Annotated in this window: 403 protein-coding genes, 2 tRNA genes, 1 other RNA gene, 5 pseudogenes and 4 riboswitches (1 of these 415 running past the window's edge); of the genes and pseudogenes, 187 read left to right on the top strand and 224 right to left on the bottom strand. The window is 70.7% G+C overall.

The annotated features are described in order from the left end of the window. Positions 1-143: 143 nt before the first annotated feature. Together ACFY16_RS04790 and polA are read right to left on the bottom strand one after the other, a co-directional pair. The gene (locus ACFY16_RS04790) at positions 144-551 is read right to left on the bottom strand and encodes a hypothetical protein (protein ID WP_390645617.1); all 408 of its coding nucleotides are present in this window, start codon (positions 549-551) and stop codon (positions 144-146) included. A gap of 458 nt (positions 552-1,009) precedes the next feature. Further along, positions 1,010-3,736, bottom strand: a complete 2,727-nt coding sequence (polA, locus tag ACFY16_RS04795; RefSeq protein WP_390645618.1) for a DNA polymerase I — start codon at positions 3,734-3,736, stop codon at positions 1,010-1,012. Positions 3,737-4,028: 292 nt separating this feature from the next. Here polA and ACFY16_RS04800 point away from each other — a divergent pair, with 292 nt between their 5' ends. After that, positions 4,029-6,308, top strand: a complete 2,280-nt coding sequence (locus ACFY16_RS04800; RefSeq protein WP_390645619.1) for an FdhF/YdeP family oxidoreductase — start codon at positions 4,029-4,031, stop codon at positions 6,306-6,308. A gap of 60 nt (positions 6,309-6,368) precedes the next feature. Further along, the gene (locus ACFY16_RS04805; protein ID WP_390645620.1) at positions 6,369-6,839 is read left to right on the top strand and encodes a PaaI family thioesterase; all 471 of its coding nucleotides are present in this window, start codon (positions 6,369-6,371) and stop codon (positions 6,837-6,839) included. Positions 6,840-7,074: 235 nt separating this feature from the next. Here the strand turns inward: ACFY16_RS04805 and ACFY16_RS04810 are convergent, their stop codons facing one another. From ACFY16_RS04810 to ACFY16_RS04830, 5 genes are all read right to left on the bottom strand, one after another. Beyond that, on the bottom strand, positions 7,075-7,842 hold the full coding sequence (locus ACFY16_RS04810; RefSeq protein ID WP_390645621.1) for an ABC transporter ATP-binding protein: 768 nt from the start codon (positions 7,840-7,842) through the stop codon (positions 7,075-7,077). After that, positions 7,839-8,747 (bottom strand): ABC transporter ATP-binding protein, encoded by a 909-nt coding sequence (locus ACFY16_RS04815; RefSeq protein ID WP_390645622.1) that lies wholly within the window; start codon positions 8,745-8,747, stop codon positions 7,839-7,841. Before ACFY16_RS04815 ends, ACFY16_RS04810 begins: the two co-directional genes overlap by 4 nt. After that, positions 8,747-10,117: a branched-chain amino acid ABC transporter permease gene (locus tag ACFY16_RS04820; protein ID WP_390645623.1), complete on the bottom strand. Its 1,371-nt coding sequence runs from the start codon at positions 10,115-10,117 to the stop codon at positions 8,747-8,749. The genes ACFY16_RS04815 and ACFY16_RS04820 overlap by 1 nt, the downstream gene beginning before the upstream one ends. Then, complete coding sequence (locus tag ACFY16_RS04825; protein WP_390645624.1) at positions 10,114-11,037, bottom strand: branched-chain amino acid ABC transporter permease; 924 nt, start codon at positions 11,035-11,037, stop codon at positions 10,114-10,116. The genes ACFY16_RS04820 and ACFY16_RS04825 overlap by 4 nt, the downstream gene beginning before the upstream one ends. A gap of 195 nt (positions 11,038-11,232) precedes the next feature. Continuing rightward, on the bottom strand, positions 11,233-12,393 hold the full coding sequence (locus ACFY16_RS04830) for a branched-chain amino acid ABC transporter substrate-binding protein (protein ID WP_390645625.1): 1,161 nt from the start codon (positions 12,391-12,393) through the stop codon (positions 11,233-11,235). A 316-nt stretch (positions 12,394-12,709) separates the two neighbouring features. Between ACFY16_RS04830 and ACFY16_RS04835 the strand changes: the two genes are divergently transcribed. Next, entirely contained in the window at positions 12,710-13,246 is a 537-nt protein-coding gene (locus ACFY16_RS04835) for a hypothetical protein (RefSeq protein ID WP_390645626.1), read from the top strand. 34 nt (positions 13,247-13,280) lie between these two features. On the opposite strand, the gene ACFY16_RS04840 is transcribed toward ACFY16_RS04835, so the two are convergent. Then, a complete protein-coding gene (locus ACFY16_RS04840) occupies positions 13,281-13,943 on the bottom strand; it encodes an ANTAR domain-containing response regulator (RefSeq protein ID WP_390645627.1) in 663 nt (220 codons plus the stop codon). A 93-nt stretch (positions 13,944-14,036) separates the two neighbouring features. On the opposite strand from ACFY16_RS04840, the gene ACFY16_RS04845 reads away from it, so the two are divergent. Next, positions 14,037-14,123: transfer RNA gene (locus ACFY16_RS04845), tRNA-Leu, on the top strand. Positions 14,124-14,201: 78 nt separating this feature from the next. After that, entirely contained in the window at positions 14,202-14,990 is a 789-nt protein-coding gene (locus ACFY16_RS04850; RefSeq protein ID WP_390645628.1) for a helix-turn-helix domain-containing protein, read from the top strand. 3 nt (positions 14,991-14,993) lie between these two features. Here ACFY16_RS04850 and pyk read toward each other — a convergent pair whose 3' ends face one another. Beyond that, positions 14,994-16,430: a pyruvate kinase gene (pyk, locus tag ACFY16_RS04855; RefSeq protein WP_390645629.1), complete on the bottom strand. Its 1,437-nt coding sequence runs from the start codon at positions 16,428-16,430 to the stop codon at positions 14,994-14,996. Positions 16,431-16,559: 129 nt separating this feature from the next. Continuing rightward, the gene (locus tag ACFY16_RS04860; RefSeq protein ID WP_390645630.1) at positions 16,560-17,282 is read right to left on the bottom strand and encodes an SIMPL domain-containing protein; all 723 of its coding nucleotides are present in this window, start codon (positions 17,280-17,282) and stop codon (positions 16,560-16,562) included. Positions 17,283-17,431: 149 nt separating this feature from the next. On the opposite strand from ACFY16_RS04860, the gene ACFY16_RS04865 reads away from it, so the two are divergent. Next, positions 17,432-19,237, top strand: a complete 1,806-nt coding sequence (locus ACFY16_RS04865) for a bifunctional metallophosphatase/5'-nucleotidase (RefSeq protein ID WP_390645631.1) — start codon at positions 17,432-17,434, stop codon at positions 19,235-19,237. 89 nt (positions 19,238-19,326) lie between these two features. Here the strand turns inward: ACFY16_RS04865 and ACFY16_RS04870 are convergent, their stop codons facing one another. The 13 genes from ACFY16_RS04870 to ACFY16_RS04930 all read right to left on the bottom strand — a co-directional run bounded on the left by ACFY16_RS04870 (position 19,327) and on the right by ACFY16_RS04930 (position 33,088). Continuing rightward, positions 19,327-19,710, bottom strand: a complete 384-nt coding sequence (locus tag ACFY16_RS04870; RefSeq protein WP_390645632.1) for a hypothetical protein — start codon at positions 19,708-19,710, stop codon at positions 19,327-19,329. Between the two features lie 4 nt (positions 19,711-19,714). Continuing rightward, entirely contained in the window at positions 19,715-21,418 is a 1,704-nt protein-coding gene (locus ACFY16_RS04875) for a hypothetical protein (RefSeq protein WP_390645633.1), read from the bottom strand. 57 nt (positions 21,419-21,475) lie between these two features. Next, positions 21,476-21,808, bottom strand: coding sequence for a hypothetical protein (locus ACFY16_RS04880; protein ID WP_390645634.1), 333 nt, complete (start codon positions 21,806-21,808; stop codon positions 21,476-21,478). Positions 21,809-21,813: 5 nt separating this feature from the next. Continuing rightward, a complete protein-coding gene (locus ACFY16_RS04885) occupies positions 21,814-22,542 on the bottom strand; it encodes a VWA domain-containing protein (RefSeq protein WP_390645635.1) in 729 nt (242 codons plus the stop codon). Positions 22,543-22,610: 68 nt separating this feature from the next. Next, positions 22,611-23,705, bottom strand: coding sequence for a hypothetical protein (locus tag ACFY16_RS04890; protein ID WP_390645636.1), 1,095 nt, complete (start codon positions 23,703-23,705; stop codon positions 22,611-22,613). Next, on the bottom strand, positions 23,702-24,952 hold the full coding sequence (locus ACFY16_RS04895; RefSeq protein ID WP_390645637.1) for a protein phosphatase 2C domain-containing protein: 1,251 nt from the start codon (positions 24,950-24,952) through the stop codon (positions 23,702-23,704). Before ACFY16_RS04895 ends, ACFY16_RS04890 begins: the two co-directional genes overlap by 4 nt. 174 nt (positions 24,953-25,126) lie before the next feature. Continuing rightward, positions 25,127-26,536 carry a lysine N(6)-hydroxylase/L-ornithine N(5)-oxygenase family protein gene (locus ACFY16_RS04900; RefSeq protein WP_390645638.1) on the bottom strand — a complete coding sequence of 470 codons (1,410 nt, stop codon included), beginning with the start codon at positions 26,534-26,536 and terminating at the stop codon, positions 25,127-25,129. Then, entirely contained in the window at positions 26,533-27,891 is a 1,359-nt protein-coding gene (locus ACFY16_RS04905) for a pyridoxal phosphate-dependent decarboxylase family protein (RefSeq protein ID WP_390645639.1), read from the bottom strand. Before ACFY16_RS04905 ends, ACFY16_RS04900 begins: the two co-directional genes overlap by 4 nt. 220 nt (positions 27,892-28,111) lie before the next feature. Continuing rightward, a complete protein-coding gene (locus ACFY16_RS04910; protein WP_390645640.1) occupies positions 28,112-28,945 on the bottom strand; it encodes an NAD(P)H-binding protein in 834 nt (277 codons plus the stop codon). An 83-nt stretch (positions 28,946-29,028) separates the two neighbouring features. Continuing rightward, positions 29,029-31,512: an aminopeptidase N gene (pepN, locus tag ACFY16_RS04915; RefSeq protein ID WP_390645641.1), complete on the bottom strand. Its 2,484-nt coding sequence runs from the start codon at positions 31,510-31,512 to the stop codon at positions 29,029-29,031. Positions 31,513-31,580: 68 nt separating this feature from the next. Further along, on the bottom strand, positions 31,581-32,126 hold the full coding sequence (locus ACFY16_RS04920; protein WP_390645642.1) for a two-component system response regulator: 546 nt from the start codon (positions 32,124-32,126) through the stop codon (positions 31,581-31,583). A gap of 141 nt (positions 32,127-32,267) precedes the next feature. Then, positions 32,268-32,618, bottom strand: coding sequence for a chorismate mutase (locus ACFY16_RS04925; RefSeq protein WP_390645643.1), 351 nt, complete (start codon positions 32,616-32,618; stop codon positions 32,268-32,270). 11 nt (positions 32,619-32,629) lie between these two features. Next, positions 32,630-33,088, bottom strand: a complete 459-nt coding sequence (locus tag ACFY16_RS04930; RefSeq protein ID WP_390645644.1) for a GNAT family N-acetyltransferase — start codon at positions 33,086-33,088, stop codon at positions 32,630-32,632. Positions 33,089-33,269: 181 nt separating this feature from the next. Here ACFY16_RS04930 and ACFY16_RS04935 point away from each other — a divergent pair, with 181 nt between their 5' ends. Then, positions 33,270-34,163 (top strand): hypothetical protein, encoded by an 894-nt coding sequence (locus tag ACFY16_RS04935; protein WP_390645645.1) that lies wholly within the window; start codon positions 33,270-33,272, stop codon positions 34,161-34,163. 48 nt (positions 34,164-34,211) lie between these two features. Here the strand turns inward: ACFY16_RS04935 and ACFY16_RS04940 are convergent, their stop codons facing one another. From ACFY16_RS04940 to ACFY16_RS04975, 8 genes are all read right to left on the bottom strand, one after another. Beyond that, positions 34,212-35,369, bottom strand: coding sequence for an acetyl-CoA C-acetyltransferase (locus ACFY16_RS04940; protein ID WP_390645646.1), 1,158 nt, complete (start codon positions 35,367-35,369; stop codon positions 34,212-34,214). 23 nt (positions 35,370-35,392) lie between these two features. After that, entirely contained in the window at positions 35,393-36,004 is a 612-nt protein-coding gene (locus ACFY16_RS04945) for a TetR/AcrR family transcriptional regulator (protein WP_390646095.1), read from the bottom strand. A gap of 242 nt (positions 36,005-36,246) precedes the next feature. Further along, on the bottom strand, positions 36,247-37,905 hold the full coding sequence (locus ACFY16_RS04950; RefSeq protein ID WP_390645647.1) for a cytochrome bc complex cytochrome b subunit: 1,659 nt from the start codon (positions 37,903-37,905) through the stop codon (positions 36,247-36,249). Positions 37,906-38,129: 224 nt separating this feature from the next. Further along, positions 38,130-38,687 (bottom strand): HutD family protein, encoded by a 558-nt coding sequence (locus tag ACFY16_RS04955; RefSeq protein ID WP_390645648.1) that lies wholly within the window; start codon positions 38,685-38,687, stop codon positions 38,130-38,132. Then, positions 38,684-39,403: a vWA domain-containing protein gene (locus ACFY16_RS04960; RefSeq protein ID WP_390645649.1), complete on the bottom strand. Its 720-nt coding sequence runs from the start codon at positions 39,401-39,403 to the stop codon at positions 38,684-38,686. The genes ACFY16_RS04955 and ACFY16_RS04960 overlap by 4 nt, the downstream gene beginning before the upstream one ends. Positions 39,404-39,684: 281 nt before the next feature. Beyond that, the gene (locus ACFY16_RS04965; RefSeq protein ID WP_390645650.1) at positions 39,685-41,148 is read right to left on the bottom strand and encodes a glutamate synthase subunit beta; all 1,464 of its coding nucleotides are present in this window, start codon (positions 41,146-41,148) and stop codon (positions 39,685-39,687) included. Continuing rightward, complete coding sequence (gene gltB / locus ACFY16_RS04970; protein WP_390645651.1) at positions 41,141-45,736, bottom strand: glutamate synthase large subunit; 4,596 nt, start codon at positions 45,734-45,736, stop codon at positions 41,141-41,143. The genes ACFY16_RS04965 and gltB overlap by 8 nt, the downstream gene beginning before the upstream one ends. 394 nt (positions 45,737-46,130) lie before the next feature. After that, the gene (locus tag ACFY16_RS04975) at positions 46,131-46,862 is read right to left on the bottom strand and encodes a VIT1/CCC1 transporter family protein (protein ID WP_390645652.1); all 732 of its coding nucleotides are present in this window, start codon (positions 46,860-46,862) and stop codon (positions 46,131-46,133) included. A gap of 270 nt (positions 46,863-47,132) precedes the next feature. On the opposite strand from ACFY16_RS04975, the pseudogene ACFY16_RS04980 reads away from it, so the two are divergent. The 7 genes and pseudogenes from ACFY16_RS04980 to ACFY16_RS05010 all read left to right on the top strand — a co-directional run. Beyond that, positions 47,133-48,218, top strand: a pseudogene (locus tag ACFY16_RS04980) (ADP-ribosylglycohydrolase family protein); the annotation flags it as partial. A 455-nt stretch (positions 48,219-48,673) separates the two neighbouring features. Then, positions 48,674-49,777 (top strand): ADP-ribosylglycohydrolase family protein, encoded by a 1,104-nt coding sequence (locus tag ACFY16_RS04985; protein ID WP_390646096.1) that lies wholly within the window; start codon positions 48,674-48,676, stop codon positions 49,775-49,777. 7 nt (positions 49,778-49,784) lie between these two features. Further along, positions 49,785-50,960: an ADP-ribosylglycohydrolase family protein gene (locus ACFY16_RS04990; RefSeq protein ID WP_390645653.1), complete on the top strand. Its 1,176-nt coding sequence runs from the start codon at positions 49,785-49,787 to the stop codon at positions 50,958-50,960. Further along, positions 50,948-52,333, top strand: coding sequence for an ADP-ribosylglycohydrolase family protein (locus tag ACFY16_RS04995; protein WP_390645654.1), 1,386 nt, complete (start codon positions 50,948-50,950; stop codon positions 52,331-52,333). Before ACFY16_RS04990 ends, ACFY16_RS04995 begins: the two co-directional genes overlap by 13 nt. Continuing rightward, positions 52,330-53,259, top strand: a complete 930-nt coding sequence (rbsK, locus tag ACFY16_RS05000; RefSeq protein ID WP_390645655.1) for a ribokinase — start codon at positions 52,330-52,332, stop codon at positions 53,257-53,259. The genes ACFY16_RS04995 and rbsK overlap by 4 nt, the downstream gene beginning before the upstream one ends. After that, complete coding sequence (locus ACFY16_RS05005) at positions 53,256-54,446, top strand: CaiB/BaiF CoA transferase family protein (RefSeq protein WP_390645656.1); 1,191 nt, start codon at positions 53,256-53,258, stop codon at positions 54,444-54,446. The genes rbsK and ACFY16_RS05005 overlap by 4 nt, the downstream gene beginning before the upstream one ends. Continuing rightward, positions 54,443-55,273: an HpcH/HpaI aldolase/citrate lyase family protein gene (locus ACFY16_RS05010; RefSeq protein ID WP_390645657.1), complete on the top strand. Its 831-nt coding sequence runs from the start codon at positions 54,443-54,445 to the stop codon at positions 55,271-55,273. Before ACFY16_RS05005 ends, ACFY16_RS05010 begins: the two co-directional genes overlap by 4 nt. Positions 55,274-55,347: 74 nt before the next feature. On the opposite strand, the gene lgt is transcribed toward ACFY16_RS05010, so the two are convergent. The 11 genes from lgt to hisI form a co-directional block, all read right to left on the bottom strand. After that, positions 55,348-56,331 (bottom strand): prolipoprotein diacylglyceryl transferase, encoded by a 984-nt coding sequence (lgt, locus tag ACFY16_RS05015; protein ID WP_390645658.1) that lies wholly within the window; start codon positions 56,329-56,331, stop codon positions 55,348-55,350. Between the two features lie 82 nt (positions 56,332-56,413). After that, positions 56,414-57,190 (bottom strand): DsbA family protein, encoded by a 777-nt coding sequence (locus ACFY16_RS05020; RefSeq protein ID WP_390645659.1) that lies wholly within the window; start codon positions 57,188-57,190, stop codon positions 56,414-56,416. 88 nt (positions 57,191-57,278) lie between these two features. Then, complete coding sequence (gene trpA, locus ACFY16_RS05025; protein WP_390645660.1) at positions 57,279-58,097, bottom strand: tryptophan synthase subunit alpha; 819 nt, start codon at positions 58,095-58,097, stop codon at positions 57,279-57,281. Further along, positions 58,094-59,380, bottom strand: a complete 1,287-nt coding sequence (gene trpB, locus ACFY16_RS05030) for a tryptophan synthase subunit beta (protein ID WP_390645661.1) — start codon at positions 59,378-59,380, stop codon at positions 58,094-58,096. The genes trpA and trpB overlap by 4 nt, the downstream gene beginning before the upstream one ends. A 54-nt stretch (positions 59,381-59,434) precedes the next feature. After that, positions 59,435-59,680, bottom strand: a complete 246-nt coding sequence (gene trpM / locus ACFY16_RS05035; RefSeq protein ID WP_390645662.1) for a tryptophan biosynthesis modulator TrpM — start codon at positions 59,678-59,680, stop codon at positions 59,435-59,437. Between the two features lie 44 nt (positions 59,681-59,724). Continuing rightward, positions 59,725-60,534 carry an indole-3-glycerol phosphate synthase TrpC gene (gene trpC / locus ACFY16_RS05040; RefSeq protein WP_390645663.1) on the bottom strand — a complete coding sequence of 270 codons (810 nt, stop codon included), beginning with the start codon at positions 60,532-60,534 and terminating at the stop codon, positions 59,725-59,727. A gap of 114 nt (positions 60,535-60,648) precedes the next feature. Beyond that, a complete protein-coding gene (locus tag ACFY16_RS05045; RefSeq protein ID WP_390645664.1) occupies positions 60,649-61,095 on the bottom strand; it encodes a DUF2752 domain-containing protein in 447 nt (148 codons plus the stop codon). Between the two features lie 95 nt (positions 61,096-61,190). Continuing rightward, positions 61,191-61,448: an HGxxPAAW family protein gene (locus ACFY16_RS05050; RefSeq protein WP_390645665.1), complete on the bottom strand. Its 258-nt coding sequence runs from the start codon at positions 61,446-61,448 to the stop codon at positions 61,191-61,193. A gap of 202 nt (positions 61,449-61,650) precedes the next feature. Further along, a complete protein-coding gene (locus ACFY16_RS05055; protein WP_390645666.1) occupies positions 61,651-62,301 on the bottom strand; it encodes a TIGR02234 family membrane protein in 651 nt (216 codons plus the stop codon). Positions 62,302-62,353: 52 nt separating this feature from the next. After that, positions 62,354-63,832 (bottom strand): anthranilate synthase component I, encoded by a 1,479-nt coding sequence (locus tag ACFY16_RS05060; protein WP_390645667.1) that lies wholly within the window; start codon positions 63,830-63,832, stop codon positions 62,354-62,356. Between the two features lie 11 nt (positions 63,833-63,843). Beyond that, entirely contained in the window at positions 63,844-64,236 is a 393-nt protein-coding gene (gene hisI, locus ACFY16_RS05065) for a phosphoribosyl-AMP cyclohydrolase (protein WP_390645668.1), read from the bottom strand. Positions 64,237-64,406: 170 nt separating this feature from the next. On the opposite strand from hisI, the gene ACFY16_RS05070 reads away from it, so the two are divergent. Further along, positions 64,407-65,042, top strand: coding sequence for a TIGR03085 family metal-binding protein (locus tag ACFY16_RS05070; RefSeq protein WP_390645669.1), 636 nt, complete (start codon positions 64,407-64,409; stop codon positions 65,040-65,042). Positions 65,043-65,044: 2 nt separating this feature from the next. Here the strand turns inward: ACFY16_RS05070 and ACFY16_RS05075 are convergent, their stop codons facing one another. From ACFY16_RS05075 to ACFY16_RS05140, 14 genes are all read right to left on the bottom strand, one after another. Beyond that, positions 65,045-66,370 carry an MFS transporter gene (locus tag ACFY16_RS05075; protein WP_390646097.1) on the bottom strand — a complete coding sequence of 442 codons (1,326 nt, stop codon included), beginning with the start codon at positions 66,368-66,370 and terminating at the stop codon, positions 65,045-65,047. Between the two features lie 23 nt (positions 66,371-66,393). Continuing rightward, positions 66,394-66,981: an ArsR/SmtB family transcription factor gene (locus ACFY16_RS05080; protein ID WP_390645670.1), complete on the bottom strand. Its 588-nt coding sequence runs from the start codon at positions 66,979-66,981 to the stop codon at positions 66,394-66,396. A gap of 120 nt (positions 66,982-67,101) precedes the next feature. Then, on the bottom strand, positions 67,102-67,857 hold the full coding sequence (hisF, locus tag ACFY16_RS05085) for an imidazole glycerol phosphate synthase subunit HisF (RefSeq protein ID WP_390645671.1): 756 nt from the start codon (positions 67,855-67,857) through the stop codon (positions 67,102-67,104). A gap of 24 nt (positions 67,858-67,881) precedes the next feature. Continuing rightward, positions 67,882-68,271, bottom strand: a complete 390-nt coding sequence (locus ACFY16_RS05090; protein WP_390645672.1) for a RidA family protein — start codon at positions 68,269-68,271, stop codon at positions 67,882-67,884. Further along, positions 68,268-68,993 (bottom strand): bifunctional 1-(5-phosphoribosyl)-5-((5-phosphoribosylamino)methylideneamino)imidazole-4-carboxamide isomerase/phosphoribosylanthranilate isomerase PriA, encoded by a 726-nt coding sequence (priA, locus tag ACFY16_RS05095; protein WP_390645673.1) that lies wholly within the window; start codon positions 68,991-68,993, stop codon positions 68,268-68,270. Before priA ends, ACFY16_RS05090 begins: the two co-directional genes overlap by 4 nt. Next, positions 68,993-69,643, bottom strand: a complete 651-nt coding sequence (gene hisH, locus ACFY16_RS05100; protein WP_390645674.1) for an imidazole glycerol phosphate synthase subunit HisH — start codon at positions 69,641-69,643, stop codon at positions 68,993-68,995. The genes priA and hisH overlap by 1 nt, the downstream gene beginning before the upstream one ends. Continuing rightward, positions 69,634-69,798, bottom strand: coding sequence for a hypothetical protein (locus tag ACFY16_RS05105; RefSeq protein ID WP_390645675.1), 165 nt, complete (start codon positions 69,796-69,798; stop codon positions 69,634-69,636). Before ACFY16_RS05105 ends, hisH begins: the two co-directional genes overlap by 10 nt. 4 nt (positions 69,799-69,802) lie before the next feature. Next, complete coding sequence (hisB, locus tag ACFY16_RS05110) at positions 69,803-70,396, bottom strand: imidazoleglycerol-phosphate dehydratase HisB (RefSeq protein ID WP_390645676.1); 594 nt, start codon at positions 70,394-70,396, stop codon at positions 69,803-69,805. Then, positions 70,393-71,499, bottom strand: a complete 1,107-nt coding sequence (locus tag ACFY16_RS05115) for a histidinol-phosphate transaminase (protein WP_390645677.1) — start codon at positions 71,497-71,499, stop codon at positions 70,393-70,395. Before ACFY16_RS05115 ends, hisB begins: the two co-directional genes overlap by 4 nt. Then, positions 71,496-72,821: a histidinol dehydrogenase gene (gene hisD, locus ACFY16_RS05120; RefSeq protein ID WP_390645678.1), complete on the bottom strand. Its 1,326-nt coding sequence runs from the start codon at positions 72,819-72,821 to the stop codon at positions 71,496-71,498. Before hisD ends, ACFY16_RS05115 begins: the two co-directional genes overlap by 4 nt. A 158-nt stretch (positions 72,822-72,979) precedes the next feature. Beyond that, complete coding sequence (gene ybaK, locus ACFY16_RS05125; protein WP_390645679.1) at positions 72,980-73,483, bottom strand: Cys-tRNA(Pro) deacylase; 504 nt, start codon at positions 73,481-73,483, stop codon at positions 72,980-72,982. A gap of 26 nt (positions 73,484-73,509) precedes the next feature. Then, positions 73,510-74,250, bottom strand: coding sequence for an LON peptidase substrate-binding domain-containing protein (locus ACFY16_RS05130; RefSeq protein ID WP_390645680.1), 741 nt, complete (start codon positions 74,248-74,250; stop codon positions 73,510-73,512). An 11-nt stretch (positions 74,251-74,261) separates the two neighbouring features. After that, on the bottom strand, positions 74,262-75,284 hold the full coding sequence (locus ACFY16_RS05135) for a hypothetical protein (RefSeq protein WP_390645681.1): 1,023 nt from the start codon (positions 75,282-75,284) through the stop codon (positions 74,262-74,264). A 173-nt stretch (positions 75,285-75,457) separates the two neighbouring features. Next, entirely contained in the window at positions 75,458-77,035 is a 1,578-nt protein-coding gene (locus tag ACFY16_RS05140) for an oxidoreductase (RefSeq protein ID WP_390645682.1), read from the bottom strand. A gap of 298 nt (positions 77,036-77,333) precedes the next feature. Between ACFY16_RS05140 and ACFY16_RS05145 the strand changes: the two genes are divergently transcribed. After that, a complete protein-coding gene (locus ACFY16_RS05145; RefSeq protein ID WP_390645683.1) occupies positions 77,334-78,554 on the top strand; it encodes an RNA-guided endonuclease InsQ/TnpB family protein in 1,221 nt (406 codons plus the stop codon). A 252-nt stretch (positions 78,555-78,806) separates the two neighbouring features. Here the strand turns inward: ACFY16_RS05145 and ACFY16_RS05150 are convergent, their stop codons facing one another. From ACFY16_RS05150 to ACFY16_RS05165, 4 genes are all read right to left on the bottom strand, one after another. After that, a complete protein-coding gene (locus tag ACFY16_RS05150) occupies positions 78,807-79,475 on the bottom strand; it encodes an AAA family ATPase (protein WP_390645684.1) in 669 nt (222 codons plus the stop codon). A gap of 34 nt (positions 79,476-79,509) precedes the next feature. Next, on the bottom strand, positions 79,510-80,331 hold the full coding sequence (locus ACFY16_RS05155; protein WP_390645685.1) for an ABC transporter permease: 822 nt from the start codon (positions 80,329-80,331) through the stop codon (positions 79,510-79,512). A 74-nt stretch (positions 80,332-80,405) separates the two neighbouring features. Beyond that, positions 80,406-81,380, bottom strand: coding sequence for an ABC transporter ATP-binding protein (locus tag ACFY16_RS05160; RefSeq protein WP_390645686.1), 975 nt, complete (start codon positions 81,378-81,380; stop codon positions 80,406-80,408). A gap of 108 nt (positions 81,381-81,488) precedes the next feature. Further along, on the bottom strand, positions 81,489-82,703 hold the full coding sequence (locus tag ACFY16_RS05165) for an NYN domain-containing protein (RefSeq protein WP_390645687.1): 1,215 nt from the start codon (positions 82,701-82,703) through the stop codon (positions 81,489-81,491). Positions 82,704-82,940: 237 nt separating this feature from the next. On the opposite strand from ACFY16_RS05165, the gene ACFY16_RS05170 reads away from it, so the two are divergent. After that, positions 82,941-83,105 (top strand): hypothetical protein, encoded by a 165-nt coding sequence (locus tag ACFY16_RS05170; RefSeq protein WP_390645688.1) that lies wholly within the window; start codon positions 82,941-82,943, stop codon positions 83,103-83,105. 117 nt (positions 83,106-83,222) lie between these two features. Here the strand turns inward: ACFY16_RS05170 and dnaE are convergent, their stop codons facing one another. Then, positions 83,223-86,762: a DNA polymerase III subunit alpha gene (dnaE, locus tag ACFY16_RS05175; RefSeq protein ID WP_390645689.1), complete on the bottom strand. Its 3,540-nt coding sequence runs from the start codon at positions 86,760-86,762 to the stop codon at positions 83,223-83,225. Positions 86,763-87,060: 298 nt separating this feature from the next. Here dnaE and ACFY16_RS05180 point away from each other — a divergent pair, with 298 nt between their 5' ends. The 4 genes from ACFY16_RS05180 (at position 87,061) to ACFY16_RS05195 (ending at position 91,820) form a co-directional block, all read left to right on the top strand. Next, positions 87,061-88,386: a DUF2252 domain-containing protein gene (locus ACFY16_RS05180; protein ID WP_390645690.1), complete on the top strand. Its 1,326-nt coding sequence runs from the start codon at positions 87,061-87,063 to the stop codon at positions 88,384-88,386. A 68-nt stretch (positions 88,387-88,454) separates the two neighbouring features. Beyond that, positions 88,455-89,147, top strand: a complete 693-nt coding sequence (locus ACFY16_RS05185) for a hypothetical protein (RefSeq protein ID WP_390645691.1) — start codon at positions 88,455-88,457, stop codon at positions 89,145-89,147. 66 nt (positions 89,148-89,213) lie between these two features. Beyond that, positions 89,214-90,026, top strand: a complete 813-nt coding sequence (locus ACFY16_RS05190) for a DsbA family protein (protein WP_390645692.1) — start codon at positions 89,214-89,216, stop codon at positions 90,024-90,026. Positions 90,027-90,158: 132 nt separating this feature from the next. After that, positions 90,159-91,820, top strand: a complete 1,662-nt coding sequence (locus ACFY16_RS05195; protein ID WP_390645693.1) for an alkaline phosphatase D family protein — start codon at positions 90,159-90,161, stop codon at positions 91,818-91,820. Between the two features lie 7 nt (positions 91,821-91,827). Here ACFY16_RS05195 and ACFY16_RS05200 read toward each other — a convergent pair whose 3' ends face one another. Continuing rightward, on the bottom strand, positions 91,828-92,397 hold the full coding sequence (locus tag ACFY16_RS05200) for a dienelactone hydrolase family protein (protein ID WP_390645694.1): 570 nt from the start codon (positions 92,395-92,397) through the stop codon (positions 91,828-91,830). Positions 92,398-92,501: 104 nt separating this feature from the next. Here ACFY16_RS05200 and ACFY16_RS05205 point away from each other — a divergent pair, with 104 nt between their 5' ends. Then, complete coding sequence (locus ACFY16_RS05205) at positions 92,502-93,617, top strand: mechanosensitive ion channel family protein (RefSeq protein WP_390645695.1); 1,116 nt, start codon at positions 92,502-92,504, stop codon at positions 93,615-93,617. A gap of 3 nt (positions 93,618-93,620) precedes the next feature. On the opposite strand, the gene ACFY16_RS05210 is transcribed toward ACFY16_RS05205, so the two are convergent. From ACFY16_RS05210 to ACFY16_RS05235, 6 genes are all read right to left on the bottom strand, one after another. Continuing rightward, positions 93,621-94,361, bottom strand: coding sequence for an SDR family NAD(P)-dependent oxidoreductase (locus ACFY16_RS05210; protein WP_390645696.1), 741 nt, complete (start codon positions 94,359-94,361; stop codon positions 93,621-93,623). Between the two features lie 100 nt (positions 94,362-94,461). Beyond that, a complete protein-coding gene (locus tag ACFY16_RS05215) occupies positions 94,462-96,048 on the bottom strand; it encodes a Na+/H+ antiporter (RefSeq protein WP_390645697.1) in 1,587 nt (528 codons plus the stop codon). Between the two features lie 85 nt (positions 96,049-96,133). Next, on the bottom strand, positions 96,134-96,610 hold the full coding sequence (locus ACFY16_RS05220; RefSeq protein WP_390645698.1) for a GNAT family N-acetyltransferase: 477 nt from the start codon (positions 96,608-96,610) through the stop codon (positions 96,134-96,136). After that, the gene (locus tag ACFY16_RS05225) at positions 96,607-97,551 is read right to left on the bottom strand and encodes an RluA family pseudouridine synthase (protein WP_390645699.1); all 945 of its coding nucleotides are present in this window, start codon (positions 97,549-97,551) and stop codon (positions 96,607-96,609) included. The genes ACFY16_RS05220 and ACFY16_RS05225 overlap by 4 nt, the downstream gene beginning before the upstream one ends. A 43-nt stretch (positions 97,552-97,594) precedes the next feature. Continuing rightward, the gene (lspA, locus tag ACFY16_RS05230; RefSeq protein WP_390645700.1) at positions 97,595-98,281 is read right to left on the bottom strand and encodes a signal peptidase II; all 687 of its coding nucleotides are present in this window, start codon (positions 98,279-98,281) and stop codon (positions 97,595-97,597) included. Between the two features lie 100 nt (positions 98,282-98,381). Further along, positions 98,382-99,614: a TraR/DksA C4-type zinc finger protein gene (locus tag ACFY16_RS05235; RefSeq protein WP_390645701.1), complete on the bottom strand. Its 1,233-nt coding sequence runs from the start codon at positions 99,612-99,614 to the stop codon at positions 98,382-98,384. A gap of 603 nt (positions 99,615-100,217) precedes the next feature. Here ACFY16_RS05235 and ileS point away from each other — a divergent pair. Beyond that, positions 100,218-103,370, top strand: a complete 3,153-nt coding sequence (gene ileS / locus ACFY16_RS05240; RefSeq protein ID WP_390645702.1) for an isoleucine--tRNA ligase — start codon at positions 100,218-100,220, stop codon at positions 103,368-103,370. A 55-nt stretch (positions 103,371-103,425) separates the two neighbouring features. Here ileS and ACFY16_RS05245 read toward each other — a convergent pair whose 3' ends face one another. From ACFY16_RS05245 to rsmH, 17 genes are all read right to left on the bottom strand, one after another. After that, a complete protein-coding gene (locus ACFY16_RS05245; RefSeq protein ID WP_390645703.1) occupies positions 103,426-103,638 on the bottom strand; it encodes a hypothetical protein in 213 nt (70 codons plus the stop codon). A gap of 152 nt (positions 103,639-103,790) precedes the next feature. After that, complete coding sequence (locus tag ACFY16_RS05250; RefSeq protein WP_390645704.1) at positions 103,791-105,008, bottom strand: DivIVA domain-containing protein; 1,218 nt, start codon at positions 105,006-105,008, stop codon at positions 103,791-103,793. A 52-nt stretch (positions 105,009-105,060) separates the two neighbouring features. Next, positions 105,061-105,351 (bottom strand): YggT family protein, encoded by a 291-nt coding sequence (locus ACFY16_RS05255; protein ID WP_385787238.1) that lies wholly within the window; start codon positions 105,349-105,351, stop codon positions 105,061-105,063. A 50-nt stretch (positions 105,352-105,401) separates the two neighbouring features. After that, complete coding sequence (locus ACFY16_RS05260) at positions 105,402-106,043, bottom strand: cell division protein SepF (protein WP_390645705.1); 642 nt, start codon at positions 106,041-106,043, stop codon at positions 105,402-105,404. Positions 106,044-106,171: 128 nt separating this feature from the next. Then, positions 106,172-106,891 (bottom strand): YggS family pyridoxal phosphate-dependent enzyme, encoded by a 720-nt coding sequence (locus tag ACFY16_RS05265; protein ID WP_390645706.1) that lies wholly within the window; start codon positions 106,889-106,891, stop codon positions 106,172-106,174. 6 nt (positions 106,892-106,897) lie between these two features. Next, complete coding sequence (pgeF, locus tag ACFY16_RS05270) at positions 106,898-107,638, bottom strand: peptidoglycan editing factor PgeF (protein WP_390645707.1); 741 nt, start codon at positions 107,636-107,638, stop codon at positions 106,898-106,900. Next, the gene (gene ftsZ, locus ACFY16_RS05275; RefSeq protein ID WP_390645708.1) at positions 107,635-108,831 is read right to left on the bottom strand and encodes a cell division protein FtsZ; all 1,197 of its coding nucleotides are present in this window, start codon (positions 108,829-108,831) and stop codon (positions 107,635-107,637) included. Before ftsZ ends, pgeF begins: the two co-directional genes overlap by 4 nt. 276 nt (positions 108,832-109,107) lie before the next feature. Next, entirely contained in the window at positions 109,108-109,902 is a 795-nt protein-coding gene (locus ACFY16_RS05280) for a cell division protein FtsQ/DivIB (protein WP_390645709.1), read from the bottom strand. Positions 109,903-110,076: 174 nt separating this feature from the next. Then, positions 110,077-111,171, bottom strand: coding sequence for an undecaprenyldiphospho-muramoylpentapeptide beta-N-acetylglucosaminyltransferase (gene murG / locus ACFY16_RS05285; RefSeq protein ID WP_390645710.1), 1,095 nt, complete (start codon positions 111,169-111,171; stop codon positions 110,077-110,079). Positions 111,172-111,177: 6 nt separating this feature from the next. Further along, complete coding sequence (gene ftsW / locus ACFY16_RS05290; protein WP_390645711.1) at positions 111,178-112,539, bottom strand: putative lipid II flippase FtsW; 1,362 nt, start codon at positions 112,537-112,539, stop codon at positions 111,178-111,180. A gap of 71 nt (positions 112,540-112,610) precedes the next feature. Then, the gene (murD, locus tag ACFY16_RS05295; RefSeq protein ID WP_390645712.1) at positions 112,611-114,029 is read right to left on the bottom strand and encodes a UDP-N-acetylmuramoyl-L-alanine--D-glutamate ligase; all 1,419 of its coding nucleotides are present in this window, start codon (positions 114,027-114,029) and stop codon (positions 112,611-112,613) included. Further along, on the bottom strand, positions 114,011-115,084 hold the full coding sequence (gene mraY / locus ACFY16_RS05300) for a phospho-N-acetylmuramoyl-pentapeptide-transferase (RefSeq protein ID WP_390645713.1): 1,074 nt from the start codon (positions 115,082-115,084) through the stop codon (positions 114,011-114,013). Before mraY ends, murD begins: the two co-directional genes overlap by 19 nt. After that, positions 115,081-116,496 (bottom strand): UDP-N-acetylmuramoyl-tripeptide--D-alanyl-D-alanine ligase, encoded by a 1,416-nt coding sequence (gene murF / locus ACFY16_RS05305; RefSeq protein WP_390645714.1) that lies wholly within the window; start codon positions 116,494-116,496, stop codon positions 115,081-115,083. Before murF ends, mraY begins: the two co-directional genes overlap by 4 nt. A 4-nt stretch (positions 116,497-116,500) precedes the next feature. Then, positions 116,501-118,156 (bottom strand): UDP-N-acetylmuramoyl-L-alanyl-D-glutamate--2,6-diaminopimelate ligase, encoded by a 1,656-nt coding sequence (locus ACFY16_RS05310; RefSeq protein WP_390645715.1) that lies wholly within the window; start codon positions 118,154-118,156, stop codon positions 116,501-116,503. A 50-nt stretch (positions 118,157-118,206) separates the two neighbouring features. Beyond that, entirely contained in the window at positions 118,207-120,177 is a 1,971-nt protein-coding gene (locus ACFY16_RS05315; protein ID WP_390645716.1) for a peptidoglycan D,D-transpeptidase FtsI family protein, read from the bottom strand. Further along, entirely contained in the window at positions 120,174-120,662 is a 489-nt protein-coding gene (locus ACFY16_RS05320; RefSeq protein WP_390645717.1) for a septum formation initiator family protein, read from the bottom strand. The genes ACFY16_RS05315 and ACFY16_RS05320 overlap by 4 nt, the downstream gene beginning before the upstream one ends. 73 nt (positions 120,663-120,735) lie before the next feature. Beyond that, positions 120,736-121,692: a 16S rRNA (cytosine(1402)-N(4))-methyltransferase RsmH gene (rsmH, locus tag ACFY16_RS05325; RefSeq protein ID WP_390645718.1), complete on the bottom strand. Its 957-nt coding sequence runs from the start codon at positions 121,690-121,692 to the stop codon at positions 120,736-120,738. A gap of 420 nt (positions 121,693-122,112) precedes the next feature. Here rsmH and ACFY16_RS05330 point away from each other — a divergent pair, with 420 nt between their 5' ends. From ACFY16_RS05330 to ACFY16_RS05345, 4 genes are all read left to right on the top strand, one after another. Beyond that, the gene (locus ACFY16_RS05330) at positions 122,113-122,658 is read left to right on the top strand and encodes a beta-class carbonic anhydrase (protein ID WP_390645719.1); all 546 of its coding nucleotides are present in this window, start codon (positions 122,113-122,115) and stop codon (positions 122,656-122,658) included. Between the two features lie 195 nt (positions 122,659-122,853). Continuing rightward, positions 122,854-123,891 (top strand): AAA family ATPase, encoded by a 1,038-nt coding sequence (locus ACFY16_RS05335; RefSeq protein WP_390645720.1) that lies wholly within the window; start codon positions 122,854-122,856, stop codon positions 123,889-123,891. After that, positions 123,891-125,264 carry a DUF58 domain-containing protein gene (locus tag ACFY16_RS05340; protein ID WP_390645721.1) on the top strand — a complete coding sequence of 458 codons (1,374 nt, stop codon included), beginning with the start codon at positions 123,891-123,893 and terminating at the stop codon, positions 125,262-125,264. The genes ACFY16_RS05335 and ACFY16_RS05340 overlap by 1 nt, the downstream gene beginning before the upstream one ends. Then, positions 125,261-127,768 (top strand): DUF3488 and DUF4129 domain-containing transglutaminase family protein, encoded by a 2,508-nt coding sequence (locus tag ACFY16_RS05345; RefSeq protein WP_390645722.1) that lies wholly within the window; start codon positions 125,261-125,263, stop codon positions 127,766-127,768. Before ACFY16_RS05340 ends, ACFY16_RS05345 begins: the two co-directional genes overlap by 4 nt. Before the next feature lie 224 nt (positions 127,769-127,992). Here the strand turns inward: ACFY16_RS05345 and ACFY16_RS05350 are convergent, their stop codons facing one another. The 3 genes from ACFY16_RS05350 to ACFY16_RS05360 form a co-directional block, all read right to left on the bottom strand. Then, the gene (locus ACFY16_RS05350; protein ID WP_390645723.1) at positions 127,993-128,385 is read right to left on the bottom strand and encodes a DUF3040 domain-containing protein; all 393 of its coding nucleotides are present in this window, start codon (positions 128,383-128,385) and stop codon (positions 127,993-127,995) included. A 265-nt stretch (positions 128,386-128,650) separates the two neighbouring features. Beyond that, positions 128,651-129,421, bottom strand: a complete 771-nt coding sequence (locus tag ACFY16_RS05355; RefSeq protein ID WP_390645724.1) for a methyltransferase — start codon at positions 129,419-129,421, stop codon at positions 128,651-128,653. A 158-nt stretch (positions 129,422-129,579) separates the two neighbouring features. Beyond that, positions 129,580-130,200, bottom strand: coding sequence for an SAV_6107 family HEPN domain-containing protein (locus ACFY16_RS05360; protein ID WP_390645725.1), 621 nt, complete (start codon positions 130,198-130,200; stop codon positions 129,580-129,582). A gap of 171 nt (positions 130,201-130,371) precedes the next feature. Here ACFY16_RS05360 and ACFY16_RS05365 point away from each other — a divergent pair, with 171 nt between their 5' ends. From ACFY16_RS05365 to ACFY16_RS05385, 5 genes are all read left to right on the top strand, one after another. Continuing rightward, a complete protein-coding gene (locus tag ACFY16_RS05365) occupies positions 130,372-131,211 on the top strand; it encodes an ATP-binding cassette domain-containing protein (RefSeq protein WP_390645726.1) in 840 nt (279 codons plus the stop codon). Beyond that, on the top strand, positions 131,183-133,267 hold the full coding sequence (locus tag ACFY16_RS05370) for a YhgE/Pip family protein (RefSeq protein WP_390645727.1): 2,085 nt from the start codon (positions 131,183-131,185) through the stop codon (positions 133,265-133,267). The genes ACFY16_RS05365 and ACFY16_RS05370 overlap by 29 nt, the downstream gene beginning before the upstream one ends. A gap of 47 nt (positions 133,268-133,314) precedes the next feature. After that, complete coding sequence (locus ACFY16_RS05375; protein WP_390645728.1) at positions 133,315-133,944, top strand: TetR/AcrR family transcriptional regulator; 630 nt, start codon at positions 133,315-133,317, stop codon at positions 133,942-133,944. 384 nt (positions 133,945-134,328) lie between these two features. Then, positions 134,329-134,943: a DUF4126 domain-containing protein gene (locus ACFY16_RS05380; protein ID WP_390645729.1), complete on the top strand. Its 615-nt coding sequence runs from the start codon at positions 134,329-134,331 to the stop codon at positions 134,941-134,943. Positions 134,944-135,024: 81 nt separating this feature from the next. Then, positions 135,025-136,536: a phytoene desaturase family protein gene (locus ACFY16_RS05385; RefSeq protein WP_390645730.1), complete on the top strand. Its 1,512-nt coding sequence runs from the start codon at positions 135,025-135,027 to the stop codon at positions 136,534-136,536. Positions 136,537-136,551: 15 nt separating this feature from the next. Here the strand turns inward: ACFY16_RS05385 and ACFY16_RS05390 are convergent, their stop codons facing one another. The 6 genes from ACFY16_RS05390 to ACFY16_RS05415 all read right to left on the bottom strand — a co-directional run bounded on the left by ACFY16_RS05390 (position 136,552) and on the right by ACFY16_RS05415 (position 141,545). Next, the gene (locus ACFY16_RS05390; RefSeq protein ID WP_390645731.1) at positions 136,552-137,523 is read right to left on the bottom strand and encodes a hypothetical protein; all 972 of its coding nucleotides are present in this window, start codon (positions 137,521-137,523) and stop codon (positions 136,552-136,554) included. A 56-nt stretch (positions 137,524-137,579) separates the two neighbouring features. Next, on the bottom strand, positions 137,580-138,503 hold the full coding sequence (metF, locus tag ACFY16_RS05395; protein ID WP_390645732.1) for a methylenetetrahydrofolate reductase [NAD(P)H]: 924 nt from the start codon (positions 138,501-138,503) through the stop codon (positions 137,580-137,582). Between the two features lie 174 nt (positions 138,504-138,677). Continuing rightward, positions 138,678-139,337, bottom strand: coding sequence for a thiamine phosphate synthase (gene thiE, locus ACFY16_RS05400; RefSeq protein ID WP_390645733.1), 660 nt, complete (start codon positions 139,335-139,337; stop codon positions 138,678-138,680). A 113-nt stretch (positions 139,338-139,450) separates the two neighbouring features. Next, complete coding sequence (locus ACFY16_RS05405) at positions 139,451-139,816, bottom strand: helix-turn-helix domain-containing protein (protein WP_184895167.1); 366 nt, start codon at positions 139,814-139,816, stop codon at positions 139,451-139,453. A 56-nt stretch (positions 139,817-139,872) separates the two neighbouring features. After that, complete coding sequence (locus ACFY16_RS05410; protein WP_390645734.1) at positions 139,873-141,114, bottom strand: NAD(P)/FAD-dependent oxidoreductase; 1,242 nt, start codon at positions 141,112-141,114, stop codon at positions 139,873-139,875. Between the two features lie 32 nt (positions 141,115-141,146). Beyond that, a complete protein-coding gene (locus ACFY16_RS05415) occupies positions 141,147-141,545 on the bottom strand; it encodes a hypothetical protein (protein ID WP_390645735.1) in 399 nt (132 codons plus the stop codon). A 52-nt stretch (positions 141,546-141,597) separates the two neighbouring features. Next, positions 141,598-141,709: riboswitch (TPP riboswitch) on the top strand. Here ACFY16_RS05415 and thiO point away from each other — a divergent pair. From thiO to ACFY16_RS05445, 6 genes are all read left to right on the top strand, one after another. Continuing rightward, positions 141,707-142,873, top strand: a complete 1,167-nt coding sequence (gene thiO / locus ACFY16_RS05420; RefSeq protein ID WP_390645736.1) for a glycine oxidase ThiO — start codon at positions 141,707-141,709, stop codon at positions 142,871-142,873. It overlaps the preceding riboswitch by 3 nt. Continuing rightward, positions 142,870-143,082: a sulfur carrier protein ThiS gene (gene thiS / locus ACFY16_RS05425; RefSeq protein WP_390645737.1), complete on the top strand. Its 213-nt coding sequence runs from the start codon at positions 142,870-142,872 to the stop codon at positions 143,080-143,082. Before thiO ends, thiS begins: the two co-directional genes overlap by 4 nt. A 3-nt stretch (positions 143,083-143,085) precedes the next feature. Continuing rightward, a complete protein-coding gene (locus tag ACFY16_RS05430) occupies positions 143,086-143,880 on the top strand; it encodes a thiazole synthase (protein ID WP_390645738.1) in 795 nt (264 codons plus the stop codon). A gap of 199 nt (positions 143,881-144,079) precedes the next feature. Next, on the top strand, positions 144,080-146,011 hold the full coding sequence (gene pknB, locus ACFY16_RS05435; protein WP_390645739.1) for a Stk1 family PASTA domain-containing Ser/Thr kinase: 1,932 nt from the start codon (positions 144,080-144,082) through the stop codon (positions 146,009-146,011). 58 nt (positions 146,012-146,069) lie between these two features. Further along, complete coding sequence (locus ACFY16_RS05440) at positions 146,070-146,948, top strand: deoxyribonuclease IV (protein ID WP_390645740.1); 879 nt, start codon at positions 146,070-146,072, stop codon at positions 146,946-146,948. A gap of 76 nt (positions 146,949-147,024) precedes the next feature. Continuing rightward, entirely contained in the window at positions 147,025-147,522 is a 498-nt protein-coding gene (locus ACFY16_RS05445) for a DUF4396 domain-containing protein (RefSeq protein WP_390645741.1), read from the top strand. 3 nt (positions 147,523-147,525) lie between these two features. Here the strand turns inward: ACFY16_RS05445 and ACFY16_RS05450 are convergent, their stop codons facing one another. Then, positions 147,526-148,158: a sulfite oxidase-like oxidoreductase gene (locus ACFY16_RS05450; RefSeq protein ID WP_390645742.1), complete on the bottom strand. Its 633-nt coding sequence runs from the start codon at positions 148,156-148,158 to the stop codon at positions 147,526-147,528. A 173-nt stretch (positions 148,159-148,331) separates the two neighbouring features. Here ACFY16_RS05450 and bfr point away from each other — a divergent pair, with 173 nt between their 5' ends. Continuing rightward, entirely contained in the window at positions 148,332-148,811 is a 480-nt protein-coding gene (bfr, locus tag ACFY16_RS05455) for a bacterioferritin (protein ID WP_390645743.1), read from the top strand. A 29-nt stretch (positions 148,812-148,840) separates the two neighbouring features. On the opposite strand, the gene ACFY16_RS05460 is transcribed toward bfr, so the two are convergent. After that, complete coding sequence (locus tag ACFY16_RS05460; RefSeq protein ID WP_390645744.1) at positions 148,841-149,092, bottom strand: bacterioferritin-associated ferredoxin; 252 nt, start codon at positions 149,090-149,092, stop codon at positions 148,841-148,843. Between the two features lie 134 nt (positions 149,093-149,226). Further along, positions 149,227-150,579: a class II 3-deoxy-7-phosphoheptulonate synthase gene (locus ACFY16_RS05465; protein WP_390645745.1), complete on the bottom strand. Its 1,353-nt coding sequence runs from the start codon at positions 150,577-150,579 to the stop codon at positions 149,227-149,229. 105 nt (positions 150,580-150,684) lie between these two features. Here ACFY16_RS05465 and ACFY16_RS05470 point away from each other — a divergent pair, with 105 nt between their 5' ends. Together ACFY16_RS05470 and ACFY16_RS05475 are read left to right on the top strand one after the other, a co-directional pair. Further along, on the top strand, positions 150,685-150,741 hold the full coding sequence (locus ACFY16_RS05470; RefSeq protein WP_071528813.1) for a trp operon leader peptide: 57 nt from the start codon (positions 150,685-150,687) through the stop codon (positions 150,739-150,741). 98 nt (positions 150,742-150,839) lie between these two features. Next, positions 150,840-152,735: an anthranilate synthase family protein gene (locus ACFY16_RS05475; RefSeq protein ID WP_390645746.1), complete on the top strand. Its 1,896-nt coding sequence runs from the start codon at positions 150,840-150,842 to the stop codon at positions 152,733-152,735. On the opposite strand, the gene ACFY16_RS05480 is transcribed toward ACFY16_RS05475, so the two are convergent. The 5 genes from ACFY16_RS05480 to ACFY16_RS05500 all read right to left on the bottom strand — a co-directional run bounded on the left by ACFY16_RS05480 (position 152,687) and on the right by ACFY16_RS05500 (position 157,690). Further along, a complete protein-coding gene (locus ACFY16_RS05480) occupies positions 152,687-153,682 on the bottom strand; it encodes a 2-hydroxyacid dehydrogenase (RefSeq protein ID WP_390645747.1) in 996 nt (331 codons plus the stop codon). The genes ACFY16_RS05475 and ACFY16_RS05480 overlap by 49 nt on opposite strands. A 98-nt stretch (positions 153,683-153,780) precedes the next feature. Further along, the gene (locus ACFY16_RS05485; RefSeq protein WP_390645748.1) at positions 153,781-154,809 is read right to left on the bottom strand and encodes a 6-phosphofructokinase; all 1,029 of its coding nucleotides are present in this window, start codon (positions 154,807-154,809) and stop codon (positions 153,781-153,783) included. Between the two features lie 159 nt (positions 154,810-154,968). Next, a complete protein-coding gene (locus tag ACFY16_RS05490; protein WP_390645749.1) occupies positions 154,969-155,646 on the bottom strand; it encodes a response regulator in 678 nt (225 codons plus the stop codon). 31 nt (positions 155,647-155,677) lie between these two features. Continuing rightward, positions 155,678-156,889: a MacS family sensor histidine kinase gene (gene macS, locus ACFY16_RS05495; protein ID WP_390645750.1), complete on the bottom strand. Its 1,212-nt coding sequence runs from the start codon at positions 156,887-156,889 to the stop codon at positions 155,678-155,680. 51 nt (positions 156,890-156,940) lie between these two features. Next, positions 156,941-157,690 carry a lysophospholipid acyltransferase family protein gene (locus tag ACFY16_RS05500; RefSeq protein ID WP_390645751.1) on the bottom strand — a complete coding sequence of 250 codons (750 nt, stop codon included), beginning with the start codon at positions 157,688-157,690 and terminating at the stop codon, positions 156,941-156,943. A gap of 160 nt (positions 157,691-157,850) precedes the next feature. Between ACFY16_RS05500 and ACFY16_RS05505 the strand changes: the two genes are divergently transcribed. Both ACFY16_RS05505 and ACFY16_RS05510 read left to right on the top strand, forming a co-directional pair. After that, positions 157,851-158,630 (top strand): alpha/beta hydrolase, encoded by a 780-nt coding sequence (locus ACFY16_RS05505; RefSeq protein ID WP_390645752.1) that lies wholly within the window; start codon positions 157,851-157,853, stop codon positions 158,628-158,630. Then, the gene (locus ACFY16_RS05510; protein WP_390645753.1) at positions 158,623-159,222 is read left to right on the top strand and encodes a hypothetical protein; all 600 of its coding nucleotides are present in this window, start codon (positions 158,623-158,625) and stop codon (positions 159,220-159,222) included. The genes ACFY16_RS05505 and ACFY16_RS05510 overlap by 8 nt, the downstream gene beginning before the upstream one ends. Positions 159,223-159,287: 65 nt before the next feature. On the opposite strand, the gene ACFY16_RS05515 is transcribed toward ACFY16_RS05510, so the two are convergent. The 6 genes from ACFY16_RS05515 to ACFY16_RS05540 all read right to left on the bottom strand — a co-directional run bounded on the left by ACFY16_RS05515 (position 159,288) and on the right by ACFY16_RS05540 (position 164,309). After that, positions 159,288-160,043, bottom strand: a complete 756-nt coding sequence (locus tag ACFY16_RS05515; RefSeq protein ID WP_390645754.1) for an endonuclease/exonuclease/phosphatase family protein — start codon at positions 160,041-160,043, stop codon at positions 159,288-159,290. A 115-nt stretch (positions 160,044-160,158) separates the two neighbouring features. Further along, positions 160,159-161,112: an ROK family glucokinase gene (locus ACFY16_RS05520; protein ID WP_351142657.1), complete on the bottom strand. Its 954-nt coding sequence runs from the start codon at positions 161,110-161,112 to the stop codon at positions 160,159-160,161. Positions 161,113-161,201: 89 nt separating this feature from the next. Continuing rightward, positions 161,202-161,678 (bottom strand): DUF5304 domain-containing protein, encoded by a 477-nt coding sequence (locus ACFY16_RS05525; protein WP_390645755.1) that lies wholly within the window; start codon positions 161,676-161,678, stop codon positions 161,202-161,204. Positions 161,679-161,735: 57 nt separating this feature from the next. Then, positions 161,736-162,905, bottom strand: a complete 1,170-nt coding sequence (locus tag ACFY16_RS05530; RefSeq protein ID WP_390645756.1) for an ArsA family ATPase — start codon at positions 162,903-162,905, stop codon at positions 161,736-161,738. 43 nt (positions 162,906-162,948) lie between these two features. Further along, positions 162,949-163,392 (bottom strand): SRPBCC family protein, encoded by a 444-nt coding sequence (locus tag ACFY16_RS05535; protein ID WP_351142663.1) that lies wholly within the window; start codon positions 163,390-163,392, stop codon positions 162,949-162,951. Positions 163,393-163,511: 119 nt separating this feature from the next. Continuing rightward, entirely contained in the window at positions 163,512-164,309 is a 798-nt protein-coding gene (locus tag ACFY16_RS05540) for a metallophosphoesterase (RefSeq protein ID WP_390645757.1), read from the bottom strand. 314 nt (positions 164,310-164,623) lie between these two features. Here ACFY16_RS05540 and ACFY16_RS05545 point away from each other — a divergent pair, with 314 nt between their 5' ends. Continuing rightward, positions 164,624-166,420 carry an AMP-dependent synthetase/ligase gene (locus tag ACFY16_RS05545; protein ID WP_390645758.1) on the top strand — a complete coding sequence of 599 codons (1,797 nt, stop codon included), beginning with the start codon at positions 164,624-164,626 and terminating at the stop codon, positions 166,418-166,420. 31 nt (positions 166,421-166,451) lie between these two features. Here the strand turns inward: ACFY16_RS05545 and ACFY16_RS05550 are convergent, their stop codons facing one another. Further along, entirely contained in the window at positions 166,452-168,038 is a 1,587-nt protein-coding gene (locus tag ACFY16_RS05550) for a GMC oxidoreductase (protein ID WP_390646098.1), read from the bottom strand. Positions 168,039-168,180: 142 nt separating this feature from the next. Continuing rightward, positions 168,181-169,323: a glycosyltransferase family 4 protein gene (locus ACFY16_RS05555; protein ID WP_390645759.1), complete on the bottom strand. Its 1,143-nt coding sequence runs from the start codon at positions 169,321-169,323 to the stop codon at positions 168,181-168,183. 123 nt (positions 169,324-169,446) lie between these two features. Between ACFY16_RS05555 and ACFY16_RS05560 the strand changes: the two genes are divergently transcribed. Continuing rightward, positions 169,447-170,682 (top strand): glycosyltransferase 87 family protein, encoded by a 1,236-nt coding sequence (locus tag ACFY16_RS05560; protein ID WP_390646099.1) that lies wholly within the window; start codon positions 169,447-169,449, stop codon positions 170,680-170,682. Between the two features lie 48 nt (positions 170,683-170,730). On the opposite strand, the gene ACFY16_RS05565 is transcribed toward ACFY16_RS05560, so the two are convergent. The 5 genes from ACFY16_RS05565 to ACFY16_RS05585 form a co-directional block, all read right to left on the bottom strand. Beyond that, positions 170,731-171,921 (bottom strand): hypothetical protein, encoded by a 1,191-nt coding sequence (locus ACFY16_RS05565; RefSeq protein ID WP_390645760.1) that lies wholly within the window; start codon positions 171,919-171,921, stop codon positions 170,731-170,733. Positions 171,922-171,951: 30 nt separating this feature from the next. Then, complete coding sequence (locus ACFY16_RS05570; RefSeq protein WP_390645761.1) at positions 171,952-172,965, bottom strand: NlpC/P60 family protein; 1,014 nt, start codon at positions 172,963-172,965, stop codon at positions 171,952-171,954. 249 nt (positions 172,966-173,214) lie between these two features. Next, positions 173,215-174,252: an NlpC/P60 family protein gene (locus ACFY16_RS05575; protein WP_390646100.1), complete on the bottom strand. Its 1,038-nt coding sequence runs from the start codon at positions 174,250-174,252 to the stop codon at positions 173,215-173,217. Positions 174,253-174,462: 210 nt separating this feature from the next. Beyond that, a complete protein-coding gene (locus ACFY16_RS05580) occupies positions 174,463-175,806 on the bottom strand; it encodes an NYN domain-containing protein (protein ID WP_390645762.1) in 1,344 nt (447 codons plus the stop codon). Positions 175,807-175,843: 37 nt separating this feature from the next. Then, on the bottom strand, positions 175,844-176,083 hold the full coding sequence (locus tag ACFY16_RS05585; protein ID WP_037719539.1) for a hypothetical protein: 240 nt from the start codon (positions 176,081-176,083) through the stop codon (positions 175,844-175,846). A 154-nt stretch (positions 176,084-176,237) separates the two neighbouring features. Here ACFY16_RS05585 and ACFY16_RS05590 point away from each other — a divergent pair, with 154 nt between their 5' ends. Together ACFY16_RS05590 and ACFY16_RS05595 are read left to right on the top strand one after the other, a co-directional pair. After that, positions 176,238-176,972 carry a rhomboid family intramembrane serine protease gene (locus ACFY16_RS05590; protein WP_390645763.1) on the top strand — a complete coding sequence of 245 codons (735 nt, stop codon included), beginning with the start codon at positions 176,238-176,240 and terminating at the stop codon, positions 176,970-176,972. Then, positions 176,969-177,250 (top strand): Lrp/AsnC ligand binding domain-containing protein, encoded by a 282-nt coding sequence (locus ACFY16_RS05595; RefSeq protein WP_037737028.1) that lies wholly within the window; start codon positions 176,969-176,971, stop codon positions 177,248-177,250. Before ACFY16_RS05590 ends, ACFY16_RS05595 begins: the two co-directional genes overlap by 4 nt. A 25-nt stretch (positions 177,251-177,275) precedes the next feature. On the opposite strand, the gene ACFY16_RS05600 is transcribed toward ACFY16_RS05595, so the two are convergent. The 6 genes from ACFY16_RS05600 to ACFY16_RS05625 form a co-directional block, all read right to left on the bottom strand. Continuing rightward, positions 177,276-178,637 (bottom strand): aminotransferase class V-fold PLP-dependent enzyme, encoded by a 1,362-nt coding sequence (locus ACFY16_RS05600; protein ID WP_390645764.1) that lies wholly within the window; start codon positions 178,635-178,637, stop codon positions 177,276-177,278. A gap of 179 nt (positions 178,638-178,816) precedes the next feature. Then, positions 178,817-178,933, bottom strand: a riboswitch (SAM riboswitch). Between the two features lie 73 nt (positions 178,934-179,006). Beyond that, on the bottom strand, positions 179,007-180,071 hold the full coding sequence (gene trpD, locus ACFY16_RS05605; RefSeq protein WP_390645765.1) for an anthranilate phosphoribosyltransferase: 1,065 nt from the start codon (positions 180,069-180,071) through the stop codon (positions 179,007-179,009). 122 nt (positions 180,072-180,193) lie between these two features. Then, positions 180,194-181,831, bottom strand: coding sequence for a cytochrome bc complex cytochrome b subunit (locus ACFY16_RS05610; protein WP_390645766.1), 1,638 nt, complete (start codon positions 181,829-181,831; stop codon positions 180,194-180,196). After that, positions 181,828-182,886 (bottom strand): Rieske 2Fe-2S domain-containing protein, encoded by a 1,059-nt coding sequence (locus ACFY16_RS05615; RefSeq protein WP_390645767.1) that lies wholly within the window; start codon positions 182,884-182,886, stop codon positions 181,828-181,830. The genes ACFY16_RS05610 and ACFY16_RS05615 overlap by 4 nt, the downstream gene beginning before the upstream one ends. Then, positions 182,883-183,695, bottom strand: coding sequence for a c-type cytochrome (locus ACFY16_RS05620; protein ID WP_390645768.1), 813 nt, complete (start codon positions 183,693-183,695; stop codon positions 182,883-182,885). The genes ACFY16_RS05615 and ACFY16_RS05620 overlap by 4 nt, the downstream gene beginning before the upstream one ends. Before the next feature lie 65 nt (positions 183,696-183,760). Then, entirely contained in the window at positions 183,761-184,381 is a 621-nt protein-coding gene (locus ACFY16_RS05625; RefSeq protein WP_390645769.1) for a heme-copper oxidase subunit III, read from the bottom strand. 178 nt (positions 184,382-184,559) lie between these two features. Here ACFY16_RS05625 and ACFY16_RS05630 point away from each other — a divergent pair, with 178 nt between their 5' ends. Beyond that, positions 184,560-184,961, top strand: a complete 402-nt coding sequence (locus ACFY16_RS05630; protein ID WP_390645770.1) for a hypothetical protein — start codon at positions 184,560-184,562, stop codon at positions 184,959-184,961. Between the two features lie 118 nt (positions 184,962-185,079). On the opposite strand, the gene ACFY16_RS05635 is transcribed toward ACFY16_RS05630, so the two are convergent. The 4 genes from ACFY16_RS05635 to coxB all read right to left on the bottom strand — a co-directional run bounded on the left by ACFY16_RS05635 (position 185,080) and on the right by coxB (position 189,563). Further along, positions 185,080-186,342 (bottom strand): Ig-like domain-containing protein, encoded by a 1,263-nt coding sequence (locus ACFY16_RS05635; RefSeq protein ID WP_390645771.1) that lies wholly within the window; start codon positions 186,340-186,342, stop codon positions 185,080-185,082. A 130-nt stretch (positions 186,343-186,472) separates the two neighbouring features. Beyond that, positions 186,473-186,871, bottom strand: coding sequence for a cytochrome c oxidase subunit 4 (locus tag ACFY16_RS05640; RefSeq protein WP_390645772.1), 399 nt, complete (start codon positions 186,869-186,871; stop codon positions 186,473-186,475). After that, a complete protein-coding gene (gene ctaD / locus ACFY16_RS05645; RefSeq protein WP_390645773.1) occupies positions 186,868-188,607 on the bottom strand; it encodes a cytochrome c oxidase subunit I in 1,740 nt (579 codons plus the stop codon). The genes ACFY16_RS05640 and ctaD overlap by 4 nt, the downstream gene beginning before the upstream one ends. Next, entirely contained in the window at positions 188,604-189,563 is a 960-nt protein-coding gene (coxB, locus tag ACFY16_RS05650) for a cytochrome c oxidase subunit II (RefSeq protein WP_390645774.1), read from the bottom strand. The genes ctaD and coxB overlap by 4 nt, the downstream gene beginning before the upstream one ends. A 340-nt stretch (positions 189,564-189,903) precedes the next feature. Between coxB and ACFY16_RS05655 the strand changes: the two genes are divergently transcribed. Further along, positions 189,904-191,280, top strand: coding sequence for a cysteine desulfurase/sulfurtransferase TusA family protein (locus ACFY16_RS05655; protein WP_390645775.1), 1,377 nt, complete (start codon positions 189,904-189,906; stop codon positions 191,278-191,280). 37 nt (positions 191,281-191,317) lie between these two features. Here ACFY16_RS05655 and ACFY16_RS05660 read toward each other — a convergent pair whose 3' ends face one another. Continuing rightward, positions 191,318-192,292, bottom strand: a complete 975-nt coding sequence (locus tag ACFY16_RS05660) for a carbohydrate kinase family protein (protein ID WP_390645776.1) — start codon at positions 192,290-192,292, stop codon at positions 191,318-191,320. Between the two features lie 130 nt (positions 192,293-192,422). Between ACFY16_RS05660 and ACFY16_RS05665 the strand changes: the two genes are divergently transcribed. Both ACFY16_RS05665 and ACFY16_RS05670 read left to right on the top strand, forming a co-directional pair. Further along, positions 192,423-192,632 carry a hypothetical protein gene (locus tag ACFY16_RS05665; RefSeq protein ID WP_390645777.1) on the top strand — a complete coding sequence of 70 codons (210 nt, stop codon included), beginning with the start codon at positions 192,423-192,425 and terminating at the stop codon, positions 192,630-192,632. Between the two features lie 168 nt (positions 192,633-192,800). Next, on the top strand, positions 192,801-194,633 hold the full coding sequence (locus tag ACFY16_RS05670; protein WP_390645778.1) for a hypothetical protein: 1,833 nt from the start codon (positions 192,801-192,803) through the stop codon (positions 194,631-194,633). A gap of 134 nt (positions 194,634-194,767) precedes the next feature. Here the strand turns inward: ACFY16_RS05670 and ACFY16_RS05675 are convergent, their stop codons facing one another. Further along, complete coding sequence (locus tag ACFY16_RS05675; RefSeq protein ID WP_351142715.1) at positions 194,768-195,124, bottom strand: iron-sulfur cluster assembly accessory protein; 357 nt, start codon at positions 195,122-195,124, stop codon at positions 194,768-194,770. A gap of 305 nt (positions 195,125-195,429) precedes the next feature. Between ACFY16_RS05675 and nadA the strand changes: the two genes are divergently transcribed. Further along, positions 195,430-196,614, top strand: coding sequence for a quinolinate synthase NadA (gene nadA, locus ACFY16_RS05680; RefSeq protein ID WP_390645779.1), 1,185 nt, complete (start codon positions 195,430-195,432; stop codon positions 196,612-196,614). 121 nt (positions 196,615-196,735) lie between these two features. Here the strand turns inward: nadA and ACFY16_RS05685 are convergent, their stop codons facing one another. Then, positions 196,736-197,221: a carboxymuconolactone decarboxylase family protein gene (locus tag ACFY16_RS05685; RefSeq protein WP_390645780.1), complete on the bottom strand. Its 486-nt coding sequence runs from the start codon at positions 197,219-197,221 to the stop codon at positions 196,736-196,738. Between the two features lie 260 nt (positions 197,222-197,481). Here ACFY16_RS05685 and ACFY16_RS05690 point away from each other — a divergent pair, with 260 nt between their 5' ends. Then, complete coding sequence (locus tag ACFY16_RS05690) at positions 197,482-198,357, top strand: RNA polymerase sigma-70 factor (RefSeq protein WP_390645781.1); 876 nt, start codon at positions 197,482-197,484, stop codon at positions 198,355-198,357. Positions 198,358-198,480: 123 nt separating this feature from the next. Here the strand turns inward: ACFY16_RS05690 and ACFY16_RS05695 are convergent, their stop codons facing one another. The 5 genes from ACFY16_RS05695 to ACFY16_RS05715 all read right to left on the bottom strand — a co-directional run bounded on the left by ACFY16_RS05695 (position 198,481) and on the right by ACFY16_RS05715 (position 204,877). Beyond that, the gene (locus ACFY16_RS05695; protein ID WP_390645782.1) at positions 198,481-201,579 is read right to left on the bottom strand and encodes an efflux RND transporter permease subunit; all 3,099 of its coding nucleotides are present in this window, start codon (positions 201,577-201,579) and stop codon (positions 198,481-198,483) included. A gap of 167 nt (positions 201,580-201,746) precedes the next feature. Then, a complete protein-coding gene (locus tag ACFY16_RS05700) occupies positions 201,747-202,430 on the bottom strand; it encodes a response regulator (RefSeq protein ID WP_390645783.1) in 684 nt (227 codons plus the stop codon). Continuing rightward, on the bottom strand, positions 202,427-203,662 hold the full coding sequence (locus tag ACFY16_RS05705; protein WP_390645784.1) for a sensor histidine kinase: 1,236 nt from the start codon (positions 203,660-203,662) through the stop codon (positions 202,427-202,429). The genes ACFY16_RS05700 and ACFY16_RS05705 overlap by 4 nt, the downstream gene beginning before the upstream one ends. An 88-nt stretch (positions 203,663-203,750) precedes the next feature. Further along, a complete protein-coding gene (locus tag ACFY16_RS05710) occupies positions 203,751-204,029 on the bottom strand; it encodes a hypothetical protein (RefSeq protein ID WP_390645785.1) in 279 nt (92 codons plus the stop codon). Positions 204,030-204,079: 50 nt separating this feature from the next. Next, positions 204,080-204,877 carry a PspA/IM30 family protein gene (locus tag ACFY16_RS05715; RefSeq protein WP_390645786.1) on the bottom strand — a complete coding sequence of 266 codons (798 nt, stop codon included), beginning with the start codon at positions 204,875-204,877 and terminating at the stop codon, positions 204,080-204,082. 278 nt (positions 204,878-205,155) lie between these two features. On the opposite strand from ACFY16_RS05715, the gene ACFY16_RS05720 reads away from it, so the two are divergent. The 3 genes from ACFY16_RS05720 (at position 205,156) to ACFY16_RS05730 (ending at position 207,869) form a co-directional block, all read left to right on the top strand. Further along, a complete protein-coding gene (locus ACFY16_RS05720; protein WP_390645787.1) occupies positions 205,156-205,782 on the top strand; it encodes a DUF3043 domain-containing protein in 627 nt (208 codons plus the stop codon). Positions 205,783-205,865: 83 nt separating this feature from the next. Further along, a complete protein-coding gene (locus tag ACFY16_RS05725) occupies positions 205,866-206,567 on the top strand; it encodes a class I SAM-dependent methyltransferase (protein WP_390646101.1) in 702 nt (233 codons plus the stop codon). Between the two features lie 228 nt (positions 206,568-206,795). Continuing rightward, positions 206,796-207,869: a S1C family serine protease gene (locus ACFY16_RS05730; protein ID WP_390645788.1), complete on the top strand. Its 1,074-nt coding sequence runs from the start codon at positions 206,796-206,798 to the stop codon at positions 207,867-207,869. A 38-nt stretch (positions 207,870-207,907) separates the two neighbouring features. Here the strand turns inward: ACFY16_RS05730 and ACFY16_RS05735 are convergent, their stop codons facing one another. Then, positions 207,908-208,120 (bottom strand): hypothetical protein, encoded by a 213-nt coding sequence (locus ACFY16_RS05735; RefSeq protein WP_351142741.1) that lies wholly within the window; start codon positions 208,118-208,120, stop codon positions 207,908-207,910. A gap of 239 nt (positions 208,121-208,359) precedes the next feature. Between ACFY16_RS05735 and ACFY16_RS05740 the strand changes: the two genes are divergently transcribed. Then, entirely contained in the window at positions 208,360-209,568 is a 1,209-nt protein-coding gene (locus ACFY16_RS05740) for a bifunctional adenosylcobinamide kinase/adenosylcobinamide-phosphate guanylyltransferase (RefSeq protein ID WP_390645789.1), read from the top strand. A 27-nt stretch (positions 209,569-209,595) separates the two neighbouring features. Here the strand turns inward: ACFY16_RS05740 and ACFY16_RS05745 are convergent, their stop codons facing one another. Then, positions 209,596-210,699, bottom strand: coding sequence for a class I SAM-dependent methyltransferase (locus ACFY16_RS05745; RefSeq protein ID WP_390645790.1), 1,104 nt, complete (start codon positions 210,697-210,699; stop codon positions 209,596-209,598). 169 nt (positions 210,700-210,868) lie between these two features. On the opposite strand from ACFY16_RS05745, the gene cobT reads away from it, so the two are divergent. The 3 genes from cobT to ACFY16_RS05760 all read left to right on the top strand — a co-directional run bounded on the left by cobT (position 210,869) and on the right by ACFY16_RS05760 (position 214,563). Continuing rightward, a complete protein-coding gene (gene cobT / locus ACFY16_RS05750; RefSeq protein ID WP_390645791.1) occupies positions 210,869-211,957 on the top strand; it encodes a nicotinate-nucleotide--dimethylbenzimidazole phosphoribosyltransferase in 1,089 nt (362 codons plus the stop codon). Between the two features lie 62 nt (positions 211,958-212,019). Continuing rightward, on the top strand, positions 212,020-213,786 hold the full coding sequence (locus ACFY16_RS05755; RefSeq protein WP_390645792.1) for a phosphatidylglycerol lysyltransferase domain-containing protein: 1,767 nt from the start codon (positions 212,020-212,022) through the stop codon (positions 213,784-213,786). Positions 213,787-213,810: 24 nt separating this feature from the next. After that, complete coding sequence (locus ACFY16_RS05760) at positions 213,811-214,563, top strand: hypothetical protein (RefSeq protein WP_390645793.1); 753 nt, start codon at positions 213,811-213,813, stop codon at positions 214,561-214,563. Between the two features lie 52 nt (positions 214,564-214,615). Here ACFY16_RS05760 and ACFY16_RS05765 read toward each other — a convergent pair whose 3' ends face one another. Continuing rightward, on the bottom strand, positions 214,616-215,392 hold the full coding sequence (locus ACFY16_RS05765) for a hypothetical protein (protein WP_390645794.1): 777 nt from the start codon (positions 215,390-215,392) through the stop codon (positions 214,616-214,618). 60 nt (positions 215,393-215,452) lie between these two features. On the opposite strand from ACFY16_RS05765, the gene ACFY16_RS05770 reads away from it, so the two are divergent. After that, positions 215,453-216,241, top strand: coding sequence for an adenosylcobinamide-GDP ribazoletransferase (locus tag ACFY16_RS05770; RefSeq protein WP_390645795.1), 789 nt, complete (start codon positions 215,453-215,455; stop codon positions 216,239-216,241). 40 nt (positions 216,242-216,281) lie between these two features. After that, positions 216,282-216,893 (top strand): RDD family protein, encoded by a 612-nt coding sequence (locus tag ACFY16_RS05775; RefSeq protein WP_390645796.1) that lies wholly within the window; start codon positions 216,282-216,284, stop codon positions 216,891-216,893. Here the strand turns inward: ACFY16_RS05775 and ACFY16_RS05780 are convergent. Next, complete coding sequence (locus ACFY16_RS05780; RefSeq protein ID WP_390645797.1) at positions 216,853-217,179, bottom strand: endo alpha-1,4 polygalactosaminidase; 327 nt, start codon at positions 217,177-217,179, stop codon at positions 216,853-216,855. The genes ACFY16_RS05775 and ACFY16_RS05780 overlap by 41 nt on opposite strands. 307 nt (positions 217,180-217,486) lie before the next feature. On the opposite strand from ACFY16_RS05780, the gene ACFY16_RS05785 reads away from it, so the two are divergent. The 7 genes from ACFY16_RS05785 to ACFY16_RS05815 all read left to right on the top strand — a co-directional run bounded on the left by ACFY16_RS05785 (position 217,487) and on the right by ACFY16_RS05815 (position 228,060). Continuing rightward, positions 217,487-219,013 carry a leucyl aminopeptidase gene (locus ACFY16_RS05785; protein ID WP_390645798.1) on the top strand — a complete coding sequence of 509 codons (1,527 nt, stop codon included), beginning with the start codon at positions 217,487-217,489 and terminating at the stop codon, positions 219,011-219,013. A gap of 304 nt (positions 219,014-219,317) precedes the next feature. Beyond that, complete coding sequence (gene lpdA / locus ACFY16_RS05790; protein WP_390645799.1) at positions 219,318-220,706, top strand: dihydrolipoyl dehydrogenase; 1,389 nt, start codon at positions 219,318-219,320, stop codon at positions 220,704-220,706. A gap of 59 nt (positions 220,707-220,765) precedes the next feature. After that, positions 220,766-222,544, top strand: a complete 1,779-nt coding sequence (gene sucB / locus ACFY16_RS05795; protein WP_390645800.1) for a 2-oxoglutarate dehydrogenase, E2 component, dihydrolipoamide succinyltransferase — start codon at positions 220,766-220,768, stop codon at positions 222,542-222,544. A gap of 294 nt (positions 222,545-222,838) precedes the next feature. Continuing rightward, positions 222,839-223,462, top strand: a complete 624-nt coding sequence (locus ACFY16_RS05800; protein ID WP_390645801.1) for a GntR family transcriptional regulator — start codon at positions 222,839-222,841, stop codon at positions 223,460-223,462. 267 nt (positions 223,463-223,729) lie between these two features. Then, positions 223,730-226,432: a pyruvate dehydrogenase (acetyl-transferring), homodimeric type gene (gene aceE, locus ACFY16_RS05805; RefSeq protein ID WP_390645802.1), complete on the top strand. Its 2,703-nt coding sequence runs from the start codon at positions 223,730-223,732 to the stop codon at positions 226,430-226,432. Positions 226,433-226,510: 78 nt separating this feature from the next. Continuing rightward, positions 226,511-227,485, top strand: a complete 975-nt coding sequence (locus ACFY16_RS05810; protein WP_390645803.1) for a helix-turn-helix transcriptional regulator — start codon at positions 226,511-226,513, stop codon at positions 227,483-227,485. Between the two features lie 56 nt (positions 227,486-227,541). Continuing rightward, positions 227,542-228,060 (top strand): DUF4240 domain-containing protein, encoded by a 519-nt coding sequence (locus ACFY16_RS05815; protein ID WP_390646102.1) that lies wholly within the window; start codon positions 227,542-227,544, stop codon positions 228,058-228,060. Positions 228,061-228,063: 3 nt separating this feature from the next. Here ACFY16_RS05815 and ACFY16_RS05820 read toward each other — a convergent pair whose 3' ends face one another. Continuing rightward, complete coding sequence (locus ACFY16_RS05820) at positions 228,064-228,309, bottom strand: hypothetical protein (protein WP_390645804.1); 246 nt, start codon at positions 228,307-228,309, stop codon at positions 228,064-228,066. A 73-nt stretch (positions 228,310-228,382) separates the two neighbouring features. Next, the gene (locus tag ACFY16_RS05825; protein ID WP_390645805.1) at positions 228,383-229,177 is read right to left on the bottom strand and encodes a peptidoglycan recognition protein; all 795 of its coding nucleotides are present in this window, start codon (positions 229,175-229,177) and stop codon (positions 228,383-228,385) included. 265 nt (positions 229,178-229,442) lie between these two features. Between ACFY16_RS05825 and ACFY16_RS05830 the strand changes: the two genes are divergently transcribed. Next, entirely contained in the window at positions 229,443-230,627 is a 1,185-nt protein-coding gene (locus ACFY16_RS05830) for a MarP family serine protease (protein WP_390645806.1), read from the top strand. 37 nt (positions 230,628-230,664) lie between these two features. Here the strand turns inward: ACFY16_RS05830 and ACFY16_RS05835 are convergent, their stop codons facing one another. After that, entirely contained in the window at positions 230,665-231,153 is a 489-nt protein-coding gene (locus tag ACFY16_RS05835) for a GNAT family N-acetyltransferase (protein ID WP_390645807.1), read from the bottom strand. Positions 231,154-231,226: 73 nt separating this feature from the next. On the opposite strand from ACFY16_RS05835, the gene ACFY16_RS05840 reads away from it, so the two are divergent. Together ACFY16_RS05840 and ACFY16_RS05845 are read left to right on the top strand one after the other, a co-directional pair. Continuing rightward, positions 231,227-232,120 (top strand): TIGR01777 family oxidoreductase, encoded by an 894-nt coding sequence (locus ACFY16_RS05840; protein ID WP_390645808.1) that lies wholly within the window; start codon positions 231,227-231,229, stop codon positions 232,118-232,120. 161 nt (positions 232,121-232,281) lie between these two features. After that, positions 232,282-233,679, top strand: coding sequence for an NAD(P)/FAD-dependent oxidoreductase (locus tag ACFY16_RS05845; RefSeq protein WP_390645809.1), 1,398 nt, complete (start codon positions 232,282-232,284; stop codon positions 233,677-233,679). A 70-nt stretch (positions 233,680-233,749) separates the two neighbouring features. Here the strand turns inward: ACFY16_RS05845 and ACFY16_RS05850 are convergent, their stop codons facing one another. Next, on the bottom strand, positions 233,750-235,189 hold the full coding sequence (locus ACFY16_RS05850) for a regulator (protein ID WP_390645810.1): 1,440 nt from the start codon (positions 235,187-235,189) through the stop codon (positions 233,750-233,752). Positions 235,190-235,433: 244 nt separating this feature from the next. Here ACFY16_RS05850 and lipB point away from each other — a divergent pair, with 244 nt between their 5' ends. From lipB to ACFY16_RS05870, 4 genes are all read left to right on the top strand, one after another. Then, on the top strand, positions 235,434-236,231 hold the full coding sequence (gene lipB / locus ACFY16_RS05855) for a lipoyl(octanoyl) transferase LipB (RefSeq protein WP_390645811.1): 798 nt from the start codon (positions 235,434-235,436) through the stop codon (positions 236,229-236,231). A 110-nt stretch (positions 236,232-236,341) separates the two neighbouring features. Further along, entirely contained in the window at positions 236,342-237,307 is a 966-nt protein-coding gene (lipA, locus tag ACFY16_RS05860; protein ID WP_390645812.1) for a lipoyl synthase, read from the top strand. 280 nt (positions 237,308-237,587) lie between these two features. Then, positions 237,588-237,788 (top strand): hypothetical protein, encoded by a 201-nt coding sequence (locus tag ACFY16_RS05865; protein WP_351142787.1) that lies wholly within the window; start codon positions 237,588-237,590, stop codon positions 237,786-237,788. A gap of 68 nt (positions 237,789-237,856) precedes the next feature. After that, positions 237,857-238,558 (top strand): DUF4191 domain-containing protein, encoded by a 702-nt coding sequence (locus ACFY16_RS05870; protein ID WP_390645813.1) that lies wholly within the window; start codon positions 237,857-237,859, stop codon positions 238,556-238,558. A gap of 130 nt (positions 238,559-238,688) precedes the next feature. On the opposite strand, the gene ACFY16_RS05875 is transcribed toward ACFY16_RS05870, so the two are convergent. After that, a complete protein-coding gene (locus ACFY16_RS05875) occupies positions 238,689-239,156 on the bottom strand; it encodes an RDD family protein (RefSeq protein ID WP_390645814.1) in 468 nt (155 codons plus the stop codon). 209 nt (positions 239,157-239,365) lie between these two features. Here ACFY16_RS05875 and glnA (ACFY16_RS05880) point away from each other — a divergent pair, with 209 nt between their 5' ends. Continuing rightward, positions 239,366-240,775 carry a type I glutamate--ammonia ligase gene (glnA, locus tag ACFY16_RS05880; RefSeq protein ID WP_390645815.1) on the top strand — a complete coding sequence of 470 codons (1,410 nt, stop codon included), beginning with the start codon at positions 239,366-239,368 and terminating at the stop codon, positions 240,773-240,775. A gap of 96 nt (positions 240,776-240,871) precedes the next feature. On the opposite strand, the gene ACFY16_RS05885 is transcribed toward glnA (ACFY16_RS05880), so the two are convergent. Then, positions 240,872-241,129 carry a hypothetical protein gene (locus ACFY16_RS05885; protein WP_390645816.1) on the bottom strand — a complete coding sequence of 86 codons (258 nt, stop codon included), beginning with the start codon at positions 241,127-241,129 and terminating at the stop codon, positions 240,872-240,874. Between the two features lie 363 nt (positions 241,130-241,492). Between ACFY16_RS05885 and ACFY16_RS05890 the strand changes: the two genes are divergently transcribed. From ACFY16_RS05890 to ACFY16_RS05900, 3 genes are all read left to right on the top strand, one after another. Further along, positions 241,493-241,750, top strand: a complete 258-nt coding sequence (locus ACFY16_RS05890) for a hypothetical protein (protein WP_390645817.1) — start codon at positions 241,493-241,495, stop codon at positions 241,748-241,750. A gap of 188 nt (positions 241,751-241,938) precedes the next feature. Further along, complete coding sequence (gene htpX / locus ACFY16_RS05895) at positions 241,939-242,862, top strand: zinc metalloprotease HtpX (RefSeq protein ID WP_390645818.1); 924 nt, start codon at positions 241,939-241,941, stop codon at positions 242,860-242,862. 2 nt (positions 242,863-242,864) lie between these two features. Continuing rightward, positions 242,865-243,458 (top strand): hypothetical protein, encoded by a 594-nt coding sequence (locus tag ACFY16_RS05900; RefSeq protein WP_390645819.1) that lies wholly within the window; start codon positions 242,865-242,867, stop codon positions 243,456-243,458. Between the two features lie 37 nt (positions 243,459-243,495). Here the strand turns inward: ACFY16_RS05900 and ACFY16_RS05905 are convergent, their stop codons facing one another. Both ACFY16_RS05905 and ACFY16_RS05910 read right to left on the bottom strand, forming a co-directional pair. Next, positions 243,496-243,771, bottom strand: a complete 276-nt coding sequence (locus ACFY16_RS05905; protein ID WP_390645820.1) for a hypothetical protein — start codon at positions 243,769-243,771, stop codon at positions 243,496-243,498. Positions 243,772-243,927: 156 nt separating this feature from the next. Continuing rightward, positions 243,928-245,268 carry a DUF2252 domain-containing protein gene (locus tag ACFY16_RS05910; RefSeq protein WP_390645821.1) on the bottom strand — a complete coding sequence of 447 codons (1,341 nt, stop codon included), beginning with the start codon at positions 245,266-245,268 and terminating at the stop codon, positions 243,928-243,930. Between the two features lie 266 nt (positions 245,269-245,534). On the opposite strand from ACFY16_RS05910, the gene ACFY16_RS05915 reads away from it, so the two are divergent. Beyond that, on the top strand, positions 245,535-246,719 hold the full coding sequence (locus ACFY16_RS05915; RefSeq protein ID WP_390645822.1) for a winged helix DNA-binding domain-containing protein: 1,185 nt from the start codon (positions 245,535-245,537) through the stop codon (positions 246,717-246,719). A gap of 138 nt (positions 246,720-246,857) precedes the next feature. Here ACFY16_RS05915 and ACFY16_RS05920 read toward each other — a convergent pair whose 3' ends face one another. After that, on the bottom strand, positions 246,858-247,172 hold the full coding sequence (locus ACFY16_RS05920; protein WP_390645823.1) for a hypothetical protein: 315 nt from the start codon (positions 247,170-247,172) through the stop codon (positions 246,858-246,860). Positions 247,173-247,337: 165 nt separating this feature from the next. On the opposite strand from ACFY16_RS05920, the gene ACFY16_RS05925 reads away from it, so the two are divergent. From ACFY16_RS05925 to ACFY16_RS05960, 8 genes are all read left to right on the top strand, one after another. Continuing rightward, the gene (locus ACFY16_RS05925; protein ID WP_390645824.1) at positions 247,338-247,706 is read left to right on the top strand and encodes an arsenate reductase family protein; all 369 of its coding nucleotides are present in this window, start codon (positions 247,338-247,340) and stop codon (positions 247,704-247,706) included. 157 nt (positions 247,707-247,863) lie between these two features. Beyond that, positions 247,864-248,541 (top strand): hypothetical protein, encoded by a 678-nt coding sequence (locus ACFY16_RS05930; protein ID WP_390645825.1) that lies wholly within the window; start codon positions 247,864-247,866, stop codon positions 248,539-248,541. Between the two features lie 465 nt (positions 248,542-249,006). Beyond that, positions 249,007-250,035, top strand: coding sequence for a glutamine synthetase (gene glnII / locus ACFY16_RS05935; protein WP_390645826.1), 1,029 nt, complete (start codon positions 249,007-249,009; stop codon positions 250,033-250,035). Between the two features lie 432 nt (positions 250,036-250,467). After that, positions 250,468-251,058 (top strand): winged helix-turn-helix domain-containing protein, encoded by a 591-nt coding sequence (locus ACFY16_RS05940; protein WP_390645827.1) that lies wholly within the window; start codon positions 250,468-250,470, stop codon positions 251,056-251,058. Between the two features lie 96 nt (positions 251,059-251,154). Then, complete coding sequence (locus tag ACFY16_RS05945; protein WP_390645828.1) at positions 251,155-252,186, top strand: NAD-dependent epimerase/dehydratase family protein; 1,032 nt, start codon at positions 251,155-251,157, stop codon at positions 252,184-252,186. Between the two features lie 52 nt (positions 252,187-252,238). Further along, positions 252,239-253,519 (top strand): sensor histidine kinase, encoded by a 1,281-nt coding sequence (locus tag ACFY16_RS05950; protein WP_390645829.1) that lies wholly within the window; start codon positions 252,239-252,241, stop codon positions 253,517-253,519. Then, on the top strand, positions 253,504-254,154 hold the full coding sequence (locus tag ACFY16_RS05955; RefSeq protein ID WP_390645830.1) for a response regulator: 651 nt from the start codon (positions 253,504-253,506) through the stop codon (positions 254,152-254,154). The genes ACFY16_RS05950 and ACFY16_RS05955 overlap by 16 nt, the downstream gene beginning before the upstream one ends. A 188-nt stretch (positions 254,155-254,342) precedes the next feature. Further along, positions 254,343-255,887, top strand: a complete 1,545-nt coding sequence (locus tag ACFY16_RS05960; protein WP_390645831.1) for a DUF1996 domain-containing protein — start codon at positions 254,343-254,345, stop codon at positions 255,885-255,887. Positions 255,888-256,002: 115 nt separating this feature from the next. Here the strand turns inward: ACFY16_RS05960 and ACFY16_RS05965 are convergent, their stop codons facing one another. Further along, complete coding sequence (locus ACFY16_RS05965) at positions 256,003-256,410, bottom strand: hypothetical protein (RefSeq protein WP_390645832.1); 408 nt, start codon at positions 256,408-256,410, stop codon at positions 256,003-256,005. 167 nt (positions 256,411-256,577) lie between these two features. On the opposite strand from ACFY16_RS05965, the gene ACFY16_RS05970 reads away from it, so the two are divergent. The 5 genes from ACFY16_RS05970 to ACFY16_RS05990 all read left to right on the top strand — a co-directional run bounded on the left by ACFY16_RS05970 (position 256,578) and on the right by ACFY16_RS05990 (position 261,836). After that, entirely contained in the window at positions 256,578-257,087 is a 510-nt protein-coding gene (locus ACFY16_RS05970) for a tetratricopeptide repeat protein (RefSeq protein WP_390645833.1), read from the top strand. 64 nt (positions 257,088-257,151) lie between these two features. Next, positions 257,152-259,065, top strand: coding sequence for a hypothetical protein (locus ACFY16_RS05975; RefSeq protein ID WP_390645834.1), 1,914 nt, complete (start codon positions 257,152-257,154; stop codon positions 259,063-259,065). A gap of 67 nt (positions 259,066-259,132) precedes the next feature. Beyond that, on the top strand, positions 259,133-260,038 hold the full coding sequence (locus ACFY16_RS05980) for a metal-dependent hydrolase (RefSeq protein WP_390645835.1): 906 nt from the start codon (positions 259,133-259,135) through the stop codon (positions 260,036-260,038). Continuing rightward, entirely contained in the window at positions 260,038-261,090 is a 1,053-nt protein-coding gene (locus tag ACFY16_RS05985) for a PDR/VanB family oxidoreductase (RefSeq protein ID WP_390645836.1), read from the top strand. Before ACFY16_RS05980 ends, ACFY16_RS05985 begins: the two co-directional genes overlap by 1 nt. A gap of 56 nt (positions 261,091-261,146) precedes the next feature. Next, positions 261,147-261,836: a TetR/AcrR family transcriptional regulator gene (locus ACFY16_RS05990; protein ID WP_390645837.1), complete on the top strand. Its 690-nt coding sequence runs from the start codon at positions 261,147-261,149 to the stop codon at positions 261,834-261,836. 9 nt (positions 261,837-261,845) lie between these two features. Here the strand turns inward: ACFY16_RS05990 and ACFY16_RS05995 are convergent, their stop codons facing one another. The 3 genes from ACFY16_RS05995 to pulA form a co-directional block, all read right to left on the bottom strand. Then, complete coding sequence (locus ACFY16_RS05995; protein WP_390645838.1) at positions 261,846-262,202, bottom strand: 5-carboxymethyl-2-hydroxymuconate Delta-isomerase; 357 nt, start codon at positions 262,200-262,202, stop codon at positions 261,846-261,848. 27 nt (positions 262,203-262,229) lie between these two features. Then, positions 262,230-263,852 carry a SpoIIE family protein phosphatase gene (locus tag ACFY16_RS06000; protein WP_390645839.1) on the bottom strand — a complete coding sequence of 541 codons (1,623 nt, stop codon included), beginning with the start codon at positions 263,850-263,852 and terminating at the stop codon, positions 262,230-262,232. Positions 263,853-263,929: 77 nt separating this feature from the next. Further along, positions 263,930-269,332, bottom strand: a complete 5,403-nt coding sequence (gene pulA, locus ACFY16_RS06005; protein WP_390645840.1) for a pullulanase-type alpha-1,6-glucosidase — start codon at positions 269,330-269,332, stop codon at positions 263,930-263,932. 233 nt (positions 269,333-269,565) lie between these two features. Here pulA and ACFY16_RS06010 point away from each other — a divergent pair, with 233 nt between their 5' ends. Further along, a complete protein-coding gene (locus tag ACFY16_RS06010) occupies positions 269,566-269,874 on the top strand; it encodes a hypothetical protein (protein WP_390645841.1) in 309 nt (102 codons plus the stop codon). Here the strand turns inward: ACFY16_RS06010 and ACFY16_RS06015 are convergent. Then, positions 269,850-271,232 (bottom strand): alpha-amylase family protein, encoded by a 1,383-nt coding sequence (locus ACFY16_RS06015; RefSeq protein WP_390645842.1) that lies wholly within the window; start codon positions 271,230-271,232, stop codon positions 269,850-269,852. The two genes, ACFY16_RS06010 and ACFY16_RS06015, sit on opposite strands and share 25 nt — an antisense overlap. A gap of 278 nt (positions 271,233-271,510) precedes the next feature. Between ACFY16_RS06015 and ACFY16_RS06020 the strand changes: the two genes are divergently transcribed. Then, on the top strand, positions 271,511-272,287 hold the full coding sequence (locus tag ACFY16_RS06020; RefSeq protein ID WP_390645843.1) for a BTAD domain-containing putative transcriptional regulator: 777 nt from the start codon (positions 271,511-271,513) through the stop codon (positions 272,285-272,287). A 61-nt stretch (positions 272,288-272,348) separates the two neighbouring features. On the opposite strand, the gene ACFY16_RS06025 is transcribed toward ACFY16_RS06020, so the two are convergent. Further along, positions 272,349-272,549: a hypothetical protein gene (locus ACFY16_RS06025; RefSeq protein WP_390645844.1), complete on the bottom strand. Its 201-nt coding sequence runs from the start codon at positions 272,547-272,549 to the stop codon at positions 272,349-272,351. Positions 272,550-272,741: 192 nt separating this feature from the next. On the opposite strand from ACFY16_RS06025, the gene ACFY16_RS06030 reads away from it, so the two are divergent. The 10 genes from ACFY16_RS06030 (at position 272,742) to ACFY16_RS06075 (ending at position 283,750) form a co-directional block, all read left to right on the top strand. Further along, positions 272,742-273,260, top strand: a complete 519-nt coding sequence (locus tag ACFY16_RS06030; RefSeq protein ID WP_390645845.1) for a MauE/DoxX family redox-associated membrane protein — start codon at positions 272,742-272,744, stop codon at positions 273,258-273,260. Positions 273,261-273,326: 66 nt separating this feature from the next. After that, entirely contained in the window at positions 273,327-273,863 is a 537-nt protein-coding gene (locus ACFY16_RS06035; RefSeq protein WP_390645846.1) for a TlpA family protein disulfide reductase, read from the top strand. Further along, entirely contained in the window at positions 273,860-275,812 is a 1,953-nt protein-coding gene (locus tag ACFY16_RS06040) for an ABC transporter ATP-binding protein (protein ID WP_390645847.1), read from the top strand. Before ACFY16_RS06035 ends, ACFY16_RS06040 begins: the two co-directional genes overlap by 4 nt. Beyond that, positions 275,809-276,288 carry a S26 family signal peptidase gene (locus ACFY16_RS06045; RefSeq protein WP_390645848.1) on the top strand — a complete coding sequence of 160 codons (480 nt, stop codon included), beginning with the start codon at positions 275,809-275,811 and terminating at the stop codon, positions 276,286-276,288. Before ACFY16_RS06040 ends, ACFY16_RS06045 begins: the two co-directional genes overlap by 4 nt. Before the next feature lie 168 nt (positions 276,289-276,456). Next, positions 276,457-277,746, top strand: a complete 1,290-nt coding sequence (locus ACFY16_RS06050) for an extracellular solute-binding protein (protein ID WP_390645849.1) — start codon at positions 276,457-276,459, stop codon at positions 277,744-277,746. A 193-nt stretch (positions 277,747-277,939) separates the two neighbouring features. Further along, positions 277,940-278,944: a carbohydrate ABC transporter permease gene (locus ACFY16_RS06055; RefSeq protein ID WP_390645850.1), complete on the top strand. Its 1,005-nt coding sequence runs from the start codon at positions 277,940-277,942 to the stop codon at positions 278,942-278,944. Positions 278,945-278,956: 12 nt separating this feature from the next. Then, positions 278,957-279,865: a sugar ABC transporter permease gene (locus ACFY16_RS06060; RefSeq protein WP_390645851.1), complete on the top strand. Its 909-nt coding sequence runs from the start codon at positions 278,957-278,959 to the stop codon at positions 279,863-279,865. 69 nt (positions 279,866-279,934) lie between these two features. Then, complete coding sequence (locus tag ACFY16_RS06065; RefSeq protein ID WP_390645852.1) at positions 279,935-281,638, top strand: glycoside hydrolase family 13 protein; 1,704 nt, start codon at positions 279,935-279,937, stop codon at positions 281,636-281,638. Positions 281,639-281,663: 25 nt separating this feature from the next. Continuing rightward, positions 281,664-282,698, top strand: coding sequence for a LacI family DNA-binding transcriptional regulator (locus ACFY16_RS06070; RefSeq protein ID WP_390645853.1), 1,035 nt, complete (start codon positions 281,664-281,666; stop codon positions 282,696-282,698). A gap of 131 nt (positions 282,699-282,829) precedes the next feature. Continuing rightward, positions 282,830-283,750: a phosphatase PAP2 family protein gene (locus ACFY16_RS06075; protein ID WP_390645854.1), complete on the top strand. Its 921-nt coding sequence runs from the start codon at positions 282,830-282,832 to the stop codon at positions 283,748-283,750. A 127-nt stretch (positions 283,751-283,877) separates the two neighbouring features. Here the strand turns inward: ACFY16_RS06075 and ACFY16_RS06080 are convergent, their stop codons facing one another. Then, positions 283,878-286,901, bottom strand: coding sequence for a bifunctional [glutamine synthetase] adenylyltransferase/[glutamine synthetase]-adenylyl-L-tyrosine phosphorylase (locus ACFY16_RS06080; RefSeq protein WP_390645855.1), 3,024 nt, complete (start codon positions 286,899-286,901; stop codon positions 283,878-283,880). A 158-nt stretch (positions 286,902-287,059) separates the two neighbouring features. On the opposite strand from ACFY16_RS06080, the gene ACFY16_RS06085 reads away from it, so the two are divergent. The 4 genes from ACFY16_RS06085 to ACFY16_RS06100 all read left to right on the top strand — a co-directional run bounded on the left by ACFY16_RS06085 (position 287,060) and on the right by ACFY16_RS06100 (position 290,943). Next, on the top strand, positions 287,060-287,575 hold the full coding sequence (locus tag ACFY16_RS06085) for a pyridoxamine 5'-phosphate oxidase family protein (protein WP_390645856.1): 516 nt from the start codon (positions 287,060-287,062) through the stop codon (positions 287,573-287,575). A gap of 182 nt (positions 287,576-287,757) precedes the next feature. Next, positions 287,758-288,648 carry an alkaline phosphatase family protein gene (locus ACFY16_RS06090; protein ID WP_390645857.1) on the top strand — a complete coding sequence of 297 codons (891 nt, stop codon included), beginning with the start codon at positions 287,758-287,760 and terminating at the stop codon, positions 288,646-288,648. A 1-nt stretch (position 288,649) separates the two neighbouring features. After that, entirely contained in the window at positions 288,650-289,927 is a 1,278-nt protein-coding gene (locus ACFY16_RS06095) for an MFS transporter (protein ID WP_390645858.1), read from the top strand. Continuing rightward, positions 289,924-290,943, top strand: coding sequence for a TolB family protein (locus tag ACFY16_RS06100; protein WP_390645859.1), 1,020 nt, complete (start codon positions 289,924-289,926; stop codon positions 290,941-290,943). Before ACFY16_RS06095 ends, ACFY16_RS06100 begins: the two co-directional genes overlap by 4 nt. An 11-nt stretch (positions 290,944-290,954) precedes the next feature. On the opposite strand, the gene ACFY16_RS06105 is transcribed toward ACFY16_RS06100, so the two are convergent. Next, on the bottom strand, positions 290,955-291,977 hold the full coding sequence (locus tag ACFY16_RS06105) for an Lrp/AsnC family transcriptional regulator (RefSeq protein WP_390645860.1): 1,023 nt from the start codon (positions 291,975-291,977) through the stop codon (positions 290,955-290,957). A 153-nt stretch (positions 291,978-292,130) separates the two neighbouring features. On the opposite strand from ACFY16_RS06105, the gene ACFY16_RS06110 reads away from it, so the two are divergent. Together ACFY16_RS06110 and ACFY16_RS06115 are read left to right on the top strand one after the other, a co-directional pair. After that, positions 292,131-293,336 (top strand): M20 family metallopeptidase, encoded by a 1,206-nt coding sequence (locus ACFY16_RS06110; protein WP_390645861.1) that lies wholly within the window; start codon positions 292,131-292,133, stop codon positions 293,334-293,336. A gap of 2 nt (positions 293,337-293,338) precedes the next feature. Beyond that, complete coding sequence (locus ACFY16_RS06115; protein ID WP_390646103.1) at positions 293,339-294,763, top strand: MFS transporter; 1,425 nt, start codon at positions 293,339-293,341, stop codon at positions 294,761-294,763. Positions 294,764-294,911: 148 nt separating this feature from the next. Here ACFY16_RS06115 and glnA (ACFY16_RS06120) read toward each other — a convergent pair whose 3' ends face one another. After that, the gene (gene glnA / locus ACFY16_RS06120) at positions 294,912-296,273 is read right to left on the bottom strand and encodes a type I glutamate--ammonia ligase (RefSeq protein ID WP_390645862.1); all 1,362 of its coding nucleotides are present in this window, start codon (positions 296,271-296,273) and stop codon (positions 294,912-294,914) included. 317 nt (positions 296,274-296,590) lie between these two features. Between glnA (ACFY16_RS06120) and ACFY16_RS06125 the strand changes: the two genes are divergently transcribed. Then, positions 296,591-297,778: a globin domain-containing protein gene (locus ACFY16_RS06125; protein WP_390645863.1), complete on the top strand. Its 1,188-nt coding sequence runs from the start codon at positions 296,591-296,593 to the stop codon at positions 297,776-297,778. A 132-nt stretch (positions 297,779-297,910) separates the two neighbouring features. Here ACFY16_RS06125 and ACFY16_RS06130 read toward each other — a convergent pair whose 3' ends face one another. Beyond that, complete coding sequence (locus tag ACFY16_RS06130) at positions 297,911-298,357, bottom strand: RrF2 family transcriptional regulator (RefSeq protein ID WP_390645864.1); 447 nt, start codon at positions 298,355-298,357, stop codon at positions 297,911-297,913. A gap of 165 nt (positions 298,358-298,522) precedes the next feature. Here ACFY16_RS06130 and ACFY16_RS06135 point away from each other — a divergent pair, with 165 nt between their 5' ends. From ACFY16_RS06135 to ACFY16_RS06150, 4 genes are all read left to right on the top strand, one after another. Continuing rightward, entirely contained in the window at positions 298,523-299,185 is a 663-nt protein-coding gene (locus tag ACFY16_RS06135) for a DUF3105 domain-containing protein (protein ID WP_390645865.1), read from the top strand. Further along, positions 299,182-299,805: a DUF305 domain-containing protein gene (locus ACFY16_RS06140; protein WP_390645866.1), complete on the top strand. Its 624-nt coding sequence runs from the start codon at positions 299,182-299,184 to the stop codon at positions 299,803-299,805. Before ACFY16_RS06135 ends, ACFY16_RS06140 begins: the two co-directional genes overlap by 4 nt. Positions 299,806-299,983: 178 nt before the next feature. After that, entirely contained in the window at positions 299,984-301,924 is a 1,941-nt protein-coding gene (locus ACFY16_RS06145) for a protease pro-enzyme activation domain-containing protein (RefSeq protein WP_390645867.1), read from the top strand. A 126-nt stretch (positions 301,925-302,050) separates the two neighbouring features. Further along, positions 302,051-304,087 carry an NAD(+) synthase gene (locus ACFY16_RS06150; RefSeq protein ID WP_390645868.1) on the top strand — a complete coding sequence of 679 codons (2,037 nt, stop codon included), beginning with the start codon at positions 302,051-302,053 and terminating at the stop codon, positions 304,085-304,087. A gap of 105 nt (positions 304,088-304,192) precedes the next feature. Here the strand turns inward: ACFY16_RS06150 and ACFY16_RS06155 are convergent, their stop codons facing one another. The 4 genes from ACFY16_RS06155 to ACFY16_RS06170 form a co-directional block, all read right to left on the bottom strand. Then, entirely contained in the window at positions 304,193-305,416 is a 1,224-nt protein-coding gene (locus ACFY16_RS06155; protein WP_390645869.1) for an MFS transporter, read from the bottom strand. A 146-nt stretch (positions 305,417-305,562) separates the two neighbouring features. Continuing rightward, positions 305,563-306,609: an endonuclease/exonuclease/phosphatase family protein gene (locus ACFY16_RS06160; RefSeq protein WP_390645870.1), complete on the bottom strand. Its 1,047-nt coding sequence runs from the start codon at positions 306,607-306,609 to the stop codon at positions 305,563-305,565. A gap of 194 nt (positions 306,610-306,803) precedes the next feature. Further along, a complete protein-coding gene (locus tag ACFY16_RS06165) occupies positions 306,804-307,433 on the bottom strand; it encodes a TetR/AcrR family transcriptional regulator (RefSeq protein WP_390645871.1) in 630 nt (209 codons plus the stop codon). 118 nt (positions 307,434-307,551) lie between these two features. Then, complete coding sequence (locus ACFY16_RS06170; RefSeq protein WP_390645872.1) at positions 307,552-309,141, bottom strand: MFS transporter; 1,590 nt, start codon at positions 309,139-309,141, stop codon at positions 307,552-307,554. Positions 309,142-309,323: 182 nt separating this feature from the next. Here ACFY16_RS06170 and panB point away from each other — a divergent pair, with 182 nt between their 5' ends. The 3 genes from panB to ACFY16_RS06185 all read left to right on the top strand — a co-directional run bounded on the left by panB (position 309,324) and on the right by ACFY16_RS06185 (position 312,191). After that, positions 309,324-310,190: a 3-methyl-2-oxobutanoate hydroxymethyltransferase gene (panB, locus tag ACFY16_RS06175; protein WP_390645873.1), complete on the top strand. Its 867-nt coding sequence runs from the start codon at positions 309,324-309,326 to the stop codon at positions 310,188-310,190. A gap of 154 nt (positions 310,191-310,344) precedes the next feature. Beyond that, positions 310,345-311,370: an ATP-binding cassette domain-containing protein gene (locus ACFY16_RS06180; protein ID WP_390645874.1), complete on the top strand. Its 1,026-nt coding sequence runs from the start codon at positions 310,345-310,347 to the stop codon at positions 311,368-311,370. Next, positions 311,367-312,191, top strand: coding sequence for an ABC transporter permease (locus ACFY16_RS06185; RefSeq protein WP_390645875.1), 825 nt, complete (start codon positions 311,367-311,369; stop codon positions 312,189-312,191). The genes ACFY16_RS06180 and ACFY16_RS06185 overlap by 4 nt, the downstream gene beginning before the upstream one ends. 140 nt (positions 312,192-312,331) lie before the next feature. On the opposite strand, the gene ACFY16_RS06190 is transcribed toward ACFY16_RS06185, so the two are convergent. Both ACFY16_RS06190 and ACFY16_RS06195 read right to left on the bottom strand, forming a co-directional pair. Further along, a complete protein-coding gene (locus ACFY16_RS06190) occupies positions 312,332-315,721 on the bottom strand; it encodes a BTAD domain-containing putative transcriptional regulator (protein WP_390645876.1) in 3,390 nt (1,129 codons plus the stop codon). 24 nt (positions 315,722-315,745) lie between these two features. Then, positions 315,746-315,943, bottom strand: a complete 198-nt coding sequence (locus ACFY16_RS06195; protein WP_390645877.1) for a DUF6578 domain-containing protein — start codon at positions 315,941-315,943, stop codon at positions 315,746-315,748. Positions 315,944-316,058: 115 nt separating this feature from the next. Between ACFY16_RS06195 and ACFY16_RS06200 the strand changes: the two genes are divergently transcribed. Continuing rightward, positions 316,059-316,859, top strand: coding sequence for a site-2 protease family protein (locus ACFY16_RS06200; protein WP_390645878.1), 801 nt, complete (start codon positions 316,059-316,061; stop codon positions 316,857-316,859). Here ACFY16_RS06200 and ACFY16_RS06205 read toward each other — a convergent pair. Continuing rightward, positions 316,849-317,037, bottom strand: a complete 189-nt coding sequence (locus ACFY16_RS06205) for a hypothetical protein (protein ID WP_390645879.1) — start codon at positions 317,035-317,037, stop codon at positions 316,849-316,851. The genes ACFY16_RS06200 and ACFY16_RS06205 overlap by 11 nt on opposite strands. A 75-nt stretch (positions 317,038-317,112) precedes the next feature. Continuing rightward, on the bottom strand, positions 317,113-317,817 hold the full coding sequence (gene npdG / locus ACFY16_RS06210; RefSeq protein WP_390645880.1) for an NADPH-dependent F420 reductase: 705 nt from the start codon (positions 317,815-317,817) through the stop codon (positions 317,113-317,115). 231 nt (positions 317,818-318,048) lie between these two features. Between npdG and ACFY16_RS06215 the strand changes: the two genes are divergently transcribed. Both ACFY16_RS06215 and ACFY16_RS06220 read left to right on the top strand, forming a co-directional pair. Continuing rightward, entirely contained in the window at positions 318,049-318,651 is a 603-nt protein-coding gene (locus ACFY16_RS06215) for a hypothetical protein (protein WP_390645881.1), read from the top strand. Positions 318,652-318,725: 74 nt separating this feature from the next. Continuing rightward, on the top strand, positions 318,726-320,075 hold the full coding sequence (locus ACFY16_RS06220) for an MFS transporter (protein WP_390645882.1): 1,350 nt from the start codon (positions 318,726-318,728) through the stop codon (positions 320,073-320,075). Here ACFY16_RS06220 and ACFY16_RS06225 read toward each other — a convergent pair whose 3' ends face one another. After that, on the bottom strand, positions 320,076-320,309 hold the full coding sequence (locus tag ACFY16_RS06225) for a hypothetical protein (protein WP_390645883.1): 234 nt from the start codon (positions 320,307-320,309) through the stop codon (positions 320,076-320,078). A gap of 58 nt (positions 320,310-320,367) precedes the next feature. Between ACFY16_RS06225 and map the strand changes: the two genes are divergently transcribed. Together map and ACFY16_RS06235 are read left to right on the top strand one after the other, a co-directional pair. Then, the gene (gene map / locus ACFY16_RS06230) at positions 320,368-321,225 is read left to right on the top strand and encodes a type I methionyl aminopeptidase (protein WP_390645884.1); all 858 of its coding nucleotides are present in this window, start codon (positions 320,368-320,370) and stop codon (positions 321,223-321,225) included. A gap of 146 nt (positions 321,226-321,371) precedes the next feature. Next, positions 321,372-322,022 (top strand): heme oxygenase (biliverdin-producing), encoded by a 651-nt coding sequence (locus ACFY16_RS06235; protein WP_390645885.1) that lies wholly within the window; start codon positions 321,372-321,374, stop codon positions 322,020-322,022. A 141-nt stretch (positions 322,023-322,163) separates the two neighbouring features. On the opposite strand, the gene ACFY16_RS06240 is transcribed toward ACFY16_RS06235, so the two are convergent. Next, complete coding sequence (locus tag ACFY16_RS06240) at positions 322,164-322,820, bottom strand: PhzF family phenazine biosynthesis protein (protein WP_390645886.1); 657 nt, start codon at positions 322,818-322,820, stop codon at positions 322,164-322,166. A gap of 491 nt (positions 322,821-323,311) precedes the next feature. On the opposite strand from ACFY16_RS06240, the gene efeO reads away from it, so the two are divergent. Genes efeO through ACFY16_RS06260 form a run of 4 tightly spaced genes read left to right on the top strand, consistent with a single transcriptional unit; the run spans position 323,312 to position 327,594 of the window. Continuing rightward, positions 323,312-324,448, top strand: coding sequence for an iron uptake system protein EfeO (efeO, locus tag ACFY16_RS06245; protein ID WP_390645887.1), 1,137 nt, complete (start codon positions 323,312-323,314; stop codon positions 324,446-324,448). A 13-nt stretch (positions 324,449-324,461) separates the two neighbouring features. Next, the gene (gene efeB, locus ACFY16_RS06250; protein ID WP_390645888.1) at positions 324,462-325,757 is read left to right on the top strand and encodes an iron uptake transporter deferrochelatase/peroxidase subunit; all 1,296 of its coding nucleotides are present in this window, start codon (positions 324,462-324,464) and stop codon (positions 325,755-325,757) included. Positions 325,758-325,760: 3 nt separating this feature from the next. After that, a complete protein-coding gene (gene efeU, locus ACFY16_RS06255) occupies positions 325,761-326,633 on the top strand; it encodes an iron uptake transporter permease EfeU (RefSeq protein WP_390645889.1) in 873 nt (290 codons plus the stop codon). Further along, positions 326,593-327,594, top strand: coding sequence for a hypothetical protein (locus ACFY16_RS06260; protein ID WP_390645890.1), 1,002 nt, complete (start codon positions 326,593-326,595; stop codon positions 327,592-327,594). The genes efeU and ACFY16_RS06260 overlap by 41 nt, the downstream gene beginning before the upstream one ends. 45 nt (positions 327,595-327,639) lie before the next feature. Here ACFY16_RS06260 and ACFY16_RS06265 read toward each other — a convergent pair whose 3' ends face one another. The 5 genes from ACFY16_RS06265 to ACFY16_RS06285 all read right to left on the bottom strand — a co-directional run bounded on the left by ACFY16_RS06265 (position 327,640) and on the right by ACFY16_RS06285 (position 332,838). After that, positions 327,640-328,377: a bifunctional DNA primase/polymerase gene (locus tag ACFY16_RS06265; protein WP_390645891.1), complete on the bottom strand. Its 738-nt coding sequence runs from the start codon at positions 328,375-328,377 to the stop codon at positions 327,640-327,642. Positions 328,378-328,579: 202 nt separating this feature from the next. Continuing rightward, positions 328,580-329,194, bottom strand: coding sequence for a TetR/AcrR family transcriptional regulator (locus ACFY16_RS06270; RefSeq protein WP_390645892.1), 615 nt, complete (start codon positions 329,192-329,194; stop codon positions 328,580-328,582). A 57-nt stretch (positions 329,195-329,251) separates the two neighbouring features. After that, on the bottom strand, positions 329,252-330,247 hold the full coding sequence (locus ACFY16_RS06275) for a small ribosomal subunit Rsm22 family protein (protein WP_390645893.1): 996 nt from the start codon (positions 330,245-330,247) through the stop codon (positions 329,252-329,254). Between the two features lie 99 nt (positions 330,248-330,346). Further along, positions 330,347-331,477, bottom strand: coding sequence for a serine hydrolase domain-containing protein (locus ACFY16_RS06280; protein WP_390646104.1), 1,131 nt, complete (start codon positions 331,475-331,477; stop codon positions 330,347-330,349). 11 nt (positions 331,478-331,488) lie between these two features. Then, a complete protein-coding gene (locus ACFY16_RS06285; protein WP_390645894.1) occupies positions 331,489-332,838 on the bottom strand; it encodes a multidrug effflux MFS transporter in 1,350 nt (449 codons plus the stop codon). A gap of 108 nt (positions 332,839-332,946) precedes the next feature. Between ACFY16_RS06285 and ACFY16_RS06290 the strand changes: the two genes are divergently transcribed. Further along, on the top strand, positions 332,947-333,990 hold the full coding sequence (locus ACFY16_RS06290) for a Gfo/Idh/MocA family protein (protein WP_390646105.1): 1,044 nt from the start codon (positions 332,947-332,949) through the stop codon (positions 333,988-333,990). Here the strand turns inward: ACFY16_RS06290 and ACFY16_RS06295 are convergent. Next, complete coding sequence (locus ACFY16_RS06295) at positions 333,977-335,647, bottom strand: alkaline phosphatase D family protein (RefSeq protein ID WP_390645895.1); 1,671 nt, start codon at positions 335,645-335,647, stop codon at positions 333,977-333,979. The genes ACFY16_RS06290 and ACFY16_RS06295 overlap by 14 nt on opposite strands. Positions 335,648-335,718: 71 nt before the next feature. Between ACFY16_RS06295 and ACFY16_RS06300 the strand changes: the two are divergent. Together ACFY16_RS06300 and ACFY16_RS06305 are read left to right on the top strand one after the other, a co-directional pair. Next, positions 335,719-336,128: pseudogene (locus tag ACFY16_RS06300) on the top strand (SDR family oxidoreductase); the annotation flags it as partial. 153 nt (positions 336,129-336,281) lie between these two features. Beyond that, a complete protein-coding gene (locus tag ACFY16_RS06305) occupies positions 336,282-336,659 on the top strand; it encodes a hypothetical protein (RefSeq protein ID WP_390645896.1) in 378 nt (125 codons plus the stop codon). Between the two features lie 108 nt (positions 336,660-336,767). Here ACFY16_RS06305 and ACFY16_RS06310 read toward each other — a convergent pair whose 3' ends face one another. The 3 genes from ACFY16_RS06310 to ACFY16_RS06320 form a co-directional block, all read right to left on the bottom strand. After that, a complete protein-coding gene (locus tag ACFY16_RS06310; protein WP_390645897.1) occupies positions 336,768-337,226 on the bottom strand; it encodes a hypothetical protein in 459 nt (152 codons plus the stop codon). Beyond that, positions 337,213-343,611, bottom strand: coding sequence for an RHS repeat-associated core domain-containing protein (locus ACFY16_RS06315; RefSeq protein WP_390645898.1), 6,399 nt, complete (start codon positions 343,609-343,611; stop codon positions 337,213-337,215). Before ACFY16_RS06315 ends, ACFY16_RS06310 begins: the two co-directional genes overlap by 14 nt. A gap of 378 nt (positions 343,612-343,989) precedes the next feature. Next, entirely contained in the window at positions 343,990-347,538 is a 3,549-nt protein-coding gene (locus ACFY16_RS06320; RefSeq protein WP_390646106.1) for a LamG-like jellyroll fold domain-containing protein, read from the bottom strand. Positions 347,539-347,927: 389 nt separating this feature from the next. Between ACFY16_RS06320 and ACFY16_RS06325 the strand changes: the two are divergent. Next, positions 347,928-348,283, top strand: a pseudogene (locus ACFY16_RS06325) (SDR family oxidoreductase); the annotation flags it as partial. Between the two features lie 245 nt (positions 348,284-348,528). Here the strand turns inward: ACFY16_RS06325 and ACFY16_RS06330 are convergent. Beyond that, positions 348,529-349,728, bottom strand: a complete 1,200-nt coding sequence (locus ACFY16_RS06330) for a D-alanyl-D-alanine carboxypeptidase family protein (protein ID WP_390645899.1) — start codon at positions 349,726-349,728, stop codon at positions 348,529-348,531. A 271-nt stretch (positions 349,729-349,999) separates the two neighbouring features. Between ACFY16_RS06330 and ACFY16_RS06335 the strand changes: the two genes are divergently transcribed. Beyond that, on the top strand, positions 350,000-351,448 hold the full coding sequence (locus ACFY16_RS06335; RefSeq protein ID WP_390645900.1) for an ABC transporter permease: 1,449 nt from the start codon (positions 350,000-350,002) through the stop codon (positions 351,446-351,448). Between the two features lie 113 nt (positions 351,449-351,561). Continuing rightward, the gene (locus tag ACFY16_RS06340) at positions 351,562-352,284 is read left to right on the top strand and encodes an ABC transporter ATP-binding protein (protein WP_390645901.1); all 723 of its coding nucleotides are present in this window, start codon (positions 351,562-351,564) and stop codon (positions 352,282-352,284) included. Here the strand turns inward: ACFY16_RS06340 and ACFY16_RS06345 are convergent. Then, positions 352,278-352,496, bottom strand: a pseudogene (locus ACFY16_RS06345) (hypothetical protein); the annotation flags it as partial. The gene ACFY16_RS06340 and the pseudogene ACFY16_RS06345 sit on opposite strands and share 7 nt — an antisense overlap. Before the next feature lie 19 nt (positions 352,497-352,515). Continuing rightward, positions 352,516-352,843 (bottom strand): annotated as a pseudogene (locus ACFY16_RS06350) (nuclear transport factor 2 family protein). Between the two features lie 140 nt (positions 352,844-352,983). Between ACFY16_RS06350 and ACFY16_RS06355 the strand changes: the two are divergent. The 3 genes from ACFY16_RS06355 to ACFY16_RS06365 all read left to right on the top strand — a co-directional run bounded on the left by ACFY16_RS06355 (position 352,984) and on the right by ACFY16_RS06365 (position 355,330). Then, positions 352,984-353,529, top strand: a complete 546-nt coding sequence (locus tag ACFY16_RS06355; RefSeq protein WP_390645902.1) for a DoxX family protein — start codon at positions 352,984-352,986, stop codon at positions 353,527-353,529. A gap of 36 nt (positions 353,530-353,565) precedes the next feature. After that, entirely contained in the window at positions 353,566-353,928 is a 363-nt protein-coding gene (locus tag ACFY16_RS06360) for a MazG-like family protein (RefSeq protein WP_390645903.1), read from the top strand. 112 nt (positions 353,929-354,040) lie between these two features. After that, positions 354,041-355,330, top strand: a complete 1,290-nt coding sequence (locus tag ACFY16_RS06365; RefSeq protein ID WP_390645904.1) for a flavin-containing monooxygenase — start codon at positions 354,041-354,043, stop codon at positions 355,328-355,330. A 70-nt stretch (positions 355,331-355,400) separates the two neighbouring features. Here ACFY16_RS06365 and ACFY16_RS06370 read toward each other — a convergent pair whose 3' ends face one another. The 6 genes from ACFY16_RS06370 to ACFY16_RS06395 all read right to left on the bottom strand — a co-directional run bounded on the left by ACFY16_RS06370 (position 355,401) and on the right by ACFY16_RS06395 (position 360,714). Continuing rightward, positions 355,401-356,591, bottom strand: coding sequence for a tryptophan dimethylallyltransferase family protein (locus ACFY16_RS06370; RefSeq protein ID WP_390645905.1), 1,191 nt, complete (start codon positions 356,589-356,591; stop codon positions 355,401-355,403). 246 nt (positions 356,592-356,837) lie between these two features. Next, the gene (locus tag ACFY16_RS06375) at positions 356,838-358,196 is read right to left on the bottom strand and encodes a cytochrome P450 (RefSeq protein ID WP_390645906.1); all 1,359 of its coding nucleotides are present in this window, start codon (positions 358,194-358,196) and stop codon (positions 356,838-356,840) included. An 8-nt stretch (positions 358,197-358,204) separates the two neighbouring features. Beyond that, a complete protein-coding gene (locus ACFY16_RS06380; protein WP_390645907.1) occupies positions 358,205-358,798 on the bottom strand; it encodes an ATP/GTP-binding protein in 594 nt (197 codons plus the stop codon). Further along, positions 358,773-359,150: a DUF742 domain-containing protein gene (locus tag ACFY16_RS06385; RefSeq protein WP_390645908.1), complete on the bottom strand. Its 378-nt coding sequence runs from the start codon at positions 359,148-359,150 to the stop codon at positions 358,773-358,775. The genes ACFY16_RS06380 and ACFY16_RS06385 overlap by 26 nt, the downstream gene beginning before the upstream one ends. After that, a complete protein-coding gene (locus ACFY16_RS06390; RefSeq protein ID WP_390645909.1) occupies positions 359,147-359,548 on the bottom strand; it encodes a roadblock/LC7 domain-containing protein in 402 nt (133 codons plus the stop codon). The genes ACFY16_RS06385 and ACFY16_RS06390 overlap by 4 nt, the downstream gene beginning before the upstream one ends. Next, complete coding sequence (locus tag ACFY16_RS06395) at positions 359,545-360,714, bottom strand: ATP-binding protein (protein WP_390645910.1); 1,170 nt, start codon at positions 360,712-360,714, stop codon at positions 359,545-359,547. Before ACFY16_RS06395 ends, ACFY16_RS06390 begins: the two co-directional genes overlap by 4 nt. 642 nt (positions 360,715-361,356) lie before the next feature. On the opposite strand from ACFY16_RS06395, the gene ACFY16_RS06400 reads away from it, so the two are divergent. The 7 genes from ACFY16_RS06400 to ACFY16_RS06430 all read left to right on the top strand — a co-directional run bounded on the left by ACFY16_RS06400 (position 361,357) and on the right by ACFY16_RS06430 (position 376,959). Continuing rightward, positions 361,357-363,249, top strand: a complete 1,893-nt coding sequence (locus ACFY16_RS06400) for a DNA/RNA helicase domain-containing protein (RefSeq protein WP_390645911.1) — start codon at positions 361,357-361,359, stop codon at positions 363,247-363,249. A 792-nt stretch (positions 363,250-364,041) separates the two neighbouring features. After that, on the top strand, positions 364,042-367,083 hold the full coding sequence (locus ACFY16_RS06405; RefSeq protein WP_390645912.1) for a helicase-related protein: 3,042 nt from the start codon (positions 364,042-364,044) through the stop codon (positions 367,081-367,083). Next, positions 367,080-369,863: a DUF1156 domain-containing protein gene (locus ACFY16_RS06410; RefSeq protein ID WP_390645913.1), complete on the top strand. Its 2,784-nt coding sequence runs from the start codon at positions 367,080-367,082 to the stop codon at positions 369,861-369,863. Before ACFY16_RS06405 ends, ACFY16_RS06410 begins: the two co-directional genes overlap by 4 nt. Before the next feature lie 2 nt (positions 369,864-369,865). Further along, on the top strand, positions 369,866-372,841 hold the full coding sequence (locus ACFY16_RS06415) for a DUF499 domain-containing protein (protein ID WP_390645914.1): 2,976 nt from the start codon (positions 369,866-369,868) through the stop codon (positions 372,839-372,841). Between the two features lie 581 nt (positions 372,842-373,422). Further along, entirely contained in the window at positions 373,423-374,496 is a 1,074-nt protein-coding gene (locus ACFY16_RS06420) for a DUF262 domain-containing protein (RefSeq protein WP_390645915.1), read from the top strand. After that, the gene (locus tag ACFY16_RS06425; protein WP_390645916.1) at positions 374,493-375,437 is read left to right on the top strand and encodes a hypothetical protein; all 945 of its coding nucleotides are present in this window, start codon (positions 374,493-374,495) and stop codon (positions 375,435-375,437) included. The genes ACFY16_RS06420 and ACFY16_RS06425 overlap by 4 nt, the downstream gene beginning before the upstream one ends. A gap of 928 nt (positions 375,438-376,365) precedes the next feature. Further along, positions 376,366-376,959 carry a hypothetical protein gene (locus ACFY16_RS06430; RefSeq protein WP_390645917.1) on the top strand — a complete coding sequence of 198 codons (594 nt, stop codon included), beginning with the start codon at positions 376,366-376,368 and terminating at the stop codon, positions 376,957-376,959. Positions 376,960-377,205: 246 nt separating this feature from the next. On the opposite strand, the gene ACFY16_RS06435 is transcribed toward ACFY16_RS06430, so the two are convergent. Beyond that, positions 377,206-377,400 (bottom strand): DUF397 domain-containing protein, encoded by a 195-nt coding sequence (locus ACFY16_RS06435; protein ID WP_390645918.1) that lies wholly within the window; start codon positions 377,398-377,400, stop codon positions 377,206-377,208. Continuing rightward, the gene (locus ACFY16_RS06440) at positions 377,397-378,254 is read right to left on the bottom strand and encodes a helix-turn-helix domain-containing protein (protein ID WP_390646107.1); all 858 of its coding nucleotides are present in this window, start codon (positions 378,252-378,254) and stop codon (positions 377,397-377,399) included. The genes ACFY16_RS06435 and ACFY16_RS06440 overlap by 4 nt, the downstream gene beginning before the upstream one ends. Positions 378,255-378,397: 143 nt before the next feature. Between ACFY16_RS06440 and ACFY16_RS06445 the strand changes: the two genes are divergently transcribed. Continuing rightward, on the top strand, positions 378,398-378,898 hold the full coding sequence (locus ACFY16_RS06445; RefSeq protein ID WP_390645919.1) for an ATP-binding protein: 501 nt from the start codon (positions 378,398-378,400) through the stop codon (positions 378,896-378,898). Between the two features lie 82 nt (positions 378,899-378,980). On the opposite strand, the gene rnpB is transcribed toward ACFY16_RS06445, so the two are convergent. The 5 genes from rnpB to ACFY16_RS06470 all read right to left on the bottom strand — a co-directional run bounded on the left by rnpB (position 378,981) and on the right by ACFY16_RS06470 (position 382,201). Then, positions 378,981-379,382, bottom strand: an RNA gene (rnpB, locus tag ACFY16_RS06450) — RNase P RNA component class A. Positions 379,383-379,400: 18 nt separating this feature from the next. Further along, complete coding sequence (locus ACFY16_RS06455) at positions 379,401-380,375, bottom strand: DMT family transporter (RefSeq protein ID WP_390645920.1); 975 nt, start codon at positions 380,373-380,375, stop codon at positions 379,401-379,403. Between the two features lie 19 nt (positions 380,376-380,394). Continuing rightward, positions 380,395-381,222, bottom strand: coding sequence for a helix-turn-helix domain-containing protein (locus tag ACFY16_RS06460; RefSeq protein ID WP_390645921.1), 828 nt, complete (start codon positions 381,220-381,222; stop codon positions 380,395-380,397). A gap of 27 nt (positions 381,223-381,249) precedes the next feature. Further along, a complete protein-coding gene (locus tag ACFY16_RS06465; protein WP_390645922.1) occupies positions 381,250-381,774 on the bottom strand; it encodes a TetR/AcrR family transcriptional regulator in 525 nt (174 codons plus the stop codon). Then, positions 381,767-382,201 (bottom strand): DUF4260 family protein, encoded by a 435-nt coding sequence (locus ACFY16_RS06470; RefSeq protein WP_390645923.1) that lies wholly within the window; start codon positions 382,199-382,201, stop codon positions 381,767-381,769. Before ACFY16_RS06470 ends, ACFY16_RS06465 begins: the two co-directional genes overlap by 8 nt. A gap of 175 nt (positions 382,202-382,376) precedes the next feature. On the opposite strand from ACFY16_RS06470, the gene yaaA reads away from it, so the two are divergent. Both yaaA and eda read left to right on the top strand, forming a co-directional pair. Continuing rightward, positions 382,377-383,177, top strand: a complete 801-nt coding sequence (yaaA, locus tag ACFY16_RS06475) for a peroxide stress protein YaaA (RefSeq protein ID WP_390645924.1) — start codon at positions 382,377-382,379, stop codon at positions 383,175-383,177. A 108-nt stretch (positions 383,178-383,285) separates the two neighbouring features. Beyond that, positions 383,286-383,975: a bifunctional 4-hydroxy-2-oxoglutarate aldolase/2-dehydro-3-deoxy-phosphogluconate aldolase gene (gene eda, locus ACFY16_RS06480; protein WP_390645925.1), complete on the top strand. Its 690-nt coding sequence runs from the start codon at positions 383,286-383,288 to the stop codon at positions 383,973-383,975. On the opposite strand, the gene ACFY16_RS06485 is transcribed toward eda, so the two are convergent. The 3 genes from ACFY16_RS06485 to ACFY16_RS06495 all read right to left on the bottom strand — a co-directional run bounded on the left by ACFY16_RS06485 (position 383,950) and on the right by ACFY16_RS06495 (position 386,952). After that, positions 383,950-385,251: a bifunctional RNase H/acid phosphatase gene (locus ACFY16_RS06485; protein ID WP_390645926.1), complete on the bottom strand. Its 1,302-nt coding sequence runs from the start codon at positions 385,249-385,251 to the stop codon at positions 383,950-383,952. The genes eda and ACFY16_RS06485 overlap by 26 nt on opposite strands. Before the next feature lie 94 nt (positions 385,252-385,345). Beyond that, on the bottom strand, positions 385,346-386,089 hold the full coding sequence (locus tag ACFY16_RS06490; RefSeq protein ID WP_390646108.1) for a zinc ribbon domain-containing protein: 744 nt from the start codon (positions 386,087-386,089) through the stop codon (positions 385,346-385,348). Further along, a complete protein-coding gene (locus ACFY16_RS06495) occupies positions 386,086-386,952 on the bottom strand; it encodes a Nif3-like dinuclear metal center hexameric protein (protein WP_390645927.1) in 867 nt (288 codons plus the stop codon). Before ACFY16_RS06495 ends, ACFY16_RS06490 begins: the two co-directional genes overlap by 4 nt. A 287-nt stretch (positions 386,953-387,239) precedes the next feature. Between ACFY16_RS06495 and ACFY16_RS06500 the strand changes: the two genes are divergently transcribed. Together ACFY16_RS06500 and ACFY16_RS06505 are read left to right on the top strand one after the other, a co-directional pair. After that, entirely contained in the window at positions 387,240-388,418 is a 1,179-nt protein-coding gene (locus ACFY16_RS06500) for a hypothetical protein (protein ID WP_390645928.1), read from the top strand. Between the two features lie 95 nt (positions 388,419-388,513). Continuing rightward, positions 388,514-388,669 carry a hypothetical protein gene (locus ACFY16_RS06505; protein ID WP_390645929.1) on the top strand — a complete coding sequence of 52 codons (156 nt, stop codon included), beginning with the start codon at positions 388,514-388,516 and terminating at the stop codon, positions 388,667-388,669. Between the two features lie 168 nt (positions 388,670-388,837). On the opposite strand, the gene ACFY16_RS06510 is transcribed toward ACFY16_RS06505, so the two are convergent. From ACFY16_RS06510 to ACFY16_RS06520, 3 genes are all read right to left on the bottom strand, one after another. Then, complete coding sequence (locus ACFY16_RS06510; protein WP_390645930.1) at positions 388,838-389,794, bottom strand: 3-oxoacyl-ACP reductase; 957 nt, start codon at positions 389,792-389,794, stop codon at positions 388,838-388,840. 78 nt (positions 389,795-389,872) lie between these two features. Beyond that, complete coding sequence (locus ACFY16_RS06515; RefSeq protein WP_390645931.1) at positions 389,873-390,949, bottom strand: Zn-dependent alcohol dehydrogenase; 1,077 nt, start codon at positions 390,947-390,949, stop codon at positions 389,873-389,875. A gap of 207 nt (positions 390,950-391,156) precedes the next feature. Next, on the bottom strand, positions 391,157-392,071 hold the full coding sequence (locus ACFY16_RS06520) for a MaoC/PaaZ C-terminal domain-containing protein (RefSeq protein WP_390645932.1): 915 nt from the start codon (positions 392,069-392,071) through the stop codon (positions 391,157-391,159). A gap of 358 nt (positions 392,072-392,429) precedes the next feature. Here ACFY16_RS06520 and ACFY16_RS06525 point away from each other — a divergent pair, with 358 nt between their 5' ends. The 4 genes from ACFY16_RS06525 to ACFY16_RS06540 all read left to right on the top strand — a co-directional run bounded on the left by ACFY16_RS06525 (position 392,430) and on the right by ACFY16_RS06540 (position 396,075). Then, positions 392,430-393,332, top strand: coding sequence for an ABC transporter ATP-binding protein (locus ACFY16_RS06525; RefSeq protein WP_390645933.1), 903 nt, complete (start codon positions 392,430-392,432; stop codon positions 393,330-393,332). Beyond that, positions 393,332-394,048, top strand: coding sequence for an ABC transporter permease (locus tag ACFY16_RS06530; RefSeq protein WP_390645934.1), 717 nt, complete (start codon positions 393,332-393,334; stop codon positions 394,046-394,048). The genes ACFY16_RS06525 and ACFY16_RS06530 overlap by 1 nt, the downstream gene beginning before the upstream one ends. A gap of 17 nt (positions 394,049-394,065) precedes the next feature. Continuing rightward, positions 394,066-395,340: a sensor histidine kinase gene (locus ACFY16_RS06535; protein ID WP_390645935.1), complete on the top strand. Its 1,275-nt coding sequence runs from the start codon at positions 394,066-394,068 to the stop codon at positions 395,338-395,340. A 102-nt stretch (positions 395,341-395,442) separates the two neighbouring features. Next, entirely contained in the window at positions 395,443-396,075 is a 633-nt protein-coding gene (locus ACFY16_RS06540) for a response regulator (RefSeq protein WP_390646109.1), read from the top strand. Between the two features lie 53 nt (positions 396,076-396,128). Here the strand turns inward: ACFY16_RS06540 and ACFY16_RS06545 are convergent, their stop codons facing one another. Further along, complete coding sequence (locus tag ACFY16_RS06545; protein WP_390645936.1) at positions 396,129-397,667, bottom strand: MFS transporter; 1,539 nt, start codon at positions 397,665-397,667, stop codon at positions 396,129-396,131. A gap of 305 nt (positions 397,668-397,972) precedes the next feature. Here ACFY16_RS06545 and ACFY16_RS06550 point away from each other — a divergent pair, with 305 nt between their 5' ends. From ACFY16_RS06550 to ACFY16_RS06570, 5 genes are all read left to right on the top strand, one after another. Next, positions 397,973-399,712, top strand: a complete 1,740-nt coding sequence (locus tag ACFY16_RS06550) for an MFS transporter (protein ID WP_390645937.1) — start codon at positions 397,973-397,975, stop codon at positions 399,710-399,712. Between the two features lie 108 nt (positions 399,713-399,820). After that, positions 399,821-400,471, top strand: coding sequence for a class I SAM-dependent methyltransferase (locus tag ACFY16_RS06555; protein ID WP_390645938.1), 651 nt, complete (start codon positions 399,821-399,823; stop codon positions 400,469-400,471). Between the two features lie 472 nt (positions 400,472-400,943). Then, positions 400,944-401,882: an N-acetylmuramoyl-L-alanine amidase gene (locus ACFY16_RS06560; protein ID WP_390645939.1), complete on the top strand. Its 939-nt coding sequence runs from the start codon at positions 400,944-400,946 to the stop codon at positions 401,880-401,882. A gap of 157 nt (positions 401,883-402,039) precedes the next feature. Continuing rightward, positions 402,040-402,879, top strand: coding sequence for a hypothetical protein (locus ACFY16_RS06565; RefSeq protein WP_390645940.1), 840 nt, complete (start codon positions 402,040-402,042; stop codon positions 402,877-402,879). 99 nt (positions 402,880-402,978) lie between these two features. After that, on the top strand, positions 402,979-404,013 hold the full coding sequence (locus tag ACFY16_RS06570) for an LLM class F420-dependent oxidoreductase (RefSeq protein ID WP_390645941.1): 1,035 nt from the start codon (positions 402,979-402,981) through the stop codon (positions 404,011-404,013). A gap of 16 nt (positions 404,014-404,029) precedes the next feature. Here ACFY16_RS06570 and ACFY16_RS06575 read toward each other — a convergent pair whose 3' ends face one another. Further along, positions 404,030-404,602 carry a hypothetical protein gene (locus tag ACFY16_RS06575; RefSeq protein WP_390645942.1) on the bottom strand — a complete coding sequence of 191 codons (573 nt, stop codon included), beginning with the start codon at positions 404,600-404,602 and terminating at the stop codon, positions 404,030-404,032. Positions 404,603-404,746: 144 nt separating this feature from the next. On the opposite strand from ACFY16_RS06575, the gene ACFY16_RS06580 reads away from it, so the two are divergent. After that, positions 404,747-405,040, top strand: a complete 294-nt coding sequence (locus tag ACFY16_RS06580; RefSeq protein WP_390645943.1) for a hypothetical protein — start codon at positions 404,747-404,749, stop codon at positions 405,038-405,040. Positions 405,041-405,071: 31 nt separating this feature from the next. Here ACFY16_RS06580 and ACFY16_RS06585 read toward each other — a convergent pair whose 3' ends face one another. The 3 genes from ACFY16_RS06585 to ACFY16_RS06595 are packed head-to-tail and all read right to left on the bottom strand — an operon-like array spanning position 405,072 to position 408,297. Next, positions 405,072-406,142, bottom strand: a complete 1,071-nt coding sequence (locus ACFY16_RS06585; RefSeq protein WP_390645944.1) for a prenyltransferase/squalene oxidase repeat-containing protein — start codon at positions 406,140-406,142, stop codon at positions 405,072-405,074. Then, the gene (locus tag ACFY16_RS06590) at positions 406,139-406,891 is read right to left on the bottom strand and encodes a class I SAM-dependent methyltransferase (RefSeq protein WP_390645945.1); all 753 of its coding nucleotides are present in this window, start codon (positions 406,889-406,891) and stop codon (positions 406,139-406,141) included. Before ACFY16_RS06590 ends, ACFY16_RS06585 begins: the two co-directional genes overlap by 4 nt. Further along, positions 406,885-408,297: a glycosyltransferase family 4 protein gene (locus ACFY16_RS06595; protein ID WP_390645946.1), complete on the bottom strand. Its 1,413-nt coding sequence runs from the start codon at positions 408,295-408,297 to the stop codon at positions 406,885-406,887. The genes ACFY16_RS06590 and ACFY16_RS06595 overlap by 7 nt, the downstream gene beginning before the upstream one ends. 209 nt (positions 408,298-408,506) lie before the next feature. On the opposite strand from ACFY16_RS06595, the gene ACFY16_RS06600 reads away from it, so the two are divergent. Beyond that, on the top strand, positions 408,507-409,148 hold the full coding sequence (locus ACFY16_RS06600; RefSeq protein WP_390645947.1) for a TetR family transcriptional regulator: 642 nt from the start codon (positions 408,507-408,509) through the stop codon (positions 409,146-409,148). Between the two features lie 15 nt (positions 409,149-409,163). Next, positions 409,164-409,351: riboswitch (TPP riboswitch) on the bottom strand. Between the two features lie 89 nt (positions 409,352-409,440). Here the strand turns inward: ACFY16_RS06600 and ACFY16_RS06605 are convergent. Together ACFY16_RS06605 and ACFY16_RS06610 are read right to left on the bottom strand one after the other, a co-directional pair. Continuing rightward, positions 409,441-409,674, bottom strand: a complete 234-nt coding sequence (locus ACFY16_RS06605; protein ID WP_390646110.1) for a ferredoxin — start codon at positions 409,672-409,674, stop codon at positions 409,441-409,443. A gap of 42 nt (positions 409,675-409,716) precedes the next feature. Then, on the bottom strand, positions 409,717-411,174 hold the full coding sequence (locus ACFY16_RS06610; RefSeq protein WP_390645948.1) for an aldehyde dehydrogenase: 1,458 nt from the start codon (positions 411,172-411,174) through the stop codon (positions 409,717-409,719). 203 nt (positions 411,175-411,377) lie between these two features. Between ACFY16_RS06610 and ACFY16_RS06615 the strand changes: the two genes are divergently transcribed. Both ACFY16_RS06615 and ACFY16_RS06620 read left to right on the top strand, forming a co-directional pair. Continuing rightward, positions 411,378-412,403 carry an MBL fold metallo-hydrolase gene (locus tag ACFY16_RS06615; protein WP_390645949.1) on the top strand — a complete coding sequence of 342 codons (1,026 nt, stop codon included), beginning with the start codon at positions 411,378-411,380 and terminating at the stop codon, positions 412,401-412,403. Positions 412,404-412,470: 67 nt separating this feature from the next. Beyond that, the gene (locus ACFY16_RS06620) at positions 412,471-412,920 is read left to right on the top strand and encodes a nuclear transport factor 2 family protein (protein WP_390646111.1); all 450 of its coding nucleotides are present in this window, start codon (positions 412,471-412,473) and stop codon (positions 412,918-412,920) included. A gap of 13 nt (positions 412,921-412,933) precedes the next feature. On the opposite strand, the gene ACFY16_RS06625 is transcribed toward ACFY16_RS06620, so the two are convergent. Continuing rightward, positions 412,934-413,596, bottom strand: coding sequence for a phosphotransferase (locus ACFY16_RS06625; protein WP_390645950.1), 663 nt, complete (start codon positions 413,594-413,596; stop codon positions 412,934-412,936). Between the two features lie 70 nt (positions 413,597-413,666). Next, positions 413,667-413,794, top strand: a riboswitch (cobalamin riboswitch). 114 nt (positions 413,795-413,908) lie between these two features. Here ACFY16_RS06625 and ACFY16_RS06630 point away from each other — a divergent pair. The 7 genes from ACFY16_RS06630 to ACFY16_RS06660 all read left to right on the top strand — a co-directional run bounded on the left by ACFY16_RS06630 (position 413,909) and on the right by ACFY16_RS06660 (position 420,944). After that, positions 413,909-415,150: a prenyltransferase/squalene oxidase repeat-containing protein gene (locus tag ACFY16_RS06630; RefSeq protein ID WP_390645951.1), complete on the top strand. Its 1,242-nt coding sequence runs from the start codon at positions 413,909-413,911 to the stop codon at positions 415,148-415,150. Then, complete coding sequence (locus ACFY16_RS06635) at positions 415,147-415,803, top strand: SCO2322 family protein (protein ID WP_390645952.1); 657 nt, start codon at positions 415,147-415,149, stop codon at positions 415,801-415,803. The genes ACFY16_RS06630 and ACFY16_RS06635 overlap by 4 nt, the downstream gene beginning before the upstream one ends. After that, positions 415,796-416,899, top strand: a complete 1,104-nt coding sequence (locus ACFY16_RS06640; RefSeq protein ID WP_390645953.1) for an energy-coupling factor transporter transmembrane component T — start codon at positions 415,796-415,798, stop codon at positions 416,897-416,899. The genes ACFY16_RS06635 and ACFY16_RS06640 overlap by 8 nt, the downstream gene beginning before the upstream one ends. Next, the gene (locus ACFY16_RS06645) at positions 416,896-418,596 is read left to right on the top strand and encodes an ABC transporter ATP-binding protein (RefSeq protein WP_390645954.1); all 1,701 of its coding nucleotides are present in this window, start codon (positions 416,896-416,898) and stop codon (positions 418,594-418,596) included. The genes ACFY16_RS06640 and ACFY16_RS06645 overlap by 4 nt, the downstream gene beginning before the upstream one ends. Next, positions 418,593-419,411: an ECF transporter S component gene (locus ACFY16_RS06650; protein WP_390645955.1), complete on the top strand. Its 819-nt coding sequence runs from the start codon at positions 418,593-418,595 to the stop codon at positions 419,409-419,411. Before ACFY16_RS06645 ends, ACFY16_RS06650 begins: the two co-directional genes overlap by 4 nt. 337 nt (positions 419,412-419,748) lie before the next feature. Beyond that, positions 419,749-420,162, top strand: a complete 414-nt coding sequence (locus ACFY16_RS06655) for a transglycosylase SLT domain-containing protein (protein WP_390645956.1) — start codon at positions 419,749-419,751, stop codon at positions 420,160-420,162. Between the two features lie 95 nt (positions 420,163-420,257). Continuing rightward, positions 420,258-420,944, top strand: a complete 687-nt coding sequence (locus tag ACFY16_RS06660; protein WP_390645957.1) for a YoaK family protein — start codon at positions 420,258-420,260, stop codon at positions 420,942-420,944. A gap of 106 nt (positions 420,945-421,050) precedes the next feature. On the opposite strand, the gene ACFY16_RS06665 is transcribed toward ACFY16_RS06660, so the two are convergent. After that, positions 421,051-422,295 carry a cytochrome P450 gene (locus ACFY16_RS06665; RefSeq protein WP_390645958.1) on the bottom strand — a complete coding sequence of 415 codons (1,245 nt, stop codon included), beginning with the start codon at positions 422,293-422,295 and terminating at the stop codon, positions 421,051-421,053. A 226-nt stretch (positions 422,296-422,521) separates the two neighbouring features. On the opposite strand from ACFY16_RS06665, the gene ACFY16_RS06670 reads away from it, so the two are divergent. Further along, positions 422,522-423,691, top strand: coding sequence for a steroid 3-ketoacyl-CoA thiolase (locus ACFY16_RS06670; RefSeq protein ID WP_390645959.1), 1,170 nt, complete (start codon positions 422,522-422,524; stop codon positions 423,689-423,691). An 88-nt stretch (positions 423,692-423,779) separates the two neighbouring features. Here ACFY16_RS06670 and ACFY16_RS06675 read toward each other — a convergent pair whose 3' ends face one another. Together ACFY16_RS06675 and ACFY16_RS06680 are read right to left on the bottom strand one after the other, a co-directional pair. Continuing rightward, positions 423,780-424,433: a response regulator gene (locus tag ACFY16_RS06675; protein WP_390645960.1), complete on the bottom strand. Its 654-nt coding sequence runs from the start codon at positions 424,431-424,433 to the stop codon at positions 423,780-423,782. Beyond that, positions 424,430-425,404: a HAMP domain-containing sensor histidine kinase gene (locus ACFY16_RS06680; protein ID WP_390645961.1), complete on the bottom strand. Its 975-nt coding sequence runs from the start codon at positions 425,402-425,404 to the stop codon at positions 424,430-424,432. Before ACFY16_RS06680 ends, ACFY16_RS06675 begins: the two co-directional genes overlap by 4 nt. 294 nt (positions 425,405-425,698) lie before the next feature. On the opposite strand from ACFY16_RS06680, the gene ACFY16_RS06685 reads away from it, so the two are divergent. From ACFY16_RS06685 to ACFY16_RS06695, 3 genes are all read left to right on the top strand, one after another. Beyond that, complete coding sequence (locus ACFY16_RS06685) at positions 425,699-426,169, top strand: cation:proton antiporter regulatory subunit (protein ID WP_390645962.1); 471 nt, start codon at positions 425,699-425,701, stop codon at positions 426,167-426,169. 3 nt (positions 426,170-426,172) lie between these two features. Continuing rightward, entirely contained in the window at positions 426,173-427,420 is a 1,248-nt protein-coding gene (locus tag ACFY16_RS06690; RefSeq protein WP_390645963.1) for a cation:proton antiporter, read from the top strand. 139 nt (positions 427,421-427,559) lie between these two features. Beyond that, a complete protein-coding gene (locus ACFY16_RS06695) occupies positions 427,560-429,191 on the top strand; it encodes a hypothetical protein (RefSeq protein ID WP_390645964.1) in 1,632 nt (543 codons plus the stop codon). Here the strand turns inward: ACFY16_RS06695 and ACFY16_RS06700 are convergent. Beyond that, positions 429,145-431,232, bottom strand: coding sequence for a bifunctional glycosyltransferase 87/phosphatase PAP2 family protein (locus ACFY16_RS06700; RefSeq protein WP_390645965.1), 2,088 nt, complete (start codon positions 431,230-431,232; stop codon positions 429,145-429,147). The two genes, ACFY16_RS06695 and ACFY16_RS06700, sit on opposite strands and share 47 nt — an antisense overlap. Before the next feature lie 377 nt (positions 431,233-431,609). Between ACFY16_RS06700 and proP the strand changes: the two genes are divergently transcribed. After that, complete coding sequence (proP, locus tag ACFY16_RS06705; RefSeq protein WP_390645966.1) at positions 431,610-432,980, top strand: glycine betaine/L-proline transporter ProP; 1,371 nt, start codon at positions 431,610-431,612, stop codon at positions 432,978-432,980. A gap of 279 nt (positions 432,981-433,259) precedes the next feature. After that, positions 433,260-433,940 (top strand): O-methyltransferase, encoded by a 681-nt coding sequence (locus ACFY16_RS06710; protein ID WP_390645967.1) that lies wholly within the window; start codon positions 433,260-433,262, stop codon positions 433,938-433,940. Between the two features lie 18 nt (positions 433,941-433,958). On the opposite strand, the gene ACFY16_RS06715 is transcribed toward ACFY16_RS06710, so the two are convergent. Continuing rightward, a complete protein-coding gene (locus ACFY16_RS06715; RefSeq protein ID WP_390645968.1) occupies positions 433,959-434,351 on the bottom strand; it encodes a hypothetical protein in 393 nt (130 codons plus the stop codon). A 99-nt stretch (positions 434,352-434,450) separates the two neighbouring features. On the opposite strand from ACFY16_RS06715, the gene ACFY16_RS06720 reads away from it, so the two are divergent. After that, positions 434,451-434,894 (top strand): DUF1992 domain-containing protein, encoded by a 444-nt coding sequence (locus ACFY16_RS06720; protein WP_390645969.1) that lies wholly within the window; start codon positions 434,451-434,453, stop codon positions 434,892-434,894. Here ACFY16_RS06720 and ACFY16_RS06725 read toward each other — a convergent pair. Both ACFY16_RS06725 and ACFY16_RS06730 read right to left on the bottom strand, forming a co-directional pair. Continuing rightward, positions 434,883-435,464, bottom strand: coding sequence for a hypothetical protein (locus tag ACFY16_RS06725; RefSeq protein WP_390645970.1), 582 nt, complete (start codon positions 435,462-435,464; stop codon positions 434,883-434,885). The two genes, ACFY16_RS06720 and ACFY16_RS06725, sit on opposite strands and share 12 nt — an antisense overlap. 5 nt (positions 435,465-435,469) lie before the next feature. Continuing rightward, positions 435,470-436,156 carry a hypothetical protein gene (locus ACFY16_RS06730; RefSeq protein WP_390645971.1) on the bottom strand — a complete coding sequence of 229 codons (687 nt, stop codon included), beginning with the start codon at positions 436,154-436,156 and terminating at the stop codon, positions 435,470-435,472. A gap of 181 nt (positions 436,157-436,337) precedes the next feature. Between ACFY16_RS06730 and ACFY16_RS06735 the strand changes: the two genes are divergently transcribed. Next, the gene (locus ACFY16_RS06735; RefSeq protein WP_390645972.1) at positions 436,338-436,847 is read left to right on the top strand and encodes a GNAT family N-acetyltransferase; all 510 of its coding nucleotides are present in this window, start codon (positions 436,338-436,340) and stop codon (positions 436,845-436,847) included. Here the strand turns inward: ACFY16_RS06735 and ACFY16_RS06740 are convergent. Continuing rightward, entirely contained in the window at positions 436,840-438,876 is a 2,037-nt protein-coding gene (locus ACFY16_RS06740; RefSeq protein ID WP_390645973.1) for a DHA2 family efflux MFS transporter permease subunit, read from the bottom strand. The genes ACFY16_RS06735 and ACFY16_RS06740 overlap by 8 nt on opposite strands. 142 nt (positions 438,877-439,018) lie before the next feature. Here ACFY16_RS06740 and ACFY16_RS06745 point away from each other — a divergent pair, with 142 nt between their 5' ends. Further along, positions 439,019-440,095 carry a peptidoglycan-binding protein gene (locus tag ACFY16_RS06745; protein ID WP_390645974.1) on the top strand — a complete coding sequence of 359 codons (1,077 nt, stop codon included), beginning with the start codon at positions 439,019-439,021 and terminating at the stop codon, positions 440,093-440,095. A 58-nt stretch (positions 440,096-440,153) separates the two neighbouring features. On the opposite strand, the gene ACFY16_RS06750 is transcribed toward ACFY16_RS06745, so the two are convergent. Both ACFY16_RS06750 and ACFY16_RS06755 read right to left on the bottom strand, forming a co-directional pair. Beyond that, positions 440,154-440,813 carry an HAD family hydrolase gene (locus tag ACFY16_RS06750; RefSeq protein WP_390645975.1) on the bottom strand — a complete coding sequence of 220 codons (660 nt, stop codon included), beginning with the start codon at positions 440,811-440,813 and terminating at the stop codon, positions 440,154-440,156. Between the two features lie 160 nt (positions 440,814-440,973). Next, entirely contained in the window at positions 440,974-441,555 is a 582-nt protein-coding gene (locus ACFY16_RS06755) for a TMEM165/GDT1 family protein (protein WP_390645976.1), read from the bottom strand. Positions 441,556-441,965: 410 nt separating this feature from the next. On the opposite strand from ACFY16_RS06755, the gene ACFY16_RS06760 reads away from it, so the two are divergent. From ACFY16_RS06760 to ACFY16_RS06775, 4 genes are all read left to right on the top strand, one after another. Then, the gene (locus tag ACFY16_RS06760) at positions 441,966-442,610 is read left to right on the top strand and encodes an HNH endonuclease family protein (protein WP_390645977.1); all 645 of its coding nucleotides are present in this window, start codon (positions 441,966-441,968) and stop codon (positions 442,608-442,610) included. Between the two features lie 97 nt (positions 442,611-442,707). Beyond that, positions 442,708-444,366, top strand: coding sequence for an alkaline phosphatase D family protein (locus ACFY16_RS06765; protein WP_390645978.1), 1,659 nt, complete (start codon positions 442,708-442,710; stop codon positions 444,364-444,366). A 212-nt stretch (positions 444,367-444,578) separates the two neighbouring features. Then, positions 444,579-446,474, top strand: coding sequence for an FAD/NAD(P)-binding protein (locus ACFY16_RS06770; protein ID WP_390646112.1), 1,896 nt, complete (start codon positions 444,579-444,581; stop codon positions 446,472-446,474). A gap of 164 nt (positions 446,475-446,638) precedes the next feature. Next, the gene (locus ACFY16_RS06775) at positions 446,639-447,250 is read left to right on the top strand and encodes a DedA family protein (RefSeq protein ID WP_390645979.1); all 612 of its coding nucleotides are present in this window, start codon (positions 446,639-446,641) and stop codon (positions 447,248-447,250) included. A gap of 53 nt (positions 447,251-447,303) precedes the next feature. Here the strand turns inward: ACFY16_RS06775 and ACFY16_RS06780 are convergent, their stop codons facing one another. Further along, complete coding sequence (locus ACFY16_RS06780; RefSeq protein WP_390645980.1) at positions 447,304-447,534, bottom strand: DUF2277 domain-containing protein; 231 nt, start codon at positions 447,532-447,534, stop codon at positions 447,304-447,306. A gap of 109 nt (positions 447,535-447,643) precedes the next feature. Between ACFY16_RS06780 and ACFY16_RS06785 the strand changes: the two genes are divergently transcribed. Together ACFY16_RS06785 and ACFY16_RS06790 are read left to right on the top strand one after the other, a co-directional pair. Continuing rightward, on the top strand, positions 447,644-448,546 hold the full coding sequence (locus tag ACFY16_RS06785) for a ketopantoate reductase family protein (protein WP_390645981.1): 903 nt from the start codon (positions 447,644-447,646) through the stop codon (positions 448,544-448,546). A gap of 108 nt (positions 448,547-448,654) precedes the next feature. Then, positions 448,655-449,002 carry a hypothetical protein gene (locus tag ACFY16_RS06790; RefSeq protein ID WP_390645982.1) on the top strand — a complete coding sequence of 116 codons (348 nt, stop codon included), beginning with the start codon at positions 448,655-448,657 and terminating at the stop codon, positions 449,000-449,002. Between the two features lie 24 nt (positions 449,003-449,026). Here the strand turns inward: ACFY16_RS06790 and ACFY16_RS06795 are convergent, their stop codons facing one another. The 3 genes from ACFY16_RS06795 to ACFY16_RS06805 form a co-directional block, all read right to left on the bottom strand. Then, positions 449,027-449,656, bottom strand: coding sequence for a DUF305 domain-containing protein (locus ACFY16_RS06795; RefSeq protein WP_390645983.1), 630 nt, complete (start codon positions 449,654-449,656; stop codon positions 449,027-449,029). Positions 449,657-449,733: 77 nt separating this feature from the next. Then, positions 449,734-450,159: a DUF6153 family protein gene (locus tag ACFY16_RS06800; protein WP_390645984.1), complete on the bottom strand. Its 426-nt coding sequence runs from the start codon at positions 450,157-450,159 to the stop codon at positions 449,734-449,736. Positions 450,160-450,248: 89 nt separating this feature from the next. Next, positions 450,249-450,323, bottom strand: a tRNA-Val gene (locus ACFY16_RS06805). 284 nt (positions 450,324-450,607) lie between these two features. Between ACFY16_RS06805 and ACFY16_RS06810 the strand changes: the two genes are divergently transcribed. Beyond that, the gene (locus ACFY16_RS06810; RefSeq protein WP_390645985.1) at positions 450,608-451,990 is read left to right on the top strand and encodes a hypothetical protein; all 1,383 of its coding nucleotides are present in this window, start codon (positions 450,608-450,610) and stop codon (positions 451,988-451,990) included. Positions 451,991-452,077: 87 nt separating this feature from the next. Here ACFY16_RS06810 and ACFY16_RS06815 read toward each other — a convergent pair whose 3' ends face one another. The 3 genes from ACFY16_RS06815 to ACFY16_RS06825 all read right to left on the bottom strand — a co-directional run bounded on the left by ACFY16_RS06815 (position 452,078) and on the right by ACFY16_RS06825 (position 456,969). After that, positions 452,078-453,238 carry an amidase domain-containing protein gene (locus tag ACFY16_RS06815; RefSeq protein WP_390645986.1) on the bottom strand — a complete coding sequence of 387 codons (1,161 nt, stop codon included), beginning with the start codon at positions 453,236-453,238 and terminating at the stop codon, positions 452,078-452,080. A gap of 154 nt (positions 453,239-453,392) precedes the next feature. Next, positions 453,393-454,673: a hypothetical protein gene (locus ACFY16_RS06820; protein WP_390645987.1), complete on the bottom strand. Its 1,281-nt coding sequence runs from the start codon at positions 454,671-454,673 to the stop codon at positions 453,393-453,395. A 52-nt stretch (positions 454,674-454,725) separates the two neighbouring features. After that, entirely contained in the window at positions 454,726-456,969 is a 2,244-nt protein-coding gene (locus tag ACFY16_RS06825) for a transglycosylase domain-containing protein (protein ID WP_390645988.1), read from the bottom strand. A gap of 418 nt (positions 456,970-457,387) precedes the next feature. Between ACFY16_RS06825 and ACFY16_RS06830 the strand changes: the two genes are divergently transcribed. After that, positions 457,388-457,606: a zinc ribbon domain-containing protein gene (locus tag ACFY16_RS06830; protein ID WP_390645989.1), complete on the top strand. Its 219-nt coding sequence runs from the start codon at positions 457,388-457,390 to the stop codon at positions 457,604-457,606. Between the two features lie 19 nt (positions 457,607-457,625). On the opposite strand, the gene ACFY16_RS06835 is transcribed toward ACFY16_RS06830, so the two are convergent. Next, positions 457,626-458,444 (bottom strand): HAD family hydrolase, encoded by an 819-nt coding sequence (locus ACFY16_RS06835; protein WP_390645990.1) that lies wholly within the window; start codon positions 458,442-458,444, stop codon positions 457,626-457,628. Further along, positions 458,444-460,155 carry the 3' portion of a phosphoribosyltransferase gene (locus tag ACFY16_RS06840; protein ID WP_390645991.1) on the bottom strand. 736 nt of this gene lie beyond the right edge of the window, so the window shows 1,712 of its 2,448 coding nt (coding positions 737-2,448); its start codon lies off the right edge, out of view; its stop codon occupies positions 458,444-458,446. Before ACFY16_RS06840 ends, ACFY16_RS06835 begins: the two co-directional genes overlap by 1 nt.

Here is a 460,155-nt window from a genome sequence, read left to right on the forward strand (position 1 = left end):
GGCACTATGGCCTCCAGCAGGCCGCGTCCGCCGCACAGGACCGGAAAGCGTCACCCTCGGGCACGACCGTCCGGGGGCCGACGGAGCCTGACAGGCACTATGGCCTCCAGCAGGCCGCGTCCGCCGCACAGGACCGGAAAGCGTCACCCTCGGGCACGACCGTCCGGGGGCCGACGGAGCCTGACAGGCGTCGCGACGAACACGGTGACGGTTCTCGCCGTGCGGCGCCGCCTGGGCAGCCGGGCGAGGAGCAGGTCCAGGTGGCCACGGCCGGTCACGGCCCACTGCCGCCAGGCGGGCGTCTCACGGGCGGCTGTGGCGGACCGTTCCCGACGGGCGAGTCCGCGCCGGAGCTCCCGGGCCGCCCTGCTCAAAGCCATGGCCGTGGTGGTGGGAATGCGGGCGACGGCCGCGCCGACGGCGAAGGCCGGAACCGCCGGTAGCCCGGCACCAGTAACCGCCTTGCTCTTGCTGTCTGCCTGCGCCGACGACTGTCCGTGGGGACGGGCCCGATCGGGTCCCGTCCTGCGGTGGAGCATGCGTATACCCATGCCCGCATCCTTACGGGCGCAGACGCCGGTGGGCTTTCCCGCGGGGGCCACGCGGGTGACGGACTGCTGCGGAAGTGCGTTCAGGGGTGCGCAGCGGACCCACCGCTCAGCCGGACGGCCCGTTCGCAGCCGGACGGCCCGCTCAGCCGCCCCCACTCGGACGGACGGCCCCGCCCACACACGGACCACCCAGCTCAGCCGACCTCCCACACAGTCACCCGCTCAGCCGGCCTCCCACCTACTCGGCCGGATGGCCCACGCTCAGACAGGGACGGCCCGTTCGCAGCCGGACGGCCCCGCTCAGCCGTCCCCCACCCACTCGGCCGGACCGCGCCACTCAGGCAGGACGACCCGCGCGGACCGGACGGCCCCGCGCGGCGGGAGCACCGCCTGCGTCCGTCCTGCCCGGGGCGTCTCATCACCAGCCTCAGCTGACATCCCCGCTCGTCCGCCGGAGGCTAGTGCGCTGCCGACTCCCAGTCCGGCCCCACGCCCACCGACACGTCCAGCGGGGCGCGGAGGTGGACCGCACCGGCCATTTCGCGGCGGACGATCTCCTCGGTTGCCGCGCGCTCGCCGGGGGCGATCTCCAGGACGATTTCGTCGTGGACCTGGAGGAGCATGCGGGACTTGAGGTCGGCCTCGCGCAGCGCTCGGTCCACGTTGAGCATGGCGATCTTGACGATGTCCGCCGCCGTGCCCTGGATGGGCGCGTTGAGGGCCATGCGCTCGGCCGTCTCACGGCGCTGGCGGTTGTCGCTGTTGAGGTCGGGCAGGTGGCGGCGCCGGCCGAAGAGGGTCTCGGTGTAGCCCGTCGCCCGTGCCTCGTCCACGACCCGGCGCAGGTAGTCCCGTACGCCGCCGAAGCGCTCGAAGTAGGTGTCCATGAGCGCGCGGGCCTCAGCCGCCTCGATGTTCAGCTGTTGGGAGAGGCCGAAGGCCGACAGGCCGTACGCCAGGCCGTACGACATCGCCTTGATCTTGCGGCGCATCTCCGCGTCGACGGCGGTGCGCTCGACCGCGAAGACCTGCGAGGCGACCGTGGTGTGCAGGTCCTCGCCCGAGGTGAACGCCTCGATCAGGCCCTCGTCCTCGGAGAGGTGGGCCATCACGCGCAGTTCGATCTGGCTGTAGTCCGCGGTCATGAGGGATTCGAAGCCCTCGCCGACCACGAAGCCACGCCGGATCGCCCTGCCCTCGTCCGTGCGGACCGGGATGTTCTGGAGGTTCGGGTCCGTCGAGGAGAGGCGGCCGGTCGCCGCGACCGTCTGGTTGAACGTGGTGTGGATACGGCCGTCGGCCGCTACCGTCTTGATCAGACCCTCGACGGTGACGCGCAGCTTCGCCTGCTCACGGTGGCGGAGCATGATGACCGGCAGTTCGTTGTCGGTGTGGGTGGCCAGCCAGGCGAGGGCGTCGGCGTCGGTGGTGTAGCCGGTCTTCGTCTTCTTCGTCTTCGGCAGGGCCAGCTCGCCGAAGAGGACCTCCTGGAGCTGCTTGGGCGAGCCCAGGTTGAACTCGTGGCCGGCCGCCGCGTGCGCTTCCTTCACGGCCTGCTGCACCGCGCCCGCGAACATCTGCTCCATGGCCTCCAGGTGGGCCCGGTCCGCGGCGATGCCGTGCCGCTCCATGCGCGCGAGGAGCGCGGAGGTGGGCAGCTCCATGTCACGCAGGAGGTCCGCGGCGCCCGCCTCCCGCAGGCGTCCCTCGAAGGCCTCCCCGAGGTCGAGGATCGCGCGGGCCTGCACCATCAGGGCCTCTGCCTCGGCTGCGTCGTCCGCGCCGAAGGCCAGCTGACCGTCGGCCGCGGCGGCCGGGGCCAGCTCCCGGCCCAGGTACTCCAGGGACAGCGCGTCCAGGTCGAAGGAGCGTCGGCCCGGCTTGGCGAGGTAGGCGGCGAGCGCGGTGTCCATGCTCACACCGGCGACGGTCCAGCCGTGCTCGGCGAAGACCCGCATGGCGCCCTTGGCGTTGTGGAAGACCTTCGGCCTGCTCTCGTCGGCCAGCCAGACCGCGAAGGCGTTCTCGTCGTTCTCGTCCAGCTGGGACGGGTCGAACCAGGCGGCCGCTCCCCCGCCCGCGGCGAGGGCGACCTCCGCCACCGAGCCCGTGCCCAGCGCCCAGGTGTCGACGGTGGCGACGCCCAGGGTCTCGGTGCCGTGTCCGGCGAGCCAGCCGGCCAGCTCGCCGGTGCCGAGCACGGTGCCGTCCAGCTCCACGCCCGCCGCGACCACCGGAGTCGTCTCGGCCTCCTCGGCGCCCGGGTCGACGGCGAGGAGCCGCTCGCGCAGCGAGGGGTTACGGATCTCCAGTGTGTCCAGGATCATCGCGAGGGTCTTGCGGTCGTACGGCGCGCGCTCGAGGTCGGCGACCGTCTTCGGCAGCTCGACGTCCCGCACCATCTCGGTGAGCCGGCGGTTGAGCTTGACCGCCTCCAAGTGGTCGCGCAGGTTCTGCCCGGCCTTGCCCTTGACCTCGTCGACGCGCTCGACCAGGTCCGCGAACGACCCGAACTGGTTGATCCACTTCGCGGCCGTCTTCTCGCCGACGCCGGGGATGCCCGGCAGGTTGTCGGACGGGTCGCCACGCAGGGCCGCGAAGTCCGGGTACTGCGCGGGCGTCAATCCGTACTTCTCGACGACCTTCTCCGGCGTGAACCGGGTCAGCTCGGAGACGCCCTTCGTCGGATACAGCACCGTGGTGTGCTCGGAGACCAGCTGGAAGGAGTCACGGTCACCGGTGACGATCAGCACCTCGAAGCCGTCGGCCTCGGCCTGCGTGGCGAGTGTGGCGATGACGTCGTCGGCCTCGAAGCCGTCGACCGCGAACCGCGAGACGTGCATCGCGTCGAGCAGCTCGCCGATCAGCTCGACCTGGCCCTTGAACTCGTCCGGGGTCTTGGAGCGGTTCGCCTTGTACTCCGTGAACTCCTCGGAGCGCCAGGTCTTGCGGGAGACGTCGAAAGCCACCGCGAAGTGCGTGGGCGACTCGTCGCGCAGCGTGTTGGCCAGCATCGACGCGAAGCCGTAGATCGCGTTCGTCGGCTGGCCCGTCGCGGTCGTGAAGTTCTCCGCGGGCAGCGCGAAGAACGCGCGGTAGGCCAGCGAGTGCCCGTCCATGAGCATCAGTCGCGGGCGGCTTTCGCCGGGGGTTCGGTCGGTCTTCTTCGATGCTGTCTCTGCCACGTCCCCGATCCTGCCACGCCGCACTGACAGTCGGGTCCGCCTCGGGTCCACCCATCGCCCGCACGCTGCCGCGCCCGGCCGGCGAACGGGCAGCCGACCGGCCACCGCCGTCCCGCAAGCATTGTTCCCGCTCCCCGCACGCCCGGGCGCGATCGCTGTCACTGCCACGTGCGAGGATCGGACAGGCCGGGGGGTCCGTGGCCACGGCAGGGTCGCAGATGTCACAGCCCCGGAAAACGCAGCGCACACGCAGTCGAAGCACAGCGCACACGCAGCCGAAGGAGAGCGCGCGATGGCAACGAGGCCGCCGAAGGTCGACCCGATCCAGGACGCGCCGCAGGTCGCGGAGCCGAAGCACGCGGCCGCAGGGCTCCCGGCCGTCGGGCACTCCCTGCGCATCGCCCAGCAGCAGATGGGTGTGAAGCGCACCGCGCTGACGCTGCTGCGCGTCAACCAGAAGGACGGCTTCGACTGCCCGGGCTGCGCCTGGCCGGAGCCGGACCACCGGCACGCGGCGGAGTTCTGTGAGAACGGCGCGAAGGCGGTCGCCGAGGAGGCCACCCTGCGCCGGGTCACCCCGGAGTTCTTCGCCGCGCACTCCGTCCAGGACCTCCACGGGCGCAGCGGCTACTGGCTGGGCCAGCAGGGGCGGCTCACGCACCCCATGTATCTCCCGGAAGGGGCAGATCACTACGAGCCGGTCACCTGGGAGCGCGCCTTCGACATCGTCGCCGAGGAGATCACCGCGCTCGGCTCTCCCGACGAGGCCCTCTTCTACACCTCGGGCCGTACCAGCAACGAGGCCGCGTTCCTCTACCAGCTGTTCGCCCGTGAGCTCGGCACCAACAACCTGCCGGACTGCTCGAACATGTGCCACGAGTCGTCGGGCTCGGCGCTGAGCGAGACGATCGGCATCGGCAAGGGCAGCGTCCTGCTGGAGGACCTCTACAAGGCCGACCTGATCATCGTCGCCGGCCAGAACCCCGGCACCAACCACCCGCGGATGCTCTCCGCCCTGGAGAAGGCCAAGGCGAACGGCGCGCGGATCATCAGCGTCAACCCGCTGCCCGAGGCGGGCCTGGAACGCTTCAAGAACCCGCAGACCCCCCAGGGCATGCTCAAGGGCGCCGCGCTCACCGACCTGTTCCTCCAGATCCGCATCGGCGGCGACCAGGCCCTCTTCCGCCTCCTCAACAAGCTGGTCCTCGAGACGGAAGGCGCCGTCGACCAGGCCTTCATCGACGAGCACACCCACGGCTACGAGGAGTTCGCCGCGGCCGCCCGCGCCGCCGACTGGGACGAGACCCTCACAGCGACCGGTCTCACCCGCGAGGAGATCGACGAGGCCCTGCGCATGGTGCTCGCCTCCGAACGCACCATCGTCTGCTGGGCCATGGGTCTCACCCAGCACAAGCACTCCGTCCCCACCATCCGCGAGGTGGTCAACCTCCTGCTGCTGCGCGGCAACATCGGCCGCCCCGGCGCCGGCGTCTGCCCGGTGCGCGGCCACTCCAACGTGCAGGGCGACCGCACGATGGGCATCTTCGAACGGCCCGCCCCCGCCTTCCTGGACGCCCTGGAGAAGGAGTTCGGCTTCGCTCCACCGCGTGAGCACGGCTACGACGTCGTACGCGCCATCCGCGCGCTGCGCGACGGCGAAGCGAAGGTCTTCTTCGCCATGGGCGGCAACTTCGTCTCCGCGTCCCCCGACACGGACGTCACCGAGGCCGCCATGCGGCGCGCCAGGCTGACCGTGCACGTGTCGACGAAGCTCAACCGCTCGCACGTCGTCACCGGCGCGCGTGCGCTGATCCTGCCCACGCTCGGCCGCACGGAGCGGGACCTCCAGGGCGGCGGCGAGCAGTTCGTGACGGTCGAGGACTCCATGGGCATGGTGCACGCCTCCCGCGGCCGTCTGGAGCCCGCGAGCGCGCACCTGCTCTCCGAGCCGGCCATCGTGTGCCGCCTGGCGCGCCACGTGCTGGGCTCCGACAGCAAGGTGCCGTGGGAGGAGTTCGAGAAGGACTACGCGACGATCCGCGACCGCATCGCGCGCGTGATCCCCGGCTTCGAGGACTTCAACGCCCGCGTCGCACACCCCGGCGGCTTCGCCCTGCCCCACGCCCCACGCGACGAGCGCCGCTTCCCGACGGCCACCGGCAAGGCGAACTTCACGGCCGCGCCGGTCGAGTACCCCGAGCTGCCCGAAGGCCGGCTGCTGCTGCAGACCCTGCGCTCGCACGACCAGTACAACACCACGATCTACGGTCTCGACGACCGCTACCGGGGCATCAAGAACGGCCGCCGGGTCGTGCTGGTCAACCCCGAGGACGCCCGGACACTGGGCGTCGCGGACGGCTCGTACGTCGACCTGGTGAGCGAATGGAAGGACGGCGTGGAGCGGCGGGCGCCCGGCTTCCGGGTCGTGCTCTACCCGACGGCGCGGGCCTGCGCGGCCGCCTACTACCCGGAGACCAACATCCTGGTCCCGCTCGACGCCACCGCGGACACCAGCAACACCCCGGCCAGCAAGTCCGTCGTCGTGCGTCTGGAACAATCGGCGACCGACTGAGCGTTTGCTCAGTCACCGCTGGACTTGGATCGACGAACACCGACGAACGGAGCCGGACCCATGGGCGAGCAGCAGCACGTGAAGTTCCCGCAGGAAGTCATCGACGAGTACGCCGCGCTCGGCGTCGACCTGCCCGCCCTGTTCTCCGCCGGCCACCTCGGCACCCGCATGGGCGTCCAGATAGTCGAGGCCTCCGCGGACCGCGTCGTCGGCACCATGCCGGTCGAGGGCAACACCCAGCCGTACGGCCTGCTGCACGGCGGCGCCTCCGCCGTGCTCGCCGAAACCCTCGGCTCCGTCGGCTCCATGCTGCACGGCGGCAGCTCCAAGATCGCCGTCGGCGTCGACCTCAACTGCACCCACCACCGCGGAGTCCGCTCCGGGCTGGTCACCGGCGTGGCCACCCCCGTCCACCGCGGGCGCACCACGGCGACATACGAGATCGTCATCTCCGACGAGGACGGCAAGCGCGTCTGCACCGCCCGCCTGACCTGCCTGCTGCGGGACGCGGCGACGACCACCACAAGCTGACATTGCGCTCCGGTGCCGTACGCCACGCACGGCACCGAAGCGCAAACACCTCACCCAACCGGCGCGCCAAGAGTTCTCTCCGGCCGCCAGGAGTCTCAGCTCCTGACGGAGCCACCGAACGAAGACAGGCCCGACAGTCCCACGAGCAGAGCCACCGCCGAGTACGACCGAGGGGGCTGACATCGCAGCACACCTGCCGCGACGCCAGCCCCCCACTCCACACTCGAACCAGCCGTCAGGCCGCGCCCTCACCGAGATACGCCGCCCGGATCCGCGAGTCGGCCAGCAGCTCCCGGGCATCACCCGACATCGCCACCGAACCGGTCTCCAGCACATAACCACGATGCGCAAGAGCCAACGCCTGCGTGGCGTTCTGCTCCACCAGCAGCACCGTGGTGCCCTGCTGGTTGATCTCCTGCACGATGTCGAAGATCTGCTGCACGATCAGCGGAGCCAAACCCATCGACGGCTCATCCAGCAACAGCAGCTGCGGCTTGCCCATCAGAGCACGACCGATCGCCAGCATCTGCTGCTCACCGCCCGACAGCGTGCCCGCCAACTGCCCACGCCGCTCCGCCAACCGCGGAAAGAGCGTGTACACCCGATCGATGTCAGCAGAGTCCACCGACTTGAAGCGGTACGCACCCATCTCCAGGTTCTCGCGCACCGACATCGTCGCGAACACCCGTCGCCCCTCAGGCACATGCCCGATCCCGAACTGCACCAGCTCGTGCGACTTGATCCCGTCGATACGCTCCCCACGCAGCCGCACCTCACCGTGGCGAGGCCGCAGCATGCCCGAAACAGTACGCAGCGTCGTCGTCTTGCCCGCACCGTTGCCACCGAGCAGGGCCACGATCTCACCCTCACGCACCGTCAGATCGATGCCCTTGATCGCTTCGATCGCGCCATAGAACACCCGCAGGCCCACCAGCTCAAGCAACGTACCGCCCGAACCGCCGACACCACCCGACTCCTTGTGCAGCTCCGTCGTCGCGCTCACTGGCTGCTCTCCTCGTCCGACGCCGCCTGCCGCTCGGCGATGATGTTCTGGACCTCCTCGGCACCCTCCGCCGAAGACCCGAGATACGCCTCGATCACCGCCGGATGCTGCTGCACCTCACTCGGCGTCCCCTCGGCGATCTTCTTCCCGAAGTTGAGGACCATCACCCGGTCCGCCACCGACATCACCAGCCGCATATCGTGCTCGATCAGCAGCACACTCACGCCCAGCTCATCGTTGATCCGGCGGATCAGCCGCTCCAACTCCAGCTTCTCCGTCGGGTTGGTACCCGCAGCCGGCTCATCCAGCAGCAACACCTGCGGATCCGTCGCCAACGCCCGCGCGATCTCCAGGCTGCGCTGATCGCCGTAACTCAGACTGCCCGCAATCTCGTTGAGCTTGCTCTCAAGCCCCACGAACTTCAGCAGACGGTGCGCCCGCTCATCGCTCAGCCGCTCCGCCCGACGCGCCTTCGGCAACCCCAGCATGATCGCAACCGGACCCGCCTTCAGCCGGGTCTCCGCCGCGATCTTCACGTTCTCCAGCGCCGTCAGCGCCGAGAACAACCGGATGTTCTGGAACGTACGCGCCAGACCCAACCGGTTCACAATGTGCGGCTTGCTCCCCAGCAGCGACTTCTCGCCGCCGTCCTTCGGACGGAAGACGATACGCCCCTCCTGCGGCGTATACGCCCCCGTAAGGGAGTTGAACAGCGACGTCTTGCCCGCACCGTTCGGACCGATCACCGCGAGGATCTCTCCCCGGCGCATCGTCAGATTCACATGGTCCAGACAGACCAGACCACCGAATCTCAGGGTCACATCCGACGTCTGCAGCACCAGCTCCGCGTCATCCGACGCAGGCCCCGCAGCCTCGGTCGGGTCGCTCGTCACATCGGTGGTCATCAGAACTTGCCTCCCGCCGGCTCGGACATCGCATCCGCATCGCCGATACCCTCCTCCGCCATCTTCAGCTCACGCTGCCGACGACGGGAAGGCCAGATGCCCTGCGGCCGGTAAATCATCATGATCACAAGCAGCGCGCCCAGGTACATGTACCGGTCGGACGGATCCACATAGTCCTTCAGCGCCTCCGGCAGCCACACCAGCACGGCCGCACCCGCAAGCACACCCGGAATCGACCCCATGCCACCGAAGATGACGTACGCCAGGATCAGAATCGACTGCAGCAGCGGAAACACCTCAGGGTTGATGTACCCGTACTTACTCGTGAAGATCACACCCGCGACACCCGAGGTCGACGCACCGATCGCAAACGCCATCAGCTTGAACCGCACCGTGTCCACACCGTTCGCCGCGGCAGCGATCTCATCCTCACGAATCGCCGTCCACGCCCGGCCCACCCGCGAGTTCTCAAGCCGCGAGAACAACACGATCACCAAAACGATGAAGAAGACCAGCAAATACCAGTACGGCAGCGGCTTGATCGACCACTCGTACTTGATCCCCGCGAAGTCGACCGAGAAGTCAGGAATCAACCGGGCACCCTGCGGACCACCCGTGATCCCGTCCGCGTTCTTCGCGACCAGATAAATGATCTCGTGGAAGCCCAGGGTCACGATCGCCAGATAGTCACCCCGCAGCCGCAACGTCGGAGCACCCAGCAGCAGACCCGTGAGCAGACAGGTCACCACCGCGATGGGAATCACCCAGAAGTTGTTCAGGACCACCGGAGGCTGCACCGGCAGATGCCCTGTCCAGTACGCCGTCGAATACGCGCCCACCGCGAAGAAGGCGAAGAACCCCAGATCCAGCAGACCAGCCCAGCCGATCACCACATTCAGGCCGATCGCAAGCAGCGCAAAGATCGCGATCTGGTCGACCAACAACGTCTGCCACTGCCGCGCCAGACCCGACGGAATCGTCAGCGCCAGCACAAGGACGAGCAGAATCAGACCCCAGCGCAGCCGCTTGTCCGCCCGAAAACGCGCCTGCACAGCACCGACCGGGCCACCCACACCCGACTTCGCCTTGGCCGCAACACCCCGGACCGCGTCCGCCGCGAACTCCCGCAGCGCCCACACACCGACCGTGATCGCCAGGCACACCCACAAATTACCGCCGGTGAACGTGCCCTTGATGGAGAAGAAGATGTCACGCGTATTGCCCTGCTCACCCGTCACCAGAGCCAGCAGCACCCCCAGCGCCACCATCGCCCACAACCGGGTGAAACGCTCCTGCTGATACCAGGCCGTACGACGCAACCTGCTCGCCGCAGAGGGAGTCAGCTTCTCCGACGTGTCCACCGCACTCATGCCGCCCTCCCCACACGCTCACCGAGGATGCCCATCGGACGGAACATCAGCACCAGAATCAGCACCACCATCGCGGACACACTCCGCCACTCGTCACCGAGCAACGGCACCGTCATCGTCTCCACGATGCCGATCAGAATGCCACCCGCCATCGCCCCGCGGATATTGCCGATACCACCCACCACAGCCGCCGCGAACGCCGTGATACCGGGAATGAAACCCATCGTGTACGAGACCTGGTTCAGATTGGCGAACAGGAACCCCGCCACACCACCCAGCACACCACCGATGATGAACGTGCGGGAGATCACCTTGTCGATGTCCACACCCATCAGACCGGCCACCTCGGCGTCCTGCGCGACCGCCCGGATGCCCTTGCCCAACTTGGTCCGGTTCACCACCAGGTCGAGAGCGATCATCATCACCACAGCCGTCGCGAACTGCAGCAACTGAGTGATGTTCACACCCGCACCGAACACACTGAACACGTTGTGGTTGTCGTACATCTCCGGCAGCGTCATCGGATCACGCCCGAACAGCTTGCCGGCCAGGTTGTAGAGGAAGAACGAAGCACCGATGGCGGTGATCAAGAAGATCAGCCGCGGAGCGCCACGTCTACGCAACGGCCGGTACGCAACCTTCTCCAGACTGTACGCCGTCACACCGCCGAACAACGCGGACCCCGCCATCGCCAGAGCGACAAAGCCGACCGAGGCCAGAGCCGACGGATTGGCCCCCGGATCCACGAGCTGAAGAACGATGAGACTGCCGTAGGCGCCCAGCATGAACACCTCGCTGTGCGCGAAGTTGATCAGCTGCAGCACGCCGTACACCAGCGTGTAGCCGATGGCGATGACGGCGTACAGCGAGCCGAGCATCACCCCTAGGACGAGATAGTCCCAGAATTCCTGAAGGGACATGGAGCTGTCTTCCTTGTGGGAGCCGAGCGGACCACCGCGCTCATGGCGACAGAAGCGACCCGCGGCGGAACATGGGGGAACAGATGAACATGGGGAAAAGACACGGCTGTCGAACCCACTTCGCACACAGGGGGCCGGGAGAACCACCGTCTCCCAGCCCCCTGCCGCATGGCATCAGCCGATCAAGCGCCGACGTCAGCCAACCAGGTCGTTGACGTTGCCCTGGTACACGATCTTGCCGCTCTTGACCTGGTACAGGTACACGTCCGTACCCTTGAACTCACCGTTCTCGTCGAACGAGAAGGTCTTCGTCAGACCCTTGTAGGACGCCTTCGCCAGCGCGTCACGCAGCGCCTCACGCTGAACGTCACCCTTCAGACCCTTGATCTGCTCAATGATCATGTTGGTGATGTCGTACGCCTCAGCGGAGTACGTACCCGGAGCCCGGTTGAACTCCTTCTGGTAGTCCGCCGCGAACGCCTTCGTACCCGCCTCGACCGTCGCGTCGGTGCACGGGCAGGTCAAGTACCAGTTCTCCGCCGCACTGCCGGCCAGCTCGACGAACTTCGCGTCGTTCGAACCGTCACCCGAGATACCCGCGCCCGTGTAGCCCGCTTCCTTCAGCTTCTTCGCGAACGGCGCCAGATCCTGGTAGTAGCCGGCGTAGATCAGTGCGTCAGCCTTGGAGTTGACGACATCCTTCGCCGTCGCCGAGTAGTCCGGCGTCTTCTGCGGCACGGACTTCTTGACGACCGTGATACCGGCCTCCTTCAGCCCCTTCTCCGCGACACCCGCCAGACCCACGCCGTAGTCGGTCTTGTCGTCGATCAGGTAGACCTTCTTGGCCTGCAGCTTCTTGGCGTAGTACGTCGCCATCGCCGCACCCTGCATGTTGTCGTTCGGGACACCACGCAGGAAGCTCGTGAACTTGTTCTTCGGGTCCGTCAGCAGCGGGTTGGTCGCCGAAGGCGACACCGTCACCAGACCCGACTCCGCGTACAGCGGAGACGACGTGTTCGTCGGACCCGAGAACGCCGGACCCACCACCGCGACGACACTCTCGTCGTCGATGACCTTCTGCGCCGCCGTCGGCGCCTTGTCCGGCAGACCCTGGTCGTCAGCGGCCACGTACTCCAGCTTCTTGTCCAGGTCACCCTTGGCGTTCGCCTGCTCGATGGCGAGCTTCACGCCGTTCTGCATGTTCTCGCCCAGAGCGACGTTGTCACCCGAGAGCGGACCCTGGAAAGCGATCTTGTAAGTGTCTCCGTCACTGCCGGAGTCACTGCTGCACCCGGTCAACGCCAGGGCACCCGCCGCCAGCGGAATCGCGAGCTTGACGATGGTTTTGTTGAGCATTAGGGACCCCCTGGAGCCGCCCGAACGACCTAGACAATGAGGGAAGTTGGCAGACCCTCACAGGACACCGCATTAGCCGCGCGGTGTGCGGGGAATGTAATCAGGCTCCCGGCCCCTCCGATAGGTGATCGCTGGATGTGTGATCGCCCTGTGACCTCGGTCATGCCTCGGAAACAGAACACTCCTTACCGGTAAACGGACATGTGCACCACGAACCTCAAGATCCAGACAACTCGCACAGGCCCCTCACAGCGGACGCCCCACAACCCGGAACAAAGGGACACAGAGCTCAAATACCACCAAGGCGGCCCGTCAAATGAACAACAGACTGCTCAGCGGCCTCATCGGCCTCACCACCGGAATCGCAGCCACCACCGGCACAGCAGCCGCACTCTGGCCACAACCCACCCCACCAGCCGACCTCCGCCCCCTGGAAATCAACCCCCACACCCCAGCAGCACGCAGCGGCAACCTCACCTTCGACACCATCGGCCTACGCTGCGGCATCACCACCGTCGTCGGCACCCACGCCGAACACTGGGCCAAAGGCCGACTCTGCCGCATCCGCATCACCGTGACCTCCCAGGACTCCGTCTTCGGCGAGATCGACAACAACCTCCACCGACTCACCCTCGACAACGGCCACACCCTCCCCCTCGACCGCGAAGCCACCCAGATCAAACGCCAACCCCTACAAACCGAGGTCGCCGCACACGGCCAGATCACCTACGACCTCTGGTTCGACCTCCCCAAGAACACCCAGCCCACCGGCCTCCGCATCCAGGCAAACGAAGAAGAGCCCCCAGCCACCATCCCGCTCCCCGAGCGAGACTGGACCGGGGGCTCCGCGTAGGCACGCAGCACACACCACACGCCATACGCCGCCGCTATTCGCCGCTCTTCGCAGCCTTCTTCTCCTCGGCGTCCGCGATGACGGCCTCGGCAACCTGCTGCATGGACATACGGCGATCCATCGACGTCTTCTGAATCCACCGGAAAGCGGCAGGCTCAGTCAACCCGTACTGCGTCTGAAGGACCGACTTCGCCCGGTCGACCAGCTTCCGCGTCTCCAGCCGCTGACTGAGATCCGCGACCTCCCGCTCCAGCTCCTTCAGCTCCGTGAAGCGCGACACGGCCATCTCGATCGCCGGCACGACATCACTCTTGCTGAACGGCTTCACCAGGTACGCCATCGCACCGGCGTCCCGAGCACGCTCCACGAGGTCGCGCTGCGAGAACGCGGTCAGCATGAGCACCGGAGCGATCCGCTCCTCGGCGATCTTCTCCGCCGCGGAGATGCCGTCCAGCTTGGGCATCTTCACGTCAAGAATCACCAGGTCCGGCTGGTGCTCACGGGCCAGCTCGACGGCCTGCTCGCCGTCACCGGCCTCACCGACGACGGCGTACCCCTCCTCCTCCAGCATCTCTTTGAGATCGAGCCGGATCAGGGCCTCGTCCTCGGCGATGACGACACGGGTCGTCAGCGGAGGCACGTGCGACTTGTCGTCGTCGGGCGCGTCTACGGGCTGGGGCGACTCGGGGGCGGTCACGGGGGCTCCTTGTTCAGGGAGGGGTGCTGCTGACAAGAGCCTACCTAGCTGATGCAGCCATTGGTCACCGGGTACACTCCCAGCAGCACTCAAGCCGGGTTGGCGCAACTGGTTGACGCGGAGGTCTCAAACACCTCTGTCCGAAAGGACGTGTGGGTTCGAATCCCATACCCGGCACCAGAAAAGCGGATGCTCACGTTCTCGTGAACATCCGCTTTTTGCTGCACTCCGTCACGATGAGTGACACAGAGTGGCCGAATGAACTTCCACGGCACAGAAGTGCGACAGAAGGCCCTCACGCTGCTGCGCAGCGGCACACGGAACGCGGACGTCGCGCGCAGATTCAACATCCCGCTCGGCACAATCAGCTACTGGAAGCACGTGGATCGCGCGAAACGCGGCGAGTGCCCAGGGAAACACAGCCCGACGTGCCCCCGGTGTGACGGACGCGAGCTGGACGAGCCCGCGTACAGCTACCTGCTGGGCCTGTATCTCGGAGATGGCCACATCAGCCATTACTCCGAGCATCGCGTACCCAACCTTATGATCACCTGCACTGAATCGTGGCCCGGCCTGATGGGCGACTGCGAGCGAGCCATGCGCGCCGTCTTCCCGGACAACTCGGTCTGCCGCGTGCGCAGAACCGGCTGCAGCAACGTGAAGGTCTACTCAAAGCACCTGCACTGCCTCTTCCCTCAGCACGGCCCCGGTAAGAAACACGAGCGCAAGATCGCCTTCGAACCCTGGCAGCAGGAAATCGTCGATTCCCATCCTTGGGAGTTCATCCGGGGGCTCATCCACTCCGACGGCTGCCGCATCACCAACTGGACCACTCGCCTCGTCGCTGGTGAACGCAAGCGCTACGAATACCCCCGGTACTTCTTCGCCAACAAGTCCGACGACATCCGGGGGCTCTTCACCGACACTCTCGACAAGGTCGGCGTCGAGTGGACCACACTCGCTCGCGGCAGCGACCCCTTCAACATCTCCGTCGCCCGCAAAGCCTCCGTAGCCCTCCTCGACGCCCACGTAGGCCCCAAGTACTGACCCCTACTTAGGACTGTCGTCCTCCCCGACGTGGTGCACCCGGACCAGGTTCGTGGACCCCGGCATCCCCGGAGGCGACCCCGCCGTGATCACGACCACGTCCCCCTTCTGGCACCGCCCGTACTTCAGCAGCAGCTCGTCCACCTGGTCGACCATCGCGTCCGTCGAGTCCACATGCGGGCCGAGGAACGTCTCCACGCCCCACGTCAGGTTCAGCCGCGACCGCGTGGCCGGCTCGGGGGTGAACGCCAGGAGGGGGATCGGTGAGCGGTAGCGGGACAGACGGCGGGCCGTGTCACCGCTCTGGCTGAAGGCGACCAGGAACTTCGCGCCGAGGAAGTCGCCGATCTCCGCCGCCGCGCGGGCGACCGCGCCACCCTGGGTGCGGGGCTTGTTGCTCTCGGTCAGGGGCGGGAGGCCCTTCGCCAGGACGTCCTCCTCCGCCGCCTCGACGATCTTCGCCATGGTGCGGACCGTTTCGACGGGGTACTTGCCGACGCTCGTCTCGCCGGACAGCATCACCGCGTCGGTGCCGTCGATGACCGCGTTGGCCACGTCCGAGGCCTCGGCTCGGGTCGGGCGCGAGTTCTCGATCATCGAGTCGAGCATCTGGGTGGCGACGATGACCGGCTTGGCGTTGCGCTTCGCCAGCTTGATCGCGCGCTTCTGGACGATCGGGACCTGTTCAAGGGGCATCTCGACGCCCAGGTCGCCGCGGGCGACCATGATGCCGTCGAAGGCGGCGACGATGTCGTCGATGTTGTCGACGGCCTGGGGCTTCTCCACCTTGGCGATGACGGGGATGCGGCGACCCTCTTCGTCCATGATCCGGTGGACGTCCTTGATGTCGTCGCCGCTGCGCACGAAGGACAGGGCGATGACGTCGAAGCCGGTGCGGAGCGCCCAGCGCAGGTCCGCCTCGTCCTTCTTGGAGAGGGCGGGGACCGATACCGCGACCCCTGGCAGGTTGAGGCCCTTGTGGTCGGAGATCACGCCTCCCTCCACCACGCGCGTGTGCACGCGCGGGCCGTCGACCTCCGTGACCTCCAGGCAGACCTTGCCGTCGTCCACGAGGATGCGCTCCCCGGGCGTCACGTCGTCCGCCAGGCCGGCGTAGGTCGTGCCGCAGGTCTGGCGGTCGCCCTCGACGCCTTCCTCGACGGTGATCGTGAATACGTCCCCGCGTTCAAGGAGTACGGGGCCTTCCTTGAAGTGGCCGAGTCGGATCTTCGGGCCCTGAAGGTCGGCGAGGAGGCCGACGCTGTGGCCGGTTTCGTCGGAGGCCTTGCGTACGTGCTGGTAGCGCGCCTCGTGTTCGGCGTATTCGCCGTGGCTGAGGTTGAGGCGGGCGACGTCCATTCCGGCGTCGACCAGGGCTTTGATCTGGTCGTACGAGTCGGTGGCGGGGCCCAGGGTGCAGACGATTTTTGCTCGGCGCATGGTTCGAGCCTAGAGCTTACCGGCGGGTAGAGAATTGGCGCTGCATGACCACTCAACAACCTTTGGGTGAAGGGCTATTGACAACTGTTGAATTGTGCGGCGACGTGCTCCGATGAGCATTTGATCGGGTCACAGCTGGGGTGGTGTCATCGTGAAACGGGCGTTGACCTGTGCGTACAGGCGCTGGCGCTGGGGTTCGAGGTCCAGGGGTGCCGCTGCGTTGTCCTCGGCGGCTCCGGCGTAGGACCTGGACCGCATGCGGCCGGGGGCCTGGGGGTACATCGGTGGGGCGTTTTCCGCGCCGATGTCGGCGAGTTCCACGAGTGCGGCGAGTGATGTGCCGAGGGCTTCGGCGTACTCCCTGGCGCGCTGGACGGCTTCCCGTACCGCCTTCTGGCGTACTTCGCGGTGTGCGGGTGAGTCGGGGCGCAGGGCCCACCAGGGGCCGTCGACGCTGGTGAGGTCGAGGTCGGCGAGGCGTGTGATGAGTTCGCCGAGTGCGGTGAAGTCGGTGAGTTCGGCGGTGACGTAGACGGTGCCGTGGTAGGTGCGGACGCGTTCGCCGCGGCCGTGTTTGGTGAGTTCCGGGGTGATGGAGAAGGCGCCGGTTTCGAGGCGTTCGACCGTGTCTGCGTATGTCTTGACGAGGTCGAGGACGGTTGTGTTGCGGCGGGTGAGGTCGTCGAGGGCGGAGCGCCTGTCCTTGCCGCGGGCGCTGACCGTTATGACGATGCGGGCGAGCTCGGGGTCGACCTCGAGGCGGGCTTCTCCGCGGACGGCGATGCGTGGGGCGTCGGGGGTGCCGTAGGGGACGGCGGGCGGGTGGGGGTCGGGCGCGGAGGGCGTGGTCATACGCCCAACTCTGTCACCGATTGGCGGATTTCGGGGTTTGAAGTGACGGGTTAGGTCACCAGATTGAAACCTTTTGGACCTGTTGTCGTCCGTCATGGACGGGTCAGAATCTACGCGCGTTGTTGACCGTTCCCCGAGGAGAGCCAGACATGCCGTTGAACCGTCGGAAGTTCCTGAAGAAGTCCGCCGCGACCGGGGCGGGGGTGGCGATCGCCGGTGCCGCGGCGGCTCCGGCGGCCGACGCCGCGGAGGCGAAGAAGCCGGCCACGCCGGTGAAGCGGTACTCGCTGACGGTGATGGGCACGACCGACCTGCACGGGCACGTCTTCAACTGGGACTACTTCAAGGACGCGGAGTACACGGACGCCAAGGGCAACGCGCAGGGGCTGGCGCGTATCTCGACGCTGGTCGAGCAGGTCCGCGAGGAGAAGGGGCGGGAGAACACGCTGCTGCTGGACGCGGGCGACACGATCCAGGGCACTCCGCTGACGTACTACTACGCGAAGGTCGACCCGATCACCGCCGAGGGTGGTCCGGTGCACCCGATGGCGCAGGCGATGAACGCGATCGGCTATGACGCGGCGGCGCTGGGCAACCACGAGTTCAACTACGGCATCGAGACGCTGCGCAAGTTCGAGAGCCAGTTGCGCTTTCCGCTGCTCGGCGCGAACGCGGTGGACGCGAAGACGCTGAAGCCGGCCTTCCCGCCGTACGTGATCAAGACGTTCTGTGTGAAGGGTGCACCGCCGGTGAAGGTCGCCGTGCTCGGTCTGACCAACCCGGGCATCGCGATCTGGGACAAGGCGTATGTGCAGGGCAAGCTGGCGTTCCCGGGTCTGGAGGAGCAGGCGGCGAAGTGGGTGCCGAAGCTGAAGTCGCTGGGTGCGGACGTGGTGATCGTGTCGGCGCACTCGGGTTCCTCCGGTACGTCCTCGTACGGTGACCAGGTGCCGTACGTGGAGAACTCGGCGGCGCTGGTGGCGCAGCAGGTGCCGGACATCGACGCGATCCTCGTGGGGCACGCGCACCTGGAGATCCCGGAGCTGAAGGTCACCAACGAGAAGACCGGCAGGACGGTGGTGTTGTCGGAGCCGCTGGCGTTCGCGGAGCGGCTGTCGCTGTTCGACGTCGAGCTGGTCTTCCAGAAGGGCCGGTGGGTGGTCGAGTCGGTGGCGGCGTCGGTTCTGAATTCGAACACGGTCGCCGACGACCCGAAGATCACCAAGCTGCTGAGTGATGAGCACGCGAAGGTCGTCGAATACGTCAACCAGGTCGTCGGCACTGCCACGGACACGCTGACGACGGTCGAGGCGCGCTACAAGGACGCGCCGATCATCGATTTGATCACCAAGGTGCAGGAGGACGTGGTCAAGGCGGCTCTGGCGGGCACGTCGTACGCCTCGGTGCCGGTGATCGCGCAGGCGTCGCCGTTCTCGCGGACGTCGGAGATCCCGGCCGGGAGTGTGACGATCCGGGATCTGTCGAGCCTGTACGTGTACGACAACACGCTGGTGGCGAAGTTGATGACGGGTGCGCAGGTTCGGGCGTACCTGGAGTACTCGGCGGAGTACTTCGTGCAGACGGCCGTGGATGCGGTGGTCGACACGGAGAAGCTGACGAACGCGGGTGGCCGTCCGGACTACAACTACGACTATGTGTCGGGTCTGGCGTACGAGATCGACATCGCGCAGGCGGCGGGTTCGCGGATCAAGAACCTGACGTACAACGGTGTGGCGCTGGACGATGCGCAGCAGTTCGTGCTTGCGGTGAACAACTATCGCGCCAATGGTGGCGGGGCGTTCCCGTATGTGGCGTCCGCGACCGAGTTGTGGTCGGAGTCGACGGAGATTCGGACCCGGATCTCGGAGTGGGTGACCGCGAAGGGGGTCTTGGACCCGAAGGACTTCGCGTCGGTGGACTGGAAGCTGACGCGGAACGGCACGCCGGTGTTCTGACCTGCCTCTTGAGGCCGGCTCTTGAGGCGGGCTTCTCGGGCGGTGTCGGGCGGTGCGGGGCCTTGGGGTCCCGCACCGCCCGTGTGGTGTCACAGCAGGCTGGTCACGGTGTTCTGGATGGCGGCGACGTTTCCGGCGATCCCGGCTGTGGCCTGGACCGCGGGGGCGATGAAGCCGAGCCAGCGCAGCAGGGTGGTGCGGCGGGGTTCCTCGCGGGTGAGTTCCGCTTCGACGTGTTCGGCGGCGTCGACGAGTTCGGCGCCGTCCTCGTACTGGTCCTGGTCGCGGCGGAGTTGGTCGAGCAGCAGGCGTGCTGCGGCGCGGAGTTCGGCGATGGCGGCGTCGCGGTCGGCTTCGGCCGGGGCGTTTGTGGTGGCCGTGGAGTGGTTGATGGCGACTGCGCTGTCTTTGAAGTGGATGTTTCCCTTCGCCTGGATGCCGCTGTTGCCGGTCCCGCCGTTTGTTTCTGACATGGCGTCACCTTCCTCGGTTGGTGTTGGCGGCGGGCGGGGTGGCGGCGGGCGGGCCGGTGCGTCCCGGCGTCACGGGTGCGCCGGCGCTCTGGCCGCGCCTGAAGATGCCGGCGATGCTGCCGCCGGTGCCGACGGCCGAGTCGTTGAGTGTCATGTTTCCGCCGGCGTACAGGCCGTTGTTGTAGATGGTGGTCTGGCGCTGTACCAGGTCGCTGGAGTCGATGTTGTGGTCCTCGATGAACTGCACCAGCGCGTCCAGTACCCGGTGTTCGACCGTCTTGGCGTACAGCTCCCGGTCGAGTTCCTGGAAGTAGCGGTAGTAGAGGTGGTCGCTCGCGGCGTCCCTGATGCTGAAGGACGCTCCGTAGTTGAACGAGCGGTGGCGGATCTCCCGTGCCTGGCGGCTTTGTTTGCGGTGTTCGGCGAACGGTGCGAAGAGGCCTGCGATCACCGAGGAGGGTGAGCTGACGAGCAGTCCCGGCGCGCGGAGCGCGGCGGCGCCCACGAGGTTCCACCACTGGCGGAGTGTGGGTGATCCGAGGAGCTGGTCGGCGATGCGGTACCGCTCGCGGACGGGGGCGAGGAGGGAGCTGCTGCCTTCGATGAAGAGCATTTTGTGGTCGGAGAGCAGTGCGCACCGCAGGAAGAGGGTGGTGGCCAGTTCGCCGCTCCAGCCGGTGACGCGGATCGCCAGGTAGGGGCGGGCGCGGCCCTTGCCGTCTTCGCGCAGCTCGTGCAGGAGGGCCGGTGAGACTCTCTCCTTGGGTGGTCCGTCGGTGTCGGGCAGCAGTTCGGCCCGGGTGCGGTCGTCGACGCTGTAGAGGAGGTCCGCGCCGTTGACCAGGAGGAGGTTCTCGACGTGGACGCCGGGTAGTTTGAGGTCGCCGACCTGGGCGGCGAGGTAGTCGTTGAGCTCGTGGACGGTGAAGGGGATGACCTGCTCGCCCTGCTGGGGTCGCGCGGTGTCGAGGGCGAACGACCAGGTGTTCGTGGCTCGTCCGTAGCCGACGAAGGGCGTGTAGGGCGAGAAGACGACGACGTTGCCCCGGTCTCGTTTCTCGATGGCCGCGATGCGTCGTCGGTTCTCGGGTGTGAGTGGTTGGGGTGCTTGGTCGGGGGTGAAGTTTTCACGCTTGAGCTGGCCGGCGACGACACCGTAGTGGACCGTGAGGGATTCGGCGGCGACGATGATCCAGGCCGCGAGGAAGCCCAGGATCAGAGTCAGGGCCACGCTGTGGGTGTAGACCAGCATGATCACCAGGGCCAGGAGGAGCAGGGCGAGTACGACGTCCCGGCGGACCTGGCGGCTGCGGGCGGCCAGGGCGTGCCGGAGTACGCAGGCGAGGTCGACGCCTGGTGAGGAGGCGACGGCTCGGCGTGGTTCTTCCAGGATCTGTTCCACGGCTTTGCGGGCGAACTGGGTGTCGGTGTGGACGGCGGTGCAGAGGTAGCGGGTGACGTCGCGCGCGAAGCGGGGGGCCGGGGTGGCCGAGGGAGGGGCCGAGGGGGTCGTTGGCGCGGGGACGGTGGGGGGCGCGGCGATGGTGGGCGGTGAGGTGTGGTGGGGCTGGGGCGAGGTGGTGGGCGGGGCCCCGCCGGCGGGGGCGAGCGGGTCGAAGACGCGTACGGTGCCGCACTGGCCGCAGGTGGTGTAGTTACGGTCGTTGGCGGCTCCGCAGTGCGGGCACTGGAGGGTCGATGGTGTCATGGTCGGCTGTCTCTGCTCGGCACGCGGGAGCGTGCGGTGGGGTGGGGTGGGGCTGGGTCATGTTCTGGACGCCGTGGGGTGTGCATGCGGTTTGTCGTCCCGGTTGTTCTCGGATTCGGTGGGCGTCGGGTCGTTCTGGGATTCGGTGTGCGTCGGGTCGTTCGCGGAGTCGGTGGTGGGTGAGGTGCTGCGGGGCGCGCGGGAGGGGTGCCGGGTGGGGTGCGGGGACTTGGTGGGCGTGGTGCTGTGGGTGGGCCCGTGGTGGGGTACGGGTCGCGCGTCGGCGTGGTCGTCCGGCGACACGATGCGCAGCAGGGCCGCTGCCGCCAGCAGGGCCGTGGCGGTGAGCAGGAGTCGGCTGTGCGGCCGGGCTGTGTGGCGGGTGGGCACGGCGATCAGTCCATGTACTCCGCTGACACGGTCAAGTACTCCTGGCTGACGGGCTGTTCGGTGAATCCGGGTGCGGAGCGCGGGATCTGCATCTCGCCTGCCCGGGAGGAGGCGACCAGTGAGTTGAGGAGGCTGCCGAGGGCTTCGAGCAGGGCGTGGTCCTGGTCGACGTCCGAGTCGGCGAGGAAGGCGGCCTTGGTGGCGACCTTGCCGAGCACGTCGGGGTTGGCTGCGCCGAAGCCGTAACTGATGACGTGCGGGTACCGGGGCCAGGAGCGGTCGACGAGGCGTCGGAACGCGTCGTGCCAGCCCTTGTCGGTGGGGGCGCCGTCGGTGAGGAGGAACATCACGGGGCGCAGTACGGCCATGCCCATGGTGCGCAGGTCGTCGACGTCCGTTTCGATGCGGCTGCGTACGAGGTCGAAGGCTGCGGAGTAGTTCGTGGTTCCGTTGCACACGACTTGCGGCATTGCCTGGATTCGATCGAGGTCGGTCATTTCGATGATGAGGTGTGCGTCCGTGGAAAAAGCGATCAAGGACATGTGTGCGAATTCCGAGACTCGGGGGCTCTCGGAAATGGTCGCGTGCAGCTGCGCCAGGGTTCGGTTGAGGGTGTTCTGGTGCGGCTGCATCGAAGTGGACGCGTCGATCACGAGATAGGTCGGCAGGCATTTCTGCCGCAGGCTGTACGGGCTGATGTCCTGGGCGGGCACGGCGTCGTCATGAGAGCTCATGTGCGTTCCCCTTCTGCTCTTCGAATTCAGGTGTGGCGTTCGTTTCGGAGCGCGTCCTGGCGGGGGGTTCAGGAAGCGATCGCTGCGGCGATCACGAGCAGCGCGACGACCAGGATCACGAGGGCCCAGCCGATGGCCGGGTCCAGGGAAGCCGGTGCCTGGGGCTCGGGTGAACCGGTGGGTTCGTCGGATGCGGGGGGCTTGGTGATGGCGGACTGCAGCGGCTGTGCGGTGTCGCTGCGGGGGGCCGCGGGCCGGGCGGGCAGCGGGGAGCGCTCGACGGTGAACTGCACGACGGGTCCGTCGTGCAGTGCGGCCAGTAGCGCCGAGCTGCGGGGTCTGGTTTCGCGGTCTCGGGCCCAGAGCATGTCGAGCAGCAGCTCGGCCACCCCGCCCGGGACGCCGGGCGGCGGGTCGGCGAGCGTGTGCAGGACCTCCGCGAGGTTGCGGGTGCCGGTCAGACAGCGGGCGGTCAGCAGCGCGACGCGGTAGCGGTCGGTGCACAGGTCGGCGGGCATGCCCTGCCGGGCCAGTGGGTCTTCCCAGCCGGGCTGGTGGATGTCGGGGCCGGTGCCCTGGGCGCAGCCGTCCATGTCGATGAGGTGGACGGTGTAGTCGGCCGGGTTCCAGAAGGCGTTGGCGTAGTTCCAGTCGGAGTAGACGAGTTTGCGCTGCTCCAGTGCGGCGGCGATGCCGACGAGGCAGCGGCAGGCGGTGATCCGCTGCTCGGGCGTGGGCGGGGTGCCGTCGCGGGCCAGCCTGCGGTCGGGGCGGGCCAGGGTGTCGATCTCCCGGAATCCGCCGCCGGGTGAGCGGAAGGCGTCGGGTGCCATGGGGATGAGGCAGCCGACGGTGGCGGAGTCGTCGTCGGTGACGCGGGCGACCGGCCAGGAGGTGCGGTCGAGCAGTACTTCGCGGGCCGGGCGTCCGGCGGCGGCGTCCGAGCGGCCGAAGGCGACGAGTTCGTCCAGGCGGAGCGCGTCCGTGTCGTCCAGCGGTTGCTTGTAGCGCTTGAACAGCAGGTCGGGGCCGGTGTGGTGGCCGGTGAGGCGGGTCACCTCGGAGCTCTGGCCGTTGTTCGTGGCGATCTGTTCGCCGAGTGCGCCCAGTGCGGCCAGCGAGGTGACGGGCGGCTGGGCCCACGCCGACGGGTTGGCGGTCACCGCGGCCACCCGTCCTGGCCGCCGAGCCGCTCGCCGGCCGGGGCGGTGGCGTGATCGGGCGGCCGCGACCTGGCGTCGGGGTCGACCCAGACGGTGACCGCCGTACGGTCGTCCAGGAACCGTTCGGCGTCGAAGCCGACGTCGTTCAGGTACGAGGCGACGGGCAGGGGCAGTTGCCAGCGGTCCGCGAGGTAGGCGTTGAGTTCTTCGATGGAGGCGAGGCCGTCGCCCACTCCGTCGGAGACAAGTGACACCACGTCGCCGGGGCGCAGGGTGAGCGTGGTCTCGCGGACGGCGTGCGGGTCGGCGGGGAGGGTGTGGGTGACGGCGTTGGAGTCGTAGCCGGCCGTCGTCCCCTTGCGGTCGCCGGCGGCGTAGCGCCAGCGGTCCTCGTCGAGGCGCCACAGGGACGCGTCACCGAGCCAGGCGGCCCACATGGTGCGTTCGCCCGTCGGGGCCGTGGGGCGGGTGGGGATGACCGCGACGAACAGGACCGCGCACACGTCGGAGACTTCCAGGCCACGTCGCTCCGCCTCGCGCAGCATCGCCGTAGCGGTTTCCTCGAAGAGCTCGGCCGCCGACAGCCGTGCGGCTCCGTCCGGTTCGTCGAGTCGGCGCCTGAGGTGGTTGACGGCGGTGCCCGCCGCCACGGCGGCCCCGAGTTCGGCGTGGGCGCTGCTGGAGACGCCGTCGGCCACGGCCAGCAGCAAGTGGTCGCCGGCGGCGTCCCGTGTCATGCGGTAGGCGTCCTGACGGGCGACGGCGGGCTCCTGGCAGCGGTGTCCTGGGCCGACGATCGAGGCGGCCCGCACGGCGAGGTCGCCCAGGTGTGCCTGGTCGGCGGCGACGCCGGGTGCGGCGGCCGGCCGTAACGGCAGCAGCCAGGGGAAACGCTGGGCCTTGGAGCCCGCGCCGAAGCGCGGCACGGTCGTGATGTGTGCCGTGACCGGCGCGGCGGCCCCGGCTCGGGAGAGGTGCGCGGGGCCGGTGGGGGGAGGCCGGTGCCGCCCGTCCCACGCGAGGGGCACCGATGGTGGAACGTCCGGGGGCGCCGTGAATGGCACCGGAACTCGTGCTGATGCCTGCGTCCAGGTATGCATCTCCAGGAACAGGAATCCCGTGGCCATCAGCACCAATAAGTCGATCACCATGCGAAAGAAATGATCGTCCGCCGGGAAATAGATCACGAGGAAAATTCCCCCGAAGATGCACATCGCCCAGATCAGACGCCCCCGTTGCAGCGACATGCCGGGACGGTAACAGTGCGGCCAGATAGGAGGGAGAGATTCGCAAACATTCTCACGAATCCTTTTCAGGCCGCGGCGGGCTCTGGAGTCCCAGGAGAGACACGTCCACGGCGTCTCCCGCCGCCGCGTTTCTCCCGTCGCCGCGCTCTTCCGCTTCCGCCGTCGCGGTTTTGCTCAGCGTCCTTCGACGAGGGGGGTGAGGGTCCCCGGCGGCCGGGTCTGCGGGATCTGCGGTTGCGGCTCGAGTCCGAAGGTGGTGAAGGCGGTTCGGGTCGGCAGCGGATACGTCTCCTTCCCGGTGAGGGAGTTGAGGATGGTGGCGCTGCGCCAGGCGGCGAGGCCGAGGTCGGGGGCGCCCACGCCGTGGGTGTGCAGTTCGGCGTTCTGGACGTACGCGGAGCCGGTGACGGCCGGGTCGAGGACGAGCCGGAACTGTTCGTCGACGCGGGGCCGGTCACGGCTGTCGCGGCGCAGGTAGGGGTCGAGGCCGGCGAGGATGCGGTCCAGGGGGCGTTCGCGGTGGCCGGTGGCGAGGACGACGGCGTCGGTGGTCAGTCGGGAGCGGGTGTCCTGCTGGACGTGTTCCAGGTGGAGTTCGATCTGGGTGGTGGCGATACGGCCGGCCGTGCGGACGCTGACGCCGGGGGTGAGGACGGCTTCGGGCCAGCCGCCGTGCAGGCTGCGGCGGTAGAGCTCGTCGTGGATGGCGGCGATGGTGTCGGTGTCGATGCCCTTGTGGAGCTGCCACTGGGAGCTGAGGAGCCGGTCGCGGGCGGATTCGGCGAGGGCGTGGAAGTAGCGGGTGTAGTCGGGGGTGAAGTGCTCCAGGCCGAGCTTGGAGTACTCCATGGGCGCGAAGGCCTCGGTGCGGCCGATCCAGTGGATCCGGCCGCGGCCGGGCGGGCGGCGGCGCAGCAGGTCGAGGAAGACCTCGGCGCCGGACTGTCCGGAGCCGACGACGGTGACGTGTTCGGCGGCGAGGAAGGTCTCGCGGTGGGCGAGGTAGTCGGCGGCGTGGACGACAGGCACCCCGGGTGCGTCGACGAGGGGCTGGAGGGGGTCGGGGACGTAGGGCTCGGTGCCGACGCCGAGGACGATGTTGCGGGTGAGGGCGCGGCCGAGGGCCTCGGTCTCGCCGTCGGTGTCGAGCTGGGCGAAGTCCACCTCGAAGACGTCGTGTTCGGGGTTCCAGCGGACGGCCTCGACCTGGTGACGGAAGTGCAGTCCGGGGAGGCTCTCGGCGACCCAGCGGCAGTAGGCGTCGTACTCGGCGCGCTGGATGTGGAAACGCTCGGCGAAGTAGAAGGGGAAGAGCCGGTCGCGGGCCCTGAGGTAGTTCAGGAACGTCCAGGTGCTCGCGGGGTCGGCGAGGGTCACCAGGTCGGCGAGGAAGGGGACCTGGATGGTGGCGCCGTCGATGAGCAGGCCGGGGTGCCAGTCGAAGCCCGGGCGCTGTTCGTAGAAGACGGCGTCGAGTTCGGCGAGGGGGTGGGCGAGTGCGGCGAGGGAGAGGTTGAAGGGGCCGATGCCGATGCCGATCAGGTCGCGGGGTGTTTCGGGCTCGTGGCGTGGGGGGGTGGTCATCTGGAGGTGGTTCCTTCCACGAGTTTCAGGAGCCCGGCCAGGTCGTCCGGCCGGATGTGGGGGTTGAGGAGGGTGGCCTTGAGCCAGAGCCGGCCGTCGAGGCGGGCCCGGCCGAGGACGGCGCGGCCCTGGTGCAGCAGTTGCCGGCGTACGTCGGCCACGGCGTCGTCGGTGGCGTCGGTGGGCCGGAAGAGGACCGTGCTGATCGTGGGGCGGTCGTAGAGTTCGAAGCGGGGGTGGGTGTCGAGGAGTTCGGCGAGTTCGGCGGCGCGGGCGCAGACCTGGTCGACGAGGGCTCCGATTCCGGTCCTGCCGAGGGCCTTGAGGGTGACGGCGATCTTCAGGACGTCGGGGCGGCGGGTGGTGCGCAGGGAGCGGCCGAGCAGGTCGGGCAGGCCGGCTTCGGTGTCGTCGTCGGCGTTGAGGTAGTCGGCACGCTGGTGCAGTACGGCGAGGTCGTGGGTGTCCCGTACGGCGAGGAGGCCGGCGGCGACCGGCTGCCAGCCGAGTTTGTGCAGGTCGAGGGTGACGGTGTGGGCGGCTTCGAGGCCGGTGAGCGCGGCGCGGCGGCGGTCGCTGAAGAGGAGGCCTCCGCCGTAGGCGGCGTCGACGTGCAGCCGGGCGTGGTGGGCGGCGCACAGGGCGGCGATCTCGGGCAGTGGGTCGATGAGGCCGGCGTCGGTGGTGCCGGCGGTGGCGGCGACGAGCAGCGGGCCGCCCACCTCGGTGAGTGCCTCGTCGAGGGCGGCGGGGTCGAGGGTGCCGGCGGGGGCGGGGACGACGACGGGTTCGGGCAGTCCGAGCAGCCAGGCGGCGCGGGGCAGGGAGTGGTGGGCGTTGGCCCCGCACACGAGCCGCACGCTGCCGCCGTGCGCTTCCCGGGCAAGCAGCAGGGCGAGCTGGTTGGCTTCGGTGCCGCCGGTGGTGAGGAGGGAGTCCGCGAGCCCTGCCAGCCGCGCGAGCGCCCGCGAAACCAGGGCCTCCAGTTCGGATGCCGCCGGTGCCTGGTCCCAGGAGTCCAGGGAGGGGTTGAGGACGCTCACGGCGAGGTCGGCGGCGGTGGCGACGGCGAGCGGCGGGCAGTGCAGATGGGCGGCGCACAGGGGGTCCGCGGGGTCGGCGGCGCCCTCGGCGAGGGCGTGCACGAGGGTGCGCAGGGCGTCGGGGTCGCCGTCGTCGGGCAGTACGTCGCCCACTGCGTCCCGCAGGCGGGCGGCGACCGCCTCCGGGCCGCCCGCGGGCAGTGGTCCGCCGCGCGCCCGGCGGCCTTCGCGCAGCGCGTCCAGCACGGTGTCGAGCAGTGGCCGCAGGGTGCTGGGTCCTTCGGGTCCTGAGGCGAGCGGCAGGGTGCTCATGGGGCTCCTCCGGGGCGCGGGGCAGGGGGAGTTCCAGCTTGTACGCGGATGCGAGGGCGCGCCCGAAGAGCCCAACGATCGGAACCCGCCAGGGGGCACTCCCGTGCGGGAAGGACATGCCCGCACAGGGCACCCCCGCCCAGAAGGAGCACCCCCACCCAGAAAGAGCGCGCCCGCACAGAGCACCCCCACCCAGGAAGAGCGCGTTGGGGGTGTGGGTTCAGCCCTTGAAGTCGGCCGTGTGGTCGCGGGCCCACTGGGCGAAGGGGCGGGCCGGGGTGCCGGTGATCTCCTCCACGGTGGTGGTGATCTCCGGAGGCACGCCGACGGTGGCGGCGAAGGTCTTCACGAGGGCCGCGACCATGTGGGGCGGCAGGCCTGGGAAGAGTTCCGGGCCCGCCTGCTCGGGCGGCACCTCGACGAACCGGAGGTCGCGGCCGATCGCCCCGCCGATCGCGTCGACCTGTTCGGCGTTGGTGGTCGCCTCGGGGCCGGTGAGACGGTGGACGACGCCCTCGTGGCCGTCGTCGACGAGGGCGCGTTCGGCCACGGCGGCGATGTCGTCCTCGTGGATGGGTGCGGTCAGGCCGTCGGCGAAGACGCCGCGGACGGTGTTCCCGGCGCGGATCTGCGGGGCCCACTGCAGGGCGTTGGCCGAGAAGGCGTTGGGGCGCAGGAACGTCCACTCCAGGCCGCTGTCGCGGATCTGCCGCTCCACCGTGGCGTGCATGACGTGGATGGGGTGGGTCTCGTCGGCGCCGTCCTGGATGATCCCGGAGGAGAGCAGCACGACGTGCCGTACTCCGGCGGCGCGGGCCGCGTCGAGGAGGCCGCCGGCGGCGTCGCCGACGGCCTGGATGTAGAGGAACAGCCTGGCCGCCCCGGCGAACAGGGCGGCGGGGTCGTCCGGCCGGAAGCGGACCACCTCGGCCTGCGCCGGCAGAGCGGCCCGCTGCGGATCGCGGGTCAGCGCCCGCACGGGCCGCTCTGCGGCGACGAGACGTTCGACGAGGGCACGGCCGACGTTGCCGGTGGCACCGGTCACCACGATCACGGATGGCCTCCTAAAAGCGGGGACTGTCCGGCCGATCATGCCGCATCGTGGGTGAGGAGCAGCCGTGCCCCACGTCCGTGGTCCTATGCCTCCCTGACTCGCAACGCCCGTGCCAGGTCGTCGAGTTGGTCGACGAGCTTGCGGCGCAGCGCCGGGATCGGGTCGGCGTGGCGCAGGCACTCCTCGCCGAGGCCCAGGGTCTCGGCGTCGACGGCGGCGGCCGGGAACGCCCAGCGGCCGGCGGCCTCGGCGATGGCGGGTCCGCGGCGGGCGGCGACCGCGACGGCGTCCTGGTAGTAGCGCGGGACGTACTTGCGTACCAGGTCGGCCTGCTCGGGCTGCCAGAAGCCCTGGGCGGTGGCGGTGAACAGGTAGTTGGACAGGTCGTCGGTGGCGAACATCGCCTCCCACGCGGTGCGCTTGGCCTCCGGGTCGGGCAGGGCGGCCCGGCAGCGGGCGGCGCCCTCCTGGCCGGTGGCGCTGGGGTCCTGGACGAGTTCGGCGTCGATGACGGCGTCGTCGATCGCGCCGAGGACGGCGAGGCGGCCGAGGATGCGCCAGCGCAGTTCGGGGTCGAGCTCGGGGCCGCCGGGGACGGTGCCCTCGGAGAACCAGGCGCTGATGGTGTCCGGCCGGGCGGCGACGTCGATGAAGTGGCGTACGGCGATCAGGCGCAGGCCGGGGTTGTCGCCGTCCTCGGTGCGGCGGATGAGGTCGCGGCACAGGGCGCTGAGGGTGGCGAGGGCGGCGGGGCGGTCCTCTGGCTTCAGGTAGCGGTCGGCGACGTGGGCGGAGGCGAAGGCGAGGACGCCCTGGACGAGGGCGAGGTCGGTCTCGTGCGGGAGGTGGGCGCGGGCGGCGTCCAGGTAGGCGGAGGGCGGGAGCTCGCCGTCGCGCACGGAGTCGCGCAGGGCGTTCCAGACGACCGCGCGGGTGAGTGGGTCGGGCAGGCCGGACAGTCCGGCGCGGACGGCTCCGAAGGACTCGGGGTCGAAGCGGACCTTGGCGTAGGTCAGGTCGCCGTCGTTGAGCAGCAGCAGCGCGGGGCGCTTGCCGATGGACTGCGGGGCGCTCTGCGGGACGTCGAGGTCGAGGCGTTCGCGGAGGGTGAGGTGTCCCTCGTCGGTGAGGTCCTGGTCGTAGAGGCCGACGGCGATGCGGTGCGGGCGGCTGCCGGTGTGCTCGACGGTCAGGGTGCAGGTGCCGTCGGCGCCGGCGGTGACGGCGGGGGTGAGCGTGTCGACGCCGGTGGTACGCAGCCAGGCGTCGGCCCAGGCGTGGACGTCGCGGTCGGTGGCGGCGGCGAGGGAGTCGATGAAGTCGGCGAGGGTGGCGTTGGCGAACCGGTGGCGGGTGAAGTGGGTGTTGATGCCGGCCAGGAAGTCCTTCTCGCCGAGCCAGGCCACCAGCTGGCGGAGTGCGGAGGCGCCCTTGGCGTAGGAGATGCCGTCGAAGTTGAGGAGGGCGGAGGCGGTGTCCTCGACGGCTTCGGGGGCGACGGGGTGGGTGGAGGGGCGCTGGTCGGCGTCGTAGCCCCAGGGCTTGCGGACGACGCCGAAGTCGGTCCAGGTGTCGGTGAAGCGGGTGGCTTCGGTAAGGGTCTGGTAGCCCATGTACTCGGCGAAGGACTCGTTGAGCCAGATGTCGTCCCACCAGCGCAGGGTGACGAGGTCACCGAACCACATGTGGGCCATCTCGTGGGCGATGACCATGGCGCGGGTCTGGCGTTCGGTGTCGGTGACGGCGGAGCGGTAGACGAACTCGTCGCGGAAGGTGACCAGGCCCGGGTTCTCCATGGCGCCCGCGTTGAACTCGGGGACGAAGGCCTGGTCGTAGGAGTCGAAGGGGTAGGGCTCCTCGAACTTCTCGTGGTAGCGGTCGAAGCACTGCCTGGTGATCTCGAGGATTTCCTCGGCGTCCGCGTCGAGGTGGGGCGCGAGGGAGCGGCGGCAGTGGATGCCGAAGGGCAGGCCGCGGTGCTCGGTGCGTACGGAGTGCCAGGGTCCGGCGGCGACGGCGACGAGGTAGGTGGAGATGAGCGGGGTGGGTGCGGCCTGCCAGCGGCCTTCGCCGAGGTGGTCGGTGACGCCGTTGGCGAGGACGGTCCAGCCCTCGGGGGCCCGCACGGTCAGCTCGAAGACGGCCTTGAGGTCGGGCTGGTCGAAGGCGGCGAAGACGCGCTGCACGTCTTCCATGAACAGCTGTGTGTAGAGGTACGTCTCGCCGTCGGTGGGGTCGGTGAAGCGGTGCATGCCCTCGCCCGTGCGGGAGTAGCGCATGCTCGCGTCGATGCGCAGTTCGTGCTCGCCGGCGGTGAGGTTCTTCAGGGGCAGCCGGTTGCCGTCGAGGGTCTCGGGGTCGAGGGGCTGTCCGTCGAGAGTGGCGGAGCGCAGCTCGACCGGCTTGAGCTCGACGAACGTGTCCGCGTCCGAGCGCGCGGTGAACCTGATGAGGGTCACGGATCCGAAGGTCTCGTCGCCGGTGGTCAGATCGAGTTCGATCGTGTAGCGGTGGACGTCGAGGAGCTGGGCACGGGTCTGCGCTTCGTCGCGCGTCAGTACGGACATGAACGACATGCTGCCCGATGTGAACGGCAAGTCACAGAGGCGGTTCGGTACGCACCCTATGTCCCTCCCTATGTCCCTTCTCGCGCCGGAGCCGCCCGCGGCATGTCCAGCCGGCACGGAACGCGGGCGTCCGGGTGGGGCAGGGCAGGTCGCGGCGGATGTTTCCCGGCCTCGCCGTGGTCCTTGACCAGGGCGCGCAGTTCGCGCACCTCCTGCTCCAGGGCGAGCCGGCGCCGGTGGGCGTCGTACAGGTAGCGGACCTTGGTGCGCAGCGCCCAGGGATCGACGGGTTTCATGACCAGGTCGGCGACGCCGAGCGCGAAGGCGGCGGAGGTCAGTTCGTGGTCGGGGCCGAAGCCGGTGAGCAGGATGACGGGGATGTGCTGGGTCTGCTCCACCCGCCGCATGTAGCGCACGACCTCCAGGCCGCTGACGCCCGGCATGCGCACGTCGAGCAGGAGCAGGCCGACGCGGCCGCGCAGCACCTGCTTGAGCGCCTCGTCCCCGCTGGTGGCCCGGCTGACCCGGTAGCCGAGCGGGGCGAGGGCGTTCTCCAGGGCGTACAGCGTGTCCTCGTGGTCGTCGACTATGAGGATCGTGGCATCCGACGGCATGGCCCGACGTCCCTCCCGCGGTGGGACCACCGGCTTACGTCCGGGGTGCTGACACTCGGTGCCCGTCGGTTGACGAACAGTGCACAGCGCAGCATGCCCCGGACGCGTCGCCGTGTCACTCCCCGGCGGCGTGGACCGACGTCAATCGGCCGTCGTCGCCGAGCCGTTCGCTGTTGCCTCCGCGATGCGCTCGTGGTGCCGGATCACCTCGGCGACGATGAAGTTGAGGAACTTCTCCGCGAAGGCCGGGTCCAGCTTGGCGCTCTCGGCGAGGCCGCGCAGCCGGGCGATCTGTCGTGCCTCGCGGTCCTGGTCGGCGGGCGGCAGCTGGTGTGCGGCCTTGAGGTGGCCGACCTGCTGGGTGCACTTGAAGCGCTCGGCGAGCATGTGGACGACGGCCGCGTCGATGTTGTCGATGCTGTCGCGCAGCCGGGTGAGCTCCTCGCGGACGGCGGGGTCGACGTCACCGGTACCGGTGTTGCTGGTGGTCATGAGCGTTCACCCTACGCGGCGCCCGCGGCTGTCGATCCGATGGCCTTGTGCAAGTGGACGTCCTGGTGGCCGCCGGGTATGCCCTCGGTGCGGCCCGTCTCACGGAAGCCGAGGCCCCGGTAGAAGTCGGGGGCCTGGAAGGTGAAGGAGGAGACGATCATCTCGCCGCAGCCGCGCCGTACGGCCTCGTCCTCGGCGGCCGTCATCAGGCGGCTGCCCCAGCCCGCGTGCCGCTGGTCCGCGCGCACCCACAGCATGGACACGGCGCAGCAGCTGCCCCAGATCCACGCGGTCAGCCCGCCGACCAGCTCGCCCGCGGTGTCCGTGACGCTGACGGTCATCGGTTCCGGCGCTCCGGCGCCGGTCGCCTCGGCGTTGAAGGCGGTCAGCTCGTCGTCGAGGCGCTGCTCGAGGGCTTCGTCCTTGCCGCTCACGCGCAGGGTCGCGGTGGAGATCTCTTCACTGTTCACGGCGGGAGTCTGTCATCCGCGGGAGAACGCGGCGAGGGAAAAACCGCGAAGGGAGAACGGCAGAGGCAGAGGGCAGCGGCAGGGGCGGACGGCAGGAGAAACAGACAGGGCGAACCGAGGGGGAAACCCGGGGGCATCCTCGTACAGTGGAATTGGGTTCAGGCCTCTTGGGGGTGCGGGCGTGGCGAACGGCAGACCGGTCGAGCACGGCTATCCACACCTGGAGACGGTGCGGGCGGCCATCACCGCGCTGTACAAGCGGCTGTCGTACGACACGATCCAGACGTTCGCGACCAGTGTGGCCCCCGTCGACGTGGCGTTCTGCGACACCGACGACCTCCATCTGGGCACCCAGCGCGTGGCGGGTGAGCTGGTGCGGCACTACCGGCTGCCGGACGCGCGGATGATCGTCTGCTTCCGGGAGATGGAGCACGCGGCGAACATCGAACTCGCCGCGGGACCCGAGTACTTCGTGGAGCTGAACGACCGGTTCCGCACCCATCGCCGGGACATCGGCGCGGCCCTGGCCCACGAGATCATGCATGTCTATCTGCACCGCCTGGACCTGTCCTTCCGCGGTACGCGCGACAACGAGATCCTCACGGACACGGCGACGACGTACCTCGGGGCCGGCTGGCTGCTCCTGGACGCGTTCCGGGAGGACGCGGCGTCCTCGCAGAAGCTGGGCTATCTCACGCCGGAGGAGTTCGGGTACGTCCTGGCGAAGCGCGCGCTGGTCTTCGGCGAGGACCCCTCGACATGGTTCACCAGTCCGCAGGCGTACGAGGCCTACGGGGAGGGCATGGCCCGGGCCCGCCGCGACGAGCAGCAGCCGCCGCTGACGGCGGCCGGCTGGGCGGGCCGCCGCCGCTACGCCCGTGACCGCCGCCACGCCCAGGACCACGCCCCGGCCGCCGCGCCCGGCATGCCGTACGCCTTCACGCCGGACGGCCGGGGTCCGCTTCGGGTCTCGTTCCCGTGCCCGACCTGCCATCAGCGGATCAGGGTGCCGGTGCGGGGGCGGGTGCGGGCGCGGTGTGCGCTGTGCCGGACGGTGCTGGAGTGTGACACGTGAGTGTCACACCCCTGCCTCTCGCTCCACAGGGCCTCCCACGCGCTCTCGTCAGAGCCGTTCGATGATCGTCACGTTGGCCTGCCCGCCGCCCTCGCACATCGTCTGGAGGCCGAAGCGGCCGTCGGTGCGTTCCAGTTCGTGCAGCAGGGTGGTCATCAGCTTGGCGCCGCTGGCGCCCAGCGGGTGGCCCAGGGCTATCGCGCCGCCGTTGATGTTGACCTTCGCCGGGTCGGCGCCGGTCTCCTTCAGCCAGGCCAGGACGACCGGGGCGAAGGCCTCGTTGATCTCGACGAGGTCGATGTCGTGGATGGACAGGCCGGTCTTCTTCAGGGCGTGGGCGGTGGCCGGGATGGGCGCGGTGAGCATGCGGACGGGGTCCTCGCCGCGTACGGAGAGGTGGTGCACGCGCGCCCGGGGCCGCAGCCCGTGCTCACGCACCGCCCGCTCCGAGGCCAGCAGCAGGGCGGCGGCGCCGTCGGACACCTGGGAGGAGCAGGCGGCGGTGACGGTGCCACCGTCGATCACCGGTTTCAGCGCGGCCATCTTCTCCAGGGAGGTGTCCCGGCGCGGACCCTCGTCGACGGCGACCCGGTCGTACGCGACGATCTCCCGTTCGAAGCGGCCCTCGTCGACGGCCCGCAGTGCCCTCCGGTGGGAGCGCAGCGCGAACTCCTCCTGGTCCTGACGGCTGATCCCCCACTTCGCGGCGATCATCTCGGCGCCGGCGAACTGGTTCACGGGCCGGTCCCCGTACCGCGCCCGCCAGCCCTCGCTGCCGGCGAAGGGGCCCTGGGTGAAGCCGAGCGGTTCGGCGGCCTGCCGGGTGGCGTAGGCGATGGGTATCTGGGACATGTTCTGCACGCCGCCCGCGACCACCAGGTCCTGGGTGCCGGAGAGCACGGCCTGCGCCGCGAAGTGCACGGCCTGCTGTGAGGAGCCGCACTGCCGGTCCACGGTGACGCCCGGCACCTCCTCCGGCAGCCCGGCCGCCAGCCAGGCGGTGCGCGCGATGTCGCCGGCCTGCGGCCCCACCGCGTCCAGGCAGCCGAAGACGACGTCCTCGACGGCGGCCGGGTCGACGCCGGTGCGGGCGATCAGTTCCTTCAGCACGTGCGCGCCCAGATCGGCCGGGTGCACCCCGCTGAGCCCTCCCCCGCGCCGCCCGACGGGCGTACGGACCGCTTCGACGATGTAGGCCTCGGTCATGGCAACTCCCTCACACAGGGCGGTCATTCACGTACGGCGATCCCGTCCAGCACCATCGACAGGTACTGCCGGGCGATCTCCTCCGGGCTGTGCTGTCCGCCCGGCCGGTACCAGGACGCGGCGACCCACACCGTGTCGCGGACGAACCGGTAGGTGAGCCGGACGTCGAGGTCGGCCCGGAAGATCCGGGCGGCGACTCCGCGCTCCAGCGTGGACAGCCACGCCTTCTCGAACTTGCCCTGCGACTCGGCGAGGAACGCGAACCGTTCCTGCCCGACGAGTTGCTTGGACTCCTTCTGGTAGATCGCGACGGCGGCACGGTGCCGGTCGATCTCCCGGAACGACTCGGTGACCAGGGCCTCGAGAGTCTCGCGCGGGCTCAGACCGGCGCCCAGGACGGCGTCGTAGCCGCCCCAGAGCTCGTCGAGGAAGGTGCGCAGGATCTCCTCGAGCATCGACTCCTTGGAGTCGAAGTGGTAATAGAGGCTGCCCGCGAGCATGCCCGCGTGGTCCGCGATCTTCCGCACGGTGGTGGCGTTGTAGCCCTGCTCGGCGAAGACCTCGGCGGCGGTGTTCAGGAGTTCGCCGCGACGGGCCGCTGCCGCGGTCACCTGGGGCTTCTTCTTGATCGGCACGGGTCCGTCGTGGTCGGTGCTCCCAGTGACGCCGGCTGCTGCAGCCTCGATCGCCGCGCACCGGGCCGGCGCCGTCACGCCCGCCTTCGCGCCGCCGGTCCCGGCGCCCGCCGTCGCGGTGATGACGGCGCCGTGCCCGCGAAGCGGCCCGCGTCCGGGCTCGTACGCCGGACCCTCGACGTCTGTCATGGGCCCACGTTACCTACCAAACACTTGTTAGGGAAGCTGTCGGCCCGGGGTCCTCAGTGGTGGTGATCGCCGCTGGTGAGCTCCCGGTACTCCTCGAGGGTCGGCTTCGGGATGTGTGTCTCGGGCCCGAACATCGCCCGGGCCAGCCGCTCCCGCACCCGCTGGGAGACCTTGACCGGTCGCCGCACACCATTGGAGTCGACGCGCGGTCCGATCTCGTACGGCGGGTTCTGCTCGTGCTGGGTGAGGGTGAACAGCGCGCCCTGTGTGAGGGGTTCGTGGACCTCGAGGTACTCGCCGTGCGGCAGCCGTTTGATGGTGCCGGTCTCCCTGCCGTGCAGCACCTTGTCCCGGTCGCGGCGCTGGAGGCCGAGGCAGATCCGCTTGGTCGCCATGAAGGTGACGACGGGCGCGACGAAGACGCCGATCCGCACGAACCAGGTGATCGCGTTGATGGACAGGTGCAGATGCGTGGCCACGATGTCGTTGCCGCCGCCGATCAGCAGCACGAAGTACAGGCTGAGCCAGGCGACGCCGAGGGCGGTGCGCACGGGGGCGTTGCGCGGCCGGTCCAGGATGTGGTGCTCGCGTTTGTCACCGGTGATCCACGCCTCGACGAAGGGATAGACGCCGAGGGCGAGCAGGATCAGCGGGAAGAGCGAGAAGGGGATGAAAACGCCCGGCACCAGGGTGTGACCCCAGATGTTGATCTCCCATCCCGGCATCACCCGGATCAGTCCCTCGGAGAAGCCGAGGTACCAGTCGGGCTGGGCGCCGGTGGTGACCAGGTCCGGCCGGTACGGCCCGAAGGCCCACACGGGGTTGATGCTGGCGATGCCGCCCATGATGGTCAGCACGCCGAAGGTGAGGAAGAAGAAGCCGCCCGCCTTGGCCATGTAGACCGGCAGGAAGGGCATGCCGACGACCGACTTCTGGTCGCGGCCGGGGCCCGGATACTGGGTGTGCTTGTGGTAGAAGACCAGGATCAGATGGGCGACGACCAGTCCGAGCATGATCCCGGGCAGCAGCAGCACGTGGATCGGGAAGAACCTCGAGATGATGTCGTGGCCCGGGAACTCCCCGCCGAAGAGGAAGAAGGACAGGTACGTCCCCACGATCGGGACGGACAGGATCGCGCCGTCGGCGAAGCGGACGCCGGTGCCGGAGAGCAGGTCGTCGGGGAGCGAGTAGCCGGTCAGGCCGGTGAGGATGCCCAGGAACAGCAGGGTCCAGCCGAACAGCCAGTTGACCTCGCGCGGCTTGCGGAACGCTCCGGTGAAGAACACCCGCATCATGTGCACGAGCATGCCGGTGACGAAGACCAGCGCCGACCAGTGGTGGATCTGCCGGATCAGCAGGCCGCCGCGCACGTCGAAGCTGATGTGCAGCGTCGATTCGTACGCCTTGGTCATGACGATGCCGTTCAGCGGGCCGTAGGAGCCGTGGTAGACGACCTCGGCGCCGCTGGGCTCGAAGAAGAGCGTGAGGTAGACGCCGGTGAGGATCAGGATGAGGAAGCTGTAGAGACAGATCTCGCCCAGCATGAAGGACCAGTGGTCCGGGAACACCTTGCGCATGTTGGCCTTGGCCAGCGCGTAGATCCCGAGCCGTCCGTCGGCCCAGTCGGCGAGCTTCTCGCCCTTGCCGGGTTCCCCCCGGCGGGCCGAACTCGCCCTCCCCGCCTCTTCGTTCACCGACTGTGCGCCGTCCATTCGCGCCTCCCCCTCGGATCAACCCCAGGGTGTCACGGCGGCCCGCTCAAGCCAACGGGGCGAGCGGCCGGACCGCGCCGGCCCGGCTGCCGCACCGCGCGCCGAACATGATCCCCGTCCCGGGTACGTCGTCCCCCGCCCACCTGCGGAGAACTTCGACGCCCTCGGACTCTCCCTCGACGATGGGCAGTTCAAGCGGCCGGCCAAGGCTTCGGAGGCCGTCGCTACGGTGTGAGTCCGACGACCGCCGTCGGTCCGTGCGCGTGCAGCAGCGCGTCCTCCCCGGTCAGCAGGAGGGCGTCGTGCCGGCCGAGCCGCACCCCGGCCACGTCCGCGCCCTCTCCCTCGCCCTCGCCCTCGCCGAGTGCGACGATCAGGGCGTGCGCCGCCCGCAGGCTGAGCCGGCCGCGTACGACGGCGACGGTCGGGGCCGCGGCGCCCCTGCGCCACATCACGTTGAAGTTGACGACGGGCCCGCCGAGCAGCCGGCAGTCGGTGGGCACGTCGCCGGGGAAGTCCTGGGGAACGTACCGCGTGTCGACGAGCCGCCGCCGCCCGCCCACGGTCAGGTCCATGCCCGCGCCCTCGACGAGCGTGAGGGTCCGCTCCACCTCGGGGAACGCGGAGAACGGCCCGTCCGCGGCGACCTCGGCGAGGCTGACGCGCCAGGCGAAGGCGTCCATGCCCGCGCCCGGCGGGGAGGCGGCGATCTCCCGGGTCACCCCGCCGCCGTTCTTCCAGGCGACGGCCGCGCGTCCGGCGGCGGGCAGCAGGACGGTCACCGGACGATCCCCCGCGCCCGGGCGGCCACCAGCCACTTCGGGAACTCGCCCACGAGACGGTCGTACAGCTCCTCGTCGGACACCTTCCGGGGATCCGAACCCGCGTGGAAGAAACCGGCGTTGTCGATCACCCGCTTGTGCGGCACGGCCAGCTCGTCGAGCTTGCGCAGGTACTCGAACTGCCGGCTCCCCGGATCGCCGAAGGCGACGAACTGCCAGAACAGGGGCAGTTTCGCCGCCTTGCACAGGTACCGTTCCGCGGCGAGTTTGTTGATCGGGCCGCCGTCGGTCTGGAAGACCACGAGGGCGGGAGCGGTGGACCCGCTGTCGAGGTAGTGGTCGATGACGGCGTCCATCGCCAGGTGATAGCTGGTCTTGCCCATGTGGCCGAGTCCGGCCACGATCCGCTCGATCCGCCCCTGGTGATCGGCGAGCGCGATGTCCGTGACGGCGTCGATGTCGGTCGAGAAGAACACCACCGGGACGCGACCGTCGTCGTCGAGGTGCGCGGACAGCCCCAGCACCCGGTCGGCGAGCGCCTGCACGCTGCCGTCCTTGTAGTACGGCTTCATCGAGCCCGAATGGTCCACGACGAGGTAGACCGCGGCCCGCTCCCCGCCCAGCCCGTGCTTGTCCAGCGACACCCCAGCCCGTTTGTACAGGCTGACCAGCGCGGGAGCGGTCTCCTCCACCTTGCTGAGGCTGATCGCGGCCATGCGGACTCTCCCTTCGATCACCACACTGCGTGCCGAGGTTACGGCACGACAGCCCCGCCCCTTCCGGAAGATCTGGCGTCCGGTGGAGGCGGCCGGCTCGGCCTGATCAGTGTCCTCGCGGTCGCCGCCGCGGTCATCGTCACCCGGGTGAGCCCCGGGAAATAGCGGACACCGAGGAGCGGACATGCGGCGGCGCCTGCCCAATCGTCCGGTCGGGGACTGGAGGGCAGGCGCCGTCTGATGTTCCGTACGCCTTTGTACGGGACGTGCTGGGGGAACCGTCAGACCATCAGCGAACGGTCCGTCGGGCGGATCGGGGCCGGCAGGTCGCTCGCGCCCGTGAGGAAGCGGTCGACGCCCTTGGCCGCAGAGCGGCCCTCGGCGATCGCCCACACGATGAGCGACTGGCCGCGGCCGGCGTCACCGGCGACGAACACGCCCGGCACGTTGGTCTGGAACGCGGCGTCGCGGGCGATGTTGCCGCGCTCGTCGAGGTCCAGGCCGAACTGGTCCACCAGGCCGTTCTCGCGGTCCGTGCCCGTGAAGCCCATCGCCAGCGTCACCAGCTGGGCGGGGATCTTGCGCTCCGTGCCCGGCTTCTGGGTCAGCTTGCCGTCGACGAACTCGACCTCGGTGAGGTGCAGCCACTGGACGTTGCCGTCCTCGTCGCCCTCGAAGTGGGTGGTGGAGACGGAGTAGACGCGCTCGCCGCCCTCCTCGTGCGCGGAGGTGACCTTGTAGAGCATCGGGAAGGTCGGCCACGGCTGGGCGACCGGGTTCCGCTCGTCGTTCGGGCGGGGCATGATCTCCAGCTGCGTGACGGAGGCCGCGCCCTGGCGGTGGGCGGTGCCCACGCAGTCGGCGCCGGTGTCGCCACCGCCGATGACCACGACGTGCTTGCCCTCGGCCGAGATCGGCGGGGCCACGAAGTCGCCCTCCTGGACCTTGTTCGCCAGGGGCAGGTACTCCATCGCCTGGTGGACGCCCTTGAGCTCACGGCCGGGGACCGGGAGATCACGGGCCGTCGTGGCACCGGCGGCGATGACGACCGCGTCGTACCGCTTGCGCAGGTCCGTCGCCTTGAGGTCGCGGCCGATCTCGACGCCCGTACGGAAGCGGGTGCCCTCCGCACGCATCTGCTCGATACGGCGGTTGATGTGCCGCTTCTCCATCTTGAACTCGGGGATGCCGTACCGGAGGAGGCCTCCGATGCGGTCGGCGCGCTCGAAGACGGCGACGGTGTGGCCCGCCCGGGTGAGCTGCTGGGCGGCGGCCAGGCCCGCCGGGCCCGAGCCGATGACCGCGACCGTCTTGCCGGACAGGCGCTCGGGCGCCTGCGGGGCGACGTCACCGGTCTCCCACGCCTTGTCGATGATCGAGACTTCGACGTTCTTGATGGTGACCGCCGGCTGGTTGATGCCGAGCACACACGCCGACTCACACGGGGCCGGGCACAGGCGGCCCGTGAACTCCGGGAAGTTGTTCGTGGCGTGCAGCCGCTCGGAGGCGGCCTGCCAGTCCTCGCGGTAGGCGAAGTCGTTCCACTCGGGGATCAGGTTCCCCAGCGGACAGCCGTTGTGACAGAACGGGATGCCGCAGTCCATGCAACGGCTGGCCTGCTTGCTGATGATCGGCAGCAGGGAGCCGGGGACGTAGACCTCGTTCCAGTCCTTCAGGCGCACATCGACGGGACGGGACTTGGCGACCTCACGGCCGTGGTTGAGAAAGCCCTTCGGGTCAGCCATTGATCGCCGCCTCCATCATCTTCTCGGTGATCTCGGTCTCGGAGAGACCGGCTCGCTCGGCGGCGTCCTTGGCGGCGAGCACTGCCTTGTAGGCACTGGGGATGATCTTGCTGAAGCGCTCCACGGACGCGGGCCACTCGGCAAGCAGCTTCTCGGCGACCGTCGAACCGGTCTCCTCGGCGTGGCGGCGCACCACGTCGTGCAGCCACTGCTTGTCGGTCTCGTCGAGCTCCTCGACTGCGCCCACGTTGCCGACGTTGACGTTGTCGCGGTTCAGGTCGATCACGTACGCGATGCCACCGGACATACCGGCCGCGAAGTTGCGGCCCGTCTCGCCGAGGACCACCGCGCGGCCGCCGGTCATGTACTCGCAGCCGTGGTCGCCCACGCCCTCGGACACGACCGTCGCACCGGAGTTACGGACGCAGAACCGCTCGCCCGTACGACCACGCAGGAACAGCTCGCCGCCGGTCGCGCCGTACGCGATGGTGTTGCCCGCGATCGTCGAGTACTCGGCGAGGTGGTCGGCGCCCCGGTCGGGACGGACGATCACACGGCCACCGGAGAGGCCCTTGCCGACGTAGTCGTTGGCGTCGCCCTCCAGGCGCAGCGTGACACCGCGCGGCAGGAAGGCACCGAAGGACTGGCCCGCCGAGCCCGTGAAGGTGATGTCGATGGTGTCGTCGGGCAGGCCCGCGCCACCGAACTTCTTCGTCACCTCGTGGCCGAGCATGGTGCCGACCGTGCGGTTGATGTTGCGGATCGCGACCTGGGCGCGCACCGGCTGGGCGTCGGTCGCGGAGTTCGCGGCCAGCGCGTCGGCGGCGAGCTTGATCAGCTCGTTGTCGAGCGCCTTCTCCAGGCCGTGGTCCTGCTCGACGACCTGGTGGAGCGCCGCGCCCTCGGGCAGCTCGGGCACGTAGAAGAGCGGGGCCAGGTCCAGGCCCTGGGCCTTCCAGTGGTCGACGGCACGCGTGACGTCGAGCGTCTCGGCGTGGCCGACGGCCTCCTCGATGGAGCGGAAGCCCAGCTCGGCCAGGATCTCGCGGACCTCCTCGGCGATGAACTTGAAGAAGTTCACGACGTACTCGGCCTTGCCGGCGAACCGGTCGCGCAGCTCCGGGTTCTGCGTGGCGATGCCGACCGGGCAGGTGTCCAGGTGGCAGACGCGCATCATGACGCAGCCGGAGACGACGAGCGGAGCGGTCGCGAAACCGAACTCCTCGGCGCCGAGCAGTGCGGCGATGACGACGTCACGGCCGGTCTTCAGCTGGCCGTCGGTCTGTACGACGATGCGGTCGCGCAGGCCGTTGAGCAGCAGCGTCTGCTGGGTCTCGGCGAGGCCGAGCTCCCAGGGTCCGCCGGCGTGCTTGAGCGACGTCAGCGGGGACGCGCCCGTGCCGCCGTCGTGGCCGGAGATGAGGACGACGTCCGCGTGCGCCTTCGACACACCCGCGGCGACCGTGCCGACGCCGACCTCCGAGACCAGCTTCACGTGAATCCGCGCCTGCGGGTTCGCGTTCTTCAGGTCGTGGATCAGCTGGGCCAGGTCCTCGATGGAGTAGATGTCGTGGTGCGGCGGCGGGGAGATCAGGCCGACACCGGGGGTGCTGTGCCGGGTCTTGGCCACCCACGGGTAGACCTTGTGGCCGGGCAGCTGGCCGCCCTCGCCGGGCTTGGCGCCCTGGGCCATCTTGATCTGGATGTCGTCGGCGTTGACCAGGTACTCGGACGTGACGCCGAAGCGGCCGGAGGCGACCTGCTTGATCGACGAACGGCGCGCCGGGTCGTACAGACGGTCCGGGTCCTCGCCGCCCTCACCGGTGTTGGACTTGCCGCCCAGCTGGTTCATGGCGATGGCGAGGGTCTCGTGCGCCTCCTTGGAGATGGAGCCGTACGACATGGCGCCCGTGGAGAAGCGCTTGACGATCTCGCTGACCGGCTCGACCTCGTCGACGGAGATCGGCTGACGGTCGCTCTTGAAGCCGAACAGGCCGCGGAGCGTCATGAGCCGCTCGGACTGCTCGTTCACCCGGTCGGTGTACTTCTTGAAGATGTCGTAGCGGGCGGTGCGCGTCGAGTGCTGGAGGCGGAAGACCGTCTCCGGGTCGAACAGGTGCGGCTCGCCCTCGCGGCGCCACTGGTACTCGCCGCCTATCTCCAGGGCACGGTGCGCGGGCGCGATGCCGCTCGCCGGGTAGGCCTTGGCGTGGCGGGCGGCGACCTCCTTGGCGACGACGTCGATGCCGACGCCGCCGATCTTGGTGGCGGTGCCGTTGAAGTACTTCGTGACGAAGGCCGTGTCGAGGCCGACGGCCTCGAAGACCTGGGCGCCGCGGTAGGAGGCGACGGTCGAGATGCCCATCTTGGACATGACCTTCAGGACGCCCTTGCCGAGGGCGTAGATCAGGTTGCGGATGGCCTGCTCGGGCTCGATGTCCGACAGGAACGTCCCCGCGCGGACCAGGTCCTCGACGGACTCCATCGCCAGGTACGGGTTGACCGCCGCGGCGCCGAAGCCGATGAGCAGGGCGACGTGGTGCACCTCGCGGACGTCACCGGCCTCGACCAGCAGACCCACCTGGGTGCGCTGCTTGGTGCGGATGAGGTGGTGATGGACGGCCGCGGTGAGCAGCAGCGACGGGATCGGCGCGTGCTCGGCGTCGGAGTGGCGGTCGGACAGGACGATCAGCCGGGCGCCGTTGTCGATGGCCGCGTCGGCCTCGGCGCAGATCTCGTCGATGCGCGCGGCGAGGGCGTCACCGCCGCCGTGCACCCGGTACAGGCCGGACAGAGTCGCGGCCTTGAAGCCCGGCATGTCGCCGTCGGCGTTGACGTGGATGAGCTTGGCCAGCTCGTCGTTGTCGATGACCGGGAAGGGCAGCACGACGGTGCGGCAGGATGCGGCGGTCGGGTCCAGCAGGTTGCCCTGCGGGCCCAGCGACGAGCGCAGGGAGGTGACCAGCTCCTCGCGGATCGCGTCCAGCGGCGGGTTGGTGACCTGCGCGAACAGCTGGGTGAAGTAGTCGAAGAGCAGCCGCGGACGCTCGGACAGCGCGGCGATCGGCGAGTCCGTGCCCATCGAGCCGATCGGCTCGGCACCGGCCTTGGCCATCGGCGCGAGGATGACGCGCAGCTCCTCCTCGGTGTAACCGAAGGTCTGCTGGCGGCGGGTGACCGAGGCGTGGGTGTGGACGATGTGCTCGCGCTCGGGCAGGTCGCCCAGCTCGATCTCGCCGGCCTCCAGCCAGTCCGCGTAAGGCTTCTCGGCGGCGAGCTGGGCCTTGATCTCGTCGTCCTCGATGATGCGGTGCTCGGCGGTGTCGACGAGGAACATCTTGCCGGGCTGCAGGCGGCCCTTGCGGACCACCTTGGCGGGGTCGATGTCGAGGACGCCGACCTCGGAGCCGAGGACGACGAGGCCCTCGTCGGTGACCCAGTAGCGGCCGGGGCGCAGTCCGTTGCGGTCGAGGACCGCGCCGACCTGGGTGCCGTCGGTGAAGGTGACACAGGCCGGGCCGTCCCAGGGCTCCATCATCGTGGAGTGGTACTGGTAGAAGGCGCGCCGGGCCGGGTCCATGGAGTCGTGGTTCTCCCACGCCTCCGGGATCATCATCAGCACGGAGTGCGGGAGCGAGCGGCCGCCGAGGTGGAGCAGCTCGAGCACCTCGTCGAAGGACGCCGAGTCGGAGGCGTCCGGCGTACAGACCGGGAAGATCCGCTCCAGCGTGTCCTTGTCGCCGAAGAGGCCGGAGACCAGCTGGGACTCGCGGGCGACCATCCAGTTGCGGTTGCCCTTGACGGTGTTGATCTCACCGTTGTGCGCGACGAACCGGTACGGGTGCGCCAGGGGCCACGACGGGAAGGTGTTCGTCGAGAAGCGCGAGTGGACGAGCGCGATCGCGGAGGCGAAGCGGCGGTCGGACAGATCCGGGAAGAAGGGCTCGAGCTGACCGGTGGTCAGCATGCCCTTGTAGACGATCGTGCGGGCCGAGAGGGACGGGAAGTAGACGCCCGCCTCGCGCTCGGCGCGCTTGCGCAGCACGAAGGCCTTGCGGTCGAGGGCGATGCCCTCGCTCGCGCCGTCGGTGACGAAGATCTGCCGGAAGGCGGGCATCGTCGAGCGGGCGGTGGCACCCAGCAGGTCGGGGGCGACGGGGACCTCGCGCCAGCCGAGGACGGTCAGGTCCTCCTCGGCGGCGATCGTCTCGATCTGCGAGACGGCGTCCTCGGTCCCGTCCTCCGGCAGGAAGGCGATGCCGACGGCGTATCCGCCGGCCGCGGGGAGCTCGAAGCCGGCGACCTCGCGGAGGAAGGCGTCCGGAACCTGGGACAGGATGCCCGCGCCGTCGCCGGAGTCGGGCTCGGAGCCGGTGGCGCCGCGGTGCTCGAGGTTACGCAGAACCGTGAGCGCCTGCTCGACCAGCGCGTGGCTCGCCTCGCCGGTGAGGGTGGCCACGAAGCCGACGCCGCAGGCGTCGCGCTCGTTGCGGGGGTCGTACATACCCTGAGCAGCAGGGCGAGCATCCATGAAAGACCAGTTCTGGCCATTCGTGGAGTGCTGGGACGGCTGGCGCGGCGTACGCATCGGCTCTCCCGTCGTCGTCAAGTGGCATATGCAGGTGCCGAGGGACGACGCTGGCCCTCTGCGTGTGTGTGCAAAATTTCGTGCAGGTTACATGATGGAGCGGTTCTCGGGAACCGGATACTCCGTTCCAACATGCGGACGCCATAGCGTCGCGGCGGGGGTACCGCGGTACCGCGCACAGTGGCGAGAAGTATGTGGGGACCGAAGCGGACAGATCGGTGTCCGTCGACCCGAAGTCGACCCAAGGCGGGTGGGGAGAGCGTCACCGCCCGCTCCACCGGAGCACCGCAGGCTTCATTGCCCGCAGCGCTTACGGCTCATGCCCAGTGGTTAAGCATTCGAAACCAGCGGGTAACGGTTACTTATGCGGCCCAACGCATAAGTCCCATGCCAACTATCCTACGGCCGTTCCGAACAGACTGCCCAGGACGTACGTCACACCGGCGGCCGCGCCGCCCAGCGCGAGCTGCCTCAGGCCGCTGTACCACCAGGTCCGCGCGGTCACCCTGGCCACCACGGCACCGCAGGCGAAGAGCCCGACGAGGGCGAGCAGCACCGCCGGCCACAACACGGTGGCGCCGAGCAGATACGGCAGTACGGGCAGCAGCGCGCCCAGCGCGAAGGAGCCGAAGCTCGACACGGCGGCGACCAGCGGAGACGGCAGATCGCCGGGGTCGATGCCCAGCTCCTCGCGGGCATGTATCTCCAGGGCCTGCTCGGGGTCGCTCGAGAGCTGCCGGGCCACTTCCCGGGCCAGCTCCGGCTCGACACCCCGCGCGGCATAGAGCGCAGCGAGCTCGGCCTCCTCGTCCTGCGGGTGCTTCCTCAGCTCGCGCCGCTCCACGTCCAGTTCGGCCTCGACGAGCTCACGCTGCGAGGCCACCGAGGTGTACTCGCCGGCCGCCATGGAGAAGGCGCCGGCGGCGAGGCCCGCGAGCCCGGTCAGCACGATGGTGTGCTGACTCACGGCTCCACCCGCGACACCGGTCATCAGCGCCAGGTTCGAGACCAGGCCGTCCATCGCGCCGAAGACCGCGGGGCGCAGCCAGCCGCCGTTCACATCCCGGTGTGTGTGGTTGTCGCGGTGCGCCTCGTGCAGCGGCGCCTCGGTGTCGATGATGGCCATAATGTCCCCCAGGAAGCTTAGGCAAAGCTAAGTTTGGATTGGTTCTACTTTTCGACAGCACCGACACTACGCCGGGAAATTCCCGCCCGCCAGGAAGGAAAGGCTCGGCTAACCTGCGGTTTTACCGCCATACGCTCATGCGTGTAGAGCTACGCACAGATGTCGACCGGGTGATGCTGAGGCCCCCGAGGCTCTGCCGAACCCCTGCGGTGGGACACATCCGCAAAGGGTTCCACGCCCTGATCGGAGCCCCCGGAGGAGAGGCCGCGTATGGCATCGATCGCCTGCATTCCCTCGGTCCCTGCGCCCGGCAACGCCGCCGAACTCCGCGAACGGGCCCGCGGCGCACTGCTCGGCCTGGCCGTCGGCGACGCACTCGGCGCACCGGCAGAGAACATGAAACCGTCCGAGATCCGCGCCCGCTGGGGCCGCATCAAGGGCTACGTCGCCGAGAAACCCGCCGGGACCGACGACACCGAGTACGCGATCTTCTCCGGCCTGTTGCTGGCCCGGCACGGCTCCGCGCTCACCCCGGCCCATGTGGAGGCGGCCTGGCACGAGTGGATCGCCGACCGGCACGAGGGCCCCTTCCGGGGCGCGGGCTTCAGCGAGCGCGGCACGCTGGAGAACCTCCGCCGCGGCCTCGCCGCCCCCATCTCCGCCCAGCACCGCCATGCCTGGAGCGACGGCCTGGCCATGCGCGCGGCGCCCTTCGGGGTGTTCGCCGCGGGCCGCCCCGCCGAGGCGGCCCGGCTGGTGGCGATCGACGGCTCGGTCAGCCACGACGGCGAGGGGATCTACGGCGGCCAGGCGGTCGCGGCCGGGGTCGCCGCCGCCATGGCGGGCGCCCCGACGATCGCGGTCGTCGCCGCCGCCCTCGCCGTCGTCCCCGACGACTCCTGGACGGCCCGCTCCCTGCGCCGCGCCGTGGCCGTGGCCCACCGCGGCGAACGCGCGGTCCGCTCCGCCGTCGTCATCGGCGGCTACCCCTGGACCGACCTGGCCCCCGAGGCGGTGGCCCTCGCCTTCGGCGCGTACGCGGCGGCCGACGGCGAGTTCAGGGACGCCGTGCTGACCGCGGTGAACATGGGCCGCGACGCCGACACCACGGCCGCGGTGGCGGGCGCCCTCGCGGGCGCGACCCAAGGCGTGTCCGCCATCCCGGCGGAGTGGGCGGCGGCGATCGGCCCGGCCCGCGGCAGCTGCCTCCCCTCGATGGCCGGCCACCACATCCTGGACGTGGCGGAACTGCTGACGCCCGGGGAGGGCGGGAAATGGGGGTCAGCCGGTCCGAGACCCGGTGCGGATCCCGTACGGCACAAGGCAGGCCCGACACCCAACCCGAACGCCCTCACACCCGTCGAGAACAGGCGGCGGAGCACCCAAGACTCCGAACCGGGCCACGACCCCGTACGACACGAGGTACGACCGACACCGGACCGGAACGCCCTCACACCCGGCGAGAACAGGCGGCGGAGCACCCGAGACTCCGAACCGGGCCACGACCCCGTACGGCACGAGGTACGACCGACGCCGGACCGGAACGCCCTCACACCGGCGGCGACCCCGGACACGCTCACACCGGCGGCGCCCACGAGCACCCTCACGCCCCCGAACACCCTCACACCAACGCCGGACTCCAGCACCCTCACGCCCGCGCCGGGCGACGGCGATGCGGAGGTGCGGTCGTGACCCCGCCCGGCCCATGGGACGGCGGCGCCGATCCGAGAGCCACGCCCGCGCACACCGCCGCCGCGAACGCCGCGCCGGCCGCCGGCACCGGCCCCGCCCCCGACACCCGCCCCCGCCGTATCGAGGGCCTCCTTCTCGGTCTCGCCGCCGGTGACGCCGCCGGCTGGCCCGCCGCCCGGCACCGCGCGGTCCGTATGCCGGAGTGGACCCGTCGGCTCACCCGCGAGCTGGACACCTTCGCGGAGCAGAACGCGACGACCACGCTCCCCGTCCCCATCGCCCTCAACCAGCCCCCGGAGCCGCTGCGCCTCGGCCCCTCCGACGACGCCGAGTGGGCGGTGTTCGCGGCCGAGGCCGTGCTGCGCGCCGGGGACGACAGCGTCCTCGGAGACCTCAGCCGGGAGCGCCGGACACGAGCGGCCATCGACCTGACCTGGAACGCCGTGGCGAGCGAGGTCGCGGCGGCAGCCGACCGCGCCCCGGAGATCGAGTCGGCGGTCATCCCCCTCCGCGCCCGCATCTCCGTCCGGGCCGGTCTCGGCAACCTCGCCACAGGTCTGCGCCCGCCCGCCACCGGCCACGACAACCCGCACTACTTCGACGACGCGGCCTGCGTACGGGCCTGTGTCCTCGCCGTGGCCCACCCGGGCGACGCCCGACTCGCCGCCGAACTGGCCGAGTTCGACGCCCGCTACACCCAGGACGGCGACGGTGTGCACGGTGCCAGGGCGATGGCCGCGGCCCTCGCCCTGGCCCTCGCCGGCGCGGCAGTCGAGCCCTGCGTGACGGCCGCGCTGGCCGAACTCCCCGAGGCGACCGAGATCGGCCGCAACGCCCGTCACGCGCTGAAGCTCGCGCACGACGCCGAGAGCGCCTTCGCCCTGATCCCCCTCCTCGAACACCAGATCCTCGACCACGTCTACAGCTACGGCATCGCCGCCGCCGAGACGGTCCCGGTCGCGCTGGCCCTGGCCGTCGCGGCACACGGCCGGATCTCGGAGGCCGTCCCCGCGGCGGCCTGTCTGTCCCGGGTCGCGGACTCGGCCCCGGCCCTGGCGGGCGCCCTGACCGGCGCGCTGGGCGGCGGCGCGGCGATCCCCGTGTCCTGGCGCGACACCTGCCGCACCCTCTCCGGCTGCGTACTGCCCCGCCTCACCGGCACGGACCTGGTGGAACTCGCCGAACTCCTGGAAGCCGCACAACCGACCCCACCAGGAGGATGATTCGGGCATGACGCCCAAAGGAGAAGAAAGCCACGCGGCGCCCCTGGACGAGCGGATCACCGGAGCCCTCGTCGGTGCCGCCGTCGGCGACGCCCTCGGCGGCCCCGTCGAGGGCTACTCCCCCGACCAGATCCTCGAACGCCACGGCGGCCGCGTCCACGGGGTCGTCGGCCCCTGGAACGGCGACGCCTGGCGCACCGCCCGCCCCATCGCCCCGTACCACAAGGGCGACGGCCATGTCACCGACGACACCTTGATGACCCATGCGCTGATCCGGGTCTATGCCACGGTCCGCGACCACCTGGACGCGTACGCGATCGCCGAGCACCTGGTCCCGGACCTGATGACGAACCCACGGTGGATCCCGGAGCTGGAGGCGGAGGCACTGCCGCTGCAACGGGTGTTCCTGGCGGAGAAATGGCTGGTGGCCCGGCTCCACTACGGCCACGTCGACCCCCGCGAGGCCGGCGTCGGCAACATCGTCAACTGTGGCGCGGCGATGTACATGGCCCCGGTCGGCCTGGTCAACGCGGCCAACCCGGTGGCCGCGTACGCCGAGGCGCTGGACGTCGCCGGCGCGCACCAGTCGTCGTACGGACGTGAGGCGGCGGGCGTCTTCGCGGCGGCCGTGGCGGCCGCGTGCACACCCGGGGCGACACCGGACTCGGTCGTCTCCGCGTGCCTCTCCCTGGCGAAGGACGGCACGCGCGCGGCGATCGAGGCGGTCTGTGAAACGGCTGCCCGCCACACGGACTTCGAGTCGGCGCTCGTCCCGCTGCGGGAGGCGGTGGCCCCGTTCGACACCGTGGGCCCCGACTACCGCGCCCCGTCCCTGGCCGCCCGCCGCCCGTCCCGTCTGCACGCGATCGAGGAGCTCCCCGTGGCCCTGGGCATGGTGCTGCTCTCGGCCGGCGACTTCCGGGGGGCGGTCCTCGGCTCGGTGAACTACGGCCGCGACTGCGACTCGATCGCGACGATGGCGGGCGCGCTGGCAGGCGCCCTGGGCTCGCCGGTACCGGAGGACTGGTCGAAGACGGTCGCGGAGGCCAGCCGCCTGGACCTCTGGGAACCGGCCCGCACCCTCAACGCCGTGACCCGGGAGATCTTCCAACGGGACGTACACCGCCGCCGGGCCCACGAGGCGGCCTTCACCGAGATCGGAGGCCTGAGGTGCTCCGACTGACCTGGGTCCAGCCGGAGGACCTCCTCGGCCACGAACTCCACCAGGCCGCGCAGGACGGACGTGAGCCGTCGGCGATCGCGGCGCGCTGGAGAGCGGCGGGCGGCCAGGAGGCACCCCTGCGCGCGGGGGCGTCACCCGCTCCCGCGTCGCGCTATCTGCGGATGCTGGCGGAAGACCTGCTGGACGAACTGGCGGATCTGCCGGGCAAGTTGAGAGAGGACGAGCCGACGGATCTCGGGAAGATCAAGGCCCGCTGCACAGCCTGGCCCGCGTCCCACCCCCGACCAGCCCCCGCCCCGGACCGCCTGGAGGCCGCCTGGCTGGGCCGAGCCGCCGGCTGCCTCCTGGGCAAGCCGGTGGAGAAGCTCCCCCTCGAAGCCATCCGCCAACTGGCCCGGTCCACCGGCAACTGGCCCCTGACCACGTGGTTCACGGCGCGAGGCGTCCCGGCAGAACTCCTGACCACCCACCCCTGGAACCGCCGCTCGGCACGCACCTCCCTCGCCGAGAACATCGACGGCATGCCCGAGGACGACGACCTGAACTACCCCCTCCTCAACCTCCTCCTGCTGCAACGCCACGGCCGAAGCTTCACCACGACCGACGTGGCCTCCCTCTGGCTGGACGAACTTCCCGCCGGCCGCACCTTCACCGCCGAACGCATCGCGTACCGCAACCTCCTCACCGGCATCGAACCCCCGCACACCGCCCGCCACCGCAACCCCTTCCGCGAATGGATCGGCGCTCTGATCCGCGCCGACGTCCACGGCTGGACCAACCCCGGCGACCCCGGGGCCGCCGCCGAGCAGGCCCACCGCGACGCCACCCTCACCCACACCGCCAACGGCGTCTACGCGGCGATGTTCACGGCGGCTGTCATCGCGACCGCCTTCGGCGAAGCCTCCGGCGCTACCGGCACGAGCAGGCCCGACATCCACCACTGCCTGCGCACCGGCCTGACGGTCGTCCCGCCCCGCTCCCGCCTCGCCCGAGCGGTCACCCACGCCATCCAACTGGCCGAATCCCACGACGACTTCGACACGGTCGTCGACGAACTCCACGCCGTCCACTCCCCCACCCACCACTGGGTCCACGCCATCCCCAACACGGCCCTCATCGCCGCCGCCCTCACCCACGCGAACGGCGACTTCACCGGCTCCATCTGCCGTGCCGTCTCCGGCGGTTGGGACACCGACTCCAACGGCGCGACCGCCGGCAGCATCGCCGGCCTTCTCGCCGGTACGCCCGCCGCCCTCCCCGACCGCTGGACGACCCCCCTCAAGAACCGCCTCTCCGCCTCCGTCGCCGACTTCGACGGCATCGGCTTCGACACCCTGGCCCACCTCACCCACGTGGAGGCTTCTCGCCCATGACCCACATCGTCGTGCTCGGCAGCACGAACATGGACCTCGTCGCCTACGTCGAGAAAGCCCCGCAGCGCGGGGAGACCGTGACGGGACGGGAGTTCCGTACGATCCCCGGCGGCAAGGGCGCCAACCAGGCGATCGCCGCCGCCCGGGCCGGCGCCACCGTGTCGATGATCGGCGCGGTCGGCAACGACTCCTTCGGCACCCGCCTGCGCTCCACCCTGGAGCTCCCCCACTCTCGGCTGCGCTCGAGCGGGGGGACCCCCATCGGCGTCGACACCGCCCTCCTGCGCACCACCGAGGGCCCCTCCGGCACCGCGCACATCGTCGTGGACGACGAGGGCGGCAACGCGATCGTCGTGGTACCCGGCGCGAACGGCACCGTGGACCACCTCACCCCCGGCGACGAGGGCGTCATCGCCGCCGCCGACGCCCTGCTGCTCCAGCTGGAGATCCCGATGCCGGCGGTCGTCGCGGGCGCGCGCGCCGCCCGCGCCCACGGCGTCCGTACGGTCCTCACACCCGCTCCCGCCCAACCGCTCCCGCCCGAACTCCTGGCCGCCACCGACCTGTTGGTTCCCAACGAGCACGAGGCCACCGCCCTCACCGGCCGCACCGACCCGCGCGAGGCGGCCATCGCCCTGCTCGACCAGGTGCCGGAGGTGGTCGTCACCCTGGGCGCGGCGGGCAGCCTGTACGCGGCTCGGGGCGCCGAACCCCTCACCGTCCCCGCGCCCCGGGTGACCGCCGTGGACTCGACCGGAGCGGGCGACACCTTCGTCGGCGCGCTCGCGGTGGCACTCGGCGAGGAACGGCCCGTGCGGGACGCGCTGGCATGGGCGGCCGCGGCGGCCGCGCTGTCCGTGCAGCGGGAAGGGGCGTCGGCGTCCATGCCGTACCGCTCCGAGATCGAGGCGCGGTACGGCTCATGACCGACGCCCCGCTGACCGGCCTGCGCGTCCTCGACCTCGCGACCCTCTTCGCCGGCCCCCTCGCCGCCACCATGCTCGGCGACTTCGGCGCGGAGGTCGTCAAGGTCGAACACCCGACCAAACCCGACCCGTCCCGAGGCCACGGCCCGTCGAAGGACGGCGTGGGACTGTGGTGGAAGCTCCTCGCCCGCAACAAGCGCACGATCACCCTCGACCTGTCGAAGCCGGGCGGCCGCGCGACCCTGCTGCGCCTCGCCGCCACCACCGACGTGATCATCGAGAACTTCCGCCCCGGCACGCTGGAGAAGTGGGACCTGGGCTGGGAGGAACTGTCCGCCGCCAACCCCCGCCTGATCCTCACCCGGGTCACCGCCTTCGGCCAGTTCGGCCCGTACGCGCACCGCCCGGGCTTCGGCACCCTCGCCGAGGCGATGAGCGGCTTCGCCGCGATCACCGGCGAACCGGACGCGCCCCCGACCCTGCCCCCGTTCGGCCTGGCCGACTCGATCGCGGGTCTGGCCACGGCGTACGCCGTGATGACGGCGCTGGCCGCACGGGACCGCACGGGCGAGGGACAGGTCGTCGACATGGCGATCATCGAGCCGATCCTGACGGTCCTCGGCCCGCAGCCCGTCTGGTACGACCAACTCGGTCACGTCCAGCCGCGCACCGGCAACCGCTCGCAGAACAACGCCCCGCGCGGCACCTACCGCACGGCGGACGGCACCTGGGTCGCCGTGTCCACCTCCGCCCAGTCCATCGCCGAGCGGCTGATGCACCTGGTCGGCCGCCCCGAGCTGATCGACGAACCGTGGTTCGCCACGGGCGCCGACCGGGCCCGCCACGCCGACGTCCTCGACGAGGCGGTCGGCTCCTGGATCGCCGAGCGCTCCCGGGACGAGGTCCTTCTGGCCTTCGACAAGGCGGAGGCGGCGGTCGCCCCGATCCAGGACGTACGCGACGTGATGACGGACCCCCAGTACGCGGCCCTGGACACCATCACCACCGTCGACGACCCCGAACTGGGCCCCCTGCGCATGCAGAACGTCCTCTTCCGGCTCTCCTCGACTCCCGGCGCGATCCGCTGGGCGGGCCGCCCACACGGCGCGGACACGGAGGCGGTCCTGACCGAGCTGGGCCTGACCCCGGCGCGCCTCGCGGCCCTGCGCGAGGAGGGCGCCGTATGACGGCGACCCCCCTCACCTGGCTGTACGTTCCCGGCGACCGCCCGCAGGTGGTCGCCAAGGCCCTCGTCAGCGGCGCCGACGTCGTCGTGGTCGACCTGGAGGACGCGGTCGCCCCGGACCGCAAGGAGTACGCCCGCGCGGCCACCGCCGAGCTCCTCCGCGAGCCGCAGCCGGTCCCCGTACATGTCCGCGTCAACGCCCTGGACGGCCCGCCGGCGCAGGCCGACCTGCGAGCGGTGGCGGGCCTGCCGGGCGTGTCCGGGCTGCGCCTGCCGAAGGTGACCTCGCCCGAGCAGATCGTCGGCATCGCGGAACGCACGGCTTACGTCGACGCGGGGGCCCCGCCCCTGCACGCCCTCCTGGAAACAGCCCTGGGCATCGAACACGCCTACGCGATCGCCCGCGCCCACCCCGCCCTGCGCGGCATCTCGCTCGGCGAGGCGGATCTACGGGCCGACCTGGGCGTACGGGGCGACGCGGGCCTCGACTGGTGCCGCGCCCGGGTGATCGTCGCCGCGCGGGCGGCGGGCCTGCCGCCCCCGCCCCAGTCGGTGCACCCGGACATCCGGGACCTGGACGGCCTGGCGGCGACCTGCGCCCACGGCCGCGCCCTCGGCTTCCTCGGCCGCGCGGCCATCCACCCCCGCCAGCTCCCGGTCATCGAACACGCCTACCGGCCCACCCACGAGGAGCTCGAACGGGCGGAGGCGGTGGTGAAGGCGGCGGCGACGGAACAGGGCGCGCAGGCGCTGCCGGACGGGACGTTCATCGACGCGGCGGTGGTGGCGGCAGCCCAGCGGACGCTGTCGCTGGCCAACGGTCGCTGATCCTCAGAACGCGACGAGGGCGCCCGGGCCGCTTGTGTGCGGCCCGGGCGCCCTCGTCGTCGTACGGTCGGCCGTCAGCTCTTCTTGCCGGCCGACTCGGCCTCGTCCTTGACGTCCGCGACATCCGTGTCGGACTCGGTCGCGTCCTCGGCCTCGGGCTCCGTGTCGCCGTCGGTCCGGTCGTCGGAAGCCTCGGCGTCACCGCCGGCGTCATCGGCCTTGTCGTCGGCAGCCTCCGCGTCCGCGCCGGGTTCGACGACCGCTTCCCTGCCGGGCCGCTTCTTCGACGACACCACGATGTACAGCACCGCGAGCAGGAACACGATCATCGCGGTCCAGTCGTTCAGGCGGAGCCCCAGGATGTGGTGGGCGTCGTCGACGCGCATGTACTCGATCCAGCCGCGGCCCACGCAGTACGCGGCGACGTACAGGGCGAACGCCCGGCCGTGGCCCAGCTTGAAGCGGCGGTCGGCCCAGATGACCAGCAACGCGACACCGATGCACCACAGGGACTCGTACAGGAACGTCGGGTGGTAGGTGCCCGGGACCCTGCCGTCGGTCGACGAGGTGATCTTCAGCGCCCACGGCACGTCCGTGGCCCGCCCGTACAGCTCCTGGTTGAACCAGTTGCCCCAGCGGCCGATCGCCTGCGCCAAGGCGATGCCCGGGGCGATGGCGTCGGCGTAGGCGGGCAGCGGGATGCCGCGGCGACGGGCGCCGATCCAGGCACCCACCGCACCGAGCGCGATGGCGCCCCAGATGCCGAGGCCGCCCTCCCAGACCTTGAAGGCGTCCACCCAGTCGCGGCCCTCGCTGAAGTACAGCTCGTAGTCCGTGATCACGTGGTAGAGCCGGCCGCCGACGAGGCCGAAGGGCACGGCCCAGACCGCGATGTCGGCCACCGTGCCGGCCCGCCCGCCTCGGGCGATCCAGCGCTTGTTGCCGAGCCAGACGGCTACGAAGACGCCGATGATGATGCAGAACGCGTAGCCGCGCAGCGGAATGGGACCGAGGTGCAGCACCCCGCGCGACGGGCTGGGAATGTAGGCAAGTTCCATGGCAAGGTCGACGCTACCGTGCCGGACCGGGCCCACGGCAGGCAGCCCGGCTACGGCTCCATAACAGGGAGGTGAGAAAAACTCACCCCTTGGCCGCCTCCTGCACCATCTTCTTCAGCTTCGCCGGCGTCATCGTCCGGTCCTGGTAGATGTTCTTGCCGTTGAGCAACACGGTCGGCGTGCCGCCGAAGTTGCCGGCCTGGAAGGCCTTGTTGGACTTCACGACCCAGCTGTTGTGCGTGCCGTTCTCGACACAGGCACGGAACGAGGGCGTGTCGAGGCCGTCGACCTTGCCCGCGAGCTCGATGAGCTTGCTGTTCTTGGCGAAGGCGTCGTCGGTTTCCTCGGGCTGGTTCTCGTACAGCACGTCGTGGTACGCGGTGAACTTGCCGGCGTCCTGGGCGCAGGCCGCGGCGTTGGCCGCGTTGCGGGAGCCACTGCCGCCCAGGTTGCCGTCGATGAGGGTGGCCAGGTGGTACTCCACCCTCAGCTGGCCGGCGTCCGTCAGCTCGTGGATGGTCGGGCGGTACGCCGCCTCGAAGGCCTTGCAGGCCGGGCAGCGGAAGTCCTCCCAGATGGTGAGCGTCGACTTGGCGCTCTCCTTGCCGACCGGGATGGCGAGGTTGTCCTTGCCCTGTGCCCCCGAGGGCGCCGCGACCGGCCCCTCGTTGTCGCTGCCGTTGTCCTTGCCGGCGTTCGCGGCGACCACGCCGATCACGGCCGCCAGTCCCAGTACGCAGACGACGCCGGCGCCGACGATCAGCGTCCGCCGGCGTTTCTCCGTGGCCTTGTGCTTCTCACGCTCGGCTGCCAGCCGCTCGCGTGCGGTCCGTTTTCCCTCACGGTTCTTCTCGCTCACACCCGCAGAAACGAACCGGGGAGGCACAGCGCGCCTCCCCGGTCCCAGGTCCACCCGTTCGAGTGACTCGTACGGAATGTCCTGTACGTCACGCCTGTCCGCGCACGCCCTTCGCCAGGTCGCCCGCGAGTGCGCGGACGGCCTCGACGCCGGCCGCGTCGTCCGGAGCGTCCAGCATGCGCTTGACGAAGGCCGAGCCGACGATCACGCCGTCGGCGAAGCCGGCCACCTCGGCGGCCTGCCTGGCGTCGGAGACGCCCAGGCCGACGCAGACCGGCAGGTCGGAGCCGGCGGCCCGGGTGCGCCGGACCAGGTCCTGGGCCTGCGTGCCCACCGACTCGCGGGTGCCGGTGACGCCCATCAGCGAGGCGGCGTAGACGAAGCCGCTGCCCGCCGCGGTGATCTCGGCGAGCCGCTCGTCCTTGCTGCTGGGCGCCACGACGAAGACCGTCGCCAGGCCGTGCTTCTCGGCGTGCTCCCTCCAGAGGGCCGCCTCCTGCACCGGCAGGTCGGGCAGGATGCACCCGGCGCCGCCCGCCTCGGCGAGCTCGGCGGTGAAGCGCTCGACGCCGTAGCGGTCGATCGGGTTCCAGTACGTCATCACGAGGACCGGCTTCCCGGTCGCCTCGTACGCCTCGCGCACCGTCCGCATGACGTCGGCGATCCTGACGCCGCCGCGCAGGGCGATGTCGTCGGCGGTCTGGATGACGGGGCCGTCGAGGACGGGGTCGCTGTGCGGCAGGCCCACCTCGACGACGTCGGCGCCGCCGTCGAAGACGGCCTTGATCGCCTCGATGCCGCCGTCCACGGTCGGGAAACCGGCCGGGAGGTAGGCGATGAGAGCGGAGCGGCCCTCGGCCCTGGCGCCGGCGAGGGTGTCGGTCAGCAGCTGAATGTTTCCGCTCACTTGGCGTCCCCCTCGATCTCGGCGGCCTCCGCGTCGGCGTCCGCGGCCACGCTGGCGTCGGTGTCGTACAGGCCGAAGTAGCGCGCGGCCGTGTCCATGTCCTTGTCGCCGCGACCGGACAGGTTGATCACGATCAGCCCGTCCTTGCCCAGCTCCTTGCCGACCTCCAGGGCGCCGGCGAGGGCGTGGGCGCTCTCGATGGCCGGGATGATGCCCTCGGTCCGCGACAGCAGGCGCAGGGCCTGCATGGCCGCGTCGTCGGTGACCGCGCGGTACTCGGCGCGGCCGCTGTCCTTGAGGTAGGAGTGCTCGGGGCCGATGCCCGGGTAGTCCAGACCGGCCGAGATCGAGTACGGCTCGGTGATCTGGCCCTCGTCGTCCTGGAGGACGTAGGACCGCGAGCCGTGCAGGATGCCGGGCTCGCCGGCGGTCAGGGTCGCCGCGTGCTCGCCGGTCTCGACGCCGTGTCCGGCGGGCTCGCACCCGATGAGGCGGACGTCCGCGTCCGGGATGAAGGCGTGGAAGAGCCCGATGGCGTTGGAGCCGCCGCCGACGCAGGCGACGGCCGCGTCGGGCAGCCGGCCCGCGCGCTCCAGGAGCTGGCGCCGGGCCTCGACGCCGATGACCCGGTGGAAGTCGCGGACCATGGCCGGGAAGGGGTGCGGCCCGGCGACGGTCCCGAACAGGTAGTGGGTGTGGTCGACGTTGGCGACCCAGTCCCGGAAGGCCTCGTTGATGGCGTCCTTCAGGGTCCGGCTGCCGGACTTCACGGCGACGACCTCGGCACCGAGCATGCGCATCCGGGCCACGTTGAGGGCCTGGCGCTCGGTGTCGATCTCGCCCATGTAGACGGTGCACTCGAGGCCGAACAGCGCGCAGGCCGTCGCCGTCGCGACGCCGTGCTGGCCGGCGCCGGTCTCGGCGATGACCCGGGTCTTGCCCATCCGCTTGGTGAGCAGGGCCTGGCCGAGCACATTGTTGATCTTGTGGGAGCCGGTGTGGTTCAGGTCCTCGCGCTTGAGGAACACCCGGGCACCACCGGCGTGTTCGGCGAACCGGGGCACCTCAGTGAGGGCGCTGGGCCGTCCGGTGTAGTTGACGAGCAGGTCGTCGAGCTCGCGCGCGAACTCGGGGTCGGCCTTCGCCTTGTCGTACTCGACGGCGACCTCGTCCACGGCGGCGACGAGCGCCTCCGGGATGAACTTGCCGCCGAACGCGCCGAAGTACCCCTCGGCGCTGGGCACCTGACCCTCCGGGTCGGGGATGAAGAACTCGCTGGGCATGCGGAAACCTCACGGTGAGTGTGTGGACACTGATCGCCGTGGGGGCGAGGCTCGTCAGCCGGCCAGGGGCCGGCTGTGGCTTGTCGCGTGCACACGGCGAAGCCGTGTGGTCGGGCAGAGCCCCGCGCCCCCGGAGGGACGCCATCGCATGCCGTTCACCTGACCCGGCTCGTCACCGATGACATACCTGACCCGTCGCCCGTGCACGCGCCGCGCGGGTGCCCGGCAGCCACGTGGCCGGCAGCCGCGGGCGAGGCGGGCATACGGATCCCGGTTCGCCATGGTGATCGTGAGAGTCATCGGGGCCACTCTATCGACGTACGGCCGTTGGTGTGACGATCACGTCACTCCCGCCCGTGCCGCAGCGCCGGGTGCTCGCCCGCCGCCACCAGGTCGGAGACCGCGGCCTTCGGGTCGCGGCCGGTGACGAGGGACTCGCCGACCAGGACCGCGTCGGCGCCCGCGTTGGCGTACGCGATGAGGTCGTGCGGCCCGCGGACGCCGGACTCGGCGATCTTGACGATATGGGCCGGGATCTCGGGGGCGACCCGCTCGAACGTCGAGCGGTCGACCTCCAGGGTCTTCAGGTTGCGCGCGTTGACGCCGATGACCTTCGCGCCCGCGTCCACCGCGCGCTCGACCTCGTCCTCGTCGTGCACCTCGACGAGGGGCGTGAGCCCGATGGACTCGGCGCGCTCGATGAGGGACTCCAGGGCCGGCTGTTCGAGGGCCGCGACGATCAGCAGAGCGAGGTCGGCGCCGTACGCCCGCGCCTCCCACAGCTGGTACGCCGTGACGATGAAGTCCTTGCGCAGCACGGGGATGTCCACGCGCGCGCGGACCGCTTCCAGGTCCGCCAGCGAGCCGCCGAAGCGGCGCTGTTCGGTCAGCACGGAGATGACGGCCGCGCCGCCCGCCTCGTAGTCCGCGGCGAGGGCCGCCGGGTCGGCGATCGCGGCCAGCGCGCCCTTGGACGGGCTGGAGCGCTTGACCTCGCAGATCACCTTCACGCCTTCGCCGCGCAGTGCGGCCACACCGTCCTTCGCGGGCCGAGCCTTGGCCGCGCGCTCCTTGAGCTCGTCGAGGCTGACGCGCGCCTGCCGCTCCGCGAGGTCGGCACGGACTCCGTCGATGATCTCGTCGAGCACACTCACGCGAGCGGCCCCCTTCCGGACGGTTGACACGGTCACTGTGATGGTATCCGGAGGAAGGCGTAGGGCTCACATCCGGTTGACGCCGGTCCCACTACCTGGACATTCACCAACGCGTCACGGATGCAGCCCGCCGCCGAACGGCAGGTTCCGGACCACGGTGAAAACCAGCAGCGCCACACCCAGCGTCCACAGGTGCGCCGTCCCGAGGTCGATCCGCAGCGGTCGTCCGCGCACCGCGCGGACCACCCAGACGGTCCACACCACGGCGAACCCCAGATAGCCGAGCACGGCCGCCGCGTTGTCCTGCAGTGCCGCCAGGAAGTCGCCGTGGACGAAGGCGTGGGCGCTGCGCAGGCCGCCGCAGCCGGGGCAGTAGACGCCGGTGTAGCGCAGGAGCGGGCAGACGGGGTAGTGGCCGGGCTCGTTGGGATCCACCGCACCGACGTAGGCGAAGGCACCCACGACGGCCGCGAGCACTCCGGCGGGCACGGCCAGCCGGCCCGCGACGATCCCCGTACGAGCGCTCCGCATCCCCTGGCTGTCGGCGTTCACGCCTCGCATTCTGCCCGGTGCAGGCCGTGAACGCGCGTGAGGGGGCGGACCCGCGCCCATCGGCGCCGGGTCCGCCCCCTACGTCGTACGCAGTGGTGCGGCGCTCAGCCCTCGACGCCCGCGGGCTCGCGGGTCGCGGCCCTGGCGGGCTGCACCGTGATGGGGGCCGCCTTCGGCTGGCCCAGGCCCATGGCTCGCATGACGGCGCCGACGACACCGCCGAGGGCGATGATCACCATGCCGGCCCAGAAGCCCACCGGCTGTGCCATCACCATGAAGGCGCCCGCGACGCAGAAACCGATGAAGGCGATGATGACACCGGTCCAGGCGGCCGGGGTGTGACCGTGGCTGCTGCCCGCCATGACTTGCTCCTCGTTGCTGTGTACGTGTCGTACGTGTCTGAGCCGGACGCTCAACGTCCATTGTCCCGTACGCGCGCTCTTACCGTGAGCGGGGGTGGCTCCCATCCGCGTCTGATTCACCACATCGGGACCGAGGCCCCGGGCCGGAAGTCCCTGTCTGTCGCCGATCCGGCGGCCTGCTCACGCGGGATCGGCGGCCTGCCTAAGCAGGGTCGGCGCCCGTCGGGTCCTCGCCACGGTCCAGGGCCTTCCAGATGTCCTCGGGCCGATTGGGGTCGACGGCCGGGGCGGCGCGACGCGGCCGGGGTGTCGCGCCCCGCTCGTAGCGGCCGGACATCGCGGGCCACAGCCCGCCGTAGCGCAGGGCCAGCAGGCCGGCGAGGAGGATCAGGGCGCCGCCCGCGGCCGCGACGTACGGCCAGGCGGTGTGGCTGAGGGCGGCCACGGCGGCCGAGGTGTCGCCGGAGGCCTGTGCGGCCTTCTCGTCGAGTGCGGAGCCGTCGGAGGCGCCGAGCAGGGCCGCGGCGACGATGCCGGCGCCGGAGAGCGCGAGCAGCGCGGAGACCAGCAGGCGGCCGGCCTTGCGGACGGCGAAGACGGCGACGAGCGCGGCGAGGCCCACTATCGCCAGGGCCGCGGGGACGCCGGTGACGTCGCTGCCCTTGACGGTCAGGGGGAAGTCGCCGCCGGCGACCGTCGCGGTGCCTTCCGACCAGCGCTGCCGGGTGGCCAGCAGGGCCACGGCGGCGCCGAGGGCCCCGCTCAGCAGGGCGACGGCGAGGCTCCGGCGGCCGGACCGGGCGGAAGCGGCGGCTTCGGAACGGGGATGAGGAACAGCAGTCACGTACTCCACTATCGCCTGAACCCCGGGCGAACCATCACCCGGGGTTCATATGAGACGCGTCCTACTTGCCCAGCCGGTTCGCCGTGTGCACCGCGCGCAGCACCGCCGCCGCCTTGTTGCGGCACTCGGTGTCCTCGGCGACCGGGTCGGAGTCGGCGACGATGCCGGCGCCGGCCTGGACGTAGGCGGTGCCGTCACGCAGCAGGGCCGTGCGGATGGCGATGGCGGTGTCGGAGTCGCCCGCGAAGTCGAGGTAGCCGACGCAGCCGCCGTACAGCCCCCGCCTGGACGGCTCGAGTTCGTCGATGATCTGCATCGCGCGCGGTTTGGGCGCGCCCGACAGGGTGCCCGCCGGGAAGCAGGCGGTCAGGACGTCGAAGGCGGTGCGGCCCGCCGCCACCCGTCCGGTGACCGTGGAGACGATGTGCATCACGTGCGAATACCGCTCGACGGACATGAAGTCGACGACCTCGACCGAGCCCGGCTCGCAGACGCGCCCCAGGTCGTTGCGTCCGAGGTCGACGAGCATCAGGTGCTCGGCGCGCTCCTTGGGGTCGGCGAGCAGTTCGTCGGCGAGGGCCTGGTCCTCCTGCGGGGTCGCCCCGCGGTGCCGGGTACCGGCGATGGGGTGGACCAGGGCCCGCCCGTCCTCGACCTTGACGAGGGCCTCGGGGGACGAGCCGACGACATCGAAGCCGTCGAAGCGGAACAGGTACATGTACGGGGAGGGGTTGGTGGCCCGCAGCACCCGGTAGACGTCCAACGCGCTTGCCGTGCACGGCGTTTCGAAGCGCTGCGACGGTACGACCTGGAAGGCCTCGCCGGCGCGGATGCGCTCCTTGATGTCCTCGACGGCCCGCTGGAAGTCCTCGCCGCCCCACAGGGCGCTGTACTCGGGGAGTTCGGACGGCGGAAGCACGGCGGGCGGCTGGACGACCGCGCGGGAGAGGTCCGCCTCCATGGCGTCCAGGCGGGCCACGGCGTCGGCGTAGGCGTCGTCGACGCCGGTGTCGAGGTCGTTGTGGTTGATCGCGTTGGCGATCAACAGGACGGAGCCCTCCCAGTGGTCCATGACGGCGAGGTCGCTGGTGAGGAGCATGGTCAGCTCGGGGAGCCGCAGGTCGTCCCGTTCGCCGGGGCCGATCTTCTCCAGACGGCGGACGATGTCGTAGCCGAGGTAGCCGACCATGCCGCCGGTGAAGGGCGGCAGGCCCTCCTGGTGGGGGGTGTGGAGGGCCTCGATGGTGGCGCGCAGCGCGGCGAGCGGGTCGCCGTCGACGGGGACGCCCACGGGCGGAGTGCCGAGCCAGTGGGCCCGGCCGTCGCGCTCGGTGAGGGTGGCGGCGCTGCGGACGCCGACGAAGGAGTAGCGGGACCAGGACCGTCCGTTCTCCGCGGACTCCAGCAGGAAGGTGCCGGGACGCTCCGCGGCGAGCTTGCGGTAGAGCGCGACCGGGGTGTCGCCGTCGGCGAGGAGCTTGCGGGTGACCGGAATGACGCGGCGGTCGGTGGCCAGCTTGCGGAACGTCTCGAGGTCCATGGCGGCTGACCTTACTGATCCGAGCCCGGTACGCCGGAATCGGCGTCCTTGAGCAGCACGTCCTCGTCGAAGCAGGTGCGTGCCCCGGTGTGGCAGGCGGCGCCGACCTGGTCGACCTTGACCAGAAGCGTGTCGGCGTCGCAGTCGAGGGCGACGGACCTGACCCACTGGAAGTGGCCGGAGGTGTCGCCCTTGACCCAGTACTCCTGGCGGCTGCGGGACCAGTACGTGCAGCGGCCGGTGGTCAGGGTGCGGTGCAGGGCCTCGTCGTCCATCCAGCCGAGCATCAGCACCTCTCCGGTGTCGTACTGCTGGGCGATGGCGGGCAGGAGTCCGTCGGCGCTGCGCTTGAGGCGGGCGGCGATCCCGGGATCGAGGTTGCTGGACGCGGGCGTGCTGGTCATGGGTGCCATTGTGCCGCGCGGCACTGACAGACAGGGCGTGGCGTCCACTGAATGGATAGCGGCGGCGCGATGGGGGTCCCCCCGGCGTTCGGCACCGGGGGAGCCCCGGTGCGGGGCGGTGGCCGGGTGACGGGTGGGCGGACCTCTTCCCCCGGTCGTACGCTGACGGTATGTCGACCTTTGCCAAGCGTGAACGGCTCCTGCTCGCCGACCTCTTGGAAACCGTCGGTCCGGAGGCTCCCACCCTCTGCGAGGGCTGGGTGACCCGCGACCTGGCCGCGCATGTGGTGGTGCGGGAGCGCCGGCCCGACGCCGCCGGAGGCATCCTCATCAAGCAGCTCGCGTCCCGCCTGGACAGGACGATGGAGGAGTTCGCCGCCAAGCCGTACGAGGAGCTGATCCAGCTGATCCGTACCGGCCCGCCGCGCTTCTCGCCGTTTTCGCTGAAGCAGATCGACGAGGCGTCCAACACGATCGAGTTCTACGTCCACACGGAGGACGTCCGGCGCGCCCAGCCCGACTGGGCACTGCGCGAGCTCGACCCGGTCTTCCAGGACGCCCTCTGGTCCCGCATGGAGCGCACCGCCCGCCTCATGGGCCGCACCGCCCCCACGGGTCTGGTCCTGCGCCGCCCGGACGGCCAGACAGCGGTCGCCCACCGCGGTACACCGGTGGTGACGGCGACCGGCGAGCCGTCGGAGCTGCTGCTGTTCCTCTACGGCCGGCAGAGCGCGGCAAAGGTGGCCCTGGAGGGCGAGGAGGACGCGATCGCCACGCTGTACGGGTCGAAGCAGCTGGGTATCTGAGTTCAGTGCGGCAGTTCCGCCTGGCGGAGGGCGCGGACGCCCAGGGCGACGACGCCGCCGAGGCCGCACACCGCCGCGCTGACGACGAACACCGGGCCGGTGCCCCACGCCTGGATCGCGGCGGCGGCGAAGGGCATGCTCAGGGGGGCGAAGCCGAGGCTGACCAGGCCGGCTACGGCGGTGACGCGGCCGAGGTAGGCGGGATCGGCCTGGGTCTGCAGCAGGGCGCCGCACATCGCGCCGCTGAGCCCGGCGAGCAGGCCGATGAGCAGGGCCACGCCGACGGCCGCGACGACGCCGGGGACGTAGGCGAGGGCGCCGATCGCGACGGAGCCCGCGAGGATGGCGTAGGCCGCGACCAGGCCGGCGTGCGGCAGTCGGCCCCGTACGGTCAGCAGCAGTGAGACGGTCCCCGCGCCGACGCCGAACCCGGCGAGCACCCAGCCCATGCCGGAGGCCCCCCAGCCGCGCTCGTCGGCCAACAGGGTCAGGCCCACGTTGAGCGGGCCGACGAAGCCGAAGTCGCCGAGGGCGATGGCGAGCATCAGCGGGGCGAGGACGCGGTGGTGGCGGATGTAGCGCAGGCCGGCGGACAGGTCGCTCCAGGCGGTGGTGCGGCTGACGCCGGCCTCTTCGCCCGCGGAGAGGTCCCGGACGTCGGCTCCGGCGGTATCGTCCGCGGGCAGGTTCCGGACGTCGGCTCCGGCCTCATCGCCCGCGGGCAGGTCCCGGACCCGTACGGTGAGCAGCAGCGGCACCGACACCGCGATCAGCAGCCCGGCGAGCCCGAACGCGGCCGCCGCGCCGCCCACCGCCACGCACAGGCCGCCGAGCGGGGCACCGACCACGTTGGCGAAGCGGATCGCCAGGCCGCGCATCCCCTGGACGCGGGCCAGCTGGCCCTTGCCGGTGATCCGCGCCGGGAGCGCGCCGACGGCAGGCATGAACACGGCGTCGACGGCGCCGAAGACCAGGGCCAGCAGGGCCAGCGGCCACAGGCCGGGGCTGGTGAGGAACACCAGCGCGGCCACCCCCAGCACCGCCACGCAGCGCACGGCGTCGCTGCCGATCACGACCCGGCGCGGTCCGAGCCGGTCGGCGATCACTCCCCCGCCCAGCATGAGCAGGGCCCGGGGCAGCGCGCTGACCGACATCACCAGCCCCGCCTGCGAGGGCGAACCGGCTTGTACGGCGGCCCAGGACAGGGCGATGTAGTAGACGCTGTCGCCCACCATCGAGGAGGCGTAGGCACCGAGCCAGCGCAGCACGTTCGGGTCGCGATGGGCGGGGCGGTCGGCGGTGACGGCGGTCGCCGGGGGTATGAGCATGGCGGTCACGGGACCTGGTCCTCTCAGAAGCGGAACGGGAATCCGTACACGTGCAGGGCGACGTTCTCGCGCCCCTGGGTGTCGCCGGCGGCTTCGGCCGCCCGGCTCTTCTCGTCGTACTTTCTGACGAGGGCGATCAGCTCCTGGCGGAGCTCGTCCAGTTCCGCCGACGTCAGCCGGAACAGTGACTCGCTGTCGGGGGCGGCGGCATTCCACTCCTGGCCCCACGTCGAGCGTTCGTCGAGGTAGCGGCGGTACATCTCCGCGCGCTGCTCGTGGAAGAGCCGGGTGGCCGCCAGGTGCGCGGCGGCCCGTTCGGGCGCGTCGCGAAAGTCCTGGTCGCGGATGCTCACGCCCTCCGAGGAGGGCTGCCACCACCGCTCCCGGCCGTCCGCGCTCTGCGGTTCGGCCTCCTCGATCAGGCCGTGCTCGGCGAGCTTGCGCAGGTGGTAGCTGACCAGTGAGACGGCCTCGTCGACCTGCTCGGCGAGCTGTGACGCGGTCGCCTTCTCCGCCACGCACAACCCTCGGTAGAGCTTCATCCGCAGCGGGTGCGCCAGTGCTTTGAGCGTGCCCACGTCCGTGATGGGACGGCTCCCCTCGGCTGTCATGCACTCCACCGTAGATACGAAAGGAAAGTTGCGCAATAAATTTTGCGCAACTTCCCTTTCGTATCCGGCCGGAGAGAAGCCCCGGCCACCCAGTGACCGGGGCTCAGACCGAGCGCGGCGTCACCGCACCGGGTGACCCGCCTCCCGCAACGACTGCTTCACCTCTCCGATCCGCAGATCCCCGAAGTGGAAGACGGAGGCCGCGAGCACGGCGTCCGCCCCCGCCGCGACGGCCGGCGGGAAGTCGCCGAGCTTGCCGGCGCCGCCGGAGGCGATCACCGGAACCGTCACGTGCTTGCGGACGGCCGCGATCATCTCCAGGTCGTAGCCGTCCTTCGTGCCGTCCGCGTCCATCGAGTTCAGCAGGATCTCGCCGGCGCCCAGCTCCGCGGCCCGGTGCGCCCACTCGACGGCGTCGATGCCGGTGCCGTTGCGGCCACCGTGCGTCGTCACCTCGAAGCTCCCGGACGGCGTCCGGCGTGCGTCGACCGACAGCACCAGGACCTGCCGGCCGAAGCGCTCCGCGATCTCACGTATCAGCTCGGGCCGGGCGATGGCCGCCGTGTTCACGCCCACCTTGTCGGCACCGGCCCGCAGCAGCTTGTCCACGTCCTCGGCCGTACGGACACCGCCGCCGACCGTCAGCGGGATGAACACCTGCTCGGCCGTACGGCGCACCACGTCGTACGTGGTCTCGCGGTTGCCCGACGACGCGGTGATGTCCAGGAACGTCAGCTCGTCGGCGCCCTCGGCGTCGTACACCTTGGCCATCTCGACGGGGTCGCCCGCGTCGCGCAGGTTCTGGAAGTTGACACCCTTGACGACCCGGCCGTTGTCCACGTCCAGGCAGGGGATGACTCGAACCGCCAGGGTCATGAATCCACGGCTCCTCTGATTTTCCTAGCCTCGGAAGGCTTCCAGTTCCACTTCGACCAGGATGCGGGGGTCGACGAACCCCTCCACGACCAGCAGCGTCGAGACCGGGCGCACCAGGTCGAAGAGCTCCTTGTGGGCCCGGCCCGCGGCGTCCACGTCCCGCGCATGGGTCAGGTACATCCGGGTACGCACCACGGACTCGATACCGAGTCCGAACTCACCGATCGCCTCGACCGCGCTGGTGAAGGCCACCTTGGCCTGCTCGTACGGGTCGCCCTCCCCGTACAGCACGCTGCCCTTGAAGGACGTCGTGCCCGCCACCAGGACGCGGTCGCCCGCCGCGACGGCGCGTGCGAAACCGAAGGACTCCTCCCAGGGACTTCCGCTCTGCACGCGCCGCACGGCATCGCTCACGACACAGCCTCCAAGGCCTCTTCCAGGGTGAACGCCTTCGCGTACAGGGCCTTCCCGACGATGGAGCCCTCGACACCGAGGGGTACCAGCTCGGCGATGGCCCGCAGGTCGTCCAGCGACGACACGCCGCCGGAGGCCACGACCGGGCGGTCCGTCGCCGCACACACGTTGCGCAGCAGTTCCAGGTTCGGGCCCTGGAGCGTGCCGTCCTTGGCGATGTCGGTGACGACGTACCGCGCGCAGCCCTCCTTGTCGAGGCGCTCCAGCGTCTCGTAGAGGTCGCCGCCGTCGCGGGTCCAGCCGCGGCCGCGCAGGGTCGTACCGCGTACGTCGAGGCCCACCGCGATCTTGTCGCCGTGCTCGGCGATGACCTTGGCGACCCACTCCGGGGTCTCCAGGGCCGCGGTGCCGAGGTTCACCCGGGTGCAGCCGGTGGCGAGCGCGGCGGCCAGGGTGTCGTCGTCGCGGATGCCGCCGGACAGCTCCACCTTGATGTCCATCGCCTTCGCGACCTCGCCGATCAGCGCCCGGTTGTCACCCGTCCCGAAGGCGGCGTCCAGGTCGACGAGGTGCAGCCACTCGGCGCCCGCGCGCTGCCAGGCGAGGGCGGCCTCCAGCGGGGAGCCGTAGGAGGTCTCCGTACCGGACTCGCCGTGCACCAGGCGGACGGCCTGGCCGTCGCGGACGTCGACGGCGGGGAGGAGTTCGAGCTTCGAAGCCATCAGAGGGTTCCGATCCAGTTGTTCAGCAGCTGCGCTCCGGCGTCGCCGGACTTCTCGGGGTGGAACTGTGTGGCCCACAGGGCACCGTTCTCCACGGCGGCCACGAAGGGCTTGCCGTGCGTCGACCAGGTCACCTTGGGGGCGCGCATGGCCGGGTTGTGCACTTCGAGAGACCAGTCGTGGACGGCGTAGGAGTGCACGAAGTAGAAGCGCGCGTCCGCGTCCAGCCCGGCGAACAGCTCGGAGCCGGCCGGCGCCTCCACGGTGTTCCAGCCCATGTGGGGCACGATCTCGGCCTGGAGCGGCTCGACCGAGCCGGGCCACTCGTCGAGGCCCTCGGTCTCCACGCCGTGCTCGATGCCCCGCGCGAACAGGATCTGCATGCCGACACAGATGCCCATCACCGGGCGGCCGCCGGAGAGGCGGCGGTCGATGATCCAGTCGCCGCGCGCTTCACGAAGGCCCTGCATGCAGGCGGCGAAGGCGCCGACGCCCGGCACCAGCAGGCCGTCCGCGTTCATGGCCTTGTCGAAGTCACGGGTGATCTCGACGTCCGCGCCGGTGCGGGCGAGGGCCCGCTCGGCGGAGCGGACGTTACCGAAGCCGTAGTCGAAGACGACCACCTGTTTCGAAGCGTTGCTCAATTCCACACCTCCAGCCGCATGACACCCGCGACGAGACACATCGCGGCACCGATGGAGAGCAGCACGACGAGGCTCTTCGGCATCTGCTGCTTGACGAACGAGTAGATGCCGCCGAGGAGGAAGAGCCCGACGACGATCAGGATGCTGGACAGACCGGTCATGGGTTTACAGCGCACCCTTCGTGGAGGGAAGGATGCCGGCCGCGCGCGGGTCGCGCTCGCTCGCGTAGCGCAGCGCCCGCGCCAGCGCCTTGAACTGGCACTCCACGATGTGGTGGGCGTTGCGCCCGTACGGCACGTGCACGTGCAGCGCGATCTGGGCCTGGGCCACGAAGGACTCCAGGATGTGCCGGGTCATCGTGGTGTCGTACTCGCCGATCATCGGCGCCATCTTCTCGGGCTCGGTGTGCACGAGGTACGGGCGGCCGGAGAGGTCGACGGTGACCTGGGCGAGGGACTCGTCCAGCGGGACCGTGCAGTTGCCGAACCGGTAGATCCCCACCTTGTCGCCGAGCGCCTGCTTGAAGGCGGCGCCGAGCGCGAGGGCGGTGTCCTCGATGGTGTGGTGCGAGTCGATGTGCAGGTCGCCCTCGGTCTTCACGGTCAGGTCGAACAGACCGTGCCGGCCGAGCTGGTCCAGCATGTGGTCGTAGAAGCCGACGCCGGTGGAGATGTCCGTCTTCCCGGTTCCGTCGAGGTCGATCTCGACCAGGACGGCGGTCTCCTTGGTCGTACGTTCCACGCGTCCTACGCGGTTCATGCGTTCAGCTCCTTCTTCAACTCACGTACCGCGTCGAGGAACGCGTCGTTCTCTTCCGGGGTTCCGGCGGTGACCCGCAGCCACCCCGGTACGCCGTTGTCCCGGACCAGGACACCCCGGTCGAGGATCTTCTGCCAGGCAGTGTGGGAGTCCTCGAACCGCCCGAACTGCACGAAGTTCGCGTCGGACTCGGTGACCTCGTAGCCGATGGACCCCAGCTCGGCGACCAGCCGGTCCCGCTCCGCCTTCAGCTGCTCCACGTACTTCAGCAGTGTGTCGGTGTGCTCCAGGGCCGCCAGGGCGGTCGCCTGCGCGACGGCGGACAGGTGGTACGGCAGCCGTACGAGCTGGACCGCGTCCACGACCGCCGGGTGCGCGGCGAGATAGCCGAGGCGCAGCCCCGCCGCGCCGAAGGCCTTCGACATCGTGCGCGAGACGACGAGATTCGGCCGTCCCTCGATCAGCGGCAGCAGCGAGTCGCCGTGGCTGAACTCGATGTACGCCTCGTCCACGACCACCATCGACGGCTTGGCCGCCTGCGCGGCCTCGTACAGCGCGAGGACCGTCTCACGCGGGACCGCGTTGCCCGTGGGGTTGTTGGGGGTCGTGATGAAGACGACGTCCGGCCGGTTCTCCGCGATGGCCTGCTCGGCGGCGGCGAGGTCGATCGTGAAGTCCTCGTTGCGCGGGCCCGAGATCCAGCCCGTGCCCGTGCCGCGCGCGATGAGCGCGTGCATCGAGTACGACGGCTCGAAGCCGATCGCCGTACGGCCCGGCCCGCCGAAGGTCTGCAGCAGCTGCTGGATGACCTCGTTGGAGCCGTTGGCGGCCCAGACGTTGGCGAGGCCCACCTCGTAACCGGAGGCGTCCGTGAGGTACTTGGCGAGCTGCGTGCGCAGCTCGACGGCGTCCCGGTCCGGGTAGCGGTTGAGGTCCCGGGCCGCCTCGCGCACCCGCTCGGCGATCCGCTCGACCAGCGGCTCGGGCAGCGGGTACGGGTTCTCGTTGGTGTTCAGCCGTACGGGGACGTCGAGCTGGGGCGCGCCGTAGGGGGACTTGCCGCGCAGCTCGTCGCGTACGGGGAGATCGTCGATGCCGGTCACTTGCTCTCAGGAACCTTCCATCCGAACCGCGCCTTGACCGCCGCGCCGTGCGCCGGCAGGTCCTCCGCCTCCGCCAGCGTCACCACGTGATGCGCGACCTCGGCCAGCGCGTCCTTCGTGTAGTCGACGATGTGGATGCCGCGCAGGAAGGACTGGACGGACAGGCCCGAGGAGTGGCAGGCGCAGCCGCCGGTGGGCAGGACGTGGTTGGAGCCGGCCGCGTAGTCGCCCAGCGAGACCGGCGCCCAGGGGCCGATGAAGATCGCGCCCGCGTTCCTCACCCGGTCGGCCACGGCGGTCGGGTCGGCCGTCTGGATCTCCAGGTGCTCGGCGCCGTAGGCGTCGACCACCCGCAGGCCCTCGTCGACGCCGTCGACGAGCACGATCGCGGACTGCTTGCCCTCGAGGGCCGGGACGATCCGGTCGTCGACGTGCTTGGTGGCCGCGACCTGCGGCTCCAGCTCCTTCTCCACCGCGTCCGCCAGTTCGACGGAGTCGGTGACGAGGACGGCGGCCGCGAGCGGGTCGTGCTCGGCTTGGCTGATCAGGTCGGCGGCGACGTGCACCGGGTCGGCCGTGGAGTCCGCGAGGATCGCGATCTCGGTCGGGCCGGCCTCGGCGTCGATGCCGATCTTGCCGGTGTAGTAGCGCTTGGCGGCGGCGACCCAGATGTTGCCGGGGCCGGTGACCATGTCGGCGGGCGGGCAGGACTCGGTGCCGTGCGCGAACATCGCGACGGCGGTGGCGCCGCCGGCCGCGTACACCTCGTCGACGCCGAGCAGCGCGCACGCGGCGAGGATCGTCGGGTGCGGCAGCCCGCCGAAGTCGGCCTGGGCCGGGGAGGCGAGCGCGATCGACTCGACGCCGGCCTCCTGCGCCGGTACGACGTTCATGACCACGGAGGACGGGTAGACCGACCGGCCGCCGGGAGCGTAGAGCCCCACCCGATCGACCGGCACCCACTTCTCGGTCACCGAGCCGCCGGGCACGACCTGCGTGGTGTGCGTCGTACGGCGCTGCTCGCGGTGGACGAGCCGGGCGCGGCGGATGGACTCCTCCAGGGCCGCGCGCACGGCCGGGTCGAGCTGCTCCAGCGCGTCGCTGATCGCCTGCGCCGGGACCCGTACGGATTCCAGGCGTACGCCGTCGAACTTCTCGGCGAAGTCGATCAACGCCGCGTCGCCCCGATGATGCACGGCTTCGCAGATCGGACGCACCTTCTCCAGGGCGGCCTGAACGTCGAAGTCGGCTCGGGGCAGCAGGTCGCGCAGGGCGGGGCCCTCGGGGAGGGCGTCGCCGCGCAGATCGATTCGGGAGATCACGCCGTCAATTCTCTCAGACCGGGATCGGGCGTCGTTCGCGCGTATCAATGGCTGATACAGAACCCCGGCCACGGCACCCGCTTCGGCCTGTACGGCCTCGCCCTCAAACGCCGGACGGGCTGAAAGACCCAAACGCCGAACGGGCTGAAAAACCTAGGTCACGCCCGCCCGATGGGGGCCAGCACCGCGCCTGTGAGGCCCGCGAGGGCGGTGGGGGACAGTTCGACCTCCAGGCCGCGGCGGCCCGCGGAGACGCAGATCGTGGCGTGGGCGGTGGCCGAGTCATCCAGGACCGTGCGGAGCTTCTTGCGCTGGCCGAGCGGGGAGATGCCGCCGCGGACGTAGCCCGTGGTGCGTTCCGCCAGGGCCGGGTCCGCCATCGCCGCCCGCTTGCCGCCGACCGCCGACGCCAGCGCCTTCAGGTCGAGCTGGCCCGCCACCGGGACCACGGCCACCGTCAGCGCGCCGTCCACGTCCGCCACCAGCGTCTTGAAGACGCGGTCGGGGGAGACACCCATCGCCTCGGCGGCCTCCTCGCCGTAGGACGGGTGGGACGGGTCGTGGTCATAGGCGTGGACCGTGTAGTCCACGCCCGCCGCGGTCAGTGCCACCGTCGCGGGCGTGCCTGCCGACTGCTGCTGCTTCTTCGCCTTCTTCGCCATACCGGCTGGTTCCTCGGGGTCGTACGTCAGTTGAGACTCGTCGGGCCGCGCGTCAGCTCCGACGCGGGCAGCGACGGCAGACTACGGATGATGGCCGTCTCCGAGCGAAGGAGTTTCAGCTCGTCCCGGAGCCGGGACGCCGTGTCGGGGGCCTGGAGCAGGCGCTGCTTGGTCGGCGTGTCCAGCATCATCGCCGCCGCCACCAGGTACGACACCACGGAGGGCTCGTCGGGCAGGTCCGCGCCCGTCGTCAGGGACCGCTCCCGGGCGCCCGCCAGACGCTTCTGGTACTGCCGGAAGGCACGCAGTACGCCCTCGGCCAGTGCCCCCGCCTCGTCGCCGGGCTCCTCCGGCAGCTCCTCCAGCTCGGCCGTCAGGAACGGGCCCGACGCGTCCACCGACAGCAGCCGCACCCGGGTCGTGCCCGTCGCCAGCACCTCGAAGGTGCCGTCCGCCCGCTCCCGGACGGTCGCCGCGTCGGCGATGCAGCCGATGCCGTGGAACGCCTTCAGCGGGTCCGCGCCGAAGCCCGCGGCCGCCCCGCGCTCGGGCACCGCCGTCGGGTCCGGCATGCCCGGCGCGCTGAGCGCCACCTCGTGGCCGTCGCGGATGGTCACGACGGCGAACCGGCGCGGTTCGTCCTCGGGGGTCTTCAGCAACTCGCGCATCATGGCGCGATAGCGCTCCTCGAAGATGTTGAGCGGCAGGACGAGCCCGGGGAACAGCACCGAGTTCAGGGGGAAGAGCGGAAGCCGGACGGTGGTCACGGCGCAGAAGCCTAATGGGCCGGGGAGTGGGCATGGTCGCCGTGCCCACTCCGTGGATGCCGCGGAGGCTCCCCGGCCACTGCCCTGCGGACGCCGTCGCGCACCTCCAGGAACCGTCCCAGCGGATCGTCCGAGACCCGGTCCCAGGGGAAGGACGTGGCGTACGGGCCGGTCAGCCGCAGCTGTTCCTGGGCGTCGGACCAGCGTTCGAGGCGTACCAGGACGTAGGCCGCGAGGTTGCGGAGCTCCGCAGGCCAGGGGTCGCTCGCCGGGTACCGGGCGGACAGCGCGATCGCGCGGTCGGCGGCCGCGTCCAGCCGCTCGCGCGGCACCTCGGGGCCGCATCCGTCGGTCAGATAGGCGAAGGCCGCCTGCAGCGGCAGGGCCTGGACGAGCGAGCCGGGCGGCGCGTCCTGCGCGGCCGGCTCGGCGAAGTCGAAACATTCGCGGTGGGAGCCGTGCCAGGCGCCCGCGAGGTACTTCAGGGCCGCCACATGGCAGCCGTAGTGGTGCGGAGCACGGCGGACCGCCGCCTCCCACAGCTCCTCGAAGTACCGGTGCCCGGCACGCGCGCCGCGCGCGTGGTCCAGCGCCACCCGCCACGGCACCGGGTCGCGGTCGTCGCTGCGCGCGGCGGCGGTGATCGACGGGCTCACGGTCCGCAGCAGCTCGGCCCGCGCCGGGGACTCCCAGGCACGGTCCACGGCCAGCTGGGCCCCGACCAGCAGCACGTCCGGGTCGTACGGCGCGGTGGCGCGCCAGTTCTCCAGCCACTCGCCGCGGGAATGGGCGAAGGACGCCAGGCGCACCGCGTACCGGTCGCGGTCCTCCCATTCGGCGTGCTCGCGGGTGGTGGCGAGCAGCTTTGCGGCCGGCTCGTGCTCGCCCCGCGCGGCGGCGACCAGCGCCGGCCCCAGACGTTCGTCGGGCGCGTCGAGAAGCACCTCGTCGTCGTCGGCCGGAGGCTCGGCGACGGGGTGGGGGTCGGTGATTCTCATCCGCGACCCACGGATGAAGGGGGGCAGCACAGCCATGGTTCGACCATTGAAAAGGCGCAGGTCGAAGGCGCGCCAGTGGCTCCACAGAACCTACGGAAAGTTGTACGCCGCGTGGTCAAGGACGAGTAAAACGTGACGATCGCTCAACTATCGAATGGCTGTGCGCCTACCGAGGGTAAGGCCTGCCGGCGGCCCCGCCTGGTTCAGGGCTAGCTCCGCCGCAGCATCCGCGTGGCCCCCGTCGCCACCGTCGTCGCCAGGACCCAGCCGAGCAGGATCATCGCCGCGGCCAGCCACTGCCGGCCGCTGCTGAGCTGCCACTGGCCGAGCTGCCCCAGGTCGACGACCGGCAGCAGCAGGTCCAGGGCGAACAGCGCCGGGTCCCACTCCGGGTGCCCGCCGCCGTTGACCGGAGGGCGGCCCGCGTGGGCGAAGGCGAGCGTTCCCGCCGCCCACAGCACGGCCATCCACACCGCGGCCCGGCCCGGCCGGTAGCCGTAGGCGACCGTCCAGTCCTGCGCGTACCCCCAGAGCTTGGCGGCCGGCGGCAGGGTCTCCCGGCGGTGGCGCTGCTTGGCGAGGAGCACCTCGCGGGCGTCCTCGTCCTCGCCGCCGGCGCGCAGCACGGTCGCCAGCCGCTCGTACGGCTCCGGGTTGTACTCGGCGGTCGCCGCGGCCACCCACTCCAGCCGCTCGGTCAGCGGGAAGGGGCCGTGCGGCACGAGGTTCTCGTACGAGAAGCCGCCCATGTGCAGGTTGCCCGGGCCCGGCCAGCTGGCCGCCCGGTCGACGAGGTTGACGATCCGCGCGCCCGACAGCACGACCTTGCCGCGCTGCGGTTGCTCCCCGAGGAAGCGCAGCTCCGGAGTCTGCACGCGCAGCAGCGACAGTGCCTGGTCGTCGGTGAGGACGAACCGGGCCCGTTCGAGGTCGATGGCGTCCCCGAACCGCCCGTCGTCCAGCCGCACCCCGCCCCGGCACTCGAACCGCTGCACGCGCGTGCCCTGCGGCGGGGTCGCCCCGCTCAGCACCTGGGCGCCGACGCCCGCGGGGGTCAGGTACAGGGTGCGCCCGACGGTCAGCTGGGGCGCGTTCAGGGCGAGCCGTGTGTACGGGTTGAACAGCCGTGCGCCGCGCAGGCTCAGCGAGACGCCCACCGTCGCGCCGCGCAGGCTCAGCTCGCCGTGCGACTCGAGGAGCTCGGCCTGCAGATCCTGCCCGACCGACATGCCGTCGGCGGCGATCGAGCGGCCACTGCGGTCCCGGTAGACGATCGCCTGGTTGAGCAGCAGATCCGTGCCGATGTGCGCGTCGGTGAGCCGGACCCCGTTGTGGAAGCGGCAGCGCGGCAGGTGCAGGTCACCCTCGGTGTGCACCCGGGCCGCCTCCAGCCGCGGCACCGAGCAGTCCACCAGGCGGACGGTCGTGAACCGGGCCTCCGGCAGCAGCACCTCCCGCTCGAAGCGGCAGTCCTTCAGCTCGACGTACGGCACCACCGTGCCGCCCGCGAGGTCCAGCACGCCGCTGATCTGCACACCGGTCAGCTTCAGCGACGACACGCGCCCCGCCAACGCGGGCGGCCCGTCCAGGAGCAGCCAGGCGAGAATGCGGGCCCGCACGGTCCGCTCGGGCCCCCAGGGATGCCCGCCATGCGGATCGTCGACGACGGCGTCCCCGCTGCTCAGGTCGTACACGGTGCCGGTGCGGAAGGCCTCCCACATGCCCTCCTCGGCGGCGGTCAGGTCCTCCGGCGGGTCCCCGGTGCGGATGCCGGCCCCCTCGGTCACGGTTCTTCACCTCCTTCTTGCGAGGATGCCCCGGAAACGCCGGGGAGAAATCGCATCCCGGTGTTGCGGCGCGGAGCGCAGCCGTCTCTGGTCCGTGGGTGAGGGGCGTCCGCATGGCTGCCGGGGGAGCCAGGGAATGCGAACGCGTGTGCCGGTAGCCGCCGGTTGGAGTGGTGATCGCGCGATCGGGCTACGGGCGTGCGGCTATCGCACGTACGGTCTCGTCACGAGGCGTCGGAGGGCCGTGGGCTTTCGGTCCGAGGGTCGTGGAGGGGGTGGCGGTGTGGCGGGAGTGGGGGTGGTCGCAGAGGAGGAAGCCGGGCACGCCCGGTGGACGTTCCGGCTGCGGGTGTCGTCCACCGCACTGGCCGCGCTGATGGGCGAGTGGTGCCGGTGCCGGTGGGTATGGAACGAGAGTGTGGCCACGTCCCGGCAGGTCCACGCCCGGAACAAGACCCTGCCCGAGGGCGTCGGCAGGACGACGTGCGGTCCGGCACAGCTCGACAAGATGCTGACCGCAGCCCGTGCCCGTACTCCTTGGCTGTGTGAAGGCAGCTCGGTGCCGCAGCAGCAGATCATCCGCGACTTCGGGAAGTCCAGGGCGAAGGCGCAGAAGGACATCCGCGAGCGCCTTCCTGCGCGGCAGCGGGCCGGGATGCCGAGGTGGAAGAAGAAGCGCGAGGCCCTGCCGAGCCTGAACTATACGAAGCGCGGGTTCCGTCTGAAGGACGGCCGTCTGCACCTGGCCGGGGGCATCGTCCTGACGCTTGTGTGGTCGCGGGACCTGCCCGCCGAACCCTCCTCGGTACGCGTGTACCAGGACAGCATCGGTCACTGGTACGCGAGCTTTGTCATCCCCGCCGAGGTCCGGCCGCTGCCGCAGACCGGCCGGGTGATCGGTGTCGACTGGGGCGTGAAGGAGACCGCGACCACCACGTCCGACGCCCACGACCTCCCCCATGCGCAGCACGGGAAGAAGGCCCAGGCTGGGCTGTCGCGGTACGACCGCATGATGGCCCGGCGCAAGCCGAAGAAGGGGCAGGCCGGATCGAAGGGCTACCGGGAGGCGAAGAAGTGGCGGGCGAAGACCTACGCGAAGATCGCCCGGCAGCGTCAGGACACCGGCCGCAAGTGGGCGAAGAAGGTCGTGGCCGATCACGACGCCATCGCCGTCGAGGACTTCAGGCCGAAGTTCCTTGCGAAGTCGACGATGGCCCGCAAGGCCGCTGACGCGGCAATCGGCGCCACCAAACGGGCGCTGACCGAGATGGCCCGCAAGCACGGCCGAATCGTGCACCTGGTGCACCCGGCCCACACCACGATGGACTGCGCGCACTGCGGAGCGAGAGCCAAGCACGCACTGCCGCTGTCGGAACGAACGTATACCTGCACCGCGTGCGGAACCGTCTCCCCCAGAGACAAGAACTCCGCCCGCGTGATGCTTATCCGGGCTGGTCTCAACCCGGCTGGCGCCGAAGGCGTAAGACCCCCGGGAGCGCTGCTCCCAGAGGCCGCCTGAGCCAGGAATCCCCCTCATTCATGAGGGGGAGGATTCAATTCCTCCCCGGCTACTCAGGTTCGTTCCTTCGTACAAGCGGTGATGCCCGCTGAGTGACGCGCCGAACGCAAGACGTGAAGGAGATCTTCCGAGTTCCGGCGCCCTTCCGTTTCAGCCGTGGCCCGGTCTGGGGGCGGCAGCCCCCAGGGACGGAACGGGCAGGGGCGGCGGGGGCGAAAAGCACCTCGCCGCAACCACGGCGCGCGCCGCCCCCTACGCCTGCGGCGCCCCGTACGACTGCTGGTACGGATCCGGGTCCCGGGGCCCGAACAGTGCCGTCAGCCCCATATGGACCACCAGCCCGGCGAGCGGCCACGCCAGCAACGCCCCCTTCGCGCCCAGCTTCAGCGGCGCGGAGAACGTCACGCCCTTGCCCACCGCCTTGGCGTGCGCGATCACGTCCGACGTGGGCCCGAGCCACACCCCGACCCGCCATGCCAGCAGCGACCCGAGCAGCCCCCCGACGCCCAGCGCCACCACCAGCGGCACACCCCCGCGTCGCCGCCACAGGAACACCCCGAGCGCGCTCACGGCCCCGAAGGCCAGCGCCAGCAGCGTGAACGTTCCGTCCACGCCGATCGCCTGCTCCCCCTCGGTGTCCTTGAGGTAGACGACCCAGCTCCCGTCCGACGAGTCGCCGACCAGCGGCACGTGCGGCGCCAGCCACCACCACAGCACCCCGAGCAGCGCCCCGGTGACCGCGAGCACCAGCGTGACGACGGCGGCTTCGATCGCCTCGGTCTTCATCCCGGGCCCGTCCTGTCCGTACAAGCCGACGTGCGGGGCGGGAACCACCCCGCTGTACGCACCGGGTGAAGGCGGCCACGCGTCGTGCGGGGACTGTTCGTGCGGCGGCGGAGGCGGAGTCAGCGGTGCGGTCACCCTGCCATCGTGCCAGGCCCGGCTGTGCGGCGCGTCACCGGACGGCAGCCCGGCGATACGCCCAGGTGGCGACGGCCAGCGAAACGACGCCGACGAGCGCGCACACGGCCAGGTCACCGAGGACGAAGGCCCAGTCGGGGTGTCCCCCGAAGGTCCGCGCATAGGCCTCCACGCCGTACGTCGACGGCAGCAGGTCCCGCGCGAACCGCACGACCTCCGGCATGCGGTCGGCCGGCAGCACGCCGAGCAGCAGTGCCGCCGACATGCCCAGCTGCCCGAGCACGGTGGCCAGTTCGGGCCGCGGCGCGAGCAGCCCGAACGCGGCGCCGAGCCCGGCGAGCGCTGCCCCGGCGAGCGGGATCACCGCGACGAGAATCCAGAGGTTGCCCATGGGCAACCCGAAGAGCACGCATCCGAAGACAGCGGTGACCACGGTCCCCGGCACGGTGAAGGACGCGTACGCGCCCGCCGCGCCCAGCACGACCGCGGCGGGCGGCACCGGAAGGGTCGCGTAGTGGTCCAGACCGCCGCTGGACCGCAGCTGCCCGAAGTACTGGGCGAGCAGGTTCAGCGCGACGAAGGCGACGACGAGGACGGACGAGCCGGCCACCACCGACTCCGCCTCGCTGCCACCGTCCACGACCCCCCGCATCATGATCAGGATGCCGATCGACTGGAAGGTCGCCACGAACAGCAGCGGGATCCGCGCGACCCGGGCCCGGGACAGCTGCGCCCGGTACACGGCCGCCAGCGCCGGCCAGAGCCGCGCGCGCGGCCCGAGCTCGGCCGCTTCCCGGCCCGGCTCCTCCACGGCCCGGGCGCCGCCCGGCAGAACCTCGGCGGGTACGACACTCACGTCGCGCTGCTCCCCTTCACTCTGGTTCACTCCGGCGCTCGCCCCGTTCGGTACGGAAGCGGCGGCCTGCGTGCTCACGCCCTCACCAACCCCTGCCGCGCGGCGCCGCCCAGCGCCAGGTACACATCCTCCAGGCTGGGCGTGGCGAGCGTGAAGTCGTCGAGGGCGGCGAAGGCGGCCCCGCCGGTGACGGTGGCGACGACCGCGCGCGCCTCCTCGGGGGCGAGACGCAGCGTCCAGCGGCGCCCGGACTCGACGACGCGGTCACGCAGCGCGGCCACCTCGGGCACGTCCAGCGGCGGGCGCTCCCGCCACACCAGCTCGACCCGCACCTCGCCCGCGACCTGCTCCTTGAGCCCGGCCGGGCTGTCGCAGGCGATGACCCGCCCCTGGTCGAGGACGGCGACCCGGTCGAGGACGGTCTCGGCCTCGATGACGTTGTGGGTGACGAGCAGGACGGTGGTCCCGTGCTCGGCCCGCCGCCGGTCGACGGCGCCCCACACGGCCCGCCGGGCCACGGGGTCCATGCCGGTGGTCGGCTCGTCGAGCACGAGCAGCGGCCGCTCCCCCACGAGCGCGGCCGCGAAACAGGCGAGCCGCCGCTGCCCGCCGGACAGCTTCTTCAGCGGCCGCCCGGCGATCGGCGTGAGCCCCAGTTCGTCCAGTACGGCGTCCCGTTCGGCCCGCGCCCGGCGCACGTCGAGCCCGCGCAGCCGTCCGGTGGTCTCGGCGGCGAGCGACACGGTGAGTTCGTCGAGGGCGGTGGACTCCTGCCCGAGATACGCGAGGATCCGCGCGGCACGCTCCGGGTGGCGCACGATGTCGTGCCCGAGGATCTCCACGCTGCCGGTGTCGGGCCGCATCAGCCCCGTGAGCTGCCGTACGAGGGAGGTCTTCCCGGCCCCGTTCGGGCCGAGCAGCCCGAAGATCTCACCGCGCCGCACCTCCAGCCGCACGTCGTCGGTGGCCCGCACCTCGGGCGTTCCGGGGGTCCCGCGCCGGCCCCGTACGGCCGGATAGGTCTTGGTCAGCCCGCGCACGGCACACACGACCTGATCACTGTCCCGATGTGCCGGTGCCGCGCGCGTACTCACAAGGGACGAGACTACGGGGTCCGGGTCGTTCACCGGCGCTCGGGGCGGCTGTACCGCCGCCGTTCACTCCCCGGCCGAGGCGTGCTCCGCGGCCGTCCGGACATCGATCTCCCGCCAGAAACCGGCCCGGATGGCATACCGGTCGTGCTCGTCGATCTGGTCGTCCTTGTGGGCCAGCAGACCGAACCGGGCCGCGTACCGCAGCAGCTCGCCGTCGATGCGGTGCGGGATCCTCGGGTACATCCCCGACAGCTTCTGCAGATGGCCCTGGTCCCCCAGCCGCTCCATCCACCGCCGCGCGAAGACCTGCCCCACCTCGTACGGATCCCCGCCGACGGTGGTGATGTCCTCCTCCCGGTCGGCCCAGCGCTGCTCGGCCGTCGTCAGCTGGGCGAGCGTCGGCATCGAGGCGACCTCGGAGGGCTCGGCGGCGCCGCCGGGGCGGTCGACCCAGCCCTTGTCGGAGGACCAGCGCAGGGTGGCGGTGGCGGGGTGCTGGACGGCCGGGGCGCCGGGGGCACGCAGTGCGGCCAGGTCCTTGGGGGTGGGCACGCCTTTTGACGTGGGCACCCGCTCGTCGGCGCCGTTCTGCGCGGCGGCCACCGAGTGCTCCGGCTCCTCGGCGGGCGACTCGGGAGACGCCGTGAGCCCGGAGTCGGGCAGCGGCGCGGAGAGGATCGCGGCGATCTCGGGGCGCGGCACGGGCGGCGGCGCGCAGATCCCGCCCAACTCCTTGGCGCGTACGGCCTTGGTGATCCACGTCCGGTCCAGGACCCGGCGCTCGTCGGCCTCGGCGACCAGGTCCTCGGACTGGTTGTAGTCGCCGTCGGCGGCCTGCACGGCCCACAGGTGTACGGCGACGCCGTGCTCCTTGGCGGCCATCATGCCCGGCAGCAGGTCGCCGTCGCCGGTGACGAGGACGACGTCGGAGCAGGCGCGGTTACGGGCCAGCTCGGTGAGCTCGGCGTGCATCGCGGCGTCCACGCCCTTCTGGGCCCAGCGTCCGTCGCTGCGGGTCAGCGCACCGAGCCGGACGGTGACCCGGGGCATCACGCGCAGCCTGCGGTGTTCCGGCTGGGGGACACGGTCGGGGGCGCCGTCGAACCAGTAGATGCGCAGCAGCGGCCGTTGTGTGTCGGACTCGGCTCGTTCGCGCAGCCCCTGGATGAGGGCGGCGTGGTCGACGGTGATCCGGGATCGCGAGGGCTCACCGGCGAGAAGACTGGCCGCGGCCCCCAGGAGATACCCGGCGTCCACCAGGACGATGCAGCGATCCACGCGACTCACCCTCTTCCTGGGAGGTTTGCTTCGGGCTTCCTTCGAGTCTGCCCGACCACGCGGAGGTTAACGGCCCGAACTCGATCTTCGGCGTGGCGTTTCGGGACATCACTGTCCGGCGCCGCCCTCCGACGACCCATGTCACGCACGGTAATTATCCGAAATGCGTTCATTGTCAGCCTATGTGAATCTGGTCCCGGCCCTGGCCCCTAGATCCCCTTCAGGAGGCAGATCCCCATGGCCAAGAACAAGAACCGTGAGCGAAAACAGCCGCAGACCGAGCGCAGCCAGCAGGCGGCCCAGCACTCCTCGATGGAGTCGCAGGCCGACCAGCGCACCACGCAGGTGACCCCCGGCGACATGGCGCGCAAGGGCCGGCAGAAGCGCTTCGGTCACAACTGACATCTTCATAAAGGGCTGTTGAGCCCGTCGGGCCGTAGAGCCCGTCGGGCTGTCGAGCCCAGGCACACACCGAGGGGCGCACCCGTTCGCGGATGCGCCCCTCGCGTGATCAGTCGCTCAGCCGGCCAGGCACGAAGGGCCGAGCAGCACCTTCAGGTCGCCGAACAGCGCCGGATCCGGCTTCACCCGGTGCCGGTCGAGGCGCAGCACCGTCGTCTTCGTCGGCCCCTGGAGCTTGATACGGACCTCACTGTCGCCCTTGTGGTGGCTGAGGATCTCGCCGAGGCGGCTGACCATCGGCGGGGTGACCCGCGTGGCCGGGATGGTGAGGATCACGGGCGCGTTGGTGCCGGCGTTCGACAGGTCCGGGACCTGGAGCTCCATCGCGACCAGCCGCGGCACGTCCTCGCGCTTGTCGAGACGCCCCTTGACGAACACGACGGCGTCCTCGACGAGTTGGGTCGACACGAGCTGGTACGTCGCCGGGAAGAACATGCACTCGATGGAGCCGGCGAGGTCCTCGACGGTGGCGATGGCCCAGGCGTTGCCCTGCTTGGTCATCTTGCGCTGCAGGCCCGAGATGATCCCGCCGATGGTGACGACCGCGCCGTCCGCGTGCTCACCTCCGGTGAGCTGGGCGATGCCGGCGTCGGCCTTGTCGGACAGCACGTGCTCCAGGCCGAAGAGCGGGTGGTCGGAGACGTACAGGCCGAGCATCTCCCGCTCCTGGGCGAGCAGATAGGCCTTGTCCCACTCGTCGGTGGTGAACTCCACGTCGAGGCCGAAGCCTGGCTCGTCGGAGTCCTCCTCACCCATGCCGCCGAAGAGGTCGAACTGCCCCTCGGCCTCCTTGCGCTTGACCGCGACCACGTTGTCGATCATCGAGTCGAAGTGCGCGGTCAGTCCCTTGCGGGTGTGCCCCAACGTGTCGAAGGCGCCCGCCTTGATCAGCGACTCCGTGGTGCGCTTGTTGCAGGCGACCGCCTCGACCTTGTCGAGGTAGTCGGGGAAGGAGGCGTACTTCCCCTTGGCCTTGCGGCTGCGGATGATCGACTCGACCACGTTGGTACCGACGTTACGGACGGCTTCGAGGCCGAAGAGAATGACGTCGTCGCCCTGGGCGGCGAAGTTGTGCACCGACTCGTTCACGTTCGGCGGGAGCACCTTGATGCCCATGCGCCGGCACTCGTTGAGGTAGACGGCCGACTTGTCCTTGTCGTCCTTGACCGAGGTGAGCAGCCCGGCCATGTACTCGGCGGGGTGGTTCGCCTTGAGGTAGGCGGTCCAGTAGGAGACGAGGCCGTACGCGGCGGAGTGGGCCTTGTTGAACGCGTAGCCGGCGAACGGGACCAGTACGTCCCACAGGGCCTGGATCGCCTCGTCGCTGTAGCCGTTCTTCTTTGCGCCGGCCTGGAAGATGGTGAAGTTCTTCGCCAGTTCGTCGGGCTTCTTCTTGCCCATCACGCGGCGGAGGATGTCGGCCTCACCGAGCGAGTACCCGGCGATGATCTGGGCGGCCTTCTGCACCTGCTCCTGGTAGACGATCAGGCCGTAGGTGACGGCCAGGACCTCTTCGAGGGGCTCTTCGAGCTCCTTGTGGATCGGGGTGATCTCCTGAAGCTTGTTCTTGCGCAGCGCGTAGTTGGTGTGCGAGTCCATGCCCATCGGGCCCGGACGGTAGAGCGCGGAGACGGCGGAGATGTCTTCGAAGTTGTCGGGCTTCATCAGGCGCAGCAGCGAGCGCATGGGGCCGCCGTCGAACTGGAAGACGCCGAGGGTCTCACCGCGCTGGAGCAGTTCGAAGGTCTTCGGATCGTCGAGCGGCAGGGCCAGCAGGTCGAGGTCGATGCCCTTGTTGGACTTCACCATCTTGACGGCGTCGTCCATGATCGTGAGGTTGCGCAGGCCGAGGAAGTCCATCTTCAGCAGACCGAGCGACTCGCACTGCGGGTAGTCCCACTGCGTGATGGTCACGCCGTCCGTGTGCCGCACCCAGATGGGGGCGTGGTCGACGATGGGCTCACTCGACATGATCACGCCGGCGGCGTGCACACCCATCTGCCGGACCAGGCCCTCGACGCCCTTGGCGGTGTCGATGACCTTCTTCACGTCCGGCTCGTTCTCGTACATCGCGCGGATCTCGCCCGCCTCGCTGTAGCGCGGGTGCGAGGGGTCGGTGATGCCGTTGAGGTCGATGCCCTTGCCGAGGACGTCGGCGGGCATCGCCTTGGTGAGGCGGTCACCCATGGCGTACGGGTAGCCCAGCACGCGCGCGGAGTCCTTGATCGCGTTCTTGGCCTTGATCTTGCCGTAGGTGCCGATCATGGCGACCTTGTCGGCGCCGTACTTCTCGGTCACGTACCTGATCACTTCGACGCGCCTGCGCTCGTCGAAGTCGATGTCGACATCGGGCATGGAGACGCGCTCGGGGTTCAGGAACCGCTCGAAGATCAGACCGTGCGGGATCGGGTCGAGGTCGGTGATGCCCATGGCGTACGCGACGATCGAGCCGGCCGCGGAGCCTCGGCCGGGGCCGACCGCGATGCCGTTGTTCTTGGCCCACATGATGAAGTCGGCGACGACGAGGAAGTACCCCGGGAACCCCATCTGGATGATGACGTCCATCTCGTACTCGGCCTGCTTCTGGCGGTCGTCGGGGATGCCGCCGGGGAAGCGGCGCTCCATGCCGCGGCGCACCTCCTCCTTGAACCAGGTGACCTCGGTGAAGCCCTCGGGGATGTCGAACTTCGGCATGAGGTTCTTCGCCTCGAACATGCCGCTCGTGTCGACCATCTCGGCGACGAGCCGGGTGTTGGCGCAGCCCTCCTGCCAGATGTCGGAAGACCCCAGGGCATACATCTCTTCGGTGGACTTCAGGTAGTAGCCGCCCCCGTCCAGCTTGAACCGGTTCGGGTCGGAGAGGTTCTTGCCGGTCTGGATGCACAGCAGGGCGTCGTGGGCGGTCGCCTCGTGCGCGTACGTGTAGTGCGAGTCGTTGGTGACCAGCGGCGGGATGCCGAGCTTCCTGCCGATCTTCAGGAGGTCGTCACGGACCCGGCGCTCGATCTCGAGATCGTGCTCCATCAGCTCCAGGAAGAAGCGGTCCTTGCCGAAGATGTCCTGGTAGTCGGCGGCAGCCTTGAGGGCCTCGTCGAACTGTCCCAGGCGCAGCCGGGTCTGCACCTCGCCGGAGGGGCAGCCGGTGGAGGCGACGATCCCCTCGGACCACTGGGCGATCGTCTCCTTGTCCATCCGGGGCCACTTCGTCAGCCAGCCCTCGGCGTAGGAGTCCGAGGAGAGCCGGAAGAGGTTGTGCAGACCCGTCTTGTTCACCGACCACATCGTCAGGTGGGTGTAGGCGCCGCTCGCGGAGACGTCGTCCCGCTTCTGGTGCGGCTGGCCCCACTGGATCTTGCGCTTGTTGCGCCGCGACTCGGGCGCGACATACGCCTCGATCCCGATGATCGGGGTGACTCCGGCCTTCTTCGCGGTGTGGAAGAAGTCGTACGCACCGTGGAGGTTGCCGTGGTCGGACATGGCGATATGGGTCATGCCCATCTCATTGCAGGCGTCGAACATGTCCTTCAGCCGCGCGGCACCGTCCAGCATCGAGTACTGGGTGTGGACGTGCAGGTGCGTGAACGGCGGCTTTGACACGGCTGCGGCCTCCAAGGGAGCAGGTGCGGCGCGAAGCGCCTCGTTGAGGGGTGGCGGTCGGGTGACGGGTGGACGTGCGTCGACGGGGGTCCGACAGGCTGCGGACAGTCTGGGGGACAGCGTCGAAGTCTATGCCTCGGCGCTGACACTCGGCGGGCTTCCACGCGTACCTTCATGCGAGGAACGCGGGCACTCCCGCGTACCTTCGCACGTTGGGGAGGGCGGAAGATCCGCGCGCCGCGTGCGGAGAGATCTGCCCCACATGTCATGCATCACCTGCACCAGGAGGCACCCAGCGATGTCGGTCCCGCAGCTCAGCGCCGAGCAACGCGGCGAGGAGATCCTCGCCGTCTTCGACACCGCCTTCGGCCAGCTCCTTGCCGCCGACCCGGCCGCGTTCCGCGTGAAGTTCCGGAAGATGGCGGCCTCGGCTTTCGCGTTCTACCGCGGCACGGCAGGCCTCTTCTACCACGACCTCGACGCCGAGAAGCGGGGCGGCCCGTACCTGGACGAGCGGACCTCGCGCGTGTGGATCCACGGCGACCTGCACGCCGAGAACTTCGGCACGTACATGGACGCCAACGGCCGGCTGATCTTCAACGTCAACGACTTCGACGAGGCGTACGTCGGCCCCTTCACCTGGGACCTCAAGCGCTTCGCCGCCTCCGTGGCCCTCATCGGGTACGCGAAGGCGTTCAGCGACGACCAGATCACCGAGCTGGTGGAGGTGTACGCGGGCGCGTACCGCGAGCGGATCCACGCCCTGGCGACCGGCGCCAAGCGCGACGAGGTGCCGCCCTTCACCCTGGACACCGCCCAGGGCCCCCTGCTGGACGCGCTGCGCGACGCCCGCTCGCTGACCCGCTTCGGGCTGCTGGACTCGATGACCGAGATCCGCGACTTCGAGCGCCGTTTCGCGCCCGGCGGCGGCTCCATCGAGCTGGACGCGGCCACCCGCTACAAGGTGCTCGCGGCCTTCGACGGCTACCTGGAGACGCTGCCGGAGACCTCCCTGGCCCGCCCGGACTCGTACCGCGTGAAGGACGTCGTCGGCCGCCGCGGGATCGGCATCGGATCGGCCGGGCTGCCGTCGTACAACATCCTCCTCGAGGGCCACAGCGACGCCCTCGAGAACGACGTGGTGATCTACATCAAGCAGGCCCAGACCCCGGCCGTCTCCCGGCACATCACGGATCCGGCGATCCGCGAGTACTTCCAGCACGAGGGCCACCGCACGGTGATCTCCCAGCGCGCCCTCCAGGCGCACGCCGACCCGTGGCTGGGCTGGACCGAGCTGGACGGCGCGGGCCAGCTGGTCGCCGAGGTCTCGCCGTACGCCGTCGACCTCGACTGGGGCGACATCGACGACCTGGAGGAGATCGCCGCGGTCGTCGCCGACCTGGGCCGCGCGACGGCGACGATGCACGCGGCGGCGGACGACCAGTCCGGCGAGTCCCTGGTGCCCTTCTCCACGGAGCGGGCCATCGACGCGGCGATCGCGGCCGACGAGGACGGCTTCGCCGGGCTGCTGGTCGACTTCGCGCACGACTACGGCACACGCGCGCGTACCGACCACCAGATCTTCGTGGACCTCTTCCGCAACGGACGGATTCCGGGTCTGTAACCGACCGGCCGCTCACAGGGTCCCTTTAGGGGTCTCTTACAGGAGCACGTGACACACTCTCCTCTGCTATGGACATATCCGGGACCCACCTCAGAGCCGTGCGCGCGGCGCTGTTCACGGCAGTCGTCGTGACGCTCAGCACCGCGTCGCACGTGCTGCTGTCCCGGGTCCCACTGCCGGTGAACACGGTGGCCGCGGTCGCGGTCGCCGTGTTCGTCCTCGCGTACGCGCTGGCGGGCCGCGAGCGGAGCTTCGGGCGGATCGCCGCCCTGCTGATCCCGCTGGAGCTGGCCGCCGACACCGTCTTCACCACCGGCCAGCACGTCTGCTACGGCCGCGCGGGCGGCCCGGTCGCCGGCCCGCTGCGTTCGGTCGGCTTCGACGTGCTGTGCGGCGGCGGCTCCGACGTCGGCACCCCGCTGGCCCACGTGACCGGCGCCGGCACCGACCGGGTCGCGGCCCTGCTCGCCCACGCCGACCCGGCCACGGCCTGGCTGCTGCTCGGCACGCACATCGGCGTCGGCCTCCTCGCGACCGCCTGGCTGCGTCGCGGCGAGCGGGCCCTGGCCCAGGTACTGCGGGCCATGGCCACGACAACGTTCCGGCCGCTGCTGCTGGCCGTCGCCGCGGTGACCGTACAGCCCGCCCCGGCGGCCCGCCGCCTGCCGCGCCCGGTCCTCCGTGCGGCCACCGCCCGTGGCCCGCTCCTCGCACACTCCCTGGGACGGCGTGGACCGCCGTGCTCGGCCGCCCTCGCCTGAGCACCCCCAGTCCCCCACACGTATTCCACGCACGACATGTGCGTGTTCCCTATGGAGACCACTGACATGAGCAAGCGGAACAGCGCGGCGGCGAAGACGGCGGCCAGGGAGCGGCTGCGCCTCGAGCGTGAGCGCCAGGCCAAGAAGGCCAAGGTCAAGCGGCAGGTCATCGTCGCCTCCTCGGCGGTCGCCGTCCTGGCGCTGGCAGGCGGCATAGGTTACGCCGTCGTCCAGAACAACAAGCCCGGCTACTGGGAGGCGGCCAAGAAGGACACGCTCGTCAAGCCGGCCAACACCACCGGCAAGAACGGCACGACCGTCGTCATCGGTGAGAGCAGCGCCAAGAAGACCCTCGTGATGTACGAGGACCCGCGTTGTCCGATCTGCGCCCAGTTCGAGCAGACCGTCGGCTCGACGGTGAAGAAGGACCTCGACGCCGGCAAGTTCAAGATCCAGTACGTCGGTGCCACGTTCCTCGACAACAGCCTCACCGGCGAGGGCTCCAAGAACGCGCTCAGCGCCCTGGGCGCCGCGCTCGACGTCAGCCCCGAGGCGTTCCTCGAGTACAAGACCGCGTTGTACTCGGCGAAGTGGCACCCGGAGGAGACCGACGACAAGTTCAAGGACGACGCCTACCTGATCAAGGTGGCGGACACGGTCTCCGCCCTGAAGAACAACACGAAGTTCCAGACGGCCGTGAAGGACGGCACCTACGACAAGTGGGCGCTGGACATGTCCGCCACCTTCGACAGCAGCGGTGTGCAGGGCACCCCGACCCTGAAGATGGACGGCAAGACGCTGACCGGCTCCGACGGCCAGAACGCGCCGATGACGGTGGCGGACTTCACCACGGCGATCGAGGCGGCGCTCAAGGCCTGATCCGGCTTCAAGGCCTGATCCCCCTCAGACGTCTGATCCGCCTCGGGTCTGATCCGACCGGCACACGAAGAGCGGGCGAACTTTTGCGAGTTCGCCCGCTCTCGTTCGTACCGATCAGTAACCTGATCGCTCGTGACCAGTCGATACAGATCATCCGAGGACTTCAACTCCCTCTCGCCCCGCCGCCGTACGGTCGTCAAGGCCGCGGCGGCCACTGCTGTCCTGGCCGGCCCGCTCGCCGCCGCGCTGCCCGCGCGTGCCGCCGACGAGGCCCCCGCCTTCCTGCACGGCGTCGCCTCCGGTGACCCGCTGCCCGACGGCATCCTGCTGTGGACGCGCGTGACGCCCACCGCCGCGGCGATACCCGGCTCAGGGGTGGGTCCGGACACCGAGGTCAGCTGGATCGTCGCCAAGGACAAGGCGTTGACGAACATCGTCGCCAAGGGCTCCCTGACCGCGACGGCCGCCTCCGACCACACCGTCAAGGCCGACATCCGCGGCCTGGAACCGGCCACCGACTACTGGTTCCGGTTCTCGGCCGGCGGTACCGACTCGCCGGTCGCCCGCACCCGCACCACTCCGGCCGCCGACGCCGGGGTCGCCGGCCTCCGCTTCGGCGTGGTCTCCTGCGCCAACTGGGAGGCCGGCTACTTCTCCGCGTACCGCCACCTCGCGGCCCGCAGCGACCTCGACGCCTGGCTGCACCTCGGCGACTACATCTACGAGTACAAGTCGGGCGAGTACGCGGCCCGCGGCACCGTCGTCCGCCCGCACGCGCCCGCGAACGAGATCCTCACCCTCGCCGACTACCGCGTCCGGCACGGCAAGTACAAGACCGACCCGGACCTCCAGACCCTGCACCACAAGGCGCCGGTCATCGCGATCTGGGACGACCACGAGTTCGCCGACAACGCCTGGGCGGGCGGCGCGGTCAACCACACCGAGGGCGCCGAGGGCACCTGGGCGGCCCGTCAGGCGGCCGCCAAGCAGGCCTACTTCGAGTGGATGCCGGTCCGCCCGGCGATCGCCGGCACGACGTACCGTCGGCTGCGCTTCGGCAAGCTCGCCGACCTCTCCCTGCTCGACCTGCGTTCCTTCCGCTCCCAGCAGGCGTCCACGGCCAGTGGTTCGGTGGACGACCCGGACCGTACGCTCACCGGTCGCGCCCAACTCGACTGGCTGAAGGCGGGCCTGAAGGCGTCCGACACCACCTGGCGGCTGGTCGGCAACTCGGTGATGATCTCGCCGTTCTCGGTCGGCTCGCTCTCCGCGGACCTGCTGAAGCCGCTCGCCAAGCTGCTCGGCCTGCCGCAGGAGGGACTGGCCGTCAACACCGACCAGTGGGACGGCTACACCGACGACCGCCGCGAACTGCTGGCCCACCTGCGCTCGAACGCGATCGGCAACACCGTCTTCCTCACCGGCGACATCCACATGGCGTGGGCGAACGACGTGCCGGTGGACGCCGGCACGTACCCGCTGTCCGCGTCCGCCGCCACGGAGTTCGTCGTCACCTCGGTGACCTCCGACAACCTCGACGACATCGTGAAGGTCCCCGAGGGCACCGTCTCCGCGATCGCCGCGCCGATCATCCGCGCCGCCAACCGGCACGTCCACTGGGTCGACACCGACCGCCACGGCTACGGCGTCCTGGACATCACCGCCGAGCGCGCGCAGATGGACTACTACGTCCTGTCCGACCGCACGGACGCGAACGCGACCTCGTCCTGGACCCGTTCGTACCGCACGCGCACCGGCACCCAGAAGGTGGAGCGGACCTACGACCCGGTCTAGAGCCGGTCTAGAGCGTCTCGAGGAAGCCGAGCGCCACCCGCCAGGTGGCCTCGGCGGCCTCCTCGTCGTAGTCCGGCAGGTCGGGGTCGGTGTAGAGGTGACCGGCCCCGTCGTATCTGTACACCTCGACGTCGGCGCCGGCCCGGAGCATCTGGAGGTACCAGGCGCTCAGCCAGTCGTCCGTCTCGAACGGATCCGGTTGGGCCACGTGCAGCTGGACCGGCAGCTCGTCCACCTTGGCGTTGGCCGCGATGTCCGACGTGCCGTGCAGGAGGAGCAGCCCGCGCGCCTTGTCGTCGCCGAGGGCCAGTGTCTGCGCGATGGAGGCGCCGAGCGAGAACCCCGCGTACACGAGCCCGCGCTCGGAGTAGGGCGCGGCGGCCAGGACCGCCCGTTTGAGCAGCTCGTCCTTGCCGAGCTCCTCGCTGAAGGCCACGCTCTCCTCGACCGTCGCGAACGTACGTCCGTCGAAGAGATCCGGCGTCCACACCTCGTGTCCGGCCGCGCGCAGCCGGTCAGCCGCCGCACGCACCGCGGGGCGCAGTCCGTACGTCGAGTGAAAGAGCATGATGTTCATGAGGCCATGGTGCCAGCCGGGTACGACAACTCCCGGGTGCCCGTACCCGGGAAGACACAGAACTCACATGTTCATGACCCGCTGCTCCGGTTAGGTTCGAAGGCATGGAGAACGTACTCCGCCCGCTGATCGTGATCGGCGGCTCGGTCGTCCTCACGCTGGCCCTGGGCTGGGCCACGGACCGGCTGCTGCGCAAGGCCGACGAACGGCATCGCGAGACCCCGCTGTGGGATCTGCTGCGCCGTGGCCGCATCCCCTACCAGCTCGTGCTCTGGGCGGCCATGCTCAGAGGCTCGTACGACGAGGCGAAGGTGCTGGAGGCGCACCGGGTGGGCATCGGCCGGGCGCTGACCCTGGTGCTGATCGGGTCCGCGGCCTGGCTGGTGATCCGGATCGCGGCCGCGATCGTCGAGACGTCGTACAGCCGCTACGCCCGCGCGCACCGCGACCCCGCCCGGGTCCGCCGCGTCCGCACCCAGGTGTCGCTGATCATGCGCGTGGTGTCGGCGATCGTCGGCGTGGTCGCCGCGGCCACGATGCTGCTGACGTTCCCCGCGATGCGCGCGGCCGGCGCCTCGCTGCTGGCCTCGGCCGGCATCCTCGGCATCGTGGCCGGTGTCGCCGCGCAGTCCACGCTCAGCAACATGTTCGCCGGGCTGCAGATCGCCTTCGGCGACATGGTGCGGATCGGCGACACGGTCGTGGTGGACGGCGAGTGGGGCACGGTCGAGGAGATCACGCTGACGTTCCTGACCGTACGGACCTGGGACGAGCGCCGGATCACCATGCCGGTGTCGTACTTCACGTCCAAGCCGTTCGAGAACTGGTCGCGCGGCACCCCGCAGATGACCGGCATCGTCTACTGGCACCTCGACCACGCGGCGCCCGTCGAGGCGATGCGCGAGAAGCTCCGCGACATCCTCCGCGAGTGCCCGGCCTGGGACGGCCGTGACTACGGCGTGGCGGTCACCGACTCGACGCCGAACACGATCCAGGTGCGCGCCCTGGTGACGGCGAAGGACGCGGACGACATCTGGACGGTACGGGTCACGGTCCGCGAGCAGATGATCCGCTGGCTGAGCGCGGAGCACCCGTACGCGCTGCCCCGGGTCAACACGGCGGACTCCGTGCTGCCGCCGAGCCGTCGGTCCCCCGACGGGGAGTTGCGCGACGGTGCCGTGCGCCGCGCCCACGAGCCACCGCGGACGGGCCGCGGCTGACCGTCAGTGCCCCCGCTCGGCGCCGCCGTTGACCTGGATGACCTGCGAGGTGACATGCCCGGCGCCCGGGGAGGCGAGCCAGTGCAGCGTGGCGGCGATGTCCCCGGGCGTACCGGCACGCCCGGTGGAGGTGTCCCGGATGAGCCGCTCCCGGCGGGCCGGCTCGATCGCGTCCCCGAAGAACCCGGTGTCCTCGACATAGCCGGGGGCGACGACGTTCACGGTGATCCCGCGCGGACCTAGATCCCGGGCCAGGTCGTGGGCGTACGGGTGCAGCGCGGCCTTGGCACCGGCGTACGCCCCGCTGCCCGACCCCCGGTAGGCGGCGATGGAACTGATGAACAGCACCCGCCCGCCCGGCTCGGCAAGGCGGTCCCGCAGTGCCTCCGTGAGCAGGGCGGCGGTCAGGGTGTTGATCTGGAAGTTGACGGTCCAGTTGTGCGCGACGACATCGAGCGGATCGTCGCTGTCGCTCGCGGGCTCGAGCTGTCCGGTGCCTCCGGCACCGTGCACGAGGACGTCCACGGTGCCCAGCTCCCGCGCCACGAAGTCGGCGACGCCCCGCACCGCACGCGGATCACTGAGATCGGCCGCGTACGTCAACGCCCCCGGCACCCCGGCCTTCTCCAGCACCTCGGCCCGCCGCCCGAGCAGCAGAACCTGATCCCCGTCCCCGGCGAACACGTGCGCCGCCGCGAGCCCGATCCCCGTACCGCCACCACTGATCACGACATTGCGAGCCATGATCCGATAGTAGGAGCGGATGGCCGCCGACGGCGCTCAGCCCCCGCACAAGACGGGCACTTTTCAGCCAACGGGAAACGGGCGGTGCGCGGGCGGGAGATCATCGAAGACTACGCACGTCCAAGTGACGCAACACCCGATCCACGATCTCCGGATCCGCCCCCGGCTCATTCCGCGCCGCCAGCACCTCGTGCCGCGCGGCGCTCAGCAGCTCCCCCTGGATCCGCCGCACCCGCTTGAGTCTGCGCACCCGCTGCTCATGCGCCTCCCGGCGCTCCTCCTCCCCCATCTCCGGACTGATCCGCACCCCGATGTCGAACGTCCGGCGCAGCATCTGTTCGGACAGCTCCTCCGGCAGATCCTCGACCTCCTCGATCTCCCGCAGCCTCCGCTTCGCCGCCTTCGCCGCCCGGACCGCCAGCTCGCGCTCGAACTCCTTCTCCCGGTCCGTGTCCGCGCGCACCCCGAGCCGCTTCACCAGCCACGGCAGCGTCAGCCCCTGGAGCACCAGCGTCGCCATGATCACTCCGAAGGCGACGAACACGATCTCGTCCCGGTCGGGAAACGGCGACCCGTCCTCGGTGGTCAGCGGAACGGCCAGCGCCAACGCGACCGAGGCCACCCCCCGCATCCCCGCCCACCACATGACGACCGTCTCCCGCCAGCTCATCGGGATGTCCTCGTCGTAGTCCCGTTTGGCGTGCAGCCGCTTGGTCAGCCAGGTGGCCGGCAACAGCCACACCAGCCGCACCAGCACCACCACACCCACCACGGCGGCCGCCCACCCGAGCATCTCGCCCCACCGCCCCGCCGCCGTGCGGATCGCGTTGTGCAGTTCGAGCCCGATCAGGCCGAACGCGACACCCGTGACGAGCGTGTCGACGATGTCCCAGAACGTGTGCCCCGCGAACCGTGCCATCACGTCGTCGGCGTCGGTGGCGTACTCGGCGATGAAGAGCGCGACGGTGAGCACGGCGAGCACCCCGGACCCGTGCAGCTCCTCCGCGAGCACGTACGAGGCGTACGGCACCAGCAGCGTCAGCCCGATCTGCAGGGTCGGGTCGTCCAGCAGGTCCATCAGCTTGTTGGTGCCCCAGCCGAGGAGGAGCCCGACGGCGACCGCGACGACGGCGGACAGCACCAGGTCGAGCCCGGCCCGCCAGGGCGAGAACGTCCCGCTGACGACGGCGGCGATCGCCACGTGGTACAGCACGATGGCCGTGACGTCGTTGAACAGCCCCTCGCCCTCGAGGATCGAGACCAGCCGGCGCGGCAGCCCCAGCTGGCCGGCGACGGCGGTCGCGGCCACCGGGTCGGGCGGGGCGACGAGCGCGCCCAGCGCCACGGCGGCGGCGATCGGCAGCCCGGGCACGATCACGTTCGCGACGGCCGCCACGCACACCGTGGTGACGAACACCAGGGCCACGGCCAGGAGGAAGATCGGCCGTTTGTTGGCCGCGAACTGCCGCCACGACGTCCGCCGCACCGCCGCGTACAGCAGCGGCGGCAGCAGCGCGGGCAGGATCAGATCAGGTGGAATGTCGACATTCGGCACGAAGTCCGGCAACGCGAGGCAGATCCCGAGGAGCGTCATCAGCACCGGCGCCGGCAACCCGAACCGGTCCCCGACCGGGACACTCACCACGGCCCCGAGCAAGAGCACGAACAGCAGGGCCAACTGATCCACGGTCAGCGCTCCGGGAGTCGACGTTCACACAGCAGACCTCCAGCCTGCCATGCGCCCCTCCCACCGGCCCGTCCGCCGCCCGCGGCTACAGAGCGCGCCGCATCGCCCGGTGCGGGATCCCCGCGTCGGGGAACTCCGGGCCGTACGCCTCGTACCCGAGCCGCTCGTAGAAACCCAGCGCGTGCGTCTGCGCGTGCAGGTCCACCGCTGCCAGCCCGCGCGCGCGTGCCGCCTCCTCGATGCCCCGCACCAGCGCGGCCCCGACGCCCAGCCCGCGCGCCGCCTGGGCGACGGCGAGCCGCCCCAGCGACCCCACCGACGGGTCACCGCCGGTCTTCGCCGCGGCCGCCTCGCCGTACAGCAGCCGGCCGGTCCCCAGCGGCACCCCGTCGTCCCGGACCGCCAGCACATGCAGCGCCACGGCGTCGTAGGCGTCGTACTCGATCTCCTCGGGCACGCCCTGCTCGCCGACGAAGACCTCCTTGCGCACCGCGAAGCAGGCCTCGCGGTCGGCGGGCTCCTCCGCGACGCGCACGTCGTACGAGACGACCGACAGGCTCATGCGTAGGTCTCCTCACGCACCTGGTCCAGGGCCTGCTGCAGGTCCTCGGGGTAGTCGCACGCGAACTCGACCCACTGTCCGTCGCCGGGGTGCTCGAAGCCGAGCCGTACGGCGTGCAGCCACTGGCGGGTCAGGCGCAGCCGCTTGGCGAGCGTGGGGTCGGCGCCGTACGTCAGGTCGCCCACGCACGGATGCCGGTGGGCGGCCATGTGGACGCGGATCTGGTGGGTGCGCCCGGTCTCCAGCTTCACGTCGAGGAGGGAGGCCGAGCGGAAGGCCTCGATGAGGTCGTAGTGGGTGACGGACGGCTTGCCTTCGGCCGTGACCGCCCACTTGTAGTCGTGGTGCGGGTGGCGGCCGATGGGTGCGTCGATGGTGCCGCTGGTGGGGTCCGGGTGGCCCTGCACGAGCGTGTGGTAGCGCTTGTCGACCGTGCGCTCCTTGAACTGGCGCTTGAGCGACGTGTACGCGTACTCCGACTTGGCGACCACCATCAGGCCGGACGTGCCGACGTCGAGGCGGTGCACGATGCCCTGGCGCTCGGCGGCGCCGGAGGTCGAGATGCGGTACCCGGCGGCCGCGAGACCGCCGATGACCGTGGGGCCGGTCCAGCCGGGGCTCGGATGCGCGGCGACCCCGACCGGCTTGACGATCACGACCACGTCGTCGTCGTCGTGCACGATCTCCATGCCCTCTACCGGCTCGGCGACGATCTGCACGGGCGCGGGCGCCTGCGGCATCTCGACCTCGAGCCAGGCCCCGCCGTGCACCCGCTCGGACTTTCCGACCACCGAGCCGTCGACCGTGACCTTCCCCGCCGCAGCGAGCTCCGCGGCCTTGGTGCGGGAGAAGCCGAACATGCGGGAGATGGCGGCGTCGACGCGCTCGCCCTCCAGGCCGTCGGGTACGGGCAGGTTTCGGATCTCGGGAATCGTGCTCACCCGTCGAGTATGCCGGACGGCTCCGACAGCCCCGACCGCGCGCTCAGTCCTTGTGGACGGTCCCGTCCGGGTCCAGGCCGCGGAACGACAGCAGCACGATCAGGATGCCGCCGCACACGATCGCCGAGTCGGCGAGATTGAAGACGGCGAAGTGCTTGGGCGCGATGAAGTCGACGACCGCCCCCTCGAAGACGCCCGGCGAGCGGAAGATCCGGTCGGTGAGGTTGCCGAGCGCGCCGCCGAGCAGCAGGCCGAGCGCGATCGCCCAGGGCAGGCTGTAGAGCTTGCGCGCGAGCCGGGCGATCACCACGATCACCGCCGCCGCGATCACCGTGAAGATCACGGTGAAGGCCTCGCCGAACCCGAAGGCGGCGCCCGCGTTGCGGATGGCCTCGAACTTCAGCCAGTCCCCGACGATCTCGATCGGCGCGTGGTGCTCCAGCTTGGCCACCACGATCAACTTGCTGACCAGGTCGAGAAGGTACGCGAACGCGGCGACCGCGAACAGCACGGCGATGCGCCGCCTGCCCCTGGGCCCCTCCGCGGGGGTCTCCGACGCCCCCGGCCCGGCCGCCGCCGTCTCCTCGGTGCCGGACCCGCCGGCCGGGGCCGTGGCCCCCTCGGAGCCGGACCGCTCGCCCGACGCCGCGTTCTCGCCGGGCTGGTCCTGCCCCGCCCGCGCCGCGTCCGGAGTGTCCGGCGTACCGATGATCCGCTCCGCCTCTGCCACGTGAGTCCCTCAACCTAGGTGCCTGACTGAGCACGAGGGTACGGCACGCCTCCTGGGACCCCGGCGCCCAGGAGGCGTACGAACAGTCGCCCGGTGGCGATCAGTACCGGCGCTCCTGCTTCTGCTTGCACTCGACGCACAGGGTGGCCCGCGGAAAGGCCTGCATACGGGCCTTGCCGATGGGGTTGCCGCAGTTCTCGCACAGACCGTATGTGCCCGCGTCCAGCCGCTGCAGGGCGCGCTCGGTCTGGATCAGCATCTCGCGCGCGTTGGCGGCCAGTGCCATCTCGTGCTCGCGTGTGATGTTCTTGGTACCGGTGTCCGCCTGATCGTCGCCGGCGCCGTCCCCGGAGTCCCGCATCAGGCCCGCGAGCGACTCCTCGGACGAGGTGATCTCGTCCCGCAGCCGCTCCGCCTCGGACAGCAGCTCGGCGCGGGCCTCCTCGACCTCGTCCGGGGTCCAGGGGTCCTCACCAGGGCGTACGGCGAGCTCGCCCGGCTCCACCGCGGCGATCCGTGCCTTGGGGACAGCGGTCTTCGCTGCCGCGGCCGGGCCAGGAGTCTTCTTCGCAACCACTGTCGTGGCTCCCGTCTGCTCCGCGGCCTGCGCCGCGCCCACCTTCTTGGCCGTGCTCTTCCCGGCCGCGCTCTTCCTGGCGGCCGTACCCTTCCTGACCACGCTGTTCGCGACGGCCGTGGTCTTCTGGGCCGTGCTTTCGGGGGCGGCCCGGCTTTTCGTGGCGGCCGCGCCTTTCGTGGCGGCCGTACTTTTCGTGGCGTCCTTCAGCGACGCGCTCTTCGCGGCAGCGGTCTTCGTCGCCGCCTTCCTCTCCGGGGTCGCCTTGACGGCCGCCTTCGTGGCCGCCTCCTTCTTCCCCGCGGTCGCCCTGGTGGCCGCCTTCGTGGCCGCCTCCTTCTTCCCCGCGGTCGCCTTGACGGCCGCCTTCGTGGCTGCCGCCTTCTTCCCCGCGGTCGCCTTCTCGGCAGTCGCCTTCTCAGCGGACTTCTTCTGAGCGGCCGTCCTCACCGAAGCCTTCCCGCCCGACGGCCCCCCGGCTTCCTCCCCCACGACCGCCTTCTTCGAAGGAGCCGTTTTCGAAGCCGTCGCCTTCTTGGTCGCGGTTTTCCTGGCGGTCGCCTTCGAAGCAGCCGTTTCCGTCTCCTCGGCGCCGGCCCGCCGCACCGTCCTGACCGGCTTCGTGGCGCGCGCCCCCGTCGCTCCCTGGGCACTCTTCTTCCCGCCCACGTCCTTGGCCGCACCGCCGGAGGCGACCGCATTCGTGGACCTGCCGGACGCCGACAACTGCTGTACGGCGGTCTTCTTCGCCACCATGGTCGCGGCCCCTTCACATATTGTGATCTCGCTCGCGAATCGTGCTGGGACGATAAATCGACTTGAGTCCCGCGGCAACGGGGCACGCCGCCCGATTCGCGCGCCCCGCGAGTACCGCGCGGCCGACATGCAAGCGTTGTGCCCAGCTCCCCGCCGGGTAATCCGCCGAGCCCGCCGTCCGGGAATCCGAACACGCGTACCTCGCCATTCGGGTCATCACGGGCACCGGGTGACCCCCTGACCCGAGCCCCCGAAAACCGGTCGGCCGCTGTCCGCGCGGCGCCGTACACTGGGCAGAGCGAAAAGCGTGGATGGGGACGAGTAGCGGCGTACGCAGCCCAGAGCGACCCGGGGACGGTGGAAGCCCGGGGGTGAGCGCGACGTGAAGATCACCCCGGAGCCGCCGGAAGAAAGCCGCAGCAGGACAGCAGCGGCCGGTAGAACCGGTTCGCGACCCCAATGAGGGGGCTCACCGGCGCACAGGGCGCACCGGGGGGCCAAGGAGGGTGGTACCGCGGGAGCGCGCCGCACACGGCGTAGACAGGCAAGAAGGCTCTCGTCCCTCCGACGGAAGGCAGCAAGTCCGTTGGAGGAAGCTCGCTGATGACAGCGCCGACGTACCGCCAGGTGCCCGCCCAGGTCGACCTGCCCGCGCTCGAGCACGCGGTGCTCGACTTCTGGCGCGAGCAGAAGATCTTCGCCAAGAGCCTGGACCAGTCCGAGGGCCGCCCCGAGTGGGTCTTCTACGAAGGCCCGCCCACCGCCAACGGCATGCCGGGCGCCCACCACATCGAGGCACGCGTCTTCAAGGACGTCTTCCCCCGCTTCCGCACCATGCGCGGCTACCACGTGGCCCGCAAGGCCGGCTGGGACTGCCACGGCCTCCCGGTGGAGCTGGCGGTGGAGAAGGAGCTCGGCTTCAGCGGCAAGCAGGACATCGAGGCGTACGGCATCGCCGAGTTCAACGCCAGGTGCCGCGAGTCCGTGACCCGCCACACCGACGCCTTCACCGAGCTGACGACCCGCATGGGCTACTGGGTCGACCTGGACGACGCGTACTGGACCATGGACCCGGAGTACGTCGAGTCGGTCTGGTGGTCGCTGAAGGAGATCTTCAACAAGGGCCTGCTGGTCCAGGACCACCGCGTCGCCCCCTGGTGCCCGCGCTGCGGCACGGGCCTGTCGGACCACGAGCTGGCCCAGGGCTACGAGACGGTCGTCGACCCGTCCGTGTACGTCCGTTTCCCGCTCACCTCCGGTCCGCTCGCCGGCGAGGCCGCGCTCCTCGTCTGGACGACGACCCCCTGGACCCTGGTCTCCAACACGGCTGTCGCCGCGCACCCCGAGGTGACCTACGTCGTCGCGACGAACGGCGAGGAGAAGCTCGTCGTCGCCGAGCCGCTCGTCGCCAAGGCGCTCGGTGAGGGCTGGGAGACGACCGGCCAGACCTTCACCGGGGCCGAAATGGAGCGTTGGACGTATCAGCGTCCGTTCGAGCTGGTCGAGTTCCCGGCGCCTGCCCACTACATCGTCAACGCCGAGTACGTCACGACCGAGGACGGTACGGGTCTGGTCCACCAGTCCCCCGCCTTCGGTGAGGACGACCTCAAGGTCTGCCGCGCCTACGGCCTGCCGGTCGTGAACCCGGTCCGCCCGGACGGCACCTTCGAGGAGGACGTCCCGCTCGTCGGCGGTGTCTTCTTCAAGAAGGCGGACGAACAGCTCACGGAAGACCTCAAGAACCGCGGTCTGCTCTTCAAGCACCTGCCGTACGAGCACAGCTATCCGCACTGCTGGCGCTGCCACACCGCGCTCCTCTACTACGCGCAGCCGTCCTGGTACATCCGCACGACGGCCGTCAAGGACCGCCTCCTCCAGGAGAACGAGAAGACCAACTGGTTCCCGGACACGGTCAAGCACGGCCGGTACGGCGACTGGCTGAACAACAACATCGACTGGGCACTGTCCCGCAACCGCTACTGGGGCACCCCGCTGCCGATCTGGCGCTGCGAGGACGACCACCTCACCGTCGTCGGCTCCCGAGCGGAGCTCACCGAGCTGACCGGCACCGACCAGTCCGAGCTGGACCCGCACCGCCCGTTCATCGACGACGTCACCTTCGCGTGCCCCCAGTGCGAGCAGACGGCCACACGCGTGCCCGAGGTCATCGACGCCTGGTACGACTCGGGTTCGATGCCGTTCGCGCAGTGGGGCTACCCGTACAAGAACAAGGACCTGTTCGAGTCCCGCTACCCGGCGCAGTTCATCAGCGAGGCCATCGACCAGACCCGCGGCTGGTTCTACACGCTGATGGCGATCGGCACGCTGGTCTTCGACAAGTCGTCGTACGAGAACGTCGTCTGTCTCGGCCACATCCTCGCCGAGGACGGCCGCAAGATGTCCAAGCACCTGGGCAACATCCTGCAGCCGATCCCGCTGATGGACCAGCACGGCGCGGACGCCGTCCGCTGGTTCATGGCGGCCGGCGGCTCTCCCTGGGCGGCCCGCCGCGTGGGCCACGGCACCATCCAGGAGGTCGTCCGCAAGACGCTCCTGACGTACTGGAACACGGTCGCCTTCCAGGCCCTGTACGCCCGTACGTCCGGCTGGGCGCCGAGCGAGGCCGACCCGGCCCCGGCCGACCGCCCGGTCCTCGACCGCTGGCTGCTGTCCGAGCTCCACGCGCTCACCGACCAGGTGACGCAGGCTCTGGAGGCGTACGACACCCAGCGCGCCGGCAAGCTCCTGTCGGCGTTCGTCGACGACCTGTCCAACTGGTACGTCCGCCGCTCCCGTCGCCGCTTCTGGCAGGGCGACAAGGCCGCGCTGCGCACCCTGCACGAGGTCGTCGAGACGGTCACGAAGCTGATGGCCCCGCTGACCCCGTTCATCACCGAGCGGGTCTGGCAGGACCTGGTGGTGCCGGTGGCCCCGGGCGCCCCGGAGTCGGTGCACCTGGCGTCCTGGCCGGAGGCGGACCTGTCCGCGATCGACCCGGAGCTGTCGAGGCAGATGGTCCTGGTCCGCCGGCTGGTGGAGCTGGGCCGCGCCACGCGCGCGGAGTCGGGTGTCAAGACGCGTCAGCCGCTGTCCCGCGCGCTGGTCGCGGCGTCGGGCTTCGACGCCCTCGACCCCGAACTGCACGCGCAGATCACGGAGGAGCTGAACGTGAGTGCGCTCGCGTCCCTCTCCGAGGTCGGCGGCTCGCTGGTCGACACGACCGCGAAGGCCAACTTCCGCGCCCTGGGCAAGCGGTTCGGCAAGCGCGTCCAGGACGTCGCCAAGGCCGTCGCGAACACCGACGCGGCCGCGCTGTCCCTCGCCCTGCGCGAGGGCACGGCATCGGTGGAGGTCGACGGCGAGACGATCGCCCTCGCCCCGGACGAGGTGATCATCACCGAGACCCCGCGTGAAGGCTGGTCGGTGGCCTCCGACTCGGGCGCCACGGTCGCCCTGGACCTGGAGATCACAGAGGAGCTGCGGCAGGCGGGCCTGGCCCGTGACGCGATCCGTCTGATCCAGGAGGCCCGCAAGAACAGCGGCCTCGACGTGGCGGACCGCATCGCGCTGCGCTGGACCTCCACGGACCCGGCGGTCATCGCGGCGCTGACCGAGCACGCCACCCTGATCGCCGACGAGGTTCTCGCCACGGCCTTCCTGAACGAGCACAGCGCCCAGGGCGAGGCGGACGACTCCTACGGCGAGCCGTTCACGGACGAGGGCCTGTCCCTGACGTTCCGCCTGCGCAAGGCGTAAAACGACGACGGCGAAGGACCGGCCCCGGCAGGGGGCCGGTCCTTCGCCGTCCTGGTCACCGGTCAGCCGGGCTCCGGGCCGTGCGGAGCCTGCCCGACGTCCTCCAGACCCAGAGATCGACCACCCACGTCTGCTGAGGCGCTCCCAGGACGTACAGCATGTCGAAGGAGTACGGGTGGGGGTCTTCGGCCACGGTGAGCCCGCACGCCGCGAGGACCGCCCTGATCGCCCGGAGCGTCTCTTCGCGGACGGCGATCGCGTATCGCACACACGCTCGCCCTCCTCGGTGTGGACCGAGCACCGCACGACCGCCTCGCGGTTCCGCACCCCTGTCAACACGCGTAAAAAGGGCGAGGCCCCGGATGAAAATCCGGGGCCTCGCCCTGAACGCTGCCGACGCCTAAGGCGTACTAGAGGCCGTCAGTTGTCGTCCTCGTCGATCAGGAACCCGCGCATCGGCGAGGGCGCCTGGCCCATCGGCGACGGACCCTGCGGCCGCACCGGCGCCATGGGCTGGGTCATGGCCGGCGTCATCTGCTGCTGGCCGCCGTAGGACGGGGCAGCGGGACTCGGCGCGCCACCCATGCCCTGGCTGGTGCCGTACGACGGGGCGCTCGCGCCGGCCGGTGCCATGGAAGGCGCCGGGGACGGCGGAAGCGAGGCCGTCGCCGGGGTGCGCGGCGGGGCGAGGGAGTCGTCGGCCTGGGTCTCCAACTGGCGCAGCTGCGACTCCAGGTAGGACTTCAGGCGCGTGCGGTACTCGCGTTCGAAGCCGCGCAGGTCCTCGACCTTGCGCTCCAGCGTGGCGCGGGCGGACTCCAGGGAGCCCATCGCGACACGGTGCTTCTCCTGCGCGTCCCGCTCCAGGGCGTCGGCCTTGGCACGGGCGTCACGCTCGAGACCCTCGGCGCGGCTGCGGGCCTCGCCGACGATCTTGTTGGCCTCGGAACGGGCCTCGGCGATCGCCTGGTCGGCGGTCTGCTGGGCCAGCGAGAGGACACGGGCGGCACTGTCGCCACCGGGGCCCTGACCGGGGCCGCCCATCGGACCGCCCATGGGGCCGCCCATCGGGCCACCCATCTGCTGCTGCATGGGGGACTGGCCACCCATCGGGCCCTGACCCATGGGGCCCTGACCCATCGGACCCTGACCCATCGGGCCGGGGCCCTGCGGGCCGCCCTGACCGCCGCCGGGGCCGGCGGGCAGCTGCGGCGCACCGCTCGGCAGCTGGGGCGGGCCTCCCATGGGGCCACCCATCTGCTGCTGCGGCGGGCCCGATATTCCGGCGGGTACGGGGGCACCGGGACCGCGCATGCCCTGCTGAGGCATTCCCTGCTGGGGCATCCCCTGCTGAGGCATGCCTTGCTGGGGCATGCCCTGCTGAGGCATTCCCTGCTGGGGCATCCCCTGCTGCTGGTCCTGCGGCTCCGGGGGCTTGCGCATGTTCTGCTGGTTCTGGGCAGCAGCACGCGTGGCCGCAGCCAGCTTGGCGCGCAGGTCCTCGTTCTCGCGGAGCAGGCGGGTCAGTTCGGCTTCGACCTCGTCGAGGAAGGCATCGACCTCGTCCTCGTCATAGCCTTCTCGGAGGCGGACGGTCGTGAACTGCTTGTTCCGCACGTCCTCGGGGGTCAACGGCATCTCTTCACCTCAACGTAGTCATCGGCAGTCGGCAAGACCGTATCGTCCACAGTCACCTCGCGAGACTTCCCACGACGGAGATCAGAATGTAGACGATGATCATCAGTACGAAGAAGGACAGGTCTAGCGCCACGCCCCCGAGACGCAGCGGCGGGATGAACCGCCGCAGAAGCTTCAGCGGTGGATCGGTGACAGTGTAGGTGGCCTCCAGAACGACCACCATCGCCTTGCCGGGTTGCCACGAGCGGGCGAACTGGAAGACGTAGTCCATGACCAGCCGGAAGATGAGAATGATGAGGAAAAGCAGCAGCGCGTAATAAATCACCTGCGCGAACACGCTCATGGCTGGTGCTTCCCTCTCCCCTGTTCCGTACTTCGTTCCGGTCCTGCGTCTCAGCTCTGGTTGAAGAACCCGCCCTCTGCGATGCGGGCCTTGTCCTCCGCCGTGACATCGACGTTAGCAGGCGACAACAGGAACACCTTCTGCGTCACCCGCTCGATGCTGCCGTGAAGACCAAACACCAAACCGGCCGCAAAGTCGACAAGTCGCTTCGCATCTGTGTCATCCATCTCAGTCAGATTCATGATCACCGGCGTGCCTTCACGGAAGTGTTCCCCGATGGTACGGGCCTCGTTGTAGGTCCGGGGGTGAAGTGTGGTGATCCGGTACGGCTCTCGTTCCGACACAACCTTGGGCATGATCACCGGGGCGTTCTTCTCCAGGCTCTGGCGTTCTTGTGTGATGGATGCCACGGGCGCGATGCGCGCCGGACGCCCGGATTCCGCGGCAAGGGAAGCGGAATGAGGCACCGGGTCGCGCGGCGCGGAAGGTTGCACCACTCGTACCGGTTCGTCCCTTTGGGACTGATGTGCGCCGTGCAACTGGTGCGACGGCTCGTGCCGCCGGTGGTCCCGCTCGAGCTCCGGGTCCAGTTCGGGTTCGAAGTCGTCGTCGGGGTCGAAGCCCCGGCCGTCGTACCCATCGTCCTCCACGAGGCCGAGGTAGACCGCCATCTTGCGCATCGCGCCGGCCATGCTCTGAGTCCTCCGCTCTGTGGTGGATCCGCTGACGACTGCCAAGTCCCGCGATCCACGTGGCCCTTACACCCGCCTATCGGCGGTAATGACCATATTTTCTGCTGTGGTCCGACTTCCTGGCGACGTTACCCGAGCCTGGGGCGGACGCCGAGTACCGCAGTGCCGACGCGCACATGTGTCGCCCCAGCCGCCACAGCCTCCTCGAGGTCCGCACTCATCCCTGCCGAGACCATGTTCGCAGCCGGATGGGCTCGGCGCAGGTCGGTCGACAAATCCATCAACCGCTCGAACGCCGCCCGTTGACGCCCCGCGTACTCCCCGGCGAGTGGAGCCACGGTCATCAGTCCGTCAAGCCGCAGCCCCGGAGCCGCGGCGACCAGATCGGCCAACTCTTCGATTCCGGCAGGCGCCACACCACCCCGCTCACCCCTCGCGCCCTCTTCCGCGTCGAGGGCGACCTGGACGAGGCATCCCAGCTCGCGCCCGGCACGTACGGCCTCCTTCGACAGGGCCGTTACGAGCCTGGACCGGTCGACGGACTGCACGACACCCGCGTAACCGACCACGGATCGGACTTTGTTGGTCTGCAACTGGCCGACAAAGTGCCAAGTAAGGGGCAAATCCGAGCACTCGGCGGCCTTGGGTGCCGCGTCCTGGTCCCGATTCTCGGCCACGTGGCGCACACCGAGTTCCGACAGGACCCGCACATCACTCGCGGGGTAGGTCTTGGTGACCACGATCAGGGTCACTTCCTCGCGCTCGCGGCCCGCGGCCGCGCACGCGGCGGCGATGCGCTGCTCCACATTCGCCAGATTTGCGGCGAGTTCGCCCTTACGGTCCGTCATGTCCCATCAGTCCAGCCAGACATAGCTCGCGAGCCGCCCAGTGGTGCGGTCGCGGCGGTACGAGAAGTGGTCGCCGGACTCGAGCGTGCACACCGGCGACTGCTCCCGGTTGTGCACCCCGAGCCGTTCGAGCTGCGCATGCACGCCGGCGGTCACGTCGACCGCGGGAGTGCCCCAGCTCGTCTCGGAGTGCGCCGCCGGTTCGACGGCGGTGACCTCGGTACGCATCGCCTCCGGCACTTCGTAGCACCGGCCGCAGACGGCGGGTCCGGTCCGGGCGACGATCCGGCCCGGCTCGGCGCCGAGTTCCACCATGGCCCGTACGGCGGCGGGGACGACCCCGGCGACCATGCCGGGCCGGCCCGCGTGGGCCGCCGCGGCGATCCCGGCGACCGGGTCGGCGAGCAGAACGGGCGTGCAGTCGGCGGTGAGGACGGCGAGAGCCAGCCCGCGGCGGGCGGTGACGATCGCGTCGACCGACGGGATCTCGGCGGCGGAGCCCCAAGGCCCGTCCACCACCACCACGTCCGGCCCGTGCACCTGGTTCATCCAGACCACCTGGGCCGGGTCGAGCCCCAGCGACTTCGCCGCCAACTCGCGGTTGGTGCGTACGGCGTCGGGGTCGTCGCCGACCGCGCCGCCGAGGTTGAGCTCCTCGTACGGAACGGCGCTCACCCCGCCCCACCGGTCGGTGAAGGCGAAGTGCGCGCCGTTCACAGTGCTCGTTGCGGAGCGCTGTCCTATCACTTCAGGAAGTCCGGCACGTCCAGCTCCTCGGCCGCGCTGTCCGAGTAGCTGCGCGACGGCGGGACCGGCGGGGCGACCGGGAGGTCCTGCACCGGCTCCGGCGCGTGCTCCGGCTCCTCCTTGGGCGTGACGCTGCCGAGCGAGCCGAAGCTCGGGCGGCTCTCGGGCTGCCGTACCGGAGTGGACTCCTCGCGCCTGGCCGAGGCCGAGGACGAACCGAGGACGGTGTCCCGGCGGGCCGGCGGCTGCCCGCCGTCGAAGCCGGCCGCGATCACCGTGACCCGCACCTCGTCGCCCAGGGCGTCGTCGATGACCGCACCGAAGATGATGTTGGCCTCGGGGTGGGCGGCCTCGCTGACCAGCTGGGCGGCCTCGTTGATCTCGAACAGGCCGAGGTCGGAGCCGCCGGAGATGGAGAGCAGCACGCCGCGGGCACCGTCGATGGACGCCTCGAGCAGCGGCGAGGAGATCGCCATCTCGGCCGCGGCCACCGCGCGGTCGTCGCCGCGGGCCGAGCCGATGCCCATCAGGGCCGAACCGGCCTCGGACATGACCGACTTGACGTCGGCGAAGTCGAGGTTGATCAGACCGGGGGTGGTGATCAGGTCCGTGATGCCCTGAACACCGGAGAGCAGGACCTGGTCCGCCGACTTGAACGCGTCGAGCACGGAGACCTGACGGTCCGAGATGGAGAGCAGCCGGTCGTTCGGGATGACGATGAGGGTGTCGACCTCTTCGCGGAGCTCGGCGATGCCGTCCTCGGCCTGGTTCGCGCGGCGCCGTCCCTCGAAGGTGAACGGGCGCGTGACCACGCCGATGGTGAGGGCGCCCAGCGAGCGGGCGATGTTGGCCACGACGGGCGCGCCGCCGGTGCCGGTGCCGCCGCCCTCGCCGGCCGTCACGAAGACCATGTCGGCCCCCTTGAGGACCTCTTCGATCTCCTCCCGGTGATCCTCGGCGGCCTTGCGGCCGACGGCCGGGTTGGCGCCGGCGCCGAGTCCGCGGGTGAGTTCGCGGCCGACGTCGAGCTTGACGTCGGCGTCGCTCATCAACAGCGCCTGCGCGTCGGTGTTGATGGCGATGAACTCGACGCCCTTGAGACCGACCTCGATCATCCGGTTGATGGCATTGACACCACCGCCGCCGACACCGATGACTTTGATGACTGCGAGGTAGTTCTGCGGTGCTGCCACGTCGAAGGCCTCTCGCCTCGAGTTACGTGTCGCCGCCTCGCCGTGTTGCGATCCGACGACTGATGCCGAATGGGACGGTCCGTAGCGCCGACCCGAACCCTAACCCTGAAGTTTAGGGTTACCAGTGTGTCCGTTCCCTGGAGTCTTCTGAACAGGACACTAAGTCGACAAGTGGCGCACGTTCAACGAACACGCCGAACCTCCCGTTTTTCTTTTCACCCTATGTGATCAGGCGTAGCGCTGCCCAACCAGGGTGCTGGCCTGCGCTGATGTGCGTCAACTCCCCACTGACGCGGGGGCGGTGGGAGCGCTGACGTCGAAGTGCCGGGCACCGGGCGCCGCTTTCATCAGGGCGGTCAGGGTACGGGCCTTCGCGCGGCCCTGCTCGCCGCTGCCCCAGGCGACGGTCCGGCCGCCGCTCAACTCCAGCGAGATGTCGTCGTAGGAACGCATCTTGACGATCCGGGTCTCGCGCGCGACGGCGACCGGAATGTCCCCCGCGACGACGCGGACGGCCTCCCGCACAAGCCGGTCCTCACCGAAGCGCCGCAGACTGGCGGCGGCCGAATCCGATCGGGATACCGTCAATTCCAGCGTCGGAACGCCTTTCGGAGCATCAGAAACCGTAGCGAAACGGACGCCTTCATCGTCGACTTCGACGAAGGCGGTGCCCTTTCGGACAACCACAACCGGAGAACGCTCGGTCACTTTCAGTCCGATTCCATGAGGCCAGGACCGGACCACGTCAACCGAGTCAATTCGGGGCAATTTCCGGCGCAGTCGCGCTTCGATCGCATCGGTGTCGACCGAAACCAGCGGTGCCCCGACCGGAACGTCAGCGGCCTCGCGCACCTGTTCCGGCGCCAGAACTCGGGTACCCGAGACCGAGACACGTTCCACGCGCAGCCACTGCGAGCCGTACAACACCCAGACGCAGCCCGCCCCGAGGACGCAGCCGAGTACAAGGATGATGATCACACGAAGCCGGCGTCGCCCGAACCTCCGGACGAGGGGCGGGCCGGACGACTCCCGCTGACGTCCGCCGCGTTCGGCGGTGGTGGGTCCGGCCACGCGCGCTCCTTTCGTGGCTCGCTCGCCTCCGGGGCGCCCGAGTCGGTGTCGAGAGCACGACCGCGCTGAGCCCTTCGGGCCTTCGCGCTCCCCCACTCTCGACGCCGCTCGAGCGGGAGGTGCCGTCATGATCTCTCGACACCGCCGCGCCCCTTCGTCTCACTCGCCGATGCGTTACTGGTGACGGCGCGAGGCGATCGCCTCGTACACCATGCCGACGAGCAGGTCGTCGGCATCCCGGCGGCCGAACTCACCGGCGGCACGGGACATCTCGTACAGCCGGTGCGGGTCGGCGAGCACGGGCAGGACGTTCTCCCGCACCCACTCGGGCGTGAGTTCCGCGTCGTCGACGAGGAGGCCGCCACCGGCCTTGACCACCGGCTGGGCGTTCAACCGCTGTTCGCCGTTGCCGATGGGCAGCGGGACATAGGCGGCCGGCAGTCCGACGGCGGAGAGTTCGGCGACGGTCATCGCACCCGCACGGCAGAGCATCATGTCGGCCGCGGCGTACGCGAGATCCATCCGGTCCACGTACGGTACCGGGATGTACGGGGGCATCCCGGGCATCTGATGCACTTGCGGCAATTCATTCTTCGGGCCGACCGCGTGCAGGATCTGGATGCCTGCCTGCTGGAGCCAGGGAGCGACCTGCTGGACCACCTCGTTGAGCCGGCGGGCGCCCTGCGAGCCGCCGGAGACGAGCAGCGTCGGCAGGTTGGGGTCGAGCCCGAACGCCGCCCGGGCCTGCGGGCGCACGGCGGCCCGGTCGAGGGTGGCGATGGAGCGGCGCAGCGGAATGCCGATGTAGCGGGCGCCCCGGAGCTTGCTGTCCGGGGTGGAGACGGCGACCTGGGCGGCGTAGCGGGAGCCGATCTTGTTGGCCAGGCCGGGGCGGGCGTTGGCCTCGTGGATCACGATCGGCACACCGAGGCGCTTGGCGGCGAGGTAGCCGGGCAGGGCGACGTAGCCGCCGAAGCCGACGACGGCGTCCGCCTTGGTGCGCTCCAGGATCTGCTCGGCCGCCTTGATCGTGCCGCGCAGCCGGCCCGGGACGGTGATCAACTCGGGCGTCGGCTTGCGCGGCAGCGGCACCGCGGGGATCAGCGCGAGCTCATAGCCCCGCTCCGGTACGAGCCGGGTCTCCAGACCCCGCTCCGTGCCCAGGGCCGTGATCCCCACGGTCGGGTCCTGCCTGCGCAGGGCGTCCGCGAGGGCGAGCGCGGGCTCGATGTGGCCGGCGGTCCCCCCACCAGCGAGTACGACATGCACCGAAATTCACCGCTCTCCGGACGAGCGCGCCGCCGAGGCACGCCGTCGCATCGTGTTCCATCTCCGAGGCCCCCGATCGGGCAGAGGGCCTCCAGCCCGCTTTCTACCAAAGCGGGGCTGTCGCATCGCAAGCGCCGCCCGCGCAGCGGGCTCGTCGCGCGCGAAGGCGATCAGCAACCCGATGGCGAACATGGTCGGCAGCAGGGCGGATCCCCCGTAGGAGAACAGCGGGAGGGGAACGCCGGCGATCGGCAGCAGGCCGAGCACCGCACCGATGTTGATCACCGCCTGTGCGACGATCCAGGTGGTCACGCCTCCCGCGGCATACCTGACGAAGGGGTCCTCCGTGCGTCCGGCCACGCGGATACCCGCATAGCCTAGAGCCGCGAACAGGGCGAGCACCGACAGTGTCCCCGCCAGACCCAGTTCCTCACCGGTGACGGCGAAGATGAAGTCGGTGTGCGCTTCGGGGAGTTGACCCCATTTCTCCACGCTCGCACCGAGCCCGGAACCGAAAATTCCGCCGGACGCGAGGGCGTAGATGCCGTGCACGGCCTGCCAGCAGTCGACGGGGCCGCCCTGCGGCTCGGTGGCGCCGATGCAGGAGAGCCGGGCCATGCGGTTCGGGCTCGTCTTGATGAGGATCACACCGATCGTGGCCGCGATCGACAGCACCCCCACGAACAGCCGGGTCGGCGCGCCCGCCAGCCACAGCAGCCCGAACAGGATCGCCGTCAGGATGATCGCGGTGCCCATGTCACCGCCGAGCATGATCAGCCCGAGCAGCAGGAAGGCCACCGGCACGAGCGGCACCAGCATGTGCTTCCACTGGGCCAGCAGCTTTTTGTCCTGTTTGCGCGCGATCAGGTCCGCGCCCCACAGCACCAGCGCGAGCTTGCCGAACTCGCTGGGCTGGATCTGGAAGGAGCCGCCGAGGGAGATCCAGTTCTGGTTGCCGTTGACCGCGACTCCTATCCCCGGCACCTGCACCAGCGCCATCAGGAAGACGGCTCCGGCCAGGATCGGGTAGGCCAGCGCGCGGTGCAGCTTCACCGGCATCCGGGACGCGACCAGCAGCAGTCCGGCGCCGATGGACGCGGCCAGGAACTGTTTGCGGAAGAAGAACGATCCCGGCAGCGCCATCTGCAACGCCGTGATCTGGGAGGCCGAGTAGACCATCACCAGACCGAGCACGGTGATCAGCAGACTGCCGCCGAGGATCAGGTAGTACGCGGTCAGCGGCCGGTCCCACGCTCTGCGCACGCGCAGATGCAGAACGCGTACGGGGTTGTTGCGCGGGGGCCGGGGCCCGGCGGGCCGGCGTGAGGCCCGCTGCACGGGCGGTCGGCCGGTGCGGCTAGCGGGCATCGGTACCTCCGCTGTACATCGGCCTCGACGGTCCCACGCGTCCCTCCCAAAGTCGCCCGGCAGGCGGCCGGTCAGGCGCCGAGTTCGCGAACCGCCTCCGCGAACGCGTCACCGCGCTTGTTGTAGTTGGCGAACATGTCCATGGAGGCGCAGGCCGGGGCCAGCAGTACCGTGTCGCCGGCGGCGGCGAGCCGCTGCGCTTCCCGGACAGCCTCGAGCATCGCCCCAGTGTCTGTCCGGTCGAGGTCGACGACGGGTACTTCCGGGGCGTGTCGCGCCAGGGCTTCGCGGATCAGGGCGCGGTCCGCGCCGATGAGCACGACTCCGCGAAGTCGCTTTGCCGACTTGGCGACAAGCTCGTCGAAGGTCGCGCCCTTCGCCAGTCCGCCCGCGATCCAGACGATCGACTCGTACGCCGCCAAAGAGGCTTCCGCCGCGTGTGTGTTGGTCGCCTTGGAGTCGTCGACGTACGCGACCCCGTCCACGTCGGCGACGTGCGCGATGCGGTGGGCGTCCGGCGTGAAGGCCCGCAGCCCGTCCCGTACGGCCGTGGCGGGCACCCCGAAGGCGCGCGCGAGAGCCGCCGCCGCAAGGGCGTTGGCGATGTTGTGCGGAGCCGGCGGATCGATGTCCGACACCTCCGCCAGTTCCTGGGCGTTCTTCTGCCGGTTCTCGACGAAGGCGCGGTCGACCAGAATGCCCTCCACCACGCCGAGTTGGGACGGCCCGGGTGTGCCGAGGGTGAAGCCGACGGCCCGGCAGCCCTCCTCGACGTCCGCCTCGCGCACCAGGTCCTCGGTGGCCTTGTCGGCGACGTTGTAGACGCAGGCGATGCGATTGCCCTCGTAGACACGGCCCTTGTCGGCGGCGTACGCCTCCATGGAGCCGTGCCAGTCGAGGTGGTCGGGGGCGAGGTTGAGGACGACGGCGGAGTGGGCGCGCAGGGAGGGCGCCCAGTGGAGCTGGTAGCTGGACAGTTCGACGGCGAGGACGTCGTACTGCTCGTCGCCGAGGACCGCGTCCAGCAGCGAGACGCCGATGTTGCCGACGGCGGCCGTGCGCAGGCCCGCCGCCTTCAGGATGGAGGCGAGCATCTGGACGGTCGTGGTCTTGCCGTTGGTGCCGGTGACGGCCAGCCAGGGCGCCGCGTCGGGGCCGCGCAGCCGCCAGGCCAGTTCGACGTCGCCCCAGACGGGCACGCCCGCCTCGGCGGCCGCGGCGAACAGCGGCTTGTCCGGCTTCCAGCCGGGCGCGGTGACGACGAGTTCGGTGCCTTCGGGCAGGGTGTCCCCGTCACCGAGGCGCACGGTGATGCCGAGCGCCTCCAGTTCGGCAGCCTGGGCACGCGCGCGTGCGTCGTCGCCGTCGTTGACGACGGTGACCTTCGCGCCCAGCCCGTGCAGCACCTTGGCCGCCGGGACGCCGGAGACGCCGAGCCCGGCGACGGTGACGTTCTTCCCCTGCCAGTCGGTCACTTGTCCGCTGCCCATCCCGCGTAGAAGAGGCCCAGTCCGACGATCACACAGATGCCCTGGATGATCCAGAAACGGACCACCACAAGTACCTCGGACCAGCCTTTGAGTTCGAAGTGGTGCTGGAGTGGCGCCATTCGGAAGACGCGCTTCCCGGTGAGCCGGAAGGAGCCGACCTGGATGACGACCGACATGGTGATGAGGACGAACAGGCCGCCCATGATGGCCACCAGCAGCTCCGTACGGGAGCAGATGGCCAGGCCCGTGAGGACACCGCCGAGCGCGAGCGAGCCGGTGTCACCCATGAAGATCTTGGCCGGCGACGTGTTCCACCACAGGAAGCCGAGGCAGGCACCCATCAGCGCCGAGGCGATGACCGCCAGGTCGAGGGGATCGCGCACCTCGTAGCAGGCGTTGGGGTTGGTGAGGGTCGTCGCGTTGGCGCAGGACTCCTGGAACTGCCAGACGCCGATGAACGTGTAGGCGCCGAAGACGAGGACGGAGGCGCCGGTGGCCAGACCGTCCAGACCGTCGGTGAGGTTCACGCCGTTCGACATCGCGAGGATCATGAACAGCGCCCACACCACGAACAGCACCGGGCCGATGGTCCAGCCGAAGTCCGTGATGAACGACAGCTTCGTCGAGGCCGGGGAGTTGCCGCGGACGTCCTGGAACTGCAGGGCGAGTACCGCGAAGCTGATGCCGACGATCAGCTGACCGGCCATCTTCGCCTTGGCCCTGAGGCCCAGCGAACGCCGCTTGACGATCTTGATGTAGTCGTCGAGGAAGCCGACCAGACCCATGCCGACCATCAGGCCGAGCACCAGCAGACCCGAGTAGGTGGGCGGGTAGCCGGTGATGACCTTGGACAGGAAGTACGCGGCGACCGTCGCGAGGATGAAGGCGATACCGCCCATCGTCGGCGTACCGCGCTTGCTGGCGTGCTCGCGCGGGCCGTCGTCGCGGATGTACTGGCCGTAGCCCTTGCGGGCGAGGAGCTTGATCAGCAGCGGGGTGCCGACCAGGGTCAGGAAGAGGCCAATGACTCCTGAGAACAGGATCTGCTTCATCATCGGGCGGCAACCTCACCCTCGGCCCCGGACTCGAGCAGCGCCTGCGCCACGCTCTCGAGGCCGACCGAACGGGACGCCTTCACGAGTACGACGTCCCCCGGGCGCAACTCGCTGCGCAACAGGTCGACCGCCGCCTGTGCGTCGGACACGTGCACCGACTCCTCACCCCACGAACCCTCGTTATATGCGCCCAATTGCAGCCAGGCGGCTTCCCTGCCCCCGACCGCGACGAGCTTGCCGACATTGAGCCGGACGGCGAGCCGTCCGACCGCGTCGTGCTCGGCGAGCGCCTCGTCCCCGAGCTCGGCCATCTTGCCGAGCACCGCCCAGGTCCGCCGCCCCTTGCCCATCGCGGCGAGCGCGCGCAAAGCGGCTCGCATGGACTCGGGGTTCGCGTTGTAGGCGTCGTTGACGATCGTCACGCCGTCCGGGCGCTCGGTGACCTCCATCCGCCAGCGGGAGAGGGAGCCCGCCTCGGAGAGCGCGGTGGCGATCTCTTCCGCGGACATGCCCAGCTCATGGGCGACGGCGGCCGCGGCGAGCGCGTTCGACACGTGGTGCTCACCGTACAGGCGCATGGTCACATCACTGCACCCGGAGGGTGTGTGAAGGCTGAAGGCGGGCTGTCCGCTGTCCGTGAGTCGCACGTTCTCGGCGCGTACGTCCGCTTCGTCGGACTCTCCGAAAAGGACCACCTTCGCCTTCGTACGGGAGGCCATGGCCCGTACCAACGGGTCGTCGGCGTTGAGGATCGCGGCGCCACCCTCCTCCGACGGGGGCAGCGACTCCACGAGTTCACCCTTCGCCCGGGCGATCTGCTCGCGGCCGCCGAACTCACCGATGTGGGCGGTGCCGACGTTCAGCACGAGGCCGATCTTCGGGGGCGTGAGGTCCGTCAGGTAGCGGATGTGGCCGATGCCGCGGGCGCCCATCTCCAGCACGAGGAACCTGGTGTCCTCGGTGGCGCTGAGCGCGGTCAGCGGCAGCCCGATCTCGTTGTTGAGGGAGCCGGGGGTCCACACCGTGGGCGCCTTGCGCTGGAGCACCTGCGCGATCAGGTCCTTGGTGCTGGTCTTGCCCGCGGAGCCGGTGAGGGCGACGAGGGTGGTGCCGAGTTTCTGCACGACGTGCCGTGCGAGGGCGCCCAGGGCCGTCTGGACGTCCTCGACCACGATCGCGGGGACGCCGACGGGCCGGGACGCCAGTACGGCGGCCGCACCCGCCCCGACGACCGCCTGCGCGAAGTCGTGGCCGTCCACGCGCTCGCCGACGAAGGCGACGAAGAGACTGCCGGGCACCACCTCTCTGGAGTCCCGGACGACCGGTCCGGTGACCTGGACGGACGGATCCGGTATGTCGTGCGTCTGCCCGCCGACGACTGCTGAGATCTCGGCGAGGGAGAGGGCGATCACAAGTTCATCCCTGGGTCTTCTGGATAGCTTCGCGAAGCACCTGGCGGTCGTCGAAGGGACGGACCACTCCGGCGATGTCCTGGCCCTGCTCGTGGCCCTTGCCCGCGACCAGCACGGTGTCCCCGGGCTGTGCGCGGGCGACGGCGGCGGCGATCGCGGCGGCCCGGTCCTCGAAGAGGAGCACCTCGCCGCGCTCGTGCGCGGGTACCGACGCCGCGCCCTCGAGCATGCTCGCCAGGATCGCCAGGGGATCCTCGGAGCGGGGGTTGTCGGAGGTCAGTACGGCGGTGTCGGCGAGCCGGGCCGCCGCGGCGCCCATCGGCTGCCGTTTGGTCCTGTCCCGGTCGCCGCCGCAGCCGAGCACGATGAGCAGCCGGCCCTTGGTGACCTTGCGCAGGGCGCGCAGCACCGATTCGACGGCGTCGGTCTTGTGGGCGTAGTCGACGACCGCGAGATAAGGCTGTCCGGCGTCCACGCGCTCCAGGCGGCCCGGCACGCCCGGCACCGCCGCGACGCCGTCGGCGGCGGTCTGCGGGTCGAGCCCCGCGACGGCGAGGGCGACGATCGCGGCGAGGGTGTTGGCGACGTTGAAGGGACCCGGCAGCGGGGACCTGGCGGCGACCCGCTGTCCCTCGGGGCCGGTCACGGTGAACGTCGAGTCCATGGGGCCGACCTGGACGTCCTGGGCACGCCAGTCGGCGTCGGGGTGGCCCTCGGCGGAGAAGGTGACGACCGGGACGGTGGCCTCGTGCGCCAGCCTGCGGCCGTACTCGTCGTCGAAGTTGACGACGCCGAGTTTGCTGCGTTTCGGGGTGAACAGCTGCGCCTTGGCCCGGAAGTAGTCCTCCATGTCGGAGTGGAACTCCATGTGTTCCGGGCTGAGGTTGTTGAAGACGGCGATGTCGAAGACGCAGCCGTCGACCCGGCCGAGCACCAGGGCGTGGCTGGAGACCTCCATGGCGACCGCCTCGACACCGCGCTCGCGCATGACGGCGAACAGGGCCTGGAGGTCGGTGGCCTCGGGGGTGGTGCGCTCGGACTTGATGCGCTCGTCACCGATGCGCATCTCGACGGTGCCGATGAGTCCGGTGGCGCGGTCCGACTTCAGTCCGCCCTCGACCAGGTAGGCGGTCGTGGTCTTGCCGGAGGTGCCGGTGATGCCGATCTGGAGCAGGTCCTGGCCGGGGCTGCCGTAGATCGTGGCCGCCAGCTCGCCCATCCGCGCGCGCGGGTCGTCGACGACCAGGACCGGCAGGCCGGTGGCGGCGGCGCGTTCGGCGCCGGCCGGGTCGGTCAGTACGGCGACCGCGCCGAGTCCGGCCGCCTGTACGACGAAGTCGGCGCCGTGGGCGCGGGCGCCGGGCAGGGCGGCGTAGAGGTCGCCGGGGCGGACTGCGCGCGAGTCATGGGTGACACCCGTGACCTCGGCGGCGTTGTCCGGGGTGGTGGCGCCCAGCTGATCGGCGAGCTCCGCGAGGGGTGTGGCGGAGACCTGGACCGGCCGGGGCGGGCCCGGATATGTCACGGGAACGCCCTTCTGGGTGATTTGGGACTGATCAGCGTGTGGCACGGCGGTGAGCGTACCGGGCGCACCCGCGTGCGGGCGAAGCGAGGGGCTTGGCGTGCCTTGGCTGCCGGGCTGGGGAGTGATCATGGTCACGGGCTGGTTTCCTGGCTGGTTCGGTGCTGCGGTGCTGTTTTCCGTGCCGGTCAGGGCGTGAAGGAGACGGGGAGGCTGGCGGCCTTCGCCCCGGTGGGCGGGACCTGGAGGGTCTTCAGGGCGAACTCCATGACCTGCTTGTAGATGGGACCGCAGATCTGGCCGCCGAAGTAGCCGCCCTCGGTGGCGTTCTGGATGGCGCAGTAGACGGTGATGCGCGGGTTGTCCGCGGGCGCGAATCCGGCGAACGACGACGTGTACCCCTTGTACTTGCCGGTGGCCGGATCCACGCGGTTGGCCGTACCGGTCTTGCCCGCGACACGGTAGCCCGGGATACGCGCCTTGGCGCCGGTGCCCTGTTCGTCGTCCACGACCGACTCCAGCATCCGGGCGAGGCTCTTGGCCGTCTTCGCGCTGATGACCCGGGTCTTCTTGGGCTGCGCGGCGGGGGTGAAGCGGCCGTCCGCTCCCTTCGTACCGCGGACGAGGCTGGGTACGACGCGGACGCCGCCGTTGGCGATCGTCGAGTAGACGGAGGCCGCCTGCATGGCGTTGATGGAGACGCCCTGGCCGAAAGGAATCGTGTACTGCTGGGACGTCGACCACGCGTCCGGCGACGCGAGGATGCCTTTCGTCTCGCCGGGGAAGCCGAGTCCGGTGTAGCTGCCGATGCCGAACTTGCGCAGATAGGAGTAGAGGACCTGGTTGGCCTCGGGCTGCGTCTTGCCGAGCTGGCCGGTGGCGAGGATCGTGCCGATGTTGCTGGACTTGGCCAGGACGCCGTTGAGCGTCAGGTACCAGGTCGGGTGGTCGATGTCGTCCTTGAAGAGCCGGTCGCCGCGGTGCAGCCGGTTGGGGACGGTGACGTGCGTCAGCGGCGTGGCGGCGTTCTCCTCCAGTACGGCGGCCATCGACATGACCTTGGCGGTGGAGCCGGGCTCATAGGCGTCCTGCAGGGCCGCATTGCCCAGGGCGTCCGGGTTCGCCTCGGAGAGGTCGTTGGGGTCGAAGCCGGGCGAGTTGGCCATGGCCAGGATCTCGCCGGTGCGGGTGTCCTGCACGATCACGTAACCGCGGTCGGCCTTGGACTTCTTCACCTGCTCGGTGATGGCGTTCTGCGCGGCCCACTGGATGTCGCGGTCGATGGTGAGCTCGACGTCGCTGCCGGGCACGGCGGGCGTCTCGGTGGAGCCCACGGTCGGCACCTGTCGGCCGCCGGACTGGGCGTAGCGGATCTTGCCGTCCTCGCCGGTCAGCAGCTTGTTCAGCTGCTGCTCGACACCGCCGCCGCCCTTGCCGTCGGCGCTGACCCAGCCCAGTATCCCGGCGGCGAGGTCGCCGTTGGGGTACACGCGCTTGCTGGTGGGGTCGGCGAAGACGCCGGCGAGGACATTGACGGTGGTCGCGTCCGTCTGCGCCTTCTTGGCGAGAGCGGTCTTCAGGTCCTTGATCTGCGTCCAGACCTGCGGGGTCCGACGGCCCGCGAGCTTGACGTACTGGAGCTTCCTGTCCTTGGGCCTGAGCTTCTCGGTGAGCGCGGCCTGGTCCAGGCCGAGGATCGGGGAGAGGAGCGCCGCCGCCTGCTCGGGCCCGTCGTCGATCTTGAGCTGCTTGCGCGTGAACATCGTGGGGTCGGCGGTGATGTCGTACGCGTCCACGCTGGCCGCCAGCGCCACGCCGTTGCGGTCGGTGATTCCACCGCGCTCGGCGGCCAGGGTGTGCACGACATACCGGTTCTGCTCGGCCTTGGCGGCATACGCGCTGGCGTCGACGGCCTGCACCTGGAGCAGCCGCACGACGAACGCGATCAGTACCAGGGTCAGCGCGAGGCTGACCATGCGCAGCCGAGGGCGGGGGCTCCCGAGCCGCAGCGCCTGCGGTGCCGCGGGCCGGGCAGGAGCGGGCCGACGAGCCGGCCGGGCGCCGGGGCCGGGCCGCCGCTGTCCGGCCCCCGGCCGTCCGGGCCGAGCCGGTCCGGGGACACGGCGGCGTGGCGGTTCCCTGTCGGACACTTCCGTCACCTGCCGGGGGTCGTGGTCGGGATGGGGGGCACGCTGGGGGCGGAGGGCGCGCTGGGGGCGGGTGAGGACGCGACCGTCTCCGGTGGGCGCAGCGCGATCGGGATCTGCGCCGAGGACTGCTGGGCCGCGGCCGAGGGGACGCCCTTCACCGTGCCGTCCGGATTCAGGAAGGCCGGGTCGCTGCCGGGGACCATGCCGAGTTCGCGCGCGCGACGCTGGAGGGCCTCGGGGGCGGAGTAGGAGTCCACGTCGCGCTGGAGCGCCTGTTCCTCGTCGGTGAGCTTCTTGGTGTCGGTCTGGAGGTCGTCCAGCTTGAACGAGCCTTCGCTGAGCGCCGAGTTCAGCACGAGGAGACCGATCAGGCCGCCGCCGAGGAGGACGACGACGAGGAGGACGAACGGGGTCCGGGCCGCCCGGCGCGGACCTGCCGGGAAGAGCCGCGCGAGACGGGCGGCCCTCCCTTTCAGTTCGGTTTTCCCACTCACTCGTCCTCCACTGAGTTGGAATTCCGAACCCGGGTCCGGGTGTGGTGCCGGCCCGCCCGCCCCTGAGCCCGCCTCACTCGACGTCCTCCCTGATGCGCTCCGCTCCGCGCAGCCGAGCCGGAGCGGCCCGCCGGTTCTCGGCGACCTCTTCCTCGGTGGGAAGTTCGGCACCGCGTGTGAGCAGCTTGAGCCGGGGCTGGTAGCGCTCGGGGACGACCGGCAGGCCGGGCGGCGCGGTGTTGGCGGCACCGGCCGCGAACACCTGCTTGACCAGGCGGTCCTCGAGCGAGTGGTACGACAGGACGGCGATTCGGCCGCCCACGTCGAGCGCCTTCACCGCCGCCGGGATCGCCCGCTCCAGGACGGAGAGTTCACCGTTGACCTCGATGCGCAGGGCCTGGAACGTGCGCTTGGCCGGGTTGCCGCCGGTGCGCTTCGCGGCCTGCGGCAGCGCGTCCCGGATCAGCTCCACCAGCCGTGCGCTGTTGCTGAACGGCTCCTTCGCGCGCTCGCGCACGATCGCGGCCACGATCCGCTTGGCCTGCTTCTCCTCGCCGTAGGCCCGCAGGATCCGGACGAGTTCGCCGGGCGCGTAGGTGTTGAGGACCTCGGCGGCGCTCATGCCGGTCGTCTGGTCCATGCGCATGTCGAGCGGGGCGTCCTGAGCGTAGGCGAAGCCGCGGTCGGCCTCGTCGAGCTGCATGGAGGAGACGCCGAGGTCGAAGAGGACGCCCTGCACGCGCGGGATGCCGAGGCGGTCGAGGACGTCGGGGATCTCGTCGTAGACCGCGTGCACGAGGGTGGCGCGCTCACCGAAGGGGGCGAGCCGCTCGCCGGACAGCCGCAGGGCCTCCTTGTCACGGTCGAGAGCGACGAGCCGGACTCCCGGGAACTGCGTCAGCAGCGCCTCGCTGTGGCCGCCGAGGCCGAGGGTGCAGTCGACGACCACCGCTCCCGGCTGCTCGAGGGCGGGGGCCAACAGGTCCAGGCACCGCTGGAGCATCACCGGGACGTGTCGACTCTGGCTCAAGGGGCCCTCTCAGGTCCGGCGTGGCCGCACGCACCGCCGGGTCCCCGCCCGCTCGTGAAGGGGAGGCCTGCCGGCGCCGGAAGCGTCAGCCGACCGGGAGCGGGAGGAGGCCGAGCCGTACGTACGCGCCGCGCACGTGGGGAGATCTCCGGACAGCACGCCGGGGTCTCCGGGTGATTCAGTGCAGCAGGAAGAGCCTCGCCTCCCGCTTCGCGTCACTTTAGTCCACCGTGCGGCACGGTCAATCAACCGGCCTGCGCGTCGCGCGCCGGGGTGACTGCGATGCGGCAAACCAGGGAAAATCACCCCTGCGGATGGACCGCGACCACTGTGTGGGTTAGCTCACAAGAGGACGTGATGATGCTCTTTTCCCGCTCTCACAGCGCGACTGGATCGGCTGTGACCAGTACGGTCATAGCTATGACGACTTCTGCATCGGTTCCCACCGGCTCCGAGGCCGCCATATCCGGCGGTACCGTCACCGACCGACTGGTCGATGCGAACGGGCGGTACGCCGCCGCGTTCACCGATCCCGGAATGGACGCCCGACCCGTCCTGCGCGTCGCCGTCGTGGCCTGCATGGACGCCCGCCTCGATCTGCACGCCGCGCTCGGCCTGCAGCTGGGCGACTGCCACACCATCCGCAACGCGGGCGGTGTCGTCACCGACGACGTGATCCGCTCCCTCACCATCAGCCAGCGGGCGCTCGGCACCCGCAGCATCGTGCTCATCCACCACACCGGCTGTGGTCTGGAGAGCCTCACCGAGGACTTCCGCCACGAACTGGAAATGGAGGTCGGCCAGCGCCCCGCCTGGGCGGTGGAGGCGTTCCGGGACGTCGAACAGGACGTACGGCAGTCGATGCAGCGCGTGCGCACCTCGCCGTTCCTGCTGCACACCGACGACGTGCGCGGCTTCGTCTTCGACGTGAAGACGGGGCTGCTGCGTGAGATAGACCCGGCCTGACCCACGTATCAACCGTCGTAAGACCCGACATATCGCGGCCAGTTGTCCACAGGCGAGTGACACGAATCGGTAACGGCAGCAAGAATGCGGGGGTGGCGTCACGCGGAGCCTTTCACGCGTGGTGTCCGTGTTTCGGGGTGGGCCGGTCCGCGTCTGAGAGCGTCGGCCCGGATGGAACGGGCCGAGGAGGGCCGGGTGACGACCTATGACGATCGAGCGAGCCTCACTGATCTGACCGCCACTGTGGAGCGTGTCCGCAGTTCGGTGGAAGGAGTGATCGAGGGCAAGCCCGAGGTCGTACGGCTTTCGCTGACCGTGTTGCTCGCCGAGGGACATCTTCTGATCGAGGATGTCCCCGGCGTGGGCAAGACGATGCTGGCGAAGGCTCTTGCGCGGTCCATCGACTGTTCGGTGCGACGCATTCAGTTCACTCCCGACCTGCTGCCGTCGGACATCACCGGCGTGTCCATCTGGGACCAGCAGCAACGGGACTTCGAGTTCAAGCCGGGGGCGATCTTCGCGCAGATCGTGATCGGCGACGAGATCAACCGCGCCTCGCCCAAGACCCAGTCCGCGCTGCTGGAGTCGATGGAGGAACGCCAGGTCACCATCGACGGGCAGACGTACGAGCTGCCCAGCCCCTTCATGGTGGTGGCCACGCAGAACCCGGTCGAGATGGAGGGCACCTACCCGCTGCCGGAGGCCCAGCGCGACCGCTTCATGGCCCGCGTGTCCATCGGCTACCCGAGCGCGGAGGCCGAGCTGCAGATGCTCGACATCCACGGCGGGGTGAACCCGCTGGACGACCTCCAGCCGGTGGCCCACGCGCACGACATCGTGAAGCTGGTGGAGGCCGTCCGGGGCGTCCACGTCGCCGAGGCGGTCCGCAGGTACGCGGTGGAGCTGGTCGCGGCCACGCGCACCCACCCCGACCTCAGACTCGGCGCCTCGCCGCGCGCGACGCTGCACCTGCTGCGCGCGGCGAAGGCGTCCGCGGCTCTCAGCGGCCGGGAGTACGCCCTGCCGGACGACGTGCAGGCACTCGCCGTCGCCGTTCTCGCCCACCGCCTGCTGCCCACCGCGCAGGCCCAGCTCAACCGCCGCACGTCGGAACAGGTCGTCCAGGAGATCCTCCAGCGCACCCCGGTGCCCGCGGCCCCCCAGCAGCAGAGCGGCTACGGCCTGGCACACGGCGCCCCGGCCTACCCCCAGCGGCCGCCGCGGAGGCTCTGATGACCGCCGGGGGGACGGGCACCGCGGAGGCCGACCGGGGCGAGAAGGGCGGCATCCGCACGGCCCTGGCCGGGCTGACCACCCGAGGCCGCTCGTTCCTGGCCGCCGGAGTCGCGGCCGCCGTCTGCGCCTACGTCCTCGGGCAGGCCGACCTGCTCCGGGTCGGCCTGCTGCTGGCGGTGCTGCCGCTGGTGTGCGCGGCCATGCTCTACCGCACGCGCTACCGGGTCGCCGGCAGCCGCCGGCTCTCCCCCGCGCGCGTGCCCGCCGGCAGCGAGGCCCGGGTCCATCTGCGGATGGACAACGTCTCGCGGCTGCCCACCGGCCTGCTGATGCTCCAGGACCAAGTGCCGTACGTGCTCGGCCCACGCCCCCGCTTCGTACTCGACCGGGTGGAGGCGGGCGGCCGCCGCGAGGTGTCCTACCGGGTCCGCTCCGACCTGCGCGGCCGCTATCCGCTGGGCCCGCTGCAACTGCGCCTGACCGACCCGTTCGGGATGTGCGAGCTGACCCGGTCCTTCTCGACGTACGACACCCTGACCGTCATCCCGAGCGTGGAACCGCTGCCGCCGGTCAGGCTGAGCGGCGAGGCGAAGGGGTACGGCGACGGGCGGCAGCGTTCGCTGGCGCTGGCGGGCGAGGACGACGTGATCCCGCGGGGCTACCGCTACGGCGACGACCTGCGCCGCGTGCACTGGCGCTCCACCGCGCGCTACGGCGAGCTGATGGTGCGGCGCGAGGAACAGCCGCAGCGCGCCCGCTGCACGGTGCTCCTCGACACCCGGGGCCTCGCCTTCCGGGGCGCCGGGCCGGACTCGGCCTTCGAGTGGGCCGTCGCGGGCACCGCCTCCGTCCTGGTCCACATGCTCGAGCGGGGCTTCTCCGTGCGGCTGCTCACGGACACCGGCAACTCGGTGCCCGGGGAGGGCGCCGACGGTTTCGCGGGCGCCAGCCAGGAGTCGGCGGACGCGGCCGGGCTGATGATGGACACGCTCGCGGTGATCGACCACTCGGACGGCACGGGCCTGTCCCGGGCGTACGACCTGCTGCGCGGCGGGAACGAAGGGCTGCTGGTGGCCTTCTTCGGCGACCTCGACGAGGAACAGGCCACGGTGGCCGCCAAGATGCGCCAGCGCAGCGGAGGCGCGCTCGCCTTCCTGCTGGACAGCGATACGTGGGTGGTTGAACCGAACGACGTGCCCGCTCCGGTGAACAGGTCGGAGGAACGGCTGCGGATGCTGCGCGAGGCGGGCTGGACGGCCCTGAGCGTGCGGCGGGGCGCCTCGCTGGAGGACCTCTGGCGCCAGGCGGAACGGGACCGCACGGGCGTGGCGGCGGCGAGCGCGGCAAGCGGTGGGGAGAGCAGGTCATGAGCGGGCGGGCACGACTGGCACTGTGCGCCTGGGCGGCCACGCTGATGGCCGCGAGCGCCCTGCTGCCGCTGGTCGAGTCGGTCGGCTGGATGCTGCAGGCGGCCGTCCTGCTGGCTGTTCAGGCGGGAGTGGGCGCGGCGGCCCGGCGGATACCCCTGGCCCGGCCGCTGACCGTGACGGCACAGGCCCTGCTCACGCTGGCGCTGCTGACCCTGGTCTTCGCCCGGCAGCAGGCCCTCGGCGGGCTGATTCCCGGCCCGGACACCTTCCGCTACTTCGGCGACCTGCTGCAGACAGGCACGGACGACGTGGGGCGGTACGCGACCCCGGCACCGCTGTCCGACGGCATCCGGCTGATGCTCGTCGGCGGTGTACTGGTGATCGGGCTGCTGGTGGACGTCCTCGCGGTGACCTTCCGCAGCGCGGCCCCGGCCGGACTGCCACTGCTCGCGCTCTACTCCGTGGCGGCGGGCCTTTCGGACGGCGCCGGCGACTGGTTCTTCTTTCTCCTCGCGGCGGCCGGCTATCTGATGCTGTTGCTGGCCGAGGGGCGCGAGCGGCTCTCGCAGTGGGGCCGGGTCTTCGCCGGGGCGCCGCGCGGTCCGGGAGGCGAACCCGGCCCCTCGGCTCCGATGCGCACCGGCCGCCGCATCGGCGCGGTCTCGCTCGGCATCGCCCTGGTGGTGCCGCTGCTGCCGCTGCCCGAGATACAGGGCGGCCTGCTGGACAGCGCCAGGACCGGGGTGGGCGTGGGCTCCGGGGGCGGTGGCACGATCTCGGCGGTGAACCCGCTGGTGTCGCTGCGCGACAGCCTGAACGTGGACGAGGACCGCACCGTCATGGTCCTGCGCACCAACACCGACGATCTGACGGACATGTATCTGCGGATCGTGTCCCTGGACGACTTCGACGGCATCACCTGGAAGCCGTCCAAGCGGCACATCGTCGCCGTGCCGGACGAGTTCCCCACGCCGACCGGGCTGGGCGCCGACATCAAGCGCGCGGTGATCACGACCCGGGTCTCGGCGGCCGACTGGTACGCCCAGGACTGGCTGCCGATGCCGTACCCGCCGAGCGGTGTGAGCGTCAAGGGCAACTGGCGCTACGAGCCCGAGGGCATGACGCTCGTCGGCGACCACGGCCAGACCACGCGCGGTGCCACCTACGAGGTGAAGAGCCTCGCAGTGCAGCCGACGGCGGAGCAGCTGGCCGCGGCCCCCGAAGCGCCCAAGGCGTTGCGGAGCGAGTACACGAAGGTGCCGGACTCGCTGCCGACGGTGGTGGCCGGGACCGCCCGCGAGGTCACCCAGGGCGCGACGACCGACTACGCGAAGGCGGTCAAGCTCCAGGACTACTTCGCCGTCGACGGCGGCTTCCAGTACGACACCGAGGTGGAGGTCGGCAGCGGTCCCGACGCGATAGCCCGTTTCCTGAGGGACAAGCAGGGTTTCTGCGTCCACTTCTCCTTCGCGATGGCGGCGATGGCCCGCACGCTGGGCATTCCGGCGCGGGTGGCGGTGGGCTTCGCGCCGGGTTCCCCGCAGGCGGACGGTTCGGTGTCGGTGGGCCTGAAGGACGCGCACGCCTGGCCCGAGCTGTACTTCGAGGGCGTGGGCTGGACCCGCTTCGAGCCGACCCCCACCCGGGGCACGACGCCGTCGTACACGCTGCCGGAGTCGTCGGGGAGCAGCGTCCCGGATCTGCCGCAGGAGACCCGGTCCGCCGGCAGCGCCCCCTCGGACGCGCCCTCGGCGAGCACGAGCTGCTCGACGCAGAACAAGAACGCCGGGGACTGCGCGGGCGCGTTGCCGCTGAACCCGCTGCAGAAGAGCGACAGCGGCACGCCCTGGTACGAGATCCTCGGCTGGACGCTGCTGGGGCTCGTGGCACTGACACTGCCGCTGCTGCCCATGCTGTGGCGGCTCAGACGCCGGTCGGTGCGGCTGGCGTCGGCCCAGCACGCCCCGTCCGCGGCGGGGCCGACCGGACCGGGCCGCCGGGACCGCGCCGGTGAGCAGCACACGGACGAGCCCGACCTGGCGGCCCTGCCGGGCGAAACCACGTCGCAGCAGGCCGGCGAGGCGGCCGTCGGGCACGTCCTGGCCGTGTGGCGCGAGCTCACCGACACGGCCTGGGACTACGGCATCCCGCCGGACGACGCCCTCACCCCGCGCAGGGCAGCGGCGCGGATCGTTCGGCTCGGGCACCTGGACGAGCCCACGGCCCAGTCCGTGCGCCGGGTGGCGTCGGCCGTGGAGCAGGTTCTGTTCGCGCCCCAGCCGCGGGCCGAGGCCGGTCTGGCCGGTGACGTGCGCGGGCTGAGTACGGCACTGCGGTCGCGGGCGAGCTGGACCACCCGGCTGCGGGCGGTGGTCGCGCCCCGCTCCGCCGTCCGTGCGGTGTGGGACCTCAGCGACCGCTGGACGGCGCTGCGGACCGACTGGGCCACGCGGTGGGCGGCCCTGGTGCGCCGTGGCCGCCCGTCAGGGCAGCAGAGCGGCTGAGGCCCGGCCGTTGACGGCCGAAGCGCACGCCGAGGGGGTGACCACCATCCGGTGGTCACCCCCTCGGCGATGTCTTGGGGAGCTGTCAGGGAATCACAGACGCTGCGGAATCAGAGACGCCGGGGACTCGATGACCCTGCAGATCACTGACCCTGCAAATCATTGGCCCTGCGGACACTGACCCTGCAGATCAAGTCGCCCTGAAGATCGTCGGCCCCTCGGACTCAATGGCCCTGGTCGTCCCGGCGCCGCTGCCAACGCTGCTCGATGCGGTCCATCATGGACCGCTTGGGTCGTCCCTGGCGGCCTGCCTGCGGCGGAGTCCCGGCCGGCTGTTCGCCGGGCTTGGGGGCCTTGCGCCAGCCGGTCACAGCGAGGACCGCACACCCCAGCATGACGAGGAAGCCGACCACGCTGAGCCAGACCTGCTTGGCGACCATTCCGGCCATGAGGAGCGCAATACCCACGAGGAAGCCCGCGACCGCCTGGTAGACCCGCCGCCGGGTGTACGTACGCAGCCCGCTTCCCTCGAGCGCCGACGCGAACTTGGGATCTTCGGCGTACAGCGCTCGCTCCATCTGCTCGAGCATGCGCTGCTCGTGCTCCGAGAGCGGCACGGAGTCCTCCTCATCGTGCAGTCGCCGGGGCGACCCGGGGGTCCCTTCAGGATAGGCAGGGAATCGCCCCCGTGAAACCCGCCCCTCTGCGCCAACTGGCCAACCGAACTCCGCCATGAACGTCCGGCTCGCTGAAACTTCCATTCCCCAGCGGCCGTCCCGTCATGCCGGGCGGTCTCCCTCGATCATACGGCGGAGAACGCCCGAACGGAGGGCCTGTGGCGTACTCCATCTGCGGCCAAGGCCCTGATCAGCGGCGCATCGCTCAGGCCTCGGTGTCCCCCTGTGCCTCACCGAGCACATGAAGCTGCGTGGCCACGGAGTGGAAGGCGGGGAGTTCGGCCGCGGCCTCCTCCAGCTTCAGCAGGGCCTCCAGGGCGCCGGGCTCGGTGTCGACGAGCACGCCGGGGACGAGGTCGGCGAAGACCCGCACGCCGTGCACGGCGCCGACCCTGAGGCCCGCACCCTCGACCAGCGTGGTGAGCTGCTCTGCGGTGAAGCGGCGCGGTACGGGGTCACCGGCGCCCCAGCGGCCGTTCGGATCGCCCAGGGCCTGCCTGGCCTCCTTGAAGTGGCCGGCGAGGGCACGCGCGAGCACGGCACCGCCGAGCCCGGCAGCGAGCAGGCTGAGAACGCCCTCGGGGCGCAGCGCGGCGACCGCGTTGCGGACACCCTCGGCGGGGTCGTCCACGTACTCCAGGACGCCGTGGCACAGCACGGCGTCGTACCCACCGCGCTCGACCACGTCGAACAGGCCGTGGGCGTCGCCCTGGACGCCCCGCACGCGGTCGGCGACGCCTGCCTCGGCGGCGCGGCGCTCCAACGCGAAGAGCGCGTTGGGGCTGGGGTCGACGACGGTGACCCGGTGGCCGAGCCGGGCAACGGGGACCGCGAAGTTGCCGCTGCCGCCCCCGGTGTCGAGGACGTCCAGCGACTCGCGACCCGTGGCCTTGACCCGGCGGTCGAGGGCGTCCTGGAGGACCTCCCAGACCACGGCGGTACGGAGAGAAGCGCGGGGGCGCATCGGGTCCGACACGGCAGTTGACTCCTCGGCGCGGCACCGCCTCTTGCACGGCGGAGCGAACGGGGCGCCTCCCCGGCCGGGATACGGGCGGAGGGAAGGCTTCAGGCGTCCTCCACCCTATTGCCTCCGGTGCCGTACCTGGTCACCGCGGTGCGTCACGGCTGGGCCGGTCATCCCGCGTCCGGTATGTCGCCGCGGGGGCCGACGGCCCGGGGGTCGTCCGCGCGGCCCCTGTCGCCTGTACCGCCCGTGCTGCCCCCGGCACTGCGCGTACCGCCCGTGTCCTGGCGTGGCTGTGGAAGCACCGGCTGGAGCACCAGCATTCGCTCGACGAGGCGGACGAACATCGCCACGTCGCGTATCAGGTCGTCGGCGTCCCGGCGGCTGGCCGCACCCTGGATGCCCGCCTCGGCCCGGGCGCGCCGCCGGGCCCCGGCGGCGAACAGCGCGCTCCACTCGGCGAGTTCGGGCGCGATTTCGGGGAGCACTTCCCAGGCGCTCCGGATCCTGGCCCGGCGTCGGGGCGTGGGCTCCGGGCGCCCGCGCGCGGCGAGCACGGCGGCGGCGGTGCGCAGGGCCGCGAGGTGGGCCGTCGCATAGCGCTCGTTGGACGTTTCCAGGACGGCGGCCTCCTCGAGTCCGGCGCGGGCCTGTGCGAGCAGGTCGAGGGCGGCGGGCGGAGCCGTGGTCCGGCGCAGCACGGGGTGCACGTCGCTCGCCGGGCCGGTCAGTGAGGGGGCAGGGCCGGAGGCGCGGCGCCGGTGGGCGGCGGCTGCGTGATAGCTGGCCATGACGAACCTCCTGTCGTCTGGGTGACGGCACTGTGGCCGTATGTGCCCATCGTGCGGTATGCCACTGACAATCCGTTCTGACCTGGGCTTTTGCTTCGATCGAAGGTTCGGGCTAGTTTTTGCACTGACCAGTCAGTTCAAAAACCCCAGGGGACGGAACGGGGGATGGGCATGGGGGGAGCCGGAGACGGCACCGCCGTCACGGCCCGGGACTTCGGGCTCGAGGGCCCCCGCGGTTGGGCGTTCCGCGGGGTCTCCGTCGAGGCGGGGCCGGGTTCACTGATCGCGATCGAGGGACCGTCCGGGTCGGGGCGTACGTGCCTGCTGCTGGCGCTCACCGGGCGGATGAAGGCCACGGAGGGCACTGCGGCCGTCGGCGGCGCCCGGTTGCCGAAGCAGTTGGCGGCCGTGCGCCGCGTCAGCGCCCTGGCCAACGTCGCCGGGGTCACCGACCTCGACCCGGCCCTGACCGTCGGGGAGCATCTGCGCGAACGGGCGCTGCTCCAGCGGCGGTTCGGCGACTCGGTACACGGGCTGTTCCGGCCGCGTACCGAACGGGTGGCCGAGGCCGAGCTGCGCATCGAGACCGCGCTGACCGCCGCCGGACTCGACCGGGAGGCCCTGCCCAAGGGTTCCCGCACCGCCGTACGCGACCTGGAGCGGCTGGAGGCGTTGCGCCTGTCCGTCGCGCTCGCGCTCGTCGGCCGACCCCGTCTGCTCGGCGTCGACGACGCCGACCTCAAGCTCTCGGCGGCCGAACGGGCCGACGTATGGGCGCTGTTGAAGTCCCTCGCCGAGGCCGGGACAACGGTCGTCGCGGTGTGCAGCGAGGCCCCCGAGGGCGCGATCGCCGTGTCCGCCCGGTCCGCCCCGGGCACGGAAACCGGCACTGGTACCGGCGCGGAGAGCGACACGGAAACCGGCACCGAGACCAACGCCGAAACCGAAACCGATACCGCCGACGAAGCGAAGGAGGCGGCCGATGCGCTCGCCGAAACTGGCCGCGCTTGAGCTCCGCCGCTTCGGCCGGGGCAGGCTCCCTCGTGCCGCCCTGGTCGCACTCCTGCTGCTGCCCCTGCTGTACGGCGCGCTGTACCTGTGGTCGTTCTGGGACCCGTACGGCCGTCTCGACCGCATCCCCGTGGCGCTGGTGAACGACGACAAGGGGGCGACCGCCGACGGAAGGAGGGTCGCGGCGGGCGACGACATCACCGAGGGGCTGCGTGACAGCAAGACCTTCGAGTGGCACGAGGTGACTGCCGCCGAGGCACGCGCGGGCGTGGAGAACGGCACGTACTACCTGTCGCTGACCATGCCGGCCGACTTCAGCCGGCGCATCGCCTCCAGCGCGGGCGACTCCCCCGAGACGGGCGCCCTCCAGGTGCGCACGAACGACGCGAACAACTACATCGTCGGGCAGATCTCGCGGACGGTGTTCAGCGAGGTGCGCACGGCCGCGTCGACGAAGGCGTCGCGGTCCTTCCTGGACAGGATCTTCGTCTCGTTCTCCGACATCCACGGGCAGACGGTGAAGGCCGCCGACGGCGCCGACAAGCTCAAGAAGGGCGTCGGGAAGGCGGAGCAGGGCTCGAAGGACCTCGCCGACGGACTCAAGGACGCCCGGGACGGCAGCACCGAGCTGTCGAAGGGCCTGCAGAAGCTCAATGCGGGCGCCGGTGACCTGGAGGACGGCTCGCAGCAGGTCGCCGAGGGCACGCGGACCCTCGCCGGCCGGGTCAACGGGATCGCGGACGCGGTGGGCCCGTTCGTGAAGGACCACGAGAAGAGCATCGGTGACACCGCCCAGCTGGTCGCCGACTCGGCCGCCGCGATCCGCCGCAACCTCGACACCCTGGTGAAGACGGCTCCGGTCGCCGCCAAGGGCGCCCACGCGGCCTCGGACACCCTGAACGACGTCCACGAGCGCCGCTGCGAGACCCCGGTGCTGCCCGACACCGCCTGCGCCGACCTGAAGAAGGCCGAGCAGGCCGCCGCCGACGTGTCGGTGATCGCCGACGACCTCAACACCCTGATCGCCGACGAGGACGGCGACCTGAAGAAGCTCGACGCCGACCTGGGCGCCCTCCAGAAGCAGGCCCAGGCACTCGCCGACCGCGCCCCGCACCTCTCCGAGGACCTCGACGACGCCGTCTTCGCGATCAACAGGCTGAACGACGGCGCCACGAAGGTCGCGGCGGGGGCGAAGCAGCTGCACACCGGACTCGGTACCGCCCGGACCGGCGCGAGCGACCTCGACGAGGGCGTCGGCAGGCTCGAGACGGGCGCCGCGGACCTGAACGGCGGCATGTACAAGCTCGTCGACGGCTCCGGCGAGCTGGCGGGAGGCCTGCACGACGGCGCCGAACAGATCCCCGACTACGACGAGCAGGACCGCGACCTGCGCACCGAGGTCATGGCCGACCCGGTCCGACTTGCCTCCAAGGACCTGCACAAGGCGCCCAACTACGGCACCGGCTTCGCCCCGTACTTCATCCCGCTGTCCCTGTGGGTGGGCGCGATGGTGGCGTACATGCTGATCCCGCCGATGAACCGGCGCGCGCTCGCCGCGGGCGCCTCGGCCTGGCGGATCGCGCTGGCCGGCTGGCTGCCGGTGGTCGCGGTCGGCGTGCTCCAGACGACGGCCCTGATGGCCGTGCTGCACTGGGCGATCGGTCTGGAGATGGCGCGGGCGGCCGGAACCGTCGGCTTCCTGTTCCTGGTGACGGCGTGCTTCGCGGCGCTCGTGCAGTGGCTGAACGCGCGCTTCGGAGCGGCCGGCCGGATCCTCGTCCTGGCCCTGCTGATGCTCCAGCTGACGTCCGCGGGCGGCACGTACCCCGTACAGACCAGCCCCGGCTTCTTCAACGCGATCCACCCCTGCCTGCCGATGAGTTACGTCGTCGAGGCCCTCAGGAGGCTCATCACGGGCGGCGGTCTCGGTCCGGTGTGGCAGGCGTGTGCCGTGCTCGCCACGTTCACCGCGGGCGCCCTCGCGCTGACCGCCCTGTCGGCGCGCCGCCGCCAGGTGTGGACGCTCGACCGGCTGCACCCGGAACTGACCCTGTGATCCCCCGGGGGACGGTTTCGGACACGGTTGCTGTGACAATCAGGGCCATGGAAAGCAGCAGCGCCACGTCGGGCGGCAGCACGCGCCGCGAGGCCACCCGGCAGAAGCTCTACGAGGCGGCCGTCACGCTCATCGCCGAGCAGGGCTTCTCCGCCACCACGGTGGACGAGATCGCCGAGCGTGCCGGGGTCGCGAAGGGCACGGTCTACTACAACTTCGCGAGCAAGTCCGTCCTCTTCGAGGAGCTGCTGCGGCACGGCGTGGGACTCCTCACCGACTCCCTGCGGGAGGCGGCCACACGCACCGAACGTGAGGGCGGCACCAAGGTGGACGCCCTGGACGCGATGATCCGCGCCGGGCTCGTCTTCATCGACCGCTATCCGGCCTTCACCCAGCTGTACGTGGCCGAGCTGTGGCGCACCAACCGGGCCTGGCAGTCGACGCTCATGGTGGTCCGGCAGCAGGCGGTGGCCGTCGTCGAGGGCGTGCTGCGCGAGGGCATCGAGGGCGGCGAGTTCAGCGACGAGATCGACGTGCCGCTGACCGCGGCCGCGCTGGTCGGCATGGTGCTGGTGGCCGCTCTGGACTGGCAGGCGTTCCAGCCGGAACGGTCGCTGGACGACGTACACGCGGCGCTGTCCCGACTGCTTCAGGGCAGGGTCAGCGGCGGCCGGTAGACACGCGGAGACGGCCCACGGCACACGGAAGCGCCGGTCCGCTGTGGCCGCGTCCCCCGCGGGCCACCTCGAACCGGCGCTTCCTCGTGCTCCCCGTAGTTCCCCCGTACTCCCCCGTCGGGCCCCCGTTCGGTCGTCCCCCGGGTTCCCCCGTGCCTCGCTCCCGCCGACCGGGCCGACGGAAGGAGCGGTCGAGGGCCGGGCCGTTCCGCCGCCCCGTGTCGGCGGTACCGGCACCGTGCCCCTTTCCGTGTCTCCACTCTCTCGTTCACGCAGGTCGTGGCCCATCCGCGCGCGTACTCATCTCACTCCCTAGGTACGGATACTCAGCCCTGCGCACACGTGCCCAGGACGCACGGTTGCCGAGTGGTTACGATCGCGGACGTGTCCGTACTCCCTCTGGTGTTCACCAGCGGCTGGGCCAGCGGCATCAACGCCTACGCCGTCGTACTGCTCCTCGGCGTCTTCGGCGCGACCGGGGTGAGCGACGACGTCCCCGAGACGTTGCAGCGGCCCGAGGTGCTCGCCGTGGCCGGAGCGCTGTTCCTGTGCGAGGCGGTCGCCGACAAGATCCCGTACGTGGACTCGGCGTGGGACTCGGTGCACACGGTGGTCCGGCCGGTCGCGGGCGCCTGGGTCGGGGCGCTGCTCGCCGGGCACAGCGGTTCGCTCTCGGATGTGGCCGCGGGTCTGATCGGCGGCTCGACGGCCCTGGCCAGCCACACGGTCAAGGCCGGAACGCGGATGGCCGTGAACACCTCACCGGAGCCGTTCAGCAACGTGATCGTGAGCATGGCCGAGGATCTCGGGGTCGGCGGGATCGTCACGTTCGCGATGTTCCACCCGCTGCCGGCGGCGATCATCGCGGGTGCGCTGCTGCTGGCCGGGCTGGTCGCGGTGTTCTTGCTGGTCTCGCGGATCCGGCGGTTCCTGCGCCGCAGGGCCCAGCGGCGGGAGGAGCGACGGCTGGCCGCGCACCCGGGACGACCGCCGGACTGACCCCCCGCCCGCGGCCGGGACAGGAGCCGGACCGACCGCCCGCGGCCGGGACTGTCAGCGGGGGTCGATAAAGTCGCAGGCATGGCACGGATTGCGGTGATCGGCGCCGGGATGGGCGCGATGGCGGCTGCCGCCCGGCTGGCCGTCGCGGGCCACCGGGTGGCGGTGTACGAGCGTACGGAGACGTACGGCGGTGCGGTGCGCCGTTTCGAGCGGGACGGTTTCTCCTTCGACACCGGCCCCGGGCTGCTGTCGGTGCCCGCGGTCTACCGCGACCTGTTCGTCAAGACCGGCAGGGAGCCGCTGGAGGAGTGCGTCGAGCTGGTCCAGGTCGACCCGTCCTCGCGGCACGTCTTCGCGGACGGCACGACGGTGTCCTTGCCGAACGCCTCCCGCGCGGGCGTCGTCTCGGCCCTGGACCAGGCGCTCGGGACGGATGCCGGGCAGCGCTGGGGCGACTTCCTGGTACGGGCCCGCGAGGCCTGGGACCGCACGCGCCGACCGCTCCTCGAGGAGCCCCTGTGGTCCGACTGGTCGGTGCTGGCCGAGCGTGAGCCGTATCCGGCGGTCCCGCACAAGCGGCTGCTGCGCACCCGGCGGGCGAGCACCCTCGCCGAGATCGGCGCGTGGGAGCTGCGCGACCCCCGGCTCACCGCGCTCCTGGAGAGCCACGCGCTCGCATACGGCCTGGACCCGCGGGACACCCCGGCGAGCGCGGCCGTACTGCCGTACATGGAGCACGCCTTCGGTACGTGGTATGTCCGCGGTGGCATGAGGGAGTTGGCGCGCGCGGTGTACGAGCGGTGCGTGGCGCGGAGGGTCGAGTTCGTCTTCGGCGCCGAGGTCGCACGGATCCTGGAGAAGGACGGACGGGCCGCCGGGGTCGAGTTGGCCGACGGGTCGGTGGCGGAGGCGGACCACGTCGTGGCGGGGGTGGGGCCCGATCGGTTGAGCTCCATGACCGAGCATCAGCTGTACGAAGCCGGTGACGTGCGGCCTCAGCGCATGGACGGGTACCAGCCCGGACGATTCACGGTGTTTCTGGCGCTGCGTGGGCAGCACGAGCCCGGTGCGGTCCACAGAACGATCGTGCACGCCCCCGACCGCACGGCTGAGCTGGACTTCCTCCGCGACCGCACGGAAGAGCCGGCGCGGCCCACCGTGACGGTGCTGCGGCCGGACGACCCCGCCCTGCGCCCCGACGAGGAACACGAGTCCGTGGTCCTGTCGGCCGTGTTGCCGCCCGGGATCGAGTGGGATGTCGAGGGCACCGAAGAACGGTTCGCGGACCTGCTCGTCAGGGCCGCCGAGACAGCTGTGCCCGGTCTGCGCGAGCGTCTCCTGTGGCGGGAGACGCACACACCCGACGACACCGACGACGAGACGGGCTCAGGGTTCGGAGGCCTCTCCGCTCCCGCGCTCGCCGCCGGTCACGGCCGCTTCCTCCACCCGGCGAACGTCGCCGCGCTGCCGGGGCTTTACCGCGTGGGCGGCTGGTCGCATCCCGGCGGCGGTCTCCCGCACACCGGTATGTCGGGCGCGCTGGTCGCCGGGCTGATCGTGGAGGGGCCGGACTTCCGGGGCTCGCAGTGACGGCCCCGTAGGCCGTCAGAAGCGGTACTGCTCGTCGAAGCCGTTGCCGTTGCCCTGCTGCTGTCCGTCGCCCTGGTACGGGTACTGCTGCTCCGGCGGGAGTTCGCCGCCGTAGGGGTCGTCGGTGGTGCGCTGCTGCGGGACCCACACCCCGCCGGCCGGGGTCTCGCCGCCGTACGTGCCGGTGCCGTACTGGCCCTGGCCGTAGTCCTGCTGGCCGTACTGGCCGCCGTAGGTGGTGTCGTACGAGGCGCCGCCGTAGGTCTGCGTGCCGATGTACGGGTCGGAGTAGGCGGCGTACTGCTGCTGGCCGGTCGTGTCGTAGCCGTACTGCTGGTAGCCGGAGTAGCCGTCGTACGCGTAACTCTGGTCGGTGCCCTGGGCGGCCGTCGCGTACTGGTCCTGGGGGTGGGCCGTGGCGGCGTAGGACGAATCGGTGCCGGCGGCGAAGGAGTTGTCGCCGTATATGCCGTAGGAGCCGGTGTCGTCGGGCAGGGGCTGCGGCTCGTACACGGAGGTGGTCTCGGCGGCCGTGGGCTCGGCGGGGCGCGCCGGGGTGAACACGTCGTCGCGGTCGTACTCGTCGTCCTGGCCGTGCGCGGGCCTGCCCTGGGCGTACGTGCCGTCGTCGGCGAAGCCACCATCCGCGGCCTCGAGGTCGGACACCTCGAGGGTCGGGTCCTGGCGGTCCGCCTTGCCGCGGCGGCGCTTGGTGCCGCCGTTCTCGGCGTCCGGGCGGCTGACCGCCCAGCCGGCCGCGAAGCCGCGCCGGAACGACAGCGTGACGTAGGTCTGGCCGACCGCGAAGGCGGCGGCGCCCAGTCCGATGACGATCACGGACGGGATGAGCACACCGAGCACGACGACGAGGAAGCCGACGAACGCGAGCAGCCGCCAGCGGAGCCGCGCCTTGTACTGCAGCAGCACCTCGCCGAGCAGCCACAGCGCGACGACGCCGAACGCGATGTAGAGGACCGTCCAGCCCATGTACGCCCCTCTCCCAGTGGCCGCTACGCAGTGTGTCGTATCTGGGTGCGGCCGGTCTAGGCCTGCGGTGGGTGGTGCAGGCCCAGATTTTCGTAGATTTCCAGCGTCGCCGTGGAGTTGTTGAGCGTGATGAAGTGCAGTCCGGGCACTCCCTCGGCTTGCAGCCGAGCACAGAACTCCGTGGCGAATTCGATGCCAATGGAGCGTACAGCGGTCGGATCGTCTTTTGCTGTGAGGATCCGTTCTTTCAGACCGGAGGGGATGGTGGCGTTGCTGAGCTGCGGCAGCCGCTCGAGCATCTTGACGCTGGTCACCGGCATGACCTCGGGAATCACCGGAGTTTCGCAGCCGGCCGCCGCCACCCGGTCGCGCAGGCGCAGGTACGACTCCGGCTCGAAGAACATCTGTGTGATGGCGTAGTCGGCGCCGGCCCGGCACTTGTCGACGAAGTGCGCGACGTCCGTGTCCCAGTCGGCGGAGCGCGGATGCATCTCCGGGAAGGCGGCGACGCCCACACAGAAGTCGCCCGACTCCTTGATGAGGTGGACGAGTTCGGCGGCGTACGTCAGGCCCTGCGGGTGCGGCACCCAGTCGGCCATGGGGTCACCGGGCGGGTCGCCACGCACGGCGAGCATGTTGCGGATCCCGGCGTCGGCGTACTGGCCGATGATGTTGCGCAGTTCGGCGATGGAGTGGTTGACCGCGGTGAGGTGGGCCACCGGGGTGAGGGTGGTGTCGGCGGCGATCTGCTCGGTCGCCCGCACGGTGCCCGCGCGGGTGGAGCCGCCGGCGCCGTACGTCACGGAGACGAAGTCCGGGGCGACGGCCTCTACCCTGCGGAGCGCGTTCCACAGGTTGCGCTCGCCCTTCTCCGTCTTCGGGGCCCAGAACTCGAAGGAGTGGACCGTCTTGCCGGTGGCGAGCATGTCACGCACAGTGCGTGCGCGGTCAGTCCTGGTGGATGCGGTTCCGAGGGCCATACCCGCAGGTTAGCCAGGGTGCGGCGGTCACCCAACCGAATGCAGGAAATTTGCCCGAATTGTCGACTTGTTGTCCACCCCTTGGACAGGACGACGGACGGTGGCGGACCGCGACGGACGGCAACGAGCGGCAACAGAGAGCGACGGACGACGGTGGGGCGGACAGCGGAGGCGTCACGCCTGCCGCAGGCGCTTCGCGAACTCCGCGGCCGCCGCACCGGGGTCGTCCGCGTCGGTGATCGCCCGTACGACGACGACCCGGCGGGCGCCCGCGTCGAGCACCTCGTCGAGGTTGCCGAGGTCGATGCCGCCGATGGCGAACCAGGGGCGGTCGGTGCCGAGCCCGGCGGTGTGGCGGACCAGGTCGAGGCCGGGAGCGTGACGTCCGGGCTTGGTGGGGGTCGGCCAGCAGGGGCCGGTGCAGAAGTAGTCCACGCCCTCCTGGACGGCGGCGGCCTCCGCCTCGGCCTCGGCGTGCGTGGAGCGGCCTATGAGGACGTCCTCGCCGAGGATCGCGCGGGCCGCGGGGACCGGGAGGTCGCCCTGGCCGAGGTGGAGCACGTCGGCTCCGGCGGCGTGGGCGACGTCCGCGCGGTCGTTGACCGCGAGCAGCTTGCCGTGGCGGGCGCAGGCGTCGGCCAGGACCTCGAGGTGGGACAGTTCCTCGGCCGCCTCCATGCCCTTGTCGCGCAGCTGCACGATGTCGACTCCGCCGGCGAGGACCGCGTCCAGGAACTCGGCGAGGTCGCCCTGGCGCCTGCGGGCGTCCGTGCAGAGGTAGAGGCGGGCGTCGGCGAGCGCGGCGCGTGCGGTGGCGGCAGCGGTGTCGGGCATGCGTGTGTCCCCCCGGAGCCCCCGGCGGGGGCGGGTGTTCGGTGGCGTACGGCCGCGGTGCACCACGGTCGTGGGCCGCGGCCGTACGTCGGACGGTCGTTCGGATCAGTGCGTCAGACGGCGAGCGCCTGGGCGCGGCGCTTCACCTCCGTGCCGCGATTCTCGCTCAGGGCCTGAGCGGGGGTGCCGGGCAGGCTCGGGTCGGGGGTGAAGAGCCACTCCAGCATCTCCTCGTCGGAGAAGCCGTCGTCCCGCAGGAGCGTCAGGGTCCCGGTCAGGCCCTTGACGACCTTGTCCCCGTCGATGAAGGCGGCGGGGACGTGCAGCGCCCGGTTCTCGCCACGGCGTACGGCGATGAGCTGGCCCTCCTTGACCAGCTGCCGCACACGCGTCACCTCGACGTCGAGCATCTCGGCGATGTCGGGAAGGGTGAGCCAGGCGGGGACGAGAGCATCAATCTTTGCGTCAATCTCGGTCACGCCTTCAAGACTGCCATCCCGGACTGACAGTGGGTAGCCGGACTGCCCCCTGCGGGCTACGCCGTCGCCGCCTTCAGCGGCCTCGCGGGGTCCCCGAGCAGCCCGGCGTCCATCGCCGTACCGGCCTCGATCAGCTTCCTGCCCTGGGCCAGATCCCGCGGGCGGCCCACGGCGAGCAGTGCGACCAGACGGCCCTCGCGCAGCCAGCACACGGTCCACGCGGGACCGGCGGGGTCGCCCCGCCACACGGTCGTGTCGGCGGCGGCGTGGTGGCCGGCGTACTGGACGAAGCGGCCGAACTGCTCGGACCAGAAGTACGGCACCGGGTCGTAGACCACGGGGATCTCGCCGGTGGCGTCGCCGATGATGTTGGCCGCGACCGTGCGCGGACCCTGGAGGGCGTTGTCCCAGTGATGGACCAGCAGGCGCTCGCCGTACCGTCCCGAAGGGAAGGAGGCGCAGTCGCCGACCGCGTAGACGTCCGGGACGGAGGTGCGCAGGTGGCCGTCGGCCACGACCTCGCCGTGCGCCCCGAGGGCGATGCCGGAGCCGGCCAGCCAGTCCGTCGCGGGGCGGGCGCCGATGCCGACCACGACCGCGCCGGCGGGCAGCCGCGTGCCGTCGTCGAGCACCACCACGCCGGACTCGACGCGCTGCACGCGCGCGTGCGTGCGCAGCTCGGCGCCGCTGTCGGCGTACCAGGCGGCCATCGGGGCGGCCACCTCGGCGGGCAGCGCGCCGGCGAGCGGGCGGTCCGCGGCCTCGACCACCGTGACCGAGCAACCCGCCTCCCGCGCGGCCGTCGCGAACTCGGCGCCGATCCAGCCCGCGCCGACGACCACGACGTCGTGCTGCAGGGCGAGCACGGGCCGCAGCCGCTCGGCGTCGTCGAGGGTGCGCAGCAGATGCACGCCGGGAACGCCCTCCGCGCCCGGCAGCCGAATCGGTTCGGCACCGGTGGCGAGGACGAGGACGTCGTACGGCACAGGCCCCTCGGCGGTGTCCAGTTCGTGGTCGCCGGGGCGGGCGCCCAGCACCTCGAGCCCGAGCCGCAGTTCGATGCCGAGCGCCTCGAAGTCGACGTCGAAGGCGGAGCCCTCGGCCGTGCCGAGCAGGACGGCCTTGGACAGCGGGGGACGGTCGTACGGCTGGTGGGGCTCCGCGCCGAGCACGGTCACCGTGCCGGTGAAGCCCTGCTCCCGCAGGGCGACCGCGGTCTGCACCCCGGCCATGCCCGCGCCGACCACGACCACGCGACGCTCCGCCGACGTGCCTCGTTGCTGCGTCTGCTCACTCACCTGATCACCATAGACAACTGACAATTCGTCAGTCAGGGGGCGTGCTCGGTGACCTGCTCCACAACCGCCTCGGTCACCCGCGCGACGACCGGCTCGGTCACCTGCTCGACCACGCTCGTCCCGCTGCCCGGCTGCGACTCCCACTCCCAGGCCTCCTCCAGGCGCACCCGGCCGTCGGGCAGTTCGACGACCGTCGACACACAGTGCCCGGACGACGTGCTGCCGTCATGCTTGAGCTGCACGTACCGGAAGTCCAGCCGGTCATCCGTCCGGGTACCCACCAACTGCCCGCGCACGACGTCGCCGCCCGCGTACTCGGCCCAGATCTCGCCGTCCTTCTCGTGGTACGTGAACCGGGTGCGCGTACCCACCTGACCTGGGGCCTGGTCGGCCACGGGGGCGAGGACGAGTCCGTCGAGCGAACGAGCCATGGGCAGAGGCTCCCTTACTGAGACTTACGGCATCGGGCTAGGGTGGCCAACGTAAAGCACTCGCGGGAGCCCGGACGCACCGGGCTGAGAGGGAGGCTGGCGGCCTCCGACCGTACGAACCTGATCCGGGTCATGCCGGCGAAGGGAGGGGCTGGACGCCCATGTCGCCTACGCGTACGCCAGACGTCCTCGTCGTGGGGGGCGGAATCATCGGACTCGTGACGGCGTGGCGGGCCGCGCAGCGCGGGTTCGCCACGGCCGTCGTGGATCCCGACCCCGGGGGCGGGGCCGCGCAGGTGGCGGCCGGGATGCTGGCCGCCGTCACGGAACTGCACTTCGGCGAGCAGACCCTGCTGGGCCTGAACCTCGCCTCGGCCCGCCGCTACCCGGACTTCGCGGCGGAGCTCACCGACCTCACCGGCCACGACCTCGGCTACCGCCGCTGCGGCACGCTCGCCGTGGCGCTGGACGCCGACGACCGCGCCCATCTGCGTGAACTTCACACCCTGCAACGGCAGTCGGGTCTGGACTCCGAGTGGCTGTCCGGGCGGGACTGCCGGCGTCTGGAGCCGATGCTCGCGCCGGGTGTGCGCGGCGGGCTCCGGGTCGACGGCGACCATCAGATCGACCCGCGGCGGCTGGCGGCCGCCCTGGTGGCCGCGTGCGAGCGGGCGGGCGTGGTCTTCCACCGGGAGTGGGCCGAGCGGCTGACCGTCGAGCGGGAGCGGGCGGCGGGGATCGTCACCCGCGAGGGCACGGCGCTGGGCGGGGGGCAGGTGGTGCTCGCGGCCGGCAGCCTCAGCGGGCGGCTCGCGGGGGTCCCGGAGGACGTACGGCCTCCCGTCCGGCCCGTGAAGGGGCAGGTGGTGCGGCTGACCGTGCCGAAGCGGTATGCGCCCTTCCTGAGCCGGACCGTGCGGGCCGTGGTGCGCGGCAGCCAGGTCTACCTGGTGCCTCGGGAGAACGGCGAGCTGGTCGTCGGGGCGACGAGCGAGGAGCTGGGCTGGGACACGACCGTGACGGCGGGGGGCGTGTACGAGCTGCTGCGCGACGCGCACGAGCTGGTGCCGGGGATCACGGAGCTGCCGCTCACGGAGACCCGGGCCGGGTTGCGTCCCGGCTCCCCCGACAACGCGCCGCTGCTCGGCCCCACCGGGCTGGACGGCCTGCTGCTGGCCACCGGGCACTACCGCAACGGCGTGCTGCTCACGCCGGTCACCGGTGACGTGCTGGTCCACGCGCTGGCCACCGGTTCGCTGCCGGACGAGGCCCGGCCCTTCACACCCCGGCGGTTCACCGCCGCCGCACTCACGGAGCAGCCCGTATGAACACCTGCGTCACCATCTCCGTCAACGGGGAGCCCCGGGAGATCGCGCCCGGCACGGCTCTCGACACCCTCGTCCGGACGCTCACCGCGGCGCCGTCCGGCGTGGCCGCCGCGCTCAACGAGACGGTCGTCCCGCGCGGGCAGTGGTCGGCCACCGCCCTCTCCGAGGGAGACCGCGTCGAAGTCCTCACCGCCGTCCAAGGAGGCTGACCCATGGCCGACGACCCCTTTGTCATCGGTGGTACGTCCTTCTCGTCCCGGTTGATCATGGGTACGGGCGGTGCGCCCAGCCTCGACGTGCTGGAGCGGGCGCTGGTCGCCTCGGGCACGGAGCTGACGACGGTCGCGATGCGGCGGGTGGACCCGTCCGTGCACGGGTCCGTGCTGTCGGTGCTGGAGAAGCTCGGGATCCGGGTGCTGCCGAACACGGCCGGCTGTTTCACCGCGGGTGAGGCCGTGCTGACGGCACGGCTGGCCCGGGAGGCGCTCGGCACCGACCTGGTCAAGCTGGAGGTCATCGCCGACGAGCGGACGCTGCTGCCGGATCCGATCGAACTGCTGGACGCCGCGGAGACTCTGGTGGACGACGGGTTCACGGTGCTGCCGTACACGAATGACGACCCGGTGCTGGCGCGGAAACTGGAGGACGTGGGGTGCGCCGCGATCATGCCGCTCGGGTCGCCGATCGGGTCCGGGCTCGGGATCCGCAATCCGCACAACTTCCAGCTGATCGTCGAGCACGCGCGCGTGCCGGTGGTTCTTGATGCCGGGGCCGGTACGGCTTCGGATGTGGCGCTGGCGATGGAGCTGGGGTGTGCCGGTGTGATGCTCGCCTCGGCGGTGACGCGGGCGCAGGAGCCGGTGCTGATGGCTGCCGCCATGCGGAACGGGGTGGAGGCGGGGAGGTTGGCGTACCGAGCGGGGCGGATTCCCCGGCGGCACTTCGCGGAGGCGTCGTCTCCGGTGGCGGGGCTGGCCAGGTTGGATCCGGAACGGCCTGCTTTCTAGTCGCCCTGCGCTGTCCCGCCGCCTGTCTCCTGCGCGCGCACCACCGACACCGTGGGTTGCGAAGTGGACCTTTCGCGCGGGGGCCGTTCGCCGTCGGCGGCTGCGGGATCGTGGGAAGCGTCACAGGTCGGCTGCAGTACCGCCCCGATCTCGGGTGAACCAGCGGGGGGTGTCAGTCTCGGCTCGTACACTCGCCTGCGTGGATACGACCCTTCAGGACCCCCTCGTCGGGCAGGTGCTCGACGGCCGGTATCGCGTCGACGCGCGGATCGCCGTCGGCGGGATGGCCACGGTCTACCGGGCCGTGGACACCCGCCTGGACCGCGTCCTCGCGCTCAAGGTGATGCATCCGACGCTCGCGGTGGACGGCTCCTTCGTCGAGCGGTTCATCCGGGAGGCGAAGTCCGTCGCCCGGCTCGCGCACCCCAACGTCGTCCAGGTCTTCGACCAGGGGAACGACGGGTCGTACGTGTACCTCGCCATGGAGTACGTCGCCGGCTGCACCCTGCGCGACGTACTGCGCGATCGGGGGGCGCTGCAGCCGCGCGCCGCCCTGGACATCCTGGAGCCGGTGCTGGCCGCGCTGGGCGCCGCCCACCGTGCCGGGTTCGTGCACCGGGACATGAAGCCCGAGAACGTCCTGATAGGGGACGACGGGCGGGTCAAGGTCGCCGACTTCGGTCTGGTGCGTGCCGTGGACACGGTCACCAACACCACGGGGACGGTGCTGGGCACCGTTTCCTACCTCGCGCCCGAGCAGATAGAGCACGGCACGGCCGATCCCCGCGTCGACGTGTACGCATGCGGTGTCGTCCTGTACGAGATGCTGACCGGCGCCAGGCCCCACGAGGGGGACTCTCCCGCCGTCGTGCTCTACAAGCACCTCCACGAGGACGTGCCGCCGCCCTCGGCCGTCGTGCCGGGGCTGCCGTACGAACTGGACGAGCTGGTCGCGACGGCCACCGCGCGCACTCCGGACGTCCGGCCGTACGACGCCGTGGAGCTGCTGTCGCAGGTCCGTCAGGCGCGTGCCGCGCTGAGCCCCGGCCAACTGGACGCGGTGCCGCCGCAGGCGGTCGCGTCGGCGCACGACAACGCCGAGGACCGTACGAGCGTCATCCCGCGCGCGCTGACCGTGCCCCGGCCGCTGCCCGTCAACGAGGACGAAGAGCCCGAAGCCGAGTTCAACCGCACCAGTCGGCTGGAGAGCCCGCCGCCGCTCCCGCCGCGCCGGCGATCCGGCCGGTCCCGGCAGCGGCTCGCCACGATCATCGCCGCCGTCCTGGTGGTGTTCGGCGTCGGCGCGGGCGTCTGGTACATCAACTCCGGCCAGTTCACCGAGGTCCCGCCGCTGCTGGCGAAGACCGAGGCGCAGGCCAAGGACCGGCTGGAGGCGGCCGGACTCGAGGTCGGCACGGTCAAGCAGGCCTACAGCGACACCGTGAAGCGCGGCACGGTCATCGGCACGGACCCGGCGCCGGGCGAGCGGATCCGGGACCACGACTCCGTGACGCTCACCATCTCCAAGGGCCCGGAGACCGTGAAGGTGCCGGACCTGGCGGGCTACCGGCTGGACAAGGCGAGGGCCGTGCTGAAGGACAGCGGGCTGGAGCCGGGTCTCGTCACCCGGGAGTTCAGCGACGACGTCCCCCGGGGCTTCGTGATCGGCACGGACCCGGAGACGGGCACCACCCGGCACGCGGGTTCGGCGATCGCCCTCACCGTCAGCAAGGGCAGTCCGGTGGACGTGCCGGACGTCACCGGCGAGGACCTGGCGGACGCCAAGGCCGACCTGGCGGACGCGGGCCTGAAGGTGAAGATCGCCGCCGAGCGCGTCAATTCCGAGTACGACGCCGGGCAGGTCGCGGCGCAGACTCCGGACGCCGACAGCCAGGCCGCCGAGGGCGACACGGTGACGCTGACCGTGTCCAAGGGGCCGGAGATGGTCGAGGTCCCGGACGTGGTCGGCGCCGGTGTCGACGACGCCAAGAAGCTGCTGGAGGCCTCCGGCTTCAAGGTCGAGGAGGACCGGGGTCTGCTCGGTCTCTTCGGCGACACCGTCAAGAAGCAGTCGGTGAAGGCCGGCGACATGGCGCCCAAGGGGTCGACGGTCACGATCACGATCCGGTGACCGGAGCCGCCGGACGTCCCGTGCGAGGGCATGCCGGGCCGCATGACACCCTGAACAGGTGAAAAACCAGCAGTCCGGTCCCTCTCGCAACCCGATCGGCGGTCACGTCCCCGTGGCCGGCGGCCTGAGCTCCGTGGGGCTGACGTACGCCCACGACCTGAGGGCGGAGACCGTGCAGGTCTTCGTCGCCAACCCGCGCGGCTGGGCCACGCCGCCCGGCAACCCGCGGCAGGACGAGGAGTTCCGCGCGGTGTGCGCGGCCGAGTCGATCCCGGCGTATGTGCACGCCCCGTACCTGATCAACTTCGGCTCGCACACCGAGGCGACCGTGCAGAAGTCGGTGGAGTCCCTGCGGCACTCGCTGCGCCGCGGGCGGGAGATCGGCGCGCTCGGGGTGGTCGTGCACACCGGGAGCGCGACCGGCGGGCGGGAGCGGTCCGTGGCCCTGAAGCAGGTGCGGGAGCACATGCTGCCGCTGCTCGAGGAGCTCACCCACGACGACGACCCGTACCTCCTGCTGGAGTCCACGGCCGGTCAGGGCGCCTCGCTCTGCTCCCGGACCTGGGACTTCGGGCCGTATTTCGAGGCGCTGGACGCCCATCCGAAGCTGGGCGTGTGCCTGGACACGTGCCACATCTTCGCGGCGGGCCACGACCTGACCGGGCCGAGCGGCATGCACCAGACGCTCGACCTGCTGGTGGACACCGTCGGCGAGGGCCGGCTGAAGCTGATCCACGCCAACGACTCCAAGGACGTGGTCGGCGCGCACAAGGACCGGCACGAGAACATCGGCTCCGGCCACATCGGCGAGGACCCGTTCCGGGCCCTCATGACGCACCCCGCGACGGCGGGCGTCCCGCTGATCATCGAGACGCCGGGCGGCAAGGAAGGCCATGCGGCGGACGTGGAGCGGCTGAAGAAACTCCGCGATTCCTGACCCGTTCCGGAATACCCCTGGGGGGTATACGGTTCTTGCTCGACGCAGGAACCGTAGACCGGCATTGGGGGCACTCATGCAGCACGAGGCACACGCACACCACCACACGGCCGACACCATGGCCGGCGCCATGACCGGCGCCACCTGGTCCATGGCCGTCCAGGCCACCCTGCACTGCCTGACCGGGTGCGCCATCGGCGAGGTGCTGGGCATGGTGATCGGCACCGCGCTGGGCTGGGGCAACGCGGGGACCACGGTCCTGGCGATCGTCCTGGCGTTCTTCTTCGGCTACTCGTTCACCCTGCGCGGCGTACTGAGGGCCGGCGTCGGGTTCCGTACCGCCTTCCGGGTGGCGCTGGCCGCGGACACACTGTCGATCGCCGTGATGGAGCTGATCGACAACGGCGTGATCGTGCTGTGGCCGGAGGCGATGGACGCGACGCTCGGCGACCTGCTGTTCTGGGGCTCGCTGGCGAGCTCACTGGTGATCGCCTTCGTGGTCACCGTGCCCGTCAACAAGTGGATGATCGGCTGCGGCAAGGGCCACGCGGTGGTGCATCAGTACCACCACTGACCGTCAGAGCTCGGGGCCGTCCCCGGGCTTCTCCTGGTACGAGTAGCGCTGCTCCTGCCAGGGGTCGCCGATGTTGTGATAGCCGCGCTCCTCCCAGAAGCCGCGGCGGTCGGCCGTCATGTACTCCACACCGCGGACCCACTTGGGGCCCTTCCAGGCGTAGAGGTGGGGGACGACCAGGCGGAGCGGGAAACCGTGTTCCGCGGTGAGCAGTTCGCCGTCCTTGTGGGTGGCGAAGATGGTGCGCTCGGCGGCGAAGTCCTCCAGACGGAGGTTGGAGCTGAAGCCGTACTCCGCCCACACCATCGCATGGGTGACGGCCGGCGCGGGCGGGGCGATCTCGAGAATCGTGCGGGCCGGGATGCCGCCCCACTCGGCACCGAGCATGCTGAACTTCGTGACGCAGTGCAGATCGGCCACGACGGTGGTGTACGGCAGGGCCGTGAACTCCTCATGGTTCCAGCAGTGCTTCTCACCGTCGGCAGTGGCCCCGAAGACCCTGAACTCCCAGCGCTCGGGCCGGAACTTGGGCACCGGCCCGTAGTGCGTGACCGGCCAGCCGCGCTGCAGTCGCTGCCCCGGCGGAAGCTCGGACCGTGCCGCTTCTCCAGATTCGCGCTCCACCGGATGACCCATGTCTCCATCCTGACAGACCCCGGGCAGTGCACATGACCAGGGAGTACGAAACAGACAAACAGCACTAAGCGTGCACTACTTACTAAGTACGCACTTACTGGACGATCTTCGGCGCCGGTGCAATCATGCGGCCGCAACCTCCCCAGTTCCCCACATGGAAGGAGCCTGGCGCGATGCAGGGCGACCCCGAGATCATCGAGTTCCTGAACGAGCAGCTCACCGGCGAGCTCACCGCGATCAACCAGTACTTCCTGCACTCGAAGATGCAGGAGAACAATGGCTGGCCGAAGCTCGCGAAGTACACGCGGCACGAGTCGTTCGACGAGATGAAGCACGCCGAGGTGCTCACCGACCGGATTCTGTTCCTGGAGGGGTTGCCGAACTACCAGCGGCTGTTCCACGTGCGGGTGGGCCAGACCGTCAAGGAGATGTTCGAGGCGGACCGGCAGGTCGAGGTCGAGGCGATCGACCGCCTCAGGCGGGGCATCAAGGTGATGCGCGAGAAGGGCGACATCACGTCCGCGAACATCTTCGAGTCGATCCTCGAGGACGAGGAGCACCACATCGACTACCTCGACACCCAGCTGGAGCTGGTGGAGAAGCTCGGTGAGGCGCTCTACCTGGCCCAGCTGATCGAGCAGCCGGAGAGCTAGGCCCGAGCCGGTACCGAGCCGGGCCCGAGCTAGGCCGCCTCGTCCAGGCGCGCGGTCTTCGCGACCTCCGCGATCTCCGCCAGCACCGGCTTGCCCTGGTCGGCCAGTTCCCGGCGCGGACACGCGCCCCGGCCGAGGATCGCCTGGATACGACGGACGCAGGAGCCGCAGTCCGTGCCGGCCTTGCAGGCGGAGGCTATCTGGCGGGGTGTACAGGCGCCGTTGTCCGCATGCTGCTGGACCTGCGCTTCGGTCACTCCGAAGCAGCTGCAGACGAACACGCGGATTCACCTCCCGCCGAGATCAATAAGGCTAACCTAACCTTACCCGTCGCCCAGGGGTCACAAAAGTGGGAGGGGGCGCGGATCGTATGTGATCCGCGCCCCACTTCACGCCCCTGTCACAGGCAGGATCGTCACTGGTCCCGGTACATCTCCGCGACCAGGAACGCCAGGTCGAGCGACTGGCTGCGGTTCAGACGCGGGTCGCAGGCCGTCTCGTAGCGCTGGTGCAGGTCGTCGACGAAGATCTCGTCGCCGCCGCCCACGCACTCGGTGACGTCGTCACCGGTGAGCTCCACGTGGATGCCGCCCGGGTGGGTGCCCAGGCCCTTGTGGACCTCGAAGAAGCCCTTGACCTCGTCGAGCACGTCGTCGAAGCGGCGGGTCTTGTGGCCGGAGGCCGCCTCGAAGGTGTTGCCGTGCATCGGGTCGGTCACCCAGGCCACGGTCGCGCCGGAGGCGGTGACCTTCTCGACCAGCTCGGGCAGCTTGTCGCGGACCTTGTCCGCGCCCATCCGCACGATGAAGGTGAGGCGGCCCGGCTCACGGTCCGGGTCGAGGCGCTCGATGTACTGCAGCGCCTCCTGGGCCGTCGTCGTCGGGCCGAGCTTGATGCCGATCGGGTTGCGGATCTTCGACGCGAACTCGATGTGCGCGTGATCCAGCTGGCGCGTGCGCTCGCCGATCCACACCATGTGCGCCGAGACGTCGTACAGCTGCCCGGTGCGCGAGTCGACCCGGGTCAGGGCGGACTCGTAGTCCAGCAGCAGCGCCTCGTGCGAGGAGTAGAACTCGACGGTCTTGAACTCCTCAGGGTCCGTACCGCAGGCCCGCATGAAGTTCAGCGCGTTGTCGATCTCGCGGGCGAGCTGCTCGTAGCGCTGCCCGGACGGGGACGACTTCACGAAGTCCTGGTTCCAGGCGTGCACCTGGCGCAGGTCGGCGTAGCCGCCGGTGGCGAAGGCGCGCACCAGGTTGAGCGTGGAGGCGGAGGCGTTGTACATCCGCTTCAGGCGCTCGGGGTCCGGGACGCGGGCCTCTTCGGTGAAGTCGAAGCCGTTGACGGAGTCGCCCCGGTAGGTGGGCAGCGTCACGCCGTCGCGGGTCTCGGTGCCCTTGGAGCGCGGCTTGGAGTACTGGCCGGCGATGCGGCCCACCTTCACCACGGGCACGGACGCGGCGTACGTGAGCACGGCGCCCATCTGGAGCAGGGTCTTGAGCTTGTTGCGGATGTGGTCGGCGGACACCGCGTCGAAGGCCTCGGCGCAGTCGCCGCCCTGGAGCAGGAACGCCTCTCCCTTGGCGACGGCCGCCATCCGGGCGCGCAGCTGGTCGCACTCGCCCGCGAAGACGAGCGGCGGATACGACTCGAGCTCCGCGATCACTGCGCGCAGAGCCTCGGTGTCGGGGTACTCGGGCTGCTGCGCCGCGGGCAGGTCTCGCCAGGTGTTGCCAGCGCTCGCGCTGGTCTTAGCGTTCACGGTCACGCCCTCAACATTACGGGGTCGTGTCGAGTCGTTTTCGCCCGGCTCGACAGGTGAGACGGTGTCGAGCGCACCCGTGGAGCGAGTGCGTGGGGTAAGGTGCAGCCCATGTTCGCGCATTCGACCCAGAACTGGTGGTGGACCGCTCATCCGGCGGCCCACTGACTGCGCGTACGCAAGACTTCGCGAAGGCCGCCCGAGGGGCGGCCTTCAGTGTTTTCCGAGACCTGGGCCGTTCCTCCTCCCGAGAAGGACACGGACCCATGCAGCTGCTCGACCTGCTCGACGATCCCCGCCCGTTCGCCCTGCTGCGCCGCCGTACCCCCGGCCATGACGACACCGTCGTGGAGGTGCTGCTCGGCCCGGTCGGCACCTACGACCGCCTCGCCGACCTCCCCGGCGAAGGGCTCGCGCTCGTCCCCTTCCGCCAGATCCGGGAGCGCGGCTTCGACGTGCGGGACGACGGCACGCCGCTGGTGTTCCTCACACCCGAGGAGACGTACGCCGTCCCGCTCGCCGACGCCCTGGCCCAGCTGCCGGCGCACGACGTGCGGGTCGAGAACGGCGGCTTCGACGTCGAGGACGAGGAGTACGCGGAGATCGTCCGGCGAGTGCTGCGGGACGAGATCGGGCGGGGCGAAGGCGCGAACTTCGTGATCCGGCGCACGTACACGGGTGAGCTCCCCGGATTCGCACGCGCCGACGCCCTCGCGCTGTTCCGCCGGCTGCTGGAGGGTGAGCGGGGCGCGTACTGGACCTTCGTCGTCCACACCGGGGACCGCACGCTGGTCGGTGCCAGTCCCGAGGTGCACGTGCGGATGTCCGGCGGCACGGTCGTCATGAACCCGATCAGCGGAACGTACCGCTACCCGGACGCGGGCCCGACGCCGGAGCACCTGCTCGGCTTCCTCGCCGACGGCAAGGAGATCGAGGAGCTGTCGATGGTCGTCGACGAGGAGCTCAAGATGATGTGCACCGTCGGCGACATGGGCGGGGTCGTCGTCGGCCCGCGTCTGAAGGAGATGGCGCACCTCGCGCACACCGAGTACGAGCTGCGCGGCCGGTCGTCGCTGGATGTGCGGGAGGTCCTGAAGGAGACCATGTTCGCGGCGACGGTCACCGGCTCTCCGGTGCAGAACGCCTGCCGGGTCATCGAGCGGTACGAGCCCCTCGGGCGGGACGGTGTCGGACGCGGCTACTACGCGGGCGCGCTCGCGCTGATCGGCCGGGACGCCGGCGGGGCCCAGACCCTCGACTCCCCCATCCTCATCCGCACCGCCGACATCGACGCGGCCGGGCACCTGCGAGTGCCGGTCGGTGCCACGCTCGTCCGGGGCTCGGATCCGGCGGGCGAGGTCGCGGAGACGCATGCCAAGGCGGCCGGGGTGCTGGCGGCGCTGGGGGTACGTCCGTCCCGGCCGCGCGAGGAGCACGCGCGGCCCCGGCTCGCGGACGACCCCCGGGTGCGAGCCGCGCTGGACGGGCGGCGGGCGTCGCTGGCGCCGTTCTGGCTGCGGATGCAGGAGCGGTCGGACGAGCTCGGCGGGCACGCCCTGGTCGTCGACGGGGAGGACACCTTCACGGCGATGCTCGCGCACGTGCTGCGCTCGAGCGGGCTGGAGGTGACCGTCCGGCGCTACGACGAGCCGGGGCTGCGGGAGGCGGTGCTCGCGCACGAGGGGCCGGTCGTCCTCGGTCCCGGCCCCGGCGATCCCTCCGACCTCGCCGACCCCAAGATGCGGTTCCTGCGGGAGCTGACCGCCCGGGTGATCCGGGAGCACCGGCACGGCGTCCTCGGTGTCTGCCTCGGGCACGAGCTGATCGCGGCCGAGCTGGGGCTGGAGATCGTACGCAAGGAGGTGCCGTACCAGGGCGCGCAGACGGAGATCGACCTGTTCGGGCGGGCCGAGACCGTCGGCTTCTACAACAGCTTCGTGGCGCGCTGCGACGAGGAGGCGCTCACGGAGCTGGCCGCGCACGGCATCGAGGTCAGCCGCGGCGCGACCGGGGAGGTGCACGCCGTACGCGGGCATGGATTCGCCGGGGTCCAGTTCCACCCGGAGTCGGTGCTGACGCTGAACGGTGCCGCCGTCGTACGGGAGCTGGTCGGTCAGCTGCGCGGCACGAGCACGTTCTCCGAGCGGCGGCCCGCCCTGTAGTCGAGGACGTTCTTCACCGTGGCCTCGATGATCTGGCCCAAGGCGTCCGCGGTGTAGTACGCCTGGTGGGACGTGACCAGGACGTTCGGGAAGGTGACCAGGCGGGCCAGGGTGTCGTCCTCGATGGCCTCCAGGGACTTGTCGAGGAAGAACAGGCCCGCCTCCGCCTCGTACACATCGAGGCCGACGCCCGTGAAGCGGCCCTCGCGCAGTTCGGCGACGAGGGCCGCGGTGTCGACGAGGCCGCCGCGGCTGGAGTTGACCAGGATCGCGTCGTCCTTCATCGCCTTCAGGGCATCGGCGTCGATGAGGTTCCTGGTCTCCGGCATCAGCGGAACGTGCAGGGTGACCAGGTCGGACTCGGCGAGGAGCTGTTCCTTGGAGACGTACGTCATGCCGAGTTCCACGCAGGCCGGGTTCTCGGCGACGTCCCAGCCGAGCAGCCGCATGCCGAAGCCGTGGGCGATCCGGGTGAACGCCTCACCGATCTTGCCGGTGCCGAGAATCCCGGCGGTGCGGCCGTACATGTCGCGACCCATCAGGCCGTCGAGGCGGAAGTCGAAGTCCCGGGTGCGGGTGGAGGCGCGGACGATGCGCCGGTTGACCGCCATGGCGAGGGTCCAGGCGAACTCGGCAACCGAGTACGGCGAGTAGTACGACACCCGGGCGACCGTCATGGCGAGCCGCTCGGCGACCTGGAGGTCGATGTTGTTGAAGCCGGTGGAGCGCTGGGCGACCATCTGCGTCCCGCCGGCCGCGAGGGTCTGCAGGACACGGGGACCGAGGTCGCAGTTGACGCTGGTGCAGACGACCTCATGGCCGGCCGCGATGGGTGCGGTGTCCTCGTCGAGAAAGACGGCCAGGCAGTGGACGTCGTCGTGGCCCTGGAAGGCCCGCTCGATCAGGGGCTTCTCGTCGGCCTGCACACCGAAGGCCAGGATCTCCACGACTTCTCCCGTTCTGCTGGGCTATGGGCCGAATATACGACCCATAACCCGGCAGCGCCGTTCCAGCCGTTTCGGCCTTTTCAGCCCTCTCGGCCTTTTCAGCCGAAGAAGACTCCGACCTCCTCGTACAGCTTCGGGTCGACCGTCTTCAGCTTGGCCGTGGCCTCAGCGATCGGGACGCGGACGATGTCCGTGCCGCGCAGGGCGACCATCTTGCCGAAGTCGCCGTCGTGCACGGCCTCGATGGCGTGCAGTCCGAAGCGGGTGGCGAGCCAGCGGTCGAAGGCGCTCGGGGTACCGCCGCGCTGGATGTGCCCCAGCACGGTCGTCCGGGCCTCCTTGCCCGTGCGCTTCTCGATCTCCTTGGCCAGCCACTCGCCGACACCGGACAGCCGGACGTGTCCGAAGGAGTCCAGCGACTGGTCCTTCAGGACCATGTCGCCGTCCTTCGGCATGGCGCCCTCCGCGACGACCACGATCGGCGCGTACGACGCCTTGAAGCGGGAGGTGACCCAGGCGCACACCTGCTCGACGTCGAAGCGCTGCTCGGGGATGAGGATGACGTTGGCGCCGCCGGCCAGGCCCGAGTGGACGGCGATCCAGCCCGCGTGACGGCCCATCACCTCGCAGACGAGGACGCGCATGTGCGACTCGGCGGTGGTGTGGAGGCGGTCGATCGCCTCGGTCGCGATGCCCACGGCGGTGTCGAAGCCGAAGGTGTAGTCGGTGGCGGACAGGTCGTTGTCGATGGTCTTCGGCACGCCGACGCAGGGCACGCCGTACTCGTCGGACAAGCGCGCGGCGACGCCCAGGGTGTCCTCGCCGCCGATCGCGACGAGCGCCCCGACCTCGTGCTTGGCGAGGTTGTCCTTGATACGGCGGATGCCGTTCTCCACCTTCAGGGGGTTGGTCCGCGAGGAGCCGAGGATGGTGCCGCCGCGGGGCAGGATGCCGCGCACCGCGGGGATGTCGAGGCGGACCGTGTCCCCTTCGAGGGGCCCTCGCCAGCCGTCCCTGAAGCCGACGAAGGCATAGCCGTACTCCTGCACGCCCTTGCGAACGATGCCCCGGATGACGGCGTTGAGCCCGGGGCAGTCGCCGCCTCCGGTCAGTACTCCGACCCGCATGGAAATGTCCCTTCGCCACGGTTGCCTGGTGAGGGTCACGGTAATAGTGATCCAGGTCACTTCGGCATGGGCGGGAAGGGCAATTCCGGTGAAATGTCGGGCCGTTGGTTTACCCGCCGGGTCTGCTCATCGGGTTTACGCGCCGGTTTCGGTCCGTCTCTACTCGTCGTCGAGCCCGCGCTCTATCGCGTACCGCACCAGTTCCACCCGGTTGTGCAGCTGGAGCTTGCCGAGGGTGTTCTGGACGTGGTTCTGGACCGTGCGGTGGGAGATGACCAGGCGTTCGGCGATCTGCTTGTAGCTCAGGCCCTTGGCGACCAGCCGCAGCACCTCGGTCTCGCGATCGGTCAGCCGGGGCGCGTCAGGTCCGCCGTCGTCGGCCGCCGGCGCGGGCTCGGAGGCGAGGCGGCGGTACTCGCCGAGGACCAGACCGGCCAGCCCGGGCGTGAAGACCGGGTCGCCCACGGCCGTACGGCGCACGGCGTCGAGCAACTCCTCCGTCGACGCCGACTTCAGCAGGTAGCCGGTCGCCCCGGACTTCACCGCCTCCAGGACGTCGGCGTGCTCGCCGCTCGCGGACAGCACCAGCACGCGCAGCGCCGGGTTCGCGGCGACGACCTCCTTGCAGACCTGGACGCCCGGCTTCGCCGGCAGGTTCAGGTCGAGGACCAGGACGTCGGGCACGGCCGCCTTGGCGCGGCGCACCGCCTGCTCGCCGTCGCCGGCGGTGGCGACCACCTCGAAGCCGGACTCGGCCAGGTCACGGGCGACCGCGTCGCGCCACATGGGATGGTCGTCGACGACCATGACCTTGATCGGCCCCTGTTGTTCGCTCATCGCTGCTGCTCCGCCTTCCCCCGGATCCGCTTCACGTCTTCGCGTCCTTCTTCGCGTCCTTCGGTACCGTCAGCTCGACCTCCGTGCCCTGCCCCGGAGTCGAGAGCAGTTCGGCGCTGCCGCCCAGGTCGCGCAGCCGCCCCCGGATCGACAGGGCCACCCCGAGCCGCCCCTCGCCCTCGGCCTGCGCGAGCCGCCCGTCGGGGATGCCGGGCCCGTCGTCCCGTACCGTCACGACGACCGAGCCGGGCTCGTCCTCGACGAGGATCCAGGCGCGGGCGTCCTCCCCGGCATGCCTGCGCACGTTGTCCAGGGCCGCCCCGACGGCGGCGGCCAGTTCCTTCGCGGCGGCCGGGGCCAGCAGCACCGGGGCGCCGGGCTCGGCGAAGCTGACCCGGGCGGCGGCGTACGGGGCGAGCAGCGCGCGCAGATCCACGGGACCGTCGACCTCGGGCTCGTCGACGACTCGTACGACCGCCCCGTCGGCGGCGTCCTCCGACACCCGGGACACGGGGGCCAGGCCGCCGGAGACCAGGGTGCGCAGCGCCACCTCCTGCTCGCCCGCCATCCGGCCCAGCTCGGCCGCCTCGCCGCCGATGACCGCGCCGCGCCGCTGGACCATCGCCAGCACCTGGAGCACGCCGTCGTGGATGTCCCGGGCGAGCCGCTCCCGCTCCCTGGTCGCGGCCTCGATCTCCAGGGCGCGGGCGAGGGTGCGCTCGGAGGCGCGGGCGACCTCGACGACGTAGCCGATGGCGATGGAGGCGACCCAGACGAGGATCACGTTGTGGACGGTGTCGCGGGCGGGGGCGCCGCGCTCGACGAGGTTCGCGGCGGCCACGAGGGTGGAGGCCAGGGCCGCCCAGCGCCAGCCGCCCTTGACGGCGAAGGCCAGGACGGATCCCGCGGTCCATATCGACGGCAGGGTCGGGCCCCCGTCGAGGATCCGCTCGTGGGCGTCGGCGACCGGCGTGAGCAGGATGCCGGTGAGCGCGACGGTCAGGTCCAGGGCGAGGAAGCGCCTGGTGCAGCTCGCCGCGTTCGCGACCTTCGGCAGGGTGGCCAGGGTCCACACGAACAGGACGACGTAGTAGGAGACGGCCACCCAGGGACGGGGGAACCTGTCGTAGGCGGTGGCGAACAGGCCGACCGCGTACAGCATGGTCAGCACCCGGTAGCCGGTGAGCGCACGCCACATCGGCTGCTCGACCGACATGGTCATGACTCGGACGCGCCTGGCCAATTCCCCCACCCCCGACCCCCGGCCCGGACCGCTCTGTCCGGGGCTCCACGCCTAGGTCTGCGACTTGTCCTTCTCGGCCTGTTCCTTGGCCGCCTGCGCGAGCGCGCCCTTCGCCGCCTTCTCCGCCTTCGCCGCATCCGCTATCTGCCGCTTGGCCGCGGTCGCGTAGATGTCGACGTACTCCTGGCCGGAGAGCCGCATGATCTCGTACATGACCTCGTCGGTCACCGCGCGGAGGACGAAGCGGTCGTGCTCCATGCCCTGGTAGCGGCTGAAGTCCAGGGGCTTGCCGATCCGGATGCCGGGCCGCAGCACCTTCGGCATGACCTGCCCGGGCGGCTGGATCTTCTCCGTGTCGATCATGGCGACGGGGATCACGGGCGCGCCGGTGGCGAGCGCCACGCGCGCGAGGCCGCCGGGCTTGCCGCGGTAGAGGCGGCCGTCGGGCGAGCGCGTGCCCTCCGGGTAGATACCGAACAGCTCACCGCTCTCCAGCACCGCTATGCCGCTCTTGATGGCGGCCTCGCCGGCGCCGCGCGCCCCGGAACGGTCCACCGGGAGCTGGCCGACGCCCTTGAAGAACGCGGCCGTCAGCCGGCCCTTCACACCGGGCGTGGTGAAGTACTCGGCCTTCGCGATGAAGGTGACCTTGCGGTCGAGGACGGCGGGCAGGAAGAACGAGTCCGAGAAGGACAGGTGATTGCTCGCAAGAATCGCCGGCCCCTCGGCGGGTACGTTCTCCAGGCCTTCCACCCAGGGCCTGAAGATCATCTTCAGTGGCCCCCCGATGGAAACCTTCATCGCGCCGTACAACAACCGACTGCCTCCTGTATGTGTCGCTCAGACCTTAACCCGGAGTGCCGCCAATGAGGCCGACGGCCCTGGTCGGTGTCAGTGCGGTCGCGTACGGTGAACCACACCCGGAAGTGTTCACGCCCCTGACACGAACAGGAGACCGAAGGTGCCGGTCCTTCCTGGAGCCGAGCCGTACCGCCATGAGGGCGGGGAGGTAGGTGTCCTCCTCTGCCATGGTTTCACCGGTTCCCCGCAGTCACTGCGCCCCTGGGCGGAGTCCCTCGCCGAGCGCGCGCTGACCGTGTCGCTGCCGCTGCTGCCGGGGCACGGCACACGCTGGGAGGACATGCAGCTCACCGGCTGGCAGGACTGGTACGCGGAGGTCGACCGCGAGCTGCGCGCCCTGCGCGACCGCTGCGCCCTGGTGTTCGTGGCCGGCCTGTCCATGGGCGGGGCGCTGGCCCTGCGGCTCGCCGCCAAGCACGGGGACGGCGTCGCCGGCGTCATGGTCGTCAACCCGGCGAACAAGGTCCACGGCCTGTCCGCGTACGCCCTCCCCGCCGCCCGGCACCTCGTCCGTACGACCAAGGGGATCGCGAGCGACATCGCGAAGAGCGGCAGCGCGGAACTCGGCTACGACCGGGTACCGCTGCACGCCGCCCACTCCCTGCGAAGCTTCTTCCGGATCGTCGACGGCGAACTGCCGCAGGTCACCCAGCCGCTGCTGCTCCTGCGCAGCCCGCAGGACCATGTCGTGCCGCCGGCCGACTCGGCCCGCGTCCTGAGTCGCGTGTCGTCGACGGACGTAACGGAGATCATGCTGGAACAGAGCTACCACGTGGCGACGTTGGACCACGACGCGGACCGTGTCTTCGAGGAGAGCTACGCCTTCATCGGCCGGCTCGCACCCAGTGTCGGCAAGGAAGGGACGGCCGCAGGTGGCTGAGCACGACTCGGAGCGCGAGGACCGCGGGGAGCGGGAGGACCGCGAAGGCCACGACGGCCGCGGGAAGCGCGAGCCGGAGGACGCGGGCGTCGCCTTCGACGAGGAGGCCGCGTGGGCGGCGATCGTCGCGGGCTACGGCGAGGAGCCGCCGGACCCGCCGGGCGCCAAGCCGTTCAAGACGGTCGAGGACCTGGCCCTGCTGGAGGCCGAGACGAACGACGACAAGCCGGAGGAGAAGCAGCCCGCCAAGCCGCTGGGCAGCTCGGTCTCCTTCGCGCCCGGCCTCGGTCCGCGCGACTACACCGCGCCCGAGGCCTCGGAGGAGGACTTCGAGGAGGACGACGAGGGCCACTTCGTCCCGCCCGAGCCGCCGCCGCTGCCCACCGCCGACACGACCGCCCGGTTCGCGTGGCTGGGGGTGGTCGGCGGCCCGATCCTGCTCCTGCTGGCGGTCCTGCTCGGCTGGGACATGACCTGGTGGCTGACGACGCTCGGCATCGGCGGCTTCCTGGGGGGCTTCGCCACGCTCGTGGTGCGGATGAAGACGGACGACGAGGACGACGGCGATCCGGGCCGTGGCGCGGTGGTCTGAGCCCGGCTGACCGACCGAACCTGACGGCCGACCGAGCCGGCCGGGCCGGCCGACCGGCTACCCGCCTAGGACGCCGGAACCCTGAGGGCGGCCAGCACCGGAAGGTGGTCCGTGGCCGCCCGCAGGTCGGCTTCGGTCACGCCCGGCTGCCCGACCGGCACCCCGCACCCCAGCACCTCCACCCCCTTCGTGGCGAAGAGCGCGTCGATGCGCTGGTGGGGGTCGGTGGGGGTCGAGGTGTACTCGCCGCCCCAGGGCGCGGTCGCCCAGCAGTCCTGGAGTCCCTCGGCCAGCCGCCGGAAGGTGCGGCCGGCGGGGCGCTCGTTGAGGTCACCGCCGGCGATCGCGTGTTCCACGCCCAGCCCGGCGAGCCGGTCGAGGAGCATGCCGCCCTGGTCGTAGCGCTCGTCCTGCTGCAGGCTGAGGTGACAGCTCAGTACGCCGAGCCGGGCGCGCCCGAACCGTACGACGGCCGTCGAGAAGCCCCGTCGGTGCAGCCCGGGGGTGAGCGGCAGCAGCACGTCCTCGGTCCGTTCGACGGTCGCGCGCAGCGAGGAGAGGATCGCGGGCCCCGCGGCCGTGCCACCACCGGAGACGATGACCTGTCCGGACGCCGCGGCGAGCCGGGCCAGCTTCTTGCGCCAGCGGAAGAACCGCGGCGCCTCCTGGACGAGGACCAGATCGGGGGCGCAGGCGCCGATCACGCGGGCGAGCGCCGCGGTGTCGTCGCGCATCGAGCGGATGTTGTAGGAGAGGACGCGGATGACGGCCGAACCGTCGGGCTCGGTACGGGAGTTGGGGAGCAGCGGAGAGGTCGCCATGCTGATCAAGATACGCCGTGCCGTCCCGTGGCTCCGCACCAGGCGGCGGCCGGTACGGCAGCGCCCGCCGTCCCCGGATGCCGGGGACGGCGGGCGCTGCCGTAGGAAACCGGGGTCACATGATCGGGTCGGGCTCCCGGGCCAGGTCGGCCGCGCCCACCAGGCCGGCCTTGTTGCCGAGCTTGGCGGCGATCACGTCGGCGACGGGACGCCAGTTGCCGCCCACCAGCCAGCGCTTGTACGACTTGCGGATCGGGTCGAGGACCAGTTCGCCCTCGTCCGAGAGGCCGCCGCCGACGATGAAGGCGGAGGGGTCGAAGAGCGAGGCCAGGTCGGCCAGGCCCGCGCCGGCCCAGCGGGCCAGCTCGCGGTAGGAGTCGACGGCGACCGGGTCGCCCTGCCGGGCGGCCATGGAGATGTGCTTGCCCTCGATGCCGTCCGGGGTGCCATCGCCCAGGCCGAGCAGGATCTCGGCGTGCTCGGGGGTGGCGTTGGCGCGCTGCTTGGCGTACCGCACCAGGGCGCGACCGGACGCGTACTGCTCCCAGCAGCCCTGCGAACCGCAGCCGCACAGCAGGCCGTCCGGCACCATGCGGATGTGGCCGAACTCGGCGGCCACACCGAAGTGGCCGCGGCGCAGCTTGTTGCCGATGATGATGCCGCCGCCGAGGCCGGTGCCGAGGGTGATGCAGATGACGTTGCGGTGGCCCTTGCCGGCGCCGAACTTGTACTCGCCCCAGGCCGCGGCGTTCGCGTCGTTCTCCACGACGACCGGGAGGTGGACGCGCGCCTCGACCTTCTCCTTCAGCGGCTCGTTGCGCCAGTCGATGTTGGGCGCGAAGTAGACGGTTGAGCGCTGCCGGTTCACGTAACCGGCCGCACCGATGCCCACACCGACGATCTCGTGCCCCGCGCGCGCACCCTCCACCGCCGAGGCGATGGCGTCCACGATGGCCTCGGGTGTGGTGGGGGTCGGCACCTTGAAGGTCGAGAGGATGTTGCCTTCCTCGTCGACCACGCCGGCCGCGATCTTCGTGCCGCCGATGTCGACGCCGATGGTGAGTCCCATGAATCCCTCAGTTTCGGTCGAGCCCCGCTACGGCCAACCGTACCCGAGGCCCTGCCGTCGGATTCCGTCGTCACCCGGTGCGCGAGCCCTCAGTCCAAGTCGATGCGTTCCCCGGGACCGCCGTCGTCACCGCGGTCCCGGCGGTCGCCGAGGTCCTTCAGGTCTGCGTCGAGGTCGTTCGCCCGGGCCGTCCAGCGGTGTTCCTGGGCCTGGACGGCGGAGCGGTAGGCGGCGAGCAGTTCGCCGCCGGCCGCGGCGAGGTGGTCGAAGACGTCCGGATTGCGCTCTATGACGGGCTCGACGGCGGCCTTGGCCTGCTGCACGACCTGGCGCATGACCTGCTGCGCGGCCGGCCCGGCGACCGCCCCGAGCAACGGGGACCGGACCCCGGACAGTTTGTCGGCGACGGCGTCGACGAGCTTGCGCAGTTCCTCGGCGGCCGAGCCCGGGGGCCGGCCGTAGTCGGTGCGGCGGCGGGCCCGCTCGGCCTCGAGGTCCTCGGCACAGGCCTTCGCCCAGGCGTCGTCGTCGGTCGCCCGGACCCCCGAGTTCTCGGCTTCGCTCATGACGGACTCCTGACTACGGTTCGTCTCTACGACGTTACCCGAACGGCGGTACCTCGTTCACCTCGTCCGCGGCCACAGGTCGGGGTCCGGCGCGAACCGGACGCGCAGCTCGCCGTCGCGCAGGGCGGCGCCGGCGACGGTGCAGCGGCGCAGGGCCGAGGGCAGGGCGACGATCCGGCGGAACTGCCCGGCGGTGACGACGAGTTCGTCGCCGCGCCGGACGAGGTCGAGTTCGTCGCGTATGGCGCCGGGCAGCGGGATGTGCCAGACGAGCACGCCGTCCTCGGCGAGCCGGTCGGCGACCGGCCACTCGACCGGGGCGGGCGCCGGGTTGACGCCGGGGGCGGCGAGTACGGCGAGGTCGTCGGCGCCCTGGGGGTCACTGCCCAGGTGGGCGACCGCGTGAAGGACGTAGGACTCCTGCCACTCGGCGAGCGCTTTGCCCTGCTGGGCGGCGAGGCCGGCCAGCCAGGGGTCCGCGGCGGTCTCGGGCAGGACGCGGTTGGCGACGAGGCACTCGACGGGCAGGCCGCGCAGGGCGAGGCCGAGTTCGGCGGTGCGTACGGCGTCGACGCCGGCCGGTCCGGGCTCGGCGACCAGGCGTACGGCGGTGCTCCGGTCGGCGAGGACCGCCTCCACGGCGGCGAGCTCCACGTCCCACCGGGCAGCCGTCTCGTACAGCGCCTCCGTGGGCATCGGGACGCCCGCGAGCCGGCCGAGGACCGGGCGCAGGGCCCGGGCGGCCTGCCGTTCGGGCGGGAGCAGGCGGCGCAGATAGCGGCGCAGCTCCTCGGGCAGCGCGAGGAGGGCGAGGGACTGCGGGGTGGGGGGCAGGTCGACGACCAGCAGGTCGTGCGTCTGCGAGAGCGCCGCGTCGCGCAGCGCACGCAGGAGGGTGAGCTCCTCGGCGCCCGGGAGCGGGGTGAGCTCCTCGGGGTCCAGACGGGAGGCGCCGAGGAGGTCGAGGACGGAGGATGCGCGGTCCTGGAAGGCGGCGAGGTCGTCACGGAAGCGGGCGACCGCGTCGGGGCGCCAGGCGGTGAGGTGGGGGGTGACCCGCACCGGGGTCCCGCCGGTCGCCGTGCCCAGTGCCGCGCCGAGGGTGTCGGTGCGGTCGGCGCTGAGCAGGAGGGTCCTGGTGCCCTCGTGCGCCGCGCGCAGGGCGGTGGCGGCGGCGACGGTGGTACGACCGGAACCGCCCGGGCCCGTGATCAGGATGGTGCGCATGAGGGTGAACGGTACCTCCGGGCGCCGCCCGTGCCGGTCGGTCCTACTTCTCCCCCGACTCGACCCGCTTCTTCAGTCCCGCCAGCGCCCGGTCGATGATGACCTTCTCCGCCTTGCGCTTGATCATGCCGAGCATCGGGATCTTGACGTCGACGGTGAGGAGGTAGGTGACCTCGGTCGCGCCCGCGCCCGCCGGCTTGAGGACGTAGGAGCCGTCGAGGGAGCGCAGCATCTGGGACTTCACCAGGGTCCAGGAGACCTCGTGCTCGCCGGTCCAGGTGTACGCCAGCGTCTGGTCGTCCTTGATCGCCCCGGCGTCCATGACGAGACGGACCTGCTCGGCGCGGCCCTGGTCGTCGGTCTTGAGGACCTCCGCCTCCTTCACCTCGCCGGTCCAGTCCGGATAGCGGGCGAAGTCGGCGATCACCCCCATCACGTCGGCCGGTGCCGCCTCGATCGTGATGCTCGAGCTGGTGTGTTCCGCCATCGCCGTGGCTCCTCCAGATGCGGGCCGGTAAGACGTCGTGGTGCCTGTGCTGCGCAGGTGTGTGCAGCGTGAAGGCTACCGCGCACAGGTCGGGCCGACGTCACCCCACCTGCGCCCCCTCACCATTCGAGGGCCCACGGCTGCCCGGACCCGGCGAAGTGCCCCACATTCACGCATTCCGTCACCCCGATCCGCATCCGCCGCGTCAGCGGCTGGTGGACGTGGCCGAAGAGCGAATAGCGCGGGCGCGTGCGCCGGATCGCGTCCAGCAGGGCGCGGCTGCCGCGTTCGAAGCGGCGCGCGACCGTGTCGTAGACCAGCTCGGGCACCTCGGGCGGGATGTGTGTGCAGAGCACGTCCACCTCGCCCACGGCCTCGATCTTCGCCGCGTACTCCTCGTCGCTGATCTCGTACGGGGTCCGCATCGGCGTCCTCAGGCCGCCGCCCACGAAGCCGAAGACCCAGCCGCCGATCTCCACCCGCTGCGCGTCGAGGACCGTCGTGCCCGGTCCGGCGTACTCCTGCCAGAGGGTCGGCATGTCGACATTGCCGTATGTCGCGTACGTAGGTGTCGGGAACGCGGCGAACATCTCGGCGTACTGCTTGCGCACCGCCACCTCGATCACGGATGCCCGGTCGGAGCCGACCCCCGCCCACAGCCGGGCCCCGAGCTCCCGGGCCTCCGCGAAGCGCCGGGCGGTTCGCAGCTCGACGAGGCGGTCGGCGTTCTCGACGCCGAACAGGTCGGGGAAGATCCCGCGCGAGTGGTCGGCGTAGTCGAGGAAGAGGACCAGGTCGCCCAGACAGATCAAGGCGTCGGCACCCTCGCCGGCTCTGGCCAGGTCACGGACGTTGCCGTGGACGTCGCTGACCACATGGACGCGCGTCCCGCGGTTACCGGATGGTGTGGATGCCATGGCGATCAAGGGTAGGCGGAGGGGTGCACTTGTGAACAGTGGCGACCGGGCCTGCTCTTACTGGCTAGTCAGTTAATGCGTGGACTACTGTGCGCGAAGGAACACCAATCTGTGTGACGCAGCGAACATCTCACCGGTCCCCCTGTCGAAGAAGCCATACCGGCGGGTAACGTCCGGGCAGTCCAGTCGTACTCAGGAATTCAACCAGTGGGCCCCAGCCCTTTGGCAACCCCCGGAGTACCTGCCCGAGCCTTGGACCGCACCGTCGCATCGCACAACGTCGTGGCGCCGGCGCCCTATGAGGAGCAGCAGTCTTGCGCGAGTTCAGCCTTCCGGCTTTGTACGAGGTCCCTGCGGACGGCAATCTCACCGACATCGTCCGTAGAAACGCCGCGCAGCATCCAGACGTCGCCGTCATCGCCCGCAAGGTGGGCGGCGCCTGGCAGGACGTGACGGCCACGGCCTTCCTGGCCGAGGTGCGCGCCGCCGCCAAGGGCCTCATCGCCTCCGGCGTCCAGCCGGGCGACCGGGTCGCCCTGATGTCCCGCACCCGCTACGAGTGGACGCTGCTGGACTTCGCGATCTGGAGCGCCGGCGCGGTCACCGTGCCGGTGTACGAGACCAGCTCGCCGGAGCAGGTGCAGTGGATCCTCTCCGACTCGGGCGCCACCGCCTGCGTCGTGGAGCTGGACGGCCACGCGGCGGCGGTCGAGTCGGTGCGTGACCGGCTCCCCGAGCTGAAGCACGTCTGGCAGATCGAGGCCGGCGGCCTGGAGGAGCTGGGCCGGGTCGGCCAGGACGTCGCCGACGCGACGGTGGAGGAGCGCAGCTCGCGCGCCAAGGCCGACGACCCGGCGACCATCGTCTACACGTCCGGCACGACCGGGCGTCCCAAGGGCTGCGTCCTCACCCACCGCAGCTTCTTCGCCGAGTGCGGGAACATCGTGGAGCGCCTGCGCCCGCTGTTCCGCACGGGCGAGTGTTCGGTGCTGCTCTTCCTGCCGCTCGCGCACGTCTTCGGCCGGCTCGTGCAGATCGCGCCGATGATGGCGCCGATCAAGCTGGGCTGTGTCCCGGACATCAAGAACCTCACCGACGAGCTGGCCGCCTTCCGCCCGACGCTGATCCTCGGCGTCCCGCGTGTCTTCGAGAAGGTCTACAACTCGGCCCGCGCCAAGGCGCAGGCGGATGGCAAGGGCAAGATCTTCGACAAGGCGGCGGACACCGCGATCGCCTACAGCAAGGCGCTGGACACCCCGTCGGGCCCGTCCCTCGGTCTGAAGATCAAGTACAAGACCTTCGACAAGCTCGTCTACAGCAAGCTGCGCGCGGTCCTCGGCGGCCGGGGCGAGTACGCGATCTCCGGCGGCGCCCCGCTGGGCGAGCGCCTGGGGCACTTCTTCCGCGGCATCGGCTTCTCGGTCCTGGAGGGCTACGGCCTGACCGAGTCCTGCGCCGCCACCGCGTTCAACCCCTGGGACCGCCAGAAGATCGGCACGGTCGGCCAGCCGCTGCCGGGCTCGGTGGTGCGGATCGCGGACGACGGTGAGGTGCTGCTGCACGGCGAGCACCTGTTCTCCGGGTACTGGAACAACGAGGCCGCGACCGCCGAGGCGCTGGCCGACGGGTGGTTCCACACCGGTGACATCGGCACCCTCGACGAGGACGGCTACCTCAGGATCACCGGCCGCAAGAAGGAGATCATCGTCACCGCGGGCGGCAAGAACGTCGCCCCGGCCGTGATCGAGGACCGCATCCGCGCGCACGCGCTGGTCGCGGAGTGCATGGTGGTGGGCGACGGGCGGCCGTTCGTGGGCGCGCTGGTCACCATCGACGACGAGTTCCTGGGCCGCTGGGCGACCGACCACGGCAAGCCGGCGGGCTCCACCGCGGCGTCACTGCGCGACGACCCGGATCTGCTCGCGGCGATCCAGACGGCGGTCGACGACGGCAACGCCGCGGTGTCGAAGGCGGAATCGGTGCGGAAGTTCCGCATTCTGTCCTCCCAGTTCACGGAGGAGTCGGGCCACCTCACGCCGTCCCTGAAGCTCAAGCGCAGCGTCGTGGCGAAGGACTACGCGCACGAGATCGAGGCGATCTACCAGAAGTAGCGCCCTCCGTTGCGCTCCGTAATGCAACGCGTCATGGCGCGGTGTCCTCGACGAGGACCCGCGCCATCGTGCGTTCGGCGAGCGCGGTGATCGTCACGAACGGGTTCACGCCGATGGACCCGGGCACGAGCGAGCCGTCGGTGACGTACAGCTTCGAATACCCCTTCACCCGGCCGTAGTTGTCGGTCGCCTTGCCGAGCACGCAGCCGCCCAGCGGGTGGTACGTGAAGTCGTCGGCGAAGACCTTGTCGGCCGCGCCGAACAGGTCGTAGCGGTAGATCGTCGAGTTCGCCGAGTTGATCCGGTCGAACAGCTTCTTCGCCATGCCGACCGAGACCGCGCTCTGGGCGGCGCTCCAGCCGAGCTTCACGCCACCGCTCGCCGAGTCGTACGTGAACGTCGCCCGCTCCGGGTTCTTGGTGATCGCCAGATAGAGGCTGACCCAGTGCTCCAGTCCCGTGGGCAGCGGGGCGATCTCGGCGAAGACGGGGTTGGCGGTGTTGGCCCAGTCGTCGATGCCCATGACCGGCATGGTCGACTGGTTGGCGCCGACCGTGTCCCACAGGTGGTTCGCCCGGCCGAGCATCACGTTGCCGTTGGTGCCCCAGCCCGCGCCGACGCTCGCGTCCAGCGCCGGGAGCGTGCCCGTCTCCCTTGCCCGGACGAGGAGCTCGGTGGTGCCGAGGCTGCCGCCACCGAGGAAGAGGTAGGTGCAGCTGTACTGCTTGGTCTCGACGACCGCGCCGGTGTCGTCGATCCGGTCGGCGGTCAGCAGGTACGTCCCGTCGCTCGCCCGGCTGATGCCCCGCACCTTCTCCATGGTGTGGATGGTGACGTTACCGGTGCCGAGCGCGGAGGCCAGGTAGGTCTTGTCGAGGCTGCGCTTGCCTTGGTTGTTGCCGTAGATGACCTCGCCGGCCAGCGCGGACTTCGTCGCCGCGCCGACCGCCTCGCGCTGCATGTGGCCGAAGTCGTAGACGTTGGGCACGAAGGTGGTCTTCAGGCCGGCGTTGGCGGCGGCCTTCCGGGAGGTCCGGGTGAACTTGTACCACTCGGTCGACTCGAACCACGTGGGGTCGACGGTGTTGACGCCGAGCATGGAACGGGCGCGCGGGAAGTACGTGTTGTACATCTCCGTGGCGTCCACCGCCGGGAACTGCTCGGCGAAGTACGACGGGAGCGGGGTGACCGCCATGCCGCCGTTGACCAGGGAGCCGCCGCCGACGCCGCGCCCCACGAACACGGACATGTCGGCGAAGTGGACGCGGTCCAGGACTCCGGGGTACGGGCTGATGTCCTTGTTGACCACGTCCAGCCACAGAAAGGTGGCGAGCGGCGCCTCGGTGCGGGTGCGGAACCACATGGACCGCTGGTCGGGCTTGCTGGTGGAACAGAAGATCTTGCCGTCGGAGCCGGGGGTGTTCCAGAGCCCGCCCATCTCCAGGACGAGGGTGCGGATGCCGGCCCGGCCGAGGCGGAGGGCGGCGACCGCACCGCCGTAGCCGGAGCCGACGACGATGGCGGGGGCGTTGTCGACGGCGGCCGGTTCGACGGCTCGCGCGGACTGGAGACCGATGCGGGTGAGACCGGCCGTGGCGGCGGTCTGGAGGGCGATCATGCCCACGATTTGACGTCTCGTCAGCTGACGCTGCATCAGTTTTGCTGTCATGGACGCAGCATCGGCGGATTATTTCCCTCCGCCTAGTCCTCCGGCCGCGGCAACGGCTGCGGCTTCCGCTGCAGCACGGCAGCGGCCACTGTCACAGCAACGCCCGCAGCTTCTCCGCCAGCAGGTCCCACCGCCACTTCTCCTCGACCCACTGCCGGCCCCGCTCCCCCATCCGGCGGCGCAGCTCCGCGTCCCCGAGGAGTGTGCCGATCCGGTCGGCGGCCTCCTCGGCCGAGCCGCCGCGCACGACCCAGCCCGTCTCGCCGTCGAGCACCGCGTCGGGTGCGCCGCCCGAGTCGCCGGCGACGACGGGCAGTCCGGTCGCGGACGCCTCCAGGTAGACGATGCCGAGGCCCTCGACGTCGAGCCCGCCCCGCCGGGTCCGGCACGGCATGGCGAAGACGTCCCCGGCGCCGTAGTGCGCGGGCAGCTCCGCCCAGGGCACGGCTCCCGTGAAGCGCACGGAGCCGGCGACACCGGTCTCGTGGGCGAGCCTGCGCAGGTCCTTCTCGTAGGGCCCGCCCCCGACGATCAGCAGCACCGCGTCGGGCTCGGCCGCCAGGATCTTGGGCATGGCGAGGATGAGCGTGTCCTGCCCCTTGCGCGGCACCAGTCGCGAGACGCACACGACCACCGGGCGGTCGGTGAGCCCGAGCCGGGCCCGTACCTCGTCACCGCCCGACCCGGGGTGGAAGGTCTTCTCGTCGACCCCCGGCGGCAGCTGCACCATCCGCCCCGCCGCCTCCGGCGTCAGCGCGGGCGCCATGCGGGAGCGCGTGTACTCGCCGAGGTAGGTGATCGTGTCCGTCGACTCCCCGATCCGGCGCAGCAGCTGCCGCGCGGCGGGCAGCTGGGCCCAGCCGGCCTCGTGGCCGTGGGTGGTGGCCACCAGCCGCTCGGCACCCGCCTTCCGCAGCGCCGGCGCCATCAGCCCGAGCGGTGCCGCGGCCCCGAACCACACCGACGTGCACCCGTGCTCCCGCAGCAGCCCGACCGCCCGCCGGGTCGCGCCCGGCGTGGGCAGCAGCATCGTCGTACGGTCCCGTACGACCGTGAAGGGCTGCTCGGCGTCGAAGGCTGCCGTCGCCTCGACGCCCTCCCGGCTCCGCTTCCAGGTGGAGGCGTAGACGACGAGGTGCTCGGGGTCGAGGCGCAGCGCCATGTTGTGCAGGAACGCCTGGATGCCGCCGGGCCGGGGCGGGAAGTCGTTCGTCACGATGAGGGTCTTGTCCATCGCCGCCGACCTTACCCAACGGCTCCTCACAGCCGCCCGCGGCCGTGCCTCATGGCCCTCGCACAGTCCGGCAGGTCATCATGTGGCTCTCACCACGGCGGGCGGACGGACAGGGGCTTGAAGGTGAAGACTGCGGGCGCGGGGCGGTCCCTGGCGTGGCTGCTGGGGACGTGGGGGGCGACCAGGCTGCTGCTCCTGCTGTTCGTCTTCAAGGTGTTCGTCTTCCCGGGGCCGGACGTCACCAGCGACGTGTCCGTGATCTACCAGGGCTGGTACGAGGTGCTGCGCCACGGCGCCTTCCCGCTCGACGACGTCGCCTGGCAGTACCCGCCGGCCGCGGCGCTGGCGATCCTCTCCCCCGCCCTCCTGCCCTTCCTCGACTACGCGACCGCCTTCTTCGTCCTCGCCTTCCTGGCCGACCTGGCCGTCCTCCTCCTGCTGCTGTACGCCGGTCTGCGCCCCGGCCGGTCGCTGCGCGGCGCCTGGATGTGGGTGGCGGGCGCGGCGCTGCTCGGGCCGACGGTGTACGCCCGCTACGACGTGATGGTGACCGCGGTGGCGGTGGCCGCGCTGCTCGCGGGCACCCGGCATCCGCGGGTGATGGGGGCGCTGGCGGGCCTCGGGGCGCTGCTGAAGGTGTGGCCGGTGCTGCTGCTGGTGGGTGCCGTCAGGCGCCGGGCGTGGGGCGCGGCGGCGGCCACCGTGGCCGCGGTGGCCGCGCTGTTCGCGCTGGCCATGCCCGGTGCGTTCGCGTTCCTGACCTTCCAGCGCGACCGCGGGACCGAGGTGGAGTCGCTGGGCGCGCTGGTCTTCCATGTGGCCCGGCAGTTCGGCTGGAACGGCGAGGTGCTGCTCAACTACGGCTCGGTGGAGTTCCTCGGCCCGTACGTGAACATCGTCAGCACGGCGGCCCTGACCCTGACCGGCGCCGCTTTCGGCTGGCTGCTGCTGTGGCGCCTGATGGCCACCCGGTTCCTGCCGCACACGCTCGCCGACGCGGCCTTCGTGGCGGTGCTGACGTTCACCGTCACCAGCCGGGTGATCAGCCCGCAGTACCTGGTGTGGCTGGTCGGGGTCGCGGCGGTCTGCCTGTGCCACCGCGGCAGCCGGATGCGGACGGCGGCCGGGCTGGTGCTGGCGGCGACGTTCGTGACGGTGCTGGAGTTCCCCGTCTGGTTCTCCCACGTCGTCGCCAGCGACCCGCGCGGCGTCACCCTGCTGTTCGTCCGCAACGGACTCCTGGTGGCCGCCACCCTCACCGCGGCCGTCCAGCTGTGGCGCTCGACGGTGCCGCGAACCCCCGGCGCACCGCTCCCGGCCCAGGCCGCCCGGAGCAAGGAAACCCCGGTCTCTCCCTGAAGGCGGAGCGGACGTGACTCGCCGAGGCCGTCGCACACCTCGAAGGGCTCAGCCGAACTGTGCCCGCAGATAGTCCCGCCACTGCTCCGTGAACTGCTCCGGCGTCGTCCCGAGCACGTCCTTCATCGCGCCCTCGACTGCCCCGGCCCGTTGCTTGTGCGTGCCCACGGCCCGGTAGAACTCGCCCAGCCGGACCTCGCCCCAGCGGTCGGCGATCATCCGGCAGGCCAGCCAGCCGCCCTCGTACGCCTGCGCCAGCGCGGTCGCGTCTCCGGTGAAGCCGAAGTCCTTGTCGGTGGGCAGCGCCGCCGGGAGCTGACCGTCGGCCACGGCGCGCGCCAGCTCCGGCGCGGCCTGGGCCGCGGTGCGCCCGGTGCCGCGGTAGCCGATCCAGTCGGCGTACCCCTCCGACAGCCACAGCGGGGTGGCCGCGTCGGTGTGGGCGCGGGTGGCGACATGGGTGGTCTCGTGGGTGAGCACGACCTGCCGGCCGAGCGAGCCCAGCACGCTGTACGCCTCGGGGTTGATGATGATCCGGTCCGCGGGCGCCGTCGCCGGCCCGCCGGTCTCGCCCGTGGTGACCGCCGCGATCCCGCGGTAGGAGGAGGCGGACGAGGCGAGCAGCCTCGCCATGCCCTCCAGCGACTTCGGTACGAGCACGACGACGTGCCCGGTCCAGTCCGTGCCCCACGCCTGCGACACCGCCGGCACGGCGCGGTCGGCCAGCTCCGCGAAGGAACGCAGCCGCTCACCGGACTGCCCGGCCCCCAGCACCAGGCTGTGCGCGCCCCGGACGACGCTCACCGTGCCCTGGTCCCACAGTTGCTGTCCGGCCTTCTTCGCGGGCCGGTCGGACGTCACACGCCACTGCCCGTCGGCGTCGAGGGCCAGTCCGAGGACGCGGGCGGCGGTGACGGGCGCCTTGTCGTACCCCCGGACGCGGTAGCTCAGTTCGGCGTCCGCGGAGGCCGTGTCCCCGCTGCGGTGCACGGCGGTGACCCGGTAGGACCAGGCGGCGAGCGGGACCGACTGCAGGTTCGCGAACCCTGCCCGGGTGCCGGTGGCGCGGTAGGCCGACTCGTCGTGGTCGAGGACGGCTGTCGCCCGCTCGTCCAGCAGCCGCTGCACCTCGGCCCGCGCGCTGTCGGCCGTGGGCTGCCCGCCGCACCCCACCAGGGAGACGAGCAGCAGACAGAGCCCCCCGACCGAGGATCTCATCGCCCGCCTTCGACCAGCCATCTTTCCGATCGTACGGTGAATCTCCGGGCGTCAGACCCGGGTGACCGACGAGATAGGCATCATGCCCACCGGGTCGTAGCGCACGGGGGCGCCCGGGTAGGGGGCGTGGATCACCTGTCCGTTGCCCACGTACATCCCGACATGGCTGGCGTCGGACCGGTAGACGACCAGGTCCCCGGGCCGGGCCTGGGAGAGCGGGACCTGGTGTCCGGCGAACCGCTGGGCCTGCGAGGTGCGCGGCAGCTGCACCCCGGCCTGCGCGTACGACCACTGCATCAGGCCCGAACAGTCGAAGCCGCTGGGCCCGTTGGCGCCCCAGACGTAGGGGCGGCCGAGCACGGAGCGGGCGGCGGCGACGGCCGACGCCGCGCGGGCGGTAGCCGGGGCGCCGTTGCCGAACCCCGGCAGGTCCGCACGGCCGGAGCGGGAGGCCCGGTCGAAGGCGAGGCGTTCCTCGAACGGCAGGGAGTTGAGCAGCTGCCGTGCCTTGGCGAGCTTCTTCTCCACGGTCCGCTTGTGGCTCGCCACGGCCTTGCGGCTCTGCTCCAGCTCGGCCAGCTTCCGGGTCGCGTCCGCGCGCTCCTGGGTGAGCTCACGCACGGCCGACTGAAGCTCCTTCAGTTCCCCGGCCTGGTGGGTGGTGATGCGGTCCAGGACGGAGGCCCGGTCGAGGTAGTCGGCCGGGTTGTCGGCGAACAGCAGGGCCAGGGAGGGGTCGAGGCCGCCGGAGCGGTACTGCGCGCCGGCCAGCGAACCGAGCGTCTCCCGCATGGAGTTGACACGCTCCTGCTCCCGGGCGATCCGGTCCTGGTCGTTGCGCACCTGGGTGCGCAGGGCGTCGGCCCGCTCGTCGGCCTTGTTATAGGCCTCGGTCGCCTTCTCGGCCTCCTCGTAGAGGCGGTCCACCTCGGCCCGGGTGCCGTCGTGCGGTGCTGCCGACGCCGGTACGGCTCCGAGAGCGGCGGCGACGGACAGGACACTGAGGGCTGCGCAGGCAGCACCCCGGTCGAACCCGGATGGTGCAAGGCGGCGATGGGACCCCACGGGAAACCGCACTCCTTCCGCTGGCGGACACGGACCGCTTCCCCGGCGCCGGGGCGGAGGTGCCACGGCGGTGCGGGGAAACGCGCCAGACAGTAGCCCCGTCACGGGGCGGCGGCCAAAGGCCTCAGCGGGCACACAACGTGACGCCCCGCCTCTGACGCAGGTCATCGGCGGGGCGTGGGGTCACTTGGCGGTGTCGCAATTCGCCCGATCGGGCGGTCCGGGGTTCCGACCCTGGAACAGCGCCGGTCAGGCGATGCGGACTCCGAACTGGAACGGCATGTTGCCCATCGACTCGTAGCGCACGTAGGTGCCGGTGCGCGGGGCGTGCAGCACCTGGCCGTTGCCGGCGTAGATGCCGACGTGGTGGTAGTCGCCGTAGAAGATGACGAGGTCGCCGACCTTGAGGGCGCTCTGCGAGTAGATGCGCGTGCCGGCGTTGGCCTGAGCCTGCGAGGTGCGCGGGATGGAGACACCGGCCTGGGCGTAGGCCCAGGAGGTCAGGCCCGAGCAGTCGAAGGAGGACGGGCCGGAGGCGCCGTAGACGTAGGCAGAGCCGATCTTGCTCTGGGCGGCGGAGAAGGCCGCGGCGGCCCGGCTGGAGGCGGCGGTGTCGTTGCCGAGGTCCACCCGGTCGCTGGCGGAGCGGCTGGCGCGGGATTCGGCGGCGGCGAGGGCCGCCTTCTCCTTGGCCGTCAGCGTGTTGAGGAGCTTCTGCGCCTCGGCGAGCTTGGCCTTGACCTCGTTCTTCTTCTTGCCCAGTTCGGTACGGGTGGAGGCGAGGTCCTTGAGCTTGTCGGAGGCCTCGGTGCGCTCCTGGGCGAGCTCGCGCTGCTTCTCCTGGATCTTCTTCAGCGCCTCGACCTGCTGACCGCTCAACTGGTCGAGCGTGGAGGCCTTGTCGAGGTAGTCGTCCGGGTCGGACGAGAGGAAGAGCTGGAGGGAGGAGTCGATGGAGCCGGTGCGGTACTGGGAGGCGGCCGCCAGACCTATGCTGTCGCGCAGCTCGTTGAGCTCTTCCTGACCACGGGCGACGTTGTCCTGGATGGTGGAGATCTCCTTCTGGAGCTTCTCCTGCTTCTCCTTGGCCCCGTTGTACTTCTCGGTGGCCTGCTCAGCCTCTTCGTAGAGCTTGTCGACCTTGGACTTGACCTCGTCCTTGCTCAGCTTCTCGCTCGGCGCGGCATTGGCGCCCTGGGCGCTCAGCACGACGGCGGCGGCGGCTGCGGTGGTCAGCACGGTCACGCGTGCACGACTCGGCTGCTTCGGTCGACGGTGGGACGCCACGGAGACGAGCTCCTTCTTGTGAGTGATCACCCGTACGGAGTTTCGAAGGCAGACCCTAGTGATGTTTCTGTGATCAGTTCAAATCCTCCGGCGAAATATCCCGGTTACGCACCGCATTCTTTGCACTCAACTCACATGCAGTGATACCTGCTTGACGCTACGTTGCGTGACGGTTCCGTCAATTCGGGCATTAAACCCGGACCTTGACGTTCAGGACAGTCGCTTGAGAAGGACCGCCGACGCCACCGGCCGCGCCCCCGCCCGGGCCACCCCGTCGGCCACCTCACGGTCGGTCGAGGCGACGATGACCGGCCGGCCGGGCGGCTCGGCGCGCACCAGCTGGCGGATGAGCTCGTCGGCCGTGACGCCCGGCTTGGAGAACAGCACACGAACCCCGCGCGGCGGCGCGAGCAGCACCGGTGCGGCCAGTTCGGCGCCGTCGAAGACACAGGTGACCTCGGCGCCGGTCTGCGCGGCAAGCTGCGAGAGCTGTCCGAGCAGCCGCAGCCGCTGCTTCTCCAGCGGCATCTGCGGATAGCCGGTCTTGGTGACGTTGTAACCGTCGACGACGAGGTGCGCCTGCGGAAGCGCGAGCAACTGGTCGAGGATCGCCGGATCGTCCTCGGACAGCGCGCGGTTGGCGATGTCCTTCGGCGTCATCCGCCCGGGCTCGACCGCGTCCACGGTCTCCGCGGGCCGTACGGACACGGGCGGCAACGCCAGCTCCCTGCGCAGCCCCTGGGCCGCGTCGAGCACGGTGTCGAGCAGCAGCCGTACCCGCATGTCCTCGACGCTGCGCCCCTCGCGGGCCGCCTTGCGGGTCGCCTCCAGCGCGGCCTCCGCCTCACCCAGGCGCCCCTTCAGGCGCCGGGTCTCGCTCTCGGCGGCGGACACCTGTGTCTGCGCCTCGGCGCGTACGGCCTCCATCTCGCCCTGCACCTTGCGCAGTGCCGCCTCGCCGCGCTTGACGTCGCTGAGGGCCGCACGCAGCTTGCGGTGAAGCGATTCGGCCTCGCGCTTGGAGGTGTCCAGCTCGGCCCGCAGCCGCTCGGTCTCGCCCCGGGTCTGCTCACGGGCCCGGTCGAGCTCCTCGCGCAGCCGCTCCAGTTCGGCCCGGCTCTCCTCGTCGGCCCGCTCGGCGTCCGCGCGCAGGGCCTCCTCGCCGGCCGCGGTCACCAGCTTCACCCAGCCGGTGGGCCGCAGCACATAGGCCGCGGCCGCCACGTCCAGCGGGTCCGCGGCCGGGGGCGGCGAGCCGGAGTCGAGGGCGCCGGCGAGTTCCGGCTGCGCCTCTCTGAACTTCTCGCCGATGCGCTGCCGGAACAGGGTGTCCGTCTCCAGCGCCGCAGCCATGGCGTTGCCCGCGAACTTGGCCCGGCGGTTCGGGGCGAAACGGGCGTACTGCCGCAGCTGGGCGGGCAGTTCACCGAAGGTCAGCCCGCCGAAGCCGTCCGACACGATCTGTACGACGCGGCGACGCACGCCGTCGGGCAGCGGACGATCGAGCACCTCGGCGGCGCCGTCGCCCGGCCCCCCGCCTGTGGTCTCCACCATCCGTCACACCCCAATACCTGTGCGGGGCCGCTCCCTGTCAGGAGCCGGCGCCCGGCCTGTCCACGAGTTCGACCTGATCCACGGCGTTGCACCAGCGGCAGCGCACCGACTCGATGGTCTCACTGACCACCTCGCGCTCCTCGACCTTCGGCTCACCCGCCAGATCGAGGTGGACGTACTCGACGACCTTCGACGAGCGGGTCACGTCGAAGCGGGTGAGGTTGCCGCACAGGGTGCAGCGCCACCGCGTCGAGGCGGTTGGCAGGGGAACCGTCATCGTGACTGTTCGCTTTCCTTCTAGTGTCCGTGACCACCGGGATCCCCGGTGCGTATGGCTCGTAACCCTACGGCCTGGCGGGGACTCGCCGCCCGTCCGTCCACGGCGGCGAGGCGGTCTGTGCGAGTGCGTCCCGTTACGTCATGCTCTGTTCATGATCAGCGACTGGAACGGAACCGCGGACAGGGCGATCCGGAAGCCGTCGGCGCCGATGACGTACGGACTGATCGCCCTGTGCTGCCTGATCTTCGCGATCGGCCCGGCCTCGGGCCTCAACCCGGCCTACGGCACCGGCGACGAACTCCTGGCCGCCCAGCAGACCTATTTCCGGCACTGGGGCGTCGTCCCCGCCGAGCTGTTCCAGGACCCCCCCGGACAGGCCCTGACGCCCGCCACGGCCCTGTTCGTCCACGGCAGCTGGATCCACCTGCTCGGCAACATGCTCTTCCTCTACGTCTTCGGAGCGATGACCGAGGAACGGATGGGCCGCGTCGAGTTCACCCTGTTCTACGTCGGCTGCGGCTACCTCGCCCTGCTGGGCTACGCGGCCGCCAACGCCGGCTCCGGACAGTCACTGGTCGGCGCGTCCGGGGCGATCTCCGCGGTCCTCGGCGCATTCCTGTACCTGTTCCCCAGGGCCCGGGTGACCAGTCTCCTGCCGTTCCTGTTCTTCCTGCCGCTGCGCTTCCCGGCGTGGGTCGTGCTGCCCTTCTGGGCGGCGCTCCAGTGGGTGGCGGCGGGCCGGGCCACCCAGGGCCCCGGCGTGGCCTATCTGGCCCACCTGGTGGGCTTCGGCCTGGGCCTGCTGTACGCGTGGGCCCGATTCGGCCGTACCACTAGAGTGAAGTCCACCCCAGTTCCGGCCCCCGAGGGAGAGAACCAGCCGTGATCACCGCGATCGTCCTGATCAAGACCAGCGTGGACCGGATTCCCGAGATCGCGGAGTCGATCGCCGCGCTGGACTCCGTGAGCGAGGTCTTCTCCGTCACCGGCACGTACGACCTGATCGCGATGGTGCGGGTGCGGCAGCACGAGGATCTGGCGGAGGTCATCCCGGGCCGGATCAGCAAGATCCCAGGGGTGGAGGGCACGGACACACACGTCGCCTTCCGTACGTATTCGCAGCACGACCTCGAGGCGGCGTTCGCGATCGGTCTCGACTCGTGAACACCGCCTCGTAGGAGCTTTCCGGTCAGACCGCCGGGACGCAGCGGCCGTCCTCCGTGCGGTACTGCCACTTCGCGCCGTCCGTGACCAGCTCCTTCACCGCGTTCACGAAGCGCTCCACGTGCTCGTCGGGGGTGCCCGCGCCGAAGCTGACCCGGATCGCGTTGAGGGACTTCTCGCCCGGTGCGGCCTCGGGGGCGCCGCACTCGCCCTGGGACTGGGGGTCGCTGCCCAGGAGCGTGCGGACCAGCGGGTGGGCGCAGAAGAGGCCGTCGCGGACGCCGATGCCGTACTCGGCGGAGAGGGCGGCGGCGAAGTGGGAGCTGTTCCAGCCCTCCACCACGAAGGAGAGCACGCCCACGCGCGGGGCGTCGTCGCCGAAGAGGGACAGGACCTTGACCTCGGGGACCTCGGCGAGGCCCGCGCGGACGGTGTCGATCAGGTGCTGTTCGCGGGCGACGAGCGTGTCGAAGCCGGCCTCGGTGAGGGCCTTGCAGGCGGAGGCGATGGAGTAGGCGCCGATGACGTTCGGCGAGCCGGCCTCGTGGCGGGCGGCGCTCTCGTGCCACTCCACGTCCACTCCGCCGTCCTCGCGCCGGGTGACCTTGCGGCTGGCGCCGCCGCCCGCCAGGTACGGCTCGGCCGCACGCAGCCAGTCCGCGCGGCCGGCCAGGACACCGGAGCCGAACGGGGCGTACAGCTTGTGGCCGGAGAAGGCGACCCAGTCGACGTCGAGGTCCTGTACCGACACCGGGTGGTGCGGGGCGAGCTGGGCGGCGTCCAGGACGATGCGGGCGCCGTGCGCGTGCGCGGCCGCGGCCAGCTCCCGTACGGGCCACAGCTCGCCGGTGACGTTCGAGGCGCCGGTGACGCAGACCAGGGCCGGGCCGTAGGGGTCGCGGTCGGCGAGGGCGCGCTCCAGGGTCTCGACGGCCTGACCCGGGGTGCGCGGGGCGTCGAGATAGGTGACCTGGGCGTCCTTCCAGGGCAGCAGCGAGGCGTGATGCTCGGTCTCGAAGACGAAGACCTGGCAGTCGGCGGGGAGCGCGGCCGCGAGGAGGTTGAGCGAGTCGGTGGTGGACCGGGTGAAGACGACCTGGTCGTCGGTACGGCAGTCGAGGAACTCCGCGACGGTCCCGCGGGCGTTCTCGAAGAGGTCCGTGGAGAGCTGGGAGAGGTAGCCGGCGCCGCGGTGGACGCTGCCGTAGTACGGGGCGTACGCCGCCACGTCGTCCCAGACGCGCTGGAGGGCGGGGGCGCTGGCCGCGTAGTCGAGCGCGGCATAGGTGACTTCGCCGCCCGTGACGAGCGGGACGGTGACATCCCGGCCCAGAACGGGCAGCGGGGAACAAAGCGACTGGTCGGCGGCAGCGGTGGAGACGGACATGGTGAACTCCTGTGAGAAGCAAGAGGAATCACCGCGCGAGCGGATACGGCTCAAGCACGGAGAAAGGTGAAAGGGGTATGCGGAGGCGGGGCTCTACGCCCTATCGCATTCGCTTGCTCACAGAAGGCTCCCTCGACGACCAGGACCCCTGGGCTGTGCTTGCTCGAAGAAGCGTGAGGGGTCCGCGCTTGCCGTAGACCTCGCTGCCTACGGCCTGGTCTTCACCCGGGGCACCCCGCCACGGACGGAGGGTTGCCGGACAGTCGGCCGGGGCCTCATGACTGTCACTCATGACCTGAACAGGAAAATACGTGAAGTGATCGCGGTCCCGCAACTCATGTCCGGATTACGGGACCGCACTCACATCCGCTACGCGTTGCTGACGGCCACCCAGCGCTCCAGCGTCCGCTTGGCCGCGCCCGAGTCGATCGACTCCGCCGCCTTGTCCATGCCGGCGCGGATCTGCTCGGCCAGCGTCCCCGAGCCCGGCTCCAGCGCGACCAGCGCCGCCGCCGAGTTCAGCAGGACGGCGTCCCGCACCGGGCCGGTCTCGCCGCCCAGCAGCCGACGCGCCACGTCCGCGTTGAACGACGCGTCGGCGCCCCGCAGCGCCTCCACCGGCACCAGCTCGATACCGACGTCCCGCGGGTCGAAGGCCTCCTCGCTCACCTTGCCATCCCGGACGACCCACACCCGGGAGGTGGACGTCGTGGTGAGCTCGTCGAGGCCGTCGTCGCCGCGGAACACCAGCGAGGAGTTGCCGCGCTCGGCGAAGACACCCGCGATGATGGGCGCCATGCGCAGATCGGCGACGCCGATCGCCTGGGACTTCACCTTCGCCGGGTTGGTCAGCGGACCCAGGAAGTTGAACACCGTCCGGATGCCCAGCTGACCGCGCGCCGCCGCCACATGGCGCAGCGCCGGATGGAACTTCACCGCGAAGCAGAAGGTGATCCCGGCCTCCTCGGCGACCTCCGCCACCCGCTTCGGCGTCAGCTCGAGATTGACCCCGAGCTTCTCCAGGACGTCCGAGGCACCCGACGCCGACGACGCGGCCCGGTTGCCGTGCTTGACGACCTTGGCACCGGTGCCGGCGATGACGATCGAGGACATCGTGGAGATGTTCACCGTCTTCGCGCCGTCGCCGCCCGTACCGACGATGTCGACGGTGGCGCCCGGCACCTGGATCACGTTCGCGTGCTCGTACATGGCCCGGACGAGGCCCGTGATCTCCTCGACGGTCTCGCCCTTGGCCCGCAGCGCCACCGCGAACCCGGCGATCTGCGCGTCGGTCGCCTCGCCGCGCATGATCCGGTCCATCGCCCAGGCGGTGTTCTCCGCGCTCTGGTCGCGGCCCTCCAGCAGGCCGTTCAGTACCCCGGGCCAGGAACGGCCCGCCGCGGTGTCGCCTCCAGCGGGGGTCACAGCGCTCATCAGCCGCTCCTGGTTCGTAGACACGTACAAGCTGGTTACAGCCTATCCAGCCGCCGGGCACGGCGAAGGGCCCCGTCCGAAGACCGGACGGGGCCCTTCAGTGCGCGTGGCGAGCGCAGCGATCAGTGGTGGCCGTGGCCGCTCGTGATCTCCTTGTACTCGTCGACGGTCGGCTTCGGGATCTGGCTGTCCTCGTTGAAGTACGCCTTGCTGACCTTGGCGCGCAACTTCTCGGAACCCTTCACCTTGCGCTCGACGCCGTTCTCGTCGACCGTCGGGCCGATCTCGAGCGGCTGGTACTGCTCGTGCGCCGTGATGGTGTGCAGCTGCTCCTGGCTGAGCGGCTCGTGGATCTCGACGAACTCACCGTGCGGCAGGCGCTTGATGGTGCCGGTCTCGCGACCGTGCAGCACCTTGTCCCGGTCCCGGCGCTGGAGGCCGAGGCAGATCCGCTTGGTGGCGATGAACGCGATGACCGGTCCGACGAAGAAGAAGATCCGGACGAACCAGGTGATGGCGTTGATCGACAGGTGGAGGTGCGTGGCCCACAGGTCGTTGCCACCACCCACGAGCGTGATCATGTACATCGTGACCCAGGCGACGCCCAGCGCCGTGCGCGTGGGGGCGTTGCGCGGGCGGTCCAGGATGTGGTGCTCACGCTTGTCGCCGGTGATCCAGGACTCGATGAACGGGTAGGCCGCCATCGCGCCGAGCACGACACCGAAGAGGACCAGCGGGATGAACACGCCCAGGACGAGCGTGTGCCCCCAGAGGTTGATCTCCCAGCCGGGCATGAAGCGGATCAGACCCTCGGCGAAGCCCATGTACCAGTCGGGCTGGGCGCCGGTGGACACCTGGTCCGGGCGGTAGGGGCCGATGGCCCAGATCGGGTTGATCTGCGCGATCGCCGCGATGGCCGCGATGACACCGAAGACCAGGAAGAAGAAACCTCCGGCCTTGGCCATGTAGACCGGCAGCAGCGGCATACCGACGACGTTCTTGTTGCTCTTTCCGGGGCCCGCGAACTGCGTGTGCTTGTGGTAGAAGACCAGGATCAGGTGGCCGACGACCAGGCCGAGCATGATGCCCGGCAGCAGCAGGATGTGGATCGAGTAGAACCGTGCGACGAAGTCGTGGCCCGGGAACTCACCGCCGAAGAGGAAGTACGAGATGTACGTGCCGACGATCGGCATGGACAGGATCGCACCCTCGGTGAAGCGGACACCGGTGCCGGAGAGCAGGTCGTCCGGGAGCGAGTAACCGGTGAAGCCGGTGAACATGCCCAGGACGAACAGCAGGAAGCCGAACAGCCAGTTGATCTCACGCGGCTTGCGGAACGCGCCCGTGAAGAACACGCGCATCATGTGCACGAACATGCCGGCGAGGAAGATCAGCGCCGCCCAGTGGTGGATCTGCCGGATGAGCAGACCACCGCGCACCTCGAAGGAGATGTGCAGGGTCGAGCTGAACGCCTCGGACATCAGCTGTCCCTGCAGCGGGACGTAGCTGCCGTGGTACACCACCTCGTTCATCGACGGGTGGAAGAACAGCGTCAGATACACACCCGTGAGGATGATGATGATGAAGCTGTAGAGGCAGACCTCACCCAACATGAACGACCAGTGGTCGGGGAAGATCTTGCGCATGTTGGACTTGGCCAGGGAGTAGATCCCGAGCCGGCCGTCGGCCCAGTCGGCGACACGCTCGCCGGCCGGTGCCTTCCCGCGAGAGCGGGACTCGGTGCTGGTCGTAGTGCTCATCCGCGCTCCCAGAATGCAGGACCGACGGGCTCTTCGAAGTCGCCGAGCGCCTCGAGGTAGCCCTCGTCGTTCACGCCGATGCGGAGCTGCGGCAGGGCGTGACCGGCGGGGCCGAAGATCACTCGGGCACCGTCGGACAGGTCGAAGGTGGACTGGTGGCAGGGGCAGAGCACGTGGTGCGTCTGCTGCTCGTACAGGGAGATCGGGCAACCGACGTGGGTGCAGATCTTCGAGAACGCCACGATGCCCTCGTGCGACCACTCGAGCTCGCGCTTGTCCTTGATGTTGTCCGGCTGGAGCCGGACGATCATCAGGGCCGCCTTGGCGATCTCGTTCTGGAACTCCTCGTCGTGCTCCTCCAGGCCCTCGGGCTTGGCGAAGGTGAGCGAGCCGACGGCGACGTCCGAAGCACGCAGCGGCTCGTTCGTGTTCATGTTGACGAGCAGCTTGCCCTTGGACCACAGGGTGTGGCGGAGCGAGGTCCCGGGCAGCGGGCCGAGGTCGCGCAGCAGCATGACGCCGGAGAGCGGGAACAGGGCCAGCGCACCGAACATCGTGTTGCGGATCAGCTTGCGGCGGCCGAGCGCGGACTCCTTGGCACCTGCCTTGAAGTCCGCGTGGACCTTCGCGCGGACCTCGGGGGACGCCTCGATCGGGTGACGCTCGTCGGCGACCTCCACGTCGGACATCAGGGTGCGGGCCCAGTGGACCGCCCCCGCGCCGATGGTGAACAGCGCCGTGCCCAGCGTCAGACCCAGCGCGAAGTTCAGCGCGCTGACGTGACCGATCGGGAACACGAAGATCGACTTGTCGGACGGGATCGCCACGTACGAGACGATGAAGCCGACGGTGGCCAGCATCGACAGCGTGAACAGGAAGGCGACCGTACGCTCGGACCGCTTGGCGGCCCGCTCGTCGATGTCCTGGATCCGGTGCTCGTGGGGCGGCAGCCCCGGGTCGGCGAACGGGTTCTGCTCGTCCGCGACGTCTACGACACCGTGCGCGTGGCCCTGCTCAGCGGGCAGGTTCTCTTCTGGAATGTCTTGGCTACTCATGACTTCTTGGCCTTTGCGGTCCGAGCGGCGACCCAGACGGCGACCGCGACCAGCGCGCCGAGACCGAAGATCCACGCGAACAGACCCTCACTGACCGGCCCGAGGCCGCCCAGCTCGAGACCACCGGGGTTCTCCGTCTCATCGCTGTTGACCGCGTTCAGGTACGCGATGATGTCCTGCTTGTTCTGCCCGGACATCGTGGTGTCGGGGAAGGAAGGCATGTTCTGCGGGCCGGTCTGCATGGCCTCGTAGATGTGCCTCGGGTCCACACCCTCCAGGTCCGGCGCGAACTTGCCCTTGGTCAAGGCACCGCCCTTGCCGGTGAAGTTGTGGCACTGCGCGCAGTTGGTGCGGAAGAGCTCGCCGCCCTTGGCGATGTCCCCGCCCTCGGGGTCGTACTGCTCCGAGGTGGGGACGTTCGGGCCGGCGCCCAGCGACGCGATGTACGCCGCGAGCTGGTCGATCTCGGCCTGGCTGTAGATGTTCTTCTTCTTCACCACCTGCGGGCCCTCGGAGGTCGCCGCGGGCATACGCCCGGTGCCGACCTGGAAGTCGACAGCGGCGGCGCCCACGCCGACCAGGCTCGGACCGTCGGAGGTGCCCTGACCGCCGGTGCCGTGGCAGCTGGCGCAGCCTACGGCGTAGAGCTTCTTGCCCTCGTCGATGGCGAGGGACTGGGAGGTGTCATCGGCCTGCGCCTTGCTCGCGGGCGCGAACGCGGCGTACAGCCCCCCAGTGGCCGCCAGCGCGAGGAGTAGGACGACGACCGCCGCCAGCGGATGGCGTCGTCGTGCGGAGAGCTTTTTCACGGATTACCCCGGTGTCAGGATCTTCTGCGTCGATGCTTCTGGAATGTGCGCGGGTTCGTGCCCGGCTACTTGATCATGTAGATCGTGGCGAAGAGGCCGATCCAGACGACATCGACGAAGTGCCAGTAGTAGGACACGACGATGGCCGCGGTCGCCTGTTCATGGGTGAACCTCTTGGCCGCGTACGTCCTGCCGAGGACGAACAGGAAGGCGATCAGGCCGCCCGTCACGTGCATGCCGTGGAAGCCGGTGGTCAGGTAGAACACCGAACCGTACGGGTCGGAGGAGAGCGAGAGCCCGTCCTTCTTCACCAGCTCGGTGTACTCGTAGATCTGACCGCCGATGAAGATCGCACCCATGATGAAGGTGATGATGAACCAGCCCCGGAGCTTCTTCACGTCACCGCGCTCGGCGGCGAAGACGCCAAGCTGGCAGGTGAGGGAGGAGAGCACCAGGATCGTGGTGTTCGTCGCCGAGAACGGGAAGTTCAGGGCGGACGCCATTTCCTTCCAGTGGTCGGGTCCCGTCACCGATCGCAGGGTGAAGTACATCGCGAAGAGGGCCGCGAAGAACATCAGCTCGGAACTCAACCAGATGATGGTTCCGACGCTGGTGAGGTTCGGTCGGTTGACCGACGGGTGCGCGTGCCCGGTTTCTACTGTCGTTGCTGTCGCCACGACCGACATTATGTCGGTCCCTTATCCCGCCCTCACTCCGGGGGGTGCCGTTCGGAGTGTTCCCAGCGTGTGTACTGCCCGTATGGCCCATCGAAGCGGTGTTCCAACAGGTGTTGACAGGCTGTTCAAGGGAGTAGCATCCGCCGCATCGGTTCTGTCCGTACGACGCTGACGTCTCGGAGGAAGCATGCAGCCGACCGCCACGGTGCTGGTCTACAGCGACGATTCCAACACCCGCGAACAGGTGCGGCTCGCGGCCGGTCGCAAGCCCGCTCCGGACGTGCCTGTGGTCGAGTTCGTGGAATGCGCCACCCCTGCCGCGGTGCTGCGGGAGCTGGACCAGGGCGGGATCGACGTCTGCGTACTCGATGGCGAGGCCGTGCCGATGGGCGGCATGGGCCTGTGCCGGCAGATCAAGGACGAGGTGTTCAACTGCCCGCCGGTGCTTCTGCTCATCGGGCGGCCGCAGGACGCGTGGCTGGCCACGTGGAGCCGTGCTGACGCGGCTGTGACGCTTCCGGTGGATCCGGTGGAGTTCGCGGGGGCGTTGGCCGCGCTGTTGCGGCAGAAGAGGCTGCTGAGCGCCTAGGAGTTCGGGGCGCCGGGATTCACGGCGACCGCCGGCCTGCGGCTGGTCGCGCCCACGCGGCGGAGCCGCATGTCGATGCGGCTCCGCGCCCCTTGGGTCTGCTGCTCCTGTGCAGGTGTCATACGTCCTGCGGCCTCAGCCTGGCCCGGTCCGCCGCCGTCGGGCCCTCCGGCGTGCCGCCCACCAGCGCGCTGCCCGTACGCCACTTGGCCCAGGCGAGGTTCCAGTCGCCGAAGCCGTTGCCGAAGGTCTCCATCTCGTGGCCGTTGGAGTTGACGACCTGGACGACGTCACCCTCGTGGACGGTGTCGAAGAACCACTCGGCGTTGCTGGTGCTCATGCCGGTGCAGCCGTGGCTGACGTTCGCGTAGCCCTGGGAGCCCACGGACCAGGGGGCGGCGTGGACGTACTCGCCGCTCCAGGTGACGCGGGTGGCGTAGTAGACGGGCAGGTCGTACGAGTCCGAGGTGCCCTCGGCGATGCCGACGGTGGTACCGCGCATCCGTACGAAGTACTCCTTGCCCAGTACGACCTTGACGCCGTTGCGGGTCTCGAAGCCTGGCTTGCCGGTGGTGACGGGGATCTGGTTGATCTCCGCGCCGTTCTTGTAGACCTTCATCGAGTGCGCCGCGGCGTCCGTGACGGCGATGATGCTGTCGCCCGTGGTGAGCTTGACGGGCGCGGCCTTGCCGCCCCACAGACGGTCGCCGACCTTGATGCCCTCCAGGTTGCTGTGCACCTGGATGGTGGCGTGGGAGGGCCAGTACTCCTTGGGGCGGAAGTGGAGTTCCTTGTCGTTCACCCAGTGCCAGGCGCCCTCCACGGCGGGCGTGGAGTCCACCTTGAGGGCCCGTTCGACGACGGCCCGCTGGGCCTTGTCCTTGACGGGCACGCTGAGTTGGGCCGTGACGGGCTGGCCGACGCCGTACTGGCCCGCCTTGGGGCTGAAGGTGACGTCCACGCTCTTCTTCGTGGTGGGCTTGCCGGTGTCGAACGTGAGGGTCTTGCGGCCGGGCGCCCCGTCGTCGTCCTCGGTGCTCACCCGCACCGTGTAGCGGGCGTTGGCGGCGAGTGGCTCGGTGCTGTGCCAGCGGCTGCCGTCGGCGGAGAGTTCGCCGGCCACGTAGCGGCCTGACGCGTCGACCGCCGTCACGTCCGTGAGACGCCCGTCGGAGCCCTCGGCGGTGATCTCCAGGGGCTTGTCCGGGTCCGCCTTCTTCCCGTCGGTGGACGGGCCGTTGAAGGCGATCTCCTCGGCCGCGTCGTAGGGCCGGGCGGAGAGCGGGTTTCCGTCCGAGCCGCAGGCGGTGACGCCCGCGCAGAGGGCGATCACCAGCAGCGTGCAGCTGACGACGGTGCGGGGGCGGGGTGAGTGACTCATGGCTTCACGCTAGGAAGCTTCGTCGGCACCGGCGCGTTGGGTAACCCGGAAGAGGGACCCGATATCCGGCAAACACAGGAGCCCGGACACTCCTGGCGGAGTATCCGGGCTCCCGGTCGTGCTGTGCGTGTTACTGGGTGCGGTTCTCACCGCGGTAGTACTCGAAGACCCAGCCCCACAGGCCGATCAGGATCAGCGGGAGGGAGAAGTACAGCAGCCACCAGCCGATCGCGACACCCAGGAAGGCCAGGGCACCGCCGACGGCGAGCGACAGCGGCTGCCAGCTGTGCGGGCTGAAGAAGCCCAGCTCGCCGGCGTCGTCCGCGACGTCCGCCTCCTTGTTGTCCTGCGCACCCGCGTCGACCCGCCGGGCGGTGAAGCCCAGGTAGAAGCCGATCATGATGCACAGGCCGAAGGCCAGGAAGAGGGCCGTCGTACCGGCCGGCTCCTTCGACCACACGCCATAGACGACCGCCATGGCGAGGACGAAGACGCTCAGCCACATGAACATCTTGCCCTGGATCTTCACTTGCCGGCCTCCTTGTTGCCCGAGATGGCGCCGGCACCGTGGCCACCGTGCTCCAGCTGCTCGAGAGCGGCGATCTCAGGGTGGTGCAGGTCGAACGCCGGGGATTCGCTGCGGATCCGCGGCAGGGTGAGGAAGTTGTGCCGCGGCGGCGGGCAGGACGTCGCCCATTCGAGCGAGCGGCCGTAGCCCCACGGGTCGTCGACGCCGACCGGCTTGCCGTACTTGGCCGTCTTCCACACGTTGTAGAAGAACGGCAGGATCGACAGGCCGAGCACGAACGAGCTGATCGTCGAGATCGTGTTCAGGGCGGTGAAACCGTCGGCCGCGAGGTAGTCCGCGTAACGACGCGGCATGCCCTCGGCACCCAGCCAGTGCTGGACCAGGAAGGTGCCGTGGAAGCCGACGAACAGCGTCCAGAAGGTGATCTTGCCGAGGCGCTCGTCGAGCATCTTGCCGGTGAACTTGGGCCACCAGAAGTGGAAGCCGGCGAACATCGCGAAGACGACGGTGCCGAAGACGACGTAGTGGAAGTGCGCCACCACGAAGTACGAGTCCGAGACGTGGAAGTCCATCGGCGGGGAGGCCAGGATGACGCCGGTCAGTCCGCCGAAGGTGAAGGTGATCAGGAAGCCGACCGCCCACAGCATCGGGGTCTCGAAACTCAGGGACCCCTTCCACATCGTGCCGATCCAGTTGAAGAACTTCACGCCTGTCGGCACGGCGATGAGGAACGTCATGAAGGAGAAGAACGGCAGCAGCACTCCGCCGGTGACGTACATGTGGTGCGCCCACACCGTCACGGACAGACCGGCGATCGCGATGGTCGCGGCGATCAGGCCCATGTAGCCGAACATCGGCTTGCGGGAGAAGACCGGGATGATCTCACTGATGATGCCGAAGAACGGCAGCGCGATGATGTACACCTCTGGATGGCCGAAGAACCAGAAGAGGTGTTGCCACAGCAAGGCTCCGCCGTTCGCCGCGTCGAAGACGTGGGCGCCGAATTTACGGTCTGCCTCCAGCGCGAACAGGGCCGCGGCCAGCACGGGGAAGGCGAGCAGGACCAGAACGGCGGTCAGCAGCACGTTCCACACGAAGATCGGCATGCGGAACATGGTCATGCCCGGGGCACGCATGCAGATGATCGTGGTGATGAAGTTGACCGCGCCGAGGATGGTGCCGAAGCCGGAGAAGGCCAGACCCATGATCCACATGTCGGCGCCGATACCCGGGCTGCGGACCGCGTCCGACAGCGGGGAGTAGGCGAACCAGCCGAAGTCGGCCGCACCCTGCGGGGTGAGGAAGCCGCCGACGGCGATGAGCGAGCCGAAGGCGTACAGCCAGTAGGCGAACATGTTCAGCCGCGGGAAGGCGACGTCCGGAGCGCCGATCTGGAGCGGCATGATCCAGTTCGTGAAGCCGGCGAACAGCGGCGTCGCGAACATCAGCAGCATGATCGTGCCGTGCATCGTGAACGCCTGGTTGAACTGCTCGTTCGACATGATCTGCAGACCCGGCCGGGCGAGCTCGGCGCGCATGAGCAGCGCCATCACGCCACCGATGCAGAAGAACGCGAACGACGTGACCAGATACAGCGTGCCGATCGTCTTGTGGTCAGTGGTGGTGAGCCACTTGATCACAACATTTCCGGGCTGCTTGCGCCGTACGGGCAGCTCGTCCTCGTAATACGAGGCTTCAGCCGCCGCGGCGCCATGAGGTTCGTTGACGATGCTCACAGGTTGTTCGTCTCCCGGTTCTTCTCGTGGCTCGTCTGCGCGATGCCGGCGGGAACGTAACCGGTCTGCCCCTTCTTGGCGAGGTCCTTGAGGTGCTGCTGGTAACGCTCAGGGGAGACGACCTTCACGTTGAACAGCATCCGGGAGTGGTCGACGCCGCACAGCTCTGCGCACTTGCCCAGGAAGGTGCCCTCCTTGTTGGGGGTCACCTGGAAGGAGTTCGTGTGGCCGGGGATGACGTCCATCTTCATCAGGAACGGCACCACCCAGAAGGAGTGGATGACGTCACGCGAGGTGAGGACGAAGCGGACGGTCTCGCCCTTGGGGAGCCACAGCGTCGGACCGGGGTTGTTGGTCTGCGGGTTACGCGTACCGGGCGTACCGACGTCGTAGACACCGCCGGCGTTCGCCGGGAAGGCGTCCTTGAACCGGTCCGGAATGGCGGCCAGGTTCTTGTCGGTCTTCGCGTCACCGGTGGAACCGTCGACGTTCTCGATGTAGTTGAAGCCCCAGCTCCACTGGAAGCCGACGACGTTGACCGTGACGTCGGGCTTCTTGTCGAGGCTGAGGAGCTTCGACTCGTCGCGGGCGGTGAAGTAGAACAGCACCGAGACGATGATGATCGGGACCACCGTGTACAGAGCCTCGATCGGCATGTTGTACCGGGTCTGCGGAGGAACCTCGACCTTGGTGCGGCTACGCCGGTGGAAGATGGTCGCCCACAGGATCAGGCCCCAGACCAGCACGCCGGTGGCGAGCGCGGCCGCCCACGAGCCCTGCCAGAGGGAGAGGATCCGCGGAGCCTCTTCTGTGACCGGGGTGGGCATGCCAAGGCGGGGGAAGTCCTTGTATGTGCAACCGGTGGCGGTCGACAGGACCAAGCCCGCGGTCATTGCCTGCAGCAGCTTCCGCCGCATCGGGCGCCGCGGCGAGCGGTCGGAGCCGTTGGGACTCACGTAGCGCCTTCCCGAGAGTCTCGCCCGCGCTGTTCGGCTGCGGCCTTCTCGCTGGTCGGTCGCCGCCCTGCGTCGGGCAGGGGTTTGGATGTTTATGCGGACCAAACCCTACTGGACGCGTTTTGGGGTCGCGCGGGGAGGGTGGCCAACGCGCCGCCCGGTCAGCCGAAGGGGGTGAGTTGCCCGGCTCCGGGCTACTTCTGACGGAGGGTTCGGCGCGCCGGCGGCTCGGGGAATCCCGTACGGCGGCCGTGGGCCGGCGGGGGCTGGGCGCACCCACGCGACGAAGCCGCACGATGTCACCGCCCCGCGCCCCTGCTGGGGGGCTTAGCGTTGCTGTGTGTCCTACTTCGATGCCGCATCCGCCGCTCCCCTCCATCCCGTTGCCCGCCAAGCCCTGCAAGCCTCGCTCGACGAGGGGTGGGCCGATCCGGCACGCCTGTACCGCGAGGGGCGTCGGGCCCGGTTGCTGCTGGACGCCGCGCGCGAGGCGGCGGCCGAGGCGGTGGGGTGCCGGGCGGACGAGCTGGTGTTCACGGCCTCCGGGACGCGGGCGGTGCACTCGGGGATCGCCGGTGCGCTGGCGGGCCGACGGCGCGCCGGAGACCACCTGATCGTGTCAGCGGTCGAACACTCTTCGGTGCTCCATTCGGCCGAGGCGCACGAGGCTGCGGGCGGGTCGGTGACCCGGGTGCCGGTGCTGCGTACGGGCGCGGTGACCGCGGAGTCGTACGCCGAGGCACTGCGCCCGGACACCGCGCTGGCCTGCCTGCAGTCGGCCAACCACGAGGTGGGGACCGAGCAGCCGGTGGCCGCCGTCGCCGAGCTGTGCCGGGAGGCGGGTGTCCCCCTTCTGGTGGATGCCGCGCAGTCGCTCGGCTGGGGCCGGGTGACGGGCGACTGGTCGGTGTTGACGGCGAGTGCCCATAAATGGGGTGGCCCGTCCGGGGTCGGACTGCTCGCGGTCCGCAAGGGCGTGCGGTTCGCGTCCCAAGGGCCGGTGGACGAGCGCGAGTCGGGGCGGGCGGCCGGCTTCGAGAACATCCCGGCGATCGTGGCGGCGGCGGCCTCGCTGCGGGCGGTGCGGGCCGAGGCGGAGCAGGAGGCGGTACGGCTGCGGGAGCTGACGGAACGGATCCGGACGCGGGTGCCGTCGGTCGTACCGGATGTGGAGGTGGTCGGCGACGCGGTGCGGCGCCTGCCGGGGGTCGTCACCTTCTCGTGTCTCTATGTCGACGGGGAGAGCCTGCTGCACGAGTTGGACCGGGAGGGCTTCTCCGTCTCGTCCGGATCGTCCTGTACGAGCAGCACGCTGACGCCGAGCCATGTGCTCAAGGCGATGGGGGTGCTGAGCGAGGGGAACGTCCGGGTGTCGCTGCCGTTCGGAACGCCGGCGGAGGAGGTGGAGCGGTTCCTGTCGGTGCTGCCGGGAGCGGTGGCCGCGGTGCGCGAGAAGCTCGGCGCGCCGACGCCCACGGCGGTCGTGCAGGAGGACGCGCTGGTGGTCGACTCGTTGGGCAAGCTCTGCCCGATTCCGGTGATCGAGCTGGCGAAGGTCATCGGCGACGTGCCGGTGGGCGGCACGGTCCGGGTCCTCTCCGACGACGAGGCGGCCCGGCTGGACATCCCGGCGTGGTGCGAGATGCGGGGGCAGGAGTACGTGGGTGAGGAGCCGGCGGACCGTGGTGCGGCTTACGTGGTCCGCCGGCTGTCGTGACCGCGACCAGGCCCGGCTGGGCCTGGCTGGGCCTTGACTAGGCCAGGTGCTCCTGGACCTCGTCGGCGGCGTCGTCGCCGTACGCCTTGGTGAAGCGCTCCATGAAGTGGCCGCGGCGCAGCTGGTACTCCTGGGTGCCCACCGTCTCGATGACGAGGGTGGCGAGCATGCAGCCGACCTGGGCGGCACGCTCCAGGGAGACGCCCCAGGCCAGGCCGGAGAGGAAGCCGGCGCGGAAGGCGTCGCCGACGCCCGTGGGGTCGGCCTTGCGCTCCTCGTCGGGGCAGCCGACCTCGATCGGGTCCTCGCCGACCCGCTCGACGCGCACGCCGCGCGCGCCGAGGGTGGTGACGCGGTGGCCGACCTTGGCGAGGATCTCCTCGCCGCTCCAGCCGGTCTTGGACTCGATGAGGCCCTTCTCGTACTCGTTCGAGAAGAGGTACGTGGCGCCCTCCAGCAGTATCCGGATCTCGTCGCCGCTCATCCGGGCGATCTGCTGGGAGAAGTCGGCGGCGAACGGGATGGACCGGGAGCGGCACTCCTCGGTGTGGCGAAGCATCGCCTCGGGGTCGTCGGCGCCGATCAGGACCAGGTCGAGGCCGCCCACGCGGTCGGCGACGGTCTTCAGCTCGATGAGACGGGCCTCGCTCATCGCGCCGGTGTAGAAGGAGCCGATCTGGTTGTGGTCGGCGTCGGTGGTGCACACGAAGCGCGCGGTGTGCAGGGTCTCGGAGATGCGCACCGAGTCGGTGTCGACGCCGTGCCGGTCGAGCCAGGCGCGGTAGTCCTCGAAGTCGGAGCCCGCGGCGCCGACCAGGATCGGGTCCGTACCGAGCTGTCCCATACCGAAGGCGATGTTCGCGCCGACGCCGCCACGGCGTACGTCGAGGTTGTCGACCAGGAAGGAGAGCGAGACCGTGTGCAGCTGGTCCGCGACGAGCTGGTCGGCGAAGCGGCCGGGGAAGGTCATGAGGTGGTCGGTGGCGATGGAGCCGGTGACTGCGATGCGCACGGCGTGGACTCTCCTGGAGGGAGGGGCATTGACAGTTCACGCTACCCGGTAGCGGGGTACCGTAGAAGCAGCAGAAACTACCCGATAGTAGATCTTTCTCCGCGGGCTCCCCCATGCATACGGTGCCGTCATGACGAACCTGAAGCCCTGTGCCCCCGCCCCGGCCGACCTCGAGGGCGACCTCGCGTCGCTGCGCGGTGACTGCGCCCGGATGGCTCCGCACTGGGCGGTCCCCGACCGGATCGCTTCCCTGCCGGTGTCCCCGTCACTCATCCACGGCGTGACCGTGCCGTCGAAGTCGGCGCGGCTGCTGGACGCGATGTCGGACTACGGGGACTGAGCAGCGCCCGGATTACCCGTCGGCGCGTTTCAGGGAACCGTGCGCTCCCCCGCCGCGTCCCATCGCTGTCCCCCGTAAAGGGGATGCGGGATACGACCGTCCAGCAGGCCGTTTTGACAGGGCCGGGTCAGGGTTGGTCACAGGGACAGCAGCTGAAGGAGCGATGCGGTGAACACCGAGCGACCCGACAACGACGACGCCGCACGCGAGCCGGGCGCCGCTGAGACCGCCGGTGAGGAGACAGTCCGGGCCGAGGGGAGCCGGGCTCAGGAGGGCAGCGGCGAGGGGGTCGGCGGCAAGCGGGGCCGCGAGGAAGCCCGTGCCGACGAGGACCGTGAAGAGGTCCGCGGCGCGGAGGACCCCGAAGAGGCCGGCGGCGCGGAGGGCCACCCCGAGGTCCCCGAAGGGGCGGACGGCGCGGAGGACCACGCCGGGACCCGCGCCGACGAGGGCCGCCAAGAGGCCCGCGCCGAGGGGGGCCACCCCGACCCGGACGAGGCTCGCGCCGGGCAGAGCCCGGAAGAGGTCCATCCCGGCGAGGACCCCGAAGAGGCTCGCGCCGAGCGTCCGGCACCCCGGCGGCGGTCCCCCCTGGTCGTCGCCTCGGTCACCGCTGCCGTGCTGCTCGTCGGGGGCGGCGGTGCCTACCTCGCCGCGAGCACGTCCGGCGACTCCGGCGGCCGTACGGACTCGAGGGCGCCCGCCGGCGACGGCACTCTCGCGCCGCTGGCCCTCGACGGCTACTCCGAGGGCGGCACGGGAAGCGGCGGCAGCGGCGACCCGAACGGCATCGCGCCGGGCGAGCCGAATCCGTACGGCGTGACGTACCAGGCCGCGGGCACGCTGCCCGACGGTCCCGGCTCGGCGCCGGTGTACTGGGCGAAGGGCCAGGTCACCCAGGACGAGGTGGCCCGCCTGGCCGAGGCGCTCGGCGTCGACGGGACGCCGGTGGCGCAGGGAGAGGTCTGGAAGGTCGGGACGGGGAAGGACGGCGCGGGCCCGAGCCTCCAGGTGGGCAAGGAGGCGCCGGGGACCTGGACCTTCAGCCGATACGCGCCCGGCACGGACGACTGCAGGAGCATCACCGTCTGCACGCAGGACCCGGCGGCGCCGGCCGCCGACCCGGTGAGCGAGGCGGCGGCGAAGAAGGCGGCCGCGCCGATCCTGAAGGCGCTGGACCAGGACGACGCGAAGATCGACGCGAGCCAGGTCATGGGAGCCCAGCGGGTGGTGAACGCCGATCCGATGGTCGGCGGGCTGCCCACGTACGGCCTGACGACCGGACTGACCGTCAGCGCGCAGGGCGAGGTGGTAGGCGGCAACGGCCAGGTGAAGACGCCGGTGAAGGGGGACACGTACCCCGTGCTGAGCGCGCAGGAGACGCTGGACCTGATGAACGCGGCGCCCGGGACCGAGCACCGCATGGGCATCGGCGGCTGCGCCAGCCCCGTACCGCTGAAGGACCGGCTGGAGCAGCCGTGCGGGTCGTCGACCGTGTCGCCCGGTGCCGAGCGGCAGACGATCACGATCGAGGACGCGGTGCTCGGGCTGGCGGTGCGCGGGGCGAACGGGCGGCAGGCCCTGGTGCCGTCCTGGCTGTTCGAGGCACGCGGGTCGGGCGCGCAGGACGACTTCACGGTGACGTATCCGGCGGTGGACCCGAAGTACCTGACCCCGGCGGCGTCGGCCACCCCGTCCGAGCCGACCGCGGCGCCGACGTCGTACGACGTGAAGGTGGACGGCTACACGGCCGACGGCAAGGAGCTCACGGTCAGCTACACGGGCGGGGTCTGCGCCGACTACAAGGTGGCGGCGGTCGAGAGCTCGGACAAGGTGACGGTGACGGTGACCGCGAAGCCCTGGCCGAACAAGATCTGCATCAAGATCGCCAAGGTCTTCCACCAGACGGTGCAGCTGGACGAGCCGTTGGGCGCCCGGAAGGTCGTGGGGTCGGACGGCAAGGCGATCCCGCTGGAGAAGGCGGGGGCACGGCTGCCGTAGGCGTCGACGCAGCCGCAGTAGCAGTGCGCTTGTCCGGACCGCAGGAGTGCGCGTAGGCGGATACGAGAAAGCGGTGGCCCCCTCCGGAGGGGGCCACCGCTTTCTCGTCGCTCAGGCTGCCGAGTCGCCAGGGCTCAGCTGAAGGAGTCACCGCAGGCGCAGGAGCCCGTCGCGTTCGGGTTGTCGATCGTGAAGCCCTGCTTCTCGATCGTGTCCACGAAGTCGATGGACGCGCCGCCCAGGTACGGGGCGCTCATACGGTCGGTGACGACCTTGACTCCGCCGAAGTCCTTGACCACGTCACCGTCGAGGGAACGCTCGTCGAAGAACAGCTGGTAGCGCAGGCCGGAGCAGCCGCCGGGCTGAACGGCGACGCGCAGGGCGAGGTCCTCGCGGCCTTCCTGGTCGAGCAGGGCCTTGACCTTGGACGCGGCGGCGTCGGTCAGGATGATGCCGTCGGTGACGGTGGTGGTCTCGTCCGATACGGACATCTACATCTCTCCCGGGTTGTACGGAGACTGCTTGCCGACGGTTGCAACCGGCGGGGCCGCGGATTCATTCCGGGCCGGGCGCGTGTCTTTCGGGTTCCTTCGGTTCCTACCTTCGAAGTCCCCTGTTCATGCTCGCACACGTGACGGAAAGCGGAAAACGGCTGATCGGGATTCATGTCACACCGACACTATGGCCATCGTCAAAGTGACGTGAAGCGGTTATGATAGATAGCGTCATTTCGACGAAAAGTAGCGTCGGCCCGATGTCCGAGCCGACGAGCCGCAGAACAGAAAGGGTGCGTGCCGTGACCACCGCCCAGACCCAGGAGCTCGACGTACAGCCGACGCCCCTCGCCCTGCTGCTCCTCGGCCGTGAGGCCGACCCGAAGAGCGAGCGCGGCGTCGAGTGTCCCGGCGACCTCCCCTCACCGTCCGACCCGGACCTGGTCGAGCGCGCCCGCGCGGCCAAGGAAAAGCTCGGCGACAAGGTCTTCGTGCTCGGCCACCACTACCAGCGCGACGAGGTCATCCAGTTCGCGGACGTCACGGGCGACTCCTTCAAGCTGGCCCGGGACGCGGCCGCACGCCCGGAGGCCGAGTACATCGTGTTCTGCGGTGTGCACTTCATGGCGGAGTCCGCGGACATCCTGACCGGCGACGACCAGAAGGTCGTCCTTCCCGACCTCGCCGCCGGCTGCTCCATGGCCGACATGGCGACCGCCGAGCAGGTCGCCGAGTGCTGGGACGTGCTGACCGAGGCCGGCATCGCCGAGCAGGTCGTCCCGGTCTCGTACATGAACTCGTCCGCGGACATCAAGGCGTTCACGGGCAAGCACGGGGGCACGATCTGCACCTCGTCGAACGCCAAGAGGGCGCTGGACTGGGCGTTCGAGCAGGGTGAGAAGGTCCTGTTCCTCCCCGACCAGCACCTCGGCCGGAACACCGCGGTCCGCGACATGGGCATGTCGCTGGAGGACTGCGTCCTCTACAACCCGCACAAGCCGAACGGCGGCCTGACGGCGGAGCAACTGCGCGACGCGAAGATGATCCTGTGGCGCGGCCACTGCTCGGTCCACGGCCGTTTCTCGCTGGACTCGGTGAACGACGTGCGCGAGCGCATCCCGGGCGTGAACGTCCTGGTGCACCCCGAGTGCAAGCACGAGGTCGTGGCCGCGGCGGACCACGTCGGTTCGACCGAGTACATCATCAAGGCGCTGGAGGCCGCCCCGGCCGGCTCCAAGTGGGCCATCGGCACGGAGCTGAACCTGGTCCGCCGCCTGGCGAACCGTTTCGCGCCCGAGGGCAAGGAGATCGTCTTCCTCGACAAGACGGTCTGCTTCTGCTCGACCATGAACCGCATCGACCTCCCCCACCTGGTGTGGACCCTGGAGTCGCTGGCCGAGGGCAACCTCGTCAACCGCATCGAGGTCGACAAGGAGACCGAGGCGTTCGCGAAGCTGGCGCTGGAGCGGATGCTGGCGCTGCCGTAGGGCTCGGCTTCCCAGGAGATACCAAGATGCCCCTTCCTTCCGAAGGGGCATCTTGCTGTTCGCTCGCCAGGGAGACGACAGCCCGGCTGATCGCCCTGCCGGGCCGCACTTCACCTGCCGGTCAGCTCGACAGGCCGGCGAACATGCCGGGGTCGTAGGAACCTCCCTGCGTGCGTGTGATCACGCCGAGCCGGTTGGCGGCGTTGATCATGGCGACCAGGGAGACGAGCGCGGCGATCTGATCGTCGTCGTAGTGCTTGCGCACCTGGGCCCAGGTCTCGTCGGACACGCCGTGGTGGGCGTCGGCGAGCCGGGTGCCCTCCTCGGTCAGCGCCAGCGCGGCCCGCTCGGCCTCGGTGAACACGGTGGACTCGCGCCAGGCGGCGACCAGGTGGAGCCGGAGCGAGGTCTCACCGGCGGCCGCGGCTTCCTTGGTGTGCACGTCGACGCACCAACCGCAGCCGTTGATCTGGCTGGCGCGCAACTCCACCAGGTCCTGAAGGGCCTTGGGCAGCGACGACTCCCGGATCGCCAGGCTGACGTTGTAGATCCGCTTGCCGACCTTGGCGCCGATCTCGTTGGTCATCAGGTTGATACGGGGTTCCATGGCTTCGTCCTCACCTCTGAAGTGGCGTGCCGCGCGGATCGTTCGCACGGCGTCCTGACGAACACGAGATGCCGACGCCCCGGTCCTTGTGACAACGACGGTCGTGTGACGCGCGTCACTGAAACCGGGTGTCACAAAGCAGGGGAGACCGGCATCTTGTGCGTGTGGACCGATCGAGAGCGGACAGGTGGGAGTCAGCTATGAGCGAGAGCGGCGGGCGAACAAGGGACACAGCCGGGCCACTTGCTCGTGGTGACCGGATGAACTCCGCCACCGAGGCGTTCGTCGCCCACCGCAACCTGCTGTTCACCGTCGCCTACGAGATGCTCGGCTCTGCCGCCGACGCCGAGGACGTCCTTCAGGAGACCTGGCTGCGCTGGGCGAACGTCGACCTCGACACCGTGCGCCAGCAACGTACCTACCTGGTGCGGATCACCACGCGCCAGGCGCTGATGCGGCTGCGTACGCTCCGCCGGCGCAAGGAGTCCTACGTCGGACCCTGGTTGCCCGAGCCGCTGTTGACCGCCCCCGACGTGGCCGAGGACGTCGAGCTGGCGGACAGCGTCTCGATGGCGATGCTGCTGGTGCTGGAGACACTCGGCCCGACCGAGCGGGCGGTGTTCGTGCTGCGCGAGGTGTTCGATCTGGAATACGACGAGATCGCGGAAGCCGTCGACAAGAACCCGGCCGCGGTCCGCCAGATCGCCCACCGCGCGCGAGCGCACGTCGCGGCGCGCCGACCGCGCGGGGTCGTTTCTCCGGCCGAGGCCCGAGACGCACTCGACGCCTTCCGACGCGCGGTCGAAACGGGCGATCTGCAACGGCTGCTCGGCGTCCTCGCGCCGGATGTCGTCCTGTTGGGCGACGGTGGCGGAGTCGTGCAGGCCGCGCTGTCGCCTGTCGTGGGAGCCGACAAGGTGGCCCCTCTGGTCGCCGGGCTGACCAGGTTCGGCGCCGCGGCGTCGCTGAGGTCGGCACAGGTCAATGGCCATCCGGCGTTGATTCTCCGGCTCAACGGCCGGATCGACACCGTCTTGGCGGTGCGCATCGACGACGGCCTCATCACCGGGCTCTACGCCGTGCGCAATCCCGAGAAGCTGTCACGGGTCGAGAGGGAGACCGCTGTGAGCCGCTGAGTCCCCGTGCTCGTCGTCCCAGCCGTCGCCCGGGAGGCATTCGTCAACTCCCGGAAGACGTAATGGAAACGGCCGGGTCCCGTGCGTCCACGCACGGGACCCGGCCGTCACGCCGTCAAGCCGTCACACTCCCGCCGGCTCCAACGCCGTCTTCTCCGTCTTCGTCTCCCTCTTCGCCGCCCGCTTCTTCGCCCGGCGCTCCTTGCGAAGCTCGAGCATCGCGTACAGCGTCGGAACCAGAAGAAGGGTCAGCAAGGTCGACGTGATGAGCCCACCGATCACCACCACCGCCAGCGGCTGCGCGATGAAGCCGCCCTCACCCGTGACGCCCAGCGCCATCGGCAGCAGCGCGAAGATCGTCGCCAACGCCGTCATCAGGATCGGCCGCAGACGGTGGCGGCCACCCTCCACCACGGCCTCGACGACGCCGTAACCCTGTCGCCTGTACTGGTTGATCAGGTCGATCAGCACGATCGCGTTCGTCACCACGATGCCGATCAGCATCAGCATGCCGATCATCGCCGGTACGCCCATCGGGGTGCCCGTGGCCAGCAGGAGGCCGATCGCGCCGGTCGCCGCGAACGGGATCGAGACGAGCAGGATCAGCGGCTGGGCGAGCGAGCGGAACGTCGCCACCAGCAGCATGAAGACGATCGCGATCGCCGCCAGCATCGCCAGGGCGAGGTTCTTGAACGCGTCGTCCTGGTTCTGGGAGACGCCGCCGATCTCCGCCGTCGCGCCCGCCGGGAGCTTCAGGGAGTCGAGCTTCGAGGTGAGGTCGGCGCTCACCGCGCCCGTGTTGTCGCCGGTCGGCTTGGCGGTGATGGTCGCCGCTCGCTGGCCGTCGATACGGGTCATCGAGACCGGGCCGTCCACCAGCTTCACCGTCGCGATGTCGCCCAGCTTCACCGCGCCCAGGCGCAGTTCCTGAAGCTGCTTCAGGGTCTGGGCCGGCTTGGCCGACTTGATGACCACATCGCGCTCGGTGTCGTCGACGATCGCTTTCGCGGCCGTCGTACCCCGTACCGCCTGAGCCACCGCCGCGCCCAGCGTCTGGTCGTCGAAGCCCGCCGCGGCGGCCTTCGGGTTCGCCTTGACCGAGATGCGCGGCACGCTCTGCGCCAGGTCGCTGGTGACGTCCGTGACGTCGTCCAGGCCGGCCACCGCGTCGCGGACCTCTCCCGCCGCCTTGCGCAGCACGTCCGCGTCGGCCGCCTTGACGACCACGCTCAGGTCCTGGTTGCCGAAGCCGTCACCGGCGGCGACCGTGGTCGTGCCGATGCCCTTCAGGGCCTTCAGACCGTCCTCGATGCGGTTCTGCACGTCCTCGTACGAGGCCGAGTCGTCCAGCATGACCTGGTACGACGCCTGGTTGGTGCCGGTGCCGCCGCCGAAGGCCGCCATGAAGCCGGACGAACCGACGGTGACCTGGTAGTCCTTGACGCCCTTCACCCCGGCGAGCAGCTTCTCGACCTTCTGCGCCTGCTCGTCGGTCGCCGTCAGGCTCGTGCCCGGCGCCAGTTCCTGCTTGACGGTGAGGACTTCCTGGTCGCCCTGGTCGAAGAAGTTCGTCTTCAGGAGCGGGGCCATGGCGAAGGTGCCGATCAGGACCACCACCGCGATCGCCACGCTCGTCAGACGGCGGCGGGTCGCGAAGCGCAGGACGGGGACGTAGACGCGCTGGAGGCGGCTGCTCGCTTCCTTCTCCTCCGCCTTGCGGCGGGCCTCCGCCGCGTCCGCCGGGGTGCCCTTGGGGGCGCGCAGGAACCAGTACGACAGGACCGGGACGACCGTCAGCGAGACGAGGAGGGAGGCCAGCAGGGCCGCCGTCACGGTGATGCTGAACGAGCCGAACAGCGCGCCCACCATGCCGCCGACCAGACCGATCGGGAGGAAGACCGCGACCGTGGTCAGGGTCGAGGAGGTGACCGCGCCGGCCACCTCGCGGACCGCGTTCAGGATCGCGGCCTGGCGCTCCTCGCCGTAGCCGAGGTGGCGCTTGATGTTCTCCAGGACGACGATCGAGTCGTCCACCACCCGGCCGATCGCGATCGTCAGCGCGCCCAGCGTCAGCATGTTCAGGGAGAGGTCCCTGGTCCACAGGACGATCAGGGCCAGCACCACGGACAGCGGGATGCTCACCGCCGTCACCAGCGTCGAGCGGACCGACGCCAGGAAGACCAGGATGACGAGGACCGCGAAGAGCAGGCCCAGCGCGCCCTCCGTGGTCAGGCCCTTGATCGACTTCGACACGGCGGGGCCCTGGTCGCTGACGACCGTGATCGTCGCGCCGGAGCCCAGGTCCTTGCGCATGTCCGGCAGTTTGTCGTCGACGGCGTTCGAGATGGCGACCGCGCTGCCGTCGTGGTCCATGGTGACCATCACGGCGAGGCTCGGCCTGCCGTTCGTGCGGGTGATGGAGTCGGCCGGGGCCTCCTGCTGCTTCACCGTCGCCACGTCGGCAAGACCGACCGGGCGCTTCCCGCCCGTCACCATCAGGTCCTCGATCTGCTTCAGCGAGGTGAAGCCGCCGCCGACCTGGACGGTGCGGTTCTTGCCGGCCTCGTCGAAGGAACCGGCCGAGACGGTCGCGCCGCCCGCCTGGAGGGCCTGGGCGAGGGCGGCCGTGGTCAGACCCGCCTTCGCCAGTTTCGCGTCGTCGGGGGTGACGGTGACCTGGAGGTCGCGTACGCCGTTGACGGTGACCTGGCCGACGCCGTCGATGTCCTTCAGGTCCGGTACGACCGTGCGGTCGAGCTGGTCGGCCAGGGCCTGCTGGTCCTGGCCGGAGGTCACGGCGAGGACGACGGTCGGCATGTCGTCCGTCGAACCGGCGACGACCTGCGGGTCCACGTCGTCCGGGAGCTGGGCCCGGGCCCGGTTTACGGCCTGCTGGACGTCGGCGACGAGCTGCTTGGAGTCGTTGCCGTAGTCGAAGGACGCCACGATCACGGCGTTGCCCTCGCTGGCCGTGGAGGTGACGCCCGAGATGCCGTCGACGGCGTCGAGGGTGTCCTCGATCGGCTCGACGACCTGCTTCTCGACGACGTCCGGGGACGCTCCCTGGTAGGGCGCCAGCACCGACACCATGGGCAGTTCGATGGTGGGGAGGAGTTGCTGCTTGAGCTGCGGAATCGCGATCGCGCCGAAGGCGATCGCGATGATGGACATCAGGCCTATCAGGGCCCGTTGCGCGAGGCTGAACCTGGACAGCCAGGACATGGATCAGGGTCTCTCTTCTGGGAGCGGCAGAAGTCACGGAACGCACGCCCCTGCACAGGGGAGCGCCCGCTCCTACACCCTGAGCCATCTCCCGGGGGTGATCCCTAGGCCCCAGGTCCATTTCCTTATACGGCGCATACTCCCGGCGCAGTACGGCCGGGTCCAGCTCAGTCCACCCTCGGGCGTACCAGGCCGGACTCGTACGCGATCACGACGAGCTGGGCCCGGTCCCGGGCGCCGAGCTTGGCCATGGCCCGGTTGACGTGCGTCTTCACCGTGAGCGGGCTGACCTCGAGGCGTTCGGCGATCTCGTCGTTGGAGTGGCCTCCGGCGACCTGGACGAGCACCTCGCGCTCGCGCACGGTGAGCGTTCCGAGCCGCTCGGAGCGGACCGGGTCGGAGGCCTCGTCCGCCGCGTCGCCCTGCGCGAGGAAGCGGGCGATCAGGCCCTTGGTGGCGGCCGGGGACAGCAGGGCCTCGCCGCCGGCCGCGACCCGGATGGCGTTGAGGAGTTCCTCCGGCTCGCTGCCCTTGCCCAGGAACCCGGAGGCGCCGGCGCGCAGCGACTGCACGACGTAGTCGTCGACCTCGAAGGTCGTCAGGATGACCACCCGGACCTGGTCCAGGGCCGGGTCGGCGCTGATCAGGCGGGTGGCCGCGAGGCCGTCCGTGCCGGGCATGCGGATGTCCATCAGGACGACGTCGGCGCGTTCCTCCTTGGCCAGCCGGACCGCCTCCGCGCCGTCGGACGCCTCCCCCACCACCTCCATGTCGGGCTCGGAGTCGACGAGCACCCGGAAGGCGCTGCGGAGCAGGGCCTGGTCGTCGGCGAGCAGGACACGGATGGTCATACGGGCTCCCCCGGCTCTCCCGCGGCGGCTGTGCGGGTCTTGACGGGCAGGATCGCATGGACGCGGAAGCCGCCGCCGTACCGGGGACCGGTGGTGAGGGTGCCGCGCAGGGCGGTGACGCGCTCGCGCATGCCGAGCAGCCCGTGGCCGCCCCCGACGCAGGAGGTGTCGTCCTGGGGGGCGGGGCGGCCGTTGTCGAGGACGGTGATCTCGATGTGCGGTCCCACGCGTACGACGCTGACCTCGGCCTTGGCTTCGGGGCCCGCGTGCTTCTGCACGTTGGTGAGGGCTTCCTGGATGACGCGGTAGGCGGCCAGGTCGACCGCGGCGGGGAGGGTGGTGCCCTGGTCGGCGCGGGCCACCTCGACCTGGAGGCCGGCGCTGCGGAAGGTGCCGGTGAGCTCGTCCAGGCGGTCGAGGCCCGGAGCGGGCTCGGTGGGGGCCTCGGGGTCGCCGGACTGGCGGAGCAGGCCGACGGTGGCGCGCAGTTCGTTGAGCGCGGAGCGGCTGGCCTCGCGTACGTGGGCGAGGGCCTCCTTGGCCTGGTCGGGGCGCTTGTCCATGACGTGGGCGGCGACCCCGGCCTGGACGTTGACCAGGGCGATGTGGTGGGCGACGACGTCGTGCAGGTCGCGGGCGATGCGCAGGCGTTCCTCGGCGACCCGGCGGCGGGCCTCCTCCTCGCGGGTGCGTTCGGCGCGGTCGGCGCGGTCGCGGATGGCCTGGACGACGGCGCGGCGGCTGCGGACGGCGTCTCCTGCGGTGGCGCCGATGCCGGTCCAGGCGAAGACGGCGAGGTTCTCCTGGGCGTACCAGGGGAGGGGGCCGGCGAGCATGGACGCGCCGGTCAGGACGCTCATGGTGAGCAGGCCCGCGCGCCAGGTGGTGGGACGGTCGGTGGTGGAGGCGACGGTGTAGAGGGCGATGACGGCGCTCATCACGACGGGGGCGCGGGGGTCGCCGGTGACGTTCTCGACGAGGGCGAAGGTGCCGGTGAGGGCGAGGACCGTGATGGGGGCGCTGCGGCGGAAGACGAGGGCCACGGCGCCGAGGGTGATCAGGACGAGGCTGAGGGGGTCCGGGGTGCGGATGCTCCAGCTGACGCCGTTGTCACCGCGCGGCTCCACGAAGGAACCGGCCACCATGCAGACAAGCACGCCCGCCGCCAGCGCCGCGTCCAGCGCCAGGGGGTGCGCTTTCAGCCGGAGTCGGGCGCGTTCGAGGGTGCTCACGGTTGAACAGTACGGGGGAGTCGTCGGCGCCGGAACAGGTGTCGGCGTAACCCCCGCACGGTCTGTAAGGGTCCCGGTACGGCAGGTGTCAGCCGGGGATGAGGCCGTCGTCGCTCAGCAGGTCCCGGACTTCCTCCAAGGTCGCGTCCTCGGAGGGGAGGATGAGCTCCGACGGTTCCAGGGAGTCGTCCGGGAGGGGCTGGCCCAGGTCGCGGACCTTGGTGAGGAGGGCCTGGAGGGTGCGGCGGAAGCCGGGGCCGTCGCCCTTCTCCACCTCGGCCAGAAGCTCGTCGTCCAGCTTGTTCAGCTCGGTGAGGTGGCTGTCGGCCAGCCTCACCTGCCCCTCCCCCATGATCCGTACGATCATGTCGCCCTCCTCGGCGTGGGCCCCGGCTGCGGTCCGTTGATCACTGCTGACTACTGCTTGTCGAAGCGCGGGGTGTCCTGCGGCTGCTGCTGGGACTGCGACTGGCCCGTGCCGCCTTCGATGGCCTGCTGTCCGGACGACGTGCCGCCGGCCAGCTCCGCCTTCATGCGCTGCAGCTCCAGCTCTACATCCGTACCACCGGAGAGCCGGTCCAGCTCGGCCGTGAGGTCGTCCTTGGCCATGCCGGTGGGGTCGTCGAGGGCGCCCGAGGCCATCAGTTCGTCGAGCGCGCCGGCGCGGGCCTGGAGCTGGGCGGTCTTGTCCTCGGCGCGCTGGATGGCCAGGCCGACGTCGCCCATCTCCTCGGAGATGCCGGAGAAGGCCTCGCCGATCCGGGTCTGGGCCTGGGCCGCCGTGTAGGTCGCCTTGATCGTCTCCTTCTTCGTACGGAAGGCGTCGACCTTGGCCTGGAGTCGCTGGGCCGCCAGGGTGAGCTTCTCCTCCTCGCCCTGGAGCGTCGCGTGCTGCGTCTCGAGGTCCGTCACCTGCTGCTGGAGCGCGGCACGGCGGGAGAGCGCCTCACGGGCCAGGTCCTCACGGCCCAGCGCGAGCGCCTTGCGGCCCTGGTCCTCCAGCTTGGTCGACTGCTGCTGCAACTGGTTGAGCTGGAGTTCCAGGCGCTTGCGCGAGGTCGCCACGTCGGCGACGCCGCGGCGCACCTTCTGGAGCAGCTCCAGCTGTTTCTGGTACGAGTAATCGAGGGTCTCGCGCGGGTCCTCGGCCCGGTCAAGGGCCTTGTTCGCCTTCGCGCGGAAGATCATCCCCATACGCTTCATGACACCGCTCATGGGCTTCGCGCGCCCCCTTCTGACGGACTCCAGCTCCAGCGACTGCAACAGAACCCACAGTACGGGCCCTGCATCCATTACCGCACTGTTCGGGGACGGATGCGCTCATCCCCAAGGACGACTGCTGACGGTCCTGCTCCGGCGTGAGGAGTAGGTGGCTCCCGGGGTTGCCGGCGGTGACCCCCGGGGTGTTCGCCGGGTGAACCGTCTGCAACGTCCCCTCTGTCCCCCTACAGACGACCGGTGTTGCCGGATCGTTCCCGGCCGGGCTGGGGTCCATGCCTCCGCACCACGTACCCTTGGGTTTTGTGTTCCGTAGCCGTGCCAAGGAAGAGAAGGCCCCCGCCGACAAGGCGCAGGTGACCGACTCCAAGCAGACCCGTGACCCGCAGGCCCCGAAGGGCAGGCCCACACCCAAGCGGAGTGAGGCCCAGTCCCAGCGCCGCAGCGTCGCCAATACGTCGCTGTCGCGCAAGGACGCCGCCAAGCGGCAGCGCGAGGAGCGCCGCCAAGCCATGGACCGGCAGCGCCAGGCGCTGGCCAGCGGCGACGAGCGGTACCTTCCGGCCCGTGACAAGGGCCCGGTCCGCAAGTTCGCGCGTGACTACATCGACTCGCGCTTCAACATCGCGGAGTTCTTCCTGCCGATGGCCGTGGTCATCCTCGTGCTGAGCATGGTGCGGGTGGGCTCGCTGCAGAGCATCGCGCTGCTGCTGTGGCTCGTGGTGATCGTGCTCATCGTGCTCGACTCGATCCTCTCCGGCTTCCGCCTGAAGAAGCGGCTGGCCGAGCGCTTCCCCGACCAGAACAGGCGGGGCGCGGTCGCCTACGCCCTGATGCGCTCCCTCCAGATGCGCCGGCTCCGGCTGCCCAAGCCGCAGGTCAAGCGCGGAGAGCGACCCTGAGCACTACGTCGTTCTCCGGGGGCGCCGCCGATGCCTGGCTGAGCAAGCTGGGCGGGCTGCGGAACGTGGTACGGCAGGAGCTGGTGGCCCGGCAGCTCGATGAGCAGATAGCCGGGCGGTTTCCCGTCGGGCAGCGGCTGCGGGTGCTGGACGTCGGGATGGGCCAGGGCACGCAGGCGCTGCGGCTGGCCCGGGCCGGGCACCAGGTGACCGGGCTCGAACAGGACGCGAAGATGATCGCGACCGCGCGCGAGACACTGGCGTCGGAGCCGGAGGGGATCCGCGACCGCATGCGGATCATCGAGGGCGACGGCCGGGACACCGGGGTGCACTTCCTGCCGGGCAGCTTCGACGTCGTGCTCTGCCACGGCGTCCTCATGTACGTCGAGGAGCCCGACCCGCTGCTGGCCGGGCTCGCGCGCATGCTCGCGCCGGGCGGCCTGCTGTCGCTGCTGGTGCGCAACGCGGACGCGCTCGCGATGCGGCCGGGCCTGTCCGGGGACTGGGCGGGAGCACTGGGCGCCTTCGACACCACGGCCTACCGCAACCGGCTCGGTCTCGACGTGCGCGCGGACCGCCTCGCCACACTGACCGCCACACTCGCCGGCATCGGCGCACCCCTGCACGCCTGGTACGGAGTGCGGATCTTCACGGACACCGCGGCGGACGGCACCGAATCACCCGCCGACATCGAGACGCTCCTGGCGGCCGAGGAACGGGCCGGGCGGACGGATCCGTACCGGGGAGTCGCGGCGCTGCTGCACCTGTGCGGGGTGCGGGGCTGAGTCCCCGCGGGTGTGCCGGGCTGGGTCCCGGCGGATGCGGGGCTGAGTCCCCGCGGGTGTGCCGGGCTGGGTCCCGGCGGATGCGGGGCTGAGTCCCCCGCGAGTGCCGGGATGAGTCCCCGGCGGGTTCCGGGCTGAGGCCCCGACGGACGCGGGCCGGCCTCGGTGGTGTGCTCGTTCGGGTGAGCAGGGCAAGCCGGACATTCACTCCGAAGAGAGACTCGGGGCATGGACGCTTCTCTTGCGCGTGCCCGTCGGGTGGTCGCTCTCGTCTGCTTCGCCGTGCTCGTCTCCGGGTGTTCCGATTCCGGTTCGCCGGGCAAGGAGGAGGACTCGACGAGGCAGGCCGCCGCACAGGAGGCCGCGGTGCCCAAGTCGGGCAGCGACCTGCAGAGCGACTACCAGAGGGTGATCAGGGACGTTCTGCCGTCGGTCGTGCAGATCCAGGCCGGCAGTGACCTGGGGTCGGGGGTCGTCTACGACGACAAGGGGCACATCGTCACCAACGCGCACGTGGTGGGGAACGAGAAGACCTTCCGGGTGACGACCGCCAACAGCGAGGACCCGCTGACCGCGAGCCTCGTCTACTCGTACCCGGAGCAGGACCTCGCCGTCATCAAGCTCGACAAGGTGCCGGAAGGGCTGAAGGCCGCGACCCTGGGGGACTCCGCCAAGGTCGAGGTGGGGCAGATCGTGCTGGCGATGGGCTCGCCGCTCGGGCTGTCGTCCAGCGTGACCCAGGGCATCGTGTCCGCGACGGGGCGGACGGTCAGCGAGGGGCGGACGGGCGGGGGCACCGGAGCCACCATCGGCAACATGGTGCAGACCTCCGCGGCCATCAACCCCGGCAACAGCGGGGGCGCGCTCGTCAACCTCGACGGCCAGGTCATCGGCATCCCGACGCTCGCCGCCACCGACCCCGACATCGGGGGCGGCGCGGCACCCGGGATCGGGTTCGCGATCCCCGCCTCGATGGTGAAGACGATCGCCGACCAGATCGTCAGTGAGGGCAAGGTCACCGACTCGGGCCGGGCGGCGCTCGGCATCGTCGGCCGTACGGTCGTCGACGAGAACTACCGGGCCGCCGGGGTCGCCGTGGTGGAAGTGAAGAGCGGCGACGCCGCCGCCCAGGCCGGCATCGAGCCCGGGGACATCATCACCAGGCTGGGCCGCGTGGCCATCACGTCGATCACCTCGCTGTCGGAGGCACTCGTGGCGCACCAGCCCGGGGACAGGACCACGGTGACGTTCACGCGCGACGGCGTCGAGAAGACCGTGGATGTGACGCTGGGCGAGCAGTGAGGCGGGCGAGGGCCGGCCGACAGCCCTCGCCCCAGGGCTCAGGACTCCTCGGCGTGCAGGCTCATCGGCCCGTAGATCTCCGTGGAGTCCTCGAACAGCCGCACCTGGTCCGCGCCGCCTTCGAGCAGGTCCTTCCAGACCTCCCCGATCCAGGACTCGGCGTCCCCCTGCGTCGTGAACTCCTCGGGCTGCACCGCGGGCTGGACCTCTGTCCCGTCGGCCTTCTCGAACCGCCACAGCCATGCCGCCATGTACGCCTCCCAGATGTGAGCACATGCAGAGCAGAAGCCGGATCTTGGTCCGGCTCCTGCCCTGAGCCTATGCGCTCCGCTGGGTGCGAGGTCAGAGGACCGCGGGTGTTCGTCGGCCGCGGCTCATCCGTGGCCGGCCGCGCCCACGCGGCCCAGCCGCACCCGGTCACGGCTCCGAGCCTGTGCGGGCACGGCACCTGGACGCGCGCTGTCTCCGGCGGCACGGGAAAATCGGCTCCGTGGAACTGACTCTGCTCGGCACCGGCGCCCCCGCGGGCCTCCCCCGCCCCGACTGTCCCTGCGCTGCCTGCGCGTGCGCGCTCGGCGCCGATGCGCGGGCGGCCACCGCGCTGCTGGTGGACGGCACACTGCTGCTGGACCTGACGCCCGGCGCGGCCTTCGCGGCGGCGCGTGCCGGGCTTTCGCTGGGCGGCGTACGGCAGGTGCTGCTGTCGCATCCGCACGACGGGCCCGCACTGGAGGTGCCGGCCGGGCTGCCGCAGCCCGGGCGGGTGCCGGACGGGCGGGAGTTGGCGCTGCTGACGGGGCATCGGGTGCGGGCGGTGGCGATGGACGCGCCGGGCACGGGGTACGCGGTGACCGGGCCGGGCGGGCAGCGGCTGCTGTATCTGCCGCCGGGGTGTGCGCCGGCAGGTCTGGAGGAGGGGAACGAGGTGTCGGCGCCGTACAACATGGTGCTCATCGATGTCGTGGGGCGACCGGACGCGCTCGCCAAGCTGCGGGCGGTGAGGGCGGTGGGGGCGACGACCGACGTCGTCGCCGTCCACCTCGATCACGACGTGCCGCCGGGGCCCGAGTTGCGGCGGCGGCTCGCGGCGGCCGGGGCGCGGGCGGTGCCGGACGGGTCGACGCTGACCGTGGGGGTGTACGAGGACGTACCGGACGTACCGCGGCGGACGCTGGTGCTGGGCGGCGCGCGGTCCGGGAAGTCGGTGGAGGCCGAGCGCAGGCTGGAGGCCTTCCCCGACGTTCTCTACGTCGCCACGGGCGGTTCGCGCAGCGGCGACCAGGAGTGGGCGGCGCGGGTCTCGGCGCACCGGGAGCGGCGTCCGGGATCGTGGCGGACGGTGGAGACGTGCGACCTGGTGCCGTTGCTGGCGGAGGACGGGGCGCCGCTGCTGATCGACTGTCTGTCGCTGTGGCTGACGGACGCGATGGACTCGGTCGGGGCGTGGGACGACGCGACGTGGGCGGACGGCGGTGAGCGGGCGCTGCGCAAGCGGGTGCGGGAGCTGACGGCGGCGGTGCGCGCCACCCGGCGGACCGTGGTCGCCGTGTCGAACGAGGTGGGGTCGGGGATCGTGCCGGCCACGGCGTCGGGGCGGCGGTACCGGGACGAACTCGGGCGGCTGAACGCCGCGTTCGCCGGTGAGTGTGAGCAGGTGCTGCTGGTGGTGGCGGGGCAGGCGCTGACGCTGCGTGGGTGAGTGTGGGGCGTGAGCGTCGCGGCGGGTTCAGTTCCTGCGGGCGATGACGCGGTACGTGTTCGCGAAGCGGGTGTGGCGGAGCAGCGGGGCCAGGGTGTGGTCCAGGGCCGCCGCCGCGGCGACGAGGGGGGCACTCGTCTTGAGCAGTGCCGTGCGCAGCCGGCACCGGAACTCTCCGGGCGGGACCGCTCTCCAAGGCGCGTCCGGTGTGGGCAGGGCCCGGGTCAGGGCCAGGGCCATCGCGCCGGCCAGGTCGCGGGGGACGTGGGCGGCGCGGCGGTCGGTGGTGACGATCGTGCAGCCCTGGGACTCGAGTTCCGTGCGCAGGTTGGACAGCGGGATCAGGTGGAGGTGGCGAGGCTGGCCGTACGGGAGCCACCACTTGCCCAGCAGGGTCGCGAACGCGCTGCGCGGGTCGGGGAGTTCGAGCAGGAGGTGGCCGCCGGGGCGGAGGGCCGTGAGGGCGGCGCGAAGTTCCTCGCGGGGGTACGGGACGTGCGTCAGGTGGTGGAGCACGCTCACCACGTCGTAGCGGGCGCGCAGCCGGGTGGTGATCTCCGGGATGCTCAGGTGGCCCACGTACGCCTCCTCGACGCGGCCGGCCTCCCTGGCCCGCGCCACCCGCGGCGTGGGATCAAGTCCGTCGAACGAGGTGTAGGGGAACAGTTCGTTCGCGGTCTCCGGGAAGTGGGCGTGGCCCGTCCCCACGTCGAGCCAGCTCTCCGGCTCGGGGAACGGCAGCATCGCGCGGGCGGTGGCGCGCAGGTGCCGGCGGCGGCCGTGGGCCCCGAGGGCGCGTTCCGCGAGGACGGCGACCTCGTCGGGGTGCCCTTCGTGCAGGCCGCGGTGGTAGAAGGCCAGGCCTTCGGCGGTCAGGCGGGGGTTCTGGAAGGCGTGCGCGCAGTCCCCGCACTCGTCGACGGCGAACGTGCCCGGTTTGCCCTGGAGCAGGTCGGGGGCGCGCAGGCGGGTGCGCAGGCGGGTCGAGCCGCACCAGGGGCAGTCCTCGCGGCGCGGCCCGTGGAAGCGGTCGGTGCCCTGGGCGAGTTCGGCGGTGTAGAGGGCGCGGCGCTGCTCGGCCGGGTGGAGGACGGAAGGGGAGGCGGGGGGCGGAACGGGCTTGGCGGACATGTGCGGCTCCCGGTGGGGCGAGAGGGCGACGGCAGGGCACGATCGAAGGCTTACCAATTCACCGCAAAGTGGAACGTATGGGATCGCGATCTTGGGCGCAACGACGTCACGCCCGCGGGGTGGCGATGTGGCGCCGACACGTTCGATCAGTGCCGGTACTGTTCGGCGAATGAGCTCGCTTAATCTCGACGACTTCACCGATCTGATCGAGCGCCCCGACGGCGGGGTGCGCCGCGACGCCGAGGCGCGCCGGGAGCGTCAGATCGTGCCGCCCGGATCGCTGGGGCGCCTCGACGACCTGGGTGAGTGGCTGGCCGCGGCCCAGTCGGCCGTGCCGGTGCGACCGGTCGAACAGCCGCGGGTCGTGCTCTTCGCCGGGGACCACGGGATCGCCGGACGCGGTGTCTCCGCACGGCCCGCGGGCAGTGCCGCGGAGCTGGTCCGCGAGGTGCTGGAGGGCGGCCGGCCCGTCTCCGTGCTGGCCCGCCGGCTCGGGGTGCCCGTACGGGTGGTGGACATGGCCCTGGACTGCGAGCCGGACGCGCTGCCCGAAGCCGTCGTCCGGCATCGGGTGCGGCGCGGCAGCGGGTCCATCGACGTCGAGGACGCACTGACCCTGGAGGAGGCGGAGGCCGCGTTCCGGGCCGGGGTCGCGGTGGCCGACGAGGAGGCCGACTCCGGTACGGATCTGGTGGTGCTCGGCGATGTGAGCGTGGGCGGGACCACGGCGGCGGGGGTGCTGGTCGCCGCGCTGTGCGGGACCGACGCGTCCGTGGTGACCGGGCGGGGCGGGCTCGCGATCGACGACCTCGCGTGGATGCGCAAGTGCGCGGCGATCCGTGACGCGCTGCGGCGGGCCCGGCCGGTGCTCGGGGACCAGCTGCGGCTGCTGGCGGCGGTGGGCGGCGCCGACCTCGCCGCGATGACCGGGTTCCTGCTGCAGAGCGCGGTGCGGAAGATGCCGGTGGTGCTGGACGGGGTCGTGGCGGCCGCGTGCGCGCTGGTGGGTCAGCGGATCGCGTTCCGGGCGCCGGACTGGTGGCTGGCCGGGCACAGCAGCGGGGAGCCGGGCCAGGCCAAGGCGCTGGACCGGATGGCGCTGGAGCCGCTGCTGGATCAGGGGGTGACCGTCGGCGAAGGGGCGGGGGCCCTGCTGGCACTGCCCCTGGTGCAGGCCGCGGCGGCACTGGCGGCGGAGCTGCCGGAGAAGCCGGAGGCGAAGGAGGAGGAGCAGGAGCAGGAGGAGCAGGAGGCGTAGCCGTAGAAAGGGCTGCGGCGAAAGAGCGGTTCATGGGAGACGCCCCCATATGATCGCCCTTCATGGGAGATGTCCGAATCGCGCCTGTCCGGGATCGCCGTAGCACCGGAGCCTCGCGGCGGGCCGCCGGCCTCGCCGTCTGGTATCTGCGGGCCGTCGCCTTCGTCAACTTCCTCAGCGCGGTGTGGGTCTCCCTGGGGCAGGACGTGCGGCGGCACAACCAGGAGAACTTCTTCACTCCGTACCTGCTGACGGCCGGGTTCGCCTCGGGTGTGTTCACCGCGTTCCTGGCCGTCACCATGCGGCGCCGCAAGCGGGCCGCGTGGATCCTGAACCTCGGGCTCAGCGGGCCGTTCCTGCTGCTGTTCGCCCTCGCGATGGCATTGCCCGAGGTCCGGCAGTACACGCAGAACTGGATCTCCCTGGGCCTGACCGCGGCCTTCGTCGGCGTGCTCCTCGTCGGTCGGCGCGAGTTCTACGCCAAGGGCGACCGCGCCAATCCCCGGCTCGCCGCCGTCGTCGGCGTCGGCGGGCTGCTGCTCTCCTCCCTGCTGGCCGCGCTGCTGGTGACGGTCACCAACCAGGCGGCGGACGCGGGCCGTTCGACGTTCCCGGAGCGATGGTGGTACGGGACGCTGCGGCTGGTCTCGGTCGCGGCCGACGAGTCCCGCTTCCCGGGGATCTCGCCGCCGAACTGGGCCAACGTCGCCGTCAACGTGCTCAGTACGGCGCTGGTCCCGGCCGTGTTCTACGCCGCCTTCCGCTCCCGACGCGCCGTCGACCCGCTCACCGAGGACGACGAGAAACGGCTGCGGGCGCTGCTCGAGCAGCAGGGCGAGCGGGACTCGCTGGGGTACTTCGCACTGCGGCGGGAGAAGAGCGTCGTCTGGTCGCCGACGGGCAAGGCGGCGGTCGCCTACCGGGTCGTGGGTGGGGTGTCGCTGGCGTCCGGGGACCCGATCGGGGACCCGGAGGCGTGGCCGGGGGCCATCGAGCCGTGGCTCGCCGAGGCTCGGGTGCACGGGTGGATTCCGGCCGTGATGGGGGCGAGCGAGGAGGCCGGGACAGTGTACGGGCGGCACGGCCTGGACGCGCTCGAACTCGGGGACGAGGCGATCGTGGAGGTCGCCGAGTTCACGCTGGAGGGGCGGGCCATGCGGACCGTGCGGCAGGCGTACAACCGGGTGAAGCGGGCGGGCTACGGCGTACGGATCCGGCGCCACGAGGACATCACGGCGGACGAGATGGCGTACCTCGTCCGGCGCGCCGACGACTGGCGCGACGGGGCGACCGAGCGCGGGTTCAGCATGGCGCTGGGCCGGCTCGCGGACCCGGAGGACGGGCGGTGCGTGATGCTCGAGTGCACGGACGCGCAGGGGGAGTTGAGGGCACTGCTCTCCTTCGTGCCGTGGGGGCCGCACGGGCTGTCGCTCGACCTCATGCGGCGGGACCGGGACTCCGACAACGGGCTGATGGAGTTCATGGTCATCGAGCTGCTGCGGCGGGCCCGCGAGATCAAGATCATGCAGGTCTCGCTCAACTTCGCCATGTTCCGTTCGGTCTTCGAACGTGGTGCACGCCTCGGCGCCGGGCCGGTGCTGAGGCTGTGGCGGTCGCTGCTCAGCTTCTTCTCGCGCTGGTGGCAGATCGAGTCGCTGTATCGCGCCAACGCCAAGTACCGGCCCATCTGGGAGCCGCGGTTCCTGCTCTTCGAGAAGAGCGCGGACCTGCTGCGCATCGGCGTCGCGTCGGCGCGGGCGGAGGGGTTCCTGGAGGCGCCGGGGCTGCCGAAGTTGCTGCACCGCAGGCGCCTGGACACGCACAGATGAGACCACGGGGATGAGGAACACCGGATGAACAGGCTCGCCCGCTGGGCCCGCGCCGAATGGGGACTGCTGTACGTCACGGTGCGGGAGCCACTGCTGAAGCGGCGCTGGCGGGCGATCCCGATGAGCATCGGGGCGGTGTGCCTGACCACCGTCACCCAGGTCGTGCAGAACCAGTCATGGGGTTACCGGTTCGTGCAGAACATCGGTGCCGTGCGGGCCGAGGACCCGCTCTGGCCGGCCCTGCTGCGTACGCCCCTGTCGCTGTTCGTTCCGGCGCTCGACCTGCCGATGTGGGGCGCGCTCGCGCAGCTCCTGGTCGTGTTCGGGATCGCGGAGATCTGTCTGGGCTGGTCCCGGACCCTGGTCATCGCGTACGCCGCCACCCTCGCCGGAACGCTCTACGCCCGCCTGGGCATCCGGCTCGGCCCCGACCACCCCCTGGGCCTGCCCGTCTCGGACGCCCACGTCGTGGACACCGGGCCGTCGGCGGCGGTGGTGGGGCTGGCGATCTTCCTCGGCTGGCGCTACGGCGCGTACGCGACCGCGGGTGCGGTGACCCTCGCGATGATCGTCGAGGTGCTCCTGAAGGAGAACCTGGCCGGCAAGGAGCACCTGGCGGCGATCGCGGCGATGGTGCTGCTGTGCGGTGCCTCGGCACGACGACACCGCCCACGGGGTCGCGGACCGGGGCTGGACAGACCGCCGGGCCCGGACCCGGACCCGGCGAAACGGTCCGGCACCGGCGTCGGCTCGGGCCCGCTGCCCGACCCGCCCTGAGAAACCCGCCCAGCCGCACCGCACCGGACCGTGCATCCACCCCACGACACCCTCACCGACCGCCGGGGCCCGGGCCGGGAAGTCGGGTCGGCAGGGGATCGGGCTTGCCGCCGATCCAGTCCTCGAGGGCACGGCGGGGGCCCGCCCAGCGACGGTCGTGGCGGTAGGCGCGCAGGCGGGATCTGGCTCGGGCGCGCGGGCGGCGGCGGTAGAAGCGCTTGGCCCAGGGGGATCCTGGGCGGGCCAGACGGATCGCTCCGACCAGGGCGACAACGGGGACGATCACACCGAAGAGCGCGGTCCGCGCCTTGCCCTTGCTCAGCGCGACGAGGGAGAAGAGGAAGCTCGTGGCGACGGTCACGATGACGCCACCGCGGTCCTGGATTTCCTCCTGGGAGAGGTCGTTGACGCCGAACGGGACGAAGCCGGCGAGGACCAGGCCGACCAGGGCCGCCGTGACCACCACGACCTCCACGCTCTTGCGCCCCTCCTCGGTCCAGTAGACGTCGTCGAGGTGCAGGATGAGCGCGAACTCGTCCAGGACGAGGCCCGCGCCGACACCGAAGAAAACGGCGAACAGGACCGAGCCGAAGCCGTTCCGGCCGCTGGCGACCGCCCCGAAGCCGCCGATGACGGTGAGCACGACACCGGGCACCACGTGGTGGATGTGCATTCCGCCGGCCTTGACGTTGCCGAAGGGCCCCTTGCCGGCTCTGATCATGCGGGTGATGACCCGGGTGGCCACGAAGGTGACGACGAAGGACGTGAGGGCGAGGAGCAGCGGAAGCTTGCCCGGTTCGATGATGTTCCGGTGCAACCAATGTCCCATATAGGCACTTTATCCACGGCTGCCGTGGGCACTCCCCGCACCGCCGGGTAATCTGCGCCGGTGCCCAAGACCCCCGCCTGGCCGGACGGCCTCCGTTTCGCGTTCGGCACCCTGACCGTGCTCCCGGTGCGGGTGACCCGATGGGACCGGGAGGCCGCGCGCGGCGGCATGTTGTGCGCTCCGCTGGCCGGTCTGGTGGTCGGTGTCTGCGCCGCCGCACTCGGTGCGCTCCTGCTGTTCCTCGGCGCCGGCCCGCTGCTCGCCGCCGTCGCCACCGTCGCCGTACCCGCCGTACTCACCCGCGGGCTGCATCTCGACGGACTGGCCGACACCGCCGACGGGCTGGGCAGCGGCAAGCCCGCGGAGGACGCGCTGCGGATCATGAAGCAGTCGGACATCGGACCGTTCGGGGTGATCACGCTCCTCCTCGTGCTGCTCGCCCAGGTGGCCGCGCTGGCACAGGCGTACGGCGACTCCTGGGCACGCGGCGCCCTCGCCGCCGTCGTCGCGGCGACCGCCGCACGGCTGGTGCTGACGCTCGCCGCCCGCGGCGGGGTACCGGCCGCCCGGCCGGAAGGGCTGGGCGCCGCGGTCGCCGGGGTGGTTCCGGTGCGGGGAGCGGTGGGGGCGGTGGCCGTCGTCGTCCTCGCCGCCGGTACGGGGGGCGCGCCCTTCGGGACGTACGAGGTCGTCCGCACGGCCTTCTCCGTCCTCGCCGCCGTCGCCGCCGCCGAACTCCTGCTGCGCCGCTGCACCCGCCGCTTCGGCGGGGTCACCGGTGACGTGTTCGGCGCCCTCGCGGAGACGGCCGCGACGGCCGTGTTCGTGATCCAGTCGCTCGGCCGCTAACCTGTTCCGCCTTACACGGACAGGTGATCGTGATCGGGGGATGTCCGTGCCGAAGCTGCGCCGTGCCATGGCCTGGTTCATCGACTTCGCGCTGGTGCTCGCGGGGGCCTCGGTGCTCGCGGTGCTCACCTTCCACCGGATGTCCGGTCTCGTCACCGACGTGCCGGAGCTCGCCACGCGCAGCGGGTTCGACCTGCTGACCTCGCGCGGCGACGTCATCGGCGCCTCGGAACACTTCGGGCTGTCGCTGTGGAACAAGGCGGTGCTGTACGTCGAGGAGGCCTTCGGGCTGCTGGTCGTCGTCACGTTCCTCTACCAGTGGGGCTCCCTCGCGCTCGTCGGCCGCACCCTCGGCAAGGGTCTGCTCGGCCTGAAGGTCGCTCCCTTCCCTCCGCGCCGGGCCGCGATGCGGGCGGCCGTGACCACCGCGGCCGATGTCGCCGTGTACGCCGTCGCCTGCGTCCTGCTCGTCGAAGGCCACTTCCTGCTGTCGGTGACGGTGTGGGCGGTGGCCGTCGCCGTCTTCTTCCTCAACGCCCTGCCGGTCCTCTCCCCCAGCCGCCGCTCCCTCGCCGACCGGGTGGCCGGCACGACGGTGACCGGGTTCGGGCTCAGCAGGGGCGGCGCCACGCCCCCGGTTCGTACTTCCTGAGCGGCGAACTCAGCCTCAGGCTCACGGACTCGGCGCACGGTTGTCGACCGCGAAGCCGAAGTCCTCGACCAGGTCGATGACTTGGTCGAGGTCGTTCTTCAGGCCCGGCCGACATACCACGCTCGTGGGCCGGTTGAGCGATGAGGCGGTCGCGGTCGAGGCGGTCGCAGCGGAGCCCGTCGGCGGCCTCGAGCGGGAAGCCGGCGCGGTCGCGGCAGCCGTCCACGCTGTCGGGCTCGACCGCGTCGAAGCCCTTGTCGCGGCACCTGTCGAAGCGGGCCGCCATCAGGACGACCGCCGGCTCGCCCGGCGCCGAGGCACGCTCATCGGAACCCGATGGGCGTGCCTCGGGCCATGGAGTGCGAGGATCGGGAAGTGACCAGGACGCCACCGACGGGTGAACGCCCGCAGGAATGAGCGGAAGCCCGTACGCGCGTAGGCTCCTCCCAGGTGTCCGCACCGGTTCGCCGCACCGGTGAGGGGGCCCGGTGGAGACCGCTCCCGCCGGCCGGATCTAGGGTCGGCAGTCGGGCTCGGTCGACCCACACAACTCGACCACAGAAACTTCACATCGGAAGCGAGATTTCACCACCGTGACTGCTCTCACTCTCAGCACCGCCGCGGCGCCCGGTCTGCGGGCCGACGCCATCGTGATCGGTGTCGCGAAGGGCCCGAAGGGTCCGGTCGTCGCACCGGGCGCCGAGGCCGTGGACCAGGCCTACGACGGCAGGCTCGCCGGCGTCCTCGAGACCCTCGGCGCCTCCGGTGCCGAGGGCGAGCTGACGAAGCTGCCCGCTCCGACGGGCTTCAAGGCACCCCTCGTGGTGGCGGTGGGGCTGGGCGCGGAGCCCGAGAAGGACTCCTCCTACGACGCCGAGGCGCTGCGCAAGGCCGCCGGCGTGGCCGCCCGTACCCTCACCGGGGCCAAGAAGGCCGCCTTCGCGCTGCCGCTCACCGACGCCGCCGACATCGGCGCGGTCGCCGAGGGCGTGCTGCTCGGCGCGTACTCCTTCGACACCTACAAGGACAACGGCAAGGACGCCAAGGCGCGGGCCGGCAAGGCCCCGCTCGCCGAGGCCTCGCTGCTCGGCGGCAAGCCCCGCGACAAGGAGCACAAGGCCGCGGTCGAGCGCGCCACGGCCGTCGCCCAGGAGCTCAACCGCGCCCGCGACCTGATCAACATGCCGCCGAACGACCTCGACCCGGCGGCGTTCGCCGCCATCGCGCAGGCCGCGGCCAAGGAGCACGGCATCAAGGTGCAGGTGCTCGACGAGAAGGCCCTGGAGAAGGGCGGCTACGGCGGCATCCTCGGCGTCGGCCGGGGCTCGGCCTCCGGTCCCCGCCTGGTGAAGCTGTCGTACACCTCGTCGAAGGCGGACAAGCACCTCGCCTTCGTCGGCAAGGGCATCACCTACGACTCGGGCGGCATCTCGCTGAAGCCGGCCGGTCACAACGAGACGATGAAGTGCGACATGAGCGGTGCGGCCGCGGTGTTCGCCGCGGTGGTCGCCGCCGCGCGGCTCGGACTCGAGGTGAACGTCACCGGCTGGCTGGCGCTGGCGGAGAACATGCCCTCGGGCTCCGCGACCCGTCCGGGTGATGTGCTGCGCATGTACAGCGGCAAGACCGTCGAGGTGCTCAACACCGACGCCGAGGGCCGTCTGGTCCTCGCGGACGCGCTGTGGGCCGCCTCCCAGGAGAAGCCCGACGCCGTGGTGGACGTGGCGACCCTGACCGGCGCGATGATGCTGGCGCTGGGCAGCCGCACCTTCGGGATCATGGCGAACGACGACGCGTTCCGCTCCGCGGTGCACGAGGCCGCCGAGGAGGTCGGCGAGCCGGCGTGGCCGATGCCGCTGCCGGAGCACCTGCGCAAGGGCATGGACTCCCCCACCGCCGACATCGCGAACATGGGCGAGCGGATGGGCGGCGGCCTGGTCGCCGGTCTCTTCCTGCGCGAGTTCGTCGGCGAGGGCGTCACCTGGGCGCACCTCGACATCGCCGGTCCGGCTTTCAACGAGGGCGGGCCGTTCGGTTACACGCCGAAGGGCGGTACGGGTACGGCGGTGCGGACGCTGGTGCGTCTCGCCGAACTGACCGCCGCGGGCGATCTCGGTTAGTTCCTGTGGGCGCGGGACTGTGCGCCTGATCACTCGGGTCGACCCCTTGCCTGGTCGCGCCCACGCGGCGGAGCCGCAGATCGGCACAGTCCCGCGCCCCTTTCGTGGGACCGGCGGCTCCTCGTTGCGACTGAACGTGGGACGTCTCACACACCGGCCCCGCGTCTCGTCCGCCTCTTACAAGTGCGAAGATGGGGCTCGGCAGGACAGGGCCCCCACCGAAGGGCCGAAAAAGAGCGGCCGGACACCAGCCGCCGACCGGTCACTGGAGACCGGCGTGGCGCACATGCATGGAGGACGTGACGTGGCGAACGACGCCAGCACCGTTTTCGACCTAGTGATCCTCGGCGGTGGTAGCGGTGGTTACGCCGCGGCCCTGCGCGGGGCCCAGCTGGGCCTGGACGTCGCCCTGATCGAGAAGGACAAGGTCGGCGGTACCTGCCTGCACCGGGGTTGCATCCCCACCAAGGCCCTGCTGCACGCGGGCGAGATCGCCGACCAGGCCCGCGAGAGCGAGCAGTTCGGTGTCAAGGCCACCTTCGAGGGCATCGACGTCCCGGCCGTCCACAAGTACAAGGACGGCGTCATCTCCGGCCTGTACAAGGGTCTGCAGGGGCTCATCGCCTCCCGCAAGGTGACGTACATCGAGGGTGAGGGCCGTCTGTCCTCCCCGACCTCCGTCGACGTGAACGGTCAGCGGATCCAGGGCCGCCACGTCCTCCTGGCGACCGGTTCCGTGCCGAAGTCGCTGCCGGGCCTGGAGATCGACGGCAACCGCATCATCTCCTCCGACCACGCCCTCGTCCTGGACCGCGTGCCGCAGTCCGCGATCATCCTGGGCGGCGGCGTCATCGGCGTCGAGTTCGCCTCCGCGTGGAAGTCCTTCGGCTCGGACGTCACGGTCATCGAGGGCCTGAAGCACCTCGTCCCGGTCGAGGACGAGAACTCCTCCAAGCTTCTTGAGCGCGCGTTCCGCAAGCGCGGCATCAAGTTCAACCTGGGCACCTTCTTCTCGAAGGCCGAGTACACCGCGAACGGTGTCAAGGTCACCCTCGCCGACGGCAAGGAGTTCGAGGCCGAGGTGCTGCTCGTGGCCGTCGGCCGCGGCCCCGTCTCCGCCGGTCTCGGCTACGAGGAGCAGGGCGTCGCGATGGACCGCGGCTACGTCCTGGTCGACGAGTACATGCGCACCAACGTGCCGACCATCTCCGCCGTCGGCGACCTGGTCCCGACGCTCCAGCTCGCGCACGTCGGCTTCGCCGAGGGCATGCTGGTTGCGGAGCGTCTGGCCGGCCAGAAGGTCGTCCCGATCGACTACGACGGTGTCCCCCGGGTGACGTACTGCCACCCCGAGGTCGCCTCCGTGGGTATCACCGAGGCCAAGGCCAAGGAGATCTACGGCGCGGACAAGGTCGTCGCTCTGAAGTACAACCTGGCGGGCAACGGCAAGAGCAAGATCCTGAACACCTCGGGCGAGATCAAGCTCGTCCAGGTCAAGGACGGTGCCGTGGTCGGCGTCCACATGGTCGGCGACCGTATGGGCGAGCAGGTCGGTGAGGCCCAGCTGATCTACAACTGGGAGGCGCTGCCGGCCGAGGTCGCCCAGCTCGTCCACGCCCACCCGACGCAGAACGAGGCACTCGGCGAGGCCCACCTGGCCCTGGCCGGCAAGCCGCTCCACTCGCACGACTGACCCTCGGTCACCCACGCGACGACACAGACTTCCGCAATTCGTAAGGAGCAACCGAAACCATGGCGGTTTCCGTAACCCTTCCGGCGCTCGGTGAGAGCGTCACCGAGGGCACTGTCACCCGCTGGCTGAAGGCCGAGGGTGAGCGCGTCGAGGCCGACGAGCCGCTGCTCGAGGTCTCGACCGACAAGGTCGACACCGAGATCCCCTCGCCCGCCGCCGGTGTCCTGGCCTCCATCAAGGTCGCCGAGGACGAGACCGTCGAGGTCGGCGCCGAGCTGGCCGTCATCGACGACGGCACCGGGGCGGCTGTCGCCGGCCCGCCTGTGGCTGAGGCCCCCGCTGCCCCGGTTGCCGCGCCCGCCCCGGCGCCCGTCGCCGAGGCCCCGGCCCCTGCCCCCGCCCCCGCTGCCGCCCCGGCCGCTCCGGCCGGTGGCGCCACCGGCACGGACGTGGTCCTGCCCGCGCTCGGCGAGTCCGTCACCGAGGGCACCGTCACCCGCTGGCTGAAGGAGGTCGGCGAGGAGGTCGCGGAGGACGAGCCGCTGCTCGAGGTCTCGACCGACAAGGTCGACACCGAGATCCCGGCGCCCGTCTCCGGTGTGCTGCTCGAGATCACGGTCGGCGAGGACGAGACCGCCGAGGTCGGCGCCAAGCTCGCCGTCATCGGCGCGGCCGGCGCCACCCCGGCCGTGGCTGAGGCACCGGCTGCCCCGGCCCCGGCCGCCGCTCCGGCTCCCGCCCCGGCCGCCCCCGCGGCCCCGGCGCCCGCCGCTGCGGCCCCCGCGCCCGCCCCGGTCGCCGCCGCCCCGGCGCCGGCTGCCCCGGCCCCCGCGCCGGCCGCCCCCGCTCCGGCTCCGGTCACTCCGGCCCCGGCCGCTCCGGCGCCCGTCGCCGCGCAGGCCACCGACGAGGGTGCCTACGTGACCCCGCTGGTGCGCAAGCTCGCCGCCGAGAACGGCGTCGACCTGGCCGCCGTCAAGGGCACCGGCGTCGGCGGTCGTATCCGCAAGCAGGACGTCATCGCCGCCGCCGAGGCCGCGAAGGCCGCCGCTGCCGCTCCGGCTCCGGCCGCTGCCGCTCCGGCCGCCAAGAAGGCCCCCGCGCTCGAGGTCTCCCCGCTGCGCGGCCAGACCGTCAAGATGCCGCGCATCCGCAAGGTCATCGGCGACAACATGGTCAAGGCGCTGCACGAGCAGGCCCAGCTGTCCTCGGTGGTCGAGGTCGACGTCACCCGCCTGATGCGCCTGCGCGCACAGGCCAAGGACTCCTTCGCCGCGCGCGAGGGCGTCAAGCTCTCCCCGATGCCGTTCTTCGTGAAGGCGGCGGCCCAGGCGCTGAAGGCCCACCCGGCCGTCAACGCCCGGATCAACGTGGACGAGGGCACCATCACCTACTTCGACACCGAGAACATCGGTATCGCGGTGGACTCCGAGAAGGGCCTGATGACCCCGGTCATCAAGCACGCGGGCGACCTGAACATCGCCGGCATCGCCAAGGCCACCGCCGAGCTGGCGGGCAAGGTCCGGGCGAACAAGATCACGCCGGACGAGCTGTCCGGCGCGACCTTCACCATCAGCAACACCGGCTCGCGCGGCGCGCTCTTCGACACGATCATCGTGCCGCCGAACCAGGTCGCGATCCTCGGCCTCGGTGCCACGGTCAAGCGTCCGGCCGTCATCGAGACGGAGGAGGGCACGGTCATCGGCGTCCGCGACATGACGTACCTGACCCTGTCCTACGACCACCGTCTGGTGGACGGCGCCGACGCCGCGCGTTACCTGACCGCGGTCAAGGCGATCCTGGAGGCCGGCGAGTTCGAGGTCGAGCTCGGGCTGTAGTCCGCAGGAGCAGTCGTACGGTGCCCCCGACCCGGAGTCTTCCGGCCGGGGGCACCGGCGTTTCCATCGACCGCCGCGCGGGCGGAGGCCGGCGGTCACGCCCTGTCGGGAGCGTGTAAGTCTCGTCTCACCTGCGCGAAAGCGCCCCCATGCGCCCCTCCGGGAGGCGCCCGCGGCCTTATTGTCTAAACGTCAAACGCCCCCGGGGTCCCGCCCGCCGCCCGGCCGCCACCCCTCAACGAGGCCCTTCGGGCCACTGCATTGGACTCTAGGCCCCTCCCTAAAGGAGCTCTCATGACCGCGCCCGTCGTCCACTCGCTGCGCGAACAGATCCGCGAGCACATCGTGGAGGGGATCGTCAGCGGGCGCTGGCAGCCGGGCGAGCGGATCGTGGAGCGGCGGATCGCGACCGAGCTGGAGGTCAGCCAGACGCCGGTGCGGGAGGCGCTGCGCGAGCTGGAGTCTCTGCGGCTGATCGAGTCGGCGCCGAACAAGGGCGTACGGGTGCGGAACCTGACCGCGGCCGACCTCGAGGAGAGCTACCCCGTCCGGGCCGGTCTGGAGGCCATCGCGGCGGAGCTCGCGGCGGAGCGGCTGGCGGAGGACTGCTCGGCCCTGGAGCCGCATGTCGCCGCGCTGTACGAGGCCGACCGCAAGGCGGACGGCACGGCCCAGGTACGGCACACGGTGGGCTTCCACCGGGAGTTGGTCCGGGCGGCCGGCAACTCGGTGCTGCTGCACACCTGGGAGGGGCTCGGCATCGAGGTGTTCACCGCGCTGTCGATCCGCTGGCTGGGGACGGTGCAGCAGTCGTACGCCGAGGAGCACGAGGAGCTGGTGCAGGCGTTCCGGCGCCGGGATCCGCGGATCGCGGAGCTGGTGAAGGCTCACGTCCTGGGGTGCGCGCCGCGCGCGTGACACAGCCGAGCATGTACCCGCTCACCTGCGGAAACCCTGTGAGAAACCCCCGAAAAAGTCGGCACGGGGTGCCTGTGTCGCAGGCACCCCGTGCCGACTTTCTCGTAATCGAGAGGTTTTGCCCCTCAACCCTTTGATCGATCATCGATCAGGGAGTTACAGTCTCCGACGGGCTCCCACCAGAGCCCATGCCCTGTCCTGCCAAAGACCAAGGGCACCCCCGAAACACCTCATAGGGAACCCCCTTCGACTGAGGAAGGCGGCGAAATGACCGACCCCAACGCCATCCAGCCGAGCGCGCTCGACCAGCTCCCGGACCGGGACCCGGAGGAGACCGCCGAATGGCAGGCCTCACTGGACGCGGTCGCCAAGGCGGCCGGGCCGCACCGCGCGGCGTACCTGATGCGCCGGACGCTGGAGCGTGCGGAGGGCAACGGCATCGCGCTGCCCAAGCTCCTCGAGACGGACTACGTCAACACCATCCCGACCGCCGCCGAGCCGTCCGCGCCCGGTGACCCGGAGATGGAGCGCCGGATCACCGCCTGGAACCGCTGGAACGCGGCGGCCATGGTGACCCGCGGCGCGAAACACGGCGTCGGCGGCCACATCGCCACCTTCGCCTCCGCGGCCTGGCTGTACGAGACCGGCTTCAACCACTTCTTCAAGGGCAAGGAGGCCGACGGCTCGGGCGACCAGCTCTACATCCAGGGCCACGCCTCCCCCGGCATCTACGCCCGCGCCTTCCTCGACGGACGGCTCAGCGAGCACCACCTCGACAACTTCCGTCAGGAGGCCGGCGGCAACGGCCTGCCCTCCTACCCGCACCCGCGGCGTCTGCCCTGGCTGTGGGAGTTCCCGACGGTGTCGATGGGCCTCGGCCCGCTCTCCGCGATCTACCAGGCGCGCTTCAACCGCTACCTGACCAACCGCGGCATCAAGGACGTCTCCGCGTCCCACGTCTGGGCCTTCCTCGGTGACGGCGAGATGGACGAGCCGGAGTCGACGGCGGCACTCGCGCTCGCCTCCCGCGAGGGTCTCGACAACCTGACCTTCGTCATCAACTGCAACCTGCAGCGCCTCGACGGCCCGGTCCGCGCCAACTTCAAGATCGTGCAGGAGCTGGAGGCCCAGTTCCGTGGCGCCGGCTGGAACGTCATCAAGACGCTGTGGGGTACCGCCTGGGACGAGCTGTTCCAGCTCGACACCACCGGCGCGCTCGTACGCCGGCTGCGCGAGGTACCGGACGCCCAGGTGCAGACGTACCAGACCCGTGGCGCCGCCTACATCCGCGAGGACTTCTTCGGCAAGGACCCGGCACTCGCCGAGATGGCGAAGCTGCTGAGCGACGACAAGATCCTCGAGTGTTTCCACCTCTCCCGCGGCGGTCACGAGGCGCGCAAGGTCTACGCCGCGTACAAGGCGGCCGTCGAGCACAAGGGCGCGCCGACCGTCATCCTGGCGCAGACGGTCAAGGGCCACACGCTGGGCGAGGGCTTCGCGTCGAAGAACGCCAACCACCAGATGAAGAAGCTTTCGGTGGACGAGTTCAAGACGATGCGTGACCTGCTGGAGCTGCCGATCTCCGACGCGCAGTTCGCCGACGGCGTGGTCCCCTACGGCCACCCGGGCGCCGACTCCCCCGAGGTCCGTTACCTCCAGGAGCGCCGCGCGGCCCTCGGCGGCCCGGCCCCGGCCCGCCGTACGCACGCCCTCGCCCCGCTGCCGACCCCCGCGGAGAAGGCGTTCGCGTCCTTCGACAAGGGCTCCGGCTCCCAGAACGTCGCCACCACCATGGCCTTCGTCCGCCTGATCAAGGACCTGGTCCGCGACAAGGAGACGGGCAAGCGCTGGGTGCCGATCGTCCCGGACGAGGCGCGCACCTTCGGCATGGAGTCGCTCTTCCCGTCGCTCGGCATCTACTCGCCCAAGGGCCAGACGTACGAGCCGGTCGACCGCGACCAGCTGATGTACTACAAGGAGGCCAAGAACGGCCAGATCCTCAACGAGGGGATCACCGAGGCCGGTTCGATGGCCGACTTCATCGCCGCGTCCACCGCGTACGCCACGCACGGCGAAGCGATGATCCCGTTCTACATCTTCTACTCGATGTTCGGCTGGCAGCGCACGGCCGACCAGATGTGGCAGCTCGGCGACCAGCTCGGCCGCGGCTTCCTCGTCGGCGCCACGGCCGGCCGTACCACCCTGACCGGCGAGGGCCTGCAGCACGCGGACGGCCACTCCCCCGTCATCGCCGCGACCAACCCGGCGGCGCTGACGTACGACCCGGCCTTCGCGTACGAGATCGCGACGATCGTCAAGGACGGTCTGCGCCGCATGTACGGCGAGGCGGCCCCGGGTGAGGACCCGAACGTCTTCTACTACCTCACGGTCTACAACGAGCCGATGCCGCAGCCGGCCAAGCCGTCCGGCCTCGGTATCGACGAGGGCATCGTCAAGGGCCTGTACCGCTTCAACACGGCGGAGTCGGCCGGGCTTGCGCCGGTGGCCAACGCCCCGCGCATCCAGCTGCTGGGTTCCGGCACCGCGATCCACTGGGTGCTCGAAGCCCAGAAGCTGCTCGCCGAGGAGTGGGGCGTGGCGGCGGACGTGTGGTCCGCGACGTCCTGGACCGAGCTGCGGCGCGACGCGCTGGAGGCCGACGCGGCCCTGCTGCGCGGCGACGAGCGGGTCCCCTACGTCCGCCAGGCGCTGCACGGCGCCGAGGGCCCGGTGCTCGCGGTCTCCGACTACATGCGCCAGGTCCCGGACCAGATCGCGCAGTGGGTCGAGCAGGACTACTCGTCCCTGGGCGCCGACGGCTTCGGCCTCTCCGACACCCGCGAGGCGGCTCGCCGCCACTTCGGCGTCGACGCCCAGTCGGTCGTCGTCGCGGCCCTGGCCCAGCTCGCCCGGCGCGGTGAGGTCAAGGCGACCGCGGTGAAGGAAGCGCGGGACAAGTACGGCCTGTAACACCGGGTCTCAGTGAAGGGGTACGGCGACCGACCGCCGTACCCCTTCACTGTCAGTGGGGCCCGGCATCATGACCGTATGCGTGCTGCCCGGCTCATCAAGATGGTGCTGCTGCTCCAGTCCCGGCCCTCCATGACCGCCGCCGAACTCGCCGGGGAACTGGAGGTGTCGGAGCGGACCGTCACGCGGGACGCGCAGGCGCTGTCGGAGGCGGGAGTGCCGGTGTACGCGGAGCGGGGGCGGGCCGGGGGGTACCGGCTGGTCGGCGGGTACCGGACGCGGCTGACCGGGCTGGCCCGCGGTGAGGCCGAGGCGCTGTTCCTGAGCGGCGTGCCGGGGGCGCTGCGGGAGATGGGGCTGGAGGACGCGGCCTCGGCGGCCCGGCTGAAGGTCTCGGCGGCGCTGCTGCCCTCCCTGCGCGACGCTTCCCGTACGGCGGCACAGCGGTTCCATCTGGACGCGCCCAACTGGTTCGTGGAGCCCCGGACGCCGGAGCTGCTGCCGGCCGTGGCGGACGCGATGTGGGACGACCGGCGGATCACCGCGCGCTACCGGCGCGGGGAGCGGGAAGTCGAACGGGAGCTGGAGCCGTACGGGCTCGTGCTCAAGGCAGGTGTCTGGTACCTGTGCGCGCGGGTGGCGGGCGACGGGACCTTCCGGGTGTACCGGATCGAGCGGTTCACGGCGGTGGCCGCCGACGAGGAGTGCTTCACCCGGGACGAGGGATTCGATCTGCCCGGCTTCTGGGAGGAGCGGGCCGAGCAGTTCGCGCGGTCGATCCTGCGGGCCGAGGTCGTGGTGCGGCTGTCCGGGGACGGGGTGCGCAGGTTGCCGTACGCCGTCGGTGCCCGGTCAGCGCGGGAGGCACTGGCGTCGGCCGGCGCTCCCGACGGCGACGGCTGGGTGACGGTGACCCTGCCGGTGGAGTCCGAGGAGATCGCGCACACGCAGCTCACGGGGCTCGGGCCGGAGGTCGAGGTGCTGGCGCCCGAGGGTCTGCGGGAGCGGTTCGCGCGGGACGCGGCGCGGCTCGCCGGGCTGTACCGCCCATAACAATCCGCCGCACTCCACGTGCGTCCCTCCGCGCCAGGCACGATGCTGGACCCGTGATGGACGAGATGGAGTTCTGGGAGCTCGTGGACACCGCCCGCGAGGCCGCCGACGGCGACCCCGAGGAGCAGGCCGACCTGCTCATGGACCGGCTGCTCCAACTGGACCCGGAGTCGGTCCTCGACTTCGCCCGTCACTTCGAGTCCCGCTACCACCGCGCCTACACCTGGGACCTGTGGGGCGCCGCCTGGGTGCTGCTCGACGGGGCCAGCGACGACGCCTTCGACTTCTTCCGGTGCTGGCTGATCGGCCAGGGCCGGGACGTCTTCGAGGGCGCGATGCACGACCCGGACTCGATGGCCGACCTGCTGGACGACTTCGACGAGGAGATCGACGGCGACGGCGAGGAGCTCGGCTACGCGGCCGACGAGGCCTACGAACAGCTCACCGGCACCGTCGCCCCGGACCTGGGCATCCCGCCCGCGCCGGCGGAGCCCGAGGGCACGCCGATCGACTTCGAGAGCGAGAGCGCGCTCGCGGAGCGGTACCCCAAGCTGTGGGACCGGTTCAGGGACTGAGGTTCACCCGGACGGACGGCGGCGGCCCGCGTCCGACGGGATGTACGCCTTCGTCTGCTCGGCCTTCACCACGTGGTGGAGCGGCGCCTGGTTGGCCTGGTCGAGGGCGGACGCGGTCACCGCGGCCGGGCCCAGGACGACGGTCGCGACGGCGCAGACCACCGCCCAGGGGCTGCGCGCCGCCCTGGCCCACCCGGCCGTCCGCTCCGTGGTTTCCGTGCGACGGCTGTTCGTACGACTGCTGCTCATGAGATCCCCACCTCCAGTCGGCTTGTGTGTCCATGACCGTAGGGGGCCGGGATCTGCGGACCCTGCGTGCCGCCTATGGCGTTCCTGTGGACGTCGACGTCCTGCCCTGCAGCCGGGCGGCCGTCTGCCTGATGTCCGGGAGCCGGGCGCTGAGGGCCGCGCCCGGGCAGTTGGTCGGGTAGCCGTCGTTGTGGCCCGCCAGCGCGGGGAGCGTGGCGGTGCGGCCGGCGGCGTAGCGGCTGAGGCTGTTGCTGGAGATCAGGCGCACGGTGGCGCGCGGATCGATGTCGGCGAGGCCCAGTTTCCAGGCGGCCACCGCCGCGATCGCGGCGGTCATCGCCTTGGGAACGGTGGCCCCGGCCGTGAAGGTGCCGATGGCGGCGATGCCGGTGCTGCGGTGGTTGAAGCCCTGGGTGTGGGCGCCGGTCACGGGGCGGTCGACGCCGCCCGCCCGGCCCTCGTAGATCGTGCCGCAGCGGTCGACGAGGAAGTTGTAGCCGATGTCGTCCCACTGGCGGGCGCCCGTCTGCCCCTCGTAGAGGTGGCGGATGATGCGGGGGGCGTCGGCGCAGGCGTAGCCGTTGGGCGAGTCGGTGTGGTGGACGAAGACCGCGAGGACCTTGTCGTCGTAGCGCGGGGGCGGCTGCGGATGCGGTGCGGCGGTGTCCATCCAGGCCGAACGTGGCACGATGCGCGGTTTGTCCGCCAGGTGCCGGCCGGCGGGACGCTGGGACAGGGGCAGCCGCCCCGGCCTGGCGGCCAGGGCGGCCGTCGCCGCGCTGTCCACGCCGCCCGCGCACAGCGCCAGCGCGATGACGGCGGTGAATCCGGGCAGACAGGCCAGCAGAACCAGCACGAGGCTCGGCACTCGCGGCGGACGCCGTTTGCGTGCCCCTCGTGTTCTTCGGAGGCCCGGTCGGAAGAAACGCATGGGTCCCACTGTCGGTGCGAACCGCACCGCCCGCGATGTGTGCTGTGCCACCCGGCGGAACCATCGTCCCGGTCCGCGACGTTTTTCTGGGTACACGCACGCGTGGCCGCTTCCGATCGGCCACGCGCGTGTGGCTGATCACTGGGACCGTCCCGCGCGTACTAGGAGACGCCCCCTGAGGGTCCGAGAGAAAGGCGGCTCCGTGGACCTGCTCGACATCGTGCTGTTGCTGGTGATCCTGGCCTACGCCGGGTCCGGTTACCGGCGCGGGCTGGTGGCCGGCTGCGTGTCGCTCGCCGGGTTCGTGGGCGGTGCGGTGGTCGGCGTGTGGATCCTGCCGTGGGTGATGAACCTGGTGACACCGGGGACGACGGCGGCGACGGTGACGGCCGTGCTGACGGTGCTGGTGCCGGCGGCGGTGGGCCATGAGCTGGCGGGGCGGCTGGCGCTGAAGCTGCGGCGCGAGCTGGACCGGGGGCCGCTGCGGGTGGCGGACGGGGTCGGCGGGGCCGCGGCCAACGCGGTCGCCGTGCTGATCGTGGCGTGGGTGGCCGCGAGCGTCCTGGGCGCGTCCTCGTCCCCGCTGGTGACGACGGCGATCCGCGACTCCACGCTGCTCGGGACCGTGCAGAAGGCGATGCCGGACACCACCCCGGCGTGGTTCTCGAACGCCACGTCCGCGCTCACCCAGGCGGGTTTCCCGCAGGTCTTCAACCCGTTCGAGAACGAGTCGACCGCCGAGGTCGCCGAGCCCTCCGGCGACAGCGTCACGGCGAGCGCGACCAACGCCGCCAAGCTGAGCACGGTGAAGATCGAGGGCGTCTCCGGCGACCAGGGCCGCGAGGGCAGCGGCTTCGTGTACGCCTCGGAGCACGTGATGACCAACGCACACGTGGTGGCCGGCATCGACCGCCCTGACGTGCGCGTCGGTGGTGTCGGGCAGTCGTACGAGGCGCGGGTCGTGCTCTTCGACCCGGACAAGGACGTGGCAGTGCTGTACGTGCCCGGCCTGCGCGCCCCCGTGCTGCGCTTCGACGACAGTGCCGCGCGCGGCGACCAGGCGGTGGTCGCGGGCTATCCCCAGGACGGCGACCTGAACCTGCAGGCGGCGACGGTCGCCAACCGGGTGAAGGCGACCGGCCGGAACATCTACAACGACGCCACCGTCACTCGCGAGATCTACTCGATCCGCTCGACCGTCCGCCCGGGCAACTCCGGCGGCCCGCTGCTGACCACCGACGGCCGCGTGTACGGCGTCGTCTTCGCCCGCTCCACCTCGGACGACCAGACCGGCTACGTCCTGACGGTGGCCGAGGTCTCCTCCGACGCCGAGCGCGCGTCGAGCGCGACGGCGCCGGTGGACACGGGCGACCTGATCACTTCGTAGTCCCCCGAAGGAGCGACGAGGGGCGGCTTCGTGAGCGTCACAACGGACGCCCCATCAGCACGTCGTCGACGTACTCCCCGTCCAGGAAGAACTCCTCGGGCTGTACGCCCTCGACGACGAACCCCTCGGACGCGTACAGCGCCCGGGCAGCGGTGTTGTGGCCCAGGACGCGCAGGCTGATGCGGCGGGCGCCCTGGTGGCGGGCCTCCTCGACGGCGGCGCGCAGCAGCGCCCGGCCGACGCCCTTGCCGCGGGCCTCCGCCGCGACGGCGAGGCCGCGGATCTGGCGGACGTGCGCGTTCGAGGCGAGCAGGGTGGGGAAGCCGAGGCGGACGTAGCCGACGAGCAGGCCGTCGAGTTCGGCGACCAGGTGGTCCCGGGGGCCGGTGCGCTCCGTGAAGAACGGCTCGTAGGGCTGTCGTGGCGGCGGGGTGACCGCGTGCAGGTACGACCAGGTGGCGCGGTCGAGCCGGCCCAGCGGCTCCTCGTCGTCGAACGTGGCGTGGCGTATGTGCGGCTCCGGCATGGAAGTCACCCTAAGACAAAGACGAAGAGCAACCGGATGGGGTTTCAGGGGGTCACCAGTCAGGATAGTTACCATGGAACGTACGCGAATCGCGGTGGCCGGTGCGTCCGGTCTCATCGGCAGTGCTCTGGTGCGGTCCCTGACCGCGGACGGACACGAGGTGGTGCGCCTGGTGCGCCGTGCGGCCCATGGCGCGGACGAGGTCTGCTGGGACCCCGCGGGGCGGTACGTGGACCTGGCCGGGCTCGCCGGGTGCGACGCCGTGGTCAATCTGGCGGGGGCCGGGGTGGGTGACCGGCGCTGGACGGAGGCGTACAAGAAGAAGATCCACGACAGCCGGGTGCTCGGTACGGCGGCGCTCGCGGAGACAGTGGCCGCGCTGGACCGGCCGCCGCGGGTGTTCGTCAACGGCAGCGCGATCGGCATCTACGGGGAGACCGGGGAGCGGGTCGTCGACGAGGACGCGCCGACCGGGCACGGCTTCCTGCCCGAGCTGTGTGTGGAGTGGGAGGCGGCCGCGGCGCCCGCGCGGGAGGCGGGCGTACGGACGGTGTTCCCGCGGACCGGGCTGGTGGTGGCGCGCGCGGGCGGGGCCTGGGGGCGGCTGTTCCCGCTGTTCAAGGCCGGGCTCGGGGGGCGGATGGGCGACGGGCGGCAGTACTGGTCGTACATCTCGCTGCACGACGAGGTCGCCGCGATCCGGCATCTCATCGAACGCGACGACCTTTCGGGGCCGTTCAACCTGACCGCCCCGCAGCCGCTGACGAACCGTGAGATCACGGCGGCGATGGGGCGCGTGCTGCGCCGGCCGGCGCTCTTCGCGGTGCCGGAGCCGGTGCTGCGGACGGTGCTCGGGGAGATGGCGGGGGACGTGCTGGGCAGCCAACGGGTGGTGCCGAAGCGGCTGCTGGAGTCGGGGTTCGCGTTTGCGTTTCCGGGCATCGAGGACGCGATCCGGGCGGCGTGACAGCCGCCTCGACCATATGCGACCGCCGTGCGACCGTGCCCTGTTCATGCGCGACTGTCCTTGACCGGTCACGGCCCTACCCTCGATCCGAACTCGGGCATCCCGGACGCCCGTTGGGGGCATGACGTCTCCACCGGCCGCGCAACCTCGAGGAGGGGCACGTGCTTGAGCCCACGTTCCAGGCAGATGTCGTCGTCGTGGGAGCCGGGGTCGCCGGACTCACGGCGGCGCATCGGCTGACCAGTGCAGGAGTCACGACCGCAGTCCTGGAGGCCGCCCCTTGCGTGGGCGGCCGCATGTCGACCGAGAAGGTCGACGGCTTCCGGCTGGACCGGATCGGACAACTGCTGTCCACGTCGTATCCCGAACTGGGCCGGACCCCGGGGCTCGACGCGCTCGTGCTGCGCCCCTTCGCGCCGGGGGTCCTGCTGCACAGCGACGGCCGCCGGCGCCGTGCGGGCGCCCCGGCGGGCGGAGGGGGCGCAAGGGGCGCACTCCACGCCGTACGCGCCCTCGCGAGCGGCCCAAGGCCCGCCCCCCGGTCGCTGCCCCTACCGCGGCCCCGGAACGGCACCCCGCGCCCGTCGTCCGTGCCCCGGGCCCGCACGGGCGCCCCGCTGGGCACCGCCGTCGACCAGGCCCGCCTGGGCGCCGCGCTCACCCGTATCGCGCACACCCCGGTCGAACGGCTGCTGTCCCGCCCCGAGGCGCCGGCGGCCCTCGCCCTCGCCGCCCGCGGCGTGCCCGCCCGGACGATCGACGGCTTCCTGCGCCCGCTGCTCGCCGCCCTGCTGTGCGACCCGGACCTCACCACCTCCAGCCGGTGCGCGGACCTCGCGCTGCGCTCCTTCGCGTCCGGTCGGCTGTGTCTGCCGGAGGGCGGGGCCGACGTGCTGCCCGAGCTGCTGGCGCGGACACTGCCGCTGGGCACGGTGCACACCGGCGTGCGGGTCACGTCGGTCGCCACGAACTCGGTGACCACGGCGGAGCACGGGGAGTTCCGCTGCCGTGCCGTCCTGGTGGCCACCGACGCGCGCGGCGCCGCCGAGCTGCTGCCCGGGCTGCGCGTGCCGGACTTCCACCCCGTGACGGTCGTCCACCACGCCACGGACGAGCCGCCGGAGACCGGCGCGGCCCTGCTGCTGGACGCCGACCGCGGCGGCCCTGTCGCGCACACCGCCGTGGTCAGCCTGGTCGACCCCAGCCGTGCGCCCGAGGGCCGGGCGCTGGTGTCGTCCACGGTGCTGGGCATGCCCCCGGCCGACCTCGACACCGCCGTACGGACGCACCTGGCCCGGTTGTACGGCGCCTCGACCGCGCGCTGGGAGACCCTCACCGTGCACCACACCGCCGAGGCCGTGCCCGCGATGCGGCCGCCGCACGACCTGCGGCGGCCGGTGCGGCTGCTGGCGGGCCTGTACGTGTGCGGCGACCATCGGGACACCAGCACGGTGCAGGGGGCACTGCACTCGGGCCGACGGGCCTCGGCGGCGATCCTGGCGGACCTGGGGGCGGCCGGGTCGATGCACGCGGCGGAGCAACTGCGATCGGCGGCCTGAGCGGGCCGACCACCCACCCCTGGACCGAGCCGGGGCGGCCGTGCCCGGGCCCGAGTCGGCCGCCCGCCCTTCACCCCAGGGCGGCGGCCACCTTGTCCCGGTACCCGCGTACCGGCGCCGCGTCCTTGTACGGTTCCAGCCTTCGCTCGAAGTCCCTGACGTACTCGATCGCCCGCACCGACCGCATCTCCGCCGCCTGCCCGGCCGCCTCGGCGCCGAGCTGGCAGGCCTGGTCGAGTTCGCCCAGGCCGAGCCGGGCGGAGGCGAGCACGAGCCGGCAGAACACGCGGCTGCGGGCGAAGGAGGGGGCGCGCAGTTGCAGGGAGCGCTCGGCGTGCTGGGCGGCGGCCCGGAACTGCTGCAGGTCCCGGTGACAGTGCCCGAACTCGTCGGCAAGCTGCGCCTCGTCGAAGAAGCGGGCCCAGTACGGCACCTCGTCCCCGGCCCGGGCCGCCTCCAGGGCGCGCTCGGCCCGGACGAGCGAGGCGGTACAGGCGCGCACCTCGCCCAGCACCCCGTGCGCGCGGGCCTCGACCGAGTGCAGCAGTGCCTGCACGACCGGCGGGGCGCTGGTGCCGACGCCCTGCTGGGCCACACGCGCGAGCTGCACGGCCTCGCGTCCGTGCGCGAGGTACACGGCCTGGCGGCTCATGGTGACCAGGACGTACGAGCCGTACGCCCGGTCGCCGGCCGCCTGCGCCAGCCGCAGCGCCTGCACGAAGTAGCGCTGGGCGAGTCCGTGCGCGGCGATGTCGTACGACGTCCAGCCGGCCAGCCGGGTCAGGTCGGCGGCCGCGGCGAACAGGCGGCGGCCGGTCTGCTCGCCGTAGGTGCCGCGCAGCATCGGCTCGCACTCGTGTTCCAGGTAGCGCACGAGGGCCTGGCGGGCGTGGCCGCCGCCGTAGGCGTCGTCGAGGGTGCGGAACAGTTCGCCGACCGAGTGCAGCGCGGCGATGTCGCCACCGGTGACACGCTGCCCGGGGCCGCGTTCGGACTGGCCGCGCTGGCGGGGTACGGCGGCGCGGCCCTGGGCGGGCACCCGGGCGGGCGGTTCGCTGCGGGCGACCTTCTCGTCGGCCCGGCCGATCAGCCAGTCCCGGCTGGGCACGACGAGCCCCGCCGGGGTGAACGCGATCTTGCGGAGCTCGGCGTGGCTGCCGGAGTCCTTGCGCCACAGCCCGCTGACGATGTCGATGGCCTCCTCAGGGGTACCGGCGAACTCCAGGCCCGCGTACACGGGGGCGCAGGCGTCCAGGCCGAGGTCCTGGGCCGAGAACCGGCGCCCGAGGCGGCGCGTGAAGACCTCGGCGATCAGCGCGGGTGTGGTGCCTCGGGGCTGCTGGCCGCGCAGCCATCGCGTCACGGACGTCTTGTCGTATCTCAGGTCGAGCCCGTGCTCGAGACCGAGCTGGTCCACGCGACGGGCGAGACCTGCGTTGGAGAACCCCGCTTCTGCGATGAGCGCGGCGAGCTGGCGGTTGGGAGTGCGCTGCGCGGGTCGGTCCGTCATCTGCGGTGCGGTCTCCTGCCTTTCGGGCCTCGCTAAGGCCCTGCGGTGCCCGGATTGCCTGTGAGCAGCCCATATGGCCTCGTGAACGGCGCGAATGTAGCGGAGCGTAAGCATCCGATCGCACATCTCGACCCTCATTCATCCGATCGTGTGAGGATTGGCCACGCGGCTGACGGGATTCGGCCGGACGTACAGTGGCGTGGGCACGTTTCGTGCCTTACGACCTTCTAGGGAGGCGCTTGCCGTGAGTGAGTTGCGGTTCGTCCGCATGGGGTTCGGTGCCGATGCCGTCGAGTACCAGGAGGCGTGGGACGAGCAGCGCCGGGTGCACGCGGCACGGTTCGCCGACGAGGTCCCCGACACCGTGCTGCTCCTGGAGCATCCCCCGGTCTACACGGCCGGCCGGCGCACGGCGGACAACGAACGCCCGCTCGACGGCACCCCGGTCGTCGACGTGGACCGCGGCGGCAAGATCACCTGGCACGGGCCGGGCCAGCTGGTGGGCTACCCCATCCAGAAGCTCCCGCGTCCGGTCGACGTCGTCGCCCACCTCCGGCGCCTCGAGGACGCGATGATCCGCGTCTGCGCGGAGTTCGGCGTCGAGACCAGCCGGGTGGAGGGCCGGGCCGGCGTCTGGGTGCTGGGCGACCCGGTGGAGCAGCGTCCGTCGATCGGCGGCCTCTCCCTGGACTTCGACCCGCGGCTGACGGACGAGGAGTTCGACCCCCGCCTCAACGGCCCCGAGTACGCCCCCTCCAACGCCGGCCAGCGTCGCGAGGACCGCAAGATCTGCGCCATGGGCATCCGGGTCGCCAAGGGCGTCACCATGCACGGCTTCGCGCTGAACGTGAACCCGGACACATCCAACTTCGACAAGATCATCCCGTGCGGCATCCGCGACGCCGGGGTGACCTCCCTCGCCCACGAACTGGGCCGCGACCTCACCATCGCCGATGTCCTGCCGGTCGCCGAACGGCACCTGAAGGACGTACTGGCGAACGCGGAGCTGAAGCCGCGGGAGATCGAGCGGGCGTCGGTCTAGCCGTACGGGGGAATGCACCCCCGTTCCGCAAGGTTGCCCACACGCAGGGCCGGAAACAGTACGGGCGTACTCTGGTGTACGCCGACGAATCGAAGCTACAGGGAGCCGACGTGTCCGCAGTCGCACCCGACGGACGCAAGATGCTGCGCCTGGAGGTCCGCAACAGCCAGACCCCCATCGAGCGCAAGCCCGAGTGGATCAAGACCCGGGCGAAAATGGGTCCCGAGTACACGAAGATGCAGAACCTCGTGAAGAGCGAGGGCCTGCACACGGTCTGCCAGGAAGCCGGCTGTCCCAACATCTACGAGTGCTGGGAGGACCGCGAGGCGACCTTCCTCATCGGCGGCGACCAGTGCACCCGGCGCTGCGACTTCTGCCAGATCGACACCGGCAAGCCCGAGGCGCTCGACCGTGACGAGCCGCGCCGCGTGGGCGAGTCCGTGGTCACCATGGACCTGAACTACGCCACCATCACCGGCGTCGCCCGCGACGACCTGGAGGACGGCGGCGCCTGGCTGTACGCGGAGACGGTCCGCCAGATCCATGCGCAGACCGCCGGGCGCGAGGCCGGCCGCACCAAGGTCGAGCTCCTCGCCCCCGACTTCAACGCCGTCCCCGAGCAGCTGGCGGAGGTCTTCTCCTCCCGGCCCGAGGTCTTCGCGCACAACGTCGAGACGGTCCCGCGGATCTTCAAGCGGATCCGCCCCGGCTTCCGCTACGAGCGCTCCCTGCAGGTGATCACCGCCGCGCGCGACTACGGCCTGGTCACCAAGTCCAACCTGATCCTCGGCATGGGCGAGACCCGTGAGGAGGTCAGCGAGGCGCTCAAGCAGCTGCACGACGCCGGCTGCGAGCTGGTCACCATCACGCAGTACCTGCGCCCCTCCGTGCGCCACCACCCGGTGGAGCGCTGGGTCAAGCCGCACGAGTTCGTGGAGCTGAAGGAGGAGGCCGAGCAGATCGGTTTCTCCGGCGTGATGTCGGGCCCCCTGGTCCGCTCGTCGTATCGTGCCGGCCGGCTCTACCAGATGGCCATCGAGAAGCGGGGCACCTACGTCGCCGCGCAGGCCGTCTGACAGACCGTCACCCTCCTTGCCCCATACGGGCGCGAGGCATGCGTGTGAATTCGCGCACAAGATACTACTGGTCAGTAGTGGCCGATATGACGCGGCCCTGACCGTCCTCGCAGATGAGGGCGTTCGTCAGGGCCGCGTCAGTCTTTCGGGCCCCCGCATCAAGGTTTCATTCGTGTTTGACCGGTCGGTCACGCCCTGGTAACACCAATCAGTGACGTTGGTATCACAGCACGTACACCCGCACCCGTACCCGGAGCCATACCGAGGGGGGACCTTCACCATGCAGGCCGCGCCCGTTCGCGCCACAGCGATCCCGTCCTTCACCGACGCACTTCGCGCAGTCGAGTCGCTGCTCATGAGCAGCGGCCAGCGCACCGCCCGCCGCAACGCCTGGACCTCCGTCCTGGAGGACCGCCGCCGCGCCAAGGACCGGGTCGAGACACAGCGCGTCCTCGAGGAGACCCTGTCCGCCCGTCCCTGAACGCATCCCCTCCCGCTCTCCGGGCACTGCCGTCGTCGGTAGTCCTGGGGACACGTAGACTTCGTGGCATGGCGAGGAAGGACAACGCGGCGGACGCCGCGAACCCCGGGCGACTGAAGCAGATCGCCCTGACCTACAAGATGACCCGCAAGGCCGACAAGAAGATCGGTCTTGTACTCGCGGCTGTCGGCATCATCACCTTCGGTGTCTTTCTCGCGATCGGTTTCCTGATCGGTCACCCCATCTATCTCGGCATCCTGGGCTTTCTGCTCGCCTTCCTCGCGACGGCGATCGTGTTCGGGCGCCGGGCCGAGCGGGCGGCCTTCGGGCAGATGGAGGGCCAGCCGGGCGCCGCAGCGGCCGTACTGGACAACATCGGCCGGGGCTGGACGACGACCCCCGCGGTGGCGATGAACCGCAGCCAGGACGTGGTGCACCGGGCTGTCGGCAAGGCCGGCATCGTCCTGGTGGCCGAGGGCAACCCGAACCGGGTGAAGTCCCTGCTGGCCGCCGAGAAGAAGAAGATGAACCGCGTGGTCGCGGACGTGCCGGTGCACGACGTGATCGTCGGTACGGGCGAGGGCCAGGTCGAGCTGAAGAAGCTGCGCACGACCATGCTGAAGCTGCCGCGCGTACTGACCGGCCCGCAGGTCACCACGACCACCGACCGGCTGCGCGCCATGGGCGACCTGATGAGCAACATGCCGCTGCCGAAGGGGCCGATGCCGAAGGGCATGCGCCTGCCGAAGGGCGGGCCGAACGGCCGCTGACATCCCTCCTGCGCTACGACGACCTCTACGAAGAAGGGGCGCCCGGATCACTCCGGGCGCCCCTTCTTCGTATCAAGCCCTCAGATGCGCACTTCGTATCAAGCCCCTCGGATGCGCACCCCGATCGTTCTCAGATACGCACCTCGACCGTGCGGGCCAGCCGGTCGTGGAGCCCCCGGCCGTCGCGGTCCCAGATCAGGGCCGGGATGGCGAGGCACAGCAGGACCGTGCGCAGCAGGGCGCGCAGCGGCTTGACGGTGCCGGTCTCCAGGGCGACCACCCGCAGGCGGAAGAGGCGCTTGCCGGGGGTGCAGCCGACCGTGCCGAGGGTCAGGACGCCCAGCGCGAAGAAGATGAGCAGCGCCCAGTTGCCGGTCCGCTGGTCGTAGCCGTCCGTGATCAGGCCGTATGCGATCAAGAGGCACAGGCCCCAGTCCACGGCGAGGGCGCCGAGCCGCCGTCCCGGGCGGGCGATCGAGCCGGGCCCCTCCTCCGGCAGACCGAGCTGTTCGCCCCGGTATCCGAAGTCGGCACCGGCGCCTTCCATGGCCGCGCGTGGCCCGGAAAGCCACGATCCGATTGCTTGCCTGTTGTCCACCCGTCCACGGTACTGCGCCCGTATATGACCGGGAGACGTCGGGGTGTGTCGGGGCTACCTTGGAACCAGGGCTGGTTAACTTCTGCGAAACAAATGGGTCACGCCCGAGAAATCACGCATCCCTAGTGTCTAAGGCAGCGTGTGCCACCGCACTGGCCGCACGAACGAACTACCACCCCGGCAAGACGGTCGGGAGTAGGAGGAGCTGGATGTTCCAGAACGCCGACGAGGCCAAGAAGTTCATCGCGGACGAGGACGTCAAGTTCATCGACGTCCGCTTCTGCGACCTGCCGGGCGTCATGCAGCACTTCACGCTGCCCGTCGAGGCGTTCGACCCGGACGAGGAGCTCGCGTTCGACGGTTCGTCGATCCGCGGTTTCCAGGCCATCCACGAGTCCGACATGGCCCTGCGCGCCGACCTGTCGACGTCCCGTGTCGACCCGTTCCGCCGGGACAAGACCCTCAACATCAACTTCTTCATCCACGACCCGATCACGGGCGAGCAGTACTCCCGTGACCCGCGCAACGTGGCGAAGAAGGCCGAGGCCTACCTCGCCTCGACCGGCATCGCGGACACCGCGTACTTCGGTCCCGAGGCCGAGTTCTACGTCTTCGACAGCGTGCGCTTCAAGACCGCCGAGAACGAGTCCTTCTACCACATCGACTCCGAGGCCGGCGCCTGGAACACCGGTGCCATCGAGGACAACCGCGGTTACAAGGTCCGCTACAAGGGCGGTTACTTCCCGACCCCGCCGGTCGACCACTTCGCCGACCTGCGTGCCGAGATCTCCCTGGAGCTGGCCGCTTCCGGCCTCCAGGTCGAGCGCCAGCACCACGAGGTGGGCACCGCCGGCCAGGCCGAGATCAACTACAAGTTCAACACGCTGCTCGCCGCGGCCGACGACCTCCAGCTCTTCAAGTACATCGTGAAGAACGTCGCCTGGCGCAACGGCAAGACCGCGACCTTCATGCCGAAGCCGATCTTCGGTGACAACGGCTCGGGCATGCACGTCCACCAGTCGCTGTGGGCCGGCGGCGCCCCGCTGTTCTACGACGAGGCCGGTTACGCGGGCCTGTCGGACATGGCCCGCTACTACATCGGCGGCATCCTCAAGCACGCCCCGTCGCTGCTGGCCTTCACCAACCCGACGGTGAACTCGTACCACCGTCTGGTCCCCGGCTTCGAGGCCCCGGTCAACCTGGTGTACTCGCAGCGCAACCGCTCCGCGGCCATGCGTATCCCGATCACCGGCTCGAACCCGAAGGCCAAGCGCGTCGAGTTCCGCGCGCCCGACTCCTCCGGCAACCCGTACCTGGCCTTCTCCGCGCTGCTGCTCGCGGGCCTGGACGGCATCAAGAACAAGATCGAGCCGGCCGAGCCGATCGACAAGGACCTCTACGAGCTGGCGCCCGAGGAGCACGCGGGCGTCGCGCAGGTCCCGACCTCGCTCCCGGCCGTCCTCGACCGCCTCGAGGCCGACCACGAGTTCCTGCTCGCGGGCGACGTGTTCACGTCCGACCTGATCGAGACGTGGATCGACTACAAGCGCACGAACGAGATCGCTCCGCTGCAGCTGCGTCCGCACCCGCACGAGTTCGAGCTGTACTTCGACGTCTAGGAAGGACGCCGAGCAGGCAGCCCGTCGGGCACAACCGCTGAGGGCCGCCACCTGTTACAGGTGGCGGCCCTCGGCCGTGCTCCGGTCACCTCACCTTCACACCACGATCACGACGACGGCTCCGTTGCTGAAACCGTTGTTGAAGCCGAAGCCGTTGTTGAAGCCGAAACGGTTGCCGAAGCCGTAGTTGCAGTTGTTCCACCAGCCGCCACCGTAGAAGCAGCCACGGTTGGTGGAGACCTGGGCCGGAGCGGCCGCCGAGGCCGTACCGGTCGCGGCGATCGTGGCACCGCCGGCCATCAGGATGCCGACAGCGGACGCCGCGGCGAGACGCCTAGCACGATGTGCATTCATGGACGTACCTTCCTTCCACCCTTCGTGCGGTTCTCGAAGCACGAACCGGATGGCCGCGACCTCAGAGTGAAAAGTCCGGCGCGGTCGTAGGTCTGGCCGCCTGGGTTACCAGGACAGGGCTGTCGGACGCCCTGGTGAGCAGGGATTACGCCAGCGAAGGGCGTACCCCGCACGGCGGCTCTCTCCTGATCAATGCTAGCCGCCCCTCGATCACTCAGCATCCTGGACGAAATGCGCTGCGTGGGCGTGGTGGCCCGGGCAACCTTTCACGCTTCCCCGTACAACCTTCCGCGCCTCACAGACTTCCTACAGTCGGGGGATCATCCCTCCTGGACTCCACCGGACGAGAGAGGTTGAACGGGGATGACTGAAAAGGACGACTGGGAGCGCGAGTTCGACCACACGTGGGCGAGATCGGCCGAGCACAAGGAGCCCTCCGCCCGGGCCCGGATGCTCGCCGCCCGCTGGAAGGAGAACCCCCCGGACCCGGCACCGTTCCGCGCCCACCCGGACGCGGCCGGGCCCCGCCGGTCGTCCTGGGTGTCGACGGCCATAGTCCTCGGCTGCGCGGCCGCCGTCATCATCCTGCTCGGGTACGCCCAGATGCGGGCCCCCTACTAAGGAGACACGGCTCGCCCTGTGTCACCGGGACCGCCGGATCCGGCACCGGGCGGGCATTGACGCAGCGCGGGCGGGCGACGACTCACAGGGAGCTTTTGCTGCTCCTAGGGCCGTTCGGAACCACTTCATGGGAATCCGCAGGTGCACACTGGGCAGTGGGACGAGTGCCTGACTGCGGGGTGAGGCAGATGCAGAGCCGATTCCGGAGCGACCGGCGGCTGACCGTGCGGATGGCGGTCACGCTGTTCCTGCTCGGACTGCTGTACGTGGCGTTCGTCGCCGCGTTGATCGCGTTGCTGAAGTCGTGGGTACTGGTCGTCGTCATCGCGGCGGGTGCGCTCGCCGCGCAGTACTGGTTCTCCGACCGGATCGCCCTGTACGCGATGCACGGACGGGTCGTGGAGCGGGAGGAGTATCCCGAACTGCACGCCGTGATCGACCGGCTGAGCGCGATCGCGGACATGCCGAAGCCGGTGGTCGCCGTGTCCGAGATGGACATGCCGAACGCGTTCGCGACCGGGCGGAACCCCGACCATGCGGTGATCTGTGTGACCACCGGGCTGCTGCGGCGGCTGGAGCCCGCGGAGCTGGAGGGCGTACTGGCGCACGAGCTGTCGCACGTGGCGCACAAGGACGTCGCTGTGATCACGGTGGCGTCCTTCCTCGGCGTGATCGCCGGCCTGATCGTGCGGTTCGCCTTCTACTCGCAGCTCTTCGGCGGGCGGGGCCGCAAGGACCAGAACACCATCGCCGTGTTCGCCGCCGTGATGGGTATCTCCGCGGCGGTGTACGCGATCAGCTTCCTGCTGATCAGGGCCCTGTCCCGGTATCGCGAGCTGGCCGCGGACCGGGCGGCGGCACACCTGACCGGGCGGCCCTCGGCGCTGGCCTCCGCGCTGACGAAGGTCTCCGGCGACATCGCCCGGATCCCGACGAAGGACCTGCGCACGGCCCAGGCCTTCAACGCGTTCTACTTCACTCCTGCGCTGGGCGCCGAGCCCAGCATCGCGAACCTCTTCTCCACCCACCCGAGCCTGGAGCGGCGGCTGGAGCAGCTGGGACGGATCTCCGCCGAGCTGGGCGAGGCAGCGACGCCCGGGAAGGCGAGCTGAGGATGGGGCTGCTGGACATCCTGCTCGGGCGTACGAAGCCGGTCGTGCCCGATCTCGACCAGCTGTTCGCGCTGCCGTCGGCGGCGGTGACGCTGGAGGTGGCGGCGGGGTTCACGCCGACGGGGCAGGGTGCGGTGTGCTTCGCCACGGTCGAGGGTGCGGCCTTCGAGCAGACGCACCGGGAGGTCCAGGCACTCCTCGACGCGGACGCCGACCGCACCGGCCCCCCGGTGGAGCTGACGCGGGACGGCTACGGCTACTCCTGGCTGGTCTCCCACCGCGCCCCCGACGAGCTGTCGCTCCTGGTCAACGACCTGCACGCGGTGAACACGTCGATGGAGGTCAACGGCTTCGGGCCGCAACTGCTGTGCTCCCTGGCGGGATTCGAGGAACGGGGGACCGATCGGGGGCGCAAGCTGGCACTGGTGTACCTCTACAAGCGCGGCACCTTCTACCCGTTCGCGCCGCTGCCCGGTCAGGGACAGCGGCGCGACAACGCGCTCGAACTCCAGGTGAGGGCGGCGCTCGCGAACGACCTGCGGGTCGAGGCGGACCTGAGCCGCTGGTTCCCGGTGTGGGGCGCCCCCGGCCTGTGACGGCCGGGGACGTGTCGACGACGGTTCGGCTGCCGGTTCAGTTGCCGCGGTCCTGGCGGCGGGCCTCGAAGGGGCGCTCGCGGCGGTAGCGGCGCTCCCACTTGGCCTGCTGGTCACGGCGGGCTCGGTACGCCTGGTAGGTGGCGGGTGCCGATCCCGTCGGGGTGCCGGCGCCCGGCGTGGACGCCGAGGACGTGCCCCGCCCGTACCGCGCGTACAGGTAGAGCAGAGCGGCGGCGGCCAGCCACCAGACGTGGTTTCCGAATCCCAGGACCACCAGGACGACGGCTCCGGCCATGATGAATGTGCTCATGACTGGTATCTCCGTGTCCATGGATGCGTGGGTGTGTGGTGTCTTCAGCGTAGGGATGCGGTCACTCCGCGTGCATCTCCTTTTCTCGCGGGACCGCGGGAGGAGTCCTCGGCCCGACGGGCAGTGACTGAGCGATCGCTCGTGTCGAGCCGTCGGTCAGATCTCCGGTGCGGCCGCCACCACCCCCGCCGCGACCGCCGCGCCGAGGGCCGCGTGGTCGGCGGCGGTCTGGTCGGCGTAGCTCAGGGCGAAGTCGGCGACGGCTCGGTCGAAGGTCTCTGCGTTGCCGAGGTAGGCGGCGATGGCGATGCGGTCACCGGAGCGGGCGTGCCCGCGGGCCAGGGCGGTGCCGCACAGCCGGGCGTAGGTCTGGAGGATGTCCGGGTTCAGTCCGGCGACGTCCGCGGAGCCCTTCATGTCGCGCAGCTGCCGCCAGTAGTAGGCGCGGCCCTGCGGACCGGTCATCCACCCCAGGAAGATGTCGCCGGCGGCCTGGAGCAGCCGCTGCCCCGCGACGACCCGGTGGCCCGGGTGGACGTACGGCCCGTTCGGCAGATGCTCCTCCAGTACGGACTCCCTGGCCTCCTTGATCTGGAGGAACAGCGGGTCGTCGTCGTCCCGTCCGGTGAGCAGCACGATGAAGCAGCGGGTGCCGACGCTGCCGACGCCCACGACCTTGCGGGCGGCGTCGACGAAGCGGTAGCGGTCGAGGAGCAGGCGGCGTTCCTCGGAGAGCGTGGAGCGGTAGTCGCTGAAGATCTTGCGCAGGGCGGCCGCGTCGGAGGCTCCGGCGGACTCCAGGATCGGCGGATCCTGGATGATGCGCCGCCGGCCGTCGACGATCTCCGTCAGCTTGCCGAGCGCCTGCAGGCTGGTGCGGCGGCGGGCGCGGGTGAGGCTGGACTCGACGCGGCGGCGGTGGCGGCCGGAGCGGACCAGGGGCAGCAGTTGGTCGGCCTCGATGCGCTCGTACCAGACGGCGAGCTCACCGAGCCCGGCCAGCCGTCGCACGGCGGTGCGGTATCCGGCCACGGCCGCCAGGACGCTCTGGCGGACCTTGGCCTCGGTGTGCCCGTTCTCCCGGGCGGCCACGGCGACGGAGGCGGCCAGTCGTTTGACGTCCCACTCGAAGGGTCCGGGGAAGGTCTCGTCGAAGTCGTTGAGGTCGAAGAGCAGGGCGCGTTCCGGGGAGGCGTACAGACCGAAGTTGAGCAGGTGGGCGTCGCCGCACAGCTGCACGGTCAGGCCGGTGTGCGGCTGGGAGGCGAGGTCTCCGGCCATCACGGCGGCCGACCCGCGCAGGAAGGCGAACGGGGAGCGGGCCATGCGCCCGTACCGGACCGGCAGCAGCTCCGGCAGCCGGTCCCGCCCCTGCCGTTCCAGTACGGCGACGGGGTCGGGCCGCTCGACGGAGGGCAGCCACAGGCCGTGGGCGGAGCGGGGTATGTGTTTGCGGGCGTCCTTGCCGCGCTGGGCGCGGTCGGCCGGGGTGGTCATGGGCCGGGCCCCGGCCGTCCCGAGCGGAGCACCGGGGCGGCCCCCGGGAACGCCGCCCGCGCCCGCCTCCGCATACCGTGCAGCTTCATCGGACCTCCCTGCCGAATTCACCCTCTGAGGGCAGTGAAGGCCCCGGGCGGGGGTGCCGCATGCCCAGTACGGCGATCGTGTGACGGGCCGCGATTTGTCTGGAGACGGTCCCGGTTGTCAGTGGCGTCGGCGAGGATGCCCTCAGGACGGCGGTGCACGGGTGGGCGGAGGTCGGCATGGGCGACGAGCGGCGGTACATCGGCGTGGCGGAGCGGCGGGCCCGGCTGGCGCTGCGCCACCGGCTGGCCGGTACGGCACGGGCGGCGGCCCCCGAGGACATCGCCCGCTCCCTGGTCGCCCTGCACGGCACGGACCCGGCGACGGTGTACCTGGCCGTGGGCGCGCGCCTGACGGAGCCTGCGACGACCGTCTCCGCGACCGACCGGGCGCTGTACGAGGACCGCACGACGGTCCGGATGCACGGCATGCGGCACACGGTGTTCGTCTTCCCCACGGACCTCACCGCCGTCGTGCACGCCTCGACCGGTCTGGCGGTCGCCGCCCGCGAGCGTGCCTCGCTGGTCAAGGACATGGCGAAGGCCGGCGCGCCCGACGAGGCCTGGCTGAAGGAGGTCGAGGAGTCGGCCCTGGCCGTGCTGGGTCGACGCGGACAGGCGACGGCGGCCGAACTCGCCCGGGACGAGCCCCGGTTGCGGGAGCAGTTCGTGTACGCGGCCGGGAAGAGCTACGAGGGCGTCCACACCGTCTCGACACGGCTGCTGCGGGTGCTGGGGGTGGAGGGGAAGGTCGTCCGGGGCCGCCCGCTGGGCTCCTGGACATCCAGCCAGTTCCGCTGGGCCCTGGCCCCCGAACATCCCGAACTGGACGCCGCCGCGGCCCAGGCGGAGCTCCTGCGCCACTGGCTGACGGCCTGCGGTCCGGCGACCGAGGCGGACCTGAAGTGGTGGACGGGGTGGCGGGTGACGGACGTCCGCCGGGCACTGGCCGCGATCGGCGCGCGGGAGGTGGAGCTGGACGAGGGCACGGGGTACGTCACCGCCGGCGACGTCGCTCCCGTGGCGGGGCCCGCGCAGCCGTGGGCGGCGCTGCTGCCGGGTCTCGATCCGACGGCGATGGGCTGGCAGCAGCGCGACTGGTATCTGGCGCCCGAGTTGCGTCCTGCGTTGTTCGACGGCAGCGGGAATGTGGGGCCGACGGTGTGGTGGGACGGGCGGGTGGTGGGGGGTTGGGCGCAGCGGGCGGACGGGGAGATCGTCTGGCGGCTCCTCGACACGGAGGGGATCGGCCGGGAGGCGGAGGCGATGATCGCGGCGGAGGCCGAGAGGTTGCGGGGGTGGGTGGGGGCGACGCGGGTGACGCCGCGGTTCCGGACGCCGGTGGAGCGCGAGTTGGCGGGGTGACCGGGGCTGGAGCCGGGCGGTGGGGCGCGCGGTCCGGCGCTTACGGGGGCCGCCCGCACTCACCCGGTCCGCGGCACCCGTGCCGCGGACCGAGGGCGCCGGGCACCGTCAAAGAGAGACCGCACCCGGCGCCGTGACTCACCTCGCGTATCGCATCAGCGCGCGCACCATGTGGCACGTCGTGTCCGACGGTGGGTGGACGCCGATCTGTTCCGCTGTGCTCCGTATCGTCTCGTTGCGGGCCTGGTTCGGCATGTAGACGCCCGAGTCGAGGAGAGCGATGGCGAGGCGCATGGCCTTGAGGCGGCGGTTGTGCGTGACGTACCACTCGCGTGGACGCCCGGGCGGCAACGGCCGCTTCTCGACCGGCGCGTAGGGCATGTCGAGCAGGACGGAACGCTTCGCGGTGGACTGAGTGGGCAACGGCTTCGGCTTCAGTGCGGCAGCGGGCACAGGCATCCTCCTGTCGCGGTCAGGGCGCCGTCCGGACTCCCCGGCGACACCCTCGAACACTGCTTCTATTCTACCGCCCGGCACTGACAAAAGCCCCTGGCCACAAGGGCTTTCGGGGGCACAGTGACGCCTGTGGGAGACGGGTTTTCGCGTACCGTGGGCGCCATGGAAATCTGGATCAATCCGGCCTGCTCCAAGTGCCGCAGCGCCCTCACACTGCTCGACGCCGAGGGTGCCGACTACACCGTCCGCCGCTACCTGGAGGACGTACCGACCGAGGACGAGATCAGGGCCGTACTCGACCGCCTCGGCCTCGAACCGTGGGACATCACGCGTACCCAGGAGGCCGACGCCAAGGAGCTCGGTCTGAAGGAGTGGGCGCGGGACGCCGGTTCGCGTGACCGGTGGGTCAGGGCGCTCGCCGAGCACCCGAAGCTCATCCAGCGTCCGATCATCACCGCGGACGACGGCACGGCGGTCGTGGCCCGTACCGACGAGGCCGTTCAGGAGGCTCTGTCCCGAACCGAGACGTGAACCGCGACGTGAACCGGGACGTGAACCGAGACCTGCACCCACGTGTGACGCAAGGTGTGACGCAGGTTACTTCGATTGACTCCTGTAACCGCTGAGTAACTTCGTTCGGTATCTCGTACATAGCGGCGTACGCTCCCCTACCTCTCAGGAGGCGCGGATGTCGCGCAGGAGAACACTCGGCACGAAGAAGAAGCTCGCGCTGCTGGTCAGTGCCGCGGCGGTGGCGGGAGGGGGTGCCTTCGTCATGGCGAGCACCTCCAACGCCGCACAGACTCCGCGGACCCTGTCCGCCGGGGACTCGACCGTCTGTCAGGGGCTCGCCACCGCCCTCGGCAACAACCAGAAGTTCATCGACGGCCAACGGGCCGCTCCGGACGCCCAGTCCACAGCCCGGATCGCCAACCGCGAGGCGGTCATCGCGCAGATCAAGGTGCAGCAGAAAGCGTCCGGATGTGCGGTTGGGGAGTCGGCTCAGGGCTCCCAGACCACCCAGCCGGCGCAGACCGCCCCCGCACAGACCGCACAGCCGTCCCAGGCCGCCACCCCGGGAAACGCGGGGAACAACGCCGGTGGCGCCGCCGCCTCCGGTCAGCAGGTCTGCAACGGCTCGACGGTCACCCTCTCCGGCGAGGGCGGCGCTCCGGCCGCGTCCAGCAACCAGTTCCCGGCGGGCACGAAGCTGAAGGTCACCAATCTGGACAACAACAAGTCCACGACGGTGGAGGTCACCGGAGTCTCCGGCAGCTGTGCCCTGCTCAACAACGCCGCTTTCGAACAGGTCCGTGAGCCCGGCAAGTTCCTGATCCGCCGGGCTCTGATCGAGAAGGTGGGGTGAGGCTCAGGGCTGGAGGAAATCCGTGAGGCGGCGCCCCGCTCGAGCGAAGCCGAGAGGGGGGTGAAGGTCCTGCTGCTCCCGGCCAGGAGCAGCGGGACCGGCACGTCCAGGACCCGCAGCGCGTCCGGCGTGGCCCGCGGACCGGTCACCGGCTTCACACGGAGGGGAAGCCGGTGACCGCTTCCTGGAGCCCTCGGGCGCTTCTCACACTCATCGCATACGAGACGACGTACGGGACCGTCTCCCCGGGCTCCGCGACCGCGAACGGCGGCCATCCGCCGACCGGGTGTCCTCACACCGTGAAACGCGCCACAGCACCGCCAGGTAACACGGGGTTCACAATCGGGCAATGACCGGGAAATGGCCTGTTGACAGGCTTCCGGGCATCAGGTGCGGCGCCCCAGTGCCGCAGCGCCGCAGCACCCGCAAGTGCGTCTAACGACCCACCCCCGAAGGAAGTGGCCCGTGACCTTCAAGGCTGAGTACATCTGGATCGACGGCACCCAGCCGACGGCGAAGCTCCGTTCCAAGACGAAGATCCTGGCGGACGACGCCAAGGGCGCCGAGCTGCCGATCTGGGGCTTCGACGGGTCCTCCACGAACCAGGCCGAGGGCCACGCCTCCGACCGCGTGCTCAAGCCGGTCTTCATCTGCCCCGACCCGATCCGCGGCGGCGACGACGTTCTCGTCCTGTGCGAGGTCCTCAACATCGACATGACGCCGCACGAGTCCAACACGCGTGCCGCGCTGACCGCGGTCGCGGAGAAGTTCGCCGCCCAGGAGTCGATCTTCGGCATCGAGCAGGAGTACACCTTCTTCGACGGCGCCCGTCCGCTGGGCTTCCCCGAGGGCGGCTTCCCGGCCCCCCAGGGCGGCTACTACTGCGGTGTCGGCGCCGACGAGATCTTCGGCCGTGAGATCGTCGAGGCCCACCTGGACAACTGCCTGAAGGCGGGTCTGGGCATCTCCGGCATCAACGCCGAGGTCATGCCCGGCCAGTGGGAGTTCCAGGTCGGCCCGCTGTCCCCGCTGGAGGTCTCCGACCAGCTGTGGGTGGCCCGCTGGCTGCTCTACCGCACCGCCGAGGACTTCGGTATCTCCGCCACCCTCGACCCGAAGCCGGTCAAGGGCGACTGGAACGGCGCCGGCGCGCACACCAACTTCTCCACGAAGGCGATGCGCGAGGGCTACGACGCGATCATCACCGCGTGCGAGTCGCTCGGCGAGGGCTCCAAGCCGCTCGACCACGTCAAGAACTACGGCGCCGGCATCGACGACCGCCTGACCGGCCTGCACGAGACCGCCCCGTGGAACGAGTACTCGTACGGCGTCTCCAACCGTGGCGCCTCGGTCCGTATCCCGTGGCAGGTCGAGAAGGACGGCAAGGGCTACATCGAGGACCGCCGTCCGAACGCCAACGTCGACCCGTACCTGGTGACGCGTCTGATCGTCGACACCTGCTGCACCGCGCTGGAGAAGGCCGGCCAGGTCTGATCCCCGGATCGTCCCGGAAGGGGCGCCCGCCGTCATGGTGGGCGCCCCTTCCGCGTTTCCCGCGCTTCCGCGTTTCCCGCACTTCCGTGGAGACGGCCAAGGTGGTCGGCCGACGTCAACTCCTCGCCAAGGAAGCGTCCAAGCAGTGAGAGGAGTCTCCTGCTACAGGCGTGTGTCTGCTTCAATGGGGCCATGGCCAGCTTCCAGAAGTACACCGCGACGGGTCGCCATGACCTCGAGCCCTTCTGGCCTTCCCGTCAGCACCACGACTTCGACCGGGTGTGTTGTCGCGCGATGGACGCGCGGGCCCTCTAAAGCCGTACACCCCGGCCTTCGGCCAGCGCGCACGACGTACGTCCTCGACGAGCCCGACCACGCATCGCGGCCGTCGTCCTTCCCGACGCACTCCTCGCGCGAAAGAGCTGACCTCTCATGGCGACCACTCGTACTCTCTCCTCCGCCCCCACCCTCACCGCTCCCGCTCCGAACGGCTCCGCCCGCCACCGGCTGCGGGCCGTCGACCGGGACGAGGTGGTGGACGTCGCGGAATTCCTGCCGCCGGGTGCCACCTGGCTGCCCGCCCCGCAGCACACCCTGCCCACCCTGCCGGGCCAGCCGCCGATGATCGGCTACCTGGTGCTCGTCCCGGCCGACCAGCAGCCGCCGTTCCTGCCGGTGGCGGTGCCCGACCAGTCGGAGGCCGAGCAGTCGGCCGCCCCGGCCGCGGGCGAGCCGCTGGTGCGCATCGACACCGTGCAGCGCATCGCCGAGGTGGACGGGCGCGAACTCGACCTCACGTACCTGGAGTTCGAGCTGCTCGCACACCTGGTCGCGCACCCCAACCGGGTGCACACCCGCGACCAGCTGGTCACCACGGTGTGGGGCTACGGCCACGTGGGCGACGGCCGTACCGTCGACGTCCACATCGCCCGCCTGCGCCGCAAGCTGGGCGTGCAGCACCGCAACGCGATCCAGACGGTCCGCCGCGTCGGCTACAAGTACTCCCCGCCGCTCGCGCACTGAGCATCTGCGTTCCCCGAGTTCTCCGAGTTCACTGCGTTCTCTGCCGACGGCAGATCATGGTTCCCTCCCGCGGCTCCACCGGGCACAGTCACCGGCATGAGACTTCTGGTGCTGGGTGGTACGGAGTTCGCGGGACGGGCCGTGGCCGAGGCGGCGCTCGGGCACGGCTGGGACGTGACGGTGTTCAACCGGGGGCGGCACGCGGCCGTCCCCGGCGCCCGTTCACTGCTCGGCGACCGCACCGCTCCCGGCGGGCTCGCCTCGCTGGCGCGGGGCGAGTGGGACGCCGTCGTCGACACCTGGTCGGCGGCGCCCCGCGCGGTACGGGACACGGCTCGGCTGCTGCGGGGCCGCGCACGGCGGTACGTCTATGTGTCGAGCTGCTCGGTGTACGCCTGGGCCCCGCCCGCCGGGTACACCGAGAACGCGCCGCTGGTCGAGGGCGCCTCGGCCGACGCGGAGCAGACCGACTACGCGCGCGACAAGCGGGGCGGTGAGCTGGCGGCCGTGGCGGAGTTCGGGGCGGAGCATTCGGTGCTCGTGCGGTCCGGGCTGATCCTCGGGCCGTACGAGAACGTCGGGCGGCTGCCCTGGTGGCTGACCCGCATCGCGCGCGGCGGGCCCGTCCTCGCGCCGGGGCCGCAGGATCTGCCCCTGCAGTACGTCGACGTCCGCGACCTCGCCGAGTGGGTTCTCGGGGCGGTGGAGCGGGAGTTGAGCGGGCCGTACAACCTGATGAGCCGACAGGGGCACACCACGATGGGTGAGTTCCTGGACGCGTGCGTACGGGCCACCGGTGCGGCGGCCGAGCTGCGGTGGACCGATCCGGACGTCGTCCTCGGCGCGGGCATCGAGCCGTGGACCCAGCTGCCGGTGTGGGTACCGCCGGAAACCGACCTGCACGACGCGTTGCACTCCGCGGACGTCTCACGCGCGCTGGCGACGGGCCTGGAGTGCAGGCCGGTCACCGAGACGGTGACCGACACCTGGACGTGGCTGCGGGCCATCGGCGGCACGGCGCCCCAGCGGCCGGACCGGACGAGCAAGGGACTCGATCCGGCGGTGGAGGCCAAGGTGTTGGGACAGGTCCTGGAGGCCGGCGGAGGTGTATCCGACACCACCCCCTGAACGGGGGGCCCGGCCCAGTGACCGTCGACCGGCCGTCCGCGAGACTGACGCCATGAACGCCAACACGCAGAGCAGCGGCATCGGTACGCGGGCCCGGAACGCCGCGCTGGCCTCGGGGCGAGGGTTCGTGCTGTCCTTGGTGTCCTTGCCGGAGGCCATCCTCTGCTACACACTCTCCGTCATCTCCATCGCGCTCATCCCCGTCCTCGGGCTCGGGCTCCTCACGACCCCGTGGGCCCTCACCCGGGTGCGGTCCTTCGCCGACCGGCGGCGGATCCTCGCGGCCAAGTGGTGCGGGATACGCATCCCCTCGGCCTACCGGCCGCTACCGGAGGGCGGCAAGCCCTGGGCGCGCACCTACGCGATGCTCCAGGACCCGGCGACCTGGCGGGATCTGCGGTGGCTGCTGGTCGACATGACGGCCGGATACCTCACCGCGCTGATGCCGGCCGCGCTGGTCCTCTACGCGGTGGAGGGGTTCGCGCTGGCGGCGGGGCTGTGGCGGGTGTACGCGGACACGACCGGCGACACATACTGGTACGCCTTCGTGCCGGTCTCCGGCCAGGCGTCCGCCCTGTGCGCGGCCGCCCTGGCCGCCGTCTTCCTGGTGCTCGGCTACTTCTACACGCCGCGCCTGCTGACCACCCACTTCCGGCTCACCCGCGCCGTCCTCGCCCCCAGCCAGGGCGAACTGGCCGAGCGGGTCCGGATCCTGACCGAGACCCGGCGGGACGCCGTGGACACCTCCGCGGCCGAACTGCGACGCATCGAACGCGACCTGCACGACGGGGCGCAGGCCCGCCTGGTGGCGATGGGCATGGACCTGGGGACCATCGAGATGCTCCTCGACAAGGACCCCGAGAAGGCCAGGCAGCTGCTCACGCAGGCCCGGCAGTCCTCCGCCGACGCGCTCGCCGAGCTGCGCGACCTGGTGCGCGGCATCCATCCGCCGGTGCTCGCGGAGCGCGGACTGGGCGACGCCGTACGGGCGTTGGCGCTGCGGATGCCCCTCGCGACAGAGGTGACCGTGGAGCTGGACGGCCGGGCGGACGCGCCTGTCGAGTCGGCCGCGTACTTCGCCGTCAGCGAGCTCCTCACCAACGCCGTCAAGCACGCGAACGCCGACCGCATCTGGGTGGACCTGCACCACACCGACGGCATGCTGCGGATCACCGTCACCGACAACGGCCGGGGCGGCGCCGCGATCGGGGCCGGTTCGGGCCTGGCCGGGGTCGAGCGACGACTGGGTACATTCGACGGCGTCCTGGCCGTCAGCTCTCCCGCGGGCGGTCCCACCATGGTGACCATGGAGCTTCCGTGCGAGTTGTCCTAGCCGAAGACCTGTTCCTGCTGCGCGACGGACTGGTCCGGCTCCTGGAGGCCTACGACTTCGAGATCGCCGCGGCCGTCGAGTCCGGCCCCGAGCTGACCCGGGCCCTGGCCGAACACCGACCCGACGTCGCGGTGGTGGACGTACGCCTCCCGCCGACGCACACCGACGAGGGCCTGCAGTGCGCGCTGCGGGCCCGCCAGGACAGACCCGGACTGCCGGTGCTGGTCCTCTCCCAGCACGTCGAGCAGCTGTACGCGCGTGAGCTGCTCGCCGACGGCAGCGGCGGGGTCGGCTATCTGCTCAAGGACCGGGTGTTCGACGCGGAGCAGTTCGTGGACGCCGTACGACGGGTGGCGGCCGGCGGTACGGCGATGGACCCGCAGGTCATCCAGCAGCTGCTGGCGCGCACCGCGGACGACCGGCCGCTCGGGCGGCTCACACCCCGGGAACGGGAGGTGCTGGAGCTGATGGCGCAGGGGCGGACCAACGCGGCGATCGCCACCAAGCTCGTCGTGACGGAACGGGCGATCGCCAAACACACCGCCAACATCTTCGCCAAACTGGGACTCGAGGTGTCGGACGACGACAACCGTCGCGTGCTGGCCGTGCTCGCCTATCTGGACCAGGACCGCTGATCACCTCACTACCGCGATCACCTCAACCACCGTGATTATTGAGGGAGTTGAGGGCGAATTGTTCCTCGAACCTCTCATCAATTTCTGAGACGTTTGAACACCCGTGGGACCACCACCGTATGGATGGGAGCCGCTTCACTCCTGTCGGGCGCCTCGATGCTGCCCCGCAAGGAAGTCAGAGGAGTTCCATGGGACGCAACACACGTAAACGCCGTTCGTCGATGGCCAGCAAGGCCATAGCCGCATCGGCGGCCCTAGCGCTCGGTGGGGGCGGGCTGATCTGGGCGAACTTCTACGCTTCGGCGCACGAGTCGAACAACTCGGCGCAGAACCAGACCAAGGCCGCCACCGCGGCCGCGCAGGTCGCCACCATTTCCTGCCCGGACGTGGGGCAGAAGCTGACGAACGTGCCCAACGCGGCACGCTCTGGCGTCGACAAGGAGCTGGCGAACCTCGACAAGCAGATCACCGAGGCCTACGCCCGTCTCGCCTCCACCCGCCCGGCCCAGGCGAACGACGCGAGCTTCGTCCAGAACGCGATCGTCGGCCCCCTCAAGGAGAAGCGGGCCGCGACGATCGACCGGATCAGGATCGACATCCAGCGGGTCGGTGGCCAGGCGGCCAACCTGAGTTCGCTCGCGGCCTGCACCACGCAGGCGGCCAACGCGAACACCAACGCCGGCCAGGCGGGCAACGGCCAGCAGAACAACAACCAGAACAACCAGAACAACAATCAGAACAACAACAACCAGAACAACGGAGGCCAGCAGAACAACAACGGCGGCCAGCAGCAGGCCGGCAACGGCGGCCAGGCCGGCAACGGTCCGACCGCGGCCGACTTCGTCGACATCACGAAGGTCCAGCCGAACGTCAAGGCGAAGCCGCAGAAGACCGGCAACGCCTCGACCGGTACGTTCACCACGAAGTGCGGCGTGAACGCCAACGGCAGCCACAACACCGACAACGTGATCGTGGCGCCCGGCGTGACCAACGGCGCGCACCACCTGCACGACTACGTCGGCAACCAGACGAACGACGCCTTCTCCAACAACAACACGTTCGCGGCGGGAGAATCCACCTGCCAGAACCAGCAGGACAAGTCGCTGTACTACTGGCCGGTGCTGCGCGTGCAGGACGGCACGCAGGACTTCGACCAGAACAACGACGGCGGTGGCAAGGAAGGCAACGTCGGCAAGATCCTGGTGGCCAAGCAGGCCCAGATCAAGTTCGTCGGCAGCCCGACGAGCAAGGTCGTGGCGATGCCGCAGTTCCTGCGCATCATCACCGGTGACGCCAAGACCACCACCAACGGCCTGGCGAACGCCAACGCGCACTGGAGCTGCACCGGCTTCGAGAACAAGGTGCAGCTCACGGAGCAGTACCCGATCTGCCCGCAGGGCAGCCAGGTGGTCCGCACGTTCGCCTTCCAGAGCTGCTGGGACGGCCAGAACATCGACAGCGCCAACCACCGCACGCACGTCGCCTTCGCCGACGCCAACGGCAACTGCGCCAACGGCTTCAAGGCGATCCCGCAGCTGACGATGCGCCTGGTGTACAGCGTGCCGCAGCCGGTCGTCCAGAACGGCCAGGTGAAGAACGCCTACGCGGTGGACGGCTTCCCGGAGCAGCTCCACAAGCCGGCCACCGACCACGACGACTTCATCAACGTCATGTCGGCGAACCTGAACAACAAGGTGGCCACCTGCATCAACAAGGGCCAGAAGTGCCAGTGACGACACGGCGCTAGCCCGACAGGAAACCGGCGGTGGGAGAAACCCACCGCCGGTTTTCGTGTGCCACAGGGCTTTCGGTGACCTTTCAGCCGCAGGGGCTTTCGGTGACCTTTCTTCAGTGACCGGAGTGCGAGGCCCCGTGGTCGGTGCCCTGCTCGATGTCCCCGCCGAGCGTGCCGCGCAGGGCCGACACCGTACTGTCCTCGCCCACGGCCACCCACTTGCGGCCGACCAGGTAGTGGCCGCCGTAGTCCTTGGCCTCGTTGATCCACTCGCGCTGGCCGCGGTCGGTCGCGAAGGTCGCGAGGATGAACTTGCCGTCGGAGTTCTTGCACACGGCCTGGCGGATCTCGTCGGCGTCGGTCTGCATGTCCGGCGTGCACCTCACCTCGGCGGCCAGGTGCTCCAGGCTGCCGGTCGCCGTCGCCGGCACCGCCTTCGCGTCTCCGTCGGAGCCGCAGCCCGCCAGCGCCAGCACCGCCACGGCGCCGGCCGCCGCGAGCATCGGTCGGGTCACCATCATCTGTCCTCCCTGCAAGAGCCTCGTCCTGGATACGGCTCCGGTGCGCGACGCACTCAAACAGGGCTCAAGGTGCTCGGAGTGCAACGTCCTCGGAGTACGAGGTGCTCCGAGTTCCAGATGTTCCAAACCGAGTGTCCCTGCAGGCACACTCGTGCGAAGGTGTGCCGGTGAACCAGGACTGGGAAGATCGCGTGGCCGCCGCCTGGGCCACCATCGACGACTACACCGAGGCCACCGCGGCGGACTTCCGGGCGGTGATCGACGCGCTCGTCGCCGAATTGCCCGACGGCAGCCCGCTCGGTCCGTTCGAACAGGCATCCGCATGGGACTCGACCGGCCACTCGGACAGGGCGGTTCCGCTGTACCGGGAGGCGCTCGCGCTCGGGCTCAGCGAGGTCAGCGGCTACAAGGGCCGCCGCGCCAAGATCCAGCTGTCCAGCTCGCTGCGCAACACCGGCCGGGCGGAGGAGGGCGTCAAGCTGCTGACGCCCGAACTGGACGGCCCGTCGGACGAGTTGGACGACGCGGTGCGCGCCTGTCTCGCGCTGTGCCTGTCCAGCCTCGGGCGGGACCGCGAGGGGCTCTCCCTCGTGCTGGGCGCCCTGGCTCCCCACCTGCCCCGCTACCAGCGATCGATGGCGAACTACGCGCGGGCGCTCGTCGAACCGGAGAACTGACTCGGCGGACGACCGCCCGGGTGTGTGACGGTGACCAACCACGGATTCGCTCGTTCTGCTGAACGTGCAGTCACAGCATGTCGCCCCGCGCCCCACTCCTTCCGCCACCGACGTCGACATCGAGCAGGCCGAGGCCGCGCTCGTCGAGCACTACCCGCGGCTCGTCCGGCTCGCCTACCTGGTGCTGCCACCGGCTCTCGGCCGGGGCCGGCGCGTCCTGGCGGCGCACGCCCTCACCCAGCGCGCGCTGCCCGGGAAACGCGCGTCGGCGCCCGTCATCCCGGCCCAGTCGACAGGCCGGGACGGCGATCCGGGTTACGCCTTCGTCCGTCTCCAGATCGTGCGTTCGGCACTGGGGGCCGGCCTGCCGCTGCGGCGCCGGGCCTGGCCGAAGCTTTCCCAGCTGCCGCCGCCCCTGCCCCAGGTGTGGGGCCTGCGCCTCTTCCCCCGCTCGGGCGGCGCCGACGAACTCGCCCTGGACCAGCGGCTGTCGGCCCTGTCCGGACCCGCCCGCGCCGCCTATGTGCTGCGCGGCCTGGAGAAGCTCCCCGACGGCGATGTGCGCGAGGTGCTCTCGGCGGCGGACGTGGCCGACCCGGCGGCCGCGCTGCGCGAGGCCGACGCCGCGCCCGCGCAGTACGCGCTGCTCGACTCGCCCGCGTTCGACCCCTGCTCGCTCCAGGCCCGGCCCACCGATCTGAGGCGGCGCCGGCAGAGGTCCCGGGCCGCACTGGCCGCGGCCGCCGCGCTCGCGGTGTGCGGCGCCCTGGTGGCCCTGCCGGGCGACGGCTGGGGCCCCGACGGCGCCGCCGCGCCGGCGTACGCGCAGAACCCGGCGGCCGAGGCCGCCCTGGACCCCGGCAAGCTGCTCCGGGTCGCACCCCTGGCGTGGCAGTCGTCCACACGCACCGACTTCTCCGTGTGGCCCGCGCGCGGCGGCCTCACCGGCGACACGGCCCTGCTGCGCCGCGCGCTCGCGGTCTGGGCCCGCCCCGGCGGGACCGTCCGCCTCTCCGCCACCCCCGGCACCCCGTCCGGCGGCCCGGCCGGCCCGCCCCAGCTGCTGTACGCGGGCAGCGTCGACAGCGCGCGCGTGGTGATCCTCTACGACGGTCTGCGCGTCGCGCGTTACGCCGAACCGAAGGACGGCACGCGGGGCGTCGCCCTTGACCTGGCCCGCGTCGACGGCGCGACGGCCGCCGACGCGGGCGCCGTGGTCCTCGATCGGGCCGACGGCAACGTGCGCTATCTGACCGCCCCCTGGGTGAAGCAGGCGGCCGAGCGTGACCTGATGAAGCCCGGCGCCGGGGCAATGCCCCTCGACCTCACCGGCGGGATCACCGCGCCGCTGGCCAGCCCGGTCGCGCGAAACGGCCTCTGCACCTCGTGGAACGTGCTGCAACTGACCGACGGATCCGGGAAGCACGTACTGACGGACCTCGGCGAGGTGGTGCCGGCCAGGCTGACCGCGGGCAGGCCCACCAAGCCCCAAGAGGTGTCCGGGGCCAAGTCGCTGCACACCTGGGCGCCGTTCGCCTGCTCACTGGTCGACGCGCGCACCCAGGGCGTGCGGTCGGTGAACGCCTGGAAGTACGCCGAGCAACAGCTGCCGGACGCGAACGGCACGGCCACCTGGGTGTGCACGCGGGCCGAGACATGGCGGGGCGGCGGGCCGCGGGTGCTGGCCCTGTTCAACACGCCGGGCGGGAGGTACGGGGCGGCCGTGGCGAAGGCGGAGAACGTGTCGGCGTGCGGTGCCCGCGATCCGCACGTCCTGGCGGGCGTGCTGTGGAAGTCGGAGGCCGGTTCCTGGTACCTGCTGGCCGCGGCCAGCTGGGGCACCGAGTCGATCAGTACGACGGGCGGGGTCCGGGCGACCTCGCAGAGCAGGATGCTGGTGGCGCCCGCGAAGAAGGGGGCGCAGGTCGGCCTCAAGGGGACGCTGGACGACGGCACGAAGATCACCGATCTGCGCTGAAAGAAGCCGCGGAAAGAAGTGCGCCGCGAGGGTTCCACCCGGGTCTACCCGTCAGTACATTGACGCCATGTCTAACAAGCAGGCCCGGGTGCCCCGTCCCGTCGGGGGCGAGCGGATACCGCTCAAGGCGCGCAAGGTGTCCTTCTCCTGGGAGGCCACCCCGCTGCACTGGGTGCCGGGGGACCCGTTCGCCACACACACCATCAACGTGCTGCATCTGCTGCTGCCGGCCGGTGAGCGGTGGTTCGTGCACGTCTACAAGCAGGTGCTGCCGTACATCCGGGACGAGCGGCTGCGCGAGGACGTCGTCGGGTTCATCGGGCAGGAGGCGATGCACTCCCAGGCTCACGACGAGGTGCTGCCGCACCTGAAGGAGCTGGGGCTCGACCCGACGCCGTACACCGCGCAGGTCGACTGGTTCTTCGAGAAGCTGCTCGGCGACCGGACCCTGCCGCCGGGCAAGGCGCGCAAGTGGTGGCTGCTGGAGCGCGTCGCGATCATCGCGGCCATCGAGCACTACACGGCCTTCCTCGGCAACTGGGTGCTGAACGCCGAGGAGCTGGACCGGTGCGGCGCCGACCCGACCATGCTGGACCTGCTGCGCTGGCACGGCGCCGAGGAGGTCGAGCACCGGTCCGTCGCCTTCGAGCTGTTCCTGCACGTCGACGGCAGCTACCGACGGCGCGCCCGGACCTGGGCGACCGCGTTCACGGCGCTGGTGTTCCTCTGGCAGCGCGGGATCCGCTTCTTCATGGCGAACGACCCGACGCTCATGGACGGCAGGGCCGGCTTCAAGGACTTCTACGTGCGCGGCCGCCAGGGTGTGCTGCCCCCGACCGGCGACATGCTCAGGTCCGTCCCGCGCTACCTGAGCCGTGACTACCACCCCTCTCAGGAGGGCAGCACCGCGCAGGCCGTCGCCTATCTGGCCTCCTCCCCCGCGGCGCTGGCGGCGGAAAAGGGTGCCGCGTGATGCCGAAGCTGCGGACCGTCGTGGTCGTCGCGGGCGCGGCGCTGCTCGCCAGGCGGGCGATGCGCCGCCGGATCCAGGCCTCGCCGCTGTGGCCGTTGCCCGCCCTGGAGCGGCCGGTCTCGGGGCAGCCGCGGTCGCGGACCCTGCGGCTGCTGGTGACCTCGCACGAGACGGTCGCCGAAGGGGTCGTACAACTTCGCCTGCAGGGGCGGCAGTTGCTGCCGCGCTGGGAGCCCGGCGCGCACCTCGATCTGGTGCTGCCGTCGGGGCTCGTGCGGCAGTACTCGCTGTGCGGCGACCCGGCGGACACCTCGTCGTACACCGTGGCGGCGCGGCTGGTCGAGGGCGGGCGGGGCGGCTCGCGCGAGGCGCACGAGCGGGTGCGGGAGGGCACGGAACTCGAGGTGCGGGGGCCGCGCAACCGGTTCCCGCTGGTCGAGGCGGAGTCCTACGTCTTCGTCGTCGGCGGGATCGGGATCACCCCCGTCCTGCCGATGCTGCGGGCGCTGCCGCCGGGCGTGGAGTGGCGGTTGCTGTACGGCGGCCGTACGCGGGCCTCGATGCCGTTCCTGGAGGAGGTCGAGAAGCTGGGCGGGGAGCGCACCACGGTCGTCGCCGAGGACGAGGACGGACGGCCCGATCTCGACGCGCTGTTCGCGGACCTGCCGGAGGGCGCCGCCGTCTACTGCTGCGGGCCGGAAGGGTTGATGGAAGCGGTGTCCGCGCGCATCCCGGCCGGGGCGACGCTCCACCTGGAGCGGTTCGCGCCGCGCGGCCCGGTCGGGGGCGACTCCTCGTTCGAGGTGGAACTCCGCCGCAGCGGACGGACGTTGACGGTGCCCACCGACTCCACCGTGCTGGCCGCCGTGCGCGCCGAGCTGCCGGACACCGTGTACTCGTGCGAGCAGGGCTTCTGCGGGACCTGCCGGCAGCGGGTGCTGGAGGGCGAGATCGACCATCGGGACGAGCTGCTGACGGACGCGGAGCGCGCAGACTCGATGCTGATCTGCGTCTCGCGGGCACGAAGTGATCGTCTCGTGTTGGATTTGTGAACACCTGCGGCAGGTCAGGTCCGTTCGATTCCGGTTGCGATCGGTAAGGTGTTCGCATGACTACCGGGGTCCGCCGCAGAATGGGAGTCGACGAGCGTCGGCAGCAGTTGATCGGTGTCGCCCTCGAACTGTTCAGCCGCCGCTCGCCCGACGAGGTCTCCATCGACGAGATAGCGTCGGCGGCGGGTATCTCGCGGCCGCTCGTCTACCACTACTTCCCCGGCAAACTCAGCCTCTACGAAGCGGCGTTGAAGCGGGCCTCCGAGGATCTGGCGGGCCGGTTCGAGGAACCGCACGACGGTCCGCTGGGGGCGCGGCTGCTGCGCGTGATGCGCCGGTACTTCGACTTCGTGGACGAGCACGGCCCCGGTTTCTCGGCCCTCATGCGCGGCGGCCCCGCCGTGGGCTCCTCGACGACGAACGCGCTCATCGACTCCGTACGGCAGGCCGCCTACGAGCAGATCCTCGCGCATCTGGGGATCACGGACCCGCCCGCGCGACTGGAGCTGGTGATCCGCTCCTGGATCTCGCTCGCCGAGTCGACCGCGCTGATCTGGCTGGACGGCCGGCGCATCCCGCGTGCCGAGCTGGAGGTCCAGCTCGTGCACGACTTCGCCGCGCTGACGGCCGTGAGCGCGGCGTACGACGACGAGATGCGCACGCTGCTGCTCCCGATGTTCAGGGACGAACCGGCCGACGGCCCCTTCAGCGACCTGGCCGCCCGGCTGATCGCCCTGGCGTCCTGAGGAGCTTCCTCAGCTCTCGAACTTCCGGTACGACGGGTCGAGGTCGCGCACCTCCGCGGAGGCGTGCAGGGCCAGGCCCTCGGCGGGCTTCACATACTGGCGCAGCAACTCCAGCGCGGCCTCGGTGAGCCGGGCCCTCGTCTCCTCGGTGCGGCCGGCCAGCAGGCCGATGTGGATGTGCACGACGGCGTGCCCCTCGGTGTCCGGGCCGACCACGGTGTCCTCGGTCCGGCGGAACTGCGTCTTGCACGCCGGCGGCTTCGCGGCCGCGATCTCGACCGTGGCGGCGTGCAGCGCCCGCGCGAATCCGGGCCGGTCGAAGTCGTCCGCGAGCCGTTCCGAGTAGTCGACGGTGATCTGCGGCATGGGCACTCCTGTTCTAGGCGACGGGGCTCAGCCTAGTCGCAGCGCCAGCATCGCGATGTCGTCCTCGCGGTCGTGGCCGAAGCAGTCCAGCAGCAGGTCACACAGGGCGTCGAGGCCGGCCGGGGCGTCGGCCGCGGCCGTGCGCAGGTGACGCAGGGAGGTCCCGAGGTCGGTGCCGCGGGTCTCGATGAGACCGTCGGTGACCATGAGGAGCCGGTCGGTGGGGCGCAGCACCAGCTCGGTGGGTTCCGGGCGGTCCAGGCCGAGCCCGAGCAGCGGCCCGGCCACGTCGACGTACTCGGCGCCGCCCTCACCGCGCAGGAGCAGCGGCGGGATGTGGCCCGCGTTGGCGATGCGCAGCCGCCCGCTGTCCGGGTCGACGAGGGCCAGGCAGACGGTGGCCGTGATGTCCGGGTGGTAGCGCTGGAGCATCCGGTCGAGCCGTCCGGCCAGTACGGCGGGGTCGCCGTCCTCGACGCAGTAGGCGCGCAGCGCGTGCCGGATCTCCACCATGACCGTGGCCGCGTCCAGCGAGTGCCCGACGACGTCGCCGACGGCGGTCAGCACTCCGGCGCCGGTGCGCAGGGCGGCGTAGAAGTCGCCGCCGATCTCGGTGTCGTGGGACGCGGGCACGTAGCGGACCACCAGGTCGACGCCGGGCAGCTCGGGCAGGCTGTCCGGGCGGGGCAGGAAACTGCGCTGGAGGGTGAGGGCGACATGGCGCTCCACCTGGTACATGAGCAGCGGCTCGGCGGCGAGGGCGGTGGCCTGGGCGAGACGGGCGAGCAGCCCGTCGTTCGCCGGATCCGCGCGGTGGGCGGGGCGCGCGGGCGTGGCGACGCAGACCGGCGAGCGCTGGCCCTGGGTGAGGGTCAGCACGAGCCGGGCGTCGTCCCGCACCCCGGGCCGGAAGAACCCGGCCGGCCACAGCGGTGCGGGCACGACGACGCTCTGCACCCCGCCGCGCCCGTCCGCGATCCGCGGCAGCAGCCGTGCCACGGCCTCCTCCGCCTCCGCTCCCGGCAGCCCGAGGACACCCAGGTCCCGGGACGTCCCCCGGTACAGCTCCCCGTCCGGTCCGGCGATGAACACCACGGCGGGGGTGCCGGTCAGCCGGGCCGCGCCCTCGGCGGCCGCGCCGGCCAGCTCCTCCGGGCAACGCGCGGCCTGCACGGTGACGATCGCCTCGGACAGCAGCGTCAGCCGGTGGACCAGCGTCTCGGCGCCCGTGCCCCGGCGTGCCCCGCGCAGCGCGGCCCGTACGACCGCCTGTATCTCCTGCGGGTCGGCGGGCACCGTCAGATAGGCGTCCCCGCCCGCGTCCAGTCCCCGGCACCGGTCGCCGGGCGCCACGGAGGCGGCGGAGAAGTGCACGACGGGCAGCGCGGCCATGGGCGGCCGGGCCTTGACCCGGCGGCACAGCTCGAAGCCGCTCATGTCCGGCAGGCCCACGTCCACCAGTGCCACATCGGGCAGTGTGCCCGACCGCAGCCGTACGTCGAGTTCGACGAGCGCCTCTCTCCCACTGGCCACCGGCACCACCCGGTGGCCCGCCCGGCGCAGTACCGCGCCCATGGCGTAGCGGTTGGCCGCCACGTCGTCGACGACCAGCACGGTCGTGTCCGTCTGCTGCTTGCCGTTGCCGTTCATGTTCCAACGCCCCTCAAGGGCATGTGCCGGTGGGGGCGGGCCCACGGCGGGCCCGCCCCCACCACGCTAGTGCGCCGTCAGGCGGTGCGGGAGAAGACCGCGACGGTACGCCCCGGAATGGCGAACGTGCCCGATTCCCGCTCGTAGGACGCGGACTTGACGGTAGGGTCCGCGCCCGACGCCTGCACCGGGTGCAGCCGGTAGCCGGTCCCGGCGAGCGCGTCGACCTGCTGCCGCTGCGTCGTCGGCGTCGCGTTGAACACGACGACCAGGTCGCCCAGCTCCATGGTGATCACACCGGGCGTCTCGTCCTTCCCGGACAGCGGGAAGGAGAGCTTCGACTGCACCTGCTCGGTGCTGCCGAGGGAGAACGCCTGCTCGGTCGTACGGATCTTCAGCAGGTCCTGGTACGCGGCCGAGGCGCCGGTGATCTGCGCGCAGCCCACGCCGACGGAGCTCAACAGGGGCTTGGCGTACGGCCACTTGGAGGCGTTGTCGGCCGCCATCGGCAGCCCGCGGCCGAAGCCGTTGCCGTCGGCGCAGTTCCAGTGGATGGCGTTGAACCAGTCGCCGCTGTCGTAGGAGTTGCGGTCCAGGGACTTGGAGCGCAGCAGGTCCGAGCCGGCCTGGGACAGGGCCGGCCCCTGGGAGAGGGCGGCCGTGGCCATCGCGAGGACCTGCATCCGGGCCCGGTCGGACGCGGAGGTGTCCTTGGGCAGCTTGTAGGTCAGGGCGTCGAACAGCGACTCGTTGTCGTGGGCGTCGACGTAGGCGAGGGCGTCGCCGGGTGCGTCCGCGTAGCCGGCGGGCGCGCCGTTGTAGTCGACCTCGGCGCCGGTGACGTCCTTGCCGTCGGTGTCGGTGAAGCGGTACTCGGCGAGGTTGCCGGTCAGCCCGACCTTGATCAGGTCCTGGTAGTGCAGGAGGCGGGCCTTCTGCTCGGCTTCCGTGCCGTTGCTCGTGGAGGAGTTGGGGTCGGTGTACAGCCCGGACGCGAAGCCCTGCACGCCGGGGTCGGAGTCGAAGGGGCTGCCGCCGCGCACCGCGTCACGGGCACGGTCGGAGAAGGTCGCGACACCCGTGCCGGCCATGTTCTTCTGCGTGGCCTGCACGAAGCGGGCGTCGTCGGCGACCTCGCCGAAGTTCCAGCCCTCGCCGTAAAGGATGATCTTCTTGCCGTCGACGCCGTCCTTCGCCGGGGTCAGCGCGTCCAGGGCCTTGCGTACGGCGAGGATGTTGGCCTTCGGGTGGTGGCCCATGAGGTCGAAGCGGAAGCCGTCGACCTTGTACTCCTTGGCCCAGGTGACGATGGAGTCGACGACCAGCTTGCCCATCATGGCGTTCTCGGTCGCGGTGTTGGCGCAGCAGGTGCTGTTCGCGACCGACCCGTCGGCGAGGAGCCGCTGGTAGTAGCCCGGCACGACCTTGTCGAGCACGGAGGTGTCCGCCTGGCCGCTGGCCGCGGTGTGGTTGTAGACCACGTCCATCACGACCCGCAGGCCGTCCTCGTTCAGCGCCTTGACCATCTTGCGGAACTCGACCGTACGGGCGGTGCCGTCCGGGTCGGTGGCGTACGAGCCCTCGGGGACCGTGTAGTGGTACGGGTCGTAGCCCCAGTTGTAGGCGTCCTTCGCGGCGATCGCCGCGACGCACTCCTGCTGCTTCTCGGAGTCGGCCGCGTAGGAGGCGAGATCGCAGTCGGTGGTCGCCCGGTCGGACGTCTTCTCGGGGATGGTGGCGATGTCGAAGGCCGGCAGCAGGTGCACGTACGACGTGCCCGACTCGGCCAGCTCGCGCAGGTGCTTGGAGCCGTCGCTGTCCTTGTCGGTGAAGGCGAGGTAGGTGCCGGGGTCGGCGGCCGTCCTGTCCGCGACGGAGAAGTCGCGGATGTGCAGCTCCTGGATCTGCGCGTCCTTCAGCGGTACGGCCTTGGGCTTGGTCAGGGTCGACCAGCCCCCGGGTGCGAGGGACTTGTCGTCGAGGTCGACGACGAGGCTGCGCTCGGAGTTCGCGGTGAGGGCGACGGAGTAGGGGTCGGTGACCTTGTTGGTGACGAGCTTGCGGACGCTGGGCGCCCAGACCTTCACGACGTAGCGGTAGGGCTTGTTCTTCCAGGACGCGGGCCCGGTGACGGACCACACGCCGGTGGTGTCGTTCCGCTTCATGGCGACGGTGGTGCCGTCGAGGTCGAGGCTCACCGACTGTGCCGTCGGCGCCCAGACGGACAGGGTGGGCCGTCCGTTGTGGAAGACCGGGCCGAGCTGTGCCTTCGTCGCGTCGTAGAGGTCGTCGAGCACGCCGGCGATCTGGACGCCGGTCGCGGACAGGACCGCGCCGTTCGCGGCCCGCTGGGAGGCGACGAGCTGGCCGCGCAGGGCCTCGCGCACCCGGTCTCGGTCACGCGGGTCGACGGACCAGGCGGTGTAGTTTTTCAGGTGCGGGAACTTCGCCTTCTGGGCGTCGGTGAGCGTGGTCTTCGTCAGGCGCAGCCAGCGCTCGTCGTCGCTGGTGAGGGCGCCGTCCTGGACGGCGATCGAGCCGTCGTGGGAGGAGAGCAGCTGGGTGGAGGCGGCCGCTTCGGAGCCGTTCCAGGCGACCGTGTTCCGGTCGATCCAGACCGCCTTGGAGGTGGTCAGGTCGAGAGCGGCCGCGGAGCCCGCGGGCTGCGGCAGCAGGTACTCCTCCTGGCCGTTCAACAGCCACACCTCGTGGCCGTCGGCGGTGAGGTCCAGGGACTGGTCGGTGGCGAGGTCCTTCGCGTCGCCGTTGTGGATGATGTAGCTGAGGCTGGTGGCACCCTCGGTGAGCGGCACCTCGAAGACCGCGCCATAGGCATCAGTCTTCACCGGCTTCAGGGGGTTCGACCAGTCGGTGGGGTTGGCTGCGCCCGTCCAGACGTGCAGTCCCCAGCCGTCGTAGTTCCCGTCGGCGCGGTGGTAGTGGAGGACGGCCATGGTCTTGTCCTGGGCGGGGTAGTCGGCCGTGGGCTTCTCGGTGAGGACGGTCTCCTTGCCCTGCTCGATCCAGATCTCACCCGTCTCGGTGACGTCGATCGTGCGGTCGGCGGATACGTCCTTGTTGCCGTCCTTGTCGATGACGAGGAAGCCGACGTCGGACGCGCCGGGCTTCAGCCTGACGTAGGCGAAGGCTCCGTAGGCGTCGCGTCCGGTGAAGGGGTGGCTGGCGGGCCAGTTCGTGGCCTCGCCGTCGGCGAGGTCGCCCCAGGCGTACAGACCCCAGTCGGCGTAGTCGCCGTCGATGCGCTTGTAGTGCACGACCGCGTAGTCGCGGGAGGACGCGGTGGGGGTCTCCGCGGCGGGCGGGGTGCCGGTGGTGGATGTGGCGGTGGCGCTCGCCGTGCGGCCGGCCGAGTCGATGACCACGGCCTTGTAGCGCAGGGCGGTGCCGGCCGGTACGTCCTTGCCGATGGTCTGGGTGACCTTGTACGGGGCGTGGTCGGCGGAGCCGAGGGTCTGCCACTTTCCGTCGCCGGTCTGGGCGGCGAACACGACGCGGTTGAGGCGGCCGCCGTCGACGTCGGCGGTGAGCTCGACCGTGCCGGTGGCGCCCGCGTCCGGGGCCTTGAGGGCGATGCCGGGCTCGGTCGTCGGCTCGGCGAGCCGGCCGGCGGCCTTGAGGACGACGGCCGAGCCGGCCGGGACGGTGATCGTGACCTTCTTGTCGGCGCCGGAGCGGACCGTGGCGTCGGTGCCGTAGATGCCGTGGAAGGTCATGTCGGCGGACCCGGTGGCGAAGGTGGCCGTCTTCGCCTCACCGGCGTTGTTGAAGGCGACGACGTACTCGGTGGTGTCCTTGCCGGTGCCGGTGCGGGAGAAGGCGTAGATGCCGGCGCCGTCGGCCGCGTAGCGCTGCTCCTGGACTCCGTCGGTGAGGGCCGGGTTGTCCTTGCGCAGCTTGGCGAGAGCACTGATCTGCCGGTAGAGCGGTGCGCTCGGGTCGTAGGCGTCGACGGCGTGGGTGCGGTCGGTGCCGAGTTCGTCGTCGTCGAGGTAGTCGGCGACCTTGGAGGCGAACATGGTCTGGCGGGCGTCCTTGTCGCCGCCGGAGCCGGTGAAGCCCTGCTCGTCGCCGTAGTAGACGACCGGGTTGCCGCGGCTGAGGAACATCAGCTCGTTGGCGAGCTTGTCCTTCCGCACGAGCTGGGCATCGGTGGCGTCCGGGTTGTCCTGCTTCAGGAAGTACCCGATGCGGCCCATGTCGTGGTTGCCGAGGAAGGTGACCTGCTCGTACGCGTTGGCCTTGTCGGTCGTGTACTTGTAGTCGTCGCCGAACACGCCCGCCAGCTGCTGTGCGCTGCCGCCCTGGGAGGCGTACTGCCGGGCCGCCTCCTGGAAGGGGAAGTCGAGCGTGGCGTCGAGGCGGCCCTGGGTGACGTACGGGGACGTGATCGAGGTGTCGGCGGAGTAGACCTCGCCGAACATGAAGAAGTCGTCTCGGCCCTGTTTGGCCGCGTACGCGTCGAGGGCCGTGGCCCACTGGGTCCAGAACTCCGTGTTCACGTGCTTCACGGTGTCGACGCGGAAGCCGTCGACGTCGAAGTCCCTGACCCAGCGCTGGTAGATCTTCTCCATGCCCTCGACGACCTCGGGACGCTCGGTCCACAGGTCGTCCAGGCCGGAGAAGTCGCCGTAGGTGGTCGACTCGCCGGCGTACGTCGAGTCGCCCCGGTTGCTGTACATCGTCGGGTCGTTGAGCCAGGACGGGACCTTGGTGTTCTGCGTGACCTTCGGCGTGCGCGGGAAGGAGTCGGCGTCGACGGCCGGGAACTCCGTCCTCCCGTCCGCGTAGTCCGCGTCGTCGAAGGGCTCGCCGTCCTTGGTCAGGTACGGGAAGGCGCCCTTGGAGAGGTAGTCGTAGGACTTCTCCTCATAGTCGACGACGTCGGCGGTGTGGTTGGTGATGACGTCGAAGAAGACCTTCATGCCCTTGGCGTGCGCCTTGGAGATGAGGGTCTCGAGGTCCTTGTTGCTGCCGAAGTGCGGGTCGACCTGGGTGAAGTCGGTGATCCAGTAACCGTGGTAGCCGGCGGAGGCGTTGGTGCCGGTGCCCTGCACGGGCTGGTTCTTGAAGATCGGGGCCATCCAGATGGCGGTGGTGCCCAGACCCTTGATGTAGTCGAGCCGACTGGTCAGGCCCTTGAGGTCGCCGCCCTGGTAGAAGCCCTTGTCGGTGGGGTCGTAGCCGGTGCTGAGCCGTGACCCGGTCAGTCCGCCCTCGTCATTGGACGTGTCCCCGTTGGCGAAACGGTCCGGCATCACGAAGTAGAACTGCTCACGGGTGTCGTCGTGCCGAGCGGGCGCGGCGGCGAGCTTCGCGTCGGAGGGGGGCGCGGGCGGGGCGTCCGCGTGCGCGGCGAGGGGCTGGACCAGGGCGGCGGCGAGCGCGGCCACGGTGACGGCCGCGATCCGTCTGGCATGCGCGGTGCGGCGCGTCCGGGGCGCCGGCCATCTCGGTATCACAGGCGTTAACTCCTAGCGATTACGGCTCAGTTGGGGCGAACCCTGCGCCACGGCCACGAGCGTCGTCGGCTGTGTCTCCGGGCGCCAGGCGCGACCGTATCGCTGACGAAAGGTTTACAGCAAGAGGCTTGCAACTCACAGCAAGAACTTTCATCCACTCCCTTGACGTGCCCTTCTCAACTCCCCCGATGTCGCGAGTTGTTGAAACCCAACCCCCCTTTTCGGAGCCGCACATGACCAGCAGACCCCGCCCCCCGGGTGTCCTCCGGCGCACCGCGACCGCCGCAGCCGCCGGCGCCCTCGCGCTCGCCGGGGCGATCGCCCTGCCCGCAGCCCCCGCCCAGGCCGACACGACCGCCAAGGGCGACGTCATCGCCAACCTGTGGGAGTGGAACTGGGACTCGATCGCGTCCGAGTGCACGAACGTGCTCGGCCCGGCGAACGGGCACGAACCGCTCGTGCACGACGGGCGCGGCGAGCGGTTACGCGACCGGCGACACCTGGAGGTGATCCCGGCTCAGCAGCTCGCCTTGCCGGAGTAGATCGCCAGGGCCGTGTTGGCGGCCAAGGTGGCGGTGAACTGCCCACTGGAGTTCACCGTCACCGTCGTGTTGTTCTGCACATTGCAGTACGTGCCCGCCGAGAGCGATGTCTGGTACGTCCGCGTCAGCGCGCTCGACTCGTGGTTGATGGCGACGTAGCCCTTGCTGCCGCGGCCGAAGGCGATCGCGTCGGCGCCGTTGTCCCACCAGTTGGTCATCGACTCTCCGCGGGTGGCGTTGCGGAAGGCGACCATGGACTTGATCTCCGGCCAGGCGTGCTGGCACTTCCAGCCGTCCTGCCAGCAGGCGTTGACCGTGCCGCCGTTGGGCGGACCGGCGTCCGCGTCGGACCACTCGTAGCCGGAGTTGATGTCCGGGGCGCCATAGGGGTAGGCCAGCATGAACACGTTGGCCAGGGTGTAGTTCGCGCCGTCCTTGTAGTTCAGCGTCGAGCCGTTGCGCTCGGTGTCGTGGTTGTCGACGAAGACGCCCGCGACGGAGCTGCTCATATAGCCCCAGCCCTCGCCGTAGTTCTTCAGGTAGGCGAGGTTCTCGTTGTTGAAGACCCGCTTGAGATCGTAGGCGTAGCGGAACTCCTGGACGTCGCCGTTGCCCGTGTACTCGGTGGGCTGGACGGCCTCTCCGCTGCCGTAGATGACCTCCTGCTTCCAGTACACCGACGTGTTGCTCAGCCGGGACTTGATGTTGGCGAGGTCGGCGGTGTCGATGTGCTTGGCCGCGTCGATGCGGAAGCCGTCGACGCCGAGGGTGAGCAGGTCGTTCATGTAGCCGGCGATGGTCTTGCGTACGTAGTCCTCGCCCGTGTCCAGGTCGGCCAGGCCCACCAGTTCGCAGTGCTGGACGTTCCAGCGGTCGCTGTAATTGGAGACCTGTGAGGTGCAGTCGTCGAAGTCGTAGGAGGAGTACAGGCCCGGGTAGTTGTACTTCGTGTACGTCGAGCCGCCGGTGCCGGTGCCGCTGCCCGCCGACATGTGGTTGATGACGGTGTCCACCACCACCTTCACGCCTGCCGCATGGCACGTGTTCACCATGTTCTGGAACGCCGTACGGTCGCCGAGGCGGCCCGCGATCTTGTAGCTGACGGGCTGGTACGACGTCCACCACTGCGAGCCCTGTATGTGCTCGGCGGGCGGGGAGACCTGGACGTAGCCGTAGCCCGCGGGACCGAGGGTGTTGGTGCACTCCTTCGCGATCGAGGCGAAGTTCCACTCGAAGAGGACGGCGGTGACGTCCTTGGTGCCGGGCGGGGACGCCTCGGCGATGCCCGTGGGGAGGGTGAGCGAGAGCGCCATGCCGGCCGCGAGGGCGACCGAGGCGGCAAGAGTCTTCCTGGCCATGTGTACTCCTGCACTTCATCGTGCGGGTGGGGGGATGGGGCAGTGCGCCGGCGTACGGGGACCGGCGGTCGTCCGTCCGGAGACGATTGCGAGATCAACGAACCCGGATGTGTGCGGGAACGTACCCCCGCTGTCGTGTTTCAGCAAGATGCAGAAAGAACTTCCAACAGGTGTCTTGACGCGGCGAGTTCACCCGTCACAGGCTCCTCGACATCACCCCTCGCGCGCCCCGTCGAGCCGGCCGGGGCCCGCAAGGTCCCGAAAGGAGCCGCACCACGATGGTGGGATCAACACCGGAGCCGGCGGGCTGTCACGTACTCGGCCGGGTCCGGCTGGGCGCGGGCCGGACCGGGATCCGGGGCGTCAAGCCGCGGGCCCTGCTGGTGGCCCTGCTGCTGCAGGCGGGCCACCGCGTCTCGCTCGACGCGATCCAGGAGGCCCTGTGGGACGGCGAGCCGCCGCGCTCCGCGGTCGCCAACATCCGTACGCACGCCAGCACCCTGCGCGCCGCACTGGCCGGCACCCCGTTGGCCGGCACCGCGCTCGTCGCGGGCGAGGGCGGCTACGCGCTGGACGTACCCGCCGAGGCCTGCGACCACCTCCGCTTCCTCGACCTCGGCGCGGCGGGCCGGACCGCGCTGCTCACCGGGGACGCCGACGGCGCGACGCGACTGCTGGGCTCGGCGCTCGCCCTGTGGGACGGCGACCGGGCGGCCGTCGGCGTTCCGCGGCTCGGTCCGCTGACCGGGGCGCTGGGCCACCTCGACGAGGAGCGGATGCGGGCCGTCGAGGACCTGGCCGAGGCGCATCTGCGGGTGGGCGAGCCGCGGGCGGCACTGCGCGACCTGACCGGGCTGCTCTCCTCGGCGCCGTTGCGCGGCCGGAGCTGGGCGCTGCGGATGCGGGCACACCACCGGCTCGGGGAACTGGGCGGGGTCTTCGAGACCTATCGCGGCGCTTGCGTCGTCTTCCGCGAGGAGCTGGGGATCACCCCGGACCGTGAACTGCACGATCTGTACGTGGAGTTGACGGGCGGGCTGCCGCGCAGCGCGTGATGCCCCGCCCCCGGGTGCGCTGGGGCGGGGCATCGGTACGACGCGCTCCGGCGCGGGTGCGTCAGGAGCTGCAGCACTTCCCGGTGTTGGTCCAGCTGGTGCAGCTGCCGGTGGCGTCCCAGCACTGGCGGGTGTACTTGGCCTGGTAGGCCGGGTACGTCGTACAGGCGTTGGCGCACTTGGTGTCGGTCCACCAGGTGGCGTCGGCCGTGACCTTCGGCGCGAGCCGGTTCACCAGGGCGTCCGCGAATCGCTGAAGCAAGGGGTACCCCTTTTGTTTCCGTCGGCCGCCCTTCGCGGCCGTATCGCGTCGCACATTACGAGGCCGGCATACAGGGCACATTCCCATGCACGTGTAGGTCCTTGTGTATGCCCTCGTGTACGTCCTCGTGTATGTGCCGTGTATATGCGGCTCCTAGGCTGGGCCGCGCATTCAAGGGAAGGGATCACAGGCATGTTCTACACAGCGGTGGTGTGCCGGGCGTTTCTCGGCTTCGTGTTCCTGGCGTCGGCCTGCGGGAAACTGCGCGGGCGGGCTGCTTTCGGGGAATTCGCGGACGGCCTGGCGGCCCTGCGGGTGGTTCCCGCGGGGCGCGTCCGGCCGGTCGCGATGGTCGTCGCAGGGGCGGAGGCCGTGGTGCCGGTGCTGCTGATCGTGCCGGCCTCGGCGGCGGCCGGCCTCACTCTCGCGGTGCTGCTCCTGGGCGCGTTCACGCTGGCGGTCGGGGTGGTGCTGTGGCGCGGAACCGTCGCCTCCTGCCCGTGTTTCGGAGCTTCGCGGACGGCGTTCGGGGTCCGTCATGTCGTACGCAATGTCGTGCTGACGGTCGTCGGCGCGGTGGGGCTGGCGACGGTGGGAGGCGGCTCCGGGCGGGTGGCCGGGGTGCTGCTCGCCGCGCTCACCGGAGCGGTTCTGGCGAGCCTGATCATCCGTCTCGACGACATCGTCGCCCTTTTCGCCCTGCCGAATTAACCCTGTCGAGTCGGTTCCTCCGACTTATTTCTGCCGAGTCGGCCCTGTTGAGCAAGGAGAAATCCTGTGTCGTTCCTCGCCGTCGCCGTGACCTTTTCGATCGTGCTCGGGACGCTGAATCTGGTGTTCGCGTACGGCATCATCCGCAGGCTGCGTGCGGAGAGCCGGAATTCATCAACCGTTTCCCTTCCGGTGACCGACGCGGACAGTCTGGGGGCGACGCTGGAGGAATTCAGTGTGCGCCTGGACGACGGCCGGGAAATCTCCCGCGAGAGCCTCGGAGAAGGAACCGTCGCCGCGTTCTTCGCCCCCGGCTGCGGCCCTTGCGCGGAGCTGCTCCCGCACTTCGTCGAGACGGTCGCCCGATCCGGCCGCTCCGTCGGCGAGGTGCTCGCCGTGGTCGTCCCGGGCAAGGAGGAGTCGCACGAGTACGCGTCCGTCCTCGGCACGGTGGCCACGGTGGTGGCGGACGGCGACGCCCGTACGGTGGAGGCGGCGTTCGGGGTGAACGCCTACCCGGTGGTGTGTCGCGTCGAGGCCGACGGCCGGCTGACCGCGCTGGCCCGCGACCTGCACGAGCTGGCACGGCCGGTCGCCGTATGAGCCGTGGCTCCCTGAACCCTGCGCCTGGCGACGACCAGAACCGCGCCCCTCGCACCCCGACCACCGGCGACAACCCGAACCCCAACCCCCGCACCCCGACCACCGGCGACAACCCGAACCCCAACCCCCGCACCTCGACCACCGGCAGCGACCCGATCCCCCGCCCCCGCCCCCGGCTCACCGCCCTGCGCACCGTCCTCGCGCTGGCCCTTCGCGCCGCCCCGGTTCCCCTGGTGGGCATCGTGCTGGCCGCGCTGCTGACCGCCGGGCTGCCGGTGGCGGCGGTGTGGCTGACCCGGGATGTGCTGGACCTGCTGGCCTCGGCACGGCACGGGTCGGTGCCGGAGGTCGCGGGCCCCGCCGCCGGGCTCGCCGGGGTCGGGGTGGCCGCCGCGGTCCTGCCGCACGTGGAGCGGCTGCTGTGCGGGGAGCTCGCCCGCGCGGTGGGCCTGTCGGCGCAGGACCGGCTGTACGCCCGGGTGAACGGCTTCGCGGGGCTCGCCCGCTTCGAGGACCCCGCCGAGCTGGACCGGCTGCGGCTGGCCGAGCAGTGCGGGCAGGACACGCCCGTGCAGATCGTGTCGGCGGCGGTGGCGCTGGCGCAGGCCGGGGTGACCGTGTGCGGGTTCGTGGCGTCGCTGTGGCTGATCAACCCGTGGCTGGCGGCGGTCGTGCTGCTCGGTGCGCTGCCCGCGCTCGCGGCCGAGCTGCGGCTGGCCCGTGCCTGGTCCCGGGCCACGCTGCACACGACGCCGCTGGAGCGCCGGGAGTCGTTCTACGCCCATCTGCTGGGCAGTGTGCAGGCCGCGAAGGAGATCCGGCTGTTCGGCATCGGCGGGCATCTGCGGCGGCGGATGCGCCGGGACCGCGAGGCGATCAACGCCACCCGGCGCCGTATGGAGCTGCGTACGGCGGCGGCGCAGGGCCTGCCCGCGGCCGTCTCGGCGGGGATCGCGGCGGCGGGCCTGGTCTGGGCGGTGCGCGCCGCGGCCCGCGGCGAGCTGACCGTGGGCGACCTCGCGGTGCTCACCTCCGCGATCGCCGCCGTGCAGGGCGGCCTCACCGGTATCGCGGCCTCCGCCGCCGTGGCGCACCAGCACCTGCTGCTCTTCGAGCACTACCTCGACGTGACGACCGCGATGCCCGACCTGCCGGTACCCCAGCCGCCGCTTCCCGCAAGGCCGTTGAGCCGGGGCATCGAGCTGCGCGATGTCTGGTTCCGCTACTCCGAGCAGCACGACTGGGTGCTGCGCGGCGTGAGTCTGACCATCCCCTGCGGCCGCACGCTCGCGCTCGTCGGCGACAACGGCGCGGGCAAGAGCACCCTGGTCAAGTTGCTGTGCCGGTTCTACGACCCGACCCGCGGCAGCGTCCTGTGGGACGGCACCGACATCCGCCGCCTCGACCCGCAGGAGCTGCGTCGCCGGATCGGGGCGGTGTTCCAGGACTTCATGCGGTACGACATGACGGCCGCCGAGAACATCGCGCTCGGTCAGCTCGACCGGGCCGGCGAGGTGCGGCGCGCCGCCGAGGCCGCGGGAGTGCACGACACGCTCGCGGCGCTCCCCCGCGGCTACGACACGCTGCTGTCGCGCTCCTTCGGCGACGGCGAGGAGGACGGCGTCGAGCTGTCCGGCGGCCAGTGGCAGCGGGTGGCGCTGGCCCGTGCGCTGCTGCGCGAGGATCCCGACCTGCTGATCCTGGACGAGCCCACCTCTGGACTGGACCCGGAGGCCGAGCACGAGGTCCATGAGGCGCTGCGGCGCCACCGCCGGGGCCGGACGAGTCTGCTGATCTCCCACCGGCTCGGCACGGCACGCGAGGCGGACCTGATCGTGGTGCTGCGGGACGGGGCGATCGCCGAGTCGGGCGGGCATGCCGAGCTGATCGCGGCGGGCGGGCGGTACGCGGGACTGTTCCGGCGGCAGGCGGCGGGGTACGCCCGGTGAGCGCCGTGCTCTGTGCCCTGGGCGGGCTCTCGCTCGTGCTCCTGCTCGTGCTCGCGCTCGGGTGGATCCGCCGCCGCATGGTCGTGATCACCGTGAAGGGAGTGAGCATGCGGCCCACGCTCGGCGCGGGTGACGTCCTGATCGGCCACCGCGTGCGGACCTCCCGTCTGCGTTCCGGCCAGATCGTCGTACTGCAGAAGCCGAACCCGGGCGCCGACTGGGCGACCTGGACGTGGCCCGAGCAACCGGGGCACTTCATGATCAAGCGCCTGGCGGCCGTGCCCGGCGACCCCGTCCCGGTCGCCGCCCGCGCCCGCCTCGGCAGGGGGCCCGTACCGCCCGGTTCGGTGGTGGTCCTGGGGGACAACCTGCAAGAGAGTGTCGACTCCCGGGAGATCGGTTACGTCCCGCTGGAACGCGTGGTGGGCGTCGCGCTGCGCACGTATCGCCGCAGCCCACACGACACATGCCGGTAACGGGAACGTCACGCTTGCGGTCTCTTGCAGAAAATTTGTTGCAACGTCTTTCGCAAGGACTTGCAGCGCTGTTACTTTCCTCCCGCGCCCGGCGGCCGTCGAATGGGACCGACGGCACCCGCGGTCCTCCCAAGGGATGATCCGGGCAACCCTCTTCTAGGAGTTCATATGCGACGTGGCATATCGATCGCCGCCGCGGTGACCGTCATCGCGCTCACCGCGACCGCCTGCGGTGGTTCCGACGACGACTCGTCGAGCAAGCCGAAGGACGCCAAGGACGTCTCCGGTTCGATCACGTACTGGGACACCTCGGACGCGGCGACCGAAGCTCCGACGTACAAGGCCCTGATCAAGGAGTTCGAGGCCAAGTACCCGAAGATCAAGGTGAACTACGAGGCCATCCCGTTCACCGATGTCGAGCAGAAGTTCAAGTCCGCCGCGAAGAGCGGCAAGGGCGCCCCGGACGTCGTCCGCACCGACGTGGGTCTGATGGCCGAGTACGCCTCGCTGGGCTACATCGCCCCGCTCGACGGCACGGCCGCGCTGAAGGACACCTCGGACTTCAACTCGGGCCCGATGGACACCGCCAAGTACGACGGCAAGACGTACGGCGTCCCGTCGGTCACCGACACCCTGGGCCTGCTCTACAACAAGGAGCTGCTCAAGAAGGCCGGCATCGCCGAGCCGCCGACCACGTGGGACGAGTTCATCGCCGACTCGAAGACCATCAAGGCGAAGACCGGGGCCTACGGCACCTACCTCAACCCCGACTCCTACTTCCTGCTCCCGCTGCTCTACAGCAACGGCGCGGACATGGCCGACACGTCGTCGAAGAAGATCACCATCAGCGACGACGCCGCCGTCACCGCACTGACCACGGCGAAGAAGATCAACGACGAGGCGTCGATGAAGGTCGACTTCGCGAACGCCTACCAGAACATGCAGACCGCCTTCAAGAACGGCAAGGTCGCCATGCTGATCCAGGGCCCCTGGTCGGTCAGCGACGACGTGACCGGCAAGGCGTTCAAGGGCAACGAGGACAACCTCGGCTACGCGCCCGTCCCGGCCGGTGCGGGCGGCAAGGCCCAGGCCCCGACCGGCGGCCACAACCTCGCGGTCTACCAGGGCTCGAAGAACCTGGACGCCAGCTACCTCTTCACCGAGTTCATGACGTCCACCGAGGCCCAGGTCACCATCGCGGAGAAGACCGGCACGCTGCCGACCCGCAAGTCGGCGTACACGTCCGAGGTCACCTCGAACGCCAAGATCGCCGGCTTCAAGCCGATCCTGGAGCAGACCGCCCGCCCGCGCGTCGCGCTCCCGCAGGTCGGCTCGCTCTTCACGCCGCTCGCCCAGAACTACGTGAAGATCCTGCAGGGCGACACGTCGGTCAAGGCCGGCCTGGACGACACCGCCAAGGAGTTCCAGAAGCTCCTGCCCGGCTACTCCATCGGCTGATCTTCCGCCCCGTAGCCACCGGGTCCTGTCGCCGCACGGCAGGACCTCGGTAACCAAGGACACGCAGCCCCGGGGAAGGACTTTCCCCGCTGCCGCCCCGACCGGGGCTCCCCGGGGCTGCGGAACCACCCGGACCCGGCGGTTCCACCAGGAACCGCCGGGCTTCCACCAGACTTCCGCCGCGAAAGAGCCGATGAGGATGACGACCGCAGCGAGCACCGAGAAGACCGGCAAGACAGCGCGAGGCGACAAGGCCTCGCGCCCCCCACGCGTTTCGGCGCTCCGACGGTCCTGGGACAAGTACTGGTACGCCTGGGCCATGGTGACCCCGGTCGCCGTCGTCCTGGCCGTCCTCGTCCTCTATCCGCTCGGGTACGGCCTGTACCAGTCGCTGACCGACGCCAACGAGGCGAACGTCGCGACGACCATCGGCGCCTTCCACCGTCCGGCCACCTACAAGTTCGTCGGATTCGACAACTACTGGCACGTGCTGTCCGGCGCCGACAGTGACTTCTACCCGCGGCTCGTGTGGACGATCGTCTGGACCGTGTCCTGTGTGGCGCTGCAGGTCGGCCTCGGCATGGGCCTCGCGGTGCTGCTCAACCGCGAGGTGCGCTTCCGCGGCTTCTACCGCGCGATGCTGATCCTGCCGTGGGCGGTCCCGTCGTTCATCGGCGTCTTCGCCTGGCGCCTGATGCTCAACTCGCAGTACGGCGTCTTCAACGAGATCATCACCGCGTTCGGTCTGCCCGCGCAGGACTGGCTCGGCACCCCGCTCGCCCAGAAGGTCGCCGTCATCATGGTGAACGTCTGGATCGGCATCCCCTTCAACATGGTGGCGGTCCTCGGCGGACTCCAGTCCATCCCCAAGGAGCTGTACGAGGCCGCCGAGATGGACGGCGCCTCGCCCTGGCAGCGCTTCGTGAACGTCACCCTGCCCGGCCTGCGTCCCGTGACGAACACGGTGATCCTGCTCGGCTGCATCTGGACGTTCAACATGTTCAACGTCATTTATCTGCTGCTGGGCAACAACACGAGCGGCGACGCCGACATCCTTGTCACCTTCGCCTTCCGCAAGGCCTTCACCGGCGTCTCGGACTACGCGGGTGCGGCGACGTACGGAATCATCATTCTCGCCCTCCTGATGGCCTTCTCGACCTTCTACCGCCGCAACACCCTGAAGTCCGAGCAGGCGTAAGGAGCCCTCGCCATGACCGCAGCAACCCACGAGACCTCCGCCGCCGCTCCCGCCGCCTCCCGGTCCACCGCCGCCGCCCCCCGCAGGGTGCGCGGCCGTCAGGAGCGCAGTCTCGGCTCGTCGATCGCCCTGCACAGCACCCTGATCGTGGCCACGGTGATCGCGGCCTTCCCGGTGGTGTGGATCCTCTTCATCTCGCTCGGCCCGAAGGATGCCTGGCAGGAGCCGGGCAAGGTGCTCAGCAACCTCAGCTTCCACAACTACAGCGACGTGCTGTCCCATTCGGATCTGCCGAAGTGGTTCCTGAACACCGTGATCGTGGCGGGTGGCACCACTCTGCTCGGTGTCTTCCTCGCGGCGACCGCCGGATACGCGGTGTCCCGGATGAAGTTCCCGGGCAGCAAGCAGCTGATGTGGACGTTCCTGGTCACCCAGATGTTCCCCAGTATCGTGCTGATCGTGCCGCTGTACCTCCTTATGTCCGAGCTGAACCTGCTGGACAACTACCTCGGGCTGATCCTGGCGTACGCGACCACGGCCGTACCGTTCTGCGCCTGGATGATGAAGGGGTACTTCGACACCATCCCCAAGGAGATCGACGAGGCGGGCCGGGTGGACGGCCTCACCCCGTTCGGCACGTTCTGGCGGCTGATCGTGCCGCTGGCGAAGCCGGGGCTCGCGGTGACCGCGTTCTACAGCTTCCTCACCGCCTGGGGCGAGGTCGCGTACGCCACGCAGTTCATGCAGTCCGACCACTACACGCTCGCGGTCGGTATCCGCACCTTCGCGCAGGACCAGCGGCCCGACTGGGCCTGGACCTCGGCCACGGCGATCATCATCACCATCCCCGCGGCCATCGTCTTCATGCTGGTGCAGCGCAGCCTGGTCTCCGGGCTGACGGCCGGCGGCACGAAGTCCTGACGGCCCTCCCACACTTCGCAAGCCCAGCAAGCGCCTTTCGTCGTTCCCCCCGCACCCCTAAGGGAATCCATGACCCAGAACGTCACCGACGCACTCCCCACCGACGCCTCCGCCGCCGCCTCCGGGCGCCGGGAGTGGTGGCGCGACGCGGTCATCTACCAGGTCTATCCGCGCAGCTTCGCCGACGGCAACGGTGACGGCATGGGCGACCTGCCCGGCATCCGGGCCCGGCTGCCGTACCTCAAGGAGCTCGGCGTCGACGCGGTGTGGCTCTCCCCGTTCTACGCCTCCCCGCAGGCGGACGCCGGCTATGACGTCGCCGACTACCGTGCCGTGGACCCGATGTTCGGCACGCTGACGGACGCCGACGACCTGGTCCGCGACGCGCACCGGCTGGGCCTTCGGATCATCGTCGACCTGGTGCCCAACCACTGCTCCGACCAGCACGAGTGGTTCAAGCAGGCGCTGCGCGAGGGGCCGGGCTCGCCGCTGCGGGAGCGATTCCACTTCCGGGCGGGCAAGGGCGCCGACGGCGAACTGCCGCCCAACGACTGGGAGTCCATCTTCGGCGGCCCGGCCTGGACCCGCGTCGAGGACGGCGAGTGGTACCTCCACCTGTTCGCGCCCGAGCAGCCCGACTTCAACTGGGACCACCCGGCCGTCCACGACGAGTTCCGCTCCATCCTGCGGTTCTGGCTGGACCTGGGCGTCGACGGCTTCCGCATCGACGTCGCCCACGGCCTGGTCAAGGCGGCGGGTCTGCCCGACATCGGCCACGACGAGCAGGTCAGGCTGCTGGGCACCGAGGCCGTGCCGTACTTCGACCAGGACGGCGTGCACGAGATCTACCGCAGCTGGCGGCGCATCCTGGAGGAGTACGCGGAAAACGAGACAGGGCCCGAAGGGCCTTCCTCGGAAGGGTGGGGGCGGGTGACGGGTGGGCGCATCGCCGTCGCGGAGGCATGGACGCCGACCGTGGAGCGCAGCGCCCTGTATCTGCGCCCGGACGAGCTGCACCAGGCCTTCAACTTCTCGTATCTGACCACCGGCTGGAACGCGGCCGATCTGCGCGACGTCATCGACCGCTCGCTCAGCGCCATGAACGCCGTGCACGCGCCCGCCACCTGGGTGCTGTCCAACCACGACGTGGTCCGGCACTCCACGCGTCTCGCGGAAGGGGACGAGGCGCGTGGTCTGCGCCGGGCCAGGGCGGCCACCCTGCTCATGCTGGCGCTGCCCGGCTCGGCATATCTCTACCAGGGCGAGGAGCTCGGCCTGCCCGAGGTCGTCGACCTGCCCGACGAGGTCCGCCAGGACCCGGCGTTCTTCCGCAGCGCGGGCCAGGACGGCACCCGTGACGGCTGCCGGGTGCCGCTGCCGTGGTCGGGCGAGCTGCCGCCGTTCGGCTTCGGTCCCGTCGAGGGCGGGCCGAGCTGGCTGCCGCAGCCGGCGGAGTGGAAGAGCCTCACGGTCGAGGCGCAGGAGGGCGACCCCACCTCGACACTGGAGTTCTACCGCAGCGCACTGGCCGTGCGCCGCGACCACCCGGCGCTCGGCGCGGGCCGCCAGATCACCTGGCTGCCGGCCCCGGAAGGCACGCTGGCGTTCCGCCGCGACACCGCGGACGGCTCCTTCGTCTGCACGGTGAACCTCACGGCGTCCCCGGTGCGGGTGCCGACGCCGGGCACCGTCCTGCTGGCGAGCACGGACGTCGAGGCGGGCGCCGCCACGACCGAACTGCCCGCTGATTCGACCATCTGGTGGGCAGTCTGAGATGCGACCGGTACAGTCCAATCCTGTGACCACACGGCTTGCCGACATCGCAGCTCAGGCGGGGGTCAGCGAGGCGACCGTCAGCCGCGTCCTGAACGGGAAGCCGGGCGTCGCCGCGACCACCCGCCAGTCCGTCCTGGCCGCTTTGGACGTTCTCGGGTACGAGCGGCCCGTACGGCTGCGGCAGCGCAGTGAGGGCCTGGTCGGACTGATCACACCGGAGCTCGAGAACCCCATATTCCCCGCCCTCGCCCAGGTCATCGGGCAGGCGCTGACCCGGCAGGGCTACACCCCGGTGCTCGCCACCCAGACGCCCGGCGGCTCGACCGAGGACGAGCTGACGGAGATGCTGGTGGACCGGGGGGTCGCCGGGATCATCTATGTCTCCGGGCTGCACGCGGACACCACCGCCGACATGCAGCGCTACGAGCAGCTGCGCGCCCAGGGTGTGCCCTTCGTGCTGGTCGACGGCTTCTCGCCGAAGGTGCAGGCGCCTTTCATCTCGCCCGACGACCGGGCGGCGATGACGCTGGCCGTCACGCACCTGGCGTCCCTGGGCCACACCCGGATAGGGCTGGCCCTGGGGCCGAAGCGGTTCGTGCCGGTCCAGCGGAAGATCGAGGGCTTCGTGCGCGCGATGCAGGACCAGCTGGGCCTGAGCGCCGAGACGGTCGAGACCGAGCTCGTCCAGCACTCGCTGTTCACCCTGGAGGGCGGCCAGGCCGCCACCACGGCGCTCATGGAGCGGAACTGTACGGCGGTGGTCTGCGCCAGCGACATGATGGCGCTGGGCGCCATACGGGCGGCACGACAGCGGGGGCTGAACGTCCCGCGGGACGTGTCGGTGGTCGGTTTCGACGACTCCCCGCTGATCGCCTTCACCGACCCGCCGCTGACGACGATCCGCAAGCCGGTTCCGGCGATGGGTCAGGCGGCGGTGCGTACGTTGCTGGAGGAGATCGGCGGGACGCCCGCGCCGCACAGTGAGTTCGTGTTCATGCCGGAGCTGGTGGTGCGGGGTTCGACCGCTTCGGCCCCTGGGGAACGGAATCGTCCCTAGGGCGGAGAAACCGGGGGTTTTCGCGGTGCGCTGGTAGGAGCCGGGGGCCTCTTCCGGTAGTAGGACATGCGGCCTGTACCCGACCAGGGGATGATCGGTGGCGGAACGCTTTTCTGGCAGACTCTGTGCCTATGGGTGACTCGACCGTGACGACGCAGGAAGGCCGCGAGCAGGCGACCGCTCCGCAGTGCGTCGCGGGCGAGCCGTCGCCGGGTCTGCTGCGCCGGCTGCGCACCCCGCGCCGGCCTCGGCTGTGGTTCGAGATCCTGCTGATCGGGGTGAGTTACTGGACGTACTCACTGATCCGCAACGCCGTTCCGGAGCAGCGGAGCGAGGCGCTGCGCAACACCGACTGGATCTGGCGGGCCGAGCACCGGCTGGGCATCGACGTCGAGCAGTCGGTCAACCATGCCGTGAACTCGGTGACTTGGCTGATCGTCGGCATGAACTACTACTACGCGACGCTGCACTTCGTGGTGACGCTGGGCGTGCTGGTGTGGCTGTACCGCGTGCATCCCGGCCGGTACGCCCCGACGCGCCTCGCGCTGTTCGCCACGACGGGTGTGGCGCTGGTCGGCTACTACCTGTTTCCGCTGGCGCCTCCGCGTTTGATGAACGGCGGGGACTTCGTCGACACGGTCATGGTGCACCACACGTGGGGTTCGATGGCGTCCGGCGACCTGAAGCACATGTCGAACCAGTACGCCGCGATGCCGTCGATGCACATCGGCTGGTCCTTGTGGTGCGGGCTGACGATCTTCGCGTTGGCGCGTGTGCCGTGGGTGCGGGTGCTGGGGCTGCTCTACCCGGCGGTGACCCTCATGGTCATCGTCGCCACCGCCAACCACTTCTGGCTGGACGCGGTGGGGGGTGTGCTGTGCCTGTCGTTCGGTTTCGCGGTGGTGCGGGTCTGGTACGGGCCCCTGCCGTACGCTCCGCGGGCTGAGCGGTTGCGGCCCGCCCACCTTCCCGGCCCGGCCGCCGAGGGACACCCGCAGGCGCTGCCCGGTCTACGGGCCCAGCCGACCCGCCCACCCGAATCGGCCGACTGAGAGACCCCTGGGGCTCGGGATGCGTGCGGGTCGTCGTGGGGACGGGTGCGGTGCCGGCGGGGGTGGGGTTGACGCGGCTCCGGTCCAGCAGGACCGAGGGGCTCCACGCCCGCGGCCGTCGCCCCGGCTACCGCTCGCCCGCGGCCCCGTAGAACAGCTCCTCGACCACCGCCCGCGCTCTGCGCGTCGTACGCCGGTACGCGTCGAGCATGTCGCCCACGTGGCCGGGGCTGTAGCCCAGGTACCGGCCCACGGCGGCCAGTTCGCGGGGGGTGGAGGGGAAGGTGTCACCGGCCCGGCCGCGTACCAGCATCACCGCGTTGCGGACGCGGGTCGCCAGGACCCATGCCTCGTCGAGGGTCGCGGCGTCCTCGCCGGAGAGCAGGTCGGCGGCCCGGGCGGCGGCCAGCGCCTCGCGGGTACGGGTGGTGCGCAGGCCCGGCTCCGCCCAGCCGTGCCGCAGCTGGAGCAGCTGCACGGTCCACTCGACGTCGGACAGGCCACCGGGGCCGAGCTTGGTGTGCAGCTTGGGGTCGGCGCCGCGCGGGAGCCGCTCGCTCTCCATGCGGGCCTTCAGGCGGCGGATCTCGCGTACCGCCTCGTCGCCGAGCCCCTCCGCCGGGTAGCGCAGCGGGTCGACGAGGTCGATGAAGCGGCGGCCCAGCTCCTCGTCGCCGGCGACCGGTTCGGCACGCAGCAGCGCCTGCGACTCCCAGACCAGGGACCAGCGGCGGTAGTAGGCCTCGTAGGACTTCAATGTGCGGACCAGCGGGCCGGACTTGCCCTCCGGGCGCAGGTCGGCGTCGATGAGGAGGGGCGGGTCGGCGCTGGGGATCTGGAGCAGGCGGCGCATCTCGGAGACGACCTTGTTGGCCGCCTCCGAGGCCTCCCGGTCGCTGACGCCTTCGCGCGGCTCGTGCACGAACAGGACGTCGGCGTCGGAGCCGTAGCCCAGTTCGTGGCCGCCGAAGCGGCCCATGCCGATGACCGCGAAGTGGGTGGGGAGGGTGTCGCCCCAGCCGTCGCGGACGACCGCCCGCAGCGTGCCCGCCAGCGTCGCCGCCGTCAGGTCCGACACCGCGCCGCCGACCCGGTCCACCAGCGCGCCCTGGTCGGCCTCGGCCGGCTGGGTCTCGGTGCCGTAGGAGCCGACGATGTCCGCGGCGGACGTACGGAACAGTTCGCGGCGGCGGACGCCGCGGGCCGCCGTGACCGCTTGTTCGGCGTTCGCGGCGCGGCCGACGGCGGCGAGGACCTCCTGTTCCAGGTGGGCGCGGGAGCGGGGTTCCAGTCCGCCGCCGTCGCCGTCACCGAGCAGGGCCACGGCCTCGGGTGCGCGCATGAGGAGGTCGGGGGCGAGGCGGCCCGCGGAGAGCACGCGCGCGAGGTTCTCGGCGGCGGCGCCCTCGTCCCGCAGCAGCCGTAGGTACCAGGGCGTCTTGCCGAGCGCGTCGGACACCTTGCGGAAGTTGAGCAGGCCCGCGTCCGGGTCGGCGGAGTCCGCGAACCAGCCCAGCAGGACGGGCAGCAGGGTGCGTTGGATGGCGGCCTTGCGGGTGACGCCGGAGGCGAGGGCCTCCAGGTGGCGCAGCGCGGCGGCCGGGTCGGCGTAGCCGAGGGCGACCAGGCGTTCACGGGCCGCCTCGGGGCTCAACCGGGCCTCGCCGGGGGCGAGTTGGGCGACCGCGTCGAGCAGCGGGCGGTAGAAGAGCTTCTCGTGCAGGCGGCGTACGACGCTGGTGTGCCGCTTCCATTCGCGGGTCAGCTCGGCGACGGGGTCGGTGCGCAGTCCGAGGGAGCGGCCGATGCGGCGCAGGTCGGTCTCGTCCTCGGGAACGAGGTGGGTGCGGCGCAGCCGGTAGAGCTGGATGCGGTGCTCCATGGAGCGCAGGAAGCGGTAGGCGTCGTCGAGCTGGACGGCGTCGGCTCGGCCGACGTAGCCGCCGGCGGCCAGGGCCTGGAGGGCGTCGAGGGTGGTGCCGCTGCGGAGCGACGCGTCCGCCCGCGCGTGCACCAGCTGGAGCAGTTGCACGGCGAACTCGACGTCCCGGAGGCCGCCCGGGCCGAGCTTCAGTTCGCGGTCGACCTCGGCGACGGGGATGTTCTCCACGACCCGGCGGCGCATCTTCTGCACGTCGGCGACGAAGTTCTCGCGCTCGGCGGCCTTCCAGACGAGGGGTTCGAGGGCGGCGACGTACTCCTCGCCGAGCTCGATGTCCCCGGCGACCGGGCGGGCCTTGAGCAGCGCCTGGAACTCCCAGGTCTTCGCCCAGCGCTGGTAGTAGGCGAGGTGGCTGGCGAGGGTGCGCACCAGCGGACCGTTTCTGCCCTCGGGGCGCAGATTGGCGTCGACGGGCCAGATGGAGCCCTCGACGGTGGTCTCGGAGCAGATCCGCATCATGTGCGAGGCGAGCTTCGTCGCGGACCTGATGGCCTTGCCCTCGTCGGCGCCGTCGACGGCGTCACCGGCGGCCTCGCCGACGAAGATGACGTCGACGTCGGAGACGTAGTTCAGCTCGTGACCGCCGCACTTGCCCATCGCGATCACCGCGAGCCGGCACCGGGCGGCGTCGTCGGGTGCGGCGGCGCGGGCGATACGGAGGGCGGCGCGCAGGGTCGCGGTGGCCAGGTCGGCGAGTTCGGCGGCGGTCTCGGCGAGGTCGGTGGTGCCGCACACGTCACGGGCGGCGATGGACAGCAGGCAGCGGCGGTAGGCGACGCGGAGGGTGACGGGGTCGTCGGCCTCCGCCAGGCCCCGTTCGAACTCCTCCACCCCGGGATGGAGGTCGCGTGGTTCGTAGGTGACCAGCACCTCCCAGTCCCGAGGGTGCCGGATGAGGTGGTCGGCGAGGGCGGCGGAGGCGCCGAGCACGCCGAGCAGACGGTCGCGCAGCGGCTTGGCCGCTATCACCGTGTCGAGCAGCTCGCGGCGGGCCGTGGCGGGGCCGGGCTGCGCCTCCAGCAGCCGGACGAGACCGTGCAGCGCCAGGTCCGGGTCGGCGGTCGCGCCCAGCGCCTCCAGCAGCACCGGGTCGTCGCGGACGGGGGCGAGTTCCGTGCTGTCCAGGAGCCGCTCGGCGGCCGAGGGGTCGGTGAATCCGTGCCGCAGCAGCCTTGTGAAGGTACTGCTCCTGCGCCCCGGCGCCGTCATCCCCGGCCTCCCGTCGGATCGAGCCATCGGATCAAGGTCGTACGCGCCCGAGCCTAACCGGAGTCCCTGGCCGAAGCGCCGGGGCCGGTGCCGATGAGTCACGTCGCCGCGCGAGGGCGGTGCTGGTGAGGCAAGATCGTGCCTCGGGAGGTCGACTCATGACGGACCAGGAACCGCGGACCAGTCTCGACCCGCGTTACAGCAGCCCTGACGCGGCCCCGACGCCCTGGCCGCGGGCCGCCGGGCAGCTGGCGGCAGCCGAGGTCTACTGGCTGTCGACCGTACGGCCGGACGGACGGCCGCACGTGACGCCGCTCATCGGCGTCTGGCGGGACGGTGCGCTGCACTTCGCCACCGGCGCGGAGGAGCGCAAGGCGCTCAACCTCGCCACGAATCCGCAGGTCGTGCTCACCACGGGCAGCAACACCTGGGCCGAGGGCCAGGACGTCGTGGTCGAGGGCGAGGGGGTGCGCGTCACCGACGACGCGCGGCTGCGGGAACTCGCTGGGGCGTGGGAGGAGAAGTACGGCCCCGTGTGGCACTTCGACGTACGCGAGGACGGCGCGTTCCAGGCCAAGCACGGGCCCGCGTTCGTCTTCGCCGTGACGCCCCGCACCGCTTTCGGCTTCGACAAGGGAGAGTCGTTCAGCCAGACACGCCGGCAATTCGAATGACTTTCGCATGAAGTGCGGGGCCATCGAACCGCCGCACCAGGAGTCGGCCTGCCCCGTCGCGCGGCAGCAGTAGTTCACCAGGTCTTCATCCCCCGGGTCGAGCAGCGTGGGACGCAGGAATCTTGGCGTGCGCATGCTCTGTCCGCACCGCCGCCCCCGCCCTTCCTTCACCGGAGGTAGATGTGTCCGGCAGTTCCGTGTACCGCCGCAGTCGTGCAGCCGTGGCGTCCGGGCTGGCCCTCGCGGCCGCCGCGGTCGGCCTGTGGACCGGACTGGGCGGTTCCTCGACCGCGCAGGCCGCGTCCGGGGTGCCGACCCCGGACCACGTGGTGGTCGTCGTCTTCGAGAACCACGCCTACAGCCAGGTCATCGACTCCTCCAGCGCCCCCTACATCAACTCGCTCAAGACCGGCGGCGCCAACCTCAGCCAGTCCTACGCCGAGACCCACCCGAGCCAGCCGAACTACTTCGCCCTGTTCTCCGGCTCCACCCAGGGCATCACGGACGACAGCTGCTACACGCCCGGCTTCTCCTCGGCCGCGAACCTGGCCTCCGAGCTGATCGCCGCGGGCCGCACCTGGGCCAGCTACAACGAGACACTGCCCAGCCAGGGCTCGACCACGTGCAGCAGCGGCAACTACGCCCGCAAGCACAACCCGTGGTTCGGCTTCAGCAACGTCCCCACGTCGACGGCGAAGACCTTCGCCCAGTTCCCGACCGACTACACCACCCTGCCGGACGTCTCCTTCGTCGTCCCCAACCTGTGCAGCGACATGCACGACTGCTCGGTGTCGACCGGTGACACCTGGTTGAAGAACAACCTGAGCGCGTACGCCACCTGGGCCAAGACCCACAACAGCCTCCTCGTCGTCACCTTCGACGAGGACAACCGGCTGGCCGGCAACCGCATCCCGACGGTCCTGTACGGGCAGCCGGTGACGGCGGGGTCGAGCAGCTCCACCACGTACAACCACTACAACCTGCTGCGCACCCTCGAGGACTCGCAGGGCCTTTCCGCCCACGCGGGCAACGCGGCCTCCGCGACCGACATCACGGGGATCTGGGCCTCCTGACATGTACGTAGCGGACAGCCGCGCAGGCACATCTGATGCGCCGGCGTCCGCGGACGGCGCCGTCCGGCCCCCCGCCGGGCGGCGCCGCGTCGCGGTCGCTCCCACGGTCCTCGCGCTCGGCACGGTCAGCCTGATCACCGACGTGTCGTCGGAGATGGTGACGGCCGTCCTCCCCCTGTACCTGGTGGCGGGCCTCGGCCTGTCCCCGCTGGGCTTCGGGCTCCTGGACGGGATCTACAACGGCTTCTCGGCGCTCGTCCGCCTCGTGGGCGGCCATCTCGCCGACCGGGGCGGGGGCCGCCACAAGTGGGTGGCGGGGCTGGGCTACGGCATCTCGGCGGCCTGCAAGCCACTGCTGCTGCTCGCGCACTCGCTGACCCCCATCGGCCTGATCCTGGCCGCCGACCGCACCGGCAAGGGCCTGCGCACGGCCCCGCGCGACGCGCTGATCTCCCTGTCGTCCACACCGGACACGCGCGGGCGCGCCTTCGGAATGCACCGCGCGATGGACACCGCGGGCGCGCTGCTCGGCCCGCTGGCGGCGTTCCTGATCCTGCGGGCGACGGTGGACGGCTACGACGCCGTGTTCACGGTGAGCTTCTGCGTGGCCGTGGTCGGGGTACTGGTGCTGGTGCTGTTCGTGCCGGGTTCGTCCTCGGCGCCGACGGTGGAGAAGGCCGTACGCCCCACCCTGCGCGCCGCCCTCGGACTCCTGCGCCACCGCGACCTGCGCCGCATCACCATCTGCGCGTTGCTGCTGGGCCTGGCCACGGTCAGCGACTCCTTCGTCTACCTGCTGCTGCAGCGCCGCCTGGGCGTCCCCGACCGCTGGTTCGCGCTGCTCCCCCTGGGCACGGCGGCCGCGTTCCTGCTGCTGGCGGTGCCGCTGGGACGGCTGGCGGACCGGGTGGGCGGCCGCCGGGTGTTCCTGGCCGGACACGGCGCGCTGCTCCTGGCGTACGGCGTCCTCCTCTCCTCCTGGCACGGCACGGCCCTGCCGTACGCCGTCCTCCTCCTGCACGGCGGCTTCTACGCGGCCACCGACGGGGTGCTGATGGCGGCTGCCTCGGACAGCGTGCCGGAGGCGCTGCGCTCGTCCGGTCTGGCCCTGGTGCAGACCGGCCAGGCACTCGCCCGTTTCGCCTGCTCACTGGGGTTCGGGGCGGCCTGGACACTGTGGGGCGACCGTACGGCGCTGCTGGCGTCGACGGTGGCGCTGGCGGTGTGCGCGGGCTGCTGCGCCCTGGCCCTGCGTCCCGCCCGGGAGGGCACCTCATGACCGTACGCAACCGCATCCTGGTCCTCGTCTCGGCCGTCGCCGTCCTGGCCGCGGTCGCGGTGGGCTCCGTGCTGCACGCCTCGGCGCGGGCGGAGCGCCGCAACCAGACGCAGGCGGGCGGTCCCGCGGTCACTCCGGGCACGGTCACCCTGACCGACCCCGGCCGCATGGTCTTCCGCAACATGGCCTGGGGCCCGCACCGCGACGAACTGACGACGGTCCCCGCCTCCGACCCGTCCGGCCCCCGCACCGCCTCGGGCGTCAAGTGCCTGCGCTTCTACGCCGCCGCCGGCACCGGGGTGTGCCTCCAGGCCGTGCACGGCGCGGTCTCGGACACCTACCGCGCGCTGATCCTGGACGCCCGCCTGAAGGAGAAGGCCCACTACGACGTCCCCGGCATCCCTTCCCGCGCCCGCGTCTCCCCCACCGGCCACTTCGCCGCCTGGACGGCGTTCGTCGGCGGCGACTCCTACGCCGGCACGAACTTCTCCACCCGGGCGGCGATCGTGGACACCCGCACGGGCAAGCTGATCCCGTCCCTTGAGGAGTTCCGGATCGTGAAGGACGACCACCGCTACCAGGCGGCGGACGTGAACTTCTGGGGCGTGACCTTCGCGTCGGACGACCGCACGTTCTACGCGACGTTGGCGACGAAGGGCAAGACCTACCTGGTGCGCGGTGACCTGCGCGCACGTACGGTCACGACACTGCGGACGAACGTCGAGTGCCCGTCCCTCTCCCCCGACGGCACGCGCATCGCCTTCAAGAAGCGCGTCCCGGGCCTCCCCGCCGACGCCCCCTGGCACCTGTACGTCCTCGACCTGCGCACGATGCGCGAGACGCCGCTGGCCGAGTCCCGCAGCGTCGACGACCAGGCGGTCTGGCGGGACCCGCGGACGCTGGTCTACGCGCTGCCCGGCGACTACGGCGCGGACCTGTACGAGATCCCCGCCGACGGGACGGGAAAGCCCCGGCGGATCAGCACGACGGCGGTGTCACCCGCGTACGTCGGCTGACTCGGACGGCGTCAGGTGCGGCCCGGCACCGCTGCTTCCTCCCACAGCGCGAGCGGTGTCGCACCGACCCGGTAGCCGTCCTCGTCCAGCAGATGGCCACTGAGTTTCATGGGCCCCAGGGTGATCGCGCGGTCGGTGACGTTCAGGTCCGGGGCCTGTTCGGCAAGACGGATCTCGAAGCGCTGCGCGTCGTCGAGGGAGCGTACCCAGGCGACGAGATGCAGGTTGTGGCGGCTGATGACGCTGGCGCACAGACGGACCTCGCGCATGCCGGTGATCCGCTGAGCGACCTCCTGCAGCCGCGCGGCCGGGACACGGCCCCAGAGGGTCACCCCGACCGGCCAGTCCGACAGGGGGCGGGCCACTTCGCAGCGGGCGTGCAGCAGGTCCGCAGCGAAGAGCCGCCGGACGTGACGGCGGACGGTGTCCGGGTTCGCGTCGCACCGCTCGGCCAGCGCGCGGTAGGTGGCCCGGCCGTCCACGGAGAGGGCTGTGATCAGCCGATGGTCCAGTGCGGTGAGGGGGAAGGCGGGCGCGGCCGTACGACGTGCGGGCTCGTCCGCGGTGAGCACCGCGACCTGTTCCCGGCTCAGGGCGCGCAGGCGCCAGCGGCTGGCCTCCGCGTGGACCCGCCCGGCCAGGTGGGTGCGGACGGCCCGTACCCCCTCCAGCGCGGCGAGTTCGCCGGTCGTCCACCGGGTGAGGGAGGCCAGGTCGCGGGCCATGACGTTCAGCAGCAGGTCGCGGTCCCCGCTGACGTGCGAGAGCGCCGCGACATGCGGTGCGGCGGCCAGCACGCGCGCCACGTCGGGCAGGCGGCCGGGAGCGCAGTCGACCTCGACGAAGGCCAGACACCCCTGCCCGGAGCCGGCCAGCGCGGGGGCCGGGTGGCAGCTGATCCAGGCGGCACCGGCCTCGGTCAGCCGCTGCCAGCGTCGGGCCACCGTCACGGCGTCCAGGTCGAGCGCGGCACCGATCCGCGCCCAGCTCACCCGCGGGGCGACCTGGAGGGCGTGCACCAATGCCTGGTCCACATCACCCAGAGAATGACGCGAATCCTGCGCCACTTCGCACCTCCCCGCATGTTTCCTGCACTTTCGGCCCGCCAACCGGCCAGAGCTTCAGTCTGAACCCGGTACGCCCGGACCGTACCAGTCAGTCACGAAGCACCAGGAGGTCGATCCGGCATGTCGATCGTGGAACGCGCCAAGGAACTGCAGCCCGAGCTCGTACAGCTGCGTCGCTCGCTGCACCGGGAGCCGGAGCTGGGCCTCCATCTCCCGCGCACCCAGGAGAAGGTGCTCGCGGCCCTCGACGGACTCCCGCTGGAGATCACCCTCGGCAAGAACCTCACCTCCGTCACCGCCGTGCTGCGCGGCGGTAAGCCCGGCGGCGCGGTCCTGTTGCGCGGCGACATGGACGCGCTGCCCGTCACCGAGAAGAGCGGGGTGGCGTACGCCTCCGAGGTCTCCGGCCGGATGCACGCCTGCGGGCACGATCTGCATACGGCCGGGCTCGTCGGTGCAGCCAGGCTCCTGGCCGAGCGGCGCGAACACCTGCACGGCGACGTGGTGTTCATGTTCCAGCCCGGCGAGGAGGGCTACAACGGGGCCGGCGCGATGATCGAGGAGGGGGTGCTGGAGGCGTCAGGCCGGACGGTTGACGCGGCGTACGCGCTGCACGTGTCGGCCAACCGGCTGCCCAGCGGTGTCGTGATCACCCGTGCCGGCACCGTCACCTCCGCCGCCGACCGGCTGACCGTGACCGTGCGGGGCAAGGGCGGCCACGGTTCGAATCCGTCCACCGCCAAGGACCCGATCCCGGTCGCCTGCGAGATGGTCACGGCGCTGCAGACCTGGGTGACGCGGACGTTCGACATCTTCGACCCGGTCGTCGTCACCGTCGGCACCTTCCACTCCGGCACCAAGTTCAACATCATCCCGGACCACGCCGAGTTCGAGGCCACCGTGCGCAGCTACTCCGAGAGCACCCAGGAGCGGCTTGCCGAAGGACTGCCCCGGCTGATGACCTCCATCGCCGCCGCCCACGGCCTGGACGCGGAGGCCGTCTACAAGATCGAATACCCGGTCACCGTCAACGACGCCGACGAGACCGCCTTCGCCCTCGCCACCGCCCGCGACCTGTTCGACCCGCGCGAGGTCTGGGAGTCCCCGCAGCCCAACAACGGCTCCGAGGACTTCGCCCTCGTCCTCCAGCGCGTCCCCGGCGCGATGCTGATGGTGGGTGCCGCACCCGAGGGCGCCGACTGGCAGGACGCGCCGATGAACCACTCTCCGCGCGCGGTGTTCGACGACGGCGTGCTGTACCGGCAGGCGGCGCTGCTGTCCGGGCTCGCCGAGCGCCGTCTGGCGGACACGGGAACGGCCGCGTGACGATGTTCGCGGGGGCGGGGGCGGAACTTCCTGTCCGCGTCCGCGCCGTCGTCGGAGTCCTGGTCGTCTTCGAGTTGTTCAGCGGGTTCGTCCAGGGCACGGACACACCCCTGCTGCCCGCGGTGCAGGACACGTGGCACGTCGGCGCCGCCGACGCCCAGTGGTTCATGACCGTGAACTACCTCGCGGCGGCGGTCACCGTGCCCGCCCTGGGACGCCTCGGCGACCTCTACGGCCACCGGCGCCTGCTGCGCATCGCGCTGCTGTGCGTCACGGCCGGCACTCTCCTGGTCGCCCTCGCCGGCAGCTATCCGATGACGCTCGTCGGCCGCGTCCTGATGGGAGCCCTCGCCGCCCTGCTGCCCCTGGAGATCGGCCTCGTGCGCGGCAGGCTGGACGCACCGGGCGCGCGCCGTGCGATCGGCCTGCTGGTCGCGGCTCTGACTCTGGGCTCCCTGCTCGGCCATGCCCTTTCGGGTGCGCTGCTGGGAATCTTCGGCGGGGTACGGATGGCGCACGCGGCGCTGACGGTGTTCGCACTGCTCTGCACGGTCCTTGCCTGGTGCGCCGTGCCGGAGTCCGGCCACCGCTCCCCGGGGCGTATGGACTGGGCGGGCGCCGTCCTGCTGGGACTCACCCTCGTCGTCCTGCTCGGTGCCCTCTCCCGCGCCAAGGCCTGGGGCTGGACCTCCCTCCCCGTGTCGGGGGCGCTTGTGCTGACGGCCGCACTCGGCTGGGCCTGGCTGCGCACCCAACTCGCCCGCCCGGACGCCCTCGTCGACGTCCGCGCGATGGCCCGGCGCGCACTCGCCCCGCACTACGCGGCCGGGTTCGTGCTCGGCGCGGTCCTGCTCGCCGGGCAGTCCGTCGCCGTCACCTACCTGGCCGCCGACCCGGCCGAGGGTGGCTACGGCTTCGGCCTGACCACCTTGCAGATCGGTCTGTGGAGCGTGATCCCCAGCGTCCTCGGCATGGCCGCCTCCGTTCTGGTCCCGTTCATCGGCGCCCGCACCGGATACCGCCGGATGCTGGTGCTCGCCTCGATCCTGACGGCTGTCGGCTACGCGGGTCTGATGCTCACCCGCACCGATCTGCCCCTGTTCATCGCGGCCTACTCCGTGGCGGGCTTCGGCATGGGCCTGTCCCAGGGCGGCCTTCCCACGGTGATCGCCGAAGGCAGCGCCCACGACCGCGCCGCGAGCGGCACCGCCGTCTACAACAACCTCAAGACACTGGGCGGCAGCATCGCGGGCGCGTGCTCCTCCGTCGTCCTCGGCTCGCTGGTCATCGGTGCGTCGGACATTCCCTCCACCACCGCCTATCTCGTGCTCTGGAGCCTCGGCTGCACCGCGTGCGCCGCCGCGGCCGCGCTTCAGGCCTTCAGCGGGCGCGCGGCCGCCGACCGGGCGCGGGCCCTTGCGACCTGATTGAAGACAGCACGCCCGGTGAATTCGCTGTTGTGCTCGGGACCGCCAAGACGGGATCCCCCAGGAACAGTGAGACGCCGAGGGGCCGACGGTCCACGACCGTCGGCCCCTCGGCGTCTCATCAGCGAGAAATCCGCTGTGACTGCCCTTACAGCACCGGCAGGTTCTTCCGCAGCTCGAACGCGGTGACCTCGCTGCGGTACTCCTCCCACTCCTGGCGCTTGTTGCGGAGGAAGAAGTCGAAGACGTGCTCGCCCAGGGTCTCGGCGAGCAGGTCGCTGCGCTCCATGAGGCTCAGGGCCTCGCCGAGGTTCTGCGGGAGGGGCTCGATGCCCATCGCGCGGCGCTCGGCGTCGGACAGGGCCCAGACGTCGTCCTCGGCGCCGGGCGGCAGCTCGTAGCCCTCTTCGATGCCCTTGAGGCCGGCGGCGAGGAGGACGGCGTAGGCCAGGTAGGGGTTCGTGCCGGAGTCGAGGGAGCGGACCTCCACGCGGGCGGAGCCGGTCTTGCCGGGCTTGTACATCGGGACGCGGACCAGGGCCGAGCGGTTGTTGTGGCCCCAGCAGATGTACGAGGGGGCCTCGCCGCCGGCGCCGGCGGTGCGCTCGGAACCGCCCCAGATGCGCTTGTACGAGTTCACCCACTGGTTGGTGACCGCCGCGATCTCCGCCGCGTGCTTCAGCAGGCCCGCGATGAAGGAGCGGCCGACCTTCGAGAGCTGGAACTCGGCGCCCGACTCGTAGAAGGCGTTGCGGTCGCCCTCGAAGAGGGAGAGGTGCGTGTGCATGCCGCTGCCCGGGTACTCCGAGAACGGCTTCGGCATGAAGGTCGCCTGGACGCCCTGCTCCAGCGCCACCTGCTTCATGACCAGACGGAACGTCATGATGTTGTCGGCCGTGGAGAGGGCGTCGGCGTAGCGCAGGTCGATCTCCTGCTGGCCGGGGGCGCCCTCGTGGTGGGAGAACTCGACCGAGATGCCCATCGACTCCAGCATGGTGATCGCCTGGCGGCGGAAGTCCATGCCGACGTTCTGCGGGGTGTGGTCGAAGTACCCGGAGTTGTCGGCGGGGGTCGGGCGGGAGCCGTCGAGAGGCTTGTCCTTCAGCAGGAAGAACTCGATCTCGGGGTGGGTGTAGAAGGTGAAGCCCAGGTCGGAGGCGCGGGCCAGGGCGCGCTTGAGGACGTAGCGCGGGTCGGCGAAGGACGGGGAGCCGTCCGGCATGAGGATGTCGCAGAACATGCGGGCGGTGCCGGGGGCCTCGGCACGCCAGGGCAGCACCTGGAAGGTGGACGGGTCCGGCTTGGCGATCATGTCTGACTCGTAGACCCGGGCGAAGCCCTCGATCGCGGAGCCGTCGAAGCCGATGCCCTCGTCGAAGGCCTGCTCCAGCTCGGCCGGGGCCACGGCGACGGACTTGAGGAAGCCCAGCACGTCCGTGAACCACAGCCGTACGAACCGGATGTCGCGCTCCTCCAAGGTCCGGAGCACGAACTCCTGCTGCTTGTCCATCTTCCGCTTCCCCATCCTTGCTGGTCAGGCCGCCTGTCTCCCGCACCACGGGAGGCGGTCGGGCACCTGAGCATCACACCACAACACCATTTCATGCGCGTTGCGGACCTTGATCGCCCGGGAGTCATCGGCCTGAACGCCTCACGTACGGCAGGTGTACTGCTCTGCCGCCCATCTTGCCTGCTCGGACCGACATCCGTAATGGCTGCCCCCGGTCAGTCTGCCCCCACCTGTTTAATTTGCATCTCAGATGCAAGTTTTACTAACGTGCCCGGCAGCCGAGCGTCGTTCCCGTCGAGCCCCGAGGAGCCGTCCCGATGCTGTCCGAGCAGTCCGCCACCACCGTCCGCGCCACCCTTCCCGTCGTGGGCGCGTCCCTCGGCGAGATCACCGAGCGTTTCTACGCCGGGCTGTTCGCCGCCCGCCCCGAGCTGCTGCGCGACCTGTTCAACCGCGGCAACCAGGCCGCCGGCACCCAGCGCCAGGCCCTGGCCGGTTCCATCGCCGCCTTCGCGACGCACCTGCTGGCCCACCCGGACCGGCGGCCGGACGCGCTGCTGGGCCGCATCGCCCACAAGCACGCCTCGCTGGGTGTGACGCCCGAGCAGTACGCGATCGTCCACGAGCACCTCTTCGCCGCCATCGCCGACGTGCTCGGCGAGGCCGTCACCCCCGAGGTCGCGGCCGCCTGGGACGAGGTCTACTGGCTGATGGCGAACGCGCTGATCGCGATCGAGAAGCGGCTGTACGAGGAGTCCCGCGAGCCCGGCCGACGGGACTGGGAGGTCGTCGAGCGGGTCACGGAGACCGCCGACGTCGTCACCTTCCGGCTGCGACCCGTCGACGGCGGGCCGGTGCCCGCCTTCCGCGCGGGCCAGTACGTCTCCCTACAGGTCGAACTCCCCGACGGCGCCCGCCAGATACGGCAGTACAGCCTCTCCGGGGCGCCGGACGCGACGCTTCGGCAGATCAGCGTCAAGCGGGTGAGCGGCGACGCGGGACCCGAGGGCGAGGTCTCGAACCACCTCCACGCGCGCGTGCGCGAGGGCAGCGTCCTTCAGCTGTCGGCACCGTACGGCGATCTCGTCCTCGACGACGCCGCCGGCACACCCCTGCTGCTCGCCTCCGCGGGTATCGGCGTGACCCCGATGATCTCGATGCTGGCGCAGCTCGCGGACACCGGGCACCCGGCCCCGATCACCGTCGTGCACGGCGACCGCTCCCCCGCCGACCACGCCCTGCGCGACGACCACGAGGCGTACGCGGCGAAGCTGCCGGACGCGTCGGCCCACTTCTGGTACGAGGAGCACGCCACCGGGGCCGGCCGCCCTGGCCTGGTCGACCTGACCGACCTCGCCGTTCCGTCCGGCACGCGCGCGTACCTGTGCGGTCCGCTGCCGTTCATGCGCGCGATGCGGACCCAGCTGATCGAGAAGGGCGTGGCACCGGCCGACATCCACTACGAGGTGTTCGGACCGGACCTGTGGCAGGCGCAGGAGGGCTGAGCGCTCCGCTGGAAGCGCGGTGACGAACCCGCGGGCCGGTGGGGGCCGGCCGCGCCCACGCGGCGGAGCCGCACATCGACACGGCCCCGCGCCCCCTTACCGGGGCGCCGTACCGGACTTCGGCAAGGCTGCTCAGGACCGGCCCTGGGAAGCCCGGCCGATCTCCAGCAGCAGCGGTCCGGTGGGGGCGGCGACCATGTCGCCGACGGTCAGCGGGTCCAGCGAGCCGTAGAACGCCTCCTGGGCCCGGCGCAGGGCTCCGCGCAGCCGGCAGGCGGTATTGAGGGGGCAGGGCGTGGCGCCCTCGCACTCGACGACGTCACCCTCGCCCTCGAAGCTGCGGACGACGGCGCCCACGGACGCGGTACGGCCCTTGTCGGTGAGCGAGAGTCCGCCGCCCCGGCCACGGCGGGCGTCGAGCAGCCCCATGTGCTGGAGCTCGGCGACGACCTTGGCGGCATGGGTGTACGGCACGTCCATGTCCTCCGCGACCTCGCGGGTCGTGGGGCTGGAGCCGTCGGTGACGGCGAGCCGCATGAGGACGCGCAGTGCCAGGTCGGTGGAGCGCAACAGCCGCATACGAGCAGGGTAAATAATGCGCATCCGCGCTTCAAATTATCTGGCCGGATCGTATCGATCCGGCCTTTCCTGTGACCTCGCTGCGAGAGGTCACGTCCGTCCCATTACGATCAGCGGACCCGATCGACCCCCGTCTTCCCGCCCCTTTCCCCCGAAGGACATCCCATGGCTTCCGGCAAGAAGAGCAGCGGCGCGGCGCGCCAGGCCCGAATAGCGGAGATGCGGCGTGCCGAGCAGGCCCGCGAGCGCCGCAATCGGATCCTTACCGTCGCGGCCAGCGTGGTGGTCGTCGCGGGGCTCGTGGTCGGCGGTGTCTTCGTGGTGCGGTCTCAGTCCGGCGACGACAGCACCGCGAGCGACGGGAAGTCGTCGGGGCACTTCGTCACCGGCAAGGACGGCGTGAAGACGTGGAAGGGGACGTTGGGGCGGACCCACGTCACCGAGACCGTCAAGTATCCGGCGGAGCCCCCGGTCGGCGGGAACCACAACCAGGTCTGGATGAACTGCAACGGTGACGTCTACACCAAGGCGCTGAACAACATGAACGCCGTGCACTCGCTGGAGCACGGCGCTGTGTGGGTGACGTACAACAGCAAGGCCTCCAAGGCCGACGTCGACGCGCTCGCGGCGAAGGTGAAGAAGACGCCGTACACGCTGATGAGCCCCGACGACAAGCAGACGGACCCGATCGTGCTCACCGCGTGGGCGCACCAGCGCACGGTGACGAGCGCGAGCGACCCGAACGTGGACGCGTTCTTCGAGAAGTTCGTCCAGGGCGACCAGACTCCCGAGCCCGGCGCCGCCTGCACGGGCGGGCTCTCGCAGTGAGGCACGTCGGACTGATCGCGGGGGCCGCGGCGGCGGTGCTCGTCGCCGCCGGCGCGATCACCTACGCCGTCGCCGAGGACGGCGGGTCCGGCGACAGCGCGCCCACCGCGGACTCCGCGGACGCCGGGTTCGCGCGCGACATGGCGGTGCACCATCAGCAGGCCGTCGAGATGTCGTACATCGTGCGCGACCGCACCAAGGACGCCGAAGTGCGACGGCTCGCCTACGACATCGCGCAGACGCAGGCCAACCAGCGTGGCATGCTGCTGGGCTGGCTCGACCTGTGGGGGCTGCCGAAGGTGTCCTCCGACGCGCCGATGACCTGGATGGGCATGGGCGACATGACCTCCGGCAAGGACGGCGCGCTGATGCCGGGCATGGCGACCAACACCGAGATGAAGAAGCTCGGCACGCTCAGCGGGAAGCAGGCCGAGGTCTTCTACCTCCAGCTCATGACGGACCATCACAAGGGTGGTATCCACATGGCCGAGGGCTGTGTCGCCAAGTGCACGGTCGGGGTGGAGAAGCGGCTCGCGCAGGGCATGGTCGACGCGCAGCAGTCGGAGATCGACCTGATGGCGGACCTGCTCAAGGAGCGGGGCGCGACCGCGCGGCCGTAGGAGTCCGCCACCAACGCCGTAGGGATTTCCCTAAAGTTCGCGACCGAACAGCCAAATCAGCCCTGGCAGTGGACACTTGGGCTCTTCTTGGCCATTTCATTCCCCTGGCATGAATGGTTCGTCGCAAGAGTGACCCCCGTCGAGTGATCGACTCGCGACGAACCGCACAGGGGGTTCCATGAGATCCAATCGCGCCAAGGTGCGCGCCGGAGTGAGCCTGGCAGCGACACTGCCGATGCTCGCGGGCGCGCTGGCGCTCGGCATACCCGCGGCGCACGCCGCGGACAATCCGGGCCGCGACACCCTCGCGGGCACCAAGCCCGCCTGGGCCACGGCCAAGGCCGACAAGGGCGCGACCTCGAACGCCGCCCAGGTCTCCGCCCGCGTCTACCTCGCCGGCCGGGACGCGGCCGGCCTCGCCGCGTACGCGAAGGCCGTGTCCGACCCGGCCTCCGCCGCCTACGGCAAGTACCTGAGCGCCGAGCAGGCCCAGGCCCGCTTCGGCGCGACCGAGGCCCAGGTGGCGGCGGTGAAGTCCTGGCTGGCGTCGGCCGGTCTGAAGGTCACGGGCGTGACGCAGCACTACGTCTCCGTCACCGGTGACGTGGCCGCCGCCGAGAAGGCGTTCGGCACCCAGCTGCACAACTACGCCAAGGGCTCGAAGACGTACCGCGCGCCGCAGCGGACGGCCTCGGTGCCCGACGCACTGAACGGCGCCGTCCTGACCGTCACCGGCCTGGACAACGCCCCGCACAAGGCGAGCTCCAAGGAACAACTGCCGCCGCCGGACGCCGTGTTCAAGAACTCCGGGCCGTTCTCCTCGTACTACGGCTCGAACATCGCGACCACGCTGCCGGACGCGTACGGCACGAAGATCCCGTACGCCGTGGAGGGCTACACCGGCAAGCAGCTGCGTGCCGCCTACGGCGCCGGGAGCTACACGGGCAAGGGTGTGCGCATCGCCATCACCGACGCGTACGCCTCGCCGACCATCGCCTACGACGCGGCCGCCTACGCGAAGAGCCACGGCGACGCCACCTGGACGACCGGTCAGCTGCGCCAGGTGCTGCCCAAGAAGTACACGAAGACCGAGGAGTGCGGGGCGGCCGGCTGGTACGGCGAGGAGACCCTCGACGTCGAGGCCGTGCACGCGGTCGCGCCCGCCGCCCAGGTCACCTACGTGGGTGCCTCGTCCTGCTACGACGACGACCTGCTCGACTCGCTGAGCAAGATCGTCGACAGCCACCTGGCCGACATCGTCTCCAACTCCTGGGGCGACATCGAGGCCAACCAGACGCCGGACCTCGCGGCCGCCTACGACCAGGTCTTCCAGTTCGGCGCGGTCGAGGGCATCGGCTTCTACTTCTCCTCCGGCGACAACGGCGACGAGGTCGCCAACACCGGTACGAAGCAGGTCGACACCCCGGCCAACTCGGCGTGGGTGACGGCGGTCGGCGGTACCTCGCTGGCGGTCGGCAAGGGCGACAAGTACCTGTGGGAGACCGGCTGGGGCACCGAGAAGGCCACGCTGTCCGCGGACGGCAAGAGCTGGACGAACTTCCCCGGCGCGTTCACCTCGGGTGCGGGTGGCGGCACCAGCGCGACGGTGGCGGAGCCCTTCTACCAGAAGGGTGTCGTCCCGGACACGCTCGCCAAGGCCAACAACGCCGCCGGCAACCGCGTCGTCCCGGACATCTCCGCGATCGCCGACCCGAACACCGGCTTCAAGGTGGGCCAGACGCAGACCCAGGCGGACGGGACCGAGGCGTACAGCGAGTACCGCATCGGCGGCACCTCGCTGGCCGCGCCGGTCATCGCGGCCGTGCAGGCGCTGGCCCAGGAGGCCCGCGGCGGCAAGGCGATCGGCTTCGCCAACCCGTCGATCTACGCGAAGTACGGCACGAAGGCGTACCACGACGTCACGGACAACCCGACCGGCTCCGGCCTGGCCGTGGCCCGCATCGACTTCGTGAACGGCTACGACGCCACCGACGGCCTGGCCACCTCGGTCCGCAGCCTCGGCAAGGACAGCTCGCTGTCGGCCGTGAAGGGCTACGACGACGTGACCGGCGTGGGCACGCCCGCGAACGGCTACGTGGAGTCGTTCGGCCGCCACTGAGGCACCGCCGGTAACGGCACCTTGAGGGGGCGCGGGGTGTGATCACCCCGCGCCCCCTCGCCTTGCGTGGGCCCCGCCCACACCCCGCGCCACCCATCGCGTCGCTCTGACGATTACACTGGGCCCGTGCCTCCCTTGAACTTCTGGTCGATCTATCAGCACGGCTTCGCACGCGTCGCCGCGTGTACGGGCCACACCGTCATCGCGGATCCGCACGCCAACGCCGAAGCGGTCCTGCGCCACGCACACCGGTGCGCCGAGGAGGGTGTCGCCGTCGCCGTCTTCCCGGAGATGGTGCTGTGCGGCTACTCCATCGAGGACCTGCTGCTCCAGGACGCGCTGCTCGACCAGGTCGAGGAGGCGCTCCAGGAGGTGGTGACCGGCTCGGCTCAGCTGCTGCCGGTGCTGGTCGTCGGTGCCCCGCTGCGCCATCGCAACCGGATCTACAACTGCGCGGTGATCGTGCACCGCGGCCGTGTCCTCGGTGTCGTACCCAAGTCGTACCCGCCGAACTACCGGGAGTTCTACGAGCGCCGGCAGATCGCCGACGGTGCCGACGAGCGCGGCGGGTCGATCCGCGTCGGCGGCGAGGCCGTACCGTTCGGCGTGGACCTGCTGTTCGCGGCGGAGGACGTCCCCGGTCTCGTGCTGCACGCGGAGATCTGCGAGGACATGTGGGTTCCGGTGCCACCCAGTGCGGAGGCGGCCCTCGCCGGTGCGACCCTCCTCGTCAATCTCTCCGGCAGCCCCATCACGGTCGGGCGGGCCGAGGACCGCAAGCTGCTGTGCCGCTCGGCGTCCGCCCGCTGCCTCGCCGCGTACGTCTACGCGGCGGCCGGACTCGGCGAGTCGACCACCGACCTGGCCTGGGACGGCCAGGCGATGATCTACGAGAACGGCGTGCTGCTGGCCGAGACCGAGCGGTTCCCGCTCGGCGACGAGTACGCGGTGGCCGACGTGGACCTGGACCTGCTGCGCCAGGAGCGGCAGCGGACGGGCACGTTCGACGACAACCGCCGTACGCACAGCGCGCGGACCGGCGACTTCCGGACGATCACGTTCGAACTCGATCCGCCGCTCACCGACCTGGGGCTGCGCCGCCGTCTGGAGCGCTTCCCGTTCGTGCCGGCCGACCCCGACCGCCTCGCCCTGGACTGCTACGAGGCGTACAACATCCAGGTCGAGGGCCTCCAGCGGCGATTGGCGTCGATCGGCGGCGCGAAGGTGGTCATCGGGGTGTCCGGCGGCCTCGACTCCACGCACGCGCTGATCGTCGCCGCCCGCGCGATGGACCGCGCGGGCCGCCCGCGCACCGACATCCTGGCCTGGACGCTGCCCGGCTTCGCCACCAGCGACCACACCAAGGACAACGCCCACAAGCTGATGAACTCCCTCGGCGTCACCGCGGCCGAGCTGGACATCACGCCGACCGCACGGCTGATGCTGAAGGAGATGGGCCACCCGTTCGGCTCCGGCGAGCCGGTGTACGACGTCACCTTCGAGAACGTGCAGGCCGGGCTGCGCACCGACTACCTGTTCCGGCTCGCCAACCAGCGCGGCGGCATCGTGCTCGGCACCGGTGACCTGTCGGAGCTGGCGCTCGGCTGGTCCACGTACGGCGTGGGCGACCAGATGAGCCACTACAACGTCAACTCGGGCGTGCCGAAGACGCTGATCCAGCACCTGATCCGCTGGGTCATCAGCAGCGGCCAGTTCGACGACGAGACCGGCAAGACCCTTGCAGCGATCCTCGACACCGAGATCAGCCCGGAACTCGTACCGGGCGAGGAGATGCAGTCCACCGAATCCAAGATCGGCCCGTACGCGCTGCACGACTTCACGCTCTTCCACGTACTGCGCTACGGCTTCCGGCCGTCGAAGATCGCCTTCCTGGCCTGGCACGCCTGGCACGACCAGGACGCCGGCGCCTGGCCTCCGGGCTTCCCCGAAGCAAAGCGGGTGGCGTACGACCTGCCGGAGATCCGGCAGTGGCTGGAGGTCTTCTGCCGTCGCTTCTTCGCGTTCGCGCAGTTCAAACGATCGGCCATGCCCAATGGGCCGAAGGTCTCGGCCGGCGGTTCGCTCTCACCGCGCGGCGACTGGCGCGCACCGTCGGACAGCACGGCGACCGCCTGGCTGCGGGACCTGGCCCGCTTCGATTAGTCCGGTGCGGCCTGGTGGGGGTGCGCGGCCCTGGGGCTGCGCACCCCGCCCCCCCATCGGCCCGAAGGGCCTCGTCCTCGAACTCCCCCAGGCGGGCTGGGCCGGTCAGTGGTGCAGCGTCTCGGAAGCAGCGTGCGGGATGTGCGCCGCGACCAGACGTTCCCGGCCGGACCGCAGAACCACACGCCGCCGGTCCACCGCATACGCGACCCCCGCGACGCCCAGTCCGAGCACGGCCAGCGCCGCCCCCGCCAGCGCCGGGGACGTCACCCCGAACCCGGCCGCCAGCGCGAGCCCCCCGATCCACGCACCCCCGGCATTCGCCAGGTTGAACGCCGCCTGGTTGGCGGACGACGCCAGGGACGGCGCCGCCGACGCCTTCTCCATGACCATCAGCTGCAGCGGCGACCCGGTGACGAAGGCCGCCACGCCGAGCAGGACCACCGCCACCGCCGCGCTCCACTCCGTGCGCATCAGCAGCGGGAAGGCGGCCAGCACGACGACCAGCGAGGCCAGGCCGCCGAACAGCGTGCGGCGCATCGCGTGGTCCGCGAGGCGCCCGCCGAGCAGGTTGCCCACGGTCGCGCCCACCCCGAACAGCGCCAGCAGCAGCGTCACGCTGGAGTCGGCGTACCCCGCGGCGTCGGTGAGCATCGGCGTGATGTAGCTGTAGGCCGAGAAGAGCGCGCCGAAGCCCGCCACCGTCGTGCCGAGGGCCAGCCACACCGGAACCGACTTCAACGCGGCCAGCTCACCGCGCAGGCCCGTCGTCGGCGCGTGCGCGTGGTCGTGCGGGATCAGCAGCGCCAGCGAGGCGATCGCCACCAGGCCGATCGCGCTCACGCCGAGGAACGTCGCCCGCCAGCCGAGGTGCTGGCCCATGAGCGTGGCGACCGGGACGCCCGCGATGTTGGCGACGGTCAGGCCGAGGAACATCAGGGAGACGGAACGCGCCTTGCGCTCCGGGGCCACCATGGTCGTCGCGACCACCGCGCCCACGCCGAAGAAGGCGCCGTGCGGCAGGCCGCTCAGGAAGCGGGCCGCCAGGAGGGAGTCGGAGCCGGGGGCGAACGCCGACAGCGCGTTGCCCGCGACGAACAGGGCCATCAGGCCCATCAGGACCGTGCGGCGGGACATGCGGGCGGTCACCGCGGCCAGCAGCGGGGCGCCGATGACGACGCCGAGCGCGTACGCCGAGACCAGGTGTCCGGCGCTGGGAATCGAGATGTGCAGGTCGTCCGCGACCTCGGGGAGCAGCCCCATCATCACGAACTCGGTCGTACCGATGCCGAAGGCGCCCACGGCGAGGGCGAGCAGGGCCAGGGGCATGAGGGGCCTTTCAGAGGGAGTTCCGTACATTCTACGTTTCTTATGTTCAGCTACGGAACAAAGCCTGCCGGGCCCGGTATTCCAGTGGATGAAGACGAGGTTGCGGCGACGTCTCGGCGGCCTGTCCGCGACCTCTCGGGAACCTCTCAGGAGTCGCTTGTGGCGAGACTCACACGCGCCGCCACCGGCAGATGGTCACTGCCGGTCTCCGGCAGCGTCCACGAGCTCAGCGGTTCGACGCCCTGCACCATGATCTGGTCGATCCGCGCCATCGGGAACGACGCCGGCCAGCTGAACCCGAAGCCGCTGCCCGCCGCGCCCTGGGTGGAGCGCATCTGGGACGTGACGGCGTTGAGCGCGCGGTCGTTCATGGTGCCGTTCAGGTCGCCGAGCAGGATCTTGCGGCCCAGCTTCTCGTCGGCGATGGCCTCGCCCAGCGCGTCGGCGCTCTTGTCGCGCTGGCGGGCGGTGAATCCGGCGTTCATCTTCACCCGCACCGACGGCAGATGGGCGACGTACACGGCGACGTCGCCGTCCGGCGTCGCCACCGTCGCCCGCATCGCCCGCGTCCAGCCCAGCTTGATGTCGACGGCGGCGACTCCACTCAGCGGGTACTTGCTCCACAGCCCGACGGTGCCCTGCACCGAGTGGTACTTGTACGTCGACGCCAGCGCCCTCTCGTACGTCGGGACCGCGGACGCCTTCAGCTCCTCCAGGGCCAGCACGTCCGCGCCGGACGCGGCGACCGCGCGGGCGGTGCCGGAGGGGTCGGCGTTGTCGGCATTGACGTTGTGGGTGGCCACCGTGAGGTCGCCGCCGGTGCCCGCCTTGTCCGTGAGCAGACCGCCGAAGAGGTTCAGCCACACGACCGCCGGCAGCAGCACCGCGATCAGCGCGGTCGCCGACCTGCGCACCAGCGCGAGAACGAGCAGCACGGGCACGAGGACGCCGAGCCAGGGCAGGAACGTCTCCGTGAGGCTGCCGAGGTTGCCGATGGTGTTCGGGATGCGCGAGTGCAGCAGCATCACCAGGGCCAGGAGCAGCGCGAGGACCGCGAGGGCGATGCCGCGCCGCCAGATCCGCGGGTCGCCCCGCCAGCCGTCGACCAGGCGCTGGGCCAGGCGCCGGAACCGGGGGCGCTCGTCCCCCGAGCCGCCGTCGTCCGTCTCCGTCACATACGCCTGCTGCGCCATACCGTCGCCTCACTACCTGCTGAGCCCACCGTCGTCCCCTTGCGTCCCTAAGACCCTAGGGGATGATCGGTTCCGTTCTCCGCCGCCCCATGACGGCCGTACGGGCACGAGGACGCCCGGCGCGGCGTCAGGAGTTCCGCTTGCGGACGGGACCGCATGGTCTGTGACGAAACGCTCGCATTCGGGCTATGGGCCTAGGGATTGGGCGAACTGACGGGGCGTAGTCCTTCGAGCAGCGTGTCGACCACCCGCTCCGCGAGGTCCTCGGGGAGGGCGCTTTCCGGGCGCATGACGGAGCGGACGAGCACGGGGCCGACGAACATGTCGTTGACCAGCTCGAGGTCGATGTCGGTGCGCAGTTCGCCGTTCTCCTGGCCGCGGCGCAGGATCTCGACGCCGAGCCGGCGCCGGGGAGCGATGACGGTGCTGTCGTAGACGGCCCAGATCTTCGGGTTGCTCTTCATCTGGACGCGGACGTTGTGCAGGATCGCCGAGGTGCGGTTGGCCAGGCCGCGTCGGCGCAGCGACTCCAGCAGGACGACCAGGTCGTCGCGCATCGAGGTGCCGGGGAGTTCGGGGTCCGGGGGCTCGGCGGCGCGCAGCACGTCGACGAACAGCTCCTCCTTGCCCCTCCAGCGACGGTAGATGGTGGCCTTGCCGACGCCGGCGGTGCGGGCGATGCGCTCCATGGAGAGCTCGGTGAGCGGCACGCCGTCCTCCAGCAGCTTCATCGCCCCCTCGAGGATGGCGCGCTCCACAGCCTCGCTGCGGGGGCGCCCCCTGACGGGTGCCCCTGAAGCGGCGTTGGTGTCGGCGAGGCTCACTGTCTTCCGTCCCTTCGAATTCCCAAGGTCATTCTGGGTGATTCCCCTGGTCCCCTTGGTCCCCCGGTCCTCCTGGTCCCCCTGGTCCCCCGGATCTCTCCCCCCGGCCCCACGCCGCCTACTCCACCGCTGTCACCAACTCCTGCTCCTCCTTGCCCTTCTGACCGGACTTCGGCTTGCCCGGCAGGAACAGCGCCACGACGACCGCTCCCATGACGGCGATCCCGGCGCCGCACAGGGCGGTGACGTGCATCGCGTGCAGGAACGCGTTGTCGGCGGGCGTGACCAGGGCCTCGCCCCGGGCGCCCAGCTTCGCGGCGACGCCCAGCGTGGCCTCGATGGACTCCCCCGCCGTGTCCCGCAGCCCCGCCGGCAGCGTTCCGAGGTTGTCCTCGATGCCGCTGCGGTACGACGCCGACAGGACCGAGCCGAGGACGGCGATGCCGAGCGCGCCACCGACCTGCCGGAAGGTGTTGCTGAGCGCGGACGCGGAGCCGGCCTTCTCGCGGGGCAGGGCCTGCATGATGACGACGCTGGTCGGCGTCATGATGTGCGCCATGCCGGTGCCCATGAGGAAGAAGACGACCTCCAGCAGCCAGATCGGCGTGTCCGCCTCGAACGAGGCGAACGCGGCGAGCGTCGCGGCGATCAGCAGCATGGCGCCCGTGGTGGTGGCCTTGATGCCGATGCGGTCGACGACCAGCCGGGCGCGCGGCGCGAAGATCATCTGGGCGGCGGCGAGCGGCAGCATCAGCAGACCGGTCTGCAGCGGCGAGTAGCCACGCACGCTCTGGGTGTAGAAGACGGAGAAGAAGGTCACGCCCATCAGAGCGAAGAAGACCAGCGCGATGACGCCGATCGCGGCCGAGAAGACCTTGTTCTTGAAGTACGTGATGTCGATGGACGGGTGGTCGCTGCGCTTCTCGAACACGACGAAGCCGGCGAGAACGGCGACACCGGCGGCGATGGTCACCAGCACCTTGGCGTCCGTGAAGTCGGCGAGCTGGCCGCCCTTGATGATGCCGTAGACGAGCAGGACCAGGCCGACGACGGACAGGACCACCCCGACGGGGTCGATGCGGCCCGGGTTCGGGTCGCGGGAGTCGGGCACCAGCCACACCATCAGCGCGAACGCGAGCACCACGATCGGCACGTTGATGAGGAAGACGGAGCCCCACCAGAAGTGGTCGAGCAGCAGGCCGCCGGTGATCGGGCCGATGGCGATGGCGAGGCCGACGCCGCCGGCCCAGATGCCGATGGCCTTCGGCTGTTCGTCCCGCTCGAAGACGTTCATGAGGACGGCGAGGGTGGCGGGCATCACGAAGGCGGCGCCCAGGCCCATCACCGCCCGGAAGACGATCAGCGAGGTCGCCGAGCCGGACTCGGCGGCGAGGGCCGAGCCGATACCGAAGACGGCGAGTCCGCCGAGGAGGACCAGCTTGCGGCCGAGGCGGTCGCCGAGCAGACCGGCGGTGAACAGCAGGCCCGCGAAGACGAGGGTGTAGGCGTTGATCGCCCACTCCAGCTCGCTCTGCGTGGCGCCCAGACCGATCGGGGCGGGGGTCGAGATCGTCTTGATCGCGACGTTCAGGATGGAGTTGTCGAGGACGACGATCAGCAGGCTGAGCATCAGCACGCCGAGGATCGCCCAGCGGCGCCGGTGCACCTCTTCCGGTATTCGGGGGGCAGAGACGGCAGGATTTGTCATGGCTCCGAGCGTAGGTTACTTCCGATACGAGACCGTATCGTATCGGAAATCCTTTACCGAGACCTTACACGGGATGAAACCTCGCAGGGGGTCCCCTGGCCCTCCGTGGCACGAGGTGCCACCATGGATGCGGTCCGGGGACGCCGTAAGGGCGCCTCGAGATGACGTAAGGAGCCGTTGCAATGACGCAGCTTTCGGCTGCCCAGACGAAGCCCTCCGACGGCGGCAAGGCGCTGTACGGGGGCAAGGGCACGCGCCGTATCACCGTTCGCGACATCGCCACCGCCAAGGAGCGCGGCGAGAAGTGGCCCATGCTCACCGCGTACGACGCCATGACGGCGTCCGTCTTCGACGAGGCCGGGATCCCGGTCATGCTCGTCGGTGACTCCGCGGGCAACTGCCACCTCGGGTACGAGACCACCGTGCCCGTCACCCTCGACGAGATGACCATGCTGTCGGCCGCGGTCGTACGCGGCACCCAGCGCGCCCTGATCGTCGCCGACCTGCCCTTCGGCTCCTACCAGGAGGGTCCGGTGCAGGCGCTGCGCTCGGCGACCCGGCTGGTGAAGGAGGCGGGGGTCGGCGCCGTCAAGCTGGAGGGCGGCGAGCGCTCGCACGAGCAGATCCGGCTGCTGGTGGAGTCCGGCATCCCGGTGATGGCCCACATCGGCCTCACCCCGCAGTCCGTCAACGCCATGGGCTACCGCGTCCAGGGGCGTGGCGAGGAGGCCGCCCAGCAGCTGCTGCGCGACGCCAAGGCCGTACAGGACGCGGGCGCGTTCGCGGTCGTCCTGGAGCTGGTCCCGGCGGAGCTCGCGGCGGAGGTGACCCGGGTCCTGCACATCCCGACGGTCGGCATCGGCGCGGGCGCGGAGACTGACGCGCAGGTGCTCGTGTGGACCGACATGATGGGGCTGACCGGCGGCCGGGTGCCGAAGTTCGTCAAGAAGTACGCCGACCTGCGTGAGGTCATGGGCAGCGCGGCGAAGGCGTTCGCCGAGGACGTCGTCGGCGGAACGTTCCCGCTGGAGGAGCACTCCGTCCACTGAGCCATTGCCGCACCACACAGCCCCGCCGATCTTCCCCCGTCGGCGGGGCTGTGGTGTGCCGTGGGCAGGACTGTCGGTGAGCCGTAGGCACCGACAGCGCCCCTGTCGGCGCCATGTCGGTGGTTTGTCGGTGGGGGCTGGCACTGTCATCGGCATGACGCGAATCGACAAGAACCCCGACGGCGGAGGCGCCGCCGTCACCGTGCGGGGGCTGGTGAAGCACTACGGCGAGACGAAGGCGCTGGACGGCGTCGACCTGGACGTGCGGGAGGGCACCGTGATGGGGGTGCTCGGGCCGAACGGCGCCGGGAAGACCACCCTCGTCCGCATCCTGTCCACCCTGCTCGCCCCCGACGCGGGGCAGGCCACCGTCGCCGGATACGACGTCGCGCGGCAGCCCCGGCAGCTGCGCCGGGTGATCGGACTGACCGGGCAGTACGCCTCCGTGGACGAGAAGCTCCCCGGCTGGGAGAACCTCTACATGATCGGCCGGCTGCTCGACCTGCCTCGCAAGGACGCCCGGGCCCGTGCCGACGAGCTGCTGGAGCGGTTCTCGCTCACGGACGCCGCCAAGCGGCCGGCGAGCACGTACTCCGGCGGTATGCGGCGCCGGCTCGACCTCGCCGCCTCGATGATCGGGCGCCCGGAGGTGCTGTTCCTCGACGAGCCCACCACCGGTCTCGACCCGCGCACCCGCAACGAGGTGTGGGACGAGGTCAAGGCGATGGTCGGGGAAGGGGTGACCGTCCTGCTCACCACCCAGTACATGGAGGAGGCCGAGCAGCTCGCCTCCGAGCTGACCGTCGTCGACCGGGGCAAGGTCATCGCGAACGGCGCCATCGACGAGCTGAAGGCCCGGGTCGGGGGGCGTACGCTCCGCGTCCGGCCGCTCGATCCGCTGGAGCTGCGTCCGCTCGCCCGGATGCTCGACGAGCTGGGCATCACCGGGCTCGCCACGACCAGCGCGGACACGGACAGCGGCGATCTGCTCGTGCCCATCCTGAGCGACGAGCAGCTGACCGCCGTGGTCGGCGCGGTCACCGCGCGCGGCATCACGATCAGCTCCATCAGCACCGAACTGCCCAGCCTGGACGAGGTGTTCCTGTCCCTCACCGGCCACCGTGCCAGTGCCCCGCAGGACGCCGTGCCCGCCGACACCCGCGAGGAGGTCGCCGTATGAGCGCCGCAACCGCCACCGCCGCTACCGTCGCCACCGCCGACGCGCGCATCCCGCTGCGCGGCCATCTGCGCCACACCGGCGCCCTGATCCGCCGCAACCTGCTCTGGATCCGCCAGGACCCCGAGTCGATGTTCGACGCCCTGCTGATGCCGGTCGTCTTCACCCTGCTGTTCGTGTACGTCTTCGGCGGCTCGATCGGGCAGGCCCTGGGCGGCGGGCAGGACGGGTACGTCCAGTACGTCATCCCGGGCATGATCGCGATGATGAGCATGACGCTCTCGCAGGGCGTCGGCACCGGGTTCAGCCAGGACTTCAACTCCGGTGTGATGGACCGCTTCCGGTCCCTGCCGATCGGGCGCGGCTCGGTGCTGTTCGCGAAGATCTCGGTGGAACTGGTGCGGATGCTGTTCGCGACCACCGTGCTGATGATCGTGGCCGTGCTGGTCGGGTTCGACATCAACCACTGGGGCGGTCTGTTCGCGGCCGTCGGCCTGTCCGCGGCGTTCGCCTCGTCGATCATGTGGGTGTTCCTCACCCTGGGCGTGATCCTGAAGAACGCGCAGTCCGTGCAGGCGATGGGCTTCCTGGTGCTGTTCCCGCTGCAGTTCGGCTCGTCGATCTTCGCGCCGACGAACTCGATGCCGGGCTGGCTGCAGGCCTTCACCGACTACAACCCGCTGTCCACGCTCGCGGACGCGGCGCGCGGACTGATGGTGGGCGGGCCCGTCGCGCACGACCTGTGGGTGACGCTGGGCTGGTCGGTGGCCATCACGGCGGTGATGGCGCCGGTCGCGATCCACAAGTTCCGCACGAAGAGCTGACGCCACATCGGTACACGTCACGCGCAGGGCGGCGGCCTCCCCGGGGGAGAGGCCGCCGCCCTGCGCGTAGGCGCCGTCGGTACGCGTCACGTCAGGGCCGCGGCTTCCTCGAAGCAGGCCCGCCACCCCGCGGACACCCCTCACACCAGTGCCACGGCCTCCTCGAAGGAGAGCCCACCACCCACCGCGTACGCCGCCTCGTACGCGGCCTCGCCCAGCGCGGCCCGGGTCCGGTCCACCGCCAGGGTCCGCACCGCGCGCTCCAGGGCGCTCGCGACATGGCCCGGCGGCTGGAGTGCGGCGGCGGCGCCCAGACAGCGGGCCGCGTCGTGGGCGCGGCTGCCGTCGTCGACCCCCGTGAGGGAGACCGCGGCGATGGTCAGGTAGGCGGAGCGCATATGGGGGGCGATGGTCTGCGAGAGGCGGTCGGAGGCATGTTCCAGTGCCCGTCGAATGGCGGCGAGGGACTCCTCGTAGTGGCCGTCGACCGCGTCCAGCCAGGCCTCCGAGCCCAGGAGGAAGGCGTCGAAGACGAAGAAGTGGGACAGCCCGAACTCCTCCCGCAGCCGCCGGAGTTGTTCCCGTGCCTCCGCCGTGCGGCCGGTCATGCCGAGCCAGCCGGCCAGGAAGAGCCGGGCAAAGGCGCTCGACTCGTGGGCCGGGCCGTCCTGCCGGCCGACCACCTCGCGCAGCAGGCGCTCGCCGTGCTCGTGCTGCCCCGCCTCCAGCAGAGCGCTGCCGAGCCGGGCGGTGAGGATGGCCGCCTGGGCGCGGGCGCCGAGCCGCTCGGCGTGTTCGATGGCGGCCTCGTAGTCGGCGGCGGCCGGCAGGTAGGCGCCTGTGCGCTCATGGGCCTCGCCGCGGGCGGAGAGAGCCTCTGCGGTGCCCCAGGCGTCCCCGAGGCGCTGGAAGATCTCCAGCGACTCGTCGGCGTCGCGGGCCGCGTCGGCCGCCCACTCGGCGCGGTTGGCCCGCAGGTTGGCGCGCAACTGCAGGTTGCTCGCGAGCTCCCACTCGAAGCCCGGTGTGTCGCGGCAGGTGCGCACGGCGGCGTCGGCGATGACGTCGATGCGGTCCATGTCGCCGGTGATCACCACGGCGAAGAACCAGAGCATGCCCGGGGCGCGACAGATCTGCGGCATCCCGGGCTCGTACGTCGCGGCGATCACGCGCAGTTTGGCCTGGGCCTGCGGGGTCTGCCAGGAGTCCAGCTCGGTGTCCATGCAGGCGAGATGGGCGAGATGGAGGCCGCGCCGGGCCTCAGCGAGGACCTCGCCGGTCATGGGCGGCGGGGCGTCCGTGCACCGCTGCCACACCGGGGGGGCCGGCCTGGCGGGTTCGGTGAACGGGTCGGGGCCGAGGGTCATGGCCTCGGCGCACCAGCTGCGGGCCTCGATGCGCAGGTCGCGCATCTGCCAGTACCAGACGAGCGACAGGATGAGGCACAGGGCCTCCTGTTCGTCGCGGGCGGCGACGGCGTGGCGCAGGGCGGTGCGCAGGTTCTCGTACTCCGTCTGGAACCGTTCGATGGCGGCGCGCTGGCCGGGGCCGCGCAGCAACGGGTCGGTGGTGCGGGCGAGTTCGCGGTAGTACGTCAGATGCGCGCGCTCCGCCTCGGTGCGCTGCCCGGCCTCGTCGAGCCGCTCGCCCGCGTACTCGGCGACGGTCTCCAGGAGGCGGTAGCGCATCTCGCCGTCCGAGCTGTGCTCGGTGCCCTGCTCGGTGCTCTGCCCGTGGCTCCGCTGCGAGCTCTGCTCCGGGCTCTGCTCCGACGTGGGGGACGAAGGCGCGGCCACCACAAGGGACTTGTCGACGAGCGAGCCCAGCGCCTCCAGCGCGGCCGGGCCGCACACGGCCTCGGCGGCGGCGAGGTCGCAGCCGCCCGCGAAGACCGACAGGCGCCGCAGGACGTCCCGTTCGTCCTCGTCGAGCAGGTCCCAGGACCAGTCGACGACCGCGCGCAGGGTCTGCTGGCGGGGCAGGACGGTGCGACTGCCGGAGGTGAGCAGCCGGAACCGGTCGTCGAGCCGGTCGGCGATCTGGCGTGGCGTCAGCATCCGCAGCCGGGCGGCCGCGAGCTCGATGGCGAGTGGCAGTCCGTCGAGCCGCCGGCAGATCTCGGCGCAGGCGTCGGGGTCGTCCCCGATCCGGAAGCCGGGCCGGGCGGCCGCGCCCCGCTCGGCCAGCAGCCGCAGCGCGACCGGCTCGGGCAGCGGCTCCACCGGCCGCAGCAACTCCCCCGGTACGCCGAGGGGTTCGCGACTGGTGGCGAGCACCGTCAGCTCCGGGCAGCGTTCCAGCAGTTCCTCGACGAGCCGGGCGGCCCCTTCGACGACGTGCTCGCAGTTGTCGAGGACGATCAGCATGCGGCGCCTGCCGCAGTGCTCGACGAGCCGCTCCACGGGGTCGTCGTACCGGTCGGCGACGGCCGCCCGTATGCCCTCGGCGCCGGCGCCGTGCAGCACGGTCTCGCGGGCGCCGATGGCGGTGAGCACGGCCTCCGGTACGGCGGCGGGGTCGTCGACGGGCGCGAGTTCGGCCAGCCACACCCCGTCCCGTGCCGCGCACCGCACACCCTCGGCGGCCTCCTGCGACAGCCGCGTCTTCCCGGCCCCGCCCGGCCCGAGCAGCGTCACGAGCCGGGCGCTCGCGAGGTCGCCCCGAATGGTCTCGATGTCGGCCTCCCGGCCGACGAAGGAGGTGAGACGGGCGCGGAGGTTGCCGAGCCGCGGGCCGCGGGAGCCGTCGGTCCCGGCAGCCGGGCTCGCGCCGGGAACCTCCGGCGCGGGCCGGGAGGCCGCCCGCGGGTTCAGCAACTCGGCGTGCAGCGCCCGCAGTTCCGGTCCCGGATCGGACCCGAGGCGGGCCGCGAGCAGCCGTCGTACGCCCTCGTAGGCGGCCAGCGCCTCGGCGGTGCGGCCGGCGTCGCGCAGGGCGCGCAGGCGCAGCGTCTGGAGGGGCTCGTCCAAGGGGTGGTTGTCGCACAGGGCGGTCAGTTCGGGCAGGGACTGCTCGCCCTGGCCGAGGGCGAGCGCGGCGGTGTGGCGGGCGCGCAGCACGTCGAGGCGCCGGGTCTCCCAGCGGGCGGCCTGGGCGGTGCGGTCGGGGAGGTCGGCGAGGACGGGGCCGCGCCACAGGGCGAGGGCGTCGTCGAGGACGACGACGGCCTTCGCGGGGTCCCCGTCGGCCAGGGCGCGCAGGCCGTCGGCGGCCAGCCGCTCGAAGCGGTGCAGGTCGATGTCGTCGGGTGCGGCGGTGAGCCGGTAGCCGCCTTCGACGGAGGCCACGGCGTCCGCGCCGAGCGCCCGGCGCAGCCGGCCGACCAGCGCCTGGAGCGCGCCCGGCGCGTCGGCGGGCGGGTCGCCCTCCCACACCTCGTCGACCAGCAGGCTCGTGGTCGCGGTACGTCCGGGCCGCAGGGCCAGCACGGTCAGCAGGGCGCGCAGCCGCGCCCCGCCGACGGCGACGGGTGTGCCGTCGGGGCGGAGTGCCTGGGTGGTGCCGAGGATGCGATAGCGCACGGGGTTCATTGTCTCCGGTGGCGTCGGGGCCGGTCACGGGGTTCGGTCGGCTGGGCGTGCCGTGCGGGGGCGCAGCTGTGGAGGGGCCGGCGCCGGGGAAGACACCCCTCCGCCGAGAAGGTCGTCCGCGTCCGTCAGCAGCAGCGGCAGGCTCACCTCCTCGCCCACCGCGAAGGGAGTGCCGCAGCACTCCGTCCGCCGGTCCGCGTAGAACACCTGCCAAACTCCCATGCCCCCACCTTCTTGGGAACCGGCGACCGAGCGCGAGACGTTTTCCCGTACGCGGTACGGTCGGGCTTTCCAACCGCCCGCGCCCTACCCCGACGCAGTGACAGGAGCCCGTCTCATGACCACCGCCACCACCCGCCACAGCGACCGGCGGATCAGTCCCGTCTTCGTCGGGATCCTGGCCGTCACCGCGGTCACGGGCTGGGCGACCTGGACCGGCTTCGCCGAACAGCCGGGTGTGGCCGTGTTCCTGTTCGTGACGGCGGCGTGGATCGTCTCGCTCTGTCTGCACGAGTACGCGCACGCGCGCACCGCCCTGCACAGCGGCGACATCTCGGTGGGCGCGAAAGGGTACCTGACCCTCAATCCACTCAAATACACCCACGCCCTGCTCAGCATCGTACTGCCCGTGCTGTTCGTGATCATGGGCGGGATCGGGCTCCCCGGCGGTGCCGTGTTCATCGAGCGCGGGCGCATCCGGGGACGCTGGCGGCACAGTCTCATCTCCGCGGCGGGACCGCTGACGAACGTGCTGTTCGCGGCCGTGTGCACCGCCCCGTTCTGGCTGGACGCGCTGGACGGCGTCCCGCGCGACTTCCGGTACGCGCTCGCCTTCCTCGCCCTGCTCCAGGTCACGGCCGCGCTGCTGAACTTCCTGCCGGTGCCCGGCCTGGACGGCTACGGCGTCATCGAGCCCTGGCTGTCGTACAACGTGAAGCGCCAGGTGGAGCCGTTCGCGCCGTTCGGGCTGCTGTTCGTGTTCGCGCTGCTGTGGGTCCCGTCGATCAACAGCGTCTTCTTCGACGTGATCGACTCGATCCTGCGCGGCCTGGGGATCAGCGACTTCGACACGTACTGCGGCCAGGAGTTCTACCGCTTCTGGCAGGGCACGAACGAGTACTGCTCGGTCAGCCCGTGACGGACTTGCCCGGAGCGGCGGCCTTGCCGCGCTTCAGGTAGTACCAGCACATGTTGGACGACAGGCCCGCCAGCAGCACCCAGACGACACCGAGCCAGCTGCCCTGGACGAACGAGACGACGGCTGCGGCCACCGCGAGCACACAGACGACGAGGGCGTAGAGGGCGAGGCGGGGCATGGGGTCGGCTCCTGTCGGGGGACACTGCTTGCGCCGTCCAGTGTCCCCCATGGAGCCGTCGGCCCGGGAACGGACTCACACGTCGGTGACGCGGAGCCCCGCGTGCGCCTTGTAGCGCCGGTTGACGGAGATCAGGTTGGCGACCAGCGACTCCACCTGGTGGGCGTTGCGCAGCCGGCCCGCGAAGACGCCGCGCATGCCGGGGATGCGCCCGGCCAGCGCCTGGACCGTCTCCACGTCGGCGCGCTCCTCGCCGAGGACCATGACATCCGTGTCGATCTCGTCGATCTCGGGGTCCTGCAACAGCACCGCGGAAAGGTGGTGGAAGGCGGCCGCCACCCGCGAGTCCGGCAGCAGGGCGGCGGCCTGCTCGGCGGCGCTGCCCTCCTCGGGCTTCAGGGCGTAGGCGCCCTGCTTGTCGAAGCCGAGCGGGTTGACGCAGTCGACGACGAGCTTGCCGGCCAGCTCCTCGCGCAGCGACTCCAACGTCTTGCCGTGGCCCTCCCAGGGCACGGCGACGATCACGATGTCGCTGCGGCGCGAGGTCTCGGCGTTGTCGAAGCCCTCGATGCCGTGTCCGAGCTCGTCGGCGGCGGCCTGGGCGCGTTCGGCGGCCCGCGAGCCGATGATCACCTTCTGGCCGGCCCTGGCGAGCCGGTAGGCGAGGCCCTTGCCCTGCGGCCCGGTCCCGCCGAGCACGCCGACGACGAGTCCGGAGACGTCGGGCAGGTCCCAGGGGTCCTTGGCGGGGGCCTTCTGTGCACTGTCGGTAGAGGTCATGCGCCGACTTTACGTGCGCACCGGCCCGCCCACAGGTCAGGTGAGGTCCGTCACGGGCACTCCGCCGAACACGACCGGTGCACCGCGAATGAATCCCGGTGGCTCGCGTAGCCCTCGCGGCCGGCGCGGACGGGGCCCGCGATATCCGTCGTGGGAGCTCCTTCCCCAGGTCGGGCGAATTCAGGGTGAACTCCGGGTCATGAGTGGCCGGTTGCGGCAGTATGCGGCCCCATGGACGCCGTACGGGTCGCGCTGCTGCGCGAAGTGCTCGCCGGGACCGAGTGGCTGGGGGCCACCCGGCGGTTCGCGGGGGTGCTGCGCGGGTCCGTGGTGTCGCACGGGGGCGGGCTGCTGCTCGTGGGGACGCCTGCGTACGAGCCCTGGCATCTGGCCGCCCACCTGGCGGACGAGGCCGCGTGGTCGGGGACGCCCGAGCTGGCCCCCACGCTCGTACGGCATGACGCGCGCGCCTCGGATCCGGCGCACCTGGCGGTCGGCCTCGGACGGATCGAGGCGGCACGGCGTGGCGAGACCCTGCTGGTGGTGGCGCCCGAGGGCCCCGGCGACCCGCTCCTGGAGCGGGTGCACGACGCCCGCCGGGCCGGGGCGACGGTCCTCTCCCTGGGTTCCGGGGACCGTGACCTGGTTTCCCTGGCCCACGAGTCGCTCGCGGTACCGGAGGGCACCGACCTGGACCTGGACACCGTGCAGCACCTGGTCAGTGCCGGGGCCGGGGAGAACGCGCTGCCGGCGCCCCGGGGCCGCCGACGGCTGCGGGACCGGCTGTCACGGCTGGCGGACCAGCTGACGGCGCCGCCGCCGCCGTCGTGGTGAAGGCGGCCGCGGTGAAGGCGGCCGCGGTGAAAAACGGTTGCCGCCCGTGGTGAGGGGGCGGACGATGACCGGTCGTGACCGCCGACGCCCCCACCTCCCCCTCCGGATCTCCCTCCGGCCTGCGTGGCCTGCTGCCCGATCTCGCCCCTTGGCGGGCCTCCGTCGACTTCCGGCGGCTGTGGTTGTCGGGCCTGATCTCCAACTTCGGGAGCTTTCTGACCTTCGTCGCGCTGCCTGTGCAGCTGAAGGACCTCACCGGGTCGGCGGCCGCCGTGGGCGCGATCGGCGCGGTGGAGCTGGTGCCGCTGATCGTGTTCGGGCTGTACGGCGGTGCGCTCGCCGACGCCCTGGACAAGCGGAAGCTGATCGTCTGGACGGAGGCCGGCCAGGGACTCCTCTCCGCCGCGCTGCTGCTCAACGCCCTGCTGCCGGAGCCCGCCGTCTGGCCGCTGTACCTCGTCGCCGCGCTGTCCTCCGCGCTCGTCTCGGTGCAGCGGCCCGCGCTCGACTCGCTCTGGCCGCGGATCGTCGCCCATGACGACCTCCCGGCGGCGGCCTCCCTCAACTCGTTCCGATGGACGGTCGGCGGCGTGGCGGGTCCGGCACTCGCGGGCGTGGTCGTGGCGTACGCGGGGCTCGGCTCGGCGTACGCGGCCGATCTCGTCACCTTCGTCGTCTCCGTGCTCCTCGTCGTCCGGATCGCCCCCTCCCCCGCCTCGCACGAGGCCGCCGGGCCGTCCCTGAAGTCGATCGTCGAGGGCGCCCGCTACGCCTGGAGCCGCAAGGAACTGCTGGGCACCTACGCCGTCGACCTCGCGGCGATGTTCCTCGCGATGCCGCTCGCCGTACTGCCGTTCCTCGCCGACGAACTGGACGCGGAGTGGTCACTGGGCCTGATGTACGCCACCATCCCGGCCGGGTCCCTGCTGGTGAGCCTGACCAGCGGCTGGACCTCACGGATCCACCGGCACGGGCGGATGGTGGTGCTGTCGGCCGCGCTGTGGGGGCTGGCGATCGCCGCCGCCGGTGTCGTCGGCAACGTATGGCTGGTGCTGCTGTTCCTCACCGTCGCCGGCGGCTGCGACATGGTGAGCGGCATCTTCCGCGGGGCCATGTGGAACCAGACGATCCCGGACGGGCTGCGTGGCCGGCTCGCCGGGATCGAGCTGCTGTCGTACTCGGTGGGGCCGACGCTGGGGCAGGTCCGCACGGGCGGGGTCGCCGCCTGGCTGGGCGTGCGGACGTCGGTGTGGTCCGGCGGGCTCATGTGCGCGGGAGCGGTGGGGCTGCTCGCCCTGTGCCTGCCGAAGCTGATGACGTACGACGTACGGACGAACGAGCACGCGCTGCGGCTGCGTGACCAGCGCGCGGCCGCCGCTCCGAGTCCCGCCCCCGATCCCGCCCCGGATCCGGCAGAGGCGTGATCAGTCGTCGTCCCCGGCACCGGGCGCCGGGGCGTCGTGCCACCGGGGGTCGGTCTCCCATTCGAGGTTGCGTTCGCGGGCGATGTCCATCGCGTGCTGGGCCTCCTCACGGGTGGCGTACGGACCGAAGCGGTCCTTGCCGGGGCAGTCCGGCCCCTCCTCGACCTTCTTGTGCTCCAGGCAGTAGTACCACTCACCCGGCTTGCCGACGGTGCGCTTCTTGAACAGGGCCATGAACAGCTCCTCTCGCCACCGACATGTTCCCCCATCCCCGCTGGTTAGACTCGCTGGCATGTCTGGCCAGTCGCTGCTCGTACCAGGGGAGCTCTCTCCCGCCCGTTCCGTACCCGGAAACATCCGCCGCCCCGAGTATGTCGGCAAGCCCGGGCCGACGCCGTACACCGGACCGGAGGTGCAGACGCCCGAGACGATCGAGGCGATGCGCCGGGCGGGCCGGATCGCCGCACAGGCGATGGCCGAGGCGGCGAAGATCATCGCGCCGGGCGTGACGACGGACGAGCTCGACAAGGTGGCGCACGACTACATGTGCGACCACGGCGCCTACCCGTCCACCCTCGGCTACCGCGGCTTCCCCAAGTCCCTGTGCACGAGCGTCAACGAGGTCATCTGCCACGGCATCCCCGACTCGACGGTGCTGCGCGACGGCGACATCGTCAACCTGGACGTGACGGCGTACATCGGCGGAGTGCACGGCGACAACAACGCCACGTACCTGGTCGGTGACGTCGACGAGGAGTCGCGGCTGCTGGTGGAACGGACCCGGGAGTCCCTCAACCGCGCGATCAAGGCGGTCAAGCCGGGCCGGCAGATCAACATCATCGGCCGGGTCATCGAGTCGTACGCCAAGCGGTTCGGGTACGGGGTGGTCCGGGACTTCACGGGCCACGGGATCAACTCCTCGTTCCACTCCGGGCTGATCATCCCGCACTACGACAGCCCGCACGCGACGACGGTGATCCAGCCGGGGATGACCTTCACGATCGAGCCGATGCTGACGCTCGGGACGCACGAGTACGACATGTGGGACGACGGCTGGACGGTCGTCACGAAGGACCGCAGGCGGACAGCGCAGTTCGAGCACACGCTGGTGGTGACGGAGACGGGTGCGGACATCCTGACGCTGCCGTAGCTCCGCACGTTTCCGCGGGCCCGTTCTCTTCGGAGGGCGGGCCTTTCGAGTGGGTTGCGTGTCCTTGATCGGGATCCGGGGTACCGCTTTTACCGACAGGACGTCGGCAAAGCTGTTTGCTCGAGTAAGGCTTGATGATGCGAACCATGGGCTCCTCCTTCTCGACAGTGATCCGCACCGCGTCACACGAGCAGCACGTGCAGGCGGAGACCTCGACGTTCATGAGCGACCTGCTCGGCGGACGGCTCGGGGTGGACGCGTACGCGCGGTACACCGAGCAACTGTGGTTCGTGTACGAGGCGCTGGAGTCCGGGGCCGAGCGGCTGGCCGCGGACCCGGTGGCCGGGCCCTTCGTCCAGCCGGAGCTGTTCCGGCTGGCCGCACTGGAGCGGGACCTGGCGCATCTGCGGGGTGCCGACTGGCGGGCGGGCCTGACCTCGCTCCCCGCGACCCGCGCATACGCCGACCGGGTGCGGGAGTGCGCCGAGCAGTGGCCCGCCGGATACATCGCCCACCACTACACCCGCTACCTCGGCGACCTCTCCGGCGGCCGGGTCATCCGCGACAGGGCGGAGCGGACGTGGGGCTTCGAACGCAAGGGCGACGGGGTGCGCTTCTACGTCTTCGAGGGGATCGCCAACCCGGCCGCGTTCAAGCGGGGTTACCGCGAGCTGCTGGACGCGGTCCGGGCCGACGACCTGGAGAAGCAACGGATCGTGACGGAGTGCAGGCGGGCGTTCACGTTGAACACGGCGGTCTTCCGGGCACTGGGTGAGGAGTTCCCGCTGAGCGCCTGAGCGCCTGCGCGCTCCGCGGGACGTGCGGTCGTTCGACTGCCGGCCGTCCATGGCCGGTCGCGCCCACGCGGCGGAGTCGTACATCGATACGACCCGCACCCCTTCAGGGCGCGTTCCCGCACGTGAGTTCCCCGAATCCGCCTACCGCTCCGGCTGGCGTTCCAGGAACACCCGCCCCCCGATCTCCACCCACCCGTGCGGCTGCGGTGCCGTCAGGATCTGCGAGCCGGCGCCCTGGGTGATGTTGAGGGCCCGGCCCAGCCGTTCGGTGAGGAGCAGTGCCGCCGCGCCTGTCGCCTCGTCCTCCTCGATGCCGTCGTCGCGGCCCGGGAAGGCGCGGGCGCGGACGCGGCCGGCGGGCTCGTCCTCCCAGGCCCAGGCGTAGATCCACTCGCCGGGCGGGGGGACGGGGAGGTGGTCGACCTCGGCGGCCGTGGCGTACTGGCGGAGCGTGCGCGGCGGAGCCCACTCGGCCCGCGCCTCGATCCAGCTGAACTCGCCGTCCTGCCGCGCCCCGACCACTCCGGCCGGGGTGACCAGTTCGGGGACGTCCAGGAGCCATGCCGTGCCGACACAGGGGTGCCCGGCGAAGGGCAGCCGCAGGGTGGGCGTGTAGATGTCGATGACGCCGCGCTCGGGGTCGTCCACGAACACCGTCTCGCTGAAGCCGAGCTTCCCCGCCAGGGCCTGCCGGTCGTCACGGCCCGGCAGTACGGAGCCCTCGCGGACGACGCCCAGCTCGTTCCCGTACCCGCCGTTCGCCGCGCAGAACACACGCAGCACGTCGTAATCAGTCACTCGGAAATTGAAACATCGCCCGGCCCGCGAGGTCGTCCAGGCGTCTCGCCCGCCGGCCGAGTGGTCCGCGCGTGACGGCGCGCGCCGGTGACATGGTGGCCGTGGCGGTGCACGACCTGGGGCCGGTTCGACATACGCGCACCGGGTCGCGCTCCTGTGCGCCGGTCGTGTCGCGGGGGACGGGCCGTGGGCCGAGGTGTTCTCCGCGCCTCCCCTCCCACAGGTCTACGACCAGCCCGTCGAGCGCTGTCGCACCCGCGCACACGCACGCGCCAGGTGACCCCCGAAGCGGAACCTTTGAATCTCCTATGACCGAATCTTTGCGTCCGATTTGGGTGATCGTGATCATCCCGTGCTCATACAGCGTCGATGAGAGGTGAATCACGGCACGCAGGGGTATCAGGCAGGTAAGCCTCGGTTAAGTTAGGCCAGCCTCACCAATCCTTGTGAGTACCGTCACGCCGTTTTTCAGCCACCCTCGGGGAGCCCGCATGCGAGCCGTCAGACTGTCCGTCGTCACCGCCGCCGCCACCGCGGCCGCGCTGACCGCCGTCACGGGCTGTACGGAGAAGAGCGACGCCGACGGTGCCGGGGCGATCCAGGTGACCGCCGCGGACTCCACGTGCAAGACGTCCACCACGTCGGTGCCGGCCGGCCAGGTCACGCTGAAGATCCAGAACAAGGGCTCCAAGGCCACCGAGGTCGAGATCCTCTTCCCGGACGACCGGATCGTCTCCGAGAAGGAGAACATCGGGCCGGGCACGAAGTACACGCTGACCGCAGAGGTGAAGGCCGGGTCGTACGAGATCGCCTGCCGCCCCGGCATGAAGGGCCGTGGCGTGCGGCAGAAGCTCACCGTCACCGGCGGCTCGGTCGCCAAGCGCGACCCCCAGCTGGACAAGGCCGTCGCCGACTACCGCGAGTACGCGCAGGAGCAGGCCGACGCGACGCTGCCGCTCGTCAAGACCTTCGTCGCGGCGGTCAAGGCCGGTGACATCGAGGCCGCGAAGAAGGCCTTCGCGCCCTCCCGCCTCGGCTGGGAGCGCACGGAGCCGGTCGCCGAGTCCTTCGGCGACATCGACCCGAAGGTCGACGTCCGCGAGGACGGCCTGGAGGACGGCCAGAAGTGGACCGGCTGGCACCGCCTGGAGAAGGCCCTCTGGCAGGACAAGAAGATCGGCGCCGAGGAGAAGACCCTCGCCGACCAGCTGGTGACGGACCTGACCGACTGGCAGAAGCGGGTCGGCAAGGCCGAGATCACCCCGACCTCCATGGCCAACGGCGCCAAGGAGCTGCTCGACGAGGTCGCCACCGGCAAGGTCACCGGCGAGGAGGACCGCTACTCGCACACCGACCTGAGTGACTTCAAGGGCAACGTCGAGGGCGCCCAGAAGGCGTACGAGCTGCTCAAGCCGGTCGCGCAGAAGAACGACGCGGCGCTGACCACCGAGCTCGACAAGCAGTTCGCCGCGCTCGACACGCTGCTGGACAAGTACCGCACGGACAAGGCCTCGTACGACTTCGTCTCCTACGACAAGGTCACCAAGGACCAGCGGAAGGAGCTCTCGGACGCGGTGAACGCGCTCGCGGAGCCGCTGTCCAAGCTCGCCGCAGGCGTCGTGAAGTAAGAGGGGCCCATCCATGACGGACACTCAGTCGGACACCCAGGAAGCCAACGCCGAGGCCGGCCCCGGCTCCGTTCCCTCCCGGCGCTCGCTGATCGGCTGGGGCGGCGCGGGCCTCGCGCTCGGCGCCGCCGTGGCGGGCGGCGCGGTGGCGATGACCCGGGTCGGCGACGACGTCGACCCGGCCGCCGCCGAGACGGGCGCCGCGGTCGCCTTCCACGACGCGAACCAGGCAGGCATCGCCACGCCGGTCCAGGACCGGCTGCACTTCGCCGCGTTCGACGTGAAGACCGACGACCGCGCCGAGTTCGTACAGCTGCTGAAGGACTGGACCGAGGCCGCCCGGCGGATGACCGCCGGGAAGGCGGTCGGCGAGGGCGCGTACGGCGGGCTCGCCGAGGCACCGCCGGACGACACCGGTGAGGCGCTGGGCCTGAAGCCGTCGCGGCTGACCCTCACCATCGGCTTCGGCCCGTCGTTCTTCGAACGGTTCGGGCTGGCGGACCGGCGCCCGGAGGCGCTGGTCGACCTCCCCAGGTTCCCCGGCGACAACCTCGACAAGACCCGCACCGGCGGCGACCTGTGCGTCCAGGCCTGCGCGGACGACCCGCAGGTCGCCGTGCACGCGATCCGCAACCTGGCCCGCATCGGCTTCGGCAAGGTCGCGATCCGCTGGTCGCAGCTCGGCTTCGGCAAGACGTCGTCGACGACCCCCGACGCCCAGACCCCGCGCAACCTCATGGGGTTCAAGGACGGCACCCGCAACATCGCGGGGACGGAGACGGACCGGCTGAAGAAGTTCGTCTGGGTCGGTGACGGCGACACCGACGACAAGTCGGCCTGGATGACCGGGGGGTCGTACCTCGTCGCCCGGCGCATCCGCATGAACATCGAGACCTGGGACCGGACCTCGCTCCAGGAGCAGGAGGACGTCTTCGGCCGTGACAAGGGCGAGGGCGCACCGGTCGGCAAGGCCAAGGAGCACGACGCGCCGTTCCTGAAGGCGATGAAGCCCGACGCGCACGTCCGCCTCGCGCACCCCGACTCCAACGACGGGATCACCATCCTGCGCCGGGGCTACTCCTTCACCGACGGCACCGACGGTCTCGGCCGGCTGGACGCGGGCCTGTTCTTCCTGGCCTACATGCGTGACGTGCGCAAGGGGTTCATCCCGCTGCAGCGCAAGCTGTCGGCGTCCGACGCGCTCAACGAGTACATCCAGCACGTGGGTTCGGCGGTCTTCGCCGTCCCGCCCGGCGTCCGCGACAAGGACGACTGGTGGGGCCGGACGCTGTTCTCCAAGGAGGCGTAGCCCGTGTTCTCCAACTATCTGATCGGTCTGCGCGAGGGGCTGGAGGCCAGCCTCGTCGTCTGCATCCTGATCGCCTACCTGGTCAAGACGGGCCGCCGGGACGCCCTGCGGCCGATCTGGATCGGCATCGGCATCGCGATCGCCATCGCGATGGGCTTCGGCTGCGTCCTGGAATTCGGCTCGCAGGAGCTGACGTTCGAGGCGCAGGAGGCGCTCGGCGGCTCCCTGTCGATCGTCGCGGTCGGCCTGGTGACATGGATGGTCTTCTGGATGCGGCGCACCGCCCGCCATCTGAAGTCGGAGCTGCACGGCAAGCTGGACGCGGCCCTGGCGATGGGCACGGGCGCGCTGGTCGCCACCGCCTTCCTGGCCGTGGGCCGCGAGGGCCTGGAGACCGCCCTGTTCGTGTGGGCGTCGGTCCACGCGGCCAGCGACGGCACGCCCCGCCCGCTGGTCGGGGTCGCGCTGGGCCTGGCGACAGCGGTCCTTCTCGGCTGGCTGTTCTACCGGGGGGCGCTGCGCATCAACCTCGCCAAGTTCTTCACCTGGACCGGCGGCATGCTGGTCGTGGTCGCGGCGGGCGTGCTGGCGTACGGCGTGCACGACCTCCAGGAGGCCAACTGGCTCCCCGGGATCCGGAACCTGGCCTTCGACATCAGTGACACCATCGACCCGAGCAGCTGGTACGGGACGCTCCTCAAGGGGGTCTTCAACTTCCAGCCCGACCCGACCGTGTTCCAGGTCACGGTGTGGCTGCTGTACCTGATCCCGACGCTCGCGGTGTTCCTCGCCCCGGTAGGGTTCGCCTCCGGGAAGGGGAAGGTGAAAGCTCCTGATGACCAGGGTTCGCGGCCCTCGGAGGCCAAGCAGTCTTGAACGGAGCGCGCTGATAGCTGCCTCGGTGACGGCTTTGTCGCTGACGGCGAGCGGTTGCGTGGTGGTGCACGGTGAGCGTGAGGTGCTCCCGGCCACCACGCGCGCCGAGGCCGCCGAGGCGCTCCAGCAGTTCACGGCCGCGTACAACAAGGCCGACAAGGCGTACGACAGTTCCCTGGACGCGGACTACGTCACCGGCGCCCTCGGCGACATCGACGGGGCGCGGCTGAAGGCGGGCCACGCCAACAGTCCGGGCGGCAACTCGGCGCACGCCCCGCTGACGTTCACGGACGCGCAGTACACCATCCCCAAGAAGGCGGGCTGGCCGCGCTGGTTCGTCGTCGACGCCAAGGCCAACAAGGGCGGCACGGCGCACTGGCTGCTGGTGTTCAGGCGGGACGGCCTGTCCGGGCCGTGGCAGGTGCCGTATCTGACGCTGGTGGCCCCGGGCTCCGTACCGGAGTTCAAGAAGGACAAGGACGGCTGGGCCGAGGCCGTACCGGCGGACTCGGCGGAACTGGCCGTAGCGCCCGGGGACTTGAGCCAGGGCTACGCGACCTACCTCAAGAGCGGCGGGAAGGCCTTCGCGGACGGCGCGTACACCAGCGCCCTGCGGGCGAACCGCGCGAAGAGCGCCACCAAGCCGGGTCTGGCCACGCAGTACATCGACGAGCCGCTGACCCGGGACGACTACGCCCCGCTGGCGCTGCGCACCACGGACGGCGGGGCGCTGGTGTTCTTCACCACGCACCACTACGTGAAGCAGACGGCCGCGGCCGGCGCCTCCGTCCCCACCCCCAACAAGAGCGTGCTGGCGCTGACCAAGGGCGAGATCAAGCAGTCCCTCACGATGGAGTTCGTCTCCAACGCGGTGGTCCTCGACCCCAAGCAGGGTTCGGGGGCCGGGCAGGTGTCGATGGTCGGCAAGATCCAGGGGCTGACGGCGGCGCAGGGCGAGTAGCGCCCGGTTCGTCCGTGCCGCGGGGCGAGTGGCGCCCCGGGTGCGTCAGTGGCGCAGGGGCCAGGCCGAGGCCACGTGGTCGGGCTCCGTGCCGACGTGGCGGGCGCAGGCGTCCGTGAGCGCCTCCAGCAGGGTCAGCGGGTCCGGCAGCGGGTGCTCCGGGCCGCGCAGCCAGCGCACCTGCCGCCCGTCGTCACCGGGCAGCCGGGCCGGCGGTACGAGGACGTAGGAGCCCCGGCAGTGCCAGCGCATGCCCGGGTGCTCGTCCGCCGTCTCGGGGTGGCAGTCCAGCTCGCACGGCCACCATTCGTCCTCGTCCTCGGGGGTGCCGCGGGTGAGGGTGAAGAACAGCATGCGGCCGTCGTCGCTCTCGGCGACCGGCCCGACCGCGATGCCGGCGGACAGCAGGCTCTCCAGGGCCTCGCGGCCGGCCTCCAGGGGCACGTCGAGGACGTCGTGCACCATGCCGGTCGCGGTGATGAAGTTGGCCTGCGGCTGGTGCCGGGCCCAGCGCTCGATCTGGGCGCGGTCGGTCGTGGACTGCGTCTGCCACGCGAACGACACGGGGTGCCGCGCGGGCGTGGGACAGCCGACGCGGTCGCAGGAACAGCGGTAGCCCGGCGCCGGGTACGCGGCGGGCGCGAGGGGCAGTCCCGCTCCGGCGGCGGCGAGCAGCAGAGCCTCACGGCCACCGGTGTCGGCGGCCTCCTTCGGGCGGCGTCCGCGCAGCCACTGGGAGAGTTTGCCCTGCCTGCCGTTGCGGCCACCGAACCCCGCGCTCATCTATCGCCTCGCCTCGCTGTTGTGCGGACAGCATGCCTCATCGTCCCATCATCCTGCGCATCGGGGGGCCGGAGCCGCCAATCGGGGCAGGTGGGACGAGGGATTGCGAGGGGTTACCAGGGGCCACGAGGGAGCATGAAGGGTATTCCACTCGTGAATATCAACCTATTGCTCACTTTGCCGGGATTGGGCGGAGATGAGTTCAGCGCGGGGCGAGGCCGCCGAGCGCGTAGTCGACGAGGGTGTCGGTGTACTCGTACGAGATCGGGCCCGTGTACTGGAGCCAGCGCTGCGCGAGCGGGGAGATGAAGAACTCGAGCGCGATGCGCAGGTCGATCCCGGGGCGGACCTGGCCGGCCTCCTGCGCGGAGCGCAGCCGGTCGACGTACAGCTGGAGGGACGGTTCCATGAGCTTGGTCATGAACTCCCGGCCGACCTGTTCGTTGACCACGCCCTCGGCGGCCAGGGCCCGGGAGGGCGCCTCGAACCTGGGGTCCTTCAGCTGGTCGACGGTGGCCCGCAGCACGGCCTTGAGGTCGGTCGCGAGGTCGCCGGTGTCCGGGATGACGTACGGCTCCGCGCCCGCCTCCCGCGCCGCCTGTGCGCTGAGGTCGAGGAACGCCTCCAGCAGGACGTCCGCCTTGGAGCCCCACCACCGGTAGATCGTCTGCTTGCCGACGCCGGCGCGGGCCGCGATGCCCTCGACGGTGGTCTTCGGGTAGCCGACCTCCGCGACCAGGGCGAGGGCGGCGTCGTGGATCGCGCGCCGGGACTTCTCGCTGCGGCGGGTGGCGTCGGGGGTCGGCTTCTTGACCATGGGGCGACGCTATCAAGGGAGTGAGACGGGGCGTCTCGCCTCTCCTGGCGGGCGGGATCAGCCCTCCACGTCGTACGGCGGCCAGGCGTCGCCCCAGTCCGCGTCCCGCGCCGCCTTGTACAGGTCGCCGTGGCGTTTGGTGACCGTCGTGCGGCGCAGCTGTTCGTCGGCCTCGCACAGGTCGAGAAGGACCTGGCCCTTGCGGATCTGCGGGCGCCGGACCACCCGGGAGGGGGCCGGGGTCACCGGGAGGCGGGTGGCGGCGACGTAGCTGAACTTCTCGTCCTCGTAGGCGAGGGAGCCGCCCTTGACCTGGCGGTGCAGCGACGAACGGCTGACCCGGGCCGAGAAGTGGCACCAGTCCGTGCCGGGGGCGATGGGGCAGGCGGCGCTGTGCGGGCAGGGCGCCGCGACCTGGAAGCCGGCGGCGACGAGGCGGTCGCGGGCCGCGAGGACGCGGGCGTAGCCGTCGGGGGTGCCGGGCTCGATGATCACGACGGCCTGGGCGGCGCTCGCGGCGGCGTCGACGACAAAGGCCCGGTCGGCCTCGGTGAGCTCGCCGAGCACGTACGAGACCGTGACGAGATCGGTGCTCTCGATGGTGAGCGCCGCTCCGATCCGAGAGCGCTGCCAGCGGGTGTCCCGCAGCGCGGGGTTGGCGGCGGCGATCTCCCGGCCGAGGGCGAGCGCGGGCTCGGCCCAGTCCAGCACGGTCACCGGCCGCGTCCCGTCCCAGGTCGCGCTGACCGCCCAGGTCGCCGCTCCGGTCCCCCCGCCGACGTCGACATGGCTGCCGGGCGTCCACCCGGGCACGGCGTCCGCGAACGCCTCCAGCGCCGAGCGCACCGCCTCGAAGGTCGCCGGCATCCGGTACGCGGCGTACGCGACCACGTCCGCGCGGTCGCGCAGGATCGGCGCGTCGGTCGGGGTGGCCCCCCGGTAGTTGGCGATGAGCCGTTCCACGGCTCCCGCGGCCTGTCTGGCCGGGAGCCCGTCGAGGAGGCCGGCGAGGGCGGCACGGAGGGTCTCGGCCGGGGATACGGGGACGTTCACCCGGCGATTCTCTCAGGTCGGCGTCGACGGGCCCGACGCAGCCGCCCGGCCCCGTGCGGCAGCTCCCGGAACCTCCCTGACGCGCCCCTGACGCGCCCCTCACGCTCCCCGGGACCGCGCCCCCCGAACCGCCCGCGCCACCAGCGTCCCCGCCGCTGCCCTCGGCCTGCTGTCCGGCGGGCGTCTCCTCGGGTGCACGGTGTTCGCCAGCAGGACGAGGAAGGTGTCCGTGGCCGGGTCCAGCACCAGTGACGTGCCCGTGAATCCGGTGTGGCCCGCCGCTCCCCGTCCCGCCAGCTCCCCCATGAACCACTGCTGGTCCAGGGCGAAGCCGAGCCCCGGTGGGGTCAGCAGGAGTTCGACGAAGTCGGTGCCGAGGATGCGGGCGGGCCCGTACGAACCGCCCGCGAGGAGGGTCCGGCAGAACACCGCCAGGTCCCGCCCCGTCGAGAACAGGCCCGCGTGGCCGGCCACCCCGCCCAGCGCCCAGGCGTTCTCGTCGTGGACCTCGCCCCGCAGCATTCCCCGGTCCGCCTTGGCCCAGGGGCGGCGCTGGTCCTCGGTCGCCGCGGCGTCCGGGCAGGGGCCGAAGTCGGTGGCCGTCATGCCCAGCGGGCGGGTGATGCCCTCGTGGACGAGGACGTCGAGGGTGCGACCGGTGACGCGTTCCAGGACGTGCTGGAGCAGCAGCATGTTCAGGTCGGAGTAGCAGTGCGTGCCGGGCTCGCCCACCGGCGCCTCCGCCCGCAGCCGCGCCAGCCGCTCCACGTCGTCCGCGCAGTCGTACAGCGGGAGTTCGGGGCGCAGCCCGGAGGTGTGGGTGAGCAGCTGTCGCACGGTGATGCCGTGCTCGGCGGCGGCGCGGAAGTCCGGCAGATAGGCGCCCACGAGGGCGTCGATGCCGAGCGTGCCCCGCTCGATCTGCTGCACCGCGGCGACCGAGGTGAACAGCTTGGTGAGGGAGGCCAGGTCGAAGGGCGTGTCGACGGTCATCGGCACCCGGTTCTCGGGCGGCAGTTCCACGCCCGTGTCCGTCTCCGGGTCGTAGGCCGCGTACCGCAGCGCCCAGCCGGCCGCCTCCGCCACGGCGATCACCGGGCCGCGCCCGGCGACCACGACGGCGCCCGCCGCCCAGGGGCGCTCCCCCGCGGTGAGGTCGTGCACCTCGCGGACGAGGTCGAGCAGTTCCCCGGCGTCGAGCCCGGCGCGTTCCGGTGTGTCGCTGCGCAGTCTCGGCGCGCTCAGTTCCCCTCCCCCAGGCTCGCGGCCTCGTTCGGGCAGGGGGGACCCCCGCCGTCCGCGGCCTCGTGGGCTCCCGTACGTGCGTTCCGGGGACGGCACATTCCCACGAAGCAGGCCAGCGCCACCAGTGCGGCCGCCAGTTGGACGAGTGCCATGGGGACGGCCGTGTGCTCCCCGGCGACGCCGACGAGCGGGGAGGCGATCGCCCCGATGAGGAAGGAGGACGTACCGAGCAGGGCGGACGCGGATCCGGCGGCGTGCCGGACGCGCATCAGGGCGAGGGTCTGGGCGTTGGGCAGTATCACCCCCATCGCGGACATCAGCACGAACAGCGCGGCGGCGACGGGCACGAGCCCCATCTCGCCGAAGGCGCCGGTCGCCATCAGCAGCAGCGCCGTCGCCGCCAGGACGACCACTGCCAGGCCGGCGCCCAGCGCCTTGTCCAGCCGGACCCGGCCGACCAGCACCTTGCCGTTGATCTGCCCGACGATGAGCAGACCGACGGAGTTGAGGCCGAACAGCAGGCTGAACGTCTGCGGGGAGGCGCCGTAGATCTCCTGGATCACGAAGGGCGAGGCGGAGACGTACGCGAACAGCGCGGCGAAGGCGAAGCCGCCCGTGAGCATGAAGCCGGTGAAGGGCAGGTCGGCCAGCAGTCCGCGCATCGCGCCCAGCGTCTCGCCGACGCCGCCGGTGTGCCGCCCGGCCGGCGGGAGTGTCTCGGGCAGCCTGGCCCACACCACCCCGGCCAGCAGTGCCCCCACCACCGTCAGGACCACGAACACGCCTCGCCAGTCCGTCACCCGCAGGATCTGTCCGCCGATGAGCGGCGCGACGATGGGCGCGACCCCGGAGATCAGCATCAGGGTGGAGAAGAAGCGGGCCATGGCCACACCGTCGTACAGGTCGCGTACGACCGCCCGCGCGATGACGATGCCGGCCGCGCCCGCGAGCCCCTGCGCCAGCCGGAAGGCGACCAGGAGCTCAACCGTGGGCGCCAGCGCGCACAGGGCGGTGGCGACGACGTAGACGGCGAGACCGATGAGCAGCGGGCGTCTGCGTCCCCAGCGGTCGCTCATCGGGCCCACGACGAGCTGCCCGAGCGCCATGCCGGCCATGCAGGTGGTGAGGGTGAGCTGGACGGTCGCGGCGGGCGCGTGCAGGGCCTCGGTGACGTCGGGCAGGGACGGGAGGTACATGTCCATCGCCAGCGGGGGTGTGGCGCTCAGGCCGGCGAGGACGAGGGTGACCAGGAGTCCGGTGCGGCGTGGGGAACCACGGCCGGCCGGCTCCGTCGCCGTCGTGGTCTTCTGCTCCAGGCCCGGTATCGCTGCCCCTCGCACGGACATACGCCCCTCCCTCTCCGAGTGATCCGCCGCCTATGCTCTCAGCTCGTACGGAGTGAGCTCGTACAGAATGCCGAAGGCCACATGAGCGAGGGTGGGGGCCGTATGACGATGACGGAAGACAGTGTGCGCTGGGGAGTCCTGGCGACCGGCGGGATCGCGGCGGCGTTCACAGCGGACCTGGTGGACCTGCCGGACGCGCAGGTGGTGGCGGTGGCCTCACGGACGCGGGCGTCGGCCGAGGCGTTCGCGGAGCGGTTCGGGATACCCCGGGCGTACGGCGACTGGGAGTCGCTCGCGCAGGACGCGGACATCGATGTCGTCTACGTCGCCACCCCGCACTCGGCGCACCGGGCGGCCGCCGGTCTGTGCCTGGAGGCCGGGCGGAACGTGCTGTGCGAGAAGGCGTTCACGCTGAACGTGCGCGAGGCGGAGGAACTGGTCGCGCTGGCGCGGGAGCACGGGAGCTTCCTGATGGAAGCGATGTGGATGTACTGCAATCCGCTGGTGCGGCGGCTGAAGGCGCTGGTGGACGACGGCGCGATCGGCGAGGTGCGCAGTGTGCACGCCGACTTCGGGCTGGCGGGTCCCTTTCCGCCTTCGCACCGGCTGCGGGATCCGGCACAGGGCGGGGGCGCGCTGCTGGACCTCGGCGTGTACCCGGTGTCGTTCGCGCAGCTGCTGCTCGGGGAGCCCTCGGGCATCACGGCGAGAGCGGTGCTCTCGGACGAGGGCGTCGATCTCCAGACGGGAGCACTGCTCTCATGGGAGAGCGGCGCTCTCGCCTCGGTGCACTGCTCCCTGGTCGGCGGTACGGCCGTGACGGCCTCGGTCACCGGCTCCGCCGGCCGTATCGACATCCCCAACGGCTTCTTCCACCCGGACCGCTTCGTCCTGCACCGCGACGGCCGCGACGCCGAGGAGTTCGCCGCCGACCCGGCCGACGGTCCCCGCGCCAGCCTCAAGCACGAGGCCAGGGAGGTCATGCGCGCCCTGCGGGCCGGCGAGACCGAGTCCCCGCTCGTCCCGCTCGACGGCACCCTCGCCGTGATGCGCACGCTCGACACGATCCGCGACCGCGTCGGCGTCCGCTACCCCGGCGAGGCGACCGAGGAAGCCGGGGGCGCCAACGAGCCCGCCCTCACGCCGGCTTGAGCCCCGGCTCCCCCACCTCCGTCACGAAGGACCCGGCCGTCGTGACCGGCGCCCCCGGCGTCGTCACGTACGGCAGGGCCCTGAAGTCGGCGCGGGCCAGCTCCTGCCCCAGTTCGACCCGGACGTAGCCGCGCCGCCCGTCGTAGAACCTCAGGTGCGGGTTGGCGGTCATGTACGTGGCCCAGTTCCCGGGCCGCTGGGAGCCGTCCTTGCCGCTGGCGATCGACGTGGCCACGATCTCGGTGCCGAGGGTGCGGGAGGCCGGGTCGTCGAAGTCGTCCTTGATGTCGAAGGCGTAGCCGACGTGCACGTCGCCGGTGAGCACCATCAGGTTCTCGACGCCGGCCGCCTTCGCGCCGTCGAGGACGCGGCGGCGGGAGGCCGGGTAGCCGTCCCAGGCGTCCATGGAGACTTGCGCGACCGGGTCGAGGTCCATCCGCCGCTGGGAGAAGCAGACCTGCTGCGGCACGACGTTCCACAGTGCGGTCGAGTCGCGCCAGCCGTCGAGGAGCCACCTCTCCTGGGTCGCGCCGGTCATCGTGCGCGCCGGGTCCTCGCTCTCCGGGCCGGGGACGTGCGGTGTGTCGCCGTAGGCCTGGTCGGAGCGGTACTGGCGGGTGTCCAGCACGTCGAACTGGGCGAGCGGGCCCCATTGCAGCCGCCGGTAGAGCCGCATGTCCGGGCCCGTGGGCAGCTGCGGCGGGCGCAGCGGCTGGTTCTCCCAGTACGCCCGGTAGGCGGCGGCGCGGCGCAGCAGGAACTCCTCCGACGAGACGGCGTTCTCGGGGACGGCGCCCGCGTAGTTGTTCTCGGTCTCGTGGTCGTCCCAGGTGACGACGAAGGGATGCGCGGCGTGCGCGGCCCGCAGGTCGGGGTCGGTCTTGTAGAGGGCGTAGCGCAGCCGGTAGTCCTCCAGCGACACGGTCTCGTGGTTGAACAGCGCGGGGAGCCGGCGGTCGGTGTAGGCGCGGGCGCCGCCGACCGCGTCGACCGCGTACTCGTAGAGATAGTCGCCGAGGTGGAAGACCAGGTCGACGTCGTCCTCGGCGAGGTGGCGGTGGGCGGTGAAGTACCCGTCCTGGTAGGCCTGGCAGGCGACGGCGGCGAAGGTGAGCGACGGGGCGGCGCCGGCCGCGGCGGGCGCGGTGCGGGTGCGGCCGGTCTCGCTGAGCCAGGCGCCCGCGCGGAAGCGGTAGTAGTACACGCGGCCGGATTCGAGGCCGTCGACCTCGACGTGGACGGTGTGCTGGAACTCGGGGTGCGCGGTGGCGGTGCCGCGCCTGACGACGGTGGCGAACGCCTCGTCGCGGGCCACCTCCCAGTCGACGTCGACGCGTTCGGCGGGCAGCCCGCCGTCGGGCTGGTACGGGGCGGGCGCCAGCCGGGTCCACAGGAGCACCGAGCCGGGCAGCGGGTCGCCCGAGGCCACGCCGAGGGTGAAGGGCGGGGTGTCGATGCGCGCCGCGTCCAGCTCCGCCGCGGCCGCCACCCCGGGTCTGGGGAGGTCGACGGCGAAGGCGAGCGCCATGGCCGCACCGGTGACGCCGAGGAAGCGGCGGCGGCCGATGTGGCGGGCGGCGGCCCGGAGTTCGGGCGTGTGCCGCGAGGAGACCCGATACGCCGGGACCCGATACGACTGGAATGCTGTGATTGTCATTCATTCCTCCCCGGACAGTTGAGGGAGGAGACGGGGAGGCGGCCACGCACGACACGCTCCGCCGCGCACGCATCGCTCGGACGGCGGACAGCGGCTTCCGCAGCGCGGACCACCGGACTGCCGGCTACGGAACCGGTCGTGCGGTGGCCGTGGAGCTGCTGCGCGCGGGCCGGTCGGTGGCGCCGGCGGGCCGGCGTCAGGGGCCGCTGGAGGAGACGGCGGGGCAGGCGCCGGAGGGCGCCTCCGTCGCCGTACGCACGGATGTGTCGCGCCCGGAGGACGTGGCCGCACTGTTCGCCGCCACCATGGACCGGTTGGGGCGGGTCGATCTGCTGTTCAACAACGCGGGGACGTTCGGGCCGGGCGGGGTGCCGGTCGAGGAACTGTCGTACGACGCGTGGCGGCACGTGGTGGACACCAACCTCAACGGGGCGTTCCTGTGCGCGCAGGCGGCGTACCGGCGATGGAGGAGCAGGATCCTCCCCCACTCTCGGCGCGAGATCCTGCGCGTCTCGCAGGACAAAAGCGGAGTCGAGCACAGCAATGACGCAACACGAGGCGAACGTCACGCGTGGGCGACGGCGATCCATTCGCGCGGCTGGCGGGACGCCGGGAGTTCTCCCACATCACGAGCATGTCGGCGCCGAAGTCGCCCGACTGGAGATCGGCTACGAGCCGTGCCACGGCTGACGACATCCGGGCCTGGGCCGAGGCCACCGGCCAGCCGGAGGCGGACGGGGAACTCCTCACCCGCCTCCGGGGACTTGAGTCCCACATCCGAAGTTGGCGGCGCCAGCTCGCCGCCGGTCACAAGGCCGTCCAGGACGCGCACAACGAGGCTCAAGCGCGGGCGGCGGTGCTCCACGCCTGGGAGTCGTCATGGATCGTCGGCGTGCTCACCGCGGCCTTCCTCGGCGAGCTTCAGCAGGGTGCGGAGGAGCTCGGCATCGAACCCGTCGTGCAGGATTTCCCCCGCCCCTCGAGTCGCTGGGCTCCCCCGAGTGGGACCTGAGTGACGACGCGTTCATGGCCGCGGTTTCGGCTTCGGCGGGGAGACGGAAGGTCGTCTCCCCGCCGAAGGGGTGGGGGTCACCGGGGACCGGTGACCCCCGATCATTCGCTACGCGGTCGCCTTCGAGCGGGCGTAGATCTCGTCGGGTTTCGGGAACTCCACAGCCGGTGACAGCCGAAGATCCCCGGAATCCTCCTCGTAGTAGTAGTACAGGCCGAACTCACCCGGCTCCGATCCGCACTGCCCCGCCGCGAAGGTGACGGAGATCCACTCGCTGCCTCCTGCGGGCACGGTGTCCACGCCCCAGGAGAACGGGCATTCCGGCTTGGTGTCGGACTTCTCCATCAGGCTGCTCAGCTGGAGCTGGGCTCCTGCCGAGATGGTGCCCGTCCCGCCCTTCTCGAAGGTGATCCCGTCGCCTCCGGGGTTGCTCCAGGAGCCGACGATCTGGCCTTGCGTGGGGACGGGGAGGTTTTCTTCCTTCTCGCAGGCGGACAGTCCCGTGACGAGGACGGCGGAGACGGCGACGGCGAAAAGGGCCCGTCTGCCTCTCCTAGTACGGCACATAGATTTCCTCGATCCAGTTGATCTTCACGGTGATGTCCGTCTGACCGTCGGGCCAGATCTGCTTGGCAACGTTGGAGCCCGCCTTCATGACCGGGTTGGAGCTGCCGTTCTTGTACCCGTCGTCCGAGAGGCTGCGCGTCGCCGAGGCTACCGTCATGGTGTTGGAGATCGACACCTTCACCTGGCCGACCAGGGCTCCGTGGTCCCACTCCGAGTCCGTCCTGGGCGGCTCGCAGGCCACCCCGAGCAGGTCGTAGTCGAGGTTGTAGGAACCGAGCGCCATGCTCGCCGGGCTGGCCCCGTAGATGCCCTCGGTGAGGAACCCGGTGAAGTCCGTGAGGCCTTCCCAGATCTTCTCGCCGTCGGTGCGGTCGGCGTGCGACTTGTCGAACGATCCCTTCGCCGTGTACACACCGTCCTTGATCATGCCCTGCATCTTGCGGATGAAGGACCGGAAGTGGTCCTCTGTGCGCAACTGCCGGACGAACTCGCCGTCCGGGGGCAGGGTGACCTCGGACGGTCCGCCCTTCGCCCACAGCATGACCAACTCCTGGGCGGAGAGGTCCATGGCCTTGCTCTTCTTGCCCTCCTTGCGCTCCGGTTCGGGGTTCGGCCCCTTCTTGAAGCTCGGCTTCTTGAAGACGGCGACGTCGACGGAGGTCGTCCGGCCGGCGCGGGTGGTCACCGTGGCGCTGATGTACGTGTTGGACGTTCCCGGGACCTTGGTCGTGTAGGTCCGGGTGGAGTGGTAGACCCACGTCCCGTTCTGGCCCATCGTCATGTAGTCGCGGTACGTGCCGCCCTTGCCGTCGCTGCACCCGCGCTCGCAGTCCGTGATGGGCCGCAGACCGGTCGGGTCGGTCTTGGTGACGGGGGTGTTGTTGGCGTAGGCGTAGCCGTTCATGGACTCGTGGTCCTCGGGGACCAGGACCGGGTCGACCGAGAGGAACCGTCCGGTGGTCGGGTCGTACTCACGGGCACCGACGTGGATCAGGCCGGTGCCGGAGTCGACGGGCTTGCCGAGGAAGCCCTTGTCGTCGGGCCACAGCGAGGGTGTCGCGCCGCGGGTCTCGCCGAACGGCTTGGTGTAGCGGCGGGTGACGGCCTGGGTGGTGGCGTCGACGGCCATCGAGGCGGTGCCGTGGTGGTCGTCGACCATCCAGGACAGGCCGGTCTCCGTGCGCACGGCGGTGACGTCACCGGCCGCGTAGTAGCGCTGAGCGGTGAACTTTTTGGCCCCCGTGTCGTAGTGGAGTTCCTGACCGGCCAGGTAGAGGACGGTCTTGCCGGGGTCGCGGCGGATCAGGAGATCGCCGTTGGCGTCGTACAGGTAGTCGGTGGTCTTGGTGCCCTCCGTGAGGCGGACGAGCTCTCCCTCGATGTCCCAAGTGAGGCTCTGCGCGACACCGGTGGTGCCGTACCGCTTGGTGGTGTTGCCCTGCTCGTCGTACGTCAGGGACTTGGCCGTGCCTCCGTTGACCGTGAGCGAGGTCAGGCTGTGCGGCTGGCCGCCGCCGGTGGCGTTGACGGCCGGGTAGCCGTAGGCGGTCGTCGCGTCACCCCCCGTGGCCTTGTGCTCGACCTGGGTGTCGCGCAGGCCGCCTGGCTTGTACGTCCAGCTGGTCCAGTACGGGGCCGGACCACCGAGCGCGGTCGCCGAGCGGGCGGTGGCGCAGTCGTTGGACGACGGGGTCCAGGCCTCGGTCAGGCGGCGGTAGCCGTCGTAGGCGAAGCACTGGGTGTCCTTGCCGTTGGCCTTGTCCGTGACCGACTTGACGTTGCCGGTGGCGTCGTAGACGTAGTCGACGTCGCTGGTGTAACCGGCGTTGGTCTGGTCGACCGTGTGCATGTTCGACAGGCGGCGGGTGCCGTCCTCGTAGCGGTTGAGGATCTGGAGCTGCTTCGCCCCGGTGGAGGTGCCCAGGCGGGTCTCCTCGATCTCGCCGTACGGGGAGTAGCCGATGTTCTGGACGTAGTCGGTCATGCCATCGGTGCCGGTGAGCATGCCGAGGCCGTTGTAGCTGTTGGCGACGGTCTCGGCGGGCAGGCCGGCCACCGCGGGCATCGACGTGGACTGGACGGTGCCGTCCCTGTTGTAGACGGTGGAGGTGGTGAAGGTCTGCGGCGCGCCCGCGGCGACGAGGGGGTCGCCGGCCGCGATGACGGTCTTGGTGCCCTTGGGGCGGCCGAGGCTGTCGTAGCCGGTGACGACCTGGGAGTAGATCTTGCCGGTGGTGCCGCCGACGTACCGGATGGCCGCGGTCACCTGTCCCTTGGCGAGAGAGTCGTAGGTGAACTTGGTCAGCTGGTGGGCGTTGTCCTTCACCCCGTCCCAGGTGCCGGTCTTGCGACCGAGCTCGTCGTAGTCGGTGATCAGCGTGCGGGTGACCTGCTCCAGGGTCGTGGTGGTGGTCACCGGCTGGTCGGCGTCGTTGTAGGCGGTGGTGACGGTGCCCTTGTCGGGGTCGGTGGAGGTGGTCTTGCGGCCGCGCAGGTCGTAGCCGTACGACCAGACGGCGTTGTCCGGGCCCGTCATCTTCGTCAGCCGGCCGGATGGGTCGTGCTCGAAGAGGGTGCGGGTGTAGTCCGTGCCGGTCGGGACGGGGCCGCCGTACTCACGGCGCTCGACGATCCGGCCCCGGGTGTCGGTGATGCTCAGGGTGCCGGTGCCGCCCTGCGCGGCGGTGACGGCGGTGCGGTCGCCCTGGTACTCGGTCTTGGTGCGCCACTTCTCCTGGTCGTAGACCCGGAAGACCGACTCGGTGGCGCGGCCGGCGGCGTCGTAGACCGTCTCTGTGGAGGCGGGAACGGAGCCGGGGAAGGTATTGGCCAGGGTGCCCGACGGGGCGAGGTTGTCGTGGACCTGCTCGTTGGCGATGTACGCCAGGCCCCGGTCGTCGTACAGCGTCTCGGAGATCACCCGGCCGCCGTTCGGCGCGGGGACCTGCTTCTGGCGGGAGCGCAGGAGCGAGTCGAAGATCTCGTAGGAGCTGTTGTAGGTCTGTCCGTCGGCCTTGAGGGCGTCGGTGCGGACCCAGGTCTCCTTGTCGTTGTTGATGCCGTACGCGTAGACCAGGGTGGCCGCGTCGCCGAGCGCGCGGGAGCGGTCCGGCTTCCAGACCGAGCGCACACGGCCGAGCGCGTCCAGGGACCACTCGGTGACGTTGCCGTTGGCGTCGGTGGTCTTGGTGGCCGTGCCCCACGCCGGGTCCACGTCGGTGGTGGAGGAGTACAGCTTGGGGTCGGTGGTGGTCTTCGACGTCAGCGGACCGTAGCCGGTCTCGTCGGGGACGTAGGTCGTCCTGACTGTGCGGCCCAGGGCGTTGGTATCGGTGAGCGGGCGGCCCAGCTTGTCGAAGGTGGCGCCGGAGGCCTGCTGGTAGACGGGTGCCTTGGTCACCGGGTCGTAGCTCGCGACCCGGTAGGTGGCGGTGATGTCGCCCTTGGTGGGCGCCACGCCGACCGCCTGGCTGTCGTAGGCCGTGGTGGCGTCGGAGATGACGTCGCCGGGGATGGTCGGAATGGCCGTGCAGCCGACGGAGTAGACCTCGACGCGGCTGACCTTGTTCACCAGCCAGTCCGTCGTGTTGCGGGCGTAGCTGGTGCGGGTGCAGGTCTCGTCGCCGGTCTTGGCGGTGTCGCCGCTGTCCTCGACTGTCATCGGCATGCCGTACGTGGTGTCGTACGTGGTCTTCTGCTTGACCGTGCGGGTTCCGGTGGTGGTCTTGGTGCGCGTGGACACCTCGCCGGCCTGGACGATCCAGGACTCGGTGGTGCCCCAGCTGTAGGTGTGGCTGCCGGTCCGGTACGACCAGGGGGTGTTGATGGTGCCGCCGACCTCGTCCGTACCGTTGTAGACGATGGTCTCGCGGACGAAGCCGGACAGCTGGCGGGCGTCGTCGATCGCGGTACCGGTGGAGTCGGTGACCTTCTCCACGCGGGGGGTGCCGTCGAGTTCCTTCTCGCCGTTCAGGCCGCGCATGTAGAGGGTGGACTTCTTCGAACGCGGGCCCTCGGAGTCACCGGAGGTCTCCACGACCTTGCCGTAGCCGCGCCACTGCGACCAGGTGCGGTTGGAGGCCTTGGTCAGGCCCTCGTCGTCGGCGTAACCCCAGCCGGCGCCGCCCTGGTAGTCGTAGTACGTCTCACCGGTGTCGCCGTGACCGTAGGGGTCGTCCTGGAAGGTCGACGTGACGACGTACTTGTGGAACCAGTCGGTGACCGGGGTTGCCCCGGACTGGGACCACTTGACCGGGAAGCAGCGGCGGGTGTTCTTGTCGACGTCCGCCGGCATGCTCGAGCCCCAGACGCAGTCGGGGTCGGAGTAGTTGACGGTGATGGTCGAGCCGGTCTCGGATTTGATGGTGCGCACACGCCACTTGATGTAGCGCAGGGTGTCCGGGCCGCTGCCCTCGACGTGGTTGGACAACTGGATGCCGCCGAAGACGATCGCCGGGAGCTGGGCGGCGGTGGTGTTGGCCTGGCCGGTGTTCTGGATGGACTTCAGCCACAGGCTCGGCGAGGAGGCGTCGCCGGTGTCGGGGAAGTCCTGCTCCAGGTGCCAGGTGTCGACGTCCCGCTGGGTGGTGCCGCTGCCGCTCCACACCGACGTGGTGACGTCGGTCAGGCGCTTGCGGGTGAAGAAGGACGGGCCGATCTGCGTGCTGCACTTGGTGCCGGCCGCGCAGATCATGTCGTACGGCACGTCAGGCCAGTTGGCCTTGGTCGTCGACGTCAGGCTCGTGCACGAGGTCAGGCAGCGCTCGGCGTAGGTGAAGCGGACCTGCTGGGCGGCGGGCTTGCTGTAGATCAGGTCGCTGCGCAGGCCGTAGTCGATGCGGTTGAGGTAGCCGCCGCGGATGTAGCCGGTGCCGTTGACGGTGGTGTCGGCGTTCTTGGAGTAGTAGTTCGTCTCCGGGGTGTACCAGTAGGTGGAGGCGTTTCCGTGGGTGTCCACGACGTAGTCCAGGTTCCAGCGCCAGGCCTGCGTACAGAAGGAGTCAGCGAAACCGGTGGACTTGTAGCACGGTTCGCCGGAGTCGTCGCCGAAGACCGGCAGCGTCCACACCGAGTTGGTGACCGGGTCGTCGTCGCTGGTGTCCGTGGTGCCCTTGTCGCTCCAGCCGGGCAGGCGGTGCTTGCCGAAGAAGTACTGGGTGCCGGAGGCGTCCGTGACCTTCCAGTACTCGGTGTTGTCGTCGCCGTTGCCGGTGGCACCGGTCAGGTGCTCGACGCGGGAGCCGTCCTCGTTCTTCACCTTCCAGCTGCCGCCGGACGCCTGCGACAGCGCGGCGGTGTCACACGCTGCCTTGTCCGCACAGGTGTTGACGAGTTCCACGGCCTTGCCGTTGAGGACGAGCGTGGCGTTGGCGTACTTCCAGCACTGGTCGCCCTTGCCGGTCTGCCCGTCGTCCTTGCAGGAGGCGTACTTGCGCTCGATGTAGGACTCGGTCATCGAGAAGCCTTCGCCGATCACCGAGGTCTGGTTGTTCTCCCCGGCCGTACGTCCGTCCACTGAACCGGAGTTGTAGGAGATGGACAGGTTCGGGGACGGGCCCGCCGTCGCCGGGGGAACCCGCAGCGGGTAGTTCCAGGTGAAGTCACCCGTGCTGCCGCCGGCCTCCCAGGTCGCGGTCGGGGACAGGGGGGTGGCGCCGTAGTCGCTGCCGCCGCCGGAGCTGTCGGCGGTGGCCGCCAGCAGCATCGGGGTGCCGGCCGCGAGGGTGCGGGCCGAGACGGTGCCGGTCAGGCTCTGGGACGCGGCGTCATTGTCCGCGCCCGCCACCGGACTCTGGGTACGGCAGGACTTCTTCTCCGGAGTGGTCAGCGCACACGCCGGGAGCGTCACCAGGCGCAGCCGGGGGCCGAAGTTGCCGCCGTAGACGTCGTTGAAGGAGGAGTAGTCCAGGGAGACCCGGAGCTTGTCGGTGTCGCCGGTGGAGTTGCCGGAGGCGGCTCCCGCCGGGTCGACGGTGAGCAGGACGCCGTTGACGCCCGCCTTCTTCGCGGCCGACTGGGCGTGGACGCTGAGCGCCACCTTCTCGGCCGGACCGGTGGCCTTGGCCGCGGTCTTGTTCTTCGCCGTCCTGGACGCCGGGGCGGCGGGCTCCTGGGCCAGCTTCACGCCGAACCCGCCGACGGTGACTGCGGCCTCGCCGGTCGCCGCGACCTCGGCGGTGGCCTTGCCGGCCTTCGGCCACGCGGCTTTCTTCAGCCGCTCACGGGTCTCACGGGAGGCGGAGGCGGCCTTGTCCTTCGGGGCCTTTGACGTGCCGGGCTTGAGCACGCCCACCTTGTCGATCTTCGCGTCGGACCGGTTCTCCAGCGGCTTGCGGGCCGCCGCGGACTGGGCCTGGGCGGTGAAGTCGTAGCCCGACGGAAGCATGACCTGAGGTAGGAGGGACAGGGAGGCGACCAGTGCGCCACGGCCGAGCCAGCGGCGTATGACCGCCCCTGGCAAGCGTGGGCGGGAGGGTGATGGAGACAATGTTTTCCCGTTTTCTGGATAGGGGCAGAGGCGCTCGGGCAGCGGCGGGCACCCGAGAACGCCGGGTCTCGACGGCGCGTCGGTGAAGGCGCGCAGTGGTGCGAGCGGAAACAGGGCGGGGGGGGGGGGGGGGGGGGGGCGCCCCCCCCCCCCCCCCCCCCCCCCCGGCGGGGGGGGGGGCGGGGGGGGGGGGGGGGGGGGGGGCGGGGCGGGGGGGGGGGCCCCCCGGGGGGGGGGGGGCGGGGGGGGCCCCCCCCCCCCCCCCCCACCCCGCTGCTACTGCTGCTCGGTGTTGCGCCGGTTGGCGATCGTGTCGGTGGAGGTGGCTCCGGCCCAGATGCGGACGCTGTCGATCGTCCCGGGGAAGTAGCGCGCGGCAGCGCCGTTGATCTTCGCCCGGCCGATCTCGAACGCTCCGCCGGCCTGCCAGGGGGCCGAGTACGACACGCCGTCCTCATCACCCATCAGCGCGCTGTCGACGTAGAGCTTGAGCGCGCCGAGCTTGGAGGTGTCGTCGGGGTCGGCGGCCGCCTGGGCGTCGTAGACGACCGTCAGCATGACCGGGACGCCCAGCTGGGCCGTGGTGAGCGCAGTGGACTCGCTCTTGGTCCACACCGCTCCGGTGCCGTCCTTGTCGGGACGGCCGAACGTCCACCGCCCCTGGGTGCTGCCGGCCGGCTGCTCGTACCAGACACCCCAGGCGGACTGGCTCGTCCCGGACTGGCCGAACACCTGCACCGCGTACGACTTGCTGGTGTCGGCGAGCTTGGCGGGGTCCAGCGTGACCCAGGCGGTCGCGGTGAACGAACCGGAGTCGTCGACGACCGGGCCGGTGGCGGTGGCGTACGCGCTGGTGCCGTTCAGGGTCATTGTCTGCCTGGTGGTGACCTCTTCGCCGATGTCCGGGTCACCGGTGGTGATCTGGGTGAGCGCGGCCCCGCTGAGGGTGAGGTTCCGGCCGAAGCCGCTGGTGTCCTTGACCGTGGTGCCGGTCGCGTTCGCCGTGTCCGTGGCGTCCCACTTGGCGACGAGCGCGGGGACCGGGTCGCCGGAGGTGCCGTCGCTGAGGTCCTCGTCCTCGAGCCAGGCGTCGTGGGCGACTTCGGTGTCGGCGAGGGCGCGGGACCAGACCTTTACCTCGTCGATGGTTCCGGAGAAGTTCTCCTTGCCGGTCGCGGCGTGCCACAGCCGTCCGACCTGGAGGTTGCCGGACGCCTTCCAGGGGGTCGTGAACGGCACCGGAGTGCCCTGCGGGACGCCGTTGACGTAGAGCTGGAGGGTCTGCCCGGCCGCGTCGTACACGCCCGCCAGGTGGGTCCAGACGTTCAGGACCGGCGGCTTGGTGCCGATCGAGCGGGTGATCCCGGGATCGACGACATCCGTCTGGTGGCGGTTGAAGATCCAGGCGTTGTAGGCCGTCGAGTAGTACAGCTGGAACCCGGAGGCGTTCGTGCCCGCCTGGGACAGGACGGTGTAGTTGACGTCCTTCTTCGTCAGACGCGCCCAGGCCGACACGGTGAAGGACTTGGTGGTGTCCAAGACCGCGCCGGTTGTGGAGAGGTAGGCGGTCGTACCGTTGAGCTTCGCGGCGCCTGAGCCGTTGCGGGCCAGGGTGTCCCAGGTGGCTCCCGAGGAGGTCAGCGGGTGCTGGGTGGCGGTGGTGGAGTCGGTGAGGGCGTTGTCCAGGTGCCAGATCCCCGAGGGCTGTTCGGCGCCCTTCACCAGGAAGCTGTAGTAGCCGGTGAGCGAGCTGTGGCCGGCCGCGTCGTAGCCCCAGACCTGGATGGTGTTCTCACCGGCCTGGTTCGGCGGGATCGACTGCGTGGTGGCCGCGCCCTTGGCGACGGTGATCGGAGCGGAAACCGCGCCGCTGTTCAGCTTCCACTTGTAGCTGACGACGTCCGACTGGACGCCGGCCGTGGTGGGGTTGGTGTCCGCGGGGGTGAAGGTGAACTTCCCCTGTATGCCCACCCCGCCCGCGGCCGGGTCGGTCTCGGCCGGCTTGTAGACGCCGTCCGCGCTGGTCACCACCGGAGGCGGCGGCGAGTCGGTGTCCACCCGGAAGTAGCACCAGGACGACCAGGCCGAGTCCAGGACACCGGTGTCGCCCCGGTCCGTCTTGTAGTACGCCTGCGTCTTGACCCGCATCCGGTAGTCGGTCTGGGCCGGCAGCGTGCTGGTGGACGCGTCGCGGACGGCGTTGTCGGCCACCCAGGCACTGTCCGGCGAGGCCGCGTACCAGGCGCGGCTGGACCCGTCGGCCTTCCACACCTCGAACAGGGCGCGCACCTGGGCGCTGGAGCCGTCGGCCGACTGCACCGTGGCCAGCATCTTCGGCGTGGTGTCGCTGGTGGCGAAGGGCAGCGTGGAGGCGTTGCAGGCCCGCCCGGTGGTGCCCTGCTGCACGCCGTACGAGGTCGGCTTGTCCGGGTAGGACACGTAGGTCACCGACAGCTTCGCGTCGTCACGGAACCGCGCCCAGGAGGCCGCGTCGGACTCGTCGTGCGCGGTCAGCGAGAAGGTGATCTGCGATTCCTTGTTCGCGGCGTAGGAGGCGAGGGTCGTCGTCAGGTTCTCGTTCGTCTCCTCGCCCACGTTGTCGCTGAAGCGCACCCAGTTCGCCGGCTGGGACGGGCTGCACAGGCCGCCCCGCCCGTAGGCCACGTACCGGTCGCCCATCAGGTCCACCCCGGTGGGGCGGCCCGACCACGTGGTGCTGGAGGAGATGCCCTTGTCCACACGGCTCAGGTCGTACCAGTGCGGATCGCAGGTGAACGTCCACACCTGGTACACCTCAAGTGTCGCGTCCAGGACCTTCTTGCCGTGGATCGACGACAGCGGGTACTCGAAGTACATGCGCTGGGTGTACGGGCTGCTGGAGCAGAGGTAGCCGGCGTAGTTGGAGCAGCGCCCCACGCCCTTGTCCCCGTCGAACTCCCAGTACTTGGTGCCGTTGGAGGCCAGAGCCGTCCAGTCGCCCAGCGCGATGCCCTTGGTCGGCGGGTCGATGTAGAGCGGGAAGACGGTGTCCTCGCCGTGGAGCAGGGCCGGATCGGGCGTGATCTCCAGGGTGGTGCCGGTGACCTTGAGCGGGAGCTCGGCCGCCGCGTCACCGCTGCCCGGGCCCTCCGTAGGGGCCGGCTCGCCCTGGGCGGCGGGCAGCGGAGCCGCCTCCGTCGCCTCCGGCTCACCCTCGGCCTCTGCCGAAGGAGCAGTAGTGCGGGCGAGTTGCGTGGTGACGCCGGCCGTGGCGGTGCCAGTGGCCGGGGTGTCACCGGCCGAGTCCCACATCCGCCCCGCCGGGCTCTCGAAGACCGGGGTGCCGTCGCCGTCGCGCGCGACAAAACCGCCGTCGGCCGTCGGGGTGATGTCCAGGCCGCCGCCGGAGAGGGTCATCCTGATCGTCGCGAGCGCCGGGTTCTCCGCCGCCGCCGCAGTTTTGACCACGAGCACCGACGTGTAGCCGGAGCTCAGCGCGGTCAGTTTCAGATCGACGTCCGGGAGGACTCCGGGGTAGGTGGCGGTGTCGCCGTCGAGCCGGGGCTCGGGGAGCGCGCTGGGCCAGCCGAACTGCAGCTCGTGCCCCTCGTCCTCCAGCGTGACCAGTCCGTCCCCGCTGCCGCCGCCCGAGAAGGTGAGACCGGCCGTCGTGTTCTTCGCCCGCACCAAGCCGTCGGCCTCGCGCACGAGGGTGGTGTCGATGGCGGCCCAGCTGCCGTCGTCCTTGCGTGCACGGACCGGAGCGGCGTTCATCTCCTGCGTGAAGGTGCCGTCCGGGTTGGCGAAAACCTGGGACGACTCGGTGGTCGCCGCCTCCACTGACACCCGCTCACCGGTCTCCGCCGCGAGCGCACTCGCCTCCGCCTCCGGAGTCCGGTCCCCCGCTACCGAGGCCGCCCCGTCATCGGCGAGGGCCGGACTCGCCCCGGCCCCGAGCACCGGAACCGCAACCCCCAGGAGCGTGACGGCTATCGCCCAGCTCCCCACCGCCTGACGCCAGCCGTGCCGCCGTTTTTGCGTGAACACGCCCCCACCCGTTCTCTTAAAATTTCATTACAAGAAGCTGTGAGGATCATGTGTTTATCGATCATGTTGGTCAATGGTGTCGCATATCACATTGATATCTTTGCGTCCCGCCGGTACAGCGTGCCGGTCAGCGATTGCCCTGGGTGGCACCCCAGAGGAAATCTCACCTTCACTCGAGCGGGAGATGCCCCCATGGCGGCCGGATCATCAACAACGGCTCGATCTCGGCCCACACGCCCCGCTCGCACTCCGCCGCCTGCACCGCGACCAAGCACGCACTGACGGGCCTGACCAAGTCCCTGTCACTGAACGGGCGGCCGTACGGAATCGCGGTCGGGCAGATCGACATCGGCAACGCCGCCGCCGACATGACGGCCCGTACGCAGAGGGCGCTCTCCAGGCGAACGGGGAGCCGGCCCCCGAGCCTGTGATGGACGTGGCCGACGTGGCACGCACCGTGCGGCACATGGCGAAGCTGCCGCTGGAGGCGAACGTGCAGTTCGCGACCGTACCGGCGACGACGAAGCCGTACCCGGGGCGCGGCCGAGCGCGTCCCACGGGTCGTCAACTCCTCAACCTGCACAAACGGAATTCGACCATCCGAACCATTGCGGCCGGTATCGGCCTTATGCTCAAATCACCTACACAAGAGCTTCACATTTGGAATAGTGAGGTTCCGCAAGCCATACCGAGGGGGGAGGCGGCAGCCGTTCCATGGCGTCGGGTGGGGGTGGACCTCGCGTGGGACCGCGGGGTACGCACCGATCCGTGGAACGGCTGCCGCGCACATCACCCCAGGTGCCGGCCGGCGCGGCCCGCCGAGCGCCTGCGCAGCGCGTACGCCCCGCCCGCCACCAGCACGACCGCCCCCGCGCCCCCTTCCAGCAGCCGCCACGGCGAAGTGCCGTCCGCCGCCGCGGCCGGTGATCCGGCCGCCGCCCGCGCCGCCTTCCGTGACGGCGACACGCTCGCCCCGCCCTCGCTCAGCGGCTCGGCCAGCGTGCCCACCGCCTGCGCCGAACCCGCCTTCGCGAAGCCCCAGTCGAGCAGCGCGGCCGTCTCCTCGTAGACGGCGTTGTAGCCGCTCTTGGGATGCATCACGGTGACGAGCAGGGTGCGGCCGCCACGGGTGGCGGCACCGGTGAAGGTGTTGCCGGCGTTGCTGGTGTAACCGTTCTTCACCCCTATCAGGCCCTTGTACGTCTTCACCCCGTACGTGCCCGACAACAGCCGGTCGGTGTTCTGGATCTGGAACGTCTTCTTGCCGCCCGCCGGGAAGTCGGCCGTCCTCGTCGCGCAGTACGCGCGGAAGTCGGCGTCCTTCAGCCCGTGCCGGGCGAAGAGCGTGAGGTCGTACGCCGAGGACAGCTGCCCCTTGTGGTCGAAGCCGTCCGGGCTGACCACATGCGTGTCCAGGGCCTGCAGGTCCTCGGCCTTGGCCTGCATCTCGGCGACCGTCCGCGCCAGCCCGCCGTTCATGCGGGCGAGCACATGCACCGCGTCGTTGCCGGAGCGCAGGAAGACGCCCTGCCACAACTGCTCGACGGTGTACGTGATCCCCGCCTTGACGCCGACGAGGCTGGACCCCGCCGGTATCCCGGCCAGGTCCGCGTCGGTGACCGTGTACCGCTCGGTCCGCTCGAACTTCGCCAGGACGGTGGCGGCGAACAGCATCTTCAGCGTGGACGCCGGCGCCAGGCGCTGGTGCGCGCGGTAGGAGGCGAGCACCTCGCCGGTGTCGTGGTCGGCGACCAGCCAGGCACGGGCGGAGAGCTTCCCGGGCAGCCCGGTGGCGCCCCGCACCTGGACCCCGGCACGGGCCAGCCGCTCGCCGCCGACCACGCCGGGCGAATCCGTCGCGGCGGACGCGGACGCGGACGTGGATGCGGAAGCGGATGCGGAAGCGGATGCGGGCACGGCAGCGGCCAGCGGGACGGCCGCGGTGAGGGCGAGCAGGGAACGCCGGCTCAGCCGGGAGGATTCGCGCACCCTGGGACCGTACAAAGTGAGTCTGTGACGCCGTACAGCGGGTCCGTGAAGTCCGTGAAGGGGATCCCTGGGAAACCGACGGCCCAGCGATTGAACAGGGCTTTCCTGGCAATGAGCCCATCACAGCTTAGGAATCAGCTGTCTTACCGAAATCTGATTCCGGGCCGCACATTCTCAGTCCTCACACATCCTTTACTCAGTAGGACTCAAAGGTTTCTCCCTAGCTTGTGGCCGCGCCCACAGCGGGCGCCAAGAACCTTCGAGGAACGGGATGTTTGGCATCTATCTCAAGCGCGAGCTGAGCCGGCGCAAGAAAGCGGCTCTGGTCATCGCACTGGGTCTGGCGCTCGGAATCGCCCTGGTCATCACCGTCAACTCGGTGTCGGCCGGCATGAATCAGGCCCAGGACAAGGTCCTGAAGTCGCTCTACGGCCTCGGCACCGACATGACGGTCACCAAGGCCCGCACGGCCCCCACCAGCAACAGCTCGCAGCGACCGAACTTCCAGTTCGACGCGAAATCCGAGGACGCCGACTCGACGCAGAGCTCCGACCGGGTGATGACGCAGGGCGGTCAGGCACTGGCGTCCTCCCTCGTCACGAAGGTCTCCGCACAGAAGGGCGTGTCCAGTGCGGTCGGCGCGCTCAGCCTGAACGTCACCAAGGTCGACGGCTCCTTCACCCAGGGCAAGGCCCAGAGCTCGACCAGCGGCCAGGGCGGCCAGGGCGGCCCCGGCGGCACCAGCAGCGGCGGCGGTCAGCCCCAGGTGCAGGGCGGTGGCGCCTCGTTCGACGTGAACGCGTACTCGGTCGTCGGCGTCGACGTCGCCAACCAGAACCTGGGCCCGCTGTCCACGTCGAAGATCACCTCCGGCAAGACCTTCACGACCGCGCAGACCAACGCCAAGGTCGCCGTGCTCAGCAAGTCGTACGCCAAGGAGAACAAGTACAAGGTCGGCTCGACCTTCAAGATCTCCGGCACCAAGTACACGGTCATCGGCATCGCGACGCCCGACAGCAGCGACTCCACCACGGACGTCTACCTGCCGCTGAAGCAGGCGCAGACGCTGGGCGACTCGAAGAACAAGGTCACCACGATCTACGTCAAGGCGACCGGCTCCAAGCAGATCGACGCCGTCAAGGCGACGATCCAGAAGAACATCTCGGGTACGACGGTCACCACCTCCGCCGACCTCGCGGACACCGTCTCCGGCTCGCTGTCCACCGCCTCCGACCTGGCGACCAACGTCGGCAAGTGGCTGTCCATCGCGGTGCTGGTCGCCGCGTTCCTGGTGGCCGCGCTGCTGACCTCCTCGGCCGTGTCCCGCCGGGTGCGGGAGTTCGGCACCCTGAAGGCGCTCGGCTGGCCAAGCCGCCGGGTGACCCGTCAGGTCGTCGGCGAGTCCATGGTCAACGGTCTGCTCGGCGGTGCCCTCGGCATCGCCCTGGGCCTGGCCGGCGCGTACACGGTCACCGCGATCAGCCCGAAGCTGACCGCGCAGCTCGGCAGCACCGGCGGCATGGGCGGCGGCCCGGGCGGCGGCCCGGGCCAGCAGGCGTCCCAGAACACCATGGAGATCGCCCTGTCGGCCCCGGTCTCGGTGACCACCATCGCGCTCTCCGTGGGCCTCGCGGTCGCCGGCGGTCTGATCGCCGGTGCCATGGGCGGCTGGCGCGCCTCCCGGATGCGCCCGGCCGACGCCCTGCGCAGCGTCTCGTAACACCCCCTGTGCCGGGGCGCCGCCTCACCCTTCCCCCCGGGAGGCGGCGCCCCTCCCCCACTTCCCCCACTTCCCCCTCTTCCTCCCCTTCCTCCTCAACTCACGGAGCACCCATGTACAGACTCACCGGCGTCACCAAGCGCTACACGCGGGGCAAGGAGACGGTGGAGGCGCTGCGCGGCATCGACCTCGCGATCGAGGACGGCGACCAGCTCGTCATCCAGGGCCCCACCGGCGGCGGCAAGTCGACGCTGCTGCAGATGATCGGCGGCCTGGACCGTCCCTCCGAGGGCAGCGTCGAGCTGGACGGCGTCGACCTCGCGCGCATCAGCGAGGCCAAGCTGACCCGGCTGCGCGCCGAGAAGATCGGCATCATCTTCCAGGCGTTCAACCTCATCCCGACGCTGACCGCCCAGGAGAACGTCGAGACCGCCCTCGTCCCGCTCGGCGTCAAGCCCGCCGAGCGGCGCGAGCGCGCGGCCGAGGCGCTGCGCTCGGTCGGCCTCGGCGAGCGGCTCGGCCACGTCCCGACCGAACTGTCCGGCGGCCAGCAGCAGCGCGTCGCCATCGCCCGCGCGCTGGTCAAGAAGCCGAAGGTGCTGCTCGCCGACGAGCCCACCGGCAACCTCGACGAGGGCACCCGCGACGACATCATGGGCCTGCTGGAAGGCCTGTGGCACGAGTACGGCCTGACCTTCATCATGGTCACCCACGACTCGTCCATCGCCCGCCGCGCCCCGCGCCTGGCCACCATCAAGGCCGGCCAGATCACGCTGACCGAGCGGGGCGGCGGCCGGCAGTACGCGCAGCAGGCGCACGGCGGCCAGGGCTACTGAGCGCCCTCGCGGGTCCCGCCGGGGCCGTTCACCTCCCCGAGTATCCGGTCGGCCTCGGCCAACTGCCCGGCGGTGAGCGGCCCCTTCGCGATGGCGCCCGCGTTCTCCTCGGCCTGCGCGAGCGACCAAAAGCCCTGGATCGGCACGGTGCGCGGGCCGCGCGCCCGGATCCGGGCGAGGGCGCCCCGGGCGAGCGTACGGCCGCCGCCGGTAGGTCGTACGGGGGCTGCTTTACGCCTGCCCGGTCTCGAACCGCGAGATCCTGCCGTCGTCCGCGACCGTGAAGCTCCACCGGGTGCGCATCTCGCCCCCAGGTGTCGTTGCTGTAGCGGGCGAGGAGGGCGCGTCCGCCGGCCGACTCCCGGTCGACGTCCAGGTGACCGTGGGAGCTGAAGATCTCCCGGTCGATCCAGTCCGTGAGGTCGCGGTCGGAACCGTCGTCCGCCATGGTCGCGTCGGGCGTGAGCAGTTCCAGGAAGCCCTCGCGGTCATGAGCGTTGACGGCGGTGACGAAGGCGCGGACGGCCGGGTCGCTGAGTCTGGCGGTCTGAATCGTCATACGGGCCACGCTCGCACCGGACCCGGTGCTCCGCCACCCGAACGGCGTCCCGGGCAGGACCGCCGGGCGTCAGGAGTGCGACGGTGGAACCGTGGAAACCCGGGGGGACCTGTTCCCGCTGACGACTCTGGGGAGTCCTCGTGACCTGTTACGACCGACGTGATCTGGGCCTGCTGCTGCTCCGACTGGGTACCGGCGGAGTGCTGGCCGCGCACGGCACGCAGAAGCTGTTCGGCTGGTTCGGCGGCCATGGGCTCGAGGGGACCGGCCAGTGGATGGAGTCCATCGGGTACGCGCCCGGGAAGGCGAGCGCGGTGGCGGCGGGCCTTGCGGAGACGGGCGGCGGCGCGCTGCTGGCGCTGGGGCTCGCGACTCCGGCGGCGGGCGCCGCAGCGGCCGGCGCCATGTCCGGAGCCGCCGCTGTTCATGCTCCCGCCGGGTTCTTCGCTCAGGAGGGTGGCTACGAGTACGCGGCGAGTCTTGCCCTGGCCGCCACCGGGCTCGCGGTGACGGGGCCGGGCCGGCTCTCCCTCGACCATGCGCTCGGGCACGTATTCGACCGGGGGTGGATGGTCCCGGTGGCGCTCGGGACGACGGCCGCGGTCACCACGCTGGTCGTGGGCCTGCGCAACAAGCGGCTGCGGGAGAAGGCGGAGGGCGAGCAGGAGGCGCTCTTCGCGGAGTAGGTCCTCGGCGCCGGGAGGCGTGGCAGGCTGCGTCGCATGAGTGATCAGGACGCGTCCCCCGCCGCCCCGGCAACTCCGACCGCCCCCGTGGACCTCTGGGCCTCCGTCGACGGCCTGTGGGCCTGGCTGGACGCCGGCCGGCCGCACGACGGCCGGGAAGGTCTCCTGCTGCGCATGCTGAAGCTGTCGGAGGAGGTCGGCGAGGTCGCCCAGGCGGTGATCGGCGTGACCGGGCACAACCCGCGCAAGGGCACCACCCACACCTGGGAGGACGTCGAGGCGGAACTGTGCGACGTCGTCATCACCGCGCTGGTGGCGCTGCGCACGCTGACGCCCGACGCCCGCGAGGTCTTCACCCGGCACCTGACGAGGGTCACGGAGCGCTCACTGCGGCGCTGACAACCCCCTTGACTGTGGTCTTCGTTACGGGTGGGGTGCGTGTGTTCGACAGACCCGATGGGCAGTCACTGCCCGTACGTAAAGGAATCGAGTCTGTTCCGCAGGGGGAACCGTGAGTGTGTGTGTGATCGGTGCGGGTCTGTCGGGTCTCGCGGCAGCACACGCTCTCGCGGAGCGGGGGGTCGACTTCGTCTGTCTGGAGAAGGCCCCGGATGTCGGAGGAATCTGGCGGCAGCCGCAGGCCGGGGAACGTGGGCCGGCCTATCTGTCGCTGCACCTGAACAGCGTCAAGCGGCTGACCGGTTACACCGACTTCCCGATGCCCGACTCCTACCCGCTCTACCCTCGGCACAGCGACGTCGCCGCCTATCTGCGCTCCTTCGCCGACTGGGCCGGGGTGCGGGACCGGGTCGAGCTGAGCACCGAAGTGGTGTCCGTGGAGCGGGGGTCGGACGACACCTGGACGGTCGTCAGCCGGGATGCGGAGGGAGCGGAGACGTCACGGCGGTTCACGCACGTGGTCGTCGCCTCCGGTCACAACACCGAGCCGGCCATGCCGCATTCGCTGCCACCCGGCTCCGAGTCCTTCGCCGGCACCATGCTCCACTCCATCGACTACCGCGACGGCAGCGACTTCGCCGGACAGCGGGTCATCGTCGTAGGACTGGGCGCGTCCGCCGTGGACATCGCCGCGGACCTGTCCCGGCACGCGGCGCGAACCGTGCTGTCGGTCCGGCGTGGGCTGCACATCATGCCCAAGCAGCTGTTCGGCATACCGCTGGACGAGATGGCCGAGGTCCCGTGGTTCACGGAGATGTCCTTCGCCGAGCAGCGCACCTTCGTCGAGAAGGCGCTGCACACCGCCCGGGGCAAGCTGTCGGACTACGGACTTCCCGAGCCCGACCACCCGGTGTTCTCCTCGGCGGTGACCCTGTCGGACGAGATCTTCAGCCGGATACGGCACGGCGGGGTGACGCCCAGGCCGGCGATCGAGTCCATCGACGGCAGCCTGGTCCGCTTCACCGACGGCACCACGGAGGAAGCCGACGCGATCGTCTACTGCACCGGGTTCCGCATGGCGTTCCCCTTCCTGCCCGAGGGCTGCCCGGTGGGCCCACGGGGGTCGGTCGAGCTGTACCGGCGGGTCGTCGCGCCCGACCACCCGGGCCTGCACTTCGTCGGCCTGGTGCGTCCACTGGGCTCCATCACACGGCTCGTGGAGGCGCAGTCGCGCTGGATCGCGCAGATCGTCGAGGGCGAGGCCGTGCTGCCGTCCGCGGAGGTCATGCGCAAGGAGGTCACCGCGTACCTGACCGGCATCGCCGAGCGGTACGGGACCGCGGAGGGGTCCTCGATCCTGGTCGACGTGGCTCCTTACCTACGGGAGCTGCGCGAGGAGTGACCCTCCGCGAAGACGAGTGACGAGCAAGGCGCCGGGCCGCGGCAGGCCCGGCGTCTTTATCATGCACCTGTCATTCCCGTGTCAGTGCGCTCTCGACGCGTTCTCGATGCACCGGCCCACCGACCGCACCGGCAGGCAGCAGGACGGCCGGTGGCCGGACCCGGTACGCCTCCGAGGAGATGTAGGCGGTGACGCGCGGCGGCTTCCCCCGCTGGTCGGCGAGCGCCAGATAGGCGATGAGCCCCGTCCCGTCCTGCGGCCGCCGTGAGGTGACGGCGGCCAGCGCCGCGGCCAGCGGGGCGGTGTCCACGCCCTGTCGGCGCAGCACGGCCACCGCCCGCTCCAGGGCGTCCCCGTCGTGGCGGACGTAGTCCCGGACCGGGACGTAGAGCGTGAAGCCGCTCGGCAGTCCGCTCGCCGTCTCGGTGAAGGCGTGGCAGGACTGGACGGGCCGGCGGCCGAGTCGTACGTCCTGCCCGTCCCCGGTACCGAGGTCGGCGTCGTACCCCGCTGCGGCACGGAAGAACGCCTGGATCTCCGCCTGTCCGGGTCCGCCGCCCGTGCGGGACAGGCCGCCCGCCTCCGCGGCCGACAGGTCCTGGTGGGCGAGGTAGACCTTCACCCTGGGTTCCTCCCAGTCGCCCAGGTCCAGGGCGAAGAACAGGTGGTGGTCGGCTCGGGGCAGCGCCGTGAACGCCTGTCGGTGGCCGAGCCGGCGCAGTGCCTCGCGCACCGTTTCGGCGGAATGTTCCTGTCCGGACGCGGCGGGGTTCAGGTACACCTTGACCTTGGGGACACCGCCCGGCCGCAGCTCCAGTGCGCACCACAGCGCGAACGCGCCCTGCGGGGACGGCGGGAAGAACAGGTCCTCCAGCTCGTCCAGCCGGTCGGTGGCGAAGTCCCAGCGGCGCGCCATCGCACGCAGGAAGCGCAGTCCGGTGCGGCCGCTCTCCGCCAGGCCGCCCGCGCCGGCCCCCGGCTCCACCAGCACCCGCAGTGTCGGGGGCGCGTCCGGCTGGAAGGCGAGCGAGAACTCCACCGGGGTGTGGTCGTCGGAGAGGAAACTGTCGGAGGGCGGCGGAAGGTCCAGCGGCCGGTCCGCGACGGGCCCCAGCGCCTCGATGAGTATGCGCGCGTAGAGCTCCGCGTCGGAGGCGTCCAGACCGGCGACGTCGCACAGCCGTACCAACTGGCCCGCGGTGAACGCGCCGAGCGTCGGGGCGCCGGGCGCCGTCCGGCCGAGAAGGCGGGGCTGCGTCACCGGACCTCCCCGAAGACAAGAAGATACCCGCCCGTAGGGGCGGGTATCTCGTCTTCCTGCCTGCGGGGCAGGTCCCGTATGAGGGGGTCGAGCAACACCGTGGGGAGCTGATGTGAAGTGGCGTCGGTGGATATGAGGTCCACGACACCTCCCTTGTCTCGTGACCAACACGTTATGCCGCGTTGCTCACTACCCCCATGGTTGAAGCGTCATGCAAAACTGTGAAGCCCATGGATGTTGTGTGAATCACCTTGTCAGCCAGGTCAGGAACTGGCTCCACATGCCGGAGCGTTCCGGTTTGCGGCCTGCGGCGCCGGTCTGGGGCCCCGGCGGGGGCGCCGACGCCGGGGTGGCGGCGGCAGCGGCTGGACGTCGTACCGGCCGCACGGGCGTGAAGCGGGCGGGGAGCGTGGCCAGGGCTCGGTTGAAGGGACCCGGACGCCACGTCAGGCTGTCCTCGGGGACCGCGAGTTCGACGTCGGGCAGCTGGTTGAGCAGGTTCTCGATGGCCGTCACGGTGATCTGCCGGGCGGGATCCTTGGACGGGCAGGCGTGCGGTCCCGCGCTCCACGCCAGGTGGGCGCGGTTGCTGCCGGCCTGACGCGCGGCCGTCAGTGCCGGGCCCGTGTTGGCGGCCGCGAAACTGACGAGTACCAGATCTCCCGCCTGCAGCTTCTGCCCGGCGAACTCCACGTCGGCCGCCGGGTAGTGCGGCGCGAGGTTCTGCATGGGCGGGTTCTCCCACAACGTGTCGTCGATCGCCTCGTCGATCAGACCGCCCTGGTTGGCGTACGCGTCGTGGGTGAGCAGCCGGTGCAGGGTGTTGCCGATGAGGTTGCGGAGCGGTTCGTTGCCCGCGACCAGCAGGAGCGCGAGCTGATGGACCATCTCCTCGTCGGTCAGCGCGGCCTGGTGCTGCATCAGCCACGTGGTGACGTCGTCGCCGGGCTTGGCCCGCTTGAGCGCCACCAGTTCGCCGACGGCCCCGAACAGCACCTCGACCGCCTTCTCGGCGTTGACACCGTCGAACATCCCGGTGATGCCGAAGACGACGCGGTCGCCGATGTCGGCGGGGCAGCCGAAGAGCTCGTTGAACACGAACAGCGGCAGCTGCTTGGCGTAGTCGCCGAGCAGATCGGCCGAGCCGCGCGAACCGAACTGGTCGATGAGGTAGTTGGAGACCTGCTCGGTGCTCTGGCTCAGCTTGCGCGAGTCGACCCGGGCCATGCTGTCCGTGACCGCCTGACGCAGCCTCAGGTGCTCGGCGCCGTCGCTGAACATGCAGTTGGGCCGGTACGCCAGGACCGGCGCGACCGGGCTGTCCGGGGGAATCTTGCCCTCGCCGAGGTGACGCCAGCGCCGGGCGTCCTTACGGAAGGAGCCGGAGTCCTGGAGCAGTTGCAGCGCCGCCGCGTAGTCCGTGACGAGGGTCGCCTCCACTCCCGGGGCGAGTTCGACGGGCGCGGTCGGTCCGTAGTGGCGCATGTAGTCGTAGTACGCCTGTGGATCGGCCGCGAACTCCGGCCCGTGCAGCGGCACCCGGCCGCCGGAGTTGTGTGCCGGGCACCCGGGCGGGGGCACCGGAACGGGGGACTGAGCGTCCATCTCTGCTCCTAGTGGGCACGTTCCTGCAAGTGGCGGACGAGGGTGATCAGCGCTTGCGCCGACGATCGCTCGTCCCGGGCGTCGCAGGTGACGACGGGGGTGTCGTCGAGCAGGTCGAGTGCCTCGCGCAGCGCCTGCTCCTCGCGCAGCGGCGAACCGTCGAACCGGTTGACGGCGATGGCGTAGTCGAGTCCGTACTGCTCGATCAGGTCGATGACGGCGAACGAGTCCGCCAGCCGCTCGGGGTCGACGAGGACCAGCGCGCCGAGGGCACCGCGGGCCATGTCCTCCCACATCTGCACGAAACGCTGCTGGCCGGGCGTACCGAACAGGTACAGCACGACCTGGTCGCTGATGGTCAGACGGCCGAAGTCCATGGCGACCGTGGTGGTGGTCTTGCCGTCCACGCCCTTGAGGTCGTCGACCGCCTCGGCGGCCCGCGTCATCGTCTCCTCGGTGGACAGCGGGGCGATCTCGGAGATCGCCCCGATGAACGTGGTCTTGCCCACCGCGAAGTGACCGACGACGAGGATCTTCACGGCGGTCTGCGTCGCGCCGCCGCGCACGTAGTCCCGCTCATCCAAACTTGGCCCTGAGCCCATTCAGCACCTCCTCCAGGATCTGCTTGTCGGCGAGGGGGGCACGCGCCACCGGCGGGCGGGTGACGAGGTGGCCGCTCTCGGTGAGGGCGGACAGGAGGATCTTCACCACGCCCAGGGGCAGCCGGGTGTGCCCGGCGATCTCGGCGACCGAGAGGTAGCCGGCGTCGCACAGATCCAGCAGGTTCTGCTCCTCGGGGGACAGCCGGGTGGGGCGCCGCTGGTCGTCGGCGGCCGCCGTGACGAGGGTGATCAGCGACAGCTGTTCCTCGTCGGGCAGGCCGCGGCCCTTGGTGATGACGTACGGACGTACTAACTCCGCTGTCTCCGGCTCCAGTTCGTCGCGGTACGTCATGAGCGTGCGCCGAGGTTCTCGCGCGGCGGCGTGGTCAGCGCCTTGCCGAGCTGGCCGACGAGCTGCTGCATGCGGAAGCTGATGTCCTGCATGTCGACGTCAGGAGAGGCGGAGACCCCGAGGTAGGCGCCGTCCCCGGCGGAGATCAGGAAGACCCAGCCGCCGTCGAACTCCACCAGCGTCTGCTGCCACTGGAGATGGTTTCCGTCGCAGAAGAAGGCGAGCGAACGGCTGAGCGACTGCACACCGCTCATCGCGGCGGCGACCCGGTCGGCGTTGTCCTTGTCGAAGTCCTTCGTCCGGGCCATCAGCAGCCCGTCGGCGGAGATCAGGACCGCGTGCAGGGCCCCGGGAATCTCCAGGGCGCTGTCGAGCATCCATGACAGATCGTCGTTCACGAGTACTCATGCCCTTCGCTGCCAGCACCACGGGTGCTGCTCGTCTGATCCCCGGGGTCCGCCTGCGTGGCCCGACCCGACTGCGTGCCGCGCTGGAAGGCGCCCATGATCGCCGCCGTCTCCGCGCCGGAGCGCTGTGGCGAGCGCGAGGTCGGCGCGCTGCCCGGCACGATGGCCATCGGCCGCTTGCGGCGCCGCCTCGGCAGTTCGTCGGAGGCCGCGGACACGCTCAGCGCGGGTTCGGGCGCGCTCGCGCCCGGCATGGCGCCGGCGGGCACGGCCGGAGCCGGGACCTTGTGCTCGGGCATGCTGGTGAGCAGGTCGTGCGGCAAAAGGACGACCGCGCGGACGCCGCCGTACGGTGAGGAGGAGTCCACGGACACCTCGAAGCCGAAGCGCTCGGCGAGTACGCCGATCACGGCGAAGCCGAACTGGGGCGGGTTGCCGAGCCCGGAGACACCGGAGACCCGGTCGCTGGACAGGAGCTTCTCCGCCCTGGCCCTCTCCTCGTCGTTCATGCCGACACCGGCGTCGTCGACGACGATGCAAATACCCTTGGGCACGGTGCGGATATTGATTTCGACGACGGTGTCCGGGCTGGAATAACTGGTGGCGTTGTCGAGCAGCTCGGCGAGTGCGAGTGCCACGGGTTCGACGGCCCGGCTGGTGATACCGAAGTCCACCTGTGAGAGGATTTCCACCCGGCGGAAATGCCGGATGCGGCCCTGGGCGCTGCGTACCACGTCGTAAATGGAGGCGATGTCGCGCTGCCGCCCCAGCCAGCCCTCGCACAGCACGGCGATGGACTGGGCGCGCCGACCGAACTGCGAGTTGGTGTGGTCGATTTCAAGCAGATCTTGAAGAATGACCGACTCGCCGTACTTGTTCTGCAGCCGCGAGATGACCAACTGCTGCTCGGCGGCAAGGCCCTGAAGTGTTCGCATCGCGGACTTCAGAACCGTTTTGGTCGCCTCCTCGGCTTGCTCCTGAGCTGCCTGGACGGACTGTGAGTAATGGTTCTCCAGGTCGGAGTAATGACTTCTCAACCCGTCGATCTCCTGCCGTAAAGCACGCGCTGCCCGACGCTGGCGAACAATCAAGGCAATCGCGACAAGGATGACGACGAGAAGAGCCCAGAGCACTGGGTTCTGTATGTATTCCGTCATAAGACTCTCTTCAGGCGACTGACGGCCGGCTGCCGAATTCCCGTCAATGCGGGTGGACCGGCGGACCGCCCGCACCGGGGTTACCGCCCGGACCGTCCCCAAAGTCGGGGATGCCGTCTTGCACCCATCCGCCCGCTCCGCAAGTGTGGGGATCGTATCACCGCCCGAACACATGACTGACCGTCAACATGTGCGATTCGATCACATATTGACGGTCAGTCAGAATTTGCAGGAATGGACGAGCGCGCTACTGGAGGGTGCCGGCCAGACGCGCCCAGCCGTGCTCCTCCGCCACGGCGGCGTCTGACGACCGTCCTGGTGCAACCGCTCCTACAGATTGAGCGGGAGTGAGCCCTGAATCCAGCCGGCGGCGACGGAGGGCGCCGCAGCCGACGGGAAAGATGACCGTCTCTCAACCATCCCGCAGACCGCACTCGCGATCCGCACCCGCACCCGCACCCGCACCCGCGTGCCACCGCACCACCTCCCCGTAGCCCCATCCCCTCCTCGTGATCGACACGCTGACCTAGGATGGCGAGCACCATCTCAGCGGCCCGACGGGCTTCCTGATCCGCCTGCGCGGACTCGGAGGACATGCCCCCACCCGCACGAGTCTTCTTCGTGCTGCCTGGGGGCATTTCCTTGCTGTTCCGTGAGTCCGCGGCGTCCGTGGCCGCCCGCATCCTCGAAGGGTCGCTGGCGCTGCATCTGACCGAGAACTTCCGTCACCAGCACGGCCGCAGGCCCGCGCCGGCGGAGATACGGTCCTGGGAACGCAGCCTCCCGGCGCTCGCCAACGCACTCATCGAGGCCGGGCTGGACGAGGTGGAGGTCCTCGTCGAGTACGGACTGCCCCTCACCAGCAAGCGCGCGGACGCCGTGCTCGCTGGCGTGCACCCGACCACCGGCGAACCGTCGTACGTCGTCGTCGAACTCAAGCAGTGGAGCGCGGCCTACCCGGAGGAGGACGAGCCGCTGCTGTGCCGGATCGACGCGTACGCGAACCCCGTGCTCAACCCGATCGAGCAGGTGCGGGGCTACTGCGAGTACCTGCTGTCGTTCAACGGGGCGCTGGAGCGGATGCCCAAGTCGCTGGCCGGCGTGGCATTCCTGCACAACGCGACCGAGTTCGGCGTCGCCGGACTGCGGGCCGTCAAGGAGGACCTGCACGGCCGGATGTACACCGGGGAGCAGCGCGGCACGTTCCTGAACTTCCTGCGCTCGCGGCTCGCCACCAAGCCCGGCGCGGAGGCGGCGGACGCACTGCTGAGCGGCAAGATCCGGCCGTCGAAGCAGCTGATGTCCGTCGCGGCGGCCGAGATCCGCGACCGCGAGCAGTTCGTGCTCATCGCCGAGCAGCGGGAAGCGTACGAGAAGGTGATGTCCGCCGTACGCAAGTCCAAGCGCGGCAACCACAAGCAGGTGATCGTGGTGACCGGCGGTCCCGGCTCCGGCAAGAGCGTGATCGCGCTGTCGATCCTGGGCGAGCTGTACCGGCGCGGAGTGCCCGCGCTGCACGCGACCGGCTCGCAGTCGTTCACCAAGACGATGCGCAGGGTGGCGGGGAACCGGAAGCGCGAGGTGCAGCAGCTGTTCAAGTACTTCAACAGCTTCATGGACGCGGAGCCGAACGACCTCGACGTGCTGATCTGCGACGAGGCACACCGCCTGCGGAAGACCTCCGCCAACCGCTACACGAAGGCGGAGTTGCGCACCGGCCGCCCCCAGGTGGCGGAGCTGATCGACGCGGCCCGCGTGCCGGTGTTCCTGCTCGACCAGCACCAGGTCGTGCGGCCCGGCGAGATGGGGACCAGGCAGGAGATCGAACGGGCCGCCGCCGCGCAGGGCCTCGACTGCACGGTAATCGAGCTGGACGGCCAGTTCCGGTGCGGCGGCAGCGACGCGTACGAGAAGTGGGTGGTCGACCTGCTCGGCCTGGAGGGCGGCACACCCAGCCAGTGGGAACCCGACGGCAAACTGGAGCTGCTGACCGCGGAGAGCCCCCAGGAACTGGAGGACTTCCTCGTCGCGCGCCGAACGCAGGGCTACGGCGCTCGCATGTCAGCCGGTTACTGCTGGAAGTGGACCACGAAGATCACCCCGGACATGACGGCGCTGCCGAACGACGTGATCATCGGCGCGTGGGAACGCCCATGGAACCTGTACGGCGACCGGTCCGTGCTCGGCGCACCGCCCGCACCCCTCTGGGCCACCGACCCGGCCGGCTTCGGCCAGGTCGGCTGCGTCTACACCGCCCAAGGCTTCGAGTACGACTGGTCAGGCGTGATCATCGGCCCCGATCTGGTGTGGCGGACGGACCGCTGGGTCGTCGACCGGACAGCCTCCAAGGACCCGTCCTTCACCAAGGCCACCCCCGACGAGGACATCGACCGGCTCATCCGCAACACCTACAAGGTGCTGCTGACACGAGGCATGATCGGCACGATCGTCTACTCGACGGACCCGGAGACGCGAGAGAAGCTGCGGTCGCTCATACAGTCGGCGTCCGGGGTCGAGGCGCTGGCACTCACGTAGTCCTTCTGCGCGAAGAGGGGCATCGAACCGGGCTTGCAGCAGGTACCCCCTGAACTGCGGCAAAGCGCTCAAGCCGCCAGGCCCGCTCGCCGATCTGCCCCCCATGTGGTGGGAGTTCAACAGGTAGTCCGCACTGGCGTACCGCCGCACGCGGTACGCCAGTGGCACGCGTTGGCGGGAGTAGGTCGGCACCGTCCCGCGCCGCTGCGCCTCCCCGGCGTTTGGCCGGGATAGGAGGGCCAGCAGCACACGTCCAGAGACCCGCAGGCGCGGTCGATGTCGCCGAGATTGCGATGCTGACGCATGCTCACGGACGCTGGTCGCGTTCGTGATGCCGCTTCACGTAGATCACGCTTTGATCACACAATCTCCACACTGTCTTCGCGGTGTGCATGATGATCCACACGACCGCTCACCAGCGATGCTCTATCCCGGGGGCACGTCAGCGACATGCTCGAGGGCGGCGGTCCAGAGGTCCTTGGTAACCAACTCTCCTAGAAACACGTACAGTTCTGCACGATTCTCTGTGGTGTTCGGGGGGTACTGGGCGCCGCGAGGGACTTCTAGGGGGCGTGGTCCGGTGGGCACTGTCAGCCGCAAGCGGGGTTAGATATGAGCGGGAAGGACTCGGACGATCTACCGTCCCCTGGTAGCCAACTCTTCATCGACGGCGGGATGGCTACCGTCGTCGCGGCTACCGGTGCTGGCGATGGAGTCGACCTCGTCGTGCGCCGCAGCGACGGCACGCTCACTGACGTTGCGCTGAGCCTCGCTGAGTTGCATGCGGCTGATGTGCCTGTCAACGACGCCGATGGTGATCCTGCCCGGGCGCTCGCCGCGCTGTGGGGCCGGTGGATGCAGTACGCCGTCCCCCGCATCCGGTCCGCTGTCCTCGCCACGCGCCCACTGCGGCCGTACGCGCACCAGGACGAGGCCGTGTTCAGCCACATGCTGGCCCAGCCACGCCTGCGGTTCCTGCTCGCCGATGAACCGGGCACCGGCAAGACGATCATGACGGGTATGTACATCGCCGAGGGTACGCGGCGAGGTTTGATACCTGGCCGGACGGTGATCATCGTGCCCGCGCACCTCGTGGAGAAGTGGAAGCGGGACTTGCGCCGCTACTTCGCGATCGAGGCGGCCACAATCACTCCTGACGTCGCCAGGGACCCTCGTGACCTCGATCCGCGCGTCAGCGTGTGGGTCGTGAGTGTGGACCTGTACACCTACACCCCGGACGTTCGGCGCAAGATCTCCGGGTCCCGGGCGTCGTGGTCGCTCACGGTCTTCGATGAGGCGCACCGACTGACGCCTACGTCCCAATACCTCGGCGCCGCACGGGAGGTGGCGAACCGTACCCACCACTTCCTGCTGCTCACCGCCACGCCGCACCGGGGCAAGGAGCACTACTTCCGTGGCCTGCTCAGCCTCCTCGACCCCACGCTGTACCCCTGGGACCCGCGGCAGACCGAGTACGACAATGCGCTGAGGCCCTCGACTCTGTCCTTCCTGCGGAGGATGAAGGAGGAGCTGAAGGGCTTCGACGGCAATGACCTCTTCCCGCCTCGGTACGCCGAGACTGTGTCCATCGACCTCAGCGGTCCCGAAGTCGCGGCCTACACCGCGGTTATGGACTACGTCGACACTTACTACGGCGAGAACGCAACCCTGGCTCGCTCGATTTACGGCAAGCGGGCGGCCTCTGCATTGGTGGCGGCCGCCGCCACGATCACGCGACGACACGAGGCCCTCAAGGGGCCAGCGTCCAGCCGGGTCGACGGCCCCATACCTGACGAGTTCACTCAGGGCGACGGGTCGGTCAACCTTGCCGTCGAGGACGACGAGGCATGGGAGCGCGCCGAGGGCATCGTCGTCAACGCCCGCAGCCGCAGCAAGAGCGAAGAGCTCACGGCGATCGACGGGGTCATCGCGACCATACGACTGGCCACGACCGCCGGGCCGTCCACGAAGTGGGTACGCACCCAGAAGCTACTCACGCAGCATGGCATCGCACCGGGGCAGGGCCAGCTGCTCATCTTTACCGAGTTCGCCGACACTGCCCGCTGGCTCGCCAGTCAGTTCACCCACGCCGGGTACAGCGTCGAGACCCTCGAGGGTGCAGTCAGGCACCACGAGCGCGACCAGCTCCAGCAGCGGTTCCTCGCCGGTGAGTTCCAGGTCCTCGTCTCGACCGACGCCGGCGGCGAGGGCATCGACCTGCAGTCCGCACACGTCATGATCAACTGGGACATTCCGTGGTCCCTGGTCCGCCTCGAACAGCGCATGGGCCGATTACACCGTATCGGCCAGACCAAGCCGGTGCACATCTACCACCTTGTTGCGCCGGATACCCGTGAGGGGCGGGTCCAGGAGGTCATGCTCGGCAACCTGGAGGCTGCTGGAGATGCGCTGGAGGGTCGGATCTTCGACCTGCTCGACGCGACCGCCGCCCGTGCTGGCTTCGACTACACCCGCGCGCTCATCGACGCTCAAGCCGGTCAGGCCGTCACGGTTCCCGATACAGACGAGTTGCTGTCCAAGGCACGGGAGTTGGTCAGCGACGAGGACCGGCTCCACACGCCCGCCAACACCGAGGCCGCGCTCGACCGGTTCCGTAGTGACCGCCTCGAGGCGATCAACCCCGTCATCGTTGACGGCTTCGTCGACCAGCTCGCCCGTGCCCAGCAGTGGCGGCTCGGCCCGGGGCCGGCCAAGGGCATCCGCCGTGTCACCTCGGCCCGGCTGCTGCCGTCGACACTCGGCGGTGAGCACGAGGCGCTGGTCGCTGCCGACGGTGCCTCCGTTCGGCAGGCCATCAACGACGGCTCTCAGGGGCTGGATGACGTCGTTGTGCTTGGACCTACCGAGGAGTCGTTCGCCGAACTGACCGACCTCGCCCTGCGTACCGGCGAGAGCGAGCTCATCCGGGGCACGGTCCTCAGCGACCCCGCGTCGCTGACGAACTACACCTTCCTCGTCTACGACGCCGAGGTCGAGGTACACGACGGCATTCGGCGGCAGCGACGCAAGTCCCCGGTCCTCATCCGGTACTCCGGCGCCGGAGCATTCGAGAGCGCCTGGGAGTCCCTCATGCTGCTCAGGCCCACCGGTGCCAGCCACGTCGCGCCGGCCCTGTCCCCGGCGCTGCGGCACGACAGCGAACTGGAAGCCCGCACGGCGCTCACTCGCGAGGTCGCCCGCGCCCGCGCGGAGCGGGAGGCGTGGGTCGACAAGGCACGCCAGCAGCTTGACCAGGTCGAGTACCGCTACATGGACGAGCTCGAGGAGCTGCCCGCCACCGAACGGCGTGAGCGGATGTCCCGCTTCGAGGAGCTCAAGCGCCACCGTCTCGCCCAGCTCGACGACATCAGCAAGGTCGGGCAGAGCGCTCCCCGCTTGGTCGGTTGGGCACACGTCATCGGTAAGGCCCGCGCCGACCAGCTCGGCTACGACCCCGACAGCGAAGCGGTCGCGGTAGCCACCGTCCTGACCGAGCTGGATCGGCTCGGCTTCGACGTGGACGACCGCCAGACCGCCGGCGTCGGCTACGACCTGCTCGCCCGGCACCGCACGACCCGAGAACAACGCCTCGTCGAGGTCAAGGGCTTCCACGCGGGCTTGGAGCCGGTCTGGCTGGAGCAACACGAATGGGCTCAGGCGCAGCAGCGCGGCCAAGACTACTGGCTCTACATCGTGACCGACTGTGCCACATCCCCGACAGTCCTCGTCCGCGCCCAGGACCCAGCCAGGCTCCTAGCCACCGGGCCACGGCGCATCGAGCGGTTCCAGATCAAGGTTGCCGACCTGCGTCGGCTGATGGGAGAGCAACGGTGACCACCACCACCCAGGCGCCGTCGACTGACACAGAGGCCACCGGGGATCCAGTCAGTGACGTTCACAGCCGCCTGATCGACCACTGGTTCCCGTGCTCCTCGGTCGACGCCTCCGTCGGCACCCCGGCGGGATCCGGCCGCAGCGAAAAGGCACTCTTCACCTGGTTCGCCTCTCGCCCCATAGCGCAAGCCCGTGCCGCCGTTCTGACCACCCTTCTGCCTGACCGCGAAGATCTTCACGCAGATGTCCGATCGGCCATCGAAGCGGGTAGCACCACTGCGCTGCGTCGTCTGCGCGAAGCCATCGCGGAGGAGTACCCCACCGGTCGCCCCGTCGTACTCGATATCTTCAGTGGCCGAGGCATCATCCCGCTCGAAGCAGCGCGCCTCGGCGTGACCGCTGTCGGAACGGACCTCAGCCCGGTCGCAACACTGGGTGGGCGCCTCTTGGCCGACTACCCGCTGCGTGACTGGTCGACCGAGGCTGCCGTCCCCTTCGCCAGTGGAGCCGAGCCGGAAGGCAGACTCTTCAGCGAAGAGGAGCCGCGGCTGCTGCGCGACGTCCGCGCCGTACTCGCTGAAGTGAACAAGCGCGTGGCCAAGGCTGTCGCGCCCTACTACCCGGCCAATAGCCGCGGCAAGGTGCCCTGGGCCTACCTGTGGGCCGTCAGCATCCCCTGTGACCAGTGCCGCCGGCGCTTCCCGCTCATCGGCGGCATGCGGCTGCAGTTTCCCTCCGGGCGTGAGGGGGACTACGGGCAGTCGCTCGAACTCGTCATCGACGGGGACCGGTGGCGTCCCCAGGTCGTGGACGGAGACCCCGCCCAGCAGCCGACGTTCTCGGCCGCGGCGGGCCGCAAGGGCAAGAGCGCTCGCTGCCCGTTTCCGTCCTGCGGACACGTTCACACGCTCGACACCGTCAAGGCGAAGGGTTTCGCCGGCCAGTATGAGGACGAACTCCTCGCCGTCGGCGAGGAGAACGAGGGGGTCGGCAAGACCTTCCGCGCCCCGACGGCTGACGAGATTCGAGCCGCGAAGTCCGTCGACCTTGCCCAGTTCGACGGCTTCGGCCCCTTCACTGCTGTTCCGGACGAGGCGATCCCGCCTGGCAATCAAGACACAATCCGGGCCAGTGGCTACGGCTACCGCACCTACGGCGTCCTCATGAACGACCGGCAGGCCCTACTCTTCGCGGAGACAGTCCGCGCCATACGCGGCATTCGCACCGACCTTGTGGCTGCGCGACTTTCCACCGACTACACGGACGCGCTCACGGCCTACGCGGCAGCCACCATGCAGCGACGACTTCGGTACTCCACTCGGGGCGCGAAGCTACGCGCCTTCGGTGGCAACGCCTCGCGTAAGGGCACGTGGGTCCAGGTCCACGACATCTTCGCGGACGAGAGCAAGGTGTCCTTTCAGTTCGACTACCTCGAGGCCGGTCCGGGCACCGGTCCGGGCACCTGGGAGAGCGTCACTGACAGCGGCCTGCAGGCGCTTAAGAAGGTCATCCAGGGAAGCGATGCAGGACGTCCGGGCCGATTCCGCCGAGCCTCCGCGATAGCCCTGCCCTTCCGCGACGGGTCGGTGGATGCGGTCGTAACCGACCCGCCGTACTACAACATGATCGACTACGCCGACGCGTCAGATCTCTTTCACGTCTGGCTGAAGCGTTGCCTCTTCGACGTGTTCCCCGATCTCTTCGATGTTCCGGGGCTGCAGGACAAGACCGACGAGATCATCGTCAAGCGCGGCAACGCTCCGGGTGAGCACCGGACCCGCGACTTCTACGAGCAGATGCTCAGCCGTGCTTTCGGCGAGGCACGGCGCGTGCTGCGCGCGGACGGCCACCTCGTCGTCGTGTTTGGGCACTCCGACCCTGACGCGTGGCGACGGCTGCTCGGCGCCCTGCACGATGCCGACTTCGTCGTCACCAGCTCCTGGCCGTCGAGGACCGAGACGTCCTCGACCGGGGTGGCGAGCATCAAGGTCACAGTCGCGATCGGCTGCCGCGTCGCCGCCGCGAACCGGCCGGTCGCCACCGCCGCTCAGGTCGACCGTGAGGTCGCCGAGCGGGTCAAGACCGCCGTACGGGAGTGGGACCGTGACGGATTGGCCCTCACTGACCAGCTCATGGCTGCCTATGGGCCGGCGATGGAGGTCTACGGCCGCTACGCCAAGATTCTCAAGCCCGATGGCAGCCAGGCCGAGCTCGACCGCTACCTCACGCTGGCGCGCATCGCGGTCCGCGATGCTACGGCGCTCAAGCTGGACGAGCTGCCGCTCGAGACGTTCGACGCGCCGACCCGCTTCGCCGTCTTCTGGCAGCGGCTCTTCTCGCGCTCAGACGTTCCAAAGGGCGAGGCCCGCTTCCTTGCGCAGGCCGACAATCTGCGCCTGGAGGATCTGCGCGGCGCGCTACTCACCGAGAGCAAGAGCGGCTACAAACTGCGACTCGACGCCCCCACCGCTGTCAGCGACAAGTCCTCGACGTTCGAGGTGGTCCGGGCCATGGCCGCCGCCTGGGACCAGGGCGCCACCGAAGGCGTCGCCGCTGTCGTCGCCCAGTCCGACCGGCAGCCCACTGACGCGCACATGTGGGCCGTCGTCGGGGAGATACTCGCGCAGCTGCCGCCCAGCGACACAGTGGCCAAGGCTCTCACCGCCGTTCAGCGCAACGCCGGCACCATCGCCAACCTCGCGCACCGCGTCGCCACCGAGCTCGCCGCCGACGAGCGCGACAACCAGCTCACCCTGTCGTTCACCACCAAGGAGTCCTGAGCATGTCGACCGGCACCGCTTCGCACTGGGCCGACGTCCTCACGCTGCGGCCCGAGGTCACCGCGTCCGACGGCTCAGTGGGCGAGCTGCAGATGAGTCTGCACAAGGCCGTCTACCAGACCGTCGACGTGCCCTACCGCAAGGTCGACTACTACGGCGACATCACCCAGCCCACCCCGAACCTCGTCGGCTTCTTCGGCCGCGTCGCTCGCCGGCTCGGCACCGACGCCGAGACCACCGCGCTGTTCCACCTGGACCAAGGCATGGGTGGAGGCAAGAGCCACGCCCTCGTCGGGCTCTACCACATGGCCAACTCGCCGCAGGAGTTCTTCGCCACGGAGCTGGGCCGGAAGGTCCGCGATGAGGCGGGGCAGGGCGGCCGCGACGTAGACCTCAGCGGCGCCCAGGCCGTCGTTCTCACGGCCGACTACTTCAGCCCGGGCAGGCCCAGCGAGACGTTCGGTCCGGCCACGAACCTGTTCGAGCGGTTCCTCTGGTCGTTGACCGGCGGCGACATGGACCGCTACCGGCGCTACGTCGACGGCGGGCCAAACAAGGGAACGCTGCAGCAGGCGCTCAGTGACGCGGGACGGCCGGTACTCATCCTGCTCGACGAGCTCATGGACTATGTGCTGCAGCTCGCCGACGCGACCAACGTCGACCGCATGCCCAACGAGAAGGCGTTCCTCAACGCCCTCATGGACGCCTGCGACGACGTTCCCCGCGTCGTATGTGTCGTGGTCATGATACGCAGCGAGCTCGACGAGCGCGGCTATCCCCCGCTCGCCGATGACTTCCGCAGCTATATCTCCGACCGGCTCGTGCGTAACGGCCCGAACGGCAGGGTCGCGGTGACTGAGTCCCACGACTTCGCCTCGATCATCCAGCGCCGCCTGTTCGAGCCGGCCGAGGTGGGCGCTGCGGCGTCGCGCGTGGCCAAGCAGTACGGCACGGCGAGCGATACCGGCTGGCGGGACAAGGTGCTCGACAAGCTCGGCCCGAACCGCGCGTTGACCGGCTTCGCCGAGCGAGTCGAGGCGAGTTACCCGTTCCACCCCGAGCTCATGCGGCTGGTGCGTGAGGAGTGGTCACAGGTCCAGAACTTCCAGCGCGTCCGCTCCACGGTCGCGATCTTCGCCCGGACCGCGCTGCACTGGGTCACCGAGCACCAGGCCGGGCGCTGGGCACCAGCCCTCATCGGCGTCGGCGACATCCCGCTCACCACCGCCCTCGAGCAGTTGCTATCCTCCGGCCTGTTCATGGGCAACGACCGAGCCATCCAGGGCTATCGCTCCGTCGCGACCACCGACATCACCAGCACCGACGGGTCCGCAGGACGCGCCGTCACCATCGACCAGCGGCTGCGCGCTGCCGGCGTCACTGCCCGCCAGGACCACGCGGGCGTGCGCATGGCCACCGCCCTGTTCTGCTACTCGATGGTCGCCCGCCCGCGCGGCGGCCGGGGGGCGACCAAGGCCGAGATGCTTGCGGCCATCCTCGAGCCGACCCCAGCCCCCGGTACCCCCTACACCGACGCTGAGGAGATCTTCAACGCCCTCACCGGCGAAGACGGCCTCGGCGCACTTGAGATCACCCAGCCGACCAACGCACCCGGGCGCTACTGCCTGTCCATCAAACAGACGCTCCGGATGTACTTCACCGCCTCCCTCGCGCTCGTGGACCCACCCTCGTGCGAAAGACTGGTCTGGGAGCAGACGCAGAGACTCGCTCGGCGCGGTACCTTCGACGAAATCCGCTTCATCGACGCGCCGACCGCCACCGGGGTCATCGACCTCCCGCGCACCTTTGACGGGGTGGACTCGGCCGTCACCCGCCTCGTCGTGCTCGACCCGCGCCGATGGACCCTACTCAACGGCAAGGACACCCTCAGCCGCGCCGAAATCACCGCACTCCTCGGGCTCGGTCCCGAAGCGCTTCGCGTGGACAATGCCGCCAGCTGCGTCGTGGCCTGCGTGAACACACAGCGGCGGGACGTGGCTCGCAAGCGCGCCAGGGAGGTCCTCGCCTGGCGTAGTGTCCTCAAGCAGATCAACCCTGAGGACGTCGACGAGTTCCGCGAGGCCACCACCAAGGTGACCGAGGCTGAGGACAAGCTCAAGAAGGACATCGCGAAGGCCTTCCAGCACTACACCTACCTCGTCCGCGCCTCGGACGGGCTACATGTGGAGTTCAAGCGGTTTGACGACGACAGCAAGTCATCCTTGCGCGGGGACCAGGTGTGGGCGGCGCTCGTCGAGGCTGGTCGCGCAACGAACACGGCAGGCCTCTCGGCGGACTATCTCGCCACCCTGCTGGACACTTTCGAGCGCACCCTGACACCCCGCGAAGTCGTCCAATCCTTCTACAAGAACTCCTTGTTCCCGCTGGTTACCGCGACCGACGAGATACGCCAGGCAATCTTCGCTCTGCTCCGCAACGGCTGGGAACTGGCGGACTCCGACGGTGACAAGCTCGCCATCGCCTCTCCGGAACACATCTCGATCGGCTCCATCAGCCAGAACCTTCGCCGTGCCGTCAAGGCAGCCGAGACCGTACCCGCCGCCAGCGGTGCGTCCAGGGGCACCACGACGATCTCTATTCCTAAGCAGCCGGGCGGGGCAGTCAGCGGCGGAGGGCACGGCGGGCTGTTCGGCGTCGACGACCAGGAGTACCGGGCCACGCCGGGACATGCCAGCGAGACCAGCACCGGAGATGCCGCTCCAACCAGCTCGGAGTCCACCTCCTTCAAGCGGTACATCATCGAACTCACCAACCGCAGTATCACCACTCCAGAGGCTCGAGAGCAGGTCTGGCAACTCCTCAAGGAATTGAGCAAGGTCCTAGATGTACCTAGCGCTAACCACCAGCTCATGAGCCTGAGTGTCACGCTTATTACCTCGGAGGGCGCACAGGGGGCCATCGAGCAGAAGGCACAACAGGCAGGTGCACGCGTCAGGGTCGAGGACGACGACTTCTAACCAACCGGGCAGCGTGAGCGGACGCACTGGACTACGCGCCGCCGTGTTGCCCTGCTCCGACCGCCTTTGGCTGGAGGCTGAGGCGAGGACGCCGAATCGCAGTGCGTGGATCGCTGGATCCGGGGTGCTTAAGCGCGCGCACGCCCCTGAGCCTCCTACACGGGAAAGCCATAGGCAGGAGGCTGAGTTGCAGTTGCCCCAGCCTGACAGACACCTACGGGCTTGCGACACGGACTATGCCGCAGATCGCGGTGAGGCTAACCGATTACCCCCAGCGATTGAGCTGGCCGATCGCCGAGTGTCGGCGCCACGGGAGGGAGCAGGCATCCGGCCCTCCACCGGCCGCTCCGCTCCACACTAGACAGGAACGTTGAAGAAGTAGAAGGCGCTGACACCGGACAACACCGGGAGCACCACTGAACGGAAGTCGAAGCCCAGTCAGCCGACGAGCACCACTACGAAGACGATTCTTCGAGGTCATCCACTCCAACCTGCTGTCAGCAGGCTGCCGGTTGTGGTAAACCACTTGTGATCAACCAAGTTTTAGATCAAATGACTAGAGGACGATTCGGGAAGCAGGAATGGTGAGCGAAAAAAGCATCGTTCAGAAATTTGAGCAGGCGCAGGATGCTCTGGTGTTGCAAGCTTCCGACCTTTCGCTCGAGACCATCGCCACTATGGTCGATAATTCTGCCATTGATGTTGGGCCACAGTTTCAAAGGCGCGACCGGTGGGAAGTGAGCCGCCAGTCAGCTTTGATCGAATCTTTCCTGCTGAACATCCCTGTTCCGCCGGTATATCTGGCAGAGGAGGAGTTTGGTAGCTACTCAGTAATTGATGGAAAGCAGCGGATCACCGCCATTCGTGATTTCATAAGGAACCAATACCCTCTTGCGGGATTGGAGAGATTTCCCGAGATCGAGGGATATCGCTACAGGCAGCTCCCTGCGGGTTTGAGGAATGCACTCGCCGTCCGCCCTTACATTCGGGCAATCACCATCCTGCGTCAATCCGATAATGAAACAAAGTACGAGGTATTTCATCGACTCAACTCTGCTGGGCAACCATTGAATGCGCAAGAAATCAGAAACGTTATTTATCGAGGTCCACTTAATGACTTGATTATGGACCTTTCTGCCAATCGATTCCTCAAGGCGCAATTGAAGATTCGAGACACTCGATCGCCTTCATATCGGGCGATGGTGGACGTTGAAATGGTGCTGCGGTTCCTCACTCTTAGGGAAAACTGGAAGAGTTTTTCTGGGGACCTTCGGAGCTCTATGGATAAATTCATGGAACGGCATCGCCGGCCTAATGATGACGTCTTGCAAGAGTATTCAGGATCATTCCAGCGGTCCATGTTGGCCTGCAGTGAGATCTGGGGAACGTTTGCCTTCAAGAGGCCTGACCGCGATGGCTGGAGAGATCAAATGTTGGCGGGCATGTATGACGCGCAAATGATCGCTGTCGACATGCTGTCGGATAGTCAAATCCAAGTTCTCCGAGGGAGATCAGAAGCAGTTACGGAGGAAACGCGACGCCTCTTCGATGACCGAGAGTTCGAGGGGGCTGTTCGTGTTGCCACGAATACGCCGTCACGAATTTTCTTTAGAGTTAAGGAGATGCACCACCTGTTGGTTAAGGTGGCTTCGTGAGCTCTATCGCGGTATCCAGACAGAATCTGTGCGACCGGCTTGCAAGCATTGCTGACGCAGCAGACCAGGCGCTCCTCGTGGACGGCGTTCTGACTGATACCGCGCACAATAACCGGGCGCGCCTGCTGAGGAACGGTCTTATGGTCGTTGCCTTTACGAGCTTGGAAGACTTCATTAGAGCACGAACCGGAGAGATCCTCGATCTCGTAAGCAGGTCTCATGTGAAGTTCGAGGATTTCCCGGAACAGCTTCGAATCGCTGCTACGTTCAACGCTATGCGCGCTGTACAGGATCGTGCTCGAATGGCGCAGCGTTCAGGTACAGACCCCTTTCCCATTCTTCAAAATGCGGCACAGGAGATCGCAAGCACTGCAGGCGGGGCCTTGCAAATTAGTCGCTACAGCCTTGGATACGGGGGATCAAACGTAAGTAGTCAGGAGATTGCCGAGATACTCGGGTGCCTACAGGTGAAAGACGCCTGGAGGCAAATCACAGAAATCTCTTCGCGTGTCGGGTTCGGCAGCATTCCTCTCAAGGGTGAATTTGAATCTGCCGCACGGCTACGCAACGATGCAGCACACAATCCTACGGCTAACACTCAGCCCTGGGACCTGAAGAGTTTCTGCGAAAAAGCATTGGCGATCGCGTTGGGTTTTGATCTGTTGGGAAGTAGAGCAGCGCGCCTACTCAGAGACGGGGATCCAGATATCTTAAAGGGTAAAGTTGAGCTAACTGGGAACATGGCAATAAGGTTCTTGGATGAGACGCCGAAGGGGTACGCTGAAAAAGTTGAAGGTAGGCCGAAAGCTCTGAAGATCCATCCAACCAGTGAAGAGGCTTGGCGCACTTGCGTGCCGAGGGTGGTCAAGCTCAATCAGCCACTAGTGGAGCGGAATAGAAGCGGGCTCCCTATCATTTGGGCAACCCCGGACCTGCTCTGATGTGTGCACACCCGAGAGGTCGGCGGAATGACCCAGTCAAGCGCCGCCGCGCTCGGATCCTGGAGCACCAGTTTGGAAGACGGCGCATCCGCTTACCGGCTGACCAGCACCAACGGTCAGGGGCCGACCGCATGCCTGGTGACCGTCGTTCCCCGCGACTCCCCGCGGTTCCCCGTGGGAACTGGCACGCGAATGGCACGCGACTGCGCACCGCCGCCCCGACGGATTCGGTCATAGCCCCTGGCTGCCGGGGTGGTGACCGGGCTGGCCTACCCTGGCTGGCATGCTCTTCGCCTCGGCCACCGAAACGAATGACGATCCAGTTGCGGACGGCTTCGGATTCCTGATCGTCGGTGCGGTTCCAGTGCCCCGGAGAAGTAGTGGAATGTCGCGTTTGACCCGACCGTCGGCTGCGGAGGTCCCGAAGTGAAGCGAGCACGGCACTCGTGGATCATGGAGTTCTCTACGCTTCAAGATCCGCAAGGTTGCCGTGCTCGCCACTCCATCATCGCCCATGCCCGAGGCGCCCAGCGTCGCCCCCTCCCTCGCGCCGACGGCTCCGCTGCCGCACCGGCGGGAGCCGGCCGTACCGGAGGGGCTGCTCGACCACCTGGCCCGGGTGCCCGACCCGCGTGATCCACGCGGGGTGCGTACCGGCTGTCATCCCCCTTACACGCAGCCGGGGCGTGAGTCACACTGGGGCGGTTCTGACACCGGATTGATACCTGGCGTGGACTGCTCGCGGGCCCACGGCGGGTAAAGCCAGATGGCTGGGGCAGCGGCTGCCCCAGGGGGGTGTACCGAAAACGCTGGGTGGGGGAGTCACGTGTCGACGTCAGTGGGAGAGCCCGGTAACGGTGGCGGCGGGGACGGGGATGGCGAGCCGGACGGGAGAGGAGACGGTGACGGCGGTCGGTCTGGCACAGGATTGCGCGCGGTCTGGATCACGGTAATCGGCGGCATCGTGGCGGCTGTGCTGGGCGCATTGATTCCGTGGCTTTACACGCACGACGACAAGTCGCATGTCCAGCCGGAGGCGCCGGTCTCACCGACAATCCCTGGCGGCAGCAACGGCTCCACCGGGCAGGGCGACAGCAACAGCTCCACCGGGCAGGACGGCGGCGGCGCCACGGCCTCGCAGGTGAGCAACAACAAGACGCTGAAGGGGAACTGGTACCAACAACGCGGCTCAGTCAAGGTCACCGTGCAGGAGGTCGAGATCGAGGCGGGCCTTATCCTCCTGCACGTCAGAGTGGACAACGGCTACCCCAAGGCCATCCACATTCCGCTGTATATTACCTGCACCGTCAACGACGACACCGGTCATACGTATCAGTGCGACCCCGACAGTCCATTTCCCGGGCAGGTACCGGCTGGCCGCTTTGTCACCGGAGTGATTCAACTCGACGACTTTGTCCAGCCGCAAGCTCGGTTGCTGTCGCTCTCCTTGACTGACGTCTGGATCCCCATCCCAGGTGCTCCTGACAGCGTCACGGTCGACAACATCAAGGTTCCCGACTGACCTCTGACCGCTGGGTCCGGTCGTCGACCGGACCCTTCGTCAGGGCTTCGGCGTAGTCGCGCGATGTCCGGTTCGTGATCACGTGAGGCCGAGTAGTGCGAGCGGGCGTTTCGGGTCGCGGGCGTTGGCGCGGAAGGAGGCCGTTGCCGCGCGGCGGACAGTCACTCTGGGCCAGCAGTTGGTACTCGACTGATCTGCGGGCATGCGGTGGGGCTACGAACCGCTCGTGCATAGCCCCTCGGTACGTCAGTGTCCGGCCGCGAAGTCTACAAAGGCGGCCCACTGCGGGCGTCGGAAGGCCAGTTGGGCGCGCGCAGGGATCTTGGAGTCGCGGACGTGGATGGTGTCGGCGGTGACGGCGGCTTCGAGGCACTCGCCGCCCTCGTTGCCGCTGTGGCTGCTCTTGAACCAAGCAAGTCGCGCAGGTTCCGCAGTGCTCATCGTGCCCCCAGCAAGTCCTCGATCAGGGCGAGGGACTCCCGCATGGTGAGAGCCTGGGCCCTGATGCTGCCGTACCGTGCGGCCAGGATACGTACTTCTTCAGGGGCGGTGATCAGTCGGCTGGAGTTCTGCGCCTCGGTGTATCCCAGCTGGGCTTTCCCTTTCGGCGTGAGGAGAACGAACGAACCGCCCATCCCCGCATGCTCACTGCGGTCCGTCGGCATCACCTGGAGCTCCACGTTCCGCATGCGTCCGAGCTTGAGCAGGTGTTCCAGCTGCTCACCGTGGACCTCCCGCCCGCCAAGGGGGCGCCGCAACACCACCTCCTCAATGACGGCGGTGACCATGGGCGGAGGCCAACTGGGCAGAATCACCTGCCGAGCCATCCGAGAGGTCACCCGCTGCTCGATGGTCTCCTCGTCCAGCAACGGCTTGCGCATCTCGTACAGCGCTCGGGTCCGCCGCTCCGTCTGCAAAAGACCTGGGACGTCGTGGTTGTTGTAGAAGTTGATCTCGACCGCTTCGCGCTCCAAGCGCGCATAATCCTTGAACCAAGCTGGGTGTCTGACCCTCGCCCTCGCCTTGGCCTGCTCCACGTCCTCAATCGTGGCCTTCAACAACCCGCCGGCGTTCAGTAGTTCATCAGCCGACTCCAGGAACTCCCGTTGCGGCGTCCGTCTCCCCCGCTCAAGCGACGAGATCAGGTCCTCGCTGTATCCGAGGCGGTCTCCCAACTCCCTCTGAGTGAGCCCCGCCCGCTCCCGAAGTACCCTGACCTGCTTGCCGATTGCTCGGTTCAGGTCGCTGGCCTGCTCGCCATCGTCGTGCGTGTCCTGCTGCTCCGTCACCGTCATTTCAACACCCGCCCTGCCGAACAACACACCCCACCAGGTCACGGCCGACACCCCGTACAGGACACCGTCCGTACCGGTACACACACCCTGCGTACCGAAGGATTTCCTGGTCAGGGTAGAGCGGGGCGGCCACGCTCAGTGACATGAAGTCAGAAATCTCCACCCACCACTTCGCCCAACTCCTCAGTGCCACGCCTCGCGGCGCCCGCCTTGCTCGGCTCCTGGCTGTGCAGCAACTCGACGAGTGGGGCTGGCCGCCGAGCTGCGCGGTGAGCGAGTCCGTGGCGTTGGTCGTCGCCGAGTTGGCGGCGAATGCTGTCGCGCACGGGCGCGTGAGGGGGCGCGGGTTCAGGCTCACGCTCACTGTCGAGGCGTCGGACACACTCCGTATCGAAGTGGCCGACTCACGGGGTGACCGCCTGCCCCTGGGCCGTCGTACCGCGAGTCCTACCGCCGAGACGGGGCGCGGGCTGCTGCTCGTAGACGCCCTGGCCGCTCGGTGGGGCAGTGATCCATGGCCGCCGTCCGGCAAGGTCGTGTGGGCGGAGATCGGTCTTCCTCAGCCTGTGCTCGCTGCTTCCGCACCCCTCTCTCAGTCCTCAACCGGGGCCGTTCCGGCACCGGAGGCTGAGGCGGCACGCTGATTGTGGAAGGCGGCGATCGTGATCTACACGGTCGACGACGGGCTTCTCACGTCCACGGGGACCTGCTCCTACTTGGAGAAGGCAGACGAGTCGGGCTGTACGCCGGGTTCTGTCGCCCGGTCGCCTCGCGGCGGCCGGGGAGACGGCCATCCATCTAGGGTCGGCGTTGCCGCCGGCCTCGTGCGGTCTACCCGCGGACTCGGGCGGGCAGCCCTCGAACGTCCGCGCAGAAACACCGGGGTGTTTCCTTTTGACCTTGCTCCGGGTGGGGTTTACCTAGCTGCCCAGGTCGCCCTGGGCACTGGTGGTCTCTTACACCACCGTTTCACCCTTACCGAAAGCCGGAGCTCTCGGCGGTTTGTTTTCTGTGGCACTGTCCCGCGGGTCACCCCGGGTGGCCGTTAGCCATCACCCTGCCCTGTGGAGCCCGGACGTTCCTCGGGAAGCCCCCTAAGGGACTCCACGCGGCCGTCCGCCCGGCTCGTCTGCCGTGTGGACCATGTTACCGGGCGCGCGCCTCGTCTCGGTCCGGCCAGGTGTCCGGCCCGCGGCGCAGCCGCCGCTGTCGGGTGCTGCTTCCCCCGGTTCGGCGCAGTACCGGGCCGGAGTCCGAGTCCTTCTTCGGTCCGGCCGCCGTCGCCAGTACCGAGCCCACCAGGATCAGGAGGAAGGCGGCCACGATGCCTGCCGTGAGGCGTTCGTCCAGGAAGAGGGCCCCGACCGCCACCGCTACCGCCGGGTTGACGTACGTGATGACCGTCGAGCGGGTCGGGCCGACCTCCTTGATCAGTTCGAGGAAGGCGACGAAGGCGACGGCCGTGCAGATGGCGCCGAGGGCCGCGAGAGACGCGAGGACTTCGGCGGACGGGGTCGACGAGGGCCAGGTGGCTGCCGCTGCGGGGGCGTAGACCAGGGCGGTCAGGGTCAGGCAGGGGGTGATGAGCTGGAGGGTGGGGACGTCCTTCAGGCGGCGGGCGGCTATCAGGGGGGCCGTGGCGTAGCCGATCACCGTGAGCAGTACCTCGGCGAGGGAGCGGGCGTCGCCGCCCGTCAGGTGCGGGACGGTGAGGACGCCGACGCCGGCCAGGCCGAGGGTGAGGCCGACGATCCGGCGTATGCCCAGCACCTCCGTGTCGCCGAAGAAGCGGGCCACCAGGACGCCGACGATCGGGACGCCCGCAATCAGCAGGCCGGCTGTGGAGCTCGACAGGTGCCGCTCGGCGTCGGTCAGCGTGAACCAGGGGCCCATGATCTCGATGCACGCGAAGGCCAGCATGGGCGCCCAGTGCGCCCGTACGGTGCGGATCAGGCCGCCCTGGCGGATCGCGAAGGGCAACAGGAGCAGCGCGCCGAGCGCACAGCGTGTGAACACCACCATGGATGGCGAGAGGTCCTCCACCGCCACCTTGATCAGCAGATAGGGGATGCCCCAGACCACTCCCATCAGGGAGAACAGGAACCAGCCGCGTGCAGTCATACGGCGAGTCTCGGCCCGGTCAGTACCGGGTGTCTTGAACGCTGTTGCGGTACGCCGCCGGGGTCACCCCCAGCACCCGGCGGAACCAGCGGGTGAGGTGCGCCTGGTCGGCGAAGCCCACGAGGGGGGCGACCTCGGCCGGGCGCAGTCCGGATTCCAGCAGGCCGCGGGCGCGGGTCACCCGGTGCTGGGCGAGCCAGGCGTAGGGCGGTATCCCCATCGTCGTACGGAAGGCCCGTAGGAGCTGATAGCGGGACAGGCCCAGGTCGGCGGCCATATCGGCCAGGGAGGGCGGCTCCACCAACTCGTCGGCCAGACGGTCTCGGACGGTGTGGGCGATGTGGTGGGCGCCGGGGACGGTGTCGTCGGCCGCGCGGGCCGTGGAGTGGCGGCGGGCTAGGGCCGTGAGCAGCCAGGGCAGGCGGGACTCGGTCTCCAGCGGGTCGGGGCAGGTGCTGAGTTCGGTGTGGGTGAGGCGTAGGGCGGCGGCCAGTTCGGGGTCGTCGACGACGGGGTCGCGGAAGTGCGGGAGGCCTGGGCCGAGGGTGCCGTCGGTGAGCAGGCCGGGGGCCGCGTAGAGGGCGCGGTAGGCGTAGCCGTCGGTGTCGTTTCCCGGGCCGCCGGTGTGCATCTCGCCCGGGGCCAGTACGACGATGGAGCCCGGGCCGGTGCGGATGTGGCCGCCGCGGTAGTCGATGATCTCGGAGCCGCCGACGCAGACGCCGACGGTGAACTCGTCGTGGGCGTGCGGGGCGTAGACGTGTTTGTCGAAGCGGGCGGTCAGGAGGTCGAGGGGCGGTCCGCAGCGGCCCAGGCGCGCCCGTGTCCACAAAGCCTGCTCACTCACCCGACACCCCCGTGTTCGCCCTGATGGCTATGGGTGGTGCAACGTCTGGAGGCCGCGTTTCCATGCCGCCTCCAGGTCCGCGTCGTCGGGAAACCGGCCGTGGATCTCCAGGATGACCATGCCGTGTGCGAAGGCCCAGACGGATCGGGCCAGGTCCACTTCTCCCCCGCACGCCCGCATCAGCGGCATCGCCGCCCGGTCCTCCAGGCCGGGCGGGAGGGCGGCGCGGGGCAGGGGGCGTTCGGTGCCGAGGCAGTAGAGGTGGGGGTGGGCGAGGGCGTACGTCCGGTACGCCGCCGCCAGCGCCGGAAGGGAGGCGGGCTCGCGTTCTTCCGCGGCCTCCAGCGCCGCCGCCGATTCCTCCAGCATCTGGGCGATCAGCTCGACCTCTACGGCCTGCTTGTCGGGGAAGTGCTTGTAGAGGGACGGGGCCTTGATGCCGAGGCGGTCGGCGAGGGTCCGCATGGTGAGGGCGGCGGGCCCGGACTCCTCGAGGAGTTCCCGGGCGGCCGTCACGATCTCCTTCGCCCTGGGCGTCAGTCGCTCAGTCACGCTGGAAGCCCTCCTTCGTGCGCAGTCCGTAGCCGAAGGCGCGATCGTACGAGATGTGGGCGAGCCAGCCGCACAGGGCCGCGAAGGCCGGGGCCCAGGCCACGGGCGTGACGGTGTAGAGCGCCATGAGGGCGAGCGGGACCAGGGCGCGGTGCATGGCGTTGTAGTACGGCACCGCCCGGGGTGCGAGCTGCCCCTTCGCCATGCGGGGCGCGTCGTCGAGGGCGACCAGGAAGGTCAGGTCCGGCAGGACGAGGAAGGTCAGCGCGAGCGTGCCCGCGAGCCAACCGTGGTTGACGGCTTCCAGGACCGCGAAGGCGGACCAGAACAGGGCGTTCGCGAGCCAGGCGGCGCGGCGAACGACCGTGAGGGTGGAGCGGGTGGAGCGGGTGGAACTGTCGGAGCCGGCGGGGGTGGTGCTCGTCACCGGGCTCGTGACAGGGCTCGTAACAGGGTTCGTGACCGTGCTCATTTCTGCCTCCTGAGGCCGCCGGGCGTGCTCGCTAACGCCGTTAGCCAAAACGTACGGCTAACGGCGTTAGCCGTCAAGAGTGCCAACGTCACGCCGTACGCTGGCGCGGAGCTCTACAGAAGGAGTACGCGTGCTTGTCCTGCTGCCGCCTTCCGAAGGCAAGGCCTCCTCCGGCCGCGGCGCCCCGCTGAAGCCGGAGTCGCTGTCATTGCCGGGGCTCAACGCTGCCCGGGCGGCCGTGCTCGACGAGTTGGCCGAGCTGTGCGCCGGCGACGAGGAGAAGGCGCGTGAGGTGCTCGGGCTGAGCGAGGGCCTGCGGGGCGAGATCGCCAAGAACGTGGAGCTGCGGACGGCGGGCGCGCGTCCGGCCGGGGAGATCTACACGGGCGTCCTCTACGACGCCCTCGACCTCGCCTCCCTCGACACGGCCGCGAAGAAGCGCGCCGCGCGCTCCCTGCTGGTCTTCTCGGGGCTGTGGGGCGCGGTGCGGGTGACGGACCGGATCCCCTCCTACCGCTGCTCCATGGGCGTGAAGCTGCCGGGGCTCGGGGCGCTGGGCGCGCACTGGCGTACGCCGATGGCGTCGGCGCTGCCCGAGGCTGCCGGGGACGGGCTGGTGCTGGACCTGCGGTCGTCGGCGTACGCGGCCGCCTGGAAGCCGAAGGGCGAGGTCGCCGGGCGGACGGCGACCGTGCGCGTGCTGCACTCCCAGGTTGTGGACGGGGTGGAGAAGCGGTCGGTGGTCAGCCACTTCAACAAGGCGACCAAGGGGCGGATCGTGCGCGACCTGCTGGCCGCGGGGATCGCGCCGAAGGACCCGGCCGAGCTGGTGGAGGCGCTGCGGGACCTCGGATACGTGGTGGAGGCGGAGGCGCCCGCGAAGACGGGGAAGCCGTGGGCGTTGGACGTGGTGGTGACGGAGATCCACTGAGGTTCCGTAGACACCTTCCGTGGCGCCTTCCGTAGATGCCTTCGTAGACGCGTTGCAGTATGTGCAACGTTCTTTGCGCATGCTGCATCACGCGGGCAGGATGAGGCCATGACCTCACCGCTGCCCTCCTCTTCGGCTGCCTCGGAATCGGTATCGGTATCGGAATCCGTATCGGTACTGGATCTCGCGCCCGTCGTGCCTGTCGTCGTTCTCGAGGACGCCGCCGACGCCGTACCGCTGGCCCGGGCCCTGGTCGCGGGTGGGCTGCCCGCGATCGAGGTGACGCTGCGGACGCCGGCCGCCCTCGACGCGATCCGGGCGATCGCCGACGCGGTGCCGGACGCGGTGGTCGGGGCGGGGACGGTGATCACGCCGGAGCAGGTGACGGCCTGCGCGGCGGCCGGGGCGCGTTTTCTGGTGAGCCCGGGCTGGACGGACGTACTGCTGGCGGCGATGCGGGCGTCCGGGATGCCGTTCCTGCCGGGGGTGTCGACCACGTCGGAGGTCGTGGCGCTGCTGGAGCGCGGGGTGCGGGAGATGAAGTTCTTCCCGGCGCAGGCGGCGGGGGGAACCGCCTATCTGAAGTCGCTGGCCGGGCCGCTGCCGCAGGCGCGGTTCTGCCCGACGGGCGGGATCGGTCCGGCGTCCGCGCCGGAGTACCTGGCACTGCCCAACGTCGGCTGCGTGGGCGGGAGTTGGATGGTCCCGGCGGACGCGCTGGCGGCGCGGGACTGGGACCGGGTGGAGCGGCTGGCCCGGGCGGCGGCGGCCCTCAGCGCAGGTGGGACGTGTCGTTGAAGAGCCGCACGCTGGCGTTGCCGTCCGCGTAGTACGCCACCGCCGACAGGGAGGCGGCCGACAGTTCCATGCGGAACAGGGACTCCGGCGGGGCGCCCAAGGCGAGCCGTACGAATGTCTTGACCGGGGTCACGTGGGTGACCAGCAGCACCGTGCGGCCCGCGTACGCCGCGACGAGCTTGTCGCGGGTGGCGGCGATCCGGGTGGCGGTCGCCGCGAAGCTCTCGCCACCGCCGGTCGGTTCGGCCTCCGGGTCGGCGAGCCAGGCGTTCAGGTCGTCCGGGTAGCGCTCCCGGACCTCGCCGAAGGTGAGGCCCTCCCAGGCACCGAAGTCGGTCTCACGGAGCCCCTCGTCGATGGTGACGTCGAGGCCGAGACGGGCGGCGACGGCCCCGGCGGTCTCGCGGGTGCGGGCGAGGGGGGAGGCGACGATCGCCTGGATCGTGCCACGCCGGGCCAGCGCCGCCGCGACCCGCTCGGCCTGCTCCCGCCCGACGTCGGAGAGGGACGGGTCGGTACCGCCACTCCCGGAGAACCGCTTCTGCGGGGTCAGCGGGGTCTCCCCGTGCCGGAGCAGTACGAAGGTCGCCGGGGCCCCCATGTCAGCGGGAGCCCAGCCGGGGGAGGACGTGGGCGAGGGCGCAGGCGCGGACCTCAGCGCAGGCGTGGACGCGGGCGTGGCCACGCTACGGGCGGCACGGACGTCGGCGTCGGCCTTCGCGGCACGATCGTGGGCAGCCAGCGCCGCCCGTGCCTTCGCCGCGCCCGCGGCGGCGTCTCCGGGCGGGCCCTCGGGTTCGGGTGCCGCATGCCTCGACGCGCGGGCGTCCAGCTCCGCCGTGGAGGCGGACGCCACCCACTGCTCGCCCCGCTTGCCCGCGTCCATCGCCTCGTTCGCCAGCCGGTCCGCGTGCTTGTTCTGCTCGCGTGGGATCCACTCGTAGGTGACCTGTCCCGACGGGAACACCTGCGCTGACTGCGCCGCAAGCGGCTTCATGGCGGGATGCTTGATCTTCCAGCGGCCCGACATCTGCTCGACGACGAGCTTGGAGTCCATGCGGACGCGGATCCTGGCGGACGGGTCGAGTTCGTGGGCGGCGCGCAGGCCGGCCAGCAGGCCCCGGTACTCGGCCACGTTGTTCGTGGCGACGCCGATGTACTCGGCCCGCTCGGCGAGGGTCTCCCCCGTCGCAGCGTCGATCACCACGGAACCGTAGCCCGCGGGTCCCGGGTTGCCCCGGGAACCGCCGTCGGCCTCGACGATGAACTCCCGCACGCCCAAAGCCCCTTACCCCGCCCCTTACCGCTTCCTACTGCCTCTTACCGGCCCTTGCCGGCTCTTACCGGCTGCCGCCGCCCACTACCGCGCCTTACAGGCCGGAGTCGGACGTGCGCACCAGGATGCGGCCGCAGTTCTCGCAGCGGACGACCTTGTCGGGCGCCGCCGCGCGGACCTCGTTGAAGTCGGTGATCGACAGCTCCTGGCGGCAGCCCTGGCAGGTGCGCTGGTACAGCTTGGCCGCGCCGATGCCGCCCTGCTGCTGGCGCAGCTTGTCGTAGAGCTTCAGCAGGTCGGCGGGGACGGAACCGGCGATGACCGCGCGCTCCTTCGTGACCGACGCGGCCTCGCCGTCGATCTCCCCGAAGGCGGCGTCCCGGCGCGCGGTGGCGTCGTCGATCTTCGACTGGACGGAGCTGACCCGCTCGGTCAGTTCGCCCACCCGCTCCTGAGCGCCCTCGCGGCGCTCCATGACCTCCAGGACGACGTCCTCGAGGTCGCCCTGCCGCTTGGCGAGGGAGACGATCTCCTTCTGGAGGTTCTCCAGGTCCTTGGGGGAGGTGACGGCGCCCGAGTCGAGGCGCTGCTGGTCACGGGCGGCGCGCTGGCGGACCTGGTCCACGTCCTGCTCGGCCTTGGTCTGCTCGCGGGCGCAGTCGCTCTCCTCGGTCTGCGCGGCCACCAGGAGGTCGCGCAGCTGCGTGAGGTCCTTGGTCAGCGAGTCGATCTCGGCGTGCTCGGGCAGCGACCTCCGCTTGTGCGCGAGCTGCTGGAGGCGGACGTCGAGTGCCTGGACGTCGAGGAGTCGGATCTGGTCGGCGGGCGCGGCGTTCAGTTGGGGGCTCCCAGTGGGTCAGAAGTGGCGGCGGACGCCGCGTGGGCGGTCCAGGGGTCGGTGACCGTCTTCGAGACGTGGACCCGCAGGTCCCATCCGTTCCGGTCGGAGATCTCGTCGAGCTGCGTGGCGGCCAGCTCGCACCAGGGCCACTCGGTGGCCCAGTGCGCCGCGTCGAGCAGCGCGAGAGGACTGTGGGCGCGATCCGCCATGAACTCCGACGCCGGGTGGTGGCGCAGGTCCGCGGTGAGGAAGGCGTCGACGCCGGCCGCGCGTACGTGGTCGAAGAGGCTGTCTCCGGAACCACCGCTCACGGCGACCGTGCGGACGATCGCCTCGGCGTCACCGGCGACGCGGATGCCCTGCGCGGTGGCGGGCAGCCGTTCGGCGGCGCGGGCGGCGAACTCGCGGACCGTCAGCGGATGGTCCAGCTCGCAGACGCGGCCCAGTCCGCGACGGCCCTCGGGGTCGGTGGGGTCCGGCACGAGCGGACGTACGACACGCAGGTCGAGCGCTCCGGCGAGCGCGTCGCTGACTCCCGGGTCGGCCGTGTCGGCGTTGGTGTGGGCCACATGCAGCGCGACGTCGTTCTTGATGAGGGTGTGCACCACGCGGCCCTTGAAGGTGGAGGCCGCGACCGTCGTCGTACCGCGCAGGTAGAGCGGATGGTGGGTGACCAGCAGGTCGGCGCCCAGCTTCACCGCCTCGTCGACGATCTCCTGGACCGGGTCGACGGCGAACAGGACCCGGGAGACCCCCTGGTCGGGGTCGCCCACGACGGTGCCGACCGCGTCCCAGGACTCGGCCCGCGCGGCGGGCCACAGGTTCTCCAGCGCGGCGATGACTTCAGACAGACGGGGCACGGGAGCAAGGCTACCTGGCCGTTCTGCCCGGTTGTACCGGCTGTGCCGTGCTGTGCCGGCTGCGCCCGCGCCGCTCGGGACCGCTGCCACTCAGCACACGGGACCACCACCACTGCGCACACGGGACCATTACCGCTCAGCACATAGGTCCCGGGTCTGCTCAGCACATCGGTCCCGGTTTGCTCAGGAGAATCGCTTCTTCGCCATCCTTATGTGTGAAGTGACCGCTGGGCGGTCCCACGTCCGTGCGTACGAAAACTAGCTTCGTCGCCGGAGGTGACCGAACGATGACGGCCTGTGCGATCGAACCTTCGGCAGCCGACGAGGACGACGGTGCGCCACTGGCGGGCTGCACGATCACGGCGGACGGCTCCTACGCGGCACGCCTCGCGCGGGACGGCCACTCCTGGTTCCCGGAGCGCTGGACACTGGACGGCCCCGAGCCGTACGCCGTGCCGCTGCCGGGCCACCAGCCGGAGGAGCCCGGCACCGAGGTGCAGCCGATGGGGGACGGACGGGTCCTCATCCACCGACTGGTGGATGGACGGCACACCTTCTCCCTCCTCTACCCCACCGGTCCCGGCACCGGTGAGCTGCCCCTGGGGGCGATCGAATGCCCGCCCGAGGACAGCCGGCTGCGGCTGCTGCCCCCGGCTCCGGGCGGCGAGCGGGCGTACGCCCTCGCCGTGGGCCGGCGCTCCACGGCCGTGTGGCTGGTGGCGGGCGGCGCCTTCGGGCCCGAGCATCTCGCCGAGCTGCCCGGGCGCTGCTCGGGCGGGGTGTGGCTGGACCGTGCGGGGCGGATGCTGGCCCTGAACCGGGAGGCGGGCGGCCGGACCAAAGCGGTCGTGGTGGACCTGGAGCGCGGTGGCGAGGTGTCGCCGCTGCTGCAGATCGCGGCTCACAGCGACGACCGGGTGCTGCTCGCCGACCCGGACAGCGGGCTGCTGCTGATCCGCTCGGACGCGCCCACCCCGGGTGAGGGCCGGCTGGGCTGGGGGGTCCTGGGGAGCATGCTGCCGGTGCGCTTCCCGGAGTGCCTGCGGGTGCCGGAGTGCACGGTGACACCGTTCGCGAGCCAGCCGGGGCAGGCGCTGATGCCGGAGAGCTGCGCGGTGGCGCTGCGCGTCGACGGGCCGCTCGGCAGCTGGGTCGGTGTGTGGCGGCCCGCCGAGCGGCAGGTGCACCATCTCGCGGCGCCCGAGGGATGGCTGGCCGGCGCCGGGCTGTGGACGCCGAAGGGTGTGCTGCGGCTGCCGTATGCCACGGAGGCGGTGCCGTGCGGGGTGGCGGGGGTGGCGGTGCCCGCGGCTCCGACGACGGTGGCCCTGCCGACAGCGACGGTGCCGACGGCGACGGCGACGGTGGAGCCGGAGAAACCTCCGGAACCGGAACCTCCGCAGCCGGTCGCACCGCGCCCTGTGCCCTTGCAGCAAGCACCGCTGGGACGTCTTGTAACGAAGTAGTGCCGGTTGGCGTGGCCGCCTGGATTCGGCCCGAGGTGGGTTGGTTAGACTCGCCCGGCTGTAAGAAGGATCATGTTGACGGGGTGAAGTTTCCGATGAGCGACGCAAGCACGACGCAGCCGCTGTCCTCCGACACCTGGGAGGACTCCGGCCACGGCAGGCACCGCGGTCCGGTCGCGGCGCAGGACGGCGAGACGGCCCCTCACGGCCGCCACCGCAGGCCGGCCGAGGAAGCCGAAGCGGCTGCCTGACGGTACGCAGGAAGGGGCCCGCACGTCGGCCGGCAGTCAGCCGGCGTGCGGGCCCCTTCCGCTTTTCTGCCTCCCGGCTGCTCTGCCTCCCAGCTGCTCTGCCTCCCGGCTGCTCTGCCTCCCGGCTGCTCTGCTTCCCAGCTGCTCTGCTTCCCGCTTCCCTGCTCTCTACCGGCGCCTCAGCCCCAGTACCTCCGCCGCCGCGAACGTCTCCCCCTGCGGACGGTCCGCGTAGTGCGGGGTGAGCAGGGCGTCGAGCTCGTCGTACGTGAAGGTGTCCTGCTTGCTGTCGAACTTGGCCTGGACGCGGGGACGTTCCACGATCGCCACCATGCCGCCGTGGACGACGAGCAACTGCCCGTTGATCCGCTCGGCAGCCGGCGAGGCCAGGTAACCGACGAGCGGGGCGACGTGTTCGGGGGCGAGCGGATCGAGGCCCTCGGCCGGCGGCTCGAATCCCGCTCCGACGAAGACGTCCTCGGTCATGCGGGTGCGGGCGCGCGGGCAGATCGCGTTCGCCGTCACGCCGTACCTGGCCAGGGCGAGGGCCGTGGAGGTGGTCAGGCCGACGATTCCGCCCTTCGCCGCCGCGTAGTTGGGCTGTCCCGCCGAGCCGGCCAGGAACGCCTCCGACGAGGTGTTCACGATCCGCCCGTACACCGGCCCGCCCGCCGCCTTCGACCGCTCCCGCCAGTGCGCGGCCGCGAAGTGGGTCGTGTTGAAGTGACCCTTGAGGTGGACCCGTATCACGGAGTCCCACTCCTCCTCGGACATCGAGAAGACCATCCGGTCGCGCAGGATGCCCGCGTTGTTGACCAGGATGTCCAGCTTCCCGAACTCCCCGACCGCCGACTCCACCAGCGCACGGGCCTGTTCGAAGTCGGCGACGTCCCCGGTGTGGGCGAGGGCCCGTCCCCCCGCCGCCCGGATCTCCGCGGCGACATCCTCGGCGGGACCGGCGGAGGCCGTGCCGGAGCCGTCCCGCCCCGGCTGCCCGTAGTCGTTGACGACGACGGCCGCGCCGAGCCGGGCGAGCTCCAGCGCCTCGGCCCGGCCCAGTCCGCGGCCGGCGCCGGTGACGACCGCGGACCGTCCCTCGAGTGGCAGTGGCGGTGACAGTGACATCAAGTCCCCTTCACTACAGGTGGGTTCAGAGCGCCCTTCACCGCAAGTGGGTTCAGAGTCCCCTTCGGTACAGGTGGTTCAGATCTCGATGCACGTGCGCAGGGCCGTTCCCGTGCGCATCTGGTCCAGGGCCTCGTTGATCTCGGCCAGCGGTACCCGGTGGGTGATCAGGCCCGCCAGGTCGATGCGGCCGGCCCGCCACAGGGCGATGGTGCGCTCGTACGAACGCTGGACGTCTCCGCCGCCGTACATCGAGGGCAGGATGCGCTTCTCGTCGAAGAACAGCTCGAACATGTTGAGCTGGAGGTGGTCGTCCATGGCTCCCGCGCCGACGACGACGAGTGTGCCGCCGCGCCGGGTGTTCTCGTACGCCGCCCGGGCGGTGGCCGACCTGCCGACGACCTCGAAGACGTAGTCGAAGCCCTCACCGCCGGTGACCTGCTGCTTGGCGCCCGGCAACTCGTCCGGCGAGACGGCCTTCGTGGCGCCGAACCTGAGGGCGGCCTCGCGGCGGGCGGCGACCGGGTCGACGGCGACGATCTCGGCGGCGCCCTTGAGCCGCGCCCCCTGGATCGCGGAGATGCCCACTCCCCCGCACCCGATGACGGCGACCGACGAACCTGCCGCCACGTCCGCCGTGTTGAGGGCAGCGCCGAGTCCGGTGGTGACACCGCAGCCGATGAGGGCGGCTATGTCGAAGGGCACGTCGTCGGGTATCGGGACCGCGCACCCGGCGTCGACGACGACCTCCTCGGTGAAGGTACCGGTGCCCGCGAAGCCGAAGACGTCCCCGCCGGGGCGCCTGAAGTTGGGGGTGCCGGCGTTCATGAACCCGGCCAGGCACAGTTCGGTCTGGCCGCGCTTGCAGGCCGGACAGGCGCCGCAGGCCGGCAGCCAGCAGACCACGACCCGGTCTCCGGGCTCGAGATGGCCGACGCCTTCACCGACCTCGAGTATCTCGCCCGCGCCCTCGTGCCCGGGCACGAACGGCGCGGGCTGCGGCAGCACCCCGCTCATCGCGGACAGGTCCGAGTGGCACAGCCCCGTGGCCCGCACCCGGATCCTCACCCTGCCGGGGCCGAAGCCCACCGCCTCGACGTCGTCGAGGACTTCCAGCTTGTCCTGGCCGATCTCCTGCAGTACGGCTGCGCGCATGGTGCGGCTCCCCTCGACGGTGGGCGGGCTCAAGTACGTGGACTCAGACGGATGCACTCCGGTGCGTGGGACTCAGGGGCGGACTCAGGTGGTGGACTCGGATGGGCGGACTCGGATGGTGCACTCGGACGGGCGGACTCAGACGGTGCACTCCGGTGCGTAGGACTCAAAGGGCCGAACTCGGACAGGCGGACTCAGACGGTGGGCTCAGGAGTGCTGGACGACGGTGTCGGCGAGGACGGGCGCGTCGTCCCTCCCCCGCTCTCGGCTTCGCTCGAGCGGGGGGACCCCCATGACGGCGTTCACGACGACCCTGGTCTCCCCGTCCCCCTGCCGCCACATGCGGATGCGCAGGGTCTCGCCCGGGTACACGACCCCGGCGAAGCGGGCGGCGTACGCGCGGACCCGGGTCACATCGCCGCCGAGCTGCGTGTCGACGACCGCCTTCAGTGTCATGCCGTAGGTGCACAGGCCGTGCAGGATGGGCCGCTCGAAGCCGGCGACCTTGGCGAACTCGGGGTCGGCGTGCAGCGGGTTCCAGTCGCCGGAGAGGCGGTAGAGGAGGGCCTGGTCCTCGCGGACGGGTCGTTCGACGACCTGGTCCGGTGGGCCGGCCGGGGGGTCGAGGCGCGTGGACGGGCCGCGGTCGCCGCCCCAGCCGCCTTCCCCGCGTACAAAGATGTGCGCGTCGTTGGTCCACAACGGGCCGTCGGCGTCGGCGGCTTCGGTGCGCATGACCAGGACGGCGGCCTTGCCCTTGTCGTACACGGCGGCGATCCGGCCGGTGGCGGTCGCGGTGCCCTGGACGGGAATGGGGCGGTGGATGGTCAGCGACTGCCCGCCGTGCAGGACGCGGGCCAGTTCGACGTCGACGCCGGGCATGGACAGTCCGCCGATCACGCCGGGCTTGCCGGCACCGGCGACGGTGGCGAAGCTGGGCAGGACGTGCAGCCGGGACTCCAGGGTGTAGCGCAGCTCGTCGGGGTCGGTGGCGGGGCTGATTTTGTCAGGATTCGCGCCGGCGCCGATGCCGAGGTGATAGAGCAGGACGTCCTTGCTGTCCCAGGTGATCTCGCCGATGCGGGGTTCGGCGGCGAGTGCCTTGGCTGCGTCGATGGGCATGGGACTCCTGAGGGTGACGGCTGACACTGGCGGCTGACAGGGACGGCCGGCGGGGACGGCGGGAAAGACCTCGGTACGGCCGTCCGCACCGTCGGCCGCACCGAGGTCGTCACGGAGCCACGGAACCCGCCAGTTCTAGAACGCGTTCCAGCACGGCGAACCCCTGTATAGCCCAGGCCCCAGCACTTGTGAAGCCTCCTGACGGAGTGTCAGCTTCGGATCCAGTGACACCGGTGACACCAGTGACACCGTCGATACCGTTGATACCGGTGACATCCGGGGGCAATGACATTTGTCCTGCCCGAGTCCGTACAAGCGCATCTGCCCGGCGGGCACCCCGGTCCGTAACGTCGACGGCATGACACAGACGCAACCGGCCGTGTCCTTCACGGGGGCGGTCAAGGCCTTCGGCGCGGTACGCGCCGTCGACGGGCTCGACCTGGAGATCGCGCGCGGAGAGACGGTCGCGCTGCTGGGGCGCAACGGAGCCGGGAAGTCCACGGCGATCGCACTGCTGCTCGGGCTGTACGAACCCGAGGCGGGCAGAGTGGAACTGTTCGGCGGCCCTCCGGAGCGGGCCGTGCGTGCGGGCCTGGTGGGCGCCATGCTCCAGGAGGCGCGGGCCGTCCCCCGGGTCACGGTCCGCGAGTTGGTCTCCTTCGTGGCCGGCCGCTACCCGGCACCGATGCCCGTCGGGCAGGCCCTGGAGCTGGCCGGTATCGCCGAGCTGGCCGGGCGGCGCGTCGACCGGCTGTCCGGCGGCCAGGCGCAGCGCGTGCGGTTCGCGGTGGCGCTGGCCGGGAACCCCGCGCTGATCGTCCTCGACGAGCCGACCGCGGCCCTGGACGTGGAGGCACGGCACGCCTTCTGGGGCTCGATGCGCGGACATGCCCGCCGCGGCCACACCGTCCTGTTCTCCACCCACTACCTGGAGGAGGCCGACGCGCACGCCGACCGGATCCTCGTCGTCGACCGCGGCCGGATCGTCGCGGACGGCACGGGCGAGCAGCTCAGGCGGGCGGCGGGCGGCAACCTGGTCTCCTTCGACCTGGCCGGCCGCGGCACCGAGGGCCTGTCCCTGCTGCCTGGCGTGCGCTCGGTGGAGGTCCGCGGGGAACGGGCGCTGCTGCGCTCCGAAGACTCCGACGCGACGGTGATCGCGCTGGCGGAACTGGGTGCGATACGTGGCCTGGAGGTCGTACCGGCGTCGCTGGACGACGCGTTCCTGGCCCTGACGTCACGCGCGAAGGAGACGGTGTGATGTGGGACTACCTGCGGCTCGAGGTACGCCGGACGCTGCGCGACGCCGGCTTCGTGATCGGCGGGATCGCGATGCCGGTGATGATGTACCTGCTCTTCACCAACCTCGGCGAGAACGACCGGAGTTGGAAGACGGTTTCCATGGTCGGCATGGCCGCCTACGGTGCGGTCGGCTCCGCCCTCAACACCGGCGGCGGGGTCGCCGAGGACCGGGCGATCGGCTGGCTGCGGCAGCTGAGGGTGACCCCGATGACCCCGCGCGAGGTCGTCACCGGCCGGGCGCTGACCGGCTCGGTCACCGTGCTCCCGGCGCTCGTCGCGGTGCTCGCGGCGGGCGGCCTGGTCAACGGCGTACGGCTGGCGGTCTGGCAGTGGGCGGCGATCGCGGTGCTGCTGTGGCTGGGCTCGATCCCCTTCACGCTGCTCGGCCTGGGCAACGGCTACCGGCTGACCGGGCAGACGACGGGCGTGGCGAACATGGTGTGCAACCTGGGTCTCGCGGTGGTCGGCGGCCTGTGGTTCCCGGTCGCCGTGTTCCCTGGTTGGCTGCGCTCCCTGTCCGCGTACACCCCCACCAACCGCTTCGCCCAGCTCGGCAGGTCCGTCGCCGACGGCCACGCTCCCACGCCCGGCGCGATGCTCGTACTGACGGCCTGGCTGCTGCTGTTCGGTTCGTACGCTGTGTTCTCGTACCGCCGCAGTGCGGGAAACGTCTGATCGGGGGAGACAGGGACATGTCCTGGTTGCGGAAGGCGTCGTGCCGACTCGAGGCGTGGCAGGCGGCGCGGGCGGACCGGAAGGCGGAGGTGGAGCGGTTCAAGGCCGACCGGCGCGCCGCTCGCAGGACCGGCAAACGGGTCGAGCACCCGGGCCCGGCGCCCACCGGCTTCTCCCTGCTGCCGTGGCTGCTGATGGGGATGGGCGCCTTCTCCAACCTCCTCCAGGGCCGGACCGCTCAGCCGTGGCTGGGCGGCGTGGGCCTGTTCGTCTTCAACTCCCTCTACATCTACGTGGTGTTCCGCTCCTTCGTGAAGGAGGCGCGCGAGTCGCTCTCGACCCGTGGGGCGCTCGTAGTGATGGGCCTGGTCACCTGCGGGCTGGCCATCGGATACGGCGGCAGCTGGCTGTACTTCTTCCCGCTGCTGGGACTGGCCACGGGCGCGGTCGTACGGGGCCCGTGGCTCGGCCGGATCGCTTTCGCCCTGACCGCGATCGCGGCACTCGTGTCCTCGGTCCGGGCCGGCTGGGACGCGGTGAACGTCGCCTACGGCACGTTCCTGTCGACGATGGTCACCGCCGCGATCCTGTCCCTCTCCGAGGCCGTACGGGAACTGCGCGCCGCCCGTGAGGAACTGGCCCGGCGCGCGGTCGAGAAGGAACGCCTGCGCTTCTCCCGCGACCTGCACGACCTGCTCGGGCACACGCTGTCGGTGATCGTGGTGAAGTCGGAGGCGGCGCGACGGCTGGCGCCCCGGGACATGACGGCCTCGCTGGCCCAGATCGCGGACATCGAGTCCGTCGGCCGCCAGGCGCTGACGGAGATCCGCGAGGCGGTCACCGGCTACCGCGACGGCAGCCTGGCCACGGAACTGGACCGGGCCCGCTCCGCACTGACCGCGGCAGGCATCGAACCTGCGGTACGGCAGTCGGGGCCGCCACTGGTGTCCCAGGCAGAGGCCCTGCTCGGGTGGGTGGTGCGCGAGGCGGTCACGAACATCGTCCGGCACAGCGGCGCCGCCCGCTGCGAGATCGTCGTGTCCGGAAGCGAGGAGCGAATCCAGCTCACGGTCACCGACGACGGAACCGGCCCGACGACCCGCCCGACGACCGGGCCGGCGCCCGAGTCCGGTGGCGGCACCGGCCTCAAGGGCCTGACGGAGCGCCTCGCGGCAGCGGGCGGCTCCCTGTCGGCCGGCCCCGGCCCCCGGGGCGGCTTCGTGGTGCGCGCGGAACTCCCGGTGGACACGACGGAACTGGACGGGGTGACGGCGGGACAGACGGGGGCGTGAGCGGGGCGAGCGTGCGCGTGAGCGGGGCGGAACTCAACGCGCCCGCCCCAGCCACGCGCCCCCGCTCAGACCCGACCGCCCTACCCTTGCCCCGTGAACGAGATGCCCCGGGATCACCGGACCGCGAAGTCCATCAGGGTCCTGCTCGCGGAGGACCAGGGAATGATGCGCGGGGCGCTGGCCCTGCTGTTGGGGATGGAAGCGGACATCGAGGTCGTGGCGCAGGTGTCCGCCGGGGACGCGATCGTGGACGCGGTGCTGACCCACCGTCCGGACGTCGCGCTCCTCGACATCGAGCTGCCGGGCCGGAGCGGCCTGGACGCCGCCGCCGAGCTGCGCGACGAGGCGCCCGACTGCCGGGTGCTGATCCTGACCACCTTCGGGCGGCCCGGGTATCTGCGGCGGGCCATGGAGGCGGGAGCCGCGGGCTTCCTCGTCAAGGACGGGCCCGTGGAGGAACTGGCCGTCGCCATCCGCCGGGTGCTGACCGGGGAGACGGTGATCGACCCGGTGCTCGCCGCGGCCGCGCTGAGCGCGGGACCCAACCCGCTGACCGCCCGCGAGTGCGACGCGCTCAAGGCCTCCGCGGACGGCGCGACCGTCGCCGACATCGCCGCCCGGCTGCACCTCTCCGAGTCCACCGTCCGCAACTACCTCTCCTCCGCCATCGGCAAGACCGGCACCCGCAACCGCATGGAGGCGATGCGGGAGGCCCGCCGCCAAGGGTGGCTGTGATCACTTGAAGTGCTCTCCTCCCTTCGCAAGCTCAGGAAGGCGATTCCGTTGCCTCACTCCGCGGAACTCGCAGAACCTCCAGAACTCCCGGAACCTCCCGAAATCCCAGAACCCGCAGAAGTCACGGAACTCGCCGAACTCGCCGAAGACTCCGAAGACTCCGAAGTCGCGGCGGACTTCCGCGGCAGCCACAGCAGCATCAGCACCGCGCCCGCCAGCAGCACCGCCGTCGAGGTACGGAACACGAGCGCGTAGCCCTCGGTCAGCGCCTCGGGCGTCCCGCTGCCTCCCGTGCGCGCTGCCGCGATCGTCGACATGACCGCGAGCCCCAGCGACCCGCCCATCGTGCGCGAGGTGTTGACCAGCCCGGACACCAGCCCGGCCTCCCCCGGCGCCGCCCCCGACGTGGCCAGCGCGGCCAGCGGGGTCGCCGCCAGGCCGGCGCCCAGCATCATCAGGATGCCCGGCAGCATGATCGCGGTGACGTACGCCCCGTCCGCGCCCATCGTCGACTGCCAGCCGAAGCCGGTGGCGGCCACCAGCGTCCCCAGCACCGCCACCGTGCGCGCCCCGGCGGTCCGCATGAGCCGCGGCGCGAGCTTGGAGCCGAGGACGACCGCGAGGGAGCTCGGCACCAGCGCGAAACCGGCCTCCAGCGGGGTGTAGCCCAGCACGTTCTGCGCGTACAGCGTCATGAAGAACCACATGCAGAACATCGCGGATCCGCTGGTGAACATGCCCGCGTTCGCGGACGCCACCGACCGCAGCCGCAGCAGTCCGAGCGGCATCAGCGGGGCCGCCGTACGGGCTTCGACGGCGAGGAACAGCCCGATCAGCGCGAGCCCGGCGGCCAGCGGCACCAGCGTGGCCGCCGCCGTCCACCCTTCGGCCTCCGTCTGCGAGATGCCGTACGCCAGCGTGGCGAGCCCGCCCGTCACCAGCAGCGCGCCCGGCAGGTCCAGCCGCCGCCCGTCCCCGGCGCGGCTCTCCACCAGCCACCGCAGGGAGCCGAGGAGGACGACCGCGCCGATCGGCACGTTGATCAGCAGCACCCAGCGCCACGACAGCACGTCCACCAGCACCCCGCCGACCAGACCGCCCGCGGCCCCGCCGCCCGCGCCGACCGCCGTCCAGGTCGCTATGGCCCGCGCCCGCGCGGCGCCCTCCGGGACGGCGGAGGTCAGGATCGTCAGCGTCGAAGGCGCCAGGACCGCCGCGCCCAGCCCCTGCACGGCCCGCGCGAGCAGCAGCTGCCAGTCGTCCTGGGCCAGCCCGCCGCCCAGCGAGGCCAGGGTGAACAGGGCGAGCCCCGTCAGGAACATCCGCTTGCGCCCGTAGAGGTCACCGGCCCGGCCGCCGAGCAGCATGAAGCCGGCGAAGGCGATGGCGTACGCGTTCACCACCCACTGCAGCCCCGAGGCGCTCAGCCCGAGGTCGGAGCGCATCGACGGCAGCGCCACGTTGACGACGGACACGTCGAGCACGACAAGGAACTGTCCGGCACAGGCGAGCGCCACCACCAGCCAGGTGGGGGGCGGCGCCGTACGGCGGGACACGCGGGTGATGTCAGCGGCTCCGGGCATGGGCGTCATGGTCTCAACCGGCCCGCACCGCCTGCATCGGGATTTCGGCCCGAGCGTCCTCCGCCGCAGGGCCTAGGCCCACTTCGCGGGGCCCAGGTCACTCCGCTGGGCAAAGGTCAGCTCGCAGGTTACTTCAACATCACCAAGGCCGCTTCCCCAAGACAAGGTCAAGAATTCGTTAGTACGCCAAAGCATCGGAATAGTTGCCCGGGCACACGGGTTCAGCCTCCACGTATCCCGCACGGATTCGACTCCCACGATCCCGCACGGATCCCACTCCCTCGACGTTTCTTCCGGCCTGGAGGCCTCACTCAATGACGCACACGACGACCGACCAGCCCACCCGGAGAGCGAGCGGGGCCGTCGTCCCGGTCCTCGCCTTCGCGGGCATCGTTGTCGCGGTGATGCAGACCCTGCTCGTCCCGGTCATCAAGGACTTGCCGCAGCTGCTGGCCACCGAGCCCAGCAACGCCACCTGGGTCCTGACCTCGACGCTGCTCTCGGGAGCCGTGGCCACGCCGATCATGGGCCGCCTCGGCGACCTCTACGGCAAGCGGCGGATGCTTGTCCTCAGCCTGGCCGTGATGGTGGTCGGCGCGCTGGTCAGCGCCCTCACCAGCGACCTGATCACCATGATCGTGGGCCGTGCGCTCCAGGGCTTCGCGATGGGTGCCATCCCGCTCGGCATCGGCCTGATGCGCGACATGCTGCCCCGCGAGAAGCTCGGCTCGGCGATGGCCCTGATGAGCTCCTCGATCGGCGTCGGCGGCGGCCTCGCGCTGCCCGCCGCGGCCCTGGTCGCCCAGCACGCGGACTGGCACGCCCTCTTCTACGGCGCCGCCGCCCTCGGCGTCGTCTGCATCGTCCTCACCCTCCTCGTCGTGCCGGAGTCGCCGGCCCGCGCCGAGGGCACCTTCGACCTGCCGGGCGCGCTCGGCCTGTCCGTCGGCCTGGTCCTGTTCCTCCTGCCGGTCACCAAGGGCAGCGACTGGGGCTGGTCCTCCGGCACCACGCTGGGCCTGTTCGGCGCGGCGGTCGTCGTCCTCGTCCTGTGGGGCGTGATGGAACTGCGCGTCAAGGCCCCGCTGGTGGACCTGCGCACCACGGCCCGCCCCGCCGTCCTCTTCACCAACCTCGCCTCGATCATGGTCGGCGTCTCCTTCTACGTCGTCTCCCTCGTCCTGCCCCAGCTGCTCCAGCTCCCGAAGGCCACCGGCTACGGCCTCGGCCAGTCGATGGTCGCCGCGGGCCTGCTGGTGGCGCCGCTGGGCCTGACGATGATGCTCACGGCGCCCGTCTACGCCCGTCTGTCGGCGAAGTACGGCCCCAAGGTCACACTGATCATCGGCATGGTGATCATCGCGATCGGCTACGGCGCCGGGCTCGGCCTGATGAGCGCCGCCTGGCAGAGCCTCGTCATCGCGGTCGTCCTGGGCGCGGGCATCGGTCTCGCCTACTCCTCGCTCCCCGCGCTGATCATCGGCGCGGTCCCGGCCTCGGAGACGGGCGCGGCCAACGGCCTCAACACCCTGATGCGTTCGATCGGTACGTCGGTGTCGAGTGCCGTGATCGGCATGGTCCTCGCCAACACCGCGAACAACGTGAACGGTGTCGCGATCCCGACCATGCACGGCTTCCGCGTCTCCTTCCTGATCGCGACGGGCGCGGTCGCGGTCGGTCTGATCATGGCCCTCCTCCTGCCCCGCGCGCGCCCGGCCACCAGGACGCAACTGCGCGCGAGCAGCGAGGAGGAGGCCAACCTGGAGCGCGCCGAGGAGGTGCTGCGCGGCTTCCGTGGCCGCGTCCTGGACGCCGACGGCGCGCCGGTCGCCCGCGCCAAGGTCACCCTGATCGACCGCCGGGGCCGCCAGGCGGGCGCGACGCTCTCCTCGGACGACGGCAGCTACGCCCTCGCCGTCCCCGCCCAGGGCGCCTACGTCGTGGCCGCCCGCGCCACCGGCCATGGCCCCCTCGCCTCGTCGGCGACCCACGCGGGCGACGACCGTCCGGTGGACCTGGACCTGCCGTTGCCGACGGAGACGGTCACCGCCTGACCACCACCTGACCCCGCCCGACCATCGCTGCCCGCACCCCCTGTCGCCCGCCGACGGGGGGTGCGGCAGCATGGGCGCCCAGAGGTACGTACGACCGAAAGGACCCCCATGCCCGCGGCACCCAAGCCCGAGATCCTGGCCGCGTTCGAGGCCGCGAAGGGGTTCATGCCCGTGGACGAGGGGCTCGCGGTGTACGCGGCCGCCGTCGAGGCGGGCGCGCTCGGGCTGCCGCTGCTGGAGGTCGGCACCTACTGCGGCCGCTCCACGGTGCTGCTCGCCGACGCGGCCCGCGCGACCGGGGTCACCGCGATCACGGTCGACCACCACCGGGGCAGCGAGGAACAGCAGCCGGGCTGGGACTACCACGACCCGGAGACGGTCGACCCCGAGATCGGCCTGATGGACACGCTGCCCACCTTCCGCCGCACGCTGCACAAGGCCGGCCTGGAGGACCACGTGGTGGCCGTGGTCGGCCGGTCCCCGCAGATCGCGGCCTTCTGGAACTCACCCCTCGGCCTCGTCTTCATCGACGGCGGCCACACCGACGAGCACGCCACCGCCGACTACGAGGGCTGGGCACCCCATGTCGCCGAGGGCGGGCTGCTGCTCATCCACGACGTCTTCCCGGACCCGGCCGACGAGTTCACGGGGCAAGCCCCGTACCGCGTCTACCTCAGGGCGCTGGAGTCGGGCGCGTTCACCGAGGTCTCGGCGACGGACTCCCTGCGGGTGCTGCGGCGCACGGGCGTGGGGATCTAACGGGGCTGAGGGACTCAAGGGCTGAGGGACCGGGAGACCGAAGGGCCGCCGGGACGCCGGACCGACGGGTTGCCGGGTCGCCGGGCCGCCGGGACGCCGGGACGCCGGGACGCCGGGACGCCGGGACGAACGGCCGCCGGGCCGCCGGGACGCCCGGTCGCCGCCCGGACACGACCGAGCCGTCCGCCTGGTTCCCCCGTGGCGGACGGCTCGTGTCCTGGTGTTCAGAGATCCGGTTCGGCGGCGGCGACGTAAGCGTCCTGGGCCGCTGGACGACACCGGCCGGGGCCGGCGGCGGGATTCGAACCCGCGTCGCTCTCTTGACAGGAGAAGTACCCGCAACCTGCGCACCTGAACGACCACCACCGTAGCCCGAGGTCACCGGGCGGGCATCCGAATTTCCGGCGTCGCGCCTCGACGGTCCGGGACGGCCGACCCGGGCGCCGGGTGCGGGACGGTTAGGGTGGCTGTCGTGTCGTACCGAGGCCCGGAGTTCGAACCCGCCCAGCCCCGCCGCTCCCCGCTGCGCCGTCCGCTGGTCGTGACGCTCGCCGCGCTGGTGCCGGGGGCGCTGCTCGGCTGGGTGGTGTACGCGGCGGACGCCGGCCCCGGTGACGCGGGCGGTTCGGACCAGGCGGCGGTGGGGGCGCCGACGAGCGGTCCCGTCTCCCCCACCGGTTCCTCCCCCACCGCCGATGACGAGCAGCCCCCTTCGACGCCGGCCCCCACCACCTCCGGCTTCCTCAAGGGCAAGGTCGTCGTCATCGACCCGGGCCACAACCCGAACAACTTCCGGCACACCGCCGAGATCAACCGCAAGGTGGACATCGGCACGAACCGGAAGGAGTGCGACACGACCGGCACGTCCACCAACTCCGGTTACGCGGAAGCCAGGTTCACCCTCGACGTGGCCCAGCGGCTGCGCGCGCTCCTCCAGTCGCAGGGCGCCACGGTGAAGCTGACGCAGGACGGCGACCGTTCGTACGGGCCGTGCGTGGACGAGCGGGCCCGGATCGGGAACACCGCCCACGCCGATGCCGTCGTCTCCATCCACGCGGACGGCTCGGCGGCCGGCAACCGCGGCTTCCATGTGATCCTCCCGGCGTCCGTGCACGCCGGGTCCGCCGACACCCGCGCCATCGCCGCTCCCTCCCGCGACCTCGGCGAGCGCATCGCGGGCGACTTCGTCCGCGTCACGGGCAGTGCGCCCTCCAACTACATCGGCGACGGCACCGGTCTCGTCACTCGTAAGGACCTGGGCGGTCTCAATCTGTCAACGGTTCCCAAGGTGTTCATCGAGTGCGGCAACATGCGCGATACCAAGGACGCGGCACTGCTCACCAGCGGCGCCTGGCGGCAGAAAGCGGCGCAGGGGATCTCTGAGGGAATCGTGAGTTTCCTGCGCGGGTAGTGATCAGCGCGCTGATCCAGGCGGACAGCCCGATCGTTCGGACGATAATGTCAATCCCTACGATGGGGCCACCCCCGCGCTTCACACCAGGGCCGGCAGGCGACATGGTGACAGCGATGCCTCCACCGATGACGAGACGACTGACGAAGGACCTGAAGTGAATATCCGCTCCCTCACTCGAGGCGACGGCGTGGTGATCGGAGCAGCGGTATTGCTGTTCATCGCGTCGTTCTTCGATCTCTACTCGATCGACGGGATCCCCGACAGCTACGACCTCCCGAGCCTGTGGGGCAGCGGAGGGGTCGTCCTCGGGGTCGTGCTGGCGGGGATCATCGGCGCCGTGTTCATCGTCGTCTCCCGGGGTCTGCCGCAGCCGCCCAAGGTCGCGGGTCTGGACCTGGGCCAGTTCGGCGTCGCGTTCGCGGTGTTCGCCGCGTGGAGCGCGCTCGGCAACGTCTTCGACCCGGCCGGCGGTTACGACAACGTCGGCAACGACTCCAGCGGCCCCACCGCCGGCACGGGCCTGATCCTGGCCCTGATCGCCACGCTCATCCTGGCCGCGGCGGCAGTCGCCAGCCCGCTGGTCGCCGCGCTGCAGGCCCCGCTCGTCCCGGCCCCCAAGCCCCCGGCCCCGCAGCCCTACGGCGCCCAGCCGCCCGGCGGTTACGGCTACCCGGGCGCGCCGCAGCCGCAGTACGGCGGTCAGCCTCCGTTCGACGGCGGTCAGGCCCCGTACGCCGGCCAGCCGCCGCAGCCCCAGCCGCAGGCGCAGGCCCAGCAGCCGACGCCGCCGGCCGGGGACTTCTCCCCGTTCTGGTTCGCCGTACCGGTACCGCGTCCGCTGTTCGCGGAGGACGGCTCGCCGACGCCGATCGCCGAACTCGCCCCGGGCACCTGGTACCTGGCGGTCGAACAGAACGGTCCGGCTCTGGTCGCGCAGACGCAGGACGGCCGCCGTGGCGTGCTGCGGGACACCTCCGGGATCCAGCGCGGCTGACGTTCGTCACCTGACCGGCCCCTCGCCCTTCCGGGCGGGGGGCCGTTGTCGTACAGTCACCACCCCTGACTGACACTCCGTCAGACGGCTGGAGGCGGTATGCGGCTCGGTCTCGCACTCGGCTACTGGGGCCGCGGCCCCTCCGCGGACCACGTCCCGCTGGCGCGGGAGGCGGAGCGGCTCGGCTACGACTCCGTGTGGACGGCCGAGTCCTGGGGCTCGGACGCCTTCACCCCGCTGACCTGGATCGCCGCCCAGACCTCAAGGATCAGGCTGGGTACGGCGGTCGCCCAGATGGCGGCCCGCTCGCCGACGACCACCGCGATGCACGCGCTGACGCTGGACCACCTCTCCGGCGGGCGCATGCTGCTCGGCCTCGGGCTGTCCGGCCCGCAGGTCGTCGAGGGCTGGTACGGCCGCCCGTTCCCGAAGTCGCCGCTGACCGCGACCCGGGAGTACGTCGACGTCGTACGGCAGGTGCTGCGGCGGGAGGCGCCGGTGGAGCTGGACGGCCGTTTCCACTCCCACCCCTACCGTGGCCCGGACGGCACCGGCCTCGGCAAACCACTGAGGCCGATCACCCATCCCCTGCGCCCCGACCTGCCGGTCCTGCTCGGCGCCGAGGGCCCGAAGAACGTGGCGCAGACGACCCGGATCGCGGACGGCTGGCTGCCGCTGTACTGGGCGCCGAACCGGCCCGAGGTGTACGGGCCGGCGGTCGCCGACCTGCCCGACACCCGCGAGGGATCGAGCGGAGGTGACTTCCTCGTCGCGCCCATGGCCCAGGTGCGGGTCTGCGACGACGTCGCCGAAGGCCTCCTCCCCGTCAAGGCCATGCTCGGCTTCTACATCGGCGGCATGGGCCACGCGGCCCGCAACTTCCACGCCGATCTCATGGCGCGCATGGGGTACGAGGAGGAGGCGCGGCGGATCCAGGAACTGTTCCTGTCCGGCCGCCGGGAGGAGGCGGTACTGGCCGTCCCGGACGCCTTCGCCGACGAGATATCGCTCGTCGGACCCCGTGAACGCATCGCCGAGCGGCTGGAGTCGTGGCGCAAGGGTCCCGTGACGGACCTGCTGGCCCTGGTACGGGACCCCCACACCCTGCGCGTCCTCGCCGAGCTCAACTCCTAGCCGGCCAGGGCACGCCCTACGAGCCGCTCAGCTGACCGGCCGACGGCACCGTGTTCGTCACCTCGGCGCCCGCGCTCCTACCGGCTCCCTTGACCTGGTTGATGATGTCGTCGAAGGCGCCCACGACCGAGTCGGTCGAGTCGCCCCTGCGCAGCATGGACGGCAGGTTCCTGAGCGCTTCGATGCCCTCGGTGAGGGGGGCGACAGCCCTCGAGAGCGCGGGGTCGCCCTGGGCGTTGCGCGCCGCGGCCTTGAGCCGGTTGTACGCGAACCCGCCCGCGGCGGCGGCCTTCACCAGGGCGAGCCTCCTGCCCTTGGCGCCTTGCTCGAACTTTCCGGCCCTCCAGGGTTTGACGATCCACTGGTAGACGGCACCGGCCGCGAGGCCCGCGTTGGCGACGAAACGGGTCTTGGCGAGCCTCTGCCGCTCGGCGGAGGCCGTCGGACTGGCGGAGGCCGTCGGACTGGCGGCGGCGACGGCGACGGTGCCCTGCGCGGAGTTTCCCCCGCTGGCGTAGGCTGTGGCGCCGGCGACCAGGGCACAGCAGAGGGTGAGTGCCACGACGAGGCGGCGTATCGGTACGGGCACGGAGTCCTCCCTACGTGTGAGGGGTTCTCCTGGCAGGTTCACCCCGCACCGCCGTGTCCGCCACTTGGGGGAACGGGCGGATACCCCCCGGACGCACCGGTTTTCTCCAGGTTTCAAACGGGAATCCGGGGCCAGACGGAAAACATGTCCACTCGATATCGCACTGGTTCCAACTCCGCCGGGACGGTCATAGCGGTGGTCGCCGACGTCATGGCCGTCATCCTCGGACTGTGGATCCTCATGTACCTGCTGGACGCCAACCCGGCCAACGACCTGGTGCAGTTCGTCCACGACGCGGCCAACTGGCTCGCCGGCTGGTCCCGTGACCTGTTCACCTTCGACAAGGCCTGGGCCCGCGTCATCGCCGGCTACGGCCTGGCCGCCGTGGTCTACCTGTTCGTCGGCCACGCCATCGCCAACCGCGTCCACCGGCACTGACAGACGAAACGAGGACCTGCTCGCAGAGGACCTACTCGCAGCAGTCCGGGTCCAGGCCCATCGGCAGGAACTCGCCGCCGAACACCGCGCAGGTGGCATCGTGGCCGCCCAGGGCCGCCACGGCCAGAAGCAGGGAGCCCGCCGTCCAGGTGGTCAGCTCCTGCGGCCAGATCGTCTCGTCGTCGAAGACGTAGCCCGTCCAGTACAGGCCGCTGTCCGCGTCCCGCAGGTGCTGGATCGACTGGAGGATCTCCAGCGCCCGGTCGGACTCGCCCATCACCCAGAGCGCGAGGGCGAGTTCGGCCGACTCGCCGCCGGTCACCCACGGGTTGGGGATCACGCAGCGCACCCCGAGGCCGGGAACGACGAAGCGGTCCCAGGCCTCCTCTATCCGGGACTTGGCCTCGGCTCCGGTCACGGCGCCGCCCAGCACCGGGTAGTACCAGTCCATCGAGTAGCGGCCCTTGTCGAGGAACCGCTCCGGGTGGCGCCGGATGGCGTGCCGGAGCGCGCCCGCCGCCAACTCCCAGTCCGGCTGCGGCTCTTCGCGCTGCTCGGCGATCGCGAGCGCGCAGCGCAACGCGTGGTGGATCGAGGAGCTGCCGGTCAGCAGCGCGTCCGCGGTGGCCGTCCCGTCGTCCTCGCGCCGCCAGCCGATCTGCCCGCCCGGCTGCTGGAGCCCGAGGACGAACTCGACCGCCGCGACGACCGCCGGCCACATCCGGTCCAGGAAGGTGTCGTCGCCGGTGGAGAGGTAGTGGTGCCAGACGCCTACGGCGATGTAGGCGACGAAGTTCGTCTCGCGGGCCCGGTCGGTGACGTCGTCGAAGGCCCCGTCCGCGTACGCCGCGTACCAGGAGCCGTCCGCGTTCTGGTGCCTCGCCAGCCAGGTGTACGCCCGGTCGGCGGCCTCGTGCTCGCCCGCCGCGTCCAGCGCCATCGCGGCCTCGGTGTGGTCCCACGGGTCGAGGTGGTGCCCTCGGAACCACGGGATCGCGCCGTCCTCCCGCTGCACGTCGAGGATGCCGCGAACGGTCGCGGCAGCCTGCTCGGCGGTGAGGACCCCGGGCAGGACCAGGTGTTCTGTCCGGGGGGTGGTCACTTGGCGTCCGCCTGGGACGTCCCGGAAAGACGGGGCAGATGCGGCTTGGTCGCGTACGCCACGAAGCTCTTGCCGATCAGCGGGTTCAGCGCCTGCTCGGCGACCCGGGTGGCCAGCGGTTTCTTCATGATGTCCCAGACCAGCAGCTTGTGGTACGCCCGCACCGGCAGCGCCTTGTCGTTGTCGACGCCGAACGCGCACTTCAGCCACCAGTACGGCGCGTGCAGCGCGTGGGCGTGATGGGTGCCGTACGGGCGGAGACCGGCTTCCTTGATCTTCGCGAGGAGCTCGTCCGCCTTGTAGATGCGGATGTGGCCGCCCTCGACCTCGTGGTAGGCGTCGGACAGGGTCCAGCAGACCTTCTCGGGGCCGTAGCGCGGCACGGTGATCGCGATGCGCCCGCCGGGCTTGAGCACACGGACCATCTCGGCGAGTACGCCCTTGTCGTCCGGGATGTGCTCCATGACCTCGGAGATGATCACGACGTCGAACGACTCGTCGGGGAAGGGGAGGGCGAGCGCGTCGCCCTCCATGGCCGTCGCGGTGGCGCCGGCCGGGGCCTCGCCCGCCTCCTTCATCGCCGCGAACCACTTCGCGACCTCGCGGATCTCGTCGCCGTTCTGGTCCAGGGCCACGACCTGCGCACCACGCCGGTAACACTCGAAGGCGTGCCGGCCCGCTCCGCAGCCGAGGTCCAGGACTCGGTCGCCCGGGGCGAGCGGGAACCGGGAGAAGTCGACGGTCAGCACGTGGCCCTGCTTTCGGGATAGACGCCGGTAACGCTTGTCGAGGTCGAGGTCGCGGATGCGGAAAGGCCGGAACTCATGCCCGCGGAGGGGCTGGAGCTTCTGCCCGTGGAGCGGGCGACGGCCTCGCGGTAGTGGGCCACCGTGCCCTCTGCGGCGCGGGCCCAGGTGAAGTGGGCCAGCACCCGCTCACGGCCGGCGCGACCGAGTCGTAGCCGCAGCTCCGGGTCGCCGAGAAGTCTGCTGAGCCCGGCGGCCAGCGCGCCCGCGTCGCCGGGCGGTACCGCCAGGCACGTCTCGCCGTCGCGCCCGGCGACCTCGGGGATCGCCCCGCCGGTCGTGGCGACCAGCGGCGTGCCCGTGGCCATGGCCTCGGCGGCCGGCAGGGAGAAACCCTCGTAGAGGGACGGCACGCAGGCGACCTGCGCCGAGCGCACCAGGTCGACGAGTTCCGCGTCGGAGATGCCCTTGACGAACTCGACGGCGCCTTCGAGGCCGTACCGCTCGATGGCCTGGGCGACCGGCCCGTCCTCGGCGCGCTTGCCGACGACGACGAGATGGGCGTCGGGGTGTTCCGTGCGTACCTTCGCCAGCGCCTCGACGAGGAAGACCAGGCCCTTCAGCGGCACGTCCGCGCTGGACGTGGTCACGATGCGGCCCGACACCTGCGGGACGGACGGATCGGGCGAGAACAGGTCGGTGTCGGCGCCGATGTGGACGACGTGGATGCGGTCCTGGCGGACGCCCAGGTGGTCGACGATCTCCTGGCGGGAGGTGCCGGAGACGGTGAGCACGGAGGGCAGCCGGCGCGCCACGCGCTTCTGCATGCGGGTGAAGCCGTACCAGCGGCGTACGGAGAAGCGCCGCTGCCAGCCGTCCGCCGCGTCCAGCTCCAACTGGCGGTCCACGGTGATCGGGTGGTGGATGGTGGTGACCAGGGGCGCGCCGACGTCGCCCAGCAGCCCGTAGCCCAGCGTCTGGTTGTCGTGGACGACGTCGAAGTCGCCGCGCCGGGCGCGCAGGTGGTGGCGGGCGCGGAGGGAGAACGTCAGCGGTTCCGGGAAACCGCCGGTCCACATCGTGGCGACCTCGAGCGCGTCGATCCAGTCGCGGTACTCGTCGCGGCCGGGGGTGCGGAAGGGGTCGGGCTGGCGGTAGAGGTCGAGGCTGGGCAGCTCGGTGAGGCCGAGCCCGTCGTAGCCTTCGTCGAGTACGGGGTACGGCTGCGCGCCGATGACCTCGACGCGGTGGCCGAGGCGGGCCAGCTCGCGGGAGAGGTGGCGGACGTAGACGCCCTGGCCGCCGCAGAACGGGTTCCCTTTATAGGTGAGGAGCGCGATGTTGAGCGGTCGCTCGCCGTCCGCGGCGAGATCCTCCTGAGGACCCGCCTGACTGGCCTCAGCGGTCACTCTGGGCCCCCTTCTGCGTGCACTGTCCCGCGACATTACGCCGGGACGCTAATCTAGAACAAGTTTCAGACTTGATCGTTCGGGAGGCTCTGAATCTACCGGCAGGTAGGGGAGCTGTGAGCAGTGGATCAGGTGATTCACGCCACGGCGGACGACTCTGCCATGCTGTCTGATCACTCACCCTCACCGACTGTCACGGAACGGGATCCATGCCTGCGGAAGCCAAGGTGATTAAGGTGGAAGCCAGCGCCGACAGACCGGCCCTCCCGCCCCTCACGGAGCGGCAGGAGGCGCGCCGGCGCCGCATCCTGCACGCGAGTGCACAGCTGGCCAGCCGGGGCGGTTTCGACGCGGTGCAGATGCGCGAGGTCGCGGAGTCCTCCCAGGTGGCGCTCGGCACGCTCTACCGCTACTTCCCGTCCAAGGTGCACCTGCTGGTCGCCACCATGCAGGACCAGCTGGAGCACATGCACGGCACGCTGCGGAAGAAGCCACCGACGGGCGACACGGCCGCGGAGCGGGTCGCGGAGACGCTGATGCGCGCCTTCCGGGCGCTCCAGCGCGAGCCGCACCTGGCCGATGCGATGGTCCGCGCGCTGACCTTCGCGGACCGCAGCGTCTCCCCCGAGGTCGACCAGGTCTCCCGGCAGACCACGGTGATCATCCTGGACGCCATGGGGCTGGAGAATCCCAGCCCCGAGCAGCTCTCCGCGGTCCGCGTCATCGAGCACACCTGGCACTCGGCCCTCATCACCTGGCTCTCGGGCCGCGCCTCCATCGCCCAGGTCAGGATCGACATCGAGACGGTGTGCCGGCTGATCGACCTCACGTCCCCGCAGGAACAGGGCTGAGGGCAGGCACGCAAAGGACCTACGAGACGGGTTCCCTTCGCCGGTATTACCCGGATCAGGTGATGGGGGTCGCCTTCTGGTCCGACTACTACCTTCAGGCCTCTCAGCCCAACCGTCGACGTCGGCCACAGCGGATGCTTCGGCAGGTGCCTCTGCGTCTCGCCAAAGTCGGCTACTCCGGTTGAACTCCCTCACTCGCCTCGTAGGCCAATAACAGGATAGAACACGCAGAGCCGGACACAACACCCCTAATCGGAATTTTTTCTGCCCTTCTTCTCGGCTCTTCCCAGCCCTACTCCTCCGGCGGGAACACCGGCTCCCCGCTCCCCACCAACGTGATCAGAATGGCCTCCACCGGACAGCCCTCCGCCGCCGCCAGCACCCGCTCGTTCGCGTCCGTGTCGGGGTCGACGGGATGGGACTGGCGCGCGGTGTCGAGGCGGAAGCCGGCCGGGGCGTGGTGGAGGCACTGGGCCGAGCCGATGCACAGGGAGCGGTCGACGTCGACGTGCCAGCGGTCACCCACCCCCATGCTCGACTTCGCTCGCGCGGGAGGTACCCCCATCCCTCACGCCTCCCAGCCGGCCGGGAGGTGGATCATCTTGTGTTCGAGGAACTCGCCGTACCCCTCGGGGCCGAACTCCCGCCCCAGACCGGAGTTCTTGTAGCCGCCGAACGGGCCGAGCATGTCGAGGCTGAAGGTGTTGACGGAGTACGTGCCCGTACGGACCTGGCGCGCGACCTCGATGCCGTGCCCGACGTCGGCCGTCCACACGCTGCCGCTCAGCCCGTACGCGGAGTCGTTCGCGATCTTCACGGCCTCGGCCTCGTCACCGTAGGGGAGAAGGCAGATCACCGGGCCGAAGATCTCCTCGCGGGCGATGCGCATGGAGTTGTCCACGTCGCCGAAGAGGGTCGGCTCGACGTACCAGCCGCGGTCCAGGCCCGGCGGACGGCCGCCGCCCGTGAGGATCTTCGCGCCCTCCTCCTGGCCGATGCGGATGTAGTCGAGGTTGCGCCGCTGCTGGCGCCGCGCCACCAGCGGGCCGACCTGGGTCGCCGGATCCAGCGGATCGCCCACGACCAGCGCGCTCGCCGCCGCCGCGAAGGCGTCCGCGAACTCGTCGTAGCGCGAGCGCGGCACGAGGATGCGGGTCTGGGCCACACAGGCCTGCCCGTTGTTCATCCAGGCCGCCGAGACGATGCCGGGGACGGACGTCGCGATGTCCGCGTCCGGCAGGACCACCGCCGCCGACTTGCCGCCCAGCTCCAGCGTCACGCGCGTGAGGTTGCGCGAGGCCACCTCCATCACGCGCCGGCCGGCCGCGACCGACCCCGTGAAGGACACCTTGTCGATCCCGGGGTGCCCCACCAGGTACTCGCTGACCTCGCGGTCCGCCGGGAGGATCGACAGCACCCCCTCCGGCAGCCCGGCCTCCTTCGCGATCTCGCCGAGGATGTACGCGTCCAGCGGCGACTCCGGCGACGGCTTGAGCACCACCGTGCAGCCGGTGAGCAGCGCGGGCGCGAGCTTGGCGGCGGCCACGAACTGCGGGACGTTCCAGGGGACGACGGCCGCGACGACCCCGACGGGCTCGCGCCGCACCAGGATCTTCCCGAGGACGCCGTCGCGGTTCTCCTCGTGGACGAAGTTCCGCGCGACCGTGATCGCCGCGTCCCACACCATCATCGCGCCGAGCGCCTGCGCGAGGACGCTCCAGGAGTACGGCGATCCGTTCTCGGACGAGATGACGTGGGCGATCTCCTCGTGCCGTACGGCGATCGCGTCCTTGATGCGAGTGACCACCTCGAGCCGCTCGTCGAGCGTCATCCGCGGCCAGGGCCCCTCGTCGAACGCCTTCCGCGCGGCGGCGACCGCCCGGTCCACGTCGGCCGTCGAGGCGTGCGGCACACGCCCGATGACCTCCTCCGTGTGCGGCGAGATCACCTCGATGACGTCCTCGCCCAAGGGGTCGGTCAACTCCCCGCCGATGAACAGCTGTCCGTGTTCCACGAGCTCGGTCATGGCGACTGCCTCCCAGACAAGGCTCTCTGACGATCCATCAGATACGAAGAACTGATACCAGTTCCCCTCGAAGGAGTCCACGGGCCTCACACCGGTTCACCCCACCTCCCCGACTTCGCGAGTCCTGAGCCTGACAGGTGACTTGGGCTCCCATTGGAACCGGTTCTAGTTATAGTGGCTGGAACGCGGCGACAGGGGGGCTCATGTCACAGGTGACGGACCACGGCGGGGGCGTACGGTCCCTGAAGGTCCCCATCCCGGACAATCCCCTCGGTCACACGCTCGTGTACGTCCTCGACACCGACCGCGGACCGGTGCTGGTCGACACGGGCTGGGACGACCCCGCCTCCTGGGACACCCTCGCCGAGGGGCTCGTCGCGTGCGGCACCTCGGTCGGCGAGATCCACGGGGTCGTCGTCACCCACCACCACCCCGACCACCACGGCCTCTCGGGCAGGGTGCGCGAGGCGTCCGGGGCCTGGATCGCCATGCACGAGGCGGACATCGCACTCATCCGGCGGGCTCGCGGGACCCGGCCCGACCGCTGGTTCTCCTACATGGCCGGCAAACTCGCGGCGGCCGGCGCCCCCGAGGAGCACCTGGCACCCCTGCGCGGCGCCGGCCCACGCACCCTGCCCGGCCTCGCGCCCGCGCTGCCGGACCGCGAGATCGTCCCCGGCGAACTCCTCGACCTGCCGGGCCGCCGTCTGCGCGCCATCTGGACCCCGGGCCACACCCCCGGCCACGTCTGCCTCCACCTGGAGGAGGAGCACCCTTCCCAACTCCCGGGCCACGGCCGTCTGTTCTCCGGCGACCACCTGCTCCCCGAGATCACCCCGCACATCGGCCTGTACGAGGACCCCGACGACGCCACCGTCACCGACCCCCTCGGCGACTACCTCGACTCCCTCGAACGCATCGGCCGCCTCGCCCCCGCCGAGGTGCTCCCCGCCCACCAGCACACCTTCACCGACGCACCGTCCCGGGTAAGGGAGCTGCTGGCCCATCACGAGGATCGGCTCGACGACCTCCTGACCCTGCTGGCCGAACCCCTCACCCCGTGGCAGCTCGCCGAGCGCATGGAGTGGAACCGGCCCTGGGACCAGATCCCGTACGGATCAAGGAACATCGCGGTCTCGGAGGCCGAGGCCCATCTGCGGCGGCTGGTGAAGCTGGGGCGGGCGGAGGCGGTGCCGGGGGGCGAGCCGGTGACGTACGTGGCGGTGTAAATCGCTCGTAGCCGCGGGGGCCCTGCTGATACCAACAGGCATGGACAACACGCATCCCCCGGGCCCCATGGATCCCATGGCTCGGCTCCTCACCGAACGTGCCTGCGAGCGCCTCATCCTCGACTTCGTCCACCGCCTCGACCTCGGCGAACCGCCCTCCGTCGCCGAGCTGTTCACCGAGGACGGCACCTGGGCGTGGCCGGAGGGTGAGCGGCTGGTCGAGGGGCGGGACGCGCTCCGCGCGTACTTCGGCTCCCGCCCGGCCGACCGGCTCTCCCGACGCCTGATGTCCAACATCCGCGTCACGGTGACCTCGCCGGAGACGGCGACCGCCACGTCGTACTTCGCGACCTACCGCCTCGACGGCTACGCGGGCGGCACGGTGCCCGCCGGCCCGCCCGTCCAGGTCGGCCACTACGAGGACACCTTCGCCTTCTGCCGCACCGACGACCGATGGCTGCTCTCCTCCCGGGTCCTCTTCCTCCCGTTCGGCGGCCCGACACCACGAGCGTCGTAGGGCGAAACGATCCCTAGGACACCAGCGACCGGATCAAGTGCTCGGCCGGTCCCAGGAGTTCGACCTCCCGCCTGCTCATCGTCGGGTTGGCCGCACGGCGCCGCCGGGCCTCCAGGAGGCCGGTCTCCGTGAGGGCGGAGGGGTCGGCGAGCAGGGCGGTCAGCATCGCGCGCGCCGGTTGGGCGACAGGCTCGTCGCCGACGGCGACCTGGGCGAGGATCACCGCGGACATGCCCCAGTCGAGCCCCGGATCACCCTCCTCGGCGTTGGCCCAGTCGATCACCCGGGGGCCGTCGGGGGTGAGGATCACGTTGTCGGGGTGCAGGTCGAGGTGGAGCACGCGGGTGGAGGCGGAGCGGCGGCCCGGAATGGCGTGCAGGGCGCCCAGCAGCCCTGCCAGCACGCTCCCCGCCTCCTGCGGACCGAGCGAACCGGCCGCGTACGCCTGGAGCATCGTCGGCCCCGGCAGCCGCTCCATCACCAGGTCGGTCCGCGAGTCGCCCCCGAGCCGCACCCGAGGCACCGGGTAGCCATAGCCGCGTACGTACTCCATCACCGCCCCCTCGGCGGCCGCGTTCCCCCGGCCGTCCCGGTCGCGGCGCAGCACCCACGCCCCGTCGATCTCGTACACGTCGGCCGTGCGGCCGGAACCCAGCAGTCTCCCCGTCGGTGGCATGGCGCGAACCTACCCGTGCCTTCGCCGCCCCCCAACGCGGCTCCACAGCCGCCCCTCAGCGTGTTTCTACGGGCCGGTAGAGTGGCGGCGTCGTCATCACACCTGTACGGGGGGAAGCCGGTGCAATTCCGGCGCTGACCCGCAACCGTGAGCCACCGCAGCGTGGCGAGCCGGATCGCTCCGTACGGTTCGTGACCGGCTCACGCGCACCGGCCGTCCGCCGGTGTACGGCACCGTCGAGGTCTACGGAGCCGAGCCGCCCGGGGTGTCCCGTGCTGCCCGGCTCCCCGCAGGGAGAGGCATCCGCCGATCATGAACGTCCGCCGCAGTGCCGCGGTTCTGGCCGCCACCGCCGTGATCGGCGCCGCCGGGCCCGCCGTCGCCGCCGACCCGTCCCCGTCGCCCTCGGTGGCGATACCCACCGGGCTGTACGGCCGCACCGATCCCACGTACGACGGTGTCTGGCGGCAGTCCCTCGCCCTGCTCGCGCAGGACTCCGTGGGCGTGCGGCCGGCCTCGTCGGGCATCGCCTGGCTGATCGGGCAGCAGTGCGCGAACGGGGCGTTCGCCGCCTTCCGCGCCGACACCGCCAAGGCCTGCGACGCGGGGCTCATGGTCGACACCAACAGCACGGCCGCCGCCGTCCAGGCGCTCGCCGCGCTCGGCGGCCACGGCGCCGTCACCGAGAAGTCCGTCGCCTGGCTGAAGTCCGTGCAGAACGCGGACGGCGGCTGGGGCTACTCCCCGGGCGGCGCCAGCGACGCGAACTCCACCTCCGTCGTCATCGGCGCGCTCACGGCGACGGGCGAAAAGCCGCAGGACATACGCAAGGGCGGCAAGTCCCCGTACGACGCCCTGCTGAAGTTCGCGCTCCCCTGCGACAGCGACAGCGACCAGAGCGGCGCCTTCGCCTACCAGCCCGACAAGAAGGGCGACCTCACGGCCAACGCGGACGCGACCGCGGCAGCCGTCGTCGCCGCCCTCGGCAAGGGGCTCGCAGGCACCGCCCCGAAGGCGGCCGAAACCGACCTGACCTGCAAGGACGCCTCCGCCGATCCCGGGCAGGCCGCTCGCAACGGTGCCGCGTACCTCGTCGAGGCGCTGGCCAAGGACGGCCACCTCACGTCGGCGCTGCCCGGCGCCGAGGACCAGCCCGACTACGGCAACACCGCCGACGCGGTCGTCGCCCTCGCCACCGCCGGCCAGGTCAAGGCGACGGTCCCCGCCGTGCGCTGGCTTCAGGCCAACTCCGTGAAGTGGGCGCAGCAGAGCGGCCCGGCCGCGTACGCGCAGCTGATCCTCGCCGCGAACGCCTCGGCCCAGGACCCGCGCGACTTCGGCGGCCAGGACCTGGTGAAGCTCCTCGACGCGACCGGCCCGGGCCCCGTGTTCGTGCCGGACGCCGAATCGACGTCCCCGGGCGGCTCCGGGGACGCCGCGGCAGCGGACGACGACTCCGGCAACATCGTGTGGATCGCCGGCGGCGGCCTTCTCCTCGTCGTCGTCGCCGTCGGCTACCTGCTCTTCGTGCGCGGCAGGAAGCGCCGGTCGTGAGCCGCCGCCGCGCCGCCACCGCTCTGCTCCTGGCCGTCCTGCTGCCCCTGCTGGGGGCCGCCGGCCAGGCGCAGGCCGCCGGTTACCGCTACTGGTCCTTCTGGGACCGCGCCGGCGACCACTGGACGTACGCCACCCAGGGCCCGTCCACCGTCCGCCCGTCCGACGGCGACGTCCAGGGCTTCCGCTTCGCGGTCAGCGTGGACTCCCAGGACGCGACGGTGCCGCGCGGCACCGCCGACTTCGCGACGATCTGCGCGACGACGCCGGCGCGGGACGGGAAGAAGCGGGTCGCCCTGGTCATCGACTTCGGCACGCTGTCCGACGCGCCCTCCGGCGAGACCCCGCCCTCACCCCGGACGGTCTGCGCCCGCGTACCCTCCGACGCGACCACGGCGGAGGCCCTGGCAGCGGTCGCCAAGCCACTCCGCTACGACACGAGCGCCCTGCTGTGCGCGATCGCGGGATATCCGGAACAGGGCTGCGGGGAGCAGGTGTCGGCCGGGAAACAGCCGACGGCGCCGGCGAAGAAGACAGCGACGAAGAAGACGACGGACGAGGGCCCGTCGGTGGGCCTGATCGCGGGCTCCGCGGCGGTGGCCGCGCTGGCGGCGGCAGCGATCTGGCAGGCCCGGCGGCGCAGGAATGCGTAGCCGCGGGCATCGGGCCACCGTGCATCCAGGTGCCTGGTGGCTCTGGTCCCTGTCGCTCGGCACCGCGGCCACCCGCACCACCAACCCCCTCCTCCTCGCCCTCCTCATCGCGGTCTCCGCCTACGTCGTCGCGACCTGCCGGCCCGCCGACGCCTCCTGGTCCCGCTCCTACGGCGCCTTCGTCAGACTCGCCCTCGCCGTGCTCCTCGTCCGCCTCGCCTTCGCCATCGCCCTCGGCTCCCCCATCCCCGGCACGCACGTGATCGTCACCCTCCCCGAAGTCCCGCTCCCCCACTGGGCCCAGGGCATCCGCCTCGGCGGCAGGGTCACCGCGGAGGGCCTCCTCTTCGCCCTGTACGACGGCCTGAAACTCGCCGCGCTCCTCATCTGCGTGGGCGCCGCGAACGCCCTCGCCGGCCCCACCCGCCTCCTCAAGTCCCTCCCCGGCGCCCTCTACGAGACCGGCGTGGCCGTCGTCGTGGCCCTCACCTTCGCCCCGAACCTCATCGCCGACGTCCAGCGCCTGCGCGCCGCCCGCCGCCTGCGCGGCCGCCCCGACAAGGGCATACGGGGCCTGCTGCACGTAGGACTCCCGGTCCTGGAGGGCGCGTTGGAGCGGTCCGTCGCCCTCGCCGCCGCGATGGACGCCCGCGGCTACGGCCGCACCGCCGCCGTCCCCTCCCCGGTCCGCCGTACCACCGCCGCCCTCACCCTCGGCGGGCTGCTCGGCGTCTGCGCCGGAACGTACGGCCTGCTCACCGCGGAGGGCGGCACGTACGGCATCCCGGTCCTGCTCGCCGGACTCGCCGCCGCACTGGGCGGCCTGTGGCTCGGCGGGCGCCGTACCCCGCGTACCCGCTACCGCCCGGACCGCTGGGACCTGCGCGCCTGCCTCGTCGCCGGCTCCGGTGCCGCCGTCGCCGTGCTGCTCACCCTCGCCGCGTCCGCCGACCCGGCGGCCCTGCACCCCGGCGTCGTCCCCCTCGTGGCCCCCACCCTCCCCCTCCGGGCCGCCGCGGCCGTACTCCTCGGTCTGCTCCCCGCTTTCCTCGCCCCCGCCCCCGCCCTTGCCCCCGCCCACAAGGAGTCGTCGTGATCCGCTTCGAGGACGTCTCCGTGACCTACGACGGTGCCGCCGAACCCACCGTCCGGGGCGTGGACTTCGAGGTCCCGGAGGGCGAACTCGTCCTGCTCGTCGGCCCGTCGGGCGTCGGCAAGTCCACCGTGCTCGACGCGGTCAGCGGTCTCGTCCCGCACTTCACCGGCGGCACCCTGCGCGGCCGCGTCACGGTGGCCGGCCGTGACACCCGCACCCACAAGCCGCGCGAACTCGCCGACGTCGTCGGCACGGTGGGCCAGGACCCGCTCTCGCACTTCGTGACGGACACCGTCGAGGACGAACTCGCCTACGGCATGGAGTCGTTGGGCCTCGCCCCGGACGTGATGCGCCGCCGCGTCGAGGAGACCCTCGACCTCCTCGGCCTGGCCGACCTGCGCGACCGCCCGATCGCCACCCTCTCCGGCGGCCAGCAGCAGCGCGTCGCGATCGGCTCGGTCCTCACCCCGCACCCGCGGGTCCTGGTCCTCGACGAACCGACCTCCGCACTGGACCCGGCCGCCGCGGAGGAGGTCCTCGCGGTCCTCCAGCGCCTCGTCCACGACCTCGGCACCACGGTCCTCATGGCCGAACACCGTCTGGAACGCGTCGTCCAGTACGCCGACCAGGTCGCTCTCCTGCCGGGCCCGGGCGCCACCCCGGTCCTGGGCACCCCGGCGGAGGTGATGGCGGTGTCCCCGGTGTACCCGCCGGTCGTCGACCTGGGCCGCCTGGCGGGCTGGTCCCCGCTCCCCCTGACGGTGCGGGACGCCCGCCGCCGGGCCTGCGACCTCCGGGAACGGCTGACGGGGCTCCGGGACGAGCCGGCACCCGCGCCGGAACCGATACCAGCACCGGTACGAGCCCCCTCGCCCCGCCCGGCCGCCTCCCCCCGTTGGCGCCTGCGCAGAAAACGAGAAGTGGCCGCCGCCTCCACCCCACCACCTCCCGTCGCCGAGGTCCGCTCCCTCGCCGTCCGCCGCGGCCGCGTCCAGGCCCTCCGCCACGTCGGCCTCACCGTCACCCCCGGCGAGACCATCGCCCTCATGGGCCGCAACGGCGCCGGCAAGTCCACGCTGCTCAACACCCTCGTCGGGCTCGTCGAGCCGACCGCCGGCACGGTCCGCGTCGGCGGCGCCGACCCTCACCGCACCGCGCCCCGCGATCTCGTACGCCATGTCGGCCTGGTCCCGCAGGAGCCGCGCGACCTGCTGTACGCCGACACGGTCGCCGCCGAGTGCGTGGCCGCGGACCGGGATGCCGAGGCGGCCCCGGGCACCTGCCGTGCCCTCGTCTCGGACCTCCTCCCCGGCGTCACCGACGACACCCACCCCCGCGACCTCTCCGAGGGCCAGCGTCTGGCACTCGCGCTCGCCGTGATCCTGACCGCGCGCCCTCCCCTCCTCCTGCTCGACGAGCCGACCCGCGGCCTGGACTACGCGGCGAAGGCCCGTCTCGTCGGCGTGCTGCGCGGTCTCGCCGCCGAGGGCCACGCGATCGTCCTCGCCACCCACGACGTGGAACTGGCCGCCGAGCTCGCCCACCGGGTCGTCCTCCTGGCCGACGGCGAGGTGATCGCCGACGGGCCGACGGCCGAGGTGGTCGTCTCCTCCCCGTCCTACGCCCCGCAGGTCACCAAGATCCTGGCCCCGCAGCGCTGGCTCACGGTCACCCAGGTCAGGCAGGCCCTGCGATGACCCGCCAGGCAAGAGCGGTCCGCCTCGGCCCTCGCTCCACAGCCGCCCTCGCCCTGGTCAGCGCCGTCGGCGTGGTCGCCTTCACCTGGCCCTTCCTGGCCCCGCCCGCCTCGCAGCTCACCGCCCACGCCCAGGACGCCCCGTGGCTCTTCGCGGGCCTGCTGGTGCTGCTGGTCCCGGTGCTGGCGGCGACGATCTCCGAGTCGGGGCTCGGCCCGAAGGCGGTCGCCATGCTCGGCGTACTGGCGGCGACCGGCGCGGCGCTGCGCCCGATCGGCGCCGGTACGGCCGGCATCGAGCCGATGTTCTTCCTGATGGTGCTGAGCGGACGGGTCCTGGGACCGGGCTTCGGGTTCGTGCTCGGCTCGGTCACGATGTTCGCTTCGGCGCTGCTCACGGGCGGGGTGGGGCCGTGGATGCCGTTCCAGATGCTCGCCATGGGGTGGTTCACGATGGGCGCGGGCCTGCTGCCGGGCCCGGACCGGCTGCGCGGCCGCGCCGAGCTGGCCCTGCTCTGCGTCTACGGCTTCCTGGCCGCCTTCGCCTACGGCACGGTGATGGACATGGCCGGCTGGACCTTCATGGCCCAGAGCGCCTCGAACATCGCCTTCGACCCGCACGCGACCGTCCCCGCGAACCTCGCCCGCTTCGTCGCGTACTGCCTGGCCACGTCGCTCGGCTGGGACCTGGGTCGCGCCCTGGTCACGGTCGTCCTGACCCTCGCTGTCGGCCCGGCGGTCCTGAAGGCACTGCGCCGTGCCACGCGCCGGGCCGCTTTCGAGACCGCGGTCACATTCGACGCACCCACATCGTGAGCCCCCGCACGCACACCGTTACTTACACCGTGAAGCACCCCACATGACCCACATCACCTACTAAGGTGGACAGTAGGGGCAAATGGGATATATGTATGCGACTCTACGCGTGCTGACCTGCGGATTGAGAGCCAGATCACACAAGCGGCGTTTCCCTCATATGCGACCACCACTAGTAAAGGGGGTCATTGCGGACGGCCCTCGAGCCTGCTTCTGTAGAGGACGTCGCCAGGCGCCGACAAGCCCACAGGGCCCCGGCGCCGACACATGCCCCCGCCGCGCACCGCGTGGTTCCGGCAGGTGGGTGACCCACTGTCCCCGAAGAAAAAGGTTCTCCGTGTCCGTCTCCGTCATCCGCCGCATCGCCAGCCCGAAGAAGGCCCTCACCATCGCCGCCGTGGCCGCCGCCACCGCCGGTATGGCCCTGTCCGCGGCTCCGGCCCAGGCGGCCACCACGTCTGCTTCCTCGGCCCAGGCGATCGCGCACAAGATGATCCCGGACGCCGCGCAGTTCAAGGCCTTCAGCAACATCGTGTCGCACGAGAGCGGTTGGAACCACAAGGCCACCAACTCCTCCTCCGGCGCCTACGGCCTGGTCCAGGCGCTGCCCGCCTCGAAGATGGCCTCCGCGGGCTCCGACTGGAAGACCAACCCGGCCACCCAGATCAAGTGGGGCCTGGACTACATGAACTCCCGTTACGGCAGCCCGGCCGCCGCCTGGAACTTCTGGCAGGCCAACGGCTGGTACTGAGCCACCCTCCCGCACCGCACGTGAAGGCGGCGGCCCCCGATCCCCGGGGCCGCCGCCTTCACCCTTTTCCCGCCTGCCCGTGGTCCACTGAAGCGGTGACGACGGAGTCCGAGACGTACGATCCCGAGGCGCGTGGCCTGCCCCTGGTGGCCGTGCTCCTCATCCTGACCGTGGTGAGCGGGCTGATCGACGCCGTGGCCTACCTGGGCCTCGGCCAGGTCTTCACCGCCAACATGACCGGCAATGTCGTCGTCCTCGGCTTCGCCGCGGCCGGGGCACCGGGCTTCTCGGTGCCGCACACGGCGACCTCGCTCGTCTCCTTCGTCGCGGGCGCGGTGGCCGGAGGACGCGTCGCACGACGGGTGGGCGACTGCTCGCGCCGGACCTGGACCCGGCTGACACTGGCCACCGAAGCGGCCCTGGTGGGCGCGGCCGCCGCGGTCGCCTTCGCCGCACCGGGCACCGCGGGTACCACGTACACACTCATCGCCCTCACGGCCTTCGCGATGGGCATGCGCAACGCGGCCGTCCGCAAGCTGGACGTGTCGGCCCTGACGACGACGACCGTACTGACGATGACACTGACCGGGCTGGCCGCCGACTCCCGCACCGCGGGCGGCTCGGGCCGGGGCGCTCCGCGCCGCGCCGCGGCGGTGGTCACGATGGCGGCGGGCGCGCTGCTCGGGGCATGGCTGGTACTGCACCACGGGCTGGGCGTCCCGCTGCTGGTCGCGGCGGCGATGACGGGGGTGCTGGCGGTGACGGCCTCGGGGCGCGAGTAGGGGATGCGTCTCGGGGGAGGCAGGGGCGGGGCGTAAGGGACGGGGTTGCTCCTGCCTCCCTCGGGACGGGCGGACGGTGATCGATCGCCGATCGAGCACCGTCCGCTCAGACCGTGCCGGCCGTGCTGACCGGCAGTTCCTTCACCCCGTTGATCCAGGCGGAGCGCAGCCGGCGCGGGTCGCCGGTCAGGCGCAGGCCGGGCATGGCGTCGGCGATGGCGTTGAAGATGAGGTCGATCTCCAGGACGGCGAGGGACTTGCCGAGGCAGTAGTGCGGCCCGCCGCCGCCGAAGCCGAGGTGGGGATTGGGATCGCGGGTGACGTCGAAGGCGTCGGGGTGGTCGAACACCTCGGGGTCGTGGTTGGCGGAGGCGTAGAAGATGCCGACCCGGTCCCCCTTCTTGATCAGCTTGCCGCCGAGCTCCGTGTCCTGCGTGGCGGTCCGCTGGAAGGAGTTGACGGGGGTGGCCCAGCGCACGATCTCCTCGGCCGCCGTCGCCGGACGCTCCCGCTTGTACAGCTCCCACTGCTCGGGGTGGGTGAGGAAGGCGTGCATGCCGTGGGTGATGGCGTTACGGGTCGTCTCGTTGCCGGCGACGGCCAGCATCAGCACGAAGAAGCCGAACTCGTCGGAGCCGAGGTTTCCCTGGTCCTCCGCCGCCACCAGCGTGGTGACGATGTCCTTGGCCGGGCACTGCTTGCGGGCGGCGGCCATGTTCATCGCGTACGCGATGAGCTCCGTGGCCGATTCCTGGCCGACCTCCTCGGTGATCGCGTACTCGGGGTCGTCGTACGAGATCATCTTGTTGGACCAGTCGAAGATCTTGGCGCGGTCGTCCTGCGGGATGCCGATGAGTTCGGCGATGGCCTGGAGGGGCAGCTCGCAGGCGACCTCGGTGACGAAGTCGAAGGGCCCGGAGCGGTTGCGCGCGTTCGCCGCTATCGCCTCCGCACGGGTGCGCAGATTGTCCTCCAGGGCGCGGATGGCGCGCGGAGTGAAGACGCGCTGGATGATCTGGCGCACGCGGGTGTGCTCGGGCGGGTCCATGTTGAGCAGGATCAGCCGCTGCGCGTCGATCGCGTCGCGCTCGATGTGCTCGTTGAAGCGGATGATCGCGGTGTTGAGGTAGGAGGAGAAGATCTCCGGGTGCGTGGAGACGTACTTGACGTCCGCATGCCGGGTGACCGCCCAGTACCCCTCGTCCTGGAAACCTGCGACGTTGGACGCTTGCGGGATCCAGCGGACCGGCTCGGCCCGGCGCAGCTCGGCGAACTCCGGGAGCGGCACGCGGTGTTGCAGCAGATCGGGGTCAGTGAAATCGAACCCGTCGGGAAGCGCTGGACAGGGCATCGGCAACTCACTCCAGCCATCTGACGACCCATCAGGAATAGAGCTGCCGCGAAGGTAGTAACGGGTTCTACAAGTAGCAAGGGGTACGACGCCCCGAATCAGGTGCGGAATTCGTGCAGATCCCGACTTCGGAGTCTGCAAGACCCTTGCGGCGGCGGACGCCTCGTCCGCAGACTGCACACAGAACTAGAACACGTATCAGTTCGGAGGAGAGGACCCCGCACCCATGGCCGCCGAACCCGTGATCGTCGAAGCCGTACGCACCCCCATCGGCAAGCGCGGCGGCGCGCTCGCCAATCTGCACCCCGCCTACCTCCTGGGCGAGACCTACCGCGAACTCCTCGGCCGCACCGGCATCCCCTCCGACTGCGTCGAGCAGATCGTCGGCGGCACGGTGACCCACGCCGGCGAACAGTCCATGAACCCCGCGCGCACCGCCTGGCTGACCGTGGGCCTGCCCTACGAGACGGCGGCGACGACGGTCGACTGTCAGTGCGGCTCCTCGCAGCAGGCGAGCCACATGACGGCCAACATGATCGCGGCGGGCGTGATCGACGTGGGCATCTCGTGCGGCGTCGAGTCGATGTCCCGCGTCCCGCTGGGCTCAGGCTCGAAACACGGCCCCGGAAAGCCGTTCCCGGACGAGTGGAACGTCGACCTCCCGAACCAGTTCGAGGCGGCGGAACGCATCGCCCGCCACCGCTCCCTGACCCGCGAGAACGTCGACTCCCTCGGCCTGCTCTCCCAGGAACGGGCCGCGATCGCCTGGTCGGAGGAACGCTTCAAGCGGGAGACGTTCGCGGTGCAGGTACCGACGACGGAGGACGAGCAGCGGGCGGGCCAGGGCATGTGGCGCCTGGTGGACAAGGACGAGGGCCTGCGCGACACGACCATGGAGGCCCTGTCCGTCCTCAAGCCGATCATGCCGACGGCGGTCCACACGGCGGGCAACTCGTCCCAGATCTCCGACGGCGCGGCAGCCATCATGTGGGCGTCGAAGCGGATGGCACGGGCGCTGAAGCTGAGGCCGAGGGCGCGGATCGTCGCCCAGGCACTGGTGGGCGCGGACCCGCACTTCCACCTGGACGGGCCCATCGACGCCACAAAGGCCGTCCTGGGCAAGGCGGGCATGTCCCTGAAGGACATCGACCTCGTCGAGATCAACGAGGCCTTCGCCTCGGTGGTGTTGAGCTGGGCCCAGGTCTTCGAACAGGACCTCGCGAAGGTCAACGTCAACGGCGGTGCGATCGCCCTGGGTCATCCGGTGGGCGCGACCGGGGCCCGGCTGATCACCACCGCGCTCCATGAACTGGAGCGCGGCGACAAGGAGTTCGCCCTCATCACGATGTGCGCGGGCGGCGGGCTGGCCACCGGCACGATCATCCAGCGGTTGTAGCCGCCGGCCCCGACACGAACGCGGCAAGGGCTGCGGGCGGGCGCGATGGCGAGCAGCAGGCCCGTGAGGCCTGGGGTGGCCGGTCGGTCTACGGCTCGATGAGGCCGACGCGGATGGCGTAGCGGGTGAGTTCCAGGCGGTCGCGCAAGCCGAGTTTCTGGAGCAGGTTGGCGCGGTGGCGTTCGACCGTCTTGACACTGATCACGAGGAGGAGGGCGATCTCCTTGGATGAGTGTCCCTCGGCGACGAGTTTGAGGATTTCCTCTTCGCGTTCGGTGATGGGCCGCGCGGGCAGCCGGTCGCCCGTTCGCACGCGGTCGAGGTAGGTGCGGATGAGCGTGGTCTCGGCACCGGGGTAGATGAAGGGTTCGTCGCGCAGGGCGGCACGGCAGGCTTCGACCAGGTCGCGGTCGGCGACGGACTTGGGGACGTAGCCGGAGGCTCCCGCCTTGAGCGCTTCGAAGAAGTACTGCTCGTTGTCGTACATCGTCAGCATCAGGATGCGCAGGCCGGGGCGGAGACGGGAGAGCTGACGGGCGGCCTGCAGACCGGTCTGGCGGGGCATCGCGATGTCGAGGATGGCCAGGTCGATGTCGTTGCCCCGGGCCTCGACGACGGCTTCGGCACCGTCGGCTGCCTCGGCCACGACGGTCAGGTCCGGCTCGGCATCGAGGATGAGGCGGACACCACGACGGACCAGGGCGTGGTCGTCGGCGAGCAGGATGCGGGCCGGTTCAGTCATCGCACGTTCTCCTGGGTGCCGCGGTCGACGGCCTTGCCGCCGGTCACGCGCAGGCGTATCTCGGTTCCGCCGTGTGGGCCTTGGCCGATGTCGAGGTCGGCGCCTATGAGGAGGGCGCGTTCCCGCATGCCGCTGATGCCGGCGCCTTCGGGCGCCGCCCCGATGCCCTGGCCGTTGTCGCGGACCAGCAGTCCCACCCCGGCGTCCGGCAGGGGGCGCAGGTGGACTTCGACTCGGGTGGCGCGGGCGTGGCGGGCGGAGTTGGTGAGCCCTTCCTGGGCGATGCGGTAGAGGACGAGTTCGGTCGCCGGGTCGAGGTGGGGCAGACCAGGGGTGATGTACGCGGTCGCGCTCGTACTGGAGGTCGTGAACTCGGTCGTCAGGGCGCGCAGGGCGGAGTGCAGGCCGAGTTCCTCCAGCACACCGGGGCGCAGGCGGCGGGCGATGCGGCGGATCTCGTCCAGGCCCGCGCGGGTGGTCTCCTGCGCCTGACGGAGGTCGGCCCGCACGGACCGAGGGGCCTGGTCGGCCGCGTGCTTGAGCTGGAGGAGGACGGCGGTGAGGGTCTGTCCGACCTCGTCGTGAAGTTCCTGGGCGATGCGCTGTCGTTCGGCTTCCTGCGCGGAGAGGGCCCTGCCCGAGCTGGTGGCCCGTTCGGCCTCGAGCCGGGCGAGCATGGCGTTGAAGGTCTCGGTGAGTTCGGAGATCTCGCCGGGTCCGCTGACGATCGCGCGGCTGCCGGGCCTGAGGAGATCGGCGGTGGCCATGGCCCGGGTCAGACGGGCCAGCGGTGCGAGTCCGATCCGCAGCAGGACGGCATTCGCGATCAGCATCACCACCAGCCCGGCGATCAGAATCAGTGCCTCGCCGAACAGCACCGGGGTGGAGACGGTGACCGGGCCCAGGAGCAGGAGAACCGCGACGACGAGCACCACGGCGTTGAAGAGGAAGATCCGCCAGTACAGCGTCATGATCGGGTGTTCCTTTCCTGGTGGTCCTCACCTCCACTGTCTCCTGCCACCGCCGGTCCGCCCCCGTTTCAAGGGTCCGACCTGCGGACTGCCCCGCCCCACTCTGACCGCTGCGGGCGCGCCGCGTCCATCCGTGCTGACACCCATATCCCCGGCCTGTTCGCGACTGGCAACATGGGCCTTTGCCGCGCCGGACCATCAGTGATCACGACCAGTGATCTCCGCCGGTGATCCGCCGTGCGCCGCACCACCGTCGCGACGAAAAGGGAGGGAGGGGTCGTGCCTGCTTCTCGGATGAGCACCACGCCCTTGCCGGGAATCGGTGTCCAGTACGACCTCACGACGCGGGAGCATCGCCATCTGTCGGTGATCGCTCATCGGGACGGGACCCGGACCGTGAACGTCTACCGGGCCGACGACCCGGACGCATGCGCGCAATCACTGCGTCTGACCGAGCCGGAGGCCGCCTCGCTGATCCACGCGCTGACACCGTCCCACCACAGCCCGAGCCTGCTGTCCACGACCGATCTGGGACTGGTGGCCGAGCGGATCGAGCTGTCCGCGGTCTCGTACTGGAACGGGCGTGTCCTCGGCGAGACCAGGATGCGGACCGAGACCGGCGCCTCCATCGTCGCTGTGCTGCGGCGGGCACAGGCGATCCCCTCGCCGACCCCGGACTTCCGGCTGGCCGGCGGCGACACCCTCATCGTGATCGGCACCCGCGAGGGTGTGGAGGCGGCCGCGGCGATACTCGGACGGGAATGACCGATGCACTCCTCAGCCACCTTCCTGATCGAGTTCGGCGCGATCATCCTCGGCCTCGGTCTGCTCGGCCGGCTCGCCGGACGCATGCAGTTCTCCCCCATCCCCCTCTATCTGCTGGCCGGGCTCGCCTTCGGTGAGGGCGGGCTGCTGCCGCTGGGCACCAGCGAGGAGTTCGTCGCGATCGGCGCCGAGATCGGCGTGATACTGCTGCTGCTCATGCTCGGCCTGGAATACACCGCCAGCGACCTGGTCTCCAACCTCAAGACCCAGTACCGGTCAGGCCTCGTCGACGCCGCCCTGAACGCCCTGCCCGGCGCCGCGATGGCGCTGTTGCTGGGCTGGGGGCCGGTCGCCGCGGTCGTGCTGGCCGGGGTGACCTGGATCTCGTCCTCCGGTGTGATCGCCAAGGTACTCGGCGACCTCGGGCGGCTCGGCAACCGTGAAACCCCGGTCATCCTGAGCATCCTGGTCCTGGAAGACCTCTCCATGGCCGTCTATCTGCCGATCGTCACCGCCCTGCTGGCCGGGTCCGGCCTGGCGGCGGGCAGCGTCACCCTGGCGATCGCCCTCGGCGTCGCCGGGCTGGTCCTGCTGACGGCGGTGCGCTACGGACGGCACATCTCCCGCTTCGTCTCGAGCGAGGACCCCGAGAAGCTGCTGCTGGTCGTCCTCGGCCTGACCCTGCTCGTCGCGGGGGTCGCCCAGCAGCTCCAGGTCTCGGCCGCCGTGGGCGCGTTCCTGGTGGGCATTGCCCTGTCCGGCGAGGTCGCCGAGGGCGCGCACAACCTGCTCGCGCCACTGAGGGACCTCTTCGCCGCCGTCTTCTTCGTCTTCTTCGGCCTGCACACCGACCCGGCCAGCATCCCGCCGGTCCTGCTGCCCGCCCTCCTGCTGGCGGTCGTCACCGCCCTGACGAAGATCGCAACCGGGTACTGGGCCGCGAAGCGGGCCGGGGTGGGAACCAAGGGCCGCTGGCGGGCCGGCGGCACTCTGGTCGCACGGGGCGAGTTCTCCATCGTCATCGCCGGACTCGCCGTCACCGCCGGCATCGAGCCGTCACTCGGCCCGCTGGCCACCGCCTACGTGCTGATTCTCGTGGTCCTCGGCCCGCTCACCGCCCGCTTCACCGAACCGGCCGCCGCCTTGATCGCCCGGCGTCGCGCCCCGTCGGAGCCGCGCTGCGCAGCGGGGTCCTCCGCGGCGGAGTCCGCGAAGACGGTCCAGGAGCAAGGCCCTGTCGGCCCCGCCTGAGTGAGGACAGCCGGGCGGCGATCACCAGACAGGACACTGCGCTGGTGATCGCCGCCCTGATCACCTCTGGAGGCACACAGATGCCTGCCATCCTCAGCCGCCACACAACGTTCCCGCCCCGTCCCACGTCTTCACCCCTGTGATCCCAGCCGAACAAACCCTGGTCCGGCAAGCCCACGCGCCCACCCCGCGGAACCGCCCCTTCCGCTCCCTGTGGACCCGCCAACGCATCCCGCTCCTGGCCACGCTCCCCGCCCTGCCCCTCTACGCGATCTGGTGGGCGTTCCTCGCCACGGGCGGCGGGGATCTGGCCGCGCAGGAAGCGTGGGCGGACTTCGCGGCCCGGCACGGGAGATCCGCGTACAACCTCTTCTGGTACGGCGGGATGCACACCGCCAACTACAGCCTGATATCGCCGTATCTGATGGCCGCGTTCGGCGTGCGGACGGTCACCGTCGTCTCGGGGATCGCCGCCACCTGGCTGGCGGCCGTGCTGATCCGGCGCGCTCCGGTCGGCGCACCCCTCGGGCCCGCCCTGCTCGCGTCGCTCGCGCTGTGGTGCAACGTGGCCTCGGGACGTACGACGTTCGCGCTCGGGGTGGCTCTCGGGCTGGCGGCCTGTGTGCTGCTGACGGGGGAGCGGCGGGCCGTGCCGGCCGGGGTGTACGCGACGCTCGCGACCATGGCCAGCCCGGTGGCCGGGCTGTTCCTGGCCGTCGTCGGGTCCGGATTCCTCTGCGTACGGGACTGGAAGCGCGCGCTCCCCCTCCTCGCTCCGCCCGCAGCCGTCGTCGGCGCCACGACCCTCCTCTTTCCCTTCACCGGCGAGCAGCTGATGCCCGCGGCCCGGATCTGGCCGCCCGTCGCCCTCGGTCTCGCCGTCGCCGTACTCGCGCCCCGCGCCTGGCAGGTCGCCCGCTGGAGCGGGGCCGTCTACGCGGCCGGGACCGTGCTCGCGTACCTCGTCTCCTCCCCCGTCGGTACGAACGTCGAGCGGTTCGCGGAGCTGTTCGCGCCGGCCGTGCTGCTGGCGGCGCTCCTGACCGCGCCCCGCCTCCGGCGCCTCGTCCGCAATCTCCTCGTCGTCGCTCTGGTCTTCTCCGTCGCCTGGGTCGGCAAGAAGACCGTCGACGATCTGGAAGTGTCGACCGCTGTTCCGGCGTGGGCCGCCGAGCCGCAGCCCGTCGTCGACGCGCTGGAAGGGCTCGGCGCCGGACGCGCACGCGTCGAGGCCGTCCCGGCCCGCAACCACCGCGAGGCCGCCGAACTCGCCCCGCACGTCAATCTCGCCCGCGGCTGGAACCGGCAGTTGGACATGGAGCGCGCCCGGCTGTTCTACGACGGCACCTTCTCCGCCACCACCTACCGGGCCTGGCTGGACAGGTGGGCGGTCGGGTTCGTCGTACTGCCTCTCGGACAGCCCGACGGATACGCGAAGGACGAGGCCCGACTCGTGGGCGGGAACCAGCGGCCCGACTGGCTCGAACCCGTCTGGCAGGACGAACACTGGCGGGTGTACCGGGTGCGTGACGCCGTGCCGCTCGTCTCCGCGCCCGGCACCGTCGTACGGACGACGAGCGCGGATGTCGTGGTGCGGGCGTCGCGGGCCGGTGCGGTGACCGTGCGGATCGCCTATTCGCCGTGGCTGGAGACCGACGGAGGGTGCCTCGCCCGGGACGGCGAGTTCACCCGGCTCACCGTCCCCGCGCCCGGCGAGTACCGGATCAGCTCGGAGTACGGTCCTTCTCCGGCACCGGCACCGAACTGCTGACGCCGGCGGCAGCAGCCGTCACCGTCCTTGCCCGCGGTCCCTGGAACACGTACGACAGGCCGAAGCCCGCGCCGACCACCGTCGCGCCGCCGACCGCGTCCAGCACCCAGTGGTTGCCGGTCGCGACGATCGCCGAGACGGTGAAGAACGGGTGCAGCAGGCCCAGGGCCTTCATCCACCACTTCGGCGCGACGATCGCGATGACGAGCCCGCACCACAGGGACCAGCCGAAGTGCAACGAGGGCATCGCCGCGTACTGGTTGGTCAGGGCCGTCAACGTGCCGTAGTCCGGCTTGGAGAAGTCCTGGACGCCGTGGACCGTGTCGATGATGCCGAGGCCGGGGAGCAGGCGCGGCGGGGCCAGCGGGTAGAGCCAGAAGCCGACCAGGGCGAGCAGCGTGGCGAAGCCGAGGGACGAGCGGGCCCAGCGGTAGTCGACGGGGCGGCGCCAGTACAGGACGCCGAGGACGGTCAGCGGGACGACGAAGTGGAACGACTCGTAGTAGAAGTCGAAGAAGTTCCGGATCCAGTCGACCTTGACGACCGCGTGGTTGATCGCGTGCTCGATGTCGATGTGGAGGAAGCGTTCGAGAGAGAGCACCTCGCGGCCGTGCTCCTCCGCCCTCGCCCGGCCCGCCGAGTTGCTGCCGCCGGTCGCCGCGAGGCGGACCTGCTGGTAGGCGGCGTACGTGACCCGGAGGAGGAGGAGTTCCAGGAGGAGGTTCGGACGGGTCAGGACCCGGCGGAGGAAGGGCAGCAGCGGAAGGCGCCGCCCGGGCGTACCTCCCGGGCCGTCAGGGCTCGGAGCGAGGGCCGGGACCGGCGGGGCGTACTCCGTGGGGATCGGCGCCCGGTAGTGCGGAGAGGTCCGGGAGAGGAAGGGGATGACGGTGGCCGCGGCGAGGGCGGCCAGCAGGACCACGTTGTCGCGCAGCGGGTACACGACTGCCATGTTCGGCAGCATCATCTTCGCCGGGAGGGTCATCACGAGAAGTACGGCGACCGGCCACACATAGCGGTCGGAGGCGCGCTTGCCCACCCGGCCCACCACCGCGAGCAGTACCCACAGCAACTGGTGCTGCCAGGTCGTCGGGGAGACGGCGATGGCCGCGCAGCCGGTGACGGCGACGGCGAGGAGGAGCTGGCCGTCGTGGGCGTAGCGGACGGCGCGGCGCAGGCCGAGGGCCGCCACGGCCACGCCCAGCACCAGGAACACGCCGATCTCCAGGGGGCCCGTCATGCCGAGGCGGAGCAGGGCGCCGTGCAGGGACTGGTTGGCGAGGGCGTCGGCCTGTCCGCCGAGGCCGGCGCCCGCCATGTGGTGGACCCAGTAGGTGTACGAGTCGTGCGGCATCGCGGCCCATGCGGCAGCCGTGGAGACGGCGAAGGTGACGCCGGCGGAGAGGGCGGCGCGGCGGCGGCCGGTGAACCAGAGCAGGGGCGCGAAGAGCAGCACGGTCGGCTGGAGGGCGGCGGCGAGGCCGATCAGTACGCCGCTCGCCTTCTCACCGCGTACGGCGAAGCAGCCGAGCAGGACGAGCAGCACCGGGATGATGCTGGTCTGGCCCAGCCAGAGGGTGTTGCGCACCGGCAGCGACAGCATGAGCAGGCTGACCGCGACCGGGGCCGCGAGCAGGGAGGTCCGTCTGTTCACCGGCTGCGGCAGGGCGCGGGCGGCGACCAGGCCGAGGGCGACGACCAGCAGGAGTGTGCCGAAGGTCCAGCCCCAGCCGAGGGCCTGTTCGGCGGCCCTGGTGAGGGGCTTGAGGACGAGTCCGCCGAAGGGGGTGCCGGTGAAGCGCGTGGAGTCGTAGAGGGAGCCCGTGACGTGCAGGACGCCGTCGGGGCCGATCCAGGTCTCCAGGTACGTCAGCCGTTCTCCGCGCGGGGTGCTCAGGACGACGGCCAGCTGCCGTACCGCGAGGATCGCCGCGATCATCCAGAGGCCGAGGCGCGCCGCGCTCAGCCGTGCTCTGGCCGCGCCCGCGTCCGTCGCTCCGAACGCTTCCGCCGGTCGCCCGGTGTGCTCCGCATTCGCCACGCCTCGTCGGCCTCCCGCCCCGTTCGTCCCACGCGTCTCATACGTCGGGTTCCCTCTGCGAACCATATGAGGCTCGCACCACCCCCGGGGAGAGACGCAGGCAACCCCCGCTTCACCTGACGTCCGCTCGCCTTTTGTCCGAATGACGATAGTGCGCGGGCGGTGCGGTTGCGCCCGCGGGGCGCGACAAGGATCACAAAGCGAGGCCGCGGGAAGCGTCCGGAGGCGGGCTTGCGTGCCTGCGTACACGCCCTTTATGTGCTCTATGCAGTCACTTGCGTACAGCAGGTGAGCGGAGCAAAGGCTCGTATGGTCGATTTTCGGCCCGCTCTCCGGGCTGCTTCCCTGTCCCCGTCGAAAGGTAGGCGAGCGAGGTTTTGTCGGCTGCCACAGTCGCCGCTCCCCCGGCCCCCACGACCCGCACCACCCGTGAGGTCACCACCACCGACCCCGCCCTCGTCAGGCGTGCCGTGAAGGCCGCCGCGCTCGGCAACGCGATGGAATGGTTCGACTTCGGTGTCTACAGCTACATCGCGGTCACCCTGGGCAAGGTCTTCTTCCCGTCGGGCAACCCGACCGCCCAGCTGCTGTCCACGTTCGGCGCCTTCGCCGCGGCCTTCCTGGTCCGCCCGCTGGGCGGCATGGTCTTCGGGCCGCTCGGCGACCGCATCGGCCGACAGAAGGTCCTCGCCCTGACCATGATCATGATGGCGGCGGGCACGTTCGCGATCGGCCTGATCCCGTCGTACGCGACGATCGGCGTGGGCGCACCGCTGCTGCTCCTCGCCGCCCGCCTGGTGCAGGGCTTCTCGACCGGCGGCGAGTACGCGGGCGCGTCCACCTTCATCGCCGAGTACGCGCCCGACAAGCGGCGCGGCTTCCTGGGCAGCTGGCTGGAGTTCGGCACGCTGGCCGGATACATCGGCGGCGCGGGTCTGGTGACCCTCATGACCGCGCTGCTCTCCTCCGCGGACCTGGTGTCCTGGGGCTGGCGGATCCCGTTCCTGATCGCGGGCCCAATGGGCATCATCGGCCTCTACCTGCGGATGCGACTGGAGGAGACCCCGGCGTTCCGGGCGGAGGTCGAGAAGGCCGAGGCGAGCCGCCCGAAGGTACCGCTGCGCGAGATGGTCACGGGCCAGTGGAAGGCGCTGCTGCTGTGCATGGGCCTCGTGCTGGTCTTCAACGTCACCGACTACATGCTCCTGTCGTACATGCCGAGCTACCTGACCAGTGAGCTCAAGTACGACGAGACGCACGGCCTGCTGGTGGTGCTGGGCGTGATGACACTGATGATGATCGTGCAGCCCTTCGCCGGCGCGCTGACCGACCGGATCGGCCGCCGCCCGGTGATCGCGGCCGGTTGCGCGGGCTTCCTGTTCCTGTCGATCCCGGCCCTGCTGCTGATCCGCCAGGGCAGCCTGCTCGCGGTCGCCCTCGGCATGGGCGCGCTGGGCCTGCTCCTGGTCTGCTTCACGGCCGCGATGCCGGCGGCACTGCCCTCCCTGTTCCCGACGCGCGTCCGCTACGGCTCGCTGTCCATCGGCTTCAACGTGTCGGTGTCGCTCTTCGGCGGCACGACCCCGCTGGTGGTGACCGCCCTCATCGGCGCCACCGGGAACCTGATGATGCCCGCGTACTACATGATGGCGGCGGCCCTGATCGGCGGCGTCGCGGTCTGGTACATGGCGGAGTCGGCGGGCCGCCCGCTGCCGGGTTCGGCGCCGGCGGTGGAACGGGCGGCGTAACCGCCACCCACCGGCCCGCGGTCGCCCCGGCACGGGCGCGCCCGCGGGCCGGCGGGGTCCACCCCGCGCGGCGGGGACCCCGGCACGTGGCCGCCGGCGGGCGGCGACGGCCGCCGACGCGGACCCGAAGGAAAATTGGTGCGCATCTCCGAGCGGCAGCACTGGTGATCACCAAGCCAATCGGAGACGCTGAAATCAGGTGACGGGGAACCCGTCTGTGACTACATTCGTCAGCGGCTTAGTTAGCATCCCTAACTAGGCATTCGAAAGGTAGAACGCATGAGCGGGTCGCAGCTCTGGGACGACGTCGACTTCTACTTCTCCAGCCACCTCGCGCCGGACGACGACGCCCTCCAGGCGGCCGTGCGCGACAGCGAGGCCGCCGGGCTCCCGCATGCCGCCGTCACGCCGCCGCAGGGCAAGCTGCTCCAGCTGCTGGCGCAGATCCAGGGGGCCCGCACCATCCTGGAGATCGGCACACTCGGCGGCTACAGCACCATCTGGCTGGGCCGTGCGCTCCCGTCCGACGGCCGCCTGGTCTCGCTGGAGTACAGCGCCCGGCACGCCGAGGTCGCGACCCGCAACATCGCCCGCGCGGGCCTCGACAAGATCGTCGAGGTGCGCGTGGGCCCGGCCCTGGAGTCGCTGCCCAAGCTCGCCGACGAGAACCCGCCCCCGTTCGACCTGGTCTTCATCGACGCCGACAAGGCCAACAACGCGCGCTACGTGGAGTGGGCGCTGCGGCTCACGCGCGCGGGCAGCCTGGTCATCGTCGACAACGTCGTACGGAGCGGCCGTGTGATCGACGCGGAGAGCACCGCACCGGACGTCCAGGGCACCCGGGCCGCCATCGAACTGATCGCCGCCCACCCGAGGCTGAGCGGCACGGCGATCCAGACGGTCGGCAGCAAGGGCCACGACGGCTTCGCGCTGGCGCGGGTGCTCGAGCAGACCGACTAGGGCCACCCCCGGCGAGGGCTATGCCTCGTGATAGAAGCCGACGTTGACGCTGCGCGGGCCGGTGCGGTCCTGGATGACGATCTCGCCGGACCCGCCGAGCGGCAGCGGCACGCTCCCGCCGTACGCGATGGGCTGGGCGTACTCCCCGGTCAACACGCGCACCTCGGAGGACGGGTCGGGCTGCGAGCCGCGCAGCCACGACACCTGCCAGGTGCCCTCGGGTCCGCACAGGAACTCCAGGTGGACCCGCGAGACGAACAGCCAGTCGTCGGGCGCCGCTAGCCGGCACACGGACGCGTCCCGGCCCACCCGCAGCACGGCGCCCGGGTCGCTGGGCGCGTCGGCCATGAGCATGCCGGCCGTGGCGCCGCCATCCGTCCCGGTGACGGAGGCCATGGTGAGTTCGAGCACGTGCGCTCCTTCTGGAATGTCTGTGTACGGCAGCCTGGTTGACGCACCGCCGCCGCATGTTAAATCGCCCGGCCCTACCGCGTCCGGCACAATGAACTCATGACCGAGCGAAAGCCACCGGGTGTCCCGTTCGAGTCCTGGGTCGACAAGCAGATCCGCGACGCCGAGGCGCGTGGCGAGTTCGCCCACCTGACGGGCGCGGGCAAGCCGCTGCCGGAGGGCACGGACACGACGTACGACGAACTGTGGTGGATCAAACGGAAGATGGCCCGCGAGGGTCTCTCGGTCCTGCCTCCGGCGCTGGCCCTGCGCAAGGAGGCCGAGGACGCCCTCGCGGCGGCCTACGCGGCACCCTCCGAGCGGATCGCCCGGAAGATCCTCACCGACGTCAACGTCAAGATCCGCGACATGATGTTCAAGCCGCCGCCCGGCCCCCCGCTGGGCATGAAGCCGTACGACGTCGAGCAGGTCGTACGGGAGTGGCGGGAGCGCCGGGCGATGGATGGCGCGGGCGATGGGAAGCAGGGCTCGTCACACGCTTAGCAGGCGCTCCGCGAGCTCGCGGTAGTCCCGTAGGGCCAGGCGGAGTTGTTCTGTGTCGGTGGCGGCCGAGGTGCCTTCGTCGTCGGTTGACTGCCAGGACATGCGCAGGGTGCGGCGGCACCGGGCCACGGCGTCCGTGACGCGGGAGGCGATCTCCTCGAGCACGTGGTCGGCCTCCTCCACGGAGCCTCGGGGCGTGTCGACGAATCCGGTGACCGCTTGCTGGAGCCGGAGCGCGAGCTTGTCTGTCTCGTCGTGCGGGAGGAGGGCGGCGGTGCGGCCTCGGTCCTTGTCGTCGGAGCGGGCGGCCGTCGCCGCACCGGGCGCCTCGCGTGCCTCGCGCGTCTCGGCCGTCTCAGGTGCCTTGTATGCCTCGGGCGTCTCGTGCGCCTCACCCTCACGCGTCCTGCCCTCGCGTACGGCGGCCTCGCCCGCGCTGGCCGGCGGCTCGGTGGGGGTGCCGGGCGACGCCTCCGTGCCCGCGCCGCGCGACGCCGACGGGTCGGTGCGCCGCGGCTCCTCCGGACCCGTGCCCGTACCGCCGGTCGCAGGTCGTTTCACATCCGACATGTGGCTCAACTCCCCTTCGCGTGACGCCTGGTGAACGCCCACGGGGCGCCGTGGCCGTTGGAGCGGGCCGGGGGCCGCCGGTCGTCCGGGGTCCGCCCGGAGTCGTGGCCCGCGCGGTGCCGGCCGGTGTCCTGGCGGGCCGGGGCCATCAGGTCCTCGAAAAGGCCGCGGGCCTCGACCAGCGCCTCCCGCATCTCCTCGGTGCCTGTGCCGCCGTCCCCGGCGTTCGTCCGCACGGCGACAGCACGGTGCACGCGCCGGTAGCCCTGCACATGGTCGGCGTGGTGCACGGAGAGCGCGGCGAGCTGCTCCTCGTACTGCGCGCTGTCCGGGAAGCCCCGGGCTCCGGCCACCTCCGCGAGTAGCCGGTCGGCCTCGGTGACCGCCTCCGCCGGCGAGTCGACGAAGCGTTCCTGGACGGCCGTCCAGCGGGCCTCGTACTGCTCGCGTTCCGCCGGCTCCAGCGGCCGCTCGCGCAGCCCGCCATGCCGCTCCACGCGCTCGGACAGCTCCCGTTCGGCCGCCTGCACGTCGCCGTCGTGCCCGGCCACGGCCCGGTCGTACTCGGGCCCGAAGCGCCGCTTCAGGCCCCCTCCGCTCCGCGAGCCTCGGGCCCGCAGGGTCAGGGCGGCCGCCACTGCGACGACGGCCACCACGATCACGATCAGAGCGATCATCACGCCTGTGGACATGGTTGCCTTCCGTAATCTCGGCCCAACGGGCCGGTTCTCGATCCGGGTTACCCGGAAGACACCGCCCAAACGACAACCGAGCGGCGCCCGCAGCGCCGCCCGGAGCAGCACCCGTCAGTCCGCCGGAGGTCACGCATATTCGGTTGCGGGCGGTGCGGACACACTCCTGACAATGGCGGTCATGACCTGGACCGTGGCCCCCGAACCCTTTGACTCCCCCGTCGCCGCCGCCCTGTGGCGGGCCTACTACACGGAGGTCAGCGACCGCTGGTACCTGCTGCACGAGGGGCGCCGCACCGACCCGGAGGAGCTGGAGCGCGAGATCGCCGCGCGCACCGGCGCCGACCTCGTCCCGCCGGGCGGGCAGCTACTCGTCGCACGGTACGGCAGTGAGCCCGCCGGCAGCGCGGGCGTACGGCTGCTGGACGCGGCGACGGCCGAGCTGACCCGGGTGTTCCTGCACGAGGGGATGCGCGGCCGGGGCGGTGCCGCGCTCCTGGTGTCCGCCGCCGAGGACGCCGCCCGTGCCCTCGGCGCCGCGCGGCTGGTGCTCGACACGCGCGGCGACCTGGTCGAGGCCCGCGCCCTGTACGCCCGGCTCGGCTACACGGAGACCGAGCCGTACAATGCCGACAAGTACGCCGAGCACTGGTTCCGCAAGGAGCTCAAGGAGTTCGAGGAACTCAACTGACGCGCAGCGGAACCCCGTTGTGCGGCTGCTCCTGGTCCGAGCCGCACAGCTCGTCGTTGAGCGCCTTCACCAGCCGGGTCAGGTCGGTGGGCCGGTCCGGGCACCACCAGTCGCCGAGCAGCTCGGCCAGCGACTCCTCGCGGGCCCGCGCCAGCCGTGCGGCGACCTCGCGTCCCTGGTCGGTCAGGGTGAGGTCGAGTCCCTCGCGGACGGCGAGGTGCCGTTCCTCCACCTGGCGGGCGGCCTCGATGACCACGGTCATCGGAACCGTGGTGCGCTCGGCGAGCACGCCGGGCTCGACCGAGCCGTACTTCTTCATCCGCAGCAGCAGCCAGCTCGCGGCGGGCAGCAGGTCGTAGCCCGCCCGCGCGGTGATCTTCCGGTAGACCTCGCGCCGTCCCTCGCGGGTGCCGAGCGTGGACAGCGCACGGCAGACCTCGTCGTAGGACGAGCGCTCCACGGGGTTGGTGGCCAGGGTCTGCGTGACGTCGGGGGCCGTGACCGAGCCGCGCAGCCGGTCCTCCTTCAGGAACCACGCCAGTACGAAGCCCAGGAGGGCGACGGGAGCGGCGTAGAGGAAGACGTCCGTGATGGAGGAGGCGTAGGCGTGCAGGGCGGGCCCGCGCAGGGCGGCGGGGAGGCCCGCGATGCCGCGCGGGTCGGCCTGCAGGGAGTCCACGGAGATGCCGGCCGGAAGGCTCACGCCCCGGAAGGCGTCGGTCAGCTTGTCGGCCAGGCGGCTCGCGAAGACCGTACCGAAGATGGCGACACCGAAGGAGGCGCCGATGGAGCGGAAGAAGGTGGCGCCGGAGGTGGCGACGCCGAGATCCTCGTACGAGACGGCGTTCTGCACGATCAGGACCAGGACCTGCATCACCAGGCCGAGGCCGAGGCCGAAGACGAAGAAGTAGACGCTCATCTCGGCGGTGGAGCTGTGCTCGTCCATCCGGTGGAGGAGGAGCAGACCGAGGGTGGTGACGCCGGTGCCCGCGATCGGGAACACCTTCCAGCGGCCGGTGCGGCTGACGATCTGCCCGGAGAGAGTCGAGGACAGCAGCATGCCGAACACCATCGGCAGCATGTGGACGCCGGACAGGGTCGGGGAGACGCCCTGGACGACCTGGAGGAAGGTCGGCAGGTAGGTCATCGCGCCGAACATGGCGAAGCCGACGACGAAGCTGATCACGGCGGAGAGCGTGAAGGTGCGGATGCGGAAGAGCTTGAGCGGAAGAACGGGTTCCGCCGCCCGCCGCTCGACGGCCACGAACGCCACCACCAGCACGACACCCAGCACCGCCAGGCCGATGATCTGCGGCGAGCCCCAGCCCCAGGTCGTGCCGCCGAGCGAGGCGACCAGGACCAGGCAGGTGGCGACGGAGGCGATGAGGAAGGTGCCCAGGTAGTCGATGACGTGCGGGGTGGCCTTGCGGGGGATGTGCAGGACGGTCGCGATCACGGCGAGGGCGACGACGCCGACCGGCAGGTTGACGTAGAAGACCCAGCGCCAGCTGAGGTGCTCGGTGAACAGCCCGCCCAGCAGCGGGCCGAGCACGCTGGTCGCGCCGAAGACCGCGCCGAACAGGCCCTGGTAGCGGCCGCGCTCGCGGGGCGGGACGATGTCGCCGACGATCGCCATCGACAGCACCATCAGCCCGCCGCCGCCCAGGCCCTGGACCGCGCGGAAGGCGATGAGCTGCGGCATGTTCTGCGCCATGCCGCACAGCGCCGAACCGATCAGGAAGATCACGATCGCGGTCTGGAACAGCTTCTTGCGCCCGTACTGGTCGCCCAGCTTGCCCCACAGCGGTGTCGCCGCCGTCGAGGCGAGCAGATACGCCGTGACCACCCAGGACAGGTGCTCCAGGCCGCCGAGCTCGCTGACGATGGTGGGCAGCGCCGTCGACACGATGGTCTGGTCGAGGGCGGCGAGCAGCATGCCGAGCAGCAGGGCACCGATCGATACGAGGACGTTGCCGGACACGTGCTGTTGCGCCGCGTCCCCCGTCCTGGCGTGCGCGTCCACGGCCATGGAGACCTCCTGAGGCTCTCGTGACACTCCCATCGTGGTCGGTGTGACCGGTTATGGCCTGTCGAGTCCTGCTGGAGCCCGATATTCCGGAGGTTTCGGATCCCGTGCCGTGTGGAGGGTCTGCATAATCTTTGGAGTTCTCATGGGGAGGGACGAACACGTGGACGAGCGCGGGGCCGAACGCGGGGCCGGGGCCGATCCGAACGGGGGTGGGCGAGGGCGCCGGTGCCCGGAGTGCGGGGCGCTGAGGGGGGCGGACAACACCCCGTCGTGCGCCTGCACCCAGCGGGCGTCCGACGCCCTGCGCGATGCCCGCACGGCCGAGGCGGCCGCGGCGGAGGACTTCGACCCGCTGCGGATACGGCCGTACGTCGAGCTCGAGGGCGCCAGGCCGGGCAGCACGGGCCGGCGCTCCGCAGGACCGACGACAGAACCGACGACAGAACCGCAGGCCACGGACGTCACCATGCCCCTGCGCCGGGTCGAGGCGACGTCCGCGCTCCCCACACCCCTCGCGCCGCCGCCGGGCGAGCCGAGCGCCGGCGACCTGAGCCTGTTCGAGGGTGCGGGCCGGGATCCGTACGCCGACCCGCTCGACGCCCCCGAGCCGCCACGCCGTCGCCACCGGCGCACGGCGCTGCTGGGGGTGGCGGGAGCGGTGGTGGCGGTGGTTGCCGCGGCCGGTTTCGCCAGCGGGCTGTTCTCCTACGAGACGCCGTCACGGGACGCCGCGGCGCCGGAGGACGTACGGGCCGCCGTGCCGGACACCTCGACCAGCGCGGCCTCCGAGCCGTCGGCCACGGCGGCCTCCGCATCCGCGGAACCGACGTCCGAGTCGCCCTCGCCGTCCCCGTCCCGCAGCGAGAGCCCGTCGCCCTCGCCGACCCGCTCCAGCGCCTCCCCGTCACCGTCCGGCTCGGCCGAGCCGACGGCAACCGCGACGAGCGCGGGCGCGACCGCCTCCCTGGCCCCCGGAAACGACGGCCAGAGCACCGGCCCGGTGCTGCGCGTCGGCGACAAGGGCCCCGAGGTGACCGAGCTTCAGCAGCGCCTGCACCAGTTGTACCTGTACAACGACCAGATCGACGGCAGGTTCAACGGCCGCGTCCAGGACGCCCTGCGCAACTACCAGTGGTCACGCGGCGTCGGAACCGACGACCTGGGGGTGTACGGGGCGGCGACGCGGGCGAAGCTGGAGGCGGAGACGACGGAGCCGTAGGACTGCCGGGAATCCGGCCCAGGGCCTGTCCGGCAGTTCGGACAGCCCCTGGCCGCCCCTAGCCGACGTGCAGCCGAACCGTCCCGTCCCCCACAACCTCCACCCGCACCTGCCTGAGGTCCCGCACCACCGCATCCGCCCGATGGAACCCGGCCCGCGGCCCGACCCCCACGACCCGCATCCCCGCGGAGCGCCCCGCCGCGATCCCCGCCCCGGAGTCCTCGAAGACCACGCAGTCGGCGGGGGCGGTCCCCAGTTCGGCGGCGCCCTTCAGGAATCCCTCGGGGTCCGGCTTGCTCGCCCCGACCGACTCGGCGGTGATCCGGACATCGGGCAGCCCGAGCCCGGCCGCCGCCATCCGCGCCGTGGACAGGGCGACGTCGGCCGACGTCACCAACGCGTGCGGCACCCCGCGCAGGGACGCGAGGAACTCCGCCGCGCCGGGCACCGGTACGACGCCGTCCATGTCGGCCGTCTCCTCGGCGAGCATGCGGGCGTTGTCGGCGAGGTTGTGCTCCATGGGCCGGTCGGGCAGCAGCAGCGCCATCGACGCGTACCCCTGCCGTCCGTGGACGACCTTCATGACCTCGTCCCCGTCCAGCCCGTGCCGGTCGGCCCAGCGGCGCCAGATCCGTTCCACGACGGCGTCCGAGTTGACGAGGGTGCCGTCCATGTCGAGGAGGAGGGCGCGGGCGGTGAGGACGGTGGTGGCCGTCATCGGCAGCTCCAAAGCGCGGGGCGGGAAACAAGGCGGCCCCGCCCGCCGGTCAGGGTAAACGGGCGGGAGCCACTTTGTTTCTCTACGGTACAAAACAATGGCCCCCTCCCGCTACCACCCCCCGGGAAGTGTTCACCGGGAGTTCGGCTCGCGCCGCGGCTCAGCCCGCGACCGCCTCCCACAGGCTCCACACGCCGAGCGCCAGCATCAGCACTGCCGCGATCTTGGTGATGAGCGCCAGCGGAACCTTCTTCATCAGCGCCTTTCCGCCGACGATGCCGAGCCCGGCCACCGCCCACAGCGCGAGCACCGCGCCGAGGCCGACGGAGAGCGGGTCGTCGTAACGGGCCGCGAGGTTCGCCGTCATGATCTGGGTGAGGTCGCCGAACTCGGCGACCAGGATGAGCATGAAGCCCGCCCCGGAGACCTTCCAGAAGGACTGGTTCTCGGGCTTGCGGATCTCCTCCTCGCCGTCGTCCTTCTTCAGCAGCAGCACCGCGGCGCCACCGAGGAAGAGCACACCGGTCAGCGCGTGCACGATCTGCTGCGGCAGCAGCGTCAGCACGCTGCCCGCCGCGACGGCGAGCACGACATGCAGCGCGAACGCGGCGGCGACGCCGGCGAAGACGTACGAGGCGCGGTAGCGGGTGCCGAGGACGAGGCCGGCGAGCGCGGTCTTGTCCGGCAGTTCGGCGAGGAAGACGACGCCGAAGACGAGCGCCATCACGGTAAGGCTGATCAAGGTTCCTCAATCGGTCGGGGCTGCCCCACCGAGAGTGCTGCATTTGCGTTTCCGCGACACCTCGGCACGGCAGCACACGGCACCCGCGCCATGAGGCGCGGGCATGCACTGCTTGCCGAAGGTCTCGCTGGCCGACCCCGTGATCGAGGCCTGCCTCCGGGCGCCGGCTCAGACGAGCTGAGCAGTATGTCGACGGTCCGGCGAAGAGCTACTCCCCTTCTGCTCCATCCATAGTACGTGACGCTTCAACCAGCCCCAGGGCCGAAAGTCCCATGAAAAGTCACCCGCGCCCCTTGTTGTGTCATGTACGCGTCACTAACTTCTTACCGACCGCACACCTCCCCGCAATCCGGCGCCGCGAGCATTCCCTCGCTCGCACCCCAACGCCCCCACACCCCAAGGGAGTTCGCATGCCGAAGTTCTACGCGCGTCGACGGGTGAGCATACTCGCCGCGCTCACCGGCCTCATAGCCTCGGTCGGACTTTTCAACTCCCCGACCGCCTCCGCCGCCCTCCCCACCCCGGTCAGCGCCGCCACGGCCCGGACCTACCTCGCCTCCCTCACCGTGGCGACCGAGAACCGCACCGGCTACAGCCGGGACCTGTTCCCGACCTGGATCACCATCAGCGGGACCTGCAACACCCGCGAGTACATCCTCAAGCGCGACGGCTCGAACGTCGTCACCGACTCCGCCTGCGCCGCCACCAGCGGCAGCTGGTACTCCGTCTACGACGGCGCCACCTGGACCGCCGCCTCCGACGTCGACATCGACCACCTGGTCCCGCTGGCCGAGGCCTGGGACTCCGGCGCCAGTGCCTGGACCACCGCGCAGCGCCAGGCCTTCGCCAACGACGTGACCCGCCCGCAGCTCCTCGCCGTCACGGACAACGTCAACCAGTCCAAGGGCGACCAGGACCCGGCCGAGTGGATGCCCCCGCTCAGCTCGTACGCCTGCACCTACGTCCGCGCCTGGGTACAGGTGAAGTACTACTACAACCTCAAGGTCGACTCCGCCGAGAAGACCAAGCTGAGCTCGGTCCTCAGCGGCTGCTGATCCAAGTCGAGTCGGTTCGCTCGGTTCGCGCGCCGGGGCCTCCCCGCTCGCCTCCGTCGTTCCGTACCGTACGGGGCGACGGAGGAGGGCGATCACCATGGCGGAACTGCGCCTGGGACCACTGCTGAGGTATGCCGACGGCTCGTCCGCGACCGTCTGGGTCGAGGCGAGCCGCCCGTGCGCCGCCGAGGTGCGCTGCGCGGACGGCGCCGGCGGCACCTCCCGCACCTTCCAGATCGAGGGCCATCACTACGCCCTGATACCGGTGACCGGGCTCATACCGGGCACCTCACCGTCGTACGAGGTGCTCCTCGACGGCACACGCGTGTGGCCGCTGCCCGGCTCCCCCTTCCCGCCCTCGGTCATCCGTTCCCCCGCCCCCGGGGACGACGTCCGGGTGGCCTTCGGCTCCTGCCGCTGGGCCGCGCCGCCCGCCGACGAGAAGGACCCGGTCGGCCCCGACGCCCTGGACAGCCTGGCCGCCCGCGTCGCCGCCGGCCCCGACGGCGAACGGCCCGACGTACTGGTGCTGTTGGGCGACCAGGTGTACGCCGACGAAACCTCCGACGCCACCCGCCGCTGGCTGGCCGCCCGCCGCGACCTGCGCGACGCGCCGGGCGACGAGGTCGCGGACTACGAGGAGTACACCCGCCTCTACTACGAGTCCTGGCTCGACCCCGAGGTGCGCTGGCTGCTGTCCACCGTGCCCAGCTGCATGATCTTCGACGACCACGACGTCATCGACGACTGGAACACCTCCGCCGCCTGGCTCGCCGACATGCGGGCCACCTGCTGGTGGCAGGAGCGGCTGCTCAGCGGCCTGATGTCGTACTGGGTGCACCAGCACCTGGGCAACCTCTCTCCCGCCGAACTCGCCGCCGACGCCCTCTACGCGGCCGTGCGCGGCACCCCCGACGGCACCGACGTCCTGCGCGCCTTCGCCGCCCGCGCCGACGCCGACCCCTCCTCCGTGCGCTGGAGCTACCGGCGCGACCTCGGCCGCGTACGGCTGCTGATGGTGGACACCCGGGCCGCCCGCGTCCTCGACGAGGACGGCCGCGCGATGCTCGACCCGGGGGAGGCGGAGTGGCTGCGGGCGCAGGCGCTGGACGCGCCCGGCTCCTGCGACCACCTCCTCATCGGCACCTCCCTGCCCTGGCTGCTGCCGCACCTCGTGCACGACGCCGAGACGTGGGACGCGGCGCTGTGCCGGGGTGAGCGGGGCGAGCGGTGGGCGCGGTTCGGGGAGTGGCTGCGGCGGCGGGCCGACCTGGAGCACTGGGCGGCGTTCCCGGCGTCCTTCGAGGCGCTGACGGAGCTGATCGCCGAGGCCGGTTCGGGGACGGAGGCACCGGCGACGGTGCTCGTGCTGTCCGGGGACGTGCATCACGCGTACGTCGCCGAGCCATCGTGGGGATCGCGGGCAGCACGGGCATCGCGGGCCGAGGGCGCCGGACCGGACGCCCGCGTCCTGCAACTGACCTGCTCGCCCGTCCACAACTCCATCCCCCTGTCGATACGGCTGGGTTTCCGCTTCGGCTGGAGCGCCGTAGCGCGACTCCTCGGCCGTCGTCTCGTCCGGCACGGCCGCCGTCCGCGCCCCTCCGTCGGCTGGCGCAGGACCGGCGGGCCCTGGTTCGGCAACCAGCTCATGACGCTGACGCTGCGCGGGCGTTCGGCGTCGCTGCGGCTCGACCAGGCGCGGGCGGACGGGGAGTTGAGGACCGTGGAGGAGTCCGTCCTGACCACCACATGAGGGGCATCCGGGGCGTGTGGGGCACGCGTTGGCTTCCGTGGCGTCCGACGGCATGATGAGGCGGACCGTCCGCTTCCCAGGGGCGGTCTGCTCCATTTGCGCCCCCCACGCCCGGGAGTTACTCCTTGTCCCCCACGTCTGCAGCGAACGCGGAGAACGCCGACAGTCCCGACGGTCCCGACGCTCCGGCCGCGACGTCGGTCTCCGTCGCCCTGGTCGGCGCCGGGCCTCGCGGCACCAGCGTCCTGGAACGCCTCTGCGCCTCCGCGCCGGAGCTGCTGCCGCCCGGCGTACGGCTGACGGTGCACGTCGTCGACCCCGCGCCGCCGGGCCCGGGCCGCGTCTGGCGCACCGCGCAGTCGGCGGAGCTGCTGATGAACACCGTGGCCTGCCAGGTGACCCTGTTCACCGACGACAGCGTGGACTGCTCGGGCCCGGTCCGCCCGGGACCCAGCCTGTACGAGTGGGCGGACGGCGCGCTGGGTCCGGACGACTACCCGACCCGCGCCGCCTACGGCCGCTATCTGGAGTGGGTGTTCGCGAAGGCGGTGCGGGAGGCGCCGGACACGGTGCGCGTGGAGACGCACCGGGCGCGCGCCGTACGGCTCGACGACGCCTCCGACGGCCGCCAGGTGCTGACCCTCGACGACGGCCGCGTCCTGCCCGCCCTGTCGGCCGTGGTGCTCGCCCAGGGCCATCTGCCGACGGCCGCGGACGGCACACAGCAGCGCCTGGCCGCGTACGCCGGACGCCACGGCCTGCGCCACGTCCCGCCCGCCAACCCGGCCGACGTCGACCTCTGCGGGCTCGCGCCCGGCGAACCGGTGCTGCTGCGCGGCCTGGGCCTCAACTTCTTCGACCACATGGCACTGTTGACGACCGGCAGGGACGGCCACTTCGTCCACGACGCCCGTGGTGGGCGACTGCGATACATACCCTCCGGCCGCGAGCCGCGCCTGTACGCCGACTCCCGGCGCGGCATCCCGTACCAGGCACGCGGCGACAACGCCAAGGGCCCGTACGGCCGCCACACCCCGCTGGTGCTCACACCGGAGGTCGTCGCGGGTTTCCGCAAGCGCGCGGACTCCGGCGAGGCGCCCGACTTCCTGGCGGAGATATGGCCGTTGGTGGCGAAGGAGGTGGAGACGGTGTACTACACCTCGCTGATACCGCTGACATGCCGCCCCGACTTCACCGAGCGCTTCCTCGCCGTCCCCCACCGCGACCCCCAAGAGGCCTTGCTCCTCGACGAGTTCGACGTGCCGCTCACCGACCGCTGGTGCTGGGACCGGACCTCCCGCCCGTATGCGGAACGGGACTTCGAACACCCCGGGCAGTGGCGCGACTGGCTGCTGTCGTATCTGCGCGAGGACGCCGCGCAGGCCGCCCTGGGCAATACGCGCGGCCCCCTCAAGGCGGCCCTGGACGTGCTGCGCGACCTGCGCAACGAGCTCCGGCTGATCGTCGACCACGGCGGACTGACCGGCCCCTCCCGCCGGGACCACCTCGACCGCTGGTACACCCCGCTCAACGCCTTCCTGTCCATCGGCCCGCCCCGGCGCCGCGTCGAGGAGCTCGTGGCCCTGCTGGAGGCGGGCGTGATCGAGGTGCTCGGGCCGCGACTCCAGGTGCGGTGCGAGGACGGGGCCTGGGTGGCGCACTCCCCTGACGTGCCGGGCTCGGCGGTGCGAGTGACCACCCTCATAGAGGCGCGGCTCCCGGAACCGGACCTGCGCCGTACCTCCGACGACCTCCTCACCCAGCTGCTGAAGACCGGACGGTGCCGCCCGCACACGGTCGACGGCTACGAGACGGGGGGACTGGACGTGACACAGCGCCCGTATCACCTGATCGACCGCGAGGGCCGTCCGCACGCAAGGAGGTTCGCTTTCGGAGTACCCACGGAGGGCGTGCACTGGGTGACCGCGGCGGGAGCCAGGCCCGGTGTGGATTCGGTCACGCTTTCGGATGCCGACGCGATCGCGAGAGCGGCCCTACGTGCGGCGGGAACGGAAGCGGAACCGCGAACGGAACCGTGGCAATGGCCGAGTCCTGTCACCAGGAACACGCCCTACGGCCGATCCGGAACGGATGTGAGCCGTCGTTGACGTTCCGCTGTTGAGCGTTCATTACCCCTCCCGTAACCCACGAGCCCCCCGCAGCTCCCCTGTCACACCCCAGGCGTACGCTGTATAGCCGTCATGGCCGCCCCTGCCGCTCCCTCGCGACGTCGCGGCACGTACGGCCCACGGGGGAGTAGCGGGGAGTCGCAGTGCTGGAGGATGTGGGGGCGCTGACAGGCAGCCCATGGATCTACGCCATGGTGGCCGTGTCGGTCCTCTTCGACGTGTTCGTGCCCGTGCTGCCGAGCGGTGTCCTGGTGATAACGGCCGCGACGGCGGCGGCCGCGGGCTCCGGCGCCGCGGGCGGAGAGGTGCCGGGCCAGGTGCCCGACATCCTGTTCCTGACGCTCTCCGCCGCCACCGCCTCGGTCCTCGGCGACCTGGCGGCGTACCGCCTGGCCTGGCTCGGCGGCGAACGCCTGGATCGCGCGATCGCCCGCTCCCGTCGGCTGCGCACCGCGCAGGAACGTCTCGGCGCGGCCCTCGCCCGCGGCGGCGGCGCCCTGGTCATTCTGGCCCGCTTCGCCCCGGCCGGCCGCTCGGTCGTCTCCCTGGGCGCCGGCGCCGCCCACCATCGCGCCCGCGACTTCCTGCCCTGGTCCGCACTGGCCGGCCTCTCCTGGGCGGTCTACAGCGTCGCCCTCGGCTACTTCGGCGCCCACTGGCTGGGCGCGACCTGGCTGGCCACGGGCGTGTCGGTGCTGGCGCTGTTCGGGGCGGGCGCGGGGGCGGCCTACCTGATGCGCCGGAAGCCGGCGTAGGGCCCACCCGCCCTTCGAACCGGCCCGACCTTCCGGTCGGTCCGCCTCTCCGATCAGCTCGCCTCCCGGACCGTCTGCCCCCGGATCTCCAACCCGTCGAGGAGCTCGGCCGTGGCCTGCGCGATCACGTCGACGGCGTGCTCGAACACCTCCTGGTTGTGGGCGGCGGGGGCGCGGAAACCGGAGACCTTGCGCACGTACTGCAGGGCGGCGGCGCGGATCTCCTCCTCCGTGGCCTCCTCGGGCAACGCGGGCGGACGGAGCGTCTTGATGCTGCGGCACATGCCTCCAGTGTGACCCTCCGTGCGCAAGTCCCGCACGGAATCTCTGCGATGATCCCCTCCGAGGCGGCCACCGGTCCCGGGGCCGACCGACGAGAGGAACAACCACATCATGGCGAACGACGAACTCACGGTGGCCGTACTGGGCCCCGGCGGCATCGGCGGCCTGCTCGCCGCGCTGCTGACCCGCGCCGGACACCGCGTGATCTGCCTGGCCGGCGACGAGACGGTACACACCCTCCGTACGGACGGAGTCCGCGTCCGCAGCGGACTGTTCGGCGACTTCACGGCCCGCGTCGAGGCGGACACCGAGCTGCGCGAACCGGTCGACGCCTGTCTGGTCGCCGTCAAGCACACCGCCCTCGACGCGGCCCTGACCCGGGTCGCGCCCCCGGCCCTCGGCGACGCCCTCCTCGTACCGTTCCTCAACGGTGTCGAACACCCGGCGACCCTGCGCACCCGCTACCGCCCCGACCGCGTGGCCCCCGCCGTCATCCGCGTCGAGTCGACCCGCCTCGCTCCCGGCGTGATCGAACACGGCAGCCCGTTCGCGGAGGTCGACCTCACCGGCGACCTGGTCCCGCGCGCCCGCCTCGAGACGCTCGCCGACGCCTTCGCCGCCGCCGGCCCGGCCACCCGCGTCCTGCCCGACGAGGCGGCCGCGCTGTGGGCGAAGATGTCGTTCCTCGCCCCCTTCGCCCTGCTCACCACCCGCTACGGCCTCCCCCTGGGCGACGTACGCACCCACCACCGCGACGAGCTGACCGCCCTGGTGTCGGAGACCGCCGCCGTCAGCCGCGCCTGCGGCGGCCCCGCCGACCCGGCCGCGGCACTCGCCCGCTACGACGCCTTCCCACCCCCCACCAAGTCGTCGATGCAGCGCGACGCCGAAGCGGGCCGCCCCCTCGAACTCGACGCGATCGGCGGAGCGTTGCTGCGGGCAGCCGAACGGCACGGCATCTCGGTGCCCGTGACGGCCCGCCTGGTACGGGAGTTGAGGGACGCCGGGCACTGAACCCTCGGAGGGTGAGCGCCCATACCGAACACCTGTTCGGAACACTCGTTCGCATGAACCTCCGGGAGAAACTCGCTCCGCAAAATCGAACAGGCGTAGCATTGCCGTGTGGCTACGACCTATGACTTCCCCAGTGACCTCCGCACCGGCCAGGAGGAGCTGCATCAGGTCCGGGCCGAGCTGTCGGCCCTGCTGAAGCGGCTCCCCTGGTCGGTCGAGCCCCTGGACGGCTTCAGCGACGACAACGGCTGGCGCAAGGTGGAACGCCCCGCCTCCCCCGGCTGGACGGCCGACGAACAGGCCGAGGTGGAGAAGCTCCGGCAACGCGAACACGAGCTCGCGGTGTTCGTGAGCTGCCACCGGTTCTGGGCGGAGGTCGCGGCCGGGGACCGGGTGGAGGCCCGCATGCGGCTCAAGCACGCACACGAGACCCCACCCGGGGAAAGCGGCGAATAACCCGCTCAGCCCCCGCGCAGGAGGTCAGTCCTTGCGCAGGAGCTCGTCCATCTCCTCGATCTCGGCGTTCTGCGCGCTGACGATGTCGTCGGCGAGAGCCTTCGCCGGGCCGTACGCACCCTTGTCCTTCTCGGTCGTGGCCATCTCAACGGCGCCCTTGTGGTGCTCGACCATCATGGTCAGGAACATGGAGTCGAAGTCCGCCCCGGAGGCCTTCTCCAGCTTCGCCATGTCGCCTTCCGTCATGCCACCCATGCCGTCATGGCTCGTCATCCCCGGCATGCCCGGCATGCCGGAGGGGGACACGTCCTCGTCCCAGGCCTTCAGCCAGCCGGTCATCGTCGTGATCTCCGGGTCCTGCGCCTTCTCGATCCGCGCGGCGAGGTCCTTGACCTGCGCGGACGAGGCCCGGTCGGCGGCCAGGGCGGCCATCTCCAGTGCCTGCTGGTGGTGCGGGATCATGCCCTGCGCAAAGGTGACGTCCTGGGCGTTGTGCGCTCCCGCGGTGGCGGTCGCGGACGCGGAGCCGTGGCCCGCGTGACCGCCGCCGCTGTCACCGCCGTCACCGCCGCAGGCGGCGAGGACGAGCCCGGCGACGGCCGTCGCGGCCGCGAGGGCCGTCCGGCGCGTCAGAGTACGGAGGGTGCTGCTCATGCTTGAACTCCTGTGGGAGGAAGGGATTCTGGACACGCCGAAGCACCACGTCAGGTCGTGACGTGGCGCGGGTGTCTCTAGATCCGCAGGAGTTGCAGTTCGGCCAGGGAAGGGGGCGCGCGGGCACCCTGCGGGCCGGCAGCCGCGTACGGACACGGGGCATCCGCTCGTACGGGCACGGCGACCGGGTCGGGAACGAGAGCGGGCAGCGACGGCCCACCACTCACCGCACCCGAGGCGCAGGTCGCGTCGGCGTGAATGACATGTCCGCCACCACAGTGCCCGTCGCCCTCGCCGGAACAGCCGCCGTGCACGGCGACAGAAGCGGCAGAAGCGGCAGGAGCGGCAGCGGCGGCCGCTGTGGGCCGCTCATGGGGATGCCCCGCCATCGCCCCACCGGGCGCCAGCCCGTGCATGCCCAGCAGCCCGGCCAGCAGTCCCAGCAGGCACACCGCCCGCCACCACCGCACGGGCGGTCGCGGGACGTGCTCGGGACGGATCACGGGGTCATCCTAGGACGGGCCCGTCCGCAACACGCGAAAGGCCCCCGCAGCCTCTGCGGGGGCCTTCACACCGACGCTCACGCCGGTCCTGGTGGGCGCGGACGGTTTCGAACCGCCGACATCCTGCTTGTAAGGCAGGCGCTCTACCCCTGAGCTACGCACCCGGGACAAGCCGACAGCCTACATTGTCCGAGCTCCTGCCCCGCAAACTCTTACCGAGAGCCGGGCAGAACGTAGCCATCCTGAAGACTGAGCGTGAACGCGACCTGTGTCCAGGACCGCTGCTCAGCCGCGCACCCCGGGACGACGACAGCTCCCCTGTCGTGTCCGCGCGCTCGGGCGACGGGAAAGTCACGCTCCGGACCGCGAACTTACCGGCCCGTGTGTTCGTCCTTAACCGGTGGGAGAATGACACCGGGCAGGGCGGATCACAGCACGGGAGAGGGATGTGACGGCGACACCAGGACAGCCGTACTCGCCGTCGGTGCCGGGTGCACCCCATCCCGTGGGACGCGCGCTCCGGGACACGCTGACCCTCATGGGCCTGCCGCTCGTCGTGGCCCTCGCGCTGCCCGCCGCGTTCGCCGGCGGCGGTACCCGGCGCTGGTTCGGCGGGCGGGCGGAGAACCAGCGGGCGGAGGCGCAGGCCGCGAAGGACGCCGCCGCGGCCGCGTTCTACGAACTGGACACCGCCCAGCGCGATCTGCGGATCTCGATCGAGACGATCACCGCCGTCGACAACTCCCCCGCCGCCCGGCGCGCGGTCGCCGACTTCGAGGCGATCGGCAGACGGATCGACGAAGCCAGCCGGCAGTACATCGGCGCCGTCGACTCGCACGACCTCGACCGGGACGACCTGGAGGCGTCCGCCGCCGCCCAGGCCCGTACCGAGCTGACCCGGGCCAAGGACGAACTCGACCGCGTCAAGCAGGAGTTGGACCGGTTCACGGACGGGCTCGGGCCGCTGCTCGGGAAGGCCGAGACCCAGCTGGCCCGGCTCGCGCCCGCCGTCGAGCGGGCCCGACAGGCGCTGCTGGGCGCCTCGAACGCCCTGGACGGCGTACGGGAGGCCGGGCTGAGGGCGGACGACCTGGCCGCCCGGCTCGCCGCTCTCGGGCCGGAGCTGACGCGGCTGAACCAGGGCGCCGGGCAGCACGGCGTCCCGCAGACGCTGGAGCGGGCCGAGCGGGTCTCCCGGGAGGCCGAGGCGATCCGCGCGGAGGCCGGGCGGCTGCCGGAGAAGGCCGCCGAGATCGATCACCGGCTGGTGTCGCTGCGGACCCGGGCACAGGCCCTGACCACCCGTGCCGGGCAGGTCGACCCGGTGCTGAGCGAGCTGCGGCGGCGGTTCTCGGCCGCGTGCTGGCAGGACCTCCAGCGCGTGCCGGAGCAGGCCGTGGAGAACGTACGGCAGGCCGAGGTGAAGCTGAAGGAGGCGCAGGCCGCGCGGGAGGCGCAGCGCTGGCCGGACGCCACCGCGTTGCTGTCCACCGTGCGGGCGCTGCTGAACACCACCGACGAGGCCGTGTCGGCGGCCGGTGACCGGCTGACGCGGCTGAACGCCGTGCAGAAGGACCCGCAGCGGGAGATCGAGCGGACCCGGTTCGCGATCCGGGACGCGCAGCGGCTGGCCATGTCGGGGCGTACCACGCCGGATCCCCGGCACGCGCGGCCGCTGGACGACTCGGTGGCCCGTCTGGAGCGGGCGATCGGCACGCTGGAGGGCCGCCACCCGGACTACTGGCACTTCCTGACGGAGACGGAAGCGGTCCGGCAGTCGGTGGCGCGGGTGGTCTCGCAGATCCGGGAGGAACGCGGCTCGGGCCACTGAGTGGCCCCGAGTCCGGCAGGCACGACAACCCGTGCCGGCGCCCATCCCGACCGGGCCGCGCGGAGCGGCCCGGCGGGAGCGGGCGAATCAGGTGCGGTAGGCGTAGTACGCGGCGTTCGGGTACGCGGCGACGAGGCTCGCCACCGAGCGGCGGTAGGTGTTGTTCGAGTGGTACGTCACGTACGGCACGCCCTGCGGGCTGCGGTAGGTGACGATCATCGTGTGGTCCTTGGACCCGTCCTTGTCGAAGTCCATCTGGAGCACGTCACCGACGTCCAGCTGGTAGACGTTGGCGAGGCTGGTGGTCCGCTTGGAGTTCTGGGCGAACCAGGACCACTCGTTGACTCCGACGAACGAGTCCGACTGGATGTCGGCGTTGCCGAACCACTTCGTGTAGTCGTACACGTAGCCGGGGACGTGCTTCCAGCCGCCCGCCTTCAGGGACTGGCTGACGAAGTTGGTGCAGTCGCCGCCGGCCCCGTGCCCGTTGTAGTCCGGGTAGTCCTTGTTGTAGGTGCTCCAGTACTTCTCCGCGTACGTCGCCATGGCCTTGTAGTCCAGGGCGGTGCCGGTGAGCGTCTTGGGATTGGCCGGAGCCGGCTTCGTGGTCGCCGCGCGCGGAGCCGACGGCATGGTGTCGTCGGCGGTGGTCGCCTTGACGGAGGGCTTGGCCACCGCGTTGACCGCGAGGCCGCCCTGGTCGGTGTCGCGGATGCCGGTCAGCTGCCAGTCGCCCTGGCGGTCGGCGGTGAACGTCAACTCGTGGTGGGCCTGGAAGCCGGTGGTCTTCGGCTCGCCACCGCGGACCTTCTCGTAGGTGAGGGTCGTGGTCTCGGTGACCGCGACCTTGGCCTTGCGGCCCTTGACGCTCGTGGCGTCCAGGGTGACGGTCGTGCCGGCCTTGCTGTACTTCTCGCCGAGCTTCGCGAGACGGTCCTTGCGGTGGTCCAGCGTGGACAGGGCGGCGTCCTCGGTGCGGGCCTGCGCGGAGGACAGCCGGACGTCCCCGGAGAAGCCGTTGGTCAACGGCTTCGCGCGGTCGCCCTGTTCGCCGTCGACCAGGGCGTCCGTACGGTCGGTGAAGACCGCGTCCGCGAGCCGCTGGAAGGTGGCCTTCGTCTTGGCGTCCACCGTGGGGTCGTCGACGACCGCGGCGCCGGCGCTCCAGTTGGGCAGCAGCGCCACACCGGCGACGACCGAGGCGGCGGCCGCCCCGAATATGGTGGCGCGGCGGCGCGTGCGGCTCAATTTCCTTGACTTCACTGATGTTTCCCCTCTACCCCGGCACTGGGGACGCCGGGGGACGGAATCTTCGCACGCCGTGTGTGCTTCCTGTGAAGGGGGATACGGTTGAGGTTTGGTTACTTCGCCACGGTGGGCGCCACGGTCGCTGTCACGGCCGTCACTTCACCACCGTCGACCAGTCCGGTGACTGCGCCGGGTCCAGGCTGCTCAGCCGCTCCAGCGTGGCGGGCGACTGCACGTCCATCCAGTCGGCGAGCTCCTTGAAGGACACGCACTTGACGTCCTTCTTGGTGCACACGTTCTTGATGACGTCGTCGATGGCCTTCATGTAGATGCCGCCGTTCCACTCCTCGAAGTGGTTGCCGATGAACAGCGGGGCCCGGCTGCCGTAGTACACCCGGTTGAAACCGTTCATGTAGGCGTCGGTGGTCTCCTGTTGCCACTCGCCGTACTTGGCGGGGTCGCCCTCGGGCTCGCCGTCGGACTGGTTGGCCAGGAAGTTGAAGTCCATGGACAGGCCCTGGTAGGAGCCGCCGTCGTACGGGAGCGCCTGGAGCGGGAAGTCCCAGATGCCGTTCTTCTTCGCGGGCCATATCTGGAAGTCGCCGGCCGAACTGGCGTCGTAGGTCCAGCCGTAGCTCTTGATGGCCTTCAGCAGGTTCGCCTGGCCCTCGAGGCAGGGGGCGCGGCCGCCGGCGACCTCCTTCTTGAAGTCGAAGGGCAGCGGGGCGATGTCCTTGTAGCCGGTGTTGGTCTTCCAGTTCTCCACGAAGGAGTAGAACTGGTCGATCTCGCTCTTCCACTCCTCGACGCTCCAGTCGCCGCCGCCCTTGCCGCCGCAGAAGTGGCCGTTGAAGTGGGTGCCGATCTCGTTGCCCTCCTCCCAGGCCTTGCCGAGCTGTTCCAGCGTGGTGCGGATGTGCTCGTCGGTGGGGTAGCTGATCGCGGCCGAACCCTGGGAGTGCTGCGGGGGGTTGTAGAGGTTCTTCTTGCTCTTGGGCAGCAGATAGATGCCCGTGAGGAAGAACGTCATGTGGGCGTTGTACTCCTTGGCCAGCTCCCGGTAGTGCGAGAAGAGCTCGTCATCGCCCTGGAGGGCGCCGTCCCAGGAGAAGACGACGAACTGGGGAGGTTTCTCGCCCGTTTTGAGCGGCTCCGCCTTCAACTGGCCGGTCTGCGGGCCGGTGTACGAGGTGGAGCCGTCCCCGAGCACCTTCGTCTTGCCGTCCCACGGGGACTCGCTCACCTTGGGCGTCGCCGCCTTGCCGCCCCCGGACCCGGAGGACGCCGTCGGGGCGGTGCTGTCCGAGCGGGTCAGGACCAGGTAGCCCGCGACCAGGGACGCCGCGACCAGCAGGACCGCCAGGGTGAGGAACCCGGGGCGGGCGGTGCGGCGCGGGGCGCGGCCTCTGCGGCGGCGGCCGGACGGTGCATTCATGCGCGGCTCATTCTCCGAGGGGGGTGGGGGGTGCGGATGCCCGGTGCCGAGGTCAGCCGAGCGGACTCATGGCGCCCGACCAGATGTCGTACGGGACGCTGTCGGCGACCGTGCCCGCGATCCCCTTCAGCGGCAGTGGTTCGAGGCTCTTGGTCAGATCGATGCGGTAGACCACGACGGCGGTCGACACGGACTCGGCGGTGCCGACGTACCAGAGGGCGGTGTCGTCCTGGGTGGTGCCGATCTTCCCCGCGACCTGCGCGGAGGCGGCGACCGTGGGACGGGCTTCGCGGAAGGCGTCCGTGAGCGCGGACTGGACCTCCTCAGCCACCTTCGCGCTCACCGCGCGCCGGGACGCGGGCTTCTTCAGCACGACCTCGGAGCCGTTGCGGGTGATCCGGCTCACCGAGTACGGCTCGACGTGCGTGCCCGCCGCGGCGAACGTCCCGTACCCGCTCGCCATGCGGATCGCGCTGGGCGTGGAGTTGCCCAGGGACAGCGCGGGCACCTGCGCGCCGAAGCTCGAGGAGAGCAGGCCGGCCGCCTCCGCGGTGCTGCGCACCGTGTCCAGGCCGGTGTCCATGCCGAGCTGCATGAAGGGTGTGTTGACGGATTCGGCGAGCGCCTGGTGCAGGCTGATCTGCCCGTAGGACTTCTTGCCGTCGTTGTGGGCGGAGACCTTCTTGCCGCTGCGGTCCCAGTAGGGCCCCTCCGGCGTGGTGACGGGCACGCCGTCGTCGCCGTCGTAGAGCGACTCGGCGGCGACCGGGGTCGTGGAGCCGTCGCGGGTCTTGCGGACGCCGTTCTCCAGACCGGCGGCGTAGACGAAGGGGGTGAAGGCCGAGCCGGCCGGGACCGTGGTGGCGTTGGACTCGTTGTAGCCCTGCGTACGGTGGTCGGGGCCGCCGTAGACGGCGAGGATCCGGCCGTCGGCGGCGACCGACGACGCGCCGTAGTGCGCGGTCTTCGCGGCGCCGGGGTCGTCCTGCTTCGCCTGCTTGCGGGCCTTGGCGACGGCGTCGGTGAGCGCGGTCTCCCGCTTGCGGTCGAAGGTCGTGTAGATCTGGTAGCCGCCCAGGTCGAAGTCCTTGTCCGAGATGCCGGCTGCCTTCTTGGCGTACTGCTCGGCCAGTTCCACCAGGTAGTCGCTCTGGTTGCCGGTGTCGAAGGTCCGGGACTGCTTCAGCGGCTCGGGGAACTTCTTGTACTTGGCCCGCTCGGTGGACGACAGCTTGCCGATGTCCACCATGCGGTCGAGGATCCAGCCCCAGCGCTCCACGGCACGCGCGTGGTTGGCGTGGCTCAGCGACGGGTCGAACAGGCCGGCGCCTTTGAGCAGGGAGGCGAGGAAGGCGGCCTCGCTGACGTTGAGCTCGCCGACCTCCTTGCCGTAGTAGGCCTGGGCGGCGCGCTGGATGCCGTAGGTGCCGCGGCCGAACCAGCTGGTGTTGAGGTAGCCCTCGAGGATCTTGTCCTTGCTCATCCGGTTGTCGAGCTTGAGGGCGATCATCGCCTCGGTGAGCTTGCGGCTGACCGTCCGGTTCTGGTTCAGGTAGACGTTCTTGACGTACTGCTGGGTGATGGTGGAACCGCCCTGGGTGTCCCCCTCGCCGACCGTGTTCCACAGGGCCCGCCCGATGCCGGAGACGGAGATGCCCGGGTCGGAGTAGAAGCTCGCGTTCTCCGCCGCCACCACGGCCCAGCGGACGTCCTCGGGTATGTCCTTCAGGGGCATGTCCTGCCGCTGCACCCAGCCGGTGCGGGCCATGGGCGTCCCGTCGGACCAGAAGAAGACGTTGTCCTGCTGAGTGGCGTAGCTGTTCAGGTTCTGCGGTATGTCGGTGGCGGCGTAGGCGACGGCCAGGAAAGCGCCGGTCAGGCCCACGGCCGACAGCGCGGCGCCCACCGACTGCCGCCAGGAGGGTATCCAGCGGCGCCAGTCGGTGCGGCCGGGGCGCGGGTACTGCGGCCTGAGTCTGCGGGCGTACGGCGCCAGGCGACGGGTGTACGGCGCCAGGCGACGGCCGAGGGGAGCCAGGAGCCGGCCGAGCGGGGCCAGGAGCCGGCCCAACGGAGCCAGGAGCCGGCCGAGTGAGGCCAGGAGTGGCCCTGCGACGGCGGTGAGGCGTGCGAAGGCGGAGGCCGGCAGGGTCATGCGGCGTTCGGTGGGCCGGGCGGGCGGCTCCGAGGACTGGACCACCCGCAGTTCCATGGTGGCGTCCGCGGGCGGGGGCGGCTCGAACCGGAGTTGCATGGTTTCGTCCGACAGCGGGGGTGGCTCGAACCGGAGTTGCATGGTTTCGTCCGACAGCGGAGGCGGCGCGAACCGGAGTTGCATGGTTTCGTCCGACGGCAGGGGTTCCTCGGCCGGTGCCTCACCCTCCGTACCGCGCCGACGGGAACGTTTCGGCGCCGCGCGGCGACCGTGTGGGCGACGGCCGTCCCCCCGGCCCTCCGCCCCCTGCCCATCCTCGGTCACGACTGCGTCTCCCTCCGCACTCCGTGGTGCTCGCGCGGGTCGACACAGCTGCCGCGTAAGCGGCTGCGATCCCCCTGTGTTGCCGGACCAGGACCGGGTCTAGGTCCTGCGGCTCATCGCGGCTCTGACAAATTACCAGCGATCTTTGCAAATTCTCCGCATGAGAAACGGACAGAAGCGATCGCACAGCAAACTAAGAGCTCGCGTTAACGGTCCCGCCCGTTAGCCTGGGCGCATGCCTCGCTACGAGTACCGCTGCCGGACCTGCGGCGACACCTTCGAACTCAGCCGTCCCATGGCCGAGTCCTCCGCGCCGGCGAGCTGCCCGGCCGGACACGATGACACAGTGAAACTTCTCTCAACCGTCGCGGTGGGCGGCTCCGCCGGCGCCCCGGCCCCGGCGCCCAGGACGAGCGGCGGGGGCGGGTGCTGCGGCGGGGGCTGCTGCGGCTGACGTACGTCTCGGACAGGTCCTAGGACCGGTGCGAGGGCCGCGACACGCGCAGGAACTCCCGCAGGATGCGCTCGCCCGCCAGCACGCCCCGCTCGGGCAGCGCCGTGATCGCCGGGGCCGTCCAGCTCGCGTCCGCCAGTTCGCCGTGCCCCGGGCGCCAGCCCTGGTCCGCGACGAGCAGCAGGTCCGCGTCCAGCAGGGAGTCGCCGGCCGCGAGGGTGAGGTCGGCGCCCGTGCGCCGGGCGATCTCCCGCACGGCCGCGCTCTTGGTGAGCGGCTTCGGCACCGCGTAGATCTTGCGGCCCTGCAACGACACCGTCCAGCCGAGGTTCTCCGCCCAGGCCGCGAGCTCCTTCACCCACTCCTCGGGCAGCAGCTCGCGCTCCACGACCAGGTAGGCGAACAGGTCCTCGGCGACCCGCTGCTTGCGCAGCCAGAGCGGGTCCGCCGTGCGCGCCAGATACTCCTGGATCTCCGCCAGCGGCGCGCACTCGTCGGCCAGCCGCGCGGTCACCCGCGCGTGCCAGTCCGGGTCGGACACGCCGTCCACCAGCAGATGCCCGCCGTTGGCGCAGATCGCGTACGTCGGTGCCGGGCCCGGCAGGTTGATGCGCAGGTACTGCTTGCGCGTCCGGGTGGTGGTCGGCACGAACACCGCCGCGTCGCCCAGGTCCGTGAGCAGTCCGGCCGCCGTCTCCGTCATGTACGACAGCGGCCTGCTCTCGTGCACCTCCACGCACAGCAGCCGCGGTGCCCGCGCGTCGGGCATGGTCAGCGCCAGGGCCGCCGCGGAGTAGATGAGCGTACGGTCGAGGTCACTCGCCACCAGTACCGGCATCAGAGGGCCACCGCCTTGCCGTCGGCACCCGTCGCACCGCGCGTGTACTTGGGGTGGATCAACCCCACGCAGGTGTAGGGAAGTTCGCCGACCTCCTCGACGGGAACCCCCCGCTGCTCCGCCAGCAGGCGTACGTGGTCGAGGTCGGCGCCCGCCCCGGCCCGGGCCAGGATCTTCCACGGCACCCGGCGCAACAGCACCCGGGTGGTCTCGCCGACGCCGGGCTTGACGAGGTTCACGTCGTGGATGCCGTACTCCTCGCTGATCCGCTCGACGGCCGCCCAGCCCTCCCAGGTGGGGGTGCGGTCGGTGGACAGCAGCTCCTTGGCCGCCGCGTCCACCGCGTCCGCGACCTCGCCGAAGCGCGCGGCGACCGCGTCGAGGAAGTCCACCGAGACGTCGGTGCCCGCGAGTTCGCGGTAGAACTTGGCGCCGTGGAAGTCGTGCGGTCCCACCAGGTCCGCGCGCAGCACCGTCCGCGAGATCAGGCCCGACACCGTCGAGTTGAGGCATGCGGAGGGGATGAGGAAGTCCTCCCGGGTGCCGTACGTACGCACGCACGAGCCCGGGTCGGCCAGGACCGCGATCTCCGGGTCGAAGCCGGTGATGCCGTCGGACTCCTCGAACTCCTCGACAGCGTCGGCGAGTTCGCGGGTGATGGCGCCCTTGCCGGTCCAGCCGTCGACGAAGACCACGTCGGACGGGTCGTGGTGGGCGGCCAGCCAGCGCAGCGCGTTGGCGTCGATGCCCCGGCCGCGCACGATCGACACGGCGTAGTGCGGCAGGTCGAGGCCGTGCCGGTACTGGGCCCAGCGGCGCATCAGGACGCCGACCGGCGTGCCCGCGCGGGCCAGCGAGACCAGCACCGGGCGCGGCGAGCGCTCGGCGATCACCGTCTCGGTGACCACGCCGACGGCCTGCGCGATGCGGGCCGCCGAGGTCTCCAGGGCGGCGTGGAACAGCTCCTGGTACTGCTCGCTCGGCTGGTACTCCACCGGCAGCGACTCGGCGTAGTGGGCGCCGCCGCTCTGGATGGCCTCCTCGCGCTCCTCGGTCGGCGCCTCCAGCGTCACGTCCGAGAGGTCCTGGAGCAGCCAGCCGACCTCCTCGGGCGCGTACGAGGAGAAGGCGGGGCCGCGAAGGGGCTCGGGCAGCATGGCGGGCCTTTCGGGTACGTACAGCGGTACGGGAACGTACGAGGGCACGACCGCGAGCAGGACGTGCGGGGCGTGCGCGGCGAGCTGGGCGAGGAGGCCGCCCGGCGCGTGCAGCTCCGCCGTGTCGGCGACCGAGTCCACGACCGCCACGACGGCGTCGAAGCCGGCGCCGGCGACGTTGTAGGCGTAGCGCTCACCGGCGCCGTCGGCCGGGTCGTCGTGGGCGGGGAAGACCAGACGGCTGCGTATCGCGTAGCCGGGGTCGTCGACCGCCAGGACGGGCGAGCGGGTGGTGGTGGAGTAGCGCACCTCGGCGGCGACGACCTGTTCGAGCTCGCGGGCCAGCCTCAGCGGTGCGTACATCAGCTCCTCGAAGCCGAGGACGAGGACGCGCCGTGCGTCGCCGGGTATCGCCTCGGCGAGGCGGGCCGCCATCGCGGGCAGAGCGGCTTCCAGGCGCATACGGTGCCGGGGCGTGAAGCCGTGCCGGCCGCCGTCCGGCAGACCCGCCGGCCAGAGCAGGTCGACGCGCTGGATCCGGCCGTACGAGCGCT

This window comes from Streptomyces sp. NPDC001315, from assembly GCF_042896175.1.
Lineage (GTDB): Bacteria > Actinomycetota > Actinomycetes > Streptomycetales > Streptomycetaceae > Streptomyces.

Coding starts and splice junctions, on each gene's coding strand:
- ACFY16_RS06615 (WP_390645949.1), top strand. CDS start 411,378: ATGTCACAGGTGACGGACCACGGCGGGGGCGTACGGTCCCTGAAGGTC.
- ACFY16_RS06610 (WP_390645948.1), bottom strand. CDS start 411,174: ATGACCGAGCTCGTGGAACACGGACAGCTGTTCATCGGCGGGGAGTTG.
- ACFY16_RS05905 (WP_390645820.1), bottom strand. CDS start 243,771: ATGAGCACATTCATCATGGCCGGAGCCGTCGTCCTGGTGGTCCTGGGA.
- ACFY16_RS05965 (WP_390645832.1), bottom strand. CDS start 256,410: ATGATGGTGACCCGACCGATGCTCGCGGCGGCCGGCGCCGTGGCGGTG.
- ACFY16_RS06600 (WP_390645947.1), top strand. CDS start 408,507: ATGCCTGCGGAAGCCAAGGTGATTAAGGTGGAAGCCAGCGCCGACAGA.
- ACFY16_RS05630 (WP_390645770.1), top strand. CDS start 184,560: ATGCAGCCGACCGCCACGGTGCTGGTCTACAGCGACGATTCCAACACC.
- ACFY16_RS04835 (WP_390645626.1), top strand. CDS start 12,710: ATGAACAACAGACTGCTCAGCGGCCTCATCGGCCTCACCACCGGAATC.
- ACFY16_RS06215 (WP_390645881.1), top strand. CDS start 318,049: ATGGACGCCGTACGGGTCGCGCTGCTGCGCGAAGTGCTCGCCGGGACC.
- ACFY16_RS06050 (WP_390645849.1), top strand. CDS start 276,457: ATGCGACGTGGCATATCGATCGCCGCCGCGGTGACCGTCATCGCGCTC.
- ACFY16_RS06725 (WP_390645970.1), bottom strand. CDS start 435,464: ATGTCGGATGTGAAACGACCTGCGACCGGCGGTACGGGCACGGGTCCG.
- ACFY16_RS05550 (WP_390646098.1), bottom strand. CDS start 168,038: ATGATCGCCCTCCAGACCGCCGCCACGGCCGGTCTCACCCGCATCGGT.
- ACFY16_RS05840 (WP_390645808.1), top strand. CDS start 231,227: ATGGAACGTACGCGAATCGCGGTGGCCGGTGCGTCCGGTCTCATCGGC.
- ACFY16_RS05010 (WP_390645657.1), top strand. CDS start 54,443: ATGACGGCGACCCCCCTCACCTGGCTGTACGTTCCCGGCGACCGCCCG.
- ACFY16_RS05600 (WP_390645764.1), bottom strand. CDS start 178,637: ATGTCCGTCTCCACCGCTGCCGCCGACCAGTCGCTTTGTTCCCCGCTG.
- ACFY16_RS05990 (WP_390645837.1), top strand. CDS start 261,147: ATGACTACCGGGGTCCGCCGCAGAATGGGAGTCGACGAGCGTCGGCAG.
- thiS (WP_390645737.1), top strand. CDS start 142,870: ATGAACACCTGCGTCACCATCTCCGTCAACGGGGAGCCCCGGGAGATC.
- ACFY16_RS06190 (WP_390645876.1), bottom strand. CDS start 315,721: ATGAACCCCGTGCGCTATCGCATCCTCGGCACCACCCAGGCACTCCGC.
- ACFY16_RS05200 (WP_390645694.1), bottom strand. CDS start 92,397: ATGAACATCATGCTCTTTCACTCGACGTACGGACTGCGCCCCGCGGTG.
- ACFY16_RS06075 (WP_390645854.1), top strand. CDS start 282,830: ATGGGTGACTCGACCGTGACGACGCAGGAAGGCCGCGAGCAGGCGACC.
- ACFY16_RS05765 (WP_390645794.1), bottom strand. CDS start 215,392: ATGGGACATTGGTTGCACCGGAACATCATCGAACCGGGCAAGCTTCCG.
- ACFY16_RS06055 (WP_390645850.1), top strand. CDS start 277,940: ATGAGGATGACGACCGCAGCGAGCACCGAGAAGACCGGCAAGACAGCG.
- ACFY16_RS05960 (WP_390645831.1), top strand. CDS start 254,343: ATGGGACGCAACACACGTAAACGCCGTTCGTCGATGGCCAGCAAGGCC.
- ACFY16_RS05485 (WP_390645748.1), bottom strand. CDS start 154,809: ATGCGGGTCGGAGTACTGACCGGAGGCGGCGACTGCCCCGGGCTCAAC.
- ACFY16_RS06500 (WP_390645928.1), top strand. CDS start 387,240: ATGACGGCCTGTGCGATCGAACCTTCGGCAGCCGACGAGGACGACGGT.
- htpX (WP_390645818.1), top strand. CDS start 241,939: ATGCAGAGCCGATTCCGGAGCGACCGGCGGCTGACCGTGCGGATGGCG.
- ACFY16_RS05260 (WP_390645705.1), bottom strand. CDS start 106,043: ATGGCCGGCGCGATGCGCAAGATGGCGGTCTACCTCGGCCTCGTGGAG.
- thiO (WP_390645736.1), top strand. CDS start 141,707: ATGTCGCCTACGCGTACGCCAGACGTCCTCGTCGTGGGGGGCGGAATC.
- ACFY16_RS06395 (WP_390645910.1), bottom strand. CDS start 360,714: ATGACGGAATACATACAGAACCCAGTGCTCTGGGCTCTTCTCGTCGTC.
- ACFY16_RS06200 (WP_390645878.1), top strand. CDS start 316,059: ATGACCACCGCCACCACCCGCCACAGCGACCGGCGGATCAGTCCCGTC.
- ACFY16_RS06795 (WP_390645983.1), bottom strand. CDS start 449,656: ATGAGCAGCACCCTCCGTACTCTGACGCGCCGGACGGCCCTCGCGGCC.
- ACFY16_RS05665 (WP_390645777.1), top strand. CDS start 192,423: ATGACGAACCTGAAGCCCTGTGCCCCCGCCCCGGCCGACCTCGAGGGC.
- ACFY16_RS05580 (WP_390645762.1), bottom strand. CDS start 175,806: ATGGTGGAGACCACAGGCGGGGGGCCGGGCGACGGCGCCGCCGAGGTG.
- ACFY16_RS05365 (WP_390645726.1), top strand. CDS start 130,372: ATGGGGGGAGCCGGAGACGGCACCGCCGTCACGGCCCGGGACTTCGGG.
- ACFY16_RS05135 (WP_390645681.1), bottom strand. CDS start 75,284: ATGGCTGTGCTGCCCCCCTTCATCCGTGGGTCGCGGATGAGAATCACC.
- ACFY16_RS06225 (WP_390645883.1), bottom strand. CDS start 320,309: ATGGCCCTGTTCAAGAAGCGCACCGTCGGCAAGCCGGGTGAGTGGTAC.
- ACFY16_RS06765 (WP_390645978.1), top strand. CDS start 442,708: ATGGCGGAACTGCGCCTGGGACCACTGCTGAGGTATGCCGACGGCTCG.
- ACFY16_RS05385 (WP_390645730.1), top strand. CDS start 135,025: ATGGCACGGATTGCGGTGATCGGCGCCGGGATGGGCGCGATGGCGGCT.
- ACFY16_RS04960 (WP_390645649.1), bottom strand. CDS start 39,403: ATGGCCGCGATCAGCCTCAGCAAGGTGGAGGAGACCGCTCCCGCGCTG.
- ACFY16_RS05050 (WP_390645665.1), bottom strand. CDS start 61,448: ATGGCGGGCAGCAGCCACGGTCACACCCCGGCCGCCTGGACCGGTGTC.
- ACFY16_RS05900 (WP_390645819.1), top strand. CDS start 242,865: ATGGGGCTGCTGGACATCCTGCTCGGGCGTACGAAGCCGGTCGTGCCC.
- ACFY16_RS05700 (WP_390645783.1), bottom strand. CDS start 202,430: ATGACCATCCGTGTCCTGCTCGCCGACGACCAGGCCCTGCTCCGCAGC.
- ACFY16_RS05375 (WP_390645728.1), top strand. CDS start 133,315: ATGGAAAGCAGCAGCGCCACGTCGGGCGGCAGCACGCGCCGCGAGGCC.
- ACFY16_RS06540 (WP_390646109.1), top strand. CDS start 395,443: ATGCCCCGGGATCACCGGACCGCGAAGTCCATCAGGGTCCTGCTCGCG.
- ACFY16_RS04975 (WP_390645652.1), bottom strand. CDS start 46,862: ATGGCCATCATCGACACCGAGGCGCCGCTGCACGAGGCGCACCGCGAC.
- ACFY16_RS04825 (WP_390645624.1), bottom strand. CDS start 11,037: ATGTCCCTTCAGGAATTCTGGGACTATCTCGTCCTAGGGGTGATGCTC.
- ACFY16_RS06415 (WP_390645914.1), top strand. CDS start 369,866: ATGTCGACCGGCACCGCTTCGCACTGGGCCGACGTCCTCACGCTGCGG.
- ACFY16_RS06260 (WP_390645890.1), top strand. CDS start 326,593: ATGACCAGGGTTCGCGGCCCTCGGAGGCCAAGCAGTCTTGAACGGAGC.
- ACFY16_RS05070 (WP_390645669.1), top strand. CDS start 64,407: ATGTCGACCTTTGCCAAGCGTGAACGGCTCCTGCTCGCCGACCTCTTG.
- ACFY16_RS04950 (WP_390645647.1), bottom strand. CDS start 37,905: ATGGACGGCGCACAGTCGGTGAACGAAGAGGCGGGGAGGGCGAGTTCG.
- ACFY16_RS05910 (WP_390645821.1), bottom strand. CDS start 245,268: ATGACCACCCCGGCCGACCGCGCCCAGCGCGGCAAGGACGCCCGCAAA.
- ACFY16_RS06530 (WP_390645934.1), top strand. CDS start 393,332: ATGTGGGACTACCTGCGGCTCGAGGTACGCCGGACGCTGCGCGACGCC.
- ACFY16_RS05835 (WP_390645807.1), bottom strand. CDS start 231,153: ATGCCGGAGCCGCACATACGCCACGCCACGTTCGACGACGAGGAGCCG.
- ACFY16_RS06570 (WP_390645941.1), top strand. CDS start 402,979: ATGCGGCTCGGTCTCGCACTCGGCTACTGGGGCCGCGGCCCCTCCGCG.
- ACFY16_RS05940 (WP_390645827.1), top strand. CDS start 250,468: ATGGCGACCACTCGTACTCTCTCCTCCGCCCCCACCCTCACCGCTCCC.
- ACFY16_RS05180 (WP_390645690.1), top strand. CDS start 87,061: ATGTCGGTCCCGCAGCTCAGCGCCGAGCAACGCGGCGAGGAGATCCTC.
- ACFY16_RS06630 (WP_390645951.1), top strand. CDS start 413,909: ATGAACGTCCGCCGCAGTGCCGCGGTTCTGGCCGCCACCGCCGTGATC.
- ACFY16_RS05890 (WP_390645817.1), top strand. CDS start 241,493: ATGACTGAAAAGGACGACTGGGAGCGCGAGTTCGACCACACGTGGGCG.
- ACFY16_RS04900 (WP_390645638.1), bottom strand. CDS start 26,536: ATGACCACCCCCCCACGCCACGAGCCCGAAACACCCCGCGACCTGATC.
- ACFY16_RS05045 (WP_390645664.1), bottom strand. CDS start 61,095: ATGCGAGGCGTGAACGCCGACAGCCAGGGGATGCGGAGCGCTCGTACG.
- ACFY16_RS06095 (WP_390645858.1), top strand. CDS start 288,650: ATGTACGTAGCGGACAGCCGCGCAGGCACATCTGATGCGCCGGCGTCC.
- ACFY16_RS06020 (WP_390645843.1), top strand. CDS start 271,511: ATGGTGGGATCAACACCGGAGCCGGCGGGCTGTCACGTACTCGGCCGG.
- ACFY16_RS06620 (WP_390646111.1), top strand. CDS start 412,471: ATGGATCCCATGGCTCGGCTCCTCACCGAACGTGCCTGCGAGCGCCTC.
- ACFY16_RS04865 (WP_390645631.1), top strand. CDS start 17,432: ATGCCGTTGAACCGTCGGAAGTTCCTGAAGAAGTCCGCCGCGACCGGG.
- ACFY16_RS04860 (WP_390645630.1), bottom strand. CDS start 17,282: ATGACCACGCCCTCCGCGCCCGACCCCCACCCGCCCGCCGTCCCCTAC.
- ACFY16_RS06545 (WP_390645936.1), bottom strand. CDS start 397,667: ATGACGCCCATGCCCGGAGCCGCTGACATCACCCGCGTGTCCCGCCGT.
- ACFY16_RS06315 (WP_390645898.1), bottom strand. CDS start 343,611: ATGCTTCCGTCGGGCTACGACTTCACCGCCCAGGCCCAGTCCGCGGCG.
- ACFY16_RS05525 (WP_390645755.1), bottom strand. CDS start 161,678: ATGAGCGAAGCCGAGAACTCGGGGGTCCGGGCGACCGACGACGACGCC.
- ACFY16_RS05415 (WP_390645735.1), bottom strand. CDS start 141,545: ATGGCTCGTTCGCTCGACGGACTCGTCCTCGCCCCCGTGGCCGACCAG.
- ACFY16_RS05730 (WP_390645788.1), top strand. CDS start 206,796: ATGGACGCTTCTCTTGCGCGTGCCCGTCGGGTGGTCGCTCTCGTCTGC.
- ACFY16_RS04820 (WP_390645623.1), bottom strand. CDS start 10,117: ATGAGTGCGGTGGACACGTCGGAGAAGCTGACTCCCTCTGCGGCGAGC.
- ACFY16_RS06130 (WP_390645864.1), bottom strand. CDS start 298,357: ATGCGGCTGTTGCGCTCCACCGACCTGGCACTGCGCGTCCTCATGCGG.
- cobT (WP_390645791.1), top strand. CDS start 210,869: ATGAGCTCGCTTAATCTCGACGACTTCACCGATCTGATCGAGCGCCCC.
- ACFY16_RS06670 (WP_390645959.1), top strand. CDS start 422,522: ATGGCCGCCGAACCCGTGATCGTCGAAGCCGTACGCACCCCCATCGGC.
- ACFY16_RS05080 (WP_390645670.1), bottom strand. CDS start 66,981: ATGACAGCCGAGGGGAGCCGTCCCATCACGGACGTGGGCACGCTCAAA.
- ACFY16_RS05820 (WP_390645804.1), bottom strand. CDS start 228,309: ATGAGCAGCAGTCGTACGAACAGCCGTCGCACGGAAACCACGGAGCGG.
- npdG (WP_390645880.1), bottom strand. CDS start 317,817: ATGACCTCTACCGACAGTGCACAGAAGGCCCCCGCCAAGGACCCCTGG.
- trpB (WP_390645661.1), bottom strand. CDS start 59,380: ATGCCCAGCGAGTTCTTCATCCCCGACCCGGAGGGTCAGGTGCCCAGC.
- ACFY16_RS06270 (WP_390645892.1), bottom strand. CDS start 329,194: ATGGTCAAGAAGCCGACCCCCGACGCCACCCGCCGCAGCGAGAAGTCC.
- ACFY16_RS05075 (WP_390646097.1), bottom strand. CDS start 66,370: ATGCTCATACCCCCGGCGACCGCCGTCACCGCCGACCGCCCCGCCCAT.
- ACFY16_RS05950 (WP_390645829.1), top strand. CDS start 252,239: ATGAACGCCAACACGCAGAGCAGCGGCATCGGTACGCGGGCCCGGAAC.
- gltB (WP_390645651.1), bottom strand. CDS start 45,736: ATGCGTACGCCGCGCCAGCCGTCCCAGCACTCCACGAATGGCCAGAAC.
- ACFY16_RS06185 (WP_390645875.1), top strand. CDS start 311,367: ATGAGCGCCGCAACCGCCACCGCCGCTACCGTCGCCACCGCCGACGCG.
- ACFY16_RS06510 (WP_390645930.1), bottom strand. CDS start 389,794: ATGTCACTGTCACCGCCACTGCCACTCGAGGGACGGTCCGCGGTCGTC.
- ACFY16_RS06115 (WP_390646103.1), top strand. CDS start 293,339: ATGTTCGCGGGGGCGGGGGCGGAACTTCCTGTCCGCGTCCGCGCCGTC.
- ACFY16_RS05865 (WP_351142787.1), top strand. CDS start 237,588: ATGCAGGCCGCGCCCGTTCGCGCCACAGCGATCCCGTCCTTCACCGAC.
- ACFY16_RS06235 (WP_390645885.1), top strand. CDS start 321,372: ATGGGCTCCTCCTTCTCGACAGTGATCCGCACCGCGTCACACGAGCAG.
- ACFY16_RS06455 (WP_390645920.1), bottom strand. CDS start 380,375: ATGACTGCACGCGGCTGGTTCCTGTTCTCCCTGATGGGAGTGGTCTGG.
- ACFY16_RS05520 (WP_351142657.1), bottom strand. CDS start 161,112: ATGGGACTCACCATCGGCGTCGACATCGGCGGCACGAAGATCGCGGCC.
- hisF (WP_390645671.1), bottom strand. CDS start 67,857: ATGACCCTGGCGGTTCGAGTCATCCCCTGCCTGGACGTGGACAACGGC.
- ACFY16_RS04830 (WP_390645625.1), bottom strand. CDS start 12,393: ATGCTCAACAAAACCATCGTCAAGCTCGCGATTCCGCTGGCGGCGGGT.
- ACFY16_RS06420 (WP_390645915.1), top strand. CDS start 373,423: ATGGTGAGCGAAAAAAGCATCGTTCAGAAATTTGAGCAGGCGCAGGAT.
- ACFY16_RS06340 (WP_390645901.1), top strand. CDS start 351,562: ATGTACAGACTCACCGGCGTCACCAAGCGCTACACGCGGGGCAAGGAG.
- ACFY16_RS06375 (WP_390645906.1), bottom strand. CDS start 358,196: ATGGACGCTCAGTCCCCCGTTCCGGTGCCCCCGCCCGGGTGCCCGGCA.
- ACFY16_RS05450 (WP_390645742.1), bottom strand. CDS start 148,158: ATGGGTCATCCGGTGGAGCGCGAATCTGGAGAAGCGGCACGGTCCGAG.
- ACFY16_RS04875 (WP_390645633.1), bottom strand. CDS start 21,418: ATGACACCATCGACCCTCCAGTGCCCGCACTGCGGAGCCGCCAACGAC.
- ACFY16_RS06195 (WP_390645877.1), bottom strand. CDS start 315,943: ATGGGAGTTTGGCAGGTGTTCTACGCGGACCGGCGGACGGAGTGCTGC.
- ybaK (WP_390645679.1), bottom strand. CDS start 73,483: ATGGCGAAGAAGGCGAAGAAGCAGCAGCAGTCGGCAGGCACGCCCGCG.
- thiE (WP_390645733.1), bottom strand. CDS start 139,337: ATGCCCGACACCGCTGCCGCCACCGCACGCGCCGCGCTCGCCGACGCC.
- ACFY16_RS05625 (WP_390645769.1), bottom strand. CDS start 184,381: ATGTCGGTCGTGGCGACAGCAACGACAGTAGAAACCGGGCACGCGCAC.
- ACFY16_RS06675 (WP_390645960.1), bottom strand. CDS start 424,433: ATGACTGAACCGGCCCGCATCCTGCTCGCCGACGACCACGCCCTGGTC.
- ileS (WP_390645702.1), top strand. CDS start 100,218: ATGACAGCGCCGACGTACCGCCAGGTGCCCGCCCAGGTCGACCTGCCC.
- ACFY16_RS06435 (WP_390645918.1), bottom strand. CDS start 377,400: ATGAGCACTGCGGAACCTGCGCGACTTGCTTGGTTCAAGAGCAGCCAC.
- ACFY16_RS06170 (WP_390645872.1), bottom strand. CDS start 309,141: ATGACAAATCCTGCCGTCTCTGCCCCCCGAATACCGGAAGAGGTGCAC.
- ACFY16_RS05340 (WP_390645721.1), top strand. CDS start 123,891: ATGACCGCCGGGGGGACGGGCACCGCGGAGGCCGACCGGGGCGAGAAG.
- ACFY16_RS05745 (WP_390645790.1), bottom strand. CDS start 210,699: ATGTCCGCCAAGCCCGTTCCGCCCCCCGCCTCCCCTTCCGTCCTCCAC.
- ACFY16_RS05170 (WP_390645688.1), top strand. CDS start 82,941: ATGGCCAAGAACAAGAACCGTGAGCGAAAACAGCCGCAGACCGAGCGC.
- lgt (WP_390645658.1), bottom strand. CDS start 56,331: ATGGAACTTGCCTACATTCCCAGCCCGTCGCGCGGGGTGCTGCACCTC.
- ACFY16_RS06835 (WP_390645990.1), bottom strand. CDS start 458,444: ATGCCGGTACTGGTGGCGAGTGACCTCGACCGTACGCTCATCTACTCC.
- pepN (WP_390645641.1), bottom strand. CDS start 31,512: ATGTCCGTACTGACGCGCGACGAAGCGCAGACCCGTGCCCAGCTCCTC.
- ACFY16_RS05760 (WP_390645793.1), top strand. CDS start 213,811: ATGAACAGGCTCGCCCGCTGGGCCCGCGCCGAATGGGGACTGCTGTAC.
- ACFY16_RS05540 (WP_390645757.1), bottom strand. CDS start 164,309: ATGGCATCCACACCATCCGGTAACCGCGGGACGCGCGTCCATGTGGTC.
- ACFY16_RS06440 (WP_390646107.1), bottom strand. CDS start 378,254: ATGACGGTGACGGAGCAGCAGGACACGCACGACGATGGCGAGCAGGCC.
- ACFY16_RS06550 (WP_390645937.1), top strand. CDS start 397,973: ATGACGCACACGACGACCGACCAGCCCACCCGGAGAGCGAGCGGGGCC.
- ACFY16_RS05780 (WP_390645797.1), bottom strand. CDS start 217,179: ATGGCGGCCCGCTTCGACAGGTGCCGCGACAAGGGCTTCGACGCGGTC.
- ACFY16_RS06535 (WP_390645935.1), top strand. CDS start 394,066: ATGTCCTGGTTGCGGAAGGCGTCGTGCCGACTCGAGGCGTGGCAGGCG.
- ACFY16_RS05255 (WP_385787238.1), bottom strand. CDS start 105,351: ATGAGCGTGTTCGCGCAGGTGATTTATTACGCGCTGCTGCTTTTCCTC.
- efeO (WP_390645887.1), top strand. CDS start 323,312: ATGCGAGCCGTCAGACTGTCCGTCGTCACCGCCGCCGCCACCGCGGCC.
- ACFY16_RS06445 (WP_390645919.1), top strand. CDS start 378,398: ATGAAGTCAGAAATCTCCACCCACCACTTCGCCCAACTCCTCAGTGCC.
- ACFY16_RS05685 (WP_390645780.1), bottom strand. CDS start 197,221: ATGGAACCCCGTATCAACCTGATGACCAACGAGATCGGCGCCAAGGTC.
- ACFY16_RS06685 (WP_390645962.1), top strand. CDS start 425,699: ATGAGCACCACGCCCTTGCCGGGAATCGGTGTCCAGTACGACCTCACG.
- ACFY16_RS05185 (WP_390645691.1), top strand. CDS start 88,455: ATGGACATATCCGGGACCCACCTCAGAGCCGTGCGCGCGGCGCTGTTC.
- ACFY16_RS06750 (WP_390645975.1), bottom strand. CDS start 440,813: ATGACGGCCACCACCGTCCTCACCGCCCGCGCCCTCCTCCTCGACATG.
- ACFY16_RS06290 (WP_390646105.1), top strand. CDS start 332,947: ATGACGGAAGACAGTGTGCGCTGGGGAGTCCTGGCGACCGGCGGGATC.
- ACFY16_RS06180 (WP_390645874.1), top strand. CDS start 310,345: ATGACGCGAATCGACAAGAACCCCGACGGCGGAGGCGCCGCCGTCACC.
- metF (WP_390645732.1), bottom strand. CDS start 138,503: ATGGCCCTCGGAACCGCATCCACCAGGACTGACCGCGCACGCACTGTG.
- ACFY16_RS06830 (WP_390645989.1), top strand. CDS start 457,388: ATGCCTCGCTACGAGTACCGCTGCCGGACCTGCGGCGACACCTTCGAA.
- ACFY16_RS05810 (WP_390645803.1), top strand. CDS start 226,511: ATGCGTGCTGCCCGGCTCATCAAGATGGTGCTGCTGCTCCAGTCCCGG.
- ACFY16_RS06135 (WP_390645865.1), top strand. CDS start 298,523: ATGGCTTCCGGCAAGAAGAGCAGCGGCGCGGCGCGCCAGGCCCGAATA.
- ACFY16_RS05235 (WP_390645701.1), bottom strand. CDS start 99,614: ATGGTGGCGAAGAAGACCGCCGTACAGCAGTTGTCGGCGTCCGGCAGG.
- ACFY16_RS06155 (WP_390645869.1), bottom strand. CDS start 305,416: ATGCCCCTGGCCCTGCTCGCCCTCGCCGTGGGCGCCTTCGGCATCGGT.
- ACFY16_RS06010 (WP_390645841.1), top strand. CDS start 269,566: ATGACCAGCAGACCCCGCCCCCCGGGTGTCCTCCGGCGCACCGCGACC.
- ACFY16_RS06745 (WP_390645974.1), top strand. CDS start 439,019: ATGGGGAGGGACGAACACGTGGACGAGCGCGGGGCCGAACGCGGGGCC.
- ACFY16_RS05775 (WP_390645796.1), top strand. CDS start 216,282: ATGTCCGTGCCGAAGCTGCGCCGTGCCATGGCCTGGTTCATCGACTTC.
- ACFY16_RS05205 (WP_390645695.1), top strand. CDS start 92,502: ATGGAGAACGTACTCCGCCCGCTGATCGTGATCGGCGGCTCGGTCGTC.
- ACFY16_RS04965 (WP_390645650.1), bottom strand. CDS start 41,148: ATGGCTGACCCGAAGGGCTTTCTCAACCACGGCCGTGAGGTCGCCAAG.
- ACFY16_RS06720 (WP_390645969.1), top strand. CDS start 434,451: ATGACCGAGCGAAAGCCACCGGGTGTCCCGTTCGAGTCCTGGGTCGAC.
- ACFY16_RS05800 (WP_390645801.1), top strand. CDS start 222,839: ATGACCGCGCCCGTCGTCCACTCGCTGCGCGAACAGATCCGCGAGCAC.
- trpM (WP_390645662.1), bottom strand. CDS start 59,680: ATGACTCTCACGATCACCATGGCGAACCGGGATCCGTATGCCCGCCTC.
- ACFY16_RS06305 (WP_390645896.1), top strand. CDS start 336,282: ATGTCGGCGCCGAAGTCGCCCGACTGGAGATCGGCTACGAGCCGTGCC.
- mraY (WP_390645713.1), bottom strand. CDS start 115,084: ATGATGAAGCAGATCCTGTTCTCAGGAGTCATTGGCCTCTTCCTGACC.
- ACFY16_RS05590 (WP_390645763.1), top strand. CDS start 176,238: ATGATCAGCGACTGGAACGGAACCGCGGACAGGGCGATCCGGAAGCCG.
- ACFY16_RS05565 (WP_390645760.1), bottom strand. CDS start 171,921: ATGGCTGGTCGAAGGCGGGCGATGAGATCCTCGGTCGGGGGGCTCTGT.
- ACFY16_RS06125 (WP_390645863.1), top strand. CDS start 296,591: ATGCTGTCCGAGCAGTCCGCCACCACCGTCCGCGCCACCCTTCCCGTC.
- ACFY16_RS06310 (WP_390645897.1), bottom strand. CDS start 337,226: ATGTGCCGTACTAGGAGAGGCAGACGGGCCCTTTTCGCCGTCGCCGTC.
- ACFY16_RS05060 (WP_390645667.1), bottom strand. CDS start 63,832: ATGGACCTCGAGACGTTCCGCAAGCTGGCCACCGACCGCCGCGTCATT.
- ACFY16_RS05755 (WP_390645792.1), top strand. CDS start 212,020: ATGGGAGATGTCCGAATCGCGCCTGTCCGGGATCGCCGTAGCACCGGA.
- ACFY16_RS05885 (WP_390645816.1), bottom strand. CDS start 241,129: ATGAATGCACATCGTGCTAGGCGTCTCGCCGCGGCGTCCGCTGTCGGC.
- ACFY16_RS05190 (WP_390645692.1), top strand. CDS start 89,214: ATGAGCAAGCGGAACAGCGCGGCGGCGAAGACGGCGGCCAGGGAGCGG.
- ACFY16_RS06820 (WP_390645987.1), bottom strand. CDS start 454,673: ATGAATGCACCGTCCGGCCGCCGCCGCAGAGGCCGCGCCCCGCGCCGC.
- ACFY16_RS05370 (WP_390645727.1), top strand. CDS start 131,183: ATGCGCTCGCCGAAACTGGCCGCGCTTGAGCTCCGCCGCTTCGGCCGG.
- ACFY16_RS05500 (WP_390645751.1), bottom strand. CDS start 157,690: ATGAAGGTTTCCATCGGGGGGCCACTGAAGATGATCTTCAGGCCCTGG.
- ACFY16_RS06730 (WP_390645971.1), bottom strand. CDS start 436,156: ATGTCCACAGGCGTGATGATCGCTCTGATCGTGATCGTGGTGGCCGTC.
- glnA (WP_390645862.1), bottom strand. CDS start 296,273: ATGGACAAGCAGCAGGAGTTCGTGCTCCGGACCTTGGAGGAGCGCGAC.
- ACFY16_RS05390 (WP_390645731.1), bottom strand. CDS start 137,523: ATGGGCTGGACGGTCCTCTACATCGCGTTCGGCGTCGTCGCGCTGTGG.
- ACFY16_RS05635 (WP_390645771.1), bottom strand. CDS start 186,342: ATGAGTCACTCACCCCGCCCCCGCACCGTCGTCAGCTGCACGCTGCTG.
- glnA (WP_390645815.1), top strand. CDS start 239,366: ATGTTCCAGAACGCCGACGAGGCCAAGAAGTTCATCGCGGACGAGGAC.
- ACFY16_RS05985 (WP_390645836.1), top strand. CDS start 260,038: ATGCCGAAGCTGCGGACCGTCGTGGTCGTCGCGGGCGCGGCGCTGCTC.
- ACFY16_RS06625 (WP_390645950.1), bottom strand. CDS start 413,596: ATGCCACCGACGGGGAGACTGCTGGGTTCCGGCCGCACGGCCGACGTG.
- ACFY16_RS04925 (WP_390645643.1), bottom strand. CDS start 32,618: ATGACCACCAGCAACACCGGTACCGGTGACGTCGACCCCGCCGTCCGC.
- ACFY16_RS05945 (WP_390645828.1), top strand. CDS start 251,155: ATGAGACTTCTGGTGCTGGGTGGTACGGAGTTCGCGGGACGGGCCGTG.
- ACFY16_RS04905 (WP_390645639.1), bottom strand. CDS start 27,891: ATGAGCACCCTGCCGCTCGCCTCAGGACCCGAAGGACCCAGCACCCTG.
- ACFY16_RS06030 (WP_390645845.1), top strand. CDS start 272,742: ATGTTCTACACAGCGGTGGTGTGCCGGGCGTTTCTCGGCTTCGTGTTC.
- ACFY16_RS05210 (WP_390645696.1), bottom strand. CDS start 94,361: ATGGCTCGCAATGTCGTGATCAGTGGTGGCGGTACGGGGATCGGGCTC.
- ACFY16_RS05535 (WP_351142663.1), bottom strand. CDS start 163,392: ATGGCGGAACACACCAGCTCGAGCATCACGATCGAGGCGGCACCGGCC.
- ACFY16_RS06060 (WP_390645851.1), top strand. CDS start 278,957: ATGACCGCAGCAACCCACGAGACCTCCGCCGCCGCTCCCGCCGCCTCC.
- pyk (WP_390645629.1), bottom strand. CDS start 16,430: ATGCGCCGAGCAAAAATCGTCTGCACCCTGGGCCCCGCCACCGACTCG.
- murD (WP_390645712.1), bottom strand. CDS start 114,029: ATGGGCAGCGGACAAGTGACCGACTGGCAGGGGAAGAACGTCACCGTC.
- ACFY16_RS05710 (WP_390645785.1), bottom strand. CDS start 204,029: ATGATCGTACGGATCATGGGGGAGGGGCAGGTGAGGCTGGCCGACAGC.
- ACFY16_RS04790 (WP_390645617.1), bottom strand. CDS start 551: ATGGGTATACGCATGCTCCACCGCAGGACGGGACCCGATCGGGCCCGT.
- ACFY16_RS06735 (WP_390645972.1), top strand. CDS start 436,338: ATGACCTGGACCGTGGCCCCCGAACCCTTTGACTCCCCCGTCGCCGCC.
- ACFY16_RS06295 (WP_390645895.1), bottom strand. CDS start 335,647: ATGACAATCACAGCATTCCAGTCGTATCGGGTCCCGGCGTATCGGGTC.
- ACFY16_RS05720 (WP_390645787.1), top strand. CDS start 205,156: ATGCCTCCGCACCACGTACCCTTGGGTTTTGTGTTCCGTAGCCGTGCC.
- ACFY16_RS06780 (WP_390645980.1), bottom strand. CDS start 447,534: ATGTGCCGCAGCATCAAGACGCTCCGTCCGCCCGCGTTGCCCGAGGAG.
- ACFY16_RS05475 (WP_390645746.1), top strand. CDS start 150,840: ATGCAGCTGCTCGACCTGCTCGACGATCCCCGCCCGTTCGCCCTGCTG.
- ACFY16_RS06065 (WP_390645852.1), top strand. CDS start 279,935: ATGACCCAGAACGTCACCGACGCACTCCCCACCGACGCCTCCGCCGCC.
- ACFY16_RS05220 (WP_390645698.1), bottom strand. CDS start 96,610: ATGAGCCTGTCGGTCGTCTCGTACGACGTGCGCGTCGCGGAGGAGCCC.
- ACFY16_RS05430 (WP_390645738.1), top strand. CDS start 143,086: ATGGCCGACGACCCCTTTGTCATCGGTGGTACGTCCTTCTCGTCCCGG.
- ACFY16_RS06110 (WP_390645861.1), top strand. CDS start 292,131: ATGTCGATCGTGGAACGCGCCAAGGAACTGCAGCCCGAGCTCGTACAG.
- ACFY16_RS05445 (WP_390645741.1), top strand. CDS start 147,025: ATGCAGCACGAGGCACACGCACACCACCACACGGCCGACACCATGGCC.
- ACFY16_RS04805 (WP_390645620.1), top strand. CDS start 6,369: ATGGGCGAGCAGCAGCACGTGAAGTTCCCGCAGGAAGTCATCGACGAG.
- ACFY16_RS06145 (WP_390645867.1), top strand. CDS start 299,984: ATGAGATCCAATCGCGCCAAGGTGCGCGCCGGAGTGAGCCTGGCAGCG.
- ACFY16_RS05695 (WP_390645782.1), bottom strand. CDS start 201,579: ATGTCCTGGCTGTCCAGGTTCAGCCTCGCGCAACGGGCCCTGATAGGC.
- ACFY16_RS04990 (WP_390645653.1), top strand. CDS start 49,785: ATGACGCCCAAAGGAGAAGAAAGCCACGCGGCGCCCCTGGACGAGCGG.
- ACFY16_RS06385 (WP_390645908.1), bottom strand. CDS start 359,150: ATGACGTACCGCGACGAACTGGAGCCGGAGACAGCGGAGTTAGTACGT.
- ACFY16_RS06360 (WP_390645903.1), top strand. CDS start 353,566: ATGAGTGATCAGGACGCGTCCCCCGCCGCCCCGGCAACTCCGACCGCC.
- ACFY16_RS05105 (WP_390645675.1), bottom strand. CDS start 69,798: ATGACCGGTCTGTCCAGCATCCTGATCGTCGTCGGGCTCTTCCTCCTC.
- ACFY16_RS05930 (WP_390645825.1), top strand. CDS start 247,864: ATGTCGCGCAGGAGAACACTCGGCACGAAGAAGAAGCTCGCGCTGCTG.
- ACFY16_RS06515 (WP_390645931.1), bottom strand. CDS start 390,949: ATGCGCGCAGCCGTACTGCAGGAGATCGGCCAGGACAAGCTGGAAGTC.
- rbsK (WP_390645655.1), top strand. CDS start 52,330: ATGACCCACATCGTCGTGCTCGGCAGCACGAACATGGACCTCGTCGCC.
- efeB (WP_390645888.1), top strand. CDS start 324,462: ATGACGGACACTCAGTCGGACACCCAGGAAGCCAACGCCGAGGCCGGC.
- eda (WP_390645925.1), top strand. CDS start 383,286: ATGACCTCACCGCTGCCCTCCTCTTCGGCTGCCTCGGAATCGGTATCG.
- ACFY16_RS05675 (WP_351142715.1), bottom strand. CDS start 195,124: ATGTCCGTATCGGACGAGACCACCACCGTCACCGACGGCATCATCCTG.
- ACFY16_RS05815 (WP_390646102.1), top strand. CDS start 227,542: ATGGACGAGATGGAGTTCTGGGAGCTCGTGGACACCGCCCGCGAGGCC.
- bfr (WP_390645743.1), top strand. CDS start 148,332: ATGCAGGGCGACCCCGAGATCATCGAGTTCCTGAACGAGCAGCTCACC.
- ACFY16_RS05690 (WP_390645781.1), top strand. CDS start 197,482: ATGAACTCCGCCACCGAGGCGTTCGTCGCCCACCGCAACCTGCTGTTC.
- ACFY16_RS04885 (WP_390645635.1), bottom strand. CDS start 22,542: ATGAGCTCTCATGACGACGCCGTGCCCGCCCAGGACATCAGCCCGTAC.
- ACFY16_RS06160 (WP_390645870.1), bottom strand. CDS start 306,609: ATGGCGCAGCAGGCGTATGTGACGGAGACGGACGACGGCGGCTCGGGG.
- ACFY16_RS05925 (WP_390645824.1), top strand. CDS start 247,338: ATGGAAATCTGGATCAATCCGGCCTGCTCCAAGTGCCGCAGCGCCCTC.
- ACFY16_RS06690 (WP_390645963.1), top strand. CDS start 426,173: ATGCACTCCTCAGCCACCTTCCTGATCGAGTTCGGCGCGATCATCCTC.
- ACFY16_RS06380 (WP_390645907.1), bottom strand. CDS start 358,798: ATGGGCTCAGGGCCAAGTTTGGATGAGCGGGACTACGTGCGCGGCGGC.
- ACFY16_RS05715 (WP_390645786.1), bottom strand. CDS start 204,877: ATGAGCGGTGTCATGAAGCGTATGGGGATGATCTTCCGCGCGAAGGCG.
- ACFY16_RS06555 (WP_390645938.1), top strand. CDS start 399,821: ATGCCCGCGGCACCCAAGCCCGAGATCCTGGCCGCGTTCGAGGCCGCG.
- ACFY16_RS05555 (WP_390645759.1), bottom strand. CDS start 169,323: ATGGACAAGACCCTCATCGTGACGAACGACTTCCCGCCCCGGCCCGGC.
- ACFY16_RS05515 (WP_390645754.1), bottom strand. CDS start 160,043: ATGGCGACCTCTCCGCTGCTCCCCAACTCCCGTACCGAGCCCGACGGT.
- ACFY16_RS04895 (WP_390645637.1), bottom strand. CDS start 24,952: ATGTCGCTGCAACGGGGGCGTCTGATCTGGGCGATGTGCATCTTCGGG.
- ACFY16_RS05850 (WP_390645810.1), bottom strand. CDS start 235,189: ATGACGGACCGACCCGCGCAGCGCACTCCCAACCGCCAGCTCGCCGCG.
- ACFY16_RS06335 (WP_390645900.1), top strand. CDS start 350,000: ATGTTTGGCATCTATCTCAAGCGCGAGCTGAGCCGGCGCAAGAAAGCG.
- ACFY16_RS04850 (WP_390645628.1), top strand. CDS start 14,202: ATGAACTTCCACGGCACAGAAGTGCGACAGAAGGCCCTCACGCTGCTG.
- ACFY16_RS06205 (WP_390645879.1), bottom strand. CDS start 317,037: ATGCCCCGCCTCGCCCTCTACGCCCTCGTCGTCTGTGTGCTCGCGGTG.
- ACFY16_RS05250 (WP_390645704.1), bottom strand. CDS start 105,008: ATGCCGTTGACCCCCGAGGACGTGCGGAACAAGCAGTTCACGACCGTC.
- ACFY16_RS05915 (WP_390645822.1), top strand. CDS start 245,535: ATGGGCGACGAGCGGCGGTACATCGGCGTGGCGGAGCGGCGGGCCCGG.
- ACFY16_RS05995 (WP_390645838.1), bottom strand. CDS start 262,202: ATGCCGCAGATCACCGTCGACTACTCGGAACGGCTCGCGGACGACTTC.
- ACFY16_RS06525 (WP_390645933.1), top strand. CDS start 392,430: ATGACACAGACGCAACCGGCCGTGTCCTTCACGGGGGCGGTCAAGGCC.
- ACFY16_RS06000 (WP_390645839.1), bottom strand. CDS start 263,852: ATGAACGGCAACGGCAAGCAGCAGACGGACACGACCGTGCTGGTCGTC.
- priA (WP_390645673.1), bottom strand. CDS start 68,993: ATGGCTTCGAAGCTCGAACTCCTCCCCGCCGTCGACGTCCGCGACGGC.
- ACFY16_RS06505 (WP_390645929.1), top strand. CDS start 388,514: ATGAGCGACGCAAGCACGACGCAGCCGCTGTCCTCCGACACCTGGGAG.
- ACFY16_RS06825 (WP_390645988.1), bottom strand. CDS start 456,969: ATGCAACTCCGGTTCGAGCCACCCCCGCTGTCGGACGAAACCATGCAA.
- ACFY16_RS04870 (WP_390645632.1), bottom strand. CDS start 19,710: ATGTCAGAAACAAACGGCGGGACCGGCAACAGCGGCATCCAGGCGAAG.
- trpD (WP_390645765.1), bottom strand. CDS start 180,071: ATGAGCGCTGTGACCCCCGCTGGAGGCGACACCGCGGCGGGCCGTTCC.
- ACFY16_RS05735 (WP_351142741.1), bottom strand. CDS start 208,120: ATGGCGGCATGGCTGTGGCGGTTCGAGAAGGCCGACGGGACAGAGGTC.
- map (WP_390645884.1), top strand. CDS start 320,368: ATGTCTGGCCAGTCGCTGCTCGTACCAGGGGAGCTCTCTCCCGCCCGT.
- ACFY16_RS06285 (WP_390645894.1), bottom strand. CDS start 332,838: ATGTCCGTGCGAGGGGCAGCGATACCGGGCCTGGAGCAGAAGACCACG.
- ACFY16_RS06680 (WP_390645961.1), bottom strand. CDS start 425,404: ATGACGCTGTACTGGCGGATCTTCCTCTTCAACGCCGTGGTGCTCGTC.
- ACFY16_RS05265 (WP_390645706.1), bottom strand. CDS start 106,891: ATGACGGACCGTAAGGGCGAACTCGCCGCAAATCTGGCGAATGTGGAG.
- hisI (WP_390645668.1), bottom strand. CDS start 64,236: ATGACCAGCACGCCCGCGTCCAGCAACCTCGATCCCGGGATCGCCGCC.
- ACFY16_RS06640 (WP_390645953.1), top strand. CDS start 415,796: ATGCGTAGCCGCGGGCATCGGGCCACCGTGCATCCAGGTGCCTGGTGG.
- ACFY16_RS06100 (WP_390645859.1), top strand. CDS start 289,924: ATGACCGTACGCAACCGCATCCTGGTCCTCGTCTCGGCCGTCGCCGTC.
- panB (WP_390645873.1), top strand. CDS start 309,324: ATGACGCAGCTTTCGGCTGCCCAGACGAAGCCCTCCGACGGCGGCAAG.
- ACFY16_RS05615 (WP_390645767.1), bottom strand. CDS start 182,886: ATGAGTAGCCAAGACATTCCAGAAGAGAACCTGCCCGCTGAGCAGGGC.
- ACFY16_RS06520 (WP_390645932.1), bottom strand. CDS start 392,071: ATGCCCATCGACGCAGCCAAGGCACTCGCCGCCGAACCCCGCATCGGC.
- aceE (WP_390645802.1), top strand. CDS start 223,730: ATGACCGACCCCAACGCCATCCAGCCGAGCGCGCTCGACCAGCTCCCG.
- ACFY16_RS06740 (WP_390645973.1), bottom strand. CDS start 438,876: ATGGCCGTGGACGCGCACGCCAGGACGGGGGACGCGGCGCAACAGCAC.
- ACFY16_RS05360 (WP_390645725.1), bottom strand. CDS start 130,200: ATGGCCAGCTATCACGCAGCCGCCGCCCACCGGCGCCGCGCCTCCGGC.
- ACFY16_RS06760 (WP_390645977.1), top strand. CDS start 441,966: ATGCCGAAGTTCTACGCGCGTCGACGGGTGAGCATACTCGCCGCGCTC.
- sucB (WP_390645800.1), top strand. CDS start 220,766: ATGGCGGTTTCCGTAACCCTTCCGGCGCTCGGTGAGAGCGTCACCGAG.
- ACFY16_RS06710 (WP_390645967.1), top strand. CDS start 433,260: ATGAGCGGGTCGCAGCTCTGGGACGACGTCGACTTCTACTTCTCCAGC.
- ACFY16_RS06665 (WP_390645958.1), bottom strand. CDS start 422,295: ATGCCCTGTCCAGCGCTTCCCGACGGGTTCGATTTCACTGACCCCGAT.
- ACFY16_RS06785 (WP_390645981.1), top strand. CDS start 447,644: ATGGCGAACGACGAACTCACGGTGGCCGTACTGGGCCCCGGCGGCATC.
- ACFY16_RS06040 (WP_390645847.1), top strand. CDS start 273,860: ATGAGCCGTGGCTCCCTGAACCCTGCGCCTGGCGACGACCAGAACCGC.
- ftsW (WP_390645711.1), bottom strand. CDS start 112,539: ATGCCCGCTAGCCGCACCGGCCGACCGCCCGTGCAGCGGGCCTCACGC.
- ACFY16_RS05530 (WP_390645756.1), bottom strand. CDS start 162,905: ATGCGCACCATCCTGATCACGGGCCCGGGCGGTTCCGGTCGTACCACC.
- ACFY16_RS06580 (WP_390645943.1), top strand. CDS start 404,747: ATGTCCACTCGATATCGCACTGGTTCCAACTCCGCCGGGACGGTCATA.
- ACFY16_RS05610 (WP_390645766.1), bottom strand. CDS start 181,831: ATGAGCACTACGACCAGCACCGAGTCCCGCTCTCGCGGGAAGGCACCG.
- ACFY16_RS05980 (WP_390645835.1), top strand. CDS start 259,133: ATGTCTAACAAGCAGGCCCGGGTGCCCCGTCCCGTCGGGGGCGAGCGG.
- ACFY16_RS05345 (WP_390645722.1), top strand. CDS start 125,261: ATGAGCGGGCGGGCACGACTGGCACTGTGCGCCTGGGCGGCCACGCTG.
- ACFY16_RS05490 (WP_390645749.1), bottom strand. CDS start 155,646: ATGAGCGAACAACAGGGGCCGATCAAGGTCATGGTCGTCGACGACCAT.
- ACFY16_RS05870 (WP_390645813.1), top strand. CDS start 237,857: ATGGCGAGGAAGGACAACGCGGCGGACGCCGCGAACCCCGGGCGACTG.
- ACFY16_RS04815 (WP_390645622.1), bottom strand. CDS start 8,747: ATGACCACCGATGTGACGAGCGACCCGACCGAGGCTGCGGGGCCTGCG.
- ACFY16_RS05005 (WP_390645656.1), top strand. CDS start 53,256: ATGACCGACGCCCCGCTGACCGGCCTGCGCGTCCTCGACCTCGCGACC.
- ACFY16_RS05585 (WP_037719539.1), bottom strand. CDS start 176,083: ATGACGGTTCCCCTGCCAACCGCCTCGACGCGGTGGCGCTGCACCCTG.
- ACFY16_RS06265 (WP_390645891.1), bottom strand. CDS start 328,377: ATGAGCGCGGGGTTCGGTGGCCGCAACGGCAGGCAGGGCAAACTCTCC.
- ACFY16_RS05330 (WP_390645719.1), top strand. CDS start 122,113: ATGACGACTTCTGCATCGGTTCCCACCGGCTCCGAGGCCGCCATATCC.
- ACFY16_RS04940 (WP_390645646.1), bottom strand. CDS start 35,369: ATGACCGAGGCCTACATCGTCGAAGCGGTCCGTACGCCCGTCGGGCGG.
- ACFY16_RS04920 (WP_390645642.1), bottom strand. CDS start 32,126: ATGCCGTCGGATGCCACGATCCTCATAGTCGACGACCACGAGGACACG.
- ACFY16_RS06650 (WP_390645955.1), top strand. CDS start 418,593: ATGACCCGCCAGGCAAGAGCGGTCCGCCTCGGCCCTCGCTCCACAGCC.
- ACFY16_RS06015 (WP_390645842.1), bottom strand. CDS start 271,232: ATGGCCAGGAAGACTCTTGCCGCCTCGGTCGCCCTCGCGGCCGGCATG.
- ACFY16_RS04800 (WP_390645619.1), top strand. CDS start 4,029: ATGGCAACGAGGCCGCCGAAGGTCGACCCGATCCAGGACGCGCCGCAG.
- hisB (WP_390645676.1), bottom strand. CDS start 70,396: ATGAACCGCGTAGGACGCGTGGAACGTACGACCAAGGAGACCGCCGTC.
- ACFY16_RS06085 (WP_390645856.1), top strand. CDS start 287,060: ATGACGGACCAGGAACCGCGGACCAGTCTCGACCCGCGTTACAGCAGC.
- ACFY16_RS06080 (WP_390645855.1), bottom strand. CDS start 286,901: ATGACGGCGCCGGGGCGCAGGAGCAGTACCTTCACAAGGCTGCTGCGG.